Source organism: Wolbachia endosymbiont (group B) of Chorthippus parallelus (genome assembly GCF_947251815.1).
In the GTDB taxonomy this organism is placed as follows: Bacteria; Pseudomonadota; Alphaproteobacteria; order Rickettsiales; family Anaplasmataceae; genus Wolbachia.
The window spans coordinates 1211101-1672473 of sequence record NZ_OX366390.1 but is presented as its reverse complement, the minus strand read 5'-3'; the positions used below and the strand labels follow the sequence as shown (position 1 = coordinate 1672473).

Here is a 461373-nt window from a genome sequence, read left to right as displayed (position 1 = left end):
GCTGCAAGGAGGTCCACAATCATTTGGCTATCAGTTTTTTCTTTTATATAAACAGCTTTGCACCAAGGAACAAAATCAGGATACTTCTCAACGTCAATTACAACTTGAAATATCTCATGAGATGAACAGAAAAAAACACCTTGTTCTTTATATTGGTGTAACATAAACCTAAATAATGGAAAAGGGATCCATATCTACCGTCAGTCTTAGTAGATTCCTGAGACCTAAAGTTAAGGTGGGCATCACGTACTAATTTCAATGAAATTAACAGAGGCAATTCCCTTGATCAGAAATTATCGCTCGGGAAATTTAACTTAACTCATAACGCATAGCACAGACCCCTAAATTAATTATAGATTATTTATATAGAGTATGTCTATAGATATATTAAAACTAGCGATCATTATTTTGCCTTTGTTAAATTTTGCATTTTAAGTATCATAGCTAATAAATATATCTTATGAATCTTATTAAGTTCTTAACCATTTTTATTGTAATCTCCTCAAGTGCTTACGCGAATTGTATAGGGCACAAAACTTTTGTGCTTGCCATGAAGCAGCAAGTAGACAACACGTCTATGAAAGGGAATAGAAAAAATCTAGAACATGTACAAGAAGAACTTCTGAAAATTATTCAGAATAATGTTGACCTCAAAGGAATATCTCGATTTGTCATAGGGAAATATTGGAATTTATCTACTCAGAAAGAAAAAGAAGAGTTTCTAAAAGAATATGAAGTATATCTCGCGCGCTTGTGCGCTAAAATTTTGTATAAATACATAAATAATAGTGAAATGATCATAATGAGTACAAAAGCAGTTGACGATGAAACTTGTCTGATAGGAACAAGATTTTCTTATGGTGATGAGGAATTTACAAATATTGACTTTAAAGTTACTAAAAGTGACAGTTCTTTCTTAATAAACGATGTTGTAATGAGTGGAATAAGTATTTCTATTAATCAACGTTCTCAATTTAGTGAAAAGATCGACACGAATGGCATGGCAAGTGTAATAGATGAATTAAAACGTAACAATAATTTATGATATACATGCCTCATTGGCCTAAGCCGATTGGCAGTAGGCCAAAGGATTTTTCTCTTGATCGCATAAAAAGTTTTCTAAATAAACTGGGTAATCCCGAGAAAAAAATACCGCCAATAATTCACATAGCTGGCACTAATGGCAAAGGATCAACACTATCCTTTATAAGATATATAATGCAAGCAGCAGGGTATAAAGTTCATACGTACACTTCTCCACATTTAGTGAATTTTAATGAGAGAATAGTTGTTGCAGGCAATGATATCGATGATAGTGAATTACATAACTCACTGGAAGAATGCCGTATAGCAGTCGCAGAACAACCCATCACTCTATTTGAAGCCGCAACGACTGCAGCCTTCTTAGCTTTTTCTCGTCATAAAGCTGATATTACTTTAGTTGAAGTGGGTCTGGGTGGAAGGCTTGATGCAACAAATGTTATAGATAATCCGATTCTAACGATCATCACTTCCATTGCACTTGACCATACAGAATATCTTGGTCCTACCGTAGAAACCATAGCAGGTGAAAAGGCTGGAATAATGAAACCTAATGTTCCTTGCGTAATATCACCACAAGAAAAATCTATAATGAACACGCTAGAACAACACGCAATAAACAAAAAATCTCCCTTATATAGAGGAGGATTTGAGTGGAATTGCGAAAAACAGAATAACAGAATGGTCTTTCAATCGGCTATTCAATCAATAGAATTTTCTTTGCCATCTTTAAAGGGTGAACACCAAATAATCAATGCAGGAAACGCCATTGCAGCATGTAGCATTTTGAGTGGAAAATATGGATTTGATATTGGAGAAGAGGACATTGCTTCAGGTTTACAAAGCACTTATTGGCCTGCGCGGCTAGAGTCTATAAAAGAAGGTAATTTAATTTCTTTATTACCACAAGATTGGCAATTATTTCTAGATGGTGCACACAACAATGATGGTGCCAGAGTGTTAGCTAAGTGGGTAAAAGACAATTTTGCTGAAGGTATCTATATGATCTTTGGTGTTACTCGTAACAGAAACGTCGCAGAGTTCTTAGAGCACTTAAAGCCATATATCAAACTACTATGCGCGATTTGTGTTAAATCTGAACCTAAAGCAACAAGTACAGATTTAATTAGAGAAGGAGCTCATAATATAGGAATCAATGCTATCGAATGTGAATCAATCAGAGATGCTATATCAAATCACATACTAAAAGCTTCTATACAAAACGTCAAAACCATACTAATCTGTGGCTCGCTATTTTTAGCCAGAGATTTGAGTATGGAGAATAGCTATCAATTAATCCAAGAACAATAAATGCACTACACAACTTGCTCTCTTCCATGAGCGTGAACACTATCGGGATTTACAATGCTGCTTGGCTTTTCGGTTAATGCTCCTATAGGTACATTTTGTTCATCACCTCTTCCTTCAGTTTTTACAAGATTTACAACTTTTCTCTCGTAGATCTCACTTGCTAATTGTAATAATAAAGTACAACCTAGTACTATAGCAAATCCAATGAGTACTTTACTGTCTACGCAACTAGATTGGTACTGTAACACCAAACCTGCTATTAATAAAATAGGAGGAAGATAATTTGAAATTTGGGAAGTAAGAATTAGATATTTAAATGCTTTACTTTTGAACATTTCATCTATATAAATAGTACCTTCAAAAATAAACGTTAGTGCGGTTGTGTGTCCCACGCTGGCTCTCTAAAATTACTTTAGCTACAAATATTAAGAAATTTACTAAGTAAAAAAAGACAAAAGAACCCCCGTATAGCGAGTTTTAATAATTTAAATTGATAATGTACTAACAAGCGCGATTTGGCTGAATGTAGAAAAAATAAAAAAGACATGCAGCCGCTATAATTTTTATGTAATTTGCCAATAAATATTTGAGTTTTTTACTGAATTTTGCTGTTAAATCCGCGGAGATTAAAAACAAGGGTAAATACTCTTGCTATCATAGTAAGGGAGATGGCGTAATTTGTCAAGTTAAATAAGCTAAGTTATTAACATGTAATAATTAGGCAGCTATTGCAGATTGAATGTTCAAATGATCACTAACTTTGAGGTTTTGGTTTCATCTATTTGCGGCTGACTAATCATAGTTCGAATGAAATTGGTTGCCATAAAGGTACAACCTAGAATAAAAAAAGCAACGGAAATAAAGGGGATAATAGGAAATTCAAGAGGTAATATAGATGTAATTCCTCCTATTAAAAATGAAACGTTAGATGCAATGTCGAGGCAGATCTTCATTAATTTCTCTTGCCAAGAGGTATCGAGTTGCTTATTAAGGCCACACTGCCTAAAATGATCAGTTAATGACCATATATTTAAAGCAAGCGAAAGTGCACTTAGCATAGTGCTGACAATAGTAAAATACAAGCTTAAGGAAGAAATATTTAGGGCTAATGCTGCTATGTACCCACTCAAAGAAGCAATAGATAGTGCAGTAACTAAGCGTTTTGAATAAGTTCGTATTTTTTTTCTGTAAATAAGCCCCTCTTTCTCATAACTCATAAACTTAACAGTAAATACATATTATATCATAACATTAATTGACTTGAAAATCAATACAGAGTGCCCGGGAGAAGACTTGAACTTCCACAACTTGAAAAGTTACTAGCACCTGAAGCTAGCGCGTCTACCAATTCCGCCACCCGGGCTTTTTGTGATTTACTATGTTAAAATAAAATAATATACTCAAATAGTTTTTAACTTAAAGGTAATGCCAAATCTAGATCAAATATTTTTTGCTCAGAACAATGTTAATATTAATAATGTATATAAAATAGTCAACAACGCTTTGAGCAATAGTGATGGTGGTGAGCTATTTTTAGAGTTTTGCCAATCAGAATCCCTAGTTTTTGATGATAATATATTAAAACATATGGATTTAAATATCAGAAGAGGATTTGGTCTAAGGTCTTTTTGTGAAGATAGTACGTCTTTTGTTTGCTCTTCTGAGATTAGCGAAAAAGAAATTAGTAAAGCTGCTTCCATGGTAAAAAGTTCAGCATCTTTAAGCAAAACGAATTCAGTAAACTTAAATGAGGAGGCAAAAAGCCTGTATTCAACGATTAATCCCATAAATGAAATGGACCTGAGCTCAAAGATTAAACTACTTAATGAGGTTAATGAGTATGTAAGGTCGAAGAATAATTGCGTGAAGCAGGTAAAAATAACTCTAAATGGAGAATGGCAAGTTGTACAAATAATAAAAGATGATCACAGGTTAAGCGATATTAGGCCTTTGGTACGTTTTTATGTACTAGTCATCGTAGAGAAAAATGGCCGAGCTGAGAGAGGTTCTGCAGGGCATGGTGGAAGAGACTCTTATAGTAAATTTGTTTCTGAGAAGAAGTGGAAAGAAGTTGCAAACCAAGCGTTAGAGCAAGCGCTAGTAAATCTTGAGGCAATTCCAGCTCCGGCTGGAGAGATGACAGTTGTTTTAGGTTCAGGTTGGCCAGGGATATTATTGCATGAAGCTGTAGGTCATGGACTTGAGGGTGATTTTAACCGTAAAGGAATCTCGGCATTTTCAAATTCTATGGGTAAACAGGTGGCAGCCAGTAACATTACTGTAGTTGATAATGGAACTCTACCTAATTTGCGTGGTTCTATTAGCATAGACGATGAGGGTACTTTACCTGGCTATAATGTGCTTATAGAAGATGGAATTCTAAAAGGATATATGCAAGATCATATGAACGCTAAACTTATGGGTGTAAATCCAACTGGTAATGGTAGAAGAGAAAGTTACAAAGAAGTTACTATGCCACGCATGACAAACACCTATATGTTGGCAGGAAAATATGCACCAGAAGAAATAATATCCAGTGTAAAAAGAGGCCTATATGCAGTAAATTTTGGTGGTGGACAAGTTGATATAACATCAGGAAAATTTGTTTTCTCATCTTCAGAAGCTTACCTAATAGAAAATGGTAAAATTACACAGCCAGTGAAAGGAGCAACACTAATTGGTGATGGGCCAACAGTGCTAAAAAAAGTATCAATGATTGGTAATGATCTAAAGTTAGATCCTGGTGTTGGTACGTGCTCAAAAGACGGGCAAAATGTGCCTGTTGGAGTTGGTCAGCCAACACTTAAGGTCGATGCAATAACTGTTGGTGGAACTGAAATGTAGATAAGTGCTAAGCGAACTCAGCTCATGCTGTACAATTGTACAAACATTGTAACCATTATCCAAGTAGCCCATATAGATGCAAAAACTACTTAACAAATCTCTCTGCCTTTCTTGCCATAACGTGTATAACAATCTCACAAAAAATAATATCATAGAATTCAATAGGTGATCTTTATTGCTAAATACCATAAAACTCGAGGTTTTAGCGCAATAAATCTATCATAAGAAGGTAGTCTGGAAAAGTCTGACTTATGCAGCAACTGTAAGTAACGTATGTAAAATGATTTAAAGTTTAGATTGCTGATATAACAAAATTATTGTTATAATTTCGGAATGCGTTATTTCTGGCACTATTGTAGGTTTTTTACCATTGGATAATAATCTACCTGCAAAATTTTTGTCTATCATTTTACAATAATCATCTACAAAACAGAATAATTCTGTTACATTCTTATTCAATGGGTAACCTCCTATTATGTCTAAAATACTGGAGTTTACCCTCTTTTAGATAAATTAAAAATTGAACGTTTGGTAATGACGACATATGTGGAGAAGGATGGCAACCACCACAATTCGGGAACATTTAAAAAAGCATAAGGGTCAAGTTAAGGAAATAAAGGTATGAAGAAGATAGGATAAGAAGATATAAAATTCTCTCGGATATATTTTAGTGAGAGAACTAATGATGAATAAAATAACTTGCTTATCAAATTACCTCAACAAATTTTTCAATGAAATGGCAAATAATTGAAACAGAAAAGGAAGAGAAAATTGAGTAATTGATGATTCATAAAAGCTATAATTTTGGGTAATATAGGGGTTACAAACTGAATCATAGATACAATGTGCCAAATTATTAAATGAAGAATCTGTGATAATAACGAAACAGGGTTTAGATTTCAGGTTTACTAAAGAAGCAGTAGAATTTATGAAAAGAATGTACAATGGCTTTATTTAAAATACCCTGCAAATTGATTGTAGAATCTTGCAGCAATTTAAAAGCATTGGATAGTAGCTTTGCCTAACAGCATGGAAAATCTATATAAAGGTTATGGACAAAGGTTATGAGAGTAACACTAAGTGTGGAATAAAGTTAAAATTAGTTTTTGATTACCTAAATCAGACATTGGATCAACTTAACATAACGGAGGGAGTAAGAAGGTTATAGGGAGAAGTTGCTAATATCTGACCTTGGTTCAAGTTCTTTTAAACAGATCAATGGAACGGGAGCTTATTTTATAAGTCGTTGATACCAATGTATATGCTATAGAAACAAATCAAAAAATGGAATTATTGGAATGTTTAGGAGACAAGCTATTTTTAGAAATGAAGGTGTTGTTGGGAAAAGAAGCAAAGATTAGAGTAAGAATGATATGTCATAAATTAACTGAAGAGCAGTCTCTAGCCAGAAGAAGAAAAGCTAATAAATTGGCAAAATCACATGATCTTCCAAAAGGAATCAGAAATTGTTGAACTGGTCAAAACTAATATTCCAGAGGATAAAATTAGTGCTGAGCAAGTATTACAGAGTAAGGTGGCAAATTGAGTTGTTTTTAAACTATACAAGAGCTACATAAGACTTAAAAGGGAAGCCACACAGAGTATTGTGTGAATTATATGCTAAATTATGTGCAATTCTCATATTTCATGAGTTGTACAAAATTAAAAAAGAATACAGAACTCAGTTTAACAAAGGCATTTATTGAGCTAAAAAGGCGGATTAGAGAGTTATTTTTAGCACTAAAGAATAGAGTTAATAGTTTGAAAATTTTTCTTAAAAAGATTACAATAACTTGGTCATGATTTTCATTAAAAGACAAGTACAGAAAAACTAGAGTATCTACTTTAACTTCCCTAAATTTGCTCGCAATCTCTTAACTTGATGCTTATGCTTTTTTGAATATTCCCAGCTAAGGTAAGAGAAATTTAATTAAAGAATTTTTGTGTCAGTATCGATATATAACTTTCTTAAGCGTTTGTTGAAAGGATTTGTATTAATTCTCCAGGTTCAAACAATATGCTAGATTTTGACTATAAAAATCTTTGTACTTATAGACTGCTTTGCAAGTAATCATTACTGAAAGGTGCTTTCATGCATTTTTTACCTGAGTGCAATAAGTATAATTCATTGAGTTTCCAAAATTGATAATGAAGAAAAGTATTATTCGTCTAGTAAAGGCAATTCAATATTCTTGTGAAGGAATAAAATCAGCTTTTATATCAGAAGTTGCATTTAGACAGGAGTTACTGCTTTTTATAGTATGTGTTTCAGCTTTATTTGTTTTAGATGTAAGTAATTTAGAACGTGCAATAATGGTAAGTAGCCTATTTTTGGTGTTAATTGTAGAAATTATCAACACTGCTTTTGAAACAACAATTGAGCGTATTTCCAGTGAACAACATATACTTTCAAAAAAAGTGAAAGATCTAGGTAGTGCAGCAGTTTTTCTCTCATTAATTAACTTCTTGATAACATGGATGATAATATTGATATGAATGTTATTAAGATATATTTTCAAATTCACCGATTAAGACTTGCATATCTTGTGGTAAATCAGAAATAAATTCTATATATTCTTTACTTTTGGGATGATATAAGCCCAGCGTGTGAGCATGTAGTGCCTGTCTGTTGAAGTTGCGAATAAAGTCAGAATTTTTAGCATATTTTACACTTTTACTACTATTTTTTCCGTAAACTTGATCACCTACTATAGAATGTCCTATGTAACTCATGTGTATTCGAATTTGATGTGTTCTACCTGTCTCTAAAGTACATTTAACCAAGCTTGCTTGCCCTATAATTTTCTTCACTGAGTAATGAGTGATTGCTAATTTGCCTGTTGTTTTTGTAACGCACATCATTTCTTTATTACTGCGTTTTGGAGCAATATTGGTTTTTATTGTTCCTTGCAGATTAGGTAATGCTCCCCAAATTACTGCTAAGTATTCCCGTTTTATTTTACGATTTGATAGCAGCTCAGACAAGAAGCTGTGGGATTGTTCATTTTTTGCAATTACCATGAGTCCACTAGTATCTTTATCAAGCCTGTGAACAATTCCTGGTCTTGTATTTATATATGGAATTTTGCCAAGGTGAGCGATCACTGCATTCAGGAGTGTATCATTGTTTGTTCCAGCACCTGGGTGCACTGTTAATCCACTTTGCTTACTCAGAACTATAATGTCCTCATCTTCGTAAATGATATCAAGCTTTATATTATAGTTAGGTTCAATTGATATGGATATGTCAGGTTGAACGAGATGTACTATATACTCTTCACCTAGTTTTACTATGTGGTCATTATTAATTATCGGTGTGCCAAATAATGTTACCCGCTCATTTTGTATCAATCTTTGTGCTTTACTGCGCGATATGTTGCACTTTTTAGCTATGTAGGTATCTAGCCTTTTCATTACTAACAATATCTAAGACTATATCTATAGTAGCTACCTTGAATAAGCTTCTTTAAATGCTTCGCGAACATCTGGATCCACAAAATCAACTTTTGTGTTAGGTTGAGCTTGAAGCCCATCTTGTTTCTGGATATCAAAAGTCGTTTGGGAACCATCTTTCCAGTGGATTATTACCTTATTATCAAAATTTCTTAATGCTACCTCACTTACTTTTTCTCCCTTATCATCTTTTTCTTCCAACTTAATAGATTCTAATAAATAGAAGAAAAACTCACTTGCTTTGCCGTTAATTTTTTCTCTCCACTTATCTGTTTTTTCTTGTTCAGATAATTCTTTTTCCAATTTTGCATTTTCTTTCTCCAGTTCTTTTGTCCTTTTTTTTGATTTTAATAGTCTATTTTTCTCTATTGCTTTTCTCTCTTCATCTCGCTGTTCTTCAAGAGGAGAAGGAGGAATAGCACTGTCTTCATTGCTAGTAGGTTCGTTTGTTTGTTTATTCTTTAATTCCTCTAGTTCATCTTTTACTTTTTTTAGTTCTTCTTCTAATTCCTTCTTTATCTTTTCCGCTTCTTCTTCTTGCTTTTTCAACATACAAAAAAAATCGTTGTCGTTGCTAATTATTTCTTCTCTAGATTGAAAAAAGCCAACAAATCTGCTTGGTTCAAATCGCTCAACCTTATCTTCAGCGATTTTAATAGTATTCTCTAAACTAGAAAAAATGCTTTCAATGTTTAGTGAATTTGTTCTTTTTGCCAACCCTTTAGCTTCGCTTAAAATGACCATCATTTCCTTACGCAACTTATCTAAATCTTTTTTGATGTCTCCTCTAATTCCTTGTAGATGAACAAGTGTTTCTTGAATTTCATCATTTGCAGGCTTTAGAAGGCTATTATCAAGTAGATCTTTAACTTCATCTAGCTGCTTATCAAATGAAGCAACAATTTTATCTGTAAAATCAGTCAAGTGCTTATCAAGTAATTTTATCAATCGAGATATAGAATCATTTTCTTCCTCATCTTTTGTCTTTTTTTCTATTACCGATACAACCCCACCTCTTCTGAATGGAAAGAGAATATCCAAATTGTTAAACTTTTTAACAATATTATGATTATTGTTTATCTCATTGTTTTTTAGCTTGCTGAATGTTATACATATCCCAACAATAGCAATGATACTAGCCAGTGCAACTATGGCCCATTCCAAATCCTGAACATTGGCAAAGCTAAATCTATTTTGTATTAATGCGCCAACTATAATTACAGTGCTAATTATATATGGTATGGTAAGAAAAATGGCCTTATTTTTATTCTCTTGTCTTTGATCATCTAATGTTTTTTTTTGATTTTCAGAAATTGGCAAAATTATTGAAAAGTTTGCTTTTTTGCGACCTATAAGACTTAAATTTGGTTTTATCTCTATTTTTAGAGCATTTTCAGCAAGTTCACTTATCTCGTTGTCTTTGCCACCTCTAATTTTATCATTTATTAATTCCTCTATCGGCTTTTTTCCTTCTTTTATCTTCTGCTTATGCATATATCTCATAGCAGAAGAGGCTACAAAAGTTGTTAAAAGAATAATAGAAACCAAAGTGTAAATTGGCATGAATGTTGGGTTAAAAATATCTGTAATAAAGCTTAAATTATTACTAGTTATTATTATTGCAGCTACATAAGCCAAAGAAAATTGAAGCCAAGTATTTACAGCCGCTATGGGCAGAGTGTTACTTACAGAATACTTTCTTGCTGCACGCCATAATCTAGGGAAAAAACCAATAGCATCATCTATTTTGGCAAAATTATGATCTACTTTAACACTTAAAGGATTTATTATATCTAAAGGCATAAACTTTCTAGCACCTAATTAATTATATACTAATAACACTTTTAAAACAAGTTTTTTGGCTTATGCCAAGGACGATTAGAACGCACTTTACTAACCTTTATGCCACCATCTGTTAGCCAAACAGAGTGTGTGCCATATGCCTCTAAGTCAGCATACTTGATGGTTTTAGTATTGCAAGCTGGATAGTTGAATTTGCTTAGCTGAATTATTAGATTAACGTTATCACAACTTTCCATAATATCCTCTTTCTTATAAGCTAACAACACTGATCTATCATTCTCTTTGCTATATATGCAACTATACTTTAGCCTTTTGTTTGAGTTGTGGTATTTAGTGTGATTTACAATTTGATTCTGCCCATTTTGCTTTGCCCACGTTTTGACAACAAAATTCCTGTTTTTTCTAGTAAGAGAATATAGCAAATTGTCATCTTCTTTTACAGCAGCATTATCAGCACTAACTAGAATGTCAGGGGTTCTATACATAGCGCTAGAGAAAATACCCAGTACAATAAAGAAAATTCCAAAGAAACGCCAATTTCTTTCCCACAGGCATAGCCATAATAACCCAAGTGTTATGATAACAATTGATGAGGCAGGAAAAGTGTGAATAGGAATAACCAGATACTGAAGACTAGCAATCGCGTTTGTTATATATAGAACGCTGTCAATTGGGCGTTCTATGAGTAGCGTTATAATCCATTCAATGCCTAAAGGAATCAATAAAACATAGATTATTCCAAGTGGAATAATAATGAGTGTAACTATTGGTATAGCAATCAAATTTGTGATAATGCCACTGATTGAAAAATAGTTGAAATTACATATTGTGTACGGAACAGTTGCTAAGCTTGCTATTACTGAGCTGATCATTATCGACACAAAATATTTTATTATTTTTATTTTGAATAACTTATTGGCATTAATCTGATAACTGGCAACTAGTGCCAAAACAGCAGAAAATGACATTTGAAAACCTGGCTTTAAGATTGCTTCTGGCTCCACTATGAGTATCACCGAAGCAGCAAACGCAATTGCTATTAATCCTCGATATTTTCTCTCTATCATTATTGCAACAAGTACTAAAATTACCATAATATACGCGCGCTGAGCGGAAATTTGCATACCAGTGATCAATAGATAAAACGTGGTTGGCAAAATGGTAAGAAATGCAGATATTTTCTTGGTGTTATACTTAAGAGTCAAAGTTTCAGATATTGCAAATAAATTACGGAATACTATAAAAAATAGACCAGCAACAAACGATAAATGTAAACCAGATATAGCGAATAAATGTGCTATACCTGAATCTCGTATCGCATTCATAGTTTTTTGATCTATCCCGTCTTTTTTGCCAATTAATAATGCAGAGATTATGTCCGCGTGTGGCTTTTTGGTATTTTGCTGTAGGTTTTCATAGATATATTGACGGAAAGATTCTATATACTCTTGAAATTTTCTTGCTTCAGCCTTTTTGTACAGGACTATTTTGCTTGTTGCAAAGCCTGTTGCACTTATTTTCTGATAATATGCTATTCGTGCAAAGTCATATGCATACTCCGAAGGCGCAATCTTTAGAGGGAAGAGTTTTGCTGATAATTTTACTTGATCGCCTATTTTTATGCCTTCTTCCACTTTAGTTCTAACTGATATTCTGATGTTATCTAGAGCTCTATACGGTGTCATTCCAGCGCGTAACGCTGGAATCCATATCTTTTTTTTCTGGATCCCAGTATCAAGTACTGGGATGACAGGAGAGGATTTTGAGGTAGTAGAGACAGAAAGCAGAAATTGTTTGTATGAGCCCCTGTTATTAATATCCTTCACTGTAGCAACAATATCTTTCACATACCTTTCCTTATCAAGAATGTGAGTATTAACTGAATCTGTTCTGAATTTGCTGGTTGTAAATCCTATGAGCACTGCAATTAAAGAAATGCATAATATTACGTACTTCCTGTATAATGTTGCAATCAGAATTAGTATAGGTGAAAGCAAGAGAAAAATAGATATAGTGAAAGCACAGCTTGGTTCAAAATTTAATGAGAAATAGGTTAAAATTCCTGCACACTGAAAAACAGGGAACCACAATATCAAGTTATATTTTTCATTGCACAGATTGTTATGTATATAATTTACTATCATGTTAAGAAAGGTTAATAGATATATAAATATATGTAATAGTGTGATTTTATTCTTTTATTTATTATTATTACGCATATAATAATAAATAAGCAACGACGCGGGATGGAGCAGCTCGGTAGCTCGTCAGGCTCATAACCTGAAGGTCGTAGGTTCAAATCCTACTCCCGCAACCATCTTGCAATTGTACAAACATCGCGATTTCTCTTAATTATAATAGCAATGATATTTCTGACTCAAAGCTTGTTTTTGACCTGTAGGCTCAATCGCAGCATTCAGTAAAAAACTTAAGGTATTTATTGGTGAATTACATTAAATTATAGTGGCTGCATGTCTTTTTTATTTTTTCTACATTTAGCCAAATCACGCTTATTAGTACATTATCAATTTAAATTATTATAGGGTCAAAACTCACTACTGGGGGATTCTTTTGCCTTTTTTCTTCATTTGGTGAATTTCTTAATACTTGTAACTAAAGCTTCAGGCCAGCACTTGATGCTGGAATCCAGAAATCTTTTGAGCACAAAAGTTATGCTAGGTTTTGTTGGTAAGAAACCAGTGTCAGCTACTCGGATGACACCAAAGGGGCACTTGGATAGAGGCTACTTGAATAACACCATCATAAGGTGAACCAGTGTCAAGCACTGGAATGACAAGGAAAGGGCTACTTGGATGACAAGAAAAAGGACGCTGATATGACACCAAAGAGGCTGACACCACCATAAAGTAAATTCCACTAACACTATAGGAGACTAACATGAACTTTTTAAAATTTATCGAACTATGCTTTCAAACGGTGATGCCGGGATGTGAGTATAACAATTATCAGTATATAAAAATCATAGCAGACAGGCTTGAAGCAGCAAGTGTTGGTGAAGTGAAGCGAATAATATTCAATATGCCTCCGCGCTCAATGAAGTCTATGTGCGTGAGTGTTGCATGGCCTGCATGGATACTTGGTAATCAGCCAACCGCAAGAATAATAGTTGCAAGCTATTCTCAGCGGCTTAGCGAAAAGCATTCGCTTGACACCAGGTGCGTAATGCAGTCTAGCTGGTATAGAGCGCTATTTCCAGAGGTAGAACTATGCAAAGACCAGAACACTAAATATAAATTTCAAACAGTGCAGAGAGGATGTAGGATTGCAACATCTGTTGGTGGAACACTGACTGGTGAAGGTGGAGATTTTATCGTCGTAGATGATCGTGTGTCCAGAGAAGGCAAGTATGTTCAGTGGGAGGTAGACCCACCAGGATAAAAGTCGAAGTCCTGTAGCTAGGGTAGCAATGTGGAGGGAAAGCAAAATGTTGAAGCCTACCGACAACGTTATCATAGGATAATGGCGAATTACTAGGCCGTAGCGAAAGCAAACATATAGGTGGCCTCGAAAACGATAAGAACTGAAGGCTGAGCCAGCGGTCAATGGGCGAAAGCAGAATAGGCAGTTGAAAAACGACTGATACAATTGTTCTACTTCAGCGGGGTGGTAGTGATAGCATGGTAATGAGGACATACAAAGCAACTGGAGAAGCCCTCCTCATCCCAAGGAGAAATACCTTGGAGTGGTAGGTTCTATAACTGGAAAACAGGAAAAGAACCGAAGATGAGAGGGTGGCGGATGGGTGCGTAGTAGTAAAGAAGTGAGGTAACTCTCATGGAGCAAAGGCACCCTACTAGTAGAAATCTTTTAACAAAAAGGAAGGTAAAGGTAAAAATGATAAAAATGCCAATAAAATTACAAGACCTGAGAAGAAAGATATATACCAAAGCGAAAACAGAACCGGAATGGCGATTCTGGGGAATCTATGTTCACGTCTGCAAGATGGAGACACTAGAAGAAGCATATAAGCTGACAAAGAAGAGCAAAGGGGCACCAGGAATAGACGGGGTGACATTTGAATCGATAGAGGCAGAAGGCTTAGAAAAGTATCTTCAACAAATAAGACACGAACTAATAACCAAAACCTATAGCCCAAATAGGAACCGGAGGAAGGAAATACCAAAAGTTGGGGGAAAACTCAGAACGTTGAACATACCCTGCATCCGGGACAGAATAGTGCAAACAGCACTGAAGCTAATACTTGAACCAATATTTGAATCTGACTTTCAGGACGGATCATATGGATATAGACCTAGGAGAAAAGCGCATGAAGCAATTGATAAAGTATCGAAAGCAGCAATCAAAGGCAATACAAAAGTTATTGACATAGATCTGAAATCCTATTTCGACAATGTGCGACACCATATTCTTATGGAAAAGATTTCCAAAAGAGTAAATGATAAAGAAATCATGCACTTGATCAAGCTAATCCTCAAAGTAGGAGGGAAACGAGGAATAGCGCAAGGATCACCACTTTCACCACTACTAAGCAATATATACCTTAATGAGGTAGATAAAATGCTAGAGAAGGCAAAAGAGGTGACAAAAGAGGGAAAATATCGACATATAGAATACGCCAGATGGGCAGACGATTTAGTGATACTGATTATAATGCACCCATTTGTCTAGACCATTTTTTTCAAAGTGATCCGATTTTTAAAATGAATATGTTGATAAATACGTCGACACACATTTAAAGTATTTATCAATATATTCATTTACTGTTTATGATAATAAAGATCAGCAGGAACTTTATAATGTAGAGTCTGATGTCGCCTTTTATAGTTATACCAACCAACAAAATCGTTTATTATAAGATTCAAATCTCTGATACTATTTGGTCTATAATAATATATAGCTTCTTGCTTTAAAGTTCTCCATAAACGCTCAACAAATATATTGTCGAAGCAACGTCCTTTATGATCCATACTAATTTTAATATTAGCACGCTCTAATTCCATAATAAAGTTGTAGCTAGTAAACTGCACTCCTTGATCACTATTAAAAATCTCAGGTTTACCTTGTTTTAGAGCTTCTTTGAGAGTATAAAGGCAAAATCCAGCATCGAGATATGGTGATAATGAATGAGCAATAATATAGCGACTATACAAGTCCATTATTGCCACAAAATAGACAAACTTACCTTCTACCATAATATATAGTAGCCCATACCTGATTAACTCTACAAATAATCAAATCTTTGAGTAAATAAGGATATATTTTATGCTTTTTTTCTTTAATACTTGTATTACATCTTTTTCTACAATACAGCCCACTAATCTTCATTTTTTTCATAATTCTTAAGATTTTTTTGTGATTGACTACTACTCCACTCGCTATGATTTCAGCAGTAATTTTACGATATCCATAACGGCAATCAGAAGCCAAATATACTTCTTGAATCAAATTTCACTTTCGTTATTAATTATATGCCTATAATATAGGCTAGATCTGCAAATCCCCAGTAAATCAGCCTGTTTCCTAATTGATAGATCAGAATCTTTTTCTATAAACCTTACTCTATCTTTTTTGCTTATTTCAGTAATTTTTTTTTCAAATAACTATTTTCCACTGTCAATTCTCCTATTACTTTATGTAAACTTTCTATTTCTTGCGCTAAGATTCTTTGTTTTCTCGCACTTTCACTTTCTTCAACAAATAGGTCTTTTAACCTTGCCAATACTCTATCACGCCAATCATATAGATTTGTTGATGGTATTTTATATTCACTACATATCTCAGATGTGCTTTTTTGATTTTTTATTGCTTCCAAAGCTATCTTTGCTTTTAACTCTGGTTCATATTTTTTTGTTGCCATACTTTTACCCCTTTACCTTCCTACTCGGATCAACCATTTTTTTTTGGTCTAGTTTATGGGGTGCATTATAGATAGATGGGCACCAGAGATGGGAATGGCTAGAAAAATTAGTGTATAGAAGGGTACAAGAAGAATTAGCAAAACTAAAGGTAGAAGTAAATAAAGAAAAGACAAAAGTAATTAACCTAAAGGAAAGAGAGACATTCAGCTTTCTAGGATTTGATTTTCGAGAGAAGATCACAAAACAAGGAAAGTGGAGGGTACAAACAACACCACAGATGAAAGCGCGGACAAACTTACTTCAAAAATTGAAGGAGGTATTTCGCGACCACAAATCGCAACCAATATGGAAAGTGATAAATATCATTAATCCTATAATGCACCCCATAAACTAGACTAAAAAAAAATGGTTGATCCGAGTAGGAAGGTAAAGGGGTAAAAGTATGGCAACAAAAAAATATGAACCAGAGTTAAAAGCAAAGATAGCTTTGGAAGCAATAAAAAATCAAAAAAGCACATCTGAGATATGTAGTGAATATAAAATACCATCAACAAATCTATATGATTGGCGTGATAGAGTATTGGCAAGGTTAAAAGACCTATTTGTTGAAGAAAGTGAAAGTGCGAGAAAACAAAGAATCTTAGCGCAAGAAATAGAAAGTTTACATAAAGTAATAGGAGAATTGACAGTGGAAAATAGTTATTTGAAAAAAAAATTACTGAAATAAGCAAAAAAGATAGAGTAAGGTTTATAGAAAAAGATTCTGATCTATCAATTAGGAAACAGGCTGATTTACTGGGGATTTGCAGATCTAGCCTATATTATAGGCATATAATTAATAACGAAAGTGAAATTTGATTCAAGAAGTATATTTGGCTTCTGATTGCCGTTATGGATATCGTAAAATTACTGCTGAAATCATAGCGAGTGGAGTAGTAGTCAATCACAAAAAAATCTTAAGAATTATGAAAAAAATGAAGATTAGTGGGCTGTATTGTAGAAAAAGATGTAATACAAGTATTAAAGAAAAAAAGCATAAAATATATCCTTATTTACTCAAAGATTTGATTATTTGTAGAGTTAATCAGGTATGGGCTACTATATATTATGGTAGAAGGTAAGTTTGTCTATTTTGTGGCAATAATGGACTTGTATAGTCGCTATATTATTGCTCATTCATTATCACCATATCTCGATGCTGGATTTTGCCTTTATACTCTCAAAGAAGCTCTAAAACAAGGTAAACCTGAGATTTTTAATAGTGATCAAGGAGTGCAGTTTACTAGCTACAACTTTATTATGGAATTAGAGCGTGCTAATATTAAAATTAGTATGGATCATAAAGGACGTTGCTTCGACAATATATTTGTTGAGCGTTTATGGAGAACTTTAAAGCAAGAAGCTATATATTATTATAGACCAAATAGTATCAGAGATTTGAATCTTATAATAAACGATTTTGTTGGTTGGTATAACTATAAAAGGCGACATCAGACTCTACATTATAAAGTTCCTGCTGATCTTTATTATCATAAACAGTAAATGAATATATTGATAAATACTTTAAATGTGTGTCGACGTATTTATCAACATATTCATTTTAAAAATCGGATCACTTTGAAAAAAATGGTCTAGACAAATGGGTGCATTATAGTTTTAATAGCGAAAGCACTTTCTGCAACTGGAATAGTTACAGCTGAGTCAAAACCCTCTACACCAATAGCAGTGGTTGCAGTTATAGCAACAGGACTAGCAGTTGGTGGTGCTACATATATGATGTTAAAGCCCAGTACTAAAGTTGATGGAGTAGCAGTCTTAATGGATGGGCGTCAAGAAGCTGCTAGCGCTGGTAGGTTTGCCTAGCGCGTATTCGACCTAGCTGCATAAATACTGATCATAGAAAATGACATTACAGGGACAGTGGAATAACGTAGGAGAGAGCGCTGACAACTTTCGTTTAGGCAAGATTATATCTTGAAAAAATTAAGCTTTAGTGCTACTAAATATTGTAACTTCTATGCTGAAACCTGACTATGAATATGGAAAAAATACGCAATGCTAAAATAAAATTACCAATATTTCTCGATTATCAATCTACTACTAAAGTAGATCCTCGTGTTTTGGAGGTGATGATACCTTATTTTGGTGAGTTTAGTAATGCACACTCTCGTAGTCATTCATTTGGTTGGACAGCTGAGGAAGCAGTAGAAAAAGCAAGGAAGCACATTGCTGATTTAGTGAATGCAGACAGCAAAGAAATCGTCTTTACCTCGGGTGCAACCGAATCAAATAACATGGCTATCAAAGGTGTTGCTCATTTTTATAAGAATAAGGGAAATCATATAATAACTGTCTGCACGGAGCATAAGTGCGTTTTAGATTCTTGTCGACATCTGGAAAATGAAGGCTTTAAAGTTACATATTTGTCCGTTAAGCAAAACGGAATTATAGATTTGTTGAAACTTGAGAAGGCAATCACTGATAAAACAATTCTGATTTCAGTGATGATGGCAAATAATGAAATCGGAGTAATGCAACCTGTCAAAGAAATTGGTGCAATGTGTAGAAAGCATAATATATTTTTTCATACAGACGCTGCCCAAAGCTTTGGAAAAGTTCCAATAGACGTAAATGAAATGAACATTGATCTTATGAGCCTTTCTAGCCATAAAATTTATGGACCTATGGGAATAGGTGCATTATATGTCCGTAGAAAAAATCCTCGTGTTAGATTGACGCCACTAATTAGTGGTGGTGGACAGGAGAGAGGCATGCGCTCTGGAACAGTTCCTACTCCCCTTGCAGTTGGTTTTGGTGAAGCAGCACGTATCGCTAAAAAAGAAATGGAAATAGAAGCAAGCAAATTAGAAGAGTTGAGAGATATTTTGTACAACAAAATAAAAGAGGCATTTCCTGATGTTGTTTTAAATGGTGACTATGAAAATAGGATTCCTGGTAACCTCAACTTAAGTTTTCCTTATGTTGAGGGTGAGTCTCTTATCATGGCAATCAAGGATTTAGCAGTAAGCTCTGGTTCTGCATGCACATCTGCATCCCTTGAGCCTTCTTATGTTATAAGATCACTAAACAATGGCCACGATCTTGAGCATTCATCAATTAGATTTGGCCTTGGCCGATTTACAACTAAAGATGAAGTTCTATACGCAGCAGATCTTGTTACTAAAAATGTTGGACGGCTAAGAGAGATGAGCCCACTTTTGGAAATGGTACAAGAAGGAATAGATTTAAGCACCGTAAAATGGGATTCTCATTGAAGAACGTTAACCATTAGCAGAGTGATGGTTGTCTAAGCTCTTTCTATGGGTAAAATCGGAAACTTAGCTTTAAGTTCTTTGTAGATGCCACGGAACTAAGTAGCAATCCTATACATATTAAGCTCGCAGCAGTTGTGCTTCCGCCATAGGATAGAAATGGAAGTGGGTCACCTATTATAGGTAAAAGGCCTATTGTCATTCCAATGTTTATAAAGAAATGAGCACCAAAAAAGGCGAAAACCCCGATAGATATTAACTTAGAAAAATAATTTTTTGACCTGTAAGCGATAGAGAATATTATAGCGAGGAATGTGGTATAGAGTAAAATCAAAGTCATGCTGCCTAAGAACCCCCATTCCTCACTAAGTACCGCAAAAGCAAAATCTGTGCGTTTCTCTGGCAAAAATCCAAGTTGAGTTTGACTCCCATTAACAAATCCCTTACCAAACAAACCTCCTGAACCAATAGCTATTTGAGATTGCTGTGCATTATAACCTATTCCAAGTGGATCTACTGATGAATCCAAAAATGATAATATCCTTTGCTTGTGATAAGGGCGCAAAAAAGGCCAAATAGCTGGTATTGCGAAAATGCCAAGAGTTCCAAAAATTATTAAATGAGATCTTTCCATTATTGCTGTGAATATAATTGATGCTCCTATAAACAATATTATTACAGCTGTTCCTAAATTAGGTTGCTTCAATACAAGGAATACAGGTAAGAAAATAATTATAAGTGGCTTAAATAAGCTTTGAAATTTCATCATTTTATACACACTTTGTTTATTAAAATAACAAGCAAGTGCAAGTATTAAGCCCACTTTTACAAATTCTGATGGTTGTAAACTAATTGACCCAATTCTTATCCATCTCGTTGCACCCATTATATGCGAGCCAAAAAAATTTACTGCTAACAGCGCAATTACTGCTACTATGTAAAAAAAATAAGCGTGCTTCAAATAAAAATCTAGCTCTATAAATGACATAGCTATAGCAAGCAAAAAGAAGAAAGAGAATATGACCAATTGGTGAATTGCAAATGGAGCCCACTTTCCTCCAGCAGAAGAATATTGCACAACAATGCCAACGCAAAACAGAGCTATTACGTTAATGACTAATAATAAGTGAATCTTCTTCAGCTTATCCACAGCAAAAACTTTACAGACTTTGAGATACAATAAAACATAAGAAAATCAAAAAGCAAATTTATTAATTACCAACCGAATTGGACTACTATATATCCCAGTTATTACCGTTAAAATTGCCATAAATAATAGACAAAAGAGCATAAGCAATGGTACCTCATTAAGTGTCATTCCAGCGTTTGATGCTGTACTGTTTTCAAAATACATTTTCTCAACCATTTTCCAAATGTATACTAATGCAAAAAAAGAGCTAACAGCAAAAACCATCAGAGAGACCCATGCATGAGATTCAAGAATTGCTTGCATCATATACCACTTACTTACAAAGCCATTTGTCAAGGGTACACCGATTAATGCTAAACTAAGTAGAGTAAATGCGAGTGTTGTATAGGGCATTGACTTTTTTAGTCCTGATAAATTTTCTATTTTTGTCATACCAACCTTATAAGAAATACACCCTGCAACCATGAATAAAGACGTTTTTATCATGCTATGATTTACTATGTGAAGAACTGCTGAAAACAAACCTGATTTTGAATTTAAACCCAGCATTAAAAGTATATAGCCAATCTGACTGATACTGGAGTGAGCAAACAGTCTTTTTATATCTTTTTCGATTATTGCAGATATTGATCCAAATACAATAGCACAAAGTGCGAGGATAATTATCACATTATGCAGTGGTAAGAAAAAATTTTGCTGAAAAACAGTGTAAAAGATTCTGATAAAAACATACATCATCACTTTGGTTACTGTGCCTGAAAAGAATATGCTAATGAAACTAGGTGCTTCACTGTAAGCATTAACCAACCATTTGCTGAGTGGAAACAGTGCCATCTTAATTGAGAGACCAACAAAAATGAACAATGTACCAAGTCTTATGATGTTATTATCATATAATGGCACTATCCTTTCAGCCATGTCAGGCATGTTGAGCGTTCCTGTCATAGAGTATAAAAGCCCGATGCCAAACAAGTAAAATGTTGCTCCTAGAGTACCACTAATGAGGTATTCAAATGCTGCAACTAAAGCTTTCTTATCCCTTCCCATTGAAACTAAAACATAAGAAGAAAGAGATGAAATTTCTAAAAAGACATAAAGATTGAATATGTCATTTGTGACTAAAATCCCAAGTAATCCACTTAGGCACAGTAGAAATAGAGAGTAAAAACCAGAGATTTTGTTTTTGCTAATCTCTTTTTCATTAATATGAAAGCTATAAAGCACACTAATCAGCGCTATAAAATTCACCAAAGTTAGAATCAAGGAGTTCAATATGTCAATTCTCAACTCTATTCCGTATGGAGGAGCCCAATCTCCAAGATAATAAGTTATAATTTCACCATTGTATGTTTTCACTAGCAACATTAATGAAATAAAGAAAGTAGCTGCCGTTGTAAAAAAAGAGATAAACCAGGACACCCTATGTTTCCTGGTAAGAAAGCAGAACATCGATGCAATTATTGGTATAATAACTTGTAGAATTGGTAATTGCATTAAACTGTTGTTAATACATCGTTAAAGTATTAGTATATATAATACTTTTTGTTTTAATACCTTTATGTTATCTAAAATTTATAATTCAGTAACAAACTTATTAAGGAGAAAAGGTAAACTTATAGGTAGAGATGAAAACGGAAATTCTTACTATGAATCAAGTAAAGGAAAAAGACGGGTAATATATGACAATGTTTCTGAGCCTACAACAATTCCTCCAGCATGGCATATATGGCTGCATTATACTGATAATGCAGTACCAGTGAATAATAACAAAAGAAAAATTCCTAATTTAACAGGTACAAAAGATGCATACTACCCAAACCAAAAGGTGAAAAATTACTATGAAAGCTGGAATCCTAATAACTAAAGATGCGAAGGTTAAATATACTTGAAATAACTGCTGGTTCATTTGTATTAATTTTTACTGTTTTTCTTATCTTCTTCGCTATTGATAAATTATCTTACATAAAGAAAAACTATAAGGATTGTTATAAAATACATGGCCTTTTTACTGATGCTAACGGTGTAGGAGTTGGTGATAGTGTCAAGATCTCTGGTGTGGAAGTCGGAAGCATAACTGGTGTATCACTAGACAAAGCTACCTACATAGCACGAATCGACATGTGTATAAGTAGGGATATAAAACTCCCAGTTGATAGCTCAGCCCTAATCACTAGCAGTGGAGTTGTTGGTAGTAAATTTGTTAATATATCACCTGGCGCAGATCCCAAATTAATTTCACACGGTGGTAAGATAGCACACACTCAAGCTGAAGCAAATATGGGCGGAATAATGGATAAAATTATTGGCATGTTTACAAAGTGAGAATAAGAACACATAAGCCAACTTGGCCTATGTACAATTAAGGGATTTTTCTATCAATAGCTTGAAGTTGTTCAGCGTTTGAATTATCAAGATTTCTGCTAGGTTTTACATTCCTAATAATCTCAACAAATGCTTGTACTTTCAGTATAGGAGTGTTTTTTCTTACGTCACTTAGATCTATCAAGTCAATTAGAGATATTTGTGATTTTTTTCTAAAATCCTCTTTATGAACGTCAAAAAAATTTCTGATATCAGTAAACGTCATATCTTTGAAGCTATATTGATAATGTTCTGACAAAGGATCAAGTAGTAGCTTATTATTATGTAGAAATATTTTTCTTCTTATGTCATCGGCTTTGTTGATTAAAATGTCAGCATATTTTGAATACCGTTCTTTTAAAATCTCTTTTAATTCCTTATTTAAATCTCTACCAATAAATTTGTTTCTTATATATTCGCTTTCTTCCCACATTTTAACTAGCACATTAATGTTACTTTCTCTCAGAAAGGTATATAGCACACTATTCTCTTTCTTGAGCTTTGACACTTCTTTGTTAAATTTTGAAAACCACCTTGGTAAATTCTGCAAGAAATTGTTATTTCTTCCTCTCCAGAACCTCACTAACTCATCCATAAATTGAATATTTCGCTGATTGATAAACAACCCAGCAGCTTTTAGTTTTGTAATGTGAACTATCATCAATTTTATATCTGCACTAATACCAAATTAATGAACCAAATAAGAAGCATTGCAGAGTTGTTTAACCGTGGAAGGGGAAAGAGAGGTAATAAATTTACACAAAGCACATTCAAGCAGAACAATTGTATCGTAGATTTTATTGCGTAAAATGTTCTGTTTTATATATAACCAAAACCTCTCAACAGGATTGAGGTCAGGTGAGTATGGTGGTAGGTATATAATTTCGATATTTTTAGGTACCTTTAAATTTTTTCCAACTAGCGCAATCCATCACGAGAAAAGCCTTTCTTATTCCTAAATATTGCGACATCTGTTCAAGGAATATATTTATACAATCAGTGTTGACGTTTGGTGCAAATAAGCTAAAATTCTCTCCATTTCTGGGATTAACTGCACTATAGAGATAAAAATTTTCCCTACCTAATTTTACCTTAACCTGTGTCCTACTGCCTTTTTTAAACCACCCATGTCCAATTTTTGAATGTGTACCAAACCGTGATTCATCGAAGAAAAATAGCTCTTTTTCAGAATGCATGACAATAGTTTCATTGAGGTTTTTTTTAAAACTCCTCTTGCTTGTTTTTATCTTGTCCACTATGTTGGTGTGATATATGAGAATTTCATTTTTTGCATATTACGATGTATTGCGGATTTGCTGATATTCAAACCAAATCTTTCTTGGATTCTTATTCTCATTTCTCTAATAGTAATATTGGGGTTTTCCTCGGCGTTGAGGTGGAGCAAATAATTTTTCTTCTCTTCCAAATTTTATGTGCTTTATCCATGTAGTAATTGCCTTTCTCGAAATGCAACATATTTTTGCTACAGCTGTTATACTGTGCTTTTTTGCTGCAATTACAGCATTTAGTTTTTTTGCAACATACGCATTATTTCTTACTCTCTTCAGCATCTCTTTTGCTGATTTTACCACTTTTTCATCCAATAATTTTGATCTTAATGCCATCTAAACCTCGCTATTTTACTTACTTCAGTATGGCTTTTTTTCCATTATTGTCTATTCGTTGCTTGTATAGCGGGAATTGGTATAAGATGACTACTTCTTAAATCATAACTACTTAAAGGAGTATCTCCTTCTCTATTAACTAAATTAATATTTGCCCCTGCTTTAAGTAAAAGTTTTATTACTTCTTTATCGTCTTCACCGCCGCCCATACCACCAACGCAATGAAGTGGAGTATTTCCCTCATCATCTGCTAAGTTAACAGCAGCTCCCTTTTTAAGCAGCTCCTCTAACAAATAACTATGTCCTCCTTCTGCTGCAATATGTAAAGGAGTCTGCATCTGATGGTTCGCTGCATTGATATTTGCCCTTTTTTAAGCAACAACTCCACTGTATTTTTATGACGGAATTAGCAGTCTCTTCTATATTGACCCACACACCATTATCTTTTATATAACCGCTATGCGCAGTTAAATGTAAAGAGGTATTTCCAAAATTATCTACTGAGTTGACATCTGTTCCTATTTTTATCAAATACTCTGCTAGATCTACATAGCCACGCTGAGCAGCATGATGTAAAGGGCCATCCCATGCTTATCTACTGAATGTACACTCGCTTCAGCGTTTATTAATCTTTCAGCTTCTTCTATATTATTACTAAGAACAGCACTGAAAAGCTGCTCATTATTCCATTCATAATTTACCTCACAACCTATTTTAACATATATGAAAATAATGTTTAAAGAATTTTTTCCTGCAGTAATGAATTATTATGAAGCTTGCATTTTCTATCGCTTACTACTGGGATAGCTTAACAGTTGCAGTACATGTCTATCAATGATAAAATAAAGATCAGTTTATTTTGATACTATGGTTAGGTTACTGTTTGTTGCGCTATTATTTTTTTGTGGTGGTGATGCACTTGCAAAACAGGAACCACGACCAATAGCTGGTGATAACCACATAAAGGTAATGAATTATAATCCACAGGCTATACATAAGTACACGGGCTTTTATGGTTATCAATCCAGCATATTGTTTGAGCCAGGGGAGGTAATAGAGAGTCTTTCAATGGGTGATGCAACCGGTTGGCAACTCCTTCCTCAAGGTAATAGATTATTTATTAAGCCTATAGATGATATTGCCGATACTAATGCAACTATAATTACCAATAAAAGAGTTTATTATTTCGAGTTTCATGCTGAAGAAGCAAACGGGCTAGATGATCCAAGGTTAGCATATGAAGTAAGGTTTCTTTATCCACTGTTCAACAGTGATGAAATTTATTCAACGAGTAACGGTGATATTCTAGAGCAAGCTAGTCACACCACTATCCCTGATATAAGTGATATTGAGGTTATAAAGAAAGGCTTGAATTTTAACTATTCCATCTCGCACGTTAAAGGCAGTCAATCAATAATACCAATTAAGGTTTTTGATGACGGAAAATTTACATATCTACAATTTAATAAAATAAACTCTGATTTCCCGGCAGTTTTTATGGTTGATTCTGCAGGATATGAGTCCTTGATAAATTTTCGTACAGTTGATGACTACCTGATAATTGAAAGAGTAAGCTCGGTATTTACCTTAAGAAACGGATCAAGTACAGTCTGCCTGTTTAATGAAAACATACCTTTCAAAAAAGGTAAGTGATTAAAGGCTATAGTATTCTTATAGGTGCAAAATTCTTTCTATGGTGCTTCGTAATTCCATGAAGGCCAATAGCGCTGAGGTGTTCTTTTGTTCCATATCCTTTATTTTTATACCAATTATATTGAGGATGTTTATTATGCAATTCTTCCATAAGCCGATCTCTTGTAACTTTTGCAACGATTGAAGCGGCTGCAATTGATATACTTAAACTATCACCATTCACTATAGACTTTGTTTGCCATTTCACTTCAAGTGGTTGATTACCATCAACTAACACATAATCTAGTTCTAAATCTAAATTTACCAGCGCACGTTTCATTGAAAGCTTTGTTGCTTGCAAGATATTGTATGAGTCTATCTCCTCTACACTTGCCATTCCTATACCAAATTTTGCAACAGACGTTATTTTTTCGTATAGAACTTGCCTACACTTAGGGGTTAGCTTTTTTGAGTCGTTTATTCCATCAATAACCGTATCTCTATCAGTAAATATTACAGCTGCAGATACCACTGGACCAGCAAGTGGACCTCTTCCTACTTCATCTACCCCTGCTATAATTCCTGATAATGTATTTTCTAATGTAAAGTCTGGATATCTCATAATTCCTATAATAAGAAAGTTACAGCAAAAATCGAACAAACAATAGAAATTATCCAAAATTTTATAACTATTGTATTTTCTGACCATCCTTTCTTTTCAAAGTGATGATGTATTGGTGTCATAAGAAAAACTCTTCTTCCTTCTCCATATTTAAATTTCGTATGTTTAAAATATGATACCTGAATAATCACAGATAAAGTCTCTATTACAAAGATTATTCCAATAACGGCAAAAAGCATTTCTTTTTTAATTAGAACACTAGTGAGTCCTAAAGCTGCACCGATTGATAGGCTTCCAACATCACCCATAAATATTTTTGCTGGATGTGTGTTAAACCACAAGAAACTTAAAATAGCTCCTATAAATGCAATGCAGAATAAAGTAATGTTTACATCTGTCTGAGTGATGTATGCAACTAGCCCCAAAGAAGCAAAGGAAGTAATGGCTTGAGTTGCAGCAAGGCCATCCAAGCCATCTGTGAGGTTCACAGCATTAGCAGAGCCGACAATCACAAATGCAGTAAATGGAATATATAGATAGCCTAAGTCGATTGCTACTTCTCTAAATAGAAAAATTTCTGTAAAACCTTCAGCAGATTGTAGCTTAAGTATAAACATACAAACCAAAGCAACGACAAGCTGAATGAGTATTTTGGTTTTTGCACTTAAACCTCGGTGGTGATTTGTCTTCAATTTTAAATAGTCATCAATAAATCCAAGTAGAGCAAAAAATAGAGTTATAAATACCAGCAATGAAATTTCTGGTGTTAATTGAGTCCAAAGCAGGATTGGTAATAAAGCAGAAGTTAGTATTATTATTCCACCCATAGGTGGTATATTCTTTTTTGTTATTAAATGACTTTCTGGTCCATATGATCTGATTGGTTGTCCATCTTTACTTATCTTTTTTAGAAGTTTTATAAAATAGGGAAAGAGAATAAACCCAAAAATAAATGAGATAAAAAACGTCTTTGTAGCTGAGATCACCTGCCTATTCAAAATTAACTAGATATTATACCAAAAGCTTTACCTAATCTCAATTTATACCTTTTTATCAGCTCATTTTATTTGGAGTAAATTTAGTTATTGATTAGTTATAGCAAAGTTTGCATACTGATATTTAGTTAATGGTAAGAGGTGGCATATGTTAGATTATATTAAAAAGCTTTTGTGGGCTACTACAGTACCTGATAATGAGAGTAGAGTTAAAAATTCTTACACGCATATAGTAGAGAAACCTTCTTTTGGTGATGCAGCTTCAAAGTTGAGTAAGGAAGAAAGGTCAGAAGAGCATCTTGTTCTTCTAAAAGGTAAAGGCAATAGCTCTGGTACAACTGTAACAGAAGGATCGTCTAGTATTCAGAATGCAGTATCAGGCAAGAACAAGCGTGAATATATCAAATTAGACAGTGATGAAGAATGGGATAAATTCTTTGAGTTACAGAATGATCCAGACACTAATACTACAAACAAAGAACCTTTTTCTCCGAAGAAAGGAGAATCTCACTATCATGGTAAAGAGATTGTAGGCAAGATTGCTGACCAAATTAAGGCAGAGATATCGAAGGTATATACCATAGAGTCCATAATGATAAAAGAAGGCAAAAGGGAAGAGAATATTGTTTATCCTACCGTGAGAGTTGTGCTACATGCCAATAAAGAAGGAGTAGATATAGCTAAACTTCTAGGCGGTAGTATATGTAAAGAGTATGGTGTAAGAACAATTACATTTTGTCATCCTAATCAAGAAAAAAAGAGGGGGGCATCTTGCTATAGTGATAATGAGGAAAGAGTTTATGAAATAATTAGTGGGTTATATGAAATGACTTTAAAGTGGTATGTTGATGGAAGAGAATGCAAAGTTAAAGTTAACATTGATGGTAAGAATGGTGTAACTCTCCTTGAAGGCAACGGTGTTACTGCAGAGCAGTTGCGTGCAAATAAAGAAGTCAAAATAGGTAAGAGACGTGAGCCAAAATCTTTATATGAAGCGTTAGTACCGCAATTGCAACAAAAGAGCTCTGAATCAGTCAAGGTTTTACAGCAGCCTTCAACAGATGTAACAAATGTGACAACAACACCAACTTCTACTTCTCAGAAATGCTCTTGACTAAATAAATAAGAAAAAGCAAAAATAGTATAACTTGCTTACAAATGTAAGTAACTTGTACTTCTATGATGAATAACACAATATTACCAAGAAATTTCTATGAACGGCCAACTTTAACCGTAGCTGGGGAGCTGCTAGGGAAGATGCTGAAATTTTCTAATTTTAGTGGAATAATAACTGAAGTTGAAGCGTATATAGGAATGGATGACCCAGCTTGTCATGCAGCAAGAGGCTATACTAATCGAACCTCAGTAATGTTTGGTACGCCAGGGTTTTCGTACGTATATTTTATATATGGAATGTACTATTGTCTAAATATTGTAACAGAAGCAGAAGGATTCCCAGCAGCAGTGTTAATACGAGGATTAAAGCTCACTGAACCGCTTGAAGCAAATTTAGGCGGGCCAGGCATACTGTGCAAAAAATTAAACATTACAAAAGAACATAATAAACAAGACCTTACTATAAGTCATGAATTTTGTCTCTATGAATATCACCTCAAACCAGATTATGTGTGCACTCCAAGAATCGGAATTAGTAAAGGCAAGGAGAAATTTTGGCGATTTAAAAGTTGCGTTTTAGCAGAAATGCCTAAAATCACACTCAACAATAAATATAGACCTCCTGCATAAACTAGATAAAAAGGCAAATAGCCTTTTATGTTTACCAACAATAGACTTCTTGGATAACCTAAGGATATTTTTTGATCTTCTATGGGGGAGTTGAACATTCCCTTTTTATAAAACTTTTGCATACTCCTATTTAACTTTAATAGCTCTTTATCTTCCTGAAATCTGGATGTTTTATCAATGCATCTTCTATTCAGCCGTTAGCAAGAACTTTCACTTATTCCATAGCTTTGCGCTATATGGAAATATGTACGGTATTTACACAAATATTCGAGTGCTATTAATAAATATATTTGGTTTTCCTCCTCTTGCCTTTTTCTTGGCCTCTTCCTCTATTAAAATTTCTATTATTTTTCCAATGTTTTTCTTTTTACTCCTCTTAGTCTTCGAAGCTTCTCTTCATCAAGTTTACTTACCTGCTCAAAATTTATACCTTCCCTAATATTGCTTCTACTACTTGTTTCTTAAGTTATCCAAGAAGTCTATTGTCTGTTCAGATACGAGGTAGCTGCTGCCATTTGAAATATTTTATTCACCTAAAATTACATTCTACCTATTTTAAAAGTAGTTTAAAAAAACTTTATAGACTGCATACAAAAGACCTAACATCTTTAGCAATGCCTTCATAAATCCTTACTAAATCCTCACTTAGTATTGAAGGATTTCCACAATCAGAAGCACTACATATTTGCGGATCTAGAGGAACTCTGCCCAAGAGTTTGACTCCCAGCTCTTCAGACATTTTTTTTGCACCACCTTTTCCAAATATGTGTATTTTTGAATTATCTTGAACAAAATAGCTCATATTTTCCACAATGCCGATAATTGGCACGCTGAGCTTTGTGAACATATCATAAATTTTTTGTGCATCGACTAAAGCAAGCTCCTGTGGAGTTGAAACTATTATTGCTCCAGTTAAACTAAAATTCTCCATCAGACTTAAATGTACATCGCCAGTGCCAGGCGGTGTATCAATGATTAAATATTCTATATCAGACCACCTTGTTCCCATTAGCAAATTGTAAAGTGCTTTTGTGATCATAGGTCCACGCCATATTACTGCGCGGTCCTTATCAATAAAATAGCCAATTGAAATAGTATAGAGACCATGTTTCTCTATAGGCATTGCTTTACCACTCTGTATTTCTGGTTTTAATTTCTCAGTGCCCAACATTTTAGGAATCGAAGGACCATATATATCTGCATCAACTAGCGCAACTTTATGTTTTAATTCTGCTAACGAAAGAGCTAGATTTAGTGCAACTGTCGACTTACCCACACCTCCTTTACCAGAAGCAACGACAATTATATTTTTCACTCCTTCGATATGAAGTTTAGCTTTTTGTTGCCTAGCTTGTTTTTGACCAGTAGCAACTACAGTAACCTTTCCTACTCCCGGTATCGCCTTAACAGCTTGCTCACAATTTTTTCTTAATTCTTCATTTGGCTCAGTAACTTCAAGAGCAAAAGCAACATCTTTACCCTTAATAACAATTGAGGATACTACACCAACATTCTTACCACTTTTCTTTTCTATAACCTTTTTTAGGCTCTCTCTTACGATTTCCTCATTAACCTGTGTAAATTTTTTCCAGAACATATGATGAAATTTTTTCTATTGGTGTATACTAACATAGAATAATTAAACTGCACTGACTTTAAAGCGAGGTTACAAGAATATGCTAAATGATAACAACTTAACACAAGCACAACGAAATTTGCATTTTAAGTTGAAAAAGGTAATATCAAATGGTGAGGGAATTAGTAATATCTTGAAAGTAGCCTCAGAGAATGATTTACTAAAAGTTCTTACAATAGGATATACTACACAATTTCCAAGAGGTGGGGAACGCACTTTAACACTACTTAGCCTCGCCATATTCAAATGTAATGACGAATGCGTTAATTCTATTTTAATACATTCTCAAAATAACGGTACACTGCAAGAGATTATTAATACTGAAAATATTATAAACTATCAAGATAGTCTGATATACACCTTAACATCGCTTGGCTTTGCTATACATTACAATAAGCCAAGATATATTAATGATATTTTAACAAAAGCCCAGGACAGTGGAATACTACAAGATATTCTTGCTGCTAGAAATATTGTACAGTATTTCAATACTAAGGAGTATGCTTTAACACCACTCAGTTTCTCTATATATAAAGGTAATAAAGAATGTATCAGTTCTATTTTAGAAAAAGCTCAAAATAATGATATGCTGCAAGGCGTTTTTATTGCTGAAAATATTTTACAGTTTTCAGATGGTCTGACGCATATTTTAACACCAATTAGCTTTGCCATATATGAAAATAATAAGGAATGTTGTAACTACATTTCAACAATGATTCAAAATAATGTTGTATCGCAAGATATTCTGAATAATTGGACATACATTTTAACATTGCTTGGCCTTGCTATATATAGAAATAACAATGAGTATATTAATTCTATTTTAAGACAAGCTCAAAATAATGGTACGCTGCAAGAAGTTCTTACTGCTAATAAAAATACTATGTGTTCTCCAGATGGTTGGACGTACAACTTAACATCACTTGGCTTTGCTATACATGAAGGTAATCATGCACATATTAATTCGATTTTAACTCAGGCCCAAAATAGTGGTATATTGCAAAATGTTCTTGCTGCTAAAAATACTGTATATTCTCCAGATGGTTGGACGTACAACTTAACATCACTTGGCTTTGCTATACATGAAGGTAATCATGCACATATTAATTCGATTTTAACTCAGGCTCAAAATAGCGGTATATTGCAAGAGATTCTGACTACTGAAAATACTATAAACTATAAAGACGGTCGGACGTACAGCTTAATACCACTTGGCATTGCTATATATAAAGGTAATATTGAATGTATTAATTTTATTCTAGCACAAATTAATGATATGCCGCAATACATCATCTATGCTGCCTTTCAACCAACTGCAGCGATTAATGAAAGGAATACTAGGATTAGTAGTGCATTAGATAATGTATCTATTTCTTCTAGGTATGTTAGAGAAAATAGCAAAGTTAATTAATTTCTTAAGTAACTCTTTCTTGCAAGTACTACTTTTTTATGTATCTGTTCAGGCAATGGCGTTAACTTAAGAGAATAAATTAGCAAGCTCTCCTAAAGACATTATGGCGTTTAGGCTTATCTACTTTATTGCGGCTATACAATCTTCACGTTAACTTTAGTGCGTATTTTAAAAAGGGCTTGAAAGTTTTTTGGTGCTAATAAGCACCTGATAAAGTTTCTGTCTCATTACACCAAATAAAACTGAAAAATTTAAACAATACTCAGCAATTTGATCCGGGTTCCAAGGCTCTTGTGCATCACACATATGAAGTATTGCACATGACCAAGTTTGCACAAAATTCTTATTTCTAAATTTATCCCAGAAAAATTCTCTAATTCTACTTCTACTTTGATTCGTTTATAGCACTCCTCTATGTGACACCTTAATAGATAAGCTTTACTGATATCTTCTTTATTGAAATAAAATAGAAACCAAAGGTCCTATTTTTTACAGTATTTTACTCCTTAACATCTTTTCTTAAGTTGACGCTATTGGGCTTTGTTGCATCGCTATCTACGATGGATAAAAGATAAAAATGTAGAATATCAATAGCTTATTATTCTAGCATTTATAGTAAGGACAGTCAGTAAATATCTAAATTTAAGTAAAAGAAGTTTTACTATCATTCACTAATCTAGCTAGAATTCAAGAATTTCAATGCTTTAGCTATTTTAAGTAGAATTAAATTTACTAGTACAAACAATAAATTACTATTCTTAAATTTAATCAGATTGATTGCAAAAAATAAGATTTTCAATAAGCTGCTTGTATAGTTAGCCTTTCATAGATAGTGATGCAACAAAGCCCGCTGGAATCTAGTTCATATTATATATTTATCTGATAAGTTCCATGTATGTGTAATTTATTTAAATTGACTTCTTATCATATAATTAAATACATTATTGAAAATTAAAGGTAAGGTTATGGCAATGGAAATTTCAAATTGGCACGAATTATTGAGTTTAGTTAATGTTGACAAAGATTTAAGCAAAGATAACGTAATTGAAAAAATACAAAATGAGCTGAAAAGATATTCAAAGGAATATGAAGAGTGGGAAAAGTCTGGCTTTGATATAAATTATGTGTTTAAAGATGGTGAAAAAGCGACTCTTTTGCACTTGGTGGCTTCCTTTAACCTAGAAAATATAGCGAAGGCTCTCATGGAAAAAAGGGCAAATGTTAATGAAAAAGATGTAAAAGGAGATACTCCTTTACATAATACTACTTATCTTGATAGTATAAACATAGCAAACGCTCTCATAGAAAAAGGTGCAGATGTTAATGCAATAAATATATGGAGAAGGACTCCTTTACACTATGCTGCTTTATTTCGCAGTATGGCCATAATAGATGCTCTTGTGGAAAGAGGTGTCAATGTTAATGCAGTAGATATGTGGGGAGAGACTCCTTTATACTATCTTAATTGTCAAGCAATTAAGATAGGGTGGATTGCCGGTGGAGTAACTGCATTATTAGGTACTGCTATATCTATAGCACTTTTTACAGCCGGAGCAATTACAGCTGAGTTAATACCTATAGTTATAGCAGTAGTTGCAATTACAGCAACAGCACTAATAGTTGGCAATGCTATATATAAATTGTCAAAGCCTGATACTCAAGTTGATAAACCAATCTTAGCAAATCGACAGCAAGAAACTGCTAGCGATAGTAGGATTGCCTAGCGATTCTGCCACAGTGTCAGCTGCTTCAATGATATCCATTTGTTCCTATAATTATCTTTTCTTGGCTACCTTATTTTACCACTCTGCTGAACAGATACAAATTCACTTTCTTACTTCACTCACTAAAATTTTAATATGGCGTTTCTTTCCTGCAGACAATTTTATGAATGACTGATCTTTGAAGCTCTCAGAATTTATTATATAGTTAACATCATTTATAGTATTATCATTAACTTTGCATCCATTGCCCTGTATTAAACGCTTTGCCGCACCTTTTGAAGGTTCAAAACCGGTGTCATGAAGCAAGTCTATCAGGAGTATGCCATTTGCAACTTGTTCTCTTGTGATAGTGTAACCAGAAAGCAATGAACTGTCTTCATTTTCAAAAGCAGAGATTGCAGCAGATCGTGCAAGTTTCGCTTCTTTACAACCGTGACATATTTTTGTCACTTCTGTTGCCAAGACCTTTTTTGCTTCGTTTGTTTCTTGATCCTTCAAGGACTCTAGTTTTTTAATTTCATCAATTGATAAATCAGTGAAAAGTCTCAAAAAACGACCAACATCTTGATCATCAACATTGCGAAAATATTGCCAGTAGTCATAGGGCTTTAGCATGCTACCATCAAGCCATACTGCTCCACTTTCAGTTTTGCCCATCTTTTTTCCTTGTGCGTTTAATAAAAGAGGTGTGGTAAGACCAAACAGCTCAGGTAAATTTAACTTTTTGCCAAGTTCAATTCCGTTTACTATATTTCCCCATTGGTCTGACCCTCCAATCTGGAGACGACAGCCATACTTTTTATTCAACTCGACAAAATCATAGGCTTGTAACAACATGTAATTAAACTCGAGAAAGCTTAGATTTTGCTCCCTATCTAGCCTAATTTTCACACTATCAAAGCCTAACATGCGATTTACAGAAAAATGTGTCCCTATATCACGCAAAAAGTCTATATATTTTATGTTATCTAACCAATCTGCGTTGTTTACTATGATTGCACCAGTTTTTCCATAATCGAAAGATATCATCTTCTCGAGGGTTTTCTTTATACCAAGTATATTTTGATTGATATCTTCTATCGGCAAGACGCTTCTTGCTTTGTCTTTACCAGATGGGTCACCAATTTTTGTTGTGCCACCTCCAAGTAGAATTATTGGCTTATAACCGAATTTTTGTAGGTGACGGAGCATCATGATTTGAATGAGACTGCCAATATGCAAACTTGGTGCCGTACAATCAAACCCAATGTATGCAATTATATAATTATCTTGTGATAATAGCTGGTCTAACCTATCAATGTTTGTACATTGATATAGGTATCCTCTTTCTTGAATGAAGTTTAAAAACTCGGATTTATGTTTCATAATATGTTATTTTGTGTGTAAACGGTGTTGTTAACGATGGCGTCATTCCAGTGCTTGACGCTGGAATCCAGTTTATTATGAAATTTCATCAAAAATGTTGTATAGTGTGCTCGTTTATGATTAAGTTTTCTAGATTCCAGTGTCAAGCACTGGAATGACACCACCAACTTCATAAGGGTTGCCTTCAAAATTACAACATTTGAGCAAGTGTATACCAGCTACCTGGATAATCAATTCCATAACTCTTCTATCTTATAATATTCTCTTACTTCTGGCCTGAATAGGTGAACCATTATACCTTGAAAATTCACAATCACCCAGTTACCTTCATCCATACCTTCTACATCTATTTTATCATATTGCTTGAGATTTTTCATCACTTGCTCAGCTAATGCTTTTACATGGCGGCTCGAATCACCGGATGCAATGATCATATATTTTGCAATGACAGTTTTATTCTGTACATCAAAAGTAACTATATCTTGACCTTTGTTTTGATCTATTACATCTACAATTGTATTTTTTATTGATTCTGTATCACCATTCATTATTCTAAATTATATAATTTATCTGTAATGATACACTCAAAATTTCTGAATATGAACTATTTTTGATATGTTTCTAGTGTAACGTTTATAATACATATATTTGTAATATATGATAGTTTTCTGATGGTATGATCATTTACTTAATCGGATTTCCGGGTAGTGGCAAACTTACGATTGCAAAAGAGCTGTGTAATATTATTGATGGGGTGATAGTAGACAATAACCTGTTTAATAATATTATATTTGATATGATTGATTTCAGAAACGCTGAGGTTACAAGTGAAATATGGGAAGAAATTTTTGTGATTAGAGAGAATATGTTAGCAATATTGGAAAAATACCATATAGAATCAAAGCATTATATATTTACAAACGAATTGATAAAAGGTGATTCCTATGATCAAAAAGTATATAACTCAGTGGTGAATTTAAGTAAAAAAATGAACGTGGAGATTCTCCCTGTGGTGTTATATTGTAATAGTGGAGAACTAGTAAAGCGCGTTCAATTAAAGGAAAGAGAGCAGGAGAGAAAAATTACTGATTCAGATTTTGCTATGAGAAGAATTAAAGGAAAGAAACTATTTGTGCCTCAAGGTTCACTTGAAATTGATAACTCAAACTTAAGCGCAAAAGAAGTTGCAAAAAAAATTGTTGAAAAAATGAATAGTAAAAAAGTAGTTGGAACTTCTATGATAGATAATTTAGCAACAGAGAGTATTTGTGATTAGTGAGGAGAAAGAGTATCGCCCTTGTGTTGGCATAATGTTATTTAACAAACAGGGAAATATTTTTATTGGAAAACGTTTTGATAGTGACTCTTATTGGCAGATGCCACAAGGAGGAGTTGATGAAGGTGAAGAGCTAGAGCAGGCAGCGCTACGTGAGCTATTGGAGGAAGTTGGTACTGATGAAGCAGAAGTTGTGGCTCAAAATAAAGAGTGGATATATTACAACTTACCCGAGGAAGTTATACCGATATGCTGGAATGGGAGATATTCTGGCCAAAAGCAAAGGTGGTTCTTAATGAAATTTTGTGGGAAGGATAAGGATATTAATATTAACTATACTGATCATCCAGAGTTCAAAGAGTGGCGTTGGCAAAATGTGGATGATTTGGTAGCCAGTGCCATACCGTTCAAAAAAGAAGTTTATAAAAAAGTGATAGAAGAGTTTTCTTCTATCATAAAAGGATCTATTTATGATAGTTGATTCTCATTGTCATCTAATTTATTTTTCTGATGATGAAATACCAAAGGTAATTTCAAGAGCAGAGCAAAATGGTGTGAGAATTTTGCATAACATATGTATAAGCATTAATGATATCCCTAAATTATTAAAAATCTCTTCATCCTATGATCAAGTCTACTGCTCCGTTGGTATACATCCGCTTGATACTAATGTGGAAAAAGGTGAATGTATAAATGCTGATGAATTGATTGAATTTACTAAGGGCAAAAAGGTAATTAGTATCGGTGAAACCGGATTAGATTTTTATAAATCTGATAATAAAAGCAATCAAAAAAAAAGTTTTGCATCACATATAGAAGCGGCAAAAGTAACAGGATTACCTTTAGTTATTCACACTAGAAATGCTGATAGTGAGATGATTGATATGTTAAATTCAGAAATGAAGAAGGACGCTTTTAGTGGAGTAATGCATTGCTTTGCTTCTTCTAAAGAGCTTGCTTATAAGGCTATGGACTTGGGATTATACATTTCATTTTCTGGAATTATTACTTTTAAAAATGCGAACTTACTAAGAGAAATTGCACAAAATGTGCCACGTGAGCGTGTTTTAGTTGAAACTGATGCACCTTATCTATCTCCTGAGCCTTACAGAGGAAGAAAAAATGAACCGGCAATGGTGAAATATGTTGTGAATTGTTTAGCAGAATTATGGAATGAATCGCCGGAACAAGTAGCAAAAATAACTACGAATAATTTTTTTAGACTGTTTTCGAAGCTTGAGCTCAAAGAAATTCTATAGGGCAATTAATTTAGCTGACAGAGCTCTTTTACTGCACTTACAGATTTATAAAACATCTCTTGTTCACTATCGTTCATTTTAACTTCTAGAACTTTCTCAACTCCATTTTTGCCAATAATAGTAGGAACACCAATGAATAAGTCTTTCACACCATATTCACCATTAAGATAAGCAGCGCATGGTAATATACGCCTTTTATCTTTTAAGTATGATTCTAGCATACTTATGGCTGAAGATGCAGGAGCATAGTATGCAGATCCAGATTTAAGTAGATCAACTATTTCTTTTCCACCATTACGAGTGCGCTCAACTATTTCATCAACTTTTCCTCGCGTAATCAAACCCATCTCAATGATTTGGGTAAGTGGAATGCCAGCAATTGAAGCATAATTGATTAGTGGTACCATAGTGTCACCATGTCCTCCAAGCACAAAAGCAGATACATCTTCGACAGAAATATTTAACTCACTTGCAAGAAAATAACGAAAACGAGCAGAGTCAAGCACTCCTGCCATACCAACAATCATATTAGTTGGCAGACTTGAAGATTTGTATACTACTGAAACCATAGCATCTAAAGGATTGGTAACCACTATTACAAATGCGTTTGGAGAATGTTTTTTAATATTTTCCCCAACCTCTTTCATTACTGCAGCATTAGTTTGCAGAAGGTCATCTCTGCTCATTCCAGGTTTTCTGGCAATGCCAGCAGTTATTATAATTGCGTCAGAGTTTTTTATATCTTCATACCTATTTGTACCAGTAATATTGACATTAGATCGATCAATAGGAGATGATTCTGTAATGTCAAGCGCTTTACCTTGTGGTATTCCATCGCTTACATCAAGCAAAATAACATCTCCTAGCTCTCTTAGTGCAATCATATGGGCAAGAGTCCCACCGATATTTCCTGCACCAATCAAAGATATTTTTTTTCTTTGTGCTGTCATTTTCTACTCCTTTATATTTACTTTTGTGGCTTTACTACCTTCCCAAGGGGATAAGCTGTCAAACATACGAAAATCTTGTGGTAAGTCTATAGGATTATATACAACCTTTTTTGCCTCTATATCGTATCTTACTTCCTCGTAGCCAGTGAGAGGAAAATCTTTTAACATTGGATGACCTTTGAATCCATAATCCGTTAAAATCCTACGTAAATCTGGGTGATCAGAAAACTCTATTCCATACATATCAAATACTTCACGCTCAAACCACGAAGCTGCGTTAAATATCTTTGCTACACTTAGAGGTATATCACCTTCACATAACTGAAGCTTTATGTGCACTCTGATATTGTGTACAACGCTGAGCAAATTGTATATTAGCTCGAAACGTTTTTCTCTATCTGGGTAATCAACTCCAAAAACGTCAACTAATAATTCAAGCCTACACTTTTCATCATCACGTAGAAAGAGTAAGTGATTTTCAATGTCATTCAAAGCTGAATATATTACAATAGTGCCATCATTTTTCTGAATACATTCACATTTAGTCTTTTTTTGTATGTATTTTGCAGTTTTATCCATGCTATATATTTTTAGTTCGTTTTATTTTATTTTGTAGACATAGCATTCCATATAGCAACGCCTCAGCAGTTGGAGGGCATCCAGGAACATACACATCAACTGGCACAATTCTATCGCAACCACGGACTACTGAGTAAGAATAATGATAATAGCCACCGCCATTTGCACAACTTCCCATAGAGACGACGTATTTGGGATCTGCCATTTGATCATAAACTTTACGCAATGCTGCTGCCATTTTATTAGTTAACGTGCCAGCAACAATCATAACATCTGCTTGCCTTGGGCTTGCACGAAAGATTATGCCATATCTATCAAGATCATAACGACTGGATGCAGTGTGCATCATCTCTACTGCGCAACATGCAAGACCAAATGTCATTGGCCACAATGAACCAGACCTTGCCCAGTTCATTATATAATCTATTAAATCGCCAAATTTAGTGATAAGAAAACCTTCTTTTTTGTAACGATTCCAGTCGCCATTAGATAAATTTATTCCCATTCCAACGCACCTTTACACCACTCATAAATAAAGCCTATAGTAAGTATTGCAAGGAATATCATCATAGACCAAAATCCGCAATAGCTTATTTTAGATAAAGAAACGGCCCAAGGGAAAAGAAAAGCAATTTCTAAATCGAATATTATGAACAATATTGCAACTAAGTAAAATTTTATGTCGAAACTTTTTCTGGCTCTTGATAAAGGATTAAAGCCACACTCATATGTAGAAAGCTTTTCACCATCTGGGTTACTGACTGCAAGAAACATAGGTAATACACCTAAAGTAAAGGATACTACAATTGATACACAGATAAAAATTAATATGGTTAAATATTCACTCATTTAAAAAACATATAACACTATGAATTTACATGCTTTCCTAATCTTTTACCACCTAAAATATGTATGTGAAAGTGCGGTATAACTTGCTCTCCATCTTTACCGTGATTAGTAACTAATCTATATCCTGTTTTTTCTAAGTTATATTTATGTGCTATTTCTCTAACAGTTTTAAAAAAACTTACTATTTCCTCTTCGGAAGCTTTCAGAACAAAATCATCGTATGAAACGTATTGAGCTTTTGGTATAACTAGAATATGAACTGGTGCATCAGGATACTTATCACGAAAAGCTAGCACATTTTCATTTTTATGTATTTCCTCATAAGACAACTCACCTCTTAATATCTTAGCAAAAATATTAGTGTCATCATAAGCTGTACTACCCATACTTTATTAAATTCCTGGTCCTCTTCTATTTTGCTTATGATTTGGTGTAGAAGGTGGGCTTATTGCTGCTTCGCTAGAAGCATCTTCAAGACTTGAAACGTCTTTTAGCTGTATATCTTGTCCACGCAAAACTGACCCATAGTCCATTTGGTGTCTTTTTGAAAACGTTTCTATTCTTTTTGCCCTTCTTGCAGCAATAACTTCTGGTTGTAAATGATACATATCTCCAGGAACAGTTAGGCTATGATACCTTTCCTCTATTTTAACTTCTTTCATAACACTCTCCATAATTTATTTCCCCCTACCTCTTATGCTTTCGCAACTTTCAAAATCTTGTTTAATAGCTTTTTGCCAATTATTTAAAATTTTCTCTGATGACTTTTCTTTACCTATAGACCTTATAACTTCTTGTGACTGTTGCTTTTTACTATCGTATCCACTATACAACTTTTCTGCAATATCATACAGCAACTTTCGGTCTGTGTGAACTTTAAACTCTTCACCAGTAATTTTTGCCAAATTTTTGAGATCATAATCAATTTTATTATAAATTCCTTCAAGAGCGTACTTTTTCATTACTTTTTCATCTATACCTAGATTTTTATCTTTTATTTCTTGGATAATCTTCTCAACATCAACTTCAATTACAATTTTGTTTTCTTCTCTAAAAATAGTTATATTTGGCAGATCTTTCCTTATTTTATCTAATTTCTCTGGACTCAAGTAAGGTATATCCCCCGTTAAAGTTCTTGACGCTAAAAAACTTACCTTACCTTTTTCTTGTTTTGTTATTTGTATGCCAAGGTACTTACTAGCTTCTGTGGTTTTTATAGGTGGGTCATATTTCTCTTCTTCTTTAGGTACATCACTCACAGCCTTTTTTAATGAAACTTTAGCATCATGCTTCATTTCATCAATTGAAGCAAACGGTTTCTTTATAGGATAAATAAGTGCTTTAGACACAAGAAAAAACACGCCTTTTATCTTAGCCAAAATAGACTTTTTATTTGACTCATCTTTTGCCATACATACCTCCAAGTCACTTTCTACAATCAGATAGTAAAATATACCCAATTATAGACGAAAATATTTAAGCTTGTATATCTATTATAAGATGAAATTATAGAGATAGCAATCATTATTTGTACATTACCAAAGTATGTAGTATTTTTGCTGCTTTTCTTGTTCAAATTACCTTTAAAGATAAATTATGTTAAAATGGAACGCAAATAATATTATCGATGCTACTGGCGGAAGAGGGGAGGGTGTTTGTAATTCGGTATATAGCTCAAATATTTCAACGGATACAAGAAGCATAAAAAAAGGCGATTTATTTATTGCTCTCAAGGGAAAGAAATTTGATGGGCATGATTTTCTACATGAAGCATTTTTAAAAGGAGCTGTTGCTGCGGTAGTAAGCGAAGATAAATATAGAAATTTTCCTCTAATTATTGTGCAAGATACTCTAAAAGCTTTGCATAATATGGCATCATATTACATTAGAAATGTTCTTGTTAATGCTAAAGTTATTACAATTACAGGTAGTGTCGGGAAAACGACTACAAAGGACATGCTGCACACTGTTCTATCGCAATATGGAGCGTCTTATGCAAACAAAGATAACTTGAATAATAATATAGGATTACCTTTTACTATTCTAAAAGTCCCAAAAAACTGCCAGTACTTAATCCTTGAAATGGGAATGAATAGAGCTGGTGAGATAAAAGAGCTATCGAAGATTAGCAATCCGGATATTGCAGTTATTACCAACATCGAACCTGCGCATGTTGAAAATTTTTCATCTCTACTTGATATTGCGCAAGCGAAGTTAGAAGTCCTATGTGGTATGAAAAATAATGGTACTTTGATTTTGAACAAGGATAATAAACATTATGATTATCTTTTATCAAATGCTGACAGAAATGTAGTGAGCTTTGGTAAGAATGAAAGTGCTACTGTTCGTTTGTTAGACCTAATAAGAAACGATAGCGGTATAAATTTAAAAATTAAACCGCACAACGGTCAAATTATAAACTGTAATTTACGTTTGCGGGGTGAGCATTTTACATACTCTGCATTAGTTGTGACAGCAGTTGTGCAAAGTCTAGGACTTGATTTATCGAAATTACCACTAGCACTTGAGAATTTTACTGTAACAGAAGGTAGAGGTAATGTTCATCAAGCTAAATACAATGGAAAATTAGTACATTTGATTAACGACTCCTATAATGCTAACCCTACTTCAATGAAGGCTGCAATAAGAACTTTAGGTACATATTCTAATTTAAGAAAAGTGGCACTACTCGGCGATATGTTAGAACTTGGTAATGAAAGCATAGTATTTCATACAGAATTGCTTGACTCTATAGTAGAACAAAATGTGAATAAAGTTCATACAGTTGGTAAATTTATGTTAGAATTGAATAAACTTTTACCGGAGAATATAAAAGGCATGCATTTCGATGATTCTAACCAATTGAAAAGTAATTTAGCTAATATTGTTCAAGGTAATGATGTAATTTTAGTTAAAGGTTCTCATGGAATGAGAATGGACCTTATAGTGCAGGAATTCACAATAGAATATTAAATAAAACTATTGTATTAATTTAAAGTTAAGTTATTGGAAGTTTTAACTGTGATAAAACGTATAGTTATTTTTGGTGGAACGGGATTTATAGGAAAACACATCGTAAGACGCTTGGCAGCGGCGGGGTATTTAATAAGAATATTTACTCGTGATCAGGAAAAAGCTGCTTGTCTAAAGTTATGTGGCAACTTAGGGCAAATATCAATACTTGAAGGAGATTTTTTTAATGAAAAATCAATTTTAGAAAGTATGGAGGGGTGTGATGTTGTTATAAACTTAGTAGGAATATTATATGAAAAAAGAAAATACGATTTCTATACAGTTCATGTTGGAATAGCTGAAAGAATAGCAAAAGCTGCGCAAATAAAAAATGTATCCATGATGATACATTTTTCTGCCATGGGAATAGAAAATGATAAGTTATCAAAATATGCCCAAAGTAAATTGAAAGGTGAGAAAGCTGTAGCTTCGGCGTTTCAAGGAGCAATGATAATTAAGCCCAGTCTTGTATTTGGTAAAGAAGATAATTTCTTTAATAAATTTGCAAGATTAGCAACAATTCTTCCTTTTTTGCCGTTGATCGGTAGTGGAATAACGAAGTTTCAGCCTATATGTGTAACAAACTTAGCTGAAGTGGTATACCGTATTATCAGCTTTAATAAGCAAGATAAAAAAATTTATAATATAGGTGGATCAAAAGTTTACTCTTTTAAAAGCTTATTGAAGTTTATTCTGAATGTGACTAACAGAAAGTGTCTACTGATCAATGTACCTTTTCCAATGGCAAGATTGATAGCCTTTTTCTTAGAAAGCAAAGTTGTTTCTGTGCTGTTAAAACCTATAACCGGAGATGCAAGCCCTATACTTACTCGAGATCAGGTGCAAGTTATGATGAGTAGTTCAATTGAAAAGTCAGATGATCTCGAAACAATGAAAATTCGACCATTAGCAATTGAAAATGTGGTACCAGAGTACTTGAGAATTTATAGAAAGCATTGATAGAAGAGAATGTGCCCGGTAGGATTCGAACCTACGACCCACAGCTTAGAAGGCTGTTGCTCTATCCAACTGAGCTACGGGCACACAGCATATATAAAATGCTTCTTAGTACACGTGAAGTCAAGTATTTCTTGTGAATATGATGTTTGTAATAATATCTCAAAACTTTGTCAGTACATCATATAACACTGAAGCTCGGAAAAAAAAAGAGGCTTGGGTAATGGAAAGTGATGTAAGAAGTTTAATAATGTAGCAATATGGAACCCCATGTGAGACCTGCACCTATTGCAATCAGCAGTACCAGATTTCCTGATTTTATTTTTGATTCTTGTATTGCATAGTCTAAAGCCAGTGGAATTGACGCTGCTGAGGTGTTTGCATGCTTATCAACAGTATTAATCACTTTCTCTATAGGAAAATCTAATTTCTTTACTACTGCTTCAATAATACGAATGTTTGCTTGATGGGGAATTAACCAGTCAATATCAGTAATCTTCAAACTATTGCATTTTAGAGTTTCCTCTACTGAAGTTGTTAATTTCTCTACTGCATGTTTAAACACTTCTCTTCCATTCATAAGTATCTTTCCAGAATCACGAGTAGAGGATATTCCTCCGTTCGTACATAATATGTCCACATTGCCATCAGAGTGTAAGTTTGTTGATATGATGCCGCTGCTACCCATTTCCGATTTTATTATCACTGCACCAGCACCATCACCAAAGAGTACACAAGTTGACCTATCTTCCCAGTCAACAATCCTAGACATGATTTCAGCACCAATAACGAGCGCATATTTAATTCTATTGTTAGATTTTATGAGCGAATCAGCAACTGTAACTGCATATATAAAACCAGAGCATGCTGCTTGTACATCAAAAGAAAATGCGTTTTTACATTTTAACTTACTTTGTATAATCGTTGCACAGCTAGGCAAAGTTTTATCAGGCGTTGTTGTTGCAACTATAATCAAGTCAATTTCATCTACTGAAATTTTAGCTTTTTCTATAGCACTTTTTGCTGCATTAACAGCTAAATCTGACGTTAGTTCTCCTTCATCTGCTATATGCCTTTGAACTATTCCTGTTCTCTGCTTTATCCATTCATCGTTTGTTTCAATTATCGATGCAATTTCGTTATTACTCAAAATTTTTTTTGGTAGGTAAGAACCAGTGCTCAATATGAAACTTTTATTCAATATGACTTATCCCGTTAATTATCTTCTGGTTTAAATTTTCACTGATTGCATTTACTGCAAATTTTATAGCGTGAGCAAAAGAAATAGCATCAGAATTTCCGTGACTCTTTATAACGATACCATTTAACCCTAAAAACATAGCTCCACTTCTAATTTTAGGATTAAAACGCACTAACGCCTTACTTAACTTAGATTTTAATAACGTACCAATAAGCATTTTTATTATCCATGAGTTAAATACTTCCTGCTTTATTAGATCGATAAGAGTACTCGCAGTTGCCTCAGCTGTTTTTAACATTACATTACCAACAAAACCATCAGCAACAATTACATCTACATTACCTTCTAGAAACTCACTTGCCTCTATATATCCTTTAAAGTTAATACCTGGATCGTTGCTTAGTAATTCAAAAGCCCCTCGTACTGAATCAGTACCTTTAACTTCTTCTGTACCAATGTTTAGCAAAGTAACTTTAGGATTTTCAACTTTTAATGCTATTTTTGCAAATACACTTCCCATTAATGCAAATTGAAATAATGAATCAGCATTACAGTCAACATTTGCACCAAGATCAAGTAACGCAAAACTTTTTGCCTTAGTTGGACAGATAGATACAATAGCAGGACGATGAATACCTGATAATGTTCCTAAAATAAACCTAGAAATTGCCATTAATGCTCCAGTATTGCCTGAGGATACTACTCCAGAAGCTTTACCTTCTTTCACTGCACTAATTGCAGCCTTCATACTTGAATCTTTGCGATGTCTCAGTGCAAAAGAGGGCTTATCATTTGCAAGAACATTGTCAGAGCAATGGGTAAATTCAGAATTGTTATTTACTTCTTTATATTTTGAAAGCAAAGGAGATATTTCTTTCTGATCTCCATAAATACGAAAAGAAACCTTAACACCCGAATCAACAAGATTATCTAAAAAAAACACAGCACCTTGAATGACTGAAAGAGGTGCAAAATCACCCCCCATAGCATCAAGTGCAATTACTATATTATTGTTGACTGTGGGTAACATATCATGAGTTACTCCGCCTTTTGTTTAATGAAAACACGTTTTCCTTTGTAACTATTGTCAACTGCTATGTTGTGAGGCAACATGAATTCTCCAGTTGTTGCACATACCACAATATTCTTAGGCTTAATAGCATGATGAGAACGATGCATATTACGCCTTGACTTTGACTTTTTTCTCTTCGGAACTGCCAAAACTTACTCCAATTCAATTATATAACACAATTTATTAGTAGCATGTTTTTTACAAGAAGTAAATAGCGAAATAAGTAAGGTTTTCTTATACAGTTCAGTCTTATAAACTTAAACTCAAGCATTTTGATCAAAGTATATTGAACTTAAGACATATCTTGACTATACTCTGGCGAAGTTAATAAAAATTTTAATAAAATCTAAAACTAATTTTAGCTAAGATAAATGTAAAGTGAGTTCCTTTAATATAGACAGCGTTAGAATAATCGGTAGATGCTTTATGAACTTTCTCTTGAGAATTGGTAACGCATTTGTATTTTTTATTCAATCTCTATATCACTGCTTTACTCCTCCATATTATTTTAGCAATGTGGCAAGACAAATTATAGAGATAGGCTTTTTCTCTTTGCCAATTGTTGGGCTAACTGGAGTTTTTATAGGAGCAGTGATAGTTTTACAGAGTAGCTTAAGTGGTATATTGATTAATCAAGAACAAGTAGTACCTAAACTTGTTACGATCACTATCATTAAAGAGTTAGGGCCAGTTTTGATCAGCTTAATAATGGTAGGAAAGGTTGGGTCCTCAATTGCAGCAGAAATTGGCACAATGCGCATTACTGAACAAATAGACGCACTTACAACTTTGGACATCAATCCTTTCAAATATTTAATTGTACCAAGAATTCTAGCGTCAGTTATAGTATTTCCAATACTTACAGTATGTGCAGATCTAATAGGAATATTTGGAGGGTATGTCACTGCAGTCTTTGAATTTAACCACAATTTAAATATATACATAAAATATACAGCTCAATTCTTTAATATGTACGATTTTATTGTTGGACTAATGAAAGCGACTGCTTTTGGCGCCATAATTTCTGTCTCAAGCTGCTATTACGGTTACCATTGCAAAGAAGGTGCACGAGGAGTGGGTGTTGCTACAACATCAACTGTTGTTTTATCGTCCATACTGATCATTTTAGCAAACTACATGATTACTTTGATACATGCGTAACCCCATAATATCAATATCGAACTTAAATTTATCTTTTGATGAAAGGACAGTACTAAAAGATCTAAGTTTCGATATATTAAAAGGGGAATCATTAGTCATACTTGGCGGATCAGGAAGTGGCAAATCTGTATTAATAAAAACAATCATTGGCTTGGTGACACCAGACTCAGGGTCTATTAAAATAAATAGTAAAAGCAAAAATAAATTTGGGGTGTTATTTCAAAATTCCGCTTTATTTGACTACGTTACAGTGTGGGAAAATATATCTTTTAATTATAAAAAGCGCTTTAATATCAGCAAAAAGGAGGCAAAACAGCTAGCAATTGAGAAGTTAAATGATGTTGGACTGGAGGAAAACATAGCAGATATGTTTCCAATAGAGCTATCAGGTGGAATGAAAAAAAGAGTGGCACTTGCAAGAGCAATTGCACACAACCCAGAAATTATTGTATTGGATGAGCCAACTTCAGGATTAGACCCAATCATGTCAGATGTAGTAAACGAGATAATAATAAAATTATCTCAAGATCTTCGCCCTACAATTATCACGATTACACATGATATTCATAGCACATTTAAAATAGCTGATAGAATAGCAGTATTATATGAAGGGGAGATCATTTCTCACGGAACTGTTCAGGAAATACAAAATACTAACAACGAATATATAAAAAAATTCATTTATTGTATATAGCTACAGGTTTACAAATGATATTGTGGATGCTATAACTAGAGTAACTTGAGCTATCGGCAACCTTCGGTCTGTTACTAGTGTAGTGATATAGTGTGTTAGCTATAAAACAACGCATTAAATATAGGTAAAGTAACTTATATCAATTTTTATTATCATGCCAATTCTAACTGCAGAAATTTATTGAATTTATTACTTCACGCTAAAATAATATATTTTACTATTCAACAGCAATTACAACTGATGATTTTATTTCATTCTACTACCTGCTGATTTATTTTCTGCTCAGCATATCCATTAAATCAGATTCTTTGAGTTTATTATGATCAACTTTACTGAATTTATTCACCATAGAGCTCATTTGATTATACTGCTTAATTAGAAGATTAACGTCAGTTACACTTGTTCCGGACCCCTTAGAAATTCTAAGTCTTCTTTTGCCATTTAAAATATCTGGATTTTGCCTTTCTTTTTCGGTCATTGAGTTTATGATGGCTATATATTTTTTCACTTTATTGTCGTCTGGCACACTGCTACTTAGCTTTTTTGTGAATGAACTAGGGATGAATTTCATTATGTTGCTAATACCATCCATTTTATTGAGGGTTTTTAACATGCCCACTAAGTCGTTCAGATCGAACTTACCCTTTTTTACTTTCTTTTGCAGTTTATCAATTTCTTCCTGACCAACAATCTCAGCAGCTTTCTCAACCAATGAGACAACATCACCCATACTCAGTATCCTTTTTGCAATTCTATCAGGATAAAAATCATCAAGGTCACTTAATTTTTCACCACAAGCAATAAATTTAATTGGACAATTGGTGATCATTTTCATAGAAAGAGCAGCACCACCACGTGCATCACCATCAACACGGGTGAGAATAATCCCAGTTACACCTATTATTTCATTGAATGATTTGGCAATGTTTACTGCATCTTGACCTATCATTGCATCGGTTACTAAAATAACCTCTGTAGGTGAGGATATTTCCTTCACATCTTTCAGTTCATTCATCATATTATCGTCAATATGAAGCCTGCCTGCGGTGTCTAGTATTAATACATCATAATTATCGTTCTTTGCTGCTGCCAGTGCCCTTTTTGTAATTGTAGTGGGCTTCTCGTCTATTACTACAGGTAAAGTTTGCACATCTATTTGTTTACCTAGCACTTCAAGTTGTTTTTGAGCAGCTGGTCTATAAATGTCCAAAGAAGCAAGCAACACTTTTTTCTTTTGTTTTTTTAACTTCAGAGCAAGTTTCCCTGAAGTAGTTGTTTTTCCCGCACCTTGCAAACCCACCATCATAATCACAGCAGGAGGTTTAACCGATAAATTTAAGTCACTTTTTTCTGATCCAAGAACTGCAACTAAATTATCCTGCACAATTTTGATTATCATTTGTGCCGGAGAAACACTTTTTATGACTTTTTCCCCAATCACTTTATCTTTAATGTCGTTGATGAATTTTTTTGCAACTTCAAGTGAAACATCAGCTTCAATTAAGGCCATGCGTATTTCTCGCATGGCAAGGTTAAAATCATCTTCAGAAATAATTGACTTTCCTCTCAGTTTATTAAATACAGAATTTAAACTTTCAGTTAACGATTTAAACATAATATAATTAGTAGAATACTCATTAAAAAGAGAGAAGAAGCTGAAACAAAACTCACTGAGTTATAACTCAGCACTTCTTTAAGTTTATTAATATTATTAAAGTATAAACTAGCAGGTGAATTAGTCAAGTTTTGCAGTAGGTTGGCAGATATTTCTCTCACTTTAAAGATCAGTTGATTGAACAGCAAAGCAATATATGGTATAAGAGCTCTGAAAATCCAATCAACATCCATTTTAAAATTTATTCTTGGATAAAACAACTTGCGTAAAGGAATAAACAATAAAGTGGTACATAATAACAAATTAAATTGCGACAAAATATTTTTTGTGTTGTACACAAAATCGAAAATCGAAGATTTATTGTAAATAGGTAAGTAAGGATTGCCAGCGATTACACATATAAATGCTAAAATAAGCATAGATATTTTACCTTCCCTCTTTGCTAAAGGTTTTGACTTACTTTTTGCAATAAATATGTAGTAAAGAAATTTGAGTCCCACGCTTAAATAAAGCAGTAAATTCAGAATCTTGTATAAATTTTTATATCCTTTTAGGGCAGCACCATTTATTTCAATTTCAGCTGCAATGTATGATTTACTGACGAATCCAGCAGTTCCAGGAAATGTAGCCATTGTGAGTACTGCGATCATAGCGCACATACCTTCCACTGACATTAGTTTACCCATTCCATTAAAACTAATTGTTTTTGTTTGTGAAATAATCGAATTGCTGACTACAAATAATAGTGATTGATAAAGAAGAGAGAAAATTATGTGTAACATCAAAATTGGTATTGCATTTTCTGAAGGGATGAGTAAACCTCCTGCAATAATCAGCAAGCCCATTTGTCCTACAGCATTGTAGCATAAAAATCTACGAATATTTTGCTCAAGGGAAGCAAATATAATGCTGTAAATTACAGTAATGGCGCCTACAAGTGCTAATATTTCAGTACAATCTTGCCATAGGGTATAAGTGTGTAAAAGCATCACTAAAAAAGAGACTTTAGTGGTAAATAAAGAGAGATATGTAGTGCCATGCAGTGACGCATCAGGATACGCATCAACAACCCAAAATGAAAAAGGGAAACAAGCACAGTTTATCAATAAACCCAAAATTATCAGGTTAGTGCTTTGAGATGCCAATCCTGCTATCAATATAACTCCAACGAAAAAGTGTATACAAGCGTACCTTATTGCAGATCCACTATCTTTACAGCTAGCCGCGATAACAAAAAATGCACTGATGGTCATTAACTCAAAGAATATTATAACCAATATCATATGTTCAGATAAAACTGCATAAAGTGAACTAATAGTGTAAGCAGCAAAAGATAGCATCTCTGAAAAAGTCAAATTTTGTGCTGGTAGAACAGCTAAAAATGCAACTGATAAAAAAGATATTAGTACGATACGAAAAGATAAATCAAAATTTAGAACTGGATGAGAGCAATTCAGCGTAGTACCTAAATTTTCAGGTAATATTAGGACTATCACTATTAATGTAGTCAATAGAAATAGCAATAAAAATTTATAAAGTTGCACAATGATGTAAAACAGTATGGTTTATGCTACCTCAACATACAAATAAAATCAATTTGCGTATTAACCACTAGTTAAGCTAATTACCATATAATTATATCAGGGTTTAGAAGGTCATAGAGAAACCGGTCAGATTAGGTTTTTAATCTAATCTGACCGATAGCTTTAATAGTGAGGTAAGCTTTAATATAGCACTCCTAATTCACAGTGCTACACTCGTGCATAATTTATTTTTAATTTGTGCACGAGCGTTAGTAAATTATTTACTTTTTGAAATAAAGTTTGGCATCACTTTAATATCTAGAACTTCATTAAGTCTGTCAGTTGAGAGTTATTTACTCGCTTTTTCTTCAGTATTTGCATAAATATAATGGAGCTGCCAGTTTTTAATGCACTCATTCGACTTTTATGCTCTTCGCAATATCTGATTCTATTAAAGAATTCTTCGTTAATTTAGTTTTTTATGTTTTTTGGATAATGATATAGATAGGTTCCGCTAACACGTAATGGAATATTAAATTGTTTATCTATAGATCCCTGTATCAAGCATTGTAATGACGGCATTCGAGTAGAGATAATGGAACCAAGAGAGCTCTGAGTAGCTGTATAATGAAAATTAGATTATATAAAAACCTCTGACAACACATTCTGTGTTGTATCATTGTCCATAACTGTGTAATCAATATTATATTTATCGAATTCATTGTGCATCCTAGTTAAATGTCCTTTATCATGATCCAAAAGAACACTTACGTAGCTCAAGCTATCATTAAAAAGATCATTATAAATTACTGGAAATTGAACTGTGTAGGATGTTGTACACTCATCTTGACCGTTATTATCTTTACAAAGGGACATTTTTCCTGTTTTGCCAGTATCATCTTTAGTAGAAATAAGAAATTTCATACCTACGTCTTCGTTTTTTGCTATAAACTCCTTACACTTTCTACTTTTTGCAGAACATGGTCCTATAGCTATAGAGTAGCTTTCTTTTGGAAGTGTGAATATTAACTGATGTGTCATAATACTACCTTAATAAAAATCATTATTGTAGTATAGATTTATTAATAAATAATATACATTATGGTATAATTAGTACAAAATAGGTTTAACCAATCTCAGTAGGACTGCCAGTTGGACCCATAAGAATTATTTGTTCACCTTTTTTAAAACATTTACATAAATTAGTGGAACCGCCAGTTTCAAGCACAATAGTGGAAATAAATCCTTTTTTTTTGTCTACTTCAGTGCCGGTTACTGCTATACCTTCCATAGCAAGGTTTGTATTATTGGCTTTTCTGCTATTGGTTTCAAAATTTTGCAACCTAAAGAATTGTCCAGGTTTAAAATTCTTTGCCGCAAGTGGTGCTTTGATCACTATTTCCACAACTTTGTTTGTTAAATATTGAACTTTTATAACCTTTGCAGTGAATTGCTCTTTGATTTTTTTGAAAAATTCTTTGTTAGTTAGGTGTTCTGATATTATTCCAGCGCGTGACGCTTTAGCGTGCAAATGCTGCAATTTGTAGGTAATTCGCATAGCAGGTGGTGTCGTGCAAATAGCTGACACTGGAATCCAGTTCTGACTATATAACCATCTGGTGTACTCATTCAAAGTTAAGTTTTCTGGATTCCAGTGTTTGGGCACTGGAATGACATCTTTTTTGGTGAAAGTTACTCTTATATTACAACATTCATACAATTGTGCATATGACTCCGAGATTCTAGCCGGAATGATATAAATGAAGCTATTAACTCTATTCAAAAGCTGAGAAATGATAGGGTAACCATTCTTAGCGCTTGCCATAGCTTTGACTACACTGCCGCTATACGAGGGATGAAGATCACCAAAAAAGCTAATTGTTTTATTGCCTTCCTTATATACTAATATTCTATCTTTATCTCGCATCTTAGGAGAAAAGATAGGATCTATTTCTTTTCCCGATGAATTCAAATGAGTAAAATATCCGTTACTTAATTTAAAATGCTTTTTATCTTCTGTTGCAATAACTGTATTTGGCTTAGTACCTGCTGCTATAAAAATAGAACGTGCTTTTATATGCTTGATTTCATCAGATTTTGTGTCTATTAGTTTTATTGATTCAGCGTGGTTATATTTATCTGTTACAACTTCAATCGGCTCTAAGTTTTCAATAAAGTAAATCCCTTCTGATAGTGCATTTTGCACCTCTTCGCTATTTAATCGATAACTTGGTGAATCTTTTAGCTCTTTTCTATATACAATTTTCACTCCCCCTAGACTTTGCATTAGTTCCAATATTTTTGCTTCTCTATTCTCTTTTTTTGCTGATTCTTGCTCTTTTCGGATCAATTGTGCATGCGATATCAGCTCATTTGCAAGTTCATATTCCTCTTCTTTCCAATCTTTTTCGACATATTTCTTTCCATACTTATCAACCAATATTTCATAACGAAGAAGAAATTTTTCTACTTGAATCGGATAGTAAGCTAAAACTTCAGTAGCAGTATCAATTGCAGTGAGTCCTGCACCTATGACAACTATCGGCATACGAACTTGCAGATTTGCTATAGAATCAAATTTAAGAGCGCCAGTCAGTTGTAACGACATAAGAAAGTCAGATGCCATGCGCACTCCACGGGCTAGTATGTTTTTTATTTTGATCATTCGTGGCTTACCAGAGCCAAGTGCCAAGGCAATGTGATCAAAACCCAAGTTAAATGCGTCATCAACAGTTATCGTACTGCCAAAACGAATGCCTCCATAAAGTGCAAAATTCTCACGTCTTTCCAGCAGTAATCTAATAATCTTTAAGTAATTTTTATCCCACCTAGAAGTAATGCCGTATTCTGACACTCCACCAAACCCATCTGCCGTGCGTTCACTCAATTTTTCGTGTTCAAAATCTTTAATTAGCTGTAAATTATCGATCAAAGGTTCAATCTTTAGTCCATCAATGGCGATAACGTTATGCCCATCGTTTAATAAATGATGAGCTAAATTAAAACCCGCAGGACCAAGGCCTACAACTAGGACGTTTTTTCCAGTGTTTCCTTTTGGCAATGGACGCTGAAAATTTAAAGGATTCCAGCGGCTAAGCAGAGAATATATTTCAAATCCATACGGTAAACTAAGCACATCATCTAGAATCCTTGTTTCAATTGCTGGCACATTTACGGGTTCTTGTTTTTGATATATGCACGAATTCATGCAGTCATTGCATATTCTGTGTCCAGTAGCCGCACATAATGGGTTATCTATCATCACAATTGCAAGACTTGCTATGCTGTATCCTTCGCTTTTTACCAGATTCATTTCTGATATTTTCTGCTCTAGTGGGCAGCCGTGCAGCTCAACTCTAAGTGGAGACTTTTTGAAAGTGTTGTCATCATTGATTAGCCCCTTTGAGCAGTTGTCCTTACTTTGCTTATGACAAAATATGCAGTAGTGAGCATTATCTAGTGCTTTATTCAAACTCACCTTTTTGCTTGTTAGATCAAAACCATATCTTCTTTTCACCTCATTTGAATACAGAACCTCAACCTCGTCTACTTCTTTTTTCAAGAATGATACGAGATTTTCGTAATCAATTTTCTTATGTATGCTAAATAGTATACTCTGTTTATTTTTCACTCTCCAAACTGCATATTGAGCCGCAAGTTCTATTTCTTCTTTGTGATCCTCTTTATTTTCAAGCCAACTCATTACCTGCTCAGAAAAGTTTTTTTCTGTTGTCGGTAAAGTAATGAAACTATTTAATTTGTTAGTGACATAATCAATATTTGCTACATCAGTGTATTTCTTCAATGCATAACGCTGAACAAATAATCTTTTGCATCTGTATATTACAGCAAAGTCATTGTGTTTTTCCTTTAACTCTTCTACTTCTTTTTCAATATTGAAAAATTTTGCAATAAATTCATCAAGTAAATGTGAGAGATCCATTATTAACTGGCTATTACAACCATCTTTCATCCAAGCTGGAATCCATCCTTCTTGTTTTCTGGATCCCAGTGTCAAGCACTGGGATGAACACTGGGATGACATCGAAGAAGAAGCTGCTTTTTCTCTTGCTTCAACTAATGAATAAAACAAGCTTTCATCGCACGATTTTATGTAATCCAAAAACGCCTTATCTAACTTTATTAATTCACTACGAGTGTATAAGTTTGAAAATGAGATTTTGAAATTCAGTTGCATCTTTATACTATACAGTGTACATACTGTTTCTTATAGATGAAGATTTTATTTATCTTGCAGTTTTGCTAAGATTGTTGCTCCTGCAACCTCTTCTTTTCCAACAGATGCAACACACTTAAATTTGTATACACCTAAACGCAAACCTTCAAAGTTAGATTGAAGAATTAAGGTATCTCCTGGAGTGACTGGCTTTCTGAATTTTGCGTTTTCAATGGACATAAAGTATACAACTTTATTTTCTACTGTTTTTTTACCGAGAACACATATAGCAGATGCCTGAGCTAAAGACTCAATTATCAAAACTCCTGGCATTATTGGATGGCCAGGAAAATGACCAATAAAAAATTGCTCGTTGAAAGTCACGTTTTTAATTGCTTTTATACTCATACCAGGATCGCATTCTATAACCCTATCTACTAAGAGAAAAGGATAAGAATGTGGTAGTATTTTTATAATATCATTGATATTACATTGCATAAGTCTATTCAATGTTTTGCAAAGCAAATTCGGGTATTTCCTTGTTTACATTTTTTAATACTACATCCGATAAATCTACTTCATCCATAGAGTATAAAACTTGATTCTTTTTTGAAATAAATAGTACCAAATCTATGTTGTTTTTTTCTGCTGTTTTTTTAGCAACTTCTTTTATCTTGTTAAAGACACTTTCTACTGCTTCTCTATAATTTTCTTCTAAATGTGACATTTTCTTAGCGTAATTATCCCTAACACTTACAGTATGCTTACTAAATTGTTCTGTCTTTTCTTTTTTTGCTTCTTCTGACAAAAGGTCAAATTCTTCTTTCGATGGCTTAAATTTTTCTAACTCATTTTCAAATTCCTTCTGTAATCTAGAATTCTGCTCCTTTATTTGTTGTTGTATATTTTGCAGAGCCAGAGATTCATTGATAACCTTATCACTATCAATAATGGCAGCCTTTGTATTAAGCGTGCTCTGAGGTTGATACCCTACAAACTTATACCCCACAAATAAGGAAATAATTAAGGCAATAACTGATGTAAATAACTGTATATATTTCATTTAAATCCCCGCTTCAATAGAAATTTTAACGTTTGTCGATGGTATTATGTCATAAGCTTCCTTTACTAAAGGAAACCCAAAATCTAATCTAATTCTACCAAAAGGAGAAGGCATTGAAAAGCCAAAACCTGGTGATACTCTTATAAGCTTACTATCGTAATATTTCCCACTATATCCCTTCTTTTCATCTAAACCAAAAAGTGTTGCATAGTCAACAAATAGTGAGCCTTTGATACCAGCATAGTCGTATAATTTAGATAGTGGAAAATCTACTTGCTGTGTTAAATTAAAATAAGTTTTGCCTCCCAATGAGCTTTGATTTTTGTCTTCTGCTCTTGGTCCAATGCCGGAAAGGTCAAATCCTCTAATCTCATTGCCACCTTTAAAGAAGTGCTGGCCAATGTTGAGCTCTTTATTAGTATAGGAAAAAATATGACCTGCTGCTACTTTAAAGCGCAATGTTATATCATCATCAATTTTGCTTAATATAGGGTGTGTATAAAAAGATAAGAATTCAGATTTTAGGAAATTTACATTTCCCCATAATCCTGAAATATCCTGACTTAAACGCAATAAATATCCCTCTTTAGGAGTATAGAGGTTATCCAGTTTATTGTACGCTAACGTGTATCCCACTGATGAAACCTGATACTCACCTTCTTGATCTCTTATTATCTCAGAGATATCCTCATCTTTTCCACCCTTATTGTCCATGTGTATGTGATTATACTTATAAGAATATTGAAAGGAATTGGTTAGATTTTCTGAGATTTTATATGATACTTTTGCTATTCCTCCCCAGTTGCAGGTATCGAAAGTAGTGTTTGGTTTGTCTTGTTTTTCATAAAAAATACTCATGCCTAGTGAAGTATCAGAATCGTTAAAATTATTTTCAACAGCGTCTATACTAGTAGAAAGAACATATTGACTTTTTTCAAGAGCAAAAGATACCTCTTTACCACTACCAAATAAATTACGATCTGTGAAATCGGTTTTAACAAATACTCCACCAGGAAGAGACATGCCACCTGTTAAAGATAACGAGGCAGTTCTTTTTTCTTTGACATTTAAATCAAGATTTACTGTATTTTCATCCACTATATAACTATTTATTTTTACTGTTTCAAAAAAATCGCTATATATAAGTTTTCTACGTGATTTTTGAATCTCAGATGTGTTATATGCGTCGCCTTCTGCCATGCTAAGTTTTCTTCTAATTACTTTATCTAAAGTGCGGTCATTGCCATCAATGGTAATTTGGTTTATATAAATCTTTTTACCTGGTAGCACTTTGTAAGTTACATCCACAATATTGTTATGTTGTGTATATTCTGGATTAACTTTTGCAAATATATATCCTTTTTCGTTTAAATGTTTACTTATTTTTTCTGCTGTATTGTTAATTTTAACTCTATTAAATATTTGATTATTTTCCTCTTTGATAAATTCTAATATTTCTTCCCTTAAACTTAAATCCTGAATCTCAGTTTCAATATCAACTTCATTATTTCCAAATAAGTATTGCTGCTTTTCATCAATCAAAAAAGTTAACTCTATTTGGTTGTTATTATCAACCTCAACAATTGGTTGGATATTATTTTGAATATATCCCTTAGATGAATAGAAGCGATCAAGCAGTTCTGTATTAATCAGTAGATATTGAGGTGAATAATGAGTTCCGCTTTTAAAAATGGCTCTAAATAACTTACTAAATATATCATTGCTATGCCTTTTGATAACTTGCTCTAGCTCATTTGCTGAAAAGTTTTTATTACCTATGAATCGTAAACCCTTAATTTTAGACGTTCTTCCTTCTTTTATCTTAAAAATTAGGTTTATCCTATTGCTACCAAGCTTATCTAGCTCATATGCAATTTTAACACCAATTTTACCACTGTTCCTATAAAGAGTAGCTAGATTTATTAAATCGTTTTGTAATTTTGTTTCAGTGAAAATAGTTAGTGATTTTGACTGGATAACGTTATTTAGCAACTCTTTACTGTTAAATAACTTATTGCCTTTCAATATTACTTTGTTAATCAATGGATTCTCATGAATTTTTACTACTAAGTTTTTTTCATCATCGATATAGGCGTTAATACTAGCAAATAACTTTGTTTTATATAAATCTTTTATAACTGAATCTACATCATCATCATTTATATGACTACCTGGTTCTAATTTTGTATAAAACCTTATTGTTTGATCACTTACTCGCTCATTGCCAATATACTTAATATTTTTTATCTGTACTTTTTCTTTATTTTCTAGAGCAACAAGTAGAGTGGGAAAAGAAATAAGTATTATTATTAGTATGTGAAATAACTTTTTCATATGTATCTTAAAAAAGATGCCTAATATCATTTGTGATTGCAACTGCCATCAACAAAAACAGTATGGTAGCACCAAAAGTGACTGCATATTTTTGATATTTCAAACTCAAATCTCTACGTATAACTGCTTCTATAATATAATGAAATAAATGCCCACCATCTAGTAGTGGTATTGGCAGCAAGTTAATTGCAGCTAAATTAGCTGAAATAATTGCCATAAAATATAGAACCATAATAAGTCCCTTTTTAGCTGATTGCCCTGAATATTTTGCAATTTTTATTGGCCCACCTATTTCATTTATACTCCTTTTACCAACAACAATTTGAAAGAGTGCTTTGATTGTTAAACACATAGTGAGGTAGGTTTCATTCACTGATAGGCTAGCAGCTCCAAGAAAAGATGACTGTTTTAACCCTATCATATTAATTGAGGTAATTCCTATAGTTTTTCTTTCTATTATGTTACCAAAGACATCTCTATCCTCAACTATAAACGGAGTTAGAATAGTTCTGTACTCTTCGTTATTTCTGCTATACTTAATTTCTATTCTTGTTTCAGGGTTGGACATTATCACGCGTGAAATATCTTCAAAGTATTTTATTTTGTACTCATTGATCTGTGTAATAGTGTCACCTGGTAATAGGCCAGCTTGCTTTGCTGCACTTTCTTCAATTACATTACCAATTACTGGTGGAGTACGATAATAACCTGCCACGCTGAAAAATATTGTGAAAGCTATAACGGTAAATATCATGTTTGCAAAAGGCCCTGCAAAAACTATTGCTGCTTTTTGATATCGAGGTTTTGTATGGAATGAGTATAATTTTTCTTCTTCAGTTAATTTTTGTTGATCAACAGGAACGCTTGCTGCATTAGTATCCCCTAACATTTTAACGTAGCCACCCAATGGAAAGGCACTTAATTTCCACCTAGTTCCAGACTTGTCGTTAAAACCAAAAATTTCAGGACCAAAGCCTATAGAAAAAGATTCAACTTTAACCTTGCATGCTTTAGCGACAATATAATGCCCACATTCATGCACGAATACTATGATAGAAATTATTAAAGAAAACGATAAAAAATAATATATTCCAGCGCTAAGTTGATGAGAAATTAATTCCACCTATGTTTTAAATCTTAATCAAACGTTGAGTATATTAAAATGCGCCTTGCTTGACAAGTATTTAGTTTAGTCTTTAAATTAAAAAAAAGTTTAATGACAATGATAGATATCTCCTTATTAAGAAGAAAACTGATGTATAGGAGTTGGCATAGGGGTTGTAAAGAAACTGATATACTTTTAGGGCATTTTGCATTGAAATATCTTGATAAATTTTCCTTAAGTGAACTAATTGAATACGAAAAAATAGTTGATCTTGATGATTGCGAATTATATTGTTACATAACTCGTAAGAAACTTCTCCCCCCTGATTTGAGTAGTGAGGTAGTCGATTTGATTGCTTGCTTTAATCACTTATGCACCCAATAATCTTGTTTACCCTATCTAATACTTCAGCATATTCTACTCTTTTTTCCTCCCTATACTTTTTGCATTCTTGATTTATTTCGTCTAATCGCTTTGTTAATTCTAAAATTTTGTCTTCGAGAGTCAATGCTGCAAGTAAGAAATTTAATGCATCTGAGCCCTTACCTCCAGTTCTTTGAGATATGGAGCTAACTAGCTTGTTGAAGCTATTAGCAAGTTGTAATAAATGGTCCTTCTTTTTACTTTCGCAAGATATTTTATATGTGTTATTATGTATAACTATTTCTACTACTTGCATATGATGCTATATTGTACAACTTTCAAATCTACAATATAGATTTTCATTCATTTATCAAGAGGGATAACTTTTTACTGCTACGAAAATAAGTTTTAAAGTATTGATGTTTTGCAACCTTCTGTGACGTCAAATTACTTGCTTCTTTCAAGTTATAGCTTCTAATTGAAAAAGAACCAAACCCCCTGATTTCAACTCTATTATGATATTTCAACGTGTTTGAAAACACTTGAAAAAAAATATCAACTATGGCTGCTATAATGACCTTATCTAACAAAAGGTGTTTTTTTGCCACTCTTGCTGTTATATCAGATTTCGTTGCCATTTATATGAAGCACAAGAAGTTATTTGGCAGATAATATTATATTATATTTTTCAACACCTACTACTTCAACTTGTATTTTTTCTGATATAGAAAACTTTTTATTTTCTGGTAAATGCTCTTGATCTACTAAAAGGGTTACATTGTTCTCAACCTCAACGATTAGACCATTTTCCTCTCTCTTACTTACAGTAACCTGAATTTTATCCCCTACTTTAACTTTCTCTATCAGTTCTTCAAGAGGATCATACTCTATTTGCTTTACTCCAAGATAAATTCTTGTCCGATCTACGTTAGCCCTTATCACTTTTGCTTCTATTTCATCACCTACATTATACTTTTTTATCTCATCTGAATTGTTTTTCGACCAACTTAGATTTTGCATATAAATTGTTCCTTCTACGTCCTCAGATATCTCAGAATTATCAAAAGTCACAGATATTTGTGAACCATTGTTGCTTTTAACTTTACCAGAAACAATAGAACCAAGAGGATATTTATCAATAAATACTTGCCAAGGATTCTCTACGCACCTTTTTGTGCTTAAACTCATCTTATTTTTAATAATGTCAATACCGAGAATTTTTACATCCACTTCTTGTCCTATTGTTACAAAACTACTGATTGGTAAATTATTCTTGCTCCAAGTTATTTCTGATGAGTGTACCAAACCCGCAATCCCAGGTTTAATCTCAACAATGAATCCACAATCTTTTATACCCGTTACACATCCTTTGTGTACGCTGTTAATTGGACATTTTGACTCTAGATCTTGCCAAGGATTGTCTCCTAATTGTTTTACACCCAGGGAGATTTTTCCATTTTCTCTATCTATTTTTATAATTTTAGTTTTTATATGCTGACCATAAGAAAAAATTGCAGATGGATGACTTACATTACTCCAAGAGATATCTGTAATATGTAGCAGCCCATCTATAACTCCCACTGTATCTGATTCATGAATGCCAACAAATGCACCGTAGTGAGTGATGCTTTTTATTTTGCCTTCTACTACATCACCTTCATTTAAAGATTCTAAAAACTTAATTTTTTCACCAGCATGCAATTTCTCTAATACCAGCTTTCTTGATACTACAATATTCCCCTGCTTCTTATCCATTTTAAGCACGATGAATTTTTGTTCAGTTTCAATAAGGTGATTAGCATCTTTTATTTGCTTCAAATCCACATGACTCAGCGGTAAAAACGCACTTATTCCATCACCAAGATCAACAATAAAACCGCATTTAATTGAGCGTTTAATGATTCCTGTTACTTCATCTTTTGTAACTGCGCTTTCTTCCAATTTATTCCATTTTTCGTCTCTGATTGCTTTCTCACGACTAAGAACAACATTACCATGGTAATCTTCAATTCTTTCAACATAAACTCTAATTTTCGAGCCAACAGTGATATCATCATTACAACTGAGCTCCTTAATCAGAATTCTTCCGTCTGACTTTAAACCAACATCAACCACAATATCATTAGAATTTCTTCTTGTGATTATACCTTCTACCACATCTCCTTCTTTGATTTTGTTAGCAAAAGAATCTTCACAAAAGTCATTGTCTTGATTATCAAATTGATCTTGAAATATCTCTTCTATGAACCTATTTGATGATAGCCTCTTGATAGCAACTGTACTTTCCATACCTTTTAATTTTAACTTCATTAGAAATCATATATTATATAATATTAATAATTAGTGACAAGTAAATTCTCATTAATTCATTTCGAGAATTGTTTAAGCTATAAAAGATTAAGTTATGTAAGATATGTTATCTAGGAATAATAATTGGATTAGGTCATTTTCCAGAAGATCTAGGTTGAAGTTGAATGTTTTGGAGAAGTATTCTATTAAAAACAGCAAGGAATCTATAAAAAAGATCGTAGACTTACAAAAAAGAATACGAGTAGAAATAGGTTTCGGTAATGGTGAAAATATGCTCCATCAGGCATTCAATGAATCTGATCTATTATTTATAGGATGTGAGCCTTATTTAAAGGGGGTCTCTTCCTTGCTAAAAAGCATAGAAGCACACAGCATAAAAAATATTTTAATATGGACAGAAGATGCAAGAGAATTAATTGTCAATTTTCCTGACCACAGTGTTGAAAAATTCTTTATTCTCTTTCCAGATCCATGGCCAAAAAGAAGTCACAACAAAAGACGGTTAATTAATACGGAATTTTTAAATTTATTAGCAAAAAAAATACTTGTCACAGGTGAAATATTTATTGCAACTGATCATCAGGATTATGCAGAGTGGATAGAGTTACATATAAAGCAGTGTAATTTTTTAACCTATAAGGAAGATAGTTTTGCAAATTATACCCCAACAAAATACCACAGAAAAGCGCTAGAATATCAGCGTAAAATAAAGTTTTTTAAAGTAAATGTTATATCTAAACTGACTTAGATTTACCTCTGCTTGTTAGTACAGATGTGTACATGACACTCTATAGTGCAAGTAGCCTACCATATACTGGGAATAACAGTTTACTGAATTCTTTAATCTCACAAATAGAAAGATCAATAAACTTGATAAACATCAACATTATCAGCCAGCATTGCTTTTGCAACTTCAATTCTACCTTTTTTATGATCGGTTTGGATAATTTTATAACCTATAGCATTTTGTCTAGCAACCAATCTGGTGCTTCTCTACCTTTTTCCCACTTAGCAAATCTCATCTTTTCTTTTAGGTAATATTCTCTATATGCTTCTATTGGGTTACTACATTTATATCGATCAGGTAACGCTTGTGTAAAAGCTTGTATATCAGCTGATCGAAATATTAGCAAATCCTTGTTATTATCGCACCAATCTATAACTTCTTCGGATTTATGCGTTCTTTTGTATCGCAAGCTATATTCTATACACAATTCTTTTCCATGTTTTATTAACCAATCAAAGTTTCCTTTTGATTGTCTAGCCCATAAAGAACAAGGATGGTTTTTGTGAGTAAGTTTATATGGAACTTCTATATTCTGGTTTGTAATGCTGACTAAAGGATTTGGCTCTTTTAATGCTATTGAAAAAACACTGCTAAGCAATTGAGCAGTTTCTAGCGGCATTTTTACTATGTGCTTATCGCATAACATTTGTGCTGCAGTTACAGGATTTTCGTCTAATATAAAGATATTCATCTAAGCACCCAGAGATAGAATTTTTGCGTAGTATTTATTTCAATAAACCCTAAAATATCATTTAGAAAATGGATAAGTTAAATAAGCTCAGTTAAAAAAATTATACACAATTCCGAGGAACCTTTTCAAGCTACAATGAACGTATAGCTACCACTCTAGCAATATTGTTTCTCACCCACTGAAGATATTGCACGGTACTGTCTACTTGATCGTCGTGACGGGTTTCTGGAAACATTAAAATCTCATACTCAAAGTCGCTAAGCCATACTGCTTGGTTAGGGAGAAAAACCCGCTCAGATTCTATAATTGGGACAATTCGGTGAAATCGAGTTAATTTGTCATCATGTGGTACTATTTGAATAATAGGTAAATCACTGTTTTTCCTGAGCTCCTGAACCAATTGCTGACCGCTTGCTTTTGCTTCGATTAAAATTGCGTGTGGCTTCCACCTTGCAGCCAGCGATAGAACTTTCTCTTTAAGTTTTGGATATTCAAGTTTTGCGCGATATACATCGAGTAAATAGAATGTATTATCTACTTTTGTCCAGGTAGTGCAGACACTAAAGTCACTTGTATTGTTTATTGAAATTGCAGTATCCCAACTTTGTGTTACATGCAAGAGGCTATCAGGAAAATTTTTATAGCGCTTCAACCACTCTCGTTTAATTATACCACTTGAAAGTGGTAGAGGGTTTTGTTGGTATTGAGCAGCAAAACCATAACTCCCAAGTTCAGCTTTTATCATCTCAATTTCTTCTTTTCCTTCAGTTAGGGAATACAACAATTGACCTTCTTTTCTTGAGTATATTTCCTGTTCATGCTCTGGAATATGATTATTAACTGAATAAATAATCTCCTTATCTTCAGCTATTATTGGTAAACAGACATGATGCCATATGTTTCTTGGTTTACAGAGGAGGTGACCAGTTAAATCTTCTAAATGGAGTCTGTGCATCACAAGAACGATAACTCCTTTTTTTCTGTCGTTGAGCCTGGTTACTAAAGCCTGATCAAACCAGTTTGCAGCACGCTTTCTAAATGTTTCGCTCAAAGCTTGTGCGGGACTTAGTGGATCATCCACGATAATGAAATCTCCACCTTCACCGGTTAATGTTCCCCCAACTGATGTTGCAATTCGACATCCTCTTTGCACTGTTTGAAATTTATATTTAGTGTTTTGATCTTTGCATAATTCTACTTTCGGAAATAGCTCTCTATACCAATCAGATTGCATTATGCACCTTGTATCGAGTGAGTGCTTTTCGCTAAGCAACCGAGAATAACTTGCAACTATTATTCTTGCAGTTGGCTGATTTCCAAGTATCCATGCGGGCCATGCAACACTTACACAAATGGACTTCATTGAACGCGGCGGCATATTGAATATTATTCTTCTTGCTTCACCAGCGCTTGCTGCTTCAAGCCTGTCTGCTATGACTTTTATATATTGATAATCATTATACTCACATCCCGGCACTACCGTTTGAAAGCATAATTCAATGAATTTGAGAAGGTTTATATTGTTCATAAATTAAGGTTTGTTGATTTTTTTAAGATTTTGTTGTGTAATTAAACCAGCATAGTGAGAGTTAAAATATGAAAGAAATAAGAGAGCAAACTGAGAGAGAATTTATAAAAACTCAAAACGGGATGAAAATAGAGACAATTACGCTTCTTGGTAAAAATCAAAACAATAATCAAGGTGAAAAACATCTGATATACTTTATTGGTGGAAATAGAGCGTTAAGCCCTGGTAAAGATTATTCCCAAAATTGGAATTGGGCCACAGAGCAAGGGATAACTGTACATCTTTTTAATTATCCTGGACTTGGTTTAAGTAAAAATAACTCATTGATACGTAGCAATAGAGTTAAATCTGGTGTAGCAGTTGTAACTAACTTATTGGAAAAAGGTATAAAGCCAGATGATATCATATTGTTTGGAGACTGCCTTGGTGGACATGTAGCTGCAGAGGTTCATAAAAATTTTAAGGGTAAGGATATACATTTAAGATGTATCGTTAGCAATGCCGCTAGTTCACTTAAACAAGCGTCTCTTTATTACTTTGGTTTTATGGCAAAGTTAAAAATTTTTCTTGCTCCGATAATCAGATTGGTACTGAAGATTTTTGGCTGCCACTGGAAGACATATAAAATCGTAAATTCAATTACTCCTTATACAATGTACTTTAATCGAGAGGGAGATAAAACGATAAAACAGCCAGCGCAACTTGCAACAGAAATAGAAAAAATAGATCAAAGCGGTAGAAGAAAAGATTACCAAAAAAAAGAAGTATTTGAAGGATTTGAGGAATATGAAGAATTTTTCAAGCAGCATATAATATTAAGAAAAAATGATGAGTGTATTGATTCGAAAAAAGCTGATAAAGATATACATAAATTGCCAATTACGTGTTTAAAGTCTTCCAACAAAACTGATTACACTTTTCCTGAGTTGATTAGTTTATATATTTATATTACAGATGAATATTTTTCTAAATATGGCTCATTAAATAATGAAGAGAAGATTAAAGCATTTAAAGAAAGTAAATTTTATAAAGATTTTTCAAGCTGCAAAAATTCAAAGGACTTTTTGCATAATTACATGAAGAAGCAAGAGCGTCCTTCGATGTCATTTCAGCATGTGATAATAGAATCTGGGGAAAAAAGACCTTTCTTAACAAGTCAAAGAAGGCTAGTTGCTCTTAACTTGACGCGTATGCTTTCTTCAATATTTTAGCCATCTGTATCTGTTCAGATGCATGCAAATATTGAAACCAGTGTTTCTTTTCTTATCATCCGAGTACTGGGATCCAGAAGAATTAATTGTGAACAAATAGCTATACGATATTTTCAATGAAGTTACAAAAAAGCTGGATTCCACACTGGAATGACACCGTCATAAACTGCTAGGTCTTTATAATGCACCCATTTGTCTAGACCATTTTTTTCAAAGTGATCCGATTTTTAAAATGAATATGTTGATAAATACGTCGACACACATTTAAAGTATTTATCAATATATTCATTTACTGTTTATGATAATAAAGATCAGCAGGAACTTTATAATGTAGAGTCTGATGTCGCCTTTTATAGTTATACCAACCAACAAAATCGTTTATTATAAGATTCAAATCTCTGATACTATTTGGTCTATAATAATATATAGCTTCTTGCTTTAAAGTTCTCCATAAACGCTCAACAAATATATTGTCGAAGCAACGTCCTTTATGATCCATACTAATTTTAATATTAGCACGCTCTAATTCCATAATAAAGTTGTAGCTAGTAAACTGCACTCCTTGATCACTATTAAAAATCTCAGGTTTACCTTGTTTTAGAGCTTCTTTGAGAGTATAAAGGCAAAATCCAGCATCGAGATATGGTGATAATGAATGAGCAATAATATAGCGACTATACAAGTCCATTATTGCCACAAAATAGACAAACTTACCTTCTACCATAATATATAGTAGCCCATACCTGATTAACTCTACAAATAATCAAATCTTTGAGTAAATAAGGATATATTTTATGCTTTTTTTCTTTAATACTTGTATTACATCTTTTTCTACAATACAGCCCACTAATCTTCATTTTTTTCATAATTCTTAAGATTTTTTTGTGATTGACTACTACTCCACTCGCTATGATTTCAGCAGTAATTTTACGATATCCATAACGGCAATCAGAAGCCAAATATACTTCTTGAATCAAATTTCACTTTCGTTATTAATTATATGCCTATAATATAGGCTAGATCTGCAAATCCCCAGTAAATCAGCCTGTTTCCTAATTGATAGATCAGAATCTTTTTCTATAAACCTTACTCTATCTTTTTTGCTTATTTCAGTAATTTTTTTTTCAAATAACTATTTTCCACTGTCAATTCTCCTATTACTTTATGTAAACTTTCTATTTCTTGCGCTAAGATTCTTTGTTTTCTCGCACTTTCACTTTCTTCAACAAATAGGTCTTTTAACCTTGCCAATACTCTATCACGCCAATCATATAGATTTGTTGATGGTATTTTATATTCACTACATATCTCAGATGTGCTTTTTTGATTTTTTATTGCTTCCAAAGCTATCTTTGCTTTTAACTCTGGTTCATATTTTTTTGTTGCCATACTTTTACCCCTTTACCTTCCTACTCGGATCAACCATTTTTTTTTGGTCTAGTTTATGGGGTGCATTATACTTCATAATGTCACCCCGGCCCTCATGATGTCATTCCAGTGTCCTCTTTCTCTTGTCATCCCAGTACTTGATACTGGGACCTACCGTCTTAAGCATCAAGATAAAAATTGTTGTTTTTTATCATGGCATTTAAACAAACGACGATTTTTCTCATCACAGCAACTAATGCAACCTTAGTGGCTTTACCAGAGTCAACCAAACGCTGGTAAAGTGCTTTCATTTTCCTATTATGACGAATAGCAACCACGGCAGACATGTATAATGCTTTTCGAGCATAAAATCTGCCACCTATGATTTGAGCTTTACTCACTTTCCTTCCGCTTTCATTGGTTTTTGGTGCAACTCCAATTAGACAAGCTATTTCCTTATTATCTAGCCTGCCAAGCTCAGGTACCTCTATGAGTAGGATACTTGCTATTTTTCGTCCAACACCTTTATAGCTAGTTAGCAGTTTGCTTTTTTCCTTCAAATCAGGGTCAGAGTTTATTATACCTTCTATATCCTGTCTAATTTGCTCTAATTGTTTTTTGGCAAATTCTACCTGTTTTTCTATATATTCCCTAGCTTTCCCTGTAACCTTATGTAAACGACACATATTTGCGTGAACATCGTCGTTTAGGTTGCGCTCAACTGCCCTTAATTCTTTTAGTTCTTCTTGCTTTTGTGAAACTATGTATTCTACTACCTCATCATTTTTCGTGATAAATTCGGCATACTTTTCTAGCAATTTTGCATCTGATTTGTCTGTTTTTGCAAAGTGGTTGCAGGCTTTTGCGAACGCATATACCCGGTTTGGGTGAGCTCTATGAACAGCTATGTTATGTTCTCGCAACAATTTTATGACAAGTTTTTCGTAACCGCCTGTTGATTCTACTGCACATAACTTAACAAATATATTGTTAGTCATTCTTGATCTTATAAACTCAGATATAGCCCTTTCTTCATTCTCTATACGCTGATGTTTATTGTCGATTGAGATATCAAGTGTTTTTTTTGAAACATCAATACCCATAAAAACTATTCTAGCCATTTTTATACCTATAAATATAATCAAATAATAACGTAAATGCTATACAGGGTTGTAATTCGATCTTTTAGATCCTTCTACCGTTCGTACTACATTATTTTAAGCTAGGAGTGTACTAAGGTCCCTACGATTTTTACCAATCAACCCAGTTGACAGTATCACTCCTTGCTTGTCATAGTCTTGCGACTTTGATTTAATATACAACCCAGAAGACTCAGGTAATAAGAACTAGATTCCAGCGTCACGCGCTGGAATGACACCGTCATAAACTGCTAGGCCTTCATAATGTCATCCCAGTACTGGGATCCAACTAAATTGGTGAACACTTTACAGCATTTTTGATAGAAAGAACTAGATGCCAGTGTCAAGCACTGACCCATTTTTTCCTTAAGTTTTTGCAGCTTGTGTTCTATTACAAAACCACTGCGGTACTAACGAGTGGCAAAATGGTAGCGAATCTAAACTAAAAAGAATACATTTTTACACTGCTTGAAAGTCTACTCGATTCAATTTTAAAAACAATTATTGAAACAATTATAATATACTTTGTGCGTGGTTAAGATAGCTCTGGAATAGTATAAAGAACTATGTCATCATTGAAGAGAAACTCATCTGTTGCTGTGTACTCTTTATTAATTTTATAAGAATCATAAACATCGTAATCTGCTTTTGTATGGTAATCACAATATTGAAACTTACCCTCTTTATTAAAAACGCCAAATTGATCAATTAATGTAGCCATTTTCTTACCTTTTCCACTTTTTGTTAATTCAAATACATCAGCTGGGCAGTGGCCTGAAGAATCTTGATTAGTAGTTCCTTTTGCAATAAAAAAAGATGGTTTATCGTTAAGTAACTTGCAGAAATTTGGCTTATATTCCTTTTTCATACAGTTTAAACTTATATATTGATATTTATCTGGAATATTTGAGTATTGAGAATCGTATTTTTTATGTTCAAAAAACTCATTACCTAAGAAATTACAAAACGTTAATTGATAATCATCATTACTACTGGACTTGACTACTTTAAGATAATGAAAGTCTCTAGGAATTTTTATCTCTTCTTCTGTAACGTGATTATGTATGACCAATTGGTCATCAAGCATGCAGTAACCTATTTTTGGTAAAGTAGCTACAAGCTTACCGTTTAACATGATATCTGCTTGATAGATATTATCCGACAATTCTTTTCCCTTTTGCAAAGTAAAATTCTGCCATGCCTTAGCTGGTGCACTGCATTGCTCAGTTTTAGTTAAGTTTTTTATTATTGTTGATATCTCACTAATTTCTAATATATCATGTTCATTTTTTGTGTATTGATACTTATAGCAACTACCATCTTCACATACTGGAAGACATTTTCCTTCTTCATCTGATATATAGATATAATCACCTTCTATTGTAAAATAAAGTCCACCTTTTTCTTCTTGAATTTTTTGTAGTACTGGGTCATTTTCATCGTTAAAATTGATAAAATTGAGTACTCCAGTTATATCTCTACCAGACAATTTGAGGCCAAAGTTAGGACTATCTTTTATGTTGTAAAGCGAAATCAAGATAGGTTTTGATTCAAGCTTTTCTATAATATTGTTTCTATTTGTACTTATTATAGCTTCTTGTTCTACAATAAGATCCTCTTTAATAGAGTTTCCACTTTCATCAGATCTTTCTGCCTGCAGGGGTAAGTTTCCTTCATATAAAGATATTTTATCTCCCTGCTTCTTTAACTTTAAACCATTAATATTCTCTACTTTAATTGTACCAATATGTGAATTGATAACCTTACTATTTTTGTTTAATATATAATATTCAGCAGGAAGTTTAATCAATTTTTTATAGAGCGGATTTTTATCCTCTATTTTAAATATATGTTTTTCCATGATATTACCTTAAATAACCAACAACTTGCTGATTAATGGCACTTAGGCTACTAGGAGGAGAGACATAACTCATAAAACTCCTTGGCTGCTCATTATCTGCCACTATTTTTTCAGTATTAACGAAAGCTCTTTGCTGCTCATTTAATCTTTTTTCCATATGATCTTTGAAAGTAGCCAAACATTTACTAGTTTGTTTGTAATCAGGTAATGATTTTTTCGCAGCTACACATAAGAGCTTCAACAACTCATTATGATTTTCATCATTAGATAATGACTTATTGATAATGGTTGACTGCAGTTCTACTGGATTAAAATTTAGACTTTTCTTTGAAATGCCGCATTTCACAGCTGTTTCTCCTAATACTTCTTCAAATTTTTTTACAATATCTACTGCATCTATTATTTTTGTCACTCGATTAAGCTCCTCTATTTCATTTTTTACTTTATATTCGTCCTGTCCTACCGCAGGGTAAAAGAAATTTATTACTTGAGATATAAATGAAGTTGGTCTGCTTGCTCCGCTTGTCACTGATGATTTTTTAGTTTCCCTCCTTCTTCTGCGTGCACTACAAACTTGATCTGCAGGATTTGTTGTACAAAACATATCTCTTACGCTACTATGCAATGCTTCCGCATTTTCTGCAGATTGAAGTGCTTGATCAGCAGAATCTTCAGCTTCTCCTGTAAGATTCACTGTTTGATTGTGTAGTATTTTAACCTTATCTTCCGTATCTTTAGCTTGTTTGGCAAAACCTTCTGAAGCATTTTTAGCTGCCTCTGCTGCTTTTTTAGCATCCAGAGTTTCATTTTTTGCTTTTCTTATCTCACGTAAAAACTGATCAGCTAATGTAGCACCTATTCCATCTTCTCCCTTGGAACCTGGCAATCCATTCGCACCTGGAGCTCCGGTATCTCCTTTTGGACCTTGTGGACCTGGCATACCCTTAAGACCAGATCTACCAACTTGACCTTTAGGTCCTTGCAAACCTATCTCTCCCTTAGGTCCTTGCAACCCATTCGCACCTGGTTCTCCTTTGTCACCTTTAGAACCTATCTCTCCTTTCTCACCCATATCACCTTTTATTCCCATGGCTCCGTCTAATCCTTTAGGACCAATATCTCCCTTTGTTCCATCTATACCTGGCTCACCTTTTATGCCTTTAGGACCAATATCTCCTTTTAATCCGTCTATACCGGGTTCACCCTTGTTGCCTGTAAGACCTTGTGTACCATTGAAGCCTCTTAGACCTGGCTCTCCCTTAGGACCTTCTGGACCTTGCAATCCATTTGCACCTGGTTCTCCTTTCTCACCCATATCACCTTTTATTCCCATGGCTCCATCTAATCCTTTAGGACCAATATCTCCTTTTTCTCCCTTTGGACCTTGGACTTCTCCTGGATTTTTCCTTAGTTCTTCTGCAATGCTTTGTGTTAGCTCGGTATTATTTGCAAGGTTTTCTACTAATGTATGATTAGCATCACTTAGTAACACATCTGCTAGCTCTTCCATTCTGTTATCAGCTAATGCAATGGCTATTCCTGTTTGAATATCTTGATTACTAATAATTCTTCCTGCAACTTGCTTCTCTAATACTAAATCTCCGCCTTGGTCACGATATTCAAGCACCTGATTAGCAATAGTGCCATTATTAATTAATTTTTGTGCAACTTCTTCAGGACTTGCATCTCTACCTTTATCACCTTTAGACCCAGTATCTCCTTTGTCACCTTTAGAACCTATCTCTCCTTTCTCACCCATATCACCTTTTATTCCCATGGCTCCGTCTAATCCTTTAGGACCAATATCTCCCTTTGTTCCATTTATACCTGGCTCTCCTTTTATGCCTGGCTCTCCCTTAGGACCTTGTGCACCTGGCAATCCATCTGTTCCAGTATCTCCTTTATCACCTTTAGAACCAGTATCTCCTTTGGGACCTTTTATCTTTCCTGGATTTTGTCTCAACTCTTCTGCTATTCCTTCACGTAAGACTGGATCATTTACCAGCACTTTTTTATCTTGATCATCTTTTGCTTCTAGTACTGCTCTTCCTAATTCACCTACTTTTTTAGTGTCAAAGAACTGATGAACAATATTTTCAACTATTGTTTTTGCTGCATTCACATCGCCTTTTAATTTGGCATACTCAAGCAAATACTCAACTAATTTTTCCTTGTCTATTTCTTGCTTCACGATTTCTAGAGCCTTTGCCTGCTTATTTAAATCACTATGAAGCAGAAGATACTTAGCAAGTGCCCAATCGCTCACCTTACCTTTTATAAGATTGTGAGCTTCTATCTCGCTCATACTGCTTCTATCAACAAGTAGTTTAGCAAGCTTTTCTGCAAATTTTTCATATTTTTGGAAGGCTATAGGATCGGGATTATTTTTCTTTGTGGCATCGCTTGTTATCTTACTCACAGTATCTTTTATAATGTTTTTTGCTTCCTCTAAAGAAAGTTTACTTACTACTCCTTCAGTAAGTTTTGCTACATCAATTTTATTCACAAGTTCCTGCGAATTAAGATTAATTTTACCGGCAATCTGAGTTGCAAGATTTTCACCTTTGATACCATTTGCGTTAAGAACTGCTTCTCCTAGCTCAGCTTTTTTACTGGTAACTAATTCAGTTGCAATTTCTATAGCACTTGAGGCATCTCCCTTCTCACCTTTTGAGCCAGTATTTCCTTTAGAACCTTCTGGACCAGGAAAACCTCGGTCACCCTTATTACCTTTGGAACCTTGTTCGCCCTTTAACCCCCGTTCACCGTTACGACCTGGTTCACCCTTTTGGCCTGGAGGACCTTGTATGCCCTTAACTAACGCTTTTAAAGAATCTTCTCGCTTTACACGCTCACCAAAAAAATGTGCTATTCTTTCTGAAAATCCCATAGAATTACGCTGATCTTCTTCCATTATAGCTGCTGCTAAAGGATATAGATGGGCTCTGTTAGAAGAAAATTCGGTAACAACTTGATTAATACTTGGAGTTATTCCATTAGTGCCTTGATTCCCTTTTTCTCCTTTAGGTCCTTGATCGCCTTTTGATCCATGCGCACCTGACGATCCAGTATCCCCCTTGTTACCTTGAGGACCAGGCGCTCCATCGAAGCCTCTATCACCTTTTTGTCCCCTTTCACCTGGCTCACCTTTAGGACCTTGTACACCAGTACGTTCTAATCTGTCTATTCTGCGTTTTAAAAGTTCAATTTCTGTTTCTAAATTTATATGTTCTTGAATATTCAAATCAACCTCCAAAAAGTTATCAAAATTTTCTAAGTTATAATAATAAGGATATGGACCTGGTCTATTGTCGTTCTCATACCCAAAAGAATTAGGGTTAAAATTATAAAAATTTTTGCATGTGCTATTTTCATACGATATGCAACCAACATAACTATTGCCTAACTTTTTTACTGCGAAATAGGTATCTTGTGCTTTCAAGCTCTCCATTTCATGAAAAGGGAATAACTCGAATGTATTGCTTATACGAGTAAATGCTGAAAGGATATCATTCAATATGCCAACTTTTCCACCAGTTAAATTATATACCTGAGCGCTCCTATATAATTTGTATATATTTCTTGATTCTTTAAACAAATAGTCTCCTATTTTTATTTTGAGTCTTTTATCAGGTGAACTTTTAAGATCTTCCAAAATAAGACTGACATTTTCGCTACTAATTATGTCTTTTGGATCTATTAAAACCTTCCTGTTTTCTAGCAGTTCATAATAAATACTACAGCTTTCACGATTATATGCGTTAACATAGAAACCATCTGTGTAACCATGAGGTATACGATCAATAGTATCTATCATAGTATTTTTGCCATCATAGTAATAATAATAAGGTTGATCAGAGGTAGTAACTAAAGCGAATTTGTAATCATTTCCTACCCTTTCTAGCTTTAATTGTGGCCATTCAGATAAGTCGTTTAGTATACTTGCCACGTCATGCTTCAAATCCCAAATTTGAAAACTCAGGCCAATATTGTTGTCGATGATAATGTAAGATACACTAGGCAGGCTAAATGTTGTTTTGTTATTTAATCTTATTTGTGCAGGTACCCTACGACCAATTCTATTATTACAATCGTTTTGTGGAATATCTTCTTTTTCTAGTTTAAAACGCATCTCCACCTCCCTTTGCGATTAGATATAGTTAATTTATGGGTATTAATTATTGATTAATAATGATGATAAGTAAATATGATTATGCTTTATACTAATTTACTTATAAACTAATTTGTGAAAGAAAGTTATTTTTTGACAACTGAGCACAAAAATGCTTTATATTATCCAATTTCTTACTACTATAGCTCTTTCATCTGATAGATGATGTCGTTCCAGTTCTTCCATAATCTCGCTGGAAACGTTTTCAGTATAGGAATAAATTCTATTAATCTATAGAAACAGCCTTATCCTCAGGATAAAGAAGCTAGTTAAATTTGTCAAGCAATTTTTTCATGACCAGCTAGATAAATAGCTACTTCTTCAATTTGATTGAGGTAAAAAATTGATTGCCGTTGCGGTAAATAAGCAACATTACTGAATCTTTGCCGTCTTTCTTTACTGCTGAATCAATTTGTTTTTGAAAATCATTAGTATTTTCAATATCGATTCCATCTAGTTGAATAATTATATCACCTTTCTTAATAACACGTAGTGTAGAATTACTACTACTATCTACACTAGTAACTACTACACCCTTTGTGGGTGCATTATTTTTTAGTTCTTTTGGCAAATTTGAAACGGTTAAACCACTTATATAACTAGATGTTGATTTATTTTCTTCTTGATTATTACCTGAATCATCATTTGTAGATTCCTCGATTGCAACCTTGATATTGACTTCTTTACCTTTTCTAAGTAACTTAACCTGTACTTTCTTTCCGGGCTCAGTTCGTGAAACCATATGAGGTAATTGCGTCATTCTATCAATTTTTTTGCCGTCAAACTCTAATAGTATATCACCTACTTTGATTCCTCCTTTCTCTGCAGGACTGCCCTTTACTATGCTTGCAACTAATGCACCTTTGATATCTTTTAAACCCAAGGATTCAGCAAATTCTTTTGTTATAGGCTGAACTTGCACGCCAAGCCAACCATGTTTTATTTTTTTACCACTTTTTAATGTGTCAATAATTGAAATAGCTAGATTAGATGGTATAGCAAAGCCTATACCCACGTTACCGCCAGACTCAGATGGGGAATAAATAGCAGTATTAATGCCTATAACTTTTCCATTTAGATGAAATAGTGGTCCCCCTGAGTTACCTCTATTAATTGCAGCATCAGTTTGAATAAATTCATTCATAGTACCAATACTAATGTCTCTAGATCTTGCAGACACAATTCCTGTACTTACAGAGCCACCCAAACCAAAAGGGTTGCCTATTGCAATAACTGTATCACCAACTCTTGCTTTATCAGAATTACCAAATTCAACAAAAGGAAGATCTTTATCAGAATTAATCTTAAGCACAGCAAGATCAGTTTTTGCATCATAGCCTAAAACTTCTGCTTTGAAATAAGTATTATCGTTCATAGTAACTGTAATATCTTGGGCATTTTTAATAACGTGATAGTTGGTTACTATGGTTCCACTTTTATCTATAATAAATCCAGACCCAAGTAACGTCACTTCTCTATTAATGCTAGGAGCTCTATCAAAAAATTGATCAAAATGCTCGAAAAATTCTCTAAAGTCATCAAAGAAATTATTTCTTGGCGTAAAGGGAATTTTAGTTCTACTGTTATTTTCTTGCTTAACTATTTGCTCACTTGAAATATTTACAACTGCGGGAATAAGTTCTTCCACTATATCAGCAAGCCCTTTATTACAACTACATACAGGATCTGCAACTGTTTTTGCAAACAGATTAGCATATGAAGAAAATGAAATTAAAAAATATGCAAATATAGATAAAATAAATGCTTTACTTTTCATAAACTATTTCCATCCCTTGTTCAAAATATCTAAGAAATTATTATTTGGTGAAAGCACAAATTTAGTATTACCCTCAGCAAATGATTTATTGTAAGCTTTCATAGAGCGATAAAAGTTAAAGAACTCTTCATCAGCCTTAAATGCCTCATTATAGATTCTAGTTGCTTCAGCATAACCACGGCCTCTTATTTCATGTGATTCTTTTACTGCACTAGAGACAATTCCCCTTTTTAATTTATCAGCTTTTGATCTAATTTCTTGTCCAGCTTGTTCTCCTTCTGCTCTAATTTCTTTTGCTTCCTTTTCCCTTTCAGTTTGCATGCGGCGAAATATTGCAGAACTATTTTCTTCTGGTAGATCTGCTCTCTTAATTCTTACATCTATTATTTCTATGCCAAATTTTCCAGCTTCAGAATAAACTCCACGTTGAATTAATTGCATAACTTCTGATCTCTTTTCATTCAATAAACTAATTAATGAAAATCTTCCTATATTCTCCCTTATGTGAGCTTCTATGACAGGATATAATCTTCTAACTAGCCCTGATTCATTTTTCACAGTTTGATAAAAAGTGATAGGATCTATTATTTTATATTTTGCATAAGCATCTACTATAATACGCTTTTGATCTGCAGTTATCACTTCCCTTGGAGTTTTATCAGGACTTAGATCTAAAATTCTCTTATCAAGAAATTCTACGTTATTTATAAATGGTAGCTTAAAATATAAACCACTGTCCCTAACATCTTTTACGACTTTACCAAGTTGTATAACTATCGCTTGTTTTGTTTCTTGAACAACGAAGATTGAATTAGATAAGGCAATCAATAATACAACAAATATAAAAGCAAAAACAATTTTAATATTACTACTCATGACTATTTCCCTAAATTTGTAAGAGGTAAATAAGAGAACATACCTTTCAGATCGTCTGTTATAACAAACTTATCTACCTTGCTGAAAATATTTTCCATAGTTTCAAGATAAATACGATTCTTAACAAGAGAAGGATTTTGTCTATATTCTTCATAAAGAGATAAAAAGCGATTTGCATTACCTTTCGCTTCATTTATTATTTCGTTCTCATATGCTTCTGCATCTAACTTTATCTTTATTGCCTCACCTTTTGCACGAGGTATAATATCATTACTGTAAGCATATGCTTCGTTTATAGTACGCTCCTTATCTGCACGAGCACTTTGTACATCCCTAAATGAGCTAATCACTTTTTCTGGTGGGTCAATTTTTTTCATTTGAACAGATAAAATTTCTATACCCATTTGATATCCATCAAGAATCTGTTGCAATAAAATTCTAGTATCTCTGGAGATTTCAGCCCTACCTTGACCTTCGAGTGCAAAAGAGATCGTATTTTTACCTATTATTTCTCTCATAGCACTTTCAGCAGCATTTTTAACGCTGAAACCAGGTTTATAATCCCGCACTTTGAATAAATAATCTTTGGCATCTCTAACTCGCCACTGGACCTCAAAGTTAACGTTGACTATATTCTCATCTCCGGTAAGCATCACTCCTTCACCACGATCTGTATCTCGCCCATAAGAGCTGCTTATCCCAATTTCTTCACGATTTACTTCTTTAACATTCACTTTAAAAACCTTACCAATAGGGTAGGGAAAGTGATAACGCAAACCAGATGTTTCTGTATTGGAATATTTGCCAAAAGTAAGTTCTATACCTTCCTCACTCGGATGGACAATATAGAAACCAGTACAAAAATAAAACAACAAAACAATGAAAATGATGAAATAAGGTTTTTTCCCTCTATTTCTGGTTAAGCCATTAAAAAAGCATCTTATATCAGACACAGCTTTACTTAAAATATCTTCATTACTTGGACCTGACGGTTTCTTTCCAAGATTCCAAGGATTACGCTCATCCATAAAAATTATTAATTGTATAACTAATACGCTGATATTACTTAATCTTATCGAAAAATGCAAAACTATTTTGTTTGCAAATTGAAACGAAGAATATTATCATACACTTTCTTTTCTCTATATAGTACGGTTGATTCTATAGAATTTTCTGGCTTTTTTTAAACTCTTTATTGTCGTTTTTGATAAGTATTTTTAGTTGTATATTAATTATTAACATAAAAGACAATGCCTGGGATTTAGGAAACTTAATTTTAATCAAGTAGCTGCGTAATAAATCATTGTCAAGTGATGGAATGACATTATCTACTATGCAAATTACCTGCAAATTGCAATGTTCAAACAATTGTGTATCTGAGTTTTGAGATGACGAAACTAGGGTTGTATAATCTATACATATTTGTGATAACTTCTCACCTTCGCTCAAATAACTTTTCAATATCGCTTAATTTCATTTCTATATAGGTTGGCCTTCCGTGATTACATTGTCCAGAATAAGGTGTCTTTTCCATTTGCCTCAATAATTCATTCATCTCCTCCAATTTCATCTTTCTGCCTGCTCTTATTGATCCATAACAAGCAATTGTGGCTAGTATTTTATTCACCTTATCCTCTATAGGTAATATATCTTCTATTTCTGTTAGTCTATCCACTATATCAATGAGCATTCTCTTTGTGTCTACTGTTCCTAAGATTGCAGGCACTTCTTTTACTATGATCTTATTTTCTGATTTAATTTCAATCTCAAAACCCATCTCAAAAAGTTTATCTTTATAAGTTTTAATCATCTCCATTCCAGCTTGATTTTTGATTTCAACCATTTCAGGCAAAAGAAGTTTTTGTCTTTTTATACTTGATTTCTCCTTTAAGCACTCGTATACTAGTCTTTCATGGGCTGCATGCTGATCTACTATAATTAGTTTGTCTCTTACCTCGGCAATAATATAAGTATTGTAGATTTGACAGTGTGCAAACCCAAGTGGATAGTCCCTTATTAGATCGGTTTGTTTCTTTTCCAAAATTGTAGTTTCCGCTCGCGGAGGAGATTTTTGCATACCAGTATAATCAAACGATTTTGAATGTTCTGATAAGCTTTTTGTCTCTATATTTGGAGAAGTAAATTCTCTCATTAACTGGTTTTCAAAAGGATCAGACCTTCTTCCATAAAATTCATTTTTAAGACTAGACCTACTAAAAGGATCTGATGATAGATGATTCCTTGTTATCTCAGTCTGGCTCACCACAGTTTCTGCAAGATCTATTCTCTTTGATAATACTTTTATTAGCCCTCTTCTCACTATTTCATATATTAGCCTCTTGTTCTGAAACCTTACCTCTGATTTATTTGGATGCACATTTACATCTACTTGATCATACGGTATCTCTAAGTGCAACGCTGCAAAGGGATATCTATTGCTTGGAATAAGATCATGATACGCATAACGGATTGCGCCAATAAGTAGATTGTCTTTAATTGGTCTACCATTAACAAATGTATAGATCTGAGTTGAATTGCTACGATTGAGAGTAGGTTTACAGATGTATCCTGTAAGTCTAATGCCATCTTCTTCTTCACTAATTTGCAAAGAGTTTTCATGAAATTCTTTTTCTACTTCGCATAGCCTGCTAAATAATGAGGTCTGCTTAGCATACTTAAGAAGTTTCTTATTATCGGAGATAAGAGTAAACTCAATTCCATAATTGATCATTGCTAAGTTGTTTACAATATCAACAATGCTTTGTGTTTCTGCCCTTTCGGTTTTGAGAAATTTTAGTCTATTTGGTGTGGCAAAAAATAAATCTCGTACTTCAATATATGTTCCTATCGATAAAGGATAAGGAACAAGCTCTCCTATTTTTTCTCCTCCCTCATACCTTATAGACCATGCTTGATCTGCTTTGCTTGCCTTAGATGATAATTTTATTCTGCTTACTGCTGCAATTGAAGGCAAAGCTTCTCCTCTAAAGCCAAGATGCTTGATCTCTATCAACTCACTGTCACTCAATTTTGAAGTAGCATGGCGCATAAACGCAAGTTCTAAATCATCCTTTTTTACTCCGCTACCATCATCGATTACAGTAATGAGGTTACGCCCACCACTTTCTATCTTAATTTCTATCTCTGAGCTTCTGGCATCTATTGCATTTTCCACTAATTCCTTTACCACACTTGCAGGCCTTTCTATTACCTCTCCTGCTGCTATACGATTTATGGTTTTTGTATCTAAAAGAACTATTGCCATTATAATGTTGGTTTTTCTTTTACTGCTTGAGTTTGCTCCTCTCTCCATTTTTTTAATCTATCTGCAATTTCACTATTAGAAATCGACAATATAGATGCAGCAGTAATAGCGGCATTGCATGCTCCACTCTCTCCTATAGACATTGTTGAAACTGGAACACCTTTTGGCATCTGCACTATAGATAATAGACTATCTAGCCCATTTAATTGTTTGCTATGCACAGGAATACCGATAACAGGTAAATAAGTGAGCGATGCAACCATACCAGGTAAATGAGCCGCTCCTCCTGCACCAGCTATAATAACCTTAAAGCCTTTTTCTTGAGCAGACTTAGTAAAATTAAAGAGTCTCTCTGGCGTTCTATGTGCGGATATTATAAATACATCATGTGAAATTTCCAATTCTTTTAATAGGTTAATAGCATGCACCATAGTGCCATAATCCGACTCGCTTCCCATAATTACAGCAACATCCTTTTTCATTTTTTCTGTATTAGACATGATTTTATTTACTAACCAAATAGTATTTCAGAAGCAACAGATATTTAAATTAAATTACGAATATGATATAGCATTCTCATTAAATAGAAACTTTAAAAATTGAAATGAATCCCTATATTAAAATATAGAGGTATAAATTTCGGATCAACTATGTTTTTTAAAATTTTTTGAATTTAGTTTCATTACAACTTTTGTTTGTAATTTTGTTTTTTATTCGAGTAAAAAGTGCATTTTTGACAATAAAAACCCTAACTTAATCATAGAAAAATTTTGTATCAAACAACAGTTACTGCTTAGATCTTATGGTTAACGAATATGTGTATAAATACTTTAAATGTGTGTAGACGTATTTATCCACATATTCGTTAACCTATTTTCTATGCAGATTTTTTTAATTCACATTGACTGCTTCTTTAAGCCTCGCATTGGCAATTACTATGATTTTACGCATTAGAGCTGTCATAGCCACCATCTTCTTTTTACCTTTACCAACAAGCCTTGAATAGAAGGCACCAAGCGCAGACTTAGACCTTGAAGCAGACATCGCAGCTGTAAAAAGCTTTTCACGAACGTTGCTTCTGCCACCACTTATTCTGCGATAACCAATAGTTTTACCACTTTCTTTCGGATGAGGTGCAACTCCAGCAAGACTTGCAATTTCTCCCCTACTTACATAACCAAGTTCTGGCATTAGACACAGAAAATCTTGAGATAATTTTGCACCTATTCCTGGAACTGTTTTAAGGATTTTTTGGCGCTTTTGTAACTCTGGATTCTCATCAATAATTTTTTGTATGGTATTGTTGAGCTCATCTATCTGGCTATTAAAGAATTCAATAGTTTTCTGACAGCTTTCTTTTATATGGTCGTTTTCAGGTGCTGCAAGCCTAGATTTCTCTTGAGCTCTCATTTTTGTAATGTCATCACGACGTTGACAAAGTGCAACTAAGGTTGTTTGTTCTTTTGACATAGGTGCAAATAGAGATAGAGTACTATAGCGTTCAAACCCATACTGAGCAAGGGCTCTTGCATCTGATTGATCAGACTTTGCTAAAGTTCCATGAGATAGAACAAAGCTTTTTACTTTGCGAGTATTAGCTCGATGTACAGCAATATCTTTATCAACAAGAAAATGTGCTAAGCCAAGCTCATATTTTCCAGTGTTTTCCAGAGTTACTAAAGAATTAGGTAAGATATTTGAAAAATCTTGAAACAATTGTTGCCAGCCAGCAGTATCATTGTCGAATTCGACAGCGTTCTTCTGTTTGTGAACTGCAACAACATTTTTAAATTTTCCGATATCAATGCCAATAAAATTTTGATAAGATGTAATCATAATAACCTCGATTAGTTTTAATTAATTTAAGATTGTAAACGGGTGCATACATATGTCCCATGCAACTATTCAAACGTATCGAGAGATGGGCTAGTGTACCTTGATCCGAACGGTTATAATACCAACAGTTGGTCGGTCGCACACGCCCGTGATAACTCTATTCCTATAGTGAGTAGGGTTATCTTCCCTCTTATCTCCTTTATATCATATTTTTAACTTACAATATTAAGGGTCTATTCATAATCTTTTTAGAAGCAAAGCGGTGGAAGCAAGAAGACGATTTGTAAGCTAGTATTGAATTTTGCTTATCACAATTGTCTACACTTTTCTATAAGAGTATTAGAGACTTACCTTTTGACAATACGGCAAAGATCTCTACAGTTACATCCTTTTATTTGTTTCTTTGCAACTACTTTTTTATATATGTTTCAAAACACTTTCTTTACTTCCGCTATGTTTTTTACTTCATTTATTAAAATAATCTTGCCATTTTGAAAACATTGTTGATTCACTGAAGCCACTTTTTAGGACCTGTAACACTATGTAAAATACATCCTAAATCTTCTTGATTTTGTTTCTTTCTACAGAACTCTACTCAGTTTTTTTCCTACTCATCTTGCTCTGTTTTCATAATTTACATACTCTATCTCGTGCTTTATTCCTTTCTTGAGATCATGTACAGTCTCTAAAACGAGTTTGTAAAATGATTATTTCTGTATTTTAAACTTTGCAATTTCAACTTATTCTCTTTAATAGTAAGTTTTTTACAAAATAATAGTTTGAAATTACTAGTATTTTGATAAAAATTATAGTCAATTTAAAATTTTGAGTATCAGTATATCATTATAGTTATTGACAAATTATATAGTATTAATATATTGGTATATTAAGTATTATGTTTAATATTTAATATAGCTGGTTAGTATGTGAGAGTAAAAATTATGGAAATAATATCATTAAATAATCTGGATAGTGAAGCAATAAAAAAAAAATTGCTTGGCATAATAAGTAAAATTATAGGAAAAAATACTTGGACTCAAGCTTGTGCGGCTGAGAAACTTGGTATTGATCAACCAAAGGTGTCACAAATTAAAAGTGGTAAGACAAGTGGTTTTTCTTTAGAGAGACTGTTAGGTTTTTTGAAAAAGCTTGATCATGAAATAATAATTACAATAACAGAAAATCAATCAGTAAAAGCTAAAGAAGAAAAAGTAGAATGTAGAATTGGATCTCAATAGATGCGAAGTTGACATCTTATTTTTTGTGATATAGTATAAAGCTTATCAAGGTAGTATTTTATGGTTGAGTCTATTGTAGAAAAGTGTGTAGAGCAGGTACACAATCGTTTTAAATTGGTTCTGCTAGCGAGTCAAAGAACACATGATTTGAGTACAGGGGCAAGCGATCCCGTTGAAATGGTTAAGTTTGAAGGTCATAAGGATACCATAGTTTCTTTATATGAAATAGCAGAAAAGAAGGTGAATACTCATGAGTTGTTTAACCTTTTGGTGAAAAGGTGCAAGGAGTACATGAAAGGAAACACAAATAATGCTTATAGTAGTAGTTCAAGTAAGCTAGCAAGTTTGTTAAATTTTTCTGATCATCAATTTAACACAAATCTGGATATAAGTCAAAAAAGCCAAGATGATGAAATAGATGATCAAGATAATGATGAAGAAGTACCGATTTAGAAATCTGCAGAGGTTATAATAGCTTATAAATGATTAGTATTGCTATCTATGCCCTTTTATTCTGTATGAGTGTAATGTTATGTTGTATAGTATTTAGGTCAAGTGATGTGTACAATAAGGTTTTAGCATTCAATAATTTATCAACACAAGTAGTTTTACTCATAACAGCAATATCGATTATTCTGAATGATTTTTTTTTAATTGATATAGCATTACTATATGCTAGCATCAGCTTTATATCAACTATAGCACTAATGAGATTAATGTTGTTTTGATAATTTATGGTAGCATCCATTCTCATATTTTTAGGTATTTGTTTAATAGTCATTTCAAGCGTAGGAGTAATAGTATTTCCTAATTTCTATACTAGGCTACATGCTGCAGGTATTGCAGATTCTAGTGGCGCAATGTTGTTGTTGATGGGTTTTGCTTGGCAAAATGAACTTTCAATCAATACTATTAAAATTATATTATTGATTTTTATAATATGGATAGCCAATTCAACTAACAGTTATATTTTAGCGCGTACTCATTATAAAAGTAAAGACTATTAAAGAAGGTTAAGATGCTGGAAATACTGAATCTAATATTACTTTTACTGTTACTCACGGTTACAGTTTTTATAGTTCTTTCGAAACATTTGGTTGTAAGTGCTGTTCTAATGTGTGTATTTAGTGCACTTATTGCACTTATGTACTTGATTATGAATGCGCCAGATGTTGCAATTACTGAAGCTTCTGTTGGTGCAGGATTGAGCACAGTCTTTACGTTTGCAGCACTCTCTTTGGTAAAGAGTCACAAAGCAAATTTATCTCATAGCCCCGCCACACTTTTTTTTATGTTATCTTTGACTGCATGTTTATCATATTTTATGATTCAATTGCCAGATTTTGGCAGTCATGATGCTCCAATCCACTTGCACATTGCTCCTTATTATGTAGAAAATACTGAAAAGGCTATTGGTATTCCTAATATAGTGACAGCTATTTTAGCAAGCTTTCGTGGATATGACACATTTGGAGAAACTATAGTAGTTTTTACTGCCGCACTTTGTATAATGTTAATATTAAAAGAAGAGAAAGAAAGTGATTAAAGATCCGGTGTTAAGTGTAGTAACATTTTTGATGATACCTTTTATCATTTTATTTGGTTTATACATACAGTTTCACGGTGACTACACTCCAGGTGGAGGTTTTCAGGCAGGAATAATTGTTGCTTCTGGGATAATATTATATTCAATGTTATTTGGTATATCTACAACTTTACAAGCAATACCTTACTCTACGATCAAATTTACTAACGTGCTAGGTATTTTAATCTATGGAGGAACGGGTATTGTAACAGTTTTGTTTGACCAAAATTTTTTATCCTATAGTATATTGTCAACTGACAGTAGGACAGGTCAAAAATTGGGTATTTTCTTAGTGGAGCTGGGTGTATTACTTACCGTCTCTTCTTCCATGTTAATCATATATATAAATTTTGCTCGTAAGAAAAAATAATGACTCTATATAATTATGTAAGCATTACTATATTAATGGTGCTAGGTTTGTATATCATTGTAAATGATAAAAACTTAATCAAAAAAATGATGGGATTAAGTGTCTTACAAGCATCTGTTTTGTTATTTTACATATCTTTGGGATATATAAAAAGTTCTTTACCTCCTATATTGACTTCAAATTTTCACTTATATACCAATCCTATACCTCACGTCTTAATGCTTACTGCTATAGTGGTTGGAATTGCAACATTTTCAGTTGGATTGTCCATAGCAGTAAGAATGGAGAGAGTAGTTGATTAAGAAGAGTATGAATAAATTGACAGTATCTTGAACTATATGAAGTAGGAAGTAACTATAAATTAAGAATAAAACTATAAGCTTGCTAATTGTAAGTTTATTTGATAATTAAGAAATAAAATTATAAACTGTAAAGGTAATGATGTCAGCTATTAATGATACGGAAGATAGGAAAAAAATCATCAAAGATCTTGTAGCTAAAAGTATGAGAAAGGGTGGTGTTATCACTTTTGATGATATAAATGATAAGTTGTCAGATGAAAATTTTTCACCTGATTTTATAGATGATACTATAGCTTTATTGCAAGACTCTGGAATTAACATACTGGAAAGTAGTGAAGATGAGGAAGAAGCTCCTTCTAATGATGATGGTAATAAGCTTGATGATGATGAGACATCGTTGAATACTACTACAATTTTAGTGCAAAATGATGATCCGGTAAGGATTTATTTACAAGATATGAGCTCTGTAAAGCTTTTGTCACGAGCAGATGAAATTAAGATAGCAAAAAAAATTGAATCTGAAAAGCATAACATGTTACGTGCAATAATTGAAACATCAGTGGCATTTAACATGATCAAAACATGGCGTGATGATTTAAGTGGTGGAGCTTTTTTGCTGAGAGAAATTATAAATCTGGATGCAATTTATAACTCTGATTTCAATATGGTAGACAAAGAAGAAAGTGAAGCTGAAGATGCTGGAGATTGTATTAATGATGATGAAAAGGGAAATGAGAGTGAAGACATAAGTTCAGCTAACTTAAATATTTCTGTTCTTGAAATGGAAAGTGATTTATTGCCAAAGGTTATCACGGCATTGGATGAGATCATTGCTTTAACAAATGAAGCATTGGTATTGAAAAAAAGTTCTAAAGATTTCTCTAATGAGCTAGAAAATTTATATAATCAAATATGGTCTGTAGCATTACAAATTCAGTTTAGTGATGCTGCTATTACCAAAATTACACAAAAACTTTACGAAATAAATAGGCTAATCACGTTTGAAGAAGCTAATCTTATTACTGAGGCTAGAAAGTACGATATTGATAGAGAAAGTTTCTATAATATTTATTGTGCTGTGTTTTTAGAGCACGAATTGAGCGAAATCAATCTTCTAAAGAAGAATAAAAATCAATCCCTTTTTACAGGTGAATTAAAAAATAAATTCTTAAGGTTTGTAAACGACAACTATGAATATATAGCTAGTGCCTTAAGAAATATTAAGAGTTATGTACAAGGAGATAAGGTACAAGAGTTTAAGGAGCTAATCAAGAGAATACAAAAACACGAACGAGAAGTCTCTGAAGCAAAGCAAGAGATGATAAAGGCTAATTTAAGGCTAGTGGTTTCAATTGCTAAAAAGTATTCAAAAAGAGGCCTTGATCTGCTTGATTTGATACAAGAAGGTAATATTGGTCTTATGAAAGCTGTGGATAAGTTTGATTACAAACGTGGGTATAAATTTTCGACTTATGGTACTTGGTGGGTAAAACAATCAATCACTAGGGCAATACCTGAACAGTCTAAAGTAGTTAGAATACCAGTACATATGGTGGAAATTATCAGTAAAATCAACAAAGCATTAAGAAAGATGACTCATGGAATGGGTAGAGAGCCTACATTAGAGGAATTGGGTATAGAATTGGAGATGCCGATAGAAAGAATACGCAAAGTTATGAAGATAGCAAGAGATCCGGTAAGTCTTGAAGCTCCAACAGGAAAGGATGATAGTAGTACCTTCGGTGATTGTATAGAAGATAAGCGAGTTTCTAAACCAGAGGATGCTGCAATACTTGCCGACTTGCGTGGCATTACGACCAATGTTCTTGCAACTTTAACACCAAAAGAAGAAAGAATTCTAAGGATGCGCTTTGGCCTTGGTAAAGATGGAAAGGAGCATACCTTAGAAGAAGTAGGAAAAATTTTTAATGTTACACGTGAGAGAATTAGGCAAATAGAGGCAAAAGCACTACGTAAGTTGAAACATCCAAGCCGTGCTAAAAAACTTAGGGGTTTCTTTTAAGGCAGAAGGGCTACTCAAAAAATAGGTAAAATTCAGCCAAAGTTCTATAATTTTACCCTATTTTTCTTTTTTTATAGGTTTCATAGAGCAGTATGATTAAATATTGAATGTTATGGCAAATAAAAATAATAACTCTAATTCAGAGTGTAAAAATTTTTGTGTTCTGGGTGATAGTTTATCTGATGATGGTGCAATTATTGAAATTTTAAATAACTTATCCTTTGTAAGAAACGTAAAACTTAATGCCCTTTTTTATTAAGGAGGATCTTTTAGCAATGGCCTTGCTGTTGTTGAATATGTAGCAAAGTATTTAGGTTTAGAAGAATTTAAGCCATCATGGAGATGCTCATTTTTTGATCGATACTATGAACAACAAGGTCATAACTATGAGATTTTATATGCAACAGCATCTGAAATTCTTAACCCTATTTTTTCTTATTTCCTCAATAAATTTCGTTTAGTTAATCAGCTAAACGCAGTAATTAAACATCATCCAGACGTAGGTAAAGGAGATTCATTTTTCATTATAATCGACAGAAATAATATTATGGGTGCCACTGCTTATACCAATGTTAAAACCCCAGTTATTGATTAACTAAAGCAATAAAGCTTAGAAATAGAAGGCTTTTTTGACTGAATGGAATATGAAATTAATGTTGAAAAATATGTACCATAAAATTTATTGGCGATCTGTGGCGTAAGCTCAAATTTGTTTTTCAAACAACCAAAAACCGTCTCAATAATCGACCTTTTTCTCAATAAAATCTTCTCTTTTAGTAAAATCAATGCGTTTTTCATGCCTTTTTTCACTTTAGTGATAAGTTTTAGGCCTCTGTCGAAGAGTTTCTCAAAGAGCTCTTTCTTTATATAGCCCTTATCTCCGAACAAAAGTCCTGTCAAATTTTTAGTCAAATTTGGTACAGGTTTTCTGTCATCAACGTTGCCTTTAGTTAGTGTAATAGCTTGAACTTCGCCTATTTCATTAATTACCAGATGTAATTTAAAACCTAAAAACCATCCATAGATAGTCTTTCCTATATTTGCTAACTCTTTGAAAGCTTTATTTTTGAAATCCTTTTTGTGTGGCAAACAGCGATTGCAGTTGTATCAATATAGGAAATTTCAGTAATTTTCGCTTGCTTGCAGAACCACTGCAAAAGCAAAGCTAAATACCATAAAACTCTCGATTTTAAAGCAACAAACCTATGATATGACGGGAGTTTTGAAAACTCAGAATTGTACAATAATTTAAGATAATTCAAGTAAAAAAAACTTGAAATTTTTGCACGGCGATTGGTGATAAAGTAAGATTATAGTAAGTATTTCTGATACAGTAATTTCAGGTATTCTTGTTGGTTTTTTGCTACTTGATATGAGCTTTTCTGAAAATTTTTCATCAGCAATGCGACAAAAATCTTCTATAAAACAGTAAAATATCTTTTTTCATGGGTAACCTCTTAATTATTGCTAAAATATTCGAGTTTACCCTATTTCCCTCTTTATTAATTCTACTTTTATCTGTTTTCTAATCCATAACTAGGGTTTAAAGCAGAAAAAGTATTGAAATAAAGCGGTTAGTGAAATATGTAATGCATTTGGTTCTAAATGAATATGGTGTAAAGCATGTGATTGTTGCAAATGTGACTGAGGTTGTTTGGTTAGCTATAAAATGAAAAGTATGCTTGGTAAATATAAGAGCAAAGGGTTAAATGATCGAGATGTATACCTATCAAACATCACAGACCAGTTTGGGGGAGGGTGATTTGGAAAAAGTATAAACATACTTTTGTTGATATTTAAAGTAGGGCTTGATACTTACTATAATTCTGGACGCAGCAAAGAAATACTAAAGGATTATTTCTTTTTTGATTATTTTTATCCAACTGCAGAACCTTGTTGTGAAGTTGGTAATGAAATGTATGAGTTGATAAAGATTAGATTTCTTTTAAACATCTTTGCGGTTTGTAGTAACTATCTGCATAGCTGAATGGTAAAGGGGGGAACAAAGTCACTGCCATTAAGTTAAGGAAAAGTGATGAACTGTATTATAAAATCAGGTAAGATCCACAAATTAAAAGAAGTAATGACATGAGTAAAAAAAAGAATAATCATGTTTATAAAAAATAAATTGATGAGTTTAAACTTTATAAACGCACACAGAGCATCCTCAAAAGACTTCTCACGAAAAAGAAAGCTGCCCTTCGTTAATGTATTTCTCCTGATTTTTAGAAAGTATAATGCACCCCATAAACTAGACCAAAAAAAAATGGTTGATCCGAGTAGGAAGGTAAAGGGGTAAAAGTATGGCAACAAAAAAATATGAACCAGAGTTAAAAGCAAAGATAGCTTTGGAAGCAATAAAAAATCAAAAAAGCACATCTGAGATATGTAGTGAATATAAAATACCATCAACAAATCTATATGATTGGCGTGATAGAGTATTGGCAAGGTTAAAAGACCTATTTGTTGAAGAAAGTGAAAGTGCGAGAAAACAAAGAATCTTAGCGCAAGAAATAGAAAGTTTACATAAAGTAATAGGAGAATTGACAGTGGAAAATAGTTATTTGAAAAAAAAATTACTGAAATAAGCAAAAAAGATAGAGTAAGGTTTATAGAAAAAGATTCTGATCTATCAATTAGGAAACAGGCTGATTTACTGGGGATTTGCAGATCTAGCCTATATTATAGGCATATAATTAATAACGAAAGTGAAATTTGATTCAAGAAGTATATTTGGCTTCTGATTGCCGTTATGGATATCGTAAAATTACTGCTGAAATCATAGCGAGTGGAGTAGTAGTCAATCACAAAAAAATCTTAAGAATTATGAAAAAAATGAAGATTAGTGGGCTGTATTGTAGAAAAAGATGTAATACAAGTATTAAAGAAAAAAAGCATAAAATATATCCTTATTTACTCAAAGATTTGATTATTTGTAGAGTTAATCAGGTATGGGCTACTATATATTATGGTAGAAGGTAAGTTTGTCTATTTTGTGGCAATAATGGACTTGTATAGTCGCTATATTATTGCTCATTCATTATCACCATATCTCGATGCTGGATTTTGCCTTTATACTCTCAAAGAAGCTCTAAAACAAGGTAAACCTGAGATTTTTAATAGTGATCAAGGAGTGCAGTTTACTAGCTACAACTTTATTATGGAATTAGAGCGTGCTAATATTAAAATTAGTATGGATCATAAAGGACGTTGCTTCGACAATATATTTGTTGAGCGTTTATGGAGAACTTTAAAGCAAGAAGCTATATATTATTATAGACCAAATAGTATCAGAGATTTGAATCTTATAATAAACGATTTTGTTGGTTGGTATAACTATAAAAGGCGACATCAGACTCTACATTATAAAGTTCCTGCTGATCTTTATTATCATAAACAGTAAATGAATATATTGATAAATATAATGCACCCATTTGTCTAGACCATTTTTTTCAAAGTGATCCGATTTTTAAAATGAATATGTTGATAAATACGTCGACACACATTTAAAGTATTTATCAATATATTCATTTACTGTTTATGATAATAAAGATCAGCAGGAACTTTATAATGTAGAGTCTGATGTCGCCTTTTATAGTTATACCAACCAACAAAATCGTTTATTATAAGATTCAAATCTCTGATACTATTTGGTCTATAATAATATATAGCTTCTTGCTTTAAAGTTCTCCATAAACGCTCAACAAATATATTGTCGAAGCAACGTCCTTTATGATCCATACTAATTTTAATATTAGCACGCTCTAATTCCATAATAAAGTTGTAGCTAGTAAACTGCACTCCTTGATCACTATTAAAAATCTCAGGTTTACCTTGTTTTAGAGCTTCTTTGAGAGTATAAAGGCAAAATCCAGCATCGAGATATGGTGATAATGAATGAGCAATAATATAGCGACTATACAAGTCCATTATTGCCACAAAATAGACAAACTTACCTTCTACCATAATATATAGTAGCCCATACCTGATTAACTCTACAAATAATCAAATCTTTGAGTAAATAAGGATATATTTTATGCTTTTTTTCTTTAATACTTGTATTACATCTTTTTCTACAATACAGCCCACTAATCTTCATTTTTTTCATAATTCTTAAGATTTTTTTGTGATTGACTACTACTCCACTCGCTATGATTTCAGCAGTAATTTTACGATATCCATAACGGCAATCAGAAGCCAAATATACTTCTTGAATCAAATTTCACTTTCGTTATTAATTATATGCCTATAATATAGGCTAGATCTGCAAATCCCCAGTAAATCAGCCTGTTTCCTAATTGATAGATCAGAATCTTTTTCTATAAACCTTACTCTATCTTTTTTGCTTATTTCAGTAATTTTTTTTTCAAATAACTATTTTCCACTGTCAATTCTCCTATTACTTTATGTAAACTTTCTATTTCTTGCGCTAAGATTCTTTGTTTTCTCGCACTTTCACTTTCTTCAACAAATAGGTCTTTTAACCTTGCCAATACTCTATCACGCCAATCATATAGATTTGTTGATGGTATTTTATATTCACTACATATCTCAGATGTGCTTTTTTGATTTTTTATTGCTTCCAAAGCTATCTTTGCTTTTAACTCTGGTTCATATTTTTTTGTTGCCATACTTTTACCCCTTTACCTTCCTACTCGGATCAACCATTTTTTTTTGGTCTAGTTTATGGGGTGCATTATACTTTCTTATTATCTATTGGACCATTCAGTCTACCCAAATACCCTAAAGAATTTTTCACCATGTCGGGATTTATCCAACATTCTAATAACCTCTTCCCTATTACATAATTTGCCTCAAAATAATTAGGGTCATTACCCCAAGCAACACCGATTAATTTCATATTAAACCACGGATTCTTATTACTTATAGCACAATCATAAATAAATGTACCTGCAACCCATCCTGTTTCTTTTGATCTCTTATCTTTGACTAAAAAATCAATTTGAAATAATCTCAATTGCTTAAATACCTTTGGAGTTCCTTTTTCAGATTGGTTAACATATCCAGTCCAAGTGATACTCTTCTTAAGAGTTGGAATATCTTTTTGTGCTGCCTCTGTAAATACTAATTTTGCACTTACCGTACCATTTAAGAATTTACCTTTAGTGATGTCAGGATTATTTATATCTTGCCATACCTGTCCATACGTATACGCTCCTTGCTCATTAACAATAGAAACTGCCCAATTCTGTAGCATAGACTTTTGACTGCTGTGTAATTCACCGGGCTTAAACGATCTTTCTCTTGTTAAACCATTAACAAATTCTCTACCAGCTACCCCATAATGCATCCATGGTGCATGATACCAATTAGCAACTTTATTACAATATAGATTAAAATCACAATCAATATTTCCATTATATATATATTCTAAAATTGTATAAGCGTATTTTTGTGGTTCTTCTTTAAATGATATGTATTCCCATGGTCTTTCTTCATTACTAACTTCACTCGGATAATCAGTCTTGATTTTAAAAATCTTGCCCCTATAATCTGAAGGTATTTTATCACATGATGATATAACTGCTCTGTTGGCATATAGGGAACTACTATTTAGTATTAAAAATGATAAGATTAATAAAACCTGTATTTTTAATACTATATAGTGTTTCTGATTTTTGCTAAGATTAAACATATCATTGTTCCCCAATAAACCTTTTACTAACAATTCTTCAGATTAACTATTCCTATAATAAAATATATCATTTTTTTAATTTGGCCTTACTGCACAACTACTCAAGAGGAAAGCAAATAAAGAAAGTTCACGCAGCAAGTTAAAAATAGGATTTCATTCCAACACTCGTTATTGAAAAGACAAATGGAACACGTTATAAATTTGTTTAACTCTCCAATTATAGGCAAAAGGAGCTCTTCTTCATTTATTCCATTACCAATAAGACTTGGTATTACTTCTACTTTTATCTCTTTTCTAATCCATAACTGGGGTTTCATAATACTGACGAAGAAACTAAAACATTGCAGAATAATAAAAAGATTATGTTTAATTAGTTTGATTTATGTTATATATTATATATAATATTATTCTAGGCTAGGAGGTATGGTATGTTTATTCTGAATCTACTATCGGGTAAGATAAAAAAAGCGTATCAGCAAAAGTTAGAAGAAGATTCAAGCATTGGCAAAATATTAGATGAAGAATATCAATTGATAAAAAACCGTCTTTTTTCACCTCTTGCTTCTTCTATCTTAATGGATAGTAAACTCTCATTTCAAGGTATAGTATGTACATGGATTGCCTGCACACCTAATTTAACAGACAGTCAAAAGAAGTTAAATAGAGAATTACTAAACATCGTTAAAGGTTTAGATCCATTTCATTATGATCAAAAAGAAGATAGACATTGTGACTACTATATTGAAAAACTTAAAAATTTCCTACAAAGCAATAAGAATAATCAAGACCTCAAAACTGTTCTTAACCTTAAAAGAGGAGAATCTGGATTAACAGTATTGCATCTAGTATCTTCTGTAGGTAAGGTAACTCAAGGATATAATGAAACTGTAGATTTACTCCTAGAGGCAGGGGCTAATCCTAACATACAGAGTGATAAAGGAAGGAATCCCCTGCATTATACCGATGTTCTTGCTAGTGCAGCTTCTCTTTTAAAAGGAAAGGCCAATCCTAATATACAAGATCACAGAGGAGAAACACCCTTACATCATGCCGCTAGTATTGGTCATGCTGACTATGTTAATTTACTTATAGAGAAAAAATCTAATTCTAATATACAGGATAAAAAAGGAGCAACCCCACTGCAGATCGCGATTGATAATCATCACTACTATGTTGAGGAATGCTTTTTCACTGACAAACAAAAAAATTTGAGTGAAGAATTATATTTTATACTTGATGAATGTTTTTATGCATATCAGGATTGTATTTGGAGTAAAGATGAAGATCGTCCAGGTTATTTCGCTAACTTCGTTCACTCCACTAAAAGTTTAAAAGAGTTTCTAGATAAACACAAGAGTAGTGAAGATCTGAAAATGATTCTCAGTATTCGAAACAGAGATGGTAGGTCAAAAATACTTAATTATGCTAGGGCTATTAATAAAAAAGTAGTAGATTTACTTTTATCGGTAGGAGCAATTGATCCCTGCAAGGAAGGAGTTTCTCTTTTAGGTTGTCGTGGATCTTTTTATAATGTGGGAGAAAAGTATTGTGTAAAATCTACTTTATGGAATACACCAAATCAGGTAAAGCTGAATAAATTTTTAAATAAGATATCTGAAGTTCAAAATATGTATAGACTAGAAGAAATCGTAAATGAAGCTATAAGCTCCGGAGTAAGGATTGGTTTTTCTAAGCAGTCTTCTCAAGGTAAAAAAGCATACAATTTTGTAGATCATGTAATAGAAAAAATCAGTACGCTAGAGAAAAATCCTAAAGTTGCCAGCAACATAATATGTAAGTTGGTATCAAGAGGAGCAGTGTTTAACAGTAAAATTGGTATTGGTGTAATTGATGCACTGGAATCAGAATTTAATGATCATAAAGCTAATATGGTAAAAGCTCATGAAAATTATATTAGTAATGCTCATAAGTTTATTGAATTGGCGAAAAGTACCACCAATGGTGAGTTGTATGATGTAAGAATAGATAACTCTACTCTCTACTTAGAATATTCTGGAGACAGCATAATAGATGTTGCAAAGATTACAGATAGAGCAGGAAATTTAGGATTAACTCAGGGAAGCATAAAATATGAAAGAGATATAATAAGGATTGGTAAAAGTGAAGTAGAAATTCAAATCGAAGGTGGAATAAGGTATTACACAGATCTTACAGAAGGCAGCAATATAGTATTAACTTTCTATACTAGTTTGGGAAATATAGACGTTAGACTGTATCCTGACGTACAAGATAAAAGCAAAATTATAGTAGAAGTGAGTAATAGAGAGGAAGTATTGGAAAAATTCAAAGGTTGCGAAGAAGAGTTAGGCAATGATTGCGAGCTTGGTAACTACTGGGTCTACGATGCTATTGAACAGGGATATTTTGAAAGATCTGGTGGATTAATGCGTCCTGAAGTAATAAGCGAGTCTAACAACAAATGGACAGAACGTGAAGAGTTAAGAAGGTCTTCTGATCCTAAGAGAGAAGTTTATAGGTAGATTAATTTGCCATAAAGGTTAAAGATTATTACTTAAATATAAACTACTATAATTTATAGATTAAGGAAATTGTACCAATATCTATGATCTTTTAAGAATACTCTTTTATATTGTTTTTAAGCTGGCTACAAAATGAGGATATGGAACATACAATTGGCTGGGCTGCCTTTTACACTCCAGGTCTACTATTAAAATATGCAGCTAAAATTGGATCATTTTCTACCATTGTTGTATCTAATGTACTAAAATCTTCATCATTTATATTGATATTTTTGCATAATTGATTTTGTAACATTTATTTGCTCTTCTATATCAATTTCAACATCTTTTTGTGTGGCCCTTTGTAGTAGCTCCTTTTGCAATAACCTTTTTTAATTTTCTGGCACATACTTTTTTCGATGTTTTTTCATATTGTTGTTTTTATAAACGTTACGACGCTGAGCCGTAAAATTTCTCCCTTTGCTCACTCCACAGCATCGGTATTTCTCTCAAATCAACTAATTTCAAATCTCTTGGCTGTCTCCCATTTACTATGTCTTCTTTAATCTTTGGTGCTAAATAGTTCAACCTCAAAATTTGCTGTATACGTCTTGTACCTATATTAATTTTGGCACTTAGTTCCTTCACACTTTCATATTTTCCCTCTTCTAGTTGCCGTTTCCATAGGTGAGCTCTTACCACTGCTTTGAGTAACGCATTGTTTGTTTTACCTTCTGGCTCTACTACTGTACATTTGTTTCCTTTCTTCTTCATTGGTATAAATTTTTCCTCTGATTCAGAACTCACCTCTATTCCTATAATGCACCCCATAAACTAGACCAAAAAAAAATGGTTGATCCGAGTAGGAAGGTAAAGGGGTAAAAGTATGGCAACAAAAAAATATGAACCAGAGTTAAAAGCAAAGATAGCTTTGGAAGCAATAAAAAATCAAAAAAGCACATCTGAGATATGTAGTGAATATAAAATACCATCAACAAATCTATATGATTGGCGTGATAGAGTATTGGCAAGGTTAAAAGACCTATTTGTTGAAGAAAGTGAAAGTGCGAGAAAACAAAGAATCTTAGCGCAAGAAATAGAAAGTTTACATAAAGTAATAGGAGAATTGACAGTGGAAAATAGTTATTTGAAAAAAAAATTACTGAAATAAGCAAAAAAGATAGAGTAAGGTTTATAGAAAAAGATTCTGATCTATCAATTAGGAAACAGGCTGATTTACTGGGGATTTGCAGATCTAGCCTATATTATAGGCATATAATTAATAACGAAAGTGAAATTTGATTCAAGAAGTATATTTGGCTTCTGATTGCCGTTATGGATATCGTAAAATTACTGCTGAAATCATAGCGAGTGGAGTAGTAGTCAATCACAAAAAAATCTTAAGAATTATGAAAAAAATGAAGATTAGTGGGCTGTATTGTAGAAAAAGATGTAATACAAGTATTAAAGAAAAAAAGCATAAAATATATCCTTATTTACTCAAAGATTTGATTATTTGTAGAGTTAATCAGGTATGGGCTACTATATATTATGGTAGAAGGTAAGTTTGTCTATTTTGTGGCAATAATGGACTTGTATAGTCGCTATATTATTGCTCATTCATTATCACCATATCTCGATGCTGGATTTTGCCTTTATACTCTCAAAGAAGCTCTAAAACAAGGTAAACCTGAGATTTTTAATAGTGATCAAGGAGTGCAGTTTACTAGCTACAACTTTATTATGGAATTAGAGCGTGCTAATATTAAAATTAGTATGGATCATAAAGGACGTTGCTTCGACAATATATTTGTTGAGCGTTTATGGAGAACTTTAAAGCAAGAAGCTATATATTATTATAGACCAAATAGTATCAGAGATTTGAATCTTATAATAAACGATTTTGTTGGTTGGTATAACTATAAAAGGCGACATCAGACTCTACATTATAAAGTTCCTGCTGATCTTTATTATCATAAACAGTAAATGAATATATTGATAAATACTTTAAATGTGTGTCGACGTATTTATCAACATATTCATTTTAAAAATCGGATCACTTTGAAAAAAATGGTCTAGACAAATGGGTGCATTATATTTCAATTGGAATGTCTGTATATCCTCGTTCATAGTCGTGTATTTCTTTAGGTGTTGAACCGATTTTATTTGCCAAGTCCTCCTGAGTGTATTCCCGTATTAATCTCTGCTCTTTTATCCTTTTCCCCACTTTGTAGAGTATAGAATCAGTACAAATTTCTTTCTCTATATCATCATATTCGTAAGTAGATAAGCGAGTCACTTGGGAAATAATATCAACTGAAACTCCTTCTTTAACTAGATTCTTTGCTACTTCTATTTTCGCTTCTTCTTGGCTAATTTTCTCGCTAATATATACAAACCTTACTAATGGATACAGCTTCTTGCGTAATTCCTGATCCTTAATTTCTCTATGTATTTTTGTTAGATAGACTATTTCTTTATCCTCATCTTCATACCAACTGTTTTCTCTTAGTACTGTTGGTCCTGGAAGTAGATCTATAACATTGACTGACAATGCTCCTGCTATTATATACGATTCTTTGATTGTAATAGCCTTGCACCCTAGTTCAAAGTTATGTATTTCCTTATGTGTTAAACCAATTTTTCTTGCTAATTTTGCCTGAGTATACCCTTGTACTATCCTACAACCTTCTATTTTTTTCCCCAGCTCGTAGCTTACTGAGCCAATATGCTCTGAATTATCATAGATAAATCCTCTAAAAGCTGTTTTTCCTACAGAAGCAAACATATATTCTATCACAAAAAAATCCACTATTGGCTAAGTTTTTATGAAATCACAAAAATTTCTCAATCATATAATTTGATAAGCCTGTTGTTTGCAAGATAATATCAACAGAAATTCCTTCTTTCACTAAATTCCTTGCAACTTCAATCTTCTTTTCCTCTCTGACCTTTTCTCTACAAACATGTATACCTTCAAATAAAGACTTGATTAGCATATCGCGTAATTCCCGGCTCTCAATCTTTTTGTATTCTTCTATCAAATTTGATAGCTTTTCTTCCGCTTCTTCATCTGATTCGGGAAGCAGATCTATGATGCTGATTGATAATACCTTTGCTATTTCATCTAACATTTCAAGTGAGACAGCAGCTCTCCCTTGTTCATACTCGTATATTCCTTGATTTGTTATGCCAACTTTATTCGCTAAATCTTTTTGTGTATATCCTCGTATCAATCTCCACTCTTTTATCCTTTGCCCTACTTTGTATGGAACCGAAATTTTGTTCTCCTCATACTCACCAATAGATAAGTTAGTTGTTCGAGAGATAACATGAGCAGAAACTCCTACTTTCATCAAACCCCTTGCTACTTCTATTTTTACCGCTTTTCTGCTTCTTTCCTCACTCAAACGAATAAATTTGGTTAATAAATAAAATACCTCGCTTAATTCTTTATCTTTATAACCCTTTACTAAATTTAATATTTCTTCATCTTCAAAATATCTTTTTTCATCTGGTAGTGTTTCTCTACAAACTAGACCTTTCACATTCACTGATAGTGCTTCTGCTATGGCATATAACTTCTTAATTGGAATTTTACGGTTCCCTTTCTCATATTGCAGTATTACCCAGTATTTTACACCAATTTTCTCTGCTAAATCCTTTTGAGTATACCCTCTCTCTAACCTCCAACTTTTCACTTTTTGCCCTACTTCACAGTCTAGACTTTTTTCCATACAAAGAACCATACATATAATATTTTCTACTATAGCTCAAAGGCTCCAGATATAACGGTAAGAAAAAACCTCTGGAACCTTAAAGTTGGCTGTAGACGCATTAAAGTTCTCTAAAGGTTTCTTTACTACCTTCACGTATTCTATTTACCCACGGAGACAATACTTCATTATTGCTAACCTCTTTTATAGCATACTTTTCACTCCATATGCCACATCTAGTGAAATTACCTTTCTCTACTGCTTCTTGAAGTTTCACTCCTCCAAAAAGGCAGTTTTTTCCTATTTCTTCGCCTCTTTTTTGTAACTCAGCCCACATTTCCTTGTTTTCTACTCTGACTTGTACTTGATCATATTTTTTTACATCGTGGTACAATATAATATTTAGCTTACCAATGCTTGTAGGAAACTCTAATATAATAGAGCTTTCATCTGACATATCGATATAGTTTCTTATACCTCCCTTCTCACTTTTAACCTCAACTGCATCATTGCCAATTTTTAAAATATTACTTCCTAACTCTCTCAGTATTTTGGCTACCTCTACCTTGCTATCCCCAGAAAATTCTATATACGATGTTGTATTATCTATCTCAACATCTATTAATTCTCCTTCTTGCATAGCATTTTCGCCAGCTTTCTCTAGTTCTTCTAGTCTCTCATCTATCTGTGGCTGAACTTCTGGTTGTAGCTCATTATAGATTTCACCTATCAATTTATTCTCCAATAAAGTATCATGAAACTCTGCACCGCTTAGCATTAATTTACGTATTAGCTTTTTACGATCAACCTTATCAAATTTATGAAAATGTGTACCTAATACTACATACTCTTATATGTTAAAAACAAGTCTTTATAAATGTCACGAAATGGCGGTATAAAGACACGCAGAGAGGAGGAACCGTACATACTCTTGGTCATAAGGACCGTTTTGCAGCAAGGTTCTCCTCTCTGGTTTATTATACTGAAAGTTCCGAACAACTGGTTGAGCTTTTAGGCTCGTATATAAGGGTGGAAAATGCAGTATACACATTATTTATGGAGGGATTATGAATTTATCAAATATTATTACTGGCATTGATATTAGCAAAAATAAACTAGATATCCATATTCATCCACTTGGACATCATAAAGTATTTGAAAATAACGTTCAAGCTATTGATCAAATAATCGACTTTTTGCGTTTACATAACGTAACCAAAGTTGGACTTGAAGCAACTGGTGGGTACGAAAAATTATGTGCTTATACTTTATTAAGCCATGGTTTTGAAGTATATGTCATTCAACCAAGATGGGTGAGAGATTATGCAAAAAGCCTTGGTATTGCTACTAAAACTGATAAAATAGACTGTAGCATCATCTCACGTTATGTTAGTAATACAGACATGCGTGTCACTCCTTTAAAAGTTAGTAGTATTGACTGTTTGAAGCAAAAATTATCTCGCAGGAATCAACTAGTAGAAATAGCAAAAATACAAAAAACCCAAGCTCATCAAGTAACCGATTTATCTATAATCAAACAAATGGAAGAGCTACTTGCAGTTTTACAAAATCAAATTCAAGTCTTAGAAGATGAGGTAATGGAATTAGTCGATAAAAATCAAGAGCTTAAAAAAAAGTACATGTCAATAACTAGTATACCTGGTGTAGGTGCAATAACAGCTATTACTTTTATTTGTTATCTACCCGAGCTTGGAACTCTCCAACATAAAGAAATATCCAGCCTTTCCGGAGTTGCACCTTTTAATCGAGATAGTGGTTTTAGTAAGGGAAAAAGGTGTATTCAGGGTGGTAGATCACAAATTAGAAAGGTTTTACATATGTGCATTCTTAGTGCGCAAAGGTACAATTCTTATATAAAAATCTTCTTTGATAGGCTATACAATCAATATAAAAAACCATATAAAGTTACCTCTACTGCTGCAATGAGAAAATTACTTATCCTTGCTAACTCTTTAGTAAGAGACGGTAGACTGTTTACTGAGGAGTATAGCCCTAAAACTGCTTCTATATAGCAATAGCATAGCTGTGAATAAGTACGCCCACACAAATTTTAAGTACTTATTCACAGCTACATCAATTTTTCTATAGACTTTTAACACAACTGCTGCAAAACTCCATTCCTCGTCATCACATGCATTTATTCTTGCTCCTGAGGCTAGTACTTTGTCTATAACTTTGTGCAATTCATTGACATTCTTTGCCTCTACCACTTCACTTTTTAACCAGCTCAAAGTTTCTGCACTCGGCTTTATTTTTTTCAAAGCTGAAGCAAATGGATTTTTATCTTCTTGATCACTTACAGGTTTTGTGCCATAAACATAGTCAAATCCTTTCCCATAGTTGATTTTGTTTTCGCGAACTTCTCTACCAGGGAAAGGTGCTATTTCTTCAGGCTTTTTAGCCTTATTAATTTTGCTTACAAAGGTGGATTGCTCCTTAGTACGACCTATTCCTACAATAGCATTTAACACCTCACCTTTTGATAATCTATCAAGATCAATGTTTAACTCGTAAGTACCTCCTTCTTGATCATCAAAAGGTACAATTATTTTATTACTCATATTAGCCTCCGCTATTAAATATACTTTACTAAGTCTACAACCGACTTTATTACTTTATTATTAATTTAATATATACTTTCTCATTAATTATAAATAATGATTAATGTGATTGCAAATACTTTCTTCATTCAAGTAGTTAAACAACTCATGAAAATCTTCAAACATCTGCTTTATAACAGTCCTTGCTCTTTAAAGCTAAAATACCCAACACTTGTGATGATAATGTGATCCAGTAACCTAATCCCTATAGTCTGACAAGCTTTAGCCAAGTCTTTAGTTACAGCTTCATCCTCATCAGATGGCTTTAACCTTCCTTCTGGGTGGTTATGCGATATTATTATTGACGTCGCTTTTCTTATTAATGCCTTTCTTGTTACTTCTCTTATGTAAAAAGGTACCTTATCCACTGTACCAGTGAACACTTCTTCCCCCTTTAAACGGCACTTTTGATCAAAATATATTATTTTCATCTTTTCCTCCTCTGAATAACCAATACTCACCCTCAAATATTTTACTATGGTTTCCAAGTTATCCATTACAGGTCCTTTCTTTAACTCTTCTCTTGGTACTCTCTTTGCAGCTTCCTTTAGGCATAAAATTACTGCTACTGTAGAGTCAGTTATCCCTTCTATAGTTTTCAAGTCATCTATTTCCTGGCCTAAAACTCCTCCTATTCCAAAACTATCTATTAGCTTTCTAGCAATAATTCGAGCTTCTTCTCTGTCATGCACTGCACTTAGAAACGTTTCTATTACTTCACGATCAAGTAGTGCTTTACCGTTGCTTTCTAATGCTCTGAATTCTATTTCTTCTCTACGATCTTTCTTATTATTCATAAAAATTACCCTTCACTAATAACAAAATGTTTTTATATATTTACTGCTGTTTTTTGTCAGCATTGGCATAAAGCCATAGCTTTTGAGTGAAGTCAAATCAATTTTTAAATCTTTTTTATTTATTTTTTCATTAAAAAGTAAAAATGTTAATAGATACTGATTTTTTTATTTTAAATTTGTTGAATTTCGTCTAAAGAGATGCCCACTTTTTTTAAAATAATATTGATAGAAATTCCTTCCTTAACTAAATTCTTTGCAATTTTCATCTTTTCTACTCTCTTCACTTTCTCTTTGCAAACTTGTATGCTTTCAAACAGAGATTTTATTAGTACATTACGTAGCTCTTGGCTTTTAATCTTTTTATATTCTTCTATTAACCTTGATAGCTCTGCTTCACTATTCTCATTTTCTGTTGTTTCTGGAAGCAGATCTGTAATATTAATTAATAGTACCTTTGCTATTTCATCTAACATTTCAAGTGAAACAGCAGCTCGTCCTTGTTCATATTCATATATTCTTTGATTTATTACGCCCACTTTGCTTGCTAAATCTTCTTGAGTGTATCCTCGTATCAATCTCCATTCTTTTATTCTTTGACCTACTTTATACGGAATAGAAATTTTTTTCTCATCATTATCATATTCATCAATAGATAAACTGGTCGTTTGATAGATAACATGAGCAGAAACTCCTTCCTTAACTAAACCCTTTGCCACCTCTACTTTTACTGCCTTTCCACTTTCTTCCTCACTAATACGGATGAATTTGGTTAATAAGTAAAACGTTTCACGTAATTCTTGATCCTTAATCTCTTTATGTCTTCTTACTAGATTTAATATCTCTTCTTCCTCATACCTTTCCTCATTTGATACTTCTTGTCCGCAAGCTAGGTCTCTAGCAGTTGTTGATAATGCTTCTGCTAATTCATATAACTTCTTAATTGAAATTCTGCGTGTTCCTTTTTCATATTGCAGTATTACCTGATATGTTGTTCCGATTTTTTTTGCTAAATCTTTTTGAGTATATCCCTTTGCTAATCTATGATTTCTTACTTCCTGTCCTATTACTTTGTAATCTAAAAAATTAGAGCATTTATTCTCTTTTTTCACATTTTATACTCCATAACCAGAAGAGCTGTTACGTATACTTAATTGGGAACCTTTTTGACAAACTGAACTCATCTCCTTTCAAACAATTTTTCTATATCACTTAGTTTCATTTCTATATACGTTGGTCTTTCACGACCAGAATATGGAGTTTTCTCAATTTGTCTTAGTATCTCATTCATCTCTTCCAATTTCATTTTTCTTCCTGCTCCATGGCAAGCGATTGTGGCTGATATTTTATTCACCTTATCCTCTATTGACAACGTATCTTCCATTTCCGTTAACTTATCTACTATATCAACTAGGTCAGGTAAGGAAGCAGTATTACTACTACTCCCTCCCTTAGAAACGCAGCATGCAGGTTTCCCCACACTACGCTTGAGCCCCTTATCTAAGTTCTTCTTTTCTCGAACCGGCTTGTCTTTCATAAATCCTCAGAATACATCAACTTTAGTGGTGACACTAACAGTAGAGAACCTTCTCTTGAAAAGGAGCTTGCTAACATTCTTGTTCGTTTCACTCTCTCATCAAAATACTTTTTCCATTTTAAGTCAAGGGGATTTGCATCCGCTCTGATTTTAACATGTCGTCTGATAGGTACATCAATCAGCTTAAGCAGTCTTAAATACCGTATCTCTTTTGGTTTGTTCTTGCATATGGGTGCAGCAAAGACCCATTGTCGTTGACCCATTACTTTGAAGTAACGATTCTTTATCCAACGTAATCCTTTACGAGGATGTCTTTTCTTTGCCCATTTCCATAAACTATGCCAAATTTCATTGTCGATCTTTCTAAACGCTTTTTTAGCACACACATGGTGATAGTAATTTCCCCATCCTCTCAGTAGAGAATTGAGTGACTTAATTACTATAGCCTGAGTGTTCGCTATATTTGCTTTTATCAATGTACGTGCTTTATTCAGAAGTCTTTTAATACTTTCTTTCGAAGGTTTAATAATTAACTTCTTATTATATCTACGTACATTACAACCAAGAAAGTCAAACCCTGTTGTGATAGATGTAATCTTTGTCTTCTCTTCTGACAGAATTAAACCTCGCTCATGAAGAAAAGATGATACTAAAGGCTTAACTTCATTTTCCAGTACTTCATGTGTGAAACCTGAAATAATAAAGTCATCTGCATACCTGATTACATTCACTCCACTTCTGATTTTTTCTCTTCTTTTGCTACCTAATTTACCAAAGCGACTTTCTAATAACTGTTCAAGACCATCTAAGGTAAAGTTAGCTAGTATTGGAGAAATTATACCTCCTTGCGGAGTGCCAGCAGTTGTGGGATACAAGGTTTTTGACTCTAGGAAACCAGCCTTTAACCAACTATGCAGAATTTTCTTCTCCATAGGAATATGCTTCATAAGCCATTCATGGTTAATGTTGTCAAACGATCAATCACCTTAATACCCTCTTCAATAATCAAGTAACTAAGGAAATTACAGTTACAGATTCAACACATCCACTATTTGGCAGAACATTTCCAATATCTTCTGTCAGCTCAAAAGTCCACAATGTATTTGTTACTTATCGCAATTACATCATTCTACGTATTCCGTTTTCTGCTACCAACTTAGCTAGTAAGCAAAACTTTCTCACCAGCAAGTTAACGTGGTCTTCATTATACGAATTTGTTTCTCTAGCAAAGGAGTATAAATTATGCCATGTAAACCATGTCAAGTGTGGCAGAAAATGTCGCAACGTTTCAAGTCAGAAGTTTTAGAAAATATATTATTAGTGTCCAAAGAGGTTATCTATGAGTACATCAGAGCTAATTACAGCACAGCATTTAGCACGCGAAGCAATAATTTATATCAGACAATCAACACCTCATCAAGCATTGAGCAACCAAGAAAGTTTGGAGTTACAGTATGCACTAAAACAAAGAGCAATTGACCTTGGATGGAAAGCTGATAATGTTGTAATCATTGATAGTGATCTTGGTTTAACTGGTGCTAGTGCTGAAAAGCGTGAAGGGTTTAAAGAGATTGTCACTAAAGTCACTTTATCAAAGGTAGGAATTATTCTCTCCTACGATGTGACTCGCTTATCACGTAATTGTTCTGACTGGTATCCTTTACTGGATATATGTGGCTATAAACAGTGTTTAATAGCTGACCGGGATGGTGTTTATGATCCTGGTACTATTAATGGTCGGCTGTTACTTGGTCTGAAAGGGCAACTTGCTGAAATGGAGTTATCTACTATAAGAGCTAGACTAAATGCTGGACTATTAAATAAAGCAACCAGAGGTGATTTAGCCTTATCTCTCCCAGTTGGTCTTGTTCGTAACATTGATGGTTCTGTGAACAAGGATCCTAACCTTGAAGTTCAGTCTCGTATCAATCTTATTTTTGAAACTTTTCTAGAAAAACGAACAGCATCAAAGGTTTTAAGACATTTTAATGATCATCAACTAACTCTTCCTAGATATAATAATTTCAAAGAACTACAGTGGAAAAAGCCAACTGTTGCAGCAATTACCTCAATACTAAAAAACCCAGCCTATGCTGGAGCATTTGTTTATGGGCGTTCCCGTACTACATACCATAAGCCATCTTCTGCTGACAAAACAACAAAAAAATTACCAATGGAGGAATGGAAAGTTCTGATCAAAGGTAAATACTCAGCTTACATAGATTGGGAAACTTTTACAAAGATTGAGATGATGCTAAAAGATAATTATGCAGAATACGATCGCAATAAAACACGTGGTATAGCAAGACCAGGTGCAGCATTATTACATGGAATAATTTATTGTGGAGAATGTGGACATAAAATGTTGGTACAGTATAAAGGAGGAAATCGTTATTTATGCAACTATCTACGTCAGCAGTATCGTGTACCTGTATGTCAGCTTTTACCAGCTGATATTATTGATAATGAAGTAGTTCCCAAATTTTTTGCTGCACTTGGTCAAATTGAGCTTGATGCTTATACTCAGGCGATTAACTCACAATTGCAATCTGAGCAAGCAATTAATAAAGCACATTTACAACAATTAGAGCGCCTAAAGTACCAAGTTAGATTGGCAGAAAGACAATTTAATCAAGTAGACCCTGACAATCGTCTTGTAGCTGCAGAACTTGAAAGACGCTGGGAGAAAGCATTGAAAGAACTCCAACAAGCAGAAATTATGTTCGAACGTCAGCGTCCAAGTGATCCAACACCTCAATTACCTGAAGAACTGAAAACAGTATTTTTAGATGTAGGCAAAAGATTACCTGAAATTTGGTATAAATCAATTCTATCACGTCAACAACAAAAGTCCTTTCTTCGTTGTCTCATTGATAAAGTGGTAGCACACAGAATCAGACGCGATTGTCTTCAGGTACGCATTATATGGCATGGTGGCGAAACTACTACTTCTCATGTTCCCATTCCAGTAAACTCTTTTCGCGAGTTGACTAAAGCAAAAGAAATGGAACAGTCTATAATAAAGTTAAGTAAAGAAGGTAAAACAGATGCAGAAATTGCTAAGTACTTAGAAAAACAGGGACATCGCTCCCCCACAAAAAACATCGTTTTAGAAAATACAGTAAAAACTATTCGGTTAAAAAATAACATTATGCGAGCAAGGAATCAGTCACATCCGCTTAAAGTATCTGGATATCTTACCGTTCCACAAATTGCAAAAATCCTCAATGTTACTACACATTGGATTTATGATAGAATTAATAATGGTCAAATCAAAGTACGAAAAGATGACAGTAAAACCAGAGGAAAATATTTATTTGAGAATACGCCAGAGACTGTTAGAATCCTTATGGATTTTAAACATGGTAAACTCAACAATCCAAATTTTTTATAGGAGTATCAATATGCATAATCAAAGCACCCTTTGATATCACCTTCTAGTATCCATTGTGGTCGATTGCGTCTTGCCAGTAATAAGTGACAAGCAGCAATAGCATCCGCGCAGGATCTTTTAGGTCTAAAGCCATAGGAGTGACGGTCGCTGATCGTTTCAGATACTGGCTCCAGGGCAAACAGATATAATGCTTGCATGGCTCTATCTTTTATCGTTGGTATTCCAAGAGGTCTTCTTTTGCCATTAGATTTACTGATATAAATCCGTTTTAGCGGAGAAGGTTTATATCCTCTTTGCTTTAACTGCTTTATTCCTTGAAATTTAGCATTGCAAGTTGACCATAGTTGACGATCTACACCCGCTGTGTTTTTTCCTTGGTTTTCAGTTACTCTCTTAACAGCCAAAGCTTTTCCGCTAAAAGAGCGTGTGAGAAGATGTTGTAAAGCTTTTACCTTACCCCATCTTCCTTCTTGGACAGCCTTAACAATACGTCTTTGTAGCCTTATAACAACTTTTTGGCACTTCTTCCATGGCAATTGCTTCCATGCTTCGGAGTTGTCGGTAGGTGCACTTACAGTTTTATCTGTAATCATCTGCTTTCCTCCCTTAAGTGGTTAACAAAGTTTCTTGTCACGAGGGACCAAATGGAAGTCTGCTCGTTTTCACGAGAATTAATGTTACAAATTCTATCCATTTCGTTACAAAATGGCATTCGCTTTCTCCATTCTCCTTTACCTGCACTTCCATCAGCATTCCTTGCGGTTTGCTTGCCATGTAGGCGAAAATACAGGCTTACCCTGTTCCTTCTATCATACAACAGTGGGTTAGGTGGCTTCTCTATACCGGTGGAATTGTTATTTGCGTACATCCAGAGATGAAAAATGTATCTTATCCACATTACCTTTTGGTCAGAGCTTATCAGCATCTTTAGCTCTTTCATCATATCGGTACTTATAAAGCTTCACTTACGTTCACCATACCACTAAGCCTAGCCCTCCAACCACATGATGCTTGCAGTTTATGCCCCTCTCACGATTGAGCATCTTCTTTTTCAAGAGGAGGTTCATTGTCCGCATCGCTTGGCACCAACCGGTTGCCCAATTCGCACTGATGCGTAGACTCAGATGGCAAAACATCTGGTTTAATAAGTTTTAGAATCCTTTCAGTTTCTTTCTGGAGGAATTCCTCTCCTTTTAAACAATATGACCGAAGACTTTCAGGTCGCACCATCTCTTTTATATCTATTGTTCCCAAGATTGAAGGTATTTCTTTCACCATTATTTTATCTTCTGATTCTATTTCAATACCAAAACCCATTTCAAAAAGCTTATCTTTATAAGTTTTAACCATCTCCATTCCAGCTTGGTTTTTAATTTCAACTATTTCAGGAATGAGAAGTTTTTGTCTTTTTATGCTTGTTAAGCACTCGTATATCAATCTCTCATAGGCTGCATGTTGATCTACTATAATCAGCCTATCTCCAGCCTCAGCAATAATGTAAGTATTGTAGACCTGACAGCGTGCATATCCTAGAGGGTGATCCTCTATCAAATCAATTTGCTTCTTTTCTAGAACCATCGTTCCCTTTTGGGGTGGAGATTCTCCATATTTAAACGTTTCTGGTAAGCTTTGCCTTCTTTCATCTGGTGCATTGAATTCTTTCATTAGACGATTTTCTAAAAGACTTGGTCTCCTTTCGTAAAATTCTTTTTGACCCTTTACTTCTCTGCTTTTTCCATTATTAACACGCTCATTATTCCTTTGACTTTCACTAACATCAAAAGGCGAACCACCCAGTTCTTCTCCAATACCTTGACACCTAGATCCATCAATATCACTCACTGAAGAGGTATCTATTCTCATTGACAACGCTTTTATTAGCCCTCTTCTCACTATTTCATATATTAACCTCTTATTTTGAAATCTTACTTCCGATTTATTTGGATGCACATTTACATCTACTTGGTCATATGGTACTTCTAAATGCAACACTGCAAAAGGATACCTATTGTTTGGAATAAAATCGTGATACGCATATCTAATTGCACCAACAAGTAGATTGTCTTTTATTGGCCTTCCATTAACAAACGTATAAATCTGAGTTGAGTTGCCACGATTGACATTAGGTTTACAGATGTGTCCCTTAAGTTTGATGCCTTCTTCTTCCTCTTTAACTTCCAGTGAATTGCTTTGAAATTCTTCTTCTATTTCACATAATCTGTTGAACAGCGAAGTTTGCTTAACATATTTTAAGAGCTTCTTATTACCAGAAGTGAGAGTAAACCCAATACTATAATTAATCATCGCTAAGTTATTCACAATATCAACAATACTTTGTGTTTCTGCTCTTTCGGTTTTTAGAAATTTTAGTCTATTTGGAGTCGCAAAAAATAAGTCACGAATTTCAATATATGTACCTTGCAACAAAGAACAAGGGGTAATCTCTCTTATTTTTTCTCCTCCCTCATATCTTATAGACCATGCTTCCTTTGCTCCACTTGCCTTGGATGATAATTTCATTCTGCTTACTGCTGCAATTGAAGGCAGAGCCTCCCCTCTAAAGCCAAGATGTCTGATCTCTATTAACTCACTATCACTTAATTTTGAAGTGGCATGCCTCATAAGTGCTAGTTCCAGATCGTTCTTTTCTATTCCATTTCCATCATCTATCACAGTTATAAGGTTACGTCCACCACTTTCTATTTTAATCTCTATTTCTGAACTTCCAGCATCTATTGCATTTTCTACTAATTCCTTTACTACACTCGCTGGCCTTTCTATTACCTCTCCTGCTGCTATACGGTTTATAGTTTTTGTGTCTAAAAGAATTATTGCCATAACACTCCCTCCAATCTATGAAACTTAGAGCTCCCTCTATTTTTTTGTGATTTCTTGATCTCACAATCTCTATATTTTAGCTTTTTAGATTCCTTTCTAGCAAGTCTATCTGCCTCTTCATTATAGGTATTACCACTGTGAGCTCTAACCCACTTCCAATTAACATCATGCTGTAAAGCAACTTCATCTAGCTCCTGCCATAATTCCCTGTTCTTTACTGGCTTTTTATCAGCTGTCTTCCAACCATTTGTTTTCCACTTGTTGATCCATCCTGTTATACCTTGTTTAATATACTGACTATCAGTGTGTACAATAACTCTGCAGGAAATTTTTAACATCTTTAGCCCATTAATTACAGCCTTTAGCTCCATCTTGTTATTTGTTGTGTTCTCTTCACCTCCAGAGATACGTTTTTTGATAAAGACACTTTTATTTTCATACATTACCACGGCTGCCCATCCACCAGGCCCTGGATTTCCAGAACATGCTCCATCTGTATATATTATAACCTTCTTTTTTTCGCCCATACTTACAGGATATAGATTCAACGTAAATTTGCTACCAAAATATGTTGATATTATTTTTTGAATATTTTAAAATATAAGGTGTGAGAGATTGACAAACCTGTCCTCACGATGTTAGGTAAAGCGTAATTGAGCTTTTAGGCTCGTATTTTTATTAGGAGGTTAGTCTCTCACACTGAAAATAAATATTTTTAAGCTCTTAATAGCTCATCAATTCATTTGCTGGGGTTTTAAGGCCTTTTATAAGGCAACTATAAAAAGATGATATCCCCTCTTTCATCTAAAGCCTTAAATGCAATTCTCAGATGATCTCTGACAGACGTTTTTTCATCAACACATTTAAAACAATAAAAAGATTGAACATTTCCTCACAATTGTGTATAATAATTAATGCTTTTTATCTTACTTTCTCATGGCTCTTTCGAAGTTTCTTGATGCACGCAATGATTATGCCTTTAAAAGAATATTTGGCACTGAGAAAAACAAAGATATTCTCATTCATTTCTTGAACGATATTTTAGGCTTTACTGGCTTAGCTGCTATTCACGATGTTGAATTCTTAGCTACCATTTTAGACCCTGAGATTGCCGCTAAAAAGCAAAGTATTGTCGATGTTCTTTGTAAAGACTCTCAAGGTTCAAGATACATTATAGAGATGGTGCGACCTGAAAGTCTTCGGTCATATTGTTTAAAAGGAGAGGAATTCCTCCAGAAAGAAACTGAAAGGATTCTAAAACTTATTAAACCAGATGTTTTGCCATCTGAGTCTACGCATCAGTGCGAATTGGGCAACCGGTTGGTGCCAAGCGATGCGGACAATGAACCTCCTCTTGAAAAAGAAGATGCTCAATCGTGAGAGGGGCATAAACTGCAAGCATCATGTGGTTGGAGGGCTAGGCTTAGTGGTATGGTGAACGTAAGTGAAGCTTTATAAGTACCGATATGATGAAAGAGCTAAAGATGCTGATAAGCTCTGACCAAAAGGTAATGTGGATAAGATACATTTTTCATCTCTGGATGTACGCAAATAACAATTCCACCGGTATAGAGAAGCCACCTAACCCACTGTTGTATGATAGAAGGAACAGGGTAAGCCTGTATTTTCGCCTACATGGCAAGCAAACCGCAAGGAATGCTGATGGAAGTGCAGGTAAAGGAGAATGGAGAAAGCGAATGCCATTTTGTAACGAAATGGATAGAATTTGTAACATTAATTCTCGTGAAAACGAGCAGACTTCCATTTGGTCCCTCGTGACAAGAAACTTTGTTAACCACTTAAGGGAGGAAAGCAGATGATTACAGATAAAACTGTAAGTGCACCTACCGACAACTCCGAAGCATGGAAGCAATTGCCATGGAAGAAGTGCCAAAAAGTTGTTATAAGGCTACAAAGACGTATTGTTAAGGCTGTCCAAGAAGGAAGATGGGGTAAGGTAAAAGCTTTACAACATCTTCTCACACGCTCTTTTAGCGGAAAAGCTTTGGCTGTTAAGAGAGTAACTGAAAACCAAGGAAAAAACACAGCGGGTGTAGATCGTCAACTATGGTCAACTTGCAATGCTAAATTTCAAGGAATAAAGCAGTTAAAGCAAAGAGGATATAAACCTTCTCCGCTAAAACGGATTTATATCAGTAAATCTAATGGCAAAAGAAGACCTCTTGGAATACCAACGATAAAAGATAGAGCCATGCAAGCATTATATCTGTTTGCCCTGGAGCCAGTATCTGAAACGATCAGCGACCGTCACTCCTATGGCTTTAGACCTAAAAGATCCTGCGCGGATGCTATTGCTGCTTGTCACTTATTACTGGCAAGACGCAATCGACCACAATGGATACTAGAAGGTGATATCAAAGGGTGCTTTGATTATGCATATTGATACTCCTATAAAAAATTTGGATTGTTGAGTTTACCATGTTTAAAATCCATAAGGATTCTAACAGTCTCTGGCGTATTCTCAAATAAATATTTTCCTCTGGTTTTACTGTCATCTTTTCGTACTTTGATTTGACCATTATTAATTCTATCATAAATCCAATGTGTAGTAACATTGAGGATTTTTGCAATTTGTGGAACGGTAAGATATCCAGATACTTTAAGCGGATGTGACTGATTCCTTGCTCGCATAATGTTATTTTTTAACCGAATAGTTTTTACTGTATTTTCTAAAACGATGTTTTTTGTGGGGGAGCGATGTCCCTGTTTTTCTAAGTACTTAGCAATTTCTGCATCTGTTTTACCTTCTTTACTTAACTTTATTATAGACTGTTCCATTTCTTTTGCTTTAGTCAACTCGCGAAAAGAGTTTACTGGAATGGGAACATGAGAAGTAGTAGTTTCGCCACCATGCCATATAATGCGTACCTGAAGACAATCGCGTCTGATTCTGTGTGCTACCACTTTATCAATGAGACAACGAAGAAAGGACTTTTGTTGTTGACGTGATAGAATTGATTTATACCAAATTTCAGGTAATCTTTTGCCTACATCTAAAAATACTGTTTTCAGTTCTTCAGGTAATTGAGGTGTTGGATCACTTGGACGCTGACGTTCGAACATAATTTCTGCTTGTTGGAGTTCTTTCAATGCTTTCTCCCAGCGTCTTTCAAGTTCTGCAGCTACAAGACGATTGTCAGGGTCTACTTGATTAAATTGTCTTTCTGCCAATCTAACTTGGTACTTTAGGCGCTCTAATTGTTGTAAATGTGCTTTATTAATTGCTTGCTCAGATTGCAATTGTGAGTTAATCGCCTGAGTATAAGCATCAAGCTCAATTTGACCAAGTGCAGCAAAAAATTTGGGAACTACTTCATTATCAATAATATCAGCTGGTAAAAGCTGACATACAGGTACACGATACTGCTGACGTAGATAGTTGCATAAATAACGATTTCCTCCTTTATACTGTACCAACATTTTATGTCCACATTCTCCACAATAAATTATTCCATGTAATAATGCTGCACCTGGTCTTGCTATACCACGTGTTTTATTGCGATCGTATTCTGCATAATTATCTTTTAGCATCATCTCAATCTTTGTAAAAGTTTCCCAATCTATGTAAGCTGAGTATTTACCTTTGATCAGAACTTTCCATTCCTCCATTGGTAATTTTTTTGTTGTTTTGTCAGCAGAAGATGGCTTATGGTATGTAGTACGGGAACGCCCATAAACAAATGCTCCAGCATAGGCTGGGTTTTTTAGTATTGAGGTAATTGCTGCAACAGTTGGCTTTTTCCACTGTAGTTCTTTGAAATTATTATATCTAGGAAGAGTTAGTTGATGATCATTAAAATGTCTTAAAACCTTTGATGCTGTTCGTTTTTCTAGAAAAGTTTCAAAAATAAGATTGATACGAGACTGAACTTCAAGGTTAGGATCCTTGTTCACAGAACCATCAATGTTACGAACAAGACCAACTGGGAGAGATAAGGCTAAATCACCTCTGGTTGCTTTATTTAATAGTCCAGCATTTAGTCTAGCTCTTATAGTAGATAACTCCATTTCAGCAAGTTGCCCTTTCAGACCAAGTAACAGCCGACCATTAATAGTACCAGGATCATAAACACCATCCCGGTCAGCTATTAAACACTGTTTATAGCCACATATATCCAGTAAAGGATACCAGTCAGAACAATTACGTGATAAGCGAGTCACATCGTAGGAGAGAATAATTCCTACCTTTGATAAAGTGACTTTAGTGACAATCTCTTTAAACCCTTCACGCTTTTCAGCACTAGCACCAGTTAAACCAAGATCACTATCAATGATTACAACATTATCAGCTTTCCATCCAAGGTCAATTGCTCTTTGTTTTAGTGCATACTGTAACTCCAAACTTTCTTGGTTGCTCAATGCTTGATGAGGTGTTGATTGTCTGATATAAATTATTGCTTCGCGTGCTAAATGCTGTGCTGTAATTAGCTCTGATGTACTCATAGATAACCTCTTTGGACACTAATAATATATTTTCTAAAACTTCTGACTTGAAACGTTGCGACATTTTCTGCCACACTTGACATGGTTTACATGGCATAATTTATACTCCTTTGCTAGAGAAACAAATTCGTATAATGAAGACCACGTTAACTTGCTGGTGAGAAAGTTTTGCTTACTAGCTAAGTTGGTAGCAGAAAACGGAATACGTAGAATGATGTAATTGCGATAAGTAACAAATACATTGTGGACTTTTGAGCTGACAGAAGATATTGGAAATGTTCTGCCAAATAGTGGATGTGTTGAATCTGTAACTGTAATTTCCTTAGTTACTTGATTATTGAAGAGGGTATTAAGGTGATTGATCGTTAGATGATGGAAAATCGATAATAAAGCTGAAAAAAGCATTGTCTAACTGCAGCACAAAACTGAGCATTTTATCTGGTATGGGAATGCTGTCCGAATACATACCTGAGCTAGAAAGATCGATTGACGACAGCAGTAGATTACTGTTTAGCTTAGATGATTTTGCACCATTGTTTTTAAATATCTTGCCGGTGTTAAAAGCAATTGGCGTTATAGTTATCTTACCGAAATCACTGGAAAAAATCCTAAAGCCAAAGTTGAGTCTTAATTTATCTGCTAAAGGCAAAATTGAAGAAGATCGGAAAAGTTTCTTAACGCTTGAAAAATTATTGAAGTTTGATTGGAAAATAGCGATAGGTGATAAAGAGATAAGCATTACAGAATTTAAAAAGCTACTGAAAGATTCTCGTGGACTTATAAAGATTATAGACCAATATGTGCTTTTGGATGATAAGGAGGTAGAAGCTCTACTGAAAAAATTTGATAAGTTACCTGAACGCTTGAGTCAAGTAGAGCTGATGCAAGCTGCTTTAGGAGGTGAACTAGATGGAGCAAAGGTAGGACTTGATCAGCAGATTAAAAGCCTATTTGAAAAGCTTAACACTTATGTACCTGTTGATGTACCAAGTAACCTAACAGCACAGTTACGTCCATATCAAAAACGTGGATTTAGTTGGCTTGTGCAGAACATAGAGACGGGGTTTGGTAGTATAATTGCTGATGACATGGGTCTTGGTAAAACACTACAAGTTATTGCAGCCATTTTATACTGTAAGAATGCAGGATTTTTAGATGAAGATAAAGTCTTGATAGTAGCACCAACAAGCATATTAAGCAATTGGCAACGAGAGATGGAACGTTTTGCACCAGAATTAAAGCTTTTTATCTATCATGGACAAAATCGAGAATTGGCAAATGATTATGATGTAGCTCTCACATCCTATGGTCTTGCACGTCGTGATAAAAAAGAGCTTAACAGAGTAGGATGGTTTTTGCTCGTGATTGATGAAGCCCAAAATATAAAGAATCCCCATAGTGAACAGAGTAAAGCTATAAAAGCTATTGCAGCAAAAAATAAAATAGCTATGAGTGGTACACCTGTTGAAAATAGGCTACTAGAATATTGGAGTATTTTTGATTTTACTAATAAATATTACCTTGGTACTCCTAAGGAATTTAAAACTCGTTTTGCAACGCCAATTGAAAAAGCGAGAGATAAAGTTTGTCTAGAGAGGTTCATGAAAGTTACCCACCCCTTTATGCTACGTAGGGTAAAAAGTGATAAAAGCATTATAGAGGATCTACCAGATAAAATTGAAAATAATCGTTATTGTTCTCTAACTCCAGAGCAAACAGCACTTTATCAAGAAGTAGTTAACACAACTATGAAAAAGATAGAAAGAAGTGAAGGAATTGAGCGTAAGGGTCTAATTCTTAAGCTTATCAATGCTTTAAAGCAAGTTTGTAACCATCCATCGCATTTTGGTAAGAAAAAGCGTGCAAGTATTGAACAGTCAGGAAAGATGCAGATGCTAGAAGAGATACTAGTAGGAATTAGCGAATTTGCAGAAAAATCATTGATATTTACCCAATACACAGAAATGGGTGAAATTATGGCTAAAATGCTTGAAGAAAGATTTAAGTCAATGGTGCCATTTTTGCATGGAAGTTTATCCCGTAAAGCACGAGACAAAATGGTTAATGATTTTGAAAACTCATCTCAATCAAATATTCTCATAGTATCTTTAAAAGCTGGTGGAACAGGGCTTAATTTAACAGCAGCAAACCATGTAATACATTACGATTTATGGTGGAATCCAGCAGTGGAAGCACAAGCAACAGATAGAGCGTACCGTATTGGACAAGAACGTAATGTTATGGTGTACAGGCTACTTTCAACAGGTACTTTTGAAGAGCGTATTGATGAGATGATTCAAAGCAAGAAAGAGTTAGCAAACTTAACTATAAGTAGCGGTGAAAGTTGGATTACAGAATTTAGCAATAATCAATTGAAAGATTTGATCAATATAAGAAATGCTGTATAAAAAACAAGTTCAGCTATCCACTTCTTATCTTAAAAATGTAAAAAAACAACATTTGGCCTGCTAACACATATCTTATCGCATTCGGACTATTATAAGAAAGGCTATACAGAGTATGAATCTGATTTTGATGAATTAATTAAAGCAGGTGAGAAAATAACTACAACAAAGACCAGCTTGTAGTTGAGTTATCTGTGTTTGACATCTTGTCTACCACCTTTTGTTTTAATTTCAAGGGGGGTGACCCACCCTTTAGAAAGCCCTATCTGCCAATAAATAGTGAAAACATAAATCTTTGTCTCCATTGTACGCGATGAAATTGGAGACGTAAATAAATAAATTTAGATCTTTATCTCCATTTTAAGCAGTTTACGAGCTCCATAGCTTATGTTTATGGCAAAACTTTTTTTCTTTAACTTCACCTACAATTTATTTATAGAGATTATCTAAAATAACCAGCTTTTATTGCACCGATTTAAAAGATCGTCCACTTTTTTTGAAAAAATATTTTACAACAAATAAAAAACGTGATAGACTAGAGTAAGGCTTTTTTATAGCAAGTAAAAGTTTAAGGTAAGAAATAATTTAAAAATGACTCTTAACCGGGTTTTGAGCTACCTTACATGAGTAACTTAGGTTCTGATTGTACAATTGTACCCTGAAGTCGTAGAATCTCTTTAAAACGCTATTATTAGCCATCTTGTCTTTTGTAAGCATTTATCTTTTTCAGGTTATCCAAAATGCAATAGTAGGTTTTTCATATTTTTGTCTCTGTGTTGTATTTTTATTTAGGGCGATCTGATTCATTAAGTCTTTTGGAAATGGAAAAATAACGTCTTATAGGTATTAAATGGATAAAAATGCAGAATTTCAATGGTTTAAGTGTATTATATTTCTATTTCCTTATTTTGAAATTTTGCTGGAAAACTCAGAACGGCTTTTTACTCCTTAAAACCTTACTTTGAAGAATAGGCCACAGTAGTAGATTAGGCATTTACCATAAAAATGTTACCTTTAGCTATTTTTAAAGGCTATTAAAGTTTAGTGATACCTTTAATTATCTTACAATAACTCGGTTTATGTCTACTAATATCATGAAATGCAGCTGGTCCACCTGTATGCATAAGTAGTTAGAGTAGGTTATAGGCGGCTTTAAAAAACCGGTTAGTTGCCACTTGAGTTTATTTTTTAAATGACTTTTATATTTCGGTTAAAAATTTAAATGGACGGTATATTAGCCTTTTTGAAAACCATTTCAGTTGAGCAGACGGCTACCGCGGAACTTCTCTTAAGGTTTATATTATAATAAACTTATTACAGTTCATGTTTTTTTGCTTAACTTGTTATTTAAAAATTAAAAAAGTAATAAATTAAACACTTAAGCGCGTTAATAATATTTAGGTAGGTATTATGAAAGGTACATATCCTATATGTTCTATTATTATATATTATTATTTATTATATATATAATATATAAGGTTTTACCTGAAACTGGGCTACACTCAAAAACCCTCTATAATCCTAGCTTTTAAAGCAATTAAGAAGTTTTTTTGAATTTCAAACTTAAATTACTCTTAACCCTTTAATATAGCCGGGTTTTTCCTTTTAGGAGATTTCATTTTCCAATCTAAAATGGCTTAAACTGCCAAAAATCTATGTAATCTCGAATCTAAAGTACTTAATTCACAAGTAATTATTATGAATACCTTTACCAATATAGCGTTTTGTGGCTACTTCTTATAGACGGAAAATCTCTCCCCTGAGTATATTGTAAACACGTTAAGCTCTATTAAAGTTTAATAGAAAAATCGTAATGAAAAAAATTTTAGAGCAAATCATATTTCAGACTGCATTTCTAGTATATATCTGTTATGGAGGAGAAAAAAGGATGGCTTATTTGGTTATTCTCATAAGCAAAGTATAGTATATTTTGCAACATAATGCAGATGCAACTTATAGGCGGCCTTTTTGTTTAAAGTTAAAATGAAATTAAATTTTGTAATTTTTTTGAGGAGTGTAAGTTGAGAGCAGAGTTAAATTTTCAATACCACCGTTGTCCTTTACAGAATTTGCATTACCTGTGCATTTTTGTAATTTCAATGAAAAATTTTTAGAGCAATTCATATTTCGGACTGCATTTCTAGTCTTTAGAAAAGAGGTCATTTAGTGGAGTATGAAAGCTAATAGAAAGCGGAGTTGTGCAAAACTCTTAAAAAAAGTGAACAGTTTTTGTAATTTTGTTGAACTTACTATAGTAAGACCTAGCAAACCTGGTCTTCTGAATTGTAAATATTTGGGGTAAATATGGACAGTGTCAACTTACGCTTGAAAAAAATTTCTCCTCTCTTCCGGAAAAACCTATGAGAAATCCGGTATTACTATAGTAAAAGGTACAGAGACATCTCTCTACCCATTTATAACTGTATTTTAAATTACCAGCCTTTAAGAACATCATCATGAGCTATGTAGCAGAGACATTCTGTCAACAAACATAGCTTATTTTAACAGGACAAAACAATATGCATGACAAGCAAGCTTTATTTGAAAGAGCAGCAGAAGTAAAAGCAGAACTACTCTCAAGAATAGAATCATCTTTATCCTACTTATTACCAAATGGTACTTTCCACGGTGGTAAGTTCTATGTTGGTAATATTAGAGGAGATAAAGGGAAAAGTTTAGTAGTAGAAACAAGAGGAGAAAGAGCCGGATTATGGCACGATTTTGCTACTGGTGAAGGCGGAGATATACTTAATCTCTGGTGGGATGTTACTAGTCAGACTAAGTTTCTTGATACCATAGAAGATATAGAAAAATGGCTTGGTCACTCAACAAACCATAAAGAAGAATTTTCAGAACATTTAATAGCATGTTGGGACTATCATGATGAAAATAATCAAGTAATAGCTAAAATTTACCGTTATGATAGCACTTCAGGGAAAAAACGATATAGCTGTTTTGATGTAAAAAACTCAAGTAGTACTGCTCCAGATCCAAGGCCTTTGTACAATGTTCCAGGTATAATTAAATCCGATAAAATTGTTTTCGTTGAAGGTGAAAAATGTGCTGAAAGTTTAATCAGTAAGGGCATAACAGCCACAACAATGATGTTTGGAGCAAATTCACCTGTAAATAAAACAGATTGGGCTCCACTCAAAGGTAAACACATAACCATATGGCCAGACAACGATAGTTCAGGTCAGAAATATGCTGAAAATGTTGCAAAGAAGCTTTTAGATATAGGCGTTGCATCGCTTTCTATTCTTAAAATTCCACAAGATAAACCAAAAGCTTGGGATGCTGCTGATTGTATTAAAGAAGGAGTAGACGTAAAAAGATTTTTAACCTCAACTGTTTCTCTCCCATATACAAAAAACGTTACTTCATTTCCTGTATTGCAGTACCTAAATGACAAATCACCAATGCCAGAAGACATAATTGCTCCTAGAGTTTTAACTCCTAGTGGTCTTTTAGTTTTTGCTGGCGCGCCTAAAGTGGGAAAAAGTGACTTTCTTATTTCTTGGCTTTTTCATATGGCATCTGGAACTCCATTTTTTGATATGGTGCCAAAAAGGCCCTTAAGAATCTTCTACCTTCAGACTGAAATCGGTTACCACTATATGCGTGAACGGTTGCAACAGATGAAACTTAGTGAAGAACTTATTAAACTTGCTGCAAACAATTTAGTTATTACACCACAGACTAAGCTGCTTTTAAATGAAAATGGCATTAAAGATATCGTAACTGAAGCAGAAAGAAACTTTGACCTAAACACCATTGATATCATAGCGGTAGATCCATTGCGTAACGTTTTTGATGCTGATGAATACGGTAACGAAAATGATAATAATGCCATGATTTTCTTTCTCCAGGAGAGAGTTGAAAAACTGCGTTCTCTAATCAATCCAGATGCTGGAGTTATTCTTGTGCACCATACAAAGAAAATGCAAAAGAAACTATTAGAAGAAGATCCATTTCAAAGTTTTAGTGGCGCTAGCAGCTTACGAGGATTCTATACCACTGGAATGATCATGTTTAGGCCTGATGAGAAGAACAGCTATCGTCAACTGATGTTTGAGTTACGTAATGGAAATTCTGTTATGCCAAAATTTGTTGATAAAATTAATGGTCATTGGTACGAAGTTGACGCTGAGTCACAAAGGTTAATAAATAAAGACTATGGTGAAAAACTAGATGCCGAACGTTCTCGCAGATATGACATCATCTTGGACTTAATATGTGCAGAAGGACGTAAGGGTCATGCTTATACAATTAATCAGTTTTGTCAGGCATTTGAAAATAAAGAAGGTCTCGGCAGTACACATTCTATTCGTGATCGTCTCGATGTTCTTGCTACCAAAGGCTACGTTAAATTCAACAAAGAAGGCAAAAACGCTGCAAGAAACAAATACGGAGTACTTTGCGTTGAAGGTATGGAATTTGGGCAAAAAATATTTGATCCAGAGAAGAACAAAAAGGTTACAGTCTATCACAGATTACTACCCACACACTACAAGTCACCACACTATGGCAGCGTAATTCCTGTAGAAAATCCAAATACTTGGGTTTATCACAATTAACACTTTAATCATTTCTTAATTAGAGGGAGAAAATATGCATTCTAAAAATTCCTATACTGGTATTAACCCAAAAGTTGTTAAACACATACGACACTATGCTAAACTTCTGAAAAGAGGTAAAGCTTTTGCTTATAAAGACATTGAAGATGTTGAGCAAGATCTTTTACTTGACTGTTTGCCTGGCCTTAATGAACTTGAAGGGCATTTTATAAAACAGTACGTTAAATGCCGTGCCCTCAATTTAAAAGAAAAAGAACTATGTAAAAAACGTACCATTAATTTTGTTGATGAAACTTTACACGAAGAGAGTGATGAAAGTCTTGAATATAGCTCCGCGGTACGGATTGATGTAAATGAGGCAATTGCAAAGTTACCTCGAGAGTTAAGAAAAATATGTAAACTATTGGCAGAAGATCACAGCATTTGTGAAATTTCCAGAAGGACTGGTATACCAAAATCAACTCTCTACGACACAATTAACAAATTACGCAAAGAGTTTTCCCACCTTAAAACATACCTAAAACGAGATTTCTAACTATAAGGGGGGAAAATATGAAAATAATAAACAGCAAAGAAAGAGCAAAAATGGTCACAGGTGTGAAGGTAGTAATCTTTGGACCTTATGGAATCGGTAAAACTAGCCTACTTAAAACTCTTGATGAGTCAACAACACTTTGTCTTGATTTTGAGGCAGGTTTACTTGCTGTTCAAGATTGGCAAGGGGATTCTGTAAGTATTCGTACTTGGAATGAGGCAAGAGATATTGCATGTCTCATAGGTGGTCCGAACCCTGCACTAAAATCTGATCAAGCGTATAGTCAAAAACACTATGAGCATGCCTATAATGCACCCATTTGTCTAGACCATTTTTTTCAAAGTGATCCGATTTTTAAAATGAATATGTTGATAAATACGTCGACACACATTTAAAGTATTTATCAATATATTCATTTACTGTTTATGATAATAAAGATCAGCAGGAACTTTATAATGTAGAGTCTGATGTCGCCTTTTATAGTTATACCAACCAACAAAATCGTTTATTATAAGATTCAAATCTCTGATACTATTTGGTCTATAATAATATATAGCTTCTTGCTTTAAAGTTCTCCATAAACGCTCAACAAATATATTGTCGAAGCAACGTCCTTTATGATCCATACTAATTTTAATATTAGCACGCTCTAATTCCATAATAAAGTTGTAGCTAGTAAACTGCACTCCTTGATCACTATTAAAAATCTCAGGTTTACCTTGTTTTAGAGCTTCTTTGAGAGTATAAAGGCAAAATCCAGCATCGAGATATGGTGATAATGAATGAGCAATAATATAGCGACTATACAAGTCCATTATTGCCACAAAATAGACAAACTTACCTTCTACCATAATATATAGTAGCCCATACCTGATTAACTCTACAAATAATCAAATCTTTGAGTAAATAAGGATATATTTTATGCTTTTTTTCTTTAATACTTGTATTACATCTTTTTCTACAATACAGCCCACTAATCTTCATTTTTTTCATAATTCTTAAGATTTTTTTGTGATTGACTACTACTCCACTCGCTATGATTTCAGCAGTAATTTTACGATATCCATAACGGCAATCAGAAGCCAAATATACTTCTTGAATCAAATTTCACTTTCGTTATTAATTATATGCCTATAATATAGGCTAGATCTGCAAATCCCCAGTAAATCAGCCTGTTTCCTAATTGATAGATCAGAATCTTTTTCTATAAACCTTACTCTATCTTTTTTGCTTATTTCAGTAATTTTTTTTTCAAATAACTATTTTCCACTGTCAATTCTCCTATTACTTTATGTAAACTTTCTATTTCTTGCGCTAAGATTCTTTGTTTTCTCGCACTTTCACTTTCTTCAACAAATAGGTCTTTTAACCTTGCCAATACTCTATCACGCCAATCATATAGATTTGTTGATGGTATTTTATATTCACTACATATCTCAGATGTGCTTTTTTGATTTTTTATTGCTTCCAAAGCTATCTTTGCTTTTAACTCTGGTTCATATTTTTTTGTTGCCATACTTTTACCCCTTTACCTTCCTACTCGGATCAACCATTTTTTTTTGGTCTAGTTTATGGGGTGCATTATAATCTAGCTTTTCGTATAGCCTTTTGTATTCAATGCCTATTGGACTAATCGCTGCTCCATCAAGTGTGCGACCATCACACTTGATTAAATTTATCTCTCCTTCATTAACTTTTGCTCCTTTTGGATAGGAAACTATTTCACCGATATTATCGACAAACTTAAGACCATTAATGGTAAAAGCTAGCTCATTGTAACTGTTATTAATGCTGTATTTATTTGCTTTAAACGACGAAAATAACAAATTAGATTTTGCTAAATCAGAATTTTCTGTGGGATATTTAAAATCAATAGTTGAAACTGGTGCTGAAACCTTTGCACAATAAAAATTTGTTGCTTTAAAATTAAATGTTCGATCGGTCGGTAATAGAAACTTCAATGTCAAACTTTGATCATCACCAATATCAGAAGGAATGACAAAGTCCAGCAAAGTTAAACTGGTGTCGTAAACTTTTGGTGAATCAGAATCAATTAAAAATTCATCTACTACATTCACCTTCGGCGGTGTTGACGATTTCGCACCAAAATCACGAATTGCTACTAATTTAACAACTAGATCATCACCTCCTCTCCAAGCATAGAACTTGAGCTTCAGTGATCCGGCAATAACACTCCATAGAGCATTAGAGTTTTTAAATACTATCGCTTTCTCAAGAGGCGAATTTTTCTCATTAGGCTTTTCACAAATAACATTTAAATAAAAACGAGGATTGCCTTCATCGATTCGTTCAGCCTCAGTAATGTCTTTAATGAAAACCCTATCGATATCAGTTCTATCTTGCATAGCCACTGAATCAGCATAAATTCTGAAAAACTGCCATGAAAGTCCAGCTATCGGCACTTGTGAGAACTGAGGTAAAACATAGCCTGGTCCCACTGCCATTAAGTTAAGGGAAAGAGAAGTTAAGATTGGACAAAAAATTTGAAGTGATTGATAATTATGGTAAATACTAGGGTGAATTTTTAAGAAAAGGGAGTCTGAAAAGTGCAAGTTATTTAAAAAAGTAATAATTGCAGGTTATTTTGCAAAGAATGTACTAATGCAATGATACTGAAAAGATATCTTGAATTTAAAACACATGTTTTCTAGCTCTTTTCTGGTAGTTGAGTGAACGAATATCAGATATCTTATGACGATCAACTCTTCTCCCTTTTCTCACCACTAAAGTGTTCATCAAAAATAACTGTGATAGTCGATCCATAATGCAGTCTATGTCTGACTCTGTAGAAAAAATATCAAAGGCTAAGTTTTTAATCGCATTAAATGAGACAGATTTATTGATGCTTTTTTTTAGTTTACTATTCTGTGCGCTCAATGTCTCTTCATCATCTTCTATCATGATACTTTCTAGATTACTGATGAAGATAGTTGACCAAAAATCCTGCTTGATAGTTTCAATACTTTTTCCTGTGAAATTCTCTAAATTTAATCTTCCCTTCAGCCTAGAAAAAAATGTTTCTACTCCCCAGCGCAAGTAATATAATCTCTCAAACTCTTCAACTGTAAAACGTTTCTCATCTAACAGAGATGTTACTAACACTTCAACTTCGCCAGAAGAAAGTATTATTTTGACTAACCTGAATTTCATCTCATCAGGTAATCCTAGCTTTCGTAGCTGTCTTGCTACTTTAATAGGTGCGGTAGACACTACCACCGTACTAGATGGGCTTTCCGGCTTAAACATAGCGTTTATTTCATTGAAAGACGAACTTGAACAGCGAATTATATAATTGATTTTCCTTCCTGTAAGCTCAGCAAGAAATCGATAAGATACGTATCCTCTATCACAGATTAACAAATCGTCTGATTTTATGGATTCAAGCATACCGATTGCTAAATCAACCTCATAGCTGTCACCTCTACTTAGCACAGATTTTATTGCAATATTATTTAGCACATCGTAGCAAACTTCAAAGGTTGCACTTGTATAGTCTTCAAATCTCTGGATTCCATTCCATACTGCTCTTGAGCCAAACTCACCTATTATTTTGTCGCTCTTTGGCAGAATCAGTATTGAAGCATCAAATGCAAGTACTCTGAAGCCATGGTGGGTTTTAAATTCCTGATCTTGGTAGTATAGGGAAACTATATCATCATTTAACTCTGAAAACGCAGTATGCTTTAGCTTCTTTCTTGCTTGAGTAAATGCACTTGCCGTAATTGTATAATCTTTTCTTGTATGCAGAACAAACTCATTAAGCATCACTTGTAATGACTTTACACTCTTTCTAAAAATCAGGAGAAATACATTAACGAAGGGCAGCTTTCTTTTTCGTGAGAAGTCTTTTGAGGATGCTCTGTGTGCGTTTATAAAGTTTAAACTCATCAATTTATTTTTTATAAACATGATTATTCTTTTTTTTACTCATGTCATTACTTCTTTTAATTTGTGGATCTTACCTGATTTTATAATACAGTTCATCACTTTTCCTTAACTTAATGGCAGTGCGGCTGGCATACCCTCTCTATTCCTAATAATGTCTTGCAATACTATACTTAGTATTAACTTTTGTGTCATTTCTCCCTAACATCAGCAAAAGCCAATGCACCTATATACTTAACCTACCATAATATGTCAATATAATTCTTTATTGAAAATTTTAGGAAAATGTTGTATAATTATGCAGTAGATTTCGGTAAAACTTATGGCAAACGCTAATTTAGCTTTCAGTAAAGAAACTTTACAGCATCTTGCTGAATTATCTGAACTTACTAAGCAGCCTGCTCAAGCATTAGCAGAAAAACTACTTAAAGAAGCAATAGATAGTGAAATGGAAGATTTTTTATTATCTGTAGTTGCTGATCAATATGATATTGAAAATGAAAAAAAAACTAAAAGTGAGGACGTGGATTGGAATACACTATTATCTTCCTAGACAGTGTTCTTGAAAAAGATCTTCCAAGTCTTCCAAAAAAAGTACGGTCAAGAGCTGTAGATGCAATAAATGAGCGACTTACAGTCGATCCAGTTAATCTTGGTGAGCCTTTATATCATAGCTTTAAAGGGTTCAGAAGACTAAGGGTTGGCGACTATCGTATCATGTATTGTGCAGACACCAAAAAACATGAAGTAACTATTATTACAATAGGACATAGAGACACTATTTACGAGAAAGCTTTGAAAGTACTTAAGAACCATGTTTTTCAATAATTCCTGTTTCGTTAAGTTACGTAAGTAAATTATAAATATACATTATACAGCCCTCCTTCCTGATCCATTCTTCACCTTAGGTGGCTTTGCTCAGCTCAAAAATAACCATTTTTTTGGGTACCCCCCACTATAAGTTATATTATATTATATTATTTATATATAATATAACTCATTGGGAGAGGCGACGAAAACAAGATATTGAGTTTGAGGAGCCTCCGGTTTAAGGTGAAGAATGGATCAGGAAGGAGGGCTCAGGGTCGATGAGGACGTCAAGCCAATATTTGATTATCTCAAAGACTACAGAGACTACATCGATAAACGGCTAGCAAACCCCAACGAAATAGAAGGAATAACAACAGGAATAGAGGAGCTTGATAAAATAACAGGTGGCTTCAAAGAAGGAGAGCTCTCTGTACTTGCAGCACGCACCTCAATTGGTAAGACTTCAATAGCACTACACATGGCTCTAGAGGCCGCAAAGCTCTTAAATGACCACGAGTATGTCTGCTTCTTCTCCCTTGAAATGTCAGCCAATCAACTCATCAACAGAATAATCAGCATTGAAGTCAACGAAACTATCAATAACATTCTCAAGAATGAAAATATGGATCTTCTATATCGCGGAATAAATCAAATAACGTTTCTAAACATCCTCATCGATAACTCAGGCAATATGGATTTAAATGTGCTCAGAAAAAAGATCGCATCAATTGATAAGCAATACAGCATAAAATGCATATACATTGACTACTTGCAATTACTCAGAGGATCAGGAAGAACAGAGAACAGAACTCTTGAGGTAACAGAGATCAGCAGAACATTAAAGAACATCGCCAAGGATTTTGAAGTTCCCATCGTCGCACTATCACAAATTAGTCGCAGAGTAGAAGAAAGACAAAACAAAAGACCGCAATTAGCAGACCTGCGAGAGTCAGGGAGCATCGAACAAGATGCTGATATAGTTTTACTACTCTACAGAGACAGCTACTATAAAATAGGCTCTAATAACGAACTGGAGATAAACGTTGCAAAGAACAGAAGTGGCTCAACCGGCAAAGTTACCGTGCCTTATCAAGTTAATACTGGAAGAATATTAATCTAGGATTCGTAAATGTCTTTCCTGTGTTTTATTGAAACAATGGTTACTTCGTATTTTGCAGCATTTACATGATACATAATACGATAATCACCAGTTCTCAGTCTTCTGTGTCCTTTGAGTTTGTAACGCAACGATTCACCAAGATCAATTGGGTTAACTGTAAGGCGCTCTTTTACTATTTCTTCAACTCTTAACTTTATTGTTTTTGGAAGAGCTGGTAAATCCTTTTTACTAACATTTTTCAGAAACTTAATCTTATAGCGCTTTAGTCCCACTTGACGTCTTTTAGATCAACTGTCTCTGCACCTGGAACATTAAGTTCAGCAGCACGTTCAATTAGTATTTTATCTTCCTCATTTTCAATTGCTTCTTGCATCAGCTCCTCTACTAGCTTCTTAACGGGCTTGTTTCTTATTTTAGCCAGCCCAGCAAGACACTCTGAAATTTCACTATTGAAAGTTACGTTGATTCCTGAATCTGCCATAAGTTCTACCAAAGTTTATCAATAATTATACAACATTTTCCTAAAATTTTCAATAAAGGATTTGTAGATCAAACAATAAAAGGTATATGCTTTATATAGAATATAGCTATGCTATTATAGCAGCCTCGATAGATATTATATTTTAAGTGAAAATATGTAAAGGGCAACTCTACCCTTTACACAAAAAGAATTTCTTAGTAGACTTCGTTCGCCAAAACAAAAAGCGCTACCAGACCCTATGAAAGAATATCAAAACGAAAAAAAGAGTCAAGAAAAAAAAAAGCTTGACTTCGTATTATCGCGTCCATCACAACTTCAGCATACGAGGAAGCCTTCACATTATAATGCACCCCATAAACTAGACCAAAAAAAAATGGTTGATCCGAGTAGGAAGGTAAAGGGGTAAAAGTATGGCAACAAAAAAATATGAACCAGAGTTAAAAGCAAAGATAGCTTTGGAAGCAATAAAAAATCAAAAAAGCACATCTGAGATATGTAGTGAATATAAAATACCATCAACAAATCTATATGATTGGCGTGATAGAGTATTGGCAAGGTTAAAAGACCTATTTGTTGAAGAAAGTGAAAGTGCGAGAAAACAAAGAATCTTAGCGCAAGAAATAGAAAGTTTACATAAAGTAATAGGAGAATTGACAGTGGAAAATAGTTATTTGAAAAAAAAATTACTGAAATAAGCAAAAAAGATAGAGTAAGGTTTATAGAAAAAGATTCTGATCTATCAATTAGGAAACAGGCTGATTTACTGGGGATTTGCAGATCTAGCCTATATTATAGGCATATAATTAATAACGAAAGTGAAATTTGATTCAAGAAGTATATTTGGCTTCTGATTGCCGTTATGGATATCGTAAAATTACTGCTGAAATCATAGCGAGTGGAGTAGTAGTCAATCACAAAAAAATCTTAAGAATTATGAAAAAAATGAAGATTAGTGGGCTGTATTGTAGAAAAAGATGTAATACAAGTATTAAAGAAAAAAAGCATAAAATATATCCTTATTTACTCAAAGATTTGATTATTTGTAGAGTTAATCAGGTATGGGCTACTATATATTATGGTAGAAGGTAAGTTTGTCTATTTTGTGGCAATAATGGACTTGTATAGTCGCTATATTATTGCTCATTCATTATCACCATATCTCGATGCTGGATTTTGCCTTTATACTCTCAAAGAAGCTCTAAAACAAGGTAAACCTGAGATTTTTAATAGTGATCAAGGAGTGCAGTTTACTAGCTACAACTTTATTATGGAATTAGAGCGTGCTAATATTAAAATTAGTATGGATCATAAAGGACGTTGCTTCGACAATATATTTGTTGAGCGTTTATGGAGAACTTTAAAGCAAGAAGCTATATATTATTATAGACCAAATAGTATCAGAGATTTGAATCTTATAATAAACGATTTTGTTGGTTGGTATAACTATAAAAGGCGACATCAGACTCTACATTATAAAGTTCCTGCTGATCTTTATTATCATAAACAGTAAATGAATATATTGATAAATACTTTAAATGTGTGTCGACGTATTTATCAACATATTCATTTTAAAAATCGGATCACTTTGAAAAAAATGGTCTAGACAAATGGGTGCATTATACTTTAGTAATAACCTCTGAAGATTATGCATCTTTTTGATATCATTACATTGTGAAGCTCGGTAAATTCGTTTTTGTAGCTTAAATGAAGATTTCTCTAGCTTGCACCAAATTCCATTCATACCTAACATTTTGTTGGTTCATAACATACTTACTACTATTCACAACTTTACCTTCCAAACTACAGTGTTTACGTCTGCATATCCCAAATATTACTTTAGGCATTAGCTTCTTAAACAATCCCTCCACGTAGAAGCATTTAGTGGGCCACCTTCTTAGTTATCCTTTTTAAACAAGGGATAATAAGAGCTTCCATGTGGTTACTCCGTTCCATGAAATCGTTTCACATTAGACTTAGGTTCCTACTTTTTGCCAGGAGACAGGAAACATCTTGATCAAACATAAAAATTTTGATCATCCTATATTTCTCCATACCTTTTGGTTTATGCGTTTCAACCTTATTTCGCATATTATGGGTTATGACAATTCAGACATGGGTTTCTTTCGTAACCATATCTAACTCTTCTTGGAAGGATTTACCATAAGGTTTAGTATTACTCCCTTTTTATCCATGCTTGCACCATGTGAAGTTGCCAATTTCACAAAATGTGGATAACGATTTCAGCCAGATGTTATGGCGGATGGGATTGAACCATCACGATTTCACGACTTTCAGGTCGCACGAGAAGAGTTTGTTTGGAATTTTGCTATCATTTTGCACTACTTTGTGTTTATTGTATCATAACTATCATCCTCCAATGAATTGAATTCAAGTAAAGAAATATTAGCGTTAGATTATTAGGTAGATTTATCAGCTTGTTTTTTGTTGGACCCAAATAACTATGAAAAGAAATTACCAAAAGTGATGCAACCAATACAAAAGACTTTATAATTATACCTAAAAATCATCAAGAAAAGAGCCTGCTGTTTGTACAAATTCTGTAATGAGAATGCTCAAAAAAGCGTATCAAACCGAAAAAGAAAGTAATAAATTGATATAAAATGGAGACTTGACAATGAGTTAAGTGAATAAAAACGTTATATATATCTTATGAAACCTATCAATGTACATGTTAGTTTAACCATACGCGTCAAGTTAAAGCAAATTTAGAGAAGTTAAGGTGGATACCCTAGTTTTTCTGTACTTGTCTTTTAATGAAAATTGCGACCAAGTTATGGTAAGCTTTTTGAGAAAAATATTTAAGCCTTTAATTTTATTATTTAGTGCTAAAAATAACTCTCTAACCCGTCTTTTTAGCTCAATAAATGCCTTTGTTAAGCTAAGCTCCGTATTTTTTTTCAGTTCTGTGCAACCCACTATTCCATGAAATATAAGAATTGCACACAATTTGGCATATAGCTCACATAATACTCTGTATGGCTTTCCTCTCAGCTTATCAAGCCTTATATTACTCTTATATAATTTGAACAATAATTCAATTTGCCATCTTATTCGGTAAACTACTAGTATTTGCTCAGCATTAATCTTACTTTTTGGAACATTAGTTATAAATATCGACCAATTTAGTAACTTTTGGTTCCTTTGAGAAGATGTGTATCCATGTGATCTTGCTAACCTATTAGCCTTTCTTCTTCTAGCCATAGCTTGTTCTTCAGTTAGTTTTTTAAATATAATTCTTACTTTAACCCTTGTCTCTTTTCCTAACAATACCTCCTGTTCTAGAAAAGATCGATCTCCCAAATGTTCTAGTAAATCTATTTTTTGACCTGTCTCTATATCATATATGTTAGTATCGGATTTATAACGACTTATGAAATAAGCTCCTATTTCATTGATTTGTTTAAAAGAACTTGGCACAAAATAACCCAAATCAGATATTAGTAAATCGTTGTTCGATATATTGCTTAAATGGCTTCTATAACCCTGATCTGACCTTATTCCTTCAGTTATATTAAGCTGGTCTAATGTCTGATTTAGGTAGTCAAAAACTAATTGTAACTTTATTCCAGACTTAGTATTGCTTTCATAACCACTGTAGCTGGTACCATAACCTTTATACATGTCTTCCATACTGTTAGGTAAGCTAATATAGCTGCTGTCTAATAATTTAACACCTCCAAAGTGCTTCAAGATTCTGCAATCAACTTGTAAGGTATTTTTAAGTAACGTTAAAGATTCATTATACATTCTTTTCATGAATTCCACTGCTTCCTTGGTAAATCTAAAGTCCAGACCTTGTTTTGTTATATTTATCGAGTCTTCATTCAATAATTGACACACTGTCTCTATACTACAATTATCAACCCCTATATTACCCAAAACGATGGCTTTTATGAACGACGAGCCTTTTAGCTTCCTCTTTCTTTTTATGAACCCTGTTGTAGCTGAGATTTTATCTGCTTTTTCATTAAAAAATTCTTTGAGCTTTTTTGAGATGCAAACTATTCTTTTCATTGTATAAGTTCTCCGTTTTCTTTGTTAAATTTAAGAGAACTTATATCTTCTTTTTCTCTTCCTTACACTAAGTTTATTACCACAGTTCCTTAACTTGACGCGTATGGTTAGTTTAACGCTCCCTGCCAGAATTTTGGCTTTTGCTACCATTTTGCAGTGAATCTCTTGTTACAATATTCCTTAATGCTTTCTTTATTATCTCTATACAACATCTCATAGAATAATAATGGATTTATAATTATGGATGTAATCTATGTAACTGTTTTGCTGATCTTTTTCAAATCTGCAACTTACATAGCAAGGTGAATAGATTACAAGACAAGCTGTTCGAATTACTGAAAAAAATGTTACACCCAACTTAAAAAGTAGCATAGTACTAGATAAAAATCCATGGCAACATACTAATGATACAACACTTGACGAAAAAAACACTTTTGCTACTAAAAATGGAGAATCAGAGCAATCTACTCAATCTAAAAAGCAATCGAACTTTGAGCGACAGTTTGGCATTCGCTTGCCTGTGTGGATAGGTGCTATCGCTTTAGCGCTTGCTGGCTTTTTTATGGTTAAGTATTCTATTGAAATAGGGCTACTTGGGCCAAATGTACGTATTATTCTAGGTCTGATATTTGGCATTAGTTTACTTTATGCTGCAAATTGGGTGCATACTAGGCCTAAGTTTGCTAACGGTATGCGAATTGTGCAGGCACTATCTGGTGCAGGTATTGCTGATTTATACATTTGCATCTTTGCAGCTCCTGCCTTTACTAGATCTTTTATTATTTCAACTCCTGCTCCTCCTATCTTGCATGCAGAGTGCAGTGGCGTACATCCGGTGACATATTGAGTGGCATTTACTTCTGCTCCTTCCCTTAGTAGCACTTTTACATTTTCTAAACTTTTTGCGAATACTGCACAGTGTAGTGGTGTATAACCATTTTTATCTCTTGCATTAACCTCTGCCCCTTTTTTTATTAATAACCTCACTGTTTTGTAATCAGAGATTTCTACTGCTTGATGTAATATCGTCTCTCCTTCTTCATTTTTTTTGTTAATATTTTTAAATCCGTTACTTGATACTTCTTTAAAAAACTTACTCTTGCTAAAACTCATTTCATACCTCACAAAATTAGCTTTTCTAGCGCCAGACAAATTTCTTATATTTACCTGCTGCTATTCAAGTCATGTCTTTTTTAGCATGAGAAAGCAAGTCCTTTTCTTTTTATTTCATACATTTTAACCTATTATCAATATAATACATGAGGATCTAAATATAAGTATTTAACTTATTACACATATTGCTTGACTATTTTTCCAACTTCTGTGCAAATGTCGATGTTCGTGCCATTTCAGTACTCCCGGGTAAAACACTAAAATGTGCTTTTCTAATTCGTGTATTGAGTCTTTTTGCTCTGAATCTAAGTCGTTTTTATAGTAAATGTTGTGTTCTGCTAAAACATATTTTGTGATCTTTTGATCAGTATAATTTTCTACTTTGTAATCATGGGTAACGCTAAACCTTTCTAAAATTGGTTTGTGTTTTAAATTCCAACGTTGCCCTGAAAGCTTATCGTTTTCCAATACAAATTTATTTCCTCTTTCCTCTATACTACTAACTGAAAAGCACGAATTTATTTCTCCTAATCTTCAACTATTGTAAGTTAAAAATATGATATAAAGAAGATAAGAGGGAAGATAGTCCTATCTTTATAAGAAAATAGGGCTATCACGGGCGTGTGCGACTGACCAACTATTGGTATTATAACCGTTCGGATCAAGGTACACTAGCCCATCTCTCGATATGTTTGAATAGTTGTGTGGGACATAAATATGCACCCGTTTACAATCTTAAATCAATTAAAACTATCGAAGTTATTATGATTACGTCTTATCAAAATTTTATTGGCATTGACATCGGAAAATTTAAAAATGTTGTTGCAGTTCACAAACAGAAGAGCGCTGTCGAATTTGACAATGATACTTCTGATTGGCAACAAATGTTTCAAAAATTTTCAGATACAAATGCAATTGCCTACTTGATACCTTGCCATCGTGTTATTCGTAAATCTGGAGAAATTAATAAATACCGCTGGGGAATAGAACGTAAAAAGGCTATTCTTGCTTATGAACTCAACTTTATGCGGCATAACGTCGATCAATAAATCCAACTATCTTTATTTATTAATTTATATATGTTTTACATGCCAGTAAGTTTTGACCCTTCCATAGGTTGATTTAATTATGGTAGTTTAAATATTACAGCCACTCACCCCATAACTTCATTATCTTATTATTTCAAAAACATCTTGCATCTTAAAAAATTTAGCTTACCTTTAGCTCATTTAGGTAGCATTTCGCCCTTTTTTGGATGTAATGATTTTCTGGAAATTGTCTTCTTGAATTCTATGGTACTTTGTTTAACATTGGCGCATGATTCTGGAATCTAGCTTTTTATCAGAAACGTTGTATTACTTTTATACTTATAAGTTTCTAGGCACTGGGTTTGTTGTAGACTTACTTTTACTTTACCCCCTTATTTTACCACTCCGCCTGTATATTTTTATATGAGGCTTTTTGCGAAAATTTTTCATTTTGTGTAACATGATATATATGAAAATTGATCACGAAGTTAGTATAATTATTGAGGCAATAGAGAAATTTGGTGGTGAGGCAAGGCTTGTTGGTGGATGTGTTAGAGATTCAATTTTGCAGCGTGAAATTCACGACATTGATCTTGCTACCAATCTGCTACCTGATCAAGCAATTAAAGCGTTAAAACTCCGTAATATAAAAACTATTCCAACTGGCTTAAAACATGGAACTATTACTGCGATTTTAAATAAAAGATCCTTTGAGATTACAACGCTAAGGCATGATGTAAAGTGTGACGGTAGACATGCGAAGGTAGAATTTACTAATGATTGGCAAGCTGATGCTTCAAGGCGCGACTTTACGTTTAATGCTCTTTATGCAGACAAGCATGGCCATATATACGACTACTTTGGTGGCATTCAGGACTTAAAAGCACGAAAGTTAAACTTTATAGGTAACGCTGAAGATAGGATTAAGGAAGACTATCTACGTATTTTAAGAGCGTTTCGTTTTCACGCTAAAATATGCATAGGAGATTTAAGTGATGAAATATTGGATGTGTGCAAAAAGCATTCATACATGATTCAAAACCTCTCCGGAGAGAGAATAAGAGAAGAAATATTTAAACTCTTGGAATGCAATGATCCTGCTCCAACACTTAAGAGCATGCAAAAATCTGATGTTTTACAAAAAATTATTCCAAAAGAAGTAAAATGCGAAATTTTATCTTCACCACTTCTTATCAACACTAAATCTCCTACAGAACCCTCAGCGTATGTCCATACGCCTTTCCTAGATCCCACAATCGATGCACTAACAAAATTAGCGTTGCTTATTAGGACTGCTGAAGATAGAGCGAGTCTTGGGGAAGAAGTGAGCAAGTTTTTACGTCTTTCAAATAAGCAAAAGAAAAAAATATTATTTTTATTATCAAACAATATCAAAACAGAGCTTTCAGAAAAAGAGCAAAAGAAATACATATCTTTATTTGGTAAGGAATTATATTGTGACTTAATGAAGATTTGCGGTATTGAGTCTGGAACAAATGTTGATGAGTATATTTCATTTGCTAAGATGTTTAACATTCCAAAATTTCCTTTATCTGGTGATGATTTAATAACTATAGGTCATCAACCAGGAAAAAATTTAGGTAGAAACTTGGAATTGCTACGACAACATTGGGAAGACAGCTCCTACACTTTAACAAAAGAGGAGCTGTTGCTTTATGCTAAGAGCCTACTCTAGTTACTCTCTGAATGTTTGATGTAGTAGTGTGACTCATGGAATAATTAGGCATATGGTTTACCTCGTTTAATTTATATTCTTTTTTAGCTTTATCTGTTAATTCATATTCATTGTTTTCTTCTGAAATTTGAACGCACATTTTCTGATCTGGAGATAAAAATTTATCTCGTATGCTTGATGCTAGTTGTAATCCTTGAATCTTATCTGAAAAACATTTCATTTCAGCTTCCGTTAACTTCTGCACAACAAATTTTTTGACTGAATCATTATTGCTATTATTTTTTTGAGCTAAAAAGTCTGTGAAAGAATGTATTACTGCTTTACTATCTTCTTCATTTAAGTACAACTCTTTTGCGCACTCTTGAACAAAAATTACCTGTTGAATATGATATTTTTTACCAACTTCTGTAACAACTTTGTTAACTTGAGTTTCTATGATCGCTCTTCCAGATTTAATCAAATTCTCTTCCAACAGTGCAAGTAACTTATCACTTTTAAATTTATAACCGTTTTGATATACTAGAGATTGTATAGTTTCCTTAAGCACGTTATGGCAAAAGTGTTTTTCTTTAAATTCAGGAAAACTTTTTTTCAACTCCTCGTTTTTCTTAGATAAAAAGTTATTGAGATCCTCATTTCCAAGAAGCTTGTTCTGGACTTTTGAAAAAGTTGATTTAGTAATTGACTTTGCAGTAGATAACATACTCTTTGCATCTAGTGCTTTAGTTTCTTTATTAATATCTTCTGGCTTTTTACTAGCGTCTTTTAGCTCATTTTTTAACTTTTGTTGTTTACTTTCAGGTTTTGATGTCACACTTTGATTAGGTATTTCTTTATTATTTCTAATAGAAACTGTCGTAACATTTTCTGTTTTTTTTGCACTCAGATGTTCAACTTGTTTTTGTAACTTTTTATTTTCCCCTTGTGAAGACTCTAATTTTTTCTCTAAATCGGCCTTTTGTTTTTCTATTTCAGCACTATTTTTTTCTAATATCTGTAATTTTTCTTTCAATTCTTTAACTTCACCTTCTAATTCTTTTTTCTCTGTTTCAGTAGCATTTAGTTTACTACTTGAATCTTTTAATTCATCTTTTTCTTTCTCTAATTGTTGTTTAAGATTCTCTACTTCAGCACCTTTTTTCTTAGCTTGTTCTTTCAATTCTTTAACTTCATCTTCTAATTCTTTTTTGTTTTTTTCAGCAGCATGTAGTTTACTACTTAAATCTTGTAATTGATTTGTTAGATCAGTATTTTTTTGCACTAATTGTTTCTGAGCACTTTTCAATTCTCTTGTAAGGTCCTCTACTTCAGTATTTTTTTTCTTAGCTTGTTCTAATTCTGCTTGTTTCTCCTCAAGTTGATTTTTTAATTCCTTTATTTTAGTATCAGATTCGTCTTTTAATTGACTAACTTTACTTTCTAAATCTGTGTTTTGCGCTCTTAGGCTTTCATTATCTTCCTTCACAGTTTCATTTATGTCTTTATTTTTATCAGTAAGTGAAGTAATTAAAGCGCCTTGTTTGTCTATTTTTTCCTCTTGATCAAGTATGATTTGCTGTTGTGCATTATTTTTATTCTCCATTTCCTTTTTCTCTTGTTCTAACGTTTTATTTAATTCCGTTAAACTACCTATTTCCCCATCTTTTTCTTCTACCCTTACTGAGAGCATTTCTATTTTATTTGCAAATTCTTTGCTGCACTCAATTAATTCTTTCTGCAAATGTAATATCTCCTCAGACTTTTTCTTGAACTGTGCTAAAAATTCTTCTCCTCGTTTTTGTGCAATTTCTGCCAATTCTCTATAGTCCTTTTTCAGGTCTTTAATTATGGAGTTTAATTGTTCTTTTTCCTCTTTTAAAACATTACTCTCTAATTCTAAATCTTCAATCTGCTGTGCTTGTGCTGCAAAAAATTTAGCAAATATTTCTTTTTCCTCTCCTAATGATTTTACTTGTTCTTTAAGTTTAGTAATTTCTTTCTCTTTTTTAGTTAATTCCTGATTTAAATTTGACTGATTTTCCTCCTTCTTACTACCTTCTTTCAACTTTTCTTTTAATCTCTCATTTTCATCCTTCAATTCCTTTTCTCTGTTAGAATTTAAAAGATCATTAGTCTGAACTCTACTATCCACAATAACCTTATTGTGGTGTAGAATCAACTATGTTTTTTAAAATTTTTTGAATTTAGTTTCATTACAACTTTTGTTTGTAATTTTGTTTTTTATTCGAGTAAAAAGTGCATTTTTGACAATAAAAACCCTAACTTAATCATAGAAAAATTTTGTATCAAACAACAGTTACTGCTTAGATCTTATGGTTAACGAATATGTGTATAAATACTTTAAATGTGTGTAGACGTATTTATCCACATATTCGTTAACCTATTTTCTATGCAGATTTTTTTAATTCACATTGACTGCTTCTTTAAGCCTCGCATTGGCAATTACTATGATTTTACGCATTAGAGCTGTCATAGCCACCATCTTCTTTTTACCTTTACCAACAAGCCTTGAATAGAAGGCACCAAGCGCAGACTTAGACCTTGAAGCAGACATCGCAGCTGTAAAAAGCTTTTCACGAACGTTGCTTCTGCCACCACTTATTCTGCGATAACCAATAGTTTTACCACTTTCTTTCGGATGAGGTGCAACTCCAGCAAGACTTGCAATTTCTCCCCTACTTACATAACCAAGTTCTGGCATTAGACACAGAAAATCTTGAGATAATTTTGCACCTATTCCTGGAACTGTTTTAAGGATTTTTTGGCGCTTTTGTAACTCTGGATTCTCATCAATAATTTTTTGTATGGTATTGTTGAGCTCATCTATCTGGCTATTAAAGAATTCAATAGTTTTCTGACAGCTTTCTTTTATATGGTCGTTTTCAGGTGCTGCAAGCCTAGATTTCTCTTGAGCTCTCATTTTTGTAATGTCATCACGACGTTGACAAAGTGCAACTAAGGTTGTTTGTTCTTTTGACATAGGTGCAAATAGAGATAGAGTACTATAGCGTTCAAACCCATACTGAGCAAGGGCTCTTGCATCTGATTGATCAGACTTTGCTAAAGTTCCATGAGATAGAACAAAGCTTTTTACTTTGCGAGTATTAGCTCGATGTACAGCAATATCTTTATCAACAAGAAAATGTGCTAAGCCAAGCTCATATTTTCCAGTGTTTTCCAGAGTTACTAAAGAATTAGGTAAGATATTTGAAAAATCTTGAAACAATTGTTGCCAGCCAGCAGTATCATTGTCGAATTCGACAGCGTTCTTCTGTTTGTGAACTGCAACAACATTTTTAAATTTTCCGATATCAATGCCAATAAAATTTTGATAAGATGTAATCATAATAACCTCGATTAGTTTTAATTAATTTAAGATTGTAAACGGGTGCATACATATGTCCCATGCAACTATTCAAACGTATCGAGAGATGGGCTAGTGTACCTTGATCCGAACGGTTATAATACCAACAGTTGGTCGGTCGCACACGCCCGTGATAACTCTATTCCTATAGTGAGTAGGGTTATCTTCCCTCTTATCTCCTTTATATCATATTTTTAACTTACAATATTCTCTGCCCATTTATTCCATCTCCCTGGCAATATTTGTCCGATTGTTTTTAGATATAGCCAAGCAAGCACAGTGGATAAGCTGTATTTTTTTTCCTTTTGTTTAATACTAGATTCGTAATTAACCTTATCGTTAGCATTTAGCATAAAATTACCTCGTTTTTTAATTTTAATAGTAATTAAATTATATATATTAGTATGGATGTTAAGTAAATATTAATGCAAGTGTTAAATTTTTACACACTTTAAGCAGAAATACACATGTTCGTAAGCACAGAATTTGCTTTTTCTATTGCTCTTGCTAGCATTTCTTGTTCATTGTGCTGATTTTTCACGTTGATTACCTGAGCTGCCAAATTTGCAGGAAAAGTGACCAAACTAATTTCCCATAGCTCTACTTGTTTTAACACTCGAGCTCCGCTTTCATGATCAACATCATACTCTATTGGTATATAGCCAATCGAAAGCCCGTTAATAGTTCCAGTTTTGAGCATTAAATATGCTTCCTTTGATTTTTGAATACCCAAAAGCAAATGTGCAGTTATATACAGGCCAATATCATTTTCGCAAATATCTGTAATATTACCTATAGGCTCACTTGGGTTGTGCTGCCAAAGAAGTTTTATCTGACTTTTATTTAAGTTGTTCTTAAATGCTCCAGGCAATATCAGATCATTTTGCTTATCAACTATATTAAAAACGCTCGCATAGCCAGAAAATACTCCGTTTTCTTCTATGCTTTTTATTGATAATGGTGAATAGAGAAATTTCTTATTCATAAGTCCTCCTTGTAAATTATGCTATTGGGTTTGCCAGCGCTCTGGGCCAGCTTAAAATGTCGTACAGATTGTTTTCCTATATCTCAGGATGAGTATAAGACACTGCAATATAATTCTATTGTATGCAGTGCTTTGAAAATGGGGAAGTACTTTTTTTCGTTATAGAATTTGTCGTTTTATGTACAGAAGGGTAGGGTTTGTTGCACATTGAGTTGTTCAACAGCAGCGTTTTCTAAGTTTGCGGGAACAGCTCCTCTATTTGTGAAAATAGTTTTTCCTGCTAGCAAGCCAGATCCTACAGAGACAGCACCAATCAGGCCATGCATTAACGCTTCTGTCCATTTGAATTCTTCTCCTCTCTCGTATTCTTGATAGATTTTAGAATATATCATTATTGGCTTCATTCGGGTTTAAATTTCTTTCCAACTCTTTGTAAGTTAAAAATATGATATAAAGGAGATAAGAGGGAAGATAACCCTACTCACTATAGGAATAGAGTTATCACGGGCGTGTGCGACCGACCAACTGTTGGTATTATAACCGTTCGGATCAAGGTACACTAGCCCATCTCTCGATACGTTTGAATAGTTGCATGGGACATATGTATGCACCCGTTTACAATCTTAAATTAATTAAAACTAATCGAGGTTATTATGATTACATCTTATCAAAATTTTATTGGCATTGATATCGGAAAATTTAAAAATGTTGTTGCAGTTCACAAACAGAAGAACGCTGTCGAATTCGACAATGATACTGCTGGCTGGCAACAATTGTTTCAAGATTTTTCAAATATCTTACCTAATTCTTTAGTAACTCTGGAAAACACTGGAAAATATGAGCTTGGCTTAGCACATTTTCTTGTTGATAAAGATATTGCTGTACATCGAGCTAATACTCGCAAAGTAAAAAGCTTTGTTCTATCTCATGGAACTTTAGCAAAGTCTGATCAATCAGATGCAAGAGCCCTTGCTCAGTATGGGTTTGAACGCTATAGTACTCTATCTCTATTTGCACCTATGTCAAAAGAACAAACAACCTTAGTTGCACTTTGTCAACGTCGTGATGACATTACAAAAATGAGAGCTCAAGAGAAATCTAGGCTTGCAGCACCTGAAAACGACCATATAAAAGAAAGCTGTCAGAAAACTATTGAATTCTTTAATAGCCAGATAGATGAGCTCAACAATACCATACAAAAAATTATTGATGAGAATCCAGAGTTACAAAAGCGCCAAAAAATCCTTAAAACAGTTCCAGGAATAGGTGCAAAATTATCTCAAGATTTTCTGTGTCTAATGCCAGAACTTGGTTATGTAAGTAGGGGAGAAATTGCAAGTCTTGCTGGAGTTGCACCTCATCCGAAAGAAAGTGGTAAAACTATTGGTTATCGCAGAATAAGTGGTGGCAGAAGCAACGTTCGTGAAAAGCTTTTTACAGCTGCGATGTCTGCTTCAAGGTCTAAGTCTGCGCTTGGTGCCTTCTATTCAAGGCTTGTTGGTAAAGGTAAAAAGAAGATGGTGGCTATGACAGCTCTAATGCGTAAAATCATAGTAATTGCCAATGCGAGGCTTAAAGAAGCAGTCAATGTGAATTAAAAAAATCTGCATAGAAAATAGGTTAACGAATATGTGGATAAATACGTCTACACACATTTAAAGTATTTATACACATATTCGTTAACCATAAGATCTAAGCAGTAACTGTTGTTTGATACAAAATTTTTCTATGATTAAGTTAGGGTTTTTATTGTCAAAAATGCACTTTTTACTCGAATAAAAAACAAAATTACAAACAAAAGTTGTAATGAAACTAAATTCAAAAAATTTTAAAAAACATAGTTGATCTGATGTTTTTTCCCCAGCATCTTGGGATTTTGTTGATGAACTTTTCTGTAAGTTTTCTAATTCTTGTGCGTCCATCATTACCTCACTATTAAAGCTTAAGCATGAATGATACAGCACTATAATTGTTTAGTCAAGGTAAATATTAGTATATTAAGTAAATATTTACTATATTAATATGATTGATTAAATTCACAGCTAATTGTTTGGGGGAATAAAAAGATTGTGTTTTGTAGGTGATTTGCGTAGCGGAAGGTGTTACCCCAGTTTTACAACACCCGGGGTAACGATAAAGGTAGCTATATGCTCTGTTCTTGGATATTTGGTTGTTCAGTGGCAACACTTTCCAAATTTGTAGAGATGGGAGCAAACGCTCTTCTCATCAAAGCCGTTGACAATGCAGCACCAGCGCAAATTCCAATTGCAGTTGCAGTTTTAGTCATAAGACCAGATCTTAATGACTCTCCAAATTCCATATTTGTTCTAACTATGCTTCTAAATGCTGTTATACCTACGTCTAAAGCTGCAAATAATCCAATGATTGATGATGTATTTGCCGTGCTGTATTCTACTATATTTTGCATTATGTGTCTTGGCCTACACTCTGAATTTCTCAATACTGATTGAATTATTGGTGTCATTATCCCCATTGGTATAACCCACATTGGTACGGACAACAATCCTCCAAGTGTTGCCCTGAATATTGCTGCGCCAGTTTCACCTAAGGGAACTTGTCTATCTAATCTTATAGAATGAGTTATTGAGGTTCCCAGTGTGAATGTTATAAGTGCTGCGTAGTATTGTATCTGTCTTAAATGTGCATTTCTCGCTTGCTCTATAATCGCCAACATTTCTTCATGAGACAAATTTTGTATTACTTCCAAAGACGTCCCATCTACTTGCTCTAAGTTTTGTAAAGTTTGCCCTCCAATACTTTTGACGGCATCTTCTAAATCTAATAACGATCTGTTATTTAACCTTACGTTATCTTGACTATCACAAAGGATAATGTAGTCTAAAATTGTCATTCTCCGATTACTTATTTCTATACAATCATTAATATGATCTTTTAATTCATCAATAATCTTTAATGCTCGCTCCTTCATATCTCTTTCTTCTTCTGCACTAGCTGGTGCAAGTATGAGAAAAATTATTCCAAGCAACTCTTGTTGTAAGTTTTTTAATTGTTCTAAGTTCATAATAATTAACATTAATATATATAATTAAATAATATAGTAATATAATTAATTAATCAAGATATATATTAAGAAATAAGTACTAAAAAATAATATCCTTTCCTTAGTCGTAAAATACAAAAATAGCGGAGCACCCAGTGCCACAACACCATACGCGTCAAGTTAAAGCAAATTTAGAGAAGTTAAGGTGGATACCCTAGTTTTTCTGTACTTGTCTTTTAATGAAAATTGCGACCAAGTTATGGTAAGCTTTTTGAGAAAAATATTTAAGCCTTTAATTTTATTATTTAGTGCTAAAAATAACTCTCTAACCCGTCTTTTTAGCTCAATAAATGCCTTTGTTAAGCTAAGCTCCGTATTTTTTTTCAGTTCTGTGCAACCCACTATTCCATGAAATATAAGAATTGCACACAATTTGGCATATAGCTCACATAATACTCTGTATGGCTTTCCTCTCAGCTTATCAAGCCTTATATTACTCTTATATAATTTGAACAATAATTCAATTTGCCATCTTATTCGGTAAACTACTAGTATTTGCTCAGCATTAATCTTACTTTTTGGAACATTAGTTATAAATATCGACCAATTTAGTAACTTTTGGTTCCTTTGAGAAGATGTGTATCCATGTGATCTTGCTAACCTATTAGCCTTTCTTCTTCTAGCCATAGCTTGTTCTTCAGTTAGTTTTTTAAATATAATTCTTACTTTAACCCTTGTCTCTTTTCCTAACAATACCTCCTGTTCTAGAAAAGATCGATCTCCCAAATGTTCTAGTAAATCTATTTTTTGACCTGTCTCTATATCATATATGTTAGTATCGGATTTATAACGACTTATGAAATAAGCTCCTATTTCATTGATTTGTTTAAAAGAACTTGGCACAAAATAACCCAAATCAGATATTAGTAAATCGTTGTTCGATATATTGCTTAAATGGCTTCTATAACCCTGATCTGACCTTATTCCTTCAGTTATATTAAGCTGGTCTAATGTCTGATTTAGGTAGTCAAAAACTAATTGTAACTTTATTCCAGACTTAGTATTGCTTTCATAACCACTGTAGCTGGTACCATAACCTTTATACATGTCTTCCATACTGTTAGGTAAGCTAATATAGCTGCTGTCTAATAATTTAACACCTCCAAAGTGCTTCAAGATTCTGCAATCAACTTGTAAGGTATTTTTAAGTAACGTTAAAGATTCATTATACATTCTTTTCATGAATTCCACTGCTTCCTTGGTAAATCTAAAGTCCAGACCTTGTTTTGTTATATTTATCGAGTCTTCATTCAATAATTGACACACTGTCTCTATACTACAATTATCAACCCCTATATTACCCAAAACGATGGCTTTTATGAACGACGAGCCTTTTAGCTTCCTCTTTCTTTTTATGAACCCTGTTGTAGCTGAGATTTTATCTGCTTTTTCATTAAAAAATTCTTTGAGCTTTTTTGAGATGCAAACTATTCTTTTCATTGTATAAGTTCTCCGTTTTCTTTGTTAAATTTAAGAGAACTTATATCTTCTTTTTCTCTTCCTTACACTAAGTTTATTACCACAGTTCCTTAACTTGACGCGTATGGTGCCACAACACTGGGTAATGATAAAGAAGGAAATAGGGAAAGTTATTTATAATAGTTTGAAGCTATTACAAGTTTATATGCTCTGTCCTTGAATATTTTGTTGTTCAGTGGCAACACTTTCCAAATTTGTAGAGATAGTAGCAAACATTCTTCTCGCTAAAGCCGTTGACAATGCAGCACCAATTCCAGCTCCAGTTACAGCTATAAAACCAGGGCCTAATAATTCCATATTTGTTTCAGTGCTGCTGCTAGTTATATTGTTAATTAACATCATCGCGCCTGCTCCTAAAGCTGCTACTAACCCAATCCTTGATGGTTTACTTGTTGCATCAAGAGAATATTGTACTACTTCTCTAAGCCCTGAATTCCTGTTTTTTAACGCTACTGCTATTGATGTTGGTAACATGACCATTATTGGCATGGATAATAGTCCTCCAAGTGTTGTACCAATAATTTCACTCACTTTTGATTTTCCAAGATTAACTCCTAAGGCTGTTATACCTAATACTCCAATTGAGGTGATAATCCTTACATTTCTCTCTTCCATTTCTCTCACATGCGCCTCATATTGTATTGTAGCTTCTGCTAACGCTAACCCAATACTATTTGGTTGCTGTGGAATCTGATTTACTCGCCCTAACTCTTGTGAAGTTTTCCCTCCAATACTTTTGACGGCATCTTCTAAGTCTAATAACGATCTGTTGTTTAACCTTACGTTACCTTGACTATCACAAAGGACAATGCAGTCTAAAATTGTCATTCTCAGATTGTTCATTTCTATATCATCATTAATATGATCTTTTAATATACCTATAATCTCTAATGCTCGCTCCTTCATATCTCTTTCTTCTTCTGCACTAGCTGGTGCAAGTATGAGAAAAATTATTTCAAGCAACTCTAGTTGTAAGTTTTTTAAATCCATAATAATTATCATTAATATTGAGTTAAATAATATAGTACTATAATTACTTAATCAAGATTTATATTAATATATTAAGAAATAAGCACTAAAAAATGATATCCTTAGTCGTAAAATACAAAAAGAGCGGAGCACCCAGTGCCACAACACTGGATAACGATAAAGAAGGAAGTAGAGAAAGTTATATGTAATAGTTTGAAACTATTACAAGTTTATATGCTCTGTCCTTGAATATTTGTTTGTTCAATAGTAGTACTTTCCAAATTTTGTAAAGATTCAAATTCTTCTTGCATATCCAGTATGTCTTCTATTACTTGCTGATCTTCATCTCTTTCTTCTAATTGAAATGCTGCTGCCTCTTGAGGTGCTTCTAGCAGTTTTTTTAATATTTCTGTGCGCAGTTTCTCTGTTATTGATTTCCACTGTAGCATTACTAGCATTTCATTGTGCAGCACTGACATTTTCTGTAGTGTTTTCACTTTTTCTGACAGTCCTTTATTTTCTTTTTGCAATGCTTCTATTTTTCTTTGCTGATACTGATTATCTGAATTTGTCATTGGTAATCCATGCATAACCTACTCCAAGTTAAAATTTAGATATTATTAATTAAGTGATACAGTTTCTTTAGTCAATCAATATATTATAACATTAGGATTAACAACTAAAAGAATAGAATGAAATATCAGGCAATATCCTCTATAATTAAACTTTTAAGATGGAAAAATGACAATTCGTGTAGGAATTAATGGTCTTGGTAGAATAGGCAGAAGTGTATTGCGTGCTATTTTTGAAGTAGAAAACTATAGCGAGCAAATAGAAGTTGTGGCGGTAAACGGGTCGCTCAGTGCTGAGCAGCATGCACATTTGATTAAATATGACTCTGTTCATGGCAAATTTAACGGCGATATTGATTTTAACGAGTCTGAAAATTGGCTATCTATAAATGGCAGGAAATTTTCTTTATATAGAGAACGTAGCCCTGAAAATATTCCTTGGAATGTTGATGTAGTGCTTGAATGCACTGGTGCATTCAACAAGCGTGCGGAAGCAGCAAAGCATAATGCAGAGAGAGTAATTGTCTCTGCTCCAGTTTCAGATGCTGACGTAACTATAGTTTACGGCGTAAATAACGATATGCTAAAAAAGGAGCATAAAGTGATCTCAGCAGGTTCTTGTACTACAAACTGTCTGGCTCCGATTGTACACATTTTACACTCCAATTTAGGTATAAAAAGCGGTTTTATGACCACTATACATGCCTATACGAATGATCAAAATATTCTTGATGGCAACCATAGAGACTTACGCAGGGCAAGAGCTTGTGGCCTTTCTATAGTGCCAACTACAACTGGAGCAGCAAAAACAATTGGTTCTGTTATTCCTGAGTTAAAGGGTAAGCTAGATGGTACTGCTATTAGAGTTCCGGTTAGCAACGTTTCTATGGTTGATTTTAAATTTACGACTGATAAGAAGGTAACAGCTGGAGAAATAAATGAAATGTTTAAGAATTCAGCAAATCATGTGCTTTCCGTATGTAACGAGCCTTTAGTTTCAATAGACTTTGTCCATAACCCTTATAGTGCAATTGTGGATTTAGCTGGTACATATGTCACAGGTGATATCTGTAGAGTTGCAGCGTGGTACGATAATGAATGGGCTTTTTCACTGAGAATGTTAGATATAGCGTTATTGTAAAGTATGAACGAAAACTCACAAAAATATGCTTCATTTTATGAGCACTTTGCGGAACTCAGAAAAAGGGTTATTTTTTGCTTTCTATTTTTTTGTGTTACTTTCGGTTTTTGTTACTACTTTAAAGAAAATATATACCGCTTTTTACTTGCACCTTTAATAGAAGTTACAAAAGATAGTGATGATTTTTCTCTAATCTATACAGACTTAACAGAAGCGTTTTTTGTATATCTCAGGGTTGCAATAATGAGTGCACTGTTGTTTTCTTTTCCTGTGTTTGCATGGCAATTCTATATATTTCTAGCACCTGGCTTATATAAAAGAGAAAGGGCAGTGTTATTGCCATACTTAATTGCAACACCGGTTTTGTTTGTAACGGGAGCCGCTGTAGTTTACTACTACATATTTCCCTTAGCCTGGAAATTTTTTATTGCTTTTGAACATAGCGGTAAATCTTTCGGTATACCAATAGAGTTTATGCCTTCAGTTAGTGAATATTTAGACCTTGTTCTTCAATTCATGTTTGCGTTTGGTACTGCATTTCAAATTCCAGTCATACTAACCTTAATGGTGAGAGTAGGGCTAATCACTGCACAAAGTTTGTCAAATAAACGTAGAATTGCGATAGTGGTAATTTTCATTATTGCTGCAATCTTAACTCCACCTGATGTACTAAGCCAAGTAGGACTTGCAATTCCAATGTTGGTATTATATGAGCTGTCTATTCTGATATGTAGATATATTGAGAAGAAAGCAAAGGATTGAATCAATAATATTATTTATAAACAAAGAATGAGCACCGGAGCGCTTTTTCTTGTTTGAGTGTTTTTGGCACCACAGTATTTTATTGACTTATTTACTTAAATGTATAATAATTAAAGTATATTATTATTTTTAATAGCAGAGTTTGATATGCCAAAGTATGAAGAGTTAAATGAAACACAACGAGGATTATATGGTAAGTTACAGGCTGCGATGGAAGAACATGAGAATATTATTGATCTTCTTACAGGATTTTCAAAAGAGGATTTGCTGAAAATTCTTACTACTGTGAAATGTATAGAGTTTGAAGATGGTGAAGAACATACTCTAACACCGCTTGCCTACGCTATAAATCTTAAGAACTCGTTAAAGAGTCAGAAATATATTAGAAATATTCTAAGTGTAGCTGAAAAGGAAGGTATATTAGAAGAAGTTCTTACTACTGCGAATATAAAGATCAAGCTTTCAAATGGTCAAGAATATACTTTAACACCGCTTGTCCATGCTGTGATTCTTGATAATCAGAGAGGCATTAATACTATTCTAGGTATAGCCAAAAAAGATAAAGAGTTATTAGAAAAAGTTCTTACTACTGAGAATATAAAGATCAGGCTTTCAGATGATCAAGAACATACTCTAACACCGCTTAGCTGTGCTATAAATCTTATTAATCAGGAAGTTAGTCAGAAAAGTATTAAAGCTATTATAGATATAGCTCAAGATAATGATATGTTAGAAAAAGTTTTCGCTAGTATAAAAAAAGATCATCTTAACAAAACCAAGAATATTTTAGAAATACTAAAAAATCAAGAGCAAGATGAAGAGCAAAAAGCTAAAATTGATGGTTGGCTAAAAATACTTGCAAAGAGCATATCTAGTTGTGAAAGTAAAGATGATCCTAACAAAATTGAAATGCACGATAGAGTTGAGAAGATATGTAAAAAGCAAGAGCAAGAGGATTGGAAAGTAACCCTTGAAAGGATCGTGCCTAATCACAAAAATAAAGATATTTATGATGATGTACTTAAGGAAATTTTAGACTCATCATCAAAAGATCCACAGCAAATTGCTGATAGGCTAACAGTACTTGAAAAGATCATGTCTGGTTGTGAAAGTAATGAACAGTCTTCAATGGCTGAAAGCATCGTTCCTAAAACTGAAGGAAATATAACTGATGAAAGTAGTACATCTGAAATAAGTATTATGTCCGATTGTGAAAGTAATGAACAGTCTTCAATGGCTGAAAGCATCGTTCCTAAAACTGAAGGAAATATAACTGATGAAAGTAGTACATCTGAAATAGAGAGTAGTAAACAAAAAGACAAAGTAAAAACTACTAATAAACCAATAATAATTGGCTGTGTTTATGGTGCTATAGCTGCATTGGCAACTGGTGGTGGATGTTTTGCTGCTGGTGTTGCATTACCGATATTGGCTTTAATTGGTATAGCTATAGCTGCTGCTCTAGTAACAGGACTTGTTGCTGGTGGTATTACATATGTAATTTCAAAGCCTAGTGAGAATCTAGATAGAGTTAATGTAGGACAAGGAGTTGTTGATACAGGGGTAAATATAACAGCGTAGTTAAGTGAAAGGAAGAAGTCTATTCTTCCTTTTTCTCCAAGTTTTTTTATTGATCATATATTCACAGAATTAAGTTCGATAGGTTGCTGTGTAAAAGATTGGGAAGTAGTTTTGTTAGTATTGAAAATTATAGCTCTTTTCCTAATAGTCGGAACATGATAGAACAGGTAAAGTAGTGAGGAGATGTGAATGCCAGCAGCATATAGTTATGATTTAAGGAAAAAAGCATTGGATGTAGGAGAAAGTAGAGCATTTGTAGCCAAGAGGTTCAAAGTTAACATTCTATGAATGGCAAAAAGGTGCAAGAAAATAGGCGATTTTAAATCAAAATGTAGATCCAATAGAGCGTGATTGATATCTTGCTAGTAATAGTGTAACAGCTTTTATTAAGATATTTTTTTACCATACGACAGCAATAACAAATGAGTTTGCTGAAGTTATTACTGAAAGAGTTGTTAGACCAAATATTGCGGAAAATTCTCAAAAAAGCAGGAGTGCGTGAGTTTAAATCACAGCTGCATGAGCATTGTTACTTAATAGCAATCTCCATCAATAAGCTACCTTCATTTGTAATAGTTTAGACTTGATCTGACAGATTAACAAAGTAAGATAAAAATATAAATAAATTTTAAAGGAGTGTCAGATATGAGTAAAACACAAGAAAAAATACTAAAACCAAAGTTGGGGTTGCTAGAACTTGCAAAGCAATTAGGAAATGTATCACAGGCGTGTAGAGTAATGAAGGGATATATTTTACCGCTTCAAAGAGCTGTATGAAACAGGAGGGGAAAAAGCATTATACGAGATAAACAAAAGCAAACCATTACTTGCCAATAGAGTACCAAAGGATACAGAAGAAGCAGTAGTTAGTAGAGTTTCCAGCATATGGACAAGAAAGAGCAGCTAATGAATTAAAGAAAAAAGGAATTCTAATATCTGCTAGTGGGATAAGGTCAATATGGCAAACTCGAAAATTTTAAAAAGAGGTTGAAGGCGCTGGAAGCGAAGGTGGTCCAAGACGGTATAATTTTGACAGAGGAGCAAGTTGCTGCTTTAGAAAAAACTAAGGAACAATTAAAGAGGCCAATGGCGAAATTGAGACACAACACCCTGGATACTTAGGTAGTCAAGATACCTATTGTGTAGGCAATATCAAAGGTATTGTATCAACAAACTTTTATTGACACCTACTCTAGAGTGGCTTTCGCTAAGCTTTATACGGAGAAAACTGCTATCACAGCTGCAGATCTTCTCAATATACCATTTTTTGATGAACAGAAAGTTCCATTGCTACGCATTTTAACTGATAGGGGTACAGAGTATTGTGGCAAACCAGGGAATCATGCGTACCAGTTATATTTGGGAGTAGAAAATATTGATCATTCTAGAACCAAAGCTTATTCTCCACAGACTAATGGTATATGTGAAAGGTTTCATAGAACTATGCAAGATGAATGTTACAATATTATCTTCAGGAAAAAGATTTATAGTACTTTGGAGGAGCTTCAGTTAGATTGGCTGCATTCTTACAACACAACTAGACCTCATTCCGGTAAGTACTGCTATGCCTATGCAGACCTTTTTTGATAGTATGCATATTGCTTACCAAAAAAATATTGATAACATTAAAATAGATTCTGATATCGGTTTTGACTTCGTCGATTCTTCTGTCAGTTAATTCATGCCTGTCAGATCAAGTCTAAACTATTACACTTTATGACCTCAACAGTTGCACCAATAGTATCTTTTATTTGAGTTGCAAAATTTTCTCCAGTGTAGCCAGCATCAACTAGTATATTCTTAACTTCAGAGAGATTTTCTTTAGCATTTGCAACCATTTTTACAGCACTGCTACGGTCAGTTACTTCTGCCGTTGTTACATGGATTGCATGTGGCAAACCTTGTGTATCTACTGCAATATGACGCTTTATTCCTGAAATTCTTTTACCAGCATCATAACCCTTTTCTTCAGCAGTATCTGTGTTTTTAACACTTTGAGCATCGATTATACAGAAACTGGTTTTCTCTTTCCGACCATTGCCTTGTCGGACCTCTCCAACTAATTTTTTTTAAGACTAGTTGCAGCAAACTTGATTCTTCTCCATTTTTTTTATTCCAGGTTTGAAAATAGTAGTATATGTTTTCCCACTTTGGAAAATCCTTTGGCAACATTCTCCATTGGCAGCCACTTTTCAGGACGTATAGCACTCCACAAAACACATCACATAAGTCAAGTTTTCTTGGCCTTGTTTTCTTTCTGCTGCTTTCCAGTATTGGTCTGATTTTTTCAAATTGCTTTCTACTTATATCACTTGGATAACTTTTTTGCATATATATACCACACTCTTAATCTATACCTACTTTACCTCTTCTTCTAGAGATTTTAAACAGGTTCTAAGAAGAAATAGAAGCTATCTTAAACCTCAAGTCATCACTTTGTTACCACAGCACATCATCGATGTTTTGGTATAGAGTAATCAGAATCATAAAAATAGCTTAGTGTTAGCTATTTTTATGATAACCTCTCTTAAACAATTGATATTTTACAGTGTTTTTGGTAAAATAATAGCTTAAGGCTTAGAATAAAAGTTTATGAGTGAAGCACAAGGTCCAAATATTGCAGAATGGCAGGCACAGCAGCAACACCAGGAAGCCGCTAGTGAGAAAAGTGGTTTCGGTCTTGGTCATAGTGACTCTGTTGCAACAATTGTGGATGGAATGAAGTGGATGTTCAACTTTCATGAAGGAGCAATTGCTGCTTATAATAATGTGTTTGAAGGTTTGGTCAGTGGTAGCAGTCTAGTAACGTTATTTGGGAAATCAGGTAATATGTTTGGCATAAAATTTCTTGAAAGTCTTGCTGAATATTTTTCAGGTGGTGGTGGAGAAGATATGCCATCAGAAGGAATGGGTATGGACTACGGTGATGAGGGGCATCATCCGGATGATTATCCCCACTCTAACAATGAAATAGCTCAAAGTGCCGATGGTTTGCATGATATGCATGATGCAGGTGATCATCATGGCCAATCTTTTTCACCTGGTCCTTCACCATCTGTTGGTGATGATCATGAGCTTGGTTACTAAATAACTAAGAAGATTTTATTGTAATTAGTGAAAAAAGTTTCAGTTTTAGGATCAACAGGAAGCATTGGAAAAAAGACTGTAGATTTGCTCTTAAAGAGAAAGGAAGAATATCAGGTGGAAGCACTAAGTGCCAATTCTAACTTTGCTCTGCTAGCACAACAGGCAAATCTACTTAATGCAAAATATGCTGCCATTTCTGATGAAAGGTTCTACAAAGATTTAAAAGAAGATCTACTTGGTACAAACGTCAAAGTAGAAGTTGGTGCTCCAGGTCTAGCAAATGTTGCTTCTCTACCTGTTGATCTCTCAGTTATTGCAATAGTTGGCATCGCAGGCCTTGAGCCAGTTATAAAGGTTATAGAAAGCGGTACTAAAGTTATTGCTCTAGCAAACAAAGAGAGTATTGTTTGCGGTGGTAAGTTACTACTTAAAAAAGCTAAAGAAAGGAGCGTACAAATAATTCCCATCGACTCTGAACACAACGCAATTTTTCAAGTTTTGCAAAATGATGATAAATGTGTAGAAAAGATTATACTCACTGCCTCTGGTGGACCATTTTTAAATTATAGCCTTGAACAATTAAGAAATATCACAGTAAATCAGGCACTAAGTCACCCTACTTGGAAAATGGGAAAGAAAATCTCAGTTGATAGTGCAACAATGATGAATAAAGCACTAGAAATAATAGAAGCACATCATTTGTTTAATATTAGTCCAAATAGAATTGAAGCAGTAGTGCACCCTGAATCGATAGTACATGGAATTGTCGTTTATCACGATGGATTCAGCTTTGCTGTGCTTGCAGAAACTGATATGGAAATTCCCATTGCATATGCTTTGTCTTGGCCAGAAAGATCAACTTTAAATCATAAATTAGATTTAACAAAGCAAGGAAAATTGACCTTTCAAGAACCAGACCACAAATGTTTTTCTTCACTAAAGCTAAGCATGGAAGTGTTAAATTCTTCTTCTCCACATACAAATAGTATTGTTTTGAACGCTGCAAATGAGATAGCTGTTAACGAATTTTTGAAGTCACGAATCGGCTTTTTAGAAGTAGTAGAGGTAGTAAAATCAACAATAGAAAACTTTGACAAGTACTCTGATATTAACTCACTATCCGACATAACAAGTATCGATTTTGAAAGCCGTATTCTTGCCAATGAAATCATAAAAAGTAAAGGTATCTGTTCAGCAGAGTGATAAAATAAGGTAGACGAGAAAAGACAACTAAATGGGTGTAGCTATCCAGCAAAATTCATTGCAGATAAGACAACATTTTCGATCAAAAAGCTGTATTCCATAATGTCATTCCAGTAGCTGACACTGGAATACAGAAAAGCAGCTAGTTTCAGCTACTCGAATGACAAGACTAGAAAGAAATGGGTGTCATCCCAGTCTGGGATCCAGATTGCAGGTAATTAATTGGGTTGAGTGAGTATTGGTTTTGCGTTATAGAATGAAGCACTTTTGGTAAAGAAAACTGGATGCCAGACTGGAATGACACCATAATACCTACTGGAAATTGCTCTCCGTTGTCATGCCAGTCTGGCATCCAGTCTTTTAGTCATCAAACATTGTAAGGTATTTACCAAATTAGCTGGATTCCAGCATCAAGTGCTGGAATGACACCTTACCTGAACAGATAAATCACTTAGCATGTTCGAAATCAACCTGAGAGAAATTTACATCGTTAAGAACTGTATTTGCTCTATACAGACAACCACACCCTATTGCAAAGAACAGCAATGCAGCTGCAGCAAACGGAACTGGGTTATAAACTGTGAAACATAGACCAACAGCAAGTACTCCAGATAACAAAAAAGCACAAGCATAATTAGTTTGTTTCCTTTTTTGAGCGACTGCTTCTATCTTTAGGAATTCTGGTTCTATTGCTTTCTTGACATGTCCTGCAATACAATCTCTTGGACTTTTGTTTTCATAGTTTTGAATATTAGGTTTGATATTTGGATGTGTAAGTAATATTTTTATCATGTTTACATTTCCCAACTTGCAAGCAATGTGTAGAGCTGTATTTTTTTCCTTCTTGCCGGTCTTAATTTCCTCCTCTGCACGAGCATAATTTTGAGGTATAAATCCTTCATTAACAGGTTGTGAATTGTTAAGGTATACACCACTGCCATTAAGTTAAGGAAAAGTGATGAACTGTATTATAAAATCAGGTAAGATCCACAAATTAAAAGAAGTAATGACATGAGTAAAAAAAAGAATAATCATGTTTATAAAAAATAAATTGATGAGTTTAAACTTTATAAACGCACACAGAGCATCCTCAAAAGACTTCTCACGAAAAAGAAAGCTGCCCTTCGTTAATGTATTTCTCCTGATTTTTAGAAAGAGTGTAAAGTCATTACAAGTGATGCTTAATGAGTTTGTTCTGCATACAAGAAAAGATTATACAATTACGGCAAGTGCATTTACTCAAGCAAGAAAGAAGCTAAAGCATACTGCGTTTTCAGAGTTAAATGATGATATAGTTTCCCTATACTACCAAGATCAGGAATTTAAAACCCACCATGGCTTATAATGCACCCCATAAACTAGACCAAAAAAAAATGGTTGATCCGAGTAGGAAGGTAAAGGGGTAAAAGTATGGCAACAAAAAAATATGAACCAGAGTTAAAAGCAAAGATAGCTTTGGAAGCAATAAAAAATCAAAAAAGCACATCTGAGATATGTAGTGAATATAAAATACCATCAACAAATCTATATGATTGGCGTGATAGAGTATTGGCAAGGTTAAAAGACCTATTTGTTGAAGAAAGTGAAAGTGCGAGAAAACAAAGAATCTTAGCGCAAGAAATAGAAAGTTTACATAAAGTAATAGGAGAATTGACAGTGGAAAATAGTTATTTGAAAAAAAAATTACTGAAATAAGCAAAAAAGATAGAGTAAGGTTTATAGAAAAAGATTCTGATCTATCAATTAGGAAACAGGCTGATTTACTGGGGATTTGCAGATCTAGCCTATATTATAGGCATATAATTAATAACGAAAGTGAAATTTGATTCAAGAAGTATATTTGGCTTCTGATTGCCGTTATGGATATCGTAAAATTACTGCTGAAATCATAGCGAGTGGAGTAGTAGTCAATCACAAAAAAATCTTAAGAATTATGAAAAAAATGAAGATTAGTGGGCTGTATTGTAGAAAAAGATGTAATACAAGTATTAAAGAAAAAAAGCATAAAATATATCCTTATTTACTCAAAGATTTGATTATTTGTAGAGTTAATCAGGTATGGGCTACTATATATTATGGTAGAAGGTAAGTTTGTCTATTTTGTGGCAATAATGGACTTGTATAGTCGCTATATTATTGCTCATTCATTATCACCATATCTCGATGCTGGATTTTGCCTTTATACTCTCAAAGAAGCTCTAAAACAAGGTAAACCTGAGATTTTTAATAGTGATCAAGGAGTGCAGTTTACTAGCTACAACTTTATTATGGAATTAGAGCGTGCTAATATTAAAATTAGTATGGATCATAAAGGACGTTGCTTCGACAATATATTTGTTGAGCGTTTATGGAGAACTTTAAAGCAAGAAGCTATATATTATTATAGACCAAATAGTATCAGAGATTTGAATCTTATAATAAACGATTTTGTTGGTTGGTATAACTATAAAAGGCGACATCAGACTCTACATTATAAAGTTCCTGCTGATCTTTATTATCATAAACAGTAAATGAATATATTGATAAATACTTTAAATGTGTGTCGACGTATTTATCAACATATTCATTTTAAAAATCGGATCACTTTGAAAAAAATGGTCTAGACAAATGGGTGCATTATATAATGAGCCAAGTAAACGAAATGATAGATGAGGTGGTGAGAAGGAAAGCTTAAAAAAAAGGTCAAAGAAAAGGTGAGGTAAATTATGTTAAAGTTTGGCAAATTTAATAAGTCAGCAAAAGAATTGTTAGAGAACTCATTTAAAAATATTTATGAAAGAGACGAGAAGGAAAGAACAGCTCTACATTATGCAGTAGAGGTAAAAACAGTGGAGTTATTAGTCGAAAAAGGAGCGAATGTGAATGCAGCAGATGTGAAAGGATACACAGCACTGCACCTAGCGGTAACGGAGAAACGACTAGAAATCGTGAGAGAATTGATAAAATCAGGAGGGAATGTAAATGCGGAAGAATATGGAAATAAATGCACGCCGCTGCACCTTGCATGTATGGTAGGTGAAAAAGAAATAGTGGAGGAGCTAGTGAAAGCTGGAGGAGAAATAGAGCAAGCGGATAAATTTGGAATGATAGCGATGGATTATGCTAAAAATAGCAAAAAGATAACCGAGGTATTAAAGAAAGAAACAGACAGAATTGAAAAGCTATTTATGAAGGGCTAAAAATATGGAGAAAGAAATAGAAAAGAAAGTAATGAATTTAGAGAAAAAACCTTTGGGTGAACTGAGAAAAATATGGAAGAAGGTATATGGGGAAGAGGCGCCTAGATACTCAAAGAAATATCTGATACCGAGATTAGCTTATAGAATGCAGGAAAAAGCATATGGAGAAATGTCAAGAAAAGGAGCAAAAAGACTAGAGTATCTGGCAGATCGGCTAGAGAAGGGAAAAAGAATAAGTAGTGACAAATTACCAGTAGCAGGAACAGAGCTAATATTAGAGAGAGGGGAAGAAACGCATGCGGTAATGGTAACAGACAAGGGTTTAATCTACAGAGAAGAATTTTTTACGTCATTGTCAGCAGTAGCCGGAAAAATAATGGGAATGAGTTACAATGGGCCGCTCCTATTTGGTTTGCGTGATAAAAATGGAAGTTGAAAATGCTAAAAGAAGTAAGATGTGCGATATATACGAGAAAATCAAATGAAGACGGTCTAGAACAAAAGTTTAACAGTTTAGATGCGCAGCGAGTAGCATGTGAAAAATACATAAAGAGCAGAGAAGGCTGGGTAGCATTGGCCAAAAGGTACGATGATGGAGGTTTCTCAGGAAAGAATTTAGAAAGACCAGCAATAAAGGAATTGTTTGAAGATGTAAAAAAAGGAGAGGTAGATTGTGTAGTAGTGTACACACTAGACAGACTATCAAGAGAAACAAAAGACAGCATCGAAGTAACATCATTTTTTAGAAGACATAGAGTAAACTTTGTAGCAGTAACGCAGATATTTGACAATAATACGCCAATGGGAAAGTTCGTGCAAACAGTGTTATCAGGAGCAGCACAACTAGAAAGAGAGATGATTGTAGAGAGAGTAAAAAATAAAATAGCAACATCAAAAGAGCAAGGGTTATGGATGGGTGGAACTTTACCGCTTGGGTATGATGTAAAAGATAAAGAATTAATAATAAATGAGAAAGAAGCAAAGACAGTGAAGCATATATTTGAAAGGTATTTTGAGCTGAAGTCAATGGCAGAACTGGCAAGGGAATTAAACAAAGAAGGATACCAAACAAGGTCTGATATTTTTAAAAAGGCAACGGTGAGAAGAATAATAACGAATCCAATATATATGGGAAAAATCAGGCATTATGAGAAAGAGTATGAAGGAAAGCACGATGCAATAATAGAAAAAGAAAAATGGCAAAAAGCACAGGAATTGATAAAGGATCAGCCATATAGAAAAGCAAAATATGAGGAAGCATTGCTTAGGGGAATAATTAAGTGCAAGAGCTGTGAAGTAAACATGACGCTGACATACTCAAAAAAGGAGAATAAAAGGTATCGATACTATATATGTAATAATCACTTAAGGGGAAAAGGTTGTGAATCAATAAATCGGACTGTAGTAGCCGGAGAAGTAGAAAAAGAAGTGATGAAGAAAGCGGAGCAGCTATATGAAAATTGGAAAGAAAAGACCGAAGAAGAATGGAAAAATTTAAGTTTTGGAAAGCAGAAAGAAGTAGTGAAAAAGTTAATAAAGGGAGTAATGGTAAAAGAAGGTGAAATAGAAGTGAGTTCAGAGGATAAGGTGGAATTTATACCAATGTGGTTAAAAAAGAAAGGAAATAAATGCACAGTAGTAGAACCGGAAGGCAAAACAAATAATGCGCTACTCAAAGCAGTGGTAAGAGCCCATCTGTGGAAACGTCAACTAGAAGAGGGAAAATACTCAAGTGTGAAAGAGCTGAGTGCCAAAATTAATATAGGTACAAGACGTATACAACAAATTTTAAGATTGAATTATTTAGCTCCAAAAATAAAGGAAGACATAATAAATGGGAGACAGCCAAGTAACTTGAGGCTAGTAGATTTAAAAGAAATACCGATGCTGTGGAGTGGGCAGATGGAGAAATTTTATGTGTATTAAATAAGACTCAACCTGACAAGTCAGTTATAATAACCTCTATTAATCACACGTATATTTATTACAATTTTAGACAAAACTGTTAATATAGAAACTATACTAGACAACAACAGTCGAAATAGCATGTAACTATATATTTGCAGCATACATTCTTTTAACTACTATTGAATGGCAATAAGGATCATAATAAACCATTATAAACCATTTTGTGAATTTTTCATAATATCTAATTAAAAACTCTGGGGCAAAAATTAAAGTAACTAATCTCTACCCCGTAAACATTAGCAACTAGTAACCATATTATCTACTACACTAGTGACACCAGGGACAGCCCATGAAGCAGTCCTTGCTTCTTTACGTTCATCAAAATTTCTTATTTTACCTTTGAGAGTCACTTTACTACCATCAACCTCTACTTGAATATTATTTGCATCTATGCGCGCATTACGCTCAAACTCCTTAGTAATTTTATCTTTCACCTCTACTGCATCAACACTAGGTTTTACTTTTATATCATTAGTAAAATATGTCACTCCGTATAGATGTTGTACAGCTTTTCCTGCATATTCTTTCTGATAATAATACTCAACATCACCAGTTAAAGTTAAATGTCCATTTTCCAAAGTTACTTTAATTTGTTGATGCGGGACAAAAAAACTCCACTTCAAAGTAGTAAGAGCAGCTTGGACTATGTCATCATCATTTCTCTTGTAGTCTGGTGTAAGATCCACTTCTAACTCATTAGCTATACCTTTAATTTGTTTAAGTTTTTGTACTGCTTTTTCAGCTAAACATTTTTCAGCATAGCTTTTGACTTTACCACCCAATATGACTACACTATTATCCTTAATTGAAATAGTTATATTTGATTCATCAATACCTGGTTCAAATCGTAACTTGTCCATAACGTTCGTATATAATTCACCACTTGTTACCATAGAGCCTCCAAATTTATAAAAAACCTCACCTCCAAGCCTTAACGTAGGTAAGAAACAAGGCATTTTATAATATCTCAATTAAATGATTGTTTGTCAAGCAAATTTTTCGTAATAATTTAATTTATTTTTTGATGACATTACCAGCAAAAGTAGAGAAGACGTTTTTGTCATGAAAATAATGAATCAAATTTCTAAAACAAGTGATGAATGCCTTTGACCAACAGTGAGTAGAAGATTAAGTGTATTTGCAATTGGTGCTTAAAGCCTAATAGGCAATTTAAATGACTCAAGTATTTGATTTACACGGCAAGACATCAATTATCACAGGCGCTTCAGGCGTTCTTGGAGAGCAATTTGCTCGCACTTTAAGTGATGCAGGTGTACGTGTTTTGCTTATAGGCTGAAGGATAGAGAAACTTGAAGCATTTGCTTTGGAGATTAAGAACTCCAAGGCCATCCAAATTGATATATACCAAATAAAGATCGATATCTGCGTAAATAATGCTGGGATTGCTTCTTTGACACCTATCTTTAAGGAAGATAAAATACTGATTTTGAAAGCATTATTCAAACGAACTTGATAGGTGTGTGGTATGTAACAAAAGCAGTTGCTGGTCATATGAAATATAACAACATTCATGGGTCAATTATCAATATTGGTAGTATTAATGGTGATTCCATACCAGCGAAAGGTGGAAAAGCTGCTATAATTCACTTAATCTAAACGTTAGTGGGTGAATTATCACCTTACAAAATACGTATCAATTGTATTTCTCCAGGATGGTTTAAAACCTTACTATTACCCACAAATCAAAGACATGGTATTGTATTTGCTCAAATAATTTGATTTTATTAACCTGAAACTTATTAGATTAAAATTATTAAATTAAGAGTTATAATTTTAGCAACTGAAGGCTGTAAATTGTATCATATAAACAGTTGTTTCAAGCAAAAGTTATACCATTAAGAGCTACACAATAAACGTTTATATTTGTGGTAATAGTAAAATATTCTCTCCGTTAATGATGAAATCCATTCTATTAATGTCTTTATATGCTTGCTCACCAGAATTTGCGCTTTTATTATCTTTAGCTCTTAAACTACTAAAACCAAGTTCTTTAATTTTAGCCTTCAATGTACCTAATGGATTTGCTTCACTCATACTCCCTCTTTCTTCAAAGCCAATTATATCATAAGAATTATTAATAGATTATTGACAATATGTAGGCGTAACAAAGGCTTTACACTATCTGTATAATAAATACGCAAAGATAACGGAACTTTATTATACTCTATCTATAATGATTTAAAATAGCAAGCCCCAAACTAGAAGCCTGCTATTACTTACTGGTTACTTTACATCAATTTTCTTGATGTGTTTCTCTGACTTAGGTATAGTTACATGCAATACTCCATCTGAAAAATTAGCAGATACTTTATCTTGCTCTACATTTACTGGAAGCTGAATAGACCTATAGAAAGAGCCATAGTACCTTTCTTTATGATAAAACTGCTTATCTTTTGATTCATTATCACATGTTTTTTCACCCTTCACTATTAAGTTATCGCCAGATATACTAATATCTATGCTTTCTTTTGGAATACCTGGTAACTCTAATGAGAGGCAATAGCTTTCCTTTGTTTCATAAAAGTCACAAGCTGGTAGTAGACTGCTTCTTCTGGAAAGCTCTGGATTCCATCCTGTAAAGAAGCTATCAAATATGTCATCAACTGCTCTTTGTAACCCTCTTACACTAAAATTATCACGATTATTGTTTTTATTTAAATGAACTATATTACTCATGTTGTACCTCCTTTTATTAATACATGCATTACATAATCATTCCACTTACTAATTTCAATCCTAAATCTAAAGTCAAAGTTTGTTAGATGTGAAAAACTGTTCCAATTTACTATAACTTGATTATAAGAAAAAATTCTGGCTTAGTTGATTAATGATAGATTTTATTACCTCTACCCACTTACGACCATAAGAATATGATGGAAGAGAGAAGAAAGCTGTTGAAGTTTTTACAGCAAACCTGCATTTCAGCAGAATAAACAAACACATGCCAGTATTAGTAGAGAATTATTTATAAGTCAACTAACCTTTTCAAAAAATATTTTAGTGAAAGTACCATGCTAGTTAGTGTTATAAAGAATTGAATTATTTACTCTTTCAAAAAAGGTCATACATTTGTGAGAACAAGCCGAGTAAAAATAAGGTTATAAAAATAGAAGATTTAAATTATTTCAATAAGCTTAGGCAAATCAGTTCATATGTAGATATGGATGAAATGGGCTAATGTGGCTAGTTTTAGCGTATAATGAAATTACTATATTAAAAAGTTCGTATGTATCATTTGGTAGACCAATTGATTCCAAAGAAGAATGTTCTCACGGTCCTTGATTTTAAGTGCTGGAAATAGTTGTCTTATTTAAATTATTAACAATATATAACACTAAATTAACATCAATTTGCTTGATGAAGAACAGACTTATAGCAAAAACCAAATTTAAAAATAGGACTTTTTACAGCACTGGTTCCAAATTCAAAAAAGTGAAAAAAAGCAACCTAAAATAAAATACCAAACTATACATAAAAGTTGCTTATGTTACCAATCTTAGTATGATAGAAAATATTATGGAGTTAAGTTTCTATGCAAAGCAAGTTGATGTTTTATGTTAAAAGTACACCAATTACTGATAAATCATCAGGTACTAACATTGTTCTATTAACTAGAGATCCTATCTTCATTTTTCAACAGGTAAAAGAGGCAATAGATGAGAAGGAAAAAGAAAAATTTGAAGGACTTGTAAAGAATTTAAGGGAACACTTACCTAGTGGCTTTAAGATTGGAGCTGCTGTAGGTGCAGGAGATTGTTTTTTTGATTCTGTTGCACAGAGGTTAAATGAGCTGAAAAATAGTAAAATTTTTAGTGTGAAATCGTTAAGAGAAGATTGTGTAAATTCTGCTAACAAATACAGGGATGAAATTATAAAAGATGCAGGTGGAGGTGGCTATTTCCTCCCACAGAAGAATATTGCTTTTTCTGATCTTGGAAATATTAAGGATGAAAAGGGAAATGATGTTCCAGATGTGAAAAAGACTTTTAATAGGTATTTAGAAAGTATTAGAAAGACAGCTGAGGAAGGTGATTATCCTATATGGGGAAGACCTGAGATTGAAGGAAAAATTATATGTGAGAAATACAAAGTTAAAATCAAAGTTATAGAGTTGAGAGATGAAGGTATAGGTGAAGATAAGCTGTATGTTACTACTGGTGAGGTAGGTGAAGGTGATGATATTGTTTACATAGTGAATTATAGAAACCACTTCGTGCCACTTCTTAGTAAGATTGAAAAAGATATTGAAAGTAATGTAGAAGTCTATAGAGAAGAAGTTTACGATGTAGTGGACCAGAATAGCCCTTCTTTACTTGAGGATATTGGAAATTATGATTTTGAGGAGCAAACGCAAGTGATTCAAAATAAAGAGAAAATTAATCCAGAAATTCTTGAGCTGATAGAGAAAAAACATTCAAAATCCTCTGATGATCGTCAGCCTAAATCAGGCCAAAAGCAGAAACTTCAGCTAGGTCCTTCTCATCAAGTCGATAGCCTAAGAGAACAACCATCAAGTTTATCAAAAAATAGGAAGAAAAGATCTAATAATGGCCTTGGTCAATCAGGAATTTTAGAAATCCAGCAGGTAAGTCAGGAATTGTTGTCTTCTGATGAGGAGTACTGTGATGCTAGTGATAAGGTTGAGAGATCTTCTATATCTTGCGAAAGTGATTCTGACCTAGAGTCTATTCCTACTGTATCACATTTTAAGCAGCGTACTTGGAAAGACTGCAAATCTGGAAAAGTTGGTCAAAGTAGCTTTAATGAAAATAAGGGAACAAGGAAGTCATTTGGTGAAAATGGATATATAGAGGGACAATGGAAGAACAATCATTTGATAGAACTAGATTCGTGTCAATTTACTCATCCACATAATAATAAAACAGTTTATATTAGGAAGCAAAGTCCAGGTTATTTATTTACTTTTGATCAGGAAAACTTTATTGCAAGAGTAAGCTTCAACAAGATTGAAGAGTTAGATTTTGTTGGATATCCTATAGATATAAAACGAAATTTTCTTGAAAAGCTTAAAATTACTAAAATTATAGAAGATGAATTATTAAATAACAGGGATAAAGCTTATGAACAATTTAAACAGTTTTTGCAGGATAGAAGTGGTAAAACTGCAGATAATCTTGAGTATGCAGAGGATCTTTTTCAGTTTTCTAAAAGATTAGAAGATTGGAGAAAGTTTTCTAGTAATATATCGATATTAGATGATATAGTGGGGAATAAGAACATTTCACAGAAGACAATTGATAGTAGTCAACAATTGCTTACTAGAGAAAGAGCTCTGGATGTAAGAAAGAAAGAGTTTTCTCAGGTTGATCAATTTTATACAAGGGATTTACTGACAGGATTACAACAAATCTGTAAAGAAGGAATAAATAATCATAGAAAGACCTTACATGATAAATATTTCGTGTCTATTTTTGTGATGGCTCCATCTGTCATGGCAGATCATTTACCTCGCTTGAACGATAAGTCAATATTTTATATCAGCAATAAAGATATAAAATTGTTTGCAGACCTTATTGACATAATGAATAAGCAACCTTTTCTAGATTTTATAGGCAATTCGTGGGATATTTTGTTTAAAAATGTAGAGGAAATAAGGCAGCATGAGTCAGTAGGAAATTTTGCGCCTTTAACTAATCCTATTTATTTTTATCTTTGTAAGAGCTTTAAGGAGTTAAGTTCAGAAATTAGTAGTAAAACAGACATTCCTGTTAGTGATTTGCTTAAAAAAAATGAACAAGGAAAATGGGGCTTGATAAAAACTATAAATTGGCCATCAACTTCCTCTTTAAACCACTCTCTTGAGCAGCAATATCGCTTTATCTTTACACTAATGAAACATTTTGAACCAGGTTATTATTCTAACAAAAAGAAATTTGAGAATGATAAAACATTATGGCAATTTATCAAGAGCTTGTTTGTTAGCAGTGACGAGTTGTCAGCTACACCTGAAGAGCGCTTAGTATGGATTTATATTCTTAACAATGCTATTGTCAACCTACTTTCTAAAGAAGAATTAAAGTCATTTGAACCTCTCATACAAGGCTATATGGATTTTATTAAAAACACAGAAGGTGATCATTATGAGTCATTTCGAATAGCAACACATAATGTTATAAGATTTATAGCACAAACAAGTCCTTATCTTTCAAAAGAGATTTCAGTAATTGATCAAACTATTCTAACAAAACAAATAGAATCTATTAAGAAGGCGTTTTTAGATAAACAATCTGGTGATTTTAGAGATTTGGTAGATGTATATAATGAGTATTGGAAGAATAGGGAATCTATTTTAGAAAAAATTCCTGATAAATTTCCTTATGGAAAGTTCAAGCAAGACATGGAAGCAATACGTAACACACTACTTGATATTGCAAGTACTGCACTTGATAAAAAAGCAAAATCACAAGGGTTCATTAAGTACTTTAGATCGTTTAATGAATTTTTAGAGGATTTAAATAGTATAGAATTCAATTGGTTTATTCAAGAAGCTAATGACTTAACTGAAGTAGAAGTAGCCAATAAAGATAAAAATTCATATAAGGTTTTAGATTCTGAAAATTTCATCAAAAAATACAAGAATAATATTCCTAATCACTACTTAATTGAAATCACTCAAGATCTATTAAATAGAGTAAGTAATTTACTGAGGCAAAAGAAATGGTCTGATGACGATAATTTAAGTGCGGCAAGTGAGTTACTATCAGCAGTTAAGAAATCTTTTCTTTATCTCAAGGAACAACCTAATTACGTATCTTTTGCTACATTTAAAAAAGAGAGTACAGAGCCGTTTATTTCTGTAGTAGATAATAGCAGCTCTTATAAGGATTTTAAAAAACGAATTGGTATCATAGGGGAATCTTTTTGGTATTTAAGAAAACAAGATGAGATTGATATAGATAAAGCTTTAGAGCTATATAGAAAAGAAAACAATAATAGCACAGTAGAAGCACTAAGAGATTGCTATAATAGATACTTAAAAGAATTTAACTCCTATATACAAGAGGCTTCTGACAAAAATTACCAAGATAAAATTAAATTTATTACTGAAAAGGTACGGAAGCAATCAAAACAAATTAAAACTAATGAATGGAACACAAAATTCAAGAGAGAAACTTTACCTGATCTTCTTGCTGGATTAGCTGCTGTGTGGTCTATACAGCAATCAAAAGATATTACAAGTACAGGAAGTACAGGAAAGAGCTTAAAGCCGCATTGCATTCAAATATTATGCATTTTGCGATTGTTAAGTGTTGATAAAGACTCTAAAGGTGTTGATAAGCATCTTGCGCAAGTCTTAACAGGACAAGGCAAATCGCTTGTACTAGGTTTACTCTCTTCACTATTAGTATTGACAGGTCATAAGGTCAGAACTGTTTGTTATAGTGAATACTTAGCAACTCGAGATCAACAAGATTTTAACGGCTTTTTTAAGGAGTTTGGTATTGGTGACAAGATAACTTATGGTACATTTGAGGAGATGGCAAATGAAGTGATAAATCCTGAGGTAAATGGCAAGAAGCAAGGTTTAAGAGAATTAGTTGAAGGTCTTATTTTAAATCACAGTGCGGAGCAATCTGGACAGATAAAGCAAGAGGATATCAGCAATACTATTTTACTAATCGATGAAGTGGATGTTTTCTTTTCTGATCAATTCTATGGGAATACTTATGGTGCATGTAACACTATAGGTATTCCAGGACTAGCTAGTATTCAAGAAGAAATATGGGAAATGGCCAGCAAAAGTTATGAAAAAAGTACTATTTTGGAAAAGGTAGAAGAATTCATTAAGAAAAAGATAGGAGAAAGAAATCAAGATTTTAAAGAATTTAATAAATTTTTATTTAAACCTGGAAAATACTATCTTTTGAAAGAAAAAGATAATGTGGTTATTAAAAAAGAATATACTAATCGGTCTCTCTATCAAGAACATCTAGAGAAAATGATTGATGCTGCAATAAAGGTTGCAAAAGGAAGTGATGAGTACATTAACAACTATAAAATTAACGATAAAGGAATCATAAGTTATAGAAAAGATGATGGATTTTACTCTATTTTTACTTACTGCGGCTATTACAACATATTTCATTATTTTAGGTTAAAGAATAAAGACTTTGATCGTAAAAATTATGGTTATTTAAATATAAGTTGTGGTAAAATCTCTTACGCCAAATTGCCTGAGAAATATCCTCTTATCTTAGGAGTTAGTGGTACCTTAACTACGCTCAATGATCATGAGAAAAAAGCGGTAAGAGAATCTTATAACATCAGAGAAAATTCCATCATGCCATCTTTTTTTGGTGATTCTCATTTGAAATTTAATTCAAGTGAAAATTTTACATCTCAGAATTCAGAAGAAGAATGGCTCAGTAAAATTTTTAATCGTGCAAACTCTAAGGTTGATTCAGAACAATCAGTGTTAATATTTTTTGATACAGATGTAGAAATAAGAAAGTTTAAAGAAAAATTCTTCGGTAAATTTTATCGCTTACACATATTAACAGAAAATACGGAAGAGCATACCAAAGAAAAGTACATCGATGGGGCAGGTATTGCAAAAACAGTAACGCTAGCAACAAGAGGTATGGGTCGTGGTGTTGATTTTAAGTCTAGTGTTGCTGTAGAAAATAGGGGCGGGGTGCATGTTATACAGACATTCTTTTCACTTGATATAAAAGAAGAAACACAGATTAAGGGTAGAACTGCACGTAAAGATAATAAGGGTAGTTATGAGTTGATACTCTGTAAAGAACATTTGGTAAATGCTGGGTTTCTAAAAGAAGAAGAAAAAGAAATTACTATAAATTATGAAAGCTTGAATAAATCCAGAGAACAAAAAGTAAAAGAAAAAGGCTCAAACAATGAAAAAAGAATTAGAGAGTCAGAAAGTAATCATAAGACAACGATGGATTTTCTTGAATCTTTTTTTCAAAAAGAATGTAGCACTAATATAGATCAGCCATCTGTGGAACCAGCAGTAAGTAGACAACAAAATAGGTAGGAGTTATGTATGTTTAATGTTCAAAATCAACAGATTAGTGACAGTGGAAGAAATGTAAGCTCTGTTTTGAATATTGAGCAAGCTATTCAGTATTTAAATTCTTTGGGGAGTTGGGTAGGAAATGAGCCTTGGCTAGCAAACGTGTCAGAAGAATTAAATAAACGGTATAGAGAGCTAAGGAAGGACATAAGAGAAAATACTAATTCTTGGTCTTATTCACAGTATTATGAGCGTTTAGCTTACCACTATTATAACCTTGCGTGCTACTATAATGATGAGCTGTTTAATAAATATAAGGTTAACTTAGAAAGCGTAAAACAATGTTTAGAAAAATGTTTAGAGAAGCTTGCTGAAGTTTCTGGAGAAGGCTATTCAGACAGGACAAAAGAATTAAAGAATGATGCTGAAAAGTTTTTGACAAAAGTAAAGAAAATACATGAGCAGCAAGAAGATCTGCTGACAAAATATAGCACTTTTAATAAATTCAAAAAGTACACAAAATTATGTATTGTTTTAGGTAGTATAAATCAGGTTCCTTTGCAACAATGCTCTGCTGAGAATAGACAGCGGATTCAAAATATTCAGCTGTTAAAAGTCATTAATATGCTAGAAGATGCAATTACTGTACCTGAGTACAAAAATACTTTCATTACTGCAGAGCAGTCTGACTATTTAGGTCAAGTGTATCAATTGGCTGGCCAACCTGCACTGAGTATACGATATAAGAGAACTAGTGACAATCTCAAAAAAACTGTAAATGCAACGAAGGAACATAGTGATAAGAAACAGGAGATAAAAGATATTATTAGCAAAGAAGTTAAAGAGTATAGAAGTAATTTAGTACAAGTTAAAGATTATATAGAAGAAAGGCTTCATAGATCGCTTAGCACTATTGACAATGCTTATATTGAGAGAAAATATATAAAATATTACGCAAGGCTTTGGCTACAAGAAACAACAAATTTACTAAAAGAACTGACTGAAAGTAAAAGCCGTACTGTTATTCAAGAAATTTTTAATTCACTAGATGACATACAGGGTTTTAGCCAGATTCCTAATCCTTTAAACCAACTTGAGTATTACACCCTTTTAATGGAGCACTATAAATTGGTTAGGAAAGAAGATGAAAAAGTTTTCATAAGTCGGTTTAAAAAAGAGTGCTTGGAACAAATAGTTGCCTATATTGATTCTGCTGAAAAAGAATTAGTTTTTCTAGAAACTTTTGTTGACTTTTTAAGTTCCTCTAAAAATCTTCAATCAATTATTGTTGAACTAGAATTAGAAGACTTTTGTCGTGGTGATTTATCGTTTGATAAGTTGATCAATAATATTATGAAGCTTGAAGTAGATACTTATGGTGAAAATCTTATAGTTTTGAAAAAAGTGACAGAAGGCTTAAAGGAGAAAGAAGATCTTTTTTTAATAGACAAGTTTAAGGAGGTTATAGGTGCTTATATAAAACCAGTAGAAGTACAAGAAAGAAGAATAGATGGTCGATTAGTTGTTGAAGTAACAGGTAAGAACATTGTTGTCAGTGAAATTTTACGGCAATTAGAAAATACACTTTTAGAAAATCCAAACATAGATGAAGTACGTTTTGTTGGTGCTGATATTATACATATTGATACAAATCTTAAGAGTGGAGTTTGGCAAGGAAGGAATGTAGTTATTTTAACAAAAGCAATAAAAGTTCATGATCAAGTAATCTGGGATATATCTGGAAAAGACAACGATCATACCTATTCCGATAATGCAGGTACTAGAAAAGATGGTCATGGTAAACAAGGAGCAGATGGTTATCCTGGGGAAAGTGGTGGCAATGTCTTGATTCTAGTAGAGAAAATAGAAAATCCGAAAAATTTTACCATTATTTCAAATGGTGGTAAGGGTAGTAAAGGACAAGATGGTGGAGATGGGGAGAAAGGTAAAGATGGAGAAGGTATCACAAAGCAAGAATTTGATAAAAAATTTCCCCCGGTTGCCAAATTTGGTGATCTGAAAAGAGCAAAAGAGGTACTAAAAACTGTTAATAATATTAAAGAAGATTTGCAGGTTATAATAACTGAATGGTATGAAAATAAAAACGATGCTACTTTTGACAAAGAAGTGATAGGGGAAATTATAAAAGATACTGAGCAGTCTAGTAATAATAATGAGGTTTTTAGAGGAAATATTTTCATAAATGCAATGACGAATCAAGAAAACGAGATTATCTTTTCTTTTGAACGTGGAGGTATGACTACAAATTGCCAAGCTTTTCTGCTTTACAAAGGATCATTAGGTCAACCTGGAGGACATGGTGGAGAATACGGATTAGGTGGTCAAGGTGGATATGCTGGAGAAATAACAGTAAAAAACCCAGAAAGCAGCCAGGAATTCAATATTATAAAAGAAGTTAAGCAAGGGAAAGAAGGAGAAAAAGGACAGGGAGGCTTATATGGTGATCATGGAGAAAATGGTTGGGATATGGGTTATATGGACTATTCAATTTCGGAGTTTTTTACAGAAGGATGGCCTAAATTTTCTGGTGTAAAAGAAAAAAGTAAAGTTGAGTTAAGATACTATAGTGATAATTCACCAAAACGTATACGATGTTCCTATAAAGAACGTAAAGGTGAAGGGGATATATATGCTGAACTGAAACCTTCTAAGATTGAGCACAAAAAGCAAAAAAGGTATGAAGAAAAGAAGAGTACCAGACAGAATAACGACCGACAGCATCATGCACAAGCTGTAAGGAAAAAGAACATTTCGCAAAGTAGCATTTTAGCTAACTATTCTCATCATTTGAGCTCTATAGAAAGAAGTACGTTACGGAATTTACAATCCGATTTAGAGAGTACTAAACAACGTGCTTTGCAAGCAATTGTTGAAAATCAAGAGCAGCAGGAAAAGCAAACTACAGAATTAGGAATTAAGCGTCATTCTCCTTACCAGAATAAAAGTAAGCATTATAATGATATCTTTATTACAACATCTAGTACCACTTACAGAGAGACTATTGATGTTGAAAGTTTTATTGATAAGCTAAAAAAAGAACAATCGCTGCTAGACAATTGGTTTCAGTTAAAAAAGGCAGAACTGAATTTATCTCAGCTTAGTCAGTTATTTTTAGTTTTTGAAACCTTAAAAGGTAGCCCTCCTGAAACGGGTAGCTTACAAAATAATACAGAGCTACAAGACATAGAGAAGTTTTTAATTGATAAGTATAGATTTGCTACATTGCAAGAAATTGCAAAGCAATTACCACCTTACCAGGAGGTTACAGATAATGTAGAATTAACACCTGAAAATGCAGCAAGATATCTCATTGAAGCGCAAGAAAATGACAATAATATCTCTCATCCTATTTTAGGAACTCTAAATCAATATCTTTATGAAAATGGTAAAGCACAACGTGAGAAGATCTCTAAGTTTTGTAAAGAGGAGTTACAGAATAGAGATAATAAAACTTTAAAATACTCAATTAGAGCGTTTGTTTTAGAAGTAGGAAAATTAGAAGAGGAACATACAGATGTTAAAAAATATTATAACGAATATAAAGAATTTCTAGAAAAACAGAAACGCAGTTTAGATATATTTTTTGAGGCGTTTAAGAGTGAACTATCTCAGTCAAGGCATGTAGAAGTATTTGGTTTGTGGGTCGAAAGTATTAAGGATAAATCTCTAAGAAGTAAGCTAGAGGAAAAAATACAAAAAGATAAATTTCTGAATGCTCTTTATAATCGCTTTAATAGTCAACTTAAGCAAGAATATGACTGGAATGAGTGTTGTAAAGATCAAGCTGTCCTTAGAGAACATGATAATTATATTCAAGAAAAAGGCCTATTGTCAGAAAGCTATAGGGAATTATTAGCCTACATTTTCGATATTAATATTAGATTATACGCTGAAAATCAAGATAATAAATTGTTTCTGCAAGGTGATCACAACCCTTCATCTAAGCAAGTTATTCACATATTATGTAGAGACAATAAATTTATACAATTAAATATTGATAAAAATTACTTAAAGCTAGAAGAAGAACGCAAAAAGAAAGATAGTCTTTATACACAGATTTTTGCAGAAATTAGGCCATTTAAACAAAAACAGGAGTTCGATGATTACTTAAAGAATAAAGCTTTTCTATCTAATAACAGTCCTTCAGAAAATGAGCAATCTTTTAATGAAGAGGAAGATATAGAAAAAATTATAGAATACTTTCCTGAAGGGGAAAAACAACAGTTAAAAGAGCGGTTGGAAAAAATCACATCTCGGTATATTGGACAGCAAAGAATTTTGCATAATATGTTAAAGCGCTTTTCTAATGAAGGAAGGCATGTGTCCTCTCAAGAATTATGTTGTTTAGTGAACTCAATTCTAACCTTTATTATCGAAGATAGAAAAGAGATGAATATCTTTTGTTGGATAGTTGCAGCATATCCTCAAAAGAGCTGGATAGATGAATTAGTGTTACTACAGTTCGAAGATTATTTCAAAAAACCATTAGCAGAGAAATCCAAGTGGCGAGAATACTTATCGAAGATAGAAAATAAGGACATTTTACTGTTATTTAAAGTAAAGTTAGATCAACATAAATCAAGCAATCCTATTTCTGCTCAATGTATTGAAGATACTCTGCATTTATTAAGTAATATTCCAAATGAAACAGTTAGTTTAGAAGGACTAGAGTTATCTGAATGGCCTTATGCTTTAAAAGAAAAATACTGGACATGCAAGCTATTAGAATTAGTAAATTGGCAAAAGGGTGACTTACCAACAGCTTCTTACTATCTTTTATCTATAGAGAATATTTTTGGCACTCGTTTAGCGGAGAAATTTATAGATGCTCTAGAGAAGAAAAAACAAGAATTGTCATCTGATAAGCTTACTAATATTTTATCTAATTTTCATAATGAAAAATGGAACTTAAGTGAAAAAGAGTTAAATACCCTTAACAGTTGTAGCATTGATAAGTGGGAACAGAAAATGCAGCAGGAGTTTATTGCTAATAAAGAAGAACGAAAGATAACGCAGTTAGTTGAACTAATTAAAGGTAAAGGTAATACTTCAGAAAAAATTAAAGACAATTTATCAAAAATTGCAGACTCCATTAAGAGTATTTGTGATGAGAAATATGTAATCGGTGGAAAATCTGTAGGTAGTTTTACAGAAGATGATATTAAAAATTGGGTAAAAGAATTTCGCAATATTGGTAAAGGAAAGCAAGATGTTAAAGAGGAAATGCTTGCTGTAATATGTAGAGCAATAGAGTTAAAAAAAGAATTAGAACTAAAAAGAGTATTTAAGCTTCGTGATACTCAAAAATTAACTGTATTAGCATTATTGACAAATGATCGCAGCACCCTAGCACAAGTGTCTACTGGAGAGGGAAAATCATTAATTGTAGTAGCAGCATCAATTATGAAAGCACTTTATGGAGAGAAAGTAGATGTTATAACTAGTTCTTCTGTATTGGCAAAACGTGATGCTGAGGATAATAGAGATATCTATAGTTTATTTGGTATTAATGTATCACATAACTGTAGTGAAGATATTGAAAAAAGAAAGGAAGCATATTCAGGTAATCAAGTGGTATATGGTGATTTATCTAATTTCCAGCGCGATTATTTATTAGATAAATTTTATGGGAAAAATATTTTAGGAGATCGTAATTTTAAAAATGTAATTGTTGATGAAGTAGATAGTATGTTGCTCGATAAAGGTAACAATATGTTGTACTTATCTCATGATCTGGCAGGACTAGATAAGCTGGAATCTGTTTACATTTACATTTGGCAGTGGATTAATAGACCAGCTAGAGATAATAAAGAACTTTGCTATGCTTTTGATGCTAAAGCAATTAAAGAAGCAGTGATAAGTGACTTATATGGATTGGTGAAAAAAGAAGATATTGGAAAGCTTGGGTCTGAATTAAGCGAGCAGCAAAAAAATATTATGTGGGAACGTTTAATCGAAACTGAGATATTAGATGATCAGGGCAAATTGTTAAAAGGAAACATTAATGACAATGAACTTAATAAAGTACTTTCACCTGAATTTAATTGTTACAAAGATCGTTTTCTTTACCTTTTAAAAGAGTGCATTGAAAGAGAAAAATTTATACATGTTCCCAATAATCTCAGACCGTTTATTGAACAGCACTTAGAATCTTGGATTAATAATGCTATAACCGCGTTCTTCATGAAAGCAGGAGAGGATTATGTAGTGGATGTAGATAAAACCGGAAGTAGTCCAGATCGCAATCCTAATATTACAATTCTTGATAGAGATACAGGAACAGATCAAGCTAATTCTCAATGGGATGAAGCATTACACCAATTTTTACAACTCAAACATGGATGTAAATTATCTTTACAAAGCTTAAAAGCTGTTTTTATCTCTAATGTTTCTTTCTTTAAATTGTACAGAAACTTATATGGATTAACAGGCACCTTAGGGTCACAGAGAGAAAGAGATTTATTGCAGGAGATACATGAGGTAGACTTTGTAACTATCCCTACAGCCAAGTCTAAGCAATTTCGTGAGGAAAAACCTATTCTTTGTACTGGCAAAGATGAATGGATAAAGCGCATATGTAATGAAACAAAAAGGCTAACTGAGGAAAAAAAACGATCTGTTTTAATCATCTGTGAAACAGTAAATGATGTAGAGACTTTACACAAAGCTTTTGGAGGAAAGGATGCAAAACATGTTCATACATATAAACGAGATTACGAAGGTTTTGATAAAGGGTTTGAAATTGTTCAAGGTAACAAAGAGTTGGGGCAAGGACAGATTATTATTGCAACAAACCTTGCTGGTCGTGGAACTGACATAAAAATTACAGAAGAATTGAGGAAAGCAAAAGGGTTGCATGTTTGTTTAACTTACCTACCTAGCAATATTCGAGTTGAACAGCAAGCATTTGGGCGAGCAGCAAGAAGTGGAGACCAGGGTTCTGGTCAATTAATCATTATGAATTCAAAAGGACAAGAATACAGTAACTCAAAAATACTTGATTTAAAAAAAGAGCGCGATGTGGAAGAATTACATCGTATATCTGACATTAAAGCTTACTATGATACTCAGATTACTATGGAAGAAAGCTGTTTTAAAGCATTCAAAGAGCAGTACAAACAATTGAAGAAAGACCTTGATGATAAAAAAGTACCTACTGAAGTTAAAGAAATTTTATTGCAGAGTTGCTTGGACAAATGGGCTTTCTGGTTAGATGAACACAGTAAATATGTAAGAAATTTGACAGGTGAACAGGATAAAAGAAATCTTCACAACCTACTGGATAAATTTATTTCACAATTAAAGAATTTAGACACTGGGTATAGCGAAAAGTGCTTACCTTCGTATGAAAGACCTCCAACTCTAATTATTGAATATGATAGCACAAACTGGTTAGCCTGGGTTAAAGAAAATCCAATTCAAATGATTAAACTTGGAAAGTATCTCTCTCAAAATGAGGAACATAAAAATGCTCATAAAAATGCCATTGAGCTGTTTGATGAAGTGATTGAAAAGGAGCTATATTTTTCTGAAGCAGCACGCTATTACAAGGCATTTGCATTAGTAAAGAAGGTTGATTGGGAACAAAAGCCTTTAAAAGAAGAAGATGAGAAAGTTTTGAAAGAACTTAAGCAAGAATTGCGAGAAGCTGCAAGGCTTTTAGATGAACATAGTAAATTTGCTATCAATGCAGCAAGCGTTATTGGTAAGATTAAGAAGAATAATAACGAAAGCATCATTCAAATCAACGCTTATGAAGAACAGCAGAAGAGTATAGCCAATCTTTATTATATGTTTTCACGATCTATAGATGATATTTTTGGCCACACCATTACTCCACTATCTTTTGTTAATTATGATATTAAGGAAGAGCTGGCTGAAGGTCTATATAAAGATCTTCTTGAAAAGGGCATGCTAAAAAAGCCGAGAGTAAAAAAGAGCATTTCTGAAGAAGAGCTAAAAGTGATCAGTGCTGGGTACGGAGTATCAGTTGAAACATTAAAAAATTTTCTTTCCAAATATGAAGGGAAGGAAATTAATGAGAAAGAATTTCAAAAAAAATTAAAAAAAGAAATACAGTTGCCTAGCCGAGAAGCATTTTGGAAGTCATTGGTTGAACAAAAAATCTTAAATGAAGAAGTTAAGTGTGTTGTAGTTAATAATGAAAAATTGAAAGAAATAGATCCTTCATTGCTGGACCATCTGACTGGAAAAATAAACCAAAAAGAGTTAGAAAAGCAAACTCTAGAGCTCAATAATGAACAGATTCTTTTAAATGTAGAATGGGTTACACAACAGAAAAATAAAGGTAATATTTTTAAAAAAGATGATTTTATAAAGATTGTAGGCAAAGACAAATATAAAATATTGAAAGAGAGAGGAGTACTTTCATTTAACAGAAAAGCGCATATAGACCAAAGTAAAATTGAATCTATGACTTTTCCTTGTTACGATTCCATTACTCTGGAAGACTTTACTAAAGTAAATATCACTAAAAGTGAAGCTGAAAAAATTTTAGCAGAACTAGCTAAACAAAAGGTCATTGAAAAAAAGGATGGCTCAGAAAATAGTGCTTATGGACTAAAGATCAAATTTGATGAAATCAAACAAGTTCAGCTTTCTTTCTGTCCAGTTTATGAGAATGTCCTAAAAGGACTATTATCTACATGTTTTACCTATAGAATAGCCCTTCAAAAAATTGCAGTGCAGCTAGAAGAAAAAAACTTTCCTGTTCGTCTGCAATTAATAACAAAACCACATCAAAGTTTAGTCTTGGAATTATTAGAACAGAAAATTATCAGACCTACTATGGTAGCAACTAAAGATGAAGACTTAGAGGAAAAGTTGAAGAGTATATATAGTCAAAAAATGACTAAAGATAATTTTAAATGTATACTTTCTAAAAGTACACTCATTCAAGAAGAGTGTATAGAAAAGCTTTTTGGCTTCTTGGTTGAGAAAGGATGGATTACCCAGTACGATCCAATGCAGTCTATACAAGATGAGGGTATTAGCAAGGAAAACATTAAAAATGCTGGCAAATCTTTAGTACAAGATCTTTATTATATTAATAGCCCTGACAAAAGACAAAAACCTTTAAACTTTTTTCCCGAAGGAAGCCATGAAAACGTACTGACCAAGTTGCAAAGTATTGATAAAAGTGTGGAAAAAGTTTTAGATAATCAATTACAATTAGCGAAAGAAGATACAATTAAAAATATTGTCGGCACTTTAAAAAGATCAAGAAGTGTATTAAAAGCTTTAAAAGTTCCTGATAGTAAGCTAAAACCTCTCACTGAGCTTTATGGTCAAGGTGAATTTGCAAATATAGAAGAAGTGCATGTCTTTTCTCTAAATGGATTAGATCAACTTTTACAATTAGAAGAGAAGAAGTGGACACAAGAAATGCTTATCAACACTGTAGCAGTAACTGTTATGGGAGTAAGCCAAATAGCTATAGGTACTGTAATAGAGTTGTACTCATTGGGGGTGATGACTCATGTTGGTGCTGCGTTTGTTAATGAGGGTGTAAATGATCTCTTCTTTGCTGCTGGTGCTTTAAAGTCAGGTTATTTTAGTTGGGAAGATTATGGACAGCATAAGCTTGAAAGTTTAATAATGACAGCTGTTACTGTTGGTATAGGAGCTTATCTTTCAAGAGGTGCTAAGGTATCACGTTTTGGCCATAAACTAGCTGGGCCTAATTTTGAATTTGGTAAGAAAGTAGCAGAAATGTCCGGAACTCAGCTGATTGAAACTGCAGGTAGTAAGGTAATAAAAGGAGAAGTTATAAAGAGCTTAGCATCAGGTTGGAAAGTAATAGGAAAAGAAGTTGCAAAGCGTATTACATCAAAAACTATAGAAGGGTTAGCACTTGGCTTAGCTAATGCAGGAGTTGATACACTCGTTGAAAATTACCTTCAAGCACTATGTGAAGGCATAGCTTCTAAAATTTTATCAAATATTGAACAAGAGGTTGAAAAGCATAACGTTTCTACAAGCCTAAAAAAAGCCTATGAGGTATTAGGAAGAGAAGAAGCAAAAAAAGTTATAGATGGTTTAACCAATAGTGTTTTCACTGAGCAAAATTGTGTGGAAAAATTCTTGCCTGTAGCTAACAAGATAGTTAGTAGTGTGACTCAGGGAATTGCAGAAGCTGTTAAAAAGAGAAGTACAACAAGTAATAAGTTGGAGTTACCCATTCATACTATCAGTAAGGTAGTGGTGTGGTCAGAACGTGTCGCTCACATTAGCAAAATACCTGGTATTACTGGCAGTTTTTTGGATAATTTAGATCGAAAAATAAAAGATAGGTTGAGTAAAGATGAAAATACTAAACGAGACTTGCCAACTCAAAGGCAAGAAGCAGAGGTAGGCTATAAAGTATTTAAAAAAGAAACGACTGATCAGTGGAAATCATTGCTTCGCGAAAAGGCTGGGCAAATTATAGCACAGTATATTGTGGGACCCATTCTTAAGGAAGGCGCTAATCATCTGGTTAGATATGTTGGAAGAAAGGTAGGAGAAGCATATCAATCCTATAAAGAAAGTGAGTATCTTGAGCACTTTGAAGAATTGAAACAGGAGTACAAGGAAAAGCTACAGAGTGAACAACAATGTGACAATACTTCTAAAGCAGAAGACCACATTACAGAAAAATATCATGAAGATTTGCGAAAGCTGATGATTAAAACTAGAAATCCTGACTTACTTGCAGATATAGTCCGAGAAAATATTCCAATGGATATGACATGTGTTAGCGCGTGTACTCAAGTAGTATATAAGATACTAAAAGAGCAGAGAGTTGTAATTTCAGGACTAACCATTATTGTCGAAGGAGATGGTGGTATAAGACAAGGATTTTCCTCTATGTCTGAAGGATCAGAAAGGATAATTATTCCACTTGAGCTCAAAGATAATCATTTTGAGTTTTGTGGAAGCATCACATCAGAAAACAATAGAAGTAGTGAATCAAAAAATAATTGCTTATATGAGGCTTTATCAGAAGCTATACCTGAATTAAAAAATATAATATCACCAGAAGGATTCAGAGATAAGGTAGCTGATTGTATTAAACATGATAAAGGAATACGGTATCACATTCAGCAAGGCTGGCACCGGCTTCCTATATCTCTTGGTGCGTTTGGTGGTAAGCGTTACATTTCTGTACCTACTAGCACACTAAATGAACAAGCAGAAAATCAATCGCCATATCAACATTCTGATTCCAGAGGGGAATGGAAATTTGATAAAAATAAAGACGTAGACTTACGGGAAGATAGGGTGCTAACAAATAAGGAATCTCATCTACAACGTGCTAAAGCTTACAATGAAGCTCTTGATAAAATTAACCAAGCACTTTCTAATATTGGTAAAAAACGTATATCTGTTGATCCCACAAATTTTAAGGCAACAAGATATGATACAATACTATGTACTGGAAAATTCGGTAAAATAGACATAGCACTATATCCAGTAGAGATGGAAGCTACAGTTGAAATATGGGTTCGAGATATTAAAGAAAACGTGAAATATACATTAAGAATTGACGTTGATAACCCTATAATTGAATCAGATTTACAGGGACCTCATGGTCCTCATGTTGGATATGATGTTATCTGCCATAATAAACAAGCTACTCCAGGAGTTACTGGGCATATACTGATAAATAAAAACGAAAGACTTCCTGATCGAGGCCGCAGTCGATATAGTATCGATGATGGTAGTATAGCTAGAATACCTACAACAAGGGTATTCTTTCCACCCAACCGTCCTAACACTTTTCTAGAAAGGGCTGAAGTAACAAACCAAGCTCAAATTAACAAAGATGAAACTAGAGGCCGTTCATATCCATCTCCACATTTTTAAGATAAAAATCTAAAGGATACTTTCCTTTTGGAATTTTTTGATCTCATCAATAGGTAATCCAGTTAACCTAGCAACGGTGTCAATATCCATGTTATCAGCAAGCATTACTTTCGCAACTTCAATTTTCTCTGCTTTTCTGCCTTCTTCCCTACCCCTTTCCGTGCCAATTTTTATGCCTTCAGCTCTGCCTTTTTCATGGCCGATTTGGATGCCTTCTTGTCTACCTTCTTGTCTACCTTCTTGTTTAGCATCATCAAGACGTTGTTCCAAAATAGCCTTCTCTTTCTGTACACTCAATATTCTTTCCTCATATGCGATCAAATCTTTTTCATTCCAGCGAAACCTGTCTAATTCATCATATGCTAGCTTTATTATTGGTGATTTTTCTGCTATTTTTCTTAAATCTTCATCAGTTGTATCTTCTGCGTATTTAAAAAAGAAACACCACCTTTCTGTAGTATTCTCTAATTGCTCTACCTTATTTTTTGAAAACTTAGGCAACTCAATAAAGACAAATTGCAGATCTTTCAAGTAATGCCCATTGGTTTTGATATCCCGTATATTATGAGTAGAAATATAGTCAACTTCTTCAGGCAGAAGGTTACAATTGGAAATAGCAATAAAGAAGACTTTCTGAAGATCAATGTAATTACCAGATTTATCTAATTGCCGAGAGTAAGCCTTAGCAGCATAAAGTTGAGCACGTTTTTCAAAGCCTTTATCACGAGCGAGCTGCATTTCGATGATAAATCTATTACCAATAGAGTCCTTGCAAAGAACATCAACAATACTTTGTTTGTCAGAGGCAATTTCAGGATCCATGATAGTACTGAGGAATTCAATTTCTATTATTTGATCAGAAGTAGAAAAGTCCAAGATATCGTTGAGGAAGTGAATGAGGATATTTTTATTCTTTTCAGAGCCAAAGATTTTCTTAAAACTAAGATCGTTTTTTGGATCAAGAAATTTAGAAAAAGCCATGACGAATTAACCTAAAAAGCATTGATAATTATACACAATTGTGAAGAAATATTCAACTAAAATGCAAACATTTTGTATATCTTTATTTGGTAGTATTAACTTGTATAATATTTATGGTAAATATCTTGATAAGGTACAAAATAGCACAAAAAGTAAGGAGCTGGAGGTTAAAGCAGGGTTATACTCAAAAAGATTTAGCAAAAAAAATCGATACAACATATCAGGTAATACTGCAATATGAAAAAGGAACACGCAGAATTTCAATTAAGAAGTTATATGAATTAGCAGAAGCATTATCAACAACTGCTAGAGATCTAGCTTGCGTACAAGAAGTATCAAATGAGGGAAGGTATGAGGAAGAAGAGATATTAAATCTAGTAAGAAGACATAAAGAGATTAAGGACCAAGAATTACGTGAAACGTTTTATTTATTAACTAAATTCATCCGTATTAGTGAGGAAGAAAGTGGAAAGGCAGTAAAAGTAGAGGTGGCAAAGGGTTTAGTTAAGGAAGGAGTTTCTGCTCATGTTATCTCTCAAACGACCAGTTTATCTATTGATGAATATGATAATGATGAGAAAAAAATTTCTATTCCGTATAAAGTAGGTCAAAGAATAAAAGAATGGAGGTTGAGAAGAGGATACACTCAAGAAGATTTAGCAAGTAAAGTAGGCATAATAAATCAAAGAATATATGAATATGAACAAGGACGAGCTGCTGTTTCACTTGAAATGTTAGATGAAATAGCAAAGGTACTATTAATTAATATTACAGGTCTGCTTCCAGAAACAAGAGAAAATGAGAATAGTGAAGTGGAACTATCAAGGTTAATAGAAGAATACAAAAAGATTAAAAGCCAAGAATTACGTCATGTACTAATAAAATCTCTGTTTGAAAGCATACAAGTTTGCAAAGAGAAAGTGAAGAGAGTAGAAAAGATGAAAATTGCAAAGGATTTAGTGAAAGGAGGAATTTCTACCGATATTATTTTGCAAATAACAGGCCTCTCTTTAGGCGAAATTCAACAGATTTAAAATAAAAAATCAGTATATATTAATATCTTTACTCTTAGATGAAAAAATAAGTAAAAAAGATTGAGAAATTGATTTGACTTCACTCGCAAGCTATGGCTTTATGCCAATGCTGATAAAAAACAGCAGTAAATATCTAAAAAAAGTTTGTTGTTAGTGAAAGGTAAATTATATGAATAAAAGTAAAGAAGAAATCGAATTCAGAATATTAGAAAGCAAAGGCAAAGCACTACTTGATCGTGAAATAATGGAAACATTTTTAAGTGCAGTGCATGAAAGGCCACAGGCTCAAGAAATTGCTAAAAATCTAGTGAATAGCTATACGGGAGTAGGAAGGATTTTAGGTAGAGAAATGGATGACCTGAAAGTTATAGAAGGAGTAACTGATTCTGCAGTAGCAATGATTATGTGTGTTAAGGAAACACTAGAAAGGGTGCTCAGAGAAAAGCTCAAAAGTGAGCCAATAATGGACTTACAAGGGCTAGTAGAATACTTAAACGTAAGTATAGGACACTCAGAAAGGGAATGTGTAAAAATACTATACTTGAATAAAAGACGCCAACTAATTGGAGAGGAATCCTATATTGGTGAAATGGAAAAAGCGCCAGTATACATAAAGGAGATTACAAGAAAAGCATTAATAAAAAATGCAACATTAGTAATAATGTCACATAACCATCCAGGTGGGAGCTTAGAGCCGTCAGAAGAGGATCAAGTAGTAACAAAGAGCCTAGCAGCAGCGTGTAGTACTGTAAGTGTTAGATTGTTTGATCACATTATTATCACAAGTGCGGGCTATTTTAGCTTTAGAGAAAACGGATTGTTATAGCAGAAAGTATTTGCAAATCTACTCACTATAATTTATAATGAGTAGTAGAGTGTATAACAACTATACACTTAAAAAGTATTTTTAATAGTGAGGATAATATGGGTAATAAAATAATTGTACCTTTTGATGATAAGAAAGGAGGTACTTACGAGTTAAACATTGATCTTGATAGATTATCAAAAGGTGAGGTGTTAAATGCTATTGTAGGAATTGGTCGTACTAAGGAGCAATCCACCTTTGTAAGCAAAATTAATAAGGCTAAAAAGCCTGAAGAAATAGCCCCTTTCCCTGGTAGAGAAGTTCGCGAAAACAAAATCAACTATGGGAAAGGACTTGACTACATATATGGCACAAAACCTTTAAATGATCAAGCAGAAGATTTAAATCCATTTACTTCAGCTTTGCAAAAAATAAAGCCAAGTATAAGTGAAAGCAAAAAGTTGAGTTGGTTTAAAAGTGCTGTGGTAGAAGCAAAAAACGTAAATGAATTGCACAAAACTATAGACAAAGTAATAACTTCTGGAGCAAGGCTAAATGCATGTAATGATGGGGAATGGAGTTTCTCAGAGTATGTAGTATTAGGTACACATTTTCATAAATTTGATAAGGTTGATCGTAAAAAGGTAATACGTAAATTAATGTTAAGCGGTGCAGAGTTTCATGATACTCTACTACAGAATAAACTGATAGATGAAATCTATAATGAGCTACAACCAGAAGTTCAGCCACAGATAGATAGGCAGCTAGAAGAACTAGAGAAGGCTAGCGAAAGTGCTGTGCAAGAAGGAGAATTAATAGATATCGAGATAGACAATGCAACATTATATATAGAATTTTCTGAGGACAGTAAAGTAGAGGTTGCCAAAATACTGAGAGAGTTAGGAAGTAATATTTTAAAAATTGGTAATGATGCAGTTGAGGTTAAAAGTGAGAAAGGAGGTGTAAGAAACTATACCGATATGTCAAATGGCAGCTCTGTCATGTTAGAGTTTCCTACGAGCATTGGTAAGCTAAATGTTATATTGTACCACGATGTAAAAAAATATGATCAAGTACAAGTCAGAGTAGAAAACAAGGAAATGTGGGCTGAGTTACAAAAAAGAGGCGAAGAAATTGGAAAAAATTGCCTCTTTGGGGGAGTGAAGCTTAAGGAAGTGGTAGAAAGAGGTAATTTCACTAGATGTGGCATATGGAATGAAAAGTATGCTATAAAAGAGATTAGCAATGATGAAGTATTGTCTTCATGGGTAAATAGGGTATGTGGAGGTAGTAAAGAAACCTTTAGGGAACTTTAATGCGTCTACAGCAAACTTTAAGGTTCCAGAGGTTTTTTCTACCGTTATATCTGAGCTATAGTAGAAAATATTATACGCATGATTGTTTTCGTGGAAAAAAGTCTAGACTGTGAAGTAGGGGAAAAAGTGAAAAGTTGGAGGTTAGAGCGAGGGTATACTCAGAAAGATTTAGCTGAGAAAATTGGTGTAAAATACTGGGTAATACTGCAATATGAGAAAGGGAACCGTAGAATTTCAATCGAAAGGTTGTATGCTATAACTGAGGCACTATCAATCAGTATTACTGATCTTATTCCTGTATCAAAAAGCTGTCTTGAAGATGAAGAAGAAATATTAAATCTAGTAAGAGAATATAAAAAGATTAACGATCAGGAGTTACGTAAGATGTTTTGTTTGCTAACCAAATTTGTCCAAGTTAGTGAGAAAAGTAGTAGAAAATCGGAAAAAATAAAAATTGCAAAGAGTCTGGTTAAAGCAGGAGTTTCTGTTGATATTGTTGCAAAAACAATTGGTCTGTCTGCTGATGAATGTGTTGAAGAAAAAGTTGGTTCTATCTACTACCAAATAGGCAAAAAGATAAAGGAATGGAGACTAGTGAGAGAGTATACTCAAAAGGATTTAGCGGAGAAAATGAGTACAACACGTGACGAAATAAGCAACTATGAACAAGGACGCGTAGCTACTCCACTGGGAAAATTATATGAGATAGCAGAAACATTATCGATTAGTATTACAGATCTACTAACAGAGGAAGATGAAGGTAGTAAAGTGGAAAATGAGCTACCGAATTTGATTAAAGAATACAAAGAAATTGAGAGCCAAGAACTACGTCATGCACTAATAAAATCTTTGTTTGAAGGGATACGTATTTGTGAGGAGAAAGTGAGAGAGATAGAAAGGATTAAAGTTGCAAAGGATCTAGTAAAAGGGGGAATTTCTATTGATACTATTTTGCAAGCGGTAGGTTTATCTATTGATATGGTTTTAGATGGATAGCTCGTAAAAAAATTATAGCAATAAAGTTTTTTTCTTAAATGGAGGATAAATGTTTGTTTCTGCAAGCAATGTTAGTTACGGAATAGGGCAAAGAATAGAAGATTGTAGGTTAATGCGAGGTCATACTCAAATAGGATTAGCAAGTCAAATAGGTTTAACATACCAAGAAGTAAACAGCTATGAAGATGGGTATATTCCTATTCCAATTGAAGTACTATATATAATAGCAAGAGTATTATCAGTTGACGTTGTAGATTTATTACCTGAACCAGTAATAGTAAGGGAAGACAGCTATGAAGACGAGGAAATACTCTATCTAACGAAAATATACGAGAATCAAAAGTTAGGCAAAATAGTACCTTCATTAGTCAGGTTTGTTCATATTAGCGAAAAAATTAATCAAGAAGAGGCAAGGTTGGAAATAGCAAAAAATCTAGTGAAAGAAGGGGTTTCAGTTGACATAATTTCCCAAGCAACCGGCTTATCTATTTACGAGTATGATAATACAGAGAAAGAAGTCTGCACTGATTCTATATACTACAGAATAGGGCAAAGAATAAGAGAATGGAGATTGATAAAAAGGTATACTCAGAAAGATTTAGCAAACAAAGTTGGTTTAACACTCAAGGAAATACACGAGTATGAAATAGGATACACTGCCATATCATTTGACAAATTATATCAAATAGCAGAAGGATTATCAGTGAATATTAAAGTTCTGCTGCCTAAAACAAATGAAGATAGTGAACTACTTAATTTACTAAGAAAAACTGAAGAGCAAGAATTAGTGAAGAAATTTTTATCTAGGGATATGAAGAATAGCAAAGAGAAAGTTAAAAAAACAGAAAAGATCAAGGTTGCGAAAAATCTAGTGAAGGCGGGTGTTTCTACTGATGTTATTTTGCGAGCAAGTGGCCTAACTGCTGATGAGTGTGAAAATTGAATTGTGTTAAACAATATATTAATATATAAGTAAAAATAGTTATATGTTTAATATATCTATTCTAAAAACTTGTTTAGCTCTTCAGAATTTGACGTATCAAGATATAACATCACAGAATTTCTCTATCGCTTTCTGATTGTCCTCTATCATTGCATTTGCCTCTTGCTGAAGAGATTTGATATTTTTTGATGTAATATTATCCATGTCAGGTGATGCTATTTTTAATTGCGATTGTATACGTATATATTTATCAGCTATAACTTGATTAAGTTGATAGTTTACTGCATCTAAACTTGAAGAAAACATCACATGTATTAGTGGTTTTATCCAGCCTATTTTTCCAAATCTCTTTGAATTGGCTATGCTTCTATCTGTTCTGCCAGTACCTACCGATAACAGTAGAATATCATCATTTGGAAATAACCTTTTACCACTAGCATAAGCACAAGCCGCTGGATTATTGGCAAAAACCCCTCCATCCACTAATACTCTGTTTATCTGGTTAATTTTGAGATGTTTTGGTATGAAATAAGTAGGTGCAGCCGTTGCAGCTCTGAGTGCATCTTTCAGCTTAATATTACCTTCTTTCCAGCTTTTGAAGAAAAATGGGCAGTTATTGTGAATATCGTAACTCGTAATCAACACATTACTTAAAGTGTTTTTAAAGACATCATCGCCAAAATATTTATGAAGTACATACTCAATATTTTTATGTGGGTATTGTGTACAGTTAAACCAAGATAATATTGATCGCCTGAAGAATGAAGATTTAAAAATATATGACCCGTATTCTTGGTAAAACTCAACTAAATCATTGGCTGAATATTGAGGTTTATCTTTTTTACATAATCCAGCTACAACAATTCCACCGGTTGAGGTCCCTGCCATAAGATCAAAGATTTCAGCTATCGTTTTTCTTGTCCTTTGCTCTATTTCTGCTAATATTATCGCTGGTATGATGCCTCTAATACCACCTCCATCAACGGATAAAATGTATTTAATCATTGTAAGTTTAGGTAAAGGTATTAAGATTTAATTTTTCCGCTTAAAACCTGCAATTTAAACTCATCTAATTCTTCAGAAAGATTTTTTACCCTCTCCTCAAGTACTAACACTTTTTCCATTAAACCATATTCAATAAGTTTATCGTGAAATTGTACCCTTGAGTCTAGCTTGGATAACCACCATATGAATGCTACTGTTTGTATTAATAACGTGATAATTACTGTAATTGGGATTTTTTGATTTTGCATGTGAAGGTATTAATCTATTATGGATAGTTTTAGAAGTTTATATACAGATTATAGAAAACTTACAGCTTTAGTGATTACTTTTTGTTGATTCGTATCGGTCCTCTGCTTCTGCAAGTAGCTTAATGATTTCCCTGTAAGGTTTATCTTTATTGTGTCTTGATTCCACTACAGCCATATTTCTAGGTCTTCTTCCATCTTTAGCTGTAGCAGTGGGATCTGCACCTTTGTCTAATAAAAGCTTAACAACCTCTAAATGGCCTTTATCTGCAGCATGATGCAAGGCTGTCCATCCCATATATCCACCTGTGGCACTTATATCAGCTCCTTCCTCTACAAGAAACTTTACAACTTGCAGACACCCTGAACTAGATGAATAATGCAAAGCTCTCATCATAGGAATTTGTGTGTTAATATCTAATAGGTTTTTTACTGAAAATTCTGTAACTGCCAAACTGCAGTTCTTAGAGGCAATTTGTAGTATTGCTTTATAATTACCCACAGCTTTACTCTTTGTATAGCAGCATGTAATAACAACACATATAATTGTTATCATCAGCCATAGAAAATTTATCTTATTCTTTATGTTCTTACTTATTTTGTTCATGTCTAACATTTTTTTAGAATTAAATGACCATTTGCTTAAGTTTCACTTAAACAGCTTTGCTCACTGTTGCCTCTACTATAGTTTGATATCCTCTATTATTCAGAATATGTTCTGCCTTGCTAATTACCCATTCACCTTCAATTTCCTGACAAAATCCTGAAAGGCTGATCTTAGCTTCTGCAAATAATTCTGGATTACCAGGAACAGTTACATTTAAACTTGATGTACTACGTTTTAGTTGTTTTAACTTGGCTGCTGCTGCACTAATTGCTGATTCTGCGGTAGAGTAAAGCGTTTGCAGGGTATAACTTGGACCCTCATTTCCCACTTTCTCTTCTATAGTTTCTCCCTTTTCATAACTGTGCCATTTTGCAATAACAGATCCATATTTGTTACGCACATTAAAATTTACCTCCCAATTTATAATATCTTTAGGTGTCAATACTGTTGTACCTAACATCTTTCCAGTCGCTGATCTTGCTTCTCCCTTCGGAATAAAAATTATATATCCTCCTGCTGGTTTTACTAGTGCATCATATTTTTTGCCTAATCCTTCCAAAAAACTCATGTCGCTTTCTTCTGCTTGGATGATATGTGGTATAAATATATTTTCAAATCTTTCAGCGACTTTACCTTCATACCCATGTTCTTGTGCTATTTCTTTAATCAAATCTCCCAAGGTAATGTCTTTCCATTCCTTTGATTTTCTTTCCTTTAATGATCCTCTTAAACTTGCAGCGTCACATTTTATTCTTAAAGTTTGTGGTGGACTTTGTATTGTAATTTGATTTGCCTTATATACCCCCATAGGTAATAAACCTGTTTCTTTATATCCTAGAAAAACCTGTAAATTACCCTTAAGTTCTAAAGCGCTAGAGCTATAATTAATACATATCTCAGCTTCGTCACTTGTAGTACCTGATCCATCAGTGACACGTAGTAATATTAAACTCTTTTTTAAAACCTCTGTTACTGGGTTATTTTTTGCTACTATATCAAAATCTGGTGTCATTCATCTAAAATGTTTATAACAGATTCTTTCAGTATTTTTTGAATTTTAGGAAGCTTAATTCTTAATCCAGCGGGCAAAAAACTTCCATGTTCTGTAAGGCCTGGATTTTCAAGCAATACTTCCTCCACTGCTCCACTACTGTATCCATAATGTTTCCAGCAAATGTAATCCAACATTTCGTTTTCTTTCGTGTAATAATAAATCACTTACTGTAACTTTTTAACTTCAAAATAAACTCAACTTTTCTCGGTTTTCCATCAGGAAAAAATAATATCTGCTTTTCTTCTACATTAGTAATGACAAAATTTCCAAATACACTTCCTGAATTATCAACTAGAACGTGTGGTTCTTGAGTGTTACGTATATTTTTTAGCTGTTCTAAGCCATTACTCTGATAACGTGAATAAATCACTCCTGTTAAATCAATACATTCAATTCCTGAACCAATGTTTTGTAGCGACGTTTTTTCAATACATTCAATTGTATACCACCTTTTTTCTTTACTGTATCTTAGGCTTACTGGTTCAAGCTTACATTTTCCAAGCAACATCAATGTAACTCTTCAACTATATCAAAAAGTGCCCCACGTGCTTGTTCTCTAAATCGTTCTATTACTGCATCAGCAACGCTGCGGACATCTTCAGACTTAATGTTGATATTAAACGTTTGATAGAATGCTTGGTTATATACTTTAGATTCCCTATTTTCATATCTACTTTTCTTGAATGCTTTCTCAATTTCTTCTTGTTCTATAGCTCTTTTTTCTTCTATAACACCTTTAACTTTAAAACTCTCAAAATTGCCTTTACTATTTTCTGAAAATTGTTTAATAGCACTATTACTTGTCAATGGGTTTCCGTTACTGAAAATGCTATTTTTAGAAAGCCTATTAACAACATTTCCATTATTTTCAAATTTTCTAATCGGACTATTCTCAGCAAATATGCTACTAACTTTATTTCCTATCCATGAAAAAGTTTCTCCTATGGGTTTAATGAGTGATTTCCAAAAGTTAGAGAAAAAGTCTTTTACCTTTTGCCAGTTAGTGATAACAAGAGCTGCACCAGAAACAAGACTCGCTATTAAAAGTCCAATTGGGTTAGTCATTACAGCTAGTGTTATTGCTCTTAGCCCTGTTATTATTGCAGGAAAAACTATACTTGATAAAGATGAAAATGTTGTCAGTATTGTTGCTTTAAGACCAAAAATTGTACTTCCTAATAAAGTAATTCCATAGCCTACTCCCACTACTAAGACTTTCAAACTTATCAAAGCTGCTAAAGTACTCATGATTGCCGTAGTTAAAGTTGGATATTTTTCTGCAAAAGAAGCTATACGCTCTGTTATTGCTTTCAAACTTCCAGCTACATAATTTAAAGTAGGCAACATTACTGACCCTAGATTCATGCCAGCTTCAAATACTGCATTTTTAAGTAATTGTAATTTATTAGCTGTAGTATTTGCCCGATTGTTAAATTCGTCCTGCATTGAAGCGTTATATTTTTCTTTATCAGCTAAATGTTCAATAGCTTTCTTGTAAATGTCTAAGCTTCCTACTAAAAGAGCAATGTCATCTTGAAACCCAGCACCAAATAGATTCATAAGAATACCGGCACGCTCTTGATCGTCTATTCTTTTTAAAGTTTCAAGGAATTGCAATATTGCCTCTTGAGGATTTTTTTTAATAGTTTGTTCGAGCTCTTCTATACTTGTTCCCATCTCATCTAATGCATCGTGAAATTCAGGACTTTGCTCTCTTGCAGTCTGTAGTTTACTGAGAAAGTTATTTATAGCAGTTGCTGCTTTTTCAGGTTGTTTACCTAAACTTATGAACGCACTTGCTAAGCTACTTGCTTGATCAACTTCTAAACCAAACTGTTTAGTATTACCGCCAATTCTATTCAGTGTAAGAACCATTTCCTTTGCTTTAGCAGCAGTATTATCTGAAAGATGGTTTATTATGTTACCTACATTTTCCATACCATCAACTTTAATTCCATAGACGTTGGATATTTTTGCAATAGCATTACCAGCTTCTTCTGCCGACATATCAAATGCTGTGGTCATTTTAGCAACTACTGTTGTAAACTTCATAAGATCATTTTTGTCAATACCAAGTTGACCACCACTTGCAGCTATTTGTGCTAACTCTGCTGCCGATAATGGTATAGTACGTGACATCTCCTTTAGTTTCTGCGCAAATTTGTCAACTTCTCTTGTTTCATCATCAAACTTTACTACTTTTTTAATATCAGCCATAGCACTTTCAAAGTCAATTGCAACTTTAACTGGAGCTGCAAGCGTTAGCCCTAGTCCAATAGTCTCTATAATTTGTGACTTAAAATGTGCTTTGCTTGCTAAAAAACTTTGGTGACTACGTATTGCAGATCCAAGCTTACCATACTTACCTTTTAATACTTCAATAGAAGAGCCAAGTTTATATTGATCACTTACTAATGACTTAATATTTCTTTCACTTTTCCTTACTTCTTCATTAAATGAATGCAAAGCATCTCTCTTTTTCAAATATGCTTCTTTTGCTTTTGTTGCAGAAAACTTAGCTTTATCAAACTCTGCTTTTAAAGTTTTGCTTGGTTTCTCCACCGCTTTCATTTGTTTAGCTAAAGATTTTACTTGATCTTCAAAGCCCTTCCACGACCTCCTGCTAGTTAAAACATCACTACCCAACTGCTTAAACTTTGATACTGATTTTAAAGATGAATCAAGCTTTCTTATATTCTCACCAAGACGGGTAAGTTGACTACTGCTTCCCTTTATTACAGTATTAAAACTGCCATCTAAAACTGCTCCGATTTTTATAGATAATGTTGACATTGTACCTTCCTCGCTGCTTTATGCCATAAGATAAATTCATTAATCTCCATATCAAGTATTTGTTCAACCCCGCCTCCTACAACAGAGCTGAACATTAATACTTCTAATCTCAAGTTTTTTGGATAATCGGTGAAAAAAAATCCTTTAATACCTCTTGAATTTTCACATAATCAGCAATATCTAACTCTTCAATTGCTTCTTTTGCAACTGATGTCAAATTGGCAGTCAAAGTTACTTCCTTACTCAGATCACTACCATTAAGGCGTTCTATTGCCAAATAGTCTCTAACTTTTGGACGTCTAATGGTAAGTTCTGAGACAGAAATACCATCAACTGTTATTGGATTATCAAGTTTTACTGTTGTCATACTTTCTCCTAAAAAATAAAATTCTAAAATCTTTTTAAAACTAAACCTAAATACCTAAAACCGTTTGCAGCAAGGCCATTTGATCAACACCATTTATCTTTCTTATCATATTTTCAGCATCGATCTCTATCAGCTCATTGCCACCTATCGTAAGTTTATAATAATGAGCAGCTACAGTGCATTTTAGAGTGGCTTTTTCAGCAGGTTTCCAGCTACCAAAATCAAATTCTTTGAATATGCCTCTAAGGTTGATGATTACTGCTTCAATATCATTACTTCTACTTCCTTGCATTCCACCACGAAGCGTCAAAGCTACTGAATTTCCATTTATCAACCCAAATAGCCGAAAGAGCTCTGTATCGTATTCAGAAAAAGTGAAATCTGCTTCAAGCTTTTCCATGCCCATATCAATATTTACTGGAATATCCATACCACCAGCTCTATATTCTTCAGTTTTTATGGTAAGCTTTGGCAGCGTAATTTCATCTATTTTTCCTGCATAACCCCGACCATCTACGAACACATTAAAATTCTTTAAAATCTTTGGTAGCATCTTTCTTCCTTTTTTCCCTTAATAAAATTTACGATATTTCACTATTCACCAGCCGTGAACGAAAAGTAATCTGTTCTGCTGGATATGGTGGTGTAAACTCAAAATCAAAGTATACTTTTCCACTTGCAATATTTGCTGGTGTGTTTAATTCTGAAGTTGCATAACATTTTCCACTGATAATCGCTCCTTGCGCTTTTAAATTGGCCAAATAAGAATTCACCCCCTCAATCACATCATCTATGTAAGTTTTGGTGATATTTCAATCAACTGCCCAGAGATGAGCTCGCAGCAGACTATCGTTGATTAAATCTGCAGTTCTTCTCACTGATAGAAAAGCCCATTTTGAATCATCTGAACATGTTCTATTGCCCCAAAGCCTATAGCCATTTTGATGAATTATCGTTGTTACTTCATTTTCATTTAAATGGTTTGCTCTACAATTTGCATAACCTAAGCTAAAATCAATAGGCCTGCTTGTTCCAACAATACCATTTATCTCTTTATTTGAAGGTGAGTGCCAAAATCCTTGTTCGCTATCTATTTTAGCTATTAAACCCGCTACAAACGGACTTGCTGGCTTTTCTTCCCCTTCAAATACTTTAACCCACGGATCAACAACATAAACTCTTGAGCTGCCTACACTTTTTCTCCACTTGATTGCTTCTTCATCATTAGTATTTGGTCCATCTGCTACTATTATGCTTCTCAGCTTTTCTGCTATAGGAATTAATGCTGCAACCACTGCATCTTCTGGTAGTTGGTGAGTAAATTGAGGTGCAATTAATATTCTTGGAGCAACATGAACTATGCTTTCACTACTGAGGAATGCCTCTATCCCTTGATACTCTCCAGTCTCTTTATCAACACCGCCAATTATATTCTTCAGCGTTTCTTCTTCTTTTAATTTTGGATTGATGTTTTCACTTTCTTCAACTCTAATAACTACTACTGTTGCACCAATTTGGGAAAATATTCCGTTTACTGCTGAGAAAAGAGTTCCACTCCTTCCAAGCTTTGCTGCTTCCTTTAAGCTTCCTGCAACTAACACTGGTTTATTTAGCGGAAATTTTTGCTCATCTGCTTCAGGTGCAGTACCAATTACACCTATCACTGATGATTTAGCCGTACGTACTGCCCTTGCTCCAGAGGTTACCTCTATAACATTTACTCCGTGCAAAAATTCCTCTGTCATATAGTTATCTGCTAAAACTTGCTCTTTAAAATTGTCAAGAAAACTCTTTTAATTTTCTTCTTCTGATTACTACTTTTTAAGATTTAGTATATTTATTAAAATAAAGACAGAAACTAGAAAGTATAGAAAATTTTGCATTTTGCAATAGCTCTTCTTAAATATTCTTTTTACTGCGTTGAACAATTTCCCCCCCTGTTAAACAATTACCAATAAAAATTCTCTCTGGCTTGTTTTAAGATACTGTCTTTATTGTCAACAAATTATTTAGCTAAAAAATAACAAAAATTTATCTACATTTTTCATGAATTAGTGTAACCGTGGATAAATACTTTAAATATGTGTGGACATATTTATCCACAGTTACACTATCACATCTTCTTAAATCAAAGTACATGCTGAATTATACCCTGAGAGTAAATTGCATTGCTTTTTCTATTAAAATTATTTCACTAAATCACCATTAAATGGTTGATTCTTTTTAAGAATACCAAAAAATATATGCATTAGTTTTCTCATCAGCGCAACAATTATAACCATTGGGCATTTTCCTTTACTGGCTAAACGCTGGCAAAACTTCTGAAAGTAAGAATTACGATTCTTGACTACTATAGCTGGAAAATAAAGAGCTTTGCGGATACGTTCAGATCCTATCTTACATATTCGACTCTTTTTGCTTACTGATGACCCTGATTGGTAATGTTCAGGATTTAGACCAGCAAAAGCTGTGAATTGTCTAGCATTATCAAAATTATCAGCTGATGGCATCTCTGTAACAACAGCAACGGCGGTAAGATGTCCTACACCTTTTACAGTCTTGATGTTTTCTATCATACTTTTCAGGTGTGAATGGTTATTGACATGCCCATCAATTTCTTTTTCTAGAGCAGCAATTTGTGTTTCTATTGTAGCAATTATCTCAAGTATGGCTTGTTTACAACGGGAATCCATATTTTTATTTTCTAAACGATTCATCTGTTGCAATTTATCATCTTTAAGTGCTTGCAAACAACGATAAAGATCTCTTAAACTTCTAACTTCAAGAGGCGCAGGTTTCCAAAGGTTAGGTTTATTAGCAATACAAAACCTAGCGATCATAGCAGCATCTGATTTATCTGTTTTATTTCTAAGCAGCTCACTCTTGCTAAAAGCTTTGATTTGGGCTGGGTTTACCACACTTACATTATGTTCCATGTCATACATAAAATTAACTAAATCTTCACTATAACAACCGGTTGCTTCGAGACACAGATGAATAAGGTCTGCTCCATGATGATTGCACCAAGCCATAAGCTTTTCAAAACCATCATGATTATTTTGAAAGACTTTATGTCGTTCTTTGTTGCCCACCAGTAAACAAACATCAAATTTCTTTTTAGAAATGTCCACACCTAAAACAGCATTTGCTTGCATAAAATTGCCTCCAAGACTATAACAAACTAAGAGTTAGACTAACCTTGCATACGGGATATAATTCCAAAGATACTGTTCAGTCTTTATAACTCTAATTGGAAGGGGAGCAAATCTTAAAATCAGCCTTGTTGGCATAAGTATTTTGTCGGCTTCACCCTTCCTGTAAAATATTTTAGCTCTAATATCTTACGTAGTGAAAGATACAAAGTATTTTGTTTTCAACTTATATGTTTTTTAATGCCAAAGTTTATATGTTGCATCTAATCCTGGACATTGCCATGCTCTTAGTGTTCTCTCTACATCTATTTCAAGCCCTGTGGTCAGAAAATTGCTGCGAAAATTATATATTCCCCACTGAATAAATTGACCATAGATTGTGCTATACGTGTGCTCACTTGCAAAGAACTCAGGTGTCTCACCAACTCTTTCATTTCCTGAGTGAAGATTGGATGACGTATAAAGTAACACTGCAACAGTTTTTCCTGCTGGAATGATTATGTTACCTGATGCAATAAATTCAGGACTGCTAATTTCATGCTGGTAAATACGTGTCCAAGTAATTCTCGAAATCTCTGACTTCCTTGTATTAGTTTTATCAGGTGTACCTATAAATAATCCTGCTCCTCCATAATTAACTTCATCTTTATACCACATTGCAGATCCAACAAAGTTTAGAGTTTTACTTATATCTACATTGCTTGTGTTTTTTACGAATATTAGTCCCAATGCAGCATAAGGGTATTTCAGCATATTGAATTGCTCCGAAAATCCATCATACATGAATCTTGGGTATGATTCTCCATAGATAAATGTACCTTTGCTTCCCTCTAAAAAACTGAGTTGTCTTGGCCGATAAAAACTAACATAGCTTGTATCATATGTGTGAGTACCTGCTAGTAGTTGTAGCATATAGTCTGTTTTTGTTACATCACTACTCCACTGACCAAGCTCAGTTGTAAAAGTTCCGTGGCCAAAGTAATTATTTTTTCTACTTAGTACACCAAATAAAAAAGGTAATGCTCCAGGTTCAATCATATGACGATTTCTTACTTCTTTCATGATTGATGAGCCACTTGGTACATCATTAACAGTACGGAAGTTATTCACTAAACCTTTAAGACCATCTTTATGATCATTGCCAACACTGTTTATTGCTGCAATATTGGCATTCTTTCTTGTATCAAGTAGTGATATATGTGAATCTGATGATGCTTTTAAAGTATTTAAGGAATTATCCCTAAGCTTGTTGATTTCATTAACAGACTCTGTTTTTACTGCAGTTATTGCTGATATTGAGTTTGTTTTATTGCTGTTTATATCATTTAGGTGTTTTTTTGCACTATCAAGCAGTTCTTTTAGCTTACCATCAGTCATTTGCACAATTTCAGAAACTGAACTTTTACCGATTATTGATTCCAGTGCTTTAGCAAGATATGCTAATTGATCTGGTGTACTGTTTACTGCTAAATCCCTAAGCCTTTCTTGTAGTGCATCAATTATTTCTTTTACTTTAGTCATTTGCGCAATATCAGAAATAGCTTTTTTATCTGCTATCAATTCCAGCGATTTTGCAAGATATGCCAGTTGATCAGCTGTGCTACTTACTGCTAAATCCTTTATCCTTTGATGTAACGCTTCTATTGCTTCTTTCATTCCCAAAAATTCAAAAAAGTTTCAAATCTAAATCGTTTAAAATTATTTTTTAGTTGATTATGCTCATCTTCTCTTTCGGTAATATCTTCATCTATTTTCTCAATTGTAGTACGGATACGTACCACATCTTGAACTGCAATATTTTCTGGATGAGGCAGTGGATATCCTCGTTTGGTTTGGTCATTTGGCATTTTCTTACGTTATAACAACCCGCAAGTTTTTTACCTTTGGCCGATAGACAACCGTTCCACTTAAAACCAATTTTATCCTTGTCTCATTAGCATTAAAGTTTGTCAGTACATGAGTTCTCTCCACCCAGTTTTCCCCTATTGGTTTTCCTGATGTTAAATTTACTAATTGCCAATCCACGTTTTTTTGTACATATGCTTTAACATCTGCAGTGCCAGGTATTATCGCATCATACGTTATGGTGATTTTAGTGTTAGCTCCTGCTGTAATGCTTCTTGTTACATAATCTCCAGACTCTGAAAGATTACCTAGAACTAGCTGTAACCCAGGATATAGCACTGGACTTTTTTCTCGCCCTCCTTTTAGGCTTGCCTTTACTGTTAGCTCTCCAGATAGTCTTTCACGCAGTGCAAGTGGCAAATTATCAGACAAAAAGTTCTCTTTTCCCTCTTCATCTGTTAAGATAAACTCTACATTGGTATCAAATGCTACTTTTTCGACGTTCGTCAAAACAATTAAATCTGAAGTATTGTTTGCAGTAACTTTTCCAAGATTAATAACGTGAGAACTTTCGCTAAATTTTGCTGCTAGTAATCGAAACGTTAAATCTAAATTTTGATGTGGAGTCCAGGTACTTGCATTGCTAGATGAGAGTAATACTCCTACTTGATATGGTTGACTCGTTACCCAGCGGCTATTTACTGCATCATACTTGCCAAGTTCTGCTATTTTTATTGTAGTACCAGGATCATCAGTAAGCAGTACTATTGCATACTCTTCTCCTGCGTGGCAAAACACTGGTGACCACTTTATACGTGTTGCTGTGCCATCTATCTTTATATCTTTTGGCTCAATAGAACTTTCAGCAATGACAGTTTGTGAGGGCATTCCCACTGCTGTTTCTCTAATCTGCACAACAACACGTTTTTTGCCGCTATTTGTGAACCATAACTCTAGACCCCCTATGTGTCTGCTCTCATTTAAAGTAAATGTTTGTGCTAAAGGATCAACTCTTCTTGCTGCGATAACTCTTCTTCTTTCCTCTATGATAATAGTTTTTTTACCAGTATAAGTTGCTTCTCCATAACTTCCTTTATCCCCGTAAAATTGCACTAATTTAGTGCCTGCTGGAATATTTGCTGGGATTTTTATCTTTCCACTTATTCGTCCTTGATTTTCCACTTTTTTTCTTTTTATTTTTACATAGGTTGGATACTGATGCCGTCAAATCTTACTTCTTTAAGCCTTTCACCTAGCTCAAAACCTTCAATTTTAAAATCTTGTACTGCTTCTCTCATAAATTCAGTTTCGTATGAAGTACTTGACAGCAGCTCTGTCGTTTCTTTAACATTAAATACTCTTGTTACTGGACTTTTCCAATTTGTTTTTACCTCCGTCCAGTGATCTATATTTTTATTTAGAGTAATTTGTGCCGGTACTGGATCAAAAGCTTGGTATGGATTGATCTTTTCTCCTTTAGTCTGTAAAAGCTGCTCCAGTACCGGTTCAAGTTCATACGGCAAAAGATATCTTTCCCCACCTTTTTCAATATCTGCAACTTCTACATCTATTGGCAGAACTAGCTCTCTATTTACTATTGCTGCAGACTGCGAAATTCCTTGATCACGCATATCATCATCAAAGAATGAATCAACAAATACTCCTTTTTTGGTGGTAGGTTCTCTTGAATTTGCATCATTGCGTAGACGTTCCTCTGCAACCAGCGCATAAAGATCATTTATTCCTTTTTTCATTGCTTCAAGCTCATTCATCGGTACAGCATGAATAGCATTATTCACTATTTTTACCCCTTCTTTTTCTCCGTTTTTCCACGTCTGATGAATGTAGCAGAGCAAAAGTTGTCCAGATGGTGCTTTAGGCATCGATGGTCGCCAAGGGTGAGCTATACCTTTTATTCTCCTTACTACTCCTTTGCTATCGATAGTAATTAAATCATAGCGGGGCATTTTCCAGGTGTAATCAATCAGAACCAAGCTGTTATCAACGGCACCTCTTACTTTACACCCCTCTTCACTTATATCTTCAGGGCTTACATGAGTGCGGCAGCGATAGGTTATTAGGTAACTACTCCCAGGAGCTGGTTCTTTGCCAGGTAATGACCAATCGACGTTTCCTGCATTTAACTTATAGTCTATACTATTTTCATAAATAACATTGCCTTGTTTAACTTGAATAATCTCAAGTACTGCAGAGTCAGGTATTGGATCAACAGCTCCTGAATATGAACCGTGAGTAACAGTAATGGTTTTTTGAACAGTGATATCTACTTTTTTGATTTCACTTATTGGAAAATCATTAACCTTCAGTTCCATTACTCTTTGGCTATTTGGCTGAAAAGTATGTGGTTCTGATTCAACTGATTTTATATCCGGATCTTCATCAAAAGAAACACGAATACTGTGAGGAAGTTCAATCTCATAGCCATCAACATGAGCTTTGCCCTCATTAATCACAAATATTTTTTTTCCTCCTTCTCCCTCTTCCTTTTGCAGGAACATTACTTCAAGACCATTTACGACGTAGGAACCATTTGCCTCTTTGTCATAACGAGCAAGAGCGGTAGTTACTATATTTGCTTGTGGTGGAGGTGAATGTTCTATTAATACTCCATTTTCAATATTGTAAATTGGGTAAAATTCGCCATTTGTAGAGTTAACAGTAACACTTTCTACTTGGTATCCCCAAATGGTGGAAACTTTAAGCCTTGCTGCTCCTACTTCCTGATAATTTCTTGTACCAATTGCAGGATCACGAAGGTTTTCATCCTCAAGTTCTGTAATGGTAGATTCTACATAATAAACACCTATGCGAACTATAGTACTCAGTGGAATAGTAAATTCTTCTTTTTCGACTTTTCTAACTGCTCCACGAAGATAGATTTTTCCTGATTCAAGCGTAACTTTACCAGTTTCTCTATCTATAATACAATTGCTTCCTGTTATAACATCACCATCACGAAATATTGCATCGCCTATGCCTTTAAGCTTAGAGAGAGCATACTCCTGAGTCTCGTTTAATTCTGCAGACTGTAGACCTCTTCCTGCAAGAAACAAGCTTTTTTCGTATTCTTTATCAGGATTAAAGCGGTTATAATAGGCGTTTAAAGTCATTTTGTTTCAAAAAGTTACAACAAATGAAAAAGTTTCCCGAGTTGCAGATGTTCTGATAAGTGGTACGGTATGTTCCAAAACCAATAAAATCCCATGGTCTTCTATATCTTGAGGTTCAAAATATCTCTGTCCTTCAGGTAATTCTTTTTTTACTTTAGTACCAACCATAACCCCTAGCTCTCTGATTACTCGATTTGCTGCATCCGTGAAATCGAAAGTGAATTTGAGAAAAAGATTATTGGTTGGTACATCAGAAGGCCTAAACCTTCCAGAAGGAGTTATAAGTTCGCCGTTTTCATCACCTGTGCAGAATAGCACTTCATCTGCAGTACGTCTGCCAAATTCATTCAAGAGCTTTATAGAATTTATAGGTTCAGGTGGTGTGCTTTGAATGTACTCTATGGTAACTTTATCACTTACTGGAATAGAGCTATTTTCCGTACGTTTAATTACACCAGTACTGCTATCAACTGTATAGTCAACACTTGGCTGATGCATTGTTTGTCCTGTAACAACCTTCACATCTTTAACAGGTTGATGATCAAGTTTTATTTCACCCTTAACGAAAGTTTTTTCTACTTTATGGCTACTTCCAGAGCTTCCATCACCACTTCCCCAAGCAAGATGGATAGATTGCTTTTTTATGCTGGCTGCTATTGCTGCTCTGCCTGATTGCGTTAGAATTGACATTATCTGTTTTCAACCCTCCTATTATATATAATCGCTTTTTCTCTTCAATTTGTTCAATTTTTTTTTATTATTTTTTTATGGTAGTATTGACGCAACTGTTTAATATACTACAGTTGTCATAATATTTTTTCTTTTGGACAATGATTGCCAATCAAGAATTCTGGGAAGATGATCTTGAAGTTCCTGCTACTGAGTTACTATTGAGTTTTCAAAATCCTGATTTGTGCAAAAGTTGGATTAACTCTCTTAATAATAAGCAATTAAATGTTATTCTTAAACAACACTTCAATTATCAACAGCATTTGTTTGATAATAGTCCTTATTATGACTATAGGTCAGTTCAGCAAAAGCGTAAATTCCTTATCGACAGCAACCTTGATTATTTACCTAATTATTATTTAATCAGCTACTTTAGCCGTTTGAAGTCTGATTCAGCCATAATTGAGATAGCAAAGCCTATATTGAGTGGCGATGTAAAATATGATAAAAAATCTATACTATTTACTCTCTTTCTTATTGACCATAACTTGCTGAAGCACGTCTTTCTTTTTAATAAAGTTCAAAAAAGAAGTTTTTCATCATTTATTTTAAATAATCCTCCAAGACAAAGACAGAGCTCATTTAAAGATTTTTTGTCGAAAGAGGTACTGCGAGAGATATTAACTCAACATGATTCTCTAGCAAATGACAACTTTGAAAGTAAGTTCAAAGGTTTTTTTTACTACCAAGACCGCATTTACTTATTTATACGTCGTGCTAGTGATTCAGACCTGGTACTTAGCTCAAACCAAGTAATACACGGTTACAAACCTGACTGGATTATTCTTGACTTCTCTTTAAATAGCAATCAGGTAAATTTGTGTACTAAAAACCTCAAACGTGGCTTAGAAATAGCAAACAGCATTGCCAGTCGATATTTTCAACGTGAATGCTCATTTATTAATCTACGTAATCAGAATAAAGTTGCCCAAGTGCGTACATTCTTGACTGACTGTGTACATGAATTAATAAAAGACATCAAATTAATTGAATTAAAGTTTACGTCACCTGAACCAAGCACTTATTTTACATTAAACACAAATTCCATAGAAAAGTGGTTAAAGGTGTTAGAGCCTTCAATTGGAAGTATAATCTACAATATTAGTCTTGTTCAACATATAAAGGTGATATTTAGAAACAAAAAAGTTACTCTATCTTTTCATGCCAATACAGACTATATAGCGATCAATTATTCAGAACACGTACTTGATAAAAAAGAACGTGAAGATTTTAAGTTAATGTTTTCCAATACTTATGGACTTACCATTCTGTCAAAAGCAAAATCCAACTTTCTACAGGCAAATAGTTACTAATCTGCTACGGTGGAGTGACTCTTATGATACACCTAGCAGAGATTATTTAGAAGTTGCACAATACCTGTCAAGTCTTGGGTTTGTAAATTTAAGAGAATATTACTTTATAATCTGTGCTAATGATGAAGATGAGTTTGATTTTCATGTAATAAATCCTTTCTGCAACAATAGATTAGAAATTGTCAGCGATTATGATGAAGATTATGATAACCCAATAATGTGTGACCTCTGTGAACGTGATATTTTACCTGATACTTATAAAAAACAGCGTTACTTTTCTTTAGAGGTAAAAGTTAATCATTTGAAAGTTATAGAATGGTTTGAAAAGCAATTAGCAAGTTTAAAGATTACTTGTAATAAAGTAGCAACCGGAGTTTATTATGTTATTGTTGACACAAGCCTTATCAGCTTAATTATTCCCGAATGCTGTCCTGATAACTCATACTCTGCTGTGGATAAGTTAAAAACCACCCCTACTGCTTTAATAACTTTTAATAAGGAGAGTCTTAAGCCACCACTGAATCTACACATTGTTCCTATAGCAGATCTAATTTGCGAAGATCAAAGTTTAAATGAAGTATTGCATCAAACAGTAGAAAAAGGAGTACCAGAATTATTACCTAATGTTTCTTTTCAGGCATTCAATTGCTATTCTTACATTCCATTGCAACAGACTAAGTCTACTCCAGCAGAAAAGACTTTTCAGCTCCATATTAAAGGCAATGACATTTGTGTTAATGGTATAGGAGTTATCGAAACACAGTCAAAGTCTGGAAGAATATTTTTTATTTTCTTAGATCAATTTTTTCATGACTTTAAAAGTGGAATTTCTCCAGAGCAATACAAAACTTTAAACGTTGGAGAAATTGCAAATCGCTTAGAAAACATTCACGATGTTGAACAACAAATTCGCAAACCAATAAATAGAATGCAAAAAACTATAGCAGAGAAATTGGCTATAACTTTAGGTTTAAATGTCAAAAAAGACGATATTATTCAAACTCTGCCATGGTCAGGGATAGGTACTAAGGAATATGGCTACAGGCTTAATCCTTTTACTATTGTTCTTAAAAAATGAGTGTTATTAAATATCTCTCCTCGTTAAATGCTCAGCCACTTTCATAACTTTTACGCGCTCTGGTATTTCTTTTTCATAGAATTTAATATAACCTGAAGCAACTAATGCGTTAACATATCTACGAATGGAATGACAACTCTTCAAACCAAATGTATCTTCAAATAAATAGCAAAATTGGCTTTTAGTATAAAATTTTCCCTTAGCTGCTCTCTCATTAATTAACCGTAAAATGATGTCATAACTTTTTTTTCGACGTTGTTTTACAGTTGGTTTTTCTGATACAGTTTGCCAACTGTCATTTACTTTTTCGATCTGCATAGGTAAAATAGATTTACCATTTCTAAGTTCAAATATCAATTGACGAGTATTTTGTTCTCCGTTTGGCTTGATCATCATTATCCCTGAAGTATAAAAACTTCTTAAAGCCGATGCTCCGCTAAAGTTTTGAAATGGTTCCTCTACTAATGACTTTTTCGATACCTTGTTAGTATTGTGCGTTAAAATGATTCCACAACTAGGGTTTGTTATAGACCTCAATTTTTCAACTCTATCTTTTAAAAAACAAAACATCGAGCTATTACTATTTTCTCCTTTATATTGATTGAAATCAAAAACACCACGTAGTGTATCTATAGCAATGATATCAACTGTTTTAACGTCTAGTCTCTCTGCTATAATATCTTTTACTTCTTCTACTCCTTGAGAATTCAAAAGTAAGCTTGTTTTTGGTGTAATAATTAAATTTTTTGATATTAATTCTAGAGATTTATCATCAAATTTCAATTGTTGTAGCCGTTCCTTAATGTAGGGATATTCAAGATCAGTTTGAAGATAAAAGATCTTTAATGGTCTAATTGGAACCATACTCAAAAACGGTAGTCCCGCTGACAGATGTGCTAACCAAGAAAGCAGTAGATCAGTCTTGCCAACCTTTGGAGCTCCTCCAAGTAGTAAAAGTCCTCCAGGAGTAAGAATTCTCGGTAAAATTATATCCTCTGGTGATGGAGATTTATCATTTAGATAATGACTAGCAGGAAATGCTTTTTTCTCAGATAATACACTTAAACTTTCACGGTTCTCAGATGATATACCTAAACTTTCAGGATTCTCACAGGACATACCTAAATTGTCTAGTTCCACTGCTACTTTTTTAACATATTGTTCATCTTTTTCCGGCCAAATTATTATATGCTTATCTGTTAGCATAGACCAATCCGTTTTCTCAATATCATCATCTATTGCAGTTGTTGCTGTAAGACCTCTCTTTATTAAACTATCAGCACGGTTTTCACCTTTAACTATAATCACTTCATCAGACTTAATAATACCGGGAATGTTATATAATGGCTTCAGACCATTCCTAGAGGTTCTTAGATTCCATATATGTCTATAATTGTTTTTATACAAATAAACATAAGCTATAGCCTCATTATTTTTATCAAGGTAGCTATATTTTGCTATTATACGCTCACTAAGCCACTTGGTTATAAGGCTGGTAATCTCAGAAAAATCAGTTTTATTGGTTATTATGCTCCAGAGTTCAATAATATCTCCGTTAGTTTTCTTATCACAGTTATACCAAGTGCCAGTTTGCTTACCTTCTGCCACTACCATCAAGTGGTCTTTATTAATATTTCCAGAATAGAACCCATAACCAAATTTACCACCAGGCAATAAGTAAGACAGACACTCTTTAATATTGTGAGCCAATAACATTTTTATCTCTTGTCTTGATTCAGTAATGCAAAACTCCATGTAACCTCCGATTAATTTACTATAAAAATAGTTGCAATTTATTTAGAATGGTATCCAATCAGCGTCTGAATTTTTCTCTTGTTCAGGAGTAATGACCGTAGCAATTCTGTTCCTATCTCCATAGGTATTATTAGCCTCAATGCCTACTTTTGCTGTGAACTCCAGGCCGTTTAAATCTGCAATTGAGTTGATTTTTCGCGCAAGAACTGCTTTTTCTGATGTGTCATTTGTATGAATATTACGAGCTGACTCTAAAATACTGCGAATCATAGAACGTCCAGATTCTCCCCAAGTATCTTCTTTACCTTCTGATTTGCCACTTTTAATACCAATTATTTGGTAAATCTTACATTTTGCGTATGGACCTTCAATGACGGTAAATTCAGCGTTTAAATAGATGCTGCCAGTATCATAGCTTTTAGTGAACCAATTTTCGTAACCACCAGGCTTAATTGCCATTTTTACCTTGACTATTGTACCTTTAGGTATTAAACTACTCTGTAGTTTCGCATTATTGAAATCAGTTAAAAAATCTTGCAGCATAAGTTGCCCCCTATATATCAATTGATTTTTAAAAAAAGCTCAGTTATTCCATTGATCAAGAAGCTGCCAGCTACCGTTGATCTTATCGATAAGTTTATTTGGCACACGTTCACCATTGCGTAGCTCAAATACTATTTGACGTCTGGTACTTTCCTCATCATAAGCAACCATCACCATGCCAGTAGTGTAAAATCCCCTGAGAGATCCAGCACCACTTAAGCCCTGAAATGGATCTTCTTCGAGCATTTTCTTGGATAATTTTTTCGTGTGATGCGTTAATATTATTCCAGCATTTGGGTTAATAGCATTACGTAGTTTTTCAAGAGTTTTTTGCAGAAAGAATAGCATAGCGCTATTATCGTTTTCATTGCCATACTCACTACTAAAGATGTTGCGCAGAGGGTCAACTGCCAAAATATCAGGCTTAAAGCGTTCCTTCGCAATTTCTTTTATGTAATTTATTTCTTCATGGCAAAATGATAAATGCACTTTTGGCGTAATTATTAGGTTATTAGCAGCTATTGCCAAAAGTTCTGGATCAAGTTGAAGACATTGCAAACGTTCCTTCATATATTCGTATTCAATTTCAGTTTGCATGTAGAAGATTTTCAAAGGTCTACTTGGAGTCATACCAAGAAAAGAAACACCTGCAGCCATATAAACAAGCCAAGAGATCAAAAAGTCACTTTTACCTATTTTAGGAGGGCCACCTAGAACCAATAAACTTCTCTGAGTTAAAATTCTTGGTGAGACGATGTCTTTCGGTATAGGTGATTGGTCATTCAAATATTCTTTCATACTGAAAAAGGGAATCTTTTGACCAGTAGTTAAAAAGTCTTGTAACATATGTAACCTCCAAAAGTTAGTTGTGTGGCATAAATTGAGTAGAAGTAGAAAAGGTTTTAGTTTTGATTTTTGTAAGTAATTTACCTAAATGCGGCTCTTCAACCATATCAAGGCAACCACTACGATCTTTAGCAGGATATCCCCAAGAATTAATAGTATGGCAAACAAAGGAACGTACCTCTGTACCATCATCCTTCTTGATGCTTACCATGCTAATTACTTCATCAACAATACCAGGTATTTCACTGGCAGTTTTAGCTCCTTCGCATTGTGGTAGCCAAGTTGGGCGATTGAAGTCATCTAAATATTGACCTAACGTACCAACTGTAATGATATCTTTATTGGGAATATGTTGAAACTGATTGAGCCAAGCCATCATTTCTTGAGCAAGTAACCCGTATGCAGCTCTCATGTCTTGTTTGCCATTTCTGTCAGAGAAAGCTTCTGGTTGCATTTTTGCCCATAAAAGACATAACCGCGAGGCTACTGTAATACTGTCGATAAAAATACAGCTATATTTAGAGAATTCTAGATCTTTGTACTTACTGAATACATGCTCATAGTGTCTTTGACTATATGCTGAATCAGATTTTAATGCAGGATTAGGTCCACCAATTAGGCAGGCAATATCGCGAGCTTGATTCCAGGTACGAATACTTATAGAATCCCCTTGCCAATCTTGAACAGCAAGTAGCCCAGCTTCAAAATCAAGACAAAGTGTCGGTTCATTCAAAGTTTTAAGCAGACTGGTCTTACCAATTCCATATGGTCCGAAGATTACTATCTTCACACCTGTTACCATTTTTACTCTTTGTTCACTATTTATTATTTTTAAAGTCATAGTTTTATTACCCCTTCATAATATGTAATCGCAAAATGACGACGATTTGTTCAAAAATTTTCATAAATATATTTTGAGATGAGCAAGTTTAGCGCGTATTTGTTCTCTAATGTCATAGATGGTTGTTCTAGATATTCCATGTATTTCTGCGATTTCAGAGATACTATGAGATTCAAGCTGATAACAAATGTCCTGCCAGAGCTTTGGTAGTTTTGAAATTGCTTCGTTTATATCAACACTAGCTGCTACTTTATCTGCAAAATTACTATTTTCATCAATAACATCATCCAAGTCAGTAATATCAACAAATGCTACGCCTGCTTTACTACCACGTTTAGCACAGGATTGTTTGCGTAGAAGGCTTATTGCATGGTTTTTTATGACACTATGAATAAATGCATTTCTACCACTTTCTTCACCATTATACTGGCTTAAATCAGACCAAGTTTCACATAAGAGCTGCTGCTTTATATCTTCAATATCAGAATTAACACAGCATTTATAAGATTTAATTTGTCTAGCACGTTTTCGTATTTGTTTAATGATTGAAGGATCAATACCAGGATATTTATTTTTAGATTGCATATAGCACTCCATGAAAGATTGAAAGGAATAAGGATGAAGGGTTTTAACCTCACTTTGTACGGCATGGGAAAAATTCGTTCCCCCATATGAAAAAATAAAACTATTGATATTCTGGCCTTTTTTCTTGAAGCATCCCCCATGTGAAAAATTTGTTCAGACATGGTTCGGTGAAAAGAAGAAAAATAGGTTGATCCAATAAGATTTCTACTAAAGAATTAAAGATTTTATAAAACTTTTTTAACCCTATAAAGAAAGGTGAATTTTTTTGTCAGGCTTGTAAGAAATTTCTTTACAAACAACAAGCGTTATTGCATAGAGGTGGTATAATTCATTACAGAATCGTCTTGAAACGCAATTGAAGGTCATTTTATTTTTTTCTAAGCATTTGTTTAACCGCTTCTTTCTGGAGCATCTAAAATTCATAGTCCTCTATAATAATTATACCGGATTAGTCACAACTTTTTCCGGAAATTTTTCAAAAAAAGTTTAAATAATTTTAAAATTGGTTCGATAAAGCTCATCAAAAAGACAAAAATGATTAGGCCTTTTAAATCTACTAAAGACTTTGATTTTAAAACTCAGCATGTTTATCCTTCCACTGTTTGTTAGGTTTTTTATGTTCTTTCAAGTTAATTCAGCTTTAAAAAAAATTTCTTTATAACTAAAATAAAACATGATAAAGTTGGGTAGGAATCTTTTGCGAAGTTAAAATGTAGTGTTAATTGCCTTTTAATCGGTTTTAATGTGGTTTATAAGCGTTCTTTAGTTCAAGGTAGTATAATTGACCTTAAAGTCGTAGAATCTTTTAAAAACGCTATTGTGAGCCATTTGTTCTTTTTTATTCAATTTAAATATCTTAGTAATATTTTTGTAGTCTTTTTACTTTCATTAACATTTTATACTGTTTGTAATTTACTATTATTTATTATTACTTTTATTTATTACTCATATATATTATATAATAATATAAGGGTTTTAGGAACGTAGAATCAGCCATAATGGCCAACTTTAGAGGGGTGCTTTCTAGGAACACTTTTAGGAATAGAGAGTATAAAGTTTAGGTTTCTAGAGGTATTTTTCATTCCTTAATTTCTGATTACTGATTCAGTAACGCAGGAATAGGAACATAATTCAATTATTAGTGGTATGATTTTTTATATATTCTATCAACTTCTAGTTGAAGTTATAATATATAATGTATTCCAATGCTTGTAATAAAAAAATAGGGTAAACCCTCAGATGCTTGAAGAGCTTACCCGTAATTTTATCTACAACTAATTTTGTTATTGGAAAGACAAATAGAACATATTATGAATTTGCTTAAACTCTTCAATTATAGTCAAAAAGGGCTGTTTCTAATTTGTCTTGTTAGCAATGAGATTTGGTATAATACCTTCAGCTCCATGAATAAATTTTCCAACACCACGAGCAAAAGGGCCTTCTCTAACATCAAGCCATTTATCTTCTCTCGAGCCTGTAGACATTCCTTTTACTAACTTCTTTGTTTGTAGAAGTTCTTGTACTATACGCTCTAGTCTATCTCACTGCCATTAAGTTAAGGAAAAGTGATGAACTGTATTATAAAATCAGGTAAGATCCACAAATTAAAAGAAGTAATGACATGAGTAAAAAAAAGAATAATCATGTTTATAAAAAATAAATTGATGAGTTTAAACTTTATAAACGCACACAGAGCATCCTCAAAAGACTTCTCACGAAAAAGAAAGCTGCCCTTCGTTAATGTATTTCTCCTGATTTTTAGAAAGAGTGTAAAGTCATTACAAGTGATGCTTAATGAGTTTGTTCTGCATACAAGAAAAGATTATACAATTACGGCAAGTGCATTTACTCAAGCAAGAAAGAAGCTAAAGCATACTACGTTTTCAGAGTTAAATGATGATATAGTTTCCCTATACTACCAAGATCAGGAATTTAAAACCCACCATGGCTTCAGAGTACTTGCATTTGATGCTTCAATACTGATTCTGCCAAAGAGCGACAAAATAATAGGTGAGTTTGGCTCAAGAGCAGTATGGAATGGAATCCAGAGATTTGAAGACTATACAAGTGCAACCTTTGAAGTTTGCTACGATGTGCTAAATAATATTGCAATAAAATCTGTGCTAAGTAGAGGTGACAGCTATGAGGTTGATTTAGCAATCGGTATGCTTGAATCCATAAAATCAGACGATTTGTTAATCTGTGATAGAGGATACGTATCTTATCGATTTCTTGCTGAGCTTACAGGAAGGAAAATCAATTATATAATTCGCTGTTCAAGTTCGTCTTTCAATGAAATAAACGCTATGTTTAAGCCGGAAAGCCCATCTAGTACGGTGGTAGTGTCTACCGCACCTATTAAAGTAGCAAGACAGCTACGAAAGCTAGGATTACCTGATGAGATGAAATTCAGGTTAGTCAAAATAATACTTTCTTCTGGCGAAGTTGAAGTGTTAGTAACATCTCTGTTAGATGAGAAACGTTTTACAGTTGAAGAGTTTGAGAGATTATATTACTTGCGCTGGGGAGTAGAAACATTTTTTTCTAGGCTGAAGGGAAGATTAAATTTAGAGAATTTCACAGGAAAAAGTATTGAAACTATCAAGCAGGATTTTTGGTCAACTATCTTCATCAGTAATCTAGAAAGTATCATGATAGAAGATGATGAAGAGACATTGAGCGCACAGAATAGTAAACTAAAAAAAAGCATCAATAAATCTGTCTCATTTAATGCGATTAAAAACTTAGCCTTTGATATTTTTTCTACAGAGTCAGACATAGACTGCATTATGGATCGACTATCACAGTTATTTTTGATGAACACTTTAGTGGTGAGAAAAGGGAGAAGAGTTGATCGTCATAAGATATCTGATATTCGTTCACTCAACTACCAGAAAAGAGCTAGAAAACATGTGTTTTAAATTCAAGATATCTTTTCAGTATCATTGCATTAGTACATTCTTTGCAAAATAACCTGCAATTATTACTTTTTTAAATAACTTGCACTTTTCAGACTCCCTTTTCTTAAAAATTCACCCTAGTATTTACCATAATTATCAATCACTTCAAATTTTTTGTCCAATCTTAACTTCTCTTTCCCTTAACTTAATGGCAGTGTAGTCTATCTCTCCCTAGACCATGAAGAATATCAGGTAATCTGTGCCGTTGTTTGTATACTCCTGTATTTCCTGTATGAGTGAATGGATGCCCTGCAACAGCAGATCTTGCAATTGCATCAACAAGATACATTTTAAGGTCTTTTTCACTAGCATTTTTACCTTTTAGTTGCACTGTTATATCTTCTAATAGCCCTGTTTCTTGGTTTCTCAGGTAAGTACGTACAGTTCGGTCAGCTAAACCATTTGCCTTAACAACTGCTCCATAAAATAACGCATTCTGTCTTGGAGCTTCTCCTATTGATTGAAAGATCTCTGGCTTAGCTGTACCTTCTACTGGCCAAAAAGCATATGAGCATCTGACACCATTAACAAGAGCAGATGTGCCTCTAATTGCATCACGTGCTTGTTCAGCAGTTAATATAGGCTTTTCTCCTTTTGGTTTTCTCAGATGATGAGCAGTAACTATCGAAGCTCCGGTACTACATGCTAAATCAGACAATAAACACATTAGATAATCTCCTACAGCAGGATCAGCATTTATGTCTGCATGAATAAACGATGCAAGAGGATCAAACACAACTAATTTCAGATCTTTAATTTTATCAAGTTGTTTTATTATAGACTCAAATTCAGGCGAAACTTCAATAATTTTACCACGAATACTTCTCAGTATTGTCAGTGATCCTCTTACGTTTGGTAGTGGTACTATAAACAGCTTATCTTTAAATTTTAATCTTTTACATTCAGGATCAAGACGTTCAAGCCGACGGTGTACCTCGCCTGCATCATCTTCTGCTGAAAAGATTACTACTGATCCATGTTCAGTAACAGGTGAACCAAAACCACATATCTGATCTGTGTCACTTGCAACCTTAAGCGCCAAATCGAGGAGTAGCATACCCTTACCTGTATCTCCCATAGCAGCTACTATTGAAGTAACACCCAAGGGAAATATTCCTTCAACAAGAAACTTTTGCTCTGGTACTGGACCTACAAAACGATCTGCACTCCAGTCTAAAATGTTCAGTGGTGGTCTAATAATTACCTTTTTCAAGTTATTTTCAATGAAGTCAGAAACATTTGTGTTTTCTTGTACATAGTCCGCAGCATCCCAACCTTTTGGTTTACCTTCTGGAATTTTGACTATAGAAAGCGATGCAATACCTAAGCTGAGAAGTTTTGTAGTAGCATTTTCAGCATATTGTTTACCAGGCTCATCGTTATCCGGCCAAATAACAATATGCTTGCCTTTAAGTTGTGACCAGTCAGTTTTGTCCGCATCTGCATTTGCTCCAGACATTGTGGTTGTTGCAGTAATTCCTTTTTCTATTAGTGCTTCTGCGCATTTTTCACCTTCAACAAGAATGATTTTATCAGACTTCAAAATACCAGGGATATTGTATAGTGGTCTTGTATCAGGTGCTTTATAACTCAACGTTTTAACATTAAAAGGCTTGTATACTTTTTTCTTTCCAGGAAAATCAGAACGGTAAACTTTTACAATCACCTGACCATTTTCATCATAATAATTCCAACTGTAGGTAATAAATTTCTCAAAGTCTTCGTCAATGTATTGCTTCTCTGTATATTTTTTGTTATACCCAAGCCACTCAGCTATAGAAGCCATTATCTCATGAAATTCTGTTTTGGAGTGTACTTCTGCCCAAAGATCAATAATATCACCACCTTGATTTGTTGCAAAATCTTTCCAAAGCCCAGCTTTACTACCAGTTAATTCTACTACTAAACTTTTTCCTCGATTACCATGTACATCACCTACATAAAACCTATTACCATGAAAAACCCCATTTGGTAGCAAGTAAGAAAGACAAGATCTGAGATCGGCCAGAAGCCTTAATTTTATGTTCGCTGTTTCTTCTGATGATGGTAGATAACTTTGTGAAATAGTATTGTTGAAATCGCATGAAATATTCATAAATTCTCCATTAAAACTTATCAGGGATTTTTTCTGTTTCCTCATAAGTAATTAATCGCAAAATGAAATGAATTTGTTCAGCGTAATTTGAAAAAACATAAAAAATAATATTTTTTTGAACATTCTGTGAAGTTTTTGCGATATATATTAGTAGAGGGGTATGAAAGTTTGAAACTCGTAATTTTCACTCCCACTATTTTCAAGAGGTAACTTAAGTGTCCATGTTATTGCTTAGGCTACCTCCAAACAAATATCTTACAGAATGTCAATACTAACACTAGATTTAGGGAAACAAACCGGATGGGCTATTCTACATGATGGAATAGTTCAAAGTGGCAGTGAGAGTTTTCATACTAGTCGTTTTAGTGGAGGTGGCATGGTATTTCTAAATTTTCGTAAGTGGTTGAATGAAATGAAAGAAAAATTTCCAAGTATTGAAACAGTTTATTTTGAGGAAGTGAGAAGACACCTTGGAACTGATGCAGCGCATTGTTATGGTGGTTTTCTTGCAGTTCTCTCTGCTTGGTGTGAAGAGAATCATATTCCCTATCAGAGTGTTCCTGTTAAGACTATAAAACGCTTTATCACAGGCAAAGGCAATGCAAGTAAGAGTGAAGTTATTGAAGCGATACGTGAAAAAAGTTTTTCACCTAGAGATGATAATGAGGCCGATGCTTTGGCATTAATGTTCTATATTAGTAAAGATATTAATAAGACAAAAAAACCCATAAAAAGTGGGTCCTTTCGGCCATAATGGCGGGTTTGGTGGGTCAGACCCCAGGCCTTCTTTAGCGTCAGATATATTTTGAATATTAACTTTTTAATTATTAAGATATGAATTTAGCAATCCACTATTATCCTACTCGAAACCTAGTTGAATATGAGCGTAATCCACGTAAAAATGACGATGTAGTCAACAGAATGTGTGCTTCAATCAGGGAATTCGGCTTTCGTATACCAATAGTTGCAAAAAGCGATGGAACTGTGGTTGATGGTCATTTAAGACTTAAAGCAGCAAGAAAACTTGGTATGGAAAGTATTCCTGTTGTTTTAAGTGATAATTTAAATGAACCACAAACTAAAGCTTTTCGGTTACTGGCAAATCAATCAGCTAATTGGGCAAAGTGGGATGATGAGCTTTTGAAAGTAGAAATTCAAGAGTTAGAAGATTTACAGTTTGATCTTAAAATGACTGGATTTGAATTGGAAAAAGTTCAAAACTTTCTTGATGATTTAGATAGAGAAGAAGAAGATTTTTCTGACTTGATTGATGATGAAAAAAGGGTAGAAATAACAAAACCAGGGGATTTATGGATTTTAGGTGATCATAGAATCTATTGTGGTGATAGCTCTGTAGTTGAATCATATAAAGCGCTGTTAGATGATAAAATGGCAGACATTACTGTTTGTGATCCTCCATATAACGTTGATTACGGTAGCAGTCAGGAAAGAGAAGATAAAAAAATACTAAACGATAATCAAGGTGAAAAGTACGAACTTTTTCTCTACTACATCTGTTCCAATATTTTAGCATATACGAAAGGAGCAATTTACATCTGCATATCATCATCAGAGTTTTCGACGTTGCAAAAAGCATTTGAAGAAGCAGGTGGTCGTTGGTCAACATTTATCATTTGGGCAAAGAATCACTTTACGCTAGGAAGATCAGATTATCAAAGACAATACGAAGCAATGCTCTATGGATGGAAAAGCGGCAATAAACGTGAGTGGCATGGAGGTAGAAATCAAAGTGATCTGTGGTTTTATGATAAGCCAATACATAACTCACTGCACCCAACAATGAAGCCAGTAGAGCTAATGGAGAGAGCAATAGTAAACAGCAGCAGATCAGGAGACATAGTACTTGATCCATTTAGCGGTTCTGGCAGCACGATGATTGCATGTGAGAGAACAGGAAGAATTTGCAGAACAATAGAGCTAGATTCAAAATTTGTAGATGTAACCATAAAACGTTGGCAAGTATATACCGGAAGAGATGCCATTTTAGCCAGTACTGGTAAAACTTTTGCAGAAATTCAAGAAGAAAATTCGTAAAAAGGAGCAAAAAGAGTGGAAAAAATCACACAAACAGAATGGGCAAGAGAGATAGGAGTATCAAAGCAATATGTCTGTTATTTAGTAAAAAAAGGAATAGTTGAGCTGGAGGATGGACTCATTGACCGAGAACAAGCAAACAGGGCTATAGAAACAATAAGAGATCCAAGTCAACCACTGAGAAGAAAAAACTATTCAGAAAGCGGAGAAAAACTTTCCACGATGTTGCTTAAAACGCGAATAAAAAATGAAATGGAGCGAGGTAAACTTCTTGAGGCGAAAGCTAAGGCTGAGATTGGTGAACTTGTAGCAGTAGAGGAAGTAAAGCGCGATGCATTTAATGTAGCAAGAGTTGTCCGTAATAATTTGCTTAATATTCCAAATAGGGTTTCAGCACTGCTTGCATCACTGAGTGACACTGAAAAGATTCATATGGCGCTAACTGAAGAGATTACAAACTCGCTTGAAGAATTATCTAACACTAAATTTTAAATATAAAATGTCTGCTCACTTAAGTTTAGAATTAATAAAGTGCCTCATTAATCAACCTGGATTAGATGTTAATGTTAGAGGATTAAATGGAAAGACACCACTACATTGCGCTATAGAGTTTGATGAATTAAGCATGGTAGATCTGCTGCTTACGAAAAAGAATATTAATCCTTTTGTGGAAGATAATGATGGTAAAACATCCCTTGATTATGCCAAAGAAGGGAAAAAAGCAGAAATATTAAAAGCGCTAATTAATAATAAATACGGGTCAGAACAAGATAGCTTACTTCATTTAGCTGCAATGGTGGGTGAGGTAAATGCTGTAAGCACTGCCATTAAGTTAAGGGAAAGAGAAGTTAAGATTGGACAAAAAATTTGAAGTGATTGATAATTATGGTAAATACTAGGGTGAATTTTTAAGAAAAGGGAGTCTGAAAAGTGCAAGTTATTTAAAAAAGTAATAATTGCAGGTTATTTTGCAAAGAATGTACTAATGCAATGATACTGAAAAGATATCTTGAATTTAAAACACATGTTTTCTAGCTCTTTTCTGGTAGTTGAGTGAACGAATATCAGATATCTTATGACGATCAACTCTTCTCCCTTTTCTCACCACTAAAGTGTTCATCAAAAATAACTGTGATAGTCGATCCATAATGCAGTCTATGTCTGACTCTGTAGAAAAAATATCAAAGGCTAAGTTTTTAATCGCATTAAATGAGACAGATTTATTGATGCTTTTTTTTAGTTTACTATTCTGTGCGCTCAATGTCTCTTCATCATCTTCTATCATGATACTTTCTAGATTACTGATGAAGATAGTTGACCAAAAATCCTGCTTGATAGTTTCAATACTTTTTCCTGTGAAATTCTCTAAATTTAATCTTCCCTTCAGCCTAGAAAAAAATGTTTCTACTCCCCAGCGCAAGTAATATAATCTCTCAAACTCTTCAACTGTAAAACGTTTCTCATCTAACAGAGATGTTACTAACACTTCAACTTCGCCAGAAGAAAGTATTATTTTGACTAACCTGAATTTCATCTCATCAGGTAATCCTAGCTTTCGTAGCTGTCTTGCTACTTTAATAGGTGCGGTAGACACTACCACCGTACTAGATGGGCTTTCCGGCTTAAACATAGCGTTTATTTCATTGAAAGACGAACTTGAACAGCGAATTATATAATTGATTTTCCTTCCTGTAAGCTCAGCAAGAAATCGATAAGATACGTATCCTCTATCACAGATTAACAAATCGTCTGATTTTATGGATTCAAGCATACCGATTGCTAAATCAACCTCATAGCTGTCACCTCTACTTAGCACAGATTTTATTGCAATATTATTTAGCACATCGTAGCAAACTTCAAAGGTTGCACTTGTATAGTCTTCAAATCTCTGGATTCCATTCCATACTGCTCTTGAGCCAAACTCACCTATTATTTTGTCGCTCTTTGGCAGAATCAGTATTGAAGCATCAAATGCAAGTACTCTGAAGCCATGGTGGGTTTTAAATTCCTGATCTTGGTAGTATAGGGAAACTATATCATCATTTAACTCTGAAAACGCAGTATGCTTTAGCTTCTTTCTTGCTTGAGTAAATGCACTTGCCGTAATTGTATAATCTTTTCTTGTATGCAGAACAAACTCATTAAGCATCACTTGTAATGACTTTACACTCTTTCTAAAAATCAGGAGAAATACATTAACGAAGGGCAGCTTTCTTTTTCGTGAGAAGTCTTTTGAGGATGCTCTGTGTGCGTTTATAAAGTTTAAACTCATCAATTTATTTTTTATAAACATGATTATTCTTTTTTTTACTCATGTCATTACTTCTTTTAATTTGTGGATCTTACCTGATTTTATAATACAGTTCATCACTTTTCCTTAACTTAATGGCAGTGAGAAACGCATGCGGTAATGGTAACAGACAAGGGTTTAATCTACAAAGAAGAGTTTTATACATCATTGTCAGCAGTGGCAGGAAAAATAATGGGAATGAGCTACAACGGACCTTTATTATTCGGTATGCGTGATAAAAATGAAAATTGAAAATGCTAAAAGAAGTAAGGTGTGCGATATATACAAGAAAATCAAATGAAGATGGTCTAGAACAAAAGTTTAATAGTCTTGATGCGCAACGAATAGCATGTGAAAAGTACATAAAGAGCAGAGAGGGTTGGGTAATATTGGCAAAAAGGTACGATGATGGAGGTTTCTCAGGAAAAAACTTAGAAAGACCAGCGATAAAGGAATTATTTGAAGATGTAAAGGCAGGAGAAGTAGATTGTGTAGTAGTATATACATTAGACAGGCTCTCAAGGGAAACAAAAGATAGCATCGAAGTTACATCATTTTTTAGAAGACATAGAGTAAATTTTGTAGCAGTAACGCAGATATTTGATAATAATACGCCAATGGGAAAGTTCGTACAAACGGTGTTATCAGGAGCAGCACAGCTAGAAAGAGAGATGATAGTAGAGAGAGTAAAAAATAAAATAGCAACATCAAAAGAGCAAGGATTATGGATGGGGGGAACTTTGCCGCTTGGATATGATATAAAAGATAAAGAATTAATAATAAATGAAAAAGAAGCAAAGGTGGTAAGGTATATATTTGAGAGATATTTGGAGCTGAATTCAATGGCAGAGTTAGCAAGAGAGCTAAATAGTCAAGGTTACAGAACAAAATTAAATATCTTTAAAAAAGCGACGGTAAGGAGAATAATAACAAATCCAATATATATGGGAAAAATACGGCATTATGAGAAACAGTATAAAGGAAAGCATGAAGCAATAATAGAAGAAGAAAACTGGCAAAAAGCGCAAGAATTAATAAAGAATCAGCCATATCAAGGGAAAAAATATGAAGAGGCACTACTAAAGGGGATAATCAAGTGCAAGAGCTGTGACGTAAATATGACACTGACATACTCAAAAAAGGAAAATAAAAGGTATCGATATTACATATGTAATAATCACTTAAGGGGAAAGAATTGTGAATCAGTAAATCGAACAATAGTTGCTGGAGAAGTGGAAAAAGAAGTGATGAAGAAAGCGGAACAGCTATATGAAAATTGGAGAGAAAAGACCGAAGAAAAATGGAAAAATTTAAGTTTTGGAAAGCAGAAAGAAGTAGTGAAAAAGTTAATAAAGGGAGTAATGGTTAAGGAAGATGGAATAGAAGTGAATTCTGAATCAGAGGAAAAGTTTATACCAATAAAGAAGAAAGGAAACAAATGCACAGTAGTAGAGCCAGAAGGGAAAACAAATAATGCATTGCTAAAAGCAGTGGTAAGAGCCCATCTGTGGAAACGTCAACTAGAAGAGGGAAAATATGCGAGTATAAAAGAACTGAGTGTCAAAATTAAGATAGGTACAAGACGTATACAGCAAATTTTGAGGTTGAATTATTTAGCTCCAAAAATTAAAGAAGATATAGTAAATGGGAGGCAGCCAAGGGGTTTGAAATTAGTTGATTTGAGAGAAATACCGATGTTGTGGAGTGAACAGTTGGAGAAGTTTTACGTGTTTAAGCAATCTGTCTGCCAATGAAAAATAAGATAATTTCTTTAAAAGAATCTATAAATTATTAAACTTTCTGCAATTCTTTAACCTCAATTATGGAAAGATTAATAAATTTAACATTCCCACTAAATTGGATAAATTGATTGCAAAAAGATAGGATTTTCAGTAAGTTGGCCTTTCATAGTTAATAAAATCAACCATCCTGCTATTTCTTCTTACCCTACCTTACAATTCCTGCCCTTGATTCATTGCAACTTCAGTATTGCTATTCTCAAGTGAGTTTGAAGGACTATTACAATAGTATATGACTGCAGCAGCAATTAGACAACAAACTCCAAGTGCTATTCCTACCGCTAACATTCCTGAGTAAACTGCAATAGCTATTCCTGAAACAATTCCAGCTACTACAAGTGCAGAAGTAACTAGAATATACATTTTTTTATTTTGAGAAATCACATTATTTTCTTTCGGTTTACTTTTGCTATTGTCCTTAGTACTAATATCTTGCTTATTAGTTACTGGTTTTAGCTGTTTACTTTCCCTATCTATAGAATCTGCTTGCTCAGCAGGTTGAGTAGGGAAGTGTTTTTCCTTCTTATTGTTAGCTAATATTACAGTAATATCACTCTTATCGTCTTCACTTTCAGATTCACTTAACACAACTTCTGATTGTATAACTTGTTTATTATTGCTTGCTGACATATTTAATAAAGCTTTCTCTTCAGAAGAATAAGAAATAGATTTACTACCAATATTCCCAAAGCTGCCTTGATTCTTTGTTATAGTTTCTGAAAGTTTTTCATCACCTTTAGAAATTGATAAGTCAGATGATGTTGGATTTGGCTGATTACCAATGATAGAATTCATTGATGAAGATAAATTTAACTGTTCATCTTGTTCATACTCATCGCTAAAAAAAGATGTAGCATGTTCTTGTGGCGACATTTGCGGTTGACTTTTTGCATAATCCTCGATTGCCTTAACTTTAAGTAATTTTTTAATGATAATTTTATATTCCTGAAGTGTTGGTATATTTCTAATATAATTGGGTAAGTATTCCTTAATAATTTCAGTAAACTTTCGATTGATTTCTGCTAAAATCTTTTGCTGTGCAAGTGTAATTTTATCAGGACGATCAAGATCTATTGTATTTAATATAAGGTTGTCAATCAAATTGCTTCCTAATTCTGAATTGTTTTTATCATCTTGAATTAATTTGCTAGCTAAAATTTCTACAAATTCTGTAATATTTTCCTCAGTGATAGAGGTTTTTTGACTTTCAAGGTTTCTTTGTTCTTCCAAATACTCATCACACTTCTTCTTTAACTCTAAATTAATTTGATCTGTGCTATTGATAATATGACCCCATGTGCCTTGAGTGCAGGCATTATGGCTTTCAAAATTCTTATAAACGTATGTTGTTGCTGCTTCATATATTTCCTTTAGAAGAACAAATTCTTTCTGTTCTTTCCACGTTTTTTCTATATTAAATCCACTAATTTCCTCAAACAGTTTATTCACTTTATCATCATTCACATTATCTAATAATTTATGAAACATTGTTCTATTAGTTATTTGTTCGTAGGAAATATTATCATTTTTAAGTTCTGATTTTATACTAGATAACTTTTGTTGTACCAGTTTTGGGTTCTGCTCCGCAAGACTAACTAGCAATTCTTTTTTCTCTTCAAGTGGAATAAGTGATCTATCAATTAGCAACTTAATACAACCTATGGATTGAGGTATGGTAATTTTTGCATCATCTCTCGTGTAATCATATTGTAGTTCTATTCTAGATATTTCTTGAGTATAGTTACCGTATTTATCTTTATTTAAGTATTGATCTTCTAATACCTTCTTGGCTTTTTCAAAGATTTCTTTAACGAACGCTTTATCATCTGGTAGAGTTGCGTTTTTAGATAATTTTCCTTCCATTACGCGTGTTTTTTCGTCTTTAGTTATGGAAAGTAACCTTATTTTTATTAGGTTATTTTGATATTCCTCATATAATTTAGGTATATTTTCCATATAAGAAGTTGCAGCTTGCTCTAATTTATCCTTACTAGCTTCTAGATATTTTAGTAGTTCCTTAGTAGTAAAGCGTGTTTTCTTTGCTGCTACTTCTGAATGGACAGACTGTTTATTTAGTACAATCTTCTGTGATTCATTAGTTCTTTCAGGCTCTTTTGCAGGAATCAGACCATGGCTAAACAAAAATTTTTGCATTGCAGGAGAGTGAGTGTAAAAAGAGAGTAGAGTCTCATTCTGCTCATTTCTTGAATTAATTAAGAAAGGGTATTTCTCAGATTGCTCTAGTATATATTTAAGCCAGTCTCCATTGTTATCCGATCTTGCTATATCAAAGATCATTTTTTTTATACTATCTGCATTTACAGTATTAGAAGATTGATTTTTATATTCATTTTTTAAAAAGTCATAAAAAGCTTTGCACTCATAACTCGAATTAAGTGTAACATGTATGACATTTAATTCTTGTCCTCTATCTTTAAGTGAGTGTTCAAGTTGAGCCAGGGCTTCTATGCCTTTAGCACTAAGTCTATGGTTCATCAATAAGAGGTGTTTAAATTCTTTTAGAGTATGAGATTTTTCTAGAAGAGCTTCTATAACTCCATCACTAATCTTGCACAAGTTTAAGTTTAGGTATTGAGTTTCCTCTAGATTTGCGGACTTAATAAAATCCTCAATGTAATGATTAAAAGCCTCTCCATTATCTTCACCTTCACTTTGAAAAGAAAGATTTTTGATATTTTTTGGATTACTTTTTAACCAATCTATGAATTTTTCTACACTGATTTTAGTAAATCCTCCGAATTGTTTTAATATTGAAGTAGCAGGCATTACATATTCTCCTATTTTATTATTATAATAATTTTAGCTAATATTTTAATAACTGTCAACTAACTCTAAAATTGGTAAAAAAGTTGATTAAGCTAATTTTTTGTATGCATTTCATAGTACATATTTATCTATTTAATTTTTTAACATATGAAATAAAACAGCTTTAGGAAGTGTAATAGAGAAACATTTTAAAATATGCATCTCATTTAGCATCACAAAAAATCTAATTATTGACTTTTTCTAAAAACATAAAAGTAGTACGTATATTTGTGAGAACAAGCAGCGTAAAAATATCATTTTGAAAATCGAAGTTTGAAACCTTTGCAACAAAGCTAGACAAAACAATTCATATGTAAACTTAGCGAAAGTAAGCCAATATAGCTGATTTTAGCGTACAGTGAAATTATTATATTAAAAAGTTTGCATGGAACAAGTGGTAGACCATGACATTCCAAAACAAACTCTTCTCTCACTGGCTAATTTTGGTTGTTAAAAATGGCTGCAATATTTAAGTTATTAGTGATGTATATTATTAAGCTAATGATAGTTTATTTGAAAGTACAAAGAGAAATTTATGGTAGTTTTCTACTTTAACTAGAATAAAATTCTTCTGATTCATACCTCCCATTTTATGAAAATATTCCTAACTTTTCCGCTACTTTTTCTTGTCAAGGTCAATTCTTAAGAAGGGCTATAAGTTATTGCGTGACGATATAGCCTAGAGAATTTCATCCATAATTTTCCGATTATTAATAACTTTGCTATGAGAATATAATTTTGAAGGGGTGTAGGATGAGCGATTTAAGCAGAAATATAAATGATGAATTACTTAAGGCTGCTAAAATAGGTAGTACTGATGAAGTAACCCGTCTAATAAGTGAAGGAGTAAGTGTTAATGCAGTAGATGATAAAGGAAAGACTCCTTTACATTTAGCTACTGAAAAAGGTCATAAAGAGATAGTAGACATCCTATTAGAAAAAAAAGCGGATGTTAATGCAAAAGATGCTGATGGATGGACGCCTTTAAGTTTGGCTATTAAAAATGGTTATAAAGAGATAGTAGAGATCCTATTAGAAAAAGAAGTGGATGTTAATGCAAAAGATGGCTATGGCAATACTCCTCTACATTTAGCTGTTAAAAATGGTTATAAAGGGATAGTAGATGCTCTACTAGAAGTAAAAGGGATTAATGTTAATGCAAAAGATGATAAAGGAAAGACTCCTTTACATTTAGCTACTGAAAAAGATCATAAAGAGATAGTAAAGATCCTATTAGAAAAAGAAGCGGATGTTAATGCAAAAGGTGCTGATGGATGGACGCCTTTAAGTCTGGCTATTCAAAATGGTTATAAAGAGATAGTAGAGATCCTATTAGAAAAAGAAGTGGATGTTAATGCAAAAGATGGCTATGGCAATACTCCTCTACATTTAGCTGTTAAAAATGGTTATAAAGGGATAGTAGATGCTCTACTAGGAGTAAAAGGGATTAATGTTAATGCAAAAGATGATAAAGGAAAGACTCCTTTACATTTAGCTGCTGAAAAAGATCATAAAGAGATAGTAAAGATCCTATTGGACAAAGGGACAAATGTTAATGCAAAAGATGTTGATGGAAAGACTCCTTTCGGTTTAGCCACTAATGAAGAAACAAAAGCTCTATTGCAAAACACAAATGAATTACTTAAGGCTGCTAAAATAGGTAGTACTGATGAAGTAACCCGTCTAATAAGTGAAGGAGCAAGTGTTAATGCAGTAGATGATAAAGGAAAGACTCCTTTACATTTAGCTGCTGAAAAAGATCATAAAGAGATAGTAAAGATCCTATTGGACAAAGGGACAAATGTTAATGCAAAAGATGTTGATGGAAATACTCCTTTACATTTAGCCGTTATTAGTGGCTGTTCAAAGGTGATAGAACAGCTTGTAGGGTCACCAGGTTTTGATCTTAATATAAAAAATAATTTTCACTGTACTCCACTAAATTGTCCTCTTAAAATTTACTCATACGATAAATTAGATGCAGTTGAAATTTTAATTAAAGCTCTATTAAATAACAAGATTGATGTTACAGGCTCTGCCGGTGATATTTTAAGTTGGGCTATAAAATTAGGCTACTCAAATATTGTTAAAGGACTTATCAAGCTACCAGGTATCGATGTTAATAAATTAGATCGCTCTTTTAGTGATGGTGGATTCCCTCTATATCTTGCTGTTAAGGAGAACAAGATTAGTATAGTCAAAGAACTATTAAAGGTACCGAATATTGATGTTAACAAACAGCAAGTTATGTATCGCATTGATAGACCAGAAAGTTATGGTTATAATTCTTTAAGTTTGGCTATTCAAAATGGTTATAAAGAGATAGTAGAGATCCTATTAGAAAAAGAAGCGGATGTTAATGCAAAAGATGGCTATGGCAATATTCCTTTACATTTAGCTACTGAAAAAGGTCATAAAGAAATAGTAGATGCTCTACTAGAAGTAAAAGGGATTAATGTTAATGCACAAGATGTTCATGGAAAAACGCCTTTACATTTAGCTACTGAAAAAGTTCATAAAGAAATAGTAGAGATCCTATTAGAAAAAAAAGCGGACGTTAATGCAAAAGATGGCTATGGCAATATTCCTTTACATTTAGCTGTTGAAAATGGTCATAAAGAAATAGTAGATGCTCTACTAGAAGTAAAAGGGATTAATGTTAATGCACAAGGTGTTCGTGAAAAAACGCCTTTACATTTAGCTGTTGAAAATGGTCATAAAGAGATAGTAGATGCTCTACTAGAAGTAAAAGGGATTAATGTTAATGCAAAAGATGTTCATGGAAAAACGCCTTTACGTTTAGCTGCTGAAAAAGATCATAAAGAGATAGTAGATGCTTTTAATGAAAAAATAAAAACTCTATTAAAAGAATCAGGATCAGAAACTACAAATCAAGGAGCTGATAAAATTGTAAGCTTAGAAAGCAAAACACTACAAGCACAACAGGGAGCTATTAATGCAGGACAAGAAACACAAACAGAAGAACAGACGAGCTCTTTTTTTGCCAATTTATTTAGCATAGTTATGAAGCCTTTTTCTTTAATAGGATCATTTTTCAGTGGATTCTTCTCATGGTTATTTGGTTTTAACACTGATGAACCTGTCTCACAATCTGATGATAATATTTATTCATCTGAATCTAATTTATTTGACGATAATAGTTATGATGCAACGCATATGAGTTTTATGGAGTAGCATGATATGTATTAAACAAGACTTGATCTGATACTTTAAAAAAGTAAGTTATAAAATAAAAAAAGAAAGGAGTGTTAGATATGAGTACGATACAAACAAAAATACTAAAACCAAAGTTAGGGTTATTATACCAAAATCCATTACTGACCGAACAAATAAGAAACATTACAAACTCGTTTAATAGTAGTACTGGAAATATTGACAATAAAATCATGTGTGATTCATAGAGGTTATTGCAACTAATTTGTCAGATCAAGTCTGAACTTGAAATACCTGTTAAGAGGTTTTATATTTTTGAAGTGACTTTAACTCTTGGTTATGTTTGTAATTTTGCATGACAAATGTTTCTTTTGATGAGATATAATTTTTTTGTATTTCACTTAGACAAGGAATTGTTTTTTCCAGTTCTTTATATTTTTCCCAAGGAGTCTTTCCCTGAAGAGAGCTATGAGGACGTTGTTTATTATAATATTCTTCCCAATCCCTAAGCTTGACTTGCAATTCATAATCCTTAATGTTAACGCTACTATAAAATTCATCTAAATCTGTACGCTGCGCTCTTTCTACTTTACCATTTAAATGTGGGGAAAACGGCTTAATTGGACGGAATTTTATTTTCCATTCTTTTAGACACTCTTGCACTTCGTAAGCAAAAAATTCTTGTCCTCTATCGGTCTGAATCCTTTGACAATGAAATGGAGCCCTTTCCCTTAATTGTTTTAGGAAATCCAGAGTATTTTTTGAAGTACGCCTTGAGTATAATGCGATAACTTTATAACGCGTACAATCATCTATAGCAGTATATTGATAAAGCCCCGAAGATATTTTGCAAACATCCATTTGTACACGCTCTCCTGGCACTTTGCAGTTATAACGCTTAATCTGCTTGCGATAGTGGCGCTTAATACGTAAAAGACTTACATCGTGTTTCTTCAAAACTTTGTGTATAGTAGCCAATGCAAAAGAGATATCATGTAAACGCTTTAATTCAGCTTGAATACGTCTTGCTCCTAATTTTCTAGCTTTTCTCAGATGAAGAATGAGCTGTTCATTTGACTTGTTGATTTTTTGTAAGGGTAAAGTTTTAGGCCTGCTACTAAGGTTTGACAATCCCTGTTCACCTAGCTTTTCATAACGTTTGTACCATTTTCGTAAGGTAAAGCGTGAAATGTTATAGTGTTGACATACTTTGCCTGCATGACCTAATTTTTTGTATAATTCTATCCAATTCAGACGCAACTTAACTTTGGTATCCATTTACTGATTGCCTCTTGTTGATGAATTTATTCATATTATTGTAATAAGGTATTTAAACTATCACAAGTCAAAGTTTTTATTTTATCTTACATTTTTGCTGTAATAACCTCTATGAATCACACAATTTAATTAAAAGATGTTGTCATTCGAGTAGCTGACACTGGACTCCAATGTCAATTACTCGGATAACAAAAAAACACAGGCTTCACATGCATCTGCAGTACTGTATTAGTCTACTATCTTCATTCCCACAACATTATACCCTGAATCAACATGTAAAATTTCTCCAGTTGTACCACTACTCAGGTCGCTTAATAAGTATAGTGCTGCCTTGCCAACATCTTCTATTGTAACATTGCGTCTAAGTGGAGAATTACTTCTATTCCATTCCGATATGGAGTGAAAGTCACTTATTCCAGAAGATGCCAAAGTTCTGATTGGACCAGCAGAAATTGCATTTACTCTGACGTTCTGTGGTCCGAGATCACATGCTATATATTTTACACTTGCTTCAAGTGCTGCTTTACATAAACCCATCACATTATAATTTGGCATAACTTTTTCAGCACCATAGTAAGATAAAGTAAGTAAACTACCGCCATTTAACATCATTTTTTCCGCTCTTTGCGCTAAAGCAGTAAAAGAATAGCACGATATATGCATTGCATTAATAAAGTTGTTTAGTGAAGTATTGACATATTTACCATTTAGCTCATTTTTATCGGAGAATGCTATTGCATGTACCAAAAAGTCAAGAGTATTCCATTCTTTCTTTATTTCCTCAAAAGCATTATCTATGGTTTCCTCATTTGAAACATCACAGTGTAATGTTAACTCCACATTTAATTCATTTGCTATTGGTAATAATTTTTCTTTTATTGTTTCATTTTGATAAGTGATTGCAAGCTCAGCTCCATGTTCTGAGAGGGTCTTTGCTATACCATATGCTATTGACCTCTTATTTATTATTCCGGTTATTAACCCTTTTTTGCCCTGCAATATCATAGAATTATTTGCCTTTTTTATAATTTGAAATATTAACTAGGCAAAGTCAATTATGTTTTAACTGTAGCTAACGTATAAAAATTACTTCCGCATATTTCCAACCTCATTATAATTACAATTAGAGATATTTTAAGAGCTCAAAATCTATCTTTAGTCTGCAGACTTTTTTTTTTATTAAACAATCAAATTCATCAAAAAATGTAGTGTATCTTCTTCAGTGTACGTGGGTGCACACACATACTTATCTGTGTGATTCATAGAGGTTATTACAGCAAAAATGTAAGATAAAATAAAAACTTTGACTTGTGATAGTTTAAATACCTTATTACAATAATATGAATAAATTCATCAACAAGAGGCAATCAGTAAATGGATACCAAAGTTAAGTTGCGTCTGAATTGGATAGAATTATACAAAAAATTAGGTCATGCAGGCAAAGTATGTCAACACTATAACATTTCACGCTTTACCTTACGAAAATGGTACAAACGTTATGAAAAGCTAGGTGAACAGGGATTGTCAAACCTTAGTAGCAGGCCTAAAACTTTACCCTTACAAAAAATCAACAAGTCAAATGAACAGCTCATTCTTCATCTGAGAAAAGCTAGAAAATTAGGAGCAAGACGTATTCAAGCTGAATTAAAGCGTTTACATGATATCTCTTTTGCATTGGCTACTATACACAAAGTTTTGAAGAAACACGATGTAAGTCTTTTACGTATTAAGCGCCACTATCGCAAGCAGATTAAGCGTTATAACTGCAAAGTGCCAGGAGAGCGTGTACAAATGGATGTTTGCAAAATATCTTCGGGGCTTTATCAATATACTGCTATAGATGATTGTACGCGTTATAAAGTTATCGCATTATACTCAAGGCGTACTTCAAAAAATACTCTGGATTTCCTAAAACAATTAAGGGAAAGGGCTCCATTTCATTGTCAAAGGATTCAGACCGATAGAGGACAAGAATTTTTTGCTTACGAAGTGCAAGAGTGTCTAAAAGAATGGAAAATAAAATTCCGTCCAATTAAGCCGTTTTCCCCACATTTAAATGGTAAAGTAGAAAGAGCGCAGCGTACAGATTTAGATGAATTTTATAGTAGCGTTAACATTAAGGATTATGAATTGCAAGTCAAGCTTAGGGATTGGGAAGAATATTATAATAAACAACGTCCTCATAGCTCTCTTCAGGGAAAGACTCCTTGGGAAAAATATAAAGAACTGGAAAAAACAATTCCTTGTCTAAGTGAAATACAAAAAAATTATATCTCATCAAAAGAAACATTTGTCATGCAAAATTACAAACATAACCAAGAGTTAAAGTCACTTCAAAAATATAAAACCTCTTAACAGGTATTTCAAGTTCAGACTTGATCTGACAAATTAGTTGCAATAACCTCTATGAATCACACAACTTTATAGATTTACGACTTGGTTTACTTGTAACCTCTCTTATTTTGACGTGTTTGATAATGCCTTATTGAAAATCCAAGAAAATCAAATCCTGGCTTTTCCCCATTTAGGGATTTCAGTGTATGTACAATTCTTGTCTTTGATGACTTTAATTCTAATCCAACGGGTTTTAGCCATTTTTCAATTAGAACCTTTGCCTTCATCACAAGTTCCTCGCTCTCGTGTAAAACCACAAAATCATCGGCGTACGTAATTACACTAACTATAATGCACCCCATAAACTAGACCAAAAAAAAATGGTTGATCCGAGTAGGAAGGTAAAGGGGTAAAAGTATGGCAACAAAAAAATATGAACCAGAGTTAAAAGCAAAGATAGCTTTGGAAGCAATAAAAAATCAAAAAAGCACATCTGAGATATGTAGTGAATATAAAATACCATCAACAAATCTATATGATTGGCGTGATAGAGTATTGGCAAGGTTAAAAGACCTATTTGTTGAAGAAAGTGAAAGTGCGAGAAAACAAAGAATCTTAGCGCAAGAAATAGAAAGTTTACATAAAGTAATAGGAGAATTGACAGTGGAAAATAGTTATTTGAAAAAAAAATTACTGAAATAAGCAAAAAAGATAGAGTAAGGTTTATAGAAAAAGATTCTGATCTATCAATTAGGAAACAGGCTGATTTACTGGGGATTTGCAGATCTAGCCTATATTATAGGCATATAATTAATAACGAAAGTGAAATTTGATTCAAGAAGTATATTTGGCTTCTGATTGCCGTTATGGATATCGTAAAATTACTGCTGAAATCATAGCGAGTGGAGTAGTAGTCAATCACAAAAAAATCTTAAGAATTATGAAAAAAATGAAGATTAGTGGGCTGTATTGTAGAAAAAGATGTAATACAAGTATTAAAGAAAAAAAGCATAAAATATATCCTTATTTACTCAAAGATTTGATTATTTGTAGAGTTAATCAGGTATGGGCTACTATATATTATGGTAGAAGGTAAGTTTGTCTATTTTGTGGCAATAATGGACTTGTATAGTCGCTATATTATTGCTCATTCATTATCACCATATCTCGATGCTGGATTTTGCCTTTATACTCTCAAAGAAGCTCTAAAACAAGGTAAACCTGAGATTTTTAATAGTGATCAAGGAGTGCAGTTTACTAGCTACAACTTTATTATGGAATTAGAGCGTGCTAATATTAAAATTAGTATGGATCATAAAGGACGTTGCTTCGACAATATATTTGTTGAGCGTTTATGGAGAACTTTAAAGCAAGAAGCTATATATTATTATAGACCAAATAGTATCAGAGATTTGAATCTTATAATAAACGATTTTGTTGGTTGGTATAACTATAAAAGGCGACATCAGACTCTACATTATAAAGTTCCTGCTGATCTTTATTATCATAAACAGTAAATGAATATATTGATAAATACTTTAAATGTGTGTCGACGTATTTATCAACATATTCATTTTAAAAATCGGATCACTTTGAAAAAAATGGTCTAGACAAATGGGTGCATTATAGAGATGTTACCGAAGATTTTAAAGAATTTTAATGTATTCGTAGATGGTCGGGGTTATGCAGGAAAAATAGATGAAATAACCTTACCGAAGCTTACCATAAAAACTGAAGAATATAGAGCTGGTGGTATGGATATTCCAATAAATATTGACATGGGCATGGAAAAGCTTGAAGCAGATTTTACTTTTGCAGAATATGATTCAGAACTTTTTAGACTTTTTGGTTTGATAGATGGAAATTCAGTAGCTTTGACGCTAAGGGGCGGATTACAAGGCAGTGGCAGCAATGAGGTTGAAGGAGTAATTATCAACCTTAGAGGCATATTCAAAGAATTTGACTTTGGTAGCTGGAAACCTGCTGAAAAAGCCACTCTCAAATGCACTGTCGCTGCTCATTACTATAAACTTACTATAGGTGGTAATGAGTTAATAGAAATCGATGCTGAAAATATGATTAGAAAGATAAATGGTGTTGATCAGATGGCACTACTTCAAACGGTGCTTGGAATATGAAGATTTTTAGAATTCTATTTTTTAGATGTTGATCAAATAGTTACAACATTTTACAAGATTTTATTTTTTATAGGAGAATTTTATGCAAACTATAACACTAAACAACCCAATAACAGTTGATGGTATTTCTGTCTCAGAACTTACCGTTAGACGTCCAAAAGTTAGAGATTATCTAGCTATTGAGAGACTTAATGGTAGTGATCTAAGTAAGGAAGTAACTTTGACTGCCAATTTGACATCAGTTGCAAAAGAAGCGATTGAAGAGTTAGATATTGCTGATTATGTGAAAGTGCAAGAGGTATTAAAGGATTTTTTTTCACCGATTATCCAAAAAACTTGAGATTAGAAATACTAGTGCTTGGCTCTATCATAGGTGGTGGAGTTGAGCACATTCTTGATATGGAGATTAGTGAGTTTATTTTATGGAGCAAATTAGCTAGGGAGTTCAAATGTCAGTATTATCGATAAAAATAGGTGCGGTACTTGATGGCAGTTTTAATACTGTAATAAAGGGCAGTAGTAGTCAACTCTCTAATCTTGGTGAGAATATAAGAAAGCTTGATTCATCTTTAAAATCAGTATCAAAGTTTAAGCAATTGGGTAGTGATGTTTTAACTAGCAGGAGATCATGGAAGGGCTTTGAAGATCAAGTAAAATCTTTAGCTAAACAAATGAAAGCGGTAGAGAAACCAAGCAAAACTTTAAAAGCTGAGTTTGATAAAGCTAAGTTTTCTGCAACAAAAGCAAAAGAAGCATATTTGAAAAAGAGAGATGCTTTACATTCATTTAATGAAGAAGTAAGAAAAAGTGGAAGAAATATTAAGTCATTAGTAAGTGATCAATATAAACTTGGTTCTTCTATTGAAGTGCTAAAAGGTAAGTATGGTAAGCTTGGATCTGCAATACGTAGTCACCAAAGTTTTTTAGCAAGCAAAGCACATTTTAAGTCACAAATTATAGAGACTATTGGGCTAGGGCTAACGCTTGCAGCGCCAATTAAAGTTGCGATTGACTTTGAAAGTGCTATGGCTGATGTTACAAAAGTGGTTGATTTTGACGAAAAGACAAAGGAAGCTGATAAATTTGCCAAGAAGTTAAAAGAGATGTCACGTACTATACCATTATCAGCTGCAGAATTAGCACAAATAGCTGCAAGCGGTGGTCAACTTGGTATCAAGAAAGAAGATCTTTTTAAGTTTACAGAAACAGTAGCAAAAATGTCAACAGCATTTGATATGTCTGCAGAGCAAGCAGGCGATTCCATAGCTAAACTTTCTAACGTTTATGGAATTGATGTTAGTGAAATGGAACATGTTGGTAATGTGATCAACCACTTGTCAGATAACACTGCTGCTAAAGCAAAAGACATGGTTGAAGCTCTAGCAATAGTTGGTGGTACTGCAAAACAGTTTGGATTAAAGTTTGAACAAACCAGCAGTTTAGTAAATGCTTTCATTAGCTTAGGCAAACAACCAGCGAAAGCTGCAACTGCTATAAATGCTTTACTTTCTAAGCTTCAAACTGCTGAAGGTCAAGGAAAAGAGTTTAAGGCAGCACTAGAAGAAATGGGCATAGCCGCAGAAGAAATGGTACAAAGGATAAGTGAAAATGGGGAAGAAGCACTACTTTACTTCTTTCAAACTCTAAAGAAAATGGATAACCAGGAGCGTTCTACAATCCTTATGAAACTTTTCGGTCAGGAATATCAAGATGATATTGCATTATTAGCTGGAAGTTTTAGTAAGTACAAGGATGCAATAAAGCTGCTAGCTAACAAAGAAGAGTACAACAATTCTCTGCAAGATGAGTTTAAAAATCGTGCAGATACTACAGCCAATAAACTACGGCTCCTTCGCAATGCAATAGCTGAAGTTGGTATGAATCTGGGCTCAGTGATGCTGCCTACTTTAAAATCTATAGCTGAATTTTTACAAGAAAAAACTAGGAGCATAGCCTTATTTGCAGAAAAATACCCAACTTTAACTACAGCAATCATGGGAACTATAGCAGCTTTAATAAGTTTAAAAATCTTAGTAGTGGGCTTAGGTTATGGGTTCGCTTTTTTAGCAAGTACAGTTCTCGGTTTAAGAGCAAAAATAATCGCAACTTTTTCATTTTTATCAGCTACAGTTTTTCCTGCAGTAGTAACAGGACTAAGAGCAGTAACGCTTGCTGTAATGAGTAATCCTATAGGGCTTTTAATTACTGGACTTGTTACTGGTGCAGCACTTGTTATCACTAACTGGCAAAAAGTGAAGGAATTCTTTGCTAGTTTTTGGAAATCAATCATAAAACCGATAGGAGAGGCTTTTTCATGGATGGGAAATACAGTTAGTAGCATATTTGGGAAAGTGTCAGAAAATAGTCCAATAAAAGAATTTGAGAAGAGAAAAACTGTTATTTCGTTAGTTGATGGAGAAGCTAGCAATGTACTTTCTAAAAATAGTGTTTTTAATAATGGGAATCTTTTATCAAATAATGGTGTGATGAAAGGAATTTCTAAAAATAGCTGGAATAATGTTGAAGGATTCAAAATTAAACATGCTATCGCAGAAAAGAAATCTATAGCAGATGAGAAAAATCTAAAAGAGTACATAAATGGCAAGTATGAAAATAAAACTTTTAACCAAACTCAACATAATTATTTCAACATAAGTATACAAGCAGCACAAAATCAAGATGTTCGTAGTCTTGCTGATGAAGTAATGAAAAGGATAAGAGAAAAATCACGTGATGTTTTATTTGATACAGTAGAGACATTTTATTGATGTTATCTTGTATCTTGAAAAAAGCATCTAATGTTTTAAGCTTAAGCATTAGGTGGAGAAGGGAAGAACTCTGGATGTTATCTTAGATATAAAATCTGTCCAAGAGAAAAGAGTTCCCTTCTTATATGTTAAAAACAAGTCTTTATAAATGTTATAGAATGGCAATATAAGGACATATGGAGAAGAGGAACCGTTTCCCTTCTTGGTTATAAGAACCGTTTTTGAGCAAGGTTCTCTTCTCTGTTTTATATACTGAAAGTTCCGAACAACTGATTGAGCTTTTAGGCTCGTATATAAGGGTGGAAAATGCAGTATTCAATATTATTTTATGGAGGAATTATGAATTCACCAAATACTATTGCTGGCATTGATGTTAGCAAAACTAAACTAGACATCCACATTCATCCACTTGGTTATTATAAAACGTTTGAAAATAACGTACAAGCTATTGATCAAGTGCTCGACTTTCTACACTTGCATAATGTAACAAAAGTTGGATTAGAAGCTACTGGTGGATACGAAAAACTATGCGCTTACACTTTACTAAGCAATGGTTTTGAAGTATATGTCATTCAACCTAGATGGGTTAGAGATTACGCAAAAAGCCTTGGTATTAGTACTAAAACTGATAAAATAGACTGTAGTATCATCTCACGTTATATTAATAATACAGACATGCGTGTTACTCCTTTAAATGTTAATAATACTGATTGTTTGAAGCAAAAACTATCTCGCAGAAATCAACTAGTGGAAATGGCAAAGATACAGAAAACCCAAGCTCACCAGATAACCGATGTATCCATAATCAAACAAATAGAAGAATTGCTTGTAATTTTGCAAAATCAAATTCAAATCTTGGAAGATGAAATGATGGTATTAATTGATCAAAGTCAAGAGCTTAAAAAAAATACATGTCAATAACTAGTATACCAGGTGCCGGTAAAACCTTGGCTATTACTATGATCTGTTACATGCCAGAACTAGGAATTCTTAAACATAAAGAAATATCTAGCCTTTCTGGAATTGCGCCATTTAATCGAGACAGCGGTTTTAGTAAAGGAAAAAGGTGTATTCAAGGCGGTAGATCACAAATTAGAACAGTTTTGTATATGTGTATCCTTAGTGCACAAAGGTACAATTCTTATATAAAAATCTTCTTTGATAGACTATATGATCAATACAAAAAACCATATAAAGTTGCTTCTACTGCTGCCATGAGAAAATTACTTATTCTTGCTAACTCTTTAGTAAGAGATGGTAGAGTGTTCACTAAGGAATATAGTCCTAATTCTGCTTTTATCTAGTACTAGCGTAGCTGTGAATAAATACGTCCACACAACTTTAAGTATTTATTCACAGCTACATCAATTTTTCTATTGACTTTTAACACAACTGCTCAAAAGTAGAGGTTGGACGGTATCTTAGAAAGACCTAAATGGTTCTAATTCTGTATGCACAAGGTTAGCCTTACTTTTCATTTTAAATGGTAACGTATGGAGTTATAAATGATCAACAACTTTTTAGGTATAGACATATCAAAAGATCGCTTTGATGTTTTTCTTTCTTTCATAAGTAAAAAAGGGAAACGCGAAACTAAGAAAAGGAATTTTAAAAACGATGATTCTGGGTTTCAAGGTCTACTTGATTTTTTACAAAAACATAATGTGGAGCAAGTAACAATCTGTATGGAAGCTACAGGTTGTTATAGTGAAGCTTTGGCTGAATTTCTACACAATGCTGGATATTTTGTTAGTGTAGTAAATCCTTATTGCATAAAATCTTATGCAAGGAGTAAGCTTGTGCGACAAAAGAATGATCAGAGCGATGCAGAGATTATAGCAGATTATTGTCAAAGACAGGAACCTACACGTTGGACACCACCTTCTTCTGAAAAGAAAAAATTAAAACATCTTTATCGTTGTTCAGCTGCGTTAAAAAATGAATTAACATTAGTAAATAATCATTTAGAAAAGAAAGAGAGACTGCCTGAAAAAGTTGTAAATGTTTGGGAAAATCTTTCAGTGAACATAGAGCAATCAATAGAAACAATAAAAAACTCCATACATGAACTATTAAAACAACACAAAGAATTGTTGGAAGATTTTCAGCTACTATTAACTGTTCCAGGCATAGGAAAGGAATCAGCAGTAGCTATTTTAGCTGAAATTTCTGATATAAAAGTTTTTATAAATGCCAGGCAATTGGCATCATATGCTGGAACTATACCACGGAATATAACATCAGGTTCATCTGTATATGCCAAGCCCAGATTAAGTAAATCAGGTTCACAAACATTACGTAAGGCAATGTATTTTCCTGCTATAGTATCTAAAAAGCATAATCCTATTATTATGACTTTTTGTAAGAGGTTAAAAGAGAAAGGCAAGCATAACATGGCCATTGTAGGAGCTGCAATGCGCAAGTTACTCCATATAGTTTTCACTGCCATTAAGTTAAGGAAAAGTGATGAACTGTATTATAAAATCAGGTAAGATCCACAAATTAAAAGAAGTAATGACATGAGTAAAAAAAAGAATAATCATGTTTATAAAAAATAAATTGATGAGTTTAAACTTTATAAACGCACACAGAGCATCCTCAAAAGACTTCTCACGAAAAAGAAAGCTGCCCTTCGTTAATGTATTTCTCCTGATTTTTAGAAAGAGTGTAAAGTCATTACAAGTGATGCTTAATGAGTTTGTTCTGCATACAAGAAAAGATTATACAATTACGGCAAGTGCATTTACTCAAGCAAGAAAGAAGCTAAAGCATACTGCGTTTTCAGAGTTAAATGATGATATAGTTTCCCTATACTACCAAGATCAGGAATTTAAAACCCACCATGGCTTCAGAGTACTTGCATTTGATGCTTCAATACTGATTCTGCCAAAGAGCGACAAAATAATAGGTGAGTTTGGCTCAAGAGCAGTATGGAATGGAATCCAGAGATTTGAAGACTATACAAGTGCAACCTTTGAAGTTTGCTACGATGTGCTAAATAATATTGCAATAAAATCTGTGCTAAGTAGAGGTGACAGCTATGAGGTTGATTTAGCAATCGGTATGCTTGAATCCATAAAATCAGACGATTTGTTAATCTGTGATAGAGGATACGTATCTTATCGATTTCTTGCTGAGCTTACAGGAAGGAAAATCAATTATATAATTCGCTGTTCAAGTTCGTCTTTCAATGAAATAAACGCTATGTTTAAGCCGGAAAGCCCATCTAGTACGGTGGTAGTGTCTACCGCACCTATTAAAGTAGCAAGACAGCTACGAAAGCTAGGATTACCTGATGAGATGAAATTCAGGTTAGTCAAAATAATACTTTCTTCTGGCGAAGTTGAAGTGTTAGTAACATCTCTGTTAGATGAGAAACGTTTTACAGTTGAAGAGTTTGAGAGATTATATTACTTGCGCTGGGGAGTAGAAACATTTTTTTCTAGGCTGAAGGGAAGATTAAATTTAGAGAATTTCACAGGAAAAAGTATTGAAACTATCAAGCAGGATTTTTGGTCAACTATCTTCATCAGTAATCTAGAAAGTATCATGATAGAAGATGATGAAGAGACATTGAGCGCACAGAATAGTAAACTAAAAAAAAGCATCAATAAATCTGTCTCATTTAATGCGATTAAAAACTTAGCCTTTGATATTTTTTCTACAGAGTCAGACATAGACTGCATTATGGATCGACTATCACAGTTATTTTTGATGAACACTTTAGTGGTGAGAAAAGGGAGAAGTATAATGCACTGCCATTAAGTTAAGGGAAAGAGAAGTTAAGATTGGACAAAAAATTTGAAGTGATTGATAATTATGGTAAATACTAGGGTGAATTTTTAAGAAAAGGGAGTCTGAAAAGTGCAAGTTATTTAAAAAAGTAATAATTGCAGGTTATTTTGCAAAGAATGTACTAATGCAATGATACTGAAAAGATATCTTGAATTTAAAACACATGTTTTCTAGCTCTTTTCTGGTAGTTGAGTGAACGAATATCAGATATCTTATGACGATCAACTCTTCTCCCTTTTCTCACCACTAAAGTGTTCATCAAAAATAACTGTGATAGTCGATCCATAATGCAGTCTATGTCTGACTCTGTAGAAAAAATATCAAAGGCTAAGTTTTTAATCGCATTAAATGAGACAGATTTATTGATGCTTTTTTTTAGTTTACTATTCTGTGCGCTCAATGTCTCTTCATCATCTTCTATCATGATACTTTCTAGATTACTGATGAAGATAGTTGACCAAAAATCCTGCTTGATAGTTTCAATACTTTTTCCTGTGAAATTCTCTAAATTTAATCTTCCCTTCAGCCTAGAAAAAAATGTTTCTACTCCCCAGCGCAAGTAATATAATCTCTCAAACTCTTCAACTGTAAAACGTTTCTCATCTAACAGAGATGTTACTAACACTTCAACTTCGCCAGAAGAAAGTATTATTTTGACTAACCTGAATTTCATCTCATCAGGTAATCCTAGCTTTCGTAGCTGTCTTGCTACTTTAATAGGTGCGGTAGACACTACCACCGTACTAGATGGGCTTTCCGGCTTAAACATAGCGTTTATTTCATTGAAAGACGAACTTGAACAGCGAATTATATAATTGATTTTCCTTCCTGTAAGCTCAGCAAGAAATCGATAAGATACGTATCCTCTATCACAGATTAACAAATCGTCTGATTTTATGGATTCAAGCATACCGATTGCTAAATCAACCTCATAGCTGTCACCTCTACTTAGCACAGATTTTATTGCAATATTATTTAGCACATCGTAGCAAACTTCAAAGGTTGCACTTGTATAGTCTTCAAATCTCTGGATTCCATTCCATACTGCTCTTGAGCCAAACTCACCTATTATTTTGTCGCTCTTTGGCAGAATCAGTATTGAAGCATCAAATGCAAGTACTCTGAAGCCATGGTGGGTTTTAAATTCCTGATCTTGGTAGTATAGGGAAACTATATCATCATTTAACTCTGAAAACGCAGTATGCTTTAGCTTCTTTCTTGCTTGAGTAAATGCACTTGCCGTAATTGTATAATCTTTTCTTGTATGCAGAACAAACTCATTAAGCATCACTTGTAATGACTTTACACTCTTTCTAAAAATCAGGAGAAATACATTAACGAAGGGCAGCTTTCTTTTTCGTGAGAAGTCTTTTGAGGATGCTCTGTGTGCGTTTATAAAGTTTAAACTCATCAATTTATTTTTTATAAACATGATTATTCTTTTTTTTACTCATGTCATTACTTCTTTTAATTTGTGGATCTTACCTGATTTTATAATACAGTTCATCACTTTTCCTTAACTTAATGGCAGTGAAGTATAATGCACCCCATAAACTAGACCAAAAAAAAATGGTTGATCCGAGTAGGAAGGTAAAGGGGTAAAAGTATGGCAACAAAAAAATATGAACCAGAGTTAAAAGCAAAGATAGCTTTGGAAGCAATAAAAAATCAAAAAAGCACATCTGAGATATGTAGTGAATATAAAATACCATCAACAAATCTATATGATTGGCGTGATAGAGTATTGGCAAGGTTAAAAGACCTATTTGTTGAAGAAAGTGAAAGTGCGAGAAAACAAAGAATCTTAGCGCAAGAAATAGAAAGTTTACATAAAGTAATAGGAGAATTGACAGTGGAAAATAGTTATTTGAAAAAAAAATTACTGAAATAAGCAAAAAAGATAGAGTAAGGTTTATAGAAAAAGATTCTGATCTATCAATTAGGAAACAGGCTGATTTACTGGGGATTTGCAGATCTAGCCTATATTATAGGCATATAATTAATAACGAAAGTGAAATTTGATTCAAGAAGTATATTTGGCTTCTGATTGCCGTTATGGATATCGTAAAATTACTGCTGAAATCATAGCGAGTGGAGTAGTAGTCAATCACAAAAAAATCTTAAGAATTATGAAAAAAATGAAGATTAGTGGGCTGTATTGTAGAAAAAGATGTAATACAAGTATTAAAGAAAAAAAGCATAAAATATATCCTTATTTACTCAAAGATTTGATTATTTGTAGAGTTAATCAGGTATGGGCTACTATATATTATGGTAGAAGGTAAGTTTGTCTATTTTGTGGCAATAATGGACTTGTATAGTCGCTATATTATTGCTCATTCATTATCACCATATCTCGATGCTGGATTTTGCCTTTATACTCTCAAAGAAGCTCTAAAACAAGGTAAACCTGAGATTTTTAATAGTGATCAAGGAGTGCAGTTTACTAGCTACAACTTTATTATGGAATTAGAGCGTGCTAATATTAAAATTAGTATGGATCATAAAGGACGTTGCTTCGACAATATATTTGTTGAGCGTTTATGGAGAACTTTAAAGCAAGAAGCTATATATTATTATAGACCAAATAGTATCAGAGATTTGAATCTTATAATAAACGATTTTGTTGGTTGGTATAACTATAAAAGGCGACATCAGACTCTACATTATAAAGTTCCTGCTGATCTTTATTATCATAAACAGTAAATGAATATATTGATAAATACTTTAAATGTGTGTCGACGTATTTATCAACATATTCATTTTAAAAATCGGATCACTTTGAAAAAAATGGTCTAGACAAATGGGTGCATTATAAAGAGTTGATCGTCATAAGATATCTGATATTCGTTCACTCAACTACCAGAAAAGAGCTAGAAAACATGTGTTTTAAATTCAAGATATCTTTTCAGTATCATTGCATTAGTACATTCTTTGCAAAATAACCTGCAATTATTACTTTTTTAAATAACTTGCACTTTTCAGACTCCCTTTTCTTAAAAATTCACCCTAGTATTTACCATAATTATCAATCACTTCAAATTTTTTGTCCAATCTTAACTTCTCTTTCCCTTAACTTAATGGCAGTGGATCTTCCATACACCTTGTTTATCATTTTTCCCAGGAATCCAAGTAAACGCTCTCCTCCTTTCTGTGTCATAATTAAAACAATCAACAGCAGCATATAAATATTCATTTTGATAAATGTTTTTAATACATACTTTTGACGCAAATACTATATTCTTTACTGACTCTGGCAATCTGCCTTTTAGTTTCTCAAGGTTAGATCTTTTTTCTAAAGGAACATTAGGATAATTCTCCATTTCCATTGCTTCTTTAATGTAATAAGCTAACTTAAATATTACATTATCATTTAGATCACCACTCTTTTGCATTGCATCAAACACAGCTATGTAACCTGAAATAAGCTGATCAATATGACCATGATTTCGTACAAAACTTAATATTTTTTTTGTATCTACTTTCCCATACACATCATTTATAACTCCTTTAATTATATCATCAAACAACTTTCCATCTGATCTATAAATTTCATTAGCAAGTCTATTAACCGAACCATAACGATCATGTAACACACCATCCTTTAGCTTCTCTTGTGCTACACTTTTTATTGAATATCTTAACTCTTCTATAAAAGACTTTGCCCACTTTTTTACATTAGATGAAGTATCTGCTTGATTAATAATTTCCTTCTTTACACTTTCAACTATCCCCATCATCTTATATGGGTCGTTACTTTTAGCTTCAATACTAGCATTCTTATCAAGAAAAAATTTGACCATATCTAGATCACCACTACAAGCGGCTACATGCAGAGGTGTTCTACCATCATTACCTTTAGCCCCAATATCAGCACCTTTATCAACAAGAAACTTAGCTATATTCAACTTACCTTCCTGAGCAGCTAAGAGCAGAGGGTAGGTGTCCTTATTTTCAACACTAAAATCCTTTCTATCAAAAAGAACTTTTACTACATCTAACCTACCTCCTTGAATAGCCATACATAAAGGCGTTAATTCATTCTTACTTGCAGTATTCACACTTTCAATTTTTCTAATTAAACCTTTAGCTTCATTGATATTGTTTCGCACTATAGCATCAAACATTTTCTCCTTTAATAAAGTTACTTTCTCCTTATTAAAGTCCTCTAGAACATCTTCCGAATTACAAGCAGAAACTATGCATTTCAAATTAGAAATCATCGCATCATTAAAAGCAAACATCATTTCCCTTGCTGGTTGGTAAGCATTCCAATTCTCTATTTTTGCTAGGGTGTTATTTTTATGTAATAAGACTAAACTATCATCGACAATCTTAGTATCAAAATCCAATATAGATTTATCTCTAAAATCAACCAAACCAACATCACTCTTATCAATAGGTTGATTATGATAAATCTGTAACCCTTGCTCCTCTGGTTGATAATATCTGAAAGAGTTAGGATCCATCTTTATATGCTCAAGCTTTAAGTTTGCACTATCGATTTTATAAAGCTCATTGTTTATTCGTAATACAATTTGTTGATTCTCTGGATTTTTAAAATAATCAACTAACCCAATGGATAAAGACCATTTAGTACCTTTACTATCAAGTATTGTAATATCTTGTATCTCTAAACTATCCTCTGTAAGGTCAGAGATTGATTTGCCATAACATTCATTTATATAATCCCTTTTACCTTGTTCTATTCTTATACTATCAATACCTGTTACACTTAACTCAGCAAAATCAATGATACTATAAGGTATAGGTACTGCTTTATTTTTTATTTTTAAATTGAGCCTTATTGGCGACGATGAAATTTTGCTATTTAATGTATCTGGTAGTTTGATAATATACTGGTGTTGCTCTTTCTCTCCTTCTATTGTAATGTCCTGATAGTAATTACACAGCATCAGATAGTCATCATAACCATAGTTCCGTCCACCATTAAGGTATTTCTGATAACTACTTGTAACGTCAGAGCTACTATAGCTAAAATCAACAATGACTTGACCTGAGTACATGCTAGCAATTATTACTTTTTCACTAGGTACCCCCATGTGATTTTTAATAACTTCTACTTGAGATACTGGTATGTCAAAATTATTGTTATTGACAATATCTTTTGCAATTTGGTAAGTATCAAGTAATTCTTGGTCTAGAATACTTGCTTGTATAAATGCTTTTAACTTTTTTGCACTATTTTGTATTACCTCTCTACTAATATCACTTCCTGAACTTTTCAGCTCTTGATATCTAATATCTTCTATTGTATCAGACAAAGACTTATCTTGTATTGCAACAGACTCTGTTATTCCATTGCTATTTACCTGAATTACTAGATTTTTAAAATCATTGATTTTAGTACTTGAAACAATACTTTGTGTATTATTAGCTAAAACATCTAAGCTATAGCCGACCTTTTCTATATCTTCACTTATTCCCCACTGTGTGATATTAGCAACTTGAACCTTTATTATGTCAATATTTCCTTTTATTTTTCCTGTACTGCCCAAATCACTTACTATCTTAGCATTATCACTATCTTCATTAACAACAAATATTGTTTGTTTTAACCCCCTGTTATGCACATTTTCTTTGTTAACTACTCTAACTTCATAATCTTTGTCTGTGCAGTTAAATGAATTCTGCCAGACTTCTGCATTTTTTACATTAATCAATCTTGTTTTACAGTGAGTAGTGATATTTTGCTTGCTGTCAGAATTAGACACATAGTTATATGTGTTAACCAATCTTATGTTATTACTATTACCATAACGTATAGTTCTACCATGCAAATTTGCAACGACATTATTAGCCTTAACATTCATTATTAGAGTATTTTCTTTTCCTGGTCCACCTTCAAGAGTACCAGACGTATAGTCATTAATAATAAAAATAGTTTCATTATTTTTTGAGCCAACATAACGTATATTACTACCCTCTGGAATATGCATTACTGCTGGATAATTTGCTGCTGCTGTTAATGTTTTAGGTCCTGAAATATATAATACTGATCCTCTAGGAAATGTTTGCTTTTTTGTATTACTATGCTCTTTTCTTGTTGGATTAGTAAAGATAAAAGGTCCGCCTGAGAGAGTAAAGCTCTCTTGACAATTTCTATAAATTTTGCCACTGTTACATGGAGCGAACGCATCGTCACCTTTGTGCTTTGTATTGATTGTTTTGCTGCATTGAGATTTTTGTATCGGATTTGTTAATGGTGCATCTACAATTCTTAAGCCAAGATTTTCATACTCGTATTTTGTTAGATGAGGGATATGTTTTGCATCCGTATTAACAACATAAACTTTCTTTTCTTCAATCTCTTGATAGCATTGAGGACTATTCTTTATACCACAGATAAACCTTTCCCAACCTTCACTCATAACCAAAGTATAAGGTGTCATAGTCAATATCTTAGAGATATCAATAGAAGACAAATCTCTTTTTACACTAGAGGCTATATTGATCTTGTCAAAAGAGATATCTTTATATTTTTTTTCTAAATCACATGTCCACTTCATCTGCGTCGCACACTCAGGACCATACGGTGATGGCATAATACATATAGCCTGTGCACCCATATTTTTAATCACCTCACTATATTTCTCTTCAATGGAGATTACGTATTGTACAACCGCATCTATGTCATAACTGTCATTTAACAGTTTAATAGCTGCTTCTTTTACGTAAGTTAAATAACCTTTTATTCTAATTGTGTCTTCATATTCTTTTTCTACATCTCTTCCTGTAAAAAACTTGATTACCCCTGCAAAAAATACTTCCGCTTGTTCACCACCAGGTAATAGAGGTACTTGTTCTGCTATTGCTTTTGTATACTCTATTCTCTCATGAATTTCTACACCAATTGTTATTAATACATCAGCAACCATAGTAACTACTGCTGCCCTACCCAAAACTTTGCCTGCAGCAGATAATCCTCTTAAAATCTTAGTAGTTGTACTTACACTTTTCACTGTAAAGCTAACTCCTGCACTTACAGGCCTTATGCTCATGCTTGCTAGTTTTACACCACTACTAGCTGTCCAATAATAATTTAGTGGATAATGATTACCTTGAGCTATTTCGTTTATACTATATCCAAATTGATAAGCAATAGTTGCAAATGTAATACTTTGAACTATGGGGTTACTGATAATCTTAACAAACGTTTGACGTACAGGTTGTGGTACTTTACTAATCAATTTTCCTACTTTACTATTAGAAGAAATACTTACGCTTGTCCTAACATCATCCATAGCATCTAGTATACCATTGATACCAAATACTTGCTTTAAAGCATTATTATCATGTCGTCCAAGTGTTGCTGTATCACTTATACTATCAAGCAAGTCATATATAGCCATCATGGAAAAAAACTTTCCACCTTTTGCTCCTTTTATTTTCGCTGAATCAAATTTATCACGATCAAATGCAATTCCTTTTTCTTGAAGGCTGCTTTCTACATTACTAATATAATCTGCAAAAACTTTTTCACCAAGATCATCAAAATGATTTTTAAACGTATCAAAAGTATCTTCCCTAACACCTTTTGCTAGCAAGTTCTGTTTAATTTCCTCTACAATATTAGAGTAATCTTGATTAGTTTGAACATCACCTATATCTTCAATGTATTTTTTATTCTCTAACAACTGCTTATCATTTGATAGTTGATGTAATTTATTATGAATTTTCTCTCTTTCTGCATCTGTAGTAAAATTTTTAATTATATCATCGAATTTTACTTCATAGCCATCGATGCTTAAATAATACTCAATATTTTGTCCTTTCATTTTTTCTTTTATAACGCGATCCTTATCTCTGCCTACTTTTACTAAGATCTCAATACCATCACTATAATCATCTACAAAATATCTTTCTGCATTCTTCATTTCTATAATATCACCTATTATCAATTTTTTATCATTACCATTGTTATCTTTTACTTTTACATATACATCAGTCCTATCAGCATTGCCTATCATATCAAACACTTGCTCACGACCTATATCTACAATTTCATTAGTTAAATCCTTAGCATTATCAATATCAAATAGCTCTTTAACACGTTGCTTTTTTTCTTCCTTTGTAACCTTTTCTTCATCACGTGAATCTATGCATGGTATACCTATATCACGTCTTTTTCTTGTTGCACATTGGCTAAAACTAAAAATGGAGCTATGAACTACCTTAACAGGAGTAAATTCATCTTTACTTACTAAAATAAGAGAATTTGTATTACTCGCCCCTTTGTCAAAAATAACACCCATAAAAGCAACTTTGTTGCCATCTGTAAGCGTTTTATAAGTTACACCTTTTACATACTCTGTATTTATCTGATCATTTGCCTCCTTTACCAATGCATCAGCTGTCTTACCTTCCCTTGGTCCTTTAACCTCCAATCCTACCGGATCATACTCTTTAGCACTGCTGGCTTGGTTTGCAAACTTAATACCATGAACTAGCATATCAATGCGTTTTCCCCTACCTGTTTGAAACTCTGTTAATATTAACGCTCTATCTTCTTGTTGTGGTTCTCCTAGCTTGATATCACTATAATGGTCAAATGCTCCATGCAATACTGCCTGAGTATGTGCTTCTTTTTCTATTAAACCTTTAAAAGGTAATATTGCCTCGCCTACTTTGCCAAATAACTTCTTGTACTTACCTATTGATGAAGATTGATCTTGTAAAGAAGCAAGCTGAGATACTAGTACTTCATCAAATGTTTTCTTAAAATCCTTAGGGTAAGGAACATTCTTAAAATCACCTTTAAACTTATCAGATTTTTTACCATTATACTCTCCTAGAGAAATAGGCTCATTAACTTCAACACTAAAATATTTTTTAAAATCTGATTTTTGTTCTTTTATATTAAAATTAAGATTTAATTCTACTATCTTTCTATTTCCTATCTTTTGTTCAAGTTTATTAAGAGGAATGCCTTTTTTTAATATTTCAGCTTTTCCATCTGATTCAACAATATTCATTACACAAACTGATTTTTGAGAATTGCTTGGAATAAATACCATTGTCACAACTCCATGGCTTTGATCCAAGTTAGATGGTTGACCGGCACCTTGCCCTTTACTTTTCTGATCTTTAAGACGTTGAGATTTAGGTTCAGGTTGAGCTTCTGTGGGTATATTTTCTCCATAAATAAAAACGTACTTTTTAAAACTGCTTTCTAAAGCTTGAACTTCATTTAATAACAGGGACTGCCCTAACAAAAACCTACTAAAATAATGATTATCTCCCTTCTCTCCTGTACCAGGAAATGTGTGATAGATACGTTCTATATTATTCTGAACTTTCTCTTTCAGCCCCTCTTCATTAACTCTACAATTATTTCGTCCATCAATAGATATCAATATTTCATTAAAAAGAGGAGTGATTTCTTGATCACGTGATTTAGCAACGATATTCGAAACAGGAGATGGATGATCAAGGTTTACACCAACGCATAGCATGTCATTTGTAGTAGTTAAAACTCTCATTACATTCGGTTGAAAACCTTTTGTATAATCCTCAGCTTGTTTTAAAGCAGCAGCTGGTGTAGTTCCACTCTTTTCCCCTATTTTACCTTCTTTTAGCTCTGCTTTAGTAGCAGCCTTCATCTCTATAATAATAGGAATAGCATTTAATGACCTATCCTTACCACGAGGCACTAGAACAATATCAGCATAACCTCTCCCTGCAAATTGCTCCAGGTAAACTCTAAGATTATGTCTATAGCGAAAATTAACAAGAGCTCCTGCTAAAAACCCATGATGTGCTGCTTCTCTTGCTTGATTAGCGTAAATAAGTGAATCCTTGTATTCAGAGTGGATTTTACTGACTTTTTTAAGAATTTCTTCAACAGATTCCTTTACTTTTCCTGCATTCGAATTAGTAAGTTTTGCTATATCACTTTCTGGTTTACTCCACAACCCTCCTTTTACCTCATGAAAACCTTTGCTAACAGCAGAATTAAGTACTCTCGTATCTATTACTTCAACATTAATACCCTCTTTGTTAATATTATTTCTGGAAATCTGTATTAACCTAAAGTCCATTTCTAATACAGAATCTATCGGACCTTTAAATGCATCTTTTATATCTTGAGCTTCAGCTTGTATACTTTTGCCTTTAGGTGGAGTAAGACACTTCTTCAATATCTCTACCAGATCACCTGAAGTAAACTTACAGTTTTTATCATCAGAGTTATGCTCTGAAATAGAAATTAATTTTACATGCTTCTTAACGTCTTCATAAGATTGTATTTTATCATTACTAATAACAGCTACTTTTAATGTACCTGGAGTATCAAATCTAAAATATATTTTTTTAATCTTCAGCTTTTTCGCAATTTCTGTGTCTACCAAAGTAGAAAAGCTTCCCAAAAAGAAATGAGGAAAAAATCCTTCTTTACCTACTGAATGTAAATACGAAGGAACCTGATCAACATATGATTGAAACCTTGCTTTGAAAGATTCAAAGTCACTTCCTTGCTGAGCTGAGGTGCTTGCTACATTTGAACCTACTTCTCGAATTAATAACTCTATTAATTCAAAATCTTGTGGTCTTTCTTCGTTCGGCATATAACCCTCCTTTTAGATCTTTTTAATGATCACCTAACCCCATATAAGATTGTTTACTAATCTCTACCTCAGCTAAATCACCACTTGGACCGGATATGTTTTTTGGAGCAAGTTCTTCATCAGCAAACTTACCATAACCTAAAAACTTATTTAATGATTGATTATCTCTTTGTTCTAATATAGAACGTATATAATTTGCTTTTTCAGAAGACATAAACTCCTTAATCTGATCAGAGTTAGCTTTATCTAAAATTGCCCATACTGGCTCCATAAAACCTTTTTCAACTAAATGCACTGAAAATCTCCCTTGAAAAACAGAGTTATTCATCATTTCTTTACTCAATGTCAAAGTACGATGATCATCAAACCCCTCTCTTGTCCATATATGTATAAAAATTTCCATAGCTGTACTTAAATAATGCTCTGGGCATTCCTTTACCATTAATTTTAACCAGAGATAGTAATCATCTTCTGGAATATTGCATGGCTTCAAAAAATCAAATAACTTCTGAAATAGATCAAAATTAAACATTTCTAGCATTCTGTATAAAGAGGCATATTCAGTATTTCTTTCCAAATCTCTTTTCAAAAGCTCTGGATATCTATCAGGATTTATCTGATTAAGGAAGAACTCGAATATATCAGGGTAAACGCGAAAATTAGGTCCTGCTGAATAAATTGCATTTTTCATTAAGATCTTATCTTTCTTTTCTGCACTCATTTCACTCTCAGGTAATGATTTTATTTTATTCCAAAAGAATTCCACTGCTTCTACTTTTTTCCAATCTACTGCACAATCAAGCCCATACTCATATGGATGACGACCTCTTAAATCCAATTTATCAAGATACCCACTAATAAAATGTGACCAAAACTGTGCTATAGGACCTTCTCCACAACACCTAATTAAGTGATGATACTCAAGCAAGCTATCATTACCTTGAGCAGACAATTCCTCTTTTCTTTCCTCAAAGATAGCTCTTATTTCATCCTCCAAACAACACTCACATGCAATTTTGTATCTACTTGCCCTGCCAAAAGCATTATCTGAATCTGGTAGTGTAGTAAGCCTTTTACCTACCTCGCGTCTATTAAGCTTGACTCCATGTAATCCTCCTACTTCCTCCCAAGACTCCTCATCAGATAACACTTGTGCAATAAGATTGTGTCCTTTTTGACCACTTCTTTCAATTATCTTCGAATGTGTATAGCACCAGCGTTCAATTTGGAGGAGCTTAGATGCCCTATAAGGATCATCCTCTTTAACAGATGAAAACAAAACTTCCGGAATATCTCCACGATCCATAATTACCTCCCTTACAATGAATGAAAAAATGCTTTGACCCTTAACTCTCTCGAGTACCATAATGAATTAGCCTCTATTATATTCTAGGCATGTTGCTCTACCTTTAAAACTTTGTCAATTACTATTTTAGAAAAATTTTCTAACCCAAAGTAGTTTTAGGCAAAAGGCTCTTAATAGGCTCAATATAAGGCCTTTTATTTGCTTTTAAATTCTGTTTTTTATAAATCTACCTTAATTACTATTCTAAAATGAACTAGTATTAATTTAACAAAATATATTATTAATATCTCAAATAAAATAACCATTTCCAGCGCTCAAAACTACCGTACGTGAGAACAAGTTTTTTTGGGATGGAATGGTCTACCAAACGATACATACGAACTTTTGCTTATAATAATCTTACTACACGCTAAAATCATCTATATTGGCTTACTTTCGCTAAGTTTACATATGAATTGTTTTGTCTAGCTTTGTTGCAAAGGTTTCGCCTTTTTGTTTCATAAACCTGTTTTTACCGAACAAGTTCTCACAAGTATATGTACTTTTGCAATTTTGAAGAGAGTCAATAATTAAAACTTTTATGAAGCTAATTTGCAGTATGTTTCTGAAGCTAAAGTCGATATTAACAATCTTATATAAAGTATAAAAAAATACATAACTCTTGATTTTTTCGTAGAAATAGCTAATAATTAAACTATACTCTTTGAATAAAAAAGTTATGACTTTAGCATTAGAACAGTGGAAAGAAATACTAGATGCAGTAATCCCAAACAAAGGTGATATACTTGAACAAATAAAAGGAAAATTAAAAGAACAAGATGAAGATACATATAAAAATTGGGAACAAAAAGGCTTTTATGTAGATCATCTGTTTGATGTATCACCAGATTTACCTTCTTACAAGTCGACGTTGTCACATATGGCTATTTCAAATGGCTGCTTAGACATAGCTCAAGCTCTATTAATAAAAAATGGAGCTGATGTTAATGTAGAAAATAGTAATGGCGATACTCCCTTACATCAAGCTGCTTTTTGGGGTCACTTAGATATAGTTCAATATCTTATAAAAAATAAAGCCAATGTTAAGGTAAAAAACAATAATGGCGATACTCCTTTACATGAAGCTGTTGTTAGAGGTTATTTAGAGATAAGTGAATGTCTTATAGAAAACGGAGCTGATGTTAATGTAACTTACAAGCATGGCAATACTCTCTTATATAAAGCTGCTATTAGAGGTCATTTAAAGATAGTCAAAGCTCTGTTAAAAAAGAAAGCTGATGTTAATGTAATTTGCAAGTATGGCGATACTCCTTTACATGGAGCTACTGTTAGAGGTTATTTAGATATAGTTAATGCTCTATTAGAAAACGGAGCTGATGTTAATGTAGAAAATAGTAATGGCGATACTCCCTTACACAGTGCTGCTACTGGTGGTCATTTAAAGATAGTTCAAGCTCTGTTAAAAACAGAAGCTGATGTTAATGTAGCTGACAATTATGGCAATACTCCCTTACATAAAGCTATTTTTAGAGGTCATTTAGATATAGTTGAAGCTCTATTAGAAAACGGAGCTGATGTTAAGGTGAAAAACAGTAACGGCGATACTCCCTTACACAGTGCTGCTACTGGTGGCCATTTAAAGATAGTTCAAGCTCTGTTAAAAACAGAAGCTGATGTTAATGTCACTGACAATTATGGCAATACTCCCTTACATAAAGCTATTTTTAGAGGTCATTTAGATACAGTTAAAACTGCTTTTATAGATCGTTTAGAGATAGTCGAAGCTCTGTTAGAAAATGGAGCTGACATTAATATCACTGACAAACATGATGATACTTCATTGTTCTTGGCCCATAGATGGAAGCATGAAGTAATTGTTAATTCAATAGTAAAGCACATAGCAAAATTAAAAGCTATTGATTCATATGTTAGTAAAGACAATTTACAATTTATAAATGCTTCAGAAGAAAGGAATAACAATTATTTACAGCATCTTCGGAATTGTAAAAAAGAAGTTCAAATGATTAAAGAAAGAAATGAGCCATTATATAACTTTTTAAGAGAAAACGACGTTAATAAAATGCTTGGCATATGGGAGAAAAATGAAAATGTACGTAATGAATTTGATAATGAAGAGAGTTTAAAAAAGCAATATCCAGAATATGCTCATATTTTGATCAATAAGGCTAAAGGCGCACGCAATAACAATGATAGAAAACAAGAGATTAAGAGGTCTGTTGTAGATGCTTTTACACTTGCAATACCTAATATTGCCTCAGAAATGGGAATAGAAGCTGGAGCTTTTTGCTTATTAGCTAGTAGCATTATACACTATTTTAATAAGCCTTCAGACTCACTTAAAAATATCGACATTGCTAAAGTTGTAGTGAATCAAGAGCAGAATTATAACTCAAGGTAAGGAGAAATAGCAGAAGGGTTGGCTTTTTTTACCTATGAAAGGCCAATTATACAAGCAACTTATTGAAAATCTTATTTTTTTGCAATCAATTTATCCAATTTAGTGGAAGTGTTAAATTTACCAATCTTTCCATAAAAGAATTATAGAGAAATTTAATAATTTAAGATTATTCTAAAGAAATTATCTCATTTTTTATTGACAGACAGCTTGCTTAAATCCGTAAAACCTCTCTAGTTGCTCACTCCACAGCATCGGCATTTCTCTCAAATCAACTAGCTTCAAGCCTCTTGGTTGTCTCCCATTTACTACGTCTTCTTTAATTTTCGGAGCTAAATAATTTAATCTTAAAATTTGCTGTATACGTCTTGTACCTATATTAATTTTGATACTTAGCTCTTTCACACTTCTATATTTTCCTTCTTCTAGTTGCCGTTTCCACGAATGGGCTCTCACCACTGCTTTCAGTAGCGCATTATTTGTTTTTCCTTCTGGTTCTACTACTGTGCATTTATTTCCTTTCTTTTTTATTGGTATAAATTTTTCCTCTGATTCAGAATGCACCTCTATTCCATCCTCTCTCATCATTACTCCCTTTATTAACTTTTTCACTACTTCTTTCTGTCTTCTAAAACTTAAATTTTTCCATTTTTCTTCGGTCTTTTCTTTCCATTTTTCATATAAATATTCTGCTCTCTTCATTACTTCTTTTTCCACTTCTCCTGCTACTACTGTTCGGTTTACTGATTCACAATTCTTTCCTCTTAAATGATTATTGCATACGTAATATCGGTACCTTTTATTCTCTTTTTTTGCATACGTCAGCGTCATATTTACACTACAGCTCTTGCACTTAATTATTCCCCTAAGCAGCGCTTCCTCATATTTTGCTTTTCTATATGGCTGATTCCTTATTAATTCTTGTGCTTTTTGCCATTTTTCTTCCTCTATTATTGCTTCATGCTTTCCTTCATACTCTTTCTCATAATGTCTGATCTTTCCCATATATATTGGATTTGTTATTATTCTTCTCACCGTCGCTTTTTTAAAGATATCTGATTTTGTTCTGTAATCTTCTCTATTTAACTCTCTTGCCAACTCTGCCATTGACTTCAGCTCCAAATATCTTTCAAATATATAACTTACCACTTTTGCTTCTTTCTCATTTATTATTAATTCTTTATCCTTTACATCATATCCAAGCGGTAAAGTTCCACCCATCCATAACCCCTGCTCCTTTGATGTTGCTATTTTATTTTTTACTCTCTCTACTATCATTTCTCTTTCTAGTTGTGCTGCTCCTGATAACACTGTTTGCACAAATTTTCCCATTGGCGTATTATTGTCAAATATTTGCGTTACTGCTACAAAATTTACTCTATGTCTTCTAAAAAATGATGTAACTTCGATGCTATCTTTTGTTTCTCTTGAGAGCCTATCGAGCGTATATACTACTACACAGTCTATCTCTCCTCCTTTAACATCTTCAAATAATTCCTTTATCGCTGGTCTTTCTAAGTTTTTTCCTGAGAAACCTCCATCATCGTACCTTTTGGCCAATGCTACCCAGCCTTCTTTGCTCTTTACGTACTTCTCACATGCTACTCGTTGCGCATCTAAACTGTTAAACTTCTGCTCTAACCCGTCTTCATTTGACTTCCTAGTATAATGCACCCCATAAACTAGACCAAAAAAAAATGGTTGATCCGAGTAGGAAGGTAAAGGGGTAAAAGTATGGCAACAAAAAAATATGAACCAGAGTTAAAAGCAAAGATAGCTTTGGAAGCAATAAAAAATCAAAAAAGCACATCTGAGATATGTAGTGAATATAAAATACCATCAACAAATCTATATGATTGGCGTGATAGAGTATTGGCAAGGTTAAAAGACCTATTTGTTGAAGAAAGTGAAAGTGCGAGAAAACAAAGAATCTTAGCGCAAGAAATAGAAAGTTTACATAAAGTAATAGGAGAATTGACAGTGGAAAATAGTTATTTGAAAAAAAAATTACTGAAATAAGCAAAAAAGATAGAGTAAGGTTTATAGAAAAAGATTCTGATCTATCAATTAGGAAACAGGCTGATTTACTGGGGATTTGCAGATCTAGCCTATATTATAGGCATATAATTAATAACGAAAGTGAAATTTGATTCAAGAAGTATATTTGGCTTCTGATTGCCGTTATGGATATCGTAAAATTACTGCTGAAATCATAGCGAGTGGAGTAGTAGTCAATCACAAAAAAATCTTAAGAATTATGAAAAAAATGAAGATTAGTGGGCTGTATTGTAGAAAAAGATGTAATACAAGTATTAAAGAAAAAAAGCATAAAATATATCCTTATTTACTCAAAGATTTGATTATTTGTAGAGTTAATCAGGTATGGGCTACTATATATTATGGTAGAAGGTAAGTTTGTCTATTTTGTGGCAATAATGGACTTGTATAGTCGCTATATTATTGCTCATTCATTATCACCATATCTCGATGCTGGATTTTGCCTTTATACTCTCAAAGAAGCTCTAAAACAAGGTAAACCTGAGATTTTTAATAGTGATCAAGGAGTGCAGTTTACTAGCTACAACTTTATTATGGAATTAGAGCGTGCTAATATTAAAATTAGTATGGATCATAAAGGACGTTGCTTCGACAATATATTTGTTGAGCGTTTATGGAGAACTTTAAAGCAAGAAGCTATATATTATTATAGACCAAATAGTATCAGAGATTTGAATCTTATAATAAACGATTTTGTTGGTTGGTATAACTATAAAAGGCGACATCAGACTCTACATTATAAAGTTCCTGCTGATCTTTATTATCATAAACAGTAAATGAATATATTGATAAATACTTTAAATGTGTGTCGACGTATTTATCAACATATTCATTTTAAAAATCGGATCACTTTGAAAAAAATGGTCTAGACAAATGGGTGCATTATAGGAAAAAATGGTGTTGTTTATAGAGGACAGACGAGAGAGAAATGGGGAGCAGGCAAAAAAAATTGTTCTCCTATTCCTGGAAATCCTTTGGAGATAGCTATTGTAAAAAGAGTATTGGAGATCATGGAACCTGCACAAATTGAGATTGCCGTAAAAGCATTTGAAGAACTAGAACAACGAGGTCACATGTTAGATAGACAATGGCAAATGCAGATAAAAAGAGCAGATTATGAAGTGCAATTGGCACAAAGGCGTTATGAAGAAGTTGATCCATCAAATCGCCTAGTAGCTGCAACTCTGGAGAAACGTTGGAATGAAGCTCTAATAGCATTAGAAGAGGCACAGAGGCAATATGATGAATATAGGAAAAAAGATGTACTTATAGCTACAAAACAACAAAAGGAGCAAGTACTGGCACTAGCTCAAGATTTACCACACTTATGGAATGCAGAATCAACAAGTGCAAGAGATCGAAAGCGTATTTTGCGACTTTTAATTAAAGATATCACTGTTGAAAGATTACGTAATGAGCAAAAGGCAGTACTACATATACGTTGGCAAACGAATGCTACGGAGGACTTAGAAGTGCAATTACCACAAAAAATTTGTGATAGGTGGCGGCATTCGGAAGATATAATTGATCGAATAAGACAACTATCAACAACAATGACTGATGAGCAAATTGTTAATTTATTAAACCAAGAGGGACTTATAACAAATAAAGGTAATCCTTTTACTATAAGCGGTATGCAAGGGATTCGATATAAACATAAGATTCCAGCACTATGTAATCAAAAATCTGAAGAAGAGTTATCAGTGAAACAAGTTGCAAAAAAATTTAACGTTAGTCATGACATAGTACGTTGTTGGATTAAACGTAAGTTTGTTGATGCACGACGTATTGGTCCAAAGTTCTGGATATCTATAAGTCTAGCACAAGAACTAGAGTTAAAAAAGTATATTGAAAATTCTTCTAAAATTACAACTGCAAGATTGAAATCACAACAACTAATTGAATGAGGTGTATTATGAAGCTATTGTGTTTATACCTATCTGCAGCTCAAAGAAGTGCTTGCCAGGTGGTTCTTCGATAATTGTAATATCTTCTATATTTGCCCATTTTAGTGCTATTTTGAGTGATGCTGGGGTTCCTCTTAAACGCTGAAATTTTACTCCTTCTACTATGGCTTTTCTTCTATCTTTTACCCAGCGTAATATTTCCCCCAATTCATATTCCTCAATTAGCCAAGGTAATATTCTTTCTTCTAATCTAAATTTAAACCCTCTTATGCAACTTGGATTAACTTTGTAGTCGATTGCTTCTACTAATGCTTGCTCTTCCTTTGTTGCGTTTGGGGGCAATAGCATTACTCAATCTTTAAATTTCGCAAATTTGCACACTCGTTACCTAGCACCACAACATCCTCTCTTGGCTCGATTAATTCCACATTTTTTACACCATCTACAAATAGATTCGCTATTATCCAAGATCTTGTTACACTCCACCCTAATCTTTTTGCTAATTCAAATTTCTCAATAAACTGCTTCTTGATTTCTTCCTCTGATATTATATAATTCGTGCTGATTCTGCTGTGGATATCTATTTCCATAATATTGCAGCCAATTACTGTTACTGTATCGGTTAAAACCCTTATATCATCTCTAGTAACTTGCTTTCTTACAATTTCAAGTAGCTCTTCTAATGCTATGCCAGTTGTGGATAATTGTGTTGATAAAATCGAGATCTGTACTTTCCCTGGTATAGGTGATTCTACTAATGCATCTTTTACTCTACTATCTGCTGACAGTGCATAATACCTATAATACTCCTTGCTCCCACATGTGCTCCAGCCTTTTATTTTTGCTTTTACCTTCTTTCTAAATCTTTCATCCTCTTCTTCTTTCTGCCTCTCCACTCCGTAAAACTCAGCCAAATTATCAAGATCTTCTCCTGTCGCAAATTTAAGTAAGTTACTCTTTACTGTTTCATTTATTCTTTCTCTAAGCAAAAGTTCTCTCCATGCTGCTACCTCCAGAATCTTTATTGCTGGATCCGACTCTACTAATCCTGAAAAGGTTTCATCCCTACGGACCAATTCTTCCTTCATTCTCGAAAAGATTTCTTCATAACTTAGCTTTTCAATAATATTAGGTGTCTGCATTTCTAAACAACTACTCCACTAATATTTATGAACTTGCCTTCTGAAAGATAGACACCTTCTAAATTCAATGTTACTCTCCCTTCTTTTACTCCTTCAACTTTTACTTTTTCTAACTTAAATCTCTTTTCCCATTTTTCCAAAGCTTCTCCTGTTGCTGCATATATCTCAAGTGTTAAATTTCTATTTATTGGCTTATCCACCAATTCAAATAATCTTGACCCATAATCTCTCCTCATTATTCTACTGTTTACTGGAGTGGTCAGTATATCAATTATCGATTGCTTTAAGTGCTCTATTCCTTCTAACGCTTTTCCTGTTTTAGCATCCATACCCTTCATTTCTATTTTGCAAAAACGCTTTCACTGCCTTTTATTACTTTAAAACCACATGAAACTATATCTCCTACTCTTCCTACACTAAGACCATTTGCAAACACTGTTTTTGATCCTTCAGTTAATGCTCTTCCTTCACTAAAATTGTCTCCTTGTCTGCATATTGACTTACCGTTTACAAAAACATTGTTACTCCCACTAATGCAGAAATGTGGTATAGCTTCTCCACAGTAGTCTCCTAACCTCACTATTCCTTTGTTCAATTTAAGTCGATCCTTTCTGCTTTCAGTTTTATTCCACTTTTTGTCATTTCTATTCTCGATTCCCCAGCTTTCAGTGTTATTTTGTCTAATACTTCAATCTCTAAATGATGTTTTTCCTTATCATATAACAATCTTGTTCCATCTTGAAACTTCACACTATTTATTTCTTTTTTATTCTCTGGTGCATGGTATTTTTCCTGATATATTCCTCCTAATACCACTCCTAATGATAGTTCACCAAGAGGAGAAAATACCATCACTTGTTCATCGATATCTGGAGGAGACCAATCTCTATCTTTTCTTGCTTTACTTGTTATCCACGGTAAATAATCTGTTAAAAATTCTCCTATTTTCACTCTTACTTTTGCTTTTTCATAATCTATTTCTTTTACAATTCCTATACGAATAACGTTTGCTAGCTTCCTATTCAGCTCTGAAATCGCAAAACTATGATCCAACATTTATATTTCTTACGTTTATTGTATGTGGCTTAATTTTTCCCTCTAACCAGACTGATTCTCCCACATGCAGATAGTGGACCCATTCAATCAACCACACTAAATATGCATCAAGTTCTGGCCTAAAATCATCTCCTCCTCCTGATATAAATTCTCCTGGTGAAACATTTTCCACGTTCCAAGTATTTTTATTCACTACTCTTGCTACTTCTGCTGCTAATGTTCTGACAATAATAGCTGCATTTTCTATTGTGCTATCAATCACAATTCGTGCTTCAAATCTTGCTTTCAGCGCTAATTCCTCTGTTCCAGGATCTTTTCCCGATTCTAAACTCACAAGCTCTACAAATACCGCTGGCGCTAATAATTCTTTTCTTATTGCTGGATAAATTTCACATGTCTGTATAGACGGTATTTCTTCCTTCAGTGTGCTGCAAATTGCTTGATGTAAATCTTTCCAGAACTTTGTCATGCATATAATTTAACTCATGTAATGTATAAAATATTTTTCAAATACCTTTTCAACTTCATAATTAACAAGATTCCCTATTATCCTTGAAGCCTCAGGTTCTAGTGGCAACTTAACTTCCTTTATTGGTAATGCTGCTCTTCCTTCACGTTTAAAAATACCGCTATTTCCTTTTGGCATAACTGCTGCAAATCCTCCTATAAACTCATGCTTTCCTACTTTCGATCCTCTTCTTGTTTTTTGTATTTTGCCAATTGCCGATGCTCTAATGTCATAGAGATTTGCTCTAATTAACACTTCTAATCTGCTAGTTTTCGCCTTAAAAATTCTTAATCTCTTTCTTATCAAACTTAATTTTATCTTCTTTTCCTCACTGATTTCCTTAGCTGCTTGTCCCTTTAACCATATTGCTGTTTTGTTCAGCGCTTTTATAGCTGTCAGTTTTATTTTCTGCTCTTTTCTTTCAATATTGGAGATTATTTCATTAATATTGTTACTAATTTTAATATCAAACACTTTCTATTGCTTCAATTTTCCATATTTCACTCGAAGAATCTTTTAACGGTGGTTCAAAAATCTTGTAGAACCTTTTTTCAATCTTGATATAATCGCCTATGCTAAAGGAAGTAACGTCCTGATCACGTATTTCTACAGAAGCAATTTGCTGAGTTAATGCTCCATCTGTACCTAGAGAGTACGTAGTCTCAGGACGTTTTATTAGCACTTTTATTCTACGAATACCCTCCTTATTTCGATTACAATATATGGCTTCCACTCCTAGATGCTTAAAACAATCCTCCAATAATCGCTTAATATTCTCTTGCATATTTCTTTTTGATATACTAACCTTTACATGCTAAGAAAGCGCATACCGGTAGAGTCGTTCTGTGCCTCACCAACTTGTAATTACTCTACCAGTATGTTATGCTATAGCGACTTTTACTAATACGCCAGGTCTATGGCACATTGGCAATGGATTCGACTGCGTATGTAAATCAGTTCCTCTATCAAATCTTCTTGGCTCTTGTTTTGCATAGAGTGGCTGTCCAAGAGTATTTACTGTTTCATTAAAGTCTGCTGGTGCAAAATATGTTGTAAATGTACTTGCTGTTCCTAGTGGAAAACAGTGCCCTGTATCTTTTTCTATAAATCTTCTTACTGTTCCTTCAGGGTCAGTTGCTTGCCCTCTATATTCCTCAAATGTTATACCACAAAACGTAAATCCTGACCTCATATCATTTCGAAGCGCTGCTCCTTCTTGCCATCTCTCGTATGCTTCTTTCACTTTACTATGCGAAGTTAGTGCATCAAAAAACTCAGGGCTTACCAAGGCATGAATTCCCGTCATATATTCACCACTTAAGTTATCCTCAATATGTCGCAATACCTCCAAACACTTACGTTTTACATCTGTTGTTGCTGTTCCAAGGGCAAAATTTACTACTTTTGGTGTTATTTCAAATTCGTTGTACAGATTTAATAATTCTGACCCATCAGCATCTAAAATTATTCCTTTTAGCGCTCCCATTCGCAAATGCTCTAATGTTATTGCATGTTTGTTTCTCATTAGCTGCAAATGATCAGTTATTACATCTGCAAGCGCTTTAAGTTCACTCTCTGATCCAAATGCCCTTATTCCCTGTACTTCCTCTGGTAACACTACATCATCATGTGGAATATGTGGAATCGTAAATGTTCTTACCTTTCTTTTTCCTCTTTTTCCTACTGTTGCTGGCGCTCCGGGTAACTGAGTTGGTAGTAAACTTAATACTCCATTTTGCTCTTCTATGGTAATATGTCTAAATCTTACTGACCTACTTGGAAACAAATTTAAATTTTCAACTCGTCCATAATTTATCGGCAATATATTTATCGCATTTGTTAGTACCGTCATGCTAAATGCTGTATTTGTAAATGGATTTTGCATTTTTTATTTCCCCCCTTTTGTGTTTTTAATAGTTTTTTTTAAGCTCCCTTGCGGATAATGATCCCCCGTCCTTCAAGTTGCTTTATTGCTTCAGCTTTCTGTTCTTCAGTGATATTTGCTGGCCACACAACTGCATGATCTGCTAGTATTGCACCACGAGTAATAATTACTGCTTTGGCATTTTCTGTCGCATTTACATCACTTACTATTGCACCTATTGCTGTTTGTGTGCCGTCTGTTCCAGTGGGATTAAGTACTCTAATAAAACCATCTTCCGTCTTTTTGGCAACTACTGCACCAAGCTTAAGATTTTGACCTTTAGCTACTGTTATTTGATCTCTTGAATATAGACTTGATGCCTCATACTTTAATAAGTCACCTAGATTATTTTGTTCAGTTATACATGTCATATTTTCTTTTCTCCTTTTTTTCCCTTTAGTTTACCGCCATGTTTGTAGTTGTTGTACCCGACGGTTATAAAAAAACTTAAATACTTGATTATAATGCACCCATTTGTCTAGACCATTTTTTTCAAAGTGATCCGATTTTTAAAATGAATATGTTGATAAATACGTCGACACACATTTAAAGTATTTATCAATATATTCATTTACTGTTTATGATAATAAAGATCAGCAGGAACTTTATAATGTAGAGTCTGATGTCGCCTTTTATAGTTATACCAACCAACAAAATCGTTTATTATAAGATTCAAATCTCTGATACTATTTGGTCTATAATAATATATAGCTTCTTGCTTTAAAGTTCTCCATAAACGCTCAACAAATATATTGTCGAAGCAACGTCCTTTATGATCCATACTAATTTTAATATTAGCACGCTCTAATTCCATAATAAAGTTGTAGCTAGTAAACTGCACTCCTTGATCACTATTAAAAATCTCAGGTTTACCTTGTTTTAGAGCTTCTTTGAGAGTATAAAGGCAAAATCCAGCATCGAGATATGGTGATAATGAATGAGCAATAATATAGCGACTATACAAGTCCATTATTGCCACAAAATAGACAAACTTACCTTCTACCATAATATATAGTAGCCCATACCTGATTAACTCTACAAATAATCAAATCTTTGAGTAAATAAGGATATATTTTATGCTTTTTTTCTTTAATACTTGTATTACATCTTTTTCTACAATACAGCCCACTAATCTTCATTTTTTTCATAATTCTTAAGATTTTTTTGTGATTGACTACTACTCCACTCGCTATGATTTCAGCAGTAATTTTACGATATCCATAACGGCAATCAGAAGCCAAATATACTTCTTGAATCAAATTTCACTTTCGTTATTAATTATATGCCTATAATATAGGCTAGATCTGCAAATCCCCAGTAAATCAGCCTGTTTCCTAATTGATAGATCAGAATCTTTTTCTATAAACCTTACTCTATCTTTTTTGCTTATTTCAGTAATTTTTTTTTCAAATAACTATTTTCCACTGTCAATTCTCCTATTACTTTATGTAAACTTTCTATTTCTTGCGCTAAGATTCTTTGTTTTCTCGCACTTTCACTTTCTTCAACAAATAGGTCTTTTAACCTTGCCAATACTCTATCACGCCAATCATATAGATTTGTTGATGGTATTTTATATTCACTACATATCTCAGATGTGCTTTTTTGATTTTTTATTGCTTCCAAAGCTATCTTTGCTTTTAACTCTGGTTCATATTTTTTTGTTGCCATACTTTTACCCCTTTACCTTCCTACTCGGATCAACCATTTTTTTTTGGTCTAGTTTATGGGGTGCATTATATTATATTTTTTGGTATGGTTCCTGCATATGCTGCCAATTGCCTTGCATTTATGAAAGCCTTTATATCAGGAATTTCAGCTAAAATAGCTATTGCTGATTCCTCTCCTATTCCTGGAATAGTTAATAAGAGTTGAAAATCTTCCAACAATTCTTTGTGTTGTTTTAATAGTTCACGTATGGAGTTTTTTATTGTTTCTATTGATTGCTCTATACTTGTTGCAAGGTTTTCCCAAACATTTACAACTTCTTCAGGCAGTCTCTCTTTCTTTTCTAAATGATTGTTTACTAATGTTAGCTCATTCTTTAACGCATCTGAGCAACGATAAAGATGTTTTAGTTTTTTCTTTTCAGGGGAAGGTGGTGTCCAACGAGAAGGTTCCTGTCTCTGACAATAATCTGCAATAATTTCTGCATCAGACTGGTCATTCTTCTGCCGTGCAAGCTTACTTTTTGCATAAAAGCTTATGCAAGCTGGGTTCACAACACTAACAAAATATCCAGCGTTGTGAAGGAATTCAGCCAAAGCTTCGCCATAACAACCAGTGAATTCCATACAGGCTTTTACTTCTTCTACATTATGTTTTTGTAAAAAGCTCAGCAGACCTTGAAACCCAATATCATCGTTTTTAAATTTTCTTTTCCTTGCTTCACGTTTTCCTTTTTTACTTATGAATGAGAGAGAAACATCAAAGTGTTCTTTTGAAATGTCTATACCTAAAAAGTTGTTGATCATATATAACCCCATACGTTACCATTTAGAATGAAAAGTAAGGCTTACCTTGTGAATACAGAATTAGAACCATTTAGGTTTTTCTACGATACCGTCCAGCCTATACTTTTGAGCAGTTGTGTTAAAAGTCAATAGAAAAATTGATGTAGCTGTGAATAAATACTTAAAGTTGTGTGGACGTATTTATTCACAGCTACGCTAGTACTAGATAAAAGCAGAATTAGGACTATATTCCTTAGTGAACACTCTACCATCTCTTACTAAAGAGTTAGCAAGAATAAGTAATTTTCTCATGGCAGCAGTAGAAGCAACTTTATATGGTTTTTTGTATTGATCATATAGTCTATCAAAGAAGATTTTTATATAAGAATTGTACCTTTGTGCACTAAGGATACACATATACAAAACTGTTCTAATTTGTGATCTACCGCCTTGAATACACCTTTTTCCTTTACTAAAACCGCTGTCTCGATTAAATGGCGCAATTCCAGAAAGGCTAGATATTTCTTTATGTTTAAGAATTCCTAGTTCTGGCATGTAACAGATCATAGTAATAGCCAAGGTTTTACCGGCACCTGGTATACTAGTTATTGACATGTATTTTTTTTTAAGCTCTTGACTTTGATCAATTAATACCATCATTTCATCTTCCAAGATTTGAATTTGATTTTGCAAAATTACAAGCAATTCTTCTATTTGTTTGATTATGGATACATCGGTTATCTGGTGAGCTTGGGTTTTCTGTATCTTTGCCATTTCCACTAGTTGATTTCTGCGAGATAGTTTTTGCTTCAAACAATCAGTATTATTAACATTTAAAGGAGTAACACGCATGTCTGTATTATTAATATAACGTGAGATGATACTACAGTCTATTTTATCAGTTTTAGTACTAATACCAAGGCTTTTTGCGTAATCTCTAACCCATCTAGGTTGAATGACATATACTTCAAAACCATTGCTTAGTAAAGTGTAAGCGCATAGTTTTTCGTATCCACCAGTAGCTTCTAATCCAACTTTTGTTACATTATGCAAGTGTAGAAAGTCGAGCACTTGATCAATAGCTTGTACGTTATTTTCAAACGTTTTATAATAACCAAGTGGATGAATGTGGATGTCTAGTTTAGTTTTGCTAACATCAATGCCAGCAATAGTATTTGGTGAATTCATAATTCCTCCATAAAATAATATTGAATACTGCATTTTCCACCCTTATATACGAGCCTAAAAGCTCAATCAGTTGTTCGGAACTTTCAGTATATAAAACAGAGAAGAGAACCTTGCTCAAAAACGGTTCTTATAACCAAGAAGGGAAACGGTTCCTCTTCTCCATATGTCCTTATATTGCCATTCTATAACATTTATAAAGACTTGTTTTTAACATATAAGAAGGTAAATAATTCAATTTATTGTGGTACTAAAACACCTAGTGTCTTCTGCAAAGAATAATATTCCTTGATTAATATATTAATAAAGTTGACAATTTTAACAATTTATGTTAAAATATAAACTAGATTATATTGGCAAGGTAAAAATGAATTTCAGTAAGCATGTTAAAGAAAACGAAGGAGCAGAGGCTTTAGCTGATAATAAAAACCTTGGAAATCTTACTATGCTTGATTGAAGAGGGAACAAAATTAATTAGGAAGTAACTATGAATGAAATTGTGAAACAGCTCATAAAAAACGCTTCACCTGCATTAAAATACTTTACAGAGCCATCATCAAAGTTAGATGAAAAGAAGTTTAAAGAAATATTGTATAAACATCTTTCGTTGCAAAATCATGAATTTGGTGCACATAAAGAAAAAATTGATCAGATTATTAGAGAAGGTTACCAAGATTATCATGATATGTGTGAATTAGTAAGGAAGGGAATGTACTATGTGTACAGAATATACTATTCTAAAGAGAATGGAGAACTTGTGGCCCATACCCTCCAATATTTTATACAAAATAAACTGAAATTTAGCAAATACAAAGAGATTTGCTATTCACAGGAAGAAGGGGAACTTAAGCTTGTTAGAGAGTTTGAATCTCCTCAAAGTTATCAAAAATTCGCGATAACTGGCGGAGATCTTGGATTAGTAATATGTCGCTTGCAGAGCAATAACGTTATTGAATTGCTACCTTCAGAGAAAGATGATATGCCTCGCTTTATTGGTGGTGGTATTAGAGCTGTTCTAGGTAACAATACTCAGCTTATGCTGGATATATCAAATTCAAATAGCAAAAGAATTGAACATCTAATTAAGAGAACCAAAAACATTAATAAGTATAACCTACAGTATGGAAATAATCCTATTCTTCTTTCTATAACCAAAGGCTACAATCACGAGAACACTGACCATAAAGGCCTTCAACCTTCATTACAAAAAAACATTATAAATAAATTACTAGAAAGAGAAGATCTTGATATAAATTGTATTCACCTCGGCAGCGGTATGACACCTTTACATATAGCATGCCTGAGGGGCGACTCTCCTGAGCTAATACAAAAATTATTGGATAAAGGAGCTGATTTAAATGCTGTCGATTATTACGGAAACAAGCCTAATGATCTGCTTAGTTATAGTTATGAAAAGGTCCAGATAATTATACAAAATATGACTGGAAATTATAAATTTGGTGGTAAAGAGCATTCTTATATAAAGCTGCGTGAAAATCAGTCTTATACTGCAACATTACCGACTCGAGAAGAAAGAGAGAGCAATATTAAAAAAATAAGAGAGATATTGTCCAAAAATAGGCTACAAAAAAAAGAACAGTCATTCATAAATTCCAGTACAACAGATAAAACTGTAGCTATAAAAATAAATAATGTACAAATTGAAGCTCAACACTTCATAAAAAGATAAGAACCTCTGCAAAAGGAGAGAAATGGTTACATAAAAAGTGACTTTACCCAGAAAAAATGGAAAGAAAGTTAAGGATATTGTTTATCAAAATGACAATACTAGAAAAGAATCTCGTTTGATTTTTAAGATAAAGCTGCAATAAATTTTTCCGTCATCTATAAATAAATTATATCATTCTTCTTTCTACTTCCCTACAAATGCGACAGAACCTTTTCATCAACAAAAATTAGATAGCGTGATAGGTATTCATTTTGGAATCCCATGGTCACCAAGTGTATCGTGCGAACTTTTTTATATAGTAATTTCACTGTGCGTTAAAATCACCTATAATGGCTCATACCAATGCCCATTGTAGAGAGAGCAGATAGACAATAATGGAAAGGCCATACTGAAATAAGTGAAGTAGTTGAGGTTAAAATGGCATTAAAATCAAAATTGTTGGATGGAAAAGTAGTGGAATCAGCAAGAGGGATGCTGAAGAAAGTAAGAAATAATGCATATGCTGCAAAAAAACTCAACAACCATTACCTACAAGGTGAAGGGTTAAATATTAATCAATTTGAAATTGATCATTGTCATGAAGTGGCTCGCCTTCCTGGATAGATATGTACTCTTGTATTACCTCATCTGTATTGTATCTCATTTTTCATGGCAACCTACCTTGGCAGCTCCCTAAGTCTAACAGCAATTTGGCCTATTAGAACCCTTTTGCGATATTTGGAAATCCATACCAAGTGTACTTTCATATCGTACTTAGAGTATGCATTATACCCATAACGTCGCATACGCGACTATTATCTTCGCCTCAAGGTGAGGGGTTTTTACAATCCCCGAAGGGGGACACTAAAGTAAATATGAACAATTCTATATAAAATGTAAAAAAATACATAACTCTTGACTTTTTCATAAATATAATTAATAATTAAACTACATTATTATTTTGATAAAAAAATTATGACTTTAACATTAAAACAGTGGAAAGGAATACTAGATGCAGTAATTCCAAACAAAGGTGATATATTTGAACAAATAAAAGAAAATTTAAAGAAAAAGCATCCAGAGATATATCAAGCGTGGGAAAGAGAAGACTTTACTTTAAATTGTCTATTTTCTGTAGAATCTCGACTTAATGGTTTTATTATGAAAAGGTCAATAACATTGTTACATGTAGCTATTATCTATAGTAATTTAAAGATAGTTAGGGCTCTATTAGAAAAAAGATTGGATGTGAATATAGAAGGCACTTTCAAAGAGACTCCCTTACACTTAGCTGCTCGCGTTGATAATTTCGAGATAGTTAAAGCTCTATTAAAAAATGGAGCTGACGTTAATGCTAAGGGTGATTTTGGTTATACTCCTCTGCATTTAGCTGTAAAGCATGGTCATTTAGAGATAGTTAAAGCTCTATTCGAAAATGGAGCTGACGTTAATGCTAAGAGTGATTTTGATTATACTCCTCTGCATTTAGCTGTAAATCATGGTCATTTAGAGATAGTTAAATATCTCGTAGAAAATAAAGCTGATATTAATGCAAAAGATAAGTATAACACTACTCCCTTACACAAGGCTGCTCAGAGTGGTCATTTAGAGATATTAAACGCTATACTAAAAAATATAGCTGATATTAATGCAAAAGACCATGATGACAACACTCTCCTACACACAGCTGCTTCCGATGGTAATTTAAGAATAGTTAACGCTCTATTAGAAAATGGAGCTGATATTAATGCTAGAGATCATTATAACTTTACCCCCTTACATTCAGCAATAGAAAATGGTCAAATTGAGACAGTTACACTTCTTCTGAATCGTAGAGCTGATGTTAATGCGAAAGATGAAAATGGCAATACTCCCTTACACTTAGCTGCTCGTTGTGGTTATTTAGATATAGTTAAAGCTCTATTAGAAAACGGAGCTGATATTAATGAAAAAGATGAAGGTTACCATGGCTACACTCCCTTACGCAAGGCTGCTCTGAGTGGTCATTTAGATATAGTTAAATACCTTATAGAAAATGGAGCTGATGTTAGTGCAAAAGACAATCATGGCTATACTCTCTTACACGAAGCTGCTCGCGTTGATAATTTTGAGATAGTTAACGCTCTATTAGAAAATGGAGCTGATGTTAATGCGAAAGATAAAAATGGCAATACTCCCTTACACGAAGCTATTTGTAATTATAATTTAAAGATAGTTAACGCTCTATTAGAAGATGGAATTGATATTAATGTGGAAAATAATGATGGTAATACTCCCTTACACGAAGCTGTCAAAGCAGGTCATATAGAAGCTGCGGACTCAATAGTAAATCAAATAGTAAAATTAGAAACTGTTGGTTTATATGTTAGTGAAAAGAATTTACAACAAAGAGATGAATTTATAAATGCTTCAAGAGAAAGGCAGGGCAATTATTCACAGCATCTTCAAAATTGTAAAAAAGAAGTTGAAAAGATGGAAAAAGAAAATAAACCATTACATGATTTTTTAAGAGAAAACGACGTTAATAAAATGACTAACATATGGAAGGAGAATGAAGGTGTACGTAATAAATTTAATAATGAAAGTAACTTAAAAGCGCAATACCCAGAATATGCCCATATTTTAATTAACAAAACTAATAAAATAAAAGGAATTTTCTTGCATAACCATAAACCATTGATTTCTATTTTAGAAAAAAATTATAAATGTAATTTTAAAACAACGACATTTTATAATATAAATAACTTTTTTGAAATACATAAGAATGACATTATAGTAGAGATGGCAGCAATAGAAAAATCTCTTATTGAATTTATAGATTTCAAAAATTTTAAAAAAAGGGAAGTTCCTAGACTAGATCTATATGCATTTGTACAATCGATTAAAAACGAACTCGCAGATAGTAAACATAGTGAAGCTTCATCAAGCTTACTTGAGAATAGCAATGCTGAAGCTGTAGTGAATCAAGGGCAGTATTATAACTTAAGGTAAGGAGAAATAGCAGGAGGGTTGGCTTTGTTAACTATGAAAGGCCAACTTACTGCAAATCTTATTTTTGCAATCAATTTATCCGATTTAGTGAGAGTGTTAAATTTACTAATCTTTCCATAAGTGAGATTAAAGAATTGCAGAAAGTTTGGGAGTGTTAAATAAACCATACGCGTCAAGTTAAGGAACTGTGGTAATAAACTTAGTGTAAGGAAGAGAAAAAGAAGATATAAGTTCTCTTAAATTTAACAAAGAAAACGGAGAACTTATACAATGAAAAGAATAGTTTGCATCTCAAAAAAGCTCAAAGAATTTTTTAATGAAAAAGCAGATAAAATCTCAGCTACAACAGGGTTCATAAAAAGAAAGAGGAAGCTAAAAGGCTCGTCGTTCATAAAAGCCATCGTTTTGGGTAATATAGGGGTTGATAATTGTAGTATAGAGACAGTGTGTCAATTATTGAATGAAGACTCGATAAATATAACAAAACAAGGTCTGGACTTTAGATTTACCAAGGAAGCAGTGGAATTCATGAAAAGAATGTATAATGAATCTTTAACGTTACTTAAAAATACCTTACAAGTTGATTGCAGAATCTTGAAGCACTTTGGAGGTGTTAAATTATTAGACAGCAGCTATATTAGCTTACCTAACAGTATGGAAGACATGTATAAAGGTTATGGTACCAGCTACAGTGGTTATGAAAGCAATACTAAGTCTGGAATAAAGTTACAATTAGTTTTTGACTACCTAAATCAGACATTAGACCAGCTTAATATAACTGAAGGAATAAGGTCAGATCAGGGTTATAGAAGCCATTTAAGCAATATATCGAACAACGATTTACTAATATCTGATTTGGGTTATTTTGTGCCAAGTTCTTTTAAACAAATCAATGAAATAGGAGCTTATTTCATAAGTCGTTATAAATCCGATACTAACATATATGATATAGAGACAGGTCAAAAAATAGATTTACTAGAACATTTGGGAGATCGATCTTTTCTAGAACAGGAGGTATTGTTAGGAAAAGAGACAAGGGTTAAAGTAAGAATTATATTTAAAAAACTAACTGAAGAACAAGCTATGGCTAGAAGAAGAAAGGCTAATAGGTTAGCAAGATCACATGGATACACATCTTCTCAAAGGAACCAAAAGTTACTAAATTGGTCGATATTTATAACTAATGTTCCAAAAAGTAAGATTAATGCTGAGCAAATACTAGTAGTTTACCGAATAAGATGGCAAATTGAATTATTGTTCAAATTATATAAGAGTAATATAAGGCTTGATAAGCTGAGAGGAAAGCCATACAGAGTATTATGTGAGCTATATGCCAAATTGTGTGCAATTCTTATATTTCATGGAATAGTGGGTTGCACAGAACTGAAAAAAAATACGGAGCTTAGCTTAACAAAGGCATTTATTGAGCTAAAAAGACGGGTTAGAGAGTTATTTTTAGCACTAAATAATAAAATTAAAGGCTTAAATATTTTTCTCAAAAAGCTTACCATAACTTGGTCGCAATTTTCATTAAAAGACAAGTACAGAAAAACTAGGGTATCCACCTTAACTTCTCTAAATTTGCTTTAACTTGACGCGTATGGTTTATTTAACACTCCCCTTTGAGTTTTTAGTCTTTTAGCATAATTATAAGCCATAACAAAATCATAAAGATGCTCTTTGAGCTGCTGATGTGACCTGTAGTAATACTTCTTAACAGTGGCATTTTTTAATGTTTTATTCATACGTTCAACTTGTCCATTTGTCCAAGGATGGTTAACTTTTGTTAGACGATGTTCAATGTTATTTTCCTCACAAACTCTATCAAATACAAAGCTATGGTCTACTTACAAGCAGTGCCTTATGTTGGTGAGATTCTATCTTTAACCCGTCCATACTACACCTTGGTGAGCTTGAATAGCATAACGAATTTTTTTGTTCTTGTGTTTGTTTTGCTAAGATTTTATTCCTATTAAGCAGTGTTTCAAAATGATCATGTCCCCTATTTACTATATGTAAGACATTATTGTCATTATAATCTATCCTATTATACTCACCTGCATTTCTTGATCCTGAGCTATCTATTAGTTGATGCAAGAATAGATCTTGTTGCTCATCAGTAGCATGTAATGGATTATTCTCTACAACATGCAATTTTACACCATACTTTCCGCAAAGTATTCTACCTTCAACTTCAGGATCACCCCGTCTATTGTTATTTAGAATATTTTCTGTATAGGAACCTGGCACCGCACCATTATTATCATGACTGTTAGCAATACCATTTGTGAACCATTCTGGTGGGTTATTTTGTGCAAACTCTTTACAATATTGTCGCAATTGCTCAACAGTAGCTCTTATTCCTAATTGTTGTTCTAGTCCTTGTCTAAACGAATCAAAAAAACAGCTTCCATTATTGATTGCGTGCCCTAAATAGAAGTCATCAGGTATGTTTGATTTTTGCTCTTTATCACCTTGTTTTTCTGCCTTTTTAATAACTCCTTCCTCTAAACCAAAAATCTTACTCCAGTTGTATTTACTTTCTAACCCCAATTTTTTACTTTCCTTTTCTGCTGCTTTAGCTAAGTCTGTTTTAGAAATATCCCCTTTTTCTTCACAGAACCTAGATAAAGTTTTAAAGATGTCTATCAAGTGAGTTTTTATGTCAAAATTCTTCTCCTTTTTTACAATATTAGACTCAATATTGCGTAAATCTTGTAATAACTTATGCCTTCTAGCAACTTCCTCCATAGAAACCCTTCTTAACTCTTCACGTTCTGCCCATGAAACCTTTTTGTTGTTAGACTCGCTTATTACTTCAGGACGCATTAATCCACTAGATCTAACAAAAAAACCTCGGTTTATAGCTTCAATAACTGATAAACCTCCCAATAAGCAATTTTGTCCTATTTCTTCATTATAACTTTCTATGTCCTCCAGTAGATCTTCATCACTCACTTCTACTCTTATCAAGTTTTTATTTGTTTCATGAGGATATAATCTAACTTCTAATTCTCCCAAACTAGTATAGAAAGTTAATACCACATCACTACCTTCTGTAAGATCTACATAATTTCTTTTTTCTCCTCTATTATCAATTTTTACTGTACTTTTTCCTATTTTTAATATGTGAACTCTGAGTCCTCGATCTATTATTTCTTGATTGGCTATGATTTTTACGGGTTCAATTATACTAGTTTGTGGATATCTTGTATAAAAGTAGATATTATCAATCTCTACTTCTGATTTGTCTTGAGTTTGCTCGCTCTTGTTTACAATACACTCATATGCTATATCCTTTAACTTTTTTTTCATTTCTTTATACTGTTCAATGAGATATTCATCAAATTGTTTATAAGAATTGTTATCTATAAAAGCAGTGGTCGAATATCTTATCCTATCATGATAAAAGAGGCTCTCTTTTACTTTTCCTCCTTTTTGTAATAAACCATGAGCAATCTCTCTTATGATATCCAAGTTGTAGTAATCTTCTTCATCATCGTCAGAAGAATCATGGGGCTGCATTTCAGGAGCTACAGTGCGGGAGTTTATAAATACAATATTATCGAGAACACCTGCGATTTCTTTAAATATTAAATTTACTATAACCTCACCATCATTATCACAGTATGAGTTTATTCTTATCCCTCTCTCTAAATATTTATCCGTTATGGATTTAATATATTCTAAAGCACTTTTTGTATTAGCTTTGCTTTTAGCATCTTGCATTTCTTTATAAAACTCACTAATCAGCTTCCTTTCATTTTCAATTAAAGTTACTTCTTGCTCAATTAAGAGTGAACTTTCTTCAAAGAAAAAGGTTTGCTGACTATCATCTTTTGTTTGGTATGGATCATCCTCTAACTGTGAGTGCGTGTTACTAAAATTATGATTGTTTAGATCTTGCAACACAAATTCAGCGCATTCTTGAGCAAGCTTTTTATTTTTTATATCATATTCATCTGTATTTTCCGCTTTACCTTCAAGGATTTTTTTGTCATCACTTCTGTCTTGCCAATAGTTAATTACTAATGACCCTTGATTTTGATATACTAAGTCGTTAGAATTCTCTTTACTATTTAATTTAACCTCACTCATACATACATATATATTATTTACCTACTTATTAAAGTGTATTATAATACATATGTAAATTAATCAATTTATATTAGACCTCTTTCATAACTCATATGGATAATTCCAATTTTTTTGACCTCTCTATTGATATTTCTGTTCCATCTACTATCCAGAACCTGATACTCTACATTCGAATCTAATAGCTCTTTTTCTTCCAGAAGTGTAAATGTTTTATTAACGTATCCTCAATCCAACCGATAACAGGCACTTTAGCTTATTCTATACCAATATGAAATATGTCACGCAAATATTCTAGCGCCATTAACAAACATGCATTGTTTATTTGGTTTTCCTCCTCTTGCCTTTTTCTTACTCCATTAAAATTTCTGTTATTTTTTCGAATGTTTTTCTTTTTACTTCTGTTAATCTTCGAAACTCCTCTTCATCTAGTTTACTTATTTGTTCAAATTTCATACCTTCACTAATATTACTTTTGGTATTATTTCCTCAGTTATGCAAGAAGTCTAATCTATGCCTGTTTTACTTCATCATCTAAAAATTCTTAATTTTTGTTGATTTTTTAATGAATAGACTTAGTATGATAAAGAGAATAAAAGTAGGAGGCATGTATCATGAAAATATTTGTCATATATGTTGGAGGTAAAACTGAAACCTCTTTAATCGAGCTACATGATATATTTTTTGTAGTAGCAGAAAAGATCGAAGATACTTATGAAGAAGTAAAAGCAAAATGGTGGGGTGTAAAAAAAGGTTTCCATATTGATGCTTGGGGTATATTAGAAGGTGCTGAAGATTATAATATTACCTTAACGAGACAACCTACCCACGTTGAAGAAAAGCTTTATTTTGTCAACCTTGGTGGTTACGATAGTAAAAAATTTACGGAGTTGCATAAAAATGTATTTGTCATTGCAAAGAATGAATCGAAAGCTAAAGTGAAAGCACTACGCCAAATACTTAATTGGGAATCACATCATAAGGATTACCTGTATGAAGTTGAAAATTGTTGCTGTGTTAACAACGTTACAGAGAATAAAGAACTTTATATTCACTTAGAAAAGACAGATAAACCTAAAGAATTTGAATTTACCTGTAAATATACACCATTATCTAATTAGTATTGCTATAATAGCGTAAAGAATTCTGTCCATAAAAAATCTATTTCAATTGTTTCCTAGCTTGATTGATTTTTTAAATATTCACTTATCTAGTTTTACTACATTCTATTATATGAGCAGTATTTTTTGAAAGAACATCTTTAGGTAAAATATTGCAATAACTAGTAGCAAGAACAATTCAATTATTTACTTCTTCAAAAAAGGTCATACATTTGTAAGAACAAGCAGCATAAAAATAAGGTTATAAAAATAGAAGATTTAAATTATTTTCATAAGCTTAGGCAAAATAGTTCGTATGTAGATGTGGGTGAAATGGGCTAATGTGGTTAGTTTTAGCGTATAATGAAATCACCATATTAAAAAGTTCGTATGGTACACATGGTAGACCCACTGCCATTAAGTTAAGGAAAAGTGATGAACTGTATTATAAAATCAGGTAAGATCCACAAATTAAAAGAAGTAATGACATGAGTAAAAAAAAGAATAATCATGTTTATAAAAAATAAATTGATGAGTTTAAACTTTATAAACGCACACAGAGCATCCTCAAAAGACTTCTCACGAAAAAGAAAGCTGCCCTTCGTTAATGTATTTCTCCTGATTTTTAGAAAGAGTGTAAAGTCATTACAAGTGATGCTTAATGAGTTTGTTCTGCATACAAGAAAAGATTATACAATTACGGCAAGTGCATTTACTCAAGCAAGAAAGAAGCTAAAGCATACTGCGTTTTCAGAGTTAAATGATGATATAGTTTCCCTATACTACCAAGATCAGGAATTTAAAACCCACCATGGCTTCAGAGTACTTGCATTTGATGCTTCAATACTGATTCTGCCAAAGAGCGACAAAATAATAGGTGAGTTTGGCTCAAGAGCAGTATGGAATGGAATCCAGAGATTTGAAGACTATACAAGTGCAACCTTTGAAGTTTGCTACGATGTGCTAAATAATATTGCAATAAAATCTGTGCTAAGTAGAGGTGACAGCTATGAGGTTGATTTAGCAATCGGTATGCTTGAATCCATAAAATCAGACGATTTGTTAATCTGTGATAGAGGATACGTATCTTATCGATTTCTTGCTGAGCTTACAGGAAGGAAAATCAATTATATAATTCGCTGTTCAAGTTCGTCTTTCAATGAAATAAACGCTATGTTTAAGCCGGAAAGCCCATCTAGTACGGTGGTAGTGTCTACCGCACCTATTAAAGTAGCAAGACAGCTACGAAAGCTAGGATTACCTGATGAGATGAAATTCAGGTTAGTCAAAATAATACTTTCTTCTGGCGAAGTTGAAGTGTTAGTAACATCTCTGTTAGATGAGAAACGTTTTACAGTTGAAGAGTTTGAGAGATTATATTACTTGCGCTGGGGAGTAGAAACATTTTTTTCTAGGCTGAAGGGAAGATTAAATTTAGAGAATTTCACAGGAAAAAGTATTGAAACTATCAAGCAGGATTTTTGGTCAACTATCTTCATCAGTAATCTAGAAAGTATCATGATAGAAGATGATGAAGAGACATTGAGCGCACAGAATAGTAAACTAAAAAAAAGCATCAATAAATCTGTCTCATTTAATGCGATTAAAAACTTAGCCTTTGATATTTTTTCTACAGAGTCAGACATAGACTGCATTATGGATCGACTATCACAGTTATTTTTGATGAACACTTTAGTGGTGAGAAAAGGGAGAAGAGTTGATCGTCATAAGATATCTGATATTCGTTCACTCAACTACCAGAAAAGAGCTAGAAAACATGTGTTTTAAATTCAAGATATCTTTTCAGTATCATTGCATTAGTACATTCTTTGCAAAATAACCTGCAATTATTACTTTTTTAAATAACTTGCACTTTTCAGACTCCCTTTTCTTAAAAATTCACCCTAGTATTTACCATAATTATCAATCACTTCAAATTTTTTGTCCAATCTTAACTTCTCTTTCCCTTAACTTAATGGCAGTGCATTATACTTCTCCCTTTTCTCACCACTAAAGTGTTCATCAAAAATAACTGTGATAGTCGATCCATAATGCAGTCTATGTCTGACTCTGTAGAAAAAATATCAAAGGCTAAGTTTTTAATCGCATTAAATGAGACAGATTTATTGATGCTTTTTTTTAGTTTACTATTCTGTGCGCTCAATGTCTCTTCATCATCTTCTATCATGATACTTTCTAGATTACTGATGAAGATAGTTGACCAAAAATCCTGCTTGATAGTTTCAATACTTTTTCCTGTGAAATTCTCTAAATTTAATCTTCCCTTCAGCCTAGAAAAAAATGTTTCTACTCCCCAGCGCAAGTAATATAATCTCTCAAACTCTTCAACTGTAAAACGTTTCTCATCTAACAGAGATGTTACTAACACTTCAACTTCGCCAGAAGAAAGTATTATTTTGACTAACCTGAATTTCATCTCATCAGGTAATCCTAGCTTTCGTAGCTGTCTTGCTACTTTAATAGGTGCGGTAGACACTACCACCGTACTAGATGGGCTTTCCGGCTTAAACATAGCGTTTATTTCATTGAAAGACGAACTTGAACAGCGAATTATATAATTGATTTTCCTTCCTGTAAGCTCAGCAAGAAATCGATAAGATACGTATCCTCTATCACAGATTAACAAATCGTCTGATTTTATGGATTCAAGCATACCGATTGCTAAATCAACCTCATAGCTGTCACCTCTACTTAGCACAGATTTTATTGCAATATTATTTAGCACATCGTAGCAAACTTCAAAGGTTGCACTTGTATAGTCTTCAAATCTCTGGATTCCATTCCATACTGCTCTTGAGCCAAACTCACCTATTATTTTGTCGCTCTTTGGCAGAATCAGTATTGAAGCATCAAATGCAAGTACTCTGAAGCCATGGTGGGTTTTAAATTCCTGATCTTGGTAGTATAGGGAAACTATATCATCATTTAACTCTGAAAACGCAGTATGCTTTAGCTTCTTTCTTGCTTGAGTAAATGCACTTGCCGTAATTGTATAATCTTTTCTTGTATGCAGAACAAACTCATTAAGCATCACTTGTAATGACTTTACACTCTTTCTAAAAATCAGGAGAAATACATTAACGAAGGGCAGCTTTCTTTTTCGTGAGAAGTCTTTTGAGGATGCTCTGTGTGCGTTTATAAAGTTTAAACTCATCAATTTATTTTTTATAAACATGATTATTCTTTTTTTTACTCATGTCATTACTTCTTTTAATTTGTGGATCTTACCTGATTTTATAATACAGTTCATCACTTTTCCTTAACTTAATGGCAGTGATGGTAGACCATCCCATCCCAAAGAAACTTGTTCTCACGTACGGTAGTTTTGGGTGCTGGAAATGGCTATCTTGCTTGAGATCTTAATAATATATCTTCTTAAATTAATAAAGATTTATCTAAAAATAATTTAGGTAAATTTATAATGAAAAGAGATCTTAATTTAATAAAAGATCATAAAATGAGTCTGTTAATGGCCTTTTATCAAAAGTTGTTTTGGGTTAGAAATTTTCTAAAATAGTGATTGACAGGTTACAAAGGTGGAGTATGATGTTGAAATTAGTATAGAGTCTATAAATTATTATAGCTCTGTATCTTACGTATGGTTTTGTTTGTGAGGTAAGAATTATGGACTGTGATGAACTAAGAAAAGCTGTTTTCTCTATTGTTAAGGATGATGATCCTTATAAAGAATCTAAACAACTTCAATTGAAAAATTGGTGTGGTGCATTTTTGGAAATATTTGACAGTTGGGGTGAAAAAAAACTTCCGTTCTTTTTGGATATATTATCAAATGAAGAATGTTGGGAAAAAACCGATACAATACATGGTATCAAACTCAATAGAAGAGTAGTAGCTAAAAAGATGATAGAATCAAAAAGTTCTAAGGGTATAAGTAATCCACTAGATGACTTTGATCGTTACCAGGTTGCATGTTGGTGTTGCTTAGAAGAAGACATAATCTCTATATTTGAACATTTTAAACGGGAAGATGAAATAAATGAGGGAGATTCAGATGCATTAAAAAAGTTAGTTAAATCAGTAAGTGGGAGTTGGTATACGGACACAATGATGCAATTTTGGTCACATTTCATTAGTGGATATATTTCAGAGTTAGATCTAAAAGGCCAGCATCCTTATGTCTTTGGTTTACATCGTGCAGCAATAAGTTCAAATAGAAGACATGTAGAAGCAGTGGAATTCTTTTGGGACAAGATTAAATTGTTGCCTGAAAGTGAGTTAAGTGCTCAGGAAAAAGATGAAGTTTTCATGAGAATTGCAGTGCATGCGGCACATGATAATGGCTATCCTGATGTGTTTGAATTTTGTTTAAGTCAGATAGATCCTGACAAATATCCAGAGCTTTTGAAAAGAGATTTAGAGAAAAATGGTTGCTATGGTTCTTTAAATAGAATAAAGAACACGCTTAGCTTTGATAAATATCAACAATTGTTTGATTGTCTAAAACAGAGTGAAATTTCAGGAGATTATTATAATGCCCGCTTGTGTTCTATAAAAATACAAGAGTATTCAGGATGTTATTTAGACGCAGCTAAAAAGCTTTTTCTCCATATATGGACAAAAGAAGGGTTTGACAGTCATCGTGCTTTTGTAATAAGTGAGGAAGTAATGGATTCATCTCCTTGTTTTCATACAAATCTACTAATACCTTGGGTAAAGAAGAGTATTATGGACCCGGTATGGGCAGTACTAGATAAGCTGGACTCTAATCAAATAAAAGAATTCATGACTTACAAACAAGCAGATTACATACGTTCCATATTAGAGCAAAGAGATCATGATTTATTAAATAGATTTTTAGCTTATGGTAAGTCCATAGAGAAAAATCTTGCTCAGAATAGTGTAAGTGCTAATTTGGCTGAAGTTAAGTTAAGTAAACAATCTTATGTGGGGTTAGGTGATCATTAAAAAGTATTATATTATAATTTAGGGGGTTATATGTTAGGTCAAGAAAAGCCACAAGATTTTGAGTTAGTAGAACTATTAATTCGAGAAGCAGGTTCAAATGTAGCAAGTACTTCAACTCAGCAAGGAAGTGATTTTGAATCTTTCAAAGCAAGGTTTCAATCGTATGTTGACCAGTTCCATCGTATTTGCATTCAGTAGCTAAGCAAGGATTTTTCCCTCATTTCTTTTTAGGCAGTTTTTCTACTTTCATAGACACAGAGATTGCAGTAAAGCTAGATATTGAAAAAATATGTTTCTGTTTTGATGGTCCACAAACTTTGAAGGTGGCTATCATAAGGAAAGGTGACATTAAAGGTAAAAAAGATGTGATAGATAAGATAAGGTTATTTGTGATCTCAGAGAAAGGTGCCCCTTCTGCAACTCAAAAGTTCAGTTATGGTGAATTGAGGGATGCATTAGGAAGATCTCAGCCTGCACGATTTCAACCTGTTTTTGACAATCAGGGCGAATTAAGAGTTAAATTAGTAACAATTGATAAAGGTAATGTTAATCAACAAGGAGTACTTGTTGTAGTGGAAGATAAAAAATTGCATGAAGATGATGCTTCAAAAGATAAGTTTAAAGAAATAAAAAAGGGGGTATGGAATAATCCAGAAAGTGATATAGCCAAACTTACCAATTCTGACGCAGAGGAAGTTAGTAAACCTTTAGAGAAAATTCTTAAAAAAGTTAGTGGAATCCACTCTGAATATGAGAATTCAATTGTTTACGCTGATCAAGCAAGAGAAGCAGCACATCATGGATTTATAGCAGGAGCTTTAGTGAATTTCCGCTATAGGTATAATCTCAGGGTTTACTTAGAGCAATTTGCAGGAAGAGGTTATGCTGATATTGTTCTAGTGCCTCGTGGTAAGGATAGATCATTAAATGCTGTTCCAATTATTATTGAATTGAAAGCTGGAACAGGTCGTGGTACTACGCCAGAAAATGCTTTGGAGCAAGCAAAGGATTATGCAAAAGGCTTTCAGCCAAATACAATGCGTGTTTTAACCATTTCAGATAATGTGCTTTGTGTAGGGTTAAATTTGGATTCAACTGAAAAGTTTTCTATGTATATATCTCCACCTGCTGACAGGAAGCCTGCTCGACCTACGATACAGAAACTTCTAGAAGTAACTTCAAGTTGGAGTGGTGAAGAAAGTGCGATCGCTGACCTTAAAAAGGAAATAAAACAGCCACTAGAACGTATTTATCATACATTTCCTGGTACGCCAGAGAAAGGAGGTAATTACTTTAGTAGGTTTTTATTAGGGCAACTTCTTCTTGCTAATGAGTTCAAAAGAGTAGATCTAAAGAGATTTATATTTTTATATGATGAATACCCACTCGATTCTACCACAAAATCCGGAAAGCCTGTAACAACTTTTACGTTGATTAGAGGAGGTCGTAATGAAGAGGTATTTATTTTTCATGTTAGAGAAGGAGGAAGAGGGGATCGTAGCAGTAAAAAGATACTTATGCCTGATAGCTTAACAGAACAAAGCAAAATCACAGAGGTGTATATAAGTTTAAGTGAGCAAAAGAAGTCAGATTTTTTTAACATAGAGGAAGTTAATAGGTATGACTCCTTGAGTGAATATAAAAAAGGAAAAGATTTTTTCAAAGGAAAATTAAAAGAAGTTCCCTATCTTAATGGATTGAGAGAAGCATTTGATGAAGCGTTCAAGTCTCAAATTACTCCTGCAGCAGGTAAGGTTCTATCAGTAGATAAATATGATTCACTAACAAAGAAAGTTGGAGAAGGGATGTTTTCTTTTAAGGATTTTATTGGTGAAGAGGCTCATTTTCAAGGAGTGTTACATGGGGCGTTTAGTTATTATAGTGATTTAAAATTAAAAGAATCTCCTAGAGCATTGATATTAACGGAGTTTCAAACAGGGAGAGGAAAACGTATTGATATGGTTGTTCATGGCATCAGTACAGATAAGGATGGAAACGCGAAAGAATACGATCCAGTAGGATTAGAACTTAAAGGACCAAGGGAGGGTAAGACAGCTGATGCATTGGTAAAGGAGGCAAATGATCAGATAAATACAGAGTATGTAAAAGGTGTAACTTATAAAACACTTACAGATGGAAAGGAAGTGGCCTTTATGGGTGTTGTGTTTGATAAAGGTGCGAATAATGCAGATTCTCTTATCTTAATGAGCAAAGATGAGTTTGATTCTGTTAAAGTAGTTCATAGCTCTATCTTTAGTTTTAGTCAGCAGCAATGTTCTAAAGGAAGGAAACAGCGCAGTACAGGTATGGCCTGTATAGATTCACGTGATGAAGAAGAGATTACAAAGGAAGAAAAAGAAAGATTTATTAAAGAGTTGTTTGGTATTGAAGCTTATGATACAAAAATTATAACTATAGATTCTCCTCAAGTGAGGATTGATGGTGGTAAAATGAGTGTAAAATTCAAAGACAATGACGGTAATGATAAAGAATTAATAATAGATAACGCTACAAATATTAAGAGTATAGAAAATTATATACTGGATAAGGAAAATCTTGAGATAAAGTTAAAAGTAAGTAGCGATAAAGAGTATGCTATAATAGAAGAAATTAAAGATCAAAGTAGCGAATATTATTTAAAAATTGATGATTATAGAATAGAGCTAGATAGTATATTTCAAGATGGAAAAGAAGTAATCTTTGATAAATTACATCAACTATCAAATGATAAACAGTTGTTAGAGAATAAAAAATACATTGAAGATATAGGTGATGTTCAAACTAATCAAGATTACAATAATATTGTAGAGGAAATTAAACAAAACTTATTAGCAAAAGGAGTGAGGGAAGATACTTTCGACAGGTTTAAAAGTCACTTTGATGATCTTGGTGAAAAAGTTTTTGCAGGTTATATTAGTAATGTAGAGAGCAGCCTTCAAGAAAAAGGAATTGCATTTGACCATGATAAATTTGATTCAGCGAAAATAAAAGGAGCAAAAGGTGGAAAGTTTTTTTCCATGATGGCTATATATGACTTGCTTGATAGTATAAGTGATACAGCAACACTTGGACGACATGATAATAATGCTTTAAAGCAAGTATTTGGTATCAATGGTATACTAGATGCTATGGATGATGTTAGGACGAGTGTAAGTATTTCTCCTAGTAGTAAAGTAGGAAAACTGATTGGTAAAATACCAGGGCCTGCACGTCAAGCTTTTGTTAAGGTTATCAGTAATCCTGTAGTTCAAAGTATTACATTTGCAACCATTGCTTATCAATTTGGATACAGTATAAACGAAATAGCTCAAGGTAATCATCATCCACTAAATTATTATTGGACAACAAGTAGTGGTGTAAAACTAGCAAGTATGAGCATAAGGCCTATAAGTGCAGGGGTTAGTTTTACGATAAAAAGTGTAAGTGCTACTACTAAGATTTTAAGGGGGTTATCTGCTGCAGGCAAAGTTTTGGGTAGGGCAGCAGTAGTTACTATGGTTGCTGATGTATTGATAACAATGGGCGTAAAAATTCATGAAAGAATGGAATATACTAAAGCAATAGCAGAGCAAGTACCTCTATTACCTGGTGGTGAACAAGCGGAAGTGTTTTTTGCAGGGGTAATCAAGTTTTTTACAGGAAGAGATGTAGAAAAAGAATATGAAGACACAATTAGAATAAAAGGTTATTTAACTTACGTAAAAGAAGCAGCTATTAAACTGTTAAATGATAATTATGACATAGCTGCAGTTGTACAATACGTAATCTCCATTGAAGAGAAATATAGTGAGGTGATTAAAAATATGGGTGCACAGCCTATATGTATTATGCCATCACCGTATGGTCCTGGTTGTGCGACGCAGATGAAGTGGACATGTGATTTAGAAAAAAAATATGATAATATCTCTTCTGACAAGATTAATACAGCTTCTAATGTGAAGAATGATCTGTCTTCACTTGACATATCCAAAGCATTGCCTATGATACCTTATACTTTGAATATGCGAGGATTTGAATGTACACTTCCTGTTCTTGGAACAATTGCTTTTCCTGCAGGGAGTTTTATAGCAAATAAATGTTTACAAGAATCATATGAAAAGGAAAAAGTTTATATTGTTAATACTGAAGCCAAACATATTCCTCACTTAACTAAATATGAGTATAAAGACCTTGGTTTAAGAATTGTAGATGCACCATTAACAAATCCGATACAAAAATCTCAATGCAGCAAAACAATCAATACAAAGCACAAAGGTGACGATGCGTTCGCTCCATGTAACAGTGGCAAAATTTATAGAAATTGTCAAGAGAGCTTTACTCTCTCAGGAGAACCTTTTATCTTTACTAATCCAACAAGAAAAGAGCATAGTAATACAAAAAAGCAAACATTTCCTAGAGGATCAGTATTATATATTTCAGGACCTAAAACATTAACAGCAGCAGCAAATTATCCAGCAGTAATGCATATTTCAGAGGGTAGTAATATACGTTATGTCGGCTCAAAAAATAATGAAACTATTTTTATTATTAATGACTATATGTCTGGTACTCTTGAAGGTGGACCAGGAAAAGAAAATACTCTAGTAATGAATGTTAAAGCTAATAATATCGCTGCAAATTTGCATAGTGGAACTATACGTTATGGTAATAGTAATAACATAAGATTGGTTAACACATATAACTATGTGTCTAATTCTGACAGCAAGCAAAATATTACTACTCACTGTAAAACAAGATTGATTAATGTAAAAAATGCAGAAGTCTGGCAGAATTCATTTAACTGCACAGACAAAGATTATGAAGTTAGAGTAGTTAACAAAGAAAATGTGCATAACAGGGGATTAAAGCAAACAATATTTGTTGTTAATGAAGATAGTGATAATGCTAAGATAGTAAGTGATTTGGGCAGTACAGGAAAAATAAAAGGAAATATTGACATAATAAAGGTTCAAGTTGCTAATATCACACAGTGGAGAATAAGTGAAGATATAGAAAAGGTCGGCTATAGCTTAGATCTTTTAGCTAATAATACACAAAGTATTGTTTCAAGTACTAAAATCAATGATTTTAAAAATCTAGTAATTCAAGTAGATAGCAATGGAATAACAGAGTCTGTTGCAATACAAGATAAGTCTTTGTCTGATACAATAGAAGATATTAGATATCAAGAGCTGAAAAGTTCAGGAGGTGATATTAGTAGAGAGGTAGTACAAAATAGTGCAAAAAAGTTAAAAGCATTTATACAAGCAAGTATACTAGACCAAGGATTACTTGATACTTACCAAATTGCAAAAGATATTGTCAATAACAATAATTTTGACATACCAGTATCTCAAGTAGAAGTTATTAAAAACCACATGGGAGTACCTAGTGAAAAAGTGATAATTTCTGGCATGTACTCAGGTCAAGTCATAGTTGATTTTAGCTATAGTAGCTCTGACGTTACAAGTAGTTATCAGAAATACCTTAATAATGGACGGAACTATGGTTATGATGACTACGTGATGCTATGTAATTACTATCAGGATATTACAATAGAAGGAGAGAAAGGGCAAAACCAGTATATTATCAAACTACCAGATACATTAAATAGCAAAATTTCATCGTCGCCAATAAGGCTCAATTTAAAAATAAAAAATAAAGCAGTACCTATACCTTATAGTATCATTGATTTTGCTGAGTTAAGTGTAACAGGTGTTGATAGTATAAGCATAGAACAAGGTAAAAGGGATTATATAAATGAATGTTATGGCAAATCAATCTCTGACCTTACAGAGGATAGTTTAGAGATACAAGATATTACAATACTTGATAGTAAAGGTACTAAATGGTCTTTATCCATTGGGTTAGTTGATTATTTTAAAAATCTAGAGAATCAACAAATTGTATTACGAATAAACAATGAGCTTTATAAAATCGATAGTACAAACTTAAGGCTTGAGCATCTAGAGATCAATCCTAGCTTTTTCAGATACTATCAACCAGAGGAACAAGGATTACAAATTTATCATAATCAACCTATCGATAAAAATGATATTGGTTTGGTTGATTTTAGAGATAAGTCTATATTGGATTTTGATACCGAGATTACTGATGATAGTTTAGTGTTATCACATAAAAATAATACCTTAGCAAAAGTAGAAAATTGGAATACCTATCAACCAGCAAGAGAAATGGTGTTCGCTTTTAATGATACGATGGTTTCTAATTTGAAATGCATAGTCTCTGCTTGTAATTCGAAAGATGTTATAGAGGACTTTAATAAGGAGAAAGTAACTTTATTAAAGGAGCACATGTTTGATGCTATAGTGCAAAACAATATTAATGAAGCTAAAGGTTTAATTAGAAAAATTGAAAGTATTAATACTGAAAGTAAGCATGAATTAACACCTTTATATGTGGCTATTCAAGAAGGTAGATTAGACATAGTAGAAATTCTTTTTGAGAGAAAGCACTTTAGTGTTAAAGATAAAGACATCTATGGTTGTAACCCTCTGCACTGGGCTGCTCAGCAAGGCAATTTGAATATAGCTAAGTTTCTTGTTGAGAGAGGTGCTGACATTGGAGCTAAAGATAAAAATGGTAGAACATCTCTTCGTATAGCTGCTTGCAATGGTAGCTTAGATATTGTCAAATTCTTCCTTGATAAGAATGCTAGTATTGAAGCTAAAAGTAACGACCCATATAAGATGATGGGGATAGTTAAAAGTGCAAAAAAGGAAATTATAAATCAAGCAGATACTTCATCTAACGTAAGAAGATGGGCAGAGTTTTTTGTAGAGGAGTTAAGATATTCAATAAGAAGTGTAACAAAAGAGAAGCTAAAGGATGGCATGTTGCGTAATAGGTATAGTTCAGTTAATGAACTTGCTAATGAAATTTATAAATCAGATGGAAAGCTGTTTGATGATATAATTAAAGGAGTTATAAATGAGGTGTATGGGAGAGTAGATACGAAAGAAATATTAAGTTATGTACGCAGTCATAATAATGTTGATCAGCGTATATCAGGTTATGTAGCTGTGTTTGATGCAATGCAAAGGAATGGTGATTTAAATAATAGTGCAATATTTAAGTTAGCTTACTCTATTAAAGAGGCAACGAGTTTTGATAAATATTCTAGTCTCGATTCAGAAAAAAGATCTGATCTTAAAAGGCTAAAAAGTAAATTACCAGAGTCAGTAAAGAATATAGTATTTGCGTCAAAAGTATGCATTAAAAATATTGATCATAATGAATATTTATATGCTGCTAGTAATTATTTGAGTTATGATGATGATAGAAGGAGAGTATTTACTTGGATTCCAAAAGATGAAAAGAATGATAAATTTAGATGGGAAATTAAACTTGATGGTGATGATTATTCTATAATGAATGTTGAATTTAATGAATATTTATACGGTGCTGTTGATTATTTTAATTATGATAACGAGAGGAGGAAAGTGTTTACTTGGATTCCGGGGGGCAGAGTTGGACGAGATACATGGAAGATAGAACCTATTGGTAGCAGCTGTTATATAATGAATGTTGAACTTAACGAATATTTATATGCTGCTGTTGATCATTTTAATTATGATGACGAGAGGAGGAGAGTATTTACTTGGATTCCAAAGAATTCAAAGAGTGATCAATTTAAATGGAATATTGAAGATTGTGGGCATGCTGTGAAAAGAAGGGATATCTCTAGTTCACATACTGATCTCAACTCAGATACGACAAGATCTTCAAGAAAAGCAGAACTAGATAAAGAATTGTTGAGTGCTACAAAGATTGGAAATCTTAGTGAAGTGAAAAATCTTGTTAATCAAGGGGCTAGCGTTGATGCTGAAGATAAAGATGGTAATACCCCTTTTCATAACGCTGCATTGAAAGGGTATTTGACTATAGCTCAGTATCTTGTTGAGAAAGGTGTTGATGTCAATGCTTCTAATGAAGATGGTTGGACACCTATGCATGGATCTGCATTGAAAGGTCATTTAGAGGTTGTAAGGTTCTTGATAGAAAAAGGTGCAAATATTAGTGCTGAGAACATTTTTGGTGAGAAACCTATACATTGTGCTGCAAAGAGAAACAATAAAGATATCATAGAAGTTCTTCTCAGAAAAGGGGCAAGTATCAATGATGCTGATAAAAATGGTAGAACACCTCTATATTTTGCCTCTTGGAACGGTTACTTAGGTTTAGTAGAATATTTTGTACGTGATAAAAAGGCAAATATAAACATCAAGGATAAGTATGGAAAAACACCACTAGACGTTGCTATTGATAGGAACCATATCAGTGTTATAGGATATTTAAGTAAAAAACAATTGGAATTATGTAAGGAGCTATTGGTTGTAGTACAAAGTGGTGATCTTAGTAAAGTTCAAGACCTTGTAAATCAAGGTGCTAGTTTAGATATTCAAAGTGAGGATGGTTTGACGCTGTTACATTTTGCTTTTATTGATAATCGTTTAGATATAGCAGGGTATCTTATAAAAGAAGGAGTTGATATTAATGTTAGGGATAATGATGGTGCTACTTGTCTACATTATGTTTCAAGATTTGGTCGCTTGAATGCAGTGAAGTATCTGATAAGTAAAGGCGCTGATATCGATGCTGAAGATAGTAATGATAGAACTCCTCTAGATGTTGCAGACCCAAGTATAATCAAGATTTTGAGGCAGGCACACTTAGATAAAGAATTATTAATAACTGTACAAAGTAGTGATCTTGAGAGGATAAAAAGTCTTATTGCTCAGGGGGTGAGCAAGGATGAGCATGGTGCATACTATTTTGCTTGGATCGGTAACTTAGGTACAGTCAAGTTTATTGTTGAGAACGAGGGTGGTGTTAATGTTACTGATAAATATGGCTGCACACTACTACACTGGGCTGCACGGGGAGGACATTTAGAGATTGTAAAGTTTTTATTAGAAAAGGGAGCTAATATCAATGCTAGGAGTATTCTTGGTAGAACGCCTATACATGTTGCTGCTATAAACAATCGCAAAAATATTGTAGAATTTTTTATCAGTAAGGGAGCGGATATTAATGATGCTGACAAAGATGGTTGGACACCGCTACACTGGGCTGCATCAAGAGGTAATTTAGAGGTTACAAAGTTTTTAGTAGAAAAAGGTGCTAATATTAATGCTGAGAATGTTTTTGGCAGAAAACCTATACATCGTGCTGCTGAAGACAATCATAAGAATATTATAGATTTTCTCCTGAGCAAGGGGGTAAGCGTTGATGATGCTGATAAACAAGGTCATACACCATTGTACTGGGCTTCTTGGGGTGGACATTTGGATATGGTAAAGTATCTTATAGGTAAAGGAGCCGATATCAATGCTAAAGATAAGGGTGGTAAAACACCGCTAGATATTGCTAAAGATAAGGGGCACAATAATATTGTAGAATACTTAGAAAAAAGGCTCAGGGAAGAAAGAGGAGAACCTTTACAACGCAAACGCCGTCATCACCATGGAGATCACAATCATCATCATATGTCAAGAAAACCACTTGCTATAGATTCAAGTAATCAACCTGAAATAGCAACAAGCAGTGCAATAAAACCATCTTCCTGGATAAATGATTTATTTAATTGGGTAAAAGGCTCTGTAGGTGGATTATTAAATTCTAAACCTACATTATCTAAGGAAACATCAAACACTTCAAGTCCAATCTCACAAGTTGATGCAAAAATGGATGTAAATGGTACAATAATGTTACTTGACGTGCTCGTTAGAAAGGTTACGGGTCAGAAGTATGTTTCTACTGTAGATCAGCCTATATCTTCACTAAAAGCACAGGGCTATGCACTCAATATTACAAATAGATTTGAGAAAGTAGTAGAGCAAGCTGCATTAAAAAGTGGCATATCAATGCATCGGTTAAATATTGATTATATGGGAATGCAGAAAGAGATTACTAGAAAAGTCATGAGGGGTAAATTTAATGAAATTTCAGGGATTTTAAAATCGTATGTAGAGAAAGCATGTCCTGGTGAAGAAGCTGGTAAATTAAGTCCGAAGAAATTTGAAAAGTTTATAGCTCAATTTAATAAGGGGCTGCTAAATCAATCAATAGAGCAGATATTACACAACAAAGATGGTACATTAGAAGTTGGTGGTGCAAAGCAAATGAGTTTAGAACCTCAAAGTTATTTGAGTAATGCTTGTGTTCAAAGCCATTCAAAAGTATCAACTTGCCTTTCTGAGATAGGAGTAACCAAGCTTGGAGGTAATCTCAATAGGTAGGTTATAATATAAGAGGTAATATGCCAAGTAGTGGAAAATTTAAAGTGAGGGTAGCCAAAATAATTAGGGAAACCAGTAGCAAGTTTGATGGTCCTAATACTAAAGTAGCTTTGATATAGAAGTTTGGGTAACGTTATGATAGTAATTTATATAATTCTATGTGCAATCTTTATAGCTGTTTTAGACAGTTCATTAGACTCTTAATTAAGGGGTATGTCTAACTTAGGAAAGATTTTCATAAATGTTGAAAAATAAAATGAATAAGTTGTAGTATTTATGTTTTTTCCCTGAGTTGTAAAATTTCAGAATGAGAGAGACCGGTAATTTGAGCTATAACATCAATAGAGACACCGGCCTTGAGTGAGTTTTTTGCAACTTCAATATCCCTTTCTTTTCGACCTTCAATTTTACCTTTTTCATGGCCAATTTGGATGCCTTCTTGTCTACCTTCTTGTTTAGCATCATCAAGTTTTTGCTCGAGGATAGCCTTTTCTTTCTGTACACTCAATATTCTTTCCTCATATGCGATCAAATCCTTTTCATTCCAGCGGAACCTGTCTAATTCATCATATGCTAGCTTTATTATCGGAGCTTCTGCTGCTATCTTTTTCAGATCTTCTTCAGTTGTTTCTTCTGCGTATTTAAAAAAGAAACACCACCTCTCTGTAGTATTCTCTAACTGCTCTACTCTATTTTTTGTAAATTTAGGCAACTCAATAAAGACAAATTGTAGATCTTTTAAGTAATGACCATTGGTTTTGATATCACGTATATTATGAGTAGAAATATAGTCAACTTCTTCAGGCAGAAGGTTACAATTAGAAATAGCAATAAAGAAAACTTTCTGAAGATCGATGTAATTACCAGATTTATCTAATTGTCTTGAGTAAGCTTTAGCGGCATAAAGTTGAGCACGTTTTTCAAAGCCTTTATCACGAGCGAGCTGCATTTCGATGACAAATCTATTACCAATAGAGTCTTTGCAAAGAACATCAACAATACTTTGTTTGTCAGAGGCAATTTCAGGATCCATGATAGTACTAAGGAATTCAATTTCCATTATTTGATCAGAAGTAGAAAAGTCCAAGATATCGTTGAGGAAGTGAATGAGGATATTTTTATTTTTTTCAGAGCCAAATATTTTCTTAAAACTAAGGTCGTTTTTTGGATCAAGAAATTTAGATAAAGCCATAGCAAGAGTACGTAAAAAGCATTAATAATTATACACAATTCTAAAGAAATATTCAACTAAAATTGAAACGTAGAAGTTTTTGTATATCTTTATTTGGTAGTATTAACCTATATAATATCTATTTCTGTATGGCAAAGCATACTACTGTTTCCATAAGGTACCAAATAGCGCAAAAAGTAAGGAGCTGGAGGTTAAAGCGAGGATATACTCAAAAAGATTTAGCAAAAAAAGTCGGTATAACATATCAGGTAATACTACAATATGAAAAAGGAACACGTAGAATTTCGATTGAAAAGTTGTACTCTATAGCAAAGGTGTTATCAATTAGTATTACGGATCTTATTTCTGTATCGAATAAGAAAATCTGCATTAAAAATAAGGAAGAAGAGATACTATATTTAATAAGAAAATATAAAAAGATTGACGATCAAGAGTTACGTAAGATATTTTGTTTATTAACCAAGTTTGTTCAAATTAGTGAGAAAAGTAGTAAAAAAACGGAGAGAATAAAAATTGCAAAGGGTCTGGTTAAAGCAGGGATTTCTGTTGATATTGTTTCACAAGCAATTGGCCTCTCTGCTGATGAATGTGTTGAAGAAAAAATAGGTTCTATATACTGCCAAATAGGAAAGAAGATAAAAGAATGGAGACTAGTGCGGGAATATTGTAAGTTAAAAATATGATATAAAGGAGGTAAGAGGGAAGATCACTGCCATTAAGTTAAGGAAAAGTGATGAACTGTATTATAAAATCAGGTAAGATCCACAAATTAAAAGAAGTAATGACATGAGTAAAAAAAAGAATAATCATGTTTATAAAAAATAAATTGATGAGTTTAAACTTTATAAACGCACACAGAGCATCCTCAAAAGACTTCTCACGAAAAAGAAAGCTGCCCTTCGTTAATGTATTTCTCCTGATTTTTAGAAAGAGTGTAAAGTCATTACAAGTGATGCTTAATGAGTTTGTTCTGCATACAAGAAAAGATTATACAATTACGGCAAGTGCATTTACTCAAGCAAGAAAGAAGCTAAAGCATACTGCGTTTTCAGAGTTAAATGATGATATAGTTTCCCTATACTACCAAGATCAGGAATTTAAAACCCACCATGGCTTCAGAGTACTTGCATTTGATGCTTCAATACTGATTCTGCCAAAGAGCGACAAAATAATAGGTGAGTTTGGCTCAAGAGCAGTATGGAATGGAATCCAGAGATTTGAAGACTATACAAGTGCAACCTTTGAAGTTTGCTACGATGTGCTAAATAATATTGCAATAAAATCTGTGCTAAGTAGAGGTGACAGCTATGAGGTTGATTTAGCAATCGGTATGCTTGAATCCATAAAATCAGACGATTTGTTAATCTGTGATAGAGGATACGTATCTTATCGATTTCTTGCTGAGCTTACAGGAAGGAAAATCAATTATATAATTCGCTGTTCAAGTTCGTCTTTCAATGAAATAAACGCTATGTTTAAGCCGGAAAGCCCATCTAGTACGGTGGTAGTGTCTACCGCACCTATTAAAGTAGCAAGACAGCTACGAAAGCTAGGATTACCTGATGAGATGAAATTCAGGTTAGTCAAAATAATACTTTCTTCTGGCGAAGTTGAAGTGTTAGTAACATCTCTGTTAGATGAGAAACGTTTTACAGTTGAAGAGTTTGAGAGATTATATTACTTGCGCTGGGGAGTAGAAACATTTTTTTCTAGGCTGAAGGGAAGATTAAATTTAGAGAATTTCACAGGAAAAAGTATTGAAACTATCAAGCAGGATTTTTGGTCAACTATCTTCATCAGTAATCTAGAAAGTATCATGATAGAAGATGATGAAGAGACATTGAGCGCACAGAATAGTAAACTAAAAAAAAGCATCAATAAATCTGTCTCATTTAATGCGATTAAAAACTTAGCCTTTGATATTTTTTCTACAGAGTCAGACATAGACTGCATTATGGATCGACTATCACAGTTATTTTTGATGAACACTTTAGTGGTGAGAAAAGGGAGAAGAGTTGATCGTCATAAGATATCTGATATTCGTTCACTCAACTACCAGAAAAGAGCTAGAAAACATGTGTTTTAAATTCAAGATATCTTTTCAGTATCATTGCATTAGTACATTCTTTACAAAATAACCTGCAATTATTACTTTTTTAAATAACTTGCACTTTTCAGACTCCCTTTTCTTAAAAATTCACCCTAGTATTTACCATAATTATCAATCACTTCAAATTTTTTGTCCAATCTTAACTTCTCTTTCCCTTAACTTAATGGCAGTGCTACTGTCCCTAGTATTAACATCAGCCCCTTTACTGATAAGATCTGCAACTAGACTAGCATCCCCACTACGTACACCAGCAAATAATTCATCAATCATCGGACCCTCCATAAAATCACACAATTTAAAAGTAAGCTGTTCAATCTTAAATAAGAAAAAAATCTTTTTCTGAATAAAACAGCTACCTCATAATATAAAGAAAAATATTTTCACTATCATATTTATTTTGCATAAAAAATTAGTAATTTAATATACTTTTTATAATATGCCCATCTCTAAAACTTGTCAATCCCTATTTAGAAATTTTTCTTTAATGAAAGTTTTCACTAAACCTGCTGCAAAAGAGAGGGAATGGTGGCTTTGTTGCATGGCTACTAATGTGGAGGAGTGATGGAAGAGATTTACGAGACAAATTCGAAAGTAGGCATACCGATATCAGTAAATTTGTTAATCAAGTAGCATTTTAAGAGCATCTCTTGAGAGCGGTTTATCTCAAGACCTGCTGCAAAAGGTGATTGAAAAAGTGATGTGAGAGAGATAGAAGAAGAATAAGCAGATCGAGTAAGGTAAAAAATGAGCTTTAGTTACTATAAAATGAAGAAACACCCAAGAAACTTTCGTAATATAACAGGTTTAACTATAGAGGAGTTTGAAAAGGTGGTGGAAAAAGTGAGGTCTGAGTGGAAAAAACTTGAAAAACAGAAAAAGTGCCATGGTAGAAGATCACAACTACCAACTCTGGAAGATAAGTTATTTTGCGTAATTTTGTACTATCGCACTTACATAACACATAGATTTTTAGGGTGTCTGTTCAATTTGCACAACGCAAATGTATGTAGGTTACTGAAGAAAATAGAGCCATTACTTGCCAAGAAAGTTACTATAACAAAAGATAGAAGTATAACATCAGAAAAAATACTAAAGATTCTGGCCGATGTTACAGAACAGCAAATACAGAGGCCAGAAGATAGTAAAAAACGGAAGAAATCATATTCAGGAAAAAAAAGAACCAACACTATGAAAACTGAGATTGTTATCGAAGAAGATGGAAGAATTTTATCAGTGTCAAAGTCATATCGTGGTAGAATTAGTGATTTTCGCATAAGGAAACAAGAAAAATATTTACCAATTAACAGTATAAAACATGCCGATTCTGGATATCAAGGTTGGCAAAAATTGCAAAGTAATGTTATAATTCCATATAAAAAGTATCGTAAAGAGCCATTAACTCCAGAGCAGAAAGAGCATAATAGACGATTAGCATCATTTAGAATGAGAGTAGAAAATAAGATCCATGAGGTAAAGATATTTAAGATTATGTCCCATGTTTACCGCAATTTTCAGAAAAAATACAACTTGAGGTTCAATATTATTGCTGGTATTGTGAATCTTAAGCACGCCTTTTAGTTAACCTTGATTTTATCCACCCTCCTTACCTTTTTTATCCCTTGATTCGCAGCAGATCTTCAGATTTATTGTCCCAAATTTGGGAGAAAAACCCTGGACTTGAAGTCCATCCTTTCAAGAATATAATTTTAAGGTGAAAAATTTGAAAGAATGTGGAATATTATAGAAAAAGTAGTCACTCTGTATATGAATGTACATATCACATAGTGTGGATAACAAAATATCGATATCCAGTATTAGTTGGAGATATTGGGCAGAAAACTAAAGAAGTTGTACAAGAAGTATGTAGAGATAATCAAGTAGAAATTATCAGAGGTAGAGTTGCGTCAAGTCATGTATATGTATACGTTTCTATACCCCCATACTTAAGTATTAGTAAGTTAGTGCAGTTAATAAAAGGAAAAAGTTCCAGAAAAATCCAGCAAAACTTTCCAGAGCTGAGAAAAAGATACTGGAGGAAACACTTGTGGGCAGTAGGCTACTTTGTCAGGACTAGCGGAAACGTAACTGACGAAATGATAAAAAATTATATTGAAAACCACTCTAAAAAAGAAGATAAATTTGGTGACTTTCAAGTCGAAAGGGGAGTGTTAAATAAACCATACGCGTCAAGTTAAAGCAAATTTAGAGAAGTTAAGGTGGATACCCTAGTTTTTCTGTACTTGTCTTTTAATGAAAATTGCGACCAAGTTATGGTAAGCTTTTTGAGAAAAATATTTAAGCCTTTAATTTTATTATTTAGTGCTAAAAATAACTCTCTAACCCGTCTTTTTAGCTCAATAAATGCCTTTGTTAAGCTAAGCTCCGTATTTTTTTTCAGTTCTGTGCAACCCACTATTCCATGAAATATAAGAATTGCACACAATTTGGCATATAGCTCACATAATACTCTGTATGGCTTTCCTCTCAGCTTATCAAGCCTTATATTACTCTTATATAATTTGAACAATAATTCAATTTGCCATCTTATTCGGTAAACTACTAGTATTTGCTCAGCATTAATCTTACTTTTTGGAACATTAGTTATAAATATCGACCAATTTAGTAACTTTTGGTTCCTTTGAGAAGATGTGTATCCATGTGATCTTGCTAACCTATTAGCCTTTCTTCTTCTAGCCATAGCTTGTTCTTCAGTTAGTTTTTTAAATATAATTCTTACTTTAACCCTTGTCTCTTTTCCTAACAATACCTCCTGTTCTAGAAAAGATCGATCTCCCAAATGTTCTAGTAAATCTATTTTTTGACCTGTCTCTATATCATATATGTTAGTATCGGATTTATAACGACTTATGAAATAAGCTCCTATTTCATTGATTTGTTTAAAAGAACTTGGCACAAAATAACCCAAATCAGATATTAGTAAATCGTTGTTCGATATATTGCTTAAATGGCTTCTATAACCCTGATCTGACCTTATTCCTTCAGTTATATTAAGCTGGTCTAATGTCTGATTTAGGTAGTCAAAAACTAATTGTAACTTTATTCCAGACTTAGTATTGCTTTCATAACCACTGTAGCTGGTACCATAACCTTTATACATGTCTTCCATACTGTTAGGTAAGCTAATATAGCTGCTGTCTAATAATTTAACACCTCCAAAGTGCTTCAAGATTCTGCAATCAACTTGTAAGGTATTTTTAAGTAACGTTAAAGATTCATTATACATTCTTTTCATGAATTCCACTGCTTCCTTGGTAAATCTAAAGTCCAGACCTTGTTTTGTTATATTTATCGAGTCTTCATTCAATAATTGACACACTGTCTCTATACTACAATTATCAACCCCTATATTACCCAAAACGATGGCTTTTATGAACGACGAGCCTTTTAGCTTCCTCTTTCTTTTTATGAACCCTGTTGTAGCTGAGATTTTATCTGCTTTTTCATTAAAAAATTCTTTGAGCTTTTTTGAGATGCAAACTATTCTTTTCATTGTATAAGTTCTCCGTTTTCTTTGTTAAATTTAAGAGAACTTATATCTTCTTTTTCTCTTCCTTACACTAAGTTTATTACCACAGTTCCTTAACTTGACGCGTATGGTACTAAGGTCCCTACGATTTTTACCAATCAACCCTGTTGACAGTATCACTCCTTGCTTGTCATAGTCTTGCGACTTTGATTTAATATACAACCACCAATATAATCAACGAAGAAGAACTTATAGTTGAAGAAAAAAAACCTACAGGTGGTGAAGAGGAACCTACAGGTGATGGAGAAAAAACTAAAGGTGATGAGGTTAAGTCTATAGTGGATGAGGTTAAAAAACTGATAGAGGAAATAAGAGTTGTAGTGGACGAAGTTAAACCTAAGGTTGAAGAAGAGAAACCTACAGGTGATGGAGAAAAAACTAAAGATGATGAGGTTAAGTCTATAGTGGATGAGGTCAAAAAACTGATAGAGGAAATAAGAGTTGTAGTGGACGAAGTTAAACCTAAGGTTGATGAAGAGAAACCTACAGGTGATGGAGAAGAAACTACAGGTGATGAGGATAAGTCTATAATGGATGAGATTAAGGAACTTATAGTAGATGGGATAAAACTCATAATGGACGAAGTTAAACCTAAGGTTGATGAAGAGAAACCTACAGGTGATGTAGAAAAAACTAAAGATGATGAGGATAAGTCTATAATGGATGAGGTCAAAAAACTGATAGAGGAAATAAGAGTTGTAGTGGATGAAGTTAAACCTAAGGTTGATGAAGAGAAACCTACAGGTGATGAGGATAAGTCTATAATGGATGAGATTAAGGAGCTTATAGTAGATGGGATAAAACTCATAATGGATGAAGTTAAACCTAAGGTTGATGACATGATAGATAAGGAAAAGCTTACGGTGGATAAGGTTAGGGAACTTATCGAAGATAGGATTAAATCTGTAATAGATGAGAAAAAACCTACGGTGGAAGAAGAAAAGCTTACGGTGGATAAGGTTAGGGAACTTATCGAAGATAGGATTAAATCTGTAATAGATGAGAAAAAACCTACTGTAGATGAAGAAAAGTCTATCATGAATGAAATCAAAGAACTTATAGTAGATGGAATAAAGCTTATAATGGATGAAGTTAAACCTAAGGTTGATGACAAAGTAGGTAAAGACAAATCTATAGAAAGTGAGTGGAAACCTATAATGGATGAAATTAAACTCATAATAGATAAGGTTATACCTACGTTAGATGAGAAAAAACCTACGGTGGAAGAAGAAAAGCTTACGGTGGATAAGGTTATGAAACTCATCAAAGATGAGGTTACTACTATAAATGAGAAAAAACACACAGAAAATGAGGTTAAATCTGCAATAGATGGAATGAAACAATCTATAATAGATGGAATTAAATCTGTAATAGATGAGAAAAAACCTACGGTGCAAGAAGAAAAGCTTACGATGGATAAGGTTATGAAACTTATCAAAGATGAGGTTACTACTATAAATGAGAAAAAACACACAGAAAATGAGGTTAAATCTGCAATAGATGGAATGAAACAATCTATAATAGATGGAATTAAATCTGTAATAGATGAGAAAAAACCTACAGTAAATGAGGTTAAACCTGTAATATGTGAGTTTAAGCCTATAATTGATAATTACCCGCATTACAAACATCATCATGATCAGTATTTCAATAGTTATCATGTCAGTCCTTGTCATAGTGGTTACGATGCAGGATGGAATCACTGTGGTTCTGGCCACAAGGTAATGTTCAATGCATTACCTGATACAGGATATTTAGGATATTCTGACTATTTGTACTAATTAGCTTCCCTAGTCGTACAGCCGTACTATCAGCAAGTAGTGTAAATTATTTACCATGGATAGAGATGCATGTTATGCATCTCTATCCACTGATTGCTTCTTAATAATTCTTTGAACGTTCCCTTTGAATGCACACTTCAAGTAAGTATAAACAGCCGATGTAAGATAACCCTTCAACTTCCCCCACTTATTCGCTATACTGCTACAGGTTTTGTAGCTTTTTAGTTAATGAACATTTTTAAGCGTATTTTCTCTCTGATTTTCAGTAAATTAAATGAATTGAAACGAAGAGGTATCATAAATATAAGTGCAGAAAATTTTATTGTGGAACCTCCAAGCAATAGAGCACATGGTGATATCTATACAAATGTTGCTATGGTGCTTGCAAAACATGAAAAGAAGAATCCTATTGAAATCGCAGAGGTTTTAGCTAAAGAGTTTGAACTTTTTGATGAAGTTGCAAAAGTGGAAATAGCAGGTCCTGGGTTCATCAATATGCACTTGAAAATGGAAGTATGGCATGGGATTTTAAAACAAATAAATGAGCTAAAAACAGAGTTTGGCACTCTAAATATTGGAAATAACCAAGCTGTCAATGTTGAATTTGTATCTGCAAATCCAACAGGTCCTCTGCATATTGGTCATGCAAGAGGGGCAGTGTTTGGTGATGTTCTGGCAAATTTACTAAAGAAAGTTGGCTATAATGTTACTAAGGAGTACTATATCAATGACGCTGGAGCGCAGATAGATACGCTAATTCGGTCAGTATATTTGCGGTATAAGGAAGCTCTAGGAGAAAAAATTAGCATTGAAAAGGGTTTATACCCAGGTGAATATTTAAAGCCAATAGGAGAGGGATTAGCTAAAAAATATGGCAAGGAGCTTAGAGCAGAGGAAGATAACCAGATAATTAGAGAATATACTTTAAGTTCTATTTTAGAACTCATAAAGGAGGACATGAGCTTGCTTGGAGTAAATCATGATGTCTTTACTTCAGAGTATGAGCTACAAAAAAGTGGCAAAATCGAAGAGAGTATAAAGATATTATCTGACAAGGGTCTAGTGTATGAAGGGTACCTGGAGAAACCAAAAGGCAAAGAAAGTGAAAATTGGACTTCCAGAAAAGAAATGTTATTTCGCTCTACAAAATTTGGCGATGATGTTGACCGCGCATTGAAGAAAGAGGACGGCAGTTGGACTTATTTTGCCTCAGATATCGCTTACCATTTTGATAAGATATCGCGTGGTTTTAACAATATGATCGTAGAGCTTGGTAGTGACCACGGTGGTTATGTCAAAAGGCTAAAAGCAGTCGTCTCTGCGCTCAGTGATGATCAAGCAAAAATAGAGGTAAAACTGCATAATATTGTGAATTTTTTCGAGAATGAAAAACCTGTTAAGATGTCCAAAAGATCAGGAAACTTCCTAACAGCAAGAGATGTAGTGGAGGAAGTTGGCAGGGATATCACTCGTTTTATAATGCTGACACGCAAGAATGATATGGTCTTGGACTTTGATTTTGCTAAAGTTAAAGAACAATCAAAAGACAACCCTATTTTTTATGTGCAATATGCGCACGCCCGTGCTCATTCGTTAATGCGTAATGCTCCAAAAGAGCTCCCAACAGCAGATCCTTCACTTTTAAAGACCGATGGGGAGCTCTTCCTCATAAAAATCTTAGCAAAGTGGCCAGATGTGGTAGAAATAGCGGCAAGGCTCTATGAGCCACACAGAATCACTTTCTACTTACTTGAAGTTGCAGAAGCGTTTCACGTTTTATGGGGATATGGCAAAAGTGATTTAAATATGCGGTTTATACTGGAGAATAACTTAAACCTCACCGCTGCAAGAATATTTCTTGTCCAAGCCTTAGCATACGTCATTGCTTCTGGACTTTCTATTTTCAATATAGAGCCCTTGGAAGAGATGTGTTAATTTTTTGTGTGATTCATAGAGGTTATTACAGCAAAAATGTAAGATAAAATAAAAACTTTGACTTGTGATAGTTTAAATACCTTATTACAATAATATGAATAAATTCATCAACAAGAGGCAATCAGTAAATGGATACCAAAGTTAAGTTGCGTCTGAATTGGATAGAATTATACAAAAAATTAGGTCATGCAGGCAAAGTATGTCAACACTATAACATTTCACGCTTTACCTTACGAAAATGGTACAAACGTTATGAAAAGCTAGGTGAACAGGGATTGTCAAACCTTAGTAGCAGGCCTAAAACTTTACCCTTACAAAAAATCAACAAGTCAAATGAACAGCTCATTCTTCATCTGAGAAAAGCTAGAAAATTAGGAGCAAGACGTATTCAAGCTGAATTAAAGCGTTTACATGATATCTCTTTTGCATTGGCTACTATACACAAAGTTTTGAAGAAACACGATGTAAGTCTTTTACGTATTAAGCGCCACTATCGCAAGCAGATTAAGCGTTATAACTGCAAAGTGCCAGGAGAGCGTGTACAAATGGATGTTTGCAAAATATCTTCGGGGCTTTATCAATATACTGCTATAGATGATTGTACGCGTTATAAAGTTATCGCATTATACTCAAGGCGTACTTCAAAAAATACTCTGGATTTCCTAAAACAATTAAGGGAAAGGGCTCCATTTCATTGTCAAAGGATTCAGACCGATAGAGGACAAGAATTTTTTGCTTACGAAGTGCAAGAGTGTCTAAAAGAATCATACGCGTCAAGTTAAAGCAAATTTAGAGAAGTTAAGGTGGATACCCTAGTTTTTCTGTACTTGTCTTTTAATGAAAATTGCGACCAAGTTATGGTAAGCTTTTTGAGAAAAATATTTAAGCCTTTAATTTTATTATTTAGTGCTAAAAATAACTCTCTAACCCGTCTTTTTAGCTCAATAAATGCCTTTGTTAAGCTAAGCTCCGTATTTTTTTTCAGTTCTGTGCAACCCACTATTCCATGAAATATAAGAATTGCACACAATTTGGCATATAGCTCACATAATACTCTGTATGGCTTTCCTCTCAGCTTATCAAGCCTTATATTACTCTTATATAATTTGAACAATAATTCAATTTGCCATCTTATTCGGTAAACTACTAGTATTTGCTCAGCATTAATCTTACTTTTTGGAACATTAGTTATAAATATCGACCAATTTAGTAACTTTTGGTTCCTTTGAGAAGATGTGTATCCATGTGATCTTGCTAACCTATTAGCCTTTCTTCTTCTAGCCATAGCTTGTTCTTCAGTTAGTTTTTTAAATATAATTCTTACTTTAACCCTTGTCTCTTTTCCTAACAATACCTCCTGTTCTAGAAAAGATCGATCTCCCAAATGTTCTAGTAAATCTATTTTTTGACCTGTCTCTATATCATATATGTTAGTATCGGATTTATAACGACTTATGAAATAAGCTCCTATTTCATTGATTTGTTTAAAAGAACTTGGCACAAAATAACCCAAATCAGATATTAGTAAATCGTTGTTCGATATATTGCTTAAATGGCTTCTATAACCCTGATCTGACCTTATTCCTTCAGTTATATTAAGCTGGTCTAATGTCTGATTTAGGTAGTCAAAAACTAATTGTAACTTTATTCCAGACTTAGTATTGCTTTCATAACCACTGTAGCTGGTACCATAACCTTTATACATGTCTTCCATACTGTTAGGTAAGCTAATATAGCTGCTGTCTAATAATTTAACACCTCCAAAGTGCTTCAAGATTCTGCAATCAACTTGTAAGGTATTTTTAAGTAACGTTAAAGATTCATTATACATTCTTTTCATGAATTCCACTGCTTCCTTGGTAAATCTAAAGTCCAGACCTTGTTTTGTTATATTTATCGAGTCTTCATTCAATAATTGACACACTGTCTCTATACTACAATTATCAACCCCTATATTACCCAAAACGATGGCTTTTATGAACGACGAGCCTTTTAGCTTCCTCTTTCTTTTTATGAACCCTGTTGTAGCTGAGATTTTATCTGCTTTTTCATTAAAAAATTCTTTGAGCTTTTTTGAGATGCAAACTATTCTTTTCATTGTATAAGTTCTCCGTTTTCTTTGTTAAATTTAAGAGAACTTATATCTTCTTTTTCTCTTCCTTACACTAAGTTTATTACCACAGTTCCTTAACTTGACGCGTATGGTCTAAAAGAATGGAAAATAAAATTCCGTCCAATTAAGCCGTTTTCCCCACATTTAAATGGTAAAGTAGAAAGAGCGCAGCGTACAGATTTAGATGAATTTTATAGTAGCGTTAACATTAAGGATTATGAATTGCAAGTCAAGCTTAGGGATTGGGAAGAATATTATAATAAACAACGTCCTCATAGCTCTCTTCAGGGAAAGACTCCTTGGGAAAAATATAAAGAACTGGAAAAAACAATTCCTTGTCTAAGTGAAATACAAAAAAATTATATCTCATCAAAAGAAACATTTGTCATGCAAAATTACAAACATAACCAAGAGTTAAAGTCACTTCAAAAATATAAAACCTCTTAACAGGTATTTCAAGTTCAGACTTGATCTGACAAATTAGTTGCAATAACCTCTATGAATCACACAACTAAATTATAAGACTGAAAATAATCCAGAGTCAAAATTATTGCTAGGAGTACAAGGATTAATCTCAGAATACGAATGTGCAAAGATAATGGAAAGAAGTCGAAGGGGAAAACTCCATGCAGCAAGGAAAGGGTGTATAAGTGTAATGGGCTTATGGATACCGCTATATAAAGCATGTAGTCAGAGAAGAAGCAAAGTTTGAAGTTGAAGAAGAGGAAGCAAAAGTAGTGCGTAAACTGTTTGAGTGGATAGGTCAGAGCTTAAAAGAAACTACAAGAAGGCATATTACTGCTCCAAAGGGCAGAAGAAATTGGCATTCAGGTACAGTGTGTAGAATGTTGAGGAATCCAGCATACAAAGGACAAGCAGCATTTGGTAAAACGAATCAATAAAAAAAGAAGTGAGAGCAATATGGAAAGTGAGGAAAAAAAGTTATTCCATTTATCAAACTGAGAAAAAGAATTGGATTCATATAGAAATACCAAATATAGTTGAAATTTGATATAGTACAAGAGCAACTATCTGAAAATAGAAAAAGAGCAAGAATGCAACGAAGTGGGAGAAGGTACCTATTACAAGGGCTAATGGTGTGTCAGTGTTGTAAATACATTTATTATGGAATGAGTAATGTTAAAGGAGGAAGAAGTTACTATCGATGCCCTGGAACGGATGCAAATCGTTTTGGTGGGAATAGAGTGTGTAACAGCAAATCAATACAAGTTGATATACTAGAAGAAGCAGTATGGGAAGAAGTAAAGATGGTACTCAAAGAACCAGAAGCAATGACTAAGGAATATCAGCTCAGACTCGTGAAACATGAAAGTACAGAGGCAAAGGATGAACTTGAAAAGCGTGCAAATAAAATAGAACAAGGTATAGAAAGATTAGCTTATGTATATGCAAGAGGTCATATAACGAAGGAAAAATATGACTTAGAAGTTGAGAGCATGGCAAAGGAGTTAAAAGGAATTAGAGATCAAAGGGAAGAAATGGTCGATGAAAAGAGGCTACAGAGGGAATTAGATTTTATCACAAGTAGTGTAGAAAGTTTTTCCTCTGAGGTTGAGTTGGAACTTAATCAGGCGGATTGGGAAACTAAACTTGATATAATAAGAAAATTAGTTCAACGCATTGAAGTTGATGATGATAACGTGCATGTAGTGTTTCGGCTGAAAGAACTCGCTCTCGAAAGGCAAAAAAAAAGTGTTCAACATTGTATCGGGAGTCCAGTGTCAAGTACTGGAATGACACCATCTGCTACCTACAAACCCAATGTTCGTACAGTTGTATGTCAAACACTGACTGTTTGTTGTGCAAGCTATCCAATGTTCATACACTGAAGTGTTTAGGCTCCAAGTTCTCTTTAAAGGTCCAATAGATGCTTGAATGTAAAAATCTATCCTGTGCTCGTAATAACAAAGTATTATTTAAAAACCTCAATTTTAAAGCTGAACCAAAATCAAAAATCTTAATCACTGGTCCAAATGGTAGCGGCAAAACCAGCTTAATCAGAAGTTTATCTGGACTTTTGCCGCCAGTGTCAGGTAATATAATGTACTGTGGAAAAGACATATATGATGACCTAAAATCCTATATACCTTCCATGGTCTATATAGGCCATAAAAATGCCTGTAAAGATAGCTCAACAGTTGGTGAAAACATACAATTCTGGGCAAGAATACGGAATACTAGAGAATTAATTATGGCAGCCGTTTGTTGCTTACAGTTGCAACCTGTACTTAATATCAAATATAGTGAACTTTCTGCAGGTTGGAAAAGAAGAGTTGCGCTTGCTCGCCTCTTAATTTCTAATGCAAACGTTTGGCTGATAGACGAACCATTTTGTAATCTCGACAGTGCAACGTGTGAATTAATATTAAATCTAATCTCAATACGCTCTGAGCAAAACGGTATAGTAATTATTACAGGACATAGCTCTACAGAACAACTGTGTGACTTCAAGACCATCGATATACGTGATTTTAACAGACCTCTTGTATAATTTTTTGCCTTAAAATTAACTGTAATAGTTTAGACTTGATCTGACAGGCATGAATTAACTGACAGAAGAATCGACGAAGTCAAAACCGATATCAGAATCTATTTTAATGTTATCAATATTTTTTTGGTAAGCAATATGCATACTATCAAAAAAGGTCTGCATAGCAGTACTTACCGGAATGAGGTCTAGTTCTGTTGTAAGAATGCAGCCAATCTAACTGAAGCTCCTCCAAAGTACTATAAATCTTTTTCCTAAAAATAATATTATAACATTCATCTTGCATAGTTTTATGAAGCCTTTCACATATACCATTAGTTGTGTGATTCATAGAGGTTATTACAGCAAAAATGTAAGATAAAATAAAAACTTTGACTTGTGATAGTTTAAATACCTTATTACAATAATATGAATAAATTCATCAACAAGAGGCAATCAGTAAATGGATACCAAAGTTAAGTTGCGTCTGAATTGGATAGAATTATACAAAAAATTAGGTCATGCAGGCAAAGTATGTCAACACTATAACATTTCACGCTTTACCTTACGAAAATGGTACAAACGTTATGAAAAGCTAGGTGAACAGGGATTGTCAAACCTTAGTAGCAGGCCTAAAACTTTACCCTTACAAAAAATCAACAAGTCAAATGAACAGCTCATTCTTCATCTGAGAAAAGCTAGAAAATTAGGAGCAAGACGTATTCAAGCTGAATTAAAGCGTTTACATGATATCTCTTTTGCATTGGCTACTATACACAAAGTTTTGAAGAAACACGATGTAAGTCTTTTACGTATTAAGCGCCACTATCGCAAGCAGATTAAGCGTTATAACTGCAAAGTGCCAGGAGAGCGTGTACAAATGGATGTTTGCAAAATATCTTCGGGGCTTTATCAATATACTGCTATAGATGATTGTACGCGTTATAAAGTTATCGCATTATACTCAAGGCGTACTTCAAAAAATACTCTGGATTTCCTAAAACAATTAAGGGAAAGGGCTCCATTTCATTGTCAAAGGATTCAGACCGATAGAGGACAAGAATTTTTTGCTTACGAAGTGCAAGAGTGTCTAAAAGAATGGAAAATAAAATTCCGTCCAATTAAGCCGTTTTCCCCACATTTAAATGGTAAAGTAGAAAGAGCGCAGCGTACAGATTTAGATGAATTTTATAGTAGCGTTAACATTAAGGATTATGAATTGCAAGTCAAGCTTAGGGATTGGGAAGAATATTATAATAAACAACGTCCTCATAGCTCTCTTCAGGGAAAGACTCCTTGGGAAAAATATAAAGAACTGGAAAAAACAATTCCTTGTCTAAGTGAAATACAAAAAAATTATATCTCATCAAAAGAAACATTTGTCATGCAAAATTACAAACATAACCAAGAGTTAAAGTCACTTCAAAAATATAAAACCTCTTAACAGGTATTTCAAGTTCAGACTTGATCTGACAAATTAGTTGCAATAACCTCTATGAATCACACACATTAAAGCGTACTGAGTTACATTCTTTTGCTATACTGCCAAAGAGATGGGTTGTCGAGCGTTCTTTCGCTTGGTTAGAAAAATGTAGACGATTGTGGAAAAATTGCGAGCGTAAACTTAACACTAGCCTACAGATGGTCGTTCTTGCTTTCACTTCTCTACTTCTCAAAAGATTTTAAACAGGTTCTTAGAAGACTGCTCCTCTCTCTTTCCTTTTTATTTTATTATCTTAGTATTCACTTACTCATAAATTATTGACAAGTACTAATAATTTAATCATCATTAATATAATATTAATAATGAGGAAGAAAAATGCTTACTAATAATAATAACACACCATCATCAGCTCCGCCACCACCCCCACCTCCACCACCTGCAGATTGGAGAAAAAATTGGAAGCCAGCGAAAAATAACGATAAAAATGAAAACACTCTTGGTAGTACTCCATCAAAAACCAGCAATAGCACTCAATTAAAAAAAGTTCAATCTAAGAGTCCTGTTCAACAATCACCTTTCAATTTTGAAGAGAGTTTAGTATTTAAGAAAATACAAGAAAAAAATAATGTGGATAGCGAAACTGCAGATGAAGGAAGCAAGAATAGTATTCATGTTAAGAATCCAGAAACCAGAAATAGCGCTCAGTCAAAAGAAGAAGATAATGCGAGTGACAAAACTAAAAATGACAGAAGCAATACTAAACAGGTTGTGCCGAAAAAACCTATGACTGGACAACATAATGGTGTACAGTCTGATAGTGAAAATCAAAAGTCATCTGTAGCAGAACAAAAAAAGGCAACTGCCTTAAAATATTCAATTGCTATTTTGTTATTGTGTACATCCGGTCCTGTAGCTGGAGTATGCACGTATTTCATCATTTCAGCGGTATTAAGTAGTGCTGCAGTGCCAGTGTCTTCTGCAGTTATTGCTTTTGTTTCTGCATCGGTTATGTTGAGCTTAGCTGCATATCTTATCAATTCACACCTTTCTGCAATAAACAGCGAGAAAAAAGTTGATCCTGGTAGAAAACAATCACAATATAGTGAATTGCAGAAAGAAACAGAAAGCTTGGGACATAGCAATACTCCTACATCATCACTTTCAGTAATAGCTGAAACACCCAGTGCACCGCCACCACCACCTCCTCCATTGCCACAAAATGCTGCACCACTACCATCTCCGCCTCCTCCTCCTACAGCTTCCAAGTGTACGGAGAAACCTAAGAATGGTGCACCGAAAAAGGCTAATGAATCTGAGCATGATCGTTCTGCTCTGCTTGCGCAGATAAGAGGAGGAGGTGTTAAGTTGAAACGTGTTAACAATGAGGTTAAAAATGCTAAGACACCAGGTAATAACAATGATGGGAAATCACAAGATTTTTCAGATGAATTGAAGGAAAAGTTTAAAAGTAGTAAGAGCAATGCTGAGCAAGAGACAGGAGAAGAGCTCGCTGCAAGAATTGAGAAGTCGATACAAGAGAATAAGCAACATACAATGAGGAATGCTCAATGTCATGATTCTGGGATAGCTAATATCCTGAAGAGGAGAGCAGCAATAGAATTTTCTAGTAGTGAAAGTGAAGTTTCTGACCACAGTGACAGTGATGATTGGAGCAATGATAAATCGAAAAAACCGAAAGAGAAAAAGCTGACAAAATCCAGGAAAAAACCTACTCCTTCAAACTCCCAACCAGAAGATGAAAGAGGAAGCAAGAGTCCTGACAGTGGTCATGAATCTGATGATAATGAAAAATCTAAACCTACATCTCCGTTACATTCTGTGCCAAAAGCAGGTAAGCCACTGGTACCGCCTAAGACTGCTGGTTTACAAACGAAATCTGAAGCTTCTTCTCCAACAAAAACAAATACTGTGGAGCTAGCAAGTAGTGAGATGCAAGAATCGTCTACTGTTTCTGTTCAGGAAATCCGAAAGAGATTTGAATAATAAGGAAATGTCAAGAAAAGCACCATACACTTTCCTTCCTTTTTAAAATAAGTTTACCTAAAGGCCTGATTATAATGCACCCCATAAACTAGACCAAAAAAAAATGGTTGATCCGAGTAGGAAGGTAAAGGGGTAAAAGTATGGCAACAAAAAAATATGAACCAGAGTTAAAAGCAAAGATAGCTTTGGAAGCAATAAAAAATCAAAAAAGCACATCTGAGATATGTAGTGAATATAAAATACCATCAACAAATCTATATGATTGGCGTGATAGAGTATTGGCAAGGTTAAAAGACCTATTTGTTGAAGAAAGTGAAAGTGCGAGAAAACAAAGAATCTTAGCGCAAGAAATAGAAAGTTTACATAAAGTAATAGGAGAATTGACAGTGGAAAATAGTTATTTGAAAAAAAAATTACTGAAATAAGCAAAAAAGATAGAGTAAGGTTTATAGAAAAAGATTCTGATCTATCAATTAGGAAACAGGCTGATTTACTGGGGATTTGCAGATCTAGCCTATATTATAGGCATATAATTAATAACGAAAGTGAAATTTGATTCAAGAAGTATATTTGGCTTCTGATTGCCGTTATGGATATCGTAAAATTACTGCTGAAATCATAGCGAGTGGAGTAGTAGTCAATCACAAAAAAATCTTAAGAATTATGAAAAAAATGAAGATTAGTGGGCTGTATTGTAGAAAAAGATGTAATACAAGTATTAAAGAAAAAAAGCATAAAATATATCCTTATTTACTCAAAGATTTGATTATTTGTAGAGTTAATCAGGTATGGGCTACTATATATTATGGTAGAAGGTAAGTTTGTCTATTTTGTGGCAATAATGGACTTGTATAGTCGCTATATTATTGCTCATTCATTATCACCATATCTCGATGCTGGATTTTGCCTTTATACTCTCAAAGAAGCTCTAAAACAAGGTAAACCTGAGATTTTTAATAGTGATCAAGGAGTGCAGTTTACTAGCTACAACTTTATTATGGAATTAGAGCGTGCTAATATTAAAATTAGTATGGATCATAAAGGACGTTGCTTCGACAATATATTTGTTGAGCGTTTATGGAGAACTTTAAAGCAAGAAGCTATATATTATTATAGACCAAATAGTATCAGAGATTTGAATCTTATAATAAACGATTTTGTTGGTTGGTATAACTATAAAAGGCGACATCAGACTCTACATTATAAAGTTCCTGCTGATCTTTATTATCATAAACAGTAAATGAATATATTGATAAATACTTTAAATGTGTGTCGACGTATTTATCAACATATTCATTTTAAAAATCGGATCACTTTGAAAAAAATGGTCTAGACAAATGGGTGCATTATATAGTACAATCAGATTTATCAAATGCGTTTATCTCAATATTACCTGCCAACTTTAAAAGAAACCCCGGCTGGTGCTGAAATTATTTCTCATCAATATTTGTTACGTGCGGGCTTAATCAAGCAGACAGCATCTGGAATTTATTCTTGGCTGCCGCTTGGTCTTTTGGTACTTAAAAATATTGAAAATATTATCAGAGATGAAATTGGTGCGATTGAAGTGTTAATGCCTTGTGTGCAGCCAGCAAGTCTTTGGCGAGAGTCAGGACGTTACGATGATTACGGCAAAGAAATGCTACGTATTAAAGATAGGCATGAAAGCGATATGCTTTTTGGTCCAACACATGAGGAGGTGGTAACTGATTTGATTAGAAATACGGTAAAAAGTTACAAAGATTTACCACTTTGTTTATATCAAATTCAGTGGAAGTTTCGTGACGAAGTAAGACCTCGTTATGGCGTTATGAGAGGCAGGGAATTTCTGATGAAGGATGCATACAGTTTTGATGTAGATTACGAAGGTGCACTGAATTCATATAATTTGATGTATAAAACTTACATAAAAATCTTCAAACGCATGGGACTTACTCCAATTGGAGTGAGGGCAGATACAGGACCAATTGGAGGAAATTTAAGTCATGAATTTCATATATTGGCAAACACCGGTGAGAGCACTCTATATTATGACAATAAACTTTTTGAATTACTAGAAAGCGAAGATATTGAAAGCCTGAAGAGCATATATGCAGTTGCAGACGATATGCATGATCCTGAAAGTTGTCCTATACCGCAAGAACAGTTAAATGTTAGCAAGGGTATTGAAATAGGGCATATTTTTTATTTTGGTGATAAATATTCGAAACCTATGAAGGCAAGTGTTACTTCTCAAGATGGAAAAAATGTTAACATGCATATGGGTTCGTATGGTATTGGAGTTTCAAGGCTTGTTGGCGCAATAATAGAAGCTTTCCATGATGATAAAGGAATTATCTGGCCAGAGGCAGTAGCTCCTTTTAAAGTTGGTTTGATCAATTTACAAACAAAAGTAACGGAGGCTGCAGATAAAATATACAAAGCTTTGAAAAGCGATGAAGTGCTTTATGATGATACGGACGAAAGTGTAGGAGTGAAATTTGCCAGAATGGATCTGATAGGCTTGCCATGGCAAATAATTATTGGAAAGAAAGCAGTAAGTGAAAATATAGTTGAAGTAAAAAATAGAGCAACTGGCAAGGTAGAGGAAATACAAGTTGAAGAAGCAATAAATCGCTTTAGCACAAAATGATATACGGTATTGGCACTGACATAGTATATATACCCAGAATATTGAGAATATCACAAAAATACGGGGAAAAATTTCTCAATAAAGTCTATACTAAGAAGGAGATAGAGATAAGCAAAAAATATAATAGCCAAGAAGTAAGGGCAAAATATTTTGCTAAACGCTTTGCTGCAAAGGAAGCTTTTGTTAAAGCGCTAGGCACTGGATTCAGCCAAGGAATTATAATGAAAGATATAGAAATATACAGTAATATCAGGGGAAAACCACATCTTGCTATCACAAAGGATTTCATCTCGAAAGACTACAAGATACACCTTTCTCTAAGTGATGATCAAGATTATGCTACTGCGTTTGTTGTAATTTGCGTTGAGTAGATATTGTTTAGTACATACGATTTCAAAAATTTTTTTGAAATTATACTTTGACCTACACAGATCGACCTTTCTGTGAATCCTGGTTTCTGCTTTCTTCAACTTGTTTTGCAAAAGACGTCTCTTGTGTGTTCATATGTTGAAGTGGTTTAGCAATTTCGCGCACAACAGCAGCAACTGCAGTTAAAAACGCCTTGAACAATCCACCTAAAACTCCACCAACTGCTTCTCTACCGTACATACGAGCTTGCTTTTCATTGTCATCAGCAGTTTCCCCTGCCCTCCTTCGTGGATCCATTCTATGAGCAATAACTGAAAACAACACCCCCCTAATTGAAGACTTCACTCGTGCTTTTGCCTTCTGAACATCCCCATCACTTGCTACTTCATGTTTTTCCCTACTATTCATTAGCTCCTTTTGTTGTTGAAAACTTAAGATCTCTTCCATCAGTTGTTTCTTTCTCTTTTCCAGAACTCTTTTCTTGGACTCTGATTTATCGCGAGTGTGTTTTGTGGTTTCAAGTTCTACATCAATATCCTCAGATGCTGCTTGGCTATATAAGGTTTCTATGAGCCTATCTATACTTCGCTTTACTTGCATAGTCCTTTCGTAACTATCTAAATTATCAACTCCTTCATCAATTTGACTTAAAATATCCTCGAAAGGTTTTAAATACTCTTTAAATTGCTCTTCGAGCTGATTTTCATTCTTCAAATTCCTTTCTCTTCTGTCATCGCTATTCTCTTCAACATTATCATCACCTTCTTCGAAAAGATCCTCATCGTTCATAATTTTTTTTAATTTATTCCTACTTATTATTATTGTATATGAAAAAATTAAATTAACACTAATGAAAAGTGTTCACAACTTCAGCACTGGCTAAAACTACAGTGAAGCTGTCAAAAGTGGCAGGATCATAATATCTCTCATACAATTCAACCGAACACCTGAGTTTTATCTTCTCCTTAGCATTAAAACTAATCTCATAATCATTATTAGAGTTTAACATTGCAGAATTACGCAATAATTCATCAGCCAATACTGAATTTAAAATGCCATTAATTTTTATTGTAATCTTTCTACTTCCAGCACAATCAAGCACTTTTCTCCAGCCAAAAGAGGAAATATCTTTCATCTCCTCTTTGTTATTACGCAAAGTAAACCTTAAGTTTCGTATATTATTCAGCACAACAAAATTATTGTCATGACCTTTAATTTTCAGCTGTAATTTGCTCATCGCTACCTCCTTGTATTAAAATATCAAAATTAATTGTTGAATGTAAAACTTCATCATGCTGATTCATAGCACAACTACTTTCTAAAATGGTCTCACTACTAATGCTCTTTACCACCAAGCTAACGTGCTTTATAGCGGCAAGCATACTGCCTATATAGTATATATGTCACATGAAAATCTTACTTTTGTAGCAAAGTTAGATAGCATATGCAGGTTAACATAATTTACTATGCGCAATCTCAGATAAGGAATAGTAACCTGCTTAGGCAGGTAATCATAGATGTTAGTAACATATTTCTTTAAATCAGAGTTTGCTTTTAATGCTGCATAAATACTATTATACAACTCATTTATAATTTGAATTTTTTCCATCTCACAGATACGGTTACGAAGATTGCAATTTGCAGGTACAACAGATGGTATCATCCTAGTGCTTACTGTACGAACATTATCTGTCAAGAAGATGTCATCCCATCCCCAGACACTGGTTCACTTTATAATGATGTCGTTCCAGTAGCTCTTTCTTGTCATCCCAGTGCTTGACACTGGGATCCAGGAATTTTATTAAGTTGGTAAGCATAAAAGTAGCCGTTTTATGTTAAAATACAACGTTTTGATGATCCTGAAAAAACTGGATCCCAGTGTCAAGCACTGGGATGACACCTTCCTTTATGGAATTAAGTTACAATGTTTTTACAGTAAGCGCTGGAATGACACCTTCCCTTATGGAATTAAGTTACAATTTTTGTACAGTAAGCACTGGAATCCAGTTTTCTTAACCAAAAACACTTCATTCTATAATGCAAAACCCATACTCACAAAACCTATAATGCACCCCATAAACTAGACCAAAAAAAAATGGTTGATCCGAGTAGGAAGGTAAAGGGGTAAAAGTATGGCAACAAAAAAATATGAACCAGAGTTAAAAGCAAAGATAGCTTTGGAAGCAATAAAAAATCAAAAAAGCACATCTGAGATATGTAGTGAATATAAAATACCATCAACAAATCTATATGATTGGCGTGATAGAGTATTGGCAAGGTTAAAAGACCTATTTGTTGAAGAAAGTGAAAGTGCGAGAAAACAAAGAATCTTAGCGCAAGAAATAGAAAGTTTACATAAAGTAATAGGAGAATTGACAGTGGAAAATAGTTATTTGAAAAAAAAATTACTGAAATAAGCAAAAAAGATAGAGTAAGGTTTATAGAAAAAGATTCTGATCTATCAATTAGGAAACAGGCTGATTTACTGGGGATTTGCAGATCTAGCCTATATTATAGGCATATAATTAATAACGAAAGTGAAATTTGATTCAAGAAGTATATTTGGCTTCTGATTGCCGTTATGGATATCGTAAAATTACTGCTGAAATCATAGCGAGTGGAGTAGTAGTCAATCACAAAAAAATCTTAAGAATTATGAAAAAAATGAAGATTAGTGGGCTGTATTGTAGAAAAAGATGTAATACAAGTATTAAAGAAAAAAAGCATAAAATATATCCTTATTTACTCAAAGATTTGATTATTTGTAGAGTTAATCAGGTATGGGCTACTATATATTATGGTAGAAGGTAAGTTTGTCTATTTTGTGGCAATAATGGACTTGTATAGTCGCTATATTATTGCTCATTCATTATCACCATATCTCGATGCTGGATTTTGCCTTTATACTCTCAAAGAAGCTCTAAAACAAGGTAAACCTGAGATTTTTAATAGTGATCAAGGAGTGCAGTTTACTAGCTACAACTTTATTATGGAATTAGAGCGTGCTAATATTAAAATTAGTATGGATCATAAAGGACGTTGCTTCGACAATATATTTGTTGAGCGTTTATGGAGAACTTTAAAGCAAGAAGCTATATATTATTATAGACCAAATAGTATCAGAGATTTGAATCTTATAATAAACGATTTTGTTGGTTGGTATAACTATAAAAGGCGACATCAGACTCTACATTATAAAGTTCCTGCTGATCTTTATTATCATAAACAGTAAATGAATATATTGATAAATACTTTAAATGTGTGTCGACGTATTTATCAACATATTCATTTTAAAAATCGGATCACTTTGAAAAAAATGGTCTAGACAAATGGGTGCATTATACTTCTGATTCACGATTTTTATAGAGAGCAGAAACATGCTGCATAATACCTAGCTTTATTTGCTCAGGAACGCTGTCATAGCCAGCTTCGTATACAACATCAGCCCTTATTATGTTCAAATAATTGAAAAATTCAATATAGCTTCCTATATCACTAAAATAATAACTAAGTTTTCTATTCTTATCAGTAGCCAATATTATTTTATTCACAGGACCATAGCTTAAATAGATTCTACGAGGTATATAACCTTCATATGAAACTTGCCACGTTTGCTTTACTAGAGACTTTTCCATATGCCACTGAGCATAATCAGTTGCCATAAAAATAAAACTTGAAATCAACTTATCATCTTGATCATTTTCAATTCGTAAAAAAGATTTAACCTCTCCTAAAGTTACTGGAAAAGATTTAGGCTTAGACTTACGTTGTATATTTATGATGGGATACTTTGGTCTTGTTGACATAACAACCCTCCTTTTCTATATATAGCTAAAATAAGTAAGACTTATCTATAAAAAATCTTACTTATTTTAGTTATCACTTAATATTAAATTGCAGCAGCAACTCTATCGTACAAGTATATTGAGAAGAGAACGTATTAACGCTGTTTCTCCTTTTTTTAGGACGGATTTTAGTAGATTGACATTCTGAGAATGAATGTTATTGAAAGTGAAGTTTAGCTCTTTAGCAAGTAGACTGCGAAATTTCTGCACACTTTCATATGCGATGTTTTCAAGTTCATGCGCAAACTTATCTTGAGCCGCAGCTGCTATGTCTTCTATTTCTTCATTGAACTCTTCTAGCTTTCTTTCCTTACCTTTAAAATTTTTTGCAAAAGTTTTCATATTAATTGGCCTCAACTATTCTTATAATTATAATGACAATAAAAAAACTACCGAAGTAAAAAATTCGTACTATGAAACTGCAAACAAAATCAGCACACCAAATCGGTTCGCTTTATAGCGTAAATCCTATCATCCTGATACTCTTTACTGTCATTCAAGTACCCCTTTTTTGTCATCCCAGTGCCCAGACACTGGGATCCATGTTGCTCACAAGCAAACTAGCATAGAAAGGTGGTACAACGTTTTCGATGAGATTGCAGAAAGGCTGGATTCCAGCATCAAGTGCTATCTCTATAGGACTCCTCACTAATCCAAAATATTAATAAATTTACTAATTATAAAAAAGGCAAAAGGATCCCCACTTAGTGAGTTTGACCCTATAATAATTTAAACTGGCGCTGTAATAATGTGCTAACGCTTAAAATAAGCGCGTTTTGGCTGAATGTAGAAAAAATAAAAAAGACATGCAGCCGCTATAATTTTATGTAATCCGCCAATAAGTACCTTAAGTTTTTTACTGAATTTTTGTTATTGAGCCTGCAGGTCAAAAACAAGTTTTGAGTCATAAATACCCTTAGTGTCATAATAAGGAAAGTTGGCAATATTTGTCAAGTAGTTTTCTTATCTTTTACAGGCATAATTTACATGCTACAATCAAATTTTCATAACTGGTGAATAAAAATGCAAAGAGACAAAATTAAAGTAGAAATAAAAAAGTTATCACACGGAGAAGACTTGTCTCTTCCATGTTATGCAACTACGCAGAGTGCTGGTATGGATCTTTATGCTGCATTGGACGACTCTATTATTTTAAATCCACTTGAGAGATTACTTGTTCCAACTGGAATTGTGATTGCAATACCAAACGGTTTTGAGGGGCAAATCCGCCCACGTTCTGGGCTTGCTGCAAAACATGGAATCACTGTCTTAAATTCTCCGGGCACTATAGACTCCGATTATCGAGGTGAAGTTAAAGTTTGCCTAATCAATCTAAGTAATCAGCCATATGAAATAAAAAGAGGAGATAGAATTGCACAAATTCTTATCACTCCTGTACCTGAGATAATTTGGAACAACATAGAAGAATTCTATGCAAAAGAAACTGCTCGCAATGAAGGAGGCTTTGGCTCAAGTGGTAGATAATTTATTGTTTATAAGTTGACAATAATAATTCTTTACATACAACTTTAATTAATTTAAATGAGGCAATTATGTTAATTTTTAAAAACCACCGTGGCCAGCTCCACAAAACAAATACTGCACTTTTAGTACTTACTTCTCTGTATGTTATAGGCGCAGCAGTAGCACTTTCATCACCATATTTGATGTCTTCAACTTATATACTTGCTCCACTTGCAGCTTTTGCAGCTACACCACTTGGAATGAGTGTTTTAGCATTTGTTACTGTTGCACTGATTAGTTTAGCAATATATTCCTTCATGAAAAATAATGAAATATCTGAACTTAAAGCTCCGAGAATTGTTGCTGGTAGCTTTCAAAGATACCTGATGTTGCAGGTAACAAATAAAGATCTTGAATTTATTGAAAAGAACTATAAGAACGAAAATGGTGAATATACTATAGATTTTACTAACTCAAAAGGCGAAGTATTCAAAGCTGAGAGTTATGGTCAGATCAGATATATTGGTAATCCTGATCCAATCTTGCTTGGCAACACTAAACTCCTTGATCTATATCAGCTATACAAGAAGAATAGTGATGGTATATTTGAAGAGATAAATTGCGGACAGGAGTTAGAAACGTTAGGTTTAGGAGTTGAGGAAAATGATGCTAAAGAAGTAACCATCAAATTTGTGCCAAGCTCAATTATTAATTCACCAAAAGTTGAACACGAAAAGTCAGAAAGATTATTAATCAGCCAAGTATAAAAGGAATAAGTCTTCCCTTCATTTTTTTTACTGTTAATGACTTAAACTTATTGTAGAAACTGTCTCAAAAAATAGATATTCACATACTTGTAAGAAATTTGCTAAGGATTTTTATTTAATTTAACTGCATCTTTTGCCTTATCCAATAACCCATTAATAAAACCAATTTCGCTTGGTTTATCAAGTAAATCAGATGCAATGTTAGTATACTCATTGATAACAACTGGAACTGGTATATCGCAATTAATCAACTCACATATTGCAACGCGCAAGATAGATAAGCTTATAAGATTCAACCGTGGGAGGGACCAACTTGGGTGTAAATAAGACTCTATTATTTTATCATATTCTTCACTGCTCTTTATAACCTTATATAACAAGTTTTCTAAGAACTGATGGTCAAATTCTTCACATTCAAATATATCTCTCAACTCATTTATGTAGTCCTTAAGCTCACAATTTTCCAGTTTAAAAGTGCTTTTGTTGTAACCTACGAAAATATTTGAATAAGCAATTTGTACAGCAAGAAATCTTGCCGTGCTTCTTTTGATGCGCCACTTTTTATCTACTGGTTTTTCCTCCATTATTTTAATTTATTGTGTAGATCCATCATATGCAAAACAGTTGAGGCTGCATGGCCACCAACGTTCTTTTTATTTTTGTCAGCTCTAATTAGTGCTTTATCTTTGCTGTCAGCGGTAATTACGCCCATACCAAGGGGTATTGCATAATGCATAATAACTTCATTTAAGCCTTCGATTACTCCTTTACAAACGTATTTATAATGATCAGTTTCACCGCGAATCACGCACCCAAGAGCTAAATAACCGTCATAATTAGCATTCTTGCTTTTTACTGCAAAGAGAATTGTAGCTGGTATCTCAAATGCACCAGGAACTTCAATTATGTCATAGCTTGCATGACTTTCTTTTAATCTATCGACTGCACCTTCAAGCAAAAGGTTTGCTATTTCAGCATAATAAATTGAATTAACTATTAGTATTTTCGACATTTACTACCACTTTTTTCGTTAAAAACAACTTTATTAATGATTGTTGAATTAAAGTTATAATATTACTAAATATCCAATATATTACCAGGCCGGCAGGAAAAGAAGAAAAAATAAAGACAGAAATGTAAGGTAAAAACTTCATAACATTTACTTGAATATCATCTTTACTGGTTTGATCGTTCTCACTTAGCTTCTGCTGAATTATCATGGTAGCGCCGAAAATTATAGGTAAAATGCCTATAGAAATAGGAAAGTTATAATTAAACAACCCAAATAATGTAAAGATGTTCGTTGGGTCAGGAGCTGAAAGATCCTTAATCCATAAAAAAAAAGGAGCATGCCTCATCTCTATAGTAACAAATAATACTTTATATAGAGCAAAAAATACCGGTATTTGTATTAGCATGGGAAAAATGCTCGACATTGGATTTACATTGTTTCTCTTGAACAACGCAATTGTCTCTTTGTGCTGCTTTAAGTTGTCATTTTTGTACAACTCTTTTATACGAGTTAATTCAGGCTGCAGGCTTTTCACCTTGAACATCGAAATATATGATCTATTAGATAAGGGAAGCATCAAAAGTTTGATTACTAAAGTTAGCAATAATATTGCTAAGCCAAAATTTTTCAAAACAAAGTTAAAATATTCAAGAAGTAAAAACACCGGCTTGGTTATAAAATAAAGAACACCAAAATCTACAGCCTTATCAAACAAAGGTATATTGAGAGTGTCTTTATAAGAATCAAGTAAATTCAATTTCTTTGCCCCAGCAAAAAAGTAGTTCAGAGTAGAAGCACTTGTACCAGGGAGTATGTGTGTGTAAGGTCTAACAAAATCTGCTTGAAACTTATCAATGTTATTAACATTCGTGTGTTTAATGCTCACATTTATTTTATCTGATTTCTCAGGTATGATGGCTGTAAGCCAGTATTTATCAGCAAAACCAAACCAATTTTTTTCACTCGTGCTTGCCTTTATTAAATGCTTCTTAGAAATATCCTTATATGTCCACTCCTTTAGCTTATTGTTAAATGCACCTAGTACTCCTTCATGTGATATCCAATAGGATTCGTTAATATTATCACGTTTACGATTGATTTTACCATAGGGAACTAAAACTACATTATCTTTTGTATTGTTTTCAATAATTTGCTCAACTTTAAACATGTAGTTATCGTCAAGGCTAATTTTCATTCTAAATAAAATGCCATTTTCATTATCCCAAAATAAATTGACCTCTTTTTGATTGAGTTTATTTGCTTGCCATACTGTTTTAGAATCTGGAACTTTAATCTTTTCATTCGGATCGAGCCACCCAAATTCTGCGAAATATACATCTTTTGATTCTGCAGGTGACAGTAACACCACTTGTGGAGAAGAAGAACTCGGTTCTAAGTGGTAGTTAGTTAGGATTAAGTCATCAAACCTTGCACCTTTCAGAGAAATTGATCCTTCAAGCATGTTATTGGTTAAATTAACTCTCTGTTCTCTAGTAGAATTAATAATTTCAGAACGATTTTGGTATATCATAGGAGCAAGGTCGTTAGAAGATTCGATATGTTCAATATTTTCAATCGATGGTTGGCTTTGGCTCGTGTTAAGAAAATTATCATAAATAATATGCCATAATACTATAATCAATATAGAAAGAATTGTTGCTAAAATTAAATTTTTTGCTTCTGACATGAAATTAAATCGAACATACCTCCTTAAAGTATATATTAAATATTGTACTAAAACAATAAAATTTACTTATTTTTAATAATAGCTTTTAACGCTAATCTTAAAAATTTACTCTTATGGCTTCAAATTTTAATAATATGAATGCAGCAAAAAATCTAGTTATTTGGCTACTGATAATAGTCATTACTGCAATGTTTATTGATTCACAAGGGGATAAACTAAGCAATAGGTTTCTGAGCACTTTTCTACCGTACAAAGGAAGGGTTCAAAATGGCGGAAGTATTGAATTTACAAAGTCATACGATGGACACTTTTATATTCAAGCTCAAGTCAATGATCGTAATATAACGTTTTTGCTTGATACCGGAGCAACTGATATTGTTCTATCGCAAAAAGATGCGTTACATGCTGGTATTAACTTACAAAACATTCAAGACTTTAAAATATATGAAACTGCAAAAGGTCAAATAAAAGCTGGAGTGGTTCAAATACCTCAAGTTAAAATAGGAAATTTTTTAATTAATGATGTGCACGCTAGTGTTAATACTCATTCTATGTCCCATTCATTACTTGGCATGAGTTTTTTGAGGTATTTTCATTTCACTATTAGAGACAATAAGTTGATATTATATCGTGACTAGAAAATGCTGCTTACATAAGCAGCATTCTGGTATTGATCTTTAAAATACATTAATCTCTAAATTGTGATCACCATATGGCTCCGTGTAGTACCTTATCTGGTAAGTACCATTATATTCAAGCGTTCCACTTTTGCTTTCTAAATCAATTCCTCTTGAAGTTTGATCTATACTCTCGATCTCAAGCCTGCTGCCTAAATTACCTAATCCTTTGTTCTCAACCTTAAAAGAGTCTTCTTCGAATTTTACTAACGCCTGTGTTTCCCCTTTATAAATATCGGTAAAATAAACATTACCAATTTTTTCATTATACCCAGAAAACCCTTTTATATTTACAATAGATTCTCCATCTTTGCTGGCAATATTTATATTTCTTTCCATATCCAAATCTGAGTATACCGGATACTCTGCGACATAATTTCCTTCCGTATCATCATTAACTTTAAAACTAAATAACTTATTAATTTCATTATCAATTGTACTTTTGCTAGAATCAAACTGAATATTCCCTATTTTTATCTGTTCTGTAAATCTGTAATCTGTATCTGGATTATGAACAGGCTGGCTAAACGGATTATGGCTTTTGGCGTTATACCTACACTTTAAATCATTTCCATCAAAATTGCACTCTGCACCATTCTTTAATTTAACATCGAAACTATCTCCTGATGAATTGAAATCGTCAATATCTTTCAATTGCAATTTCAGAGTATCTACCATAAAAAACTCCTTTATAATATGAATAATGAAAGCTATATACCAATTTTATTATAAATATATTAACATTTGTGCTTCATCTGCTTATTAAAGCTCTGCAGGTCAATATAGGAGCAGAAATAAATATTGCAGAGCAAGTGCCAACTGCAATGCCAAAAGAAATAACTAAGCTGAAGTCTCTGACCACACCTGTACAAATCAGCACTAAAGGAAGAGCGGCAAGAAGAGTAGTACCTGAAGTTAACATAGTGCGAAATAGGGTCGAATTAATGCTGGAATCAACTATTTCATCCATTTCTACATCTTTTCTATTTTTTTGATACTCTCGAATCCGATCGTATATAACCACTGAATTATTGATTGAATAGCCAATCACGGTAAGTAGAGCTGCAACTGATGAAATATTAAACTCAATACTCGTTAAGCTGATAAAGCCAAGAGTTAAAATTACATCATGAACCAGTGCCGTTATTCCACCAAGTCCACATTGCCAATTAAACCTAAGCCAAACGTAAAAAAATATTCCAATAATTGCAATTAACATGGCTGATATCCCTTCAAATATCTGTGTTGAACCTATTTGTGGACCAACATAGTCTATTTTGCGGTAAATTATTGCATTACCGAATTTTTCTTCCAGTATACTTTTGACCTTTTTAATTTTATCTTCATCTCCCTCATCTTTAAACCGCACAACTAAGTTATCACCAGCTTTTGAACTCTGTATCGTAAATCCATTCTCTTTTAATATATTAAGAATAGCATTATCCTCACTTGAGGATTTTATCTCTATTAAAACTCCACCTGTGAAGTCTATTCCTAAATTCACTCCATGTAGTACAACAGTAAGCACCGAAAAAACGACGAGAATAATGCTAATAAATGCTGTCATTTTTCCATATTTACTAAATTTGATATCAATATTGTCCGGAATAAGTCTAACTGCCATATTTCCTACTTAAATTTTGATTTTATATACTTTTTAAGCAATAGACTAGCTATTTTCTCTAGTTTTTTTAACCATTACTAATACTGACACCTGGCTCACCTAATCTAATGAAATAGAAAGAAAAGGATATTTGATCAAAGAAATTAAAATAGCCTGGTTATCATTAATAAAATACTACTTAAATATCTTTTTTAATAGATTGATTTCATCAGCAAATTTTGAGTCAGTTCTTATAAAATTTTCTACTTGTTTGACTGCATGTATAACAGTCGCATGATCTCTGCCACCAAAGTTTCTTCCAATATCTGGCAGGCTCTTTTGTGTAAACTTCTTAGCAAAATACATAGCTATTTGTCTTGGTCTTGCAAGACTACGGAGCCTTCTATTAGATTGCATATCTGCAACCTTTATGTTAAAAAATTCAGCTACTTTCTTTTGTATCTCTTCTATTGTGATTGACCTATGATTCGATCTAAGAAGATCTATTAGGGTCTCGCTAGCTGATTCTACTGTCATACTTCTTCCAATTAACGAAGTATGAGCAACCTTATTTAATGCTCCTTCTAGTTCTCTTATATTGGATTTTATATTCCTTGCTAAAAATTCTAGGACATCTTTTGGAACATAAATATTCATTCGCTCCACTTTGGCCTGCAATATACCAAGTCTTAATTCAAAAGTTGTTTCATTGATATCTGCAACTAATCCCCAACCAAGTCGTGATTTTATTCTCTCCTCTACTCCATCAAGATCACTAGGAGATCTATCAGCTGATATAACCAATTGTTTATTTTGATCTATCAATGCATTGAAAGTGTGAAAAAATTCTTCTTGTGTACTATCTTTACCACTGATAAATTGTACATCATCTACCATCAATACATCTACTGATCTAAATTGTTCTTTAAATAACATAATATCTTTACTCCGCAGCGCTGTAATATATTGATACATGAATTTCTCTGCCGATAAATATACTACTTTTCTCTTTGCTGATAGAGAATTAACTATATCCCAAGCTATAGCATGCATTAAATGTGTTTTACCAAGTCCCACTCCACCATATAGAAATAAAGGATTGCTGCCTGATATTGGATCTATAGATTCCGCTACACGCTTTGCCGCTGTAAATGCTAATTCATTTGACTTTCCTACCACAAAATTATCAAAACTGAATCTGGGATCCAGTGGTGAACCAAGATTATGATTATTTTCCTCTCTATTTTTTAGTATCGTATTAGAATTTGAATTTCTTTCTTCAATTAATTGAATATCAATAGAACATACACTTTGATCTTCGCTTTGCCATAATGACAATATTTTTTCCATGTAGTGAACTGTAATCCACTCCTTTATAAATCTTGTTGGTACAGACAACAAAACTTCTCCATTTCTGTTGCTGATAAATCTTAGTGAACTCAGCCAGCTGTTATATGTTGCCTCTCCATAAAGATTATGGAGATAATTTTGGATTTTTTCCCAAGTAACATTGTGGTCCGTTACTGTAATAATCTGATCAAAAAACATAGTAGAAACCTTAGGGTTAGTTAAGTTCATATACCACACCAAGAAAGAACAATAATCAGAAAGATGCAAGATAATCAATAGCTTACTGTAAGATAAAAAGCTAACACTACTTAATACATACCTAAAATTATGAGGATTTTTTGACGAGTTGTAAAGAGTATAAAAGCACTAAAATTGATCATTTTTTTGAAATAAAAACAATCAATTTGTAAATGTCGCTTGTACCGAGGATTAGAAGTATGTTATTAAAAAATAGTAATATATTATGTATAAATAAGATATTAAATTTACTGATAAATAAGTAAAGTACTTGTATAAATATAGCTGATTTAATATAAATTTATTGAAGTAAATTTGTGATTATATTAAGTAATTTGAGTCATAATACTGTATTCGGTATTGAACTGGAGTTTTACACTGAGGGAATAAAAAAAGAATATTTATTTCTGAATAGCATCAAAAATAAAATAGCTTCTCTTGGATTTTTTTGTGAGAAAGAGAGTTCTTTAAACCAATATGAAATAAAAAGTGACTGTTATACGAGCTCTGATAATTTAATTATGCATTTTGAGTTGGCAAAACAATTACTGATTGGAACAGCACAAGAGTTCGATGGTAATGTTTCTTTTAAAGCAAAACCTTATTTAGATAGAGCAGGCAGCGCACTAAATGTACATGTTAGCCTCATGGATTCAAATAATAATAACTTATTTTATAGCAATAAGCAAAAATATAGTGACCACCTGATTCACAGCATAGGTGGATTATGTGCAATGATGAAAAAACATATGTTGTTTTTTGCTCCAAATGATGATTCATATTTAAGATTTCAGTACCCAGATATTCATACTCCAACGACGATTAGTTGGGGAGTGAATAACAGAACTGCTGCAATAAGAATCCCCTATTTTGGCAACGATTCCAAAAGATGCCGCCTAGAGCACCGTGTTCCTGGAGCAGATTGTAACCTTGAAAAAGTACTCACAGCAATAATTGAAGGTATAGTTTTTGGTATAGAGAACAAAATTGCTCCGCCAAATAGAGTGTATGGCATTGCATCTGATCCTCAATATAAGATGGAGAGTTTGATATAGCAACTACCTGTTAAACCCTAACCCATTAAACTCCTTTGAGGTAATTGGCCATTCTAGCACTTTCCTCACATCATTATTTACATTCCCATACCGTAATAGCAAGTCTGCAGCAGATAGTTTCTGCGTACTTTTAGACTTAGGCCCTATATTGGGAAGGTTGCTTGGTGGCTGCTCAGGAAGTGGATTACCAAATACATCCATGTGTTCAGGAAGAGATTTCATCTGATTCTTTACAGAGCTAGAGCTATTTTGTGTAAGAGTTTTATCATCTGGCATGCCAAGAATAATTTTCTCAGGCACTACCATAGTTTTTGTATAATCAACAGGATTGCTATTTTCAGCATCTATAGTCACATGAATTGGTTCGCCAAACGCATTTATCGGGCCACCAAGTGATCCTTTCTCCATGCGTTCTTGTGCTCTTTTCCTTATTATTTCTTCTTCTAACTCAGTTTCAGCTCTTTCTGGTTCTTTTGCGGATATTTCTGTATCTTTTTCTTCACCTTCATCAACACTGCTATACCCTTCATCTCCTGAAACACCAGTAATTTCAGCAGGCTGTTCTTTTTTAGTTCTTATTTTATGAATCAACAAAAGTAATAAGTAAGTAACTGCAGCAGCAGTAACTATAATGGCTATCTTTGCAGCAATGTGAATCACTGTTAAAAATACTAAAGTTGATGAAACACCAACCAACCCAGATACGATCACTTTATTCTTGCCTTCTGTCACACTTAAAACTGCTACCATAATAATCCCTCAAATACCATACTAAAGTCATATTATATAGAAATTTTCTTACGCTTGCAAAATTGTAAAAATTTTAATCATTTACATAAAGCTATATAAGGATTAATTAATATATAATTTATCTTAGCTATAATATGATGTAAATACGTATAATGTCCGGAATGAAAAGCTTAATTATAGAGAGGAATAGAACAGTAATATTATTGCTTATCGTGATTTTTACCTTCGGCTCATACACTTATATAAAAATGCCAAGAGAAAGCAATCCTGATATACAGATTCCTATAATTAGCGTATTTGTCGGGTTTCCTGGTATTTCTGTCGAGGATAGTGAAAAGCTATTAGTGCTTCCTATAGAAAATGAACTAAGATCCATCGAAGGTGTAAAAGAATTGAGAGCTTTTGCAACTAATGATGGTGCTCACATGATAATTAAGTTTGGTACAGAATATGATAACAAAGAAGTACTTGATAACGTCCGTTCAAAGCTTTTAAACATAAAATCAAAATTACCTATTGAAGCAGAATCTCCGATAATCAATGAAATAAACTTGAGCTTATTTCCGATACTAAACGTTGGCTTGATTGGTAATTTGCCGGAAAGAACTTTAACTGAAATAGCACGCAAACTAAAGAAAGAAATAGAATCTCTGCCAAATGTTCTTAAAGTTGAAGTAGCAGGTATGCGTAAAGAAACAGTGGAAGTTATAATTGAGCCCACAGTTCTAACAAAATATAACATTCAATCAAATGAGATATTTCAAGCTATATCAAACAACAACAGATTGGTAGGAGCCGGATCACTAGAAAATGATACCGGTAAATATTCGATTAAAATATCAGGGTTATTAAAAGACATAGAAGATATTATGAATATTCCTATTAGATCTCAAAGTGATGCAGTTTTGAGAATCAAAGATATAGCAAAAGTATACCTTGGGTTTGAGGATCACCAAGGATTTGCTCGTATTAATGGACTACCTAGCATTGTACTAGAAATTTCAAAACGTAATGGAAAAAACATAATAGACACGGTAAATCAAGTAAAATACTTAATGGACAAAGCAAAAGATCAATTACCTGAAAATTTAAAAGTAGTTTATTTGAATGACCAGTCAAAAAATGTACGTGATGTGCTTGACGACTTGGAAAATGGTATAATATTTGCCGTATTACTAATATTAACCATAATAATGCTCTTTATGGGAACAAGGGCTGCTATTCTTGTTGCACTATCAATACCTGGCTCCTTTCTAATAGGAATAATGGCTCTTTACCTCATGGGTATTACTCTAAATATAGTTGTGCTCTTCAGTTTAATTATGGCAGTTGGCATGCTGGTTGATGATGCAATTGTAATCAGCGAATATGCTGATAGAAAGATGATTTGTGGCATGGATAAAGTAGAAGCCTTTTGCACCTCAGTTCATGATATGTTCTATCCAGTTTTATCATCAACATTGACTAAATTAGCAGTGTTTTTCCCTCTGTTACTCTGGCCCGATACAGTCGGTAAATTTATGCAGTACATACCAATTACAATAATTCTAACTTTAACTGGATCGCTAATTATGGCTTTAGTTTTTATACCAACACTTGGTGCAATATTTGGTAAACCTTCAATAACTTCAAAAAAAGAAATAATAAGAATGAGTGCTATAGAAAGTGGTAAGGTAAAAAATACTGGGCTTATAATAAGAACTTATGTACGTATGTTAGAGAAAGTCTTAGATCACCCCAAAAAATTTGTATGTGTTGTTGTGTTTGTTTTATTTTTGTCTAGTATATTATATTTTACTTTTGGTCCTGGATTAAAGTTCTTTCCGAATGTAGATTCAGATAACATTTTAATCAGCGTTAAAGTAAAAGAAAGCTTATCAGCCAAAGAACGAGATTTGATACTTAAGAAAGTAGAAGAACGTATTTTGGGTGTTGAAAAGGAAATTTATGTTTTTTATGCTCGATCAGGAAAATTTTCAGACAACGTTATTGCCAAAATTCAATTGGAACTTGTAGATTGGCGCTGCAGGCGCAAAGCTACACAAATACTAAATGATATAAGGAGTAGTGTACAAAACATAAAAGGAGTAATAATTGATGTACAGGAACAAAAGTCAGGACCATCAGCTGACAAGCCAATACAAATTAACTTAAGCGGAAGTGCATCCAACTTGAATTCAGTAGCAGAGAAAATCCTAAAAATTATGGACCAACCTTCATCTGGATTTATAAATATTCAAGATAGTAGATCAGCACCTGAAATAGAGTGGAATATGAGTATTGATAAGAGTAAGGCTACAAGCTCTGGAGTAAGTGTTGCAACCATCGGTGATTTTATAAAGATGGTTACAAATGGAGTATTAATTGGAAAATATAGACCAAATAACGCAGATGAAGAAATTGATATTGTACTACGCTTTCCCAGAAAGAATCGCAACATGAAAACTATAGATAACCTTTTTATTAATACAGCAAATGGACCATATTCTATGAGTAGCATAGTGAAATACGTTCCCGAAAAAAAGGCAAATAAACTAAGTAGGATTGATGGATCACGCACAGTAACAATCTCTGCTGACGTTGATACTGGCTATCTTGTTGATGAAAGAGTTAAGTTCATTCAAAATTCGATTACTCAAGACTGTAGTAAAGGAGTAAAGATTGATTTCAAAGGTGATAAGGAAGATCAACAAAAATCAGGAGCATTTTTATTAAAGGCTTTTATATTAGCAATTACATTGATGATATTGGTGCTAGTGGCACAGTTTAACAACATATACTATACATTTATCGTAATGACAGCAGTGTTTTTATCAACAACATGTGTATTTTTCATTTTCTTTCTTATTCAGAAAGTTTTTGTAGTTGTCATGTGTGGAGTGGGGATAATTGCTTTAGCAGGAATTATAGTGAATAATAATATACTATTGCTTGATGCCTTTCATCAGCAAATTAAGGTGCGCAAAAATAACATTAAGCAATGTATAATAAACGCTTCAATTTCTCGCATCAGGCCAATACTACTTACCGTTGCAACTACAGTTCTTGGTTTAATACCTATGATTACTAGGTTAAATATCAGTTTTTTTACGCTACAAATCACATATGATGCTCCATCAAGCCAGTGGTGGGTTGATATTTCAGCAACCATAGCAAGTGGAATATTGGCTGCAACGGTCTTAACTTTACTCTTTACTCCGGCGTTGCTTGTCATACAAAGACATGAAAAAACTTGACTTAAATTAGCAATCATTTAACATTTAAGATAGCGTTCTTTACCTGTTGAAGCTATAATTATAACTAATTAAATTGGATTTATTTATATGATTGCTAATCGTAAAAGCAGTGTTAAGCAGAAAAGCAACAAGAATAACATAGTTGGGAGCCTTGATGTAATAAAAACAGCGGGAGAGCTCTCACTTCAAAAAGGTTTGGATTTTAATATTATAATAAATGCACTTAAAAGTGCTATCGAAGCAGTAGCTCAACAAAAGTATGGTAGCAAAAGTAAAATTGTAGTTAATATAGATAGAAACACAGGCAAAGTTACCTCATATAGACAACTAAAAGTCATTAATGATGAATCAAATGAAAATGAGTGTGACTTAATTAAGTTGACACAAGCTAAGTTAATAAAAGAAGATGCAAAAGTTGGAGATACTATTAGTGAGTTGATTTCTCTTAACACTGATCTTGTTTCAGCAAGAATTGCCCAGCAAAAGATTTCTGAAATAATCAAAAATGAAGAGTTAAAAAAGCAATATGAGGAATTTAAAGATAAGGTAGGAGAAATGAGGTATGGCATCGTTAAACAAGTAGAATATTCAGATCTTATTATAGACATAAACGGAATTGGAGCATACCTCCCTTTACGAAACTTAATTGGTGGTGAGTCATTTCGTGAAGGCGATAAAGTTAAAGCTTACATACAGGCTGTTAAGCGCTCTGACGATGGACGTCAAATCATTCTTTCTAGGACTCATGAAGGCTTTTTAGAGGCATTGTTGAATCAAGAAGTACCAGAAGTTGCTGACGGATTGATAACAATTAAAGGTATAGCTAGAGACGCTGGTTCAAGATCTAAAGTTGCTGTTTTTTCATCTGATAAGAATATCGATCCAGTAGGTGCTTGCGTTGGAGTTAAAGGAGATAGAATAAAAACTATTATACACGAATTAAACGGTGAAAAAATCGACGTCATACATTACTCATCAGATTTGGGTCAATTTGTTATTAAAGCCATTACTCCTGCAGAAGTATCAAAGGTCATTATTGACGAAAATGAAAATTGTATAGAGTTAATAGTTGCTGAAGATCAATTGAGTTTAGCTATAGGAAAAAAGGGTCAGAATGTAAGATTAGCTTCAGAGCTTGTTGGATGGAAAATTGAGATATTAAGCACTCAGCAAGAATCAGAAAGAAGAAACAAAGAATTTAGTCAATGTTCAGTTTTATTTGCTGAAGCTTTAAACTTAGAAGAGATTATGGGCCAATTATTGGTAACAGAAGGTTTTTCAAGTGTAGAAGATATATCTAACACTTCAATTAAGGAACTTGCTTCAATAGAGGGCTTCAATGAAGATATTGCAAATGAACTTCATAATAGAGCAAATAATTACCTGAAAGCAGAGAATGATAGAAAAATAGAAGAGCTAAAAAATTTAGGTATGGAAGACGATGTAATCAACTTAGCCTTATCAATAGATAATAAAATTGCTCTTAGTAAACATAATATTAAAACTTTAGAGGACATAGCAGATTTATCAAATTATGAGTTTTGTAGCATACTCTCTTCCTCAACTAATAATAAAGACAATCTAAAAGATACAGCAGATTTAATAATCATAGAAGCACGTAAAAAGCTTGGATTAATATAAAAACAATATGAATAATGAAGATATCAGTAATAAAAAATTAACCCTACAAGGCTTAAGCAAGCTTAAATTAGACATTAATTTAAACTCTTTAGATAGTCAAAGTACTGGTACTACAATAGTAAAAAAAAGAAGAAAAATTCATTCTGCAGAAGAATATAGTTTATTTGACGAGAGTAAATTAGGCTCTTTAACTGAAAAAGAACAAATTTCCCGCATTAATGCTGTACAGAATGCTACTTTGCTGAAAGAAAGGAATCAGAGAGAACAAGAAGAGAAAATAAAAAAAGAAGAAAGCAATCAAGAAGCTGAAGATAAAAATGAATCACACTCTGTACCTAAAGAAATAAATAAGGAAGTTTTAAGTAATACTAACTCAGTTGAACAAAAAGAAGATAGTATTGAATATGAGAACAATGATAAAAAGTCTTTTAAAGCTAGCAAAGATATATACTCTAAGCATTCTAAGCTAGTAATTACACAGGCAATAGATGAAAGAAATGAACACCTCCCTGTATTTAAGCAAAAATTTGGTATAAGAAGTAAACAATCAAAGTTTACTAAGGGTAAAAATATAGCAAGAGAAGTTATTATACCAGACAAAATAACTATCAGGGAGTTATCTATTCGTATGGCAGAAGATAGCAAGAGTGTGCTAAAAATGCTCAAAGAAGAAGTTGGGGAGAGCTATAGAGTAGATGATCTAGTAGATCCAGATATAGCATGCGAAATAGCAAAAAAATTTAATCATACGGCTAAACGAGTAAGTGATGCTGATAAAGAAAAGAATTTACTCTTCATAAGCAACAGAGAAAACTTACCTAAAAGACCAAAACCACCTATCGTTACTTTTATGGGACATGTGGATCATGGTAAAACATCATTGCTTGATGCATTTCGTGAATCCAATGTTGCAGAAAGAGAGTCAGGTGGCATCACTCAACATATAGGTGCTTATCAATTAACGACACAAAATAAGCAAAAAATTACTTTCATTGATACACCAGGGCATGAGGCGTTTACTGCAATGCGTGCACGTGGTGCCAATATTACTAATATAGTTGTGATAGTAGTTGCAGCTGATGATGGAATCATGAAACAAACAGTTGAAGCAATAAACCATGCAAAAGCAGCAAATGTCTCTATTATAGTTGCCATTAATAAAATTGATAAATCACAACCTGGCGATGTAGAAAGAATAATTAATAGTTTGCCTCAGTATGACCTCATCCCCGAAGAACTTGGTGGTGATGTTATAATTGTGCCAGTATCAGCAAAAAAGAAAATCAACTTAGATAAACTAGAAGAGGCAATTTTATTAATTGCTGAATTAATGACGCTAGAAGGAATAGAGGATTGTCGAGCACTTGGATGGGTAATAGAGTCCAAAATAGATAAAGCTAAAGGAATATCAGCTACATTAATAGTTGAAGAAGGGACATTAAAGATTGGTGACATATTGGTAGTTGGTACAACATACAGCAAAGTACGCAGTATGGTTAATCACCTTGGTCAAAGAGAAAAAGCGGCACTACCTTCTACTCCAGTTGAAGTTACTGGTTTAAATGGTGTACCAAATGCTGGAGATAAATTTGTTGTTGTAAACTCTGAAAGGCAGGCTCGTGAAATTGTTGAATACAGGTTAGAATTAATCAAGAAAAAGCAAGAAGATTTAGACGACAATAATTTAGATATATTCAGTCGTAATGATAGTGAAACAGAAGAACTATCTGTAGTTTTAAAGTGCGATGTCAATGGTTCTATTGAAGCAATATCAAGCTCAATTGATAAGCTTGGTAAAGATCAAGTGAAATTAAATATTCTACACAAAGCAGTAGGAGGAGTAACAGATTCAGATGTGCTGCTTGCAGAAGCATCAAGCGCAGTAATTTTAGCTTTTAATGTAAAAGTGGATTCAAAAATCAGAGAATTAGCAAAACAAAAAGGTATAGAAATACATACTTACAATATAATATATGAGCTTATTGAAGACATGAGGATGTATCTAACTAAAATGTTAAAGCCTGTTACACGAGAGGTTCGTGTTGGTTCTGCATCTGTAAGGCAAATATTTAATTCATCCAAAGCCGGTAATATCATCGGATGTTATGTCACTGATGGAGTTATAAAAAAAGATTCTCTAATTAAGGTAGTACGTGGCAGCAAATTGGTGCATGAAGGAAAGTTAAAAGCACTACGTAGATTTAAAGATGATGTTAAAGAAGTGGGTGTAAATTTTGAATGCGGAATATCGCTAGAGGGTAATATCGATATTAAAGTTGGAGACATTTTGGAAGCTTATCAATTAGTGCAAGAAGAAAGGACGTTATAGTAGTTGAATATGAAAAAGGAAATTAGAAACCTAAAAGTAGCATCGGTATTACACAGGGCAATATCAAAAGTCTTAATGGAAGGTAATGTTCTTAATGAAAAAGTAGTAGTATCTGATGTAAAGCTAAGCAAAGATTTGAAGAAAGCAGATGTATATATTGTGTTATCTTCATTAAACATCCAAAATGATAATGATGATATCAGCACTGTTGTTAATGAAATGAACCAATCTGCATGGTCAATACGTAAATCTATATTGTGTTATGTTGATTTGCGATTTATACCTGAGTTAGTTTTTAAGCCTGATTTAGCATTCGATAATTTTGTCAATGTAAGCAAAATATTACATAATCACACTTAATTAATGTATTTCAACCATTATTTCTCATTAATGAGAATACACAGTTTAACAGGTTTATGGCTTGTGCTATTTTCTAGCTTAAGCGGCATTCTTTTAGCCTCAACTTCTCTATCGTATCAGGCTCTTTTTCTCCTTGTTTTGTTTACTATAGGTGCATTTTTAATGAGACCCGCAGGGTGCATAATCAATGATATCTTCGATAGAGAAATAGATGCGCACGTTGAACGAACAAAATATAGGCCACTTGCAAGTGGTGCATTAAACATAAAGCAGGCTTTGGCTTTACTTTCACTGTTACTGTCTATTGCCCTGGTAATCTTATTATTAACCAATAAAACTACTCTTATACTTGGAATAATTTCAATGTGCATGATAGTTATCTACCCCTTGCTAAAGCGTTACGTTTGGTGGCCACAATTGTTTTTAGGGTTTACTTTCAACATGGGATCACTCATGGGTTCAGCAGCAATAACAAACCAGATTAGCATAGAATCCTTGCTATTTTATATAGGATGCGTCTTTTGGACGCTTAGTTATGATACTATATACGCTCATCAAGATAAAAAAGATGATGAGAAATTAGGAATGAAATCTACTGCATTATATTTTGGCAATACAACAAAATCTTGGTTGAAAAGATTTTATTTAATATCCTTAATGGCATGGTTGTACGCTGGTATACTATCATCATTAAATAACATCTTTTATATTGCTTTACTTGCCATAGGATTCATATTTCACCACCAACACAAAAATTTCAATCCAGACGATTCTAATCAATGCATGTCCATATTTAAAAATAATTCCCAGATAGGACTCCTGCTCTTTTTCGGTATCCTTTTAGATAGAATTCTAAATTCTACTTTTGTATCCGTTCAGATGCATGGCTAATGTGTAAATATCGAAGCAAAAATGGTGTCATTCCAGTGTCAAGTACTGGGATGACAGAGAAAGCATCATATTGAAATGACACCATTTATTTCTATGGCTGTCTTTTCTATCTTATTTTGTCACCCTGCTGAACGGATTCTACTTTTTAGAACATATCTTGAAAGGAAATCAGGAAGATAATATGATAGGATCAGTAAAAAATATATCCATGTGATGTAAGTGACAAAGAATGGAAATTTCTTGAGCCAAGAGTTGCACAAGGTGTGGCCAAGAAAGCACAAGATAAGCAATTATTAATGTTATACAATACATAATGAAAGGTATTTGCCAGTAGAGCAAAAGATTTTCCTCTATGGAAGACAGTGTATGATTATTTTTTTAGGTGGCGTAATAGTCACACATTGCTTGAATGCATACAAAATAAAGGCTGGTGTGCCCATTGATGTTATAAGATCAAATTACCAACCTTTTACTAGATGAAATCAAAAAGCTAAGGATTAAGCCTTACCTTGATTTATTAAACCTCTATCCTGAGTTAAATGGCCTTGAACAGAAGTATTACTTAAATAACTTTGAGGCTCTAAGTTTATTTGCTGTTCTTCAACTTCTAATGTAATATCTGCTCTATTGATTGATTTACTATTAAATCTAGTCCTTTATTAAATACAATCATAAATTTGTTAAACTTCTTTGGACTTAACTTACCTGTTTCTCTATCGTGGCATGCTTGCTCTACATATGAGTTTAAAACCTTCGGAATCTCATTAAATTTACCACTTATGATTTTTGCAGCAACCTCTTTCTTCATTTCTACATAATCAATATTTAACCGGTGCATTGATATGCCACTTTTTAATGCAGCTTGCTCTACTACTTTCTCAAATTCCTCTATAATATTTAATGCATAGCCCTGTGCTTCCAATGGTGACACAGATTGATCTACCATACGCGTCAAGTTAAAGCAAATTTAGAGAAGTTAAGGTGGATACCCTAGTTTTTCTGTACTTGTCTTTTAATGAAAATTGCGACCAAGTTATGGTAAGCTTTTTGAGAAAAATATTTAAGCCTTTAATTTTATTATTTAGTGCTAAAAATAACTCTCTAACCCGTCTTTTTAGCTCAATAAATGCCTTTGTTAAGCTAAGCTCCGTATTTTTTTTCAGTTCTGTGCAACCCACTATTCCATGAAATATAAGAATTGCACACAATTTGGCATATAGCTCACATAATACTCTGTATGGCTTTCCTCTCAGCTTATCAAGCCTTATATTACTCTTATATAATTTGAACAATAATTCAATTTGCCATCTTATTCGGTAAACTACTAGTATTTGCTCAGCATTAATCTTACTTTTTGGAACATTAGTTATAAATATCGACCAATTTAGTAACTTTTGGTTCCTTTGAGAAGATGTGTATCCATGTGATCTTGCTAACCTATTAGCCTTTCTTCTTCTAGCCATAGCTTGTTCTTCAGTTAGTTTTTTAAATATAATTCTTACTTTAACCCTTGTCTCTTTTCCTAACAATACCTCCTGTTCTAGAAAAGATCGATCTCCCAAATGTTCTAGTAAATCTATTTTTTGACCTGTCTCTATATCATATATGTTAGTATCGGATTTATAACGACTTATGAAATAAGCTCCTATTTCATTGATTTGTTTAAAAGAACTTGGCACAAAATAACCCAAATCAGATATTAGTAAATCGTTGTTCGATATATTGCTTAAATGGCTTCTATAACCCTGATCTGACCTTATTCCTTCAGTTATATTAAGCTGGTCTAATGTCTGATTTAGGTAGTCAAAAACTAATTGTAACTTTATTCCAGACTTAGTATTGCTTTCATAACCACTGTAGCTGGTACCATAACCTTTATACATGTCTTCCATACTGTTAGGTAAGCTAATATAGCTGCTGTCTAATAATTTAACACCTCCAAAGTGCTTCAAGATTCTGCAATCAACTTGTAAGGTATTTTTAAGTAACGTTAAAGATTCATTATACATTCTTTTCATGAATTCCACTGCTTCCTTGGTAAATCTAAAGTCCAGACCTTGTTTTGTTATATTTATCGAGTCTTCATTCAATAATTGACACACTGTCTCTATACTACAATTATCAACCCCTATATTACCCAAAACGATGGCTTTTATGAACGACGAGCCTTTTAGCTTCCTCTTTCTTTTTATGAACCCTGTTGTAGCTGAGATTTTATCTGCTTTTTCATTAAAAAATTCTTTGAGCTTTTTTGAGATGCAAACTATTCTTTTCATTGTATAAGTTCTCCGTTTTCTTTGTTAAATTTAAGAGAACTTATATCTTCTTTTTCTCTTCCTTACACTAAGTTTATTACCACAGTTCCTTAACTTGACGCGTATGGATTGATCTACTGTGGAAATGTATTTCTGACCTGTGATTTTCCTTATAAATACATCTAATAAAAGAAGTATACCGTTGTTATCAATACCTTGAACTGTAATAGCTTTAGAAGGTTCCATACTTATAGCTGCCTTAAAAGGAGAAGAAACAAACTGAAAAATACCTTTAATAGTATCTACCGTAGTGTAAGCAAAAATATTGATAAATGAAGATGGCTTACTTGTTCCGCTTGTAACTCCTATTTTATCAGGACCTATCTTATCATTTTGCAACGAATTTTCATCTTCTTGTGCAATACTGCGGCGATTATGGACACGTGTTGATAGGGAGCTGCTTTCTTCTTGTAAATTAAGATGTTGGGTGATTTCTTCATTTCTTCTTATTCTTTCTTCTAGAAGGTTTCGTATTTCTAAGCTGTTTTCTTCATTAAGCGTATTTGCCATGGCTAAAGCTCCTCTAGCATCAACATAATCACTTTTATCAAGAATGAGCTTAACTATATTTAAATTACCATAAGCAGCTGCAAAGTGCAAAGATGTCCAACCATCTTTATTTTTAGCGTTAACGTCAGCATGATTACTTATAAGAAATTTAGCTACTTCTAAATGACTGCTTTTAACAGCCCAATGCAAAGGAGTATTGCCATTATTGTTCTTAGCATTAATATCAGCTCCTTTCTCTATAAGCTCTTCTACTGTACTTAACCTACCATAACTTGCAGCCCAGTGTAAAGGGATATTACCATATTTGTTTCTTTCATTAACATTAGCTCCTTCCTTTATGAGCTTTTCTAATACATCTAAATGACTATTTTTAGTAGCCAAGTGCAAAGGAGTATCGCCATTACTGGACTTAGCATTAATATCAGCCCCTTTCTCTATAAGCTTTTCTATTACACTTAAGCTACCATAACCTGCAGCATAGTGCAGAGGGACATTGTCATATTTATTCTTCTCATTAACATTAGCCCCTTTCTCTATAAGCTTTTCTACTATATTGACATTCTGATTAAGAGCAGCCCAGTGCAGAGGAGTAGCGCCATGATTATTCTTAGCATTAACATCAGCCCCTCCCTCTATAAGCTTTTCTACTACCTGTAATTTATCTGCAAGAACAGCTAAATGTAGAGGAGTATTGCCTCTATTGTCCCCACTGCCATTAAGTTAAGGGAAAGAGAAGTTAAGATTGGACAAAAAATTTGAAGTGATTGATAATTATGGTAAATACTAGGGTGAATTTTTAAGAAAAGGGAGTCTGAAAAGTGCAAGTTATTTAAAAAAGTAATAATTGCAGGTTATTTTGCAAAGAATGTACTAATGCAATGATACTGAAAAGATATCTTGAATTTAAAACACATGTTTTCTAGCTCTTTTCTGGTAGTTGAGTGAACGAATATCAGATATCTTATGACGATCAACTCTTCACTGCCATTAAGTTAAGGAAAAGTGATGAACTGTATTATAAAATCAGGTAAGATCCACAAATTAAAAGAAGTAATGACATGAGTAAAAAAAAGAATAATCATGTTTATAAAAAATAAATTGATGAGTTTAAACTTTATAAACGCACACAGAGCATCCTCAAAAGACTTCTCACGAAAAAGAAAGCTGCCCTTCGTTAATGTATTTCTCCTGATTTTTAGAAAGAGTGTAAAGTCATTACAAGTGATGCTTAATGAGTTTGTTCTGCATACAAGAAAAGATTATACAATTACGGCAAGTGCATTTACTCAAGCAAGAAAGAAGCTAAAGCATACTGCGTTTTCAGAGTTAAATGATGATATAGTTTCCCTATACTACCAAGATCAGGAATTTAAAACCCACCATGGCTTCAGAGTACTTGCATTTGATGCTTCAATACTGATTCTGCCAAAGAGCGACAAAATAATAGGTGAGTTTGGCTCAAGAGCAGTATGGAATGGAATCCAGAGATTTGAAGACTATACAAGTGCAACCTTTGAAGTTTGCTACGATGTGCTAAATAATATTGCAATAAAATCTGTGCTAAGTAGAGGTGACAGCTATGAGGTTGATTTAGCAATCGGTATGCTTGAATCCATAAAATCAGACGATTTGTTAATCTGTGATAGAGGATACGTATCTTATCGATTTCTTGCTGAGCTTACAGGAAGGAAAATCAATTATATAATTCGCTGTTCAAGTTCGTCTTTCAATGAAATAAACGCTATGTTTAAGCCGGAAAGCCCATCTAGTACGGTGGTAGTGTCTACCGCACCTATTAAAGTAGCAAGACAGCTACGAAAGCTAGGATTACCTGATGAGATGAAATTCAGGTTAGTCAAAATAATACTTTCTTCTGGCGAAGTTGAAGTGTTAGTAACATCTCTGTTAGATGAGAAACGTTTTACAGTTGAAGAGTTTGAGAGATTATATTACTTGCGCTGGGGAGTAGAAACATTTTTTTCTAGGCTGAAGGGAAGATTAAATTTAGAGAATTTCACAGGAAAAAGTATTGAAACTATCAAGCAGGATTTTTGGTCAACTATCTTCATCAGTAATCTAGAAAGTATCATGATAGAAGATGATGAAGAGACATTGAGCGCACAGAATAGTAAACTAAAAAAAAGCATCAATAAATCTGTCTCATTTAATGCGATTAAAAACTTAGCCTTTGATATTTTTTCTACAGAGTCAGACATAGACTGCATTATGGATCGACTATCACAGTTATTTTTGATGAACACTTTAGTGGTGAGAAAAGGGAGAAGAGTTGATCGTCATAAGATATCTGATATTCGTTCACTCAACTACCAGAAAAGAGCTAGAAAACATGTGTTTTAAATTCAAGATATCTTTTCAGTATCATTGCATTAGTACATTCTTTGCAAAATAACCTGCAATTATTACTTTTTTAAATAACTTGCACTTTTCAGACTCCCTTTTCTTAAAAATTCACCCTAGTATTTACCATAATTATCAATCACTTCAAATTTTTTGTCCAATCTTAACTTCTCTTTCCCTTAACTTAATGGCAGTGCATTATACTTCTCCCTTTTCTCACCACTAAAGTGTTCATCAAAAATAACTGTGATAGTCGATCCATAATGCAGTCTATGTCTGACTCTGTAGAAAAAATATCAAAGGCTAAGTTTTTAATCGCATTAAATGAGACAGATTTATTGATGCTTTTTTTTAGTTTACTATTCTGTGCGCTCAATGTCTCTTCATCATCTTCTATCATGATACTTTCTAGATTACTGATGAAGATAGTTGACCAAAAATCCTGCTTGATAGTTTCAATACTTTTTCCTGTGAAATTCTCTAAATTTAATCTTCCCTTCAGCCTAGAAAAAAATGTTTCTACTCCCCAGCGCAAGTAATATAATCTCTCAAACTCTTCAACTGTAAAACGTTTCTCATCTAACAGAGATGTTACTAACACTTCAACTTCGCCAGAAGAAAGTATTATTTTGACTAACCTGAATTTCATCTCATCAGGTAATCCTAGCTTTCGTAGCTGTCTTGCTACTTTAATAGGTGCGGTAGACACTACCACCGTACTAGATGGGCTTTCCGGCTTAAACATAGCGTTTATTTCATTGAAAGACGAACTTGAACAGCGAATTATATAATTGATTTTCCTTCCTGTAAGCTCAGCAAGAAATCGATAAGATACGTATCCTCTATCACAGATTAACAAATCGTCTGATTTTATGGATTCAAGCATACCGATTGCTAAATCAACCTCATAGCTGTCACCTCTACTTAGCACAGATTTTTATAATGCACCCATTTGTCTAGACCATTTTTTTCAAAGTGATCCGATTTTTAAAATGAATATGTTGATAAATACGTCGACACACATTTAAAGTATTTATCAATATATTCATTTACTGTTTATGATAATAAAGATCAGCAGGAACTTTATAATGTAGAGTCTGATGTCGCCTTTTATAGTTATACCAACCAACAAAATCGTTTATTATAAGATTCAAATCTCTGATACTATTTGGTCTATAATAATATATAGCTTCTTGCTTTAAAGTTCTCCATAAACGCTCAACAAATATATTGTCGAAGCAACGTCCTTTATGATCCATACTAATTTTAATATTAGCACGCTCTAATTCCATAATAAAGTTGTAGCTAGTAAACTGCACTCCTTGATCACTATTAAAAATCTCAGGTTTACCTTGTTTTAGAGCTTCTTTGAGAGTATAAAGGCAAAATCCAGCATCGAGATATGGTGATAATGAATGAGCAATAATATAGCGACTATACAAGTCCATTATTGCCACAAAATAGACAAACTTACCTTCTACCATAATATATAGTAGCCCATACCTGATTAACTCTACAAATAATCAAATCTTTGAGTAAATAAGGATATATTTTATGCTTTTTTTCTTTAATACTTGTATTACATCTTTTTCTACAATACAGCCCACTAATCTTCATTTTTTTCATAATTCTTAAGATTTTTTTGTGATTGACTACTACTCCACTCGCTATGATTTCAGCAGTAATTTTACGATATCCATAACGGCAATCAGAAGCCAAATATACTTCTTGAATCAAATTTCACTTTCGTTATTAATTATATGCCTATAATATAGGCTAGATCTGCAAATCCCCAGTAAATCAGCCTGTTTCCTAATTGATAGATCAGAATCTTTTTCTATAAACCTTACTCTATCTTTTTTGCTTATTTCAGTAATTTTTTTTTCAAATAACTATTTTCCACTGTCAATTCTCCTATTACTTTATGTAAACTTTCTATTTCTTGCGCTAAGATTCTTTGTTTTCTCGCACTTTCACTTTCTTCAACAAATAGGTCTTTTAACCTTGCCAATACTCTATCACGCCAATCATATAGATTTGTTGATGGTATTTTATATTCACTACATATCTCAGATGTGCTTTTTTGATTTTTTATTGCTTCCAAAGCTATCTTTGCTTTTAACTCTGGTTCATATTTTTTTGTTGCCATACTTTTACCCCTTTACCTTCCTACTCGGATCAACCATTTTTTTTTGGTCTAGTTTATGGGGTGCATTATACGTTCCGAAAGCCTTACCAGCACAATATGTTATAAACTTTGGTAAGAATCTACTAGGAAAGCGTAGTGCGGGAAATCCGCATGCTGCGTTTGATGAGGCGGGAATTGGAAACGTAAACATGGGAATTTTGGATTGAGGACCAACATGAAAATAATGGATCAGCCACCAAACCCTAAAGAGGCGCGCCAGTTCTCGACCCTACATGATAGTTAAGGTATGCTTATTGTATAGCTAGAGAGGTAATATGCCAAGTTTTTTTGATAAACCGTTTGAAGAACAAGTAGAAGAAATAATAAAAACGGGAGATTCAAAAATACTGCAGGCATTTATTGGTACAAGAACACCAATTGGGTTATCGTTATATTGTTCTAGTTTTTTTCTTACTAGAACAGTTATTGCGCAAGCAAAGTATCAAGCATATAGTGCTCTGCTTAACTTGCTAACTGAGTATCAAAAACCAGGGAAAGAGATTTTTGTAGACAACATAAAAAGGGATATAGAAAGACAAATAAGTGGAAATGAGGATAGATTAAGACAAAAAGCACTTTTGCCATTATCAAGTAATAATTTAAAATCTCTAACTAATAGTAGTTGTTCTGATTTAGAAAGTTATGTTCAGGAAACAGATGTATCAAGTTTGTGTACTTTTAACTTAGAAAAAGTAATTGAAATTTATCATAACTATATTTCTCAAGAGGTAAAAGAATTAGAGAGAGTGCTATTAAAAGCAAAAGAAGTGGAAGATAAGTACTCATATATAGAAAATCAAAAAACAGAATTACAGTATAATCGTAAAAGAACAAAAGCGTTTAATGTGGTTAAAGATAATAAACCTCTGTTACTTAAAATAAAGGACAAGAGTTTTTTTGATAGTTGGTATGAAGAGTTATTACACGAAGTTCTTTGTGAAGCAAAAGAGAATAAGAAACATATACTGCATGGGGAAATAGTAAAGAAGAATCATCCTGATATCGAAGTTGAAATCGGTAGTGCAAAGAGCAAGCTAGGTACTGCCTTTAACAAAGAAGCAATGAGAAGAGTGATAAATAAATTAGTGGAAGATTATCTTAAGGTTCTACCTGATAGTCTTGGAGTAAAAGAATCGTTATTGTCCAACATGAAATGTGTTGATATCTCTGATTACAGAGGAAGAATGAATCATGAGGCAGTAAATCATAGAATTATTAGTAGAGCGAATGAAGTAATCTTAAGTGAGTCAATTGTACAAAATAACCTGAGTGATGACGTAGAAAGAGGTTTTCAGTATATAGTAGAAAATATGGATGTATCTCTTCTTGCGGAAGTAGAGCAAGAGATGCTAAATGAAATAGCAGAAAGAGCAGCAAGTTATAGGGAAAGAGACAATAAGAAGAAAGATTTAGAGTTGCTAGCTATATGCAATGGAGGGGAATTTCAAGACAAACTTTCTTTACCAACAGATCTAAGTTTTTCAGAGATTGAACGTCTGTATAAAGATATGCTCTTAATAAAGTTTAAAGAACAAGGGGAACTTGAGTTACACAAACTATGCGATAGGTTACCATTATTAGAGTTAGAAGAGATAAAAGAAGCCTTTCCTGCTTCGATTACGGACGATATCTTAAAAAGTATGGAGGAAAGCCTTGGTAAGTATGTGAAGACAGTAGAGGATATAAAAAAAGAAATAGTTAATAATGTTTTCGGAAAGAAAGAGAATATAGAAAAGTTATATGAACTAGAGAAAGAGCTAGAATTTAGTTTTATGCAGTGGATACTACATCCAATTTATTATAAACAGTATGAAGAAGTAAAAAAGTTTGTTGAGTTTAAAAGCTTTGTTCATGATAACATCAGTAGCCATAGGAATGTATCATTTCGAGAAAAGCTTGAAGGGCAACTAGAAAAACTAGATAAACCAAAGCGTAAAGAATTAGGAAGGTTGTTATTATCCTCAATTGATAATGAATTTCAAGGATTAGCAAATCAGTTAGTTTCTTACAAAGATGAATTAGGAAAAAAAGCTACAAAAGAATTTCGTCTGCCAAAGCTGTTTCATCCTTCTTATTGGGAATCTTATATAAAGAGGGAGAAGGATAGTCTTAAAATATGTGAAGAGGCTTTGAAAAAAAGTGTTGCAACAGGAGATGATGAATTATTCTATAAAGCAGTAGAAGACATCAAGAAAGACTCTAAGTATATGTGGGTATTTCAGGTAAATAAAGCATTGTTTGAAGGTGTATACAAAACTCAACATGATTCAAGAAAAAAGACGTTATCATTTAGAGAGCTAGCAGAAAATTTTATTGGGAATCGTAAAAAGTACATAGCTGAGCAACAAGATGAGTATAAAATAAGAAAGGCAACAGTAGAGCAGCATCAAGTGAATGTGGAGCTAGTTCAACGAAATATGGATGATCAAGTAGAGAAAAATAGATTGAGTGAAGGTAAGAGAGCGGCAGAGGTAAAAGCAGAAGAAGCAGAAGTGAGAGCAGAAGAGGAAAGAAGAGCTAGAGAAAAAGCAGAAGCAAAAGTTGAAATGGAAAGAGCAGAGAAGAAAGCTCTTGATTTACTATACGATGAAGCAGACAATCAAGATATATCAAGAAAAAGAATAAAACAAAATAAGGAAGTGCAGAAGTTTTTAGAGTGCCAATATACTTTTCTGGTTTTAAATGAAGGTTATACAACAAAATTTAAGAACCTATGTAAAGAGTATAGGGAGTTGAAGAGGGAAGTGAAAGAGCCTGACTTTGAAAGATTATCAAAGCTTGCGAATGAGTTTGAGAAGCTAAGCAGAAGTTTTGTTGAAAGAGAGAAGGAAAGAGAGAATGTACCAGAATGCAGAGACGGTGATATTGATAGATTAAAGCTGAGCATAGTAACGAGAGTAGTACAAGCAAGGGATGTAGCAGAGGAAGAAAAGAGGAAAGTAGAAAAAGAAAAAGTAGAGGTAGAAGAGATAGTAAAACAACTGCAACCAGATACTACGTTTAGTAATATAAGTCATGAGCAGATAGCAGGACCTTCTTGGCAAATATGAGAGCAGAAGAATTTCTGAGCTTTTTAGAAAAGGAAAAGCTAAAGAGCATTATATATAAAAGATTAAAGTGGAGGGAGAATTACATACCGAAAAGCTCTGAAGAATTAGTTTATGAATTTGGCAGGCTGAGAATAATTTGGTGGATGCCAAGCGTAGCTGATTGTGCTGAAGGCAAAAGATTTGCTAAAGGGCAAGTAGTATTAGCTTTGTTTTTCACCGGAGTGTCATTATGTTGTTTATCCAAAAAATATAGATTAACGTCAACTCTGTGTCTAATGGCATTATCTTGCTACATAGGAGGCTCTTTTTTACTACATGTAAAATATATTAGAGATTATGTTGATATTTATAAAGGAGGGATTATGCCTTTTCTTTCTTATATGGAAGCAGAAGAATGTGTTGAAGAGGATTATATAGAATCAATAAAAGGAATAGTGAGCAGCGCAGAGTTTAGTATGCATGTGGGCTATTTATTAAACATGAAAGATAAAGGGTATGAAGACGAAGATGGGATATATCATATAGGGTTTAACGACTATGCATCAAAATTAAAAAGTAGTAATAGATTGAAGACCAAACTTGAAAAAGGTGTAGTAGAGAAGTTTTTAAGTTATGTAGAGCTAAAAAGGAAGGATAGAAAAGGTTTTGAACATGATATAAATAGACTGCGTTATTGTGATGAGAGAAATGATGAGAGAGTTATTAAAGAAACATACGAAAAGTTATTTAGGTATACAAAAACGCTGTTGTGGCATGTAAAGCCATATAAATCGCAAAATGTAGAGCCGATAAGTGGGTTCTATACAAGAGTAAAACACCTAAGTGGGGATTTATCACTAGGGAAGGCTTTAGAAAGAGTATACGTTTTACATGATGATCCTGATCAGGTACTAAGAGAGCTCAAGGGTTTATTAGTTGTATATCATCCAGATAAAAATGGGCATGAGAGCGCAAGAGAAGTATATGAAAAAGTTGAGCTGATATATAAGGCAGTAAGCGCAATATTAAAAGTTCATGAAAGGCATTTTGGTGACACTATATTCTGTAACTTTAAAATATTTTTAGGAAAGAAGTTAAAAGATATTGATGAGAATAGTGTGTATGAAGAAATTATTTCGACGCATAAGAAATTAAGAATGAAAGAATATTTAAAAAAGAAGGAAATAATTGCAAAAATAAGAGATGAAATGCTAGAACAATAAAGGGAATTGATAAAGTTAGAAGATATAGTTTTAGCAAAGAAGATAGATTGTCCTCATCCAAAACAATACATAGGAGCTGAAGGTAAAGAATCACAATTGAAAAGAGAGTACAAAAATCAGGAAGAAGGAATACAGAAGATCTCTAAACTAAAAGAAGAAATAGAGGAAAAGATAGAAGGCTTAAGTAAAAAGTTAAGAATAGAAATAGAAGAGATATTAGACATATGCTCCACAATAAAAGAAAGATGTAAAAATGAAATAGAAAGAGAAAGCCTTGTTTTAGATAAAAGTAGTTTTGGTAAGTACTACAGTCGGAAGAAAATAAATGATTTTAAAGAAATGTTGGGAAAGCTAGATAAGGAACAAAAGGAAGTAGAGGCTTTCTTAGCACGGTTAAAAAGCAAGAATTTTTTAAGCATGTTAAGTAATAAAGATGCTAGAGGATTGTTTAATGTGGCAAAGGGAGGAGTAATGAACCCTTTAGATGCGTTGAAAAGTAGTTTAAAAACAGTGAAGGAATTACCTTCAATACTTTCTTTAGAGACAGAATACGACTATATAAAATATTATTCTGAGCTAAATGAAAAGTATATAAAGGCAATAAAGGAGGTGGAGGGTTATAAAGTGAAGAAGGAAAAAGGTGGCAAGCTCATTTTTTATGAAAAAGTATTAAAAAGGCAAGAAACTGATCCACTAAGTTATAGAGTTGATTATGATGTAGTAGATTGTAACGCTAAGTTAGAGGATTTAAGATCAGGAAATAATAAGTTAAATAAGGTATTTAAGACACAGCAAGAATTGGAGAGAGAAGCCAAAGACAACTTATTAGTGACTAAGGATCTGAAGAAAAAATCAGTGGAAACTAAGAAAGAAATTGAGCAATTAAAGAATGAAAGTGAAATATCAGAAAGAAGAGCAGAAGAAGCAGAAGTGAGAGCAGAAGAAGAAAGAAGAGCTAAAGAGGAAGAAAGAAGAGCTAAAGAGGAAGCAGAAGCAAAAACAAAAGCTCTTGATCTACTATACGATGAAGCAGATGATCAAGACATATCAAGAAAAAGAATAAAACAAAATAAGGAAATACAAAAGTTTTTAGAGTCCCAGTATACTTTTCTGGTTTTAAACGAAGGTTACACAATGAAATTTAAGAATCTATGCAGAGAGTATAAGGACTTGAAGAGGGAAATAAAAGAGCCTGACTTTGAAAGGCTGTCAAAACTTGCGAATGAGTTTGATAGATTAAGCAGAAGTTTTATTGAAGGCGAGAAAAGAGAGAATGTACCAGAATGCAGAGACGGTGATATTGATAGATTAAAGCTGAGCATAGTAACAAGAGTAATACAAGCAAGAGATGTAGCAGAGAAAGAAAAGAGGAAAGTAGAAAAAGAAAAAATAGAGGTAGAAGAGAAAGTAAAACAACTGCAAATACCAAGTTCTTCATTTAACAACGTAAGTCATGAACCAATTGTAGGACCTTCTTGGTGGATATGAAAGATTTAAAATTTTTGAAAGACCTTTCTAATATAGAAGAGATTTTATAAAAATTCCAGTCTATTAGTGTCATGACAAATTGAATTATTTACTTTCTCCAAAAAACATAAAAAGGTCGTATATTTGTGAGAACAAGCCGCGTAAAAATAAGGTTATAAAAATAGAAGATTTAAATTATTTCAATAAGCTTAGGCAAAACGGTTCGTATGTAGATATTGATGAAATAGGCTAATATAGATGATTTTAGCGTATAGTAAAATTATTATATTAAAAAGTTCGTATGGTACACATGGTAGACCATCCCATCCCAAAACGAACACTTCTCACGGTTGCTGGTTTTATAGTGTTTTCTAAAATAAGTGATAGTGTGCTAATATACAGATTTGCAGCTTTTAGCAATTAATCCCGTAATGGAAATTTATCATTTATTTTCGAAACTACTATAGTTGCTGAAAATGGTTGCGTTGTTTAAGTTTTTAACGATATATGTTGCTGAATTAATAGCAATTCATTTTTGACACATAAACTCTCAATAACCCTCATCTACCAGGAAGATCATCTGCAGAACTATGTCCTAAGTTGTCCTTTATACGAAGAACATCCTTAACTGATATAAGAGTATTTGGCCCCTGTGCACGATCATTGAAGATGGCATACGTTAAAACTACTGTGTTCCCGTCAGTAATACGCTTATATCCTCTAGCATTAAAATAACTACCTAGCTGAGTATTTGCTTCTGCGATTTTTCGCTGTAGCTCTCCAGTACCAGCAAACTTTAACTCTATTACAATTGGATGGGTACCATCTCTCGCTTCCACAGATCTTAACAGAACTAAGTCCACTTTCTGCCCTCCTCCCAACTGAAATTCAATAATTACCCTAGCTGGATTACTGCAAGCGTAAAATAACCCATGCAATATAGAATGAAATCCTGCTTCCCTAGCGTTATCTCTATTTACTGTCCACCTTAATGGAAATAACACATTAGAAATGGCTTGGAATACTTGTGCATGACGATTTTGTACTTGCCAACCAGTATTCATCATTATATCTGCAGCACTGTGCACATTACTAACACCACCTACTTGTAAAACGTCACCTTGAAAAACAGCATTACCCCTATTCTGCAGATAATGAGCAGGTGACTGGAATGGTATTATATTAACAGTTAGGCCTAAATCATCTTCATTCCTTCTATTAGGGTCTAATTGGCACATCACTTCATAAACCCTAGCATTTGGCCATTGTGTTAAATCTAATCCCATATTGGGAAATTGGTGACCCAAGATATGACGGATATGAAACACAACAACTCTTTCTTCCCTCCCTAATAACACATGTAAAACCATAGTTAAAGCACGATCTCCAATATTTACTTGTGCAATTCCTCCTTGCGGACCTAGCATCCTATCGTTATCATGATACTCAAACAAGTACTTAGTTACATATATCTCATTTCCATCTCTTAACACAACTCTTCTTCTTGTAAATGCAGTACTTCCAAAAGTAAACCCAGTTGTATAAAGAAATACTCTTCTATCTCTAGCGCTAACACCACCTCTACTTCTCACACCAGGTACAGCAGGTACACCAAACGATGGATGGAGTAAATAATCTCTGACATTTTCTTCAACTTCTTGATTTGCTAAGGGTTCAAATAATCTTTCTACTAAAGAATATTCCCTTTCTAAGAAATTTTCTATACTAAGCTGAAAACGCCTACGATTAAGGTCAAAGTTCAGTCCCACACAGATAGCATTGCCTGATGAGGTATGGATAGACAGTGATGAAACAGGACATCTGTTAACGTAGTTCTCTGCTTGCTCTAACGCATCTGCAGCACTTCTTCTTCCTGCCTTAAGCTCAATTATGATAGGCACAGAATCCCCTAACCTCTGCACACCACGCACAAGAAAAGTAATATCTGTATACCCTCCTCCTACAAACAATTCAAGATAAATGCCAGCTACATGGCGATACCTAAAATTCATCAAAAAGCCTGACAAAAAGCCATGGTAGTCAGATTCGATACCATTAAAGTTTAACGATTGATTATACCTATCATATGTATCCAGAATATACTGTAAAACATCTTCAATATTATCTCTTATATTAACTGCATTATTGTCTGCTAACCCATTTATTAAATTTAGTAAATAATTATTTTGCAATCCAGGTGTTCTGGTAATTTCATCAAAGCCATCACACGGAGATGCTGAATTTCCAGTAAATGCTTCTCCCTCACGAAATTGCATGCACCTTACTGCTTCTTCATCCTCATCTTCCCCCTGATTCCATGCCCATACAAATGTTTTATACTCCTGCCAAGCTACTCGCCTTCTTCTAATACCCTGCCTCTGCAGCTCATCTTCTAACCACTGCCTCTCTTCTTCGCTAAATCTTGAGCCAAAACTGTTTTGCCTATCAGCAATAGTGTAGCACCTTACAACTCTGTTATTTCTTTGATCTACCTCATTAGTTAAGACAGCAACCTTTAAATTTCCCCTTCTATGATTATCTGGATCATTATCAAAGCGAAAAAAAATCCTTTCATTATTATTTGCAACATCAGAATCATGTACAGTAGCAAACATACCGAAAAAAAATGCAGGAAAGAAACGATCTTTACCAACGGAATGTAAAAAAGATGGACTCTGATCTAAAAAAGACTCAAACCTTTCCACGAAACCTTGGCAATTTCCATTTAACAAACTTCTAATTAACCCAATGTTTTCACCGTTACCATGCATATAAATACCTCTATCTTCTGTGACAAGAAAATCCACTAACTCCAGCACCCTTCAACATAGACTGTGGATCACCAGAGCCACCAAAATCACCGCCTTGAGGAGGCAGAGGCGCTTCCTTTTCTAACTCATAAAATAGCTTTTCTGCCAATTTATCATAATCTATATCATCTTTCATACCAGCTCTTCCAACAATCTTTAGATTTTTAACTATAGACTTTTCAAAATTTTTAAAGTCTGTAGTTGAACAAAACTTCTTAGCAAATTGCAATATTTCTAGTATTTCACTCTTTTTTACATTTGCAGCACTACCTGTTCCGCTACTCAATTCCAAGTCAATGATCAATCCTGCAAGAGCATGTTTGATTGGCACTATGCCACTGGAAAAAAAGACTGCAGCCTTTTCTTCCTTTCCTTCCTGGCTATTGAAATTACCACATCTTATAAGATCCATCATAATTTTTCTAGCTTGAGTACTTAAAGTAGGACTTTCAACGACCTTATCCGAAAGGGAAGAAAGAAGAAGAGCGTAATCCTTAGGTGAAAGTATTTTATCTTCTAATATTTTATTTTTAAACATTGGAACTATAGTTTGAACTGTATCAAAAAAATTTTGGCGTATCAATATGCTAAGAAGAGAATATATTCCTTTGTCTTTTTTTGATAACTCAGAGTTTTTCAACAGTTCATTTTTTCCTTGAGCATTAATTTTGCTCAGACAAAAATCTAAAATAACAGCACCATTATAATTACATTGAACAGAAGATAATGTAGTAATTGCACCGATAATTTCCTTTTCTCTTTCTCTTTCACTTAAACGGTCATAAAAATATTCCACTCCCTCACTCCATCTAAGACCTACAGCTTCCCTAAAACCTTCTACACTACTGTATTCTTTTAATTTTAATTCTTCAGATTCTCGATCAATCCAGAAGCTAAATACAGGATCATAACTTTCCATAGACCCTAATAGATCACTTCTTATGTATTTGTTGTTGCTAGCTGCGGGCCTACCATCACCATCTACTGCATCAGGGGAAAACCTACCCTTGTGAAATTCAAACTTCTCCTGAAAAAGTGGTTGAATTTTGTTTACCATACAATACTTACATGCCATATTATACCTAGAAAATGGGTTTTCTACTTCACCTATTTTTTCTGTAGTTAGCCTTTGCCCTAGCGTTGTGTTATTTAATCTTGTACCTGACCAACAATTTTTATCTTGAAATACATTATATAAAAATTTCAGCCCATCATCTTTAAGGTATTCTACCTGCCTGGTATAAGTTTTTACCCATCTTTCGATAGCTAAGCGCCTTCCAGCAGCAACATCAGGATCCCTATGTTTAATAATATCCTGTAGTTTTTTAAGTATTGCGGCATGACGATCTGTTTTTCTTGGCATTGCACTCTCCATATAAAAATACTTACTGCATTATGCAAAAATTATAATCAAATATCAACACTAAACTTATCAAGGACAAGAAAAATTTTATGAAAAACATTTTCTATATTTAGATATTATGCATTTAACTGATACGTAGAATTGGTGAGAAAATCAAACAGGCCATAGCGAGAATAGCGGAAGAGTTAGATATAGGCTCTAGACTAGTGGATAAAGAAATATAATAAGTTAAAAATGGATAGAGCTTTAAGGGAGTTACAATACTTAGGCTTTTTCCTTAAGTTTTGAAATTTCAGCTTTAGGAAGACCGGTAGACTCAGCTATTAAGTCAACAGATACACCTGCTTTAAGTAGGTTTTTTGCAACTTCAATTTCCCTTTCCTTTCTGCCTTTTTCATGGCCGATAAGGATGCCTTCGTGAAGTTTTTCTTCAAGGGTAGATAAATAATCATCGGTACGTTTCTTAGCTTGATCATAAGCAAGACGTTCTTCTTTACTCCAGTTATATTGGTTTAACTCATCATAAGCCCTACCAATAATTACATCACTACCTATTATTTTTTTTAGATCCTCTTCGCTCGTTTCATCTGCGTGCTTAAAAAAATAGATCCATTTTTCAACAATATTTTCTAATTGATCTTCTTTTGTTTTATTAAACTTTGGTAGCTCTATAAAAGTGAAACTAAAGTCTTTGAGATCATGTTCAAAGGTCATCTTATCAAAAGTCACGTGATCAGACTTATAAGCGAGCTTGTTAGGAAATAAGATAAAATCAGCAATAGCAATAAAGATAACCCCTTTAAGATCATGATACTGGTCACCTACATCAGCTTGACTTGAATAAGCTTTGGCAGCGTAATATTGGGCACGTTTTTCAAAGCCCCTTGTTTTAGCGACTTGGTCAGGTAAGGAAGCAGTATTACTACTACTCCCTCCCTTAGAAACGCAGCATGCAGGTTTCCCCACACTACGCTTGAGCCCCTTATCTAAGTTCTTCTTTTCTCGAACCGGCTTGTCTTTCATAAATCCTCAGAATACATCAACTTTAGTGGTGACACTAACAGTAGAGAACCTTCTCTTGAAAAGGAGCTTGCTAACATTCTTGTTCGTTTCACTCTCTCATCAAAATACTTTTTCCATTTTAAGTCAAGGGGATTTGCATCCGCTCTGATTTTAACATGTCGTCTGATAGGTACATCAATCAGCTTAAGCAGTCTTAAATACCGTATCTCTTTTGGTTTGTTCTTGCATATGGGTGCAGCAAAGACCCATTGTCGTTGACCCATTACTTTGAAGTAACGATTCTTTATCCAACGTAATCCTTTACGAGGATGTCTTTTCTTTGCCCATTTCCATAAACTATGCCAAATTTCATTGTCGATCTTTCTAAACGCTTTTTTAGCACACACATGGTGATAGTAATTTCCCCATCCTCTCAGTAGAGAATTGAGTGACTTAATTACTATAGCCTGAGTGTTCGCTATATTTGCTTTTATCAATGTACGTGCTTTATTCAGAAGTCTTTTAATACTTTCTTTCGAAGGTTTAATAATTAACTTCTTATTATATCTACGTACATTACAACCAAGAAAGTCAAACCCTGTTGTGATAGATGTAATCTTTGTCTTCTCTTCTGACAGAATTAAACCTCGCTCATGAAGAAAAGATGATACTAAAGGCTTAACTTCATTTTCCAGTACTTCATGTGTGAAACCTGAAATAATAAAGTCATCTGCATACCTGATTACATTCACTCCACTTCTGATTTTTTCTCTTCTTTTGCTACCTAATTTACCAAAGCGACTTTCTAATAACTGTTCAAGACCATCTAAGGTAAAGTTAGCTAGTATTGGAGAAATTATACCTCCTTGCGGAGTGCCAGCAGTTGTGGGATACAAGGTTTTTGACTCTAGGAAACCAGCCTTTAACCAACTATGCAGAATTTTCTTCTCCATAGGAATATGCTTCATAAGCCATTCATGGTTAATGTTGTCAAACGATCAATCACCTTAATACCCTCTTCAATAATCAAGTAACTAAGGAAATTACAGTTACAGATTCAACACATCCACTATTTGGCAGAACATTTCCAATATCTTCTGTCAGCTCAAAAGTCCACAATGTATTTGTTACTTATCGCAATTACATCATTCTACGTATTCCGTTTTCTGCTACCAACTTAGCTAGTAAGCAAAACTTTCTCACCAGCAAGTTAACGTGGTCTTCATTATACGAATTTGTTTCTCTAGCAAAGGAGTATAAATTATGCCATGTAAACCATGTCAAGTGTGGCAGAAAATGTCGCAACGTTTCAAGTCAGAAGTTTTAGAAAATATATTATTAGTGTCCAAAGAGGTTATCTATGAGTACATCAGAGCTAATTACAGCACAGCATTTAGCACGCGAAGCAATAATTTATATCAGACAATCAACACCTCATCAAGCATTGAGCAACCAAGAAAGTTTGGAGTTACAGTATGCACTAAAACAAAGAGCAATTGACCTTGGATGGAAAGCTGATAATGTTGTAATCATTGATAGTGATCTTGGTTTAACTGGTGCTAGTGCTGAAAAGCGTGAAGGGTTTAAAGAGATTGTCACTAAAGTCACTTTATCAAAGGTAGGAATTATTCTCTCCTACGATGTGACTCGCTTATCACGTAATTGTTCTGACTGGTATCCTTTACTGGATATATGTGGCTATAAACAGTGTTTAATAGCTGACCGGGATGGTGTTTATGATCCTGGTACTATTAATGGTCGGCTGTTACTTGGTCTGAAAGGGCAACTTGCTGAAATGGAGTTATCTACTATAAGAGCTAGACTAAATGCTGGACTATTAAATAAAGCAACCAGAGGTGATTTAGCCTTATCTCTCCCAGTTGGTCTTGTTCGTAACATTGATGGTTCTGTGAACAAGGATCCTAACCTTGAAGTTCAGTCTCGTATCAATCTTATTTTTGAAACTTTTCTAGAAAAACGAACAGCATCAAAGGTTTTAAGACATTTTAATGATCATCAACTAACTCTTCCTAGATATAATAATTTCAAAGAACTACAGTGGAAAAAGCCAACTGTTGCAGCAATTACCTCAATACTAAAAAACCCAGCCTATGCTGGAGCATTTGTTTATGGGCGTTCCCGTACTACATACCATAAGCCATCTTCTGCTGACAAAACAACAAAAAAATTACCAATGGAGGAATGGAAAGTTCTGATCAAAGGTAAATACTCAGCTTACATAGATTGGGAAACTTTTACAAAGATTGAGATGATGCTAAAAGATAATTATGCAGAATACGATCGCAATAAAACACGTGGTATAGCAAGACCAGGTGCAGCATTATTACATGGAATAATTTATTGTGGAGAATGTGGACATAAAATGTTGGTACAGTATAAAGGAGGAAATCGTTATTTATGCAACTATCTACGTCAGCAGTATCGTGTACCTGTATGTCAGCTTTTACCAGCTGATATTATTGATAATGAAGTAGTTCCCAAATTTTTTGCTGCACTTGGTCAAATTGAGCTTGATGCTTATACTCAGGCGATTAACTCACAATTGCAATCTGAGCAAGCAATTAATAAAGCACATTTACAACAATTAGAGCGCCTAAAGTACCAAGTTAGATTGGCAGAAAGACAATTTAATCAAGTAGACCCTGACAATCGTCTTGTAGCTGCAGAACTTGAAAGACGCTGGGAGAAAGCATTGAAAGAACTCCAACAAGCAGAAATTATGTTCGAACGTCAGCGTCCAAGTGATCCAACACCTCAATTACCTGAAGAACTGAAAACAGTATTTTTAGATGTAGGCAAAAGATTACCTGAAATTTGGTATAAATCAATTCTATCACGTCAACAACAAAAGTCCTTTCTTCGTTGTCTCATTGATAAAGTGGTAGCACACAGAATCAGACGCGATTGTCTTCAGGTACGCATTATATGGCATGGTGGCGAAACTACTACTTCTCATGTTCCCATTCCAGTAAACTCTTTTCGCGAGTTGACTAAAGCAAAAGAAATGGAACAGTCTATAATAAAGTTAAGTAAAGAAGGTAAAACAGATGCAGAAATTGCTAAGTACTTAGAAAAACAGGGACATCGCTCCCCCACAAAAAACATCGTTTTAGAAAATACAGTAAAAACTATTCGGTTAAAAAATAACATTATGCGAGCAAGGAATCAGTCACATCCGCTTAAAGTATCTGGATATCTTACCGTTCCACAAATTGCAAAAATCCTCAATGTTACTACACATTGGATTTATGATAGAATTAATAATGGTCAAATCAAAGTACGAAAAGATGACAGTAAAACCAGAGGAAAATATTTATTTGAGAATACGCCAGAGACTGTTAGAATCCTTATGGATTTTAAACATGGTAAACTCAACAATCCAAATTTTTTATAGGAGTATCAATATGCATAATCAAAGCACCCTTTGATATCACCTTCTAGTATCCATTGTGGTCGATTGCGTCTTGCCAGTAATAAGTGACAAGCAGCAATAGCATCCGCGCAGGATCTTTTAGGTCTAAAGCCATAGGAGTGACGGTCGCTGATCGTTTCAGATACTGGCTCCAGGGCAAACAGATATAATGCTTGCATGGCTCTATCTTTTATCGTTGGTATTCCAAGAGGTCTTCTTTTGCCATTAGATTTACTGATATAAATCCGTTTTAGCGGAGAAGGTTTATATCCTCTTTGCTTTAACTGCTTTATTCCTTGAAATTTAGCATTGCAAGTTGACCATAGTTGACGATCTACACCCGCTGTGTTTTTTCCTTGGTTTTCAGTTACTCTCTTAACAGCCAAAGCTTTTCCGCTAAAAGAGCGTGTGAGAAGATGTTGTAAAGCTTTTACCTTACCCCATCTTCCTTCTTGGACAGCCTTAACAATACGTCTTTGTAGCCTTATAACAACTTTTTGGCACTTCTTCCATGGCAATTGCTTCCATGCTTCGGAGTTGTCGGTAGGTGCACTTACAGTTTTATCTGTAATCATCTGCTTTCCTCCCTTAAGTGGTTAACAAAGTTTCTTGTCACGAGGGACCAAATGGAAGTCTGCTCGTTTTCACGAGAATTAATGTTACAAATTCTATCCATTTCGTTACAAAATGGCATTCGCTTTCTCCATTCTCCTTTACCTGCACTTCCATCAGCATTCCTTGCGGTTTGCTTGCCATGTAGGCGAAAATACAGGCTTACCCTGTTCCTTCTATCATACAACAGTGGGTTAGGTGGCTTCTCTATACCGGTGGAATTGTTATTTGCGTACATCCAGAGATGAAAAATGTATCTTATCCACATTACCTTTTGGTCAGAGCTTATCAGCATCTTTAGCTCTTTCATCATATCGGTACTTATAAAGCTTCACTTACGTTCACCATACCACTAAGCCTAGCCCTCCAACCACATGATGCTTGCAGTTTATGCCCCTCTCACGATTGAGCATCTTCTTTTTCAAGAGGAGGTTCATTGTCCGCATCGCTTGGCACCAACCGGTTGCCCAATTCGCACTGATGCGTAGACTCAGATGGCAAAACATCTGGTTTAATAAGTTTTAGAATCCTTTCAGTTTCTTTCTGGAGGAATTCCTCTCCTTTTAAACAATATGACCGAAGACTTTCAGGTCGCACCATCTCAATTATCCATTGTACTCCTGTTGAATCTTTACATAGCACATCAACAATACTTTGCTTTTTAGCGGCAATTTCGGGATCTTGAATAGTACTTAAAAACTCTATATCCTGTATTGCATTTTTGCCAGTAAAGCTCAGAATATCATTGAGGAAGTGAATGAGGATGTCTTTATTCTTTTCTGTACCAAAGATACGGCGAAATGCTATATCATTTTTAGGGTCGAGAAATTTAGATAAAGCCATAGCACAAATGCTTAAAAAACATTAATAATTATACAGTATTATCAGTAATTTTTCAATAAAAAAGTGGTTATATGAAAAGGCATCCATCTATTCCATTAAATCCCTAAAATCGTTTGCAGCAAGGCCATTTGATCAACACCGTTAATCTTACGGATCATGTTCTCAGCATCGATTTCTATTAATTCATTACTACCGATAGTAAGTTTATAGTAATGAGCAGCTACAGTACACTTCAGCGTTGCTTTTTCAGCAGGTTTCCAGCTACCAAAATCAAATTCTCTGAATATGCCCCTAAGGTTGATTATTACTCCTTCAATATCGTTACTACCACTCCCTTGCATTCCACCTCTGAGTGTCAAAGCTACTGAATTCCCATTTATCAACCCAAATAGCCGAAAGAGTTCTGTGTCGTATTCAGCAAAAGTAAAGTCTGCTTCAAGCTTTTCCATGCCCATGTCAATATTTATTGGAATATCCATACCACCAGCACGGTACTCCTCTGTTTTTATGGTAAGTTTTGGTAGGGTAATTTCATCTATTTTTCCTGCGTAACCCCGACCATCTACGAATACGTTAAAATTCTTTAAAATCTTCGGTAACATTTTTTCCTCTTTTTTATAATATTGTACCACTCACAAGATGTGACCTGAAAGTAATCTGTTCTGCTGGATATGGTGGTGTAAACTCAAAGTCAAAGTATACTTTTCCACTTGCAATGTTTGTTGGTGTATTGAGTTCTGGGGTTGCATAACATTTTCCGCTAATAATCGCCCCTTGTGCTTTTAAACTTGCCAGATAAGAATTCACCCCCTCAATTACATCATCTATATAAGTTTTGGTGATATTGCGATCAACTGCCCATAAATGAGCTCGAAGTAAACTATCATTGATTAAATCTGCAGTCCTTCTCACTGACAAAAAAGCCCATTTTGAGTCATTTGAACATGTTCTATTTCCCCAAAGCCTATAGCCATTTTGATGAATTATCGTCGTTACTTCATTTTCATTTAAATAATTTGCTCGAGAGCTTCTATCGCCAAGTGTAAAATCAATAGGCCTGCTTGTTCCAACAATACCATTTATCTCTTTATTTGAAGGTGAGTGCCAAAATCCTTGTTCGCTATCTACTTTTGCTATTAAACCAGCTACAAATGGGCTTGCTGGCAAAATTTCTTCTTTTCCTTCAATAAATACCTTAACCCATGGGTCAACCACGTAAACTCTTGAGCTGCCTACACTTTTTCTCCACTTTATTGCTTCTTCATCATTGGTATTTGGACCATCTGCTACTATTATGCTTCTCAGCTTTTCTGCTACTCCTATCAAAGCTGCTACTACTGGGTTTTTAGGATTTTCAGATTCAGGCAATTGATGAGTAAATTGAGGTGCAATTAATATTCTTGGAGCAACATGAATTATACTTTCACTGCTGAGAAATGCCTCTATCTCTTGATACTCTCCAGTCTCTTTATCAACTCCACCGATTATACTTTGAATAGTTTCACTTTCTTTGAGCTTTGAATCGCTGTTTTCACTTTCTTTAACTCGAATAACTACTACTGTTGCACCAATCTGGGAAAATATTCCATTTATTGCAGAAGGTAAACTGCCACTCTTTCCGAGCTTTGCTGCTTCCTTTAAGCTTCCTGCAACTAACACTGGTTTATTTAGCGGAAATTTTTGCTCATCTGCTTCAGGTGCAGTACCAATTACACCTATCACTGATGATTTAGCTGTACGTACTGTCTTTGCTCCTGAGGTTACCTCAATAACATTTACGCCATGTAAAAATTCTTCAGCCATTTCTTTGTATTTTTTTCCTGAAATCATCTAGCAAAGTCTGTAGCTCATTTTCACTTTTGGCTTCTTCAATCTTTCTTTTGGCTAAATCTTCAAGCTCTTCACATTTAATTATTGCTTTTACTGCTTTTTTCACTTTTTCCTCAATTATTCTTGCCATTTCAATAACCGTAATACCACGGACTTTTGCTAAAGGTTCTATAATTTCTTTATCCTTTTCATTCATAGATTCTGGTGCTGCTAGAATGCTTTTTGCGGCTTCCGCTTGAATCTCATAAGATTTAGCTTTTTGGTGAGAATGACCTGCATATTGGTGAGTATGATTATCATAATAGAAACGCATACTATCAAATGCACAAAGCTTCGCATTATCCAGTAACTCCTTTTGTATATCTTCTTTAGTACGCTGAGCAATTTCTCCTCCCTCTGTTAAACAATAACTTTTTTGCCAATCAAAATCTTCTGGTGCTTCATACCAATCATTTCCGGTTGGCTTGCTTTCAAGTGTTGTTGTTTCTACTTGTTTATGGTTTTCAAAACGTATGTAAATGCTCACAGTTTTTCTCCCTCCCTATTTAATTTACTGCCAAATCTCACATGTACTAGATAACCCAGGACATTGCCACGCTCTTAATGTCCTTTCTACATCTATTTCAAGTCCCGTGGTTAGAAAATTGCTGCGAAAATTATATATTCCCCACTGAATAAATTGACCATAGATTGTGCTATACGTGTGCTCACTTGCAAAGAACTCAGGTGTCTCACCAACTCTTTCACCTCCTGAGTGAAGATTAGATGACGTATAAAGTAACACTGTAACGGTTTTTCCTGCTGGAATGATTATGTTACCTGATGCAATAAATTCAGGACTGTTAATTTCATGCTGGTAAATACGTGTCCAAGTAATTCTCGAAATCTCTGACTTCCTTGTATTAGTTTTATCAGGTGTACCTATAAATAATCCTGCTCCTCCATAATTAACTTCATCTTTATACCACATTGCAGATCCAGCAAAGTTTAGAGTTTTATATAATGCACCCCATAAACTAGACCAAAAAAAAATGGTTGATCCGAGTAGGAAGGTAAAGGGGTAAAAGTATGGCAACAAAAAAATATGAACCAGAGTTAAAAGCAAAGATAGCTTTGGAAGCAATAAAAAATCAAAAAAGCACATCTGAGATATGTAGTGAATATAAAATACCATCAACAAATCTATATGATTGGCGTGATAGAGTATTGGCAAGGTTAAAAGACCTATTTGTTGAAGAAAGTGAAAGTGCGAGAAAACAAAGAATCTTAGCGCAAGAAATAGAAAGTTTACATAAAGTAATAGGAGAATTGACAGTGGAAAATAGTTATTTGAAAAAAAAATTACTGAAATAAGCAAAAAAGATAGAGTAAGGTTTATAGAAAAAGATTCTGATCTATCAATTAGGAAACAGGCTGATTTACTGGGGATTTGCAGATCTAGCCTATATTATAGGCATATAATTAATAACGAAAGTGAAATTTGATTCAAGAAGTATATTTGGCTTCTGATTGCCGTTATGGATATCGTAAAATTACTGCTGAAATCATAGCGAGTGGAGTAGTAGTCAATCACAAAAAAATCTTAAGAATTATGAAAAAAATGAAGATTAGTGGGCTGTATTGTAGAAAAAGATGTAATACAAGTATTAAAGAAAAAAAGCATAAAATATATCCTTATTTACTCAAAGATTTGATTATTTGTAGAGTTAATCAGGTATGGGCTACTATATATTATGGTAGAAGGTAAGTTTGTCTATTTTGTGGCAATAATGGACTTGTATAGTCGCTATATTATTGCTCATTCATTATCACCATATCTCGATGCTGGATTTTGCCTTTATACTCTCAAAGAAGCTCTAAAACAAGGTAAACCTGAGATTTTTAATAGTGATCAAGGAGTGCAGTTTACTAGCTACAACTTTATTATGGAATTAGAGCGTGCTAATATTAAAATTAGTATGGATCATAAAGGACGTTGCTTCGACAATATATTTGTTGAGCGTTTATGGAGAACTTTAAAGCAAGAAGCTATATATTATTATAGACCAAATAGTATCAGAGATTTGAATCTTATAATAAACGATTTTGTTGGTTGGTATAACTATAAAAGGCGACATCAGACTTTACATTATAAAGTTCCTGCTGATCTTTATTATCATAAACAGTAAATGAATATATTGATAAATACTTTAAATGTGTGTCGACGTATTTATCAACATATTCATTTTAAAAATCGGATCACTTTGAAAAAAATGGTCTAGACAAATGGGTGCATTATAGGGACTAAAAGTGGAAAATTTTTCTCTCTTATGGCTATATATGATTTATTTGATAGCATAGGTGATACAGCAACACTTGGACGGTATGATAATGATGCTTTGAAGCGATGTTTGGTATCAATGGTATACTGGATGCTATGGATGATGTTAGAACCAGTGTCAGTATTTCTCATACTAGTAAAGTAGGAAAATTGATTAGTAAGGTACCACAGCCTGTACGTCAAACGTTTGTTAAGATTATCAGTAATCCTGTAGTTCAAAGTATTACATTTGTAACTATTGCTTATCAATTTGGATATAGCGTAAATGAAATAGCTCAAGGTAATCATCATCCACTAAATTATTATTGGACAACAAGTAGTGGTGTAAAACTAGCAAGCATGGGCATAAGGCCTATAAGTGCAGGGGTTAGCTTTACAGTCAAAAGTGTAAGTACAACTACTAAGATTTTAAGAGGGTTATCTGCTGCAAGTAAAGTTTTAGGCAGAGCAGCAGTAGTCACTATGGTTGCTGATGTATTGATAACAATTGGTGTAGAAATTCATGAAAGGATGGAGTATACGAAAGCAATAGCAGAGCAAGTACCTCTACTACCTGGTGGTGAGCAGGCAGAGGTCTTTTTTGCAAAGGTAATCAAGTTTTTTACAGGAAGGGATATAGAAAAAGAATATGAGGATATAATTAGAGTAAAAGGCTATTTAAATCATGTAAAAGAAGTAGCTATCCGGTTGTTAGATGATAACTATAATGTAGCTGCAGTTGTACAATATGTATTTGGTATTAAAGAAGAGTATAATAAACTAATTTCCGGTTATAGCCAAAACATGCCTGCTAGTATGAATGATCAGTCTTCATACATTTGTCAATTCAAAAACAATTATACTAGCCTTTCTTTTGAAAATCAACACAATGAGGCCAGTAATTTATCTTCGTTGGATTTATTTAACACATTAAGTTTGACACTTCATACTTTAGTAATGAGTAAAGGTTGGGAGGAATTTAAGTGCGCGTTTACTAGAAATCTGCAATGTAGACAAACAGTAAGGGATAAAGAAGTATATGTTATTGATAGGGGTAAAAAATATCTTCCTGATATTACTAAATATGAATATGAAGATGTAGGCTTAAGAGTTGTGGATGTACCGTTAGGAACCTTAAGTGAAAGGAATCTGAAATGCAGTAGTATAATTAACGTTCGAGAATGTAGTGATGGTATAGTTATCGGTGATGAGGTCAGACATATACAATCGAAAGACATAGGTAAAGCCCATAAAAGCTGTACACATGAGCTTGTTATTCATTCAAATAATATCAAGCCCTTTGTTTTCACTAGTCCAACAAGGAAAGACCCATATCATATAAGGAAAGAAACATTCCCTAGAGACTCAGTGTTGTATATTTCATTGCCTAGGATATTCACAGCAATTGCAAATTATCCAGCAGTAATGCATGTCCCAGAGGGTAGTAGTATACGTTGTACTGGTTCAAAAAACAATGAAACTATTTTTATTATTAATGATCGTACATCTGGTACTCTTGAGGGTGGTACAGGGAAAGAAAATACTCTAATAATGAATGTTAAAGCTAGTAATATTGTTGCTGATTTGTATAGTGGAACTATACACTATAGTAATAACGATAACATAAGATTGGTTAACACATATAACTACGTATCTAATTCTGACAGCAAGCAAAGTATTACCACTCACTGTAAAACAAGGTTAATTAATGCAAAAAATGCAGAAGTGTGGCAAAATTCATTTAACTGCGCAGATAAAGATTATGAAGTTAGGGTAGTGAATAAAGAAGACATACATCACAGAGGATTAAAACAGACAATATTTATTGTTAATAAAGATAGTAATAATTCGAGGATAGTAAGTGATTTTAACTATACAGAGAAAATTAAAAAAAATATAGATGTAATAGATGTGCAAGTTGCTGATATTACACGGTTAAGTGTAAATGAAAGCATAGAAAGAGGTAGCTATAGTTTAGACTTTTTGGCTGACAGCACACAGAATATTGTTTCAAGTATTAAAATAGATAGTTTTAAGAACTTAGTAATTCAAGCAAAACGCCTTGGAGTTATAGAGTCTGTTGTAATACAGGATAAATCTTTGTCTAATATAATCGAAGATATGAGGTATCAAAAATTAAGTGATTTGGGAAAAGATATTGATAGAGAGATCATACAAAACAGCGAAAAAAAGTTAAAAGCAGTTATAAAAGCAAGTATTCTGGATTTAGAATGGCCAAACACCTATCAAGCTGCAAAGAATATTGCTGATAATAATAATCTAGGCATTCCAATATCTGAAGTAGAAGTAATTAAGAATTATGTTGGGGTACCTACTGAGAAAGTAATAATTGCTGGTACGTACTCAGACCGAATAATTGTTGATTTTAGCTACAGTGACTCTAACTCTACACATAGCCACCTGAGGCACCGTGCCAATGGAGGAAATTATGATTATGATCAGTATATGATAGTGTGTAATTATTACCAAGATATAATAATAGAAGGAAAAGAAGAGCAAGATCGATATGTTGTCAAAATTCCTGAATATGGTCAAATGTTACAACATAATATCTTGGGATCTCCTATAAAACTTGACCTTAACCTAAAAGTGAAAAATAAAGCAACGCTTTATCAAAATGTACCTGATGATATTATCGATCTTACTGCATTGAACGTGGTAGATGTGGATAGTATAAGTATAAAAAAAGGTAAAAGAACCTACTTCAACAAATGTAATAGTAGGGAAGTTTCTGATCTTACAGACAATAGCTTAGAAATAAAGAATGTTACAGTATCGGATGGTAAAGGTATTAAATGGTCTTTATCTATTGGTTTAGTTGATTACTTTAGGGGCCAGGAGTATCAAAATATTGTATTACAAATGAATAATAAGTTTTATAAAATAAATAATGCGAATTTAGAGCTTGAGTATGTGGAAGTAAATACTAAACCTTTTAGGTATTATCAACCAGATAAGCAAGGACTACAGATTTATCATAATCAACCCATTAATGAGAATGATATTGGCTTAGTTGACTTAAAAGAAAAGTCTATATTTGATTTTGATATGGAGGTTGTTGATGATAGCTTATTGCTGTTGCATAAGAACAACACGATTGCAAAAGTGGAAAATTGGAATGTTTATCAACCTGCAAGAAAAATGGTATTTGCTTTCAATGATACAATGGTTTCAAATTTAGACTGTACAGCTTCTACCTGTAATTCAGGGAATGTCATATATTCTTTCAACAAAGCAAAAGAAACTTTATTAAAAGAGCAACTATTTAATGCTATAAGACAGGATAATACTAATGAAGTTAAAAATCTAATTAGAAGAATTACAGGTAGTACCGATGCTGAGGATAAGCATGAATTAACTTCTTTATATATAGCTATTCAAGAAGGTAGATCAGATGTAGTTAAATTTCTTTTTGATAGAAAATCTGTTAATGTTAAAGATGAAGATATACATGGTAATAGTCCTTTACACTGGGCTGCTCTAGAAGGTGAGTTAAGTATAACTCAGTTTCTTGTTAATGAAGGTGCTAACATTGAGGATAAAAACAAGGGTAACCAAACGCCAGAAGATCTAGCTAATCAGGAAGGCTATGCATATATAGCAGGGTTTTTAAGGCAAATACAATTAAATAGAGAATTATTGACTGCTGCAGAAGGTGGTAATCTTAATAAAGTTAAGGATCTTAGCGAAAAAGGAGCTAATCTAGAGACTAAAAATAATTCTGGTTGGACTCCTCTGCATTATGCTTCTTTATATAATCACTTTGAAGTAGTAGAATATCTTGTCGGAAGAATAGCTAATTTGGAGGCTAAAGATAATAATGGTTGGACTCCTCTACATTATGTTTCTTTGAAGGATTATCAGTTAAAAATAATGGACTATCTCACTAAAAGTGGAGCTAATTTGGAGGCTAAAGATGATAGTGGTAGAACTCCTCTACATTGTGCTTCTTTGAATGGTAGCTTAAAACTAGTGAAATATCTTATCAAAGCAAAAGCTAGTTTGGAGGTTAGAGACAATAGTGATAGAACCCCTTTACACAATGCTTGCTTAAGTAAGAATTTGAAAGTAGTAGAGTATCTTATCAATAATGGGGCTGATCTAGAAGCTAAAGATAGTAACAGCAGAACTCCTTTGCACTGTGTTTCCTTGGATGGTTATCCAGAAGTAGTGGAATACCTTATCAAGAGAGGTGCTAATTTAGAGGTTAAAGATAAAGATGGTAAAACACCTTTAGAGTTAGCGATTCAAGGTAATTATACTAATGTAGTGAAAATTTTAAAGCAAGCGCAATTAGATAAAAAATTGTTCACTGCTGTGGAAAGTGGTGATCTTAATGAAGTTACAAACCTTATCACTCAGGGTGACTATATTAATGCTACTGACAAAAGTGCTAAGACATCTTTACGCTATTCTGCTTATGAAGGTGCTAACATAGGAGCTAAAGACCTATACGGTTGGACGCCTCTACACTACGCTATTTATAGGAATGATTTAGATATATTAAAGTTTCTTCTGGGTAAAGGTGCAAATATTGAAGCTAAAGATATTAATGATGAAACACCTTTACACATAGCTGCTAAGGACAATAATAAATCTAAAGTAGTTAGACTCCTTCTAGATAACGGTGCTAGAACTGAAGCCAAAAACAAGGTCGGTTGGACACCTTTGCACTATGCTGCTTACAAAGATAATTTGGATGTATGTAAACTTCTTCTTGAGAGAAACGCTGATGTTGAGGCTAAAAATACATATGATGAAACACCTTTACATGTAGCTGCTGAGAACAGTAATAAATCTAAAGTCACTGCAGAATTTCTTTTGGATAAGGGTGCTAATATCAATGCTAAAAACAAGGATGGTTGGACACCTTTGCACTATGCTGCTTACAAAGATAATTTGGATGTATGTAAGCTTCTTGTCAAGAGAGGTACTAGTATTGAAGCTAGAGACAATGGTGATAGAACACCGCTAGATGTTGCTGGGGATGAAGGGCATAATAATATTGTGGAATACTTAGAGGGAAAACTCAAGAAAGAAAGAGAAAAACCTGCACAACGTAAACGCCGTCATCACCATGGAGATCATGATCGTCATCGCAGTCACTTATCACGTAATCTTCTTGCTATAGATTCAAGTGGTCAACTTGAGATGGCAGCGAGCAGTGGCACAAGAACATCTTCATGGATAAACGGTCTATTTGGTTGGGTGAAAAGCTCTGTGGGTGGATTATTAAATCCTAAACCTGAGAAAATATCGAGCACTAAGGATTCAATCTCACAAATTGATGCACCAATGGATGTAAATGGTACAATAATGTTACTTGACGTGCTTGTTAGAAAAGTTACAGGTCAGAAGTACATTTCTACAGTAGATCAGCCTATATCTTCACTAAAAGCACAGGGATATGCACTCAATATTACAAAGGGATTTGAGAAAGTAGTAGAGCAAGCTGGATTAAAAAGTGGTGTGTTAATGCATCGATTAAATATTGATTTTGTGGAAATACAGAAAGAAGTTACAGGAAAAATCATGAGTGGTAAATTTAATGAGATTTCAAGGATTTTAAAATTATACATAAAGAAAGCATGTCTTGGCGAAGAAGCTGGTAAATTAAGTCCGAAAAAGTTTGACAAGTTTATGGTTCAATTTAATAGCAGGCTAAATGTTGTGCTAAATCAACCAATTCAACAGATGTTACACAATGAAAATGGTACATTAGAAGTTGATGGTGCAAAGCAAATGAGTTTAGAGTCTCAAAGTTATTTAAGTAATGCTTCAGTTCACAGCCATTCAGGAGTATCAACTTGTCTTTCTGAGATAGGAGTAACTAAGCTTGTGAATAACCTCAGTAGGTAGATTAAAATATGAGAGATGGAGCTATAATATGCCAAGTAGTGGAAAATTTAAAGTGAAGGTAGCCAAAATAATTAGGGATACCAGACCAAGTTTGATGGTCCTAATACTAACATGGATGAAGTAGACATTAAATGCTAAGTGGTTAATGTGTTTATCCATATTGAACTTACAGCACGTAGCTTTAATATAGAAGTTTGGGTAACGTTATGATAGTAATTTATATAATTCTATGTGCAATCTTTATAGCCATTTTAGACAGTTCACTAGATTCTTAATTAGGGGATATTTCTAACTTAGGAAAGGTTTTCGTAAATGTTGAAGTGGATAAGTAGGAATATTATGTTTTTTCTTTGAGTTGTGAAATTTCAGAATGAGAGAGACCGGTAATTTGAGCTATAACATCTATAGATACACCGGCCTTGAGTGAGTTTTTTGCAACTTCAATTTTACCTTCAATTTTACCTTTTTCTTGACCAATGAGGATGCCTTCTTGTCTACCTTCTAGTTTAGCATCATCGAGTTTTTGAGCAAGGATAGCCTTCTCTTTCTGTACACTCAATATTCTTTCCTCATATGCGATCAAATCTTTTTCATTCCAGCGAAACCTGTCTAATTCATCATATGCTAGCTTTATTATTGGTGATTTTTCTGCTATTTTTCTTAAATCTTCATCAGTTGTATCTTCTGCGTATTTAAAAAAGAAACACCACCTTTCTGTAGTATTCTCTAATTGCTCTACCTTATTTTTTGAAAACTTAGGCAACTCAATAAAGACAAATTGCAGATCTTTCAAGTAATGCCCATTGGTTTTGATATCCCGTATATTATGAGTAGAAATATAGTCAACTTCTTCAGGCAGAAGGTTACAATTGGAAATAGCAATAAAGAAGACTTTCTGAAGATCAATGTAATTACCAGATTTATCTAATTGCCGAGAGTAAGCCTTAGCAGCATAAAGTTGAGCACGTTTTTCAAAGCCTTTATCACGAGCGAGCTGCATTTCGATGACAAATCTATTACCAATAGAGTCCTTGCAAAGAACATCAACAATACTTTGTTTGTCAGAGGCAATTTCAGGATCCATGATAGTACTGAGGAATTCAATTTCTATTATTTGATCAGAAGTAGAAAAGTCCAAGATATCGTTGAGGAAGTGAATGAGGATATTTTTATTCTTTTCAGAGCCAAAGATTTTCTTAAAACTAAGATCGTTTTTTGGATCAAGAAATTTAGAAAAAGCCATGACGAATTAACCTAAAAAGCATTAATAATTATACACAATTCTGAAGAAATATTCAATCTTTTTATTGTTTTAAATGTGTTGATGAAAAAACGACTGTCAGAGATCATCTGAGAATTGCATTTAAGGCTTTAGATGTAGATTTGATCATCTTTTCATAATTACCTTATAAAACACCTTAAAAACCCCAGCAAATGAATTGATGAACTATGAAGAGCTTAAAAATATTTATTTTCATTGTGAGAGATTAACCTCCTAATAAAAATATGAGCCTAAAAGCTCAATTACGATTTACCTAGCATCGTGAGGACAGGTTTGTCAATCTCTCACATCTTACATTTAAAAATATTCAAAAAATAATATCAACATATTTCGGTAGCAAATTTACGTTGAATCTATATCCTGTAAGTATGGGCGAAAAAAAGAAGGTTACAATATATACAGATGGAGCATGTTCCGGAAATCCGGGGCCTGGTGGATGGGCAGCCGTGGTGATTATAATGCACCCCATAAACTAGACCAAAAAAAAATGGTTGATCCGAGTAGGAAGGTAAAGGGGTAAAAGTATGGCAACAAAAAAATATGAACCAGAGTTAAAAGCAAAGATAGCTTTGGAAGCAATAAAAAATCAAAAAAGCACATCTGAGATATGTAGTGAATATAAAATACCATCAACAAATCTATATGATTGGCGTGATAGAGTATTGGCAAGGTTAAAAGACCTATTTGTTGAAGAAAGTGAAAGTGCGAGAAAACAAAGAATCTTAGCGCAAGAAATAGAAAGTTTACATAAAGTAATAGGAGAATTGACAGTGGAAAATAGTTATTTGAAAAAAAAATTACTGAAATAAGCAAAAAAGATAGAGTAAGGTTTATAGAAAAAGATTCTGATCTATCAATTAGGAAACAGGCTGATTTACTGGGGATTTGCAGATCTAGCCTATATTATAGGCATATAATTAATAACGAAAGTGAAATTTGATTCAAGAAGTATATTTGGCTTCTGATTGCCGTTATGGATATCGTAAAATTACTGCTGAAATCATAGCGAGTGGAGTAGTAGTCAATCACAAAAAAATCTTAAGAATTATGAAAAAAATGAAGATTAGTGGGCTGTATTGTAGAAAAAGATGTAATACAAGTATTAAAGAAAAAAAGCATAAAATATATCCTTATTTACTCAAAGATTTGATTATTTGTAGAGTTAATCAGGTATGGGCTACTATATATTATGGTAGAAGGTAAGTTTGTCTATTTTGTGGCAATAATGGACTTGTATAGTCGCTATATTATTGCTCATTCATTATCACCATATCTCGATGCTGGATTTTGCCTTTATACTCTCAAAGAAGCTCTAAAACAAGGTAAACCTGAGATTTTTAATAGTGATCAAGGAGTGCAGTTTACTAGCTACAACTTTATTATGGAATTAGAGCGTGCTAATATTAAAATTAGTATGGATCATAAAGGACGTTGCTTCGACAATATATTTGTTGAGCGTTTATGGAGAACTTTAAAGCAAGAAGCTATATATTATTATAGACCAAATAGTATCAGAGATTTGAATCTTATAATAAACGATTTTGTTGGTTGGTATAACTATAAAAGGCGACATCAGACTCTACATTATAAAGTTCCTGCTGATCTTTATTATCATAAACAGTAAATGAATATATTGATAAATACTTTAAATGTGTGTCGACGTATTTATCAACATATTCATTTTAAAAATCGGATCACTTTGAAAAAAATGGTCTAGACAAATGGGTGCATTATACATTTGTCATGCAAAATTACAAACATAACCAAGAGTTAAAGTCACTTCAAAAATATAAAACCTCTTAACAGGTATTTCAAGTTCAGACTTGATCTCACAAATTAGTTGCAATAACCTCTATGAATCACACACTTTCATTACACTTTAATATAGCGAAACTAGATTTCACTTTTACACACCTAGATAAGGGGTAACAGCAGATACTAGAATGACGAAATCGTTATTCTGCTACGCATTATCGCCGTATAACTATAGCTATATATGAACTAAAAAAGTAATATTCACTAGATCTTAATATTTTAGATCTATATTTCAATAAAATATTACAATTAGTATGAATGATCCATTTAAAAGTGAGGATTATAAAAAAAATCTCGATTCTCTGATCAAAGCTATAAAGCTAGGAAATTCAGAGAAACAATATGGTAAAACAGTAACAGATTTATCTCATGCTTTAGAGGGTTTTACAGATAAGGCAGAAGATGTAGCTAAGCTTGTTATACGTGATGACTTGAATAATTGTGTAAAGAAGGCAAATAAAAAGCCATTAATTCTTAGGATATTCAATAGAATATTAGGAAGAGATGTTTCGATTAGGAATATAAGTAATTTTATAAAAGATAAATTGCCTCCTTCAACTGCTAGAACAGTAATCGAATATACAGATGTTATTCAAAAAATTTCAGATTTAGAGCGAATAGAAAGAAGTCAAGATAAATATAGGTCATATGGAATAAATTTAGAAAATAGACAGCAAAAGAAAAATCTCTTATATGAGCGAGAAGATTCAGGTTATGGAGGTTCATTAAACGAAGATCCTGAGTATGAAGAAATATCACATTATCAAGAGGAAAAAAGCAAATCTTTAACAAAAGATTTGCGTAATCTACAATCAATTAAAGAGGAGCCGATTTATGCAACAATTCCTAAAGAACATATAGAAGCAAAAAGAGAAAATAGGAAGAAACAACAACTTCAATCTCTTGCACCACCAAAACCACCAAGAGTACCACCAGTACCAGAGAAAATGTTTACTATCAATCAAAAAATTAGACAAGAACCGAAAAAAGATAAACCTGCAGTACCACCAAAGCCTAAAGATTTAGGCGAAAAAGTAAGCACAGAGCAAAAAATAGTAGTGGAAAAATCAGCTGAGAGTAACCCTACACTACCACTAAAATCTGAAAATCAAGATGGTAAAGAATCAGCAAAAAAAGCTGATGGACCAAAAGTACTAGTAGTTGCTATGAAAAAAGAAGTGACTCGCGAGAGTAGTAAAGTAAAGGCATTAAAAGAAAGATTTGAGCGAAATCAAGTAAAGAACGTGTTGCCTGCTGAAAACAAAACTGCTTCAGTAACACAAACGGATATCAGTGTGAAGAGAAAACAATCTCGTTCATTTCCAGTAGGGAATAAAAAATCTTCGATCAACCATCTTGCCAGCAAAAATTTACCTTCCACGAATGTAAGTGTAAAAGAAATGGTTAAAAAATTTGAAGGGAGAAAAGGTGAAAGATAGTAATATTTGGGTATTTCCCTACTCATGAAAATTAGCTCTTATCATAACATTTTCACAGCCATAAGAGGAAGTTTTTATAAGATTGGGGCTAAAGAAAACTTGCATGTAAATGTATCAAGGTATAAAATTATAAATATTAAGAATGAATAGGTTAGTTATGAATCTTGTAACAAAATCCGCTATCGATTTTACTGCTTCGGCTGTTCTTGCTAGTGGAAAAATAGTTGATGATTTCTGTTTAAGTAAACATATAAAGGATAAGTATGCTGTCCTTTTTTTCTATCCACTTGATTTTACTTTTGTCTGTCCAACTGAGTTGATATCATTTAGCAACAAAATAGAAGATTTTTCAAAACGTGATGTTGAAGTGATAGGAATAAGTATAGATTCAAAATTTTCACACTATAAATGGCGAAACACTCCAGTTAATGATGGTGGTATTGGAGAGGTTAGCTACAATTTAGTGTCTGATATCAAAAAGTCTATATCAAGAGACTATGGGGTCTTATATGATGACTCAATTGCACTAAGAGCAACTTTTGTTATTGATGATAAGTTTGTTGTACGTCATCAATCGATAAATGATTTTCCTTTAGGGCGTAATATCGATGAGTTTATTAGAATTATTGATGCAATAAAACATAATGAAGAGCATGGTGAAGTATGTCCAGCAGGGTGGAAAAAAGGTAAGCCAGCAATGCAGGCAAGCGATGAAGGAGTGGCTGATTATCTAAACTCACACAGTGCAGAATTATAAATTGAGTACAAAAGTTCTTATTATTGGATCTGGAGTAGCGGGTTATGCTGCTGCTATATATGCAGCACGTGCAAATTTAGAGCCAATTGTAGTAACAGGAATGCAACCTGGTGGTCAGCTTACAATTACTACGGATGTTGAAAACTATCCAGGTTTTATTTCTATACAAGGTCCAGAACTTATGGAACAAAAGAGGTTGCATGCAGAGAAGGTGGGGGCAAGGGTAATAAATGACGAAATAAAAAGCGTTGAACAACTTGAGGATTCTAATGAGTATAGATTTAGATCTTGTGGTAATGCTAGTGACTACTATTCGAATGCAATTATAATCGCAGCTGGTGCGCAAGCGAAGTGGCTTGGCCTGGAGAGTGAAAAGAAATTTCAAGGTTACGGAGTTTCGGCATGCGCAACTTGTGATGGTGCATTTTTTAGAAATAAAGTTGTAGCTGTGGTTGGTGGTGGAAATACTGCTGTTGAAGAAGCAATATTTTTAACTCGATTTGCTAAGGAAGTTATACTGATACACAGGCGTGATAAGTTAAGAGCAGAGAAAGTAATGCAAGACAGGCTCTTTAAAAATGATAAGATAAAGGTAATATGGAATCATACCGTAGAGCAGATTCTTGGAGAAGAAAATCCTAAGAAAGTTACTGGCATTACAATTAAATCGACAGACATCAATAAAACCCAGGAATTGAAAGTAGATGGAGTGTTCATTGCAATTGGGCATGCACCAAATACAGGTATTTTTAAGGGCTTTGTTGAAATGGACCAGCAAGGTTATATAATTACGAAACCTGGAACAACTCTAACCAGTAGGGCAGGGGTGTTTGCTGCTGGTGATGTTCAAGATAAGGTATATCGCCAGGCAGTAGTTGCAGCAGGTACAGGGTGCATGGCTGCACTTGATGCAGAAAAATTTTTGGAATCATAATTAGTTCTAAAATTTTTAACTAAATTACTTGCAATTTTCTTTGTTTTTTTTTATAATTATGTTAATAAATTATAGATTGAGGAGAATTTAGTATGTTTTCGGCAAATAATGTAGCTTTTGAAAGAAGGTTTGTTAATGGACGAACTAAAAATCAAATAACTTCAGGACAATCAACAAAAAAATTATTTAAAGCTATTGATGATGAAAATCTAGGAGATTTTGAGCGAGCTCTGGCAGAAGGTGCGAATGTTAATACGTTTGATCAGGGATATACACCATTAATGACTATTATCATGGGTGTTGATGATAGTCCTACAAACTTAAAAATGATGACTTTGCTTTTACAGCACCAGAATTTAAATGTTAATATTCAAGAAGCTAAAGAACTCAATACAGCTCTACATCTAGCTTTTCGTATGGAAAATAGGAGTTTCGTACAGATGTTACTTAGACATCCTGAATTGAATCCAGTCATTAGAAATGATTATGAAGATCGTTATGGGAGCAGAAAAAGTTACACTCCTAAAGAATATATTGAACAAATTGGGAGAGAGCAGAAGAAAGATTTTTCACATCTTACAAAAGAAATACAAAAAGCACAAACAGGAAAAGAATTATTAAATGCTCTTTCTAACAGAAATATTGACCGAGCAAAAAGACTATTAAATCAAGAACTCAACCCTAATTGTTGGAAAAGAAATTCAAATGGAGAAATAGAAACACCACTTAGCCTGATTATCAAATCATGTTTACAAGGAATAACACAAGATAACGAGGAAGTATTGACTAAACTTTTAGAACATAAAGACCTAGATTTTAATCAAATAAAACCAATACCAGCTATAGAGCAAAATTCAAGATTGAAGCAAATCATTGAACAAGCTATGAAAGAGCGATTAACTGATGCTATTAATAGAAAAGATTTGGATGATGTAAAAAAATTAGTAGAAGATAACTGCTTTATGAATGGTCAAATTGTTATTGAGGTGCTTAAAAGTTTTAATCCTGTCAGAGAATATCTAAATAAAAAATTCCCTGCAACTGTGGAACAGTCTTCAGCAAATGTACATAATGTTGCCCCGGAAATAAACGACGATTTGATTGCTCAAGAATTGCAGCAGCTCGAAAACCTTAGAAATGAGCTTGAAAGAACAAAGGCTCAACTTGCAGAAAAAGAGCAAGAGTTGAATAGGACCGTAGATGAAAGAACAAGAGACACTGACAAAATTTCACAGTTAGAAAAGGAGTTGAGACAAGTAAGGCAGGGTAATCAGGAAAGAATTCACACTCTCACTGATCAAGTAGCTCGACTTACTAGAGAAAAAAGTCAACTTGAAAACCTTAGAGATGAGCTTGAAAGAACAAAAACTCAACTTAGAAAAAAAGAGCAAGAGTTGGATAGGGTTGTAAGTGAAAGAGACACTAACAAAATTTCACAGTTAAAAAGGGATTTTAGTCAACAGAGATCAGAACTTCAAACTCAAAATCAAGACTTAAATAACAAAAACAGAAAACTTTCAGAAGCAAGCATTTATAATAGAAGGCAAAGTAACTATGCCTCTGCCTCTTTTGTGTTATCTGGAGCGTTTGCTATTGGTGCATGTTTAACAATATCGAATTTAGAAATATGTATTTCACTTGCTGTAGCTGCATTTGTCCTTCCTTACAATTGGATGCTACTGTTCATATAAAGCAAGTACAGTACTGAGTGATGTGATAAGCACTGAACTTGGTAATGTTATCAGTTTAAGATAGAGTTAAGGTTTTTACTTCTTGTCTAAACTCTTCTGAAAATTTTTGTACATCCTGAAAATACCTTGATAATTCGAGTGAATGTAAACCTGAGTGGTTTCAAGACTGAAATAGTTGTTGTAAACTTGCTTCTATTATCTTTTAGTTCAAGAAATTAAAAGTTTAACGATGAGAATTATAATTACAGACCAAAGTAAAAAGTAGGCTTTTCCATTTGATTTATTTTTCACCTGTAATTTTTTGTCAGCTATTAGGTTTAATTTTTCTATAAGGCTAAATATTCCCTGAATTGCTTTTATGGGATAAGAGCTTTTAATTTTTTCCCTATACCCTATTTTACTTTCATGTTGATTGTTTATCCATGTTTCAACTACTTTCCACATATTGATTTCTGGATAGACTTTTCTACATGTTCCTTCTAATAAAATCATAGTTTTCTGCAGCAATAACAATTGTGTTTGAACTTTCATATCAAAATCACCAGTTATTTTTAGTAGCTGAGTAAGTAATCGAGCAAATGAAATCTTCTGTATAGGCTGTCCAACAATGGGTTCACCTATTGCTCTGCAAGCTGTAACAAAATTTCTATGCTGTGATGGAACATAACCGGCTCTAAAGTGCATTTTTGCAACGTGATCATAATCCCTATTTAAAAAGCCTTTGAGTATCTCTATAACGTAATAGCATGTCTCACGATCTATTCTACCCATGATTCCACAATCCAGGGCAATAATATTGTTATTACTATCGATCATTAAATTTCCAGGATGCATATCAGCATGAAAAAAACAATCCCTATATACCTGATTACAAAAAGATTCTATAAGATTGATAGCTATTTGCTTTCGGTTATTCAGCTTTTCAACTTCGTATATTGGTATAGCTTCCATCCATTCTAATGTTAAAACCTTTTTTGAAGTTCTACTCCAATCTATTTCAGGTACGTAGAAACCTCTGTCATGTTTAGTATTTTCCTTCAGTTCCGAAGAGTGGGCAGCCTCAAAACGTAGATCTAACTCTAATCGGCAAATTTCAGCAAAAGTTTTGACTAATTCAACTGGCTTCAGCCTTTTTGATTGTTCACTAAATTTTTCTGCAATTTCTGCAAGCCAAGAAAGCATTTTTATATCCCTTGAGAATGTTTTCTCAATATTTGGCCTCAAAACCTTTACAGCAACTTCCTTACCCTCAATTGTAACTGCTCTATGCACCTGAGAAATTGATGCTGCTGCAATTGGCTTTTCAGAAAAACTTGAAAAAATATCGCTTAATTTACAATTAAACTCACTTTCTATAGTTTTAACTGCTATTTTATACGAAAATGATGGCAATCTATCACATATCAATAGCAAGTTATTTGTTATGTCCTCATTTAAAATATCAGTGCGTGATGAAATGGATTGCCCAAATTTAATGAACACCGGACCTAATCTTTCAAGAGCACGCTTTAGTTTATGACCTTGTATTTTATTTATTGATTTTTTTGATGGTGGAAGTAAATAAGGTAACACATTGTAGCGTGTTAGCACTGTAGTTATTTGCAGAAGACGTAGAATATTTTGAATCATTTCGCTGCGTAACTGCCAAATATTTCATTTATCTCCATAATTTCATCAGGTTTACCTTGATAATAGATAGTATTATTTATGCAAATTATGTAATCTGAGGATGGTAGAGCAGAGTTAAGGTCATGAGAAGTCATGAGAATCGACACTGATCGTTCTTTTGCGATTTTATTTATAATATCATAAAATTTAGATCGTGCGTTAATATCCATTGCACTGACTGGCTCATCTAAAATGATCAAATCAGATTCTGAAATTAAACAGCGTGCAAGCAGCAGTAATTGTGTTTGTCCTGCAGAGATTTCTAATACTTGATTTTTTAGGATGTTACCGATACCAACCAATTCTATTGCTTCTGTAACAATGGGTTGATTTTTCTTCAATTTCTTCGAGGAGCTATTGAAAAGGAAAGACTCAACTGTTATTGGCATCAAATTACCAATACTAAAATTTTGTGGCATATAGCTAATTTTTATATTGTCAGCGAATACAATACTGCCAATAAAACCTTTATTTATACCAGCAACTGCTTTCACTAAAGAGGTTTTACCTCCGCCATTTGGACCAAGTATTGTAACTATATCTCCTCTTTGTACTGATATGTTGATATTATCAAGAACTTTTTTATTACCGTATGAAAGAGTAAGGTTTTCTATTTTTAGAATGCAGTTATTGACACTACTTAATTTTTTGGCAAAAATTGACTTCTTCTCAACATTTATATGAGACATTTACTGTTTTTTTTTCTATTACTTTCATTTACATTATACTACAATAGTGCCTTTTCATCCAATTTAAAAATTGTAGCTACAATCAAACCTATACACTCACTTGTAGCTTCTGTTACAGATGGAATTTCAAAGCCAGAACTACTAATGTACGAAGTAGTGTCTGAACATAACTACATGCTCAGGCCTTCAGACGCAAGTAAATTAGAATCTAGCAATATTATATTTTATATCGATGATTCTTTGGAAACATTCATTAAAACTTTCGCTAAAGAAAATAAGAAGTTAATACCGCTATCAAGTGCAATCGATCTACTTCCTGCTCGAACACATTCATTTTCTAGTCACATTCAAGATGAAAAAGATTTGCATATTTGGCTGAGTCCTGAAAATGCAAAAAGTATGATACTTTCTATCAGTGCAACATTATCTAATATAGATAAAGAAAATGCCTATCGATACAATACTAACGCAGAGGAGGCTATAAGAAAGATAGACCAAGAAGTAGAAAAAATTACGAAAGAATTGGATGAGTTAAAAAATCAAAAATACATAGTTACTCACGATGCTTATCAATATTTCGAAAAATATTTTGATTTAAGTTACCCAAGCGCCATTCTTTCTATAGAAGAAGATTCTTACATAGGTATGAAGAGTTTAATGAAATTAAAAAAGGTAATGAAAGAGGAAAACGTTAAATGTATTGTTTCTCATTCACGAGAGGATAGCATAAAGCCTAATGTCTTTTCTAGTGACGTAAAAATGGTGATTCTTGATCCTATTGGATCAGATGTAGAGCCTGGAAAGGATGCATATCTAGATATAATCAGCAGCATTGCACAAAATTTCAAGTCTTGTTTCACTGAGTAATGAGTTCTTTTATCTATTCAGATAGCATTGCAAACTTAGTGCTTTCTATTCCAATCACAACTATACCGACATTATCTACCAGAAGTATATCATCCCAGCCTGGGATTCAGTTAAGTTGGTAAGCATAAAAATATTATGTTAAAGCACAACGTTCTTGATGAGATTAGGGCAAGCCAATGTCAGCTACTTGAATGACACCATTTGCTATGCCCTCAAAAATGAATGCTCGTACAGCTGTGTGCCAGCTACTTGCATCTGCTATTTTTACTCATAATTATCTTGCCTAAACGAACTTAAATTCAAGTAGTTAATCATAGAAATAAAAAAAAAGAAGATAACCAATATCTTCTTTTACTCTAATTAAAAAGACATTGAATTGTAATTGTCTATTTCATCTGATATAAGCGATAATTTTATGCTCTCAAAACGGAGATTACTTGCAATATCTGTTAACTGTTCACTAAGTGTTACTTTTTCTGGTGAATGGTGTTCAGGAGCTTTAATATTTCTATTACAGTCAGCCTTACACCAAGATCTATTAATTTTTGTCAATAAATCATTACCCTCGTATTTATTTTCACACTGTCTGTGGCACAAATTAAGTAAATCAACACCATGCAATGTCAATGAAGCAGAATCTTGTGTAAATTTTACCATAATATAATCCTTAATCTTATTATATCTATATTAACATATAAATGTGAATATTATACTAATATAGTTACTTTTTATGGCAAGTGGTTTTTGGTTATTTTCTAAACTTTCTTTATAAAAACCATAGGCGCCTATTGGTTTTTAGCTAAAGTAAAGATCAAGTATCTGGAATTCTGGACATAAAATCCTCCTGTGTAAAAAAGATTAGAAAAAAAGTGCGGCGCACATACGACAGAGATTAAGTATGTGTGTGCACCCACGTACGCTGAAGAAGATACGCCACATTTTTTAATGAATTTAATGAAAAAAGTCTGCAGATAAAGATAAATTTTGAGCTCTTAAAATATCTTTTACTATGATTATAGTCAGATTTAAAATATGCGCAAGCAATTTTTTTCTGTAAAAGTTTAACAAAAGAATTCAAAAGTTTGTGAACAACCTCTAAGTGTATGGTCCCAGAGTGTGATGGTATATAGACTATCTGGATCATTTAAAGTATCAGATCAAGTCCCATTTAAGCAATAAAAAGACCAGATCAGGACAAAAACGCTACCATTTTCAGCCCTTATTCAGGTGGCTCAATTTCCCGTAACTTATATAAGTTACCGTAATCTTTCAAAACCTCAAACAGACTTTCCCTAATGCAAAACAGTATAACTAGTGAGCAATAAGCTACACTCCTTTTAGCTGTAAGCTTTGCATGATAATATACTTACTTTAATTTTTCTTCTTTAAATAATACGTGTCTTCTGACCACTGGGTCATACTTCCTAAACTCGAGCTTCTTGGGAAGGTTCTTAGGATTACGTTTTTTTACACAAAAATAGCCTGTTAGTTTCTCTTCTCCAGTTTTTGTTGTTTTAGTTGCAGTGCTAACTAGCTTGACAAGCAAAGAAGCATTTTTTTTCGCCATAATTGTTAGTGACATAATAAACTCTATGCAAGTTTATTACGCAAAACACTGAAAGTCAACCCAATAATGCAGATCGCAAAATTCTTGACAATCAATAATATATTAAGTAGTATAAGAACATTTCAGAATGGAAAGTAGACGGTAAATAAGTGGTGAGTGATGGCAAAAGGTTATTGTTGATAGAAAGTACTACCTGTTCTAACGAGGTAAGGGTTGCCCTACTAGTTAATGGTAGGGTTGTAGAGTTTGAACAAGAATTCAAGGAAAAAAAACAATTAAGAGGTAATATATACGTTGCTTATGTAAAGCGTATAGAGCCTGCTTTGCAGGCCGTGTTCATTGAGTATGGAAAAAATAAGCAAGGTTTTTTGTCTTTTTCTGAGATATCTCTAAATTATTTTAATATTCCAGAAAAAGAGAAGGAAATTTTCCCTGATGAAGACTATTCGAGCGGTGTGGACTGTTCAAATGATAATTGCACAGAAGAAGGCCTAGATTCTACAGCTAGTAATGAATCCAGCAGTGGTTTTGTGAGGGGGGTACCTTTACATAGAAAATATAAGTTACAAGATGTGATTTCAGTAAATCAAAAGTTATTAGTTCAATTAACTAAAGAAGAACGAGGAAATAAAGGAGCTTCATTTACAACATACGTAACTTTGGTCGGTAGATACTGTGTTTTCATGCCCAATTCCATAAGTAGGGGTGGAGTATCTCGCAGAATTGAAGATACCAACGTTAGAAAACAGTTAAAGGATATATTAAATTCAATAAATTTACCAAAAGGCTCAGGTTTAATAGTAAGAACTGTTGGTGCAGGAAAAAGTAAGAAAGAAATTGAGCAAGATTACAATAATTTGACCTTATTATGGCAAAATATTCAGCAAAACTTCTCTTCTTTAAATGTTCCATCATTAATTTACAACGAAGCAGATGTAGTTATGAGATCTGTACGTGACTTTTGTAGTAATGATACAGAAATTATAGTATCTGATAGAGAAGTTTGTGAAGCGGTAAGAAAATACACTAAAAATGTGTTACAAGGAAAATTGCGTCCTAGATTATATAGAGGTTCTGTTCCAATCTTTACTTACTATCGAGTCGAAGATCAAATTTCTGAATTATATAGCAATAGAGTAGAATTGCCATCTGGTGGGTCTTTGGTGATAACCTTAACTGAGGCATTTGTTTCAATAGACGTAAATTCAGGGAAAATGACAGGAGAAGATAACATAGAAGAAACAGCTTATAGAACTAATATGGAGGCATTATCTGAAATATCAAGGCAAGCGAATCTCAGGGGCTTATCAGGGTTAATAGTTGTTGATTTTATTGACATGTTGAAACTTGAGTATTGTAAAAATGTTGAATTTGCTATCAAGCAGGCGTTTAAAGATGATAAAGCTAAAGTTCAATTTAGCTTTATCAATGACTTTGGTTTAATGGTCTTTTCAAGACAAAGAATTAAACCAAATATACAGGAAATTAATACTACAGAGTGCTTACACTGTAAAGGTATTGGAAGAGTGAAATCAAACGAAGTGATTGTTGCATCGATACTAAGGGATTTGCAACATATTGCTAATAAAAATCAAAATAAGTCCTTTGATTTAATAGCACGCAGTGCAGTTATAGCGCACATTTTTAATAATAAGCGTGATATGGTTTCTACAATCGAAAAAGAGTTCAATATTACATTAAATGTTAGTATTGATAATAGTTTAGATGCAGATACATTTATTTTAAAGCAAGGAGACCATATTAATTTTAATGATTATAAGCCATTGCAGAATTCTGGATGTCAAATTGTGAATAGCAGGGATAAAGAAGCTGGTAAACTACCGGGCAACTTTTGGTTAACTAAATGGCTTTCGCGCCTTTTGGGCTCTAACAACTAAACGGGACTTGTAATTAACGAGTTTTATACTTATATATTTTACATTAGATAATATTTAAAAGGGAGTATTCATTATGGGAAGAGCAATAGGTATAGATCTTGGAACAACAAATTCTTGTGTTGCAATAATGCAAGGCAAGGATGCAAAAGTAATCGAGAATAAAGAAGGAGCAAGAACTACTCCGTCTATAGTTGCATTTACTTCGTCTGGAGAAAGGTTGATTGGTGCTCCAGCAAAAAGGCAAGCAACTACCAATGCAAATAATACTTTTTTTGCAACTAAGAGATTGATAGGTCGCCAATATAGCGATCCTGAAATGAAGAATCTAGGTGTACCGTATAAGGTATTTGCAGCAAAAAATGGTGATGCATGGGTTAAAACAACTGATAGTAAAGAATACTCTCCTAGTCAAATTGGTGCATTTATACTACAAAACCTGAAAGAAGCAGCTGAGGCTTATCTTGGGGAAGAAGTAAAGGATGCTGTGATAACAGTGCCGGCGTACTTCAATGATTCTCAACGTCAAGCAACAAAAGATGCAGGAAAAATTGCTGGATTAAATGTCCTCAGAATAATTAACGAACCAACTGCTGCAGCACTTGCTTATGGTCTTGATAAAAAGCACGGACACACAATAGTAGTGTATGATCTTGGTGGTGGTACATTTGATGTTTCAGTTCTTGAAATAGGTGACGGAGTTTTTGAAGTAAAGGCTACAAATGGTGATACTCACCTTGGAGGGGAAGACTTCGATAATGCAGTAGTAAATTATTTACTGGCTGAATTCAAGAAAAGTAATGGCATTGATTTGAAAAACGATCCAATGGCTATGCAAAGAATCAAAGAAGCTGCAGAAAAAGCAAAGGTAGAATTGTCAAGTGCAATGGAAACAGAAGTAAATCTACCGTTTGTTACAGCTGATGCAAGTGGCCCAAAACACTTAAATATGAAGCTAACAAGAGCAAAGCTTGAAAGTTTAGTGAATGATTTAATTGAAAGGACTATAATTCCTTGCAAAAAAGCTCTTGAAGATGCTGGTTTGTCTGCTAGTCAAATTGGTGAAGTAGTTCTTGTTGGTGGCATGACTCGTATGCCAAAAGTCATAGAGAAAGTTAAAGAATTCTTTGGCAAAGATCCACACAGAGGGGTTAACCCTGATGAAGTTGTAGCAATTGGAGCTGCAATACAGGCGGGAATCATTCAAGGTGATGTAAGAGATGTGTTACTACTTGACGTAACTCCACTTTCTCTTGGTATTGAAACTCTAGGGGGAGTGTTCACTCCACTTATTGAACGTAATACTACTATTCCCACAAAAAAATCTCAGGTGTTTTCAACTGCAGAAGATAACCAAACAGCCGTTACAATTAAGGTACATCAAGGTGAAAGAAAATTGGCGATTGATAATAAACTGCTTGGTCAGTTTAGTTTAGAAGGAATACCACCTGCTCCTCGCGGGGTTCCTCAAATTGAGGTGACATTTGATATAGATGCAAATGGAATAGCGCATGTTTCTGCAAAGGATAAAGCTACTGGAAAAGAGCAAAAAATACGTATTCAGTCTTCAGGTGGTTTATCGGAGGATGAAATAAATCGGATGGTGAGAGAAGCTGAGGAAAAAGCACAAGAAGATGAAAAGCGTAAGAAATTTATTGAAGTGAAGAATCAAGCGGATAGTTTAGTTCATTCTACAGAAAAATCTCTGACAGAATATGGTGATAAAATTTCTCCAGAAGATAAATCTGCTATTGAAAATGCAGTTAATGAGTTAAAGGAAGTGAGTAAATCTGACAACATTGATGATGCTGATTCAATACAACAGAAAGTTACTAACCTCTCTCAGTTATCTATGAAACTTGGAGAAGCTATGTATAAGGAATCTCAACAACAACAAGGTGGAGAAAGCTCATCCACAACAAATAATGAGGAAGAAAAAGTAGTAGATTCTGATTATCAAGACATGGATAATAAAGAAGAGAATAAGTAATTCGATTGTCATCCCAGTGCCCAGATACTGTGGGATGACAAGAGGAGCGTATTGTTGCTTAAAGGAACTATTGTGGATATTATTAAGACAATAGAAGAAAAATTACGCGATTCAATAGGTGTAATTGATATTAATATTATCGATGAATCAGCAAAGCATGTAGATCATTATTTTGCTTCTTCTTCGACACTACCTTCACATATCAAATTAGTATTAATATCTAACGACTTTTCTGGAATGAGCTCTTTAAAGAGGCATAAATTGATCTATGAATTATTAAAGAGTGAAATAGAACGAGTACATGCGATTTCTCTTAACTTATATACGCACAGTGAATATAATTTAAAAAATAAATAGTAGAAACGTGAGAGAAGAGTCTTTATTAGTTAAAGCAGGAAGAAAATTTAATGATTATAAAGGATCGATGAACCCACCAGTTTATCATTCTTCTACCATATTATTTCCTACTTACAAGGATTACTTAAGTGCAGCGAATGGGGAGAGTATATATGATGTGATCAATGATGGTGTTGCAAGGGATTACAGCTATAGTAATGTTGGTACGCCTACTGTTCATTATTTTTCAAATGCACTGGCTGAAATTGAGGGTAGGGGACAAGCACTCATCTACCCTTCTGGATTATTTGCACTTACTTTTGCTATTTTGACTTTCACTAAAGCAGGTTCGCATGTTCTGATACAAGATAATAGTTATTATAGGCTAAAGAGATTTGCCGAAAATGAACTACCAAAAAGAGGAGTAGAAGTAACTTTTTATGATCCGACACAGGATATAACTGATTTAGTTCAGAGTAACACTTCACTCATCATGATTGAGACTCCTGGTTCTATAACGTTTGAGATTTCGAATGTAGAGCATATAGTAAAAGTTGCTAAAGAACGTGGAATTGTAACCGTTTGTGACAATTCATGGGCCACTCCTTTGTTGTTTAAGCCGCTTGATTATGGAATTGATATTGCACTATATGCGGTGACAAAGTATCTAGCCGGTCACTCAGATTTAGTGATGGGAGCTATGGTTGCTGAAGGTAAAATTTTTAAATTGCTTTATGAGAGTTATAAAAATTACGGAGTAACCATTCAATCGCACGACTGTTACCTTGCACATAGGGGACTTAGAACACTGCAAACACGCATGAGGAAACATCAAAGTACAGCAATGCAAGTGGCAAAGTGGCTGGAAAAACATTCAAAAATCAAAAAAGTCTTATACCCGGCACTTTTTTCCTATTCTCAGCATGATTTATGGAAAAGTTATTTCAAAGGGGCAAGTAGCGTATTTAGTATAGTACTCGATAGAGAATATTCATGTGAGGAACTAAGCTGCATGGTTGATCACATGAAAGTTTTCGGCATTGGTGCTTCTTGGGGAGGGTGCGACAGTTTGATATTACCAGTAGATCGTAGATCTATGTCAAGATCTGTAATGAATTCAGATTGTGGTGGAAGTTTCGTGCGAATATTTTGTGGACTGGAAGATCCTGAAGATTTAATCTTTGACCTTAATGACGCACTAAAAAGGTTACCATGTTTAGACTTTCAAAACGATGAAGTAGGACATGAAACTGAGAGAATTACTGCATGATATTGTTGATGTTAACTTTGACGTTGAAATCAAGGGCGTTACATGTAATCCCAAGAGAGTCAGGGAAGGTTATCTTTTCGTTTGTGTTTCAGAAAGGAGTAAAGAATACGCAACATGCGATACTGGAATCCATATCCTTCCTACTGAATCACAGTGCTACGTACACAACTGTGTAGACGTTGTGATACAAGGGGCCAAGAAAGATGTCATCCCAGTGCCCAGACACTGGGATCCAGAAAATTTAATTGTAAACAAGCACACTAGGCAATTGTATAATAAAAACTGGATTTCAGTGTCCGCTACTCGAATGACAAGTACTCCAAGTTTTGCAGTGCTTTACCACTCGGACCCTCAAGGAATATACAGTGAAATAGTCAGCAGGTTTTATCAATTCAAACAACCTAAATATGTTGCTGCTGTAACTGGTACGAATGGTAAAACTTCAGTGGTGGAATTTTGTCGCCAGATTTGGCAAGATAATGCAGCGTCTATAGGAACACTGGGAACATGTGTCAATAATAATAGAAAAGATAATAGCCTTACAACGCCAAGTGCAGATGATCTTTATTCCACATTGCGTGACATAAATAATAAGAACGTAGAACACTTAGCATTAGAAGCTTCAAGCCATGGAATCGATCAATACAGAATCCATGGACTCAGGTTCAATGCTGCAGCTTTTACTAATTTCTCTCAAGATCATTTGGACTATCACAAAAGTATCGATGAGTATTTTGAGGCCAAGAAAAGGTTGTTTGATGAGGTATTGCCAAAAGAAAAAACAGCGATTTTAAATGCAGATATAGGCGAATATGGAGAGTTGCTCAACATAGCTGAAAAGCGTGGCAACAAAGTTATAACCTATGGAAAAAAAAACTCTGATATTACTTTATTAAAGCAGATACCCACTGCCAATGGTCAATACCTAACAATTCAAATCGGTGATGAAATTTATAACGCATTTTTTCCGATTTTTGGGCAATTTCAAGCATATAATTTGTTGTGTGCAATCGGTATAGTTATTTCATCTGGTATGGACTATCAAAGAATGTGTATAGATAAACTCGCTTCTCCACCTGGAAGAATGGAAAAAGTGAACACTTTTGCATTTGTCGATTACGCTCATACTCCAAGTGCACTCAAACAAGCTCTGTTGTCTTTAAAATGGCACTTCAATAAAAAGATAGTTCTAGTGTTCGGTTGTGGCGGGAATCGTGATCAAACAAAACGTGCAGAGATGGGTAAAATAGCACAAATGCTTGCAGGTAAAGTTATAGTCACAGATGACAATCCGCGTGATGAAGATCCGGGGAAAATTCGTCACGATATTTTGTTACATTGCCCTGATGCACTGGAGATAGGAGATAGAAAAAAAGCTATAGAGAAAGGTATAAATATAGCACATGATGAAAATATGATTCTGCTAGTTGCAGGAAAAGGACATGAAAGATTCCAAATAATAGAAGGCCAATCCCTTGAATTTAGTGATGTTGAAGTTATTAGAGAGGGCCAAAAATTTGCTACTGCTGTTTTGCTCTCTCCTTCATCCAACGCCTGAATGGCTTTTTTCCTTAAGTCATAACTGTACGCTGCTGGCATTTTTACCTTCTTGTTATACTAAATCACTATCTTATCTTGTTCCTACTATTATGAGAAGAGCTATACAAGGATATGAAAGTGGAGATTGTGGTTACAAGATTAGTGAGAGAATATAGAAAAATTGAGGATGAAATATTGCGTGATATAGTTCATTTAGTGATAAAGGCTCTTACAGGTATAGTAGCGCTTCATAAGTAAGAATATTTTTACAAAGAATTTAATAATCACAATTTAGGCAATGATGAAAGTTCTTTAAGAAAAAAGTTTAATACTATCAAGAAAAGTTTGCATAGGCATAGCAATATAATACATAATAATCAAAATATCTAAAATTCTGTCAATTTATTTGCACAGTCAATCACTTGAGAATTCGGAAATTGATTTTTAAACCAAGTGTACTGGCGTTTTGCATAATGCCTTGTGTTTGTTTGAGCAATCTGTATTGCTTCGTCTAAAGTAATCTCCCCTTTTAAGTATCTTATAATTTCTGGTACTCCATGTGCTTTCATAGCTGGCAAATGTGGAGATGGGTTCATGCTAAGTAGGTTTTTTATTTCATCAATTGCTCCATTTTCAACCATTTCAATAAAACGAGAATTTATTTTTCGGTATATATCCTCACGTTTAGGTAGAATTGTATATACCTTAAAATTATTGAACAAAGGAGGCTGTCTATTTTCTTGCCATACAAAGATTGTCTTGCCAGTTTCAGTGATAACTTCAAGTGCTCTTGAGAGGCGATGTGAGTCATTAATAAATATTTTACCTTGAATCCTTGGATCTTTGCTTAGCACTAATTTGTAGAATTCCTCTTTACTTAAATTTTTCCTAAGTTCATTTACGTTTTCTCTCACTTCCTGGCTTATTTGTGGAATCGATGATAATCCCTTGATTAAGCTGCTAATGTAAAGCCCACTTCCTCCAGTGATGATGGGTATTCGTGAATTTTTCAGCGCGTTGTTAACTTCCCTCTTTAAATCCTCTAGCCATAAACCTACGGAATAATTTTCTCTTGCTGAAACATAACCGTATAGCCTATAAAATTCTTTCTGCTTTGGTGGTTGAGCAGTAATTACGGGAATCTCTTTGTATACCTGCTTTGAGTCACAGTTTATTATGCTAATGTTTTTATACTTTTTTATCAAGTTATCGCATAATTCTGATTTACCTGAGGCTGTAATTCCTGTAATAATTACTATATTATCCTTCATTTATATTAATTTAACTAACCTATGATAGGGTGTAGTAAAAATTTGGATTCTACAATCTAAAATTTGGAGACTTTTATGGCAGAAAATGATAACGATAACTCGTTTACTAAGCGTTTTACAAATAGGACCTCTAATGAGACAAGAGGAGGTTTTTCCAGTAAGTATTCATCTCAAAATACCAAAGAACATGCACTAGGAGCAAAAGGAAAAATTTCTGAATTGGCAAACAAAAAAGCTGAAGCCAAGGAAGCTTTTTCTGAAAGTGGCGGCATAAAGAGTAAAAGCAGAACTATCAACGAAAGATCCTTTGCTGATGCAACAAGAAGAAGTAGATCAGATCTCATATATCTAGTTCGTGGTAAAGATCGAGGAAGATCAGCTTGGCACTATGTATTAGTTGATAAAGATAAAAGAGAAATGTTTCTGGCAAAAAGTAGAACTGGCTCTATAGATGTTGCAGATTATGGAGAGATTTTATATTCAGGATGGGGAGATGATCCACCACAGGAGATAGTCGATAAAATCAATGCGGAGTTCGGATTGTAGTAAATCTGTTGTAAAAGCAACAAGGACAACATTGCAAACTTAGAGTTCAAAAGGGTTATTCCTCGAGAACTACTGCGTCAGAAAGCTGGCGTTGAATTTGTATATAATGTTGATCTTGGAGGTTTTTATGAATAATAGTGAGAGAAAAGAAAAATTGGAAACTCGCATTTTATCAAGTAGAGGCAGGTCTTTACTTGACCATGAGCTACTGGAACATACTCTATCTGAATATGCAGAAGGAAGAGAAGTCGCCAAAAGGCTAATGGAGCTTTTTAGTAGTTTAGGAAGGGTAATTAATGCTGATTTTCATGAGCTAAAAAATGTTACAGGAATGAACGATGGAGCAATAGCAAGTATCTTTTGTCTGAAAGAGATTTTCGATAGGATATTGAAAGGTAAGCTAAAAAAGCTGTCAATTCTTGATAACAGAGAAGAGCTACTAAAATACTTTAAAACAGCAATAGGACAATCACGAAAGGAAAGCTTACGAGTGGTATACTTAGATCGAAGTGGTCATTTAATATATGAGTATATTCAAGACTGTGGAACTATAGACAGAGTACCTCTGTATGTCAGGGAAATAATAAAACAGGGATTACTGATTGATGCAGCATCTGTTGCAATTTCACATAATCATCCAAGTGGAGATATAGAACCATCAAAAGAGGATGAGGATAACACACTTACATTAGCTGCAACCTGCGAAAATGTAGGAATGAAATTGATAGACCATATAATCGTAACACAGAAGAGCCACTTTAGTTTTTATGATAGTGGTTTATTGTAATCTGTAGACCGGAAGGAAGGTTCTCCAACTTTCCTTCTTTTTTTCACTTCATAAATTAAAAAATTCAATATAAGCTTGAACAGCTAGAATTAGTAGTGAAAGGTGGAATTAGGCAAAAAAATAAAGGAACTTAGGTTATACTGTGGTTTAACGCAAACTGAGTTAGGAAAAAGAATAGGTGTTTCATATAGGCAGATACAAAGGTACGAAAATGGTTCAAATTGCATTTTAGCCAGTAGACTGTATGACTTAGCAAAAGCCCTATCGATCGATGTTGCTGATTTTTTTACTGATATGCACGCCGACTCACATGAAAGTTACGATGAAGAAATACTAAAACTAGTCAAAGGATATAACGAAATTAAGAGCAAAAGGTTACGTAGTGTAGTTTATATATTGGTAAAATCTTTTTCTCAAAGTGATAATACATAGCTAATATTACCTGATATGTAAAATGACCATACAACATCCTATCGATAAGCAAATAGCTGAAAGAATAAGGAAAAGAAGGCTAATGTGTGGTTTTAGCCAAAGGGACTTAGGAAAAAAGCTTGGAATTTCATTTCAGCATATACAAGGATATGAAACTGGAGAGGTAAGGCTTATAGTTGATAGGCTGTATAATTTGGCAGAAGCTTTGTCAGTTGATATGTCATATTTTTTCACCAAAGCTTCTAAAGACTTGCATGATAATGCCTTTCGTAGCGATGTGGGCAGCGAAGAAATATCAAGATTAGTAAGAGAATATAGAAAAATTAAAGATGAAACATTGCGCGATATTGTTCATTTAGTAATTAAAGCTCTTGCTAATACAGGCTTCAAAGGGGATGTTAAATGCACGTCAATCTCAGAGTAGAGAAGTTAAGGCATTGTTTCAGCATTCTTTCCTCAAGCCACCTAATCAGTTATTTGTACTTTTACTATAGAAGGACAGCAATTCCATTTTTTTTATTCTTTAACATGGATAGCGCTGTTTCGCGCAGGAAATTACTTTATTCCAGAAGACTGTATTCTATTTTGTAATTATTGAGTTTACTCTACTTTCCGGTCTTTTCTGTTTTCCTTTAATCCAAAACTTGCATTTTTAAAATAAATATTGCACTGTAAAATGTTTATACATAACCTATTAATGCAAAGAGCTTTTTGGTGAGGATTTTGTCAATTTTAGAGAGGGTTAGATGCCATCAGAGCAGTTTGAAAATATAAAACAAGCTATAAGAAATAATAATAACAGAAAAGTTGTAGAACTTATAAACGATAATGTGACTATTGCTGGGCATTCTGATGTAGATGGGTGGAATTTGCTACACTATGCTGCTCAGTATGGCAACTTAAACGCTACAGAATTTTTAGCAAACTTAACAGATATAAACCTTATCGATGGTAAAACCAATGCTCAGCAGAAGCCTATACATATTGCTGCAGATAATGGACATACAAAAATCGTAGAGTTTTTTATTCATGAGAAAAAAATGGATGTTAATGATCCAGGAAAAGATTACGTGACGCCACTTCACTATGCCGCTAAAAAAGGTGAACTTGAGATGGTAAAGTTTTTAGTAGGAAAAAACGCAACGATTGATGCTCTAGCTAATGGTGCTTGGACACCATTGCATTACGCTTCTGAAGAAGGTAAGTACTCAGTTGTGGTATTTCTCGTAGAAAATGGAGCAGATATTAGCAAAAAAAATCCTGTTGGTAAAACATCATTACAGCTTGCTGAGAGAAAAGGATATCAAACTATTACGGACTTTTTAAAAAGTAAAGAATCAGAAAAGGAAAAGTTACGACAAAATAAAGCATTGCTTGATGCTGCAAAGGAAGGAAGTAGTAAAAAAGTTCAGGAATGTCTTGAAAAAGGAGAAATTGATTATAAAGACCAGAATGGTTGGACAGCCCTACATCATGCTTCTAATAGAACAGTGGATGATCTGGAATTTATAAGGTTTTTGGTAGATAAAAATGCAGACATTAATTCTAGAAATTCTGATAATAATAAGCCCTTGCACATTGCTGCAAGAAACGGACATGAAAATATTGTAAAGTTCTTTTTGGATGAAAAAAAACTAAGTGTTAATGATCAAGGAAAGGATAATTGGACACCCCTACATTATGCTGCTGAAAGTAATCGCATTGATGTCGTTAGGTACTTGGTAGAGAAAAAGGAAGCAAATATCAATGCTAAAAATTATGGCAATGAAATTCCATTTGACCTCATTAAAGACAAGGACTATGAAAAAGTGAAAGAAATACTGCTAGGTAAGGCATTAATTGATGCTGTAAAGCAGAATGATATTACAGAAGTTGAAAATCTTATTGAGAGAAAAGTTAAGGTTAGCTATCTATATGAAAATAATAAGTGGACTCCACTACACTATGCTGCAAATTCAGGTTATAAAGCTTCAGCAGAAGCGCTTATAGCAAAGGATTCAAGTGTTATTAATGCTAAAGACTATGAGAGAAGCACACCTTTACATCTTGCTGCTGATCAAGGTCATAAAAATATTGTAGAGCTTCTTCTTGAAAAGGGAGCAAATATTGACGCTATAAATTCTGGTAACAAAACACCGTTACAATTAGCTAAAGAAAAAGACCATCAGGCAACAACACAGTTATTATTGAGTAAAGCATTGCTTAATTCAATAGAAGAAGGAAATATTAATAAGATCAAAAAATGCCTTGAGGAAGGAGCTGAAATTAACCGTGAAGATAATAACGGCTGGGCCCCGTTACACTATGCTGCTAATAAAAAAACAGAAGCTCAAGAGCTGGTGAGGTTACTAGTGGAAAGAGGAGCAAATGCTAATGCTACAACTAATGATGGAGATAAACCCTTACATATTGCGTCCAGCCATGCACATACAAAAGTTGTAAAATTCTTCATTGATGAGAAGGGACTAGATATTAATGATCAAGGAAAGGATAATTGGACACCGCTACATCATGCTGTTAACAAAGGTAGCAGCGATTTAGTAAAGTTTTTGATAAAAAAAGAAGCAGATATTTATGCTGAAAATTCTAATAGTGTAACTCCACTTGACCTTGCTCAACAGCTTTCCCAAGGTGAAAGTAATCGGCAAGAAGTTAAAGCAATGTTGCAGGGCAAGGCATTGATTGATGCTATAAGGAAAAATGATGTATCAAAGGTCAGAAAATATATTCAAAATCTTAATTATTCATACGAGAAAAATGGATGGCAGCCGTTACATTACGCTGCTAGCTTAGGGTATAAAACGCTAGCAACAGAACTTATCAATAAAGATCCAAATGTTGTTAACGCTAAAGATTCTGACGGAAATACACCTTTACATCTTGCTGCTACTTATGGCAAAGGTGACGTGGTAGAGCTTTTTCTGAGTAAGCAAGCAAATATTGATGAAGTAGGAAAAAATAACTGGACACCGCTTCACTATGCCGTTTATGAAAATCGATTACCGGTAGTAAAATTTCTTATAGAAAAAGGAGCAAATATTGGCGCTACGGGTTTAAGTGGAGAAACGCCGTTGCAACTTGCTGTTGAAAAAGGAGATAGTCACAGGGAGGTGGCAAAGTTATTGCGGAGTAGAGAGCTATTCAATGCTGTAAGAGGAGATAACTTGGGTGATGACATTAATAAGATTAAAGGTCTTTTTGTAAATGAGATTGATGTTAACTATTCAGATCTAAATAACTGGACACCACTTCATTATGCTGCTCGCAACGGTTATACAAAAGTAGCAGAATTTCTGGTAGAAAAAAAAGCAAATATAAACGCAAGAACAGATAGTAGAGAAAAACCTTTGCACATTGCTGCAAAAAATGGGCATAAAGATATTGTAGAATTTTTTATCGATCAACAAGAATTAAGCGTTAATGAACAAGGGGAAAATAAGTGGACGCCCCTGCATTATGCTGCTGCAAGCAATAGCCTTAATGTTGTACAGTACTTGATTGAAGAAAAAGAAGCTACTATTGATAGCAAAGATAGAAATAATTGGACAGCTTTACATCATGCTTCTAAAGAAGGCCATATTGAGATTGTAAAGTTTCTTATAAAGAAAGGAGCGAATATTAATGCTCATAATTCTCAAGGAAAATTACCAGTAGATCTGGCAAGCGAGCCTGAAGTAATTCAATTCTTACTGAATGAAGGGTTGTCTGGTGCTGTAAAACAAAATAAAGTGTCGGAGGTGAGAAATTATCTCAACAAAGAAGTTAAAGGAATAAGGGTTAATATTGACTATAGTGATCAAAATGGCAGAATTTTCCTTCATCATGCTGCACGTCATGGTTACTCTGATGTAGTTGAGCTTTTAGTGCAAAGTTGGCCAGCTGTTAATGCAACTGATTTAAACAATTGGACTCCACTGCATTATGCATCTGAAGGCGGGCATCTAAAAATCGTAAAGCTTTTAACGAGAGAGCGGGCAGACATTAACATTAGAAATTCTGACGAGGACAAACCATTACACGTTGCAGCCAAAAGTGGGCATCAGCCAATAGTAAGGTTTTTTATTGATGAGCGGGGAATGGATATTAATGATTTAGGTAGAGATAATTGGACACCACTTCACTATGCTAGTGCAAACAACTATTCACAAATTGTAAATTTTCTTGTCAAAGAAGGTGCAGATATTACTATCCAGAATGCCCAAGGTAAAGCACCTTTAGAGCTTATAACTGGTAATCAGGAAATTGTCAGGTCATTACAAAATGAGGCATTATTTGATGCTGTAGAACAAGGAGAGTATGCTCAAGTTCAAAAATATCTTGACAATGGAGCTGATCCTAACTCTCTGAGCGGTAATGATTGGACGCTGTTGCATCGTGCAGCTGAAAAAGGTCATTTGCTAATAGCTTCGCTTCTAGTAGAAAGAGGGGCAAGCATTGATGCTGAAAATTCTGATGGGGACAAATCTTTGCATATTGCTTCACAATATGGCCACATAAACATTGTGAAGCTTCTACTCAACGGTAAAGTTAATGATAAAGGTAAAGATAATAAAACACCACTACACTATGCTGCTGAGAGCAATCACTTCGAAGTTGTGCGATATTTAGTAGGAGAAAAAGGTGCAGATATTAATCTTAAAGATGCTGATGGGGATAAACCTATGCATCTTGCTGCAAAGAATGGACATACGGATATAGTAAAGTTTTTTCTTGATAAAAAGCTCAGTGTTAATGATTTAGGTAAAGATAGCTGGACACCACTCCATTATGCCGCTGAGCAGGGCAAGTCGGAAGTTGTGGAGCTTTTGATAACAAGAGGTGCAAATATCAATGCAGAAAACTCTGGTGGCAAAACACCTCTACAACTTGCCCAGGATGAAAGAGTCAAGGAGTTATTGTTAAATAAAGCACTTTTTGATGCTGTGAAAGAAGGAAATTTAGTGAGAGTACAAGACTCTTTCAGAGATGGAGCTAATGTAAACTCTACTAACAGATGGGGATGGGGGCTTTTACACGCTGCTTCTGTGAGAAATAATTTGCCATTGATCAGGTCTTTAGTGGAAGAGAAGGGAGCGAATATTAATGCTAAAAGTAGAGATGGAGATAAACCTTTGCATATTGCTGCCGAGAAAGGCTCTTTAGATGTTGTAAGATATTTTCTCAGTAGAAAAAATGGTGTGAATGAGGCAGATGCTAACATTAATGATAGGGGCAAAAATAATTGGACACCGCTTCATTATGCTGCCAAGTACAACCACCCTGAAGTTGCAGAGTTTCTCATAGAGAATGGTGCAGATATTAATGCAATTGACTATGATAATCTAACACCTCTGCAACTAGCTAATGAAGGGCCAATTAAAAGATTATTACAAAATAAAACATTATTACATGCTGTAAAGCAGGGAAATTTAAATGATGTAGAAAGATACCTTGATAATGGAGCTAACGTTAATTATTCAGATAAGAATGGATGGACAGTATTACATGAAGCTGCAAGTAGAGGACATCTAAGAGTTGCTCAGGCTCTAATATCAAGAGGGGCAAACATTAATACTAGAGATCAAAATGGCGACAAGCCTTTGCATATTGCTGCTGATTACGGTCGTAGAAACGTGGTAGAATTCTTTCTGAAAGAGGAAAGAGCTGGCCTTAGTGTTAATGATGCAAATAGAAATGGATGGACACCGCTTCACTATGCTGCAAGCAGAGGTGGTTTGGCAATTGTAGAACTTCTGATAACAAAGAGGGCAAATATTAATGCTCAAGATTCTAACGGAAATAAGCCTTTACATATTGCTGCAGATAACGGGCATAGAAGTATTATAGAATTTTTCCTTAGGTGGCACGGGGATGAGCTAAGCATTAACGATAAAGGTAATAATGATTGGACTATGCTACACTACGCTGCTGACAAAGGGTATCCAGAAGTTGTAAAATTTTTAATAGAAAAAGGAGCAGATATTGATGCTAAAAGTACTGATAACAAAACACCTTTGCAACTAGCAAGCGGTAAAAACCATCAGGAAGCAGCAAGATTATTGCGTAATAAAGCATTATTTAATGCTGTGAAACAAGGAGAGTTAAGTAAAGTTGAACAGTATCTTGCTGAAGGAGCAGACCCTAACTACAAAGACGAAAATGACTGGACATTGCTGCATGATGCCGCTAGCAAAGGTTACATTGAAATCGTTAGGCTTCTAAAGGCGCAAGGAGCAAATGTTGATGCTAAGTCTTATAATGCAAAGCCTTTGCATTATGCTGCTAGGAATGGATACGAAGACATAGTAGCGTTTTTGATAGTAGGAAAAGAGAAAAGTGAGGGTGTTGACAGTCGTGGTAGGAATAATTGGACACCATTACATTATGCTGCTAGACATGGACGCTTGGCAGTAGTAGAATTTCTGATAGGAGAGGACGCGGATATCAACCTTAAGGATACTAACAGAAATAAGCCATTGCATGTTGCTGCTCAATATGGTCATACAAATGTGATGGAGTTTTTCCTAAGGAAAAACAGAGAAGGGTTGAGTATCGATGACAAAGGTATAAGTGGAAAAACAGCTTTACATCAAGCAGCTGAGAAAAGCCATTCAGCATCTGTAGAATTTTTGATAGAGAAAGGCGCAGATATCAATATTCAAGATTCTGAAGAAAACACGCCATTGCAACTTGCAACTGACCCTGAGATTATTAAATTGTTACAAGATAAGGTGTTATTTAATGCCGTTAAGCAGGGAGATCGTGATAAAATTAGTGAATATCTTACTAGTGGAGCTGATGTTGATGTGACTAACAGGTGGGGATGGGGAATGTTGCATATTGCAGCAGAAAATGGCGACTTATCAATGATAAGGTTTTTACAAAGTAAAGGAGCGAACCTAAACATGAAAAGCATTAGTGGTGAAAGCCCGTTACATGTTGCTACCAAAAATGGATACAAAAATGTTGCTGAGTTCTTGCTTGAACATGGAGTAAGTGCTAGTGAACCAGGCAAAAATAATAAAACGCCATTACATTATGCGGCAGAGGAAGGTTATTTTGAGCTTGTAAAGTTACTAATAGAAAAGAGAGCAGACACCAACGCAAGGGATTCAAACGGTAAAACACCATTACAACTTGCTAAAGAAAAAGAGAATGGAGAAATTACTGAATTGCTGTTAAATGAGGCTATGTTTCATTCTGTAGGAAGGAATGACATACAAAGAGTTAAAGATTATCTTAAAGAAGGAGCTGATGTTAATTATTCTAGTCACAATAACTGGACACCACTGCATTATGCCGCTTATAGAAACCACATAAAACTCATAAAACTTTTAGTAGAAGAAGGGGCAAATGTTAATGCTGGGTCTCATTACATAAAACCTTTACATATTGCTGCTCAATATGGCCATAAAGGCGTAGTGGAATTTTTGCTTAACAGCGGATCAAATATTAATGCTTCTGGTTGGAATAGCTGGACACCACTCCATTATGCTGCTGATTCTGGTCACTCAGAGGTTGTGAAGTTGCTTATAGAAAGAGAGGCGGATATTAATGTTCAAGATTTTCATGGCAAGACACCGTTACAACTTGCTACAGAAAAGCGCCACCTAGAAGTCGTAAAAACTCTTTCAAATGCAGGATTGTTTGATGCGATAAGTCAGAAAGATTTTAGAAAGGTTGAACATTATTTTAATATAGGTGCAGATGTTAACTCTAGAGATGATAATGACTTAACACCATTGCACAAAGCTGCTCAATGTGGTGATTTAGAGATTGTCAAGTTTCTTCTTAGAAAAAAGGCTTACACTAATGCTAGAAATAATAAAGATTACCTTACTCCGCTCCATGAAGCTGCTAAGAGTGGTAACTTAGAAGTTGTGAAACTACTTATTAACTTTAGATCAAATATTCATGATCAAACGATAAGCGGAGCAAAACCTTTGCATATTGCTGCTGAGTATGGACATAAAGATATCGTAGAGTTTTTCCTCAATAGGAGATTAAGTGTCAATGATTTAGATAAGAATAAGTGGACGCCGTTACACTATGCTGCCAAGAGTGGTAACTTAGAAGTTATAAAGTTTCTCATCAGTAGAGGAGCAGATATCAATGCCAAAGATTCTAATAATTTAAAACCTTTGCATATTGCTGCTGAGTACGGTCATAAAGGTATTGTAGAGTTCTTTACTGTAGAAAAGCAATTAAGTGTTAGTGACCAAGATAAAAGTAGTAAAACATTGATGCACTATGCTGCTAAAAGTGGCAACTTAAACGTTATTGAATTTTTTGCTGGTAGAGGAGCAAATATTATCGCTTTTGATATTAACGGTGTGAGTCCTTTACATATTGCTGCTGAGCATGGACATAAAAACGCCATTGAGTTTTTTCTTAGTAGAGGATTGAATGTTAACTATCAAGATCAGAATAATCAAATACCACTACATTATGCTGCCAAGGGTGGTAGTTTAGAGGTGGTTAAACTTCTTGTAAGTAGAGGAGCAAATGTCAATGCTCAGGATTCTAGTAATGCAAAACCTTTGCATTATGCTGCTCAGTATGGTCATAAGGATATAGTAGAATTTTTTGTAGTGCAAAAGCAGCTAAGTGTTGATGACAAAGGCAAAGACAATTGGACACCTTTATATTATGCTGCTAAAGGCAGGAATAATAAACACATTGATGATAAACTTTTAGAGGTTATTAGGTTTCTCGTTCGTCAAGATAGAAACATCATCAAAAATAAAGATGTTTACGGTGCTGGGCCTTTACATATTGCTGCCCAGCATGGACACAAAGATATTGTGGAGTTTTTTATACAAAAAGAATTAAATGTTAATGATGCTGATTATCAGCAATTAACACCTTTGCATTATGCTGCCCTTCATGGTCGCTTGAGGGCTACTAAATCTCTAGTTGAAGAAGGTGCAGATATTAGAGCTGTAAGCAACGATGGAAAAAAACCTATACACTCTGCAGCTAGCAATGCACATAAGAATATTGTACTGTTTTTCGTACAGCAGGGGCTAAGTATTAATGATCCAGATACTAATTTAATGTGGACGCCACTGCATTATGCTGCCCATTCTGGTAATTTGGATTTTGTCCAATCGCTTTTAGCTGAGGGAGCAAATTTTAATGCTGTAGATGCTGATAACGCAAAACCTTTGCATATTGCTGCTGAACGTGGGTATCAAAAAGTTATAGAACTTTTAATAAACCAGGGAATGAATGTTAATGATTTAGGTCAGGACAATTGGACACCGCTGCATTATGCTGCAAGGCATGGTCATTTGGGAGCTGTAAGATTTTTAGTAGAAGAGAAAGGAGCAAATATTAATGCTGTTGATCTGAGTGGTAAAATACCTCTACATATTGCTGCTGAGAATGGACATAAAGATATTGTAAAATTTTTCCTTGATAAAGGAATAAGTGTTAACGCTGTTAGTGCAGATAATTGGACGCCTCTCCACTGCGCTGCTAGTAATGGTCATTTAGAAACCGTAAAATTTCTTGTGGAGGAAAAAGGAGCAGATATTGATCTTCTCAGTATTGATCATGAAAAACCTCTTGATCTAGCTATTTCTGCAAACCATGTAAGTGTGGTAGAATACCTAAGGCAAGCTCTGGAAGAAAAAGAGCACAATTACGTTGCTAATATCAGGCATAGTCATCTTTTTGTAGATCAGCCTACTGTAGGTCAGTTTCAAAGTAGTGGAGCAGGTAGACATTCTTCACTGATAGGCAACTGGGTTTCTTGGATAAAAGGTTGGATACCTAATACTGGACAGCCATTTTTACCAGGTAAGGTGGCCAGCTGTAAATCATCTACACCTATTATTCAAGAAAGGCTTGGGAATATTAGTAATGCAGACATGATGCTTTATTATGTATTATATAGCTGGTTCAATGGAAATAAATGCAACATGAAATGTAGAGCTTATGAAAGCAGTACTTTATCAAAAGAGGAGACAATAGGCTGTACTTTACGTATAGTGGAAAAGCTAGAGCAAGTAATGAAGCAAGCAGCTTGTAGCAGTGGTATAGCATGGAAATCAGTAAGAATTGATTTTTTAGAAGTACAAAAAACTATCACAGCAAAAATTACAAGTGGCAATTATGATACAATTGCTAGTCTTTTAGACTCATATGTAGAAAAGGCATTTTCACAAAATTTAAGTCAAAAGCAAATCGATGGATTTAAAAAAGCCTATAATGGTAAGAAAGATCGAATATTAAATAGTGCTGATCTGCAAATCCAAGCTAGCATCCAAGTACCTACCTCTATACAAAGTGTTCTTATAGAAAAAGGTATTACAAATGAAAAAAGCAAAGAGACCTGCTACTCGTTATTAAAATAGCAGGTATAGAAGTTACCAATTAATCGTTGCTTTATAAGGGACCATAATCATTATTTCTTCGATTTTGCTTATATCTGCATTGTTGATTTTAATACTCCAATCACTACCAATTGTAAGTGAAGGATTAACAATCTTTTTAGAATTACGTTCCCAATTGTAGTTATTTAACTTTATAGTTATTCGACTCATATCTGGCGTAGTAGGTATAACATAAATGTTATTTTCTTTATTTAAATCAACTGATGGATTTTTTACATGAACGGGAAAAATCTCAGAGGATAGTTTGAATTTTAGCTCAGAAGAACGTCCTTTTGCTTGTTGTTTAAATTTTTCCCACTCTTCTGGATAGACCGAACTTAGGTTCATAACTAATGTACCGAGGTAATACTTTAATTGGTTAAGGTTTTTTACCTGGCTACTTAAAGCTTCTCCACCATTTAACGCTGTGTAGTCTAAATGAATGATAACATCAGAAATAGTACCGATATCAAATCTATTAGTTGCTTGAGGAAGGCTTAATTCCCAGGTAGAAACTGCACCTGTGCCCTCAAATGGTAAGTAACGTTCATCACCAAAACTAAGTTCAAATAATCCACTATCTTGATCAGCTTTTGAGATAGCAATTTCTTGATTTGGCTTCCAGTTAACTCTCAACAGATCAGTTTCAGGCTGTTCTTCTTCACTTGGGTTTACTAAGTATTTAATTGCATTTATTGCACTATCGCTTTTTAATATTACTTGGCTACTTGTTTGTTGCAAACTTGCATGAACATTTTCATAAGGACCAACCACTGCTGGAATAGTGATCTTGATATCTTTAATTTTACGAGCATAGTGACCAGGGAAATCAAGGTCAAATAATTTTTCCGTGAAAGAGAATTTACAACTGCCTTTAGTTTTAAGCTCATAAAGTGCGATAGGATCAAGAGATTTAAGTGAGATTACTTTAGTGATCTCCAGTCTTCTTTCATTGGTATCATGGTATTCCTTATCAAGTTGCTCAAGTTCAAACTTTAATTTTTGTCCTGAAAGTAAGCCTTCTTTTAAACTATTCCAGTGTCCTGGCTGAATAAAAGTCTTGTTACTATCAACTTCATACTGATAGGCATACTCTGCTTGTCTTGCAATTTCAAGAGCAAGTCTATAAACCCTAATATATAAACTTTTAAGTTCTCCTTTCATCCAGCTGTATAGTTCCTGGTTAGTAAATTTACTTCTGAAAAACTGCTCTTTTTCCTTAATCTGCTCTATTGATTTCTTATGAGCTGTAAGGTCTTGTACAGCATTTGCCTGATTTATCTTGTTTGCTTCTATTTGATGGCTAATTTGCTCAGTATCATAAGTTGCCATAATTTTTTGTAAATCCCAATCCTGAGCTCTTCTTTCATAACTTGCTGATGTACTTATATTCTGTGATATGTTTGATAGTGTGTTTGCTGTTGTTGCTAGAGCTTTAGCACCAGCTTCCACAGACCTGCCAAAGTCACTGCCACCACATGCTAATCCAAAAATATTTGGCACAAGATGCACAGCTACAGCAGCTATTTCAAGAGGAATTGAAAGCGTTAAAAGACCTGTGGCAGTAATAGCTGTTGCTATTGCTGCAATTTCAGAGCCTGATAATCCATCATTAATTAATTTCTCATAATGAGATTTTCGGTCTTTTGCGCTACTCAAACTTGCATCAAGTGCCTTAGCTTCTTCTTTTAATGCTTCAATAGCTTTTTCCTTAATGGTTGTCATTAAGTTAGCCATTATTCCTTCTTGCTTATTGTAAAGCAAAGTGAGTGCTTCAGCATCCTTCTTCTCTAAAACGCTTAGTAGCTCTGAACCAATTTGAGTAACAGTATCAGCAATTGATTTAGCGTAGGTAATCATATACTTAAAACGGTAATGAGGCACTTGGGCTATTTTTGGTAACCTTATAATACTTCCACTAGCTGCAGTACTTATTAGTTGTCTTGGATCAATTGGTGGTTGGAATAGAGAAAGCTCTAAACGTTTACCTTTGATATCCAAGCAATGTCTTATTTTATAAAGACGATCCTCAATCCTATCCCATAAGGCAATAAAATCTTTATTTTCTGGAGTGCAGAAATAACTGCAATATGTAGTAAGATCAACTACAGCAGCACTAGAACTATTGCGTGTATTTTGAACAGTATCTCTCGGAGCTTCTGCTTCTATTTTACATATGTCATATTTATTATTCGACAACTCACATATACTCTCAGGCTCAGCTTTGAACTTTCCTTTCTTTTTGGGCTTTTCTCCAAGAAGGTTCCAAGCTCTTACATAAAGCATCGTTGCTTGGTTAATTCCTTCCCATGAATTTTGAGAAAAGAGCATATCCCCCCAATCGACTAAATTATCTATGTATGACATTATTACATACTTCTCATAAGAGATCTTTTTCTTGTCAGCCTCTTTGTACGGATCAAGTAAATCTATTAACTTTTCACTATCACACTTCTCATTACCATATGAATTTCCGCATTTAGTTTTAAAGGGAAGAAATTGCCATGCATTGCAGCCCCTATTGGTAGGATTGAAGACGTATTGATACCACCTGCGTGCCTCAGCAAACTTCTGCTCCTGGTTGAAAAGATATGCAACCAGTGTTGGAATATGGAAAAATATTTCCCACAAATATACCCCATAAAACCCTTGAAAATCAAGCGTTTGGTTTTGCACTTCTGGTGCTAAGATTGCTTCTGATCCCTTAATGTAAGCTTCTTTATATGACTTATTGATTAAATTAAAAATTTCTATGCTTTTGTATTTACTTTGATCTACGTTATCGTTTTTCTCTTGAATAATTAATTCTCTTACTAACTTTATCTCTTTATCTCTTTTTCCATCCAATTGCTTATGCCTTTCCTGTTCAGCAACTTTATTATTACCGTCTTCTATTTCTTTTTTGTTTTTTTGTAATTGTGATATTACATTCTTAAGATACTCTTTCTCTTTTTCATACTTTTTTATTTCATCATCTAACTTCTTTATCTCTTTTTCATGCTGTTTTATACTTTCCTCTAATATACCCTTCTCTTTTTTTAATACCTCTATAGTTTTTTCTGGCTCTTGCAATCTGTTTATCTCACTTTCCAAATTTGTCACTTTTGTTTCTAACTCTGTTAGCTGCTCCAGCAATTCTACTTTTTTGCTTTCTGTACTTTGCTTGAGTAGTGCTAACTTTTGTTTCAAATTATCTGCAGCTACTCGAAGCTTCCCTTTTTCTCCTGACTCCTCTAGTGGATCTAGCTGTGCTTCTTGTAATTGTAAATCACTTAACCGTTTTATTATATCTTTTGTTTTTCTCTGTAAGTTATCATCCACAGTTTCCTCTGTTGCTAGCTTAGCTATGTTATTGATCAAAGTTGCCGTTTCCGTTTCTAGTGTTATTAACTCTTGCTGTAATTCTACATTTGTACTCTCTACATTTTGCTTGTGCTGTGTTAGCTCTTGTTTCAAATTATTTATTACTGCTCGTAAATTGCCTCTCTCTGCTGCTTTTTCATATGAATCACTTGATCTATGCGGAAATAAATTATTCAACTTTACTTTTAAATTCTCTATATCCTGCCATAATCTTCTCTTTTCTTTTATATCTTGTTCTACAGAATTTACCTTGCTTTGTAACGCATCTTTACTCCTTTTCTCGCCATCTTTTTTGTTTTCTAAACTAATTAACTCACTTTGCTTATCATTCTCTCTTGCCTTCTTTTTATCTATTTTTTTCTGCATTTCATTTATCTGGCGTGTAACAACTTTCTTCTCCTCTTCCTTTTTCTTATCGTAGAATTCTTTTATACTTTTTTCTGCCTCTGCAATGCTGTTCATACTATTAAAGTAACGCGTATAGGATCTTTCTGATGTTAGGTCCTCTTTCAGAATAAACTTACTATTATGAAAGCCGTTTTCACAAGACAAAATCAATATTTCGCTATCCTTTGTAGCTACTTTCAGCTTGCCATCAAATTTTTCATTAATATCTTTTGATTCTTTAACCTTCTCTTTTAGTTTTCTACCCCAATCCCTAATCTCGTTTTCAAAATAACTTCTAGCCTCCTCTATATCCCGATCTTCAACCCATACATTGTGTTTAAGGAATCCAACTTTCTCATCTTTTTTACCTTTATACTCCTCCAGTGTTTTTTTATTCCAATTTCTAACATCTAAACATTTCCTTACTTCAATCTCAAATTTCTCATCTATTTTAACATCGTGTGGCAACTTTTGTTGAGCGGACCAGCTACCATCCACCTTTTTAAATACATAGTACAAAGTTAGAGTAGAATCATTAATTGATACATCTTCTATTTGCTTTTCCTTTACAGTTTTGTGTAGCCAAAAAATAAATATTCTACCAAATGTATGGACTATTCTTGCGATGTTGACTGGTATTTGCACTTCAATTTTTTGCCAAGGCTCCCAAGTCTGTGTACTTCCTGTTTTACCACCTTCAAAATTGCCAATACGGTAATAGTAAGTATAAGGACCTGCTTGAGTTCGTCCTAAAATATACAACTTGTTGTCTGTAAAATAAGTATCAACTACTCTGAGATTCACAAGCTGTGCAAAATCCTCAAAATACTTAATGTATGCATCGGTTACAGTATCATCAATAAGATTTCCTTGCATTAGAGTATTCTGCAATGCTTTATATTCTGCAGTTGCAGATTTACGTAGCGTAGGGTTGAGGTAATTTTCAGGGTATAATGCAATTTTCTTAGTTGCCTCCCATTCTCTATAATTATCTAATAAGTCCCACATTTCTTCAGTTAATTCAGAATTAACTGCTACTCCTTCTTCTAGCCCTAATATACAACGATGAATATATAGCTGAAGGCTATTTAGCCCTGCTTTAAGTTGGGAGATTTTTGAGCAGTCACTTATTTCAACATCAATCAATAAGAACGCATACAGACCTCTCATATTCTTATTTTTGACCTCAGAATATGTGTACAGCATATAGTTTGATAGGATATTGCGCTTCTGGTTTTCTAGATGTTCTTTCACTCCCTCTACATAACTTAGCGATTCCCGTAGTTTCCTTTCAATGTTATTGTACTTATTCCATCCAGTAGATGATGGCAAATTATGTAAGTCTTTTAGTTCTAGCAAAATTTGACCATCAATACCTGTTTGTTCTGCCATATCTACAAGAGACTTAATTTTTAGCAAAGAGTCTATAGGATGATTTTCTTTACTGAAACATTTTTTAAAAGCATCAATTTCTTTGATTTGATTTAGTAACTTTTTATCCCAATTAGCAAGCTGTGCTATTTTTTCTGTAACTTTGCTTTCATCATAACTGTCACGTAGCCATTCTGTGTATTGTGATAGAGTAAGTTCATTACCAGAAAAAGCATCCTGCAATGCTTTATGATTTGAAAGGGTTTTAATCTGCTTCTCTGTCCATGTTGCTTTTAGGCCATAAATGGCTGAATGACTTGTAATGCTTTTTATATCCTCTGCACTAAGCTTCAGTACTGTAAAGACTGCAACATTATTTAGAAGTTCTTCAATCATTGCATCGTAAGTTATAGATAAGTCTATTGAGTACGTTTCTTCATATGTTCTTCCAGATGAATTTTTGCAAGTTAAGATCGCTTTATTATTTCGAATGTCTATCGAAGTACATTCACTAGGCTTATAAACATCAACACTCTTCCAAGTTTTAGCTATATTATCATAAATATCTATTTTTCCAGAGAACTTTGTACTATTTGTGATTTTTGCAAACAAACCGTCACGCATCTCGTTTTCTTTTGCAACACGTCTTGTCCAGTTTTTAGCTATAGAATTATTTACAGAATAACCAGTAGAGTCGTAAATATATACTTGGCCAGCAATTCTATTATTCATCTCCTTTGTAAAGAATATAGCCTTTGTACCAATTACAGCTACTGATACGTTGTTATGCGCTCTGCTAATCTCACCTGTAAACTTCCAGCTATCAGTAGCGCCATCATAGACGTCTATATATTTAGAATATTCTTGATCACCTTTATTTCCGCCAAAGAAAATAGCTTGTTTATTAACTATAGCAACTTGCACCATATCACGTGCTTCACTGGCAACGTGTTGAACTTCTATCCATTTCTCAGTTTTAGCATCATAAATATCTATTTTATTAGATCTCGTTTGACCTACTTTACCACCGAAGAAAATAGCTTTGCCATCAACCACAGCTACTGATGCATTTTCACGAGCTTCACTAACTGTATGCGTTGTCCATTTTTCAGCTTTACTATCATAGATATCAACCTTTGAAGAACATTGGTTATCACTCTTACTACCACCAAAGAAAATAACTTTCGTATCAATTATAGCTACTGATGCGTTTGATCGTGCTTCACTAGCTGTATCTGTGCGATTTACCCATTCTCCATTATTATATATATCTATCACACTTGATCTTGTTTTATTAATTTTACCACCAAAGAAAATGGCTTTTTCACCAACTACAGCAACCGAAGCATTTGAGCGAGCTTCACTGGCTGTATGTTTTGTCCACACGCCATTATCATAGACGTCTACTTGTAATGAACATCGTCTATTATCTTTATTTCCACCAAGGAAAATAGCTTTGTTGCCAACAACAGCAACTGCAGCACTATCACGTGCCTCGCTGGCTGCCTCAGTTATCCAGCTTTTGGCTTCTTCATCGTAGATGTCTATTTTTCGTGAGTATTCATTTTCACTTTTCTTACCACAAAAGAAAATAGTCTTAGTGCCAATTGTTGCTACTGCTACGTTTTTTCGTGGCTCACGCATTGAAGACTCTACAGAATTTTTGCTGTGTACTTCACTCTTTCCAAGAAAAACGGCCTTATTGCCAATTATACCTACATCATGAACAATATTTTTATTTGGAGACTCAAGTCTTAATAACTGCAAATTTGTTGGCTGCTTTTCTGTAAATTGATGAGCTGCGGCTAATACGTCAGAGCTTATGTTAAAATGTTTACGTATTTCATTATGAAGATTCTCTCGTTCTTCTATTACCTCACTTATTCTTGTTTTGCATTTTTCAGAAAGTGTAGAATCATTGATTAATGCATCCAACCTTTCCTTGCTTGTTAGTTTTTTGTTTTCCGTTTTTTCTATTATTTCTTTTATTTTATATTCTTCAGAAAGTGTAGAGTCATTAATTAGCGAATCTAATTTTTCTTTGCTTTTTAATTCTTCCAATACACCTTTTATTTTCGTTTTACAATCCACAGAAAGTGTAGAATTATTCATCAACGCATCTAATTTCTCTCTGTTTTTTAATTTTTTGATTTCTGATTCTTCCAGTATTTTTTCTATTTGTATTTTCCACTCACCAGCAAGCTCAGCGTGACTCACTAACGAGTCTAGCCTTTTTCTGATTTCTAATTCTTGATTCTTTTCTATTTCTTCCTCTATCTCATTTATCTCCTTCATATGCTGGTGAGAAAGTGCAGAAGAGTTGATCAATGTGTTTAATTGCTCAATGGTAATAGAATTGTTATTTAGCCAATTATTTAATTCAAAAATACGCTCTATATTATCTAGATTTAGATCAGTGATGTTTAGCTGCAGTAAAATTTGTACTATTTCTGCTGTTGATATATTCATCAACCTTGCTAGCAGGATTTGCTTATGTACTTCTGAGATTAATGATTTTCCAATTTTGTCAGAAACTTCATCGTTATAGTTGACCAAAGAAATGAGTTCGTTATCACTAATATTCCAAATTTTCTTTAGTATAGTACTATTATCTGTGTTTGTAACTAAATCCTTAAGCTTAAATTCACTTGGTAACTCTGCAATCATCGTGTTTAACTTACCAAATAACAATTTTAGTTGCCCAGCAAGCTGAGTAAAGTTGTGTAGAAACTTTTGCTCTTTAACACTAATTTTTTCTTGTTTCTTGGCTTTCTTGCTATGAGTAGTAGATTTATAGTTATCAAGCAGCCATTCCACTTCCTGACGTTTGATTCCAGTTCTTGCAATGAATTCATCAAAATTTTCTTCTTTAAATGGTTCAGAAGGTTCCTCTATACCATATGCTTTCTTTAGATCTGATTCTTTTACTCCTTGTAAAAAGAGTAAAGACTCTGCTGCATTGTTAGCATCTTCTTCACTCTTACTTCCTTCTATTGATATGGAAGCATTAGAATATAGCTTACATACTTCACTTAAAGGCTTTTTTAGCTTTTCCTGCAAGCTTTTGATTCTACTTATTTCCTTTAAAGAATTTGCATCAATTTCATTCTTATCAACCGCAAGCAATACATTACACAGTCCATCAAACGACCAATTAAGCTTATTTGCAAGACGAATAAAACGATGTAGAAAGCCTAATGCCTGATCAATGTTATCTATAGTACCAGAATTGATACTTAGCTTATTGGTAGGATCAATTCTGTTATAGCAGTCAATTAGCTGCTTTAATTTATCAGAGTCTATATTAGTTTGAGCAATGAACTTCTCAACATTTTTAAGCTCACTTTTACTTATACCATAAACTTCGCTTATGTCATGATTTGGAGTAGTAATAAGTTCGTACTCTTCTGGAGAAAGGCCTAAAGATTCTGCTATACTATCAGCTTTTGGTTCCAGTACCTTATATACATCAGCTAAATTTATACCCTGCTTTTCAAGATAAGCACATATGCTAACTAAAGGAAAATTTGCTGGTAGATTAAATGGATACTTAGCTTTAGCTAATTTTTCTAGAGCATTGCCACCTAGTTTCTTATTCAGATTATTCTCCATTATTTCATTAGCAATCTCCAGGTATAACTTTGTTTTGTTAGTGCTATTACAATCTAGTGGAAGCTCAAATAAGTCATGACGACGTTCTTTAAGTTTATGCCCTGGAATATACTTTTCAATAGTTTCAACCAACTTAACAAAATAAGCTGCTGGACTTAAAACTGACTGGCAATGGTCACATTCGTTATAACTTTCTTTAGTCTTAAATATAGTTTCAACTACGTTGCTATCTGTTGTCATATTATTCCCCTTGTAAACTGTGTATAATTGCATCGCACTTCTCTGCAGTATCATGGTCGATATTACAAACGCGTAGTGCTCTATAATGTGGTTCGGTCATTTCTCTGGCGTTTTCTATATAACGGGAGACGAATTCTCTCCTTGCTAAGGCCTTCTGATAAATATCCTTCGCTTCTTGCTCTGTGATTGTGTCTTTTACTTTTTCAATAAAGATATCCTCACATAAATCTGTAATTTTAAATGCTGAGTCATATAAATACTCATCATTTTCATTTTTAAAACTGAGTAATTTTTCAGCTTCTTCAACGTTTTCTATTCCCATCTTCTCTAGGCGAATTTGAGAATCGTTCGCTGTATTTTCGTTGGTCATGTTTTTCCTCTTAATAGTTGTTTAGATTTTTAAATTAATATTTGTTGCTCGACTTAAAAAGTGATACATCCCATTCTTGCTCTGAAATTTTCCTTACCTTTTTGATATAGTTATTATTGCTCAACATATCGTTAAAATGTACTTTCTACTTATCCCGCCCCTCTATTTTTCCTTTGCTTTTGAATATGTTGTGGTCCCTTATAATATTCGAGAGCACGATTAAAAATTTTATCGATATTATCTTTTGACAGTTCCGATAATTTGTTTGCCTTATCTTCTTTTATCTTGGATATAAACTTATCTTTTATTTGATTAACTAGTTCTATATTTCCAGGAGTGTTACGTTTGGCATAGTCAATCTTTCGAAGTATACCTAGTGCCCACTGCCATTAAGTTAAGGGAAAGAGAAGTTAAGATTGGACAAAAAATTTGAAGTGATTGATAATTATGGTAAATACTAGGGTGAATTTTTAAGAAAAGGGAGTCTGAAAAGTGCAAGTTATTTAAAAAAGTAATAATTGCAGGTTATTTTGCAAAGAATGTACTAATGCAATGATACTGAAAAGATATCTTGAATTTAAAACACATGTTTTCTAGCTCTTTTCTGGTAGTTGAGTGAACGAATATCAGATATCTTATGACGATCAACTCTTCTCCCTTTTCTCACCACTAAAGTGTTCATCAAAAATAACTGTGATAGTCGATCCATAATGCAGTCTATGTCTGACTCTGTAGAAAAAATATCAAAGGCTAAGTTTTTAATCGCATTAAATGAGACAGATTTATTGATGCTTTTTTTTAGTTTACTATTCTGTGCGCTCAATGTCTCTTCATCATCTTCTATCATGATACTTTCTAGATTACTGATGAAGATAGTTGACCAAAAATCCTGCTTGATAGTTTCAATACTTTTTCCTGTGAAATTCTCTAAATTTAATCTTCCCTTCAGCCTAGAAAAAAATGTTTCTACTCCCCAGCGCAAGTAATATAATCTCTCAAACTCTTCAACTGTAAAACGTTTCTCATCTAACAGAGATGTTACTAACACTTCAACTTCGCCAGAAGAAAGTATTATTTTGACTAACCTGAATTTCATCTCATCAGGTAATCCTAGCTTTCGTAGCTGTCTTGCTACTTTAATAGGTGCGGTAGACACTACCACCGTACTAGATGGGCTTTCCGGCTTAAACATAGCGTTTATTTCATTGAAAGACGAACTTGAACAGCGAATTATATAATTGATTTTCCTTCCTGTAAGCTCAGCAAGAAATCGATAAGATACGTATCCTCTATCACAGATTAACAAATCGTCTGATTTTATGGATTCAAGCATACCGATTGCTAAATCAACCTCATAGCTGTCACCTCTACTTAGCACAGATTTTATTGCAATATTATTTAGCACATCGTAGCAAACTTCAAAGGTTGCACTTGTATAGTCTTCAAATCTCTGGATTCCATTCCATACTGCTCTTGAGCCAAACTCACCTATTATTTTGTCGCTCTTTGGCAGAATCAGTATTGAAGCATCAAATGCAAGTACTCTGAAGCCATGGTGGGTTTTAAATTCCTGATCTTGGTAGTATAGGGAAACTATATCATCATTTAACTCTGAAAACGCAGTATGCTTTAGCTTCTTTCTTGCTTGAGTAAATGCACTTGCCGTAATTGTATAATCTTTTCTTGTATGCAGAACAAACTCATTAAGCATCACTTGTAATGACTTTACACTCTTTCTAAAAATCAGGAGAAATACATTAACGAAGGGCAGCTTTCTTTTTCGTGAGAAGTCTTTTGAGGATGCTCTGTGTGCGTTTATAAAGTTTAAACTCATCAATTTATTTTTTATAAACATGATTATTCTTTTTTTTACTCATGTCATTACTTCTTTTAATTTGTGGATCTTACCTGATTTTATAATACAGTTCATCACTTTTCCTTAACTTAATGGCAGTGACCTAGTGCCCCTTCTTTTCCGCTTGTTCTTTGTACAGTATCAATACCCTGCCCTGTACCAAGGTTTGCCTCTTTTCGTGATTGAACTTGAACATGAGCTAATTCAGAAATTAATTCCTTGATTTCTTGTGATGTCTCACGGGAGCTTTGATATTTTGGGTTAAGAGTCAATGCAACAGTGTGGGCTTGAGGATAATCATTTCCATACCCTCCTCTTTCAGCTTGAAACATAGTATTTTCCTTACTATCAGGAGCAACAAGAAAATCTCTTTTTTCCTTCAATTTTTCTGCAGCCCTTTGCTCAATAGCACCTACATACAAGTAATGCTTAAACTATAATGCACCCCATAAACTAGACCAAAAAAAAATGGTTGATTCGAGTAGGAAGGTAAAGGGGTAAAAGTATGGCAACAAAAAAATATGAACCAGAGTTAAAAGCAAAGATAGCTTTGGAAGCAATAAAAAATCAAAAAAGCACATCTGAGATATGTAGTGAATATAAAATACCATCAACAAATCTATATGATTGGCGTGATAGAGTATTGGCAAGGTTAAAAGACCTATTTGTTGAAGAAAGTGAAAGTGCGAGAAAACAAAGAATCTTAGCGCAAGAAATAGAAAGTTTACATAAAGTAATAGGAGAATTGACAGTGGAAAATAGTTATTTGAAAAAAAAATTACTGAAATAAGCAAAAAAGATAGAGTAAGGTTTATAGAAAAAGATTCTGATCTATCAATTAGGAAACAGGCTGATTTACTGGGGATTTGCAGATCTAGCCTATATTATAGGCATATAATTAATAACGAAAGTGAAATTTGATTCAAGAAGTATATTTGGCTTCTGATTGCCGTTATGGATATCGTAAAATTACTGCTGAAATCATAGCGAGTGGAGTAGTAGTCAATCACAAAAAAATCTTAAGAATTATGAAAAAAATGAAGATTAGTGGGCTGTATTGTAGAAAAAGATGTAATACAAGTATTAAAGAAAAAAAGCATAAAATATATCCTTATTTACTCAAAGATTTGATTATTTGTAGAGTTAATCAGGTATGGGCTACTATATATTATGGTAGAAGGTAAGTTTGTCTATTTTGTGGCAATAATGGACTTGTATAGTCGCTATATTATTGCTCATTCATTATCACCATATCTCGATGCTGGATTTTGCCTTTATACTCTCAAAGAAGCTCTAAAACAAGGTAAACCTGAGATTTTTAATAGTGATCAAGGAGTGCAGTTTACTAGCTACAACTTTATTATGGAATTAGAGCGTGCTAATATTAAAATTAGTATGGATCATAAAGGACGTTGCTTCGACAATATATTTGTTGAGCGTTTATGGAGAACTTTAAAGCAAGAAGCTATATATTATTATAGACCAAATAGTATCAGAGATTTGAATCTTATAATAAACGATTTTGTTGGTTGGTATAACTATAAAAGGCGACATCAGACTCTACATTATAAAGTTCCTGCTGATCTTTATTATCATAAACAGTAAATGAATATATTGATAAATACTTTAAATGTGTGTCGACGTATTTATCAACATATTCATTTTAAAAATCGGATCACTTTGAAAAAAATGGTCTAGACAAATGGGTGCATTATAAACCTAGATAGATAATGACTTGCAGTACTGCGTTTTTTACCTACAACTTTCCTACTTGTTTTGTTCCGTTTATTTTCAATATTAGCTTGAAAACACTCAGTATTCTCACTTTCAGAATCTGATCCGACAAAGTAGTATTCTGGATATGGTCTAGATTTTGGATCTAACTTATCATCCTTTTTATCTTGTTCTGGCGTGCCTGTATCTTCAAATAAATCTTCCTGGTCATCATCATTGCTTATATCACAATCGTTATAGCTAACTTTCTGTTTTTTGCTCAGTCTTTCTGATCCCATTCCCCCAACATCAACACCATTAACTGGATTACCTTTAATAAACTGAAATAAATTCAACCCATCAACAGTCCCCGCCGGATCAGGATTGACCCACCTCAGAAGCCATGGCGCATAGTAACGAGCTCCGTAGTAATAAAGACCGGTGCTATCGTCTCTTTCTTTTCCTGAATATCTATATTCTTTCTCTGTGACTTCTCGTGCATTTTTCCCTGCAATTAGAGCTGTACCACCAAACGGTAAATATTCCTCATATGTCATGATTTCAGCATTATCATTTAACTCTAGTGCTACTGAGTCTAAGTGATTACTCAGCTGATAACGACTTTGACTATTTCGAGTTTCATCAGATGTTCCACGAGTCCAGTAATGATGCAATGCTACTCTACTTTTATCGTCCATCACATGGACAGTATACTTCTCTTTGCTTAAACCATTATTTTGGTAAGTTCTAGTAACCTCGATATCACCAAAGTAGATTTTTTCTACTCGAGTAGAGTTTGTTTCGTTATTCTGATAGGTTTCAGTAACCTTTCTGACTCTTTGCCCACTACTGTCATAAACATAGTATAATGCACCCATTTGTCTAGACCATTTTTTTCAAAGTGATCCGATTTTTAAAATGAATATGTTGATAAATACGTCGACACACATTTAAAGTATTTATCAATATATTCATTTACTGTTTATGATAATAAAGATCAGCAGGAACTTTATAATGTAGAGTCTGATGTCGCCTTTTATAGTTATACCAACCAACAAAATCGTTTATTATAAGATTCAAATCTCTGATACTATTTGGTCTATAATAATATATAGCTTCTTGCTTTAAAGTTCTCCATAAACGCTCAACAAATATATTGTCGAAGCAACGTCCTTTATGATCCATACTAATTTTAATATTAGCACGCTCTAATTCCATAATAAAGTTGTAGCTAGTAAACTGCACTCCTTGATCACTATTAAAAATCTCAGGTTTACCTTGTTTTAGAGCTTCTTTGAGAGTATAAAGGCAAAATCCAGCATCGAGATATGGTGATAATGAATGAGCAATAATATAGCGACTATACAAGTCCATTATTGCCACAAAATAGACAAACTTACCTTCTACCATAATATATAGTAGCCCATACCTGATTAACTCTACAAATAATCAAATCTTTGAGTAAATAAGGATATATTTTATGCTTTTTTTCTTTAATACTTGTATTACATCTTTTTCTACAATACAGCCCACTAATCTTCATTTTTTTCATAATTCTTAAGATTTTTTTGTGATTGACTACTACTCCACTCGCTATGATTTCAGCAGTAATTTTACGATATCCATAACGGCAATCAGAAGCCAAATATACTTCTTGAATCAAATTTCACTTTCGTTATTAATTATATGCCTATAATATAGGCTAGATCTGCAAATCCCCAGTAAATCAGCCTGTTTCCTAATTGATAGATCAGAATCTTTTTCTATAAACCTTACTCTATCTTTTTTGCTTATTTCAGTAATTTTTTTTTCAAATAACTATTTTCCACTGTCAATTCTCCTATTACTTTATGTAAACTTTCTATTTCTTGCGCTAAGATTCTTTGTTTTCTCGCACTTTCACTTTCTTCAACAAATAGGTCTTTTAACCTTGCCAATACTCTATCACGCCAATCATATAGATTTGTTGATGGTATTTTATATTCACTACATATCTCAGATGTGCTTTTTTGATTTTTTATTGCTTCCAAAGCTATCTTTGCTTTTAACTCTGGTTCATATTTTTTTGTTGCCATACTTTTACCCCTTTACCTTCCTACTCGGATCAACCATTTTTTTTTGGTCTAGTTTATGGGGTGCATTATACTTATTTGGCCAATTTAAAAGCCCAAGGAGCGATTATCAGTGGAAAATGCTATGCAACTCCCGAACTCAATACACCGGCGAATATTGCAAGCGGAAAAGTATACTTTGACTTTGAGTTTACACCACCATATCCGGCTGAGCAAATAATATTCAGATCCCATCTTGTAAATAATAGTGTAATAAGTTAGGAGAAAGCGAAGTGTTACCCAAAATACTGAGAAATTTTAACGTATTTGTAGATGGTCGTGGTTATGCAGGAAAAATAGATGAAATAACCTTGCCAAAACTTACCATAAAAACAGATGAATATAGAGCTGGTGGTATGGATATTCCAATAAATATTGACATGGGAATGGAAAAGCTTGAAGCAGATTTCACTTTTTCTGAATACGATACAGAACTCTTTCGGCTATTTGGGTTGATAAATGGAAATTCAGTATCTTTGACGCTCAGAGGTGGAATGCAAGGGAGTGGTAGTAACGATATTGAAGCTGTAGTAATCAATCTAAGAGGCATATTCAAAGAATTTGATTTTGGTAGCTGGAAACCTGCTGAAAAAGCAACGCTGAAGTGTACTATAGCTGCTCATTACTATAAACTTACTATAGGTGGTAATGAATTAATAGAGATCGATGCTGAAAATATGATTAGAAAGATAAATGGTGTTGATCAAATGGCCTTGCTACAAACGGTTTTAGGAATATGAAAACTTATTTGAAATTTTATTTTTTTAGAGGAAAATATGAAAACAATTACACTTAGTGAATCAATAACAGTTGATAGTATCTCTGTCTCAGAGTTATCGATGCGTGAACCTAAAGTAAGAGATTTACTTGCTATAGAACGCATAGAAGGCGAAGCTTTGAAAGAGGTAGCTTTAATTGCTAATCTAGCATCTGTGCCAAAAGAAGCAGTTGAAGATTTATGTATTAAAGATTATGTAGAAATACAAAAGGTGCTAAAAGATTTTTTGTCGCCTTTAGAACAGAGGAATTAAGATTCAATATTTTAAAACTTAGTTCAATAACAGGAAGTGGAATTGAGCAGATTACTAATATGGATGTAAATGAATTTTTATCCTGGATAGAAATAAGTAAAGGAGTAGCAAAAAAATGTCAATGCTTTCAATAAAGATCAGTGCAACATTAGATGGCAGTTTTAATAGTGCAATGACAGGTAGTGCAGCAAAGCTTTCTAAGTTGGGTGATAGTATAAAGCAGCTTGATTCGTCAATGAAATCTGTTTCCAAATTTAAGCAACTAAATCATGATGCCCTTGAAGCTATGAAGAATTGGAAGGAAGCGGAGAAGAAAGCAAAAGAATCAGCTGCAGCAATTACTAAAGAAAAAAAGGAAAAAAACGAACCAAGCAAAGCACTGAAAAATGAATTTGAAAAATTGAAAGCATCGGCATCAAAGGCAAAAGAGGCTTATATTAAAAAGAGAGATGCACTTTACACATTAAATGAAGAAATCAGGAAAAGTGGAAAGGATGTCAAATCTTTAGTGAGAGATCAAACTAAACTTGGTTCATCTATTGAAGTACTAAAAGGAAAATACAGTAAATTAGGATCTGTAATACAAAAACAGCAAAATGCTTTGGCAAAAAAAGCGCATTATAGATCACAAGTAATGGAAACTATAGGACTAGGACTTTCGCTTGCAACGCCAATTAAAGTTGCGATTGACTTTGAAAGTGCTATGGCTGACGTTAGGAAAGTAGTAGAATTTAATGGTGATAATGAAGCTAATATATTTACTCGAGAATTGAAGAAATTATCCCGTGAAATACCATTATCAGCCGCAGAGTTAGCACAAATAGCTGCAAGTGGCGGACAGCTTGGTATCAACAAAGGTAAGCTGCTTGAATTTACCACAACAGTAGCTAAAATGGCCACAGCATTTGATATGTCTGCTGAACAAGCTGGTGATTCCATAGCTAAACTCGCTAACATTTATGGAATTGCAGTAGAGAAGATGGAAGGAGTTGGTGATGTTATAAATTACCTATCAGATAATACTGCAGCTAAGGCAAACGATATGATTGAAGCACTTGCTAGAGTGGGTGGTAATGCAAAACAATTTGGTTTAGATATTAATCAGACAAGTAGTTTAGTAAATGCCTTCATTAGTTTAGGTAAACAACCTGAAAAAGCAGCAACTGCTGTCAATGCTCTGCTTTCTAAACTTCAAACTGCTGAAGGGCAAGGAAAAGAGTTCAAAGCAGCATTGGAATCGATAGGTATCACTGCAGAGGAAATGTCACAAAAGGTTGCTGAAAACGGGCAAAACGCTCTACTTCATTTTTTTGAAACTTTAGAAAAAGTAGATAGACAGGAACGTTCACAAATCCTTCTCAATCTCTTTGGTCAAGAATATCAAGATGATATTGCATTGATAGTTGGGAGTTTGGAAGAATATAAAAAAGCAATAGATTTTGTGGCTGATAAAGAAAAGTATAACAAATCTATGCAAAAGGAATTTAATAACCGTGCAAGCACTACAGCAAATAACTTGCAGCTACTTAAAAATACAATAGCAGAGCTAGGAATGAACTTAGGGTCAGTTATGCTACCTACTTTAAATTGGATAAGTAAGATTTTGAGGTCTATATCTACAGGTATAGCTTGGTTCGCAGAGAAGTGTCCAATTTTGACTACAGGAGTTATGAGCATAATTTCAGCTCTTATTATTGGCAAGATTGCAGTGGTAGGTTTTGGTTATGCATTTACATTGGCTGGAGGTGGACTATTAACTTTTAATGCTATTTTGCAGGGAACACTTTTGCCAGTATTAACTTCGTTATCAGCACGAGTAATTCCAGCAGTAATCATGGGACTGAAAGCTTTAACGCTAACCAATCCTATAGGAGCTGCTATTGCTGGACTATCAGTTGGTGCAGCACTTGTAATCGCTAATTGGCAAAAGGTAAAGGACTTTTTCTCAAGTATCTGGAAATCAATTACAAAACCTATAGAAAATTGGATTGGTATAGGAAAATTGTTTAATGATAATCCAATAAAAGCATTAGAGAAAACAGTAGAAGCAAAAATAGGCAGTGCAACTAGTGAAAATAGAAATGTTTTTAGTAAAGGAAATCCTTTATTAAATAATAATGCTTTTAGTGGAATTTCGAATAGTAGAACGAATATTGAAAGTGTGATTACAGAAAAAAGTTCTGTAGCAGATAATTCAGAGAAAGTTTTAAAAGACTGTGAAAAGTGTGAACAAAAAATTTTCAATCAAACTTTTACATTTAATATAAGTATAAAAGCAGAACCTAACCAAGATGTACGTAGTCTTGCTGATGCAGTAATAAAAAGAATAAGGGAAAAATCTCGTGATGTTTTATTTGATTCAATAGAACCAATTTACTAATGCTATCACTTGGTCAACATAAGCTTTCTCCAACAAGTGTAAGGTATAGTAAAGAAAATCGTTGGAGTACAATTGAGTGCATTGGTAAAATACCTTCATTACAAAATATTGGTCAAGGTGCAGAAAATATAGACTTAGAAGGAGTAATTTATTTCCATAATCTGAATGATTTAAATCAATTAAAAAGTATGAAAGAAACTGAGAAAAATCATGAACCAAGTATCTTAGTAGACAATTTAGGGAATGTTTTGGGAAGATTTGTTATTGTGCGGTTAGAAGAAAAGCAAACGTCGTATTTTCCCTGTGGATTACCAAAAAAGGTTGAATTTAGCTTAAGTTTAAGGAGTTATGTATGACAGTACATTATATAACCCGAGAAAATGAAATGTTAGATTACATATGTTTTAAGCACTATGGATATAGCTCTGGAGCAGTAGAAATAGTATTGGAGGCTAATCCTGGTCTTGCAGCAGTTGTGTTAAAAGTCAATAGAAAAATTGATGTAGCTGTGAATAAGTACTTAAAATTTGTGTGGGCGTACTTATTCACAGCTATGCTATTGCTATATAGAAGCAGTTTTAGGGCTATACTCCTCAGTAAACAGTCTACCGTCTCTTACTAAAGAGTTAGCAAGGATAAGTAATTTTCTCATTGCAGCAGTAGAGGTAACTTTATATGGTTTTTTATATTGATTGTATAGCCTATCAAAGAAGATTTTTATATAAGAATTGTACCTTTGCGCACTAAGAATGCACATATGTAAAACCTTTCTAATTTGTGATCTACCACCCTGAATACACCTTTTTCCCTTACTAAAACCACTATCTCGATTAAAAGGTGCAACTCCGGAAAGGCTGGATATTTCTTTATGTTGGAGAGTTCCAAGCTCGGGTAGATAACAAATAAAAGTAATAGCTGTTATTGCACCTACACCAGGTATACTAGTTATTGACATGTACTTTTTTTTAAGCTCTTGATTTTTATCGACTAATTCCATTACCTCATCTTCTAAGACTTGAATTTGATTTTGTAAAACTGCAAGTAGCTCTTCCATTTGTTTGATTATAGATAAATCGGTTACTTGATGAGCTTGGGTTTTTTGTATTTTTGCTATTTCTACTAGTTGATTCCTGCGAGATAATTTTTGCTTCAAACAGTCAATACTACTAACTTTTAAAGGAGTGACACGCATGTCTATATTACTAACATAACGTGAGATGATGCTACAGTCTATTTTATCAGTTTTAGTAGCAATACCAAGGCTTTTTGCATAATCTCTCACCCATCTTGGTTGAATGACATATACTTCAAAACCATGGCTTAATAAAGTATAGGCACATAATTTTTCGTACCCACCAGTTGCTTCAAGTCCAACTTTGGTTACGTTATGTAAACGCAAAAAGTCGATTATTTGATCAATAGCTTGAACGTTATTTTCAAATACTTTATGATGTCCAAGTGGATGAATATGGATATCTAGTTTATTTTTGCTAATATCAATTCCAGTAATAATATTTGATAAATTCATAATTCCTCCATAAATAATGTGTATACTGCATTTTCCACCCTTATATACGAGCCTAAAAGCTCAACCAGTTGTTCGGAACTTTCAGTATAATACACCAGAGAGGAGAACCTTGCTGCAAGACGGTCCTTATGACCAAGAGTATGGACGGTTCCTCCTCTCTCCGTGTCTTTATACTGCTATTTCGTGACATTTATAAAGACTTGTTTTTAACATATAAGAGTATGGAAGTTTTTTGCCTACAGGATTAAAGATCAGGTTACCTAGAATACAAGAGCAATTAAAAAAATCGAAGTTAAAAGTGTGGGAATAAATGAAACCTGAATTTAGCATTGAAGGAATAAAAGGTCATGTAATATCGGTGTATCTTACTGATGAATCTGGTACTATAGATGATATCGCAGAGGTATGTGTTGATTATGGCAATGAAAATGTAGAAGTTCCAAATGAATTGAACATAGCACTAGGTTATAAGGAAACGGGAATCTTTCCAATGGGTGTATATACAGTCAATGAAGTTACGATACAAGGCCCACCTCAGACCCTACTAATAAAAGCTCATGCAACAAATTTAAGAATATCTTTGAAGGCAAAAGTATCAAAAGAATGGCACCAAATTACCATAGAAAACTTAGTAAAAGAAATAGCTCAAAAACATGGATATGGATACAAAGTCGCTGAGGAATTTAAGGATATATTGATACCCCACATCAACCAAATAGATGAAAGTGATATCAGCTTGTTAACTAAAATAGCAATAGAAAACGAAGCAATGGCAAAATTAGCTGGTGGGTATATATTATTTATTTCAAAAAACATGGCAAAATCAGCCACAGGAAAAGCTTTAGGAACAACAAATATTAGACCTCAAGACACAATTAATTGGAAAGTGCATTTTACCGTACGTGATAAGTATAATTCAGTAGTGGCAAAGTGGCATAGCTATGAAAAGGGCGAAACTATTAAAGAAACAGTTGGTAGCGGTGAGCCAAGTTATATTATGCTGGAACTTTACTCAAATGCAGAGTCAGCACTAAGTGCAGCAAATGCCAAGTTGAAACAATTGAAGCGTAACAATGAAACTTTAGATGTAACTATGCCTGGTAATCCTCAAATTTTTGCAGAAGCTAAACTTAATCTTCTAGGTTTTAATCAAGCGTTAGATGGTGAATGGATAATTAATAGAGCGGAGCATACTTTAAATAGCTCGGGTTACCTTACTATGTTGTCAGCATCTTTGAGTAAGTAATGTTAAGAAAAAAATGAGTAATGATCTATTTAATATGAAGAAACTGTGTGCCAAATATGAAAAAAATAAAGTATAATGAAAGAGATAAACTACATTTCGTATGGTTCATACTATTAATAGTATGCGTTGTTATTACTTATTGCTATCAAAAATCTAAAGCTACAGATAATTATAACAAAACATTACAAGTGGCTACTAGTAATTGCAACTTAGAAATAGTAAAACTTTTAGTAAAGGATATGGCTCCAAACTTGAGTGGAACAACGTTACATTGTGCAGCAAGAAAAGGATGTTTAGACATTATCAGATTTTTAATAGAAGAGGAAAAAGTAAATATAAACGCACTTGATAGAAATGCATTTAAAAGAATAGCTTTACATCACGCTGCAGGTGAAGGACACCTAGAAGTTATTAAGTTTTTATTGGAGAAAGGCGCAAATCCTAATATTAGAGATATAGATGGAAAAAACCCAAGAGATGTAGCTGTGCTAAGATCACGGCACAATAAAGATAAACCATACGATGAAATTATACACTTGCTCTATAATGCTGAAAAAGAACACGAATCTGAGCAGTAATATTTCGTAACCGGAAACAAGAAGTAGTTGAAAGATTACACAGTTAGGAGAAACCATACGCGTCAAGTTAAGGAACTGTGGTAATAAACTTAGTGTAAGGAAGAGAAAAAGAAGATATAAGTTCTCTTAAATTTAACAAAGAAAACGGAGAACTTATACAATGAAAAGAATAGTTTGCATCTCAAAAAAGCTCAAAGAATTTTTTAATGAAAAAGCAGATAAAATCTCAGCTACAACAGGGTTCATAAAAAGAAAGAGGAAGCTAAAAGGCTCGTCGTTCATAAAAGCCATCGTTTTGGGTAATATAGGGGTTGATAATTGTAGTATAGAGACAGTGTGTCAATTATTGAATGAAGACTCGATAAATATAACAAAACAAGGTCTGGACTTTAGATTTACCAAGGAAGCAGTGGAATTCATGAAAAGAATGTATAATGAATCTTTAACGTTACTTAAAAATACCTTACAAGTTGATTGCAGAATCTTGAAGCACTTTGGAGGTGTTAAATTATTAGACAGCAGCTATATTAGCTTACCTAACAGTATGGAAGACATGTATAAAGGTTATGGTACCAGCTACAGTGGTTATGAAAGCAATACTAAGTCTGGAATAAAGTTACAATTAGTTTTTGACTACCTAAATCAGACATTAGACCAGCTTAATATAACTGAAGGAATAAGGTCAGATCAGGGTTATAGAAGCCATTTAAGCAATATATCGAACAACGATTTACTAATATCTGATTTGGGTTATTTTGTGCCAAGTTCTTTTAAACAAATCAATGAAATAGGAGCTTATTTCATAAGTCGTTATAAATCCGATACTAACATATATGATATAGAGACAGGTCAAAAAATAGATTTACTAGAACATTTGGGAGATCGATCTTTTCTAGAACAGGAGGTATTGTTAGGAAAAGAGACAAGGGTTAAAGTAAGAATTATATTTAAAAAACTAACTGAAGAACAAGCTATGGCTAGAAGAAGAAAGGCTAATAGGTTAGCAAGATCACATGGATACACATCTTCTCAAAGGAACCAAAAGTTACTAAATTGGTCGATATTTATAACTAATGTTCCAAAAAGTAAGATTAATGCTGAGCAAATACTAGTAGTTTACCGAATAAGATGGCAAATTGAATTATTGTTCAAATTATATAAGAGTAATATAAGGCTTGATAAGCTGAGAGGAAAGCCATACAGAGTATTATGTGAGCTATATGCCAAATTGTGTGCAATTCTTATATTTCATGGAATAGTGGGTTGCACAGAACTGAAAAAAAATACGGAGCTTAGCTTAACAAAGGCATTTATTGAGCTAAAAAGACGGGTTAGAGAGTTATTTTTAGCACTAAATAATAAAATTAAAGGCTTAAATATTTTTCTCAAAAAGCTTACCATAACTTGGTCGCAATTTTCATTAAAAGACAAGTACAGAAAAACTAGGGTATCCACCTTAACTTCTCTAAATTTGCTTTAACTTGACGCGTATGGTTAGGAGAAACATGCAAAATCAAAAAATCCCAATTACAGTAATTATCACGTTATTAATACAAACAGTAGCATTTATATGGTGGTTATCCAAGCTAGACTCAAGGGTACAATTTCACGATAAACTTATTGAATATGGTTTAATGGAAAAAGTGTTAGTACTTGAGGAAAGGGTAAAAAATCTTTCTGAGGAATTGGATGAGTTTAAATTACACGTTCTAAGCGGAAAAATTAAATCTTAATACCTTTACCCAAATTCACAATGATTAAATATATTTTATCCGTTGATGGAGGTGGCATTAGAGGCATCATACCAGCCATTATTCTAGCAGAAATAGAGCAAAGGACAAGAAAACCGATAGCTGAAATCTTTGATCTTATGGCAGGGACCTCAACCGGTGGAATTGTTGTAGCTGGATTATGTAAAAAAGATAAACCTCAATATTCTGCTAATGATTTAGTCGAGTTCTATCGGGAATATGGACCATATATTTTCAAGTCTTCATTTTTTAGGCGATCAATATTATCTTGGTTTAACTGTGCACAATACCCATATAAAAATATTGAATTTGTATTGGACAAATATTTTGGTGATGATACTCTACAAAATACTTTAAATAATGTACTGCTTACCAGTTACGACATTCAGAATAATTGCCCATTTTTCTTCAAAAGCTGGAAAGAAGGTAATATTAAGCTGAAAGATGCACTCAGAGCTGCAACGGCTGCACCTACTTACTTTGCACCTAAATATCTTAAAATCAACCACAAGGAAATGGTATTAGTGGATGGCGGGGTATTTGCAAATAATCCAGCGGCTTGTACATATGCAAGTGGTAAGAGGTTATTTCCAAATGATGATATTCTACTGTTATCGATAGGTACTGGAAGAACAGATAGAAGCATAGAGTATGCCAATTCAAAGAGATTTGGAAAAATAGGCTGGATAAAACCTTTGTTAAATGTGATGTTTGCCTCTGGATTGGACTGCGTAAATTATCAGATGAATCAAGTAATAGGCAATAGATACGTAAGAATACAATCGCAATTGAAGCTAGCGTCGGCTGACATGGATAACATTACATCAAAAAATATCAAATCTCTTCAACAAGAGGCAAAGGCAATGATAGAGGACAATCAGAAATTAATAGATAAACTTTGCGATTTCATATCTTAATTTATACCAAGCAAAATTCAACTGAGCCAAAAAAGTTGGTTAGCAAATTCTGTTGGTTAAATCATTAACTAATTTTACTTATATCTTAAACACATTCAATTTTCACACTCACCCAACTCATCAGCAGTTAGGCCACTTGCTCGCACAATAATATCAATAGCAACACCTTCCTTAACTAGATCTTTTGCAATCTTGATTTTCTCTGCTTTTTTAACCTTTTCTTTACCAGTTTGCATTCCTTCAGATAAAGATCTGGCTACCGTATTCAGTAATTCTTGATCCTCAATTTTTTCGCATTTACCTATAAACCCAAAAACTGGCTCATTTTCATATTCTGTTAGTCCAAGAGCTTTAATGTTAACTGATAATGTCTTTGCTATCTTATATAATATTTCAATTGGAATGTCTGTATATCCTCGTTCATAGTCGTGTATTTCTTTAGGTGTTGAACCAATTTTATTTGCCAAGTCCTCCTGAGTGTATTCCCGTATTAATCTCTGCTCTTTTATCCTTTTCCCCACTTTGTAGAGTATAGAATCAGTACAAATTTCTTTCTCTATATCATCATATTCATAAGTAGATAAGCGAGTCACTTGGGAAATAATATCAACTGAAACTCCTTCTTTAACTAGATTCTTTGCTACTTCTATTTTCGCTTCTTCTTGGCTAATTTTCTCGCTAATATATACAAACCTTACTAATGGATACAGCTTCTTGCGTAATTCCTGATCCTTAATTTCTCTATGTATTTTTGTTAGATAGACTATTTCTTTATCCTCATCTTCATACCAACTGTTTTCTCTTAGTACTGTTGGTCCTGGAAGTAGATCTATAACATTGACTGACAATGCTCCTGCTATTATATACGATTCTTTGATTGTAATAGCCTTGCACCCTAGTTCAAAGTTATGTATTTCCTTATGTGTTAAACCAATTTTTCTTGCTAATTTTGCCTGAGTATACCCTTGTACTATCCTACAACCTTCTATTTTTTTCCCCAGCTCGTAGCTTGCTGAGCCAATATGCTCTGAATTATCATAGATAAATCCTCTAAAAGCTGTTTTTCCTACAGAAGCAAACATATATTCTATCACAAAAAAATCCACTATTGGCTAAGTTTTTATGAAATCACAAAAATTTCTCAATCATATAATTTGATAAGCCTGTCGTTTGCAAGATAATATCAACAGAAATTCCTTCTTTCACTAAATTCCTTGCAACTTCAATCTTCTTTTCCTCTCTGACCTTTTCTCTACAAACATGTATACCTTCAAATAAAGACTTGATTAGCATATCGCGTAATTCCCGGCTCTCAATCTTTTTGTATTCTCCTATCAAATTTGATAGCTTTTCTTCCGCTTCTTCATCTGATTCGGGAAGCAGATCTATGATGCTGATTGATAATACCTTTGCTATTTCATCTAACATTTCAAGTGAGACAGCAGCTCTCCCTTGTTCATACTCGTATATTCCTTGATTTGTTATGCCAACTTTATTCGCTAAATCTTTTTGTGTATATCCTCGTATCAATCTCCACTCTTTTATCCTTTGCCCTACTTTGTATGGAACCGAAATTTTGTTCTCCTCATACTCACCAATAGATAAGTTAGTTGTTCGAGAGATAACATGAGCAGAAACTCCTACTTTCATCAAACCCCTTGCTACTTCTATTTTTACCGCTTTTCTGCTTCTTTCCTCACTCAAACGAATAAATTTGGTTAATAAATAAAATACCTCGCTTAATTCTTTATCCTTATACCCCTTTACTAAATTTAATATTTCTTCATCTTCAAAATATCTTTTTTCATTTGTTAGCGTCTCTCCACAAACTAAACCTTTAACATTTACTGATAATGCTTCTGCTATAGCATATAATTTCTTAATTGGAATTTTACGACTCCCTTTTTCATATTGCAGTATTGCCCAGTACTTTACACCAACCTTCTCCGCTAAATCCTTCTGAGTATACCCTCTCTCTAACCTCCAACTTTTCACTTTTTGCCCTACCTCACAGTCTAGACTTTTTTCCATACAAAGAACCATACATATAATATTTTCTACTATAGCTCAAAGGCTCCAGTAAACTCTGGAACCTTAAAATAAATGAATTAAAGTTCCCTAAAGGTTTCTTTACTATCTCCACATACCCTATTTACCCATGAAGACAATACTTCATCATTGCCAATCTCTTTTATAGCATACTTTTCATTCCATATGCCACATCTAGTGAAATTACCTTTCTCTACTGCTTCTTGAAGTTTCACTCCCCCAAAAAGGCAATTTTTTCCAATTTCTTCTCCTCTTTCTTGTAATTTAGACCATATTTCCTTATTTTCTACTCTTACTTGTACTTGATCATATTTTTTTACATCGTGGTACAATATAATATTTAGCTTACCAATGCTTGTAGGAAATTCTAACATGACAGAGCTGCCATCTGAAATATCGGTATAGTTTCTTATACCTCCCTTCTCACTTTTAACCTCAACTGCATCATTACCAATTTTTAAAATATTACTTCCTAACTCTCTCAGTATTTTAGCTACCTCTACCTTACTATTCCCAGAAAATTCTATATACGATGTTGTATTATCTATCTCAACATCTATTAATTCTCCTTCTTGCACAGCATTTTCGCCAGCTTCCTCTAGCTCTTCTAGTTGCTTATCTATCTGTGGCTGAACTTCTGGTTGTAACTCATTATAGATTTCACCTATCAGTTTATTCTGCAATAAAGTATTATGAAACTCTGCACCACTTAGCATTAGCTTCCGCATTATCTTTTTTCGATCACTTTGTTCTAACTTATGAAAATGTGTACCCAATACTACATATTCGGCAAAGCTCCATTCCCCATCATTACACGCATTTATTCTCATTCCAGTAGCTAGTGCTTGATCTACAACTTTGTATAGTTCACTTGCGCTTTTTGCTTCTACCACTCCACTCTTAAACCAGCTCAACTTTTCACTTTCGCTTATACTTGGCTTTATTTTTTGCAAGGCGGAGGTAAATGGATTTTTATCTTCTTGATCACTTGCAGGTTTTGTGCCATAAACATAGTCAAATCCTTTCCCACAGTTGATTTTGTTTTCGCGAACTTCTCTACCAGGGAAAGGTGCTATTTCCTCAGGCTTTTTAGCCTTATTAATTTTGCTTACAAAGGTGGATTGCTCCTTAGTACGACCTATTCCTACAATAGCATTTAACACCTCACCTTTTGATAATCTATCAAGATCAATGTTTAACTCGTAAGTACCTCCTTCTTGATCATCAAAAGGTACAATTATTTTATTACTCATATTAGCCTCCGCTATTAAATATACTTTACTAAGTCTACAACCGACTTTATTACTTTATTATTAACTTAATATATATTTTCTCATTAATTATAAGTAACAATTAATGTGCTTGCAAATATTTTCTTCATTCAAGTAGTTAAACAACTCATGAAAATCTTCAAATATCTGCTTTATAACAGTCCTTGCTCTTTAAAGCTAAAATACCCAACACTTGTGATGATAATGTGATCCAGTAACCTAATCCCTATAGTCTGACAAGCTTTAGCCAAGTCTTTAGTTACAGCTTCATCCTCATCAGATGGCTTTAACCTTCCTTCTGGGTGGTTATGCGATATTATTATTGACGTCGCTTTTCTTATTAATGCCTTTCTTGTTACTTCTCTTATGTAAAAAGGTACCTTATCCACTGTACCAGTGAACACTTCTTCCCACTTTAAACGGCACTTTTGATCAAAATATATTATTTTCATCTTTTCCTCCTCTGAATAGCCAATACTAACCCTTAAATATTTTACTATGGTTTCCAAGTTATCCATTACAGGTCCTTTCTTTAACTCTTCTCTTGGTACTCTCTTTGCAGCTTCCTTTAGACATAAAATTACTGCTACTGTAGAGTCAGTTATCCCTTCTATAGTTTTCAAGTCATCTATTTCCTGACCTAAAATTCCTCCTATTCCAAAACTATCTATTAGCTTTCTAGCAATAACTCGAGCTTCTTCCCTGTCATGCACTGCACTTAGAAACGTTTCTATTACTTCACGATCAAGTAGAGCTTTACCGTTGCTTTCTAATGCTCTGAACTCTATTTCTTCTCTACGATCTTTCTTATTATTCATAAAAATTACCCTTCACTAATAACAAAATGTTTTTATATATTTACTGCTGTTTTTTTGTCAGCATTGGCATAAAGCCATAGCTTTTGAGTGAAGTCAAATCAATTTCTCAATCTTTTTTACTTATTTTTTCATCAAAAAGTAAAGATATTAATAGATACTGATTTTTTATTTTAAATTTGTTGAATTTCGTCTAAAGAGATGCCCACTTTTTTTAAAATAATATTGATAGAAATTCCTTCCTTAACTAAATTCTTTGCAATTTTCATCTTTTCTACTCTCTTCACTTTCTCTTTGCAAACTTGTATGCTTTCAAACAGAGATTTTATTAGTACATTACGTAGCTCTTGGCTTTTAATCTTTTTATATTCTTCTATTAACCTTGATAGCTCTGCTTCACTATTCTCATTTTCTGTTGTTTCTGGAAGCAGATCTGTAATATTAATTAATAGTACCTTTGCTATTTCATCTAACATTTCAAGTGAAACAGCAGCTCGTCCTTGTTCATATTCATATATTCTTTGATTTATTATGCCCACTTTACTTGCTAAATCTTCTTGAGTGTATCCTCTTCTCAACCTCCATTCTTTTATTCTTTGACCTACTTTATACGGAATGGAAATTTTTTTCTCATCATTATCATATTCATCAATAGATAAACTGGTCGTTTGAGAGATAACATGAGCAGAAACTCCTTCCTTAACTAAACCCTTTGCCACCTCTATTTTTACTGCCTTTCCACTTTCTTCTTCACTAATACGGATGAATTTAGTTAATAAATAAAACGTTTCACGTAATTCTTGATCCTTAATCTCTTTATGTCTTCTTACTAGATTCAGTACCTCCTCTTCCTCATACCTTCCCTCATTTGATACTTCTTGTCCGCAAGCTAGATCTCTAGCAGTTGTTGATAATGCTTCTGCTAATTCATATAACTTCTTAATTGAAATTCTGCGTGTTCCTTTTTCATATTGCAGTATTACCTGATATGTTGTTCCGATTTTTTTTGCTAAATCTTTTTGAGTATATCCCTTTGCTAATCTACGATTTCTTACTTCCTGTCCTATCACTTTGTAATCTAAAAAATTAGAGCATTTATTCTCTTTTTTCAAATTTTATACTCCATAATCAGAAGAGCTGTTACGTATACTTAATTGGCAACCTTTTTGACAAACTGAACTCATCTCCTTTCAAACAATTTTTCTATATCACTTAGTTTCATTTCTATATAAGTTGGTCTTTCATGACCAGAATATGGAGTTTTCTCAATTTGTCTTAGTATCTCATTCATCTCTTCCAATTTCATTTTTCTTCCTGCTCCATGGCAAGCGATTGTGGCTGATATTTTATTCACCTTATCCTCTATTGGCAACGTATCTTCCATTTCCATTAACTTATCTACTATATCAACTAGCATCTCTTTTATATCTATTGTTCCCAAGATTGCAGGTATTTCTTTTATCGTTACTTTATCTTCTGATTGTATTTCAATATCAAAACCCATTTCAAAAAGCTCATCTTTATAAGTTTTAACCATCCCCATTCCAGCTTGGTTTTTAATTTCAACTGTTTCAGGAAGAAGTTTTTGTCTTTTTATGCTTGATTTTTGTTTTAAGCACTCATAGATCAACCTCTCATGAGCTGCGTGCTGGTCTACTATAATTAATTTGCCTTTAGCCTCAGCAATAATGTAAGTATTGTAGACCTGACAGCGTGCATATCCCAGAGGATAATCCTCTATTAAATCAATTTGCTTCCTTTCTAAAACCATCGTTCCCTTTTGGGGTGGAGATTCTCCATATTTAAACGTTTCTGGTAAGCTTTGCCTTCTTTCATCTGGTGCATTGAATTCTTTCATTAGACGATTTTCTAAAAGACTTGGTCTCTTTTCATAAAACTCTTTTTGATCTTTTTTCTCTTGACTATCAACCTGCTCTTGGCTTTTACTATCATTAAAAATTAGCTCCTCTTCAATACCTTGATCACCCACTGCAAATCTCGTTGATAGTGTTTTTATTATCCCTCTTCTCACTATTTCATATATTAGCCTTTTATTCTGAAATCTTACTTCCGATTTATTTGGATGCACATTTACATCTACTTGGTCATATGGTACTTCTAAATGCAACACTGCAAAAGGATACCTCCCACTTGGAATAAAGTCCTGATACGCATATCGAATTGCACCAATAAGTAGATTGTCTTTTATTGGCCTTCCATTAACAAACGTATAAATCTGAGTTGAGTTGCCACGATTGACATTAGGTTTACAGATGTGTCCCTTAAGTTTGATGCCTTCTTCTTCCTCTTTAACTTCCAGTAAATTGCTTTGAAATTCTTCTTCTATTTCACATAATCTGTTGAACAGCGAAGTTTGCTTAACATATTTTAAGAGCTTTTTATTACCAGAAGTGAGAGTAAACCCAATACTATAATTAATCATCGCTAAGTTATTCACAATATCAACAATACTTTGTGTTTCTGCCCTTTCGGTTTTTAGAAACTTTAGTCTATTTGGTGTAGCAAAAAATAAGTCACGAACTTCAATATATGTACCTTGCAACAAAGAACAAGGGGTAATCTCTCTTATTTTTTCTCCTCCCTCATACCTTATAGACCATGCTTCCTTTGCTCCACTTGCCTTAGACGATAATTTCATTCTGCTTACTGCTGCAATTGAAGGTAAAGCTTCTCCCCTAAACCCAAGGTGCTTGATTTCTATTAACTCACTATCGCTTAATTTTGAAGTGGCATGCCTCATAAATGCTAGTTCTAAGTCGTCCTTTTCTATTCCATTTCCATCATCTGTCACAGTTATAAGGTTACGTCCACCACTTTCTATTTTGATCTCTATCTCTGAACTTCCAGCATCTATTGCATTTTCTACTAATTCCTTTACTACACTCGCTGGCCTTTCTATTACCTCTCCTGCTGCTATACGATTTATAGTTTTTGTGTCTAAAAGAATTATTGCCATATTTTCAACTCTCAGTCTGATCAGTTTAATATCAATTAAAATCAGATTGTCTATTAAATTCTATTCTAAGCCCTTTCATGAAGATCATTAGAATTATGTATAATTATTAATGCTTTTTAAGTGGATTTCCTATTGTTCTTTCTAAGTTCCTTGGTGCACGTAACGATTATTCTTTAAAAAGAATATTGGCTACTGAGAAGAATGAAGACATCTTCATCAGAGAAAAAAGGGGCAAAAAACAGAGAAATTTGATGTAGCTACTTAAGGTAGGTGTCTCTATTGCAGCTGAGACAGCTGATCACCCATGATCAAATAAAAAAGTTATAAGTACACAGATTGGATTACAGTATCTTTTTTAAGAAGAAGATTTATCTTGCTTAAAAACTTGTAGATACTATATTTTACATAAATTCTTCATGCGAGGCCTTTATGTTTACTAATAGAATATCTAATAATCTGGATCAGCTACAATTTTTTGTAGAGTTTTTAAATGAAAATTATGAAACTCAGAAACATCTTAGTCTTACACCACTACATTTAGCAGCAGGAAATGGTCAGTTGGATTTAGTCAACACTTTATTAGGAGAGGGTTTAGATATTAACTCAGAGATTAAGTACGATGGCTTTACGCCACTGTATTTTGCAATTGCAAAAAATCGCTTAGAGATGGTTAACTTTCTTATTGCTCATGGAGCAGATGTAAACCATAGGGCCATTCTAGGCTTTACACCTTTAAGTTTTGCATCCCAGCAAGGATATTTAGATATAGTCAACACCTTGATTGCAAATGGAGCAGATCTTAGTACTAAAACAGATAAACTTAATACACCTTTACACCTAGCAGCAGAGAATGGTCATCTAGATATAGTAAATGTTTTTATTGAAAAGGGGTTAGATGTTAATGCTGTAAATAATGATCGAGCAAGACCTTTGCATTCTGCAGTACAAAATGGTAACCTCGAAGTAGTTAAAGCTCTTATTTCACAAGGGTCTGATATTAACGCTGGATCTTCAGGCATAGGTAATCGTAAAGTTGATGCAAACATTACACCCTTACATCTGGGAACACAAACTGGTAGGTTAGATATAGTTAAAGTTCTGCTTGAAGCGGGAGCAAACGTTAATGCAAAAACAGATGATAAGATTACACCTCTACATTTAGCGTCTCAAAATGGCTTTTTAGAGTTAGTAGACATTTTACTAAAGGCAAAATCTAATGTTAATGCTAAGGATTATGAGAATCTTACACCTCTACATTTAGCAGCAGAACGTAATCACTTTGGAGTAGTTAAGTCTCTTCTTCTCGTAAAGGGAATTGATGTTAATGCTAAAGGCCACGATAATTCCACAGCTTTACATATAGGATCTCAGAATGGTCACTTAGAAGTAGTGAAGCTACTAATAGAGAAAAAAGCCAATGTTAATGCTAAAAAAAACGAAGGTTTTACACCTTTGCATCTAGCAATTCAGCAAAGTCATTTCGAGGTGAGTGATTTTTTAATTAAAAATGGAGCAAACATTAACACCGTGGATGATCAGAATTGGACTCCTTTACATAATGCAGCATATAATGGTTTTTCTTTAAAAATAGTAGAGAGCTTAATTGCAAAAGGAGCAAATATAAATGCAAAGATGGATGATGGTAGAAGAGCTCTACATTTGGCAGCAGAACATAATCGCTTGGAAATAATGAATTTCTTGATTGAAAATGGAGCAGATATTAATGCTCTAGATAACAGAAGTTGGACTCCTCTACATTGTGCAGCATATGATGGTAATTTAGAAGTTGCTAAATCTTTGCTTGATAAAGGAGCAGACATTAATGCTAAAACAGTTAAAAGTACTACACCTCTACACTTTGCAGTAGACCATGATCATTTAGAGGTGGTTGAATTGCTCTTAGAAAAGGAAGGAGATATTAATGCTTTAGATCACACAAATTGGACTCCTTTACATTTTGCAGCAGAAAAAGGTTATGATCAGATAGCAACCGTTCTATTGAAACATGGTGCTGATGTAAATGTAAAAGAAAATCAAAATAAAGGCACAGCCCTACATCACTGCCATTAAGTTAAGGGAAAGAGAAGTTAAGATTGGACAAAAAATTTGAAGTGATTGATAATTATGGTAAATACTAGGGTGAATTTTTAAGAAAAGGGAGTCTGAAAAGTGCAAGTTATTTAAAAAAGTAATAATTGCAGGTTATTTTGCAAAGAATGTACTAATGCAATGATACTGAAAAGATATCTTGAATTTAAAACACATGTTTTCTAGCTCTTTTCTGGTAGTTGAGTGAACGAATATCAGATATCTTATGACGATCAACTCTTCTCCCTTTTCTCACCACTAAAGTGTTCATCAAAAATAACTGTGATAGTCGATCCATAATGCAGTCTATGTCTGACTCTGTAGAAAAAATATCAAAGGCTAAGTTTTTAATCGCATTAAATGAGACAGATTTATTGATGCTTTTTTTTAGTTTACTATTCTGTGCGCTCAATGTCTCTTCATCATCTTCTATCATGATACTTTCTAGATTACTGATGAAGATAGTTGACCAAAAATCCTGCTTGATAGTTTCAATACTTTTTCCTGTGAAATTCTCTAAATTTAATCTTCCCTTCAGCCTAGAAAAAAATGTTTCTACTCCCCAGCGCAAGTAATATAATCTCTCAAACTCTTCAACTGTAAAACGTTTCTCATCTAACAGAGATGTTACTAACACTTCAACTTCGCCAGAAGAAAGTATTATTTTGACTAACCTGAATTTCATCTCATCAGGTAATCCTAGCTTTCGTAGCTGTCTTGCTACTTTAATAGGTGCGGTAGACACTACCACCGTACTAGATGGGCTTTCCGGCTTAAACATAGCGTTTATTTCATTGAAAGACGAACTTGAACAGCGAATTATATAATTGATTTTCCTTCCTGTAAGCTCAGCAAGAAATCGATAAGATACGTATCCTCTATCACAGATTAACAAATCGTCTGATTTTATGGATTCAAGCATACCGATTGCTAAATCAACCTCATAGCTGTCACCTCTACTTAGCACAGATTTTATTGCAATATTATTTAGCACATCGTAGCAAACTTCAAAGGTTGCACTTGTATAGTCTTCAAATCTCTGGATTCCATTCCATACTGCTCTTGAGCCAAACTCACCTATTATTTTGTCGCTCTTTGGCAGAATCAGTATTGAAGCATCAAATGCAAGTACTCTGAAGCCATGGTGGGTTTTAAATTCCTGATCTTGGTAGTATAGGGAAACTATATCATCATTTAACTCTGAAAACGCAGTATGCTTTAGCTTCTTTCTTGCTTGAGTAAATGCACTTGCCGTAATTGTATAATCTTTTCTTGTATGCAGAACAAACTCATTAAGCATCACTTGTAATGACTTTACACTCTTTCTAAAAATCAGGAGAAATACATTAACGAAGGGCAGCTTTCTTTTTCGTGAGAAGTCTTTTGAGGATGCTCTGTGTGCGTTTATAAAGTTTAAACTCATCAATTTATTTTTTATAAACATGATTATTCTTTTTTTTACTCATGTCATTACTTCTTTTAATTTGTGGATCTTACCTGATTTTATAATACAGTTCATCACTTTTCCTTAACTTAATGGCAGTGAGCCCTACATCTTGCAGCTCAATATGGTCATCCTAAGGTAGTTAAAACTCTTATTATAAATGGAGCGGATGTTAATGCAAAAATGGATAAAAATGCTACGCCTTTACACTTAGGGGCACAAATTGGTAATTTAGATATAGTTAGGTCTCTACTTATGAGCGGAGCATACTTTAATGCTAGAGCTGAAGGAGGTAGATATGTTTTACCATTACACTTTGCAGAAAGAAGAGGAAACCCAGAAGTTATAAAATTACTAAAATTGACTGAGAAGTTATTTAAGGCTATAGAAGATAATAATTATTTAGGAATTGAGAGTTCCATTAGAGATGGAGCAATCATTGATTCGAAAAACGTGGATGGAAGAACGCCATTACATTATGCTGTTAATAATGGGCACATAAAAGTTGTAAATATCTTGCTAGCAAATGGAGCTGATGCTACTAAAGTTACTAACAAAGGTAATACACCATTACACACTGCTGCTTCCAAAGGTCATAAAGAAATTATTGAAGCTTTGTTACAACGTGTAAGCCACAATAAATTGAGTGATTTTATTAATGCTAAAACAATAGTTAAAGGCACTACATCGTTGCATGTTGCTACTGAAAATAGCTTTTTCGAAGCTGTAAAATCTTTGTTGAAACATGGTGCAATTTATAACATCAAGAATAAAGAAGGTAAAACACCACTTGATCTTTCTCGAGACCAGAATATTACTAACCTATTGAAATTAGTAGAAGAGCTATTTGAAAATGCAAAAAATGGTAATGTTGAAATTATCAGTAAGCTGAGAGCAATAAAACCCGATGAGCGCGTAGCTGTAACAAATGCTCGTGATGATCAAGGCAAGTCATTAGTCCAGGTTGCAGTAATCAATAAACACTCAAACCTTGCAAGTAGATTATTAGAAATATTAAAAAGTCCAGATCAGAGTTTACAAGATGTCAGCGTAGAAAATCGAGTAAAGAGTTTAAAGTTATAGCTTTCTTAAATGAAACTCTAATGAGGGTGCCAAGATCTAGAAAATATAAAAATTACAGTGGGCTTTACATCTTACTAATTATGAATTAACTTACTACCTAATCAATTCCTAAGTTATGTATGAGTAAAATTTTGATAATATTAGCAGCAGGAAAAAGCAGTAGAATGAATTCTGAATATCCAAAAGCGTTGCACCAAGTGGGAAATCTTACTCTTTTAGAACATATAATTTCTAATGCAAAATCGCTGAGTCTAAAAAGCTTATCAATTGTTGTTAACAACTCCCTTCTAAAAGATTTAGAAAACTTTGATACCCTAAAAAGTATAATCGATCAATACAATATAAAACTAATAATTCAAGAAGATATTACAGGTACTGGCACTGCAGTTAAAATTGCTCTAGAAAATCTGGAGGAGTTATCTGATCAAGACATAGTTTTAATACAGTATGGAGACACTCCTTTTATATCTAGTGATACAGTTATGAAAATGACTGATTGTTTAAAGTATAATAATTTAGTTCTTCTTGGATTCAATAGTCAAGATGAACAATATGGAAGATTAGTAATTGATAATTACGGCAATGTTCAAAAAATCCTAAAAAATGGAGATAAAATGCTTCTTGCAAACTCTGGAATAATAGTTTCATATGCTAAAGATCTTTTTACCTTAGTAAAAGAAATAAAATTCAATAATTCGACCAATGAATATTGTCTTAATGATATAGTGCCGATTGCAGCAACCAATAACTTGAGTGTAGGTTATGTAGTTTCTGATGAAAGAGAAGCAATGGGAGTAAATAATAAGGAGGATTTGATTAAAGCCGAACACTATTTTCAAGAAAGAAAGCAGCCAACTTTCATTTCATAACTACATTTTTTTATTCATTAATTTAAGTTGACATTTGTTTTATACTGGTTTTATAATACCTTTTGATTCTTACTTGTAAGATAATTGGTACGATAAATTTTCCTAGTTGTAGTGAGAGGGTGTACATGGGGATATTAATAACAGGTGCTGCAGGTTTGATAGGGTCGACCTTGGTGAAAAAGTTAGAAAACCAGGGCCATGAAGTAATAAGCTGTGATATTAGGTTTCGCAACAATCCACTCAGTTTTTTTTCAGAAGATATAGTACCACTACTTGCTAAGTGTACAGGAATTATTCATCTGGCTGCAATTTCTCGAGTTATACATGGTGAACTTTATCCTGAACTGTGTCAAAAAATTAATGTTGATGGTACAATGCAGTTTTTAGGGTTATGTAATTCACTTCCAAATAAACCGTGGTTTATATATGCAAGTAGTAGGGAAGTCTATGGAGAGCAGAAGGAACTGCCAGTTACAGAATCTGCTAGTATCGATCCAATAAATAATTATGCAAAAGGTAAAGCATTTATTGAGGAACAAATAACAAGTTCAAAAGATTTTAATGTAGCAATATTACGCTTTTCAAATGTATACGGTGGTTTACTAGATCATAACAGTAGAGTAATTCCTGCACTCTGTATTAATGCATTAAGAGGTGATCCAATTAAAATAGAAGGTAAAGAATGTGTTTTTGATTTTACCTATTTGGATGATGTTATAGAGGGTATATGCTTAACTGTTAAATATTTACAAAGCGAAAAATCTTCTCTTCCTGCTATTCATCTTACTACTAATAGCCCATGTACTTTAGAAAACTTAGCAAAAACAATATTAAAAGTCACGAAAAGTGATTCTAGAATTGATTTTTATCCTCCAAGAAATTTTGATGTAACTAAGTTTCATGGTGATTTTACTAGAGCTAAAGAGCTACTTGGTTGGTCTCCAAAACATTCATTAGAAGTAGGATTAAGTAAATTTATAAAAAGTCTACAAAACAATACACAAGAATATCCTAACAATATAGATATGGTAATATATGAAAATATTAAAAGTTATTCATGGTTACCCTCCTTATTATAGTGCTGGTTCAGAGGTTTATAGCCAAACTCTTGCTCATGAACTAGCAAATAACAATGAGGTACAAGTATTTACTAGGTATGAAAATAGCTTTTTACCTGATTTTTATTACACTACAGTCCTAGATAGTAGTGACTCTCGAATCTTACTGCATTTAATTAATATACCCACAGCTAAATATCGTTACAAATTTATCAATGAAGAAGTAGATATACAATTTAAAAGAGTAATAGATAACTTTCAGCCAGATCTTATACATTTTGGTCATCTTAATCATCTATCAATTACTTTACCAGAAATTGCTTTTAAAGAAAATATACCTACAATTTTTACGCTACATGACTTTTGGTTAATGTGTCCAAGAGGAAGGTTTATTCAACGCAATTCTGAAGATTTGTTACGGCTTTGTGATGGACAAAAGGATCAAAAATGTGCAACTCAATGTTACAAAGGATATTTTACAGGAGATGAAGAATTCCTGAATTTAGACATAAATTATTGGGAACAATGGGTTGCAACTAGAATGAAGCACACAAGGAAAATAATAGACTATATAGATTACTTTATTTCCCCATCAAAATTCTTGATGGATAAATTTACTCAGGATTTTAATGTTCCGATAAACAAAATTTCTTATCTTGATTATGGTTTTGATCTCAATCGTCTTAAGAATAGAAATAGAGCACAAGAAAAAGAGTTTATTTTCGGTTATATTGGTACTCATACTCCCGAAAAAGGTGTTAATCTATTATTGAAAGCTTTTTCTCACTTATCATCTAAAGCAAAACTTAGAATTTGGGGAGCAGCAAGAGAAGAAACTAAAGCTTTAAAAGCAATTGCCGATCAGTTTTCACCTGTTGTTAAAGAAAGAATAGAGTGGATGGGAAGTTATAATAATAAGAATATAGTTACTGACGTATTTAATAAAGTTGATGCAATAGTCGTTCCTTCAATTTGGGGTGAAAATTCACCGTTAGTAATACATGAAGCACAGCAACTTAGAATACCAGTTATAACAGCCGATTATGGTGGTATGGCAGAATATGTAAGAGATGGACTATTATTTAAGCACAGAGATGCAAGTAGTTTGTCAGAAAAAATGCAAGTCCTATCTACAAATCAGGAGTTATACAATAAACTTACCCAAAAAGGCTATCCTTATACTGAAAATGGAAATATACCTTCTATAAGTGAGCATACTGAAAAACTTAACAAGATTTACCGCGATGCTATTGAAAAGAAAGGCAAATCAGTAGCTGTTAAACCCGGTCCTTGGAGAATTACTTTTGATACTAATCCAGATTACTGTAATTTTGCTTGTATAATGTGCGAATGTTTTTCACCATACAGCAAAGTTAAAGAAGAAAAAAAAGCTAAAGGAATAAAACCTAAGATACTGTCGATAGAAACTATCAGAAAAGTAATTAAGGAAGCAGCTGGAACACCTTTAAGGGAAATCATTCCTTCTACTATGGGTGAGCCTTTAATGTATAAAAGCTTTGATGAAATAATCAATTTGTGCCATGAGTTCAGCCTTAAGCTTAACCTCACAACCAATGGTTCTTTTCCTATTAAAGGAGCTAGAAAATGGGCTGAACTATTGGTACCAATTTTATCTGATGTTAAGATTTCCTGGAATGGGGCAACTAAAGAAACTCATGAAAGAATCATGAAAGGTTCAAAATGGGAAGTAGTGACAGAAAACTTAAAAACTTTCCTTGAAGTTAGAGATAAATACTTTAGCGATACAGGTGAAAGGTGTACCGTTACTTTACAATTAACATTTTTGGAAAGTAATTTACATGAACTCTATGACATAGTTAAGATGGCCATAAAAAACGGCATAGATAGAGTTAAAGGACATCATCTTTGGGCACATTTTGAGGAAATTAAGGATCTATCTATGAGAAGAGATGAGTTAGCAATTAGTAGATGGAACACGGAGGTGAGAAGGTTATACGAACTTAGAGATAATATGCTATTGCCAAATGGTAAAAAGATAAAATTAGAAAATTTCACAATCCTTTCTCAAGAAGGTATTAAGGATTTGGCTCCAGGTGGTCAATGCCCATTTTTAGGTAAAGAAGCATGGATAAACAATGAAGGAAAGTTTAGTCCTTGCTGTGCTCCAGATGAACTCCGTAAGACATTAGGAAATTTTGGTAATGTTAATGAGGTTAAACTCGAGGAAATATGGCAGAGTAGTGAGTACCTAAGCTTACAAAAGAATTATTTAAATTACAAATTATGCAAAACATGCAACATGAGAAAACCTTTGATCAATTAATCAAAGATAATCTTAAATCTATTAAAATTTCACCGTGTGAGAGTTTTCACGAATTACTAGGAAATCCTTTGTATGAAAATAGGTTTATAAAGGTTGGTAAATTTCATGAGCCCGGTCTTGCACCGGTTTATGATCAGACAGGTGCTTATCATATCAATGTGAGAGGAGAAGCAGTTTATCATCATAGATTTCTAAAAACTTTTGGATTCTACTTTAATAGAGCGGCCGTAGAGGATGATACAGGGTGTTACCATATTGATTCATCTGGATGTAGAGTATACAAACAGTCGTATCAATGGATTGGAAATTATCAGGAAGATGCTTGTGTAGTTAGAAGACATGATAAATGGTTTCATATTAATTTAAATGGCAACAGGATTTATCAGGAGGAATATGATTATGTTGGAGATTTTAAGGATGGTATCGCTGTAGTCTATAAGGATGGTAAAGCTACACATATTAATCATCATGGAAAGTTAGTACATAATAAATGGTATAAAAAACTTAATGTTTTTCATAAAGGGTATTCTATTGCAGAAGATCAACATGGTTGGTTTCATATAGATATTAATGGTGATCCTGTTTACCAGCAGAGATTTAAAATGGTAGAAGCATTCTATAATGGGATGGCAAAAGCTGAAACTTTTGAAGGTGTGTTAGGACAAATCGATATTACCGGAAATGTAAAGTTTAATATTGTTGATTTAGGTAAAGAATCTCAAGTGCATAGGATTTCTGCAGAACTTTCAGCCTTTTGGAAAACGTACCTAACAAACGTTGCTATTGAACTTGATTTGTTAAATATTTTACCTGCAACTATGCCAGTTTTATCTAAAAAGTTAAACATTATCGTACCAAATCTAGAAAGGCTGTTAAGGGCGTTGTGGGAAATAGGGTTTATTGATTACGATAAGGACTTATGGAAACTATCATCAAAAGGTAAGTGTTTTAAGGAAATACCATTTTTGCCAAAAGCAGCAACAATGTGGGCAAGAGTTGCCGCTGAAAAGAATTGGTTAAATATTGCCGATATACTAAAACAGAAATCTATCTCTTCATTTGAATCTTTTAAGGAAAGAGAAGCATCAGAAGATAAGAAAATAGCATTTTACCAAGCATTGCTAGGATATTCTAGGTTTGATACTAAAGAGTTTAATTCTAGGATTAATATAGATGGTGCTAAGAATATATTGCTATTTGGTGTACACTCTTTATTTCTTGCTTATTCTGATATACACAATAAAGGTTCTATAGGCCTATATAACGAACATAAAGTACCAAGACAGTTAGTAGAAAATTTAAAAGTCAAACTTATAACTCAGGAAGAACTATCAGTTACAAATTATGAATTAGGTGTCTTTTGCCGCTTTCTACAGCACTATGATGATGATAAAGTATTGTCTTATTTAAAATTGGTCAAAGGAATATCTCGTATTTTATTGATAGAAACTATTTTAGATTACCGCTCTCCAACTGGAGGCTCTGTAGATATTAATGTAATGGTTGAAACAGGAGGTAAACTAAGAACATTAAACGATTGGGAAAAAATACTCAAACAAGTAAAAGGATTCAAAATTTTTGCTGTTTTACCTTTAACAGATTACTTATCAGTTATTGATGTTAGGTGTTAATCACATGGAAACATTACAAAAAAATGGTTTTTTTATTATCAAAAATCTGGTTCCTTTAGAGCTAATAACTCAGTCTTTAAGTGATATAACAAATAAGATATCAAAGCTATCCCAAGAACTAAGTGTTTCAACTTCTGACTACTTAAACTGTACCGGCAGATGGGGCACGTCATCTCGAGTAACTAGAATTATCTCTCAAGTATTAGATGAAATTATTAAAATTTACCTTGAAAAGTCACTTCAGTGTCAGATACTGCAGAAAAAATCAAATGTTATATGTAAAACTGCTGATTTAATAGATGCAGTTCCCTTCCATCAAGACATCTCCTATAGTTTCAATGATCCTTACCACTTTTCTGTTTGGTTGGCTTTGAATAATGTAAGTGAAACTTCAGGTGCACTGCAAATTATAGAAAACAGTCATAAATGGGAAATACAGCCTTTAGTTGATTTTTGGTACCCATATTTTTTTGATCAATACTCAAATAACCAAGAAAATTACAAAATTAAGTCACTACCTATTTCAGCAGGAGATGCGATAGTTTTTGATTCACGGTTATGGCATGGTAGTGATAAGAATACAGATGCTAAAGATAGATTTGCTTATGTAACAAGGTGGATTGTAAAAGATCAAGATCTTCCCTATGTGCCAAAACCTCAGCCTTCAGTTTTTGGTATACTCAATTGTGGTGAGTTAACAGAATCTATACTGAGAGAATGCTTGTCATTATTTTGCTACCAGGAAAGTATAAAAGTAAAAAACATGGAAGAACTTATCAAGAGCTGGTTAGCCTTTATTACAGACACAACTACAAATATTTCTGAGATCGACACTACTGAGGCTAAGCGAGATTTATATAAGCTACTTATTCTGAATCAAGCATCAGCACTACATGATGCTGGAGACATCTCAGGAAAAATATACAAAAATTTATGGTTTTCACTACTTGTATTTCTCAATAAAAAAGTCAACGTAGTGGAGCTAGCATTGTAAATGAACAGAAGTAGAGTTGATAGCTTCAAATGTGTATTGATGTTCATCCTGAATATAGTATCCAAATTCAAACTTAATGTACTTATAATGTCTTTAGTTGCCCTGGTGGTAGCTGTTGATTTGTCTGTTAGAAAGTATTTAGTAAAAAATATTCTCGATACAGCTGTAAAATATCAGGAAGGTAATGTAATTGAAAATCTTTTATTACCTGTAAGCGCTTATCTTGGTATGGCATTACTTATCACTACTGCTTTTAGATTCTATGGCTATTTTGTTGACATTCGAATGTTTACCTTAATGCGTCAAAAGATAGCTGATATGTCTTTTTGTAGGCTACTCCAGCAAGACCATTCCTATTATCAGAACAATTTATCTGGAAGCTTAGTACATAAGGTCAGTAACTTAATGGACAGTGTGATAGAGTTAATAAGATTGCTTATAGATTGTTTTTTCGGTTACAGCATAGCATTAGTCTTAGCTATTTATACCTTATCATTAGTAAACATAAAATTTGCAATCGCTACATTCACTTGGGTAAGCGTTTTTATTTTAGTATCGATTTTCAGCTTTCGTGTACTTACTGAACTAGCTGATAATTACTCTAAACAAAATTCACAAGTAATAGCTAGTATAGCAGATAGTATTTTAAATGTTATATCAGTAAGGTTATTTTCTCAGCAAGCACATGAGAGACACAAATTTTTTCAAATATGCAAGAAAAGAACTATTGCAGAGAGAAAATTACAATGGGCATACTTTTGTCTTTGGTTTATATATGGCTATTCATTTGATATACTCCAAGCAGTAAACTTGTATTTTTTAATTTATGATTATCAATTGAACAAAATCGCAATAGGAGATATTGCTCTTGTACTTGGAATTAATATATCGATCATAGAGTTTCTTAACCATCTAACTAGGAATCTTACGCAATTTTCTACTCATTTCGGCAAAGTTTCAGATGCATTGCCAATCTTGACTACTGTACCAGAAATTCAAGATAAGGAAAATGCTAAAGAATTAAATTTATTAAGTGGAAGAATAACGTTTAATAATGTTTCTTTTTCTTATGAAGGTCAGGAGCCATTATTTCAAGATTTCTCAGTTACCATTAATCCTTGCGAAAAAGTAGGTCTAGTTGGTTATTCTGGAGGTGGTAAATCTACTTTTATAAACTTAATCCTAAGGCTATTTGATGTTAAAAAAGGTAATATACAGATTGATAATCAAATAGTATCAGAAGTTACACAGAGTTCTTTGAGGCAACAAATATCTGTAATACCTCAAGACCCATTGTTATTTCATGATACTATTTTAGCAAATATCATATATGGTAGACTTCAATCTACTATCGCAGAAATAATGAGAGCTGCAAAGCTGGCTGGTATTCACGATTTCATTATGACTCTACCAGATCAATATGGAACTACAGTCGGAGAAAAAGGCATCAAGCTATCTGGAGGAGAAAGACAAAGAATAATAATAGCAAGGGCATTTTTAAAAAATGCTCCAATATTATTTCTTGATGAACCAACTAGTCAGTTAGATTCTATAACAGAAAAAACAATTCAAATGAGTTTATTCAAATTGATGAAAAATAAAACTACGATTACTATAGCACACCGTATTTCTACACTTTTACACATGGACCGAATTCTAGTATTTAACAAAGGAAAAATTGTCCAAGATGGTAAACACGCTGAATTAGTTTCTAAGCAAGGTCTTTACAAGGAACTTTGGAATGCTCAAATTGGTTGTTTGAATGGCAAAAAATAAGATGGAAAAAATTATTGATCTGAGAAGTGACACTACAACTCTGCAGAGCTCCAACGTTATACATGCAATAAGTAATGCAACTGTTGGAGATTTTGCTTATGGTGAAGACAAAAGCTGTAATGACTTATCAGAATATTGCAAACAATTATTCAAAGTAGAAGAAGCATTATTTGCAACCAGCGGTATGCTTGCAAATAGATTAGCCATTGCCAGTCAAACAAGTCCTGGTGATGAACTAATAACTCATTATAATTATCACGTTAATTTTTTCGATAGCGCAGGCAATGCAAAAGTAAATAATATCGTATTTAATTGTATTAGAAATAATAGCGGAATCTTAGATGTTGATGAAGTAGAATATGCTATTAATTCTAAGCCGAGGTATAAAATTTTTGCTCAGGTGAGTCTTGTTTCTATAGAAAATAGTATAAATGGGTTTAATGGTAAAATTTATCCTTTTGAAAAACAAGTCGAGTTATATCACTTTTTAAAAGCTCACAATGTAAATCTTCATTTAGACGGTGCAAGAATATTTAATGCTCATATCGAAACAAATATTGCTTTAGCAGATTATGCTAAATATGTGGATACAATGAGCTTTTCTTTTACTAAAGGACTTGGCGCTCCTTTTGGTTCAATGCTTATGGGTAAAAGAGAGATAATTGAAAGGGCTAAAAAGCTACAGGTTTGGCTAGGTAGTGGTTATCATCAGATAGGGTATTGTGCTAATGCAGCAAAATACGTACTACAGAATAATATCTCTAGGCTTAAAGAAGATAATAAGCTCGCTAAATTACTTGCAGATAAGATTAAAGAAATTCCACACATAAAACTGGTACTACCTTATCCAGAAACTAATATAGTAAGCTTTAGTATAAAAGCACTAAATGTAACTAATGAGGTTTTCTTGAGTAAGTGCCAAGCTTATGGTTTATTGCTTTTTCCTTGGCTCGAGTCTCATATAAGAGCAGTTACCCATCTTGGCACAAAGGAAACAGACATCATGAAAGCTGCTGAAATTATAAAGGAGGTTGTGTTAAATTTAATATGAGAGTAAAAATAGATTTCTTTAGCGATTCAAACACTGACCCTTCAGCTAAAATGAGGGAAGCGATGGCTAAAGCAAAAGTTGGAAACGAAGCTGCATGTGAAGATCCAACTGTGAACGAATTAGTGGCAACCGCATGTAAAATATTAGGTAAACCTGCAGGAATCTTTTTGATTTCAGGAACGATGTCCAATGTAATTGCCTATAAAGTACACATTCAAAGACCTGGTGATTACTTGCTCCTTGATGAAACTTCACATCCACTCATAGTACAATCTGGCTTGATCGCAGCCCAGGCACATGCTACTCCTTTGCCCATCAAAGGTACGAGAGGAATATTTACTGGAGAACAAATTGTTGAGTTTATTACTCGTCCTAGTTTAAGAAATATTCCGAGAGTTGGGCTTGTTTCTATCGAACAAACGACAAATTTTGGTGGTGGAGCTGTGTGGCCTTTAGAATATATTCAAGAGATCTCAAGTCTCTGCAAAGAGAATGACGTATTCACTCATTTAGATGGAGCAAGACTGTTCAACGCTTGTGCTCATACTAAAATATCTCCAAAGGAGTATGCAAGTTATTTTGATTCGGTATTCATTGATTTTAGTAAAGGATTAGGTGCTCCAATGGGCGCAATATTGCTTGGAAGTGAAGAGTTTATTGAAAAATCTTGGTACTATAAGTTTCAAATTGGCGGAGGTATGCACCAAGCTGGCATTATTTCAGCTGCATGTTTATATGCTCTACGTAATAATGTAAATTCTTTAGAAGAAGATCATAAAAAAATGCAGCACCTTATAGAAGGCCTAGACTCCATAGATCAAGTTATAATTGATATCGACCTATATAAAACTAATATAGCGTATTTTTCATTACGTACTAATTGTATATCTACTCAAGAATTAATAAACGTACTAATGACAAATTATGGAATTAGAATGGCTAACATCAAAGGTAAAATCAGAGCTATAACACATAGAGATATAAGCTATGAAGATATTAATGCTACTGTATCTGCTATAAGAAAGATACTAAGTAAGTAATTTTCTGCACTAATTGTTTGCAAACTTCTTGTCAAACAATATTATACCAATATAGTATTATGCTAGCATCTGCATAGAGCTATTTGGGAATAGGTGTGAACTTTGTCTTCTTTCAATATTTACTATTCTTCTGTGGATATATGCTGCTTTATTTATCAAGACAAAGTATACCAATTGCTCTACCACTGTTAATAGATACTGACCATGTAAAATTAAGCTATTTTTTTGCCTGCTTTTCTTTTTTTTATGGAGTATCAAAATTTGTTAATGGAATAATCATGGACTCCAAAAATAATCCATTATTTATGTTTGGGCTATGCAATATTGCAACTGGATTATTAACCATTGGTATAACTTTATCATATAATAATCTAACTTTATTACTGTTAACATTAATATTATTAGCTTGGACACAAGGGTTAGGTTGGCCAGCTATTACCAAGTTTATGGTTACAAACTCTAGCATCTCTTCAATTGCATCATCATGGGGAGTTATGAGCGCATCTCAGCAACTTGGTTCTTGTATTACTTTAATTGTATTACCAAGTATAATTAAAATATATGATGCAAAAAGTGCATTTTTGTACTCTGGTTTCTTATGCTTACTTTTTGGAATTTATATAATATTAAAGGCATATTACAAAGAAAGTGCCAACTTTATTACCTATTATAAGGTGCAGAAATCTCAAATAGGTATCAAGGTAACAAGTTCCATATGGTTTCTATGTTGTGCTACTTTTTGTGCTTATATTATAAAAATGGGAATCTTCTTTTGGTTTCCTATAATTTTAAAGAATAAATTACAAATTTCTCTTGTACAATCCTCACTAATAACAGGCGTATATGATTTAGGTGGAATCCTTGGAACTTTAATAACAGGAAGAATTAGTGATATGTACTTCTTTCAAAATAGAAGCTTGCTGGCATCACTTTATATGTTGGGTATAGCACTCACTTTTATTGCAATGAACTTTGGTCAAAACATAATTCTTATAAACCTTGGTGCAATCTTATCAGGATTCTTTATATTTGGAGTGCAAGTACTGACAGGTGTTATAGCTGTAGAAATTGCTCCACAAAATAATGTATGTGCAATTGTAAGCTTAACAGGATTATTTGGGTATATTGCAAGTTCAATATTTTCATGCGTGCTCTTAGGAGTACTTGTTAAGCACTGTGGTAACAGTATTATGTTTTCATTTTTTTCCATTTGCTCTGTTGTTGCACTCGTTTGCTTTTCCATACTATCAAGCAAAGATCTAAAAAAACTAAGTAAAGCGGTGTAAAAAAATTTCTCAACAGTTAAACTTTGTAGATAGATTTTTTACCCAAAGAATAAACATGGTAACCATATCTTAGTAATAGCTCGCTATCTAATAAATTACGGAAATCAAAAACATTAGGTGCAGCCATAATACTCTTTAAACTTGCAAAATCTTGATTTTTAAATTCTTTCCACTCCGTTAACAATAACAAGGCTTCCGCGTCCCTTGCAGCCCCTATAGCATTGTCCGCGTATTCTATATCCTTTAGAACTTGCCTAGCATTATCCATCCCCATTGGGTCATATGCAGTAATTTTAGCCTTGTTATTCACTAACAATTGTGCAATATCTATAGCTGGGCTATTTCTTACATCATCAGTACCAGACTTAAAAGTTAGCCCCCATATTGCTATTTTTTTATTTTGGACTCCATTTAATACATATTCTACCTTTTTAGCAATGTTTGTTATATGATTATAGTTAGATTCCTTAACTGAATTTAAAATTTGTAGCTTGACATTGTGATCTTCAGCAAGCCTTATTAAAGCTGACAAATCTTTAGGAAAACATGATCCTCCAAATCCTGGACCAGCTTTGAGAAATTCCTTACCTATTCTATGGTCCATTCCCATACTGTTAGCTAAAAGGTCAATGTCTGCTCCTAATAGCTCACATAAACCTGCCATCTCATTGATAAAAGCAACCTTTGTTGCTAGAAAAGCATTAGAAGCATATTTAATCATTTCAGCAGTAACTGTATCAGTGACCATTAACGGAATATTCTTATCTATAAATGATTTATATATAACTTCTAGTTTTGCTCTAGCTAGCTTAGTTTTTACTCCTATTATTATCCTATCTGGGTATAAAAAATCTGATACTGCAGAGCCTTGCTTGAGAAACTCTGGATTAACTCCTAAATCAAAATTATAGCCCTTATTAGATAAATAATTATGTATATTTTCTGCAGTACCAGGAGGAACAGTTGACTTTATCACTATTAAGCAATCTTGATTAACTCTCTCAGAAACTTCACTTACTGCATTATATACATTCTGTAAATTTGCATTTCCTAGGGAGTCTGATGGAGTATCTACAGTTATAAATACTACTTCTGTATTGGGATTTATTTGAAAATACGAATCGAAAAATCTTATCCTTTGTGACTTTATATTATTCTCTAAATAATCTGCTAATCCAGGTTCATATAGAGGAATTTTCCCTGATTTCAAAAGTTCAATCTTCTCAGTATTTATGTCAATGCAATCAACTTTATGGCCCTGCTCCGATAACATTGTACCAGATACTAATCCTACATACCCTACTCCTATAATAGTTATGTGCATTTTATTATCACCTTAAAAATATAGCTTAGCATCTAAAATAAATACCATTAACAATTATAAACTTTTGTTGTTAGATTATTTTTCTTAATTGCCTTACCTTCCGAATAAGCTATAAATAAGGTTGATGGTATTAATATCAAAGTACCATATAAAGCACTTTTATCAGGTAATTCATTAAATATAACGTATGTTACTATTGCAGAAATTATTAGCTCTATGTATCTATACGGTGCAAGTGCAGTAGCATCAGTAAGAGCAAAAGCTTTTAACATGAAGAACAGAATTAGGTTTGAACTTATTCCTAAAATCAGCAGTAATACTAACTCCAATAAGGAAGGCATATGCCAATAAAATAACAAAGGTGGAGTAGAAAAAATAGTTGTCGTTAGAGCTGAATAAAATAACATACTTATTACTGACTCTTTTATTACAAGTTTCTTATTAAGTATATCCAATATAGCAAAGATCAATGCAGATACAATAAAAATAAGAATTTTAGGATTAAAATCTTCACTATGAGCTTTGGTAGTAATAGCAATACCAACAAAGCCAATAACAGCTACTATCCATCTTTGCCAAATTATATTTTCGTTTAGCAAAGGGATTGCAAGAAGTATAACAAATAATGGTATAGAAAAACTTATAATCGTTGCAGTTACTATGGGGAAAACAGTCAACCCGTAAGTCCATAAGGTCATTCCACAAAACAACAACCCACCCCTGGTTATTTGAGTAGATATTTGACTTGTTTTAAAAGTTTCTATTCCATAGTAAAATATAAAAGGTACAAGGGTAATAGTGGTAAACAGAAAGCGGAAAAAAATTATTTCAAAACTCTGAAGATGTAAACTTAGATATTTTGATATAGTATCATTAGCTACACTACTAAGTAAGCTAAGTATAAACCAGATAACCCCAAACAAATAAGCTCTCAATCTGTAATCCATAAAGCTTCTGATTTAATAGATACGATGTACTCATATAATTTTACTACAAAACTAATAATATAAAAGTTTTCTGATGTACGTCCCCAGAATGTGATCGTAAGGGTTCATTATAAATAATTCGGGAAATTTCGTCTCTTTTGCAGCAGGTCTATAGAATTATACAGAGTATTTTATCTTCCAATACAGGCAATCTTGACGTTCTTCCATGGCATTTCTTCTGTTCTTGAACTTTTTCCCACTCTGGGCGCACTTTTCTACAATCTTTTCGAATTCTTCTATTTTCAAACCTGTTACATCTCGAAAATTTCTCGGATGTTCTTTTAGATTATGGTAGTTTAAGCTCATCTTCCCTCTCTATTCTCTTGCTATACCTCCCTATTTTATAACCATTCCCACTCTTTTGCAGCAGGTTTAAAGAAATACTAAAGGCAAAAGATACGCTTGCGTAGTTCGAAAGCTTTCTATAGGATAAGTCTCATCTGATTTACAAATAGAATTGTTATGTTAGATGTTTGCTATTTATTCTTATTATTCTTAAGCTCATTTTAACAGCATTTTGCTTTTTTTAGTATGTAGAGGTTTTCTAGGAATTATCCTATTGAATTCTATGATATTATTTTTTGTAACATTGTTATACATATCATGATAAGAAAGCTAGTGAAATGTTTCGAGTAACTTTTTCTTTTCTATGAGCTACTTGACGGCAAGAATAAAGTTTTAATCATTCCATGGTTTCTGTATAATTTTCAAAACTTAATTGGTATATATGAAGGTAATAATAGGTAGCGCTAGTAAACGATTAGGAGATTCAATAGCAAGTGGGCTAAATGCTCAGCTATTACCTACTCAGGTATCAAGATTTGCCGATGGTGAGGTAAATGTAGAAGTAGCAAATAATCTACATAATCAAGAAGTATACGTAGTACAATCTCTTTCTTCTCCTGTAAATGATAACCTTATGGAGCTTTTGCTTACAATTGATGCAGCAAAGAGGTCAGGAGCCAAGAGAATAACGGCTATTATTCCTTATTACGGATACAGTAGGCAGGATAGGGTTATTAAAAACAATAATATGCAATCTGCTTTAAGTGCTAAATTAACTGCAAATCTTATTCAAACAGCTGGTGCAAACAGTGTTGCTGCTATTGATTTGCATTCAAGTCAAATTGAAGGTTTTTTTGATATACCAGTTACTAATCTAAGCTGTTTTGAAGTATTTGTTAACTCTATATACAAGGAAAACTTGGCAATAGTTGCGCCTGATGTTGGAGCAATTGGCAGAGCTCGTGCTTTTGCAAAGATTTTAGAGGAAAAATACAAGTTAGATAATGATATTGTTGTAGTAGATAAATATAGAGAAAAAGCAGGTACATCTGAGGTAATGAATGTAATCGGAGAAGTTGCAAACAAAAATTGCGTCATTGTTGATGATATAGTTGACTCTGGCGGAACATTATGTAATGCAGCTCTTGCTTTAAAAAACCGAGGAGCAAAGTCTGTAGTTTCATGCATTACACATGGAATACTTTCAGGAAATGCAGTTGAGAAAATCTCTTCCTCTTCTCTGGATAAATTAGTAATTACGGACACCGTATTTCACAAATTTGAAAAAAATGATAAGATAGAGGTTGTTTCAATTGCAAATATTTTAATTTGCTTTATGCAAGGAGGTAAGAGTGCCAGCTAGATCAACAGAAGATGTTATCACTTCGTTAATAGAATTTGCAAATAAGAGAAAAATAACAATTACTAAAGAAGAAATGCTTAAAACTGCACAGCTTGTGAGGATTAAGTTATCCGATGATGAGATTCAATACTACTCAAAAGAACTGACAATGCTGGATTGGATACATGATACTTTGTTGAAAGTTAATACTGAAGGTGTTTCTCCTATGCGTTATGGAACTATAGATAAGGATATTCATGTACGCGATGATATTATAAATTCTCAAAACATTAAAGAAGAAATATTATCCAATACAAAATCGGAGCATGGGTATTTCGTAGTACCGAAGGTTATAAACGATTAAGATAAAGCAAGATTTATAACGATTTTATAGATCTACTTTCAAAAATAAGACCAATCTGGTAAAGAAGCATTCGTTGGAGTAAAAACCATTTTTTGATTTTTCTTTACTAAATCTACTAAATATAATTTAGAGTTGCTTGGTGATTCTGCGTTAGTGAAGATAATTTCTCTGCCATTTGGTAGCCATGCCGGAGATTCAATTTTATGTCCCTCTGAAAGCAAGCGCTCTTCTTTGCCATCTGGCTTCATAACTCCTATGTAAAATTTTCCTGACTGAATTTTTGTAAAAGCTATCAGATCTCCTTTTGGCGACCAAACAGGTGTAGCATATCTTCCATTTCCAAAACTAATTCTCTTGGGTTTTTTGCTTTTTTTAGTGAAATCTATGATATATAGTTGCTGACTTCCACTTATATCAGAACTAAAAACCATGTACTTTTGATCTGGAGACAAAGAGGGAGAAGTACTTATAGCTGAACCTTTAGTAATTTTTTTTGTTCGTTTACTGTTTAAGTCTAGAGATAATATATTTGTTTCACCACTCAATGAGTGGGAAATAAAAAGAGATTTACCATCAGGAGAAAATCTTGGTGCAGAAATAACTCCTTCAAATGCGCTGATTATTGATTCAGTGTTATCTTTTAAATTTTTTAATATTATATAACTTTTACCATTTGTGTATGAGATATAAACAATACCCTTTCCATTTGGTGAAAATCTTGGTGTTGACACAAATTTCTCACCATTTGTTAAGTACTTTATATTACTTCCATCTTGATTCATCACAGCAATTTTACGGACGGATTTGTAATTGCTATCTTTTTCTTCAGCGATATATGTAATTTTTGTATTGAAATGCCCTTTCTCACCAATCAATCTATCATGTATCAGATCTGAAACAAGATGACTAATTTTCCTCCAGTCTTTTGCTAGAAAAACAACCGACTGAGTAAGCAATTCTCTGTTTGTAAAGCTGTCAGATAAACGAAAAGATAGCTCTAAATTTCTGTTTGATACTTCACTTAAACTTACTGTGACTACAGTATCGCTTTTCCAAGACTCAACTTTCGCGTCACGTTTCACATTAAATAAGCCACAATTAGATAGATTTGTTTCAATTACTTTTGTGATGCTTTCACTTAGCTCACTTTCCACTTCTGTCTTGCATGCACATTTAGATACAACAAGATCAATATTACCAATATTGCTTTTTTTTATATCAACATATAAAACAGCTTTTGTGGAATAAGGAATAAATAACGAAATAAATAACACCAGTTGAACGAATAGCTTCATTAGATTTCTTGCATTACCTCCTGTCATCTCAGCAAATAGCTTACTTTTGAAGTTAAACTGCATGACAGTAGAGTAAATCAATTTCTGCAGTACTTGACACTGGAATCCAGAAATTTGACTGCAAGTAAGTGCACTGAGGTGGCAAGCATAAAAGTAGCTGTTTTATTCTAAAATAAACGTCTTTGACAAGGTTGCATGAAAAACTGGATTCCAGTTTCAGAGCACTGGGATGACACCCTACTGGTGGAGATTGCTCTAAAACTACAATGTTTGCATGGGCGTTGAGATGGCACCCTTCTGGTAGATTCAAATCACAATGTTTGTATAGTTGTGTGATCTGACACTGATTTTTTTTTACGGATTCCAGTATTGCATGCTGAAATAACATCAAAGAATACATTGTTAACTTCTTACTCAAATAATGGTTAATAAAAAAAGGTGTATTTCTATACCTGTTCTATCTGGACTTCAATTATAGGTCTTTTTAGTAAATATTCTTTTAAGATACTAAATATTGAGCTCTCAATTTTATTTCTTATTTTTTTTATCGGCTGTGAGTCAAATGCTGACTCAACCTTCTTTATGATCTTTTGCATAATGGCTGCATCTTTTTGCGCTTCGAAAACACCAGGTGCAAATACTTTTGGCTTAGCAAGCAGTTTATTTTTCTTGTTTACAACTGCTGTCACTACGATAGCTCCGGCATCTCTCATTCTCTCACGCATTTTTATAACGCTGCATTCTGGATGACGGAGTAACATACCATCAATACCAAAGTAGTCGACATCAATGGAGCTAACTTTTTCCCCATTTTCCAAATTAACAATATCACCTGGTGCAATCATTATTGCTTTTTTCACACCGCACTCTTTAGCAAACTTTACATGTGCATCCGTATGAATATACTCACCATGAACCGGAATAGACATCTTAGGTTTTATCAAAGAATACATTTCCCTTAGCTCTGCTTTTACTGGATGTCCGGAAGCATGAACATTCTCTGTTTTTTCAGTAATAACTTCCACTCCCATCTCAATAAAGGCATTGAGCATGTTATGTGCACGAGTTTCATTGCCAGGAATGATTTTTGATGAAAAGATCATGGTATCACCTTGCTGCATTTTAAATGCTTGATGACTCTTAGCGGCAAGTCTTGCGGTAGCTGCCAGTGGCTCACCTTGACAACCTGTGCAAAGTAGCACCAGCTTTTCCCTTGGAAAATTTACTGCCTCCTTTGCTTCTAGAAACTCAGGAGAATCAGTTAAATAACCACTATCCTGAGCAACTTTCACTATTCTCCATAAAGATCTGCCAAGTAAAACCACTTTTCTATTTAGTGCTTTTGCAGCTTGGCTTATTGTTTCAATTCGCGCCACATTCGAGGCAAATAGCGAGACAGCAACCAATTTTTTAGACCGCTTTATTATATTGTAAATATTATCATAAATTTCACTTTCTGATTCAGGGTCGTGTTTGCTCAGTATGTTTGTTGAATCACAAATTGCTGCAAGTAGATCACCTTTATCGCCAATTTCTTTTAAACGCTCTATATTAGAAATTAATCCAACAACAGGTTTTGGATCAAATTTCCAGTCCCCAGTATGAAGTGCACTACCTGCTTCAGTGCTAATTAATATTGAATTTGCCTCAGGAATTGAGTGAATTACATTTATAAACTCAACGGTAAAAGGACCCAAATTTATGCTGCCATTTATGTCTACCTCTTTCACAGGTACCACACCTTCCAATCGAAACTCCTTTAGTTTCTCCTTGAGAAAATTAACTGTAAACTTTGTTGTATATATGGGACATTGCAAATCTTCCCACAGATGAGGCACTGCACCACAGTGATCTTCATGTGCATGTGTAATTATTATTCCAAGCAAATCTTTTTTTCTTTGAGCAATAAAATCTACATCAGCAATGAGTAGCTCAACACCTGGCATAGTTTCATCTGCAAAACCGATACCAAGGTCGATCATAATCCACTTGCCTTGATAATGATATAGGCTAACGTTCATCCCAATTCTTCCTACTCCTCCAAGAGGAAGAAATAAAAACTCATTTTTGTTTATGTTCATTAATTTTAAATTATTAAAATGCGAGGATAGCAAAACTTCGACCTTAAATAAAGGAATTTATCACTTTTGCATAACTTAAAAAAATCTTTTCACTAAAAGAGAAGGCTTTCAAATTGGTAAAAAGAATTAAGTGTAGACAGCTACCTCTTTATATCATTTAGCAAATTTCTCATTTTTTTTTTACTTTTCCAAAGAATCCTTCAGATTTCTGCTCTACACTTTCATGTTCCCCTTCCTCAAGCGCTTTTAATAGCTCAATCTGCTTTTGGGTTAAATTCTTTGGATTTAAAGTCTCAACTATTACCTGTACGTATAAATCACCACGAGCATGTGAGTTCATATATGGCATACCCTTTTCCCTACAACGTAGTTTGGTACCAGTTTGAGTGCCTTCAGGGACCTTTACTTTTATTTTAGCTCCATCAATTGATTGAATATCGATTTCACCACCAAGTACTGCTAGTGTCATTCTTATAGGCACTTTACAGTGTAAATCTGCTCTATTGCGAGTGAAGATCTGATGAGTAGCTATTTTCACACATACGTATAAATCTCCGCTTTTTCCACCTCTTGCTCCAGCTTCTCCTTTACCACTGACCCTTACCTTAGCTCCTTCTTCTATGCCTTTTGGAATTGAAACGGAGATATTTACTTCATCTCTTTTACGTCCACTTCCACCGCATTTCTTACATTTATTTTGTATTATTTCTCCTTCCCCATAGCATGTAGTACACGTTCTTTCAATGGTAAAAAAGCCCTGTTGAGTTCTAATTCTACCGCTTCCCTGGCATGTGTTGCACTGAACTGGTTTGATTGCTCCTTCGCTACCTGTGCCTTGGCATGTATTACATTTTATATTTGTCACATAATGTATAGGTGCTTGTATTCCTTTAAATGCATCTTCCAAGGTAATTTTAAGGTCGTAGCGCAGATCTGCTCCAGATACTCCTGTTGTACTTCTTTTTGTTCTTGACCTACTTGTACTGCCGCCGAATCCTCCACCAAAAAAATCGTTAAATATATCGCTAAAATCCCCTCCAGCTTGGCTGAAATCAAATCCACCGGAAGCACCATCGTGACCATAACGATCATAACCTGCTCTTTTTTCAGAGTCAGATAGAACTTCATATGCAGCTGTTACTTCTTTAAATTTTTCCTCTGCTTCCTTATTACCAGGATTTCTGTCAGGATGATATTTTAATGCTAGTTTTTTATATGCTTTTTTTATCTCGTCAGTACTAGCATTTCTGCTCACTTCTAGCAGATCATAGTAGTCTTTTTTGTTCATATATAATAGCTCAGTATTTTACCTTTGAAGATAGGTATTACATATATGAATTTCAAGTATGACCTCTATTTCCTATAAAATATGGTGCACCCTGAGCGACTTGAACGCCCGACCTTTTGATCCGTAGTCAAATGCTCTAATCCAACTGAGCTAAGGGTGCTTGCACAAAGCTGACTTTAACAGATTTTATAGCTTATTTCAATTGGTTTAGCTAAAAATAAAACTCTTATCATGTATGAAACCTGTAAGAAATTGTACTAGCTCTCTTAAAGGATAACTTAAGTTAACAGTTTCCAATTACTTTGATTTTAGAACCGCTATCCGAATAAGAGCTTTTCACATTATACTGCCAAGCTGCTAACAAATAGCGGAATGACGGTTATAGTTAAATCTAAACTATTTTGGCTATATCAGAAGACGGGTTATGCAGAAACCTTAAAATACTTCTTGCTTGCCAAGGAGAATAAATACATTCCTACAAACAAGCAGATACTCAATATCGATGCATAGGAAAACTTGAAAATTAAATCTTTAATATATATTGATAAGCATTTACCTGCAGAAATTTTGTATAGTAGTCCAACACAAATAATCGTACTATCAATGACCGATGCTATAATTAAAGTGATGAAATTTGCCATATGAAAATTCAATTTCGACTTTAATTCTTCAAAAACAACTATGCTTGAGAGAAGAGAGATTAAAATTGCAGTATATAGAACCAGTATCATAAAACTAAAATTTTGCAATTTAAAAAGACAGCATATCACTGTACACACTATTAAGCTGTAAGTAGCTTTGCTTCTACCATAAAACTCAACCATTGAGTTTACAACTAAAGTAGCTCCCACAAATAAGGCAGCACATATCATTAATTTATTTGAAGTGTTAAGTAAAGAAAGACTGATAAGCAAGAGTATTGATAAAATGGACATAATCACCTACCCAAATTTAATAATATGCATTTATTTTAATCAGACATTACACATAATGAAAAATTTGTCTAGCGTAATCAAAAGTTATTTAAACTAGTACCTAAGTCTTTCAAATCTATTCTTATAATATCCTTTATATTGAGAGCTTTCTCCTCTGTCACTTTTCCAATACATGAAAAAACTATACCTTTAAACAATTCTTCAAACTTCCGCTGATTTTGCGGGGCAATGGTTACTAATATTCTACTTTGCGATTCAGAAAACATTATTATCTTGTTTATTATGTCTGTATTTTGTGTTTTTCCTATTGGTACTAGTGAAAGATCAATTTCAGCACCAAGGTCTCCTGCAATTAGCGATTTTGCCAAAGCAATAATTAAGCCGCCTAAGTTTGGTGCAATTGCAGAGACAATTATGCCATCTTTTATTGCCTGGTTGTAACGTTCATACAACTTCCTAGCGCTCTTTGCATTAACTTTTGGCACGTTGTTATTATCTATTCCACTATATAACTGATATTCAGATCTACCAAGCTCATCGTGGGTTGTACCAAGCACATATATC

332 protein-coding genes, 4 tRNA genes, 1 other RNA gene and 65 pseudogenes (2 of these 402 cut by a window edge) are annotated in these 461373 nt (G+C 33.6%); 191 read left to right on the top strand and 211 right to left on the bottom strand.

Annotated features, from left to right (window positions below; all coding sequences use genetic code 11):
• Together OPS21_RS07555 and ssrS are read right to left on the bottom strand one after the other, a co-directional pair.
• On the bottom strand, positions 1–164 hold the 5' end (the start) of the coding sequence (locus tag OPS21_RS07555) for a type II toxin-antitoxin system RatA family toxin (RefSeq protein ID WP_006013504.1). Its footprint begins 298 nt before the window's first position; the window shows 164 of its 462 coding nt (coding positions 1–164); its start codon is at positions 162–164; its stop codon lies off the left edge, out of view.
• Positions 165–181: 17 nt separating this feature from the next.
• A non-coding RNA gene (ssrS, locus tag OPS21_RS07550) (6S RNA) lies at positions 182–343 on the bottom strand.
• A gap of 117 nt (positions 344–460) precedes the next feature.
• Between ssrS and OPS21_RS07545 the strand changes: the two genes are divergently transcribed.
• Positions 461–1045, top strand: coding sequence for an MlaC/ttg2D family ABC transporter substrate-binding protein (locus tag OPS21_RS07545; protein ID WP_264336501.1), 585 nt, complete (start codon positions 461–463; stop codon positions 1043–1045).
• Complete coding sequence (locus OPS21_RS07540) at positions 1042–2352, top strand: bifunctional folylpolyglutamate synthase/dihydrofolate synthase (protein ID WP_264336502.1); 1311 nt, start codon at positions 1042–1044, stop codon at positions 2350–2352. Before OPS21_RS07545 ends, OPS21_RS07540 begins: the two co-directional genes overlap by 4 nt.
• Before the next feature lie 5 nt (positions 2353–2357).
• On the opposite strand, the gene OPS21_RS07535 is transcribed toward OPS21_RS07540, so the two are convergent.
• The 3 genes from OPS21_RS07535 to OPS21_RS07525 all read right to left on the bottom strand — a co-directional run bounded on the left by OPS21_RS07535 (position 2358) and on the right by OPS21_RS07525 (position 3715).
• A complete protein-coding gene (locus tag OPS21_RS07535) occupies positions 2358–2600 on the bottom strand; it encodes a Rax2 family protein (protein ID WP_265027638.1) in 243 nt (80 codons plus the stop codon).
• A gap of 495 nt (positions 2601–3095) precedes the next feature.
• On the bottom strand, positions 3096–3569 hold the full coding sequence (locus OPS21_RS07530) for a hypothetical protein (RefSeq protein ID WP_264330879.1): 474 nt from the start codon (positions 3567–3569) through the stop codon (positions 3096–3098).
• A 61-nt stretch (positions 3570–3630) separates the two neighbouring features.
• A tRNA-Leu gene (locus OPS21_RS07525) sits at positions 3631–3715 on the bottom strand.
• 62 nt (positions 3716–3777) lie between these two features.
• Here OPS21_RS07525 and tldD point away from each other — a divergent pair.
• On the top strand, positions 3778–5196 hold the full coding sequence (tldD, locus tag OPS21_RS07520) for a metalloprotease TldD (protein WP_264336503.1): 1419 nt from the start codon (positions 3778–3780) through the stop codon (positions 5194–5196).
• 161 nt (positions 5197–5357) lie between these two features.
• Here the strand turns inward: tldD and OPS21_RS07515 are convergent.
• A pseudogene (locus tag OPS21_RS07515) lies at positions 5358–5655 on the bottom strand (IS982 family transposase); the annotation flags it as partial.
• A gap of 226 nt (positions 5656–5881) precedes the next feature.
• Here OPS21_RS07515 and OPS21_RS07510 point away from each other — a divergent pair.
• Both OPS21_RS07510 and OPS21_RS07505 read left to right on the top strand, forming a co-directional pair.
• Positions 5882–7074, top strand: a pseudogene (locus OPS21_RS07510) (IS4 family transposase).
• A gap of 270 nt (positions 7075–7344) precedes the next feature.
• Positions 7345–7692 carry a diacylglycerol kinase gene (locus OPS21_RS07505; protein ID WP_264336504.1) on the top strand — a complete coding sequence of 116 codons (348 nt, stop codon included), beginning with the start codon at positions 7345–7347 and terminating at the stop codon, positions 7690–7692.
• A 6-nt stretch (positions 7693–7698) separates the two neighbouring features.
• On the opposite strand, the gene OPS21_RS07500 is transcribed toward OPS21_RS07505, so the two are convergent.
• From OPS21_RS07500 to OPS21_RS07490, 3 genes are read right to left on the bottom strand one after another with little or no spacing between them, the layout of a single operon-like run.
• Complete coding sequence (locus OPS21_RS07500) at positions 7699–8610, bottom strand: RluA family pseudouridine synthase (RefSeq protein ID WP_265027637.1); 912 nt, start codon at positions 8608–8610, stop codon at positions 7699–7701.
• A 33-nt stretch (positions 8611–8643) separates the two neighbouring features.
• Entirely contained in the window at positions 8644–10452 is a 1809-nt protein-coding gene (locus OPS21_RS07495; RefSeq protein WP_264336506.1) for a hypothetical protein, read from the bottom strand.
• Positions 10453–10493: 41 nt separating this feature from the next.
• Positions 10494–12596 (bottom strand): ComEC/Rec2 family competence protein, encoded by a 2103-nt coding sequence (locus OPS21_RS07490; protein ID WP_264336507.1) that lies wholly within the window; start codon positions 12594–12596, stop codon positions 10494–10496.
• Positions 12597–12692: 96 nt separating this feature from the next.
• Between OPS21_RS07490 and OPS21_RS07485 the strand changes: the two genes are divergently transcribed.
• The 3 genes and pseudogenes from OPS21_RS07485 to OPS21_RS07475 all read left to right on the top strand — a co-directional run bounded on the left by OPS21_RS07485 (position 12693) and on the right by OPS21_RS07475 (position 15102).
• Positions 12693–12769: transfer RNA gene (locus tag OPS21_RS07485), tRNA-Met, on the top strand.
• A gap of 581 nt (positions 12770–13350) precedes the next feature.
• Positions 13351–13806 (top strand): annotated as a pseudogene (locus OPS21_RS07480) (hypothetical protein); the annotation flags it as partial.
• Between the two features lie 441 nt (positions 13807–14247).
• Positions 14248–15102 carry a reverse transcriptase domain-containing protein gene (locus tag OPS21_RS07475; RefSeq protein ID WP_264336508.1) on the top strand — a complete coding sequence of 285 codons (855 nt, stop codon included), beginning with the start codon at positions 14248–14250 and terminating at the stop codon, positions 15100–15102.
• Between the two features lie 89 nt (positions 15103–15191).
• Here the strand turns inward: OPS21_RS07475 and OPS21_RS07470 are convergent.
• Positions 15192–16291 (bottom strand): annotated as a pseudogene (locus OPS21_RS07470) (IS3 family transposase).
• Between the two features lie 110 nt (positions 16292–16401).
• On the opposite strand from OPS21_RS07470, the gene OPS21_RS07465 reads away from it, so the two are divergent.
• The 4 genes and pseudogenes from OPS21_RS07465 to OPS21_RS07450 all read left to right on the top strand — a co-directional run bounded on the left by OPS21_RS07465 (position 16402) and on the right by OPS21_RS07450 (position 19567).
• Positions 16402–16686: a hypothetical protein gene (locus tag OPS21_RS07465; protein ID WP_264336509.1), complete on the top strand. Its 285-nt coding sequence runs from the start codon at positions 16402–16404 to the stop codon at positions 16684–16686.
• Positions 16687–16734: 48 nt separating this feature from the next.
• Positions 16735–17834, top strand: a pseudogene (locus OPS21_RS07460) (IS3 family transposase).
• A gap of 183 nt (positions 17835–18017) precedes the next feature.
• Entirely contained in the window at positions 18018–18155 is a 138-nt protein-coding gene (locus tag OPS21_RS07455; protein WP_264336510.1) for a hypothetical protein, read from the top strand.
• A gap of 170 nt (positions 18156–18325) precedes the next feature.
• The gene (locus tag OPS21_RS07450; RefSeq protein ID WP_264330661.1) at positions 18326–19567 is read left to right on the top strand and encodes an IscS subfamily cysteine desulfurase; all 1242 of its coding nucleotides are present in this window, start codon (positions 18326–18328) and stop codon (positions 19565–19567) included.
• 43 nt (positions 19568–19610) lie between these two features.
• On the opposite strand, the gene rodA is transcribed toward OPS21_RS07450, so the two are convergent.
• Complete coding sequence (gene rodA, locus OPS21_RS07445) at positions 19611–20714, bottom strand: rod shape-determining protein RodA (protein WP_265027636.1); 1104 nt, start codon at positions 20712–20714, stop codon at positions 19611–19613.
• 45 nt (positions 20715–20759) lie between these two features.
• Complete coding sequence (locus tag OPS21_RS07440) at positions 20760–22208, bottom strand: proton-conducting transporter transmembrane domain-containing protein (protein WP_264336512.1); 1449 nt, start codon at positions 22206–22208, stop codon at positions 20760–20762.
• 64 nt (positions 22209–22272) lie between these two features.
• Between OPS21_RS07440 and OPS21_RS07435 the strand changes: the two genes are divergently transcribed.
• Together OPS21_RS07435 and mlaD are read left to right on the top strand one after the other, a co-directional pair.
• Positions 22273–22578, top strand: a complete 306-nt coding sequence (locus OPS21_RS07435; protein ID WP_264336513.1) for an NADH-ubiquinone oxidoreductase subunit NDUFA12 family protein — start codon at positions 22273–22275, stop codon at positions 22576–22578.
• 2 nt (positions 22579–22580) lie between these two features.
• Positions 22581–23036 (top strand): outer membrane lipid asymmetry maintenance protein MlaD, encoded by a 456-nt coding sequence (mlaD, locus tag OPS21_RS07430; protein WP_264336514.1) that lies wholly within the window; start codon positions 22581–22583, stop codon positions 23034–23036.
• Between the two features lie 37 nt (positions 23037–23073).
• On the opposite strand, the gene OPS21_RS07425 is transcribed toward mlaD, so the two are convergent.
• From OPS21_RS07425 to OPS21_RS08120, 4 genes and pseudogenes are all read right to left on the bottom strand, one after another.
• Positions 23074–23736, bottom strand: coding sequence for a hypothetical protein (locus OPS21_RS07425; protein WP_264336515.1), 663 nt, complete (start codon positions 23734–23736; stop codon positions 23074–23076).
• Between the two features lie 27 nt (positions 23737–23763).
• Positions 23764–24700, bottom strand: a pseudogene (locus OPS21_RS07420) (IS630 family transposase).
• Between the two features lie 44 nt (positions 24701–24744).
• Positions 24745–25038: an ankyrin repeat domain-containing protein gene (locus OPS21_RS07415; RefSeq protein WP_264336516.1), complete on the bottom strand. Its 294-nt coding sequence runs from the start codon at positions 25036–25038 to the stop codon at positions 24745–24747.
• Positions 24998–25231 (bottom strand): hypothetical protein, encoded by a 234-nt coding sequence (locus OPS21_RS08120; RefSeq protein ID WP_406833377.1) that lies wholly within the window; start codon positions 25229–25231, stop codon positions 24998–25000. Before OPS21_RS08120 ends, OPS21_RS07415 begins: the two co-directional genes overlap by 41 nt.
• A 336-nt stretch (positions 25232–25567) precedes the next feature.
• Here OPS21_RS08120 and virB9 point away from each other — a divergent pair, with 336 nt between their 5' ends.
• Complete coding sequence (virB9, locus tag OPS21_RS07410; RefSeq protein ID WP_264336517.1) at positions 25568–26353, top strand: P-type conjugative transfer protein VirB9; 786 nt, start codon at positions 25568–25570, stop codon at positions 26351–26353.
• Between the two features lie 7 nt (positions 26354–26360).
• On the opposite strand, the gene OPS21_RS07405 is transcribed toward virB9, so the two are convergent.
• On the bottom strand, positions 26361–26954 hold the full coding sequence (locus OPS21_RS07405) for a ribonuclease HII (RefSeq protein ID WP_264336518.1): 594 nt from the start codon (positions 26952–26954) through the stop codon (positions 26361–26363).
• A gap of 5 nt (positions 26955–26959) precedes the next feature.
• Complete coding sequence (gene mraY, locus OPS21_RS07400; protein WP_264336519.1) at positions 26960–27940, bottom strand: phospho-N-acetylmuramoyl-pentapeptide-transferase; 981 nt, start codon at positions 27938–27940, stop codon at positions 26960–26962.
• 157 nt (positions 27941–28097) lie between these two features.
• Between mraY and OPS21_RS07395 the strand changes: the two genes are divergently transcribed.
• Positions 28098–29063, top strand: a complete 966-nt coding sequence (locus OPS21_RS07395) for a hypothetical protein (RefSeq protein ID WP_264336520.1) — start codon at positions 28098–28100, stop codon at positions 29061–29063.
• A gap of 68 nt (positions 29064–29131) precedes the next feature.
• Positions 29132–29695 (top strand): DNA-3-methyladenine glycosylase, encoded by a 564-nt coding sequence (locus tag OPS21_RS07390; RefSeq protein ID WP_214303133.1) that lies wholly within the window; start codon positions 29132–29134, stop codon positions 29693–29695.
• A 203-nt stretch (positions 29696–29898) separates the two neighbouring features.
• Here the strand turns inward: OPS21_RS07390 and OPS21_RS07385 are convergent.
• Positions 29899–30123, bottom strand: a pseudogene (locus tag OPS21_RS07385) (helix-turn-helix domain-containing protein); the annotation flags it as partial.
• 149 nt (positions 30124–30272) lie between these two features.
• Positions 30273–31292, bottom strand: a complete 1020-nt coding sequence (locus OPS21_RS07380; protein WP_264336521.1) for an Mrp/NBP35 family ATP-binding protein — start codon at positions 31290–31292, stop codon at positions 30273–30275.
• Positions 31293–31371: 79 nt separating this feature from the next.
• Between OPS21_RS07380 and OPS21_RS07375 the strand changes: the two genes are divergently transcribed.
• Positions 31372–32742, top strand: a complete 1371-nt coding sequence (locus OPS21_RS07375) for a WD_0033/WD_0034 family tandem repeat-containing protein (protein ID WP_265027635.1) — start codon at positions 31372–31374, stop codon at positions 32740–32742.
• A 79-nt stretch (positions 32743–32821) separates the two neighbouring features.
• Here the strand turns inward: OPS21_RS07375 and OPS21_RS07370 are convergent.
• Positions 32822–33203: pseudogene (locus OPS21_RS07370) on the bottom strand (IS4-like element ISWosp8 family transposase); the annotation flags it as partial.
• Positions 33204–33713: 510 nt separating this feature from the next.
• Between OPS21_RS07370 and OPS21_RS07365 the strand changes: the two are divergent.
• Positions 33714–34466 carry an ankyrin repeat domain-containing protein gene (locus OPS21_RS07365; RefSeq protein ID WP_319606858.1) on the top strand — a complete coding sequence of 251 codons (753 nt, stop codon included), beginning with the start codon at positions 33714–33716 and terminating at the stop codon, positions 34464–34466.
• Positions 34467–34568: 102 nt separating this feature from the next.
• Here the strand turns inward: OPS21_RS07365 and tyrS are convergent, their stop codons facing one another.
• Complete coding sequence (gene tyrS / locus OPS21_RS07360) at positions 34569–35831, bottom strand: tyrosine--tRNA ligase (RefSeq protein ID WP_264336526.1); 1263 nt, start codon at positions 35829–35831, stop codon at positions 34569–34571.
• Positions 35832–36061: 230 nt separating this feature from the next.
• Positions 36062–36379: a ribosome silencing factor gene (gene rsfS / locus OPS21_RS07355; RefSeq protein ID WP_064085463.1), complete on the bottom strand. Its 318-nt coding sequence runs from the start codon at positions 36377–36379 to the stop codon at positions 36062–36064.
• Between the two features lie 128 nt (positions 36380–36507).
• Here rsfS and OPS21_RS07350 point away from each other — a divergent pair, with 128 nt between their 5' ends.
• From OPS21_RS07350 to OPS21_RS07340, 3 genes are read left to right on the top strand one after another with little or no spacing between them, the layout of a single operon-like run.
• Positions 36508–37107 (top strand): AAA family ATPase, encoded by a 600-nt coding sequence (locus OPS21_RS07350; protein ID WP_064085464.1) that lies wholly within the window; start codon positions 36508–36510, stop codon positions 37105–37107.
• Positions 37100–37588 carry an RNA pyrophosphohydrolase gene (locus tag OPS21_RS07345; RefSeq protein WP_007302261.1) on the top strand — a complete coding sequence of 163 codons (489 nt, stop codon included), beginning with the start codon at positions 37100–37102 and terminating at the stop codon, positions 37586–37588. Before OPS21_RS07350 ends, OPS21_RS07345 begins: the two co-directional genes overlap by 8 nt.
• Positions 37578–38366, top strand: coding sequence for a TatD family hydrolase (locus OPS21_RS07340; RefSeq protein ID WP_010403563.1), 789 nt, complete (start codon positions 37578–37580; stop codon positions 38364–38366). The genes OPS21_RS07345 and OPS21_RS07340 overlap by 11 nt, the downstream gene beginning before the upstream one ends.
• A gap of 5 nt (positions 38367–38371) precedes the next feature.
• Here the strand turns inward: OPS21_RS07340 and mdh are convergent, their stop codons facing one another.
• The 7 genes from mdh to OPS21_RS07305 are packed head-to-tail and all read right to left on the bottom strand — an operon-like array spanning position 38372 to position 42156.
• Positions 38372–39316 (bottom strand): malate dehydrogenase, encoded by a 945-nt coding sequence (gene mdh, locus OPS21_RS07335; protein WP_211907691.1) that lies wholly within the window; start codon positions 39314–39316, stop codon positions 38372–38374.
• 3 nt (positions 39317–39319) lie between these two features.
• The gene (locus OPS21_RS07330) at positions 39320–39895 is read right to left on the bottom strand and encodes an NADH-quinone oxidoreductase subunit C (RefSeq protein ID WP_017532371.1); all 576 of its coding nucleotides are present in this window, start codon (positions 39893–39895) and stop codon (positions 39320–39322) included.
• Between the two features lies 1 nt (position 39896).
• Positions 39897–40400 (bottom strand): NuoB/complex I 20 kDa subunit family protein, encoded by a 504-nt coding sequence (locus OPS21_RS07325; RefSeq protein ID WP_007302257.1) that lies wholly within the window; start codon positions 40398–40400, stop codon positions 39897–39899.
• Positions 40391–40744: an NADH-quinone oxidoreductase subunit A gene (locus OPS21_RS07320; RefSeq protein ID WP_064085468.1), complete on the bottom strand. Its 354-nt coding sequence runs from the start codon at positions 40742–40744 to the stop codon at positions 40391–40393. The genes OPS21_RS07325 and OPS21_RS07320 overlap by 10 nt, the downstream gene beginning before the upstream one ends.
• Before the next feature lie 17 nt (positions 40745–40761).
• Positions 40762–41130, bottom strand: coding sequence for an HIT domain-containing protein (locus OPS21_RS07315; protein ID WP_006014413.1), 369 nt, complete (start codon positions 41128–41130; stop codon positions 40762–40764).
• Positions 41131–41136: 6 nt separating this feature from the next.
• A complete protein-coding gene (locus OPS21_RS07310) occupies positions 41137–41418 on the bottom strand; it encodes a hypothetical protein (protein WP_010403548.1) in 282 nt (93 codons plus the stop codon).
• 3 nt (positions 41419–41421) lie between these two features.
• Entirely contained in the window at positions 41422–42156 is a 735-nt protein-coding gene (locus OPS21_RS07305; RefSeq protein ID WP_264336528.1) for a hypothetical protein, read from the bottom strand.
• A gap of 184 nt (positions 42157–42340) precedes the next feature.
• Between OPS21_RS07305 and OPS21_RS07300 the strand changes: the two genes are divergently transcribed.
• Both OPS21_RS07300 and OPS21_RS07295 read left to right on the top strand, forming a co-directional pair.
• The gene (locus OPS21_RS07300) at positions 42341–43717 is read left to right on the top strand and encodes a UDP-N-acetylmuramoyl-tripeptide--D-alanyl-D-alanine ligase (protein WP_264336529.1); all 1377 of its coding nucleotides are present in this window, start codon (positions 42341–42343) and stop codon (positions 43715–43717) included.
• A gap of 48 nt (positions 43718–43765) precedes the next feature.
• The gene (locus OPS21_RS07295; RefSeq protein ID WP_264336530.1) at positions 43766–44716 is read left to right on the top strand and encodes a complex I NDUFA9 subunit family protein; all 951 of its coding nucleotides are present in this window, start codon (positions 43766–43768) and stop codon (positions 44714–44716) included.
• Between the two features lie 10 nt (positions 44717–44726).
• Here the strand turns inward: OPS21_RS07295 and OPS21_RS07290 are convergent.
• From OPS21_RS07290 to rpmF, 4 genes are all read right to left on the bottom strand, one after another.
• Positions 44727–44800, bottom strand: a tRNA-Arg gene (locus tag OPS21_RS07290).
• Positions 44801–44957: 157 nt separating this feature from the next.
• A complete protein-coding gene (locus tag OPS21_RS07285) occupies positions 44958–45914 on the bottom strand; it encodes a beta-ketoacyl-ACP synthase III (RefSeq protein WP_264336531.1) in 957 nt (318 codons plus the stop codon).
• Entirely contained in the window at positions 45907–46944 is a 1038-nt protein-coding gene (gene plsX / locus OPS21_RS07280) for a phosphate acyltransferase PlsX (RefSeq protein ID WP_264336532.1), read from the bottom strand. Before plsX ends, OPS21_RS07285 begins: the two co-directional genes overlap by 8 nt.
• 8 nt (positions 46945–46952) lie before the next feature.
• Positions 46953–47135 carry a 50S ribosomal protein L32 gene (rpmF, locus tag OPS21_RS07275; RefSeq protein WP_006014434.1) on the bottom strand — a complete coding sequence of 61 codons (183 nt, stop codon included), beginning with the start codon at positions 47133–47135 and terminating at the stop codon, positions 46953–46955.
• A gap of 229 nt (positions 47136–47364) precedes the next feature.
• Between rpmF and OPS21_RS07270 the strand changes: the two genes are divergently transcribed.
• Positions 47365–48147 (top strand): MlaE family ABC transporter permease, encoded by a 783-nt coding sequence (locus OPS21_RS07270; RefSeq protein ID WP_264336533.1) that lies wholly within the window; start codon positions 47365–47367, stop codon positions 48145–48147.
• Entirely contained in the window at positions 48140–48841 is a 702-nt protein-coding gene (locus OPS21_RS07265) for an ABC transporter ATP-binding protein (protein WP_264336534.1), read from the top strand. Before OPS21_RS07270 ends, OPS21_RS07265 begins: the two co-directional genes overlap by 8 nt.
• 271 nt (positions 48842–49112) lie before the next feature.
• On the opposite strand, the gene ffh is transcribed toward OPS21_RS07265, so the two are convergent.
• The 8 genes from ffh to rseP all read right to left on the bottom strand — a co-directional run bounded on the left by ffh (position 49113) and on the right by rseP (position 60676).
• Positions 49113–50456, bottom strand: coding sequence for a signal recognition particle protein (ffh, locus tag OPS21_RS07260; RefSeq protein WP_264336535.1), 1344 nt, complete (start codon positions 50454–50456; stop codon positions 49113–49115).
• On the bottom strand, positions 50441–52000 hold the full coding sequence (locus OPS21_RS07255; protein WP_264336536.1) for a proton-conducting transporter transmembrane domain-containing protein: 1560 nt from the start codon (positions 51998–52000) through the stop codon (positions 50441–50443). The genes ffh and OPS21_RS07255 overlap by 16 nt, the downstream gene beginning before the upstream one ends.
• Before the next feature lie 618 nt (positions 52001–52618).
• A complete protein-coding gene (locus OPS21_RS07250) occupies positions 52619–53020 on the bottom strand; it encodes a hypothetical protein (protein ID WP_226079314.1) in 402 nt (133 codons plus the stop codon).
• A gap of 85 nt (positions 53021–53105) precedes the next feature.
• A complete protein-coding gene (locus OPS21_RS07245; protein WP_264336537.1) occupies positions 53106–56177 on the bottom strand; it encodes a WPE palindromic element domain-containing protein in 3072 nt (1023 codons plus the stop codon).
• Positions 56178–56222: 45 nt separating this feature from the next.
• Entirely contained in the window at positions 56223–56654 is a 432-nt protein-coding gene (fabZ, locus tag OPS21_RS07240) for a 3-hydroxyacyl-ACP dehydratase FabZ (protein ID WP_006014455.1), read from the bottom strand.
• Between the two features lie 4 nt (positions 56655–56658).
• On the bottom strand, positions 56659–57219 hold the full coding sequence (locus OPS21_RS07235; protein ID WP_052264996.1) for an OmpH family outer membrane protein: 561 nt from the start codon (positions 57217–57219) through the stop codon (positions 56659–56661).
• The gene (bamA, locus tag OPS21_RS07230; protein WP_264336538.1) at positions 57220–59553 is read right to left on the bottom strand and encodes an outer membrane protein assembly factor BamA; all 2334 of its coding nucleotides are present in this window, start codon (positions 59551–59553) and stop codon (positions 57220–57222) included. It lies immediately after the preceding gene.
• Positions 59554–59560: 7 nt separating this feature from the next.
• Positions 59561–60676 carry an RIP metalloprotease RseP gene (rseP, locus tag OPS21_RS07225; RefSeq protein ID WP_264336539.1) on the bottom strand — a complete coding sequence of 372 codons (1116 nt, stop codon included), beginning with the start codon at positions 60674–60676 and terminating at the stop codon, positions 59561–59563.
• Between the two features lie 99 nt (positions 60677–60775).
• Between rseP and OPS21_RS07220 the strand changes: the two genes are divergently transcribed.
• Positions 60776–61042, top strand: coding sequence for a succinate dehydrogenase assembly factor 2 (locus OPS21_RS07220; RefSeq protein WP_010404229.1), 267 nt, complete (start codon positions 60776–60778; stop codon positions 61040–61042).
• Here OPS21_RS07220 and OPS21_RS07215 read toward each other — a convergent pair.
• The 3 genes from OPS21_RS07215 to OPS21_RS07205 are packed head-to-tail and all read right to left on the bottom strand — an operon-like array spanning position 61020 to position 63331.
• The gene (locus OPS21_RS07215; RefSeq protein WP_010404232.1) at positions 61020–61337 is read right to left on the bottom strand and encodes a cell division protein ZapA; all 318 of its coding nucleotides are present in this window, start codon (positions 61335–61337) and stop codon (positions 61020–61022) included. The two genes, OPS21_RS07220 and OPS21_RS07215, sit on opposite strands and share 23 nt — an antisense overlap.
• Positions 61338–61380: 43 nt before the next feature.
• Positions 61381–61659, bottom strand: a complete 279-nt coding sequence (locus OPS21_RS07210) for an HU family DNA-binding protein (protein ID WP_006014469.1) — start codon at positions 61657–61659, stop codon at positions 61381–61383.
• 19 nt (positions 61660–61678) lie between these two features.
• Positions 61679–63331 (bottom strand): 30S ribosomal protein S1, encoded by a 1653-nt coding sequence (locus OPS21_RS07205; RefSeq protein WP_264336540.1) that lies wholly within the window; start codon positions 63329–63331, stop codon positions 61679–61681.
• A gap of 103 nt (positions 63332–63434) precedes the next feature.
• Between OPS21_RS07205 and trmB the strand changes: the two genes are divergently transcribed.
• Complete coding sequence (trmB, locus tag OPS21_RS07200; RefSeq protein ID WP_063631013.1) at positions 63435–64079, top strand: tRNA (guanosine(46)-N7)-methyltransferase TrmB; 645 nt, start codon at positions 63435–63437, stop codon at positions 64077–64079.
• Positions 64080–64287: 208 nt separating this feature from the next.
• Here trmB and OPS21_RS07195 read toward each other — a convergent pair whose 3' ends face one another.
• Positions 64288–64809 carry a pyrimidine dimer DNA glycosylase/endonuclease V gene (locus tag OPS21_RS07195; protein ID WP_006013204.1) on the bottom strand — a complete coding sequence of 174 codons (522 nt, stop codon included), beginning with the start codon at positions 64807–64809 and terminating at the stop codon, positions 64288–64290.
• A gap of 130 nt (positions 64810–64939) precedes the next feature.
• Entirely contained in the window at positions 64940–66337 is a 1398-nt protein-coding gene (gene terL, locus OPS21_RS07190; RefSeq protein WP_264336541.1) for a phage terminase large subunit, read from the bottom strand.
• Positions 66338–66405: 68 nt separating this feature from the next.
• Here terL and OPS21_RS07185 point away from each other — a divergent pair, with 68 nt between their 5' ends.
• Complete coding sequence (locus tag OPS21_RS07185; protein WP_264336542.1) at positions 66406–67548, top strand: alpha/beta hydrolase family protein; 1143 nt, start codon at positions 66406–66408, stop codon at positions 67546–67548.
• A gap of 289 nt (positions 67549–67837) precedes the next feature.
• On the opposite strand, the pseudogene OPS21_RS07180 reads toward OPS21_RS07185, so the two are convergent.
• The 10 genes and pseudogenes from OPS21_RS07180 to OPS21_RS07135 all read right to left on the bottom strand — a co-directional run bounded on the left by OPS21_RS07180 (position 67838) and on the right by OPS21_RS07135 (position 83841).
• Positions 67838–68937, bottom strand: a pseudogene (locus OPS21_RS07180) (IS3 family transposase).
• A 158-nt stretch (positions 68938–69095) separates the two neighbouring features.
• Positions 69096–70037, bottom strand: coding sequence for an IS110 family RNA-guided transposase (locus tag OPS21_RS07175; RefSeq protein ID WP_264336543.1), 942 nt, complete (start codon positions 70035–70037; stop codon positions 69096–69098).
• A gap of 553 nt (positions 70038–70590) precedes the next feature.
• Positions 70591–71916, bottom strand: a complete 1326-nt coding sequence (locus tag OPS21_RS07170) for a hypothetical protein (protein ID WP_264336544.1) — start codon at positions 71914–71916, stop codon at positions 70591–70593.
• A 4-nt stretch (positions 71917–71920) separates the two neighbouring features.
• Positions 71921–76048: a collagen-like protein gene (locus OPS21_RS07165; protein WP_264336545.1), complete on the bottom strand. Its 4128-nt coding sequence runs from the start codon at positions 76046–76048 to the stop codon at positions 71921–71923.
• A gap of 352 nt (positions 76049–76400) precedes the next feature.
• A complete protein-coding gene (locus OPS21_RS07160; RefSeq protein ID WP_264336546.1) occupies positions 76401–77864 on the bottom strand; it encodes a DegQ family serine endoprotease in 1464 nt (487 codons plus the stop codon).
• A 3-nt stretch (positions 77865–77867) separates the two neighbouring features.
• A complete protein-coding gene (gene hflC / locus OPS21_RS07155; protein ID WP_264330795.1) occupies positions 77868–78740 on the bottom strand; it encodes a protease modulator HflC in 873 nt (290 codons plus the stop codon).
• Positions 78741–78742: 2 nt separating this feature from the next.
• Positions 78743–79768 carry an FtsH protease activity modulator HflK gene (gene hflK, locus OPS21_RS07150; protein ID WP_264336547.1) on the bottom strand — a complete coding sequence of 342 codons (1026 nt, stop codon included), beginning with the start codon at positions 79766–79768 and terminating at the stop codon, positions 78743–78745.
• Positions 79769–80175: 407 nt separating this feature from the next.
• A complete protein-coding gene (mutL, locus tag OPS21_RS07145; protein ID WP_264336790.1) occupies positions 80176–82005 on the bottom strand; it encodes a DNA mismatch repair endonuclease MutL in 1830 nt (609 codons plus the stop codon).
• Entirely contained in the window at positions 82005–82505 is a 501-nt protein-coding gene (purE, locus tag OPS21_RS07140) for a 5-(carboxyamino)imidazole ribonucleotide mutase (RefSeq protein WP_143689212.1), read from the bottom strand. Before purE ends, mutL (OPS21_RS07145) begins: the two co-directional genes overlap by 1 nt.
• Positions 82506–82896: 391 nt before the next feature.
• Complete coding sequence (locus OPS21_RS07135) at positions 82897–83841, bottom strand: IS110 family RNA-guided transposase (RefSeq protein ID WP_264336326.1); 945 nt, start codon at positions 83839–83841, stop codon at positions 82897–82899.
• 941 nt (positions 83842–84782) lie between these two features.
• Here OPS21_RS07135 and OPS21_RS07130 point away from each other — a divergent pair.
• From OPS21_RS07130 to rpoD, 8 genes are all read left to right on the top strand, one after another.
• Complete coding sequence (locus OPS21_RS07130) at positions 84783–85079, top strand: helix-turn-helix domain-containing protein (RefSeq protein WP_264336548.1); 297 nt, start codon at positions 84783–84785, stop codon at positions 85077–85079.
• 60 nt (positions 85080–85139) lie between these two features.
• A complete protein-coding gene (gene rpoZ / locus OPS21_RS07125) occupies positions 85140–85532 on the top strand; it encodes a DNA-directed RNA polymerase subunit omega (protein ID WP_264336549.1) in 393 nt (130 codons plus the stop codon).
• Positions 85533–85561: 29 nt separating this feature from the next.
• Positions 85562–85807, top strand: coding sequence for a monovalent cation/H+ antiporter complex subunit F (locus OPS21_RS07120; protein WP_143689209.1), 246 nt, complete (start codon positions 85562–85564; stop codon positions 85805–85807).
• A 6-nt stretch (positions 85808–85813) separates the two neighbouring features.
• The gene (locus OPS21_RS07115; protein ID WP_006015677.1) at positions 85814–86086 is read left to right on the top strand and encodes a monovalent cation/H(+) antiporter subunit G; all 273 of its coding nucleotides are present in this window, start codon (positions 85814–85816) and stop codon (positions 86084–86086) included.
• A gap of 11 nt (positions 86087–86097) precedes the next feature.
• A complete protein-coding gene (locus tag OPS21_RS07110; RefSeq protein WP_264336550.1) occupies positions 86098–86625 on the top strand; it encodes a DUF4040 domain-containing protein in 528 nt (175 codons plus the stop codon).
• Complete coding sequence (locus OPS21_RS07105; RefSeq protein WP_264336551.1) at positions 86618–87034, top strand: Na(+)/H(+) antiporter subunit B; 417 nt, start codon at positions 86618–86620, stop codon at positions 87032–87034. The genes OPS21_RS07110 and OPS21_RS07105 overlap by 8 nt, the downstream gene beginning before the upstream one ends.
• Positions 87034–87336 (top strand): cation:proton antiporter subunit C, encoded by a 303-nt coding sequence (locus tag OPS21_RS07100; RefSeq protein WP_039950889.1) that lies wholly within the window; start codon positions 87034–87036, stop codon positions 87334–87336. The genes OPS21_RS07105 and OPS21_RS07100 overlap by 1 nt, the downstream gene beginning before the upstream one ends.
• 139 nt (positions 87337–87475) lie before the next feature.
• On the top strand, positions 87476–89359 hold the full coding sequence (gene rpoD, locus OPS21_RS07095) for an RNA polymerase sigma factor RpoD (protein ID WP_264336791.1): 1884 nt from the start codon (positions 87476–87478) through the stop codon (positions 89357–89359).
• A gap of 591 nt (positions 89360–89950) precedes the next feature.
• Here rpoD and OPS21_RS07090 read toward each other — a convergent pair.
• A pseudogene (locus OPS21_RS07090) lies at positions 89951–90796 on the bottom strand (IS982 family transposase).
• 673 nt (positions 90797–91469) lie between these two features.
• Here OPS21_RS07090 and OPS21_RS07085 point away from each other — a divergent pair.
• Together OPS21_RS07085 and OPS21_RS07080 are read left to right on the top strand one after the other, a co-directional pair.
• Positions 91470–91658, top strand: a complete 189-nt coding sequence (locus OPS21_RS07085) for a hypothetical protein (RefSeq protein ID WP_264336657.1) — start codon at positions 91470–91472, stop codon at positions 91656–91658.
• Between the two features lie 4 nt (positions 91659–91662).
• A pseudogene (locus OPS21_RS07080) lies at positions 91663–92762 on the top strand (IS3 family transposase).
• Positions 92763–92890: 128 nt separating this feature from the next.
• Here OPS21_RS07080 and OPS21_RS07075 read toward each other — a convergent pair.
• Positions 92891–93990: pseudogene (locus OPS21_RS07075) on the bottom strand (IS3 family transposase).
• A 65-nt stretch (positions 93991–94055) separates the two neighbouring features.
• A complete protein-coding gene (locus tag OPS21_RS07070) occupies positions 94056–95015 on the bottom strand; it encodes a hypothetical protein (protein WP_265027634.1) in 960 nt (319 codons plus the stop codon).
• Between the two features lie 428 nt (positions 95016–95443).
• Between OPS21_RS07070 and OPS21_RS07065 the strand changes: the two genes are divergently transcribed.
• Positions 95444–97516 carry an ankyrin repeat domain-containing protein gene (locus OPS21_RS07065; protein ID WP_264336655.1) on the top strand — a complete coding sequence of 691 codons (2073 nt, stop codon included), beginning with the start codon at positions 95444–95446 and terminating at the stop codon, positions 97514–97516.
• Positions 97517–97685: 169 nt separating this feature from the next.
• On the opposite strand, the gene OPS21_RS07060 is transcribed toward OPS21_RS07065, so the two are convergent.
• Both OPS21_RS07060 and OPS21_RS07055 read right to left on the bottom strand, forming a co-directional pair.
• Positions 97686–97811 (bottom strand): hypothetical protein, encoded by a 126-nt coding sequence (locus OPS21_RS07060; RefSeq protein WP_264336654.1) that lies wholly within the window; start codon positions 97809–97811, stop codon positions 97686–97688.
• A gap of 134 nt (positions 97812–97945) precedes the next feature.
• Positions 97946–98311: pseudogene (locus OPS21_RS07055) on the bottom strand (recombinase family protein); the annotation flags it as partial.
• 70 nt (positions 98312–98381) lie between these two features.
• Between OPS21_RS07055 and OPS21_RS07050 the strand changes: the two are divergent.
• Positions 98382–99481: pseudogene (locus OPS21_RS07050) on the top strand (IS3 family transposase).
• A gap of 109 nt (positions 99482–99590) precedes the next feature.
• Here OPS21_RS07050 and wmk (OPS21_RS07045) read toward each other — a convergent pair.
• The 3 genes and pseudogenes from wmk (OPS21_RS07045) to OPS21_RS07035 form a co-directional block, all read right to left on the bottom strand.
• Positions 99591–100283, bottom strand: a pseudogene (wmk, locus tag OPS21_RS07045) (WO male-killing family protein Wmk); the annotation flags it as partial.
• Between the two features lie 46 nt (positions 100284–100329).
• Positions 100330–101232 (bottom strand): WO male-killing family protein Wmk, encoded by a 903-nt coding sequence (wmk, locus tag OPS21_RS07040; protein ID WP_264336653.1) that lies wholly within the window; start codon positions 101230–101232, stop codon positions 100330–100332.
• A 100-nt stretch (positions 101233–101332) separates the two neighbouring features.
• Positions 101333–102061: pseudogene (locus OPS21_RS07035) on the bottom strand (hypothetical protein); the annotation flags it as partial.
• 217 nt (positions 102062–102278) lie between these two features.
• Between OPS21_RS07035 and OPS21_RS07030 the strand changes: the two are divergent.
• Positions 102279–103244, top strand: coding sequence for an IS110 family RNA-guided transposase (locus OPS21_RS07030; protein ID WP_264336652.1), 966 nt, complete (start codon positions 102279–102281; stop codon positions 103242–103244).
• A 39-nt stretch (positions 103245–103283) separates the two neighbouring features.
• Here OPS21_RS07030 and OPS21_RS07025 read toward each other — a convergent pair.
• The 5 genes and pseudogenes from OPS21_RS07025 to OPS21_RS07005 all read right to left on the bottom strand — a co-directional run.
• Positions 103284–103793: pseudogene (locus OPS21_RS07025) on the bottom strand (hypothetical protein); the annotation flags it as partial.
• Positions 103794–103963: 170 nt separating this feature from the next.
• Positions 103964–104629 (bottom strand): JAB domain-containing protein, encoded by a 666-nt coding sequence (locus OPS21_RS07020; protein ID WP_262986252.1) that lies wholly within the window; start codon positions 104627–104629, stop codon positions 103964–103966.
• Between the two features lie 170 nt (positions 104630–104799).
• The gene (wmk, locus tag OPS21_RS07015) at positions 104800–105738 is read right to left on the bottom strand and encodes a WO male-killing family protein Wmk (RefSeq protein ID WP_265027633.1); all 939 of its coding nucleotides are present in this window, start codon (positions 105736–105738) and stop codon (positions 104800–104802) included.
• A 68-nt stretch (positions 105739–105806) separates the two neighbouring features.
• A pseudogene (locus OPS21_RS07010) lies at positions 105807–106040 on the bottom strand (DNA mismatch repair endonuclease MutL); the annotation flags it as partial.
• A gap of 119 nt (positions 106041–106159) precedes the next feature.
• Entirely contained in the window at positions 106160–107110 is a 951-nt protein-coding gene (locus tag OPS21_RS07005) for a group II intron maturase-specific domain-containing protein (protein WP_265027608.1), read from the bottom strand.
• Between the two features lie 392 nt (positions 107111–107502).
• Here OPS21_RS07005 and OPS21_RS07000 point away from each other — a divergent pair, with 392 nt between their 5' ends.
• A complete protein-coding gene (locus OPS21_RS07000; RefSeq protein ID WP_264336378.1) occupies positions 107503–109557 on the top strand; it encodes a recombinase family protein in 2055 nt (684 codons plus the stop codon).
• Positions 109558–109562: 5 nt separating this feature from the next.
• Here OPS21_RS07000 and OPS21_RS06995 read toward each other — a convergent pair whose 3' ends face one another.
• From OPS21_RS06995 to rnhA, 4 genes and pseudogenes are all read right to left on the bottom strand, one after another.
• A complete protein-coding gene (locus tag OPS21_RS06995; protein WP_264337007.1) occupies positions 109563–110150 on the bottom strand; it encodes a reverse transcriptase N-terminal domain-containing protein in 588 nt (195 codons plus the stop codon).
• Positions 110147–110500, bottom strand: coding sequence for a hypothetical protein (locus OPS21_RS06990; RefSeq protein WP_264337008.1), 354 nt, complete (start codon positions 110498–110500; stop codon positions 110147–110149). Before OPS21_RS06990 ends, OPS21_RS06995 begins: the two co-directional genes overlap by 4 nt.
• Before the next feature lie 281 nt (positions 110501–110781).
• Positions 110782–112395 (bottom strand): annotated as a pseudogene (mutL, locus tag OPS21_RS06985) (DNA mismatch repair endonuclease MutL); the annotation flags it as partial.
• Positions 112396–112487: 92 nt separating this feature from the next.
• Positions 112488–112922: pseudogene (gene rnhA, locus OPS21_RS06980) on the bottom strand (ribonuclease HI); the annotation flags it as partial.
• A gap of 409 nt (positions 112923–113331) precedes the next feature.
• Here rnhA and OPS21_RS08020 point away from each other — a divergent pair.
• The 3 genes and pseudogenes from OPS21_RS08020 to OPS21_RS06965 all read left to right on the top strand — a co-directional run.
• Positions 113332–113577: pseudogene (locus OPS21_RS08020) on the top strand (PD-(D/E)XK nuclease family transposase); the annotation flags it as partial.
• Positions 113578–113861: 284 nt separating this feature from the next.
• Entirely contained in the window at positions 113862–114215 is a 354-nt protein-coding gene (locus OPS21_RS06970) for a hypothetical protein (protein WP_264337008.1), read from the top strand.
• Positions 114212–114799: a reverse transcriptase N-terminal domain-containing protein gene (locus OPS21_RS06965; protein ID WP_264337007.1), complete on the top strand. Its 588-nt coding sequence runs from the start codon at positions 114212–114214 to the stop codon at positions 114797–114799. Before OPS21_RS06970 ends, OPS21_RS06965 begins: the two co-directional genes overlap by 4 nt.
• Before the next feature lie 5 nt (positions 114800–114804).
• On the opposite strand, the gene OPS21_RS06960 is transcribed toward OPS21_RS06965, so the two are convergent.
• Positions 114805–116859, bottom strand: coding sequence for a recombinase family protein (locus tag OPS21_RS06960; RefSeq protein ID WP_264336378.1), 2055 nt, complete (start codon positions 116857–116859; stop codon positions 114805–114807).
• A 404-nt stretch (positions 116860–117263) separates the two neighbouring features.
• Between OPS21_RS06960 and OPS21_RS06955 the strand changes: the two genes are divergently transcribed.
• The 4 genes and pseudogenes from OPS21_RS06955 to OPS21_RS06940 form a co-directional block, all read left to right on the top strand.
• Positions 117264–119267 (top strand): DEAD/DEAH box helicase, encoded by a 2004-nt coding sequence (locus OPS21_RS06955; RefSeq protein WP_265027631.1) that lies wholly within the window; start codon positions 117264–117266, stop codon positions 119265–119267.
• Between the two features lie 2516 nt (positions 119268–121783).
• Positions 121784–123841 (top strand): AAA family ATPase, encoded by a 2058-nt coding sequence (locus OPS21_RS06950; protein ID WP_264336553.1) that lies wholly within the window; start codon positions 121784–121786, stop codon positions 123839–123841.
• Positions 123842–123875: 34 nt separating this feature from the next.
• Entirely contained in the window at positions 123876–124376 is a 501-nt protein-coding gene (locus OPS21_RS06945; RefSeq protein ID WP_262986507.1) for a sigma-70 RNA polymerase sigma factor region 4 domain-containing protein, read from the top strand.
• A gap of 17 nt (positions 124377–124393) precedes the next feature.
• Positions 124394–124678 (top strand): annotated as a pseudogene (locus tag OPS21_RS06940) (AAA family ATPase); the annotation flags it as partial.
• A gap of 114 nt (positions 124679–124792) precedes the next feature.
• Here OPS21_RS06940 and OPS21_RS06935 read toward each other — a convergent pair.
• The 3 genes and pseudogenes from OPS21_RS06935 to OPS21_RS06925 all read right to left on the bottom strand — a co-directional run bounded on the left by OPS21_RS06935 (position 124793) and on the right by OPS21_RS06925 (position 128306).
• A pseudogene (locus OPS21_RS06935) lies at positions 124793–125892 on the bottom strand (IS3 family transposase).
• Positions 125893–125896: 4 nt separating this feature from the next.
• Positions 125897–126835 carry a hypothetical protein gene (locus tag OPS21_RS06930; protein WP_264336552.1) on the bottom strand — a complete coding sequence of 313 codons (939 nt, stop codon included), beginning with the start codon at positions 126833–126835 and terminating at the stop codon, positions 125897–125899.
• A 193-nt stretch (positions 126836–127028) separates the two neighbouring features.
• Complete coding sequence (locus OPS21_RS06925) at positions 127029–128306, bottom strand: IS4-like element ISWpi18 family transposase (RefSeq protein WP_264336305.1); 1278 nt, start codon at positions 128304–128306, stop codon at positions 127029–127031.
• A 298-nt stretch (positions 128307–128604) separates the two neighbouring features.
• On the opposite strand from OPS21_RS06925, the gene OPS21_RS06920 reads away from it, so the two are divergent.
• The 3 genes from OPS21_RS06920 (at position 128605) to OPS21_RS06910 (ending at position 130212) form a co-directional block, all read left to right on the top strand.
• Entirely contained in the window at positions 128605–128835 is a 231-nt protein-coding gene (locus OPS21_RS06920) for a hypothetical protein (RefSeq protein WP_264336658.1), read from the top strand.
• The gene (locus tag OPS21_RS06915; protein ID WP_264336659.1) at positions 128811–129110 is read left to right on the top strand and encodes a type II toxin-antitoxin system RelE family toxin; all 300 of its coding nucleotides are present in this window, start codon (positions 128811–128813) and stop codon (positions 129108–129110) included. Before OPS21_RS06920 ends, OPS21_RS06915 begins: the two co-directional genes overlap by 25 nt.
• A 232-nt stretch (positions 129111–129342) precedes the next feature.
• Positions 129343–130212, top strand: coding sequence for a replicative DNA helicase (locus OPS21_RS06910; RefSeq protein ID WP_264336660.1), 870 nt, complete (start codon positions 129343–129345; stop codon positions 130210–130212).
• Here OPS21_RS06910 and OPS21_RS06905 read toward each other — a convergent pair.
• Positions 130209–130484: a type II toxin-antitoxin system RelE family toxin gene (locus tag OPS21_RS06905; RefSeq protein ID WP_063630474.1), complete on the bottom strand. Its 276-nt coding sequence runs from the start codon at positions 130482–130484 to the stop codon at positions 130209–130211. The genes OPS21_RS06910 and OPS21_RS06905 overlap by 4 nt on opposite strands.
• Positions 130475–130693 (bottom strand): hypothetical protein, encoded by a 219-nt coding sequence (locus tag OPS21_RS06900; protein WP_006011986.1) that lies wholly within the window; start codon positions 130691–130693, stop codon positions 130475–130477. Before OPS21_RS06900 ends, OPS21_RS06905 begins: the two co-directional genes overlap by 10 nt.
• A gap of 238 nt (positions 130694–130931) precedes the next feature.
• Between OPS21_RS06900 and OPS21_RS06895 the strand changes: the two genes are divergently transcribed.
• Positions 130932–131099, top strand: a complete 168-nt coding sequence (locus tag OPS21_RS06895) for a hypothetical protein (protein WP_264336661.1) — start codon at positions 130932–130934, stop codon at positions 131097–131099.
• Between the two features lie 4 nt (positions 131100–131103).
• Positions 131104–132203, top strand: a pseudogene (locus tag OPS21_RS06890) (IS3 family transposase).
• Between the two features lie 21 nt (positions 132204–132224).
• Here the strand turns inward: OPS21_RS06890 and OPS21_RS06885 are convergent.
• Both OPS21_RS06885 and OPS21_RS06880 read right to left on the bottom strand, forming a co-directional pair.
• On the bottom strand, positions 132225–132443 hold the full coding sequence (locus tag OPS21_RS06885; protein ID WP_265027630.1) for a reverse transcriptase N-terminal domain-containing protein: 219 nt from the start codon (positions 132441–132443) through the stop codon (positions 132225–132227).
• A gap of 965 nt (positions 132444–133408) precedes the next feature.
• Positions 133409–134728, bottom strand: a complete 1320-nt coding sequence (locus OPS21_RS06880; protein WP_264336202.1) for an IS4-like element ISWosp7 family transposase — start codon at positions 134726–134728, stop codon at positions 133409–133411.
• Positions 134729–135290: 562 nt separating this feature from the next.
• Here OPS21_RS06880 and OPS21_RS08115 point away from each other — a divergent pair.
• A complete protein-coding gene (locus OPS21_RS08115; protein WP_405197037.1) occupies positions 135291–135575 on the top strand; it encodes a DUF2339 domain-containing protein in 285 nt (94 codons plus the stop codon).
• Here the strand turns inward: OPS21_RS08115 and OPS21_RS06875 are convergent.
• Together OPS21_RS06875 and OPS21_RS06870 are read right to left on the bottom strand one after the other, a co-directional pair.
• Positions 135461–135841: pseudogene (locus tag OPS21_RS06875) on the bottom strand (ankyrin repeat domain-containing protein); the annotation flags it as partial. The gene OPS21_RS08115 and the pseudogene OPS21_RS06875 sit on opposite strands and share 115 nt — an antisense overlap.
• A gap of 168 nt (positions 135842–136009) precedes the next feature.
• Positions 136010–136372: pseudogene (locus OPS21_RS06870) on the bottom strand (phage tail protein); the annotation flags it as partial.
• Positions 136373–136605: 233 nt separating this feature from the next.
• Between OPS21_RS06870 and OPS21_RS06865 the strand changes: the two are divergent.
• The 3 genes and pseudogenes from OPS21_RS06865 to OPS21_RS06860 form a co-directional block, all read left to right on the top strand.
• Positions 136606–136746, top strand: a pseudogene (locus OPS21_RS06865) (IS110 family transposase); the annotation flags it as partial.
• The gene (locus OPS21_RS08110; RefSeq protein ID WP_264336797.1) at positions 136726–136890 is read left to right on the top strand and encodes an MGMT family protein; all 165 of its coding nucleotides are present in this window, start codon (positions 136726–136728) and stop codon (positions 136888–136890) included. The pseudogene OPS21_RS06865 and the gene OPS21_RS08110, both read left to right, overlap by 21 nt.
• Positions 136891–137338: 448 nt before the next feature.
• Positions 137339–138565, top strand: coding sequence for a CCA tRNA nucleotidyltransferase (locus tag OPS21_RS06860; RefSeq protein ID WP_264336663.1), 1227 nt, complete (start codon positions 137339–137341; stop codon positions 138563–138565).
• Here the strand turns inward: OPS21_RS06860 and OPS21_RS06855 are convergent.
• From OPS21_RS06855 to OPS21_RS06835, 5 genes are all read right to left on the bottom strand, one after another.
• Positions 138549–140696: a hypothetical protein gene (locus OPS21_RS06855; protein WP_264336664.1), complete on the bottom strand. Its 2148-nt coding sequence runs from the start codon at positions 140694–140696 to the stop codon at positions 138549–138551. The genes OPS21_RS06860 and OPS21_RS06855 overlap by 17 nt on opposite strands.
• 270 nt (positions 140697–140966) lie before the next feature.
• The gene (locus tag OPS21_RS06850) at positions 140967–141911 is read right to left on the bottom strand and encodes an IS110 family RNA-guided transposase (RefSeq protein WP_264336326.1); all 945 of its coding nucleotides are present in this window, start codon (positions 141909–141911) and stop codon (positions 140967–140969) included.
• A 212-nt stretch (positions 141912–142123) separates the two neighbouring features.
• A complete protein-coding gene (locus OPS21_RS06845; protein ID WP_264336665.1) occupies positions 142124–142282 on the bottom strand; it encodes a hypothetical protein in 159 nt (52 codons plus the stop codon).
• Between the two features lie 98 nt (positions 142283–142380).
• Complete coding sequence (locus tag OPS21_RS06840; RefSeq protein ID WP_264336666.1) at positions 142381–142914, bottom strand: HK97 family phage prohead protease; 534 nt, start codon at positions 142912–142914, stop codon at positions 142381–142383.
• Positions 142915–143090: 176 nt separating this feature from the next.
• On the bottom strand, positions 143091–143306 hold the full coding sequence (locus tag OPS21_RS06835) for a hypothetical protein (protein ID WP_264336667.1): 216 nt from the start codon (positions 143304–143306) through the stop codon (positions 143091–143093).
• Positions 143307–143567: 261 nt separating this feature from the next.
• Between OPS21_RS06835 and OPS21_RS06830 the strand changes: the two genes are divergently transcribed.
• Positions 143568–144512 carry an IS110 family RNA-guided transposase gene (locus tag OPS21_RS06830; protein WP_264336326.1) on the top strand — a complete coding sequence of 315 codons (945 nt, stop codon included), beginning with the start codon at positions 143568–143570 and terminating at the stop codon, positions 144510–144512.
• Between the two features lie 81 nt (positions 144513–144593).
• Here OPS21_RS06830 and OPS21_RS06825 read toward each other — a convergent pair whose 3' ends face one another.
• The 5 genes from OPS21_RS06825 to OPS21_RS06805 form a co-directional block, all read right to left on the bottom strand.
• Positions 144594–144839, bottom strand: coding sequence for a hypothetical protein (locus OPS21_RS06825; protein ID WP_265027629.1), 246 nt, complete (start codon positions 144837–144839; stop codon positions 144594–144596).
• Positions 144840–145057: 218 nt separating this feature from the next.
• Complete coding sequence (locus tag OPS21_RS06820; protein ID WP_264336669.1) at positions 145058–145957, bottom strand: hypothetical protein; 900 nt, start codon at positions 145955–145957, stop codon at positions 145058–145060.
• 159 nt (positions 145958–146116) lie between these two features.
• The gene (locus tag OPS21_RS06815; RefSeq protein ID WP_264336202.1) at positions 146117–147436 is read right to left on the bottom strand and encodes an IS4-like element ISWosp7 family transposase; all 1320 of its coding nucleotides are present in this window, start codon (positions 147434–147436) and stop codon (positions 146117–146119) included.
• Between the two features lie 180 nt (positions 147437–147616).
• Complete coding sequence (locus OPS21_RS06810) at positions 147617–148465, bottom strand: hypothetical protein (protein WP_265027628.1); 849 nt, start codon at positions 148463–148465, stop codon at positions 147617–147619.
• A 209-nt stretch (positions 148466–148674) separates the two neighbouring features.
• Positions 148675–149034: a hypothetical protein gene (locus tag OPS21_RS06805; protein WP_264331158.1), complete on the bottom strand. Its 360-nt coding sequence runs from the start codon at positions 149032–149034 to the stop codon at positions 148675–148677.
• A 151-nt stretch (positions 149035–149185) separates the two neighbouring features.
• On the opposite strand from OPS21_RS06805, the gene gap reads away from it, so the two are divergent.
• The 5 genes and pseudogenes from gap (at position 149186) to OPS21_RS06780 (ending at position 154178) form a co-directional block, all read left to right on the top strand.
• The gene (gap, locus tag OPS21_RS06800; protein ID WP_264336671.1) at positions 149186–150157 is read left to right on the top strand and encodes a type I glyceraldehyde-3-phosphate dehydrogenase; all 972 of its coding nucleotides are present in this window, start codon (positions 149186–149188) and stop codon (positions 150155–150157) included.
• A 3-nt stretch (positions 150158–150160) separates the two neighbouring features.
• Entirely contained in the window at positions 150161–150919 is a 759-nt protein-coding gene (gene tatC, locus OPS21_RS06795; RefSeq protein WP_264336672.1) for a twin-arginine translocase subunit TatC, read from the top strand.
• A 147-nt stretch (positions 150920–151066) separates the two neighbouring features.
• Positions 151067–152500, top strand: a complete 1434-nt coding sequence (locus tag OPS21_RS06790) for a WD_0033/WD_0034 family tandem repeat-containing protein (RefSeq protein ID WP_264336673.1) — start codon at positions 151067–151069, stop codon at positions 152498–152500.
• Positions 152501–152689: 189 nt separating this feature from the next.
• Positions 152690–152842: pseudogene (locus OPS21_RS08105) on the top strand (IS630-like element ISWpi11 family transposase); the annotation flags it as partial.
• 303 nt (positions 152843–153145) lie between these two features.
• Positions 153146–154178, top strand: a pseudogene (locus OPS21_RS06780) (integrase core domain-containing protein).
• Between the two features lie 22 nt (positions 154179–154200).
• Here OPS21_RS06780 and OPS21_RS06775 read toward each other — a convergent pair.
• A pseudogene (locus OPS21_RS06775) lies at positions 154201–154831 on the bottom strand (IS5 family transposase); the annotation flags it as partial.
• A gap of 261 nt (positions 154832–155092) precedes the next feature.
• Here OPS21_RS06775 and OPS21_RS06770 point away from each other — a divergent pair.
• Positions 155093–155587, top strand: a complete 495-nt coding sequence (locus OPS21_RS06770) for a hypothetical protein (RefSeq protein ID WP_010406678.1) — start codon at positions 155093–155095, stop codon at positions 155585–155587.
• A gap of 27 nt (positions 155588–155614) precedes the next feature.
• Entirely contained in the window at positions 155615–156790 is a 1176-nt protein-coding gene (gene dxr / locus OPS21_RS06765) for a 1-deoxy-D-xylulose-5-phosphate reductoisomerase (protein WP_064085754.1), read from the top strand.
• A gap of 447 nt (positions 156791–157237) precedes the next feature.
• On the opposite strand, the gene OPS21_RS06760 is transcribed toward dxr, so the two are convergent.
• Entirely contained in the window at positions 157238–157597 is a 360-nt protein-coding gene (locus tag OPS21_RS06760) for a TomO hydrophobic C-terminal domain-containing protein (protein ID WP_264336674.1), read from the bottom strand.
• A 226-nt stretch (positions 157598–157823) separates the two neighbouring features.
• Between OPS21_RS06760 and OPS21_RS06755 the strand changes: the two are divergent.
• The 5 genes and pseudogenes from OPS21_RS06755 to OPS21_RS06735 form a co-directional block, all read left to right on the top strand.
• Positions 157824–158129: pseudogene (locus OPS21_RS06755) on the top strand (IS4-like element ISWpi18 family transposase); the annotation flags it as partial.
• 71 nt (positions 158130–158200) lie between these two features.
• Positions 158201–159300, top strand: a pseudogene (locus OPS21_RS06750) (IS3 family transposase).
• A gap of 195 nt (positions 159301–159495) precedes the next feature.
• A complete protein-coding gene (locus OPS21_RS06745) occupies positions 159496–159969 on the top strand; it encodes an ankyrin repeat domain-containing protein (RefSeq protein ID WP_264337000.1) in 474 nt (157 codons plus the stop codon).
• Between the two features lie 4 nt (positions 159970–159973).
• Entirely contained in the window at positions 159974–160405 is a 432-nt protein-coding gene (locus tag OPS21_RS06740) for a DUF2924 domain-containing protein (protein ID WP_264336999.1), read from the top strand.
• A 2-nt stretch (positions 160406–160407) separates the two neighbouring features.
• A complete protein-coding gene (locus OPS21_RS06735) occupies positions 160408–161895 on the top strand; it encodes a recombinase family protein (RefSeq protein ID WP_264336998.1) in 1488 nt (495 codons plus the stop codon).
• Positions 161896–162173: 278 nt separating this feature from the next.
• Here the strand turns inward: OPS21_RS06735 and OPS21_RS06730 are convergent, their stop codons facing one another.
• From OPS21_RS06730 to OPS21_RS06720, 3 genes are all read right to left on the bottom strand, one after another.
• Positions 162174–162830: a BON domain-containing protein gene (locus OPS21_RS06730; RefSeq protein ID WP_265027627.1), complete on the bottom strand. Its 657-nt coding sequence runs from the start codon at positions 162828–162830 to the stop codon at positions 162174–162176.
• Between the two features lie 985 nt (positions 162831–163815).
• Positions 163816–163992 carry a hypothetical protein gene (locus OPS21_RS06725; protein ID WP_264336591.1) on the bottom strand — a complete coding sequence of 59 codons (177 nt, stop codon included), beginning with the start codon at positions 163990–163992 and terminating at the stop codon, positions 163816–163818.
• Positions 163993–164181: 189 nt separating this feature from the next.
• Complete coding sequence (locus tag OPS21_RS06720) at positions 164182–164634, bottom strand: Hsp20/alpha crystallin family protein (RefSeq protein ID WP_264336590.1); 453 nt, start codon at positions 164632–164634, stop codon at positions 164182–164184.
• A gap of 856 nt (positions 164635–165490) precedes the next feature.
• Here OPS21_RS06720 and OPS21_RS06715 point away from each other — a divergent pair.
• Both OPS21_RS06715 and OPS21_RS06710 read left to right on the top strand, forming a co-directional pair.
• Positions 165491–170977, top strand: a complete 5487-nt coding sequence (locus OPS21_RS06715) for an OTU domain-containing protein (protein ID WP_265027626.1) — start codon at positions 165491–165493, stop codon at positions 170975–170977.
• Between the two features lie 9 nt (positions 170978–170986).
• Positions 170987–182845: a DEAD/DEAH box helicase gene (locus OPS21_RS06710; protein WP_265027625.1), complete on the top strand. Its 11859-nt coding sequence runs from the start codon at positions 170987–170989 to the stop codon at positions 182843–182845.
• Positions 182846–182854: 9 nt separating this feature from the next.
• Here OPS21_RS06710 and OPS21_RS06705 read toward each other — a convergent pair whose 3' ends face one another.
• Positions 182855–183826: an Rpn family recombination-promoting nuclease/putative transposase gene (locus tag OPS21_RS06705; protein WP_264336628.1), complete on the bottom strand. Its 972-nt coding sequence runs from the start codon at positions 183824–183826 to the stop codon at positions 182855–182857.
• A 113-nt stretch (positions 183827–183939) separates the two neighbouring features.
• Here OPS21_RS06705 and wmk (OPS21_RS06700) point away from each other — a divergent pair, with 113 nt between their 5' ends.
• The 5 genes from wmk (OPS21_RS06700) (at position 183940) to wmk (OPS21_RS06680) (ending at position 188920) form a co-directional block, all read left to right on the top strand.
• Positions 183940–184860, top strand: a complete 921-nt coding sequence (wmk, locus tag OPS21_RS06700; protein ID WP_265027624.1) for a WO male-killing family protein Wmk — start codon at positions 183940–183942, stop codon at positions 184858–184860.
• 169 nt (positions 184861–185029) lie between these two features.
• Positions 185030–185686, top strand: a complete 657-nt coding sequence (locus tag OPS21_RS06695) for a JAB domain-containing protein (protein ID WP_265027623.1) — start codon at positions 185030–185032, stop codon at positions 185684–185686.
• A 98-nt stretch (positions 185687–185784) separates the two neighbouring features.
• Positions 185785–186981, top strand: a complete 1197-nt coding sequence (locus OPS21_RS06690) for a hypothetical protein (protein ID WP_264336584.1) — start codon at positions 185785–185787, stop codon at positions 186979–186981.
• A 78-nt stretch (positions 186982–187059) separates the two neighbouring features.
• Positions 187060–187977: a WO male-killing family protein Wmk gene (wmk, locus tag OPS21_RS06685; RefSeq protein WP_264336583.1), complete on the top strand. Its 918-nt coding sequence runs from the start codon at positions 187060–187062 to the stop codon at positions 187975–187977.
• Between the two features lie 49 nt (positions 187978–188026).
• Positions 188027–188920 carry a WO male-killing family protein Wmk gene (gene wmk / locus OPS21_RS06680; protein WP_264336582.1) on the top strand — a complete coding sequence of 298 codons (894 nt, stop codon included), beginning with the start codon at positions 188027–188029 and terminating at the stop codon, positions 188918–188920.
• A gap of 96 nt (positions 188921–189016) precedes the next feature.
• Here the strand turns inward: wmk (OPS21_RS06680) and OPS21_RS06675 are convergent, their stop codons facing one another.
• The 16 genes and pseudogenes from OPS21_RS06675 to OPS21_RS06600 form a co-directional block, all read right to left on the bottom strand.
• On the bottom strand, positions 189017–189925 hold the full coding sequence (locus OPS21_RS06675) for a patatin-like phospholipase family protein (RefSeq protein WP_264336581.1): 909 nt from the start codon (positions 189923–189925) through the stop codon (positions 189017–189019).
• A 20-nt stretch (positions 189926–189945) separates the two neighbouring features.
• Positions 189946–190173, bottom strand: coding sequence for a hypothetical protein (locus OPS21_RS06670; RefSeq protein ID WP_108784223.1), 228 nt, complete (start codon positions 190171–190173; stop codon positions 189946–189948).
• Between the two features lie 67 nt (positions 190174–190240).
• Positions 190241–190672 (bottom strand): ankyrin repeat domain-containing protein, encoded by a 432-nt coding sequence (locus tag OPS21_RS06665; protein ID WP_319606855.1) that lies wholly within the window; start codon positions 190670–190672, stop codon positions 190241–190243.
• Between the two features lie 151 nt (positions 190673–190823).
• Complete coding sequence (locus OPS21_RS06660; RefSeq protein ID WP_264336580.1) at positions 190824–191789, bottom strand: phage late control D family protein; 966 nt, start codon at positions 191787–191789, stop codon at positions 190824–190826.
• Positions 191786–191965, bottom strand: a complete 180-nt coding sequence (locus OPS21_RS06655) for a tail protein X (protein ID WP_265027622.1) — start codon at positions 191963–191965, stop codon at positions 191786–191788. The genes OPS21_RS06660 and OPS21_RS06655 overlap by 4 nt, the downstream gene beginning before the upstream one ends.
• A gap of 26 nt (positions 191966–191991) precedes the next feature.
• The gene (locus OPS21_RS06650) at positions 191992–192339 is read right to left on the bottom strand and encodes a phage tail protein (protein ID WP_264336792.1); all 348 of its coding nucleotides are present in this window, start codon (positions 192337–192339) and stop codon (positions 191992–191994) included.
• Positions 192339–194624 (bottom strand): phage tail tape measure protein, encoded by a 2286-nt coding sequence (locus tag OPS21_RS06645; protein WP_264336579.1) that lies wholly within the window; start codon positions 194622–194624, stop codon positions 192339–192341. Before OPS21_RS06645 ends, OPS21_RS06650 begins: the two co-directional genes overlap by 1 nt.
• 109 nt (positions 194625–194733) lie before the next feature.
• Positions 194734–194991: a phage tail assembly protein gene (locus tag OPS21_RS06640; protein ID WP_114517598.1), complete on the bottom strand. Its 258-nt coding sequence runs from the start codon at positions 194989–194991 to the stop codon at positions 194734–194736.
• A 46-nt stretch (positions 194992–195037) separates the two neighbouring features.
• Positions 195038–195544 (bottom strand): phage major tail tube protein, encoded by a 507-nt coding sequence (locus OPS21_RS06635; RefSeq protein WP_264336578.1) that lies wholly within the window; start codon positions 195542–195544, stop codon positions 195038–195040.
• A gap of 28 nt (positions 195545–195572) precedes the next feature.
• Positions 195573–196736 (bottom strand): annotated as a pseudogene (locus OPS21_RS06630) (phage tail sheath subtilisin-like domain-containing protein).
• A 441-nt stretch (positions 196737–197177) separates the two neighbouring features.
• Entirely contained in the window at positions 197178–198146 is a 969-nt protein-coding gene (locus OPS21_RS06625; protein WP_264336576.1) for an IS110 family RNA-guided transposase, read from the bottom strand.
• A gap of 234 nt (positions 198147–198380) precedes the next feature.
• Complete coding sequence (locus OPS21_RS06620) at positions 198381–199799, bottom strand: hypothetical protein (RefSeq protein WP_264336575.1); 1419 nt, start codon at positions 199797–199799, stop codon at positions 198381–198383.
• A complete protein-coding gene (locus OPS21_RS06615) occupies positions 199796–199990 on the bottom strand; it encodes a hypothetical protein (protein WP_264336574.1) in 195 nt (64 codons plus the stop codon). The genes OPS21_RS06620 and OPS21_RS06615 overlap by 4 nt, the downstream gene beginning before the upstream one ends.
• 4 nt (positions 199991–199994) lie before the next feature.
• Complete coding sequence (locus tag OPS21_RS06610) at positions 199995–201170, bottom strand: hypothetical protein (RefSeq protein ID WP_264336573.1); 1176 nt, start codon at positions 201168–201170, stop codon at positions 199995–199997.
• A 17-nt stretch (positions 201171–201187) separates the two neighbouring features.
• On the bottom strand, positions 201188–203119 hold the full coding sequence (locus OPS21_RS06605) for a DUF4815 domain-containing protein (protein WP_264336572.1): 1932 nt from the start codon (positions 203117–203119) through the stop codon (positions 201188–201190).
• A 6-nt stretch (positions 203120–203125) separates the two neighbouring features.
• On the bottom strand, positions 203126–203809 hold the full coding sequence (locus OPS21_RS06600) for a hypothetical protein (protein WP_264336571.1): 684 nt from the start codon (positions 203807–203809) through the stop codon (positions 203126–203128).
• A gap of 140 nt (positions 203810–203949) precedes the next feature.
• On the opposite strand from OPS21_RS06600, the gene OPS21_RS06595 reads away from it, so the two are divergent.
• Both OPS21_RS06595 and OPS21_RS06590 read left to right on the top strand, forming a co-directional pair.
• Entirely contained in the window at positions 203950–205161 is a 1212-nt protein-coding gene (locus OPS21_RS06595; RefSeq protein WP_007301877.1) for a hypothetical protein, read from the top strand.
• On the top strand, positions 205103–206239 hold the full coding sequence (locus tag OPS21_RS06590) for a hypothetical protein (RefSeq protein WP_007303017.1): 1137 nt from the start codon (positions 205103–205105) through the stop codon (positions 206237–206239). Before OPS21_RS06595 ends, OPS21_RS06590 begins: the two co-directional genes overlap by 59 nt.
• A gap of 6 nt (positions 206240–206245) precedes the next feature.
• Here the strand turns inward: OPS21_RS06590 and OPS21_RS06585 are convergent, their stop codons facing one another.
• The 6 genes and pseudogenes from OPS21_RS06585 to OPS21_RS06560 all read right to left on the bottom strand — a co-directional run.
• Positions 206246–207994: an AAA family ATPase gene (locus OPS21_RS06585; RefSeq protein WP_264336570.1), complete on the bottom strand. Its 1749-nt coding sequence runs from the start codon at positions 207992–207994 to the stop codon at positions 206246–206248.
• 42 nt (positions 207995–208036) lie between these two features.
• Positions 208037–208537 carry a hypothetical protein gene (locus OPS21_RS06580; RefSeq protein WP_007301871.1) on the bottom strand — a complete coding sequence of 167 codons (501 nt, stop codon included), beginning with the start codon at positions 208535–208537 and terminating at the stop codon, positions 208037–208039.
• Positions 208538–208576: 39 nt separating this feature from the next.
• Positions 208577–209383, bottom strand: a complete 807-nt coding sequence (locus OPS21_RS06575; RefSeq protein WP_264336569.1) for an AAA family ATPase — start codon at positions 209381–209383, stop codon at positions 208577–208579.
• A gap of 16 nt (positions 209384–209399) precedes the next feature.
• Positions 209400–210224 (bottom strand): ATP-binding protein, encoded by an 825-nt coding sequence (locus tag OPS21_RS06570; RefSeq protein ID WP_012482039.1) that lies wholly within the window; start codon positions 210222–210224, stop codon positions 209400–209402.
• A gap of 60 nt (positions 210225–210284) precedes the next feature.
• Entirely contained in the window at positions 210285–210809 is a 525-nt protein-coding gene (locus OPS21_RS06565) for a sigma-70 family RNA polymerase sigma factor (RefSeq protein ID WP_007301868.1), read from the bottom strand.
• Between the two features lie 1355 nt (positions 210810–212164).
• Positions 212165–212350: pseudogene (locus OPS21_RS06560) on the bottom strand (hypothetical protein); the annotation flags it as partial.
• Between the two features lie 102 nt (positions 212351–212452).
• Here OPS21_RS06560 and OPS21_RS06555 point away from each other — a divergent pair.
• The gene (locus OPS21_RS06555) at positions 212453–213730 is read left to right on the top strand and encodes an IS4 family transposase (protein WP_264336725.1); all 1278 of its coding nucleotides are present in this window, start codon (positions 212453–212455) and stop codon (positions 213728–213730) included.
• Between the two features lie 184 nt (positions 213731–213914).
• On the opposite strand, the gene OPS21_RS06550 is transcribed toward OPS21_RS06555, so the two are convergent.
• The gene (locus tag OPS21_RS06550; protein WP_265027621.1) at positions 213915–215909 is read right to left on the bottom strand and encodes an AAA family ATPase; all 1995 of its coding nucleotides are present in this window, start codon (positions 215907–215909) and stop codon (positions 213915–213917) included.
• A gap of 217 nt (positions 215910–216126) precedes the next feature.
• On the opposite strand from OPS21_RS06550, the gene OPS21_RS06545 reads away from it, so the two are divergent.
• The 4 genes and pseudogenes from OPS21_RS06545 to OPS21_RS06530 form a co-directional block, all read left to right on the top strand.
• Positions 216127–216618, top strand: coding sequence for a crossover junction endodeoxyribonuclease RuvC (locus OPS21_RS06545; protein WP_265027620.1), 492 nt, complete (start codon positions 216127–216129; stop codon positions 216616–216618).
• Positions 216619–216698: 80 nt separating this feature from the next.
• Complete coding sequence (locus OPS21_RS06540; RefSeq protein WP_265027619.1) at positions 216699–217919, top strand: DNA modification methylase; 1221 nt, start codon at positions 216699–216701, stop codon at positions 217917–217919.
• Between the two features lie 15 nt (positions 217920–217934).
• On the top strand, positions 217935–218411 hold the full coding sequence (locus OPS21_RS06535; RefSeq protein WP_114517894.1) for a hypothetical protein: 477 nt from the start codon (positions 217935–217937) through the stop codon (positions 218409–218411).
• A 7-nt stretch (positions 218412–218418) separates the two neighbouring features.
• Positions 218419–218736: pseudogene (locus OPS21_RS06530) on the top strand (ankyrin repeat domain-containing protein); the annotation flags it as partial.
• A gap of 198 nt (positions 218737–218934) precedes the next feature.
• Here OPS21_RS06530 and OPS21_RS06525 read toward each other — a convergent pair.
• Positions 218935–220212, bottom strand: coding sequence for an IS4-like element ISWpi18 family transposase (locus OPS21_RS06525; protein ID WP_264336305.1), 1278 nt, complete (start codon positions 220210–220212; stop codon positions 218935–218937).
• Between the two features lie 102 nt (positions 220213–220314).
• On the opposite strand from OPS21_RS06525, the pseudogene OPS21_RS06520 reads away from it, so the two are divergent.
• A pseudogene (locus tag OPS21_RS06520) lies at positions 220315–220461 on the top strand (DUF2924 domain-containing protein); the annotation flags it as partial.
• 2 nt (positions 220462–220463) lie between these two features.
• Positions 220464–221963 (top strand): recombinase family protein, encoded by a 1500-nt coding sequence (locus OPS21_RS06515; RefSeq protein WP_264336557.1) that lies wholly within the window; start codon positions 220464–220466, stop codon positions 221961–221963.
• Positions 221964–222161: 198 nt separating this feature from the next.
• Here OPS21_RS06515 and OPS21_RS06510 read toward each other — a convergent pair whose 3' ends face one another.
• Entirely contained in the window at positions 222162–224795 is a 2634-nt protein-coding gene (locus OPS21_RS06510) for a TomO hydrophobic C-terminal domain-containing protein (protein WP_264336558.1), read from the bottom strand.
• A 792-nt stretch (positions 224796–225587) separates the two neighbouring features.
• On the opposite strand from OPS21_RS06510, the gene OPS21_RS06505 reads away from it, so the two are divergent.
• Both OPS21_RS06505 and OPS21_RS06500 read left to right on the top strand, forming a co-directional pair.
• Positions 225588–228029 carry an ankyrin repeat domain-containing protein gene (locus OPS21_RS06505; protein ID WP_264336559.1) on the top strand — a complete coding sequence of 814 codons (2442 nt, stop codon included), beginning with the start codon at positions 225588–225590 and terminating at the stop codon, positions 228027–228029.
• A gap of 80 nt (positions 228030–228109) precedes the next feature.
• Complete coding sequence (locus OPS21_RS06500; protein WP_264336560.1) at positions 228110–228256, top strand: hypothetical protein; 147 nt, start codon at positions 228110–228112, stop codon at positions 228254–228256.
• A gap of 49 nt (positions 228257–228305) precedes the next feature.
• Here the strand turns inward: OPS21_RS06500 and OPS21_RS06495 are convergent, their stop codons facing one another.
• Together OPS21_RS06495 and OPS21_RS06490 are read right to left on the bottom strand one after the other, a co-directional pair.
• Complete coding sequence (locus OPS21_RS06495; protein WP_264336561.1) at positions 228306–229286, bottom strand: IS481 family transposase; 981 nt, start codon at positions 229284–229286, stop codon at positions 228306–228308.
• Positions 229287–229514: 228 nt separating this feature from the next.
• Positions 229515–230291: an enoyl-ACP reductase FabI gene (locus tag OPS21_RS06490; protein ID WP_264336562.1), complete on the bottom strand. Its 777-nt coding sequence runs from the start codon at positions 230289–230291 to the stop codon at positions 229515–229517.
• A gap of 369 nt (positions 230292–230660) precedes the next feature.
• Between OPS21_RS06490 and OPS21_RS06485 the strand changes: the two genes are divergently transcribed.
• Positions 230661–231641, top strand: a complete 981-nt coding sequence (locus OPS21_RS06485; protein ID WP_264336561.1) for an IS481 family transposase — start codon at positions 230661–230663, stop codon at positions 231639–231641.
• An 86-nt stretch (positions 231642–231727) separates the two neighbouring features.
• On the opposite strand, the gene OPS21_RS06480 is transcribed toward OPS21_RS06485, so the two are convergent.
• Positions 231728–231982, bottom strand: a complete 255-nt coding sequence (locus tag OPS21_RS06480; RefSeq protein ID WP_264336563.1) for a reverse transcriptase domain-containing protein — start codon at positions 231980–231982, stop codon at positions 231728–231730.
• A gap of 55 nt (positions 231983–232037) precedes the next feature.
• Here OPS21_RS06480 and OPS21_RS06475 point away from each other — a divergent pair.
• The 8 genes and pseudogenes from OPS21_RS06475 to OPS21_RS06440 form a co-directional block, all read left to right on the top strand.
• Positions 232038–233137 (top strand): annotated as a pseudogene (locus OPS21_RS06475) (IS3 family transposase).
• 114 nt (positions 233138–233251) lie between these two features.
• Positions 233252–233758, top strand: a complete 507-nt coding sequence (locus OPS21_RS06470) for a phage major tail tube protein (protein ID WP_143688738.1) — start codon at positions 233252–233254, stop codon at positions 233756–233758.
• Between the two features lie 82 nt (positions 233759–233840).
• Positions 233841–234098 (top strand): phage tail assembly protein, encoded by a 258-nt coding sequence (locus tag OPS21_RS06465; RefSeq protein ID WP_143688737.1) that lies wholly within the window; start codon positions 233841–233843, stop codon positions 234096–234098.
• A gap of 109 nt (positions 234099–234207) precedes the next feature.
• Positions 234208–236526 carry a phage tail tape measure protein gene (locus OPS21_RS06460; RefSeq protein WP_264336564.1) on the top strand — a complete coding sequence of 773 codons (2319 nt, stop codon included), beginning with the start codon at positions 234208–234210 and terminating at the stop codon, positions 236524–236526.
• A 339-nt stretch (positions 236527–236865) separates the two neighbouring features.
• Positions 236866–237447 (top strand): IS110 family transposase, encoded by a 582-nt coding sequence (locus OPS21_RS06455; RefSeq protein WP_264336565.1) that lies wholly within the window; start codon positions 236866–236868, stop codon positions 237445–237447.
• Positions 237438–237830: a transposase gene (locus OPS21_RS06450; protein ID WP_264336566.1), complete on the top strand. Its 393-nt coding sequence runs from the start codon at positions 237438–237440 to the stop codon at positions 237828–237830. The genes OPS21_RS06455 and OPS21_RS06450 overlap by 10 nt, the downstream gene beginning before the upstream one ends.
• A gap of 201 nt (positions 237831–238031) precedes the next feature.
• Complete coding sequence (locus OPS21_RS06445) at positions 238032–239018, top strand: IS110 family RNA-guided transposase (RefSeq protein ID WP_264336567.1); 987 nt, start codon at positions 238032–238034, stop codon at positions 239016–239018.
• Between the two features lie 49 nt (positions 239019–239067).
• Positions 239068–240276 (top strand): annotated as a pseudogene (locus OPS21_RS06440) (IS4 family transposase); the annotation flags it as partial.
• Between the two features lie 199 nt (positions 240277–240475).
• On the opposite strand, the gene OPS21_RS06435 reads toward OPS21_RS06440, so the two are convergent.
• Positions 240476–241753, bottom strand: a complete 1278-nt coding sequence (locus OPS21_RS06435; protein WP_264336305.1) for an IS4-like element ISWpi18 family transposase — start codon at positions 241751–241753, stop codon at positions 240476–240478.
• A gap of 174 nt (positions 241754–241927) precedes the next feature.
• On the opposite strand from OPS21_RS06435, the pseudogene OPS21_RS06430 reads away from it, so the two are divergent.
• A pseudogene (locus OPS21_RS06430) lies at positions 241928–243027 on the top strand (IS3 family transposase).
• A gap of 371 nt (positions 243028–243398) precedes the next feature.
• On the opposite strand, the gene OPS21_RS06425 reads toward OPS21_RS06430, so the two are convergent.
• Entirely contained in the window at positions 243399–250907 is a 7509-nt protein-coding gene (locus OPS21_RS06425; RefSeq protein ID WP_265027618.1) for an ankyrin repeat domain-containing protein, read from the bottom strand.
• Positions 250908–250929: 22 nt separating this feature from the next.
• On the bottom strand, positions 250930–252273 hold the full coding sequence (locus tag OPS21_RS06420; RefSeq protein WP_265027617.1) for a hypothetical protein: 1344 nt from the start codon (positions 252271–252273) through the stop codon (positions 250930–250932).
• 643 nt (positions 252274–252916) lie between these two features.
• Here OPS21_RS06420 and OPS21_RS06415 point away from each other — a divergent pair.
• Positions 252917–254632, top strand: coding sequence for an ankyrin repeat domain-containing protein (locus tag OPS21_RS06415; RefSeq protein WP_265027616.1), 1716 nt, complete (start codon positions 252917–252919; stop codon positions 254630–254632).
• 192 nt (positions 254633–254824) lie between these two features.
• Here OPS21_RS06415 and OPS21_RS06410 read toward each other — a convergent pair whose 3' ends face one another.
• On the bottom strand, positions 254825–256303 hold the full coding sequence (locus OPS21_RS06410; RefSeq protein ID WP_264336643.1) for a recombinase family protein: 1479 nt from the start codon (positions 256301–256303) through the stop codon (positions 254825–254827).
• A 60-nt stretch (positions 256304–256363) separates the two neighbouring features.
• Here OPS21_RS06410 and OPS21_RS06405 point away from each other — a divergent pair.
• Positions 256364–257463, top strand: a pseudogene (locus tag OPS21_RS06405) (IS3 family transposase).
• A gap of 234 nt (positions 257464–257697) precedes the next feature.
• Positions 257698–258594, top strand: coding sequence for a DUF4670 domain-containing protein (locus OPS21_RS06400; RefSeq protein ID WP_264336642.1), 897 nt, complete (start codon positions 257698–257700; stop codon positions 258592–258594).
• A gap of 15 nt (positions 258595–258609) precedes the next feature.
• Here the strand turns inward: OPS21_RS06400 and OPS21_RS06395 are convergent.
• The 13 genes and pseudogenes from OPS21_RS06395 to OPS21_RS06335 form a co-directional block, all read right to left on the bottom strand.
• Positions 258610–258942 (bottom strand): annotated as a pseudogene (locus OPS21_RS06395) (phage tail protein); the annotation flags it as partial.
• On the bottom strand, positions 258942–259736 hold the full coding sequence (locus tag OPS21_RS06390) for a baseplate assembly protein (protein WP_264336641.1): 795 nt from the start codon (positions 259734–259736) through the stop codon (positions 258942–258944). The pseudogene OPS21_RS06395 and the gene OPS21_RS06390, both read right to left, overlap by 1 nt.
• A gap of 2 nt (positions 259737–259738) precedes the next feature.
• Positions 259739–260074 (bottom strand): GPW/gp25 family protein, encoded by a 336-nt coding sequence (locus OPS21_RS06385; RefSeq protein ID WP_264336640.1) that lies wholly within the window; start codon positions 260072–260074, stop codon positions 259739–259741.
• A 2-nt stretch (positions 260075–260076) separates the two neighbouring features.
• On the bottom strand, positions 260077–260331 hold the full coding sequence (locus tag OPS21_RS06380; RefSeq protein ID WP_253303131.1) for a PAAR domain-containing protein: 255 nt from the start codon (positions 260329–260331) through the stop codon (positions 260077–260079).
• Positions 260328–260792, bottom strand: coding sequence for a phage baseplate assembly protein V (locus tag OPS21_RS06375; RefSeq protein WP_264336639.1), 465 nt, complete (start codon positions 260790–260792; stop codon positions 260328–260330). Before OPS21_RS06375 ends, OPS21_RS06380 begins: the two co-directional genes overlap by 4 nt.
• Positions 260779–261261, bottom strand: a complete 483-nt coding sequence (locus tag OPS21_RS06370; protein WP_264336638.1) for a hypothetical protein — start codon at positions 261259–261261, stop codon at positions 260779–260781. Before OPS21_RS06370 ends, OPS21_RS06375 begins: the two co-directional genes overlap by 14 nt.
• A 9-nt stretch (positions 261262–261270) precedes the next feature.
• Positions 261271–261747 (bottom strand): phage tail protein, encoded by a 477-nt coding sequence (locus tag OPS21_RS06365; RefSeq protein ID WP_405197036.1) that lies wholly within the window; start codon positions 261745–261747, stop codon positions 261271–261273.
• 19 nt (positions 261748–261766) lie between these two features.
• Entirely contained in the window at positions 261767–262084 is a 318-nt protein-coding gene (locus OPS21_RS06360; RefSeq protein ID WP_264336637.1) for a head-tail joining protein, read from the bottom strand.
• A 96-nt stretch (positions 262085–262180) separates the two neighbouring features.
• Positions 262181–263185, bottom strand: coding sequence for a major capsid protein (locus OPS21_RS06355; protein WP_265027615.1), 1005 nt, complete (start codon positions 263183–263185; stop codon positions 262181–262183).
• Positions 263186–263223: 38 nt separating this feature from the next.
• Positions 263224–263595: a head decoration protein gene (locus OPS21_RS06350; protein ID WP_208571546.1), complete on the bottom strand. Its 372-nt coding sequence runs from the start codon at positions 263593–263595 to the stop codon at positions 263224–263226.
• A 200-nt stretch (positions 263596–263795) separates the two neighbouring features.
• Positions 263796–264895 (bottom strand): annotated as a pseudogene (locus tag OPS21_RS06345) (IS3 family transposase).
• 71 nt (positions 264896–264966) lie between these two features.
• A pseudogene (locus OPS21_RS06340) lies at positions 264967–265698 on the bottom strand (IS110 family RNA-guided transposase); the annotation flags it as partial.
• Between the two features lie 201 nt (positions 265699–265899).
• The gene (locus OPS21_RS06335; protein WP_264336314.1) at positions 265900–266865 is read right to left on the bottom strand and encodes an IS110 family RNA-guided transposase; all 966 of its coding nucleotides are present in this window, start codon (positions 266863–266865) and stop codon (positions 265900–265902) included.
• A 484-nt stretch (positions 266866–267349) separates the two neighbouring features.
• Between OPS21_RS06335 and OPS21_RS06330 the strand changes: the two genes are divergently transcribed.
• Both OPS21_RS06330 and OPS21_RS06325 read left to right on the top strand, forming a co-directional pair.
• A complete protein-coding gene (locus OPS21_RS06330) occupies positions 267350–268552 on the top strand; it encodes an ankyrin repeat domain-containing protein (protein WP_264336635.1) in 1203 nt (400 codons plus the stop codon).
• A 417-nt stretch (positions 268553–268969) separates the two neighbouring features.
• Complete coding sequence (locus tag OPS21_RS06325) at positions 268970–269155, top strand: hypothetical protein (RefSeq protein ID WP_264336634.1); 186 nt, start codon at positions 268970–268972, stop codon at positions 269153–269155.
• Positions 269156–269211: 56 nt separating this feature from the next.
• Here the strand turns inward: OPS21_RS06325 and OPS21_RS08100 are convergent.
• A pseudogene (locus tag OPS21_RS08100) lies at positions 269212–269337 on the bottom strand (transposase); the annotation flags it as partial.
• Positions 269338–269506: 169 nt separating this feature from the next.
• Between OPS21_RS08100 and OPS21_RS06320 the strand changes: the two are divergent.
• Positions 269507–271522: an ankyrin repeat domain-containing protein gene (locus tag OPS21_RS06320; RefSeq protein ID WP_264336633.1), complete on the top strand. Its 2016-nt coding sequence runs from the start codon at positions 269507–269509 to the stop codon at positions 271520–271522.
• Between the two features lie 270 nt (positions 271523–271792).
• Entirely contained in the window at positions 271793–273112 is a 1320-nt protein-coding gene (locus OPS21_RS06315; RefSeq protein ID WP_264336202.1) for an IS4-like element ISWosp7 family transposase, read from the top strand.
• A gap of 23 nt (positions 273113–273135) precedes the next feature.
• Here the strand turns inward: OPS21_RS06315 and OPS21_RS06310 are convergent.
• Both OPS21_RS06310 and OPS21_RS06305 read right to left on the bottom strand, forming a co-directional pair.
• Positions 273136–273354 (bottom strand): annotated as a pseudogene (locus tag OPS21_RS06310) (integrase core domain-containing protein); the annotation flags it as partial.
• A 4-nt stretch (positions 273355–273358) separates the two neighbouring features.
• Complete coding sequence (locus tag OPS21_RS06305) at positions 273359–275620, bottom strand: OTU domain-containing protein (RefSeq protein ID WP_264336632.1); 2262 nt, start codon at positions 275618–275620, stop codon at positions 273359–273361.
• Between the two features lie 611 nt (positions 275621–276231).
• Between OPS21_RS06305 and OPS21_RS06300 the strand changes: the two genes are divergently transcribed.
• Together OPS21_RS06300 and OPS21_RS06295 are read left to right on the top strand one after the other, a co-directional pair.
• Positions 276232–276738: a DUF1543 domain-containing protein gene (locus OPS21_RS06300; protein WP_264336631.1), complete on the top strand. Its 507-nt coding sequence runs from the start codon at positions 276232–276234 to the stop codon at positions 276736–276738.
• Positions 276739–277227: 489 nt separating this feature from the next.
• Positions 277228–278505 (top strand): IS4-like element ISWpi18 family transposase, encoded by a 1278-nt coding sequence (locus OPS21_RS06295; RefSeq protein ID WP_264336305.1) that lies wholly within the window; start codon positions 277228–277230, stop codon positions 278503–278505.
• Between the two features lie 199 nt (positions 278506–278704).
• Here the strand turns inward: OPS21_RS06295 and OPS21_RS06290 are convergent.
• A pseudogene (locus OPS21_RS06290) lies at positions 278705–279913 on the bottom strand (IS4 family transposase); the annotation flags it as partial.
• A 449-nt stretch (positions 279914–280362) separates the two neighbouring features.
• Between OPS21_RS06290 and OPS21_RS06285 the strand changes: the two are divergent.
• From OPS21_RS06285 to OPS21_RS06275, 3 genes are read left to right on the top strand one after another with little or no spacing between them, the layout of a single operon-like run.
• A complete protein-coding gene (locus tag OPS21_RS06285; protein ID WP_264336701.1) occupies positions 280363–281664 on the top strand; it encodes a hypothetical protein in 1302 nt (433 codons plus the stop codon).
• A gap of 30 nt (positions 281665–281694) precedes the next feature.
• A complete protein-coding gene (locus tag OPS21_RS06280) occupies positions 281695–281862 on the top strand; it encodes a hypothetical protein (RefSeq protein WP_264336700.1) in 168 nt (55 codons plus the stop codon).
• Complete coding sequence (locus OPS21_RS06275; RefSeq protein WP_265027614.1) at positions 281850–291905, top strand: ankyrin repeat domain-containing protein; 10056 nt, start codon at positions 281850–281852, stop codon at positions 291903–291905. Before OPS21_RS06280 ends, OPS21_RS06275 begins: the two co-directional genes overlap by 13 nt.
• Positions 291906–292179: 274 nt before the next feature.
• Here OPS21_RS06275 and OPS21_RS06270 read toward each other — a convergent pair whose 3' ends face one another.
• Positions 292180–293097 (bottom strand): Rpn family recombination-promoting nuclease/putative transposase, encoded by a 918-nt coding sequence (locus OPS21_RS06270; protein ID WP_264336698.1) that lies wholly within the window; start codon positions 293095–293097, stop codon positions 292180–292182.
• Positions 293098–293225: 128 nt separating this feature from the next.
• Between OPS21_RS06270 and OPS21_RS06265 the strand changes: the two are divergent.
• Positions 293226–293762, top strand: a pseudogene (locus tag OPS21_RS06265) (helix-turn-helix domain-containing protein); the annotation flags it as partial.
• Between the two features lie 143 nt (positions 293763–293905).
• Positions 293906–295183, top strand: a complete 1278-nt coding sequence (locus tag OPS21_RS06260; RefSeq protein ID WP_264336305.1) for an IS4-like element ISWpi18 family transposase — start codon at positions 293906–293908, stop codon at positions 295181–295183.
• A gap of 144 nt (positions 295184–295327) precedes the next feature.
• Here OPS21_RS06260 and OPS21_RS06255 read toward each other — a convergent pair whose 3' ends face one another.
• Entirely contained in the window at positions 295328–295477 is a 150-nt protein-coding gene (locus OPS21_RS06255) for a hypothetical protein (protein WP_264336697.1), read from the bottom strand.
• 474 nt (positions 295478–295951) lie between these two features.
• On the opposite strand from OPS21_RS06255, the gene OPS21_RS06250 reads away from it, so the two are divergent.
• Together OPS21_RS06250 and tnpA are read left to right on the top strand one after the other, a co-directional pair.
• Positions 295952–296785 carry a transposase gene (locus tag OPS21_RS06250; protein WP_264336696.1) on the top strand — a complete coding sequence of 278 codons (834 nt, stop codon included), beginning with the start codon at positions 295952–295954 and terminating at the stop codon, positions 296783–296785.
• A 152-nt stretch (positions 296786–296937) separates the two neighbouring features.
• Positions 296938–297402, top strand: coding sequence for an IS200/IS605 family transposase (gene tnpA, locus OPS21_RS06245; protein ID WP_264336695.1), 465 nt, complete (start codon positions 296938–296940; stop codon positions 297400–297402).
• Here tnpA and OPS21_RS06240 read toward each other — a convergent pair.
• Complete coding sequence (locus OPS21_RS06240; protein WP_264336202.1) at positions 297399–298718, bottom strand: IS4-like element ISWosp7 family transposase; 1320 nt, start codon at positions 298716–298718, stop codon at positions 297399–297401. The genes tnpA and OPS21_RS06240 overlap by 4 nt on opposite strands.
• A 314-nt stretch (positions 298719–299032) precedes the next feature.
• On the opposite strand from OPS21_RS06240, the gene OPS21_RS06235 reads away from it, so the two are divergent.
• The 3 genes from OPS21_RS06235 (at position 299033) to OPS21_RS06225 (ending at position 303252) form a co-directional block, all read left to right on the top strand.
• On the top strand, positions 299033–300535 hold the full coding sequence (locus OPS21_RS06235; protein ID WP_264336694.1) for a hypothetical protein: 1503 nt from the start codon (positions 299033–299035) through the stop codon (positions 300533–300535).
• A gap of 228 nt (positions 300536–300763) precedes the next feature.
• On the top strand, positions 300764–302470 hold the full coding sequence (gene argS, locus OPS21_RS06230) for an arginine--tRNA ligase (protein ID WP_264336693.1): 1707 nt from the start codon (positions 300764–300766) through the stop codon (positions 302468–302470).
• Between the two features lie 128 nt (positions 302471–302598).
• Complete coding sequence (locus OPS21_RS06225; RefSeq protein ID WP_265027613.1) at positions 302599–303252, top strand: DDE-type integrase/transposase/recombinase; 654 nt, start codon at positions 302599–302601, stop codon at positions 303250–303252.
• Here OPS21_RS06225 and OPS21_RS06220 read toward each other — a convergent pair.
• Entirely contained in the window at positions 303249–304568 is a 1320-nt protein-coding gene (locus tag OPS21_RS06220) for an IS4-like element ISWosp7 family transposase (RefSeq protein ID WP_264336202.1), read from the bottom strand. The genes OPS21_RS06225 and OPS21_RS06220 overlap by 4 nt on opposite strands.
• 123 nt (positions 304569–304691) lie before the next feature.
• Here OPS21_RS06220 and OPS21_RS06215 point away from each other — a divergent pair.
• From OPS21_RS06215 to ccmA, 5 genes and pseudogenes are all read left to right on the top strand, one after another.
• A pseudogene (locus OPS21_RS06215) lies at positions 304692–305030 on the top strand (integrase core domain-containing protein); the annotation flags it as partial.
• A gap of 103 nt (positions 305031–305133) precedes the next feature.
• Positions 305134–305295: a recombinase family protein gene (locus OPS21_RS08095; protein WP_406719255.1), complete on the top strand. Its 162-nt coding sequence runs from the start codon at positions 305134–305136 to the stop codon at positions 305293–305295.
• A gap of 25 nt (positions 305296–305320) precedes the next feature.
• The gene (locus OPS21_RS06210; protein WP_158619483.1) at positions 305321–305485 is read left to right on the top strand and encodes a recombinase family protein; all 165 of its coding nucleotides are present in this window, start codon (positions 305321–305323) and stop codon (positions 305483–305485) included.
• Between the two features lie 99 nt (positions 305486–305584).
• On the top strand, positions 305585–306433 hold the full coding sequence (locus OPS21_RS06205) for a recombinase zinc ribbon domain-containing protein (RefSeq protein WP_264336692.1): 849 nt from the start codon (positions 305585–305587) through the stop codon (positions 306431–306433).
• A 38-nt stretch (positions 306434–306471) separates the two neighbouring features.
• The gene (ccmA, locus tag OPS21_RS06200; RefSeq protein ID WP_264330546.1) at positions 306472–307095 is read left to right on the top strand and encodes a heme ABC exporter ATP-binding protein CcmA; all 624 of its coding nucleotides are present in this window, start codon (positions 306472–306474) and stop codon (positions 307093–307095) included.
• 54 nt (positions 307096–307149) lie between these two features.
• On the opposite strand, the pseudogene OPS21_RS06195 reads toward ccmA, so the two are convergent.
• Positions 307150–307411 (bottom strand): annotated as a pseudogene (locus OPS21_RS06195) (integrase core domain-containing protein); the annotation flags it as partial.
• A 123-nt stretch (positions 307412–307534) separates the two neighbouring features.
• On the opposite strand from OPS21_RS06195, the gene OPS21_RS06190 reads away from it, so the two are divergent.
• The 6 genes and pseudogenes from OPS21_RS06190 (at position 307535) to OPS21_RS06165 (ending at position 313522) form a co-directional block, all read left to right on the top strand.
• Positions 307535–308515 carry an IS481 family transposase gene (locus OPS21_RS06190; RefSeq protein WP_264336561.1) on the top strand — a complete coding sequence of 327 codons (981 nt, stop codon included), beginning with the start codon at positions 307535–307537 and terminating at the stop codon, positions 308513–308515.
• 68 nt (positions 308516–308583) lie between these two features.
• Positions 308584–308757 (top strand): annotated as a pseudogene (locus OPS21_RS06185) (transposase); the annotation flags it as partial.
• Positions 308758–308890: 133 nt separating this feature from the next.
• Positions 308891–310519 carry a WH2 domain-containing protein gene (locus tag OPS21_RS06180; RefSeq protein ID WP_264336691.1) on the top strand — a complete coding sequence of 543 codons (1629 nt, stop codon included), beginning with the start codon at positions 308891–308893 and terminating at the stop codon, positions 310517–310519.
• 140 nt (positions 310520–310659) lie between these two features.
• Positions 310660–311759 (top strand): annotated as a pseudogene (locus OPS21_RS06175) (IS3 family transposase).
• 132 nt (positions 311760–311891) lie between these two features.
• On the top strand, positions 311892–313151 hold the full coding sequence (proS, locus tag OPS21_RS06170; RefSeq protein ID WP_264336811.1) for a proline--tRNA ligase: 1260 nt from the start codon (positions 311892–311894) through the stop codon (positions 313149–313151).
• Entirely contained in the window at positions 313148–313522 is a 375-nt protein-coding gene (locus tag OPS21_RS06165; RefSeq protein WP_007302804.1) for a holo-[acyl-carrier-protein] synthase, read from the top strand. Before proS ends, OPS21_RS06165 begins: the two co-directional genes overlap by 4 nt.
• Positions 313523–313574: 52 nt before the next feature.
• Here the strand turns inward: OPS21_RS06165 and OPS21_RS06160 are convergent, their stop codons facing one another.
• The 3 genes and pseudogenes from OPS21_RS06160 to OPS21_RS08015 all read right to left on the bottom strand — a co-directional run bounded on the left by OPS21_RS06160 (position 313575) and on the right by OPS21_RS08015 (position 315129).
• Positions 313575–314309, bottom strand: a complete 735-nt coding sequence (locus tag OPS21_RS06160; protein ID WP_006013937.1) for a hypothetical protein — start codon at positions 314307–314309, stop codon at positions 313575–313577.
• A 58-nt stretch (positions 314310–314367) separates the two neighbouring features.
• Positions 314368–314757, bottom strand: a complete 390-nt coding sequence (locus tag OPS21_RS06155; protein WP_007302803.1) for a phage tail tube protein — start codon at positions 314755–314757, stop codon at positions 314368–314370.
• Positions 314732–315129, bottom strand: a pseudogene (locus tag OPS21_RS08015) (DUF3168 domain-containing protein). Before OPS21_RS08015 ends, OPS21_RS06155 begins: the two are co-directional and overlap by 26 nt.
• Positions 315130–315652: 523 nt before the next feature.
• Here OPS21_RS08015 and OPS21_RS06145 point away from each other — a divergent pair.
• Positions 315653–316752 (top strand): annotated as a pseudogene (locus tag OPS21_RS06145) (IS3 family transposase).
• A 106-nt stretch (positions 316753–316858) separates the two neighbouring features.
• On the opposite strand, the gene OPS21_RS06140 reads toward OPS21_RS06145, so the two are convergent.
• Both OPS21_RS06140 and OPS21_RS06135 read right to left on the bottom strand, forming a co-directional pair.
• Complete coding sequence (locus OPS21_RS06140; protein WP_264336690.1) at positions 316859–317326, bottom strand: head-tail connector protein; 468 nt, start codon at positions 317324–317326, stop codon at positions 316859–316861.
• Positions 317327–317428: 102 nt separating this feature from the next.
• The gene (locus OPS21_RS06135; protein ID WP_264336689.1) at positions 317429–317707 is read right to left on the bottom strand and encodes a hypothetical protein; all 279 of its coding nucleotides are present in this window, start codon (positions 317705–317707) and stop codon (positions 317429–317431) included.
• Positions 317708–318388: 681 nt separating this feature from the next.
• Between OPS21_RS06135 and dut the strand changes: the two genes are divergently transcribed.
• Both dut and OPS21_RS06125 read left to right on the top strand, forming a co-directional pair.
• Positions 318389–318850, top strand: coding sequence for a dUTP diphosphatase (gene dut, locus OPS21_RS06130; RefSeq protein ID WP_264336688.1), 462 nt, complete (start codon positions 318389–318391; stop codon positions 318848–318850).
• 68 nt (positions 318851–318918) lie between these two features.
• Entirely contained in the window at positions 318919–319596 is a 678-nt protein-coding gene (locus tag OPS21_RS06125) for a hypothetical protein (RefSeq protein ID WP_264336687.1), read from the top strand.
• A gap of 101 nt (positions 319597–319697) precedes the next feature.
• Here the strand turns inward: OPS21_RS06125 and nusB are convergent, their stop codons facing one another.
• The 3 genes from nusB to yidC are packed head-to-tail and all read right to left on the bottom strand — an operon-like array spanning position 319698 to position 322295.
• Positions 319698–320180 (bottom strand): transcription antitermination factor NusB, encoded by a 483-nt coding sequence (gene nusB, locus OPS21_RS06120; RefSeq protein WP_264336686.1) that lies wholly within the window; start codon positions 320178–320180, stop codon positions 319698–319700.
• Positions 320180–320608 carry a 6,7-dimethyl-8-ribityllumazine synthase gene (locus tag OPS21_RS06115; protein ID WP_264336685.1) on the bottom strand — a complete coding sequence of 143 codons (429 nt, stop codon included), beginning with the start codon at positions 320606–320608 and terminating at the stop codon, positions 320180–320182. The genes nusB and OPS21_RS06115 overlap by 1 nt, the downstream gene beginning before the upstream one ends.
• Complete coding sequence (gene yidC / locus OPS21_RS06110) at positions 320586–322295, bottom strand: membrane protein insertase YidC (RefSeq protein ID WP_265027612.1); 1710 nt, start codon at positions 322293–322295, stop codon at positions 320586–320588. Before yidC ends, OPS21_RS06115 begins: the two co-directional genes overlap by 23 nt.
• Before the next feature lie 113 nt (positions 322296–322408).
• On the opposite strand from yidC, the gene OPS21_RS06105 reads away from it, so the two are divergent.
• Complete coding sequence (locus tag OPS21_RS06105) at positions 322409–322933, top strand: TIGR02281 family clan AA aspartic protease (protein WP_264336683.1); 525 nt, start codon at positions 322409–322411, stop codon at positions 322931–322933.
• A gap of 39 nt (positions 322934–322972) precedes the next feature.
• Here OPS21_RS06105 and OPS21_RS06100 read toward each other — a convergent pair whose 3' ends face one another.
• The 3 genes from OPS21_RS06100 to dnaA form a co-directional block, all read right to left on the bottom strand.
• Positions 322973–323650, bottom strand: a complete 678-nt coding sequence (locus OPS21_RS06100; protein WP_264336682.1) for a hypothetical protein — start codon at positions 323648–323650, stop codon at positions 322973–322975.
• 73 nt (positions 323651–323723) lie between these two features.
• A complete protein-coding gene (gene secF, locus OPS21_RS06095) occupies positions 323724–324596 on the bottom strand; it encodes a protein translocase subunit SecF (protein WP_264336681.1) in 873 nt (290 codons plus the stop codon).
• A gap of 174 nt (positions 324597–324770) precedes the next feature.
• On the bottom strand, positions 324771–326153 hold the full coding sequence (gene dnaA, locus OPS21_RS06090; RefSeq protein WP_264336680.1) for a chromosomal replication initiator protein DnaA: 1383 nt from the start codon (positions 326151–326153) through the stop codon (positions 324771–324773).
• A gap of 326 nt (positions 326154–326479) precedes the next feature.
• Between dnaA and OPS21_RS06085 the strand changes: the two genes are divergently transcribed.
• Entirely contained in the window at positions 326480–327217 is a 738-nt protein-coding gene (locus OPS21_RS06085; RefSeq protein ID WP_264336679.1) for a type I glutamate--ammonia ligase, read from the top strand.
• Positions 327218–327220: 3 nt separating this feature from the next.
• Here OPS21_RS06085 and OPS21_RS06080 read toward each other — a convergent pair whose 3' ends face one another.
• On the bottom strand, positions 327221–327967 hold the full coding sequence (locus OPS21_RS06080) for a hypothetical protein (RefSeq protein ID WP_264336678.1): 747 nt from the start codon (positions 327965–327967) through the stop codon (positions 327221–327223).
• A gap of 161 nt (positions 327968–328128) precedes the next feature.
• On the opposite strand from OPS21_RS06080, the gene OPS21_RS06075 reads away from it, so the two are divergent.
• The 5 genes from OPS21_RS06075 (at position 328129) to ubiA (ending at position 336424) form a co-directional block, all read left to right on the top strand.
• A complete protein-coding gene (locus tag OPS21_RS06075) occupies positions 328129–331203 on the top strand; it encodes an efflux RND transporter permease subunit (RefSeq protein WP_264336677.1) in 3075 nt (1024 codons plus the stop codon).
• Positions 331204–331290: 87 nt separating this feature from the next.
• Entirely contained in the window at positions 331291–332844 is a 1554-nt protein-coding gene (nusA, locus tag OPS21_RS06070; protein WP_010407241.1) for a transcription termination factor NusA, read from the top strand.
• 7 nt (positions 332845–332851) lie between these two features.
• The gene (gene infB, locus OPS21_RS06065; protein ID WP_264336676.1) at positions 332852–335173 is read left to right on the top strand and encodes a translation initiation factor IF-2; all 2322 of its coding nucleotides are present in this window, start codon (positions 332852–332854) and stop codon (positions 335171–335173) included.
• 9 nt (positions 335174–335182) lie between these two features.
• Positions 335183–335533 (top strand): ribosome-binding factor A, encoded by a 351-nt coding sequence (locus tag OPS21_RS06060; protein WP_006015187.1) that lies wholly within the window; start codon positions 335183–335185, stop codon positions 335531–335533.
• A 3-nt stretch (positions 335534–335536) separates the two neighbouring features.
• Positions 335537–336424, top strand: coding sequence for a 4-hydroxybenzoate octaprenyltransferase (gene ubiA / locus OPS21_RS06055; RefSeq protein WP_007302787.1), 888 nt, complete (start codon positions 335537–335539; stop codon positions 336422–336424).
• 607 nt (positions 336425–337031) lie between these two features.
• Here ubiA and OPS21_RS06050 read toward each other — a convergent pair.
• From OPS21_RS06050 to OPS21_RS08090, 4 genes and pseudogenes are all read right to left on the bottom strand, one after another.
• Complete coding sequence (locus OPS21_RS06050; RefSeq protein ID WP_264336675.1) at positions 337032–337370, bottom strand: latrotoxin-related protein; 339 nt, start codon at positions 337368–337370, stop codon at positions 337032–337034.
• 10 nt (positions 337371–337380) lie between these two features.
• Entirely contained in the window at positions 337381–338700 is a 1320-nt protein-coding gene (locus OPS21_RS06045) for an IS4-like element ISWosp7 family transposase (RefSeq protein ID WP_264336202.1), read from the bottom strand.
• Positions 338701–338730: 30 nt separating this feature from the next.
• On the bottom strand, positions 338731–339786 hold the full coding sequence (locus tag OPS21_RS06040) for an ankyrin repeat domain-containing protein (protein ID WP_406833381.1): 1056 nt from the start codon (positions 339784–339786) through the stop codon (positions 338731–338733).
• 6 nt (positions 339787–339792) lie between these two features.
• Positions 339793–339906 (bottom strand): annotated as a pseudogene (locus tag OPS21_RS08090) (ankyrin repeat domain-containing protein); the annotation flags it as partial.
• 423 nt (positions 339907–340329) lie between these two features.
• Here OPS21_RS08090 and OPS21_RS06030 point away from each other — a divergent pair.
• Positions 340330–341607 carry an IS4-like element ISWpi18 family transposase gene (locus tag OPS21_RS06030; RefSeq protein ID WP_264336305.1) on the top strand — a complete coding sequence of 426 codons (1278 nt, stop codon included), beginning with the start codon at positions 340330–340332 and terminating at the stop codon, positions 341605–341607.
• Between the two features lie 199 nt (positions 341608–341806).
• On the opposite strand, the pseudogene OPS21_RS06025 reads toward OPS21_RS06030, so the two are convergent.
• Together OPS21_RS06025 and OPS21_RS06020 are read right to left on the bottom strand one after the other, a co-directional pair.
• Positions 341807–342544, bottom strand: a pseudogene (locus OPS21_RS06025) (IS4 family transposase); the annotation flags it as partial.
• A gap of 112 nt (positions 342545–342656) precedes the next feature.
• Positions 342657–343756, bottom strand: a pseudogene (locus OPS21_RS06020) (IS3 family transposase).
• 314 nt (positions 343757–344070) lie between these two features.
• On the opposite strand from OPS21_RS06020, the gene OPS21_RS06015 reads away from it, so the two are divergent.
• The 3 genes from OPS21_RS06015 to OPS21_RS06005 are packed head-to-tail and all read left to right on the top strand — an operon-like array spanning position 344071 to position 349535.
• Entirely contained in the window at positions 344071–346845 is a 2775-nt protein-coding gene (locus OPS21_RS06015) for a hypothetical protein (RefSeq protein ID WP_264337001.1), read from the top strand.
• Positions 346833–348047 carry a hypothetical protein gene (locus OPS21_RS06010; protein ID WP_265027611.1) on the top strand — a complete coding sequence of 405 codons (1215 nt, stop codon included), beginning with the start codon at positions 346833–346835 and terminating at the stop codon, positions 348045–348047. Before OPS21_RS06015 ends, OPS21_RS06010 begins: the two co-directional genes overlap by 13 nt.
• A 6-nt stretch (positions 348048–348053) precedes the next feature.
• Positions 348054–349535, top strand: coding sequence for a hypothetical protein (locus OPS21_RS06005; protein ID WP_265027610.1), 1482 nt, complete (start codon positions 348054–348056; stop codon positions 349533–349535).
• A gap of 539 nt (positions 349536–350074) precedes the next feature.
• Here the strand turns inward: OPS21_RS06005 and OPS21_RS06000 are convergent.
• From OPS21_RS06000 to OPS21_RS05985, 4 genes are all read right to left on the bottom strand, one after another.
• Positions 350075–352285: a hypothetical protein gene (locus OPS21_RS06000; protein WP_264337003.1), complete on the bottom strand. Its 2211-nt coding sequence runs from the start codon at positions 352283–352285 to the stop codon at positions 350075–350077.
• 10 nt (positions 352286–352295) lie between these two features.
• A complete protein-coding gene (locus OPS21_RS05995; RefSeq protein ID WP_265027609.1) occupies positions 352296–353687 on the bottom strand; it encodes a hypothetical protein in 1392 nt (463 codons plus the stop codon).
• Between the two features lie 264 nt (positions 353688–353951).
• Entirely contained in the window at positions 353952–354710 is a 759-nt protein-coding gene (locus OPS21_RS05990) for an Rpn family recombination-promoting nuclease/putative transposase (protein ID WP_264337005.1), read from the bottom strand.
• On the bottom strand, positions 354707–355657 hold the full coding sequence (locus OPS21_RS05985; protein ID WP_265027608.1) for a group II intron maturase-specific domain-containing protein: 951 nt from the start codon (positions 355655–355657) through the stop codon (positions 354707–354709). Before OPS21_RS05985 ends, OPS21_RS05990 begins: the two co-directional genes overlap by 4 nt.
• A gap of 392 nt (positions 355658–356049) precedes the next feature.
• Here OPS21_RS05985 and OPS21_RS05980 point away from each other — a divergent pair, with 392 nt between their 5' ends.
• Positions 356050–358104: a recombinase family protein gene (locus OPS21_RS05980; RefSeq protein ID WP_264336378.1), complete on the top strand. Its 2055-nt coding sequence runs from the start codon at positions 356050–356052 to the stop codon at positions 358102–358104.
• A gap of 5 nt (positions 358105–358109) precedes the next feature.
• Here OPS21_RS05980 and OPS21_RS05975 read toward each other — a convergent pair whose 3' ends face one another.
• The 7 genes and pseudogenes from OPS21_RS05975 to OPS21_RS05945 all read right to left on the bottom strand — a co-directional run bounded on the left by OPS21_RS05975 (position 358110) and on the right by OPS21_RS05945 (position 362377).
• Positions 358110–358697, bottom strand: a complete 588-nt coding sequence (locus tag OPS21_RS05975) for a reverse transcriptase N-terminal domain-containing protein (protein WP_264337007.1) — start codon at positions 358695–358697, stop codon at positions 358110–358112.
• Complete coding sequence (locus OPS21_RS05970; RefSeq protein WP_264337008.1) at positions 358694–359047, bottom strand: hypothetical protein; 354 nt, start codon at positions 359045–359047, stop codon at positions 358694–358696. The genes OPS21_RS05975 and OPS21_RS05970 overlap by 4 nt, the downstream gene beginning before the upstream one ends.
• Positions 359048–359331: 284 nt before the next feature.
• Positions 359332–359577: pseudogene (locus tag OPS21_RS08005) on the bottom strand (PD-(D/E)XK nuclease family transposase); the annotation flags it as partial.
• Positions 359578–359672: 95 nt separating this feature from the next.
• Positions 359673–360179, bottom strand: coding sequence for a phage major tail tube protein (locus OPS21_RS05960; protein WP_264337010.1), 507 nt, complete (start codon positions 360177–360179; stop codon positions 359673–359675).
• Positions 360180–360192: 13 nt separating this feature from the next.
• Positions 360193–361380, bottom strand: coding sequence for a phage tail sheath subtilisin-like domain-containing protein (locus tag OPS21_RS05955; protein ID WP_264337011.1), 1188 nt, complete (start codon positions 361378–361380; stop codon positions 360193–360195).
• Positions 361373–361933 carry a hypothetical protein gene (locus OPS21_RS05950; RefSeq protein WP_264337012.1) on the bottom strand — a complete coding sequence of 187 codons (561 nt, stop codon included), beginning with the start codon at positions 361931–361933 and terminating at the stop codon, positions 361373–361375. The genes OPS21_RS05955 and OPS21_RS05950 overlap by 8 nt, the downstream gene beginning before the upstream one ends.
• Before the next feature lie 24 nt (positions 361934–361957).
• The gene (locus OPS21_RS05945; RefSeq protein WP_405197039.1) at positions 361958–362377 is read right to left on the bottom strand and encodes a hypothetical protein; all 420 of its coding nucleotides are present in this window, start codon (positions 362375–362377) and stop codon (positions 361958–361960) included.
• Between the two features lie 98 nt (positions 362378–362475).
• On the opposite strand from OPS21_RS05945, the pseudogene OPS21_RS05940 reads away from it, so the two are divergent.
• Positions 362476–363575: pseudogene (locus OPS21_RS05940) on the top strand (IS3 family transposase).
• A gap of 218 nt (positions 363576–363793) precedes the next feature.
• Positions 363794–369586, top strand: coding sequence for an ankyrin repeat domain-containing protein (locus OPS21_RS05935; protein ID WP_264337014.1), 5793 nt, complete (start codon positions 363794–363796; stop codon positions 369584–369586).
• Positions 369587–369923: 337 nt separating this feature from the next.
• Here the strand turns inward: OPS21_RS05935 and OPS21_RS05930 are convergent, their stop codons facing one another.
• Positions 369924–370829: an Rpn family recombination-promoting nuclease/putative transposase gene (locus OPS21_RS05930; RefSeq protein WP_264337016.1), complete on the bottom strand. Its 906-nt coding sequence runs from the start codon at positions 370827–370829 to the stop codon at positions 369924–369926.
• A gap of 407 nt (positions 370830–371236) precedes the next feature.
• Between OPS21_RS05930 and OPS21_RS05925 the strand changes: the two are divergent.
• The 6 genes and pseudogenes from OPS21_RS05925 to OPS21_RS05900 form a co-directional block, all read left to right on the top strand.
• Positions 371237–371323 (top strand): annotated as a pseudogene (locus OPS21_RS05925) (RNase H family protein); the annotation flags it as partial.
• Positions 371324–371392: 69 nt separating this feature from the next.
• Positions 371393–372492, top strand: a pseudogene (locus tag OPS21_RS05920) (IS3 family transposase).
• A 445-nt stretch (positions 372493–372937) separates the two neighbouring features.
• Complete coding sequence (locus tag OPS21_RS05915; RefSeq protein ID WP_265027607.1) at positions 372938–374122, top strand: hypothetical protein; 1185 nt, start codon at positions 372938–372940, stop codon at positions 374120–374122.
• A gap of 157 nt (positions 374123–374279) precedes the next feature.
• Positions 374280–374879 (top strand): peroxiredoxin, encoded by a 600-nt coding sequence (locus OPS21_RS05910; RefSeq protein WP_007302702.1) that lies wholly within the window; start codon positions 374280–374282, stop codon positions 374877–374879.
• Positions 374866–375813 (top strand): thioredoxin-disulfide reductase, encoded by a 948-nt coding sequence (trxB, locus tag OPS21_RS05905; RefSeq protein ID WP_264337018.1) that lies wholly within the window; start codon positions 374866–374868, stop codon positions 375811–375813. Before OPS21_RS05910 ends, trxB begins: the two co-directional genes overlap by 14 nt.
• 92 nt (positions 375814–375905) lie before the next feature.
• A complete protein-coding gene (locus OPS21_RS05900; RefSeq protein ID WP_264337019.1) occupies positions 375906–377504 on the top strand; it encodes a TomO hydrophobic C-terminal domain-containing protein in 1599 nt (532 codons plus the stop codon).
• A gap of 207 nt (positions 377505–377711) precedes the next feature.
• Here the strand turns inward: OPS21_RS05900 and ubiB are convergent, their stop codons facing one another.
• Positions 377712–379133, bottom strand: a complete 1422-nt coding sequence (gene ubiB / locus OPS21_RS05895) for a 2-polyprenylphenol 6-hydroxylase (RefSeq protein ID WP_012481747.1) — start codon at positions 379131–379133, stop codon at positions 377712–377714.
• A complete protein-coding gene (locus OPS21_RS05890; protein WP_007302706.1) occupies positions 379130–379861 on the bottom strand; it encodes a metal ABC transporter ATP-binding protein in 732 nt (243 codons plus the stop codon). The genes ubiB and OPS21_RS05890 overlap by 4 nt, the downstream gene beginning before the upstream one ends.
• On the opposite strand from OPS21_RS05890, the gene OPS21_RS05885 reads away from it, so the two are divergent.
• The gene (locus OPS21_RS05885) at positions 379853–380728 is read left to right on the top strand and encodes a zinc ABC transporter substrate-binding protein (RefSeq protein ID WP_007302707.1); all 876 of its coding nucleotides are present in this window, start codon (positions 379853–379855) and stop codon (positions 380726–380728) included. The genes OPS21_RS05890 and OPS21_RS05885 overlap by 9 nt on opposite strands.
• Before the next feature lie 360 nt (positions 380729–381088).
• On the opposite strand, the gene OPS21_RS05880 is transcribed toward OPS21_RS05885, so the two are convergent.
• Complete coding sequence (locus OPS21_RS05880; protein ID WP_007302708.1) at positions 381089–381385, bottom strand: hypothetical protein; 297 nt, start codon at positions 381383–381385, stop codon at positions 381089–381091.
• Between the two features lie 709 nt (positions 381386–382094).
• Positions 382095–382295, bottom strand: coding sequence for a 50S ribosomal protein L33 (rpmG, locus tag OPS21_RS05875; protein ID WP_012481745.1), 201 nt, complete (start codon positions 382293–382295; stop codon positions 382095–382097).
• Between the two features lie 149 nt (positions 382296–382444).
• Between rpmG and OPS21_RS05870 the strand changes: the two genes are divergently transcribed.
• The 6 genes from OPS21_RS05870 to OPS21_RS05845 all read left to right on the top strand — a co-directional run bounded on the left by OPS21_RS05870 (position 382445) and on the right by OPS21_RS05845 (position 389583).
• Positions 382445–384193 carry an Rne/Rng family ribonuclease gene (locus OPS21_RS05870; RefSeq protein ID WP_264337020.1) on the top strand — a complete coding sequence of 583 codons (1749 nt, stop codon included), beginning with the start codon at positions 382445–382447 and terminating at the stop codon, positions 384191–384193.
• Between the two features lie 73 nt (positions 384194–384266).
• Complete coding sequence (gene dnaK, locus OPS21_RS05865; protein WP_264337021.1) at positions 384267–386180, top strand: molecular chaperone DnaK; 1914 nt, start codon at positions 384267–384269, stop codon at positions 386178–386180.
• A 72-nt stretch (positions 386181–386252) separates the two neighbouring features.
• Positions 386253–386537, top strand: coding sequence for a BolA family protein (locus OPS21_RS05860; protein ID WP_226080382.1), 285 nt, complete (start codon positions 386253–386255; stop codon positions 386535–386537).
• 7 nt (positions 386538–386544) lie between these two features.
• A complete protein-coding gene (gene metC, locus OPS21_RS05855; protein ID WP_264337024.1) occupies positions 386545–387786 on the top strand; it encodes a cystathionine beta-lyase in 1242 nt (413 codons plus the stop codon).
• Complete coding sequence (gene murE / locus OPS21_RS05850) at positions 387761–389344, top strand: UDP-N-acetylmuramoyl-L-alanyl-D-glutamate--2,6-diaminopimelate ligase (RefSeq protein WP_265027606.1); 1584 nt, start codon at positions 387761–387763, stop codon at positions 389342–389344. The genes metC and murE overlap by 26 nt, the downstream gene beginning before the upstream one ends.
• A 113-nt stretch (positions 389345–389457) precedes the next feature.
• The gene (locus OPS21_RS05845) at positions 389458–389583 is read left to right on the top strand and encodes a hypothetical protein (RefSeq protein WP_006013387.1); all 126 of its coding nucleotides are present in this window, start codon (positions 389458–389460) and stop codon (positions 389581–389583) included.
• Between the two features lie 128 nt (positions 389584–389711).
• On the opposite strand, the gene miaA is transcribed toward OPS21_RS05845, so the two are convergent.
• Positions 389712–390596: a tRNA (adenosine(37)-N6)-dimethylallyltransferase MiaA gene (gene miaA, locus OPS21_RS05840; RefSeq protein ID WP_264337026.1), complete on the bottom strand. Its 885-nt coding sequence runs from the start codon at positions 390594–390596 to the stop codon at positions 389712–389714.
• Positions 390597–390671: 75 nt separating this feature from the next.
• Here miaA and OPS21_RS05835 point away from each other — a divergent pair, with 75 nt between their 5' ends.
• The 5 genes from OPS21_RS05835 (at position 390672) to OPS21_RS05815 (ending at position 402701) form a co-directional block, all read left to right on the top strand.
• Positions 390672–391142, top strand: coding sequence for a hypothetical protein (locus OPS21_RS05835; protein WP_127464170.1), 471 nt, complete (start codon positions 390672–390674; stop codon positions 391140–391142).
• Between the two features lie 127 nt (positions 391143–391269).
• Positions 391270–391929: a JAB domain-containing protein gene (locus OPS21_RS05830; RefSeq protein ID WP_264337028.1), complete on the top strand. Its 660-nt coding sequence runs from the start codon at positions 391270–391272 to the stop codon at positions 391927–391929.
• Between the two features lie 102 nt (positions 391930–392031).
• Positions 392032–392361: a helix-turn-helix domain-containing protein gene (locus OPS21_RS05825; RefSeq protein WP_264337030.1), complete on the top strand. Its 330-nt coding sequence runs from the start codon at positions 392032–392034 to the stop codon at positions 392359–392361.
• 22 nt (positions 392362–392383) lie between these two features.
• Positions 392384–392785, top strand: a complete 402-nt coding sequence (locus tag OPS21_RS05820) for a helix-turn-helix domain-containing protein (RefSeq protein ID WP_264337032.1) — start codon at positions 392384–392386, stop codon at positions 392783–392785.
• A gap of 322 nt (positions 392786–393107) precedes the next feature.
• Complete coding sequence (locus OPS21_RS05815; RefSeq protein WP_265027605.1) at positions 393108–402701, top strand: ankyrin repeat domain-containing protein; 9594 nt, start codon at positions 393108–393110, stop codon at positions 402699–402701.
• Positions 402702–402713: 12 nt separating this feature from the next.
• Here the strand turns inward: OPS21_RS05815 and OPS21_RS05810 are convergent, their stop codons facing one another.
• The 4 genes from OPS21_RS05810 to OPS21_RS05795 form a co-directional block, all read right to left on the bottom strand.
• Positions 402714–411692 (bottom strand): Tc toxin subunit A-related protein, encoded by an 8979-nt coding sequence (locus OPS21_RS05810; protein WP_265027604.1) that lies wholly within the window; start codon positions 411690–411692, stop codon positions 402714–402716.
• 1 nt (position 411693) lies between these two features.
• Positions 411694–412062: a hypothetical protein gene (locus OPS21_RS05805; RefSeq protein WP_264337039.1), complete on the bottom strand. Its 369-nt coding sequence runs from the start codon at positions 412060–412062 to the stop codon at positions 411694–411696.
• 577 nt (positions 412063–412639) lie between these two features.
• Entirely contained in the window at positions 412640–413917 is a 1278-nt protein-coding gene (locus tag OPS21_RS05800; RefSeq protein WP_264336305.1) for an IS4-like element ISWpi18 family transposase, read from the bottom strand.
• An 89-nt stretch (positions 413918–414006) separates the two neighbouring features.
• Entirely contained in the window at positions 414007–414339 is a 333-nt protein-coding gene (locus OPS21_RS05795) for a hypothetical protein (protein ID WP_265027603.1), read from the bottom strand.
• An 83-nt stretch (positions 414340–414422) separates the two neighbouring features.
• On the opposite strand from OPS21_RS05795, the pseudogene OPS21_RS05790 reads away from it, so the two are divergent.
• Positions 414423–415522: pseudogene (locus OPS21_RS05790) on the top strand (IS3 family transposase).
• A gap of 89 nt (positions 415523–415611) precedes the next feature.
• On the opposite strand, the gene OPS21_RS05785 reads toward OPS21_RS05790, so the two are convergent.
• Positions 415612–416508 (bottom strand): RHS repeat-associated core domain-containing protein, encoded by an 897-nt coding sequence (locus tag OPS21_RS05785; RefSeq protein WP_264337041.1) that lies wholly within the window; start codon positions 416506–416508, stop codon positions 415612–415614.
• Positions 416509–416605: 97 nt separating this feature from the next.
• A pseudogene (locus tag OPS21_RS05780) lies at positions 416606–417705 on the bottom strand (IS3 family transposase).
• 57 nt (positions 417706–417762) lie between these two features.
• Between OPS21_RS05780 and OPS21_RS05775 the strand changes: the two are divergent.
• The 6 genes and pseudogenes from OPS21_RS05775 to OPS21_RS07995 form a co-directional block, all read left to right on the top strand.
• Positions 417763–417963 (top strand): annotated as a pseudogene (locus OPS21_RS05775) (phage tail sheath C-terminal domain-containing protein); the annotation flags it as partial.
• Positions 417964–417974: 11 nt separating this feature from the next.
• On the top strand, positions 417975–418481 hold the full coding sequence (locus OPS21_RS05770) for a phage major tail tube protein (protein WP_236514923.1): 507 nt from the start codon (positions 417975–417977) through the stop codon (positions 418479–418481).
• A gap of 36 nt (positions 418482–418517) precedes the next feature.
• Complete coding sequence (locus OPS21_RS05765; RefSeq protein ID WP_236514921.1) at positions 418518–418772, top strand: phage tail assembly protein; 255 nt, start codon at positions 418518–418520, stop codon at positions 418770–418772.
• 115 nt (positions 418773–418887) lie between these two features.
• The gene (locus tag OPS21_RS05760; RefSeq protein WP_265027602.1) at positions 418888–421152 is read left to right on the top strand and encodes a phage tail tape measure protein; all 2265 of its coding nucleotides are present in this window, start codon (positions 418888–418890) and stop codon (positions 421150–421152) included.
• Positions 421152–421508: a phage tail protein gene (locus OPS21_RS05755; RefSeq protein WP_038536970.1), complete on the top strand. Its 357-nt coding sequence runs from the start codon at positions 421152–421154 to the stop codon at positions 421506–421508. Before OPS21_RS05760 ends, OPS21_RS05755 begins: the two co-directional genes overlap by 1 nt.
• Positions 421505–421621 (top strand): annotated as a pseudogene (locus OPS21_RS07995) (tail protein X); the annotation flags it as partial. The gene OPS21_RS05755 and the pseudogene OPS21_RS07995, both read left to right, overlap by 4 nt.
• A 93-nt stretch (positions 421622–421714) precedes the next feature.
• Here the strand turns inward: OPS21_RS07995 and OPS21_RS05745 are convergent.
• Positions 421715–422680, bottom strand: a complete 966-nt coding sequence (locus OPS21_RS05745) for an IS110 family RNA-guided transposase (RefSeq protein WP_264336319.1) — start codon at positions 422678–422680, stop codon at positions 421715–421717.
• A gap of 310 nt (positions 422681–422990) precedes the next feature.
• On the opposite strand from OPS21_RS05745, the gene OPS21_RS05740 reads away from it, so the two are divergent.
• The 5 genes from OPS21_RS05740 (at position 422991) to OPS21_RS05720 (ending at position 427172) form a co-directional block, all read left to right on the top strand.
• Entirely contained in the window at positions 422991–423926 is a 936-nt protein-coding gene (locus OPS21_RS05740) for a contractile injection system protein, VgrG/Pvc8 family (RefSeq protein ID WP_265027601.1), read from the top strand.
• A 56-nt stretch (positions 423927–423982) separates the two neighbouring features.
• Positions 423983–424504, top strand: a complete 522-nt coding sequence (locus OPS21_RS05735; protein WP_236514909.1) for an ankyrin repeat domain-containing protein — start codon at positions 423983–423985, stop codon at positions 424502–424504.
• 160 nt (positions 424505–424664) lie between these two features.
• The gene (locus tag OPS21_RS05730) at positions 424665–425984 is read left to right on the top strand and encodes an IS4-like element ISWosp7 family transposase (protein ID WP_264336202.1); all 1320 of its coding nucleotides are present in this window, start codon (positions 424665–424667) and stop codon (positions 425982–425984) included.
• 25 nt (positions 425985–426009) lie between these two features.
• The gene (locus OPS21_RS05725) at positions 426010–426237 is read left to right on the top strand and encodes a hypothetical protein (protein WP_007302999.1); all 228 of its coding nucleotides are present in this window, start codon (positions 426010–426012) and stop codon (positions 426235–426237) included.
• Positions 426238–426257: 20 nt separating this feature from the next.
• Positions 426258–427172 (top strand): patatin-like phospholipase family protein, encoded by a 915-nt coding sequence (locus OPS21_RS05720; RefSeq protein ID WP_265027600.1) that lies wholly within the window; start codon positions 426258–426260, stop codon positions 427170–427172.
• A gap of 95 nt (positions 427173–427267) precedes the next feature.
• On the opposite strand, the gene wmk (OPS21_RS05715) is transcribed toward OPS21_RS05720, so the two are convergent.
• The 6 genes from wmk (OPS21_RS05715) to mutL (OPS21_RS05690) form a co-directional block, all read right to left on the bottom strand.
• Positions 427268–428254 carry a WO male-killing family protein Wmk gene (wmk, locus tag OPS21_RS05715; protein WP_264337053.1) on the bottom strand — a complete coding sequence of 329 codons (987 nt, stop codon included), beginning with the start codon at positions 428252–428254 and terminating at the stop codon, positions 427268–427270.
• 46 nt (positions 428255–428300) lie between these two features.
• The gene (gene wmk / locus OPS21_RS05710; protein ID WP_264337055.1) at positions 428301–429203 is read right to left on the bottom strand and encodes a WO male-killing family protein Wmk; all 903 of its coding nucleotides are present in this window, start codon (positions 429201–429203) and stop codon (positions 428301–428303) included.
• A gap of 77 nt (positions 429204–429280) precedes the next feature.
• The gene (locus tag OPS21_RS05705) at positions 429281–430474 is read right to left on the bottom strand and encodes a hypothetical protein (protein ID WP_265027599.1); all 1194 of its coding nucleotides are present in this window, start codon (positions 430472–430474) and stop codon (positions 429281–429283) included.
• A 170-nt stretch (positions 430475–430644) separates the two neighbouring features.
• Entirely contained in the window at positions 430645–431310 is a 666-nt protein-coding gene (locus OPS21_RS05700) for a JAB domain-containing protein (protein ID WP_015587821.1), read from the bottom strand.
• A gap of 170 nt (positions 431311–431480) precedes the next feature.
• Positions 431481–432419, bottom strand: coding sequence for a WO male-killing family protein Wmk (gene wmk / locus OPS21_RS05695; protein ID WP_264337056.1), 939 nt, complete (start codon positions 432417–432419; stop codon positions 431481–431483).
• Positions 432420–432487: 68 nt separating this feature from the next.
• Entirely contained in the window at positions 432488–434284 is a 1797-nt protein-coding gene (mutL, locus tag OPS21_RS05690; RefSeq protein ID WP_264337057.1) for a DNA mismatch repair endonuclease MutL, read from the bottom strand.
• Between the two features lie 429 nt (positions 434285–434713).
• On the opposite strand from mutL (OPS21_RS05690), the gene OPS21_RS05685 reads away from it, so the two are divergent.
• Positions 434714–436354, top strand: coding sequence for an ankyrin repeat domain-containing protein (locus OPS21_RS05685; protein ID WP_265027598.1), 1641 nt, complete (start codon positions 434714–434716; stop codon positions 436352–436354).
• A gap of 184 nt (positions 436355–436538) precedes the next feature.
• On the opposite strand, the gene OPS21_RS05680 is transcribed toward OPS21_RS05685, so the two are convergent.
• Positions 436539–437816 carry an IS4-like element ISWpi18 family transposase gene (locus OPS21_RS05680; RefSeq protein WP_264336305.1) on the bottom strand — a complete coding sequence of 426 codons (1278 nt, stop codon included), beginning with the start codon at positions 437814–437816 and terminating at the stop codon, positions 436539–436541.
• Between the two features lie 138 nt (positions 437817–437954).
• Here OPS21_RS05680 and OPS21_RS08085 point away from each other — a divergent pair.
• From OPS21_RS08085 to OPS21_RS05625, 11 genes and pseudogenes are all read left to right on the top strand, one after another.
• Positions 437955–438116: pseudogene (locus tag OPS21_RS08085) on the top strand (ankyrin repeat domain-containing protein); the annotation flags it as partial.
• 60 nt (positions 438117–438176) lie between these two features.
• Positions 438177–438899 carry an ankyrin repeat domain-containing protein gene (locus tag OPS21_RS05670; protein WP_406833380.1) on the top strand — a complete coding sequence of 241 codons (723 nt, stop codon included), beginning with the start codon at positions 438177–438179 and terminating at the stop codon, positions 438897–438899.
• A gap of 119 nt (positions 438900–439018) precedes the next feature.
• Positions 439019–439768: an NTP transferase domain-containing protein gene (locus tag OPS21_RS05665; protein ID WP_264337059.1), complete on the top strand. Its 750-nt coding sequence runs from the start codon at positions 439019–439021 to the stop codon at positions 439766–439768.
• A 125-nt stretch (positions 439769–439893) separates the two neighbouring features.
• Positions 439894–440847 carry an NAD-dependent epimerase/dehydratase family protein gene (locus OPS21_RS05660; RefSeq protein ID WP_264337060.1) on the top strand — a complete coding sequence of 318 codons (954 nt, stop codon included), beginning with the start codon at positions 439894–439896 and terminating at the stop codon, positions 440845–440847.
• The gene (locus OPS21_RS05655; protein WP_264337062.1) at positions 440804–443131 is read left to right on the top strand and encodes a glycosyltransferase; all 2328 of its coding nucleotides are present in this window, start codon (positions 440804–440806) and stop codon (positions 443129–443131) included. Before OPS21_RS05660 ends, OPS21_RS05655 begins: the two co-directional genes overlap by 44 nt.
• On the top strand, positions 443092–444762 hold the full coding sequence (locus OPS21_RS05650; protein ID WP_264337063.1) for a WG repeat-containing protein: 1671 nt from the start codon (positions 443092–443094) through the stop codon (positions 444760–444762). The genes OPS21_RS05655 and OPS21_RS05650 overlap by 40 nt, the downstream gene beginning before the upstream one ends.
• A 4-nt stretch (positions 444763–444766) precedes the next feature.
• Positions 444767–445756, top strand: a complete 990-nt coding sequence (locus OPS21_RS05645; protein WP_264337065.1) for a phytanoyl-CoA dioxygenase family protein — start codon at positions 444767–444769, stop codon at positions 445754–445756.
• Positions 445757–447532 carry an ABC transporter ATP-binding protein gene (locus OPS21_RS05640; RefSeq protein ID WP_264337067.1) on the top strand — a complete coding sequence of 592 codons (1776 nt, stop codon included), beginning with the start codon at positions 445757–445759 and terminating at the stop codon, positions 447530–447532.
• A 1-nt stretch (position 447533) separates the two neighbouring features.
• Positions 447534–448583, top strand: coding sequence for a threonine aldolase family protein (locus OPS21_RS05635; protein ID WP_264337278.1), 1050 nt, complete (start codon positions 447534–447536; stop codon positions 448581–448583).
• Positions 448580–449623 (top strand): threonine aldolase family protein, encoded by a 1044-nt coding sequence (locus OPS21_RS05630; RefSeq protein ID WP_264337068.1) that lies wholly within the window; start codon positions 448580–448582, stop codon positions 449621–449623. Before OPS21_RS05635 ends, OPS21_RS05630 begins: the two co-directional genes overlap by 4 nt.
• A gap of 140 nt (positions 449624–449763) precedes the next feature.
• Positions 449764–450909 carry an MFS transporter gene (locus OPS21_RS05625; RefSeq protein WP_265027596.1) on the top strand — a complete coding sequence of 382 codons (1146 nt, stop codon included), beginning with the start codon at positions 449764–449766 and terminating at the stop codon, positions 450907–450909.
• 16 nt (positions 450910–450925) lie between these two features.
• Here the strand turns inward: OPS21_RS05625 and OPS21_RS05620 are convergent, their stop codons facing one another.
• The 3 genes from OPS21_RS05620 to OPS21_RS05610 form a co-directional block, all read right to left on the bottom strand.
• Positions 450926–452233: a UDP-glucose dehydrogenase family protein gene (locus tag OPS21_RS05620; RefSeq protein ID WP_264337070.1), complete on the bottom strand. Its 1308-nt coding sequence runs from the start codon at positions 452231–452233 to the stop codon at positions 450926–450928.
• A gap of 47 nt (positions 452234–452280) precedes the next feature.
• Positions 452281–453180 (bottom strand): DMT family transporter, encoded by a 900-nt coding sequence (locus tag OPS21_RS05615; RefSeq protein ID WP_264337071.1) that lies wholly within the window; start codon positions 453178–453180, stop codon positions 452281–452283.
• 156 nt (positions 453181–453336) lie between these two features.
• Positions 453337–453525 (bottom strand): hypothetical protein, encoded by a 189-nt coding sequence (locus OPS21_RS05610; RefSeq protein ID WP_264337072.1) that lies wholly within the window; start codon positions 453523–453525, stop codon positions 453337–453339.
• Between the two features lie 421 nt (positions 453526–453946).
• Here OPS21_RS05610 and OPS21_RS05605 point away from each other — a divergent pair, with 421 nt between their 5' ends.
• Positions 453947–454867, top strand: a complete 921-nt coding sequence (locus tag OPS21_RS05605) for a ribose-phosphate diphosphokinase (protein ID WP_264337073.1) — start codon at positions 453947–453949, stop codon at positions 454865–454867.
• Complete coding sequence (gene gatC / locus OPS21_RS05600; protein WP_007302647.1) at positions 454857–455210, top strand: Asp-tRNA(Asn)/Glu-tRNA(Gln) amidotransferase subunit GatC; 354 nt, start codon at positions 454857–454859, stop codon at positions 455208–455210. The genes OPS21_RS05605 and gatC overlap by 11 nt, the downstream gene beginning before the upstream one ends.
• A 38-nt stretch (positions 455211–455248) precedes the next feature.
• Here gatC and OPS21_RS05595 read toward each other — a convergent pair whose 3' ends face one another.
• From OPS21_RS05595 to OPS21_RS05575, 5 genes are all read right to left on the bottom strand, one after another.
• Positions 455249–456505, bottom strand: a complete 1257-nt coding sequence (locus OPS21_RS05595) for a Tol-Pal system protein TolB (RefSeq protein WP_026092717.1) — start codon at positions 456503–456505, stop codon at positions 455249–455251.
• A gap of 446 nt (positions 456506–456951) precedes the next feature.
• The gene (locus OPS21_RS05590) at positions 456952–458586 is read right to left on the bottom strand and encodes a ribonuclease J (RefSeq protein ID WP_265027595.1); all 1635 of its coding nucleotides are present in this window, start codon (positions 458584–458586) and stop codon (positions 456952–456954) included.
• A 169-nt stretch (positions 458587–458755) separates the two neighbouring features.
• On the bottom strand, positions 458756–459874 hold the full coding sequence (dnaJ, locus tag OPS21_RS05585) for a molecular chaperone DnaJ (RefSeq protein WP_264337075.1): 1119 nt from the start codon (positions 459872–459874) through the stop codon (positions 458756–458758).
• Between the two features lie 82 nt (positions 459875–459956).
• A tRNA-Arg gene (locus tag OPS21_RS05580) sits at positions 459957–460034 on the bottom strand.
• 852 nt (positions 460035–460886) lie between these two features.
• Positions 460887–461373 carry the final stretch of a phosphoribosylformylglycinamidine synthase subunit PurL gene (locus OPS21_RS05575; RefSeq protein WP_264337076.1) on the bottom strand. 2573 nt of this gene lie beyond the right edge of the window, so 487 of the gene's 3060 nt are visible here — the last part of the coding sequence; its start codon lies beyond the right edge, outside the window; the stop codon is at positions 460887–460889.

What these genes read in the sequence shown, in the direction of transcription:
- OPS21_RS07545 (WP_264336501.1), top strand. Translation starts at nt 461, where the DNA reads ATGAATCTTATTAAGTTCTTAACCATTTTTATTGTAATCTCCTCAAGT.
- OPS21_RS07540 (WP_264336502.1), top strand. Translation starts at nt 1,042, where the DNA reads ATGATATACATGCCTCATTGGCCTAAGCCGATTGGCAGTAGGCCAAAG.
- OPS21_RS07530 (WP_264330879.1), bottom strand. Translation starts at nt 3,569, where the DNA reads ATGAGTTATGAGAAAGAGGGGCTTATTTACAGAAAAAAAATACGAACT.
- tldD (WP_264336503.1), top strand. Translation starts at nt 3,778, where the DNA reads ATGCCAAATCTAGATCAAATATTTTTTGCTCAGAACAATGTTAATATT.
- OPS21_RS07505 (WP_264336504.1), top strand. Translation starts at nt 7,345, where the DNA reads ATGAAGAAAAGTATTATTCGTCTAGTAAAGGCAATTCAATATTCTTGT.
- OPS21_RS07500 (WP_265027637.1), bottom strand. Translation starts at nt 8,610, where the DNA reads ATGAAAAGGCTAGATACCTACATAGCTAAAAAGTGCAACATATCGCGC.
- OPS21_RS07495 (WP_264336506.1), bottom strand. Translation starts at nt 10,452, where the DNA reads ATGCCTTTAGATATAATAAATCCTTTAAGTGTTAAAGTAGATCATAAT.
- OPS21_RS07490 (WP_264336507.1), bottom strand. Translation starts at nt 12,596, where the DNA reads ATGATAGTAAATTATATACATAACAATCTGTGCAATGAAAAATATAAC.
- OPS21_RS07475 (WP_264336508.1), top strand. Translation starts at nt 14,248, where the DNA reads ATGGAGCAAAGGCACCCTACTAGTAGAAATCTTTTAACAAAAAGGAAG.
- OPS21_RS07450 (WP_264330661.1), top strand. Translation starts at nt 18,326, where the DNA reads ATGAATATGGAAAAAATACGCAATGCTAAAATAAAATTACCAATATTT.
- OPS21_RS07440 (WP_264336512.1), bottom strand. Translation starts at nt 22,208, where the DNA reads ATGCAATTACCAATTCTACAAGTTATTATACCAATAATTGCATCGATG.
- OPS21_RS07435 (WP_264336513.1), top strand. Translation starts at nt 22,273, where the DNA reads ATGTTATCTAAAATTTATAATTCAGTAACAAACTTATTAAGGAGAAAA.
- mlaD (WP_264336514.1), top strand. Translation starts at nt 22,581, where the DNA reads ATGCGAAGGTTAAATATACTTGAAATAACTGCTGGTTCATTTGTATTA.
- OPS21_RS07425 (WP_264336515.1), bottom strand. Translation starts at nt 23,736, where the DNA reads ATGATAGTTCACATTACAAAACTAAAAGCTGCTGGGTTGTTTATCAAT.
- OPS21_RS07415 (WP_264336516.1), bottom strand. Translation starts at nt 25,038, where the DNA reads ATGCAGACTCCTTTACATATTGCAGCAGAAGGAGGACATAGTTATTTG.
- virB9 (WP_264336517.1), top strand. Translation starts at nt 25,568, where the DNA reads ATGGTTAGGTTACTGTTTGTTGCGCTATTATTTTTTTGTGGTGGTGAT.
- OPS21_RS07405 (WP_264336518.1), bottom strand. Translation starts at nt 26,954, where the DNA reads ATGAGATATCCAGACTTTACATTAGAAAATACATTATCAGGAATTATA.
- OPS21_RS07395 (WP_264336520.1), top strand. Translation starts at nt 28,098, where the DNA reads ATGTTAGATTATATTAAAAAGCTTTTGTGGGCTACTACAGTACCTGAT.
- OPS21_RS07390 (WP_214303133.1), top strand. Translation starts at nt 29,132, where the DNA reads ATGAATAACACAATATTACCAAGAAATTTCTATGAACGGCCAACTTTA.
- OPS21_RS07380 (WP_264336521.1), bottom strand. Translation starts at nt 31,292, where the DNA reads ATGTTCTGGAAAAAATTTACACAGGTTAATGAGGAAATCGTAAGAGAG.
- OPS21_RS07375 (WP_265027635.1), top strand. Translation starts at nt 31,372, where the DNA reads ATGCTAAATGATAACAACTTAACACAAGCACAACGAAATTTGCATTTT.
- OPS21_RS07365 (WP_319606858.1), top strand. Translation starts at nt 33,714, where the DNA reads ATGGAAATTTCAAATTGGCACGAATTATTGAGTTTAGTTAATGTTGAC.
- tyrS (WP_264336526.1), bottom strand. Translation starts at nt 35,831, where the DNA reads ATGAAACATAAATCCGAGTTTTTAAACTTCATTCAAGAAAGAGGATAC.
- rsfS (WP_064085463.1), bottom strand. Translation starts at nt 36,379, where the DNA reads ATGAATGGTGATACAGAATCAATAAAAAATACAATTGTAGATGTAATA.
- OPS21_RS07350 (WP_064085464.1), top strand. Translation starts at nt 36,508, where the DNA reads ATGATCATTTACTTAATCGGATTTCCGGGTAGTGGCAAACTTACGATT.
- OPS21_RS07340 (WP_010403563.1), top strand. Translation starts at nt 37,578, where the DNA reads ATGATAGTTGATTCTCATTGTCATCTAATTTATTTTTCTGATGATGAA.
- mdh (WP_211907691.1), bottom strand. Translation starts at nt 39,316, where the DNA reads ATGACAGCACAAAGAAAAAAAATATCTTTGATTGGTGCAGGAAATATC.
- OPS21_RS07330 (WP_017532371.1), bottom strand. Translation starts at nt 39,895, where the DNA reads ATGGATAAAACTGCAAAATACATACAAAAAAAGACTAAATGTGAATGT.
- OPS21_RS07325 (WP_007302257.1), bottom strand. Translation starts at nt 40,400, where the DNA reads ATGGGAATAAATTTATCTAATGGCGACTGGAATCGTTACAAAAAAGAA.
- OPS21_RS07320 (WP_064085468.1), bottom strand. Translation starts at nt 40,744, where the DNA reads ATGAGTGAATATTTAACCATATTAATTTTTATCTGTGTATCAATTGTA.
- OPS21_RS07315 (WP_006014413.1), bottom strand. Translation starts at nt 41,130, where the DNA reads ATGGGTAGTACAGCTTATGATGACACTAATATTTTTGCTAAGATATTA.
- OPS21_RS07310 (WP_010403548.1), bottom strand. Translation starts at nt 41,418, where the DNA reads ATGGAGAGTGTTATGAAAGAAGTTAAAATAGAGGAAAGGTATCATAGC.
- OPS21_RS07305 (WP_264336528.1), bottom strand. Translation starts at nt 42,156, where the DNA reads ATGGCAAAAGATGAGTCAAATAAAAAGTCTATTTTGGCTAAGATAAAA.
- OPS21_RS07300 (WP_264336529.1), top strand. Translation starts at nt 42,341, where the DNA reads ATGTTAAAATGGAACGCAAATAATATTATCGATGCTACTGGCGGAAGA.
- plsX (WP_264336532.1), bottom strand. Translation starts at nt 46,944, where the DNA reads ATGTTACCCACAGTCAACAATAATATAGTAATTGCACTTGATGCTATG.
- OPS21_RS07265 (WP_264336534.1), top strand. Translation starts at nt 48,140, where the DNA reads ATGCGTAACCCCATAATATCAATATCGAACTTAAATTTATCTTTTGAT.
- ffh (WP_264336535.1), bottom strand. Translation starts at nt 50,456, where the DNA reads ATGTTTAAATCGTTAACTGAAAGTTTAAATTCTGTATTTAATAAACTG.
- OPS21_RS07250 (WP_226079314.1), bottom strand. Translation starts at nt 53,020, where the DNA reads ATGACACATCAGTTAATATTCACACTTCCAAAAGAAAGCTACTCTATA.
- OPS21_RS07245 (WP_264336537.1), bottom strand. Translation starts at nt 56,177, where the DNA reads ATGCAACTGAATTTCAAAATCTCATTTTCAAACTTATACACTCGTAGT.
- fabZ (WP_006014455.1), bottom strand. Translation starts at nt 56,654, where the DNA reads ATGCAATGTAATATCAATGATATTATAAAAATACTACCACATTCTTAT.
- OPS21_RS07235 (WP_052264996.1), bottom strand. Translation starts at nt 57,219, where the DNA reads ATGAAATATATACAGTTATTTACATCAGTTATTGCCTTAATTATTTCC.
- bamA (WP_264336538.1), bottom strand. Translation starts at nt 59,553, where the DNA reads ATGAAAAAGTTATTTCACATACTAATAATAATACTTATTTCTTTTCCC.
- OPS21_RS07220 (WP_010404229.1), top strand. Translation starts at nt 60,776, where the DNA reads ATGATAGATATCTCCTTATTAAGAAGAAAACTGATGTATAGGAGTTGG.
- OPS21_RS07215 (WP_010404232.1), bottom strand. Translation starts at nt 61,337, where the DNA reads ATGCAAGTAGTAGAAATAGTTATACATAATAACACATATAAAATATCT.
- OPS21_RS07210 (WP_006014469.1), bottom strand. Translation starts at nt 61,659, where the DNA reads ATGGCAACGAAATCTGATATAACAGCAAGAGTGGCAAAAAAACACCTT.
- OPS21_RS07205 (WP_264336540.1), bottom strand. Translation starts at nt 63,331, where the DNA reads ATGAAGTTAAAATTAAAAGGTATGGAAAGTACAGTTGCTATCAAGAGG.
- trmB (WP_063631013.1), top strand. Translation starts at nt 63,435, where the DNA reads ATGTTATCTAGGAATAATAATTGGATTAGGTCATTTTCCAGAAGATCT.
- OPS21_RS07195 (WP_006013204.1), bottom strand. Translation starts at nt 64,809, where the DNA reads ATGAATATCTTTATATTAGACGAAAATCCTGTAACTGCAGCACAAATG.
- terL (WP_264336541.1), bottom strand. Translation starts at nt 66,337, where the DNA reads ATGAACAATATAAACCTTCTCAAATTCATTGAATTATGCTTTCAAACG.
- OPS21_RS07185 (WP_264336542.1), top strand. Translation starts at nt 66,406, where the DNA reads ATGAAAGAAATAAGAGAGCAAACTGAGAGAGAATTTATAAAAACTCAA.
- OPS21_RS07175 (WP_264336543.1), bottom strand. Translation starts at nt 70,037, where the DNA reads ATGGCTAGAATAGTTTTTATGGGTATTGATGTTTCAAAAAAAACACTT.
- OPS21_RS07170 (WP_264336544.1), bottom strand. Translation starts at nt 71,916, where the DNA reads ATGGAAAAACATATATTTAAAATAGAGGATAAAAATCCGCTCTATAAA.
- OPS21_RS07165 (WP_264336545.1), bottom strand. Translation starts at nt 76,048, where the DNA reads ATGCGTTTTAAACTAGAAAAAGAAGATATTCCACAAAACGATTGTAAT.
- OPS21_RS07160 (WP_264336546.1), bottom strand. Translation starts at nt 77,864, where the DNA reads ATGAAAAGTAAAGCATTTATTTTATCTATATTTGCATATTTTTTAATT.
- hflC (WP_264330795.1), bottom strand. Translation starts at nt 78,740, where the DNA reads ATGAGTAGTAATATTAAAATTGTTTTTGCTTTTATATTTGTTGTATTA.
- hflK (WP_264336547.1), bottom strand. Translation starts at nt 79,768, where the DNA reads ATGGATGAGCGTAATCCTTGGAATCTTGGAAAGAAACCGTCAGGTCCA.
- mutL (WP_264336790.1), bottom strand. Translation starts at nt 82,005, where the DNA reads ATGGCAATAGTTCTTTTAGATACAAAAACCATAAATCGTATAGCAGCA.
- purE (WP_143689212.1), bottom strand. Translation starts at nt 82,505, where the DNA reads ATGTCTAATACAGAAAAAATGAAAAAGGATGTTGCTGTAATTATGGGA.
- OPS21_RS07135 (WP_264336326.1), bottom strand. Translation starts at nt 83,841, where the DNA reads ATGATTACATCTTATCAAAATTTTATTGGCATTGATATCGGAAAATTT.
- OPS21_RS07130 (WP_264336548.1), top strand. Translation starts at nt 84,783, where the DNA reads ATGGAAATAATATCATTAAATAATCTGGATAGTGAAGCAATAAAAAAA.
- rpoZ (WP_264336549.1), top strand. Translation starts at nt 85,140, where the DNA reads ATGGTTGAGTCTATTGTAGAAAAGTGTGTAGAGCAGGTACACAATCGT.
- OPS21_RS07120 (WP_143689209.1), top strand. Translation starts at nt 85,562, where the DNA reads ATGATTAGTATTGCTATCTATGCCCTTTTATTCTGTATGAGTGTAATG.
- OPS21_RS07115 (WP_006015677.1), top strand. Translation starts at nt 85,814, where the DNA reads ATGGTAGCATCCATTCTCATATTTTTAGGTATTTGTTTAATAGTCATT.
- OPS21_RS07110 (WP_264336550.1), top strand. Translation starts at nt 86,098, where the DNA reads ATGCTGGAAATACTGAATCTAATATTACTTTTACTGTTACTCACGGTT.
- OPS21_RS07100 (WP_039950889.1), top strand. Translation starts at nt 87,034, where the DNA reads ATGACTCTATATAATTATGTAAGCATTACTATATTAATGGTGCTAGGT.
- rpoD (WP_264336791.1), top strand. Translation starts at nt 87,476, where the DNA reads ATGTCAGCTATTAATGATACGGAAGATAGGAAAAAAATCATCAAAGAT.
- OPS21_RS07085 (WP_264336657.1), top strand. Translation starts at nt 91,470, where the DNA reads ATGTTTATAAAAAATAAATTGATGAGTTTAAACTTTATAAACGCACAC.
- OPS21_RS07070 (WP_265027634.1), bottom strand. Translation starts at nt 95,015, where the DNA reads ATGTTTAATCTTAGCAAAAATCAGAAACACTATATAGTATTAAAAATA.
- OPS21_RS07065 (WP_264336655.1), top strand. Translation starts at nt 95,444, where the DNA reads ATGTTTATTCTGAATCTACTATCGGGTAAGATAAAAAAAGCGTATCAG.
- OPS21_RS07060 (WP_264336654.1), bottom strand. Translation starts at nt 97,811, where the DNA reads ATGTTACAAAATCAATTATGCAAAAATATCAATATAAATGATGAAGAT.
- wmk (WP_264336653.1), bottom strand. Translation starts at nt 101,232, where the DNA reads ATGGAAAAAAGTCTAGACTGTGAAGTAGGGCAAAAAGTGAAAAGTTGG.
- OPS21_RS07030 (WP_264336652.1), top strand. Translation starts at nt 102,279, where the DNA reads ATGAATTTATCAAATATTATTACTGGCATTGATATTAGCAAAAATAAA.
- OPS21_RS07020 (WP_262986252.1), bottom strand. Translation starts at nt 104,629, where the DNA reads ATGAATAATAAGAAAGATCGTAGAGAAGAAATAGAATTCAGAGCATTA.
- OPS21_RS07005 (WP_265027608.1), bottom strand. Translation starts at nt 107,110, where the DNA reads ATGAAGCATATTCCTATGGAGAAGAAAATTCTGCATAGTTGGTTAAAG.
- OPS21_RS07000 (WP_264336378.1), top strand. Translation starts at nt 107,503, where the DNA reads ATGAGTACATCAGAGCTAATTACAGCACAGCATTTAGCACGCGAAGCA.
- OPS21_RS06995 (WP_264337007.1), bottom strand. Translation starts at nt 110,150, where the DNA reads ATGATTACAGATAAAACTGTAAGTGCACCTACCGACAACTCCGAAGCA.
- OPS21_RS06990 (WP_264337008.1), bottom strand. Translation starts at nt 110,500, where the DNA reads ATGATGAAAGAGCTAAAGATGCTGATAAGCTCTGACCAAAAGGTAATG.
- OPS21_RS06970 (WP_264337008.1), top strand. Translation starts at nt 113,862, where the DNA reads ATGATGAAAGAGCTAAAGATGCTGATAAGCTCTGACCAAAAGGTAATG.
- OPS21_RS06965 (WP_264337007.1), top strand. Translation starts at nt 114,212, where the DNA reads ATGATTACAGATAAAACTGTAAGTGCACCTACCGACAACTCCGAAGCA.
- OPS21_RS06960 (WP_264336378.1), bottom strand. Translation starts at nt 116,859, where the DNA reads ATGAGTACATCAGAGCTAATTACAGCACAGCATTTAGCACGCGAAGCA.
- OPS21_RS06950 (WP_264336553.1), top strand. Translation starts at nt 121,784, where the DNA reads ATGCATGACAAGCAAGCTTTATTTGAAAGAGCAGCAGAAGTAAAAGCA.
- OPS21_RS06945 (WP_262986507.1), top strand. Translation starts at nt 123,876, where the DNA reads ATGCATTCTAAAAATTCCTATACTGGTATTAACCCAAAAGTTGTTAAA.
- OPS21_RS06925 (WP_264336305.1), bottom strand. Translation starts at nt 128,306, where the DNA reads ATGTTTATAAAAAATAAATTGATGAGTTTAAACTTTATAAACGCACAC.
- OPS21_RS06920 (WP_264336658.1), top strand. Translation starts at nt 128,605, where the DNA reads ATGGCAAACGCTAATTTAGCTTTCAGTAAAGAAACTTTACAGCATCTT.
- OPS21_RS06910 (WP_264336660.1), top strand. Translation starts at nt 129,343, where the DNA reads ATGGATCAGGAAGGAGGGCTCAGGGTCGATGAGGACGTCAAGCCAATA.
- OPS21_RS06900 (WP_006011986.1), bottom strand. Translation starts at nt 130,693, where the DNA reads ATGGCAGATTCAGGAATCAACGTAACTTTCAATAGTGAAATTTCAGAG.
- OPS21_RS06895 (WP_264336661.1), top strand. Translation starts at nt 130,932, where the DNA reads ATGAAAGAATATCAAAACGAAAAAAAGAGTCAAGAAAAAAAAAAGCTT.
- OPS21_RS06885 (WP_265027630.1), bottom strand. Translation starts at nt 132,443, where the DNA reads ATGTTAGGTATGAATGGAATTTGGTGCAAGCTAGAGAAATCTTCATTT.
- OPS21_RS06880 (WP_264336202.1), bottom strand. Translation starts at nt 134,728, where the DNA reads ATGAAAAGAATAGTTTGCATCTCAAAAAAGCTCAAAGAATTTTTTAAT.
- OPS21_RS08115 (WP_405197037.1), top strand. Translation starts at nt 135,291, where the DNA reads ATGGTTAAGTATTCTATTGAAATAGGGCTACTTGGGCCAAATGTACGT.
- OPS21_RS08110 (WP_264336797.1), top strand. Translation starts at nt 136,726, where the DNA reads ATGTTTCAAAAATTTTCAGATACAAATGCAATTGCCTACTTGATACCT.
- OPS21_RS06860 (WP_264336663.1), top strand. Translation starts at nt 137,339, where the DNA reads ATGAAAATTGATCACGAAGTTAGTATAATTATTGAGGCAATAGAGAAA.
- OPS21_RS06850 (WP_264336326.1), bottom strand. Translation starts at nt 141,911, where the DNA reads ATGATTACATCTTATCAAAATTTTATTGGCATTGATATCGGAAAATTT.
- OPS21_RS06845 (WP_264336665.1), bottom strand. Translation starts at nt 142,282, where the DNA reads ATGCTAAATGCTAACGATAAGGTTAATTACGAATCTAGTATTAAACAA.
- OPS21_RS06840 (WP_264336666.1), bottom strand. Translation starts at nt 142,914, where the DNA reads ATGAATAAGAAATTTCTCTATTCACCATTATCAATAAAAAGCATAGAA.
- OPS21_RS06835 (WP_264336667.1), bottom strand. Translation starts at nt 143,306, where the DNA reads ATGATATATTCTAAAATCTATCAAGAATACGAGAGAGGAGAAGAATTC.
- OPS21_RS06830 (WP_264336326.1), top strand. Translation starts at nt 143,568, where the DNA reads ATGATTACATCTTATCAAAATTTTATTGGCATTGATATCGGAAAATTT.
- OPS21_RS06825 (WP_265027629.1), bottom strand. Translation starts at nt 144,839, where the DNA reads ATGATGGACGCACAAGAATTAGAAAACTTACAGAAAAGTTCATCAACA.
- OPS21_RS06820 (WP_264336669.1), bottom strand. Translation starts at nt 145,957, where the DNA reads ATGAACTTAGAACAATTAAAAAACTTACAACAAGAGTTGCTTGGAATA.
- OPS21_RS06815 (WP_264336202.1), bottom strand. Translation starts at nt 147,436, where the DNA reads ATGAAAAGAATAGTTTGCATCTCAAAAAAGCTCAAAGAATTTTTTAAT.
- OPS21_RS06810 (WP_265027628.1), bottom strand. Translation starts at nt 148,465, where the DNA reads ATGGATTTAAAAAACTTACAACTAGAGTTGCTTGAAATAATTTTTCTC.
- OPS21_RS06805 (WP_264331158.1), bottom strand. Translation starts at nt 149,034, where the DNA reads ATGCATGGATTACCAATGACAAATTCAGATAATCAGTATCAGCAAAGA.
- gap (WP_264336671.1), top strand. Translation starts at nt 149,186, where the DNA reads ATGACAATTCGTGTAGGAATTAATGGTCTTGGTAGAATAGGCAGAAGT.
- tatC (WP_264336672.1), top strand. Translation starts at nt 150,161, where the DNA reads ATGAACGAAAACTCACAAAAATATGCTTCATTTTATGAGCACTTTGCG.
- OPS21_RS06790 (WP_264336673.1), top strand. Translation starts at nt 151,067, where the DNA reads ATGCCAAAGTATGAAGAGTTAAATGAAACACAACGAGGATTATATGGT.
- OPS21_RS06770 (WP_010406678.1), top strand. Translation starts at nt 155,093, where the DNA reads ATGAGTGAAGCACAAGGTCCAAATATTGCAGAATGGCAGGCACAGCAG.
- OPS21_RS06745 (WP_264337000.1), top strand. Translation starts at nt 159,496, where the DNA reads ATGTTAAAGTTTGGCAAATTTAATAAGTCAGCAAAAGAATTGTTAGAG.
- OPS21_RS06740 (WP_264336999.1), top strand. Translation starts at nt 159,974, where the DNA reads ATGGAGAAAGAAATAGAAAAGAAAGTAATGAATTTAGAGAAAAAACCT.
- OPS21_RS06735 (WP_264336998.1), top strand. Translation starts at nt 160,408, where the DNA reads ATGCTAAAAGAAGTAAGATGTGCGATATATACGAGAAAATCAAATGAA.
- OPS21_RS06730 (WP_265027627.1), bottom strand. Translation starts at nt 162,830, where the DNA reads ATGGTAACAAGTGGTGAATTATATACGAACGTTATGGACAAGTTACGA.
- OPS21_RS06725 (WP_264336591.1), bottom strand. Translation starts at nt 163,992, where the DNA reads ATGAGTGAAGCAAATCCATTAGGTACATTGAAGGCTAAAATTAAAGAA.
- OPS21_RS06720 (WP_264336590.1), bottom strand. Translation starts at nt 164,634, where the DNA reads ATGAGTAATATAGTTCATTTAAATAAAAACAATAATCGTGATAATTTT.
- OPS21_RS06715 (WP_265027626.1), top strand. Translation starts at nt 165,491, where the DNA reads ATGCAAAGCAAGTTGATGTTTTATGTTAAAAGTACACCAATTACTGAT.
- OPS21_RS06710 (WP_265027625.1), top strand. Translation starts at nt 170,987, where the DNA reads ATGTTTAATGTTCAAAATCAACAGATTAGTGACAGTGGAAGAAATGTA.
- OPS21_RS06705 (WP_264336628.1), bottom strand. Translation starts at nt 183,826, where the DNA reads ATGGCTTTTTCTAAATTTCTTGATCCAAAAAACGATCTTAGTTTTAAG.
- wmk (WP_265027624.1), top strand. Translation starts at nt 183,940, where the DNA reads ATGGTAAATATCTTGATAAGGTACAAAATAGCACAAAAAGTAAGGAGC.
- OPS21_RS06695 (WP_265027623.1), top strand. Translation starts at nt 185,030, where the DNA reads ATGAATAAAAGTAAAGAAGAAATCGAATTCAGAATATTAGAAAGCAAA.
- OPS21_RS06690 (WP_264336584.1), top strand. Translation starts at nt 185,785, where the DNA reads ATGGGTAATAAAATAATTGTACCTTTTGATGATAAGAAAGGAGGTACT.
- wmk (WP_264336583.1), top strand. Translation starts at nt 187,060, where the DNA reads ATGATTGTTTTCGTGGAAAAAAGTCTAGACTGTGAAGTAGGGGAAAAA.
- wmk (WP_264336582.1), top strand. Translation starts at nt 188,027, where the DNA reads ATGTTTGTTTCTGCAAGCAATGTTAGTTACGGAATAGGGCAAAGAATA.
- OPS21_RS06675 (WP_264336581.1), bottom strand. Translation starts at nt 189,925, where the DNA reads ATGATTAAATACATTTTATCCGTTGATGGAGGTGGTATTAGAGGCATC.
- OPS21_RS06670 (WP_108784223.1), bottom strand. Translation starts at nt 190,173, where the DNA reads ATGCAAAATCAAAAAATCCCAATTACAGTAATTATCACGTTATTAATA.
- OPS21_RS06660 (WP_264336580.1), bottom strand. Translation starts at nt 191,789, where the DNA reads ATGACACCAGATTTTGATATAGTAGCAAAAAATAACCCAGTAACAGAG.
- OPS21_RS06655 (WP_265027622.1), bottom strand. Translation starts at nt 191,965, where the DNA reads ATGTTGGATTACATTTGCTGGAAACATTATGGATACAGTAGTGGAGCA.
- OPS21_RS06650 (WP_264336792.1), bottom strand. Translation starts at nt 192,339, where the DNA reads ATGTTGCTTGGAAAATGTAAGCTTGAACCAGTAAGCCTAAGATACAGT.
- OPS21_RS06645 (WP_264336579.1), bottom strand. Translation starts at nt 194,624, where the DNA reads ATGTCAACATTATCTATAAAAATCGGAGCAGTTTTAGATGGCAGTTTT.
- OPS21_RS06640 (WP_114517598.1), bottom strand. Translation starts at nt 194,991, where the DNA reads ATGACAACAGTAAAACTTGATAATCCAATAACAGTTGATGGTATTTCT.
- OPS21_RS06635 (WP_264336578.1), bottom strand. Translation starts at nt 195,544, where the DNA reads ATGCTACCAAAGATTTTAAAGAATTTTAATGTGTTCGTAGATGGTCGG.
- OPS21_RS06625 (WP_264336576.1), bottom strand. Translation starts at nt 198,146, where the DNA reads ATGCAAGCAAATGCTGTTTTAGGTGTGGACATTTCTAAAAAGAAATTT.
- OPS21_RS06620 (WP_264336575.1), bottom strand. Translation starts at nt 199,799, where the DNA reads ATGAAAGAAGCAATAGAAGCGTTACATCAAAGGATAAAGGATTTAGCA.
- OPS21_RS06615 (WP_264336574.1), bottom strand. Translation starts at nt 199,990, where the DNA reads ATGCCAAATGACCAAACCAAACGAGGATATCCACTGCCTCATCCAGAA.
- OPS21_RS06605 (WP_264336572.1), bottom strand. Translation starts at nt 203,119, where the DNA reads ATGACTTTAAACGCCTATTATAACCGCTTTAATCCTGATAAAGAATAC.
- OPS21_RS06600 (WP_264336571.1), bottom strand. Translation starts at nt 203,809, where the DNA reads ATGTCAATTCTAACGCAATCAGGCAGAGCAGCAATAGCAGCCAGCATA.
- OPS21_RS06595 (WP_007301877.1), top strand. Translation starts at nt 203,950, where the DNA reads ATGATTGCCAATCAAGAATTCTGGGAAGATGATCTTGAAGTTCCTGCT.
- OPS21_RS06590 (WP_007303017.1), top strand. Translation starts at nt 205,103, where the DNA reads ATGGACTTACCATTCTGTCAAAAGCAAAATCCAACTTTCTACAGGCAA.
- OPS21_RS06585 (WP_264336570.1), bottom strand. Translation starts at nt 207,994, where the DNA reads ATGGAGTTTTGCATTACTGAATCAAGACAAGAGATAAAAATGTTATTG.
- OPS21_RS06580 (WP_007301871.1), bottom strand. Translation starts at nt 208,537, where the DNA reads ATGCTGCAAGATTTTTTAACTGATTTCAATAATGCGAAACTACAGAGT.
- OPS21_RS06575 (WP_264336569.1), bottom strand. Translation starts at nt 209,383, where the DNA reads ATGTTACAAGACTTTTTAACTACTGGTCAAAAGATTCCCTTTTTCAGT.
- OPS21_RS06570 (WP_012482039.1), bottom strand. Translation starts at nt 210,224, where the DNA reads ATGACTTTAAAAATAATAAATAGTGAACAAAGAGTAAAAATGGTAACA.
- OPS21_RS06565 (WP_007301868.1), bottom strand. Translation starts at nt 210,809, where the DNA reads ATGCAATCTAAAAATAAATATCCTGGTATTGATCCTTCAATCATTAAA.
- OPS21_RS06555 (WP_264336725.1), top strand. Translation starts at nt 212,453, where the DNA reads ATGTTTATAAAAAATAAATTGATGAGTTTAAACTTTATAAACGCACAC.
- OPS21_RS06550 (WP_265027621.1), bottom strand. Translation starts at nt 215,909, where the DNA reads ATGAGGAAACAGAAAAAATCCCTGATAAGTTTTAATGGAGAATTTATG.
- OPS21_RS06545 (WP_265027620.1), top strand. Translation starts at nt 216,127, where the DNA reads ATGTCAATACTAACACTAGATTTAGGGAAACAAACCGGATGGGCTATT.
- OPS21_RS06540 (WP_265027619.1), top strand. Translation starts at nt 216,699, where the DNA reads ATGAATTTAGCAATCCACTATTATCCTACTCGAAACCTAGTTGAATAT.
- OPS21_RS06525 (WP_264336305.1), bottom strand. Translation starts at nt 220,212, where the DNA reads ATGTTTATAAAAAATAAATTGATGAGTTTAAACTTTATAAACGCACAC.
- OPS21_RS06515 (WP_264336557.1), top strand. Translation starts at nt 220,464, where the DNA reads ATGCTAAAAGAAGTAAGGTGTGCGATATATACAAGAAAATCAAATGAA.
- OPS21_RS06510 (WP_264336558.1), bottom strand. Translation starts at nt 224,795, where the DNA reads ATGCCTGCTACTTCAATATTAAAACAATTCGGAGGATTTACTAAAATC.
- OPS21_RS06505 (WP_264336559.1), top strand. Translation starts at nt 225,588, where the DNA reads ATGAGCGATTTAAGCAGAAATATAAATGATGAATTACTTAAGGCTGCT.
- OPS21_RS06500 (WP_264336560.1), top strand. Translation starts at nt 228,110, where the DNA reads ATGAGTACGATACAAACAAAAATACTAAAACCAAAGTTAGGGTTATTA.
- OPS21_RS06495 (WP_264336561.1), bottom strand. Translation starts at nt 229,286, where the DNA reads ATGGATACCAAAGTTAAGTTGCGTCTGAATTGGATAGAATTATACAAA.
- OPS21_RS06490 (WP_264336562.1), bottom strand. Translation starts at nt 230,291, where the DNA reads ATGATATTGCAGGGCAAAAAAGGGTTAATAACCGGAATAATAAATAAG.
- OPS21_RS06485 (WP_264336561.1), top strand. Translation starts at nt 230,661, where the DNA reads ATGGATACCAAAGTTAAGTTGCGTCTGAATTGGATAGAATTATACAAA.
- OPS21_RS06480 (WP_264336563.1), bottom strand. Translation starts at nt 231,982, where the DNA reads ATGGGGTGCATTATAGTTAGTGTAATTACGTACGCCGATGATTTTGTG.
- OPS21_RS06470 (WP_143688738.1), top strand. Translation starts at nt 233,252, where the DNA reads ATGTTACCGAAGATTTTAAAGAATTTTAATGTATTCGTAGATGGTCGG.
- OPS21_RS06465 (WP_143688737.1), top strand. Translation starts at nt 233,841, where the DNA reads ATGCAAACTATAACACTAAACAACCCAATAACAGTTGATGGTATTTCT.
- OPS21_RS06460 (WP_264336564.1), top strand. Translation starts at nt 234,208, where the DNA reads ATGTCAGTATTATCGATAAAAATAGGTGCGGTACTTGATGGCAGTTTT.
- OPS21_RS06455 (WP_264336565.1), top strand. Translation starts at nt 236,866, where the DNA reads ATGAATTCACCAAATACTATTGCTGGCATTGATGTTAGCAAAACTAAA.
- OPS21_RS06450 (WP_264336566.1), top strand. Translation starts at nt 237,438, where the DNA reads ATGTCAATAACTAGTATACCAGGTGCCGGTAAAACCTTGGCTATTACT.
- OPS21_RS06445 (WP_264336567.1), top strand. Translation starts at nt 238,032, where the DNA reads ATGATCAACAACTTTTTAGGTATAGACATATCAAAAGATCGCTTTGAT.
- OPS21_RS06435 (WP_264336305.1), bottom strand. Translation starts at nt 241,753, where the DNA reads ATGTTTATAAAAAATAAATTGATGAGTTTAAACTTTATAAACGCACAC.
- OPS21_RS06425 (WP_265027618.1), bottom strand. Translation starts at nt 250,907, where the DNA reads ATGCCGAACGAAGAAAGACCACAAGATTTTGAATTAATAGAGTTATTA.
- OPS21_RS06420 (WP_265027617.1), bottom strand. Translation starts at nt 252,273, where the DNA reads ATGGTACTCGAGAGAGTTAAGGGTCAAAGCATTTTTTCATTCATTGTA.
- OPS21_RS06400 (WP_264336642.1), top strand. Translation starts at nt 257,698, where the DNA reads ATGGAACCTGCACAAATTGAGATTGCCGTAAAAGCATTTGAAGAACTA.
- OPS21_RS06390 (WP_264336641.1), bottom strand. Translation starts at nt 259,736, where the DNA reads ATGCAGACACCTAATATTATTGAAAAGCTAAGTTATGAAGAAATCTTT.
- OPS21_RS06385 (WP_264336640.1), bottom strand. Translation starts at nt 260,074, where the DNA reads ATGAAGGGTATGGATGCTAAAACAGGAAAAGCGTTAGAAGGAATAGAG.
- OPS21_RS06375 (WP_264336639.1), bottom strand. Translation starts at nt 260,792, where the DNA reads ATGTTGGATCATAGTTTTGCGATTTCAGAGCTGAATAGGAAGCTAGCA.
- OPS21_RS06370 (WP_264336638.1), bottom strand. Translation starts at nt 261,261, where the DNA reads ATGACAAAGTTCTGGAAAGATTTACATCAAGCAATTTGCAGCACACTG.
- OPS21_RS06360 (WP_264336637.1), bottom strand. Translation starts at nt 262,084, where the DNA reads ATGCAAGAGAATATTAAGCGATTATTGGAGGATTGTTTTAAGCATCTA.
- OPS21_RS06355 (WP_265027615.1), bottom strand. Translation starts at nt 263,185, where the DNA reads ATGCAAAATCCATTTACAAATACAGCATTTAGCATGACGGTACTAACA.
- OPS21_RS06350 (WP_208571546.1), bottom strand. Translation starts at nt 263,595, where the DNA reads ATGACATGTATAACTGAACAAAATAATCTAGGTGACTTATTAAAGTAT.
- OPS21_RS06335 (WP_264336314.1), bottom strand. Translation starts at nt 266,865, where the DNA reads ATGAATTCACCAAATACTATTGCTGGCATTGATGTTAGCAAAACTAAA.
- OPS21_RS06330 (WP_264336635.1), top strand. Translation starts at nt 267,350, where the DNA reads ATGAATGAAATTGTGAAACAGCTCATAAAAAACGCTTCACCTGCATTA.
- OPS21_RS06325 (WP_264336634.1), top strand. Translation starts at nt 268,970, where the DNA reads ATGGCATTAAAATCAAAATTGTTGGATGGAAAAGTAGTGGAATCAGCA.
- OPS21_RS06320 (WP_264336633.1), top strand. Translation starts at nt 269,507, where the DNA reads ATGACTTTAACATTAAAACAGTGGAAAGGAATACTAGATGCAGTAATT.
- OPS21_RS06315 (WP_264336202.1), top strand. Translation starts at nt 271,793, where the DNA reads ATGAAAAGAATAGTTTGCATCTCAAAAAAGCTCAAAGAATTTTTTAAT.
- OPS21_RS06305 (WP_264336632.1), bottom strand. Translation starts at nt 275,620, where the DNA reads ATGAGTGAGGTTAAATTAAATAGTAAAGAGAATTCTAACGACTTAGTA.
- OPS21_RS06300 (WP_264336631.1), top strand. Translation starts at nt 276,232, where the DNA reads ATGAAAATATTTGTCATATATGTTGGAGGTAAAACTGAAACCTCTTTA.
- OPS21_RS06295 (WP_264336305.1), top strand. Translation starts at nt 277,228, where the DNA reads ATGTTTATAAAAAATAAATTGATGAGTTTAAACTTTATAAACGCACAC.
- OPS21_RS06285 (WP_264336701.1), top strand. Translation starts at nt 280,363, where the DNA reads ATGGACTGTGATGAACTAAGAAAAGCTGTTTTCTCTATTGTTAAGGAT.
- OPS21_RS06280 (WP_264336700.1), top strand. Translation starts at nt 281,695, where the DNA reads ATGTTAGGTCAAGAAAAGCCACAAGATTTTGAGTTAGTAGAACTATTA.
- OPS21_RS06270 (WP_264336698.1), bottom strand. Translation starts at nt 293,097, where the DNA reads ATGGCTTTATCTAAATTTCTTGATCCAAAAAACGACCTTAGTTTTAAG.
- OPS21_RS06260 (WP_264336305.1), top strand. Translation starts at nt 293,906, where the DNA reads ATGTTTATAAAAAATAAATTGATGAGTTTAAACTTTATAAACGCACAC.
- OPS21_RS06255 (WP_264336697.1), bottom strand. Translation starts at nt 295,477, where the DNA reads ATGATTGATGAATTATTTGCTGGTGTACGTAGTGGGGATGCTAGTCTA.
- OPS21_RS06250 (WP_264336696.1), top strand. Translation starts at nt 295,952, where the DNA reads ATGAGCTTTAGTTACTATAAAATGAAGAAACACCCAAGAAACTTTCGT.
- OPS21_RS06240 (WP_264336202.1), bottom strand. Translation starts at nt 298,718, where the DNA reads ATGAAAAGAATAGTTTGCATCTCAAAAAAGCTCAAAGAATTTTTTAAT.
- argS (WP_264336693.1), top strand. Translation starts at nt 300,764, where the DNA reads ATGAACATTTTTAAGCGTATTTTCTCTCTGATTTTCAGTAAATTAAAT.
- OPS21_RS06225 (WP_265027613.1), top strand. Translation starts at nt 302,599, where the DNA reads ATGGATACCAAAGTTAAGTTGCGTCTGAATTGGATAGAATTATACAAA.
- OPS21_RS06220 (WP_264336202.1), bottom strand. Translation starts at nt 304,568, where the DNA reads ATGAAAAGAATAGTTTGCATCTCAAAAAAGCTCAAAGAATTTTTTAAT.
- ccmA (WP_264330546.1), top strand. Translation starts at nt 306,472, where the DNA reads ATGCTTGAATGTAAAAATCTATCCTGTGCTCGTAATAACAAAGTATTA.
- OPS21_RS06190 (WP_264336561.1), top strand. Translation starts at nt 307,535, where the DNA reads ATGGATACCAAAGTTAAGTTGCGTCTGAATTGGATAGAATTATACAAA.
- OPS21_RS06180 (WP_264336691.1), top strand. Translation starts at nt 308,891, where the DNA reads ATGCTTACTAATAATAATAACACACCATCATCAGCTCCGCCACCACCC.
- proS (WP_264336811.1), top strand. Translation starts at nt 311,892, where the DNA reads ATGCGTTTATCTCAATATTACCTGCCAACTTTAAAAGAAACCCCGGCT.
- OPS21_RS06165 (WP_007302804.1), top strand. Translation starts at nt 313,148, where the DNA reads ATGATATACGGTATTGGCACTGACATAGTATATATACCCAGAATATTG.
- OPS21_RS06160 (WP_006013937.1), bottom strand. Translation starts at nt 314,309, where the DNA reads ATGAACGATGAGGATCTTTTCGAAGAAGGTGATGATAATGTTGAAGAG.
- OPS21_RS06155 (WP_007302803.1), bottom strand. Translation starts at nt 314,757, where the DNA reads ATGAGCAAATTACAGCTGAAAATTAAAGGTCATGACAATAATTTTGTT.
- OPS21_RS06140 (WP_264336690.1), bottom strand. Translation starts at nt 317,326, where the DNA reads ATGTCAACAAGACCAAAGTATCCCATCATAAATATACAACGTAAGTCT.
- OPS21_RS06135 (WP_264336689.1), bottom strand. Translation starts at nt 317,707, where the DNA reads ATGAAAACTTTTGCAAAAAATTTTAAAGGTAAGGAAAGAAAGCTAGAA.
- dut (WP_264336688.1), top strand. Translation starts at nt 318,389, where the DNA reads ATGCAAAGAGACAAAATTAAAGTAGAAATAAAAAAGTTATCACACGGA.
- OPS21_RS06125 (WP_264336687.1), top strand. Translation starts at nt 318,919, where the DNA reads ATGTTAATTTTTAAAAACCACCGTGGCCAGCTCCACAAAACAAATACT.
- nusB (WP_264336686.1), bottom strand. Translation starts at nt 320,180, where the DNA reads ATGGAGGAAAAACCAGTAGATAAAAAGTGGCGCATCAAAAGAAGCACG.
- OPS21_RS06115 (WP_264336685.1), bottom strand. Translation starts at nt 320,608, where the DNA reads ATGTCGAAAATACTAATAGTTAATTCAATTTATTATGCTGAAATAGCA.
- yidC (WP_265027612.1), bottom strand. Translation starts at nt 322,295, where the DNA reads ATGTCAGAAGCAAAAAATTTAATTTTAGCAACAATTCTTTCTATATTG.
- OPS21_RS06105 (WP_264336683.1), top strand. Translation starts at nt 322,409, where the DNA reads ATGGCTTCAAATTTTAATAATATGAATGCAGCAAAAAATCTAGTTATT.
- OPS21_RS06100 (WP_264336682.1), bottom strand. Translation starts at nt 323,650, where the DNA reads ATGGTAGATACTCTGAAATTGCAATTGAAAGATATTGACGATTTCAAT.
- secF (WP_264336681.1), bottom strand. Translation starts at nt 324,596, where the DNA reads ATGGCAGTTAGACTTATTCCGGACAATATTGATATCAAATTTAGTAAA.
- dnaA (WP_264336680.1), bottom strand. Translation starts at nt 326,153, where the DNA reads ATGAACTTAACTAACCCTAAGGTTTCTACTATGTTTTTTGATCAGATT.
- OPS21_RS06080 (WP_264336678.1), bottom strand. Translation starts at nt 327,967, where the DNA reads ATGGTAGCAGTTTTAAGTGTGACAGAAGGCAAGAATAAAGTGATCGTA.
- OPS21_RS06075 (WP_264336677.1), top strand. Translation starts at nt 328,129, where the DNA reads ATGAAAAGCTTAATTATAGAGAGGAATAGAACAGTAATATTATTGCTT.
- nusA (WP_010407241.1), top strand. Translation starts at nt 331,291, where the DNA reads ATGATTGCTAATCGTAAAAGCAGTGTTAAGCAGAAAAGCAACAAGAAT.
- infB (WP_264336676.1), top strand. Translation starts at nt 332,852, where the DNA reads ATGAATAATGAAGATATCAGTAATAAAAAATTAACCCTACAAGGCTTA.
- OPS21_RS06060 (WP_006015187.1), top strand. Translation starts at nt 335,183, where the DNA reads ATGAAAAAGGAAATTAGAAACCTAAAAGTAGCATCGGTATTACACAGG.
- ubiA (WP_007302787.1), top strand. Translation starts at nt 335,537, where the DNA reads ATGTATTTCAACCATTATTTCTCATTAATGAGAATACACAGTTTAACA.
- OPS21_RS06050 (WP_264336675.1), bottom strand. Translation starts at nt 337,370, where the DNA reads ATGGTAGATCAATCTGTGTCACCATTGGAAGCACAGGGCTATGCATTA.
- OPS21_RS06045 (WP_264336202.1), bottom strand. Translation starts at nt 338,700, where the DNA reads ATGAAAAGAATAGTTTGCATCTCAAAAAAGCTCAAAGAATTTTTTAAT.
- OPS21_RS06030 (WP_264336305.1), top strand. Translation starts at nt 340,330, where the DNA reads ATGTTTATAAAAAATAAATTGATGAGTTTAAACTTTATAAACGCACAC.
- OPS21_RS06015 (WP_264337001.1), top strand. Translation starts at nt 344,071, where the DNA reads ATGCCAAGTTTTTTTGATAAACCGTTTGAAGAACAAGTAGAAGAAATA.
- OPS21_RS06000 (WP_264337003.1), bottom strand. Translation starts at nt 352,285, where the DNA reads ATGCATGGTAACGGTGAAAACATTGGGTTAATTAGAAGTTTGTTAAAT.
- OPS21_RS05995 (WP_265027609.1), bottom strand. Translation starts at nt 353,687, where the DNA reads ATGCCAAGAAAAACAGATCGTCATGCCGCAATACTTAAAAAACTACAG.
- OPS21_RS05990 (WP_264337005.1), bottom strand. Translation starts at nt 354,710, where the DNA reads ATGAAAGACAAGCCGGTTCGAGAAAAGAAGAACTTAGATAAGGGGCTC.
- OPS21_RS05985 (WP_265027608.1), bottom strand. Translation starts at nt 355,657, where the DNA reads ATGAAGCATATTCCTATGGAGAAGAAAATTCTGCATAGTTGGTTAAAG.
- OPS21_RS05980 (WP_264336378.1), top strand. Translation starts at nt 356,050, where the DNA reads ATGAGTACATCAGAGCTAATTACAGCACAGCATTTAGCACGCGAAGCA.
- OPS21_RS05975 (WP_264337007.1), bottom strand. Translation starts at nt 358,697, where the DNA reads ATGATTACAGATAAAACTGTAAGTGCACCTACCGACAACTCCGAAGCA.
- OPS21_RS05970 (WP_264337008.1), bottom strand. Translation starts at nt 359,047, where the DNA reads ATGATGAAAGAGCTAAAGATGCTGATAAGCTCTGACCAAAAGGTAATG.
- OPS21_RS05960 (WP_264337010.1), bottom strand. Translation starts at nt 360,179, where the DNA reads ATGTTACCGAAGATTTTAAAGAATTTTAACGTATTCGTAGATGGTCGG.
- OPS21_RS05955 (WP_264337011.1), bottom strand. Translation starts at nt 361,380, where the DNA reads ATGGCTGAAGAATTTTTACATGGCGTAAATGTTATTGAGGTAACCTCA.
- OPS21_RS05945 (WP_405197039.1), bottom strand. Translation starts at nt 362,377, where the DNA reads ATGTGGTATAAAGATGAAGTTAATTATGGAGGAGCAGGATTATTTATA.
- OPS21_RS05935 (WP_264337014.1), top strand. Translation starts at nt 363,794, where the DNA reads ATGTTTGGTATCAATGGTATACTGGATGCTATGGATGATGTTAGAACC.
- OPS21_RS05930 (WP_264337016.1), bottom strand. Translation starts at nt 370,829, where the DNA reads ATGGCTTTTTCTAAATTTCTTGATCCAAAAAACGATCTTAGTTTTAAG.
- OPS21_RS05915 (WP_265027607.1), top strand. Translation starts at nt 372,938, where the DNA reads ATGAATGATCCATTTAAAAGTGAGGATTATAAAAAAAATCTCGATTCT.
- OPS21_RS05910 (WP_007302702.1), top strand. Translation starts at nt 374,280, where the DNA reads ATGAATCTTGTAACAAAATCCGCTATCGATTTTACTGCTTCGGCTGTT.
- OPS21_RS05900 (WP_264337019.1), top strand. Translation starts at nt 375,906, where the DNA reads ATGTTTTCGGCAAATAATGTAGCTTTTGAAAGAAGGTTTGTTAATGGA.
- ubiB (WP_012481747.1), bottom strand. Translation starts at nt 379,133, where the DNA reads ATGATTCAAAATATTCTACGTCTTCTGCAAATAACTACAGTGCTAACA.
- OPS21_RS05885 (WP_007302707.1), top strand. Translation starts at nt 379,853, where the DNA reads ATGAGACATTTACTGTTTTTTTTTCTATTACTTTCATTTACATTATAC.
- OPS21_RS05890 (WP_007302706.1), bottom strand. Translation starts at nt 379,861, where the DNA reads ATGTCTCATATAAATGTTGAGAAGAAGTCAATTTTTGCCAAAAAATTA.
- OPS21_RS05880 (WP_007302708.1), bottom strand. Translation starts at nt 381,385, where the DNA reads ATGGTAAAATTTACACAAGATTCTGCTTCATTGACATTGCATGGTGTT.
- rpmG (WP_012481745.1), bottom strand. Translation starts at nt 382,295, where the DNA reads ATGGCGAAAAAAAATGCTTCTTTGCTTGTCAAGCTAGTTAGCACTGCA.
- dnaK (WP_264337021.1), top strand. Translation starts at nt 384,267, where the DNA reads ATGGGAAGAGCAATAGGTATAGATCTTGGAACAACAAATTCTTGTGTT.
- murE (WP_265027606.1), top strand. Translation starts at nt 387,761, where the DNA reads ATGAAACTGAGAGAATTACTGCATGATATTGTTGATGTTAACTTTGAC.
- OPS21_RS05845 (WP_006013387.1), top strand. Translation starts at nt 389,458, where the DNA reads ATGAAAGTGGAGATTGTGGTTACAAGATTAGTGAGAGAATATAGAAAA.
- miaA (WP_264337026.1), bottom strand. Translation starts at nt 390,596, where the DNA reads ATGAAGGATAATATAGTAATTATTACAGGAATTACAGCCTCAGGTAAA.
- OPS21_RS05835 (WP_127464170.1), top strand. Translation starts at nt 390,672, where the DNA reads ATGGCAGAAAATGATAACGATAACTCGTTTACTAAGCGTTTTACAAAT.
- OPS21_RS05830 (WP_264337028.1), top strand. Translation starts at nt 391,270, where the DNA reads ATGAATAATAGTGAGAGAAAAGAAAAATTGGAAACTCGCATTTTATCA.
- OPS21_RS05820 (WP_264337032.1), top strand. Translation starts at nt 392,384, where the DNA reads ATGACCATACAACATCCTATCGATAAGCAAATAGCTGAAAGAATAAGG.
- OPS21_RS05815 (WP_265027605.1), top strand. Translation starts at nt 393,108, where the DNA reads ATGCCATCAGAGCAGTTTGAAAATATAAAACAAGCTATAAGAAATAAT.
- OPS21_RS05810 (WP_265027604.1), bottom strand. Translation starts at nt 411,692, where the DNA reads ATGACAACAGATAGCAACGTAGTTGAAACTATATTTAAGACTAAAGAA.
- OPS21_RS05805 (WP_264337039.1), bottom strand. Translation starts at nt 412,062, where the DNA reads ATGACCAACGAAAATACAGCGAACGATTCTCAAATTCGCCTAGAGAAG.
- OPS21_RS05800 (WP_264336305.1), bottom strand. Translation starts at nt 413,917, where the DNA reads ATGTTTATAAAAAATAAATTGATGAGTTTAAACTTTATAAACGCACAC.
- OPS21_RS05785 (WP_264337041.1), bottom strand. Translation starts at nt 416,508, where the DNA reads ATGGGTGCATTATACTATGTTTATGACAGTAGTGGGCAAAGAGTCAGA.
- OPS21_RS05765 (WP_236514921.1), top strand. Translation starts at nt 418,518, where the DNA reads ATGAAAACAATTACACTTAGTGAATCAATAACAGTTGATAGTATCTCT.
- OPS21_RS05760 (WP_265027602.1), top strand. Translation starts at nt 418,888, where the DNA reads ATGTCAATGCTTTCAATAAAGATCAGTGCAACATTAGATGGCAGTTTT.
- OPS21_RS05755 (WP_038536970.1), top strand. Translation starts at nt 421,152, where the DNA reads ATGCTATCACTTGGTCAACATAAGCTTTCTCCAACAAGTGTAAGGTAT.
- OPS21_RS05745 (WP_264336319.1), bottom strand. Translation starts at nt 422,680, where the DNA reads ATGAATTTATCAAATATTATTACTGGAATTGATATTAGCAAAAATAAA.
- OPS21_RS05740 (WP_265027601.1), top strand. Translation starts at nt 422,991, where the DNA reads ATGAAACCTGAATTTAGCATTGAAGGAATAAAAGGTCATGTAATATCG.
- OPS21_RS05735 (WP_236514909.1), top strand. Translation starts at nt 423,983, where the DNA reads ATGAAAAAAATAAAGTATAATGAAAGAGATAAACTACATTTCGTATGG.
- OPS21_RS05730 (WP_264336202.1), top strand. Translation starts at nt 424,665, where the DNA reads ATGAAAAGAATAGTTTGCATCTCAAAAAAGCTCAAAGAATTTTTTAAT.
- OPS21_RS05725 (WP_007302999.1), top strand. Translation starts at nt 426,010, where the DNA reads ATGCAAAATCAAAAAATCCCAATTACAGTAATTATCACGTTATTAATA.
- OPS21_RS05720 (WP_265027600.1), top strand. Translation starts at nt 426,258, where the DNA reads ATGATTAAATATATTTTATCCGTTGATGGAGGTGGCATTAGAGGCATC.
- wmk (WP_264337053.1), bottom strand. Translation starts at nt 428,254, where the DNA reads ATGTTTGCTTCTGTAGGAAAAACAGCTTTTAGAGGATTTATCTATGAT.
- wmk (WP_264337055.1), bottom strand. Translation starts at nt 429,203, where the DNA reads ATGGAAAAAAGTCTAGACTGTGAGGTAGGGCAAAAAGTGAAAAGTTGG.
- OPS21_RS05705 (WP_265027599.1), bottom strand. Translation starts at nt 430,474, where the DNA reads ATGAGTAATAAAATAATTGTACCTTTTGATGATCAAGAAGGAGGTACT.
- OPS21_RS05700 (WP_015587821.1), bottom strand. Translation starts at nt 431,310, where the DNA reads ATGAATAATAAGAAAGATCGTAGAGAAGAAATAGAGTTCAGAGCATTA.
- mutL (WP_264337057.1), bottom strand. Translation starts at nt 434,284, where the DNA reads ATGGCAATAATTCTTTTAGACACAAAAACTATAAATCGTATAGCAGCA.
- OPS21_RS05685 (WP_265027598.1), top strand. Translation starts at nt 434,714, where the DNA reads ATGTTTACTAATAGAATATCTAATAATCTGGATCAGCTACAATTTTTT.
- OPS21_RS05680 (WP_264336305.1), bottom strand. Translation starts at nt 437,816, where the DNA reads ATGTTTATAAAAAATAAATTGATGAGTTTAAACTTTATAAACGCACAC.
- OPS21_RS05665 (WP_264337059.1), top strand. Translation starts at nt 439,019, where the DNA reads ATGAGTAAAATTTTGATAATATTAGCAGCAGGAAAAAGCAGTAGAATG.
- OPS21_RS05660 (WP_264337060.1), top strand. Translation starts at nt 439,894, where the DNA reads ATGGGGATATTAATAACAGGTGCTGCAGGTTTGATAGGGTCGACCTTG.
- OPS21_RS05655 (WP_264337062.1), top strand. Translation starts at nt 440,804, where the DNA reads ATGAAAATATTAAAAGTTATTCATGGTTACCCTCCTTATTATAGTGCT.
- OPS21_RS05650 (WP_264337063.1), top strand. Translation starts at nt 443,092, where the DNA reads ATGCAAAACATGCAACATGAGAAAACCTTTGATCAATTAATCAAAGAT.
- OPS21_RS05645 (WP_264337065.1), top strand. Translation starts at nt 444,767, where the DNA reads ATGGAAACATTACAAAAAAATGGTTTTTTTATTATCAAAAATCTGGTT.
- OPS21_RS05640 (WP_264337067.1), top strand. Translation starts at nt 445,757, where the DNA reads ATGAACAGAAGTAGAGTTGATAGCTTCAAATGTGTATTGATGTTCATC.
- OPS21_RS05635 (WP_264337278.1), top strand. Translation starts at nt 447,534, where the DNA reads ATGGAAAAAATTATTGATCTGAGAAGTGACACTACAACTCTGCAGAGC.
- OPS21_RS05630 (WP_264337068.1), top strand. Translation starts at nt 448,580, where the DNA reads ATGAGAGTAAAAATAGATTTCTTTAGCGATTCAAACACTGACCCTTCA.
- OPS21_RS05625 (WP_265027596.1), top strand. Translation starts at nt 449,764, where the DNA reads ATGCTGCTTTATTTATCAAGACAAAGTATACCAATTGCTCTACCACTG.
- OPS21_RS05620 (WP_264337070.1), bottom strand. Translation starts at nt 452,233, where the DNA reads ATGCACATAACTATTATAGGAGTAGGGTATGTAGGATTAGTATCTGGT.
- OPS21_RS05615 (WP_264337071.1), bottom strand. Translation starts at nt 453,180, where the DNA reads ATGGATTACAGATTGAGAGCTTATTTGTTTGGGGTTATCTGGTTTATA.
- OPS21_RS05610 (WP_264337072.1), bottom strand. Translation starts at nt 453,525, where the DNA reads ATGAGCTTAAACTACCATAATCTAAAAGAACATCCGAGAAATTTTCGA.
- OPS21_RS05605 (WP_264337073.1), top strand. Translation starts at nt 453,947, where the DNA reads ATGAAGGTAATAATAGGTAGCGCTAGTAAACGATTAGGAGATTCAATA.
- OPS21_RS05595 (WP_026092717.1), bottom strand. Translation starts at nt 456,505, where the DNA reads ATGAAGCTATTCGTTCAACTGGTGTTATTTATTTCGTTATTTATTCCT.
- OPS21_RS05590 (WP_265027595.1), bottom strand. Translation starts at nt 458,586, where the DNA reads ATGAACATAAACAAAAATGAGTTTTTATTTCTTCCTCTTGGAGGAGTA.
- dnaJ (WP_264337075.1), bottom strand. Translation starts at nt 459,874, where the DNA reads ATGAACAAAAAAGACTACTATGATCTGCTAGAAGTGAGCAGAAATGCT.